General features: G+C 61.7%; 393 protein-coding genes, 9 tRNA genes, 3 other RNA genes, 5 pseudogenes and 1 other annotated feature (2 of these 411 running past the window's edge). Of the genes and pseudogenes, 228 read left to right on the top strand and 182 right to left on the bottom strand.

Annotation, left to right across the window (positions count from 1 at the left end; all coding sequences use genetic code 11):
- Positions 1 to 2,357 carry the 3' portion of a ribonuclease E gene (gene rne, locus AB5Y94_RS22415; RefSeq protein WP_368206629.1) on the top strand. Its footprint begins 772 nt before the window's first position, so 2,357 of the gene's 3,129 nt are visible here — the last part of the coding sequence; its start codon lies beyond the left edge, outside the window; its stop codon occupies positions 2,355 to 2,357.
- A gap of 707 nt (positions 2,358 to 3,064) precedes the next feature.
- Here rne and AB5Y94_RS22410 read toward each other — a convergent pair.
- From AB5Y94_RS22410 to apbC, 4 genes are all read right to left on the bottom strand, one after another.
- On the bottom strand, positions 3,065 to 4,534 hold the full coding sequence (locus AB5Y94_RS22410) for an inorganic phosphate transporter (protein WP_005300957.1): 1,470 nt from the start codon (positions 4,532 to 4,534) through the stop codon (positions 3,065 to 3,067).
- A gap of 399 nt (positions 4,535 to 4,933) precedes the next feature.
- Entirely contained in the window at positions 4,934 to 5,515 is a 582-nt protein-coding gene (gene dcd / locus AB5Y94_RS22405) for a dCTP deaminase (RefSeq protein ID WP_005300960.1), read from the bottom strand.
- 63 nt (positions 5,516 to 5,578) lie between these two features.
- Positions 5,579 to 6,223, bottom strand: a complete 645-nt coding sequence (gene udk, locus AB5Y94_RS22400) for a uridine kinase (protein WP_005300963.1) — start codon at positions 6,221 to 6,223, stop codon at positions 5,579 to 5,581.
- Between the two features lie 110 nt (positions 6,224 to 6,333).
- Positions 6,334 to 7,416 carry an iron-sulfur cluster carrier protein ApbC gene (apbC, locus tag AB5Y94_RS22395; RefSeq protein ID WP_017779010.1) on the bottom strand — a complete coding sequence of 361 codons (1,083 nt, stop codon included), beginning with the start codon at positions 7,414 to 7,416 and terminating at the stop codon, positions 6,334 to 6,336.
- Positions 7,417 to 7,648: 232 nt separating this feature from the next.
- Here apbC and metG point away from each other — a divergent pair, with 232 nt between their 5' ends.
- Positions 7,649 to 9,682 (top strand): methionine--tRNA ligase, encoded by a 2,034-nt coding sequence (gene metG, locus AB5Y94_RS22390; protein WP_124249463.1) that lies wholly within the window; start codon positions 7,649 to 7,651, stop codon positions 9,680 to 9,682.
- A gap of 198 nt (positions 9,683 to 9,880) precedes the next feature.
- On the top strand, positions 9,881 to 10,516 hold the full coding sequence (locus AB5Y94_RS22385; RefSeq protein ID WP_010633965.1) for a glutathione S-transferase family protein: 636 nt from the start codon (positions 9,881 to 9,883) through the stop codon (positions 10,514 to 10,516).
- Between the two features lie 89 nt (positions 10,517 to 10,605).
- Here AB5Y94_RS22385 and AB5Y94_RS22380 read toward each other — a convergent pair whose 3' ends face one another.
- Positions 10,606 to 10,878, bottom strand: a complete 273-nt coding sequence (locus AB5Y94_RS22380; protein WP_005300975.1) for an acylphosphatase — start codon at positions 10,876 to 10,878, stop codon at positions 10,606 to 10,608.
- Positions 10,879 to 10,963: 85 nt separating this feature from the next.
- On the opposite strand from AB5Y94_RS22380, the gene AB5Y94_RS22375 reads away from it, so the two are divergent.
- Positions 10,964 to 12,394 carry a methyl-accepting chemotaxis protein gene (locus AB5Y94_RS22375; protein ID WP_368206628.1) on the top strand — a complete coding sequence of 477 codons (1,431 nt, stop codon included), beginning with the start codon at positions 10,964 to 10,966 and terminating at the stop codon, positions 12,392 to 12,394.
- Positions 12,395 to 12,506: 112 nt separating this feature from the next.
- Entirely contained in the window at positions 12,507 to 13,700 is a 1,194-nt protein-coding gene (locus AB5Y94_RS22370; protein WP_368206627.1) for a class I SAM-dependent methyltransferase, read from the top strand.
- A gap of 469 nt (positions 13,701 to 14,169) precedes the next feature.
- Here the strand turns inward: AB5Y94_RS22370 and AB5Y94_RS22365 are convergent, their stop codons facing one another.
- Positions 14,170 to 14,814, bottom strand: coding sequence for a glutathione S-transferase family protein (locus AB5Y94_RS22365; protein WP_368206626.1), 645 nt, complete (start codon positions 14,812 to 14,814; stop codon positions 14,170 to 14,172).
- A gap of 254 nt (positions 14,815 to 15,068) precedes the next feature.
- Between AB5Y94_RS22365 and AB5Y94_RS22360 the strand changes: the two genes are divergently transcribed.
- From AB5Y94_RS22360 to AB5Y94_RS22345, 4 genes are all read left to right on the top strand, one after another.
- Positions 15,069 to 16,253, top strand: a complete 1,185-nt coding sequence (locus AB5Y94_RS22360) for an acyltransferase family protein (protein WP_368206625.1) — start codon at positions 15,069 to 15,071, stop codon at positions 16,251 to 16,253.
- A gap of 386 nt (positions 16,254 to 16,639) precedes the next feature.
- Positions 16,640 to 17,677 carry a selenide, water dikinase SelD gene (gene selD, locus AB5Y94_RS22355; RefSeq protein ID WP_368206624.1) on the top strand — a complete coding sequence of 346 codons (1,038 nt, stop codon included), beginning with the start codon at positions 16,640 to 16,642 and terminating at the stop codon, positions 17,675 to 17,677.
- A complete protein-coding gene (mnmH, locus tag AB5Y94_RS22350; protein ID WP_017784306.1) occupies positions 17,674 to 18,774 on the top strand; it encodes a tRNA 2-selenouridine(34) synthase MnmH in 1,101 nt (366 codons plus the stop codon). Before selD ends, mnmH begins: the two co-directional genes overlap by 4 nt.
- Before the next feature lie 25 nt (positions 18,775 to 18,799).
- Complete coding sequence (locus AB5Y94_RS22345) at positions 18,800 to 19,444, top strand: MBL fold metallo-hydrolase (RefSeq protein WP_368206623.1); 645 nt, start codon at positions 18,800 to 18,802, stop codon at positions 19,442 to 19,444.
- Here the strand turns inward: AB5Y94_RS22345 and AB5Y94_RS22340 are convergent.
- From AB5Y94_RS22340 to AB5Y94_RS22310, 7 genes are all read right to left on the bottom strand, one after another.
- On the bottom strand, positions 19,434 to 20,435 hold the full coding sequence (locus AB5Y94_RS22340; RefSeq protein WP_010633956.1) for an HD domain-containing phosphohydrolase: 1,002 nt from the start codon (positions 20,433 to 20,435) through the stop codon (positions 19,434 to 19,436). The two genes, AB5Y94_RS22345 and AB5Y94_RS22340, sit on opposite strands and share 11 nt — an antisense overlap.
- Positions 20,432 to 23,602, bottom strand: coding sequence for a response regulator (locus AB5Y94_RS22335; protein ID WP_368206622.1), 3,171 nt, complete (start codon positions 23,600 to 23,602; stop codon positions 20,432 to 20,434). The genes AB5Y94_RS22340 and AB5Y94_RS22335 overlap by 4 nt, the downstream gene beginning before the upstream one ends.
- Before the next feature lie 205 nt (positions 23,603 to 23,807).
- Positions 23,808 to 24,095 (bottom strand): 50S ribosomal protein L25, encoded by a 288-nt coding sequence (gene rplY / locus AB5Y94_RS22330; RefSeq protein WP_368206621.1) that lies wholly within the window; start codon positions 24,093 to 24,095, stop codon positions 23,808 to 23,810.
- Between the two features lie 106 nt (positions 24,096 to 24,201).
- Positions 24,202 to 25,053, bottom strand: coding sequence for a hypothetical protein (locus tag AB5Y94_RS22325; protein ID WP_368206620.1), 852 nt, complete (start codon positions 25,051 to 25,053; stop codon positions 24,202 to 24,204).
- Between the two features lie 63 nt (positions 25,054 to 25,116).
- On the bottom strand, positions 25,117 to 29,031 hold the full coding sequence (gene hrpA / locus AB5Y94_RS22320) for an ATP-dependent RNA helicase HrpA (RefSeq protein ID WP_368206619.1): 3,915 nt from the start codon (positions 29,029 to 29,031) through the stop codon (positions 25,117 to 25,119).
- 217 nt (positions 29,032 to 29,248) lie between these two features.
- The gene (locus AB5Y94_RS22315; protein ID WP_005301012.1) at positions 29,249 to 29,671 is read right to left on the bottom strand and encodes a CBS domain-containing protein; all 423 of its coding nucleotides are present in this window, start codon (positions 29,669 to 29,671) and stop codon (positions 29,249 to 29,251) included.
- 84 nt (positions 29,672 to 29,755) lie between these two features.
- Complete coding sequence (locus AB5Y94_RS22310) at positions 29,756 to 30,826, bottom strand: transcriptional regulator (protein WP_005301015.1); 1,071 nt, start codon at positions 30,824 to 30,826, stop codon at positions 29,756 to 29,758.
- Between the two features lie 591 nt (positions 30,827 to 31,417).
- On the opposite strand from AB5Y94_RS22310, the gene AB5Y94_RS22305 reads away from it, so the two are divergent.
- The 3 genes from AB5Y94_RS22305 (at position 31,418) to katG (ending at position 37,947) form a co-directional block, all read left to right on the top strand.
- The gene (locus AB5Y94_RS22305) at positions 31,418 to 32,740 is read left to right on the top strand and encodes a YjiH family protein (protein ID WP_368206618.1); all 1,323 of its coding nucleotides are present in this window, start codon (positions 31,418 to 31,420) and stop codon (positions 32,738 to 32,740) included.
- 583 nt (positions 32,741 to 33,323) lie between these two features.
- Positions 33,324 to 35,012, top strand: a complete 1,689-nt coding sequence (locus tag AB5Y94_RS22300; protein WP_368206617.1) for an ArnT family glycosyltransferase — start codon at positions 33,324 to 33,326, stop codon at positions 35,010 to 35,012.
- Positions 35,013 to 35,760: 748 nt separating this feature from the next.
- Positions 35,761 to 37,947, top strand: a complete 2,187-nt coding sequence (katG, locus tag AB5Y94_RS22295) for a catalase/peroxidase HPI (RefSeq protein WP_368206616.1) — start codon at positions 35,761 to 35,763, stop codon at positions 37,945 to 37,947.
- 468 nt (positions 37,948 to 38,415) lie between these two features.
- Here katG and AB5Y94_RS22290 read toward each other — a convergent pair whose 3' ends face one another.
- The 4 genes from AB5Y94_RS22290 to AB5Y94_RS22275 all read right to left on the bottom strand — a co-directional run bounded on the left by AB5Y94_RS22290 (position 38,416) and on the right by AB5Y94_RS22275 (position 42,644).
- The gene (locus AB5Y94_RS22290) at positions 38,416 to 38,745 is read right to left on the bottom strand and encodes a YbaB/EbfC family nucleoid-associated protein (RefSeq protein WP_005301028.1); all 330 of its coding nucleotides are present in this window, start codon (positions 38,743 to 38,745) and stop codon (positions 38,416 to 38,418) included.
- 113 nt (positions 38,746 to 38,858) lie between these two features.
- Positions 38,859 to 41,405 (bottom strand): DNA polymerase III subunit gamma/tau, encoded by a 2,547-nt coding sequence (gene dnaX, locus AB5Y94_RS22285; RefSeq protein ID WP_368206615.1) that lies wholly within the window; start codon positions 41,403 to 41,405, stop codon positions 38,859 to 38,861.
- 184 nt (positions 41,406 to 41,589) lie between these two features.
- Positions 41,590 to 42,135 carry an adenine phosphoribosyltransferase gene (gene apt, locus AB5Y94_RS22280; RefSeq protein WP_005301034.1) on the bottom strand — a complete coding sequence of 182 codons (546 nt, stop codon included), beginning with the start codon at positions 42,133 to 42,135 and terminating at the stop codon, positions 41,590 to 41,592.
- A 131-nt stretch (positions 42,136 to 42,266) separates the two neighbouring features.
- Positions 42,267 to 42,644 (bottom strand): YbaN family protein, encoded by a 378-nt coding sequence (locus AB5Y94_RS22275; RefSeq protein WP_206867000.1) that lies wholly within the window; start codon positions 42,642 to 42,644, stop codon positions 42,267 to 42,269.
- Positions 42,645 to 42,822: 178 nt separating this feature from the next.
- On the opposite strand from AB5Y94_RS22275, the gene dusC reads away from it, so the two are divergent.
- The 3 genes from dusC (at position 42,823) to AB5Y94_RS22260 (ending at position 45,095) form a co-directional block, all read left to right on the top strand.
- Positions 42,823 to 43,767, top strand: a complete 945-nt coding sequence (dusC, locus tag AB5Y94_RS22270; protein WP_368206614.1) for a tRNA dihydrouridine(16) synthase DusC — start codon at positions 42,823 to 42,825, stop codon at positions 43,765 to 43,767.
- A 97-nt stretch (positions 43,768 to 43,864) separates the two neighbouring features.
- Positions 43,865 to 44,233, top strand: a complete 369-nt coding sequence (locus AB5Y94_RS22265) for a TraR/DksA C4-type zinc finger protein (RefSeq protein WP_005301043.1) — start codon at positions 43,865 to 43,867, stop codon at positions 44,231 to 44,233.
- Between the two features lie 94 nt (positions 44,234 to 44,327).
- Complete coding sequence (locus AB5Y94_RS22260; RefSeq protein WP_368206613.1) at positions 44,328 to 45,095, top strand: substrate-binding periplasmic protein; 768 nt, start codon at positions 44,328 to 44,330, stop codon at positions 45,093 to 45,095.
- A gap of 41 nt (positions 45,096 to 45,136) precedes the next feature.
- Here the strand turns inward: AB5Y94_RS22260 and rnd are convergent, their stop codons facing one another.
- From rnd to AB5Y94_RS22225, 7 genes are all read right to left on the bottom strand, one after another.
- The gene (rnd, locus tag AB5Y94_RS22255; protein ID WP_368206612.1) at positions 45,137 to 46,249 is read right to left on the bottom strand and encodes a ribonuclease D; all 1,113 of its coding nucleotides are present in this window, start codon (positions 46,247 to 46,249) and stop codon (positions 45,137 to 45,139) included.
- A 96-nt stretch (positions 46,250 to 46,345) separates the two neighbouring features.
- The gene (gene fadD, locus AB5Y94_RS22250; protein ID WP_010633942.1) at positions 46,346 to 48,022 is read right to left on the bottom strand and encodes a long-chain-fatty-acid--CoA ligase FadD; all 1,677 of its coding nucleotides are present in this window, start codon (positions 48,020 to 48,022) and stop codon (positions 46,346 to 46,348) included.
- A gap of 198 nt (positions 48,023 to 48,220) precedes the next feature.
- Complete coding sequence (locus AB5Y94_RS22245) at positions 48,221 to 49,087, bottom strand: alpha/beta hydrolase (RefSeq protein WP_362816329.1); 867 nt, start codon at positions 49,085 to 49,087, stop codon at positions 48,221 to 48,223.
- Positions 49,088 to 49,096: 9 nt separating this feature from the next.
- Positions 49,097 to 49,612: a Slp family lipoprotein gene (locus AB5Y94_RS22240; RefSeq protein ID WP_065017116.1), complete on the bottom strand. Its 516-nt coding sequence runs from the start codon at positions 49,610 to 49,612 to the stop codon at positions 49,097 to 49,099.
- 95 nt (positions 49,613 to 49,707) lie between these two features.
- Positions 49,708 to 50,409 carry a tRNA (adenosine(37)-N6)-threonylcarbamoyltransferase complex dimerization subunit type 1 TsaB gene (tsaB, locus tag AB5Y94_RS22235; RefSeq protein WP_368206611.1) on the bottom strand — a complete coding sequence of 234 codons (702 nt, stop codon included), beginning with the start codon at positions 50,407 to 50,409 and terminating at the stop codon, positions 49,708 to 49,710.
- Between the two features lie 157 nt (positions 50,410 to 50,566).
- Complete coding sequence (locus AB5Y94_RS22230) at positions 50,567 to 52,477, bottom strand: ATP-dependent DNA helicase (RefSeq protein ID WP_226008463.1); 1,911 nt, start codon at positions 52,475 to 52,477, stop codon at positions 50,567 to 50,569.
- A gap of 71 nt (positions 52,478 to 52,548) precedes the next feature.
- Positions 52,549 to 52,791 carry a hypothetical protein gene (locus tag AB5Y94_RS22225; RefSeq protein WP_005301068.1) on the bottom strand — a complete coding sequence of 81 codons (243 nt, stop codon included), beginning with the start codon at positions 52,789 to 52,791 and terminating at the stop codon, positions 52,549 to 52,551.
- Positions 52,792 to 52,977: 186 nt separating this feature from the next.
- Positions 52,978 to 53,102 (top strand) — a sequence feature (His leader region).
- A gap of 28 nt (positions 53,103 to 53,130) precedes the next feature.
- On the opposite strand from AB5Y94_RS22225, the gene hisG reads away from it, so the two are divergent.
- The 11 genes from hisG (at position 53,131) to hisIE (ending at position 67,915) form a co-directional block, all read left to right on the top strand.
- Entirely contained in the window at positions 53,131 to 54,027 is an 897-nt protein-coding gene (hisG, locus tag AB5Y94_RS22220; protein ID WP_017778988.1) for an ATP phosphoribosyltransferase, read from the top strand.
- 12 nt (positions 54,028 to 54,039) lie between these two features.
- Positions 54,040 to 55,365, top strand: coding sequence for a histidinol dehydrogenase (gene hisD, locus AB5Y94_RS22215; protein WP_368206610.1), 1,326 nt, complete (start codon positions 54,040 to 54,042; stop codon positions 55,363 to 55,365).
- Complete coding sequence (gene hisC / locus AB5Y94_RS22210; protein WP_368206609.1) at positions 55,362 to 56,429, top strand: histidinol-phosphate transaminase; 1,068 nt, start codon at positions 55,362 to 55,364, stop codon at positions 56,427 to 56,429. Before hisD ends, hisC begins: the two co-directional genes overlap by 4 nt.
- Positions 56,430 to 56,444: 15 nt before the next feature.
- Positions 56,445 to 57,575: a bifunctional histidinol-phosphatase/imidazoleglycerol-phosphate dehydratase HisB gene (hisB, locus tag AB5Y94_RS22205; protein WP_213343390.1), complete on the top strand. Its 1,131-nt coding sequence runs from the start codon at positions 56,445 to 56,447 to the stop codon at positions 57,573 to 57,575.
- Positions 57,575 to 58,204: an imidazole glycerol phosphate synthase subunit HisH gene (gene hisH / locus AB5Y94_RS22200; protein WP_368206608.1), complete on the top strand. Its 630-nt coding sequence runs from the start codon at positions 57,575 to 57,577 to the stop codon at positions 58,202 to 58,204. Before hisB ends, hisH begins: the two co-directional genes overlap by 1 nt.
- 5 nt (positions 58,205 to 58,209) lie before the next feature.
- Positions 58,210 to 58,959, top strand: a complete 750-nt coding sequence (hisA, locus tag AB5Y94_RS22195) for a 1-(5-phosphoribosyl)-5-[(5-phosphoribosylamino)methylideneamino]imidazole-4-carboxamide isomerase (RefSeq protein ID WP_368206607.1) — start codon at positions 58,210 to 58,212, stop codon at positions 58,957 to 58,959.
- Between the two features lie 150 nt (positions 58,960 to 59,109).
- The gene (locus AB5Y94_RS22190; protein WP_010633932.1) at positions 59,110 to 60,219 is read left to right on the top strand and encodes a two-component system response regulator; all 1,110 of its coding nucleotides are present in this window, start codon (positions 59,110 to 59,112) and stop codon (positions 60,217 to 60,219) included.
- Positions 60,212 to 62,365 (top strand): PAS domain S-box protein, encoded by a 2,154-nt coding sequence (locus tag AB5Y94_RS22185; RefSeq protein ID WP_368206606.1) that lies wholly within the window; start codon positions 60,212 to 60,214, stop codon positions 62,363 to 62,365. The genes AB5Y94_RS22190 and AB5Y94_RS22185 overlap by 8 nt, the downstream gene beginning before the upstream one ends.
- On the top strand, positions 62,362 to 66,333 hold the full coding sequence (locus tag AB5Y94_RS22180) for a PAS domain S-box protein (protein ID WP_368206605.1): 3,972 nt from the start codon (positions 62,362 to 62,364) through the stop codon (positions 66,331 to 66,333). The genes AB5Y94_RS22185 and AB5Y94_RS22180 overlap by 4 nt, the downstream gene beginning before the upstream one ends.
- Positions 66,334 to 66,513: 180 nt before the next feature.
- Entirely contained in the window at positions 66,514 to 67,287 is a 774-nt protein-coding gene (gene hisF / locus AB5Y94_RS22175; protein WP_011706044.1) for an imidazole glycerol phosphate synthase subunit HisF, read from the top strand.
- Positions 67,280 to 67,915, top strand: a complete 636-nt coding sequence (gene hisIE / locus AB5Y94_RS22170; RefSeq protein ID WP_010633928.1) for a bifunctional phosphoribosyl-AMP cyclohydrolase/phosphoribosyl-ATP diphosphatase HisIE — start codon at positions 67,280 to 67,282, stop codon at positions 67,913 to 67,915. Before hisF ends, hisIE begins: the two co-directional genes overlap by 8 nt.
- Positions 67,916 to 68,006: 91 nt before the next feature.
- Here hisIE and AB5Y94_RS22165 read toward each other — a convergent pair whose 3' ends face one another.
- The 3 genes from AB5Y94_RS22165 to AB5Y94_RS22155 all read right to left on the bottom strand — a co-directional run bounded on the left by AB5Y94_RS22165 (position 68,007) and on the right by AB5Y94_RS22155 (position 70,908).
- Entirely contained in the window at positions 68,007 to 68,327 is a 321-nt protein-coding gene (locus tag AB5Y94_RS22165; RefSeq protein ID WP_010633927.1) for a hypothetical protein, read from the bottom strand.
- 66 nt (positions 68,328 to 68,393) lie between these two features.
- A complete protein-coding gene (locus tag AB5Y94_RS22160) occupies positions 68,394 to 69,092 on the bottom strand; it encodes a helix-turn-helix transcriptional regulator (protein ID WP_368206709.1) in 699 nt (232 codons plus the stop codon).
- A gap of 193 nt (positions 69,093 to 69,285) precedes the next feature.
- Complete coding sequence (locus AB5Y94_RS22155; protein ID WP_368206604.1) at positions 69,286 to 70,908, bottom strand: acyl-CoA synthetase; 1,623 nt, start codon at positions 70,906 to 70,908, stop codon at positions 69,286 to 69,288.
- 635 nt (positions 70,909 to 71,543) lie between these two features.
- Here AB5Y94_RS22155 and AB5Y94_RS22150 point away from each other — a divergent pair.
- Positions 71,544 to 73,070 carry a YfcC family protein gene (locus AB5Y94_RS22150; protein ID WP_368206603.1) on the top strand — a complete coding sequence of 509 codons (1,527 nt, stop codon included), beginning with the start codon at positions 71,544 to 71,546 and terminating at the stop codon, positions 73,068 to 73,070.
- Positions 73,071 to 73,124: 54 nt separating this feature from the next.
- Here AB5Y94_RS22150 and AB5Y94_RS22145 read toward each other — a convergent pair whose 3' ends face one another.
- Positions 73,125 to 73,313 carry a hypothetical protein gene (locus tag AB5Y94_RS22145; protein WP_017764436.1) on the bottom strand — a complete coding sequence of 63 codons (189 nt, stop codon included), beginning with the start codon at positions 73,311 to 73,313 and terminating at the stop codon, positions 73,125 to 73,127.
- A gap of 504 nt (positions 73,314 to 73,817) precedes the next feature.
- Here AB5Y94_RS22145 and AB5Y94_RS22140 point away from each other — a divergent pair.
- Positions 73,818 to 74,363 (top strand): glycine zipper 2TM domain-containing protein, encoded by a 546-nt coding sequence (locus AB5Y94_RS22140; RefSeq protein WP_010633922.1) that lies wholly within the window; start codon positions 73,818 to 73,820, stop codon positions 74,361 to 74,363.
- 136 nt (positions 74,364 to 74,499) lie between these two features.
- Here AB5Y94_RS22140 and AB5Y94_RS22135 read toward each other — a convergent pair whose 3' ends face one another.
- The 12 genes from AB5Y94_RS22135 to mocA all read right to left on the bottom strand — a co-directional run bounded on the left by AB5Y94_RS22135 (position 74,500) and on the right by mocA (position 96,141).
- On the bottom strand, positions 74,500 to 77,718 hold the full coding sequence (locus AB5Y94_RS22135) for an ExeM/NucH family extracellular endonuclease (RefSeq protein WP_368206602.1): 3,219 nt from the start codon (positions 77,716 to 77,718) through the stop codon (positions 74,500 to 74,502).
- A 516-nt stretch (positions 77,719 to 78,234) separates the two neighbouring features.
- Complete coding sequence (xdhC, locus tag AB5Y94_RS22130; protein ID WP_368206601.1) at positions 78,235 to 78,720, bottom strand: xanthine dehydrogenase iron sulfur-binding subunit XdhC; 486 nt, start codon at positions 78,718 to 78,720, stop codon at positions 78,235 to 78,237.
- Positions 78,717 to 79,595 carry a xanthine dehydrogenase FAD-binding subunit XdhB gene (gene xdhB, locus AB5Y94_RS22125; protein WP_126881806.1) on the bottom strand — a complete coding sequence of 293 codons (879 nt, stop codon included), beginning with the start codon at positions 79,593 to 79,595 and terminating at the stop codon, positions 78,717 to 78,719. Before xdhB ends, xdhC begins: the two co-directional genes overlap by 4 nt.
- Positions 79,588 to 81,906, bottom strand: a complete 2,319-nt coding sequence (gene xdhA / locus AB5Y94_RS22120) for a xanthine dehydrogenase molybdenum-binding subunit XdhA (protein WP_368206600.1) — start codon at positions 81,904 to 81,906, stop codon at positions 79,588 to 79,590. Before xdhA ends, xdhB begins: the two co-directional genes overlap by 8 nt.
- Positions 81,907 to 82,236: 330 nt before the next feature.
- Complete coding sequence (locus AB5Y94_RS22115) at positions 82,237 to 83,613, bottom strand: NCS2 family permease (protein ID WP_368159558.1); 1,377 nt, start codon at positions 83,611 to 83,613, stop codon at positions 82,237 to 82,239.
- A 285-nt stretch (positions 83,614 to 83,898) separates the two neighbouring features.
- Positions 83,899 to 85,215, bottom strand: coding sequence for a guanine deaminase (gene guaD / locus AB5Y94_RS22110; RefSeq protein ID WP_368206599.1), 1,317 nt, complete (start codon positions 85,213 to 85,215; stop codon positions 83,899 to 83,901).
- 24 nt (positions 85,216 to 85,239) lie between these two features.
- The gene (locus tag AB5Y94_RS22105; RefSeq protein ID WP_073350400.1) at positions 85,240 to 86,757 is read right to left on the bottom strand and encodes a nucleobase:cation symporter-2 family protein; all 1,518 of its coding nucleotides are present in this window, start codon (positions 86,755 to 86,757) and stop codon (positions 85,240 to 85,242) included.
- A 95-nt stretch (positions 86,758 to 86,852) separates the two neighbouring features.
- Positions 86,853 to 89,750, bottom strand: coding sequence for a molybdopterin-dependent oxidoreductase Mo/Fe-S-binding subunit (locus AB5Y94_RS22100; RefSeq protein ID WP_368206598.1), 2,898 nt, complete (start codon positions 89,748 to 89,750; stop codon positions 86,853 to 86,855).
- A complete protein-coding gene (gene ygfM / locus AB5Y94_RS22095; RefSeq protein ID WP_368206597.1) occupies positions 89,747 to 90,523 on the bottom strand; it encodes a molybdopterin-dependent oxidoreductase FAD-binding subunit in 777 nt (258 codons plus the stop codon). The genes AB5Y94_RS22100 and ygfM overlap by 4 nt, the downstream gene beginning before the upstream one ends.
- 80 nt (positions 90,524 to 90,603) lie before the next feature.
- Positions 90,604 to 91,932: a putative aminohydrolase SsnA gene (gene ssnA, locus AB5Y94_RS22090; protein ID WP_324007667.1), complete on the bottom strand. Its 1,329-nt coding sequence runs from the start codon at positions 91,930 to 91,932 to the stop codon at positions 90,604 to 90,606.
- A 30-nt stretch (positions 91,933 to 91,962) separates the two neighbouring features.
- Complete coding sequence (ygfK, locus tag AB5Y94_RS22085) at positions 91,963 to 95,085, bottom strand: putative selenate reductase subunit YgfK (RefSeq protein WP_368206596.1); 3,123 nt, start codon at positions 95,083 to 95,085, stop codon at positions 91,963 to 91,965.
- A gap of 420 nt (positions 95,086 to 95,505) precedes the next feature.
- The gene (gene mocA, locus AB5Y94_RS22080) at positions 95,506 to 96,141 is read right to left on the bottom strand and encodes a molybdenum cofactor cytidylyltransferase (protein ID WP_259298774.1); all 636 of its coding nucleotides are present in this window, start codon (positions 96,139 to 96,141) and stop codon (positions 95,506 to 95,508) included.
- On the opposite strand from mocA, the gene yqeC reads away from it, so the two are divergent.
- Positions 96,140 to 96,988 (top strand): selenium cofactor biosynthesis protein YqeC, encoded by an 849-nt coding sequence (yqeC, locus tag AB5Y94_RS22075; protein WP_043171395.1) that lies wholly within the window; start codon positions 96,140 to 96,142, stop codon positions 96,986 to 96,988. The genes mocA and yqeC overlap by 2 nt on opposite strands.
- A gap of 19 nt (positions 96,989 to 97,007) precedes the next feature.
- Entirely contained in the window at positions 97,008 to 98,600 is a 1,593-nt protein-coding gene (gene yqeB, locus AB5Y94_RS22070) for a selenium-dependent molybdenum cofactor biosynthesis protein YqeB (protein ID WP_368206595.1), read from the top strand.
- A 72-nt stretch (positions 98,601 to 98,672) separates the two neighbouring features.
- Here yqeB and AB5Y94_RS22065 read toward each other — a convergent pair whose 3' ends face one another.
- The 7 genes from AB5Y94_RS22065 to AB5Y94_RS22035 form a co-directional block, all read right to left on the bottom strand.
- Positions 98,673 to 99,596, bottom strand: coding sequence for a DMT family transporter (locus AB5Y94_RS22065; RefSeq protein ID WP_043171397.1), 924 nt, complete (start codon positions 99,594 to 99,596; stop codon positions 98,673 to 98,675).
- A 178-nt stretch (positions 99,597 to 99,774) separates the two neighbouring features.
- Positions 99,775 to 100,707, bottom strand: coding sequence for a carbamate kinase (gene arcC / locus AB5Y94_RS22060; RefSeq protein WP_043171398.1), 933 nt, complete (start codon positions 100,705 to 100,707; stop codon positions 99,775 to 99,777).
- Between the two features lie 95 nt (positions 100,708 to 100,802).
- Complete coding sequence (hydA, locus tag AB5Y94_RS22055) at positions 100,803 to 102,224, bottom strand: dihydropyrimidinase (protein ID WP_043171399.1); 1,422 nt, start codon at positions 102,222 to 102,224, stop codon at positions 100,803 to 100,805.
- A gap of 119 nt (positions 102,225 to 102,343) precedes the next feature.
- A complete protein-coding gene (locus AB5Y94_RS22050) occupies positions 102,344 to 103,561 on the bottom strand; it encodes a YgeY family selenium metabolism-linked hydrolase (protein WP_043171400.1) in 1,218 nt (405 codons plus the stop codon).
- 123 nt (positions 103,562 to 103,684) lie between these two features.
- The gene (dpaL, locus tag AB5Y94_RS22045) at positions 103,685 to 104,884 is read right to left on the bottom strand and encodes a diaminopropionate ammonia-lyase (RefSeq protein WP_043171402.1); all 1,200 of its coding nucleotides are present in this window, start codon (positions 104,882 to 104,884) and stop codon (positions 103,685 to 103,687) included.
- A 127-nt stretch (positions 104,885 to 105,011) separates the two neighbouring features.
- Positions 105,012 to 106,199, bottom strand: a complete 1,188-nt coding sequence (gene ygeW, locus AB5Y94_RS22040; RefSeq protein ID WP_043171403.1) for a knotted carbamoyltransferase YgeW — start codon at positions 106,197 to 106,199, stop codon at positions 105,012 to 105,014.
- Positions 106,200 to 106,627: 428 nt separating this feature from the next.
- Entirely contained in the window at positions 106,628 to 108,562 is a 1,935-nt protein-coding gene (locus AB5Y94_RS22035) for a sigma 54-interacting transcriptional regulator (RefSeq protein WP_368206594.1), read from the bottom strand.
- A gap of 533 nt (positions 108,563 to 109,095) precedes the next feature.
- On the opposite strand from AB5Y94_RS22035, the gene AB5Y94_RS22030 reads away from it, so the two are divergent.
- Both AB5Y94_RS22030 and AB5Y94_RS22025 read left to right on the top strand, forming a co-directional pair.
- On the top strand, positions 109,096 to 109,629 hold the full coding sequence (locus AB5Y94_RS22030; RefSeq protein WP_208199403.1) for a hypothetical protein: 534 nt from the start codon (positions 109,096 to 109,098) through the stop codon (positions 109,627 to 109,629).
- Complete coding sequence (locus tag AB5Y94_RS22025; RefSeq protein ID WP_368206593.1) at positions 109,629 to 110,993, top strand: hypothetical protein; 1,365 nt, start codon at positions 109,629 to 109,631, stop codon at positions 110,991 to 110,993. Before AB5Y94_RS22030 ends, AB5Y94_RS22025 begins: the two co-directional genes overlap by 1 nt.
- Before the next feature lie 311 nt (positions 110,994 to 111,304).
- On the opposite strand, the gene AB5Y94_RS22020 is transcribed toward AB5Y94_RS22025, so the two are convergent.
- The 5 genes from AB5Y94_RS22020 to fadI form a co-directional block, all read right to left on the bottom strand.
- A complete protein-coding gene (locus AB5Y94_RS22020; RefSeq protein WP_368206592.1) occupies positions 111,305 to 112,189 on the bottom strand; it encodes an AEC family transporter in 885 nt (294 codons plus the stop codon).
- Between the two features lie 11 nt (positions 112,190 to 112,200).
- A complete protein-coding gene (locus AB5Y94_RS22015) occupies positions 112,201 to 112,758 on the bottom strand; it encodes a YaeQ family protein (RefSeq protein WP_010633897.1) in 558 nt (185 codons plus the stop codon).
- 192 nt (positions 112,759 to 112,950) lie between these two features.
- Entirely contained in the window at positions 112,951 to 113,091 is a 141-nt protein-coding gene (locus AB5Y94_RS22010) for a TIGR02808 family protein (protein WP_005301193.1), read from the bottom strand.
- A gap of 293 nt (positions 113,092 to 113,384) precedes the next feature.
- The gene (gene fadJ / locus AB5Y94_RS22005; RefSeq protein WP_368206591.1) at positions 113,385 to 115,508 is read right to left on the bottom strand and encodes a fatty acid oxidation complex subunit alpha FadJ; all 2,124 of its coding nucleotides are present in this window, start codon (positions 115,506 to 115,508) and stop codon (positions 113,385 to 113,387) included.
- On the bottom strand, positions 115,508 to 116,818 hold the full coding sequence (gene fadI / locus AB5Y94_RS22000; protein ID WP_043171407.1) for an acetyl-CoA C-acyltransferase FadI: 1,311 nt from the start codon (positions 116,816 to 116,818) through the stop codon (positions 115,508 to 115,510). Before fadI ends, fadJ begins: the two co-directional genes overlap by 1 nt.
- A gap of 194 nt (positions 116,819 to 117,012) precedes the next feature.
- On the opposite strand from fadI, the gene AB5Y94_RS21995 reads away from it, so the two are divergent.
- The 11 genes from AB5Y94_RS21995 to AB5Y94_RS21945 all read left to right on the top strand — a co-directional run bounded on the left by AB5Y94_RS21995 (position 117,013) and on the right by AB5Y94_RS21945 (position 129,399).
- Positions 117,013 to 117,963, top strand: coding sequence for a MoxR family ATPase (locus AB5Y94_RS21995; RefSeq protein WP_017786153.1), 951 nt, complete (start codon positions 117,013 to 117,015; stop codon positions 117,961 to 117,963).
- Positions 117,964 to 117,997: 34 nt separating this feature from the next.
- Positions 117,998 to 118,888, top strand: coding sequence for a DUF58 domain-containing protein (locus AB5Y94_RS21990; RefSeq protein ID WP_368206590.1), 891 nt, complete (start codon positions 117,998 to 118,000; stop codon positions 118,886 to 118,888).
- A complete protein-coding gene (locus AB5Y94_RS21985; RefSeq protein WP_244364358.1) occupies positions 118,873 to 119,454 on the top strand; it encodes a DUF4381 domain-containing protein in 582 nt (193 codons plus the stop codon). Before AB5Y94_RS21990 ends, AB5Y94_RS21985 begins: the two co-directional genes overlap by 16 nt.
- Positions 119,451 to 120,461, top strand: a complete 1,011-nt coding sequence (locus AB5Y94_RS21980) for a VWA domain-containing protein (RefSeq protein ID WP_244364360.1) — start codon at positions 119,451 to 119,453, stop codon at positions 120,459 to 120,461. Before AB5Y94_RS21985 ends, AB5Y94_RS21980 begins: the two co-directional genes overlap by 4 nt.
- Entirely contained in the window at positions 120,461 to 121,951 is a 1,491-nt protein-coding gene (locus AB5Y94_RS21975; protein ID WP_368206708.1) for a tetratricopeptide repeat protein, read from the top strand. The genes AB5Y94_RS21980 and AB5Y94_RS21975 overlap by 1 nt, the downstream gene beginning before the upstream one ends.
- Positions 121,948 to 123,489, top strand: coding sequence for a hypothetical protein (locus AB5Y94_RS21970; protein ID WP_368206589.1), 1,542 nt, complete (start codon positions 121,948 to 121,950; stop codon positions 123,487 to 123,489). The genes AB5Y94_RS21975 and AB5Y94_RS21970 overlap by 4 nt, the downstream gene beginning before the upstream one ends.
- Before the next feature lie 12 nt (positions 123,490 to 123,501).
- Positions 123,502 to 124,092, top strand: a complete 591-nt coding sequence (locus AB5Y94_RS21965; RefSeq protein WP_005301215.1) for a sigma-70 family RNA polymerase sigma factor — start codon at positions 123,502 to 123,504, stop codon at positions 124,090 to 124,092.
- Entirely contained in the window at positions 124,085 to 124,828 is a 744-nt protein-coding gene (locus AB5Y94_RS21960) for a DUF3379 domain-containing protein (RefSeq protein WP_368206588.1), read from the top strand. Before AB5Y94_RS21965 ends, AB5Y94_RS21960 begins: the two co-directional genes overlap by 8 nt.
- Before the next feature lie 410 nt (positions 124,829 to 125,238).
- The gene (locus tag AB5Y94_RS21955; protein ID WP_005301224.1) at positions 125,239 to 126,537 is read left to right on the top strand and encodes an outer membrane protein transport protein; all 1,299 of its coding nucleotides are present in this window, start codon (positions 125,239 to 125,241) and stop codon (positions 126,535 to 126,537) included.
- 253 nt (positions 126,538 to 126,790) lie between these two features.
- A complete protein-coding gene (locus AB5Y94_RS21950; protein ID WP_201970811.1) occupies positions 126,791 to 128,047 on the top strand; it encodes an OmpP1/FadL family transporter in 1,257 nt (418 codons plus the stop codon).
- Between the two features lie 128 nt (positions 128,048 to 128,175).
- Positions 128,176 to 129,399, top strand: coding sequence for an EAL and HDOD domain-containing protein (locus tag AB5Y94_RS21945; protein ID WP_242764205.1), 1,224 nt, complete (start codon positions 128,176 to 128,178; stop codon positions 129,397 to 129,399).
- Here the strand turns inward: AB5Y94_RS21945 and AB5Y94_RS21940 are convergent.
- A complete protein-coding gene (locus tag AB5Y94_RS21940) occupies positions 129,396 to 130,559 on the bottom strand; it encodes an acetyl-CoA C-acyltransferase (RefSeq protein WP_368206587.1) in 1,164 nt (387 codons plus the stop codon). The genes AB5Y94_RS21945 and AB5Y94_RS21940 overlap by 4 nt on opposite strands.
- Positions 130,560 to 130,680: 121 nt before the next feature.
- Here AB5Y94_RS21940 and AB5Y94_RS21935 point away from each other — a divergent pair, with 121 nt between their 5' ends.
- Positions 130,681 to 131,076 carry a MerR family DNA-binding transcriptional regulator gene (locus AB5Y94_RS21935; protein ID WP_005301228.1) on the top strand — a complete coding sequence of 132 codons (396 nt, stop codon included), beginning with the start codon at positions 130,681 to 130,683 and terminating at the stop codon, positions 131,074 to 131,076.
- A gap of 56 nt (positions 131,077 to 131,132) precedes the next feature.
- Here AB5Y94_RS21935 and AB5Y94_RS21930 read toward each other — a convergent pair whose 3' ends face one another.
- Positions 131,133 to 132,371: a dicarboxylate/amino acid:cation symporter gene (locus tag AB5Y94_RS21930; RefSeq protein WP_005301229.1), complete on the bottom strand. Its 1,239-nt coding sequence runs from the start codon at positions 132,369 to 132,371 to the stop codon at positions 131,133 to 131,135.
- Between the two features lie 269 nt (positions 132,372 to 132,640).
- On the opposite strand from AB5Y94_RS21930, the gene AB5Y94_RS21925 reads away from it, so the two are divergent.
- From AB5Y94_RS21925 to AB5Y94_RS21915, 3 genes are all read left to right on the top strand, one after another.
- Positions 132,641 to 132,925, top strand: a complete 285-nt coding sequence (locus AB5Y94_RS21925) for a pyrimidine/purine nucleoside phosphorylase (protein ID WP_010633884.1) — start codon at positions 132,641 to 132,643, stop codon at positions 132,923 to 132,925.
- 202 nt (positions 132,926 to 133,127) lie between these two features.
- On the top strand, positions 133,128 to 134,510 hold the full coding sequence (locus AB5Y94_RS21920; RefSeq protein WP_010633883.1) for an L-serine ammonia-lyase: 1,383 nt from the start codon (positions 133,128 to 133,130) through the stop codon (positions 134,508 to 134,510).
- Between the two features lie 276 nt (positions 134,511 to 134,786).
- Positions 134,787 to 136,157: an L-serine ammonia-lyase gene (locus AB5Y94_RS21915; RefSeq protein WP_005301233.1), complete on the top strand. Its 1,371-nt coding sequence runs from the start codon at positions 134,787 to 134,789 to the stop codon at positions 136,155 to 136,157.
- 163 nt (positions 136,158 to 136,320) lie between these two features.
- Here the strand turns inward: AB5Y94_RS21915 and AB5Y94_RS21910 are convergent, their stop codons facing one another.
- Entirely contained in the window at positions 136,321 to 137,280 is a 960-nt protein-coding gene (locus tag AB5Y94_RS21910) for a lytic transglycosylase domain-containing protein (protein ID WP_368206586.1), read from the bottom strand.
- Positions 137,277 to 137,558, bottom strand: coding sequence for a YcgL domain-containing protein (locus tag AB5Y94_RS21905; RefSeq protein WP_017782768.1), 282 nt, complete (start codon positions 137,556 to 137,558; stop codon positions 137,277 to 137,279). The genes AB5Y94_RS21910 and AB5Y94_RS21905 overlap by 4 nt, the downstream gene beginning before the upstream one ends.
- A 107-nt stretch (positions 137,559 to 137,665) precedes the next feature.
- Here AB5Y94_RS21905 and minC point away from each other — a divergent pair, with 107 nt between their 5' ends.
- From minC to mtgA, 5 genes are all read left to right on the top strand, one after another.
- Positions 137,666 to 138,376, top strand: a complete 711-nt coding sequence (minC, locus tag AB5Y94_RS21900; protein ID WP_005301245.1) for a septum site-determining protein MinC — start codon at positions 137,666 to 137,668, stop codon at positions 138,374 to 138,376.
- A gap of 18 nt (positions 138,377 to 138,394) precedes the next feature.
- Entirely contained in the window at positions 138,395 to 139,207 is an 813-nt protein-coding gene (gene minD / locus AB5Y94_RS21895; RefSeq protein ID WP_005301248.1) for a septum site-determining protein MinD, read from the top strand.
- 2 nt (positions 139,208 to 139,209) lie between these two features.
- Positions 139,210 to 139,476 carry a cell division topological specificity factor MinE gene (minE, locus tag AB5Y94_RS21890; RefSeq protein WP_005301252.1) on the top strand — a complete coding sequence of 89 codons (267 nt, stop codon included), beginning with the start codon at positions 139,210 to 139,212 and terminating at the stop codon, positions 139,474 to 139,476.
- A 199-nt stretch (positions 139,477 to 139,675) separates the two neighbouring features.
- Positions 139,676 to 140,002, top strand: coding sequence for an HI1450 family dsDNA-mimic protein (locus AB5Y94_RS21885; protein WP_026459102.1), 327 nt, complete (start codon positions 139,676 to 139,678; stop codon positions 140,000 to 140,002).
- A gap of 53 nt (positions 140,003 to 140,055) precedes the next feature.
- Complete coding sequence (gene mtgA, locus AB5Y94_RS21880) at positions 140,056 to 140,763, top strand: monofunctional biosynthetic peptidoglycan transglycosylase (RefSeq protein ID WP_017784788.1); 708 nt, start codon at positions 140,056 to 140,058, stop codon at positions 140,761 to 140,763.
- A gap of 23 nt (positions 140,764 to 140,786) precedes the next feature.
- On the opposite strand, the gene AB5Y94_RS21875 is transcribed toward mtgA, so the two are convergent.
- The gene (locus AB5Y94_RS21875) at positions 140,787 to 140,921 is read right to left on the bottom strand and encodes a hypothetical protein (protein WP_017764392.1); all 135 of its coding nucleotides are present in this window, start codon (positions 140,919 to 140,921) and stop codon (positions 140,787 to 140,789) included.
- Between the two features lie 145 nt (positions 140,922 to 141,066).
- Between AB5Y94_RS21875 and AB5Y94_RS21870 the strand changes: the two genes are divergently transcribed.
- Positions 141,067 to 141,390: an HI1450 family dsDNA-mimic protein gene (locus tag AB5Y94_RS21870; RefSeq protein WP_005301259.1), complete on the top strand. Its 324-nt coding sequence runs from the start codon at positions 141,067 to 141,069 to the stop codon at positions 141,388 to 141,390.
- A 43-nt stretch (positions 141,391 to 141,433) separates the two neighbouring features.
- Here AB5Y94_RS21870 and AB5Y94_RS21865 read toward each other — a convergent pair whose 3' ends face one another.
- Positions 141,434 to 141,745, bottom strand: a complete 312-nt coding sequence (locus AB5Y94_RS21865; RefSeq protein ID WP_139397053.1) for a DUF1289 domain-containing protein — start codon at positions 141,743 to 141,745, stop codon at positions 141,434 to 141,436.
- Entirely contained in the window at positions 141,746 to 142,843 is a 1,098-nt protein-coding gene (locus AB5Y94_RS21860) for a S1 RNA-binding domain-containing protein (protein WP_368206585.1), read from the bottom strand.
- Here AB5Y94_RS21860 and AB5Y94_RS21855 point away from each other — a divergent pair.
- From AB5Y94_RS21855 to AB5Y94_RS21840, 4 genes are all read left to right on the top strand, one after another.
- Positions 142,834 to 144,048: a UPF0149 family protein gene (locus AB5Y94_RS21855; protein ID WP_117403534.1), complete on the top strand. Its 1,215-nt coding sequence runs from the start codon at positions 142,834 to 142,836 to the stop codon at positions 144,046 to 144,048. The genes AB5Y94_RS21860 and AB5Y94_RS21855 overlap by 10 nt on opposite strands.
- Positions 144,049 to 144,217: 169 nt before the next feature.
- On the top strand, positions 144,218 to 144,688 hold the full coding sequence (locus AB5Y94_RS21850; protein ID WP_162519811.1) for a MarR family winged helix-turn-helix transcriptional regulator: 471 nt from the start codon (positions 144,218 to 144,220) through the stop codon (positions 144,686 to 144,688).
- Positions 144,685 to 144,873: a DUF4250 domain-containing protein gene (locus tag AB5Y94_RS21845; RefSeq protein WP_368206584.1), complete on the top strand. Its 189-nt coding sequence runs from the start codon at positions 144,685 to 144,687 to the stop codon at positions 144,871 to 144,873. The genes AB5Y94_RS21850 and AB5Y94_RS21845 overlap by 4 nt, the downstream gene beginning before the upstream one ends.
- A 163-nt stretch (positions 144,874 to 145,036) precedes the next feature.
- Positions 145,037 to 145,216: a hypothetical protein gene (locus AB5Y94_RS21840; RefSeq protein WP_368206583.1), complete on the top strand. Its 180-nt coding sequence runs from the start codon at positions 145,037 to 145,039 to the stop codon at positions 145,214 to 145,216.
- A 95-nt stretch (positions 145,217 to 145,311) separates the two neighbouring features.
- Here the strand turns inward: AB5Y94_RS21840 and AB5Y94_RS21835 are convergent, their stop codons facing one another.
- Entirely contained in the window at positions 145,312 to 145,899 is a 588-nt protein-coding gene (locus AB5Y94_RS21835; protein WP_005301286.1) for an FMN-dependent NADH-azoreductase, read from the bottom strand.
- A gap of 225 nt (positions 145,900 to 146,124) precedes the next feature.
- Here AB5Y94_RS21835 and AB5Y94_RS21830 point away from each other — a divergent pair, with 225 nt between their 5' ends.
- The 5 genes and pseudogenes from AB5Y94_RS21830 to AB5Y94_RS21810 all read left to right on the top strand — a co-directional run bounded on the left by AB5Y94_RS21830 (position 146,125) and on the right by AB5Y94_RS21810 (position 149,533).
- Entirely contained in the window at positions 146,125 to 147,015 is an 891-nt protein-coding gene (locus AB5Y94_RS21830; RefSeq protein ID WP_368206707.1) for a DMT family transporter, read from the top strand.
- Positions 147,016 to 147,100: 85 nt separating this feature from the next.
- A complete protein-coding gene (gene purT, locus AB5Y94_RS21825) occupies positions 147,101 to 148,279 on the top strand; it encodes a formate-dependent phosphoribosylglycinamide formyltransferase (RefSeq protein WP_268038584.1) in 1,179 nt (392 codons plus the stop codon).
- A 127-nt stretch (positions 148,280 to 148,406) separates the two neighbouring features.
- Positions 148,407 to 149,066: a hexitol phosphatase HxpB gene (gene hxpB / locus AB5Y94_RS21820; RefSeq protein WP_368206582.1), complete on the top strand. Its 660-nt coding sequence runs from the start codon at positions 148,407 to 148,409 to the stop codon at positions 149,064 to 149,066.
- An 8-nt stretch (positions 149,067 to 149,074) separates the two neighbouring features.
- Positions 149,075 to 149,197, top strand: a pseudogene (locus AB5Y94_RS21815) (hexitol phosphatase HxpB); the annotation flags it as partial.
- Between the two features lie 132 nt (positions 149,198 to 149,329).
- Positions 149,330 to 149,533 carry a CPXCG motif-containing cysteine-rich protein gene (locus AB5Y94_RS21810; RefSeq protein WP_005301298.1) on the top strand — a complete coding sequence of 68 codons (204 nt, stop codon included), beginning with the start codon at positions 149,330 to 149,332 and terminating at the stop codon, positions 149,531 to 149,533.
- An 85-nt stretch (positions 149,534 to 149,618) separates the two neighbouring features.
- On the opposite strand, the gene AB5Y94_RS21805 is transcribed toward AB5Y94_RS21810, so the two are convergent.
- Positions 149,619 to 150,230, bottom strand: a complete 612-nt coding sequence (locus tag AB5Y94_RS21805) for a riboflavin synthase subunit alpha (RefSeq protein WP_201880722.1) — start codon at positions 150,228 to 150,230, stop codon at positions 149,619 to 149,621.
- A gap of 131 nt (positions 150,231 to 150,361) precedes the next feature.
- On the opposite strand from AB5Y94_RS21805, the gene AB5Y94_RS21800 reads away from it, so the two are divergent.
- From AB5Y94_RS21800 to AB5Y94_RS21770, 7 genes are all read left to right on the top strand, one after another.
- The gene (locus tag AB5Y94_RS21800; RefSeq protein WP_005301307.1) at positions 150,362 to 150,568 is read left to right on the top strand and encodes a YaeP family protein; all 207 of its coding nucleotides are present in this window, start codon (positions 150,362 to 150,364) and stop codon (positions 150,566 to 150,568) included.
- A 146-nt stretch (positions 150,569 to 150,714) separates the two neighbouring features.
- Positions 150,715 to 152,094 (top strand): MATE family efflux transporter, encoded by a 1,380-nt coding sequence (locus tag AB5Y94_RS21795; protein ID WP_368206581.1) that lies wholly within the window; start codon positions 150,715 to 150,717, stop codon positions 152,092 to 152,094.
- 161 nt (positions 152,095 to 152,255) lie between these two features.
- Positions 152,256 to 152,332, top strand: a tRNA-Val gene (locus AB5Y94_RS21790).
- 12 nt (positions 152,333 to 152,344) lie between these two features.
- Positions 152,345 to 152,421: transfer RNA gene (locus tag AB5Y94_RS21785), tRNA-Val, on the top strand.
- A 16-nt stretch (positions 152,422 to 152,437) separates the two neighbouring features.
- Positions 152,438 to 152,514 (top strand) — tRNA-Val (locus tag AB5Y94_RS21780).
- 37 nt (positions 152,515 to 152,551) lie between these two features.
- Positions 152,552 to 152,628: transfer RNA gene (locus tag AB5Y94_RS21775), tRNA-Val, on the top strand.
- Positions 152,629 to 152,665: 37 nt separating this feature from the next.
- Positions 152,666 to 152,742 (top strand) — tRNA-Val (locus AB5Y94_RS21770).
- A 132-nt stretch (positions 152,743 to 152,874) separates the two neighbouring features.
- Here AB5Y94_RS21770 and AB5Y94_RS21765 read toward each other — a convergent pair.
- Positions 152,875 to 155,313: a DNA polymerase II gene (locus AB5Y94_RS21765; protein ID WP_368206706.1), complete on the bottom strand. Its 2,439-nt coding sequence runs from the start codon at positions 155,311 to 155,313 to the stop codon at positions 152,875 to 152,877.
- 189 nt (positions 155,314 to 155,502) lie between these two features.
- Here AB5Y94_RS21765 and AB5Y94_RS21760 point away from each other — a divergent pair, with 189 nt between their 5' ends.
- The 3 genes from AB5Y94_RS21760 to AB5Y94_RS21750 all read left to right on the top strand — a co-directional run bounded on the left by AB5Y94_RS21760 (position 155,503) and on the right by AB5Y94_RS21750 (position 157,978).
- A complete protein-coding gene (locus AB5Y94_RS21760; RefSeq protein WP_368206580.1) occupies positions 155,503 to 155,997 on the top strand; it encodes a prolyl-tRNA synthetase associated domain-containing protein in 495 nt (164 codons plus the stop codon).
- Between the two features lie 203 nt (positions 155,998 to 156,200).
- Complete coding sequence (locus tag AB5Y94_RS21755) at positions 156,201 to 157,439, top strand: GGDEF domain-containing protein (protein ID WP_167385357.1); 1,239 nt, start codon at positions 156,201 to 156,203, stop codon at positions 157,437 to 157,439.
- Positions 157,436 to 157,978 (top strand): GNAT family N-acetyltransferase, encoded by a 543-nt coding sequence (locus AB5Y94_RS21750; RefSeq protein WP_368206579.1) that lies wholly within the window; start codon positions 157,436 to 157,438, stop codon positions 157,976 to 157,978. The genes AB5Y94_RS21755 and AB5Y94_RS21750 overlap by 4 nt, the downstream gene beginning before the upstream one ends.
- Before the next feature lie 51 nt (positions 157,979 to 158,029).
- Here AB5Y94_RS21750 and AB5Y94_RS21745 read toward each other — a convergent pair whose 3' ends face one another.
- The 4 genes from AB5Y94_RS21745 to AB5Y94_RS21730 all read right to left on the bottom strand — a co-directional run bounded on the left by AB5Y94_RS21745 (position 158,030) and on the right by AB5Y94_RS21730 (position 162,390).
- The gene (locus tag AB5Y94_RS21745) at positions 158,030 to 158,890 is read right to left on the bottom strand and encodes a PA4780 family RIO1-like protein kinase (RefSeq protein ID WP_211050272.1); all 861 of its coding nucleotides are present in this window, start codon (positions 158,888 to 158,890) and stop codon (positions 158,030 to 158,032) included.
- Positions 158,891 to 159,000: 110 nt separating this feature from the next.
- Positions 159,001 to 159,996 carry a lauroyl-Kdo(2)-lipid IV(A) myristoyltransferase gene (locus AB5Y94_RS21740; protein ID WP_324039290.1) on the bottom strand — a complete coding sequence of 332 codons (996 nt, stop codon included), beginning with the start codon at positions 159,994 to 159,996 and terminating at the stop codon, positions 159,001 to 159,003.
- A gap of 170 nt (positions 159,997 to 160,166) precedes the next feature.
- Positions 160,167 to 161,156 (bottom strand): lauroyl-Kdo(2)-lipid IV(A) myristoyltransferase, encoded by a 990-nt coding sequence (gene lpxM / locus AB5Y94_RS21735; protein ID WP_017764371.1) that lies wholly within the window; start codon positions 161,154 to 161,156, stop codon positions 160,167 to 160,169.
- Between the two features lie 253 nt (positions 161,157 to 161,409).
- Positions 161,410 to 162,390: a TDT family transporter gene (locus AB5Y94_RS21730; protein WP_019840565.1), complete on the bottom strand. Its 981-nt coding sequence runs from the start codon at positions 162,388 to 162,390 to the stop codon at positions 161,410 to 161,412.
- A gap of 99 nt (positions 162,391 to 162,489) precedes the next feature.
- On the opposite strand from AB5Y94_RS21730, the gene AB5Y94_RS21725 reads away from it, so the two are divergent.
- Positions 162,490 to 163,398, top strand: a complete 909-nt coding sequence (locus tag AB5Y94_RS21725; RefSeq protein WP_324039291.1) for a LysR substrate-binding domain-containing protein — start codon at positions 162,490 to 162,492, stop codon at positions 163,396 to 163,398.
- A 122-nt stretch (positions 163,399 to 163,520) separates the two neighbouring features.
- Here AB5Y94_RS21725 and AB5Y94_RS21720 read toward each other — a convergent pair whose 3' ends face one another.
- The 3 genes from AB5Y94_RS21720 to AB5Y94_RS21710 form a co-directional block, all read right to left on the bottom strand.
- Complete coding sequence (locus tag AB5Y94_RS21720; protein ID WP_368206578.1) at positions 163,521 to 164,510, bottom strand: Gfo/Idh/MocA family protein; 990 nt, start codon at positions 164,508 to 164,510, stop codon at positions 163,521 to 163,523.
- A 33-nt stretch (positions 164,511 to 164,543) separates the two neighbouring features.
- Positions 164,544 to 165,389 (bottom strand): deoxyribonuclease IV, encoded by an 846-nt coding sequence (gene nfo / locus AB5Y94_RS21715; RefSeq protein WP_219325681.1) that lies wholly within the window; start codon positions 165,387 to 165,389, stop codon positions 164,544 to 164,546.
- 160 nt (positions 165,390 to 165,549) lie between these two features.
- The gene (locus AB5Y94_RS21710) at positions 165,550 to 166,503 is read right to left on the bottom strand and encodes a LysR family transcriptional regulator (protein WP_042889003.1); all 954 of its coding nucleotides are present in this window, start codon (positions 166,501 to 166,503) and stop codon (positions 165,550 to 165,552) included.
- A gap of 125 nt (positions 166,504 to 166,628) precedes the next feature.
- Between AB5Y94_RS21710 and AB5Y94_RS21705 the strand changes: the two genes are divergently transcribed.
- Positions 166,629 to 167,384: an SDR family NAD(P)-dependent oxidoreductase gene (locus tag AB5Y94_RS21705; RefSeq protein ID WP_010633855.1), complete on the top strand. Its 756-nt coding sequence runs from the start codon at positions 166,629 to 166,631 to the stop codon at positions 167,382 to 167,384.
- Here the strand turns inward: AB5Y94_RS21705 and AB5Y94_RS21700 are convergent.
- Together AB5Y94_RS21700 and AB5Y94_RS21695 are read right to left on the bottom strand one after the other, a co-directional pair.
- Positions 167,381 to 168,691 (bottom strand): HD-GYP domain-containing protein, encoded by a 1,311-nt coding sequence (locus AB5Y94_RS21700; RefSeq protein ID WP_195878559.1) that lies wholly within the window; start codon positions 168,689 to 168,691, stop codon positions 167,381 to 167,383. The two genes, AB5Y94_RS21705 and AB5Y94_RS21700, sit on opposite strands and share 4 nt — an antisense overlap.
- A 244-nt stretch (positions 168,692 to 168,935) precedes the next feature.
- Positions 168,936 to 170,369 carry a glycoside hydrolase family 1 protein gene (locus tag AB5Y94_RS21695; protein WP_368206577.1) on the bottom strand — a complete coding sequence of 478 codons (1,434 nt, stop codon included), beginning with the start codon at positions 170,367 to 170,369 and terminating at the stop codon, positions 168,936 to 168,938.
- Positions 170,370 to 170,525: 156 nt separating this feature from the next.
- Between AB5Y94_RS21695 and AB5Y94_RS21690 the strand changes: the two genes are divergently transcribed.
- Positions 170,526 to 171,398, top strand: coding sequence for a LysR family transcriptional regulator (locus AB5Y94_RS21690; protein WP_017779710.1), 873 nt, complete (start codon positions 170,526 to 170,528; stop codon positions 171,396 to 171,398).
- 32 nt (positions 171,399 to 171,430) lie between these two features.
- Here the strand turns inward: AB5Y94_RS21690 and AB5Y94_RS21685 are convergent, their stop codons facing one another.
- From AB5Y94_RS21685 to AB5Y94_RS21670, 4 genes are read right to left on the bottom strand one after another with little or no spacing between them, the layout of a single operon-like run.
- Positions 171,431 to 172,600, bottom strand: coding sequence for a glycosyltransferase family 4 protein (locus AB5Y94_RS21685; protein WP_368206576.1), 1,170 nt, complete (start codon positions 172,598 to 172,600; stop codon positions 171,431 to 171,433).
- Positions 172,597 to 173,862, bottom strand: coding sequence for a glycosyltransferase family 4 protein (locus tag AB5Y94_RS21680; protein WP_368206575.1), 1,266 nt, complete (start codon positions 173,860 to 173,862; stop codon positions 172,597 to 172,599). The genes AB5Y94_RS21685 and AB5Y94_RS21680 overlap by 4 nt, the downstream gene beginning before the upstream one ends.
- Positions 173,859 to 175,244, bottom strand: coding sequence for an O-antigen ligase family protein (locus AB5Y94_RS21675; RefSeq protein ID WP_368206574.1), 1,386 nt, complete (start codon positions 175,242 to 175,244; stop codon positions 173,859 to 173,861). Before AB5Y94_RS21675 ends, AB5Y94_RS21680 begins: the two co-directional genes overlap by 4 nt.
- The gene (locus AB5Y94_RS21670) at positions 175,232 to 176,551 is read right to left on the bottom strand and encodes a lipopolysaccharide biosynthesis protein (RefSeq protein ID WP_042006389.1); all 1,320 of its coding nucleotides are present in this window, start codon (positions 176,549 to 176,551) and stop codon (positions 175,232 to 175,234) included. The genes AB5Y94_RS21675 and AB5Y94_RS21670 overlap by 13 nt, the downstream gene beginning before the upstream one ends.
- A gap of 319 nt (positions 176,552 to 176,870) precedes the next feature.
- On the opposite strand from AB5Y94_RS21670, the gene AB5Y94_RS21665 reads away from it, so the two are divergent.
- The 3 genes from AB5Y94_RS21665 to AB5Y94_RS21655 all read left to right on the top strand — a co-directional run bounded on the left by AB5Y94_RS21665 (position 176,871) and on the right by AB5Y94_RS21655 (position 181,962).
- The gene (locus tag AB5Y94_RS21665) at positions 176,871 to 177,647 is read left to right on the top strand and encodes an acyltransferase (protein ID WP_368206573.1); all 777 of its coding nucleotides are present in this window, start codon (positions 176,871 to 176,873) and stop codon (positions 177,645 to 177,647) included.
- Entirely contained in the window at positions 177,644 to 178,843 is a 1,200-nt protein-coding gene (locus tag AB5Y94_RS21660) for a glycosyltransferase (RefSeq protein WP_368206572.1), read from the top strand. The genes AB5Y94_RS21665 and AB5Y94_RS21660 overlap by 4 nt, the downstream gene beginning before the upstream one ends.
- A gap of 98 nt (positions 178,844 to 178,941) precedes the next feature.
- Entirely contained in the window at positions 178,942 to 181,962 is a 3,021-nt protein-coding gene (locus AB5Y94_RS21655; RefSeq protein WP_368206571.1) for a hypothetical protein, read from the top strand.
- Here the strand turns inward: AB5Y94_RS21655 and AB5Y94_RS21650 are convergent.
- Together AB5Y94_RS21650 and AB5Y94_RS21645 are read right to left on the bottom strand one after the other, a co-directional pair.
- Positions 181,937 to 182,389 (bottom strand): hypothetical protein, encoded by a 453-nt coding sequence (locus AB5Y94_RS21650; RefSeq protein WP_042006393.1) that lies wholly within the window; start codon positions 182,387 to 182,389, stop codon positions 181,937 to 181,939. The genes AB5Y94_RS21655 and AB5Y94_RS21650 overlap by 26 nt on opposite strands.
- Positions 182,373 to 183,194 (bottom strand): hypothetical protein, encoded by an 822-nt coding sequence (locus tag AB5Y94_RS21645; protein ID WP_368206570.1) that lies wholly within the window; start codon positions 183,192 to 183,194, stop codon positions 182,373 to 182,375. Before AB5Y94_RS21645 ends, AB5Y94_RS21650 begins: the two co-directional genes overlap by 17 nt.
- 94 nt (positions 183,195 to 183,288) lie before the next feature.
- Between AB5Y94_RS21645 and AB5Y94_RS21640 the strand changes: the two genes are divergently transcribed.
- Positions 183,289 to 184,149 carry a DUF1194 domain-containing protein gene (locus tag AB5Y94_RS21640; RefSeq protein WP_368206569.1) on the top strand — a complete coding sequence of 287 codons (861 nt, stop codon included), beginning with the start codon at positions 183,289 to 183,291 and terminating at the stop codon, positions 184,147 to 184,149.
- Between the two features lie 180 nt (positions 184,150 to 184,329).
- On the opposite strand, the gene AB5Y94_RS21635 is transcribed toward AB5Y94_RS21640, so the two are convergent.
- From AB5Y94_RS21635 to AB5Y94_RS21625, 3 genes are all read right to left on the bottom strand, one after another.
- Entirely contained in the window at positions 184,330 to 184,845 is a 516-nt protein-coding gene (locus tag AB5Y94_RS21635; RefSeq protein ID WP_368206568.1) for a hypothetical protein, read from the bottom strand.
- A gap of 628 nt (positions 184,846 to 185,473) precedes the next feature.
- Positions 185,474 to 186,304 carry a hypothetical protein gene (locus AB5Y94_RS21630; protein WP_368206567.1) on the bottom strand — a complete coding sequence of 277 codons (831 nt, stop codon included), beginning with the start codon at positions 186,302 to 186,304 and terminating at the stop codon, positions 185,474 to 185,476.
- 317 nt (positions 186,305 to 186,621) lie between these two features.
- A complete protein-coding gene (locus AB5Y94_RS21625; protein ID WP_368206566.1) occupies positions 186,622 to 188,025 on the bottom strand; it encodes a GumC family protein in 1,404 nt (467 codons plus the stop codon).
- A 160-nt stretch (positions 188,026 to 188,185) separates the two neighbouring features.
- Between AB5Y94_RS21625 and AB5Y94_RS21620 the strand changes: the two genes are divergently transcribed.
- From AB5Y94_RS21620 to AB5Y94_RS21610, 3 genes and pseudogenes are all read left to right on the top strand, one after another.
- Positions 188,186 to 189,286, top strand: coding sequence for a glycosyltransferase (locus AB5Y94_RS21620; RefSeq protein WP_368206565.1), 1,101 nt, complete (start codon positions 188,186 to 188,188; stop codon positions 189,284 to 189,286).
- 44 nt (positions 189,287 to 189,330) lie between these two features.
- Positions 189,331 to 190,524, top strand: coding sequence for a glycosyltransferase family 2 protein (locus AB5Y94_RS21615; RefSeq protein WP_123246230.1), 1,194 nt, complete (start codon positions 189,331 to 189,333; stop codon positions 190,522 to 190,524).
- Positions 190,521 to 190,951, top strand: a pseudogene (locus AB5Y94_RS21610) (sugar transferase). The gene AB5Y94_RS21615 and the pseudogene AB5Y94_RS21610 overlap by 4 nt, the downstream one beginning before the upstream one ends.
- Positions 190,952 to 191,442: 491 nt before the next feature.
- On the opposite strand, the gene AB5Y94_RS21605 reads toward AB5Y94_RS21610, so the two are convergent.
- The 6 genes from AB5Y94_RS21605 to AB5Y94_RS21580 all read right to left on the bottom strand — a co-directional run bounded on the left by AB5Y94_RS21605 (position 191,443) and on the right by AB5Y94_RS21580 (position 197,571).
- On the bottom strand, positions 191,443 to 192,444 hold the full coding sequence (locus AB5Y94_RS21605; protein WP_368206564.1) for a glycosyltransferase family 4 protein: 1,002 nt from the start codon (positions 192,442 to 192,444) through the stop codon (positions 191,443 to 191,445).
- 75 nt (positions 192,445 to 192,519) lie between these two features.
- A complete protein-coding gene (locus tag AB5Y94_RS21600) occupies positions 192,520 to 194,007 on the bottom strand; it encodes a SpoIIE family protein phosphatase (protein ID WP_368206563.1) in 1,488 nt (495 codons plus the stop codon).
- A gap of 10 nt (positions 194,008 to 194,017) precedes the next feature.
- Positions 194,018 to 194,686 carry a CpsD/CapB family tyrosine-protein kinase gene (locus AB5Y94_RS21595; protein ID WP_005301417.1) on the bottom strand — a complete coding sequence of 223 codons (669 nt, stop codon included), beginning with the start codon at positions 194,684 to 194,686 and terminating at the stop codon, positions 194,018 to 194,020.
- Position 194,687: 1 nt separating this feature from the next.
- Positions 194,688 to 196,793, bottom strand: a complete 2,106-nt coding sequence (locus tag AB5Y94_RS21590) for an SLBB domain-containing protein (RefSeq protein ID WP_005301419.1) — start codon at positions 196,791 to 196,793, stop codon at positions 194,688 to 194,690.
- Positions 196,794 to 196,810: 17 nt separating this feature from the next.
- Positions 196,811 to 197,227: a hypothetical protein gene (locus AB5Y94_RS21585; protein WP_368206562.1), complete on the bottom strand. Its 417-nt coding sequence runs from the start codon at positions 197,225 to 197,227 to the stop codon at positions 196,811 to 196,813.
- On the bottom strand, positions 197,224 to 197,571 hold the full coding sequence (locus AB5Y94_RS21580; protein WP_005301420.1) for an STAS domain-containing protein: 348 nt from the start codon (positions 197,569 to 197,571) through the stop codon (positions 197,224 to 197,226). Before AB5Y94_RS21580 ends, AB5Y94_RS21585 begins: the two co-directional genes overlap by 4 nt.
- Before the next feature lie 341 nt (positions 197,572 to 197,912).
- On the opposite strand from AB5Y94_RS21580, the gene AB5Y94_RS21575 reads away from it, so the two are divergent.
- Both AB5Y94_RS21575 and AB5Y94_RS21570 read left to right on the top strand, forming a co-directional pair.
- Complete coding sequence (locus tag AB5Y94_RS21575; RefSeq protein WP_005301421.1) at positions 197,913 to 198,404, top strand: molybdopterin-dependent oxidoreductase; 492 nt, start codon at positions 197,913 to 197,915, stop codon at positions 198,402 to 198,404.
- Positions 198,401 to 200,236, top strand: coding sequence for an ATP-binding protein (locus tag AB5Y94_RS21570; protein WP_368206561.1), 1,836 nt, complete (start codon positions 198,401 to 198,403; stop codon positions 200,234 to 200,236). The genes AB5Y94_RS21575 and AB5Y94_RS21570 overlap by 4 nt, the downstream gene beginning before the upstream one ends.
- 109 nt (positions 200,237 to 200,345) lie before the next feature.
- On the opposite strand, the gene AB5Y94_RS21565 is transcribed toward AB5Y94_RS21570, so the two are convergent.
- Positions 200,346 to 201,374 carry an MBL fold metallo-hydrolase gene (locus tag AB5Y94_RS21565; protein WP_368206560.1) on the bottom strand — a complete coding sequence of 343 codons (1,029 nt, stop codon included), beginning with the start codon at positions 201,372 to 201,374 and terminating at the stop codon, positions 200,346 to 200,348.
- Positions 201,375 to 201,493: 119 nt separating this feature from the next.
- A complete protein-coding gene (locus AB5Y94_RS21560) occupies positions 201,494 to 202,477 on the bottom strand; it encodes an aldo/keto reductase (protein WP_368206559.1) in 984 nt (327 codons plus the stop codon).
- Positions 202,478 to 202,670: 193 nt separating this feature from the next.
- Between AB5Y94_RS21560 and AB5Y94_RS21555 the strand changes: the two genes are divergently transcribed.
- Positions 202,671 to 203,651 carry a LysR substrate-binding domain-containing protein gene (locus tag AB5Y94_RS21555; protein WP_368206558.1) on the top strand — a complete coding sequence of 327 codons (981 nt, stop codon included), beginning with the start codon at positions 202,671 to 202,673 and terminating at the stop codon, positions 203,649 to 203,651.
- A gap of 228 nt (positions 203,652 to 203,879) precedes the next feature.
- On the opposite strand, the gene AB5Y94_RS21550 is transcribed toward AB5Y94_RS21555, so the two are convergent.
- Entirely contained in the window at positions 203,880 to 204,719 is an 840-nt protein-coding gene (locus AB5Y94_RS21550) for a S24 family peptidase (protein ID WP_368206557.1), read from the bottom strand.
- Positions 204,720 to 204,892: 173 nt separating this feature from the next.
- On the opposite strand from AB5Y94_RS21550, the gene AB5Y94_RS21545 reads away from it, so the two are divergent.
- The 55 genes from AB5Y94_RS21545 to AB5Y94_RS21275 all read left to right on the top strand — a co-directional run bounded on the left by AB5Y94_RS21545 (position 204,893) and on the right by AB5Y94_RS21275 (position 238,534).
- Positions 204,893 to 205,168 (top strand): helix-turn-helix transcriptional regulator, encoded by a 276-nt coding sequence (locus tag AB5Y94_RS21545; RefSeq protein WP_236267801.1) that lies wholly within the window; start codon positions 204,893 to 204,895, stop codon positions 205,166 to 205,168.
- Between the two features lie 11 nt (positions 205,169 to 205,179).
- Positions 205,180 to 207,201: a transposase domain-containing protein gene (locus tag AB5Y94_RS21540; protein WP_368206556.1), complete on the top strand. Its 2,022-nt coding sequence runs from the start codon at positions 205,180 to 205,182 to the stop codon at positions 207,199 to 207,201.
- 59 nt (positions 207,202 to 207,260) lie between these two features.
- The gene (locus tag AB5Y94_RS21535) at positions 207,261 to 208,193 is read left to right on the top strand and encodes an AAA family ATPase (protein ID WP_368206555.1); all 933 of its coding nucleotides are present in this window, start codon (positions 207,261 to 207,263) and stop codon (positions 208,191 to 208,193) included.
- A gap of 3 nt (positions 208,194 to 208,196) precedes the next feature.
- Positions 208,197 to 208,469 (top strand): hypothetical protein, encoded by a 273-nt coding sequence (locus tag AB5Y94_RS21530; RefSeq protein ID WP_368206554.1) that lies wholly within the window; start codon positions 208,197 to 208,199, stop codon positions 208,467 to 208,469.
- Positions 208,469 to 208,690: a hypothetical protein gene (locus tag AB5Y94_RS21525; RefSeq protein WP_368206553.1), complete on the top strand. Its 222-nt coding sequence runs from the start codon at positions 208,469 to 208,471 to the stop codon at positions 208,688 to 208,690. The genes AB5Y94_RS21530 and AB5Y94_RS21525 overlap by 1 nt, the downstream gene beginning before the upstream one ends.
- Entirely contained in the window at positions 208,687 to 209,010 is a 324-nt protein-coding gene (locus AB5Y94_RS21520) for a hypothetical protein (protein WP_368206552.1), read from the top strand. Before AB5Y94_RS21525 ends, AB5Y94_RS21520 begins: the two co-directional genes overlap by 4 nt.
- 15 nt (positions 209,011 to 209,025) lie before the next feature.
- Positions 209,026 to 209,646 (top strand): DUF3164 family protein, encoded by a 621-nt coding sequence (locus tag AB5Y94_RS21515; RefSeq protein ID WP_368206551.1) that lies wholly within the window; start codon positions 209,026 to 209,028, stop codon positions 209,644 to 209,646.
- An 8-nt stretch (positions 209,647 to 209,654) separates the two neighbouring features.
- Positions 209,655 to 210,143 carry a hypothetical protein gene (locus tag AB5Y94_RS21510; protein WP_368206550.1) on the top strand — a complete coding sequence of 163 codons (489 nt, stop codon included), beginning with the start codon at positions 209,655 to 209,657 and terminating at the stop codon, positions 210,141 to 210,143.
- Entirely contained in the window at positions 210,133 to 210,417 is a 285-nt protein-coding gene (locus AB5Y94_RS21505; protein WP_368206549.1) for a hypothetical protein, read from the top strand. Before AB5Y94_RS21510 ends, AB5Y94_RS21505 begins: the two co-directional genes overlap by 11 nt.
- Positions 210,410 to 210,640, top strand: a complete 231-nt coding sequence (locus AB5Y94_RS21500) for an ANR family transcriptional regulator (RefSeq protein ID WP_368206548.1) — start codon at positions 210,410 to 210,412, stop codon at positions 210,638 to 210,640. Before AB5Y94_RS21505 ends, AB5Y94_RS21500 begins: the two co-directional genes overlap by 8 nt.
- Positions 210,640 to 211,104: a hypothetical protein gene (locus tag AB5Y94_RS21495; protein ID WP_368206547.1), complete on the top strand. Its 465-nt coding sequence runs from the start codon at positions 210,640 to 210,642 to the stop codon at positions 211,102 to 211,104. The genes AB5Y94_RS21500 and AB5Y94_RS21495 overlap by 1 nt, the downstream gene beginning before the upstream one ends.
- A gap of 108 nt (positions 211,105 to 211,212) precedes the next feature.
- Entirely contained in the window at positions 211,213 to 211,425 is a 213-nt protein-coding gene (locus tag AB5Y94_RS21490; protein WP_368206546.1) for a hypothetical protein, read from the top strand.
- A gap of 13 nt (positions 211,426 to 211,438) precedes the next feature.
- Positions 211,439 to 211,645, top strand: a complete 207-nt coding sequence (locus AB5Y94_RS21485; protein ID WP_368206545.1) for a hypothetical protein — start codon at positions 211,439 to 211,441, stop codon at positions 211,643 to 211,645.
- 6 nt (positions 211,646 to 211,651) lie between these two features.
- Positions 211,652 to 211,717, top strand: an RNA gene (locus tag AB5Y94_RS21480) — hammerhead ribozyme type II.
- 39 nt (positions 211,718 to 211,756) lie between these two features.
- Entirely contained in the window at positions 211,757 to 212,008 is a 252-nt protein-coding gene (locus AB5Y94_RS21475; RefSeq protein ID WP_017410079.1) for a hypothetical protein, read from the top strand.
- Positions 211,984 to 212,232, top strand: a complete 249-nt coding sequence (locus AB5Y94_RS21470; protein ID WP_026080380.1) for a hypothetical protein — start codon at positions 211,984 to 211,986, stop codon at positions 212,230 to 212,232. The genes AB5Y94_RS21475 and AB5Y94_RS21470 overlap by 25 nt, the downstream gene beginning before the upstream one ends.
- Positions 212,229 to 212,486 carry a hypothetical protein gene (locus tag AB5Y94_RS21465; RefSeq protein ID WP_368206544.1) on the top strand — a complete coding sequence of 86 codons (258 nt, stop codon included), beginning with the start codon at positions 212,229 to 212,231 and terminating at the stop codon, positions 212,484 to 212,486. Before AB5Y94_RS21470 ends, AB5Y94_RS21465 begins: the two co-directional genes overlap by 4 nt.
- Complete coding sequence (locus tag AB5Y94_RS21460; RefSeq protein ID WP_368206543.1) at positions 212,476 to 213,003, top strand: hypothetical protein; 528 nt, start codon at positions 212,476 to 212,478, stop codon at positions 213,001 to 213,003. Before AB5Y94_RS21465 ends, AB5Y94_RS21460 begins: the two co-directional genes overlap by 11 nt.
- The gene (locus AB5Y94_RS21455; RefSeq protein WP_368206542.1) at positions 212,993 to 213,625 is read left to right on the top strand and encodes a gp16 family protein; all 633 of its coding nucleotides are present in this window, start codon (positions 212,993 to 212,995) and stop codon (positions 213,623 to 213,625) included. The genes AB5Y94_RS21460 and AB5Y94_RS21455 overlap by 11 nt, the downstream gene beginning before the upstream one ends.
- A gap of 94 nt (positions 213,626 to 213,719) precedes the next feature.
- On the top strand, positions 213,720 to 214,139 hold the full coding sequence (locus tag AB5Y94_RS21450; protein ID WP_005301765.1) for a Mor transcription activator family protein: 420 nt from the start codon (positions 213,720 to 213,722) through the stop codon (positions 214,137 to 214,139).
- Positions 214,139 to 214,543 carry a hypothetical protein gene (locus AB5Y94_RS21445; protein WP_368206541.1) on the top strand — a complete coding sequence of 135 codons (405 nt, stop codon included), beginning with the start codon at positions 214,139 to 214,141 and terminating at the stop codon, positions 214,541 to 214,543. Before AB5Y94_RS21450 ends, AB5Y94_RS21445 begins: the two co-directional genes overlap by 1 nt.
- A 123-nt stretch (positions 214,544 to 214,666) precedes the next feature.
- On the top strand, positions 214,667 to 215,137 hold the full coding sequence (locus tag AB5Y94_RS21440) for a lysozyme (RefSeq protein WP_368206540.1): 471 nt from the start codon (positions 214,667 to 214,669) through the stop codon (positions 215,135 to 215,137).
- A 1-nt stretch (position 215,138) separates the two neighbouring features.
- Complete coding sequence (locus AB5Y94_RS21435) at positions 215,139 to 215,447, top strand: hypothetical protein (RefSeq protein ID WP_368206539.1); 309 nt, start codon at positions 215,139 to 215,141, stop codon at positions 215,445 to 215,447.
- Positions 215,432 to 216,043 (top strand): hypothetical protein, encoded by a 612-nt coding sequence (locus AB5Y94_RS21430; RefSeq protein ID WP_368206538.1) that lies wholly within the window; start codon positions 215,432 to 215,434, stop codon positions 216,041 to 216,043. The genes AB5Y94_RS21435 and AB5Y94_RS21430 overlap by 16 nt, the downstream gene beginning before the upstream one ends.
- The gene (locus AB5Y94_RS21425) at positions 216,040 to 216,282 is read left to right on the top strand and encodes a TraR/DksA C4-type zinc finger protein (RefSeq protein ID WP_368206537.1); all 243 of its coding nucleotides are present in this window, start codon (positions 216,040 to 216,042) and stop codon (positions 216,280 to 216,282) included. The genes AB5Y94_RS21430 and AB5Y94_RS21425 overlap by 4 nt, the downstream gene beginning before the upstream one ends.
- Positions 216,272 to 216,595 (top strand): DUF2730 family protein, encoded by a 324-nt coding sequence (locus AB5Y94_RS21420; protein ID WP_223954571.1) that lies wholly within the window; start codon positions 216,272 to 216,274, stop codon positions 216,593 to 216,595. The genes AB5Y94_RS21425 and AB5Y94_RS21420 overlap by 11 nt, the downstream gene beginning before the upstream one ends.
- A gap of 11 nt (positions 216,596 to 216,606) precedes the next feature.
- Positions 216,607 to 216,900 (top strand): winged-helix domain-containing protein, encoded by a 294-nt coding sequence (locus AB5Y94_RS21415; protein ID WP_017410090.1) that lies wholly within the window; start codon positions 216,607 to 216,609, stop codon positions 216,898 to 216,900.
- A 10-nt stretch (positions 216,901 to 216,910) separates the two neighbouring features.
- Positions 216,911 to 217,033: a hypothetical protein gene (locus AB5Y94_RS21410; protein WP_265342858.1), complete on the top strand. Its 123-nt coding sequence runs from the start codon at positions 216,911 to 216,913 to the stop codon at positions 217,031 to 217,033.
- Positions 217,033 to 217,281, top strand: a complete 249-nt coding sequence (locus AB5Y94_RS21405) for a hypothetical protein (RefSeq protein ID WP_368206536.1) — start codon at positions 217,033 to 217,035, stop codon at positions 217,279 to 217,281. The genes AB5Y94_RS21410 and AB5Y94_RS21405 overlap by 1 nt, the downstream gene beginning before the upstream one ends.
- Positions 217,278 to 217,409 (top strand): hypothetical protein, encoded by a 132-nt coding sequence (locus AB5Y94_RS21400; RefSeq protein ID WP_368206535.1) that lies wholly within the window; start codon positions 217,278 to 217,280, stop codon positions 217,407 to 217,409. Before AB5Y94_RS21405 ends, AB5Y94_RS21400 begins: the two co-directional genes overlap by 4 nt.
- Before the next feature lie 2 nt (positions 217,410 to 217,411).
- Positions 217,412 to 217,996, top strand: a complete 585-nt coding sequence (locus AB5Y94_RS21395) for a DUF3486 family protein (RefSeq protein WP_368206534.1) — start codon at positions 217,412 to 217,414, stop codon at positions 217,994 to 217,996.
- Positions 217,996 to 219,597 (top strand): terminase family protein, encoded by a 1,602-nt coding sequence (locus AB5Y94_RS21390; protein WP_368206533.1) that lies wholly within the window; start codon positions 217,996 to 217,998, stop codon positions 219,595 to 219,597. The genes AB5Y94_RS21395 and AB5Y94_RS21390 overlap by 1 nt, the downstream gene beginning before the upstream one ends.
- On the top strand, positions 219,594 to 219,884 hold the full coding sequence (locus AB5Y94_RS21385) for a DUF4406 domain-containing protein (protein WP_368206532.1): 291 nt from the start codon (positions 219,594 to 219,596) through the stop codon (positions 219,882 to 219,884). The genes AB5Y94_RS21390 and AB5Y94_RS21385 overlap by 4 nt, the downstream gene beginning before the upstream one ends.
- Positions 219,881 to 221,455, top strand: coding sequence for a DUF935 domain-containing protein (locus AB5Y94_RS21380; protein ID WP_368206531.1), 1,575 nt, complete (start codon positions 219,881 to 219,883; stop codon positions 221,453 to 221,455). The genes AB5Y94_RS21385 and AB5Y94_RS21380 overlap by 4 nt, the downstream gene beginning before the upstream one ends.
- A complete protein-coding gene (locus AB5Y94_RS21375; RefSeq protein ID WP_368206530.1) occupies positions 221,448 to 222,239 on the top strand; it encodes a phage minor head protein in 792 nt (263 codons plus the stop codon). The genes AB5Y94_RS21380 and AB5Y94_RS21375 overlap by 8 nt, the downstream gene beginning before the upstream one ends.
- A gap of 369 nt (positions 222,240 to 222,608) precedes the next feature.
- A complete protein-coding gene (locus AB5Y94_RS21370; protein WP_368206529.1) occupies positions 222,609 to 223,556 on the top strand; it encodes a phage protease in 948 nt (315 codons plus the stop codon).
- Positions 223,557 to 223,571: 15 nt separating this feature from the next.
- Positions 223,572 to 224,471, top strand: a complete 900-nt coding sequence (locus AB5Y94_RS21365; RefSeq protein ID WP_368206528.1) for a Mu-like prophage major head subunit gpT family protein — start codon at positions 223,572 to 223,574, stop codon at positions 224,469 to 224,471.
- A gap of 91 nt (positions 224,472 to 224,562) precedes the next feature.
- Positions 224,563 to 224,817: a hypothetical protein gene (locus AB5Y94_RS21360; protein ID WP_368206527.1), complete on the top strand. Its 255-nt coding sequence runs from the start codon at positions 224,563 to 224,565 to the stop codon at positions 224,815 to 224,817.
- Positions 224,818 to 224,820: 3 nt separating this feature from the next.
- A complete protein-coding gene (locus AB5Y94_RS21355) occupies positions 224,821 to 225,324 on the top strand; it encodes a tail needle knob protein (protein WP_323094350.1) in 504 nt (167 codons plus the stop codon).
- A 34-nt stretch (positions 225,325 to 225,358) separates the two neighbouring features.
- Positions 225,359 to 225,907, top strand: coding sequence for a hypothetical protein (locus AB5Y94_RS21350; RefSeq protein WP_368206526.1), 549 nt, complete (start codon positions 225,359 to 225,361; stop codon positions 225,905 to 225,907).
- 3 nt (positions 225,908 to 225,910) lie between these two features.
- On the top strand, positions 225,911 to 226,345 hold the full coding sequence (locus tag AB5Y94_RS21345) for a gp436 family protein (protein ID WP_368206525.1): 435 nt from the start codon (positions 225,911 to 225,913) through the stop codon (positions 226,343 to 226,345).
- Positions 226,345 to 226,902, top strand: a complete 558-nt coding sequence (locus AB5Y94_RS21340) for a phage virion morphogenesis protein (RefSeq protein ID WP_368206524.1) — start codon at positions 226,345 to 226,347, stop codon at positions 226,900 to 226,902. Before AB5Y94_RS21345 ends, AB5Y94_RS21340 begins: the two co-directional genes overlap by 1 nt.
- Positions 226,899 to 227,516, top strand: coding sequence for a hypothetical protein (locus AB5Y94_RS21335; RefSeq protein WP_368206523.1), 618 nt, complete (start codon positions 226,899 to 226,901; stop codon positions 227,514 to 227,516). Before AB5Y94_RS21340 ends, AB5Y94_RS21335 begins: the two co-directional genes overlap by 4 nt.
- A gap of 8 nt (positions 227,517 to 227,524) precedes the next feature.
- A complete protein-coding gene (locus tag AB5Y94_RS21330; protein ID WP_368206522.1) occupies positions 227,525 to 227,707 on the top strand; it encodes a DUF2635 domain-containing protein in 183 nt (60 codons plus the stop codon).
- Between the two features lie 2 nt (positions 227,708 to 227,709).
- A complete protein-coding gene (locus AB5Y94_RS21325; RefSeq protein ID WP_368206521.1) occupies positions 227,710 to 229,200 on the top strand; it encodes a phage tail sheath subtilisin-like domain-containing protein in 1,491 nt (496 codons plus the stop codon).
- A 10-nt stretch (positions 229,201 to 229,210) separates the two neighbouring features.
- Positions 229,211 to 229,567, top strand: coding sequence for a phage tail tube protein (locus AB5Y94_RS21320; protein WP_368206520.1), 357 nt, complete (start codon positions 229,211 to 229,213; stop codon positions 229,565 to 229,567).
- Between the two features lie 2 nt (positions 229,568 to 229,569).
- Positions 229,570 to 229,947 (top strand): phage tail assembly protein, encoded by a 378-nt coding sequence (locus AB5Y94_RS21315; protein ID WP_336290888.1) that lies wholly within the window; start codon positions 229,570 to 229,572, stop codon positions 229,945 to 229,947.
- A 267-nt stretch (positions 229,948 to 230,214) separates the two neighbouring features.
- Complete coding sequence (locus AB5Y94_RS21310; protein WP_368206519.1) at positions 230,215 to 231,840, top strand: hypothetical protein; 1,626 nt, start codon at positions 230,215 to 230,217, stop codon at positions 231,838 to 231,840.
- Between the two features lie 11 nt (positions 231,841 to 231,851).
- Positions 231,852 to 233,258, top strand: a complete 1,407-nt coding sequence (locus AB5Y94_RS21305) for a DNA circularization protein (RefSeq protein WP_368206518.1) — start codon at positions 231,852 to 231,854, stop codon at positions 233,256 to 233,258.
- A complete protein-coding gene (locus tag AB5Y94_RS21300; protein WP_368206517.1) occupies positions 233,251 to 234,330 on the top strand; it encodes a phage baseplate assembly protein in 1,080 nt (359 codons plus the stop codon). The genes AB5Y94_RS21305 and AB5Y94_RS21300 overlap by 8 nt, the downstream gene beginning before the upstream one ends.
- Positions 234,324 to 234,878, top strand: coding sequence for a phage baseplate assembly protein V (locus tag AB5Y94_RS21295; protein WP_368206516.1), 555 nt, complete (start codon positions 234,324 to 234,326; stop codon positions 234,876 to 234,878). Before AB5Y94_RS21300 ends, AB5Y94_RS21295 begins: the two co-directional genes overlap by 7 nt.
- Positions 234,879 to 234,884: 6 nt before the next feature.
- Positions 234,885 to 235,337, top strand: a complete 453-nt coding sequence (locus tag AB5Y94_RS21290; RefSeq protein WP_368206515.1) for a phage GP46 family protein — start codon at positions 234,885 to 234,887, stop codon at positions 235,335 to 235,337.
- On the top strand, positions 235,327 to 236,394 hold the full coding sequence (locus AB5Y94_RS21285; protein ID WP_368206514.1) for a baseplate J/gp47 family protein: 1,068 nt from the start codon (positions 235,327 to 235,329) through the stop codon (positions 236,392 to 236,394). The genes AB5Y94_RS21290 and AB5Y94_RS21285 overlap by 11 nt, the downstream gene beginning before the upstream one ends.
- Positions 236,379 to 236,960: a YmfQ family protein gene (locus AB5Y94_RS21280; RefSeq protein ID WP_368206513.1), complete on the top strand. Its 582-nt coding sequence runs from the start codon at positions 236,379 to 236,381 to the stop codon at positions 236,958 to 236,960. Before AB5Y94_RS21285 ends, AB5Y94_RS21280 begins: the two co-directional genes overlap by 16 nt.
- 2 nt (positions 236,961 to 236,962) lie before the next feature.
- Entirely contained in the window at positions 236,963 to 238,534 is a 1,572-nt protein-coding gene (locus AB5Y94_RS21275) for a hypothetical protein (RefSeq protein ID WP_368206512.1), read from the top strand.
- Positions 238,535 to 238,706: 172 nt separating this feature from the next.
- Here the strand turns inward: AB5Y94_RS21275 and AB5Y94_RS21270 are convergent, their stop codons facing one another.
- The 3 genes from AB5Y94_RS21270 to AB5Y94_RS21260 are packed head-to-tail and all read right to left on the bottom strand — an operon-like array spanning position 238,707 to position 241,291.
- Positions 238,707 to 239,345, bottom strand: a complete 639-nt coding sequence (locus AB5Y94_RS21270) for an SDR family oxidoreductase (protein WP_368206511.1) — start codon at positions 239,343 to 239,345, stop codon at positions 238,707 to 238,709.
- A 49-nt stretch (positions 239,346 to 239,394) separates the two neighbouring features.
- Positions 239,395 to 240,324 carry an alpha/beta hydrolase gene (locus tag AB5Y94_RS21265; protein ID WP_368206510.1) on the bottom strand — a complete coding sequence of 310 codons (930 nt, stop codon included), beginning with the start codon at positions 240,322 to 240,324 and terminating at the stop codon, positions 239,395 to 239,397.
- 49 nt (positions 240,325 to 240,373) lie between these two features.
- Positions 240,374 to 241,291, bottom strand: coding sequence for an alpha/beta hydrolase (locus AB5Y94_RS21260; RefSeq protein ID WP_368206705.1), 918 nt, complete (start codon positions 241,289 to 241,291; stop codon positions 240,374 to 240,376).
- Positions 241,292 to 241,414: 123 nt separating this feature from the next.
- On the opposite strand from AB5Y94_RS21260, the gene AB5Y94_RS21255 reads away from it, so the two are divergent.
- On the top strand, positions 241,415 to 242,335 hold the full coding sequence (locus AB5Y94_RS21255) for a LysR family transcriptional regulator (protein WP_368206509.1): 921 nt from the start codon (positions 241,415 to 241,417) through the stop codon (positions 242,333 to 242,335).
- Positions 242,336 to 242,749: 414 nt separating this feature from the next.
- Here AB5Y94_RS21255 and ffs (AB5Y94_RS21250) read toward each other — a convergent pair.
- Positions 242,750 to 242,843, bottom strand: an RNA gene (gene ffs, locus AB5Y94_RS21250) — signal recognition particle sRNA small type.
- A gap of 346 nt (positions 242,844 to 243,189) precedes the next feature.
- Here ffs (AB5Y94_RS21250) and AB5Y94_RS21245 point away from each other — a divergent pair.
- The gene (locus tag AB5Y94_RS21245; protein WP_124245252.1) at positions 243,190 to 243,459 is read left to right on the top strand and encodes a hypothetical protein; all 270 of its coding nucleotides are present in this window, start codon (positions 243,190 to 243,192) and stop codon (positions 243,457 to 243,459) included.
- Between the two features lie 379 nt (positions 243,460 to 243,838).
- Here AB5Y94_RS21245 and AB5Y94_RS21240 read toward each other — a convergent pair whose 3' ends face one another.
- The 13 genes from AB5Y94_RS21240 to AB5Y94_RS21180 all read right to left on the bottom strand — a co-directional run bounded on the left by AB5Y94_RS21240 (position 243,839) and on the right by AB5Y94_RS21180 (position 257,731).
- A complete protein-coding gene (locus AB5Y94_RS21240) occupies positions 243,839 to 244,354 on the bottom strand; it encodes a hypothetical protein (protein WP_182963760.1) in 516 nt (171 codons plus the stop codon).
- 407 nt (positions 244,355 to 244,761) lie between these two features.
- The gene (locus AB5Y94_RS21235) at positions 244,762 to 245,403 is read right to left on the bottom strand and encodes a recombinase family protein (RefSeq protein ID WP_064341587.1); all 642 of its coding nucleotides are present in this window, start codon (positions 245,401 to 245,403) and stop codon (positions 244,762 to 244,764) included.
- A gap of 597 nt (positions 245,404 to 246,000) precedes the next feature.
- Positions 246,001 to 246,846, bottom strand: a complete 846-nt coding sequence (locus AB5Y94_RS21230; RefSeq protein ID WP_368206508.1) for an OST-HTH/LOTUS domain-containing protein — start codon at positions 246,844 to 246,846, stop codon at positions 246,001 to 246,003.
- Between the two features lie 91 nt (positions 246,847 to 246,937).
- On the bottom strand, positions 246,938 to 248,098 hold the full coding sequence (locus AB5Y94_RS21225) for a tyrosine-type recombinase/integrase (RefSeq protein WP_368206507.1): 1,161 nt from the start codon (positions 248,096 to 248,098) through the stop codon (positions 246,938 to 246,940).
- Between the two features lie 97 nt (positions 248,099 to 248,195).
- Positions 248,196 to 248,292: signal recognition particle sRNA small type (gene ffs, locus AB5Y94_RS21220), an RNA gene on the bottom strand.
- A gap of 102 nt (positions 248,293 to 248,394) precedes the next feature.
- Positions 248,395 to 249,183: a sulfite exporter TauE/SafE family protein gene (locus AB5Y94_RS21215; protein ID WP_244366805.1), complete on the bottom strand. Its 789-nt coding sequence runs from the start codon at positions 249,181 to 249,183 to the stop codon at positions 248,395 to 248,397.
- A 91-nt stretch (positions 249,184 to 249,274) separates the two neighbouring features.
- Positions 249,275 to 250,711 carry an arginine-ornithine antiporter gene (gene arcD / locus AB5Y94_RS21210; RefSeq protein ID WP_005301466.1) on the bottom strand — a complete coding sequence of 479 codons (1,437 nt, stop codon included), beginning with the start codon at positions 250,709 to 250,711 and terminating at the stop codon, positions 249,275 to 249,277.
- 389 nt (positions 250,712 to 251,100) lie between these two features.
- The gene (locus AB5Y94_RS21205; protein WP_010633820.1) at positions 251,101 to 251,862 is read right to left on the bottom strand and encodes an SDR family oxidoreductase; all 762 of its coding nucleotides are present in this window, start codon (positions 251,860 to 251,862) and stop codon (positions 251,101 to 251,103) included.
- Positions 251,863 to 251,933: 71 nt separating this feature from the next.
- A complete protein-coding gene (gene mmsB, locus AB5Y94_RS21200; RefSeq protein ID WP_368206506.1) occupies positions 251,934 to 252,854 on the bottom strand; it encodes a 3-hydroxyisobutyrate dehydrogenase in 921 nt (306 codons plus the stop codon).
- 27 nt (positions 252,855 to 252,881) lie between these two features.
- Positions 252,882 to 253,985 (bottom strand): enoyl-CoA hydratase/isomerase family protein, encoded by a 1,104-nt coding sequence (locus tag AB5Y94_RS21195; protein ID WP_368206505.1) that lies wholly within the window; start codon positions 253,983 to 253,985, stop codon positions 252,882 to 252,884.
- A 59-nt stretch (positions 253,986 to 254,044) separates the two neighbouring features.
- The gene (locus AB5Y94_RS21190) at positions 254,045 to 254,857 is read right to left on the bottom strand and encodes an enoyl-CoA hydratase (protein WP_117403443.1); all 813 of its coding nucleotides are present in this window, start codon (positions 254,855 to 254,857) and stop codon (positions 254,045 to 254,047) included.
- A 123-nt stretch (positions 254,858 to 254,980) separates the two neighbouring features.
- On the bottom strand, positions 254,981 to 256,138 hold the full coding sequence (locus tag AB5Y94_RS21185; RefSeq protein ID WP_368206504.1) for an acyl-CoA dehydrogenase family protein: 1,158 nt from the start codon (positions 256,136 to 256,138) through the stop codon (positions 254,981 to 254,983).
- An 81-nt stretch (positions 256,139 to 256,219) separates the two neighbouring features.
- Positions 256,220 to 257,731 (bottom strand): CoA-acylating methylmalonate-semialdehyde dehydrogenase, encoded by a 1,512-nt coding sequence (locus AB5Y94_RS21180; protein ID WP_274437390.1) that lies wholly within the window; start codon positions 257,729 to 257,731, stop codon positions 256,220 to 256,222.
- A gap of 246 nt (positions 257,732 to 257,977) precedes the next feature.
- On the opposite strand from AB5Y94_RS21180, the gene AB5Y94_RS21175 reads away from it, so the two are divergent.
- The 9 genes from AB5Y94_RS21175 (at position 257,978) to AB5Y94_RS21135 (ending at position 270,053) form a co-directional block, all read left to right on the top strand.
- Positions 257,978 to 259,126: an isovaleryl-CoA dehydrogenase gene (locus AB5Y94_RS21175; RefSeq protein ID WP_368206503.1), complete on the top strand. Its 1,149-nt coding sequence runs from the start codon at positions 257,978 to 257,980 to the stop codon at positions 259,124 to 259,126.
- Positions 259,123 to 260,724: a carboxyl transferase domain-containing protein gene (locus AB5Y94_RS21170; protein WP_368206502.1), complete on the top strand. Its 1,602-nt coding sequence runs from the start codon at positions 259,123 to 259,125 to the stop codon at positions 260,722 to 260,724. The genes AB5Y94_RS21175 and AB5Y94_RS21170 overlap by 4 nt, the downstream gene beginning before the upstream one ends.
- A gap of 9 nt (positions 260,725 to 260,733) precedes the next feature.
- Positions 260,734 to 261,573, top strand: coding sequence for an enoyl-CoA hydratase-related protein (locus tag AB5Y94_RS21165; protein WP_368206501.1), 840 nt, complete (start codon positions 260,734 to 260,736; stop codon positions 261,571 to 261,573).
- 109 nt (positions 261,574 to 261,682) lie between these two features.
- Positions 261,683 to 263,647 (top strand): biotin carboxylase N-terminal domain-containing protein, encoded by a 1,965-nt coding sequence (locus AB5Y94_RS21160; protein WP_368206500.1) that lies wholly within the window; start codon positions 261,683 to 261,685, stop codon positions 263,645 to 263,647.
- On the top strand, positions 263,644 to 264,612 hold the full coding sequence (locus AB5Y94_RS21155; protein ID WP_017779672.1) for a hydroxymethylglutaryl-CoA lyase: 969 nt from the start codon (positions 263,644 to 263,646) through the stop codon (positions 264,610 to 264,612). Before AB5Y94_RS21160 ends, AB5Y94_RS21155 begins: the two co-directional genes overlap by 4 nt.
- An 11-nt stretch (positions 264,613 to 264,623) precedes the next feature.
- A complete protein-coding gene (locus AB5Y94_RS21150; RefSeq protein ID WP_005301493.1) occupies positions 264,624 to 265,046 on the top strand; it encodes a MerR family DNA-binding transcriptional regulator in 423 nt (140 codons plus the stop codon).
- 38 nt (positions 265,047 to 265,084) lie between these two features.
- Positions 265,085 to 265,846 carry an ABC transporter substrate-binding protein gene (locus AB5Y94_RS21145; protein WP_010633809.1) on the top strand — a complete coding sequence of 254 codons (762 nt, stop codon included), beginning with the start codon at positions 265,085 to 265,087 and terminating at the stop codon, positions 265,844 to 265,846.
- 48 nt (positions 265,847 to 265,894) lie between these two features.
- The gene (locus tag AB5Y94_RS21140; protein ID WP_195878522.1) at positions 265,895 to 268,795 is read left to right on the top strand and encodes a DUF748 domain-containing protein; all 2,901 of its coding nucleotides are present in this window, start codon (positions 265,895 to 265,897) and stop codon (positions 268,793 to 268,795) included.
- A 661-nt stretch (positions 268,796 to 269,456) separates the two neighbouring features.
- Positions 269,457 to 270,053 carry a GPR1/FUN34/YaaH family transporter gene (locus AB5Y94_RS21135; RefSeq protein WP_010633807.1) on the top strand — a complete coding sequence of 199 codons (597 nt, stop codon included), beginning with the start codon at positions 269,457 to 269,459 and terminating at the stop codon, positions 270,051 to 270,053.
- Between the two features lie 81 nt (positions 270,054 to 270,134).
- On the opposite strand, the gene AB5Y94_RS21130 is transcribed toward AB5Y94_RS21135, so the two are convergent.
- Together AB5Y94_RS21130 and AB5Y94_RS21125 are read right to left on the bottom strand one after the other, a co-directional pair.
- Positions 270,135 to 270,944, bottom strand: a complete 810-nt coding sequence (locus tag AB5Y94_RS21130; RefSeq protein WP_368206499.1) for a zinc-dependent peptidase — start codon at positions 270,942 to 270,944, stop codon at positions 270,135 to 270,137.
- Positions 270,945 to 270,962: 18 nt separating this feature from the next.
- Entirely contained in the window at positions 270,963 to 271,400 is a 438-nt protein-coding gene (locus AB5Y94_RS21125) for a GNAT family N-acetyltransferase (RefSeq protein WP_042051650.1), read from the bottom strand.
- 316 nt (positions 271,401 to 271,716) lie between these two features.
- Here AB5Y94_RS21125 and AB5Y94_RS21120 point away from each other — a divergent pair, with 316 nt between their 5' ends.
- A complete protein-coding gene (locus AB5Y94_RS21120) occupies positions 271,717 to 273,216 on the top strand; it encodes an alanine/glycine:cation symporter family protein (protein WP_368206498.1) in 1,500 nt (499 codons plus the stop codon).
- Between the two features lie 66 nt (positions 273,217 to 273,282).
- On the opposite strand, the gene AB5Y94_RS21115 is transcribed toward AB5Y94_RS21120, so the two are convergent.
- Entirely contained in the window at positions 273,283 to 274,089 is an 807-nt protein-coding gene (locus AB5Y94_RS21115; protein WP_029302894.1) for a crotonase/enoyl-CoA hydratase family protein, read from the bottom strand.
- A gap of 167 nt (positions 274,090 to 274,256) precedes the next feature.
- On the opposite strand from AB5Y94_RS21115, the gene AB5Y94_RS21110 reads away from it, so the two are divergent.
- The 5 genes from AB5Y94_RS21110 (at position 274,257) to AB5Y94_RS21090 (ending at position 280,574) form a co-directional block, all read left to right on the top strand.
- Positions 274,257 to 276,044 carry a putative nucleotidyltransferase substrate binding domain-containing protein gene (locus AB5Y94_RS21110; RefSeq protein WP_368206497.1) on the top strand — a complete coding sequence of 596 codons (1,788 nt, stop codon included), beginning with the start codon at positions 274,257 to 274,259 and terminating at the stop codon, positions 276,042 to 276,044.
- 2 nt (positions 276,045 to 276,046) lie between these two features.
- Positions 276,047 to 276,673 (top strand): 3'-5' exonuclease, encoded by a 627-nt coding sequence (locus tag AB5Y94_RS21105; RefSeq protein WP_368206496.1) that lies wholly within the window; start codon positions 276,047 to 276,049, stop codon positions 276,671 to 276,673.
- A 109-nt stretch (positions 276,674 to 276,782) separates the two neighbouring features.
- On the top strand, positions 276,783 to 277,094 hold the full coding sequence (locus AB5Y94_RS21100) for a DUF485 domain-containing protein (RefSeq protein ID WP_005301514.1): 312 nt from the start codon (positions 276,783 to 276,785) through the stop codon (positions 277,092 to 277,094).
- The gene (locus AB5Y94_RS21095; RefSeq protein ID WP_017779662.1) at positions 277,091 to 278,746 is read left to right on the top strand and encodes a cation acetate symporter; all 1,656 of its coding nucleotides are present in this window, start codon (positions 277,091 to 277,093) and stop codon (positions 278,744 to 278,746) included. Before AB5Y94_RS21100 ends, AB5Y94_RS21095 begins: the two co-directional genes overlap by 4 nt.
- 235 nt (positions 278,747 to 278,981) lie before the next feature.
- Entirely contained in the window at positions 278,982 to 280,574 is a 1,593-nt protein-coding gene (locus tag AB5Y94_RS21090; RefSeq protein WP_368206495.1) for an ABC-F family ATPase, read from the top strand.
- 247 nt (positions 280,575 to 280,821) lie between these two features.
- Here the strand turns inward: AB5Y94_RS21090 and ppiD are convergent, their stop codons facing one another.
- The 6 genes from ppiD to tig all read right to left on the bottom strand — a co-directional run bounded on the left by ppiD (position 280,822) and on the right by tig (position 289,337).
- Positions 280,822 to 282,735, bottom strand: a complete 1,914-nt coding sequence (gene ppiD, locus AB5Y94_RS21085; RefSeq protein WP_206220182.1) for a peptidylprolyl isomerase — start codon at positions 282,733 to 282,735, stop codon at positions 280,822 to 280,824.
- Between the two features lie 151 nt (positions 282,736 to 282,886).
- Positions 282,887 to 283,159, bottom strand: coding sequence for a nucleoid-associated protein HU-beta (hupB, locus tag AB5Y94_RS21080; protein ID WP_005315375.1), 273 nt, complete (start codon positions 283,157 to 283,159; stop codon positions 282,887 to 282,889).
- 240 nt (positions 283,160 to 283,399) lie between these two features.
- Positions 283,400 to 285,754 carry an endopeptidase La gene (gene lon, locus AB5Y94_RS21075; RefSeq protein WP_005301522.1) on the bottom strand — a complete coding sequence of 785 codons (2,355 nt, stop codon included), beginning with the start codon at positions 285,752 to 285,754 and terminating at the stop codon, positions 283,400 to 283,402.
- Positions 285,755 to 285,895: 141 nt separating this feature from the next.
- Positions 285,896 to 287,170, bottom strand: coding sequence for an ATP-dependent protease ATP-binding subunit ClpX (clpX, locus tag AB5Y94_RS21070; protein WP_005301524.1), 1,275 nt, complete (start codon positions 287,168 to 287,170; stop codon positions 285,896 to 285,898).
- A 146-nt stretch (positions 287,171 to 287,316) separates the two neighbouring features.
- Entirely contained in the window at positions 287,317 to 287,940 is a 624-nt protein-coding gene (clpP, locus tag AB5Y94_RS21065) for an ATP-dependent Clp endopeptidase proteolytic subunit ClpP (protein WP_005301526.1), read from the bottom strand.
- 86 nt (positions 287,941 to 288,026) lie between these two features.
- Complete coding sequence (gene tig / locus AB5Y94_RS21060; RefSeq protein WP_368206494.1) at positions 288,027 to 289,337, bottom strand: trigger factor; 1,311 nt, start codon at positions 289,335 to 289,337, stop codon at positions 288,027 to 288,029.
- 428 nt (positions 289,338 to 289,765) lie between these two features.
- Between tig and AB5Y94_RS21055 the strand changes: the two genes are divergently transcribed.
- Both AB5Y94_RS21055 and yfbR read left to right on the top strand, forming a co-directional pair.
- A complete protein-coding gene (locus tag AB5Y94_RS21055; RefSeq protein WP_005301529.1) occupies positions 289,766 to 290,200 on the top strand; it encodes a YccF domain-containing protein in 435 nt (144 codons plus the stop codon).
- A gap of 72 nt (positions 290,201 to 290,272) precedes the next feature.
- Entirely contained in the window at positions 290,273 to 290,863 is a 591-nt protein-coding gene (gene yfbR / locus AB5Y94_RS21050) for a 5'-deoxynucleotidase (RefSeq protein WP_010633794.1), read from the top strand.
- An 86-nt stretch (positions 290,864 to 290,949) separates the two neighbouring features.
- Here yfbR and lolE read toward each other — a convergent pair whose 3' ends face one another.
- Genes lolE through AB5Y94_RS21035 form a run of 3 tightly spaced genes read right to left on the bottom strand, consistent with a single transcriptional unit; the run spans position 290,950 to position 294,165 of the window.
- The gene (gene lolE / locus AB5Y94_RS21045) at positions 290,950 to 292,191 is read right to left on the bottom strand and encodes a lipoprotein-releasing ABC transporter permease subunit LolE (protein ID WP_005301531.1); all 1,242 of its coding nucleotides are present in this window, start codon (positions 292,189 to 292,191) and stop codon (positions 290,950 to 290,952) included.
- Complete coding sequence (lolD, locus tag AB5Y94_RS21040; protein WP_026141350.1) at positions 292,191 to 292,889, bottom strand: lipoprotein-releasing ABC transporter ATP-binding protein LolD; 699 nt, start codon at positions 292,887 to 292,889, stop codon at positions 292,191 to 292,193. Before lolD ends, lolE begins: the two co-directional genes overlap by 1 nt.
- A 40-nt stretch (positions 292,890 to 292,929) precedes the next feature.
- Entirely contained in the window at positions 292,930 to 294,165 is a 1,236-nt protein-coding gene (locus AB5Y94_RS21035) for a lipoprotein-releasing ABC transporter permease subunit (protein WP_368206493.1), read from the bottom strand.
- 76 nt (positions 294,166 to 294,241) lie between these two features.
- On the opposite strand from AB5Y94_RS21035, the gene AB5Y94_RS21030 reads away from it, so the two are divergent.
- Both AB5Y94_RS21030 and mfd read left to right on the top strand, forming a co-directional pair.
- Positions 294,242 to 294,817 (top strand): hypothetical protein, encoded by a 576-nt coding sequence (locus tag AB5Y94_RS21030; RefSeq protein ID WP_010633791.1) that lies wholly within the window; start codon positions 294,242 to 294,244, stop codon positions 294,815 to 294,817.
- Between the two features lie 9 nt (positions 294,818 to 294,826).
- Positions 294,827 to 298,291: a transcription-repair coupling factor gene (gene mfd / locus AB5Y94_RS21025; protein WP_368206492.1), complete on the top strand. Its 3,465-nt coding sequence runs from the start codon at positions 294,827 to 294,829 to the stop codon at positions 298,289 to 298,291.
- Between the two features lie 86 nt (positions 298,292 to 298,377).
- Here mfd and fbp read toward each other — a convergent pair whose 3' ends face one another.
- Positions 298,378 to 299,412 (bottom strand): class 1 fructose-bisphosphatase, encoded by a 1,035-nt coding sequence (fbp, locus tag AB5Y94_RS21020; RefSeq protein WP_017764306.1) that lies wholly within the window; start codon positions 299,410 to 299,412, stop codon positions 298,378 to 298,380.
- A 384-nt stretch (positions 299,413 to 299,796) separates the two neighbouring features.
- On the opposite strand from fbp, the gene AB5Y94_RS21015 reads away from it, so the two are divergent.
- A complete protein-coding gene (locus AB5Y94_RS21015) occupies positions 299,797 to 301,413 on the top strand; it encodes a peptide ABC transporter substrate-binding protein (protein WP_065018093.1) in 1,617 nt (538 codons plus the stop codon).
- Between the two features lie 48 nt (positions 301,414 to 301,461).
- Here the strand turns inward: AB5Y94_RS21015 and AB5Y94_RS21010 are convergent, their stop codons facing one another.
- From AB5Y94_RS21010 to sixA, 3 genes are all read right to left on the bottom strand, one after another.
- The gene (locus AB5Y94_RS21010; RefSeq protein WP_368206491.1) at positions 301,462 to 302,379 is read right to left on the bottom strand and encodes a DMT family transporter; all 918 of its coding nucleotides are present in this window, start codon (positions 302,377 to 302,379) and stop codon (positions 301,462 to 301,464) included.
- A 201-nt stretch (positions 302,380 to 302,580) separates the two neighbouring features.
- On the bottom strand, positions 302,581 to 302,787 hold the full coding sequence (locus tag AB5Y94_RS21005; RefSeq protein ID WP_005301545.1) for a DUF1107 domain-containing protein: 207 nt from the start codon (positions 302,785 to 302,787) through the stop codon (positions 302,581 to 302,583).
- A gap of 133 nt (positions 302,788 to 302,920) precedes the next feature.
- The gene (gene sixA, locus AB5Y94_RS21000; RefSeq protein WP_017764303.1) at positions 302,921 to 303,388 is read right to left on the bottom strand and encodes a phosphohistidine phosphatase SixA; all 468 of its coding nucleotides are present in this window, start codon (positions 303,386 to 303,388) and stop codon (positions 302,921 to 302,923) included.
- 162 nt (positions 303,389 to 303,550) lie between these two features.
- Between sixA and AB5Y94_RS20995 the strand changes: the two genes are divergently transcribed.
- On the top strand, positions 303,551 to 306,325 hold the full coding sequence (locus AB5Y94_RS20995; protein WP_368206490.1) for an insulinase family protein: 2,775 nt from the start codon (positions 303,551 to 303,553) through the stop codon (positions 306,323 to 306,325).
- A gap of 320 nt (positions 306,326 to 306,645) precedes the next feature.
- Here the strand turns inward: AB5Y94_RS20995 and AB5Y94_RS20990 are convergent, their stop codons facing one another.
- Both AB5Y94_RS20990 and AB5Y94_RS20985 read right to left on the bottom strand, forming a co-directional pair.
- On the bottom strand, positions 306,646 to 307,299 hold the full coding sequence (locus AB5Y94_RS20990; protein ID WP_017779648.1) for a thiopurine S-methyltransferase: 654 nt from the start codon (positions 307,297 to 307,299) through the stop codon (positions 306,646 to 306,648).
- Positions 307,300 to 307,515: 216 nt separating this feature from the next.
- Positions 307,516 to 308,865: a leucine-rich repeat-containing protein kinase family protein gene (locus tag AB5Y94_RS20985; protein WP_123246291.1), complete on the bottom strand. Its 1,350-nt coding sequence runs from the start codon at positions 308,863 to 308,865 to the stop codon at positions 307,516 to 307,518.
- Between the two features lie 325 nt (positions 308,866 to 309,190).
- Between AB5Y94_RS20985 and AB5Y94_RS20980 the strand changes: the two genes are divergently transcribed.
- From AB5Y94_RS20980 to AB5Y94_RS20965, 4 genes are all read left to right on the top strand, one after another.
- The gene (locus tag AB5Y94_RS20980) at positions 309,191 to 309,955 is read left to right on the top strand and encodes an SDR family oxidoreductase (protein ID WP_368206489.1); all 765 of its coding nucleotides are present in this window, start codon (positions 309,191 to 309,193) and stop codon (positions 309,953 to 309,955) included.
- Positions 309,956 to 310,006: 51 nt separating this feature from the next.
- Positions 310,007 to 310,834 carry a bifunctional transcriptional activator/DNA repair enzyme AdaA gene (locus AB5Y94_RS20975; RefSeq protein ID WP_216989458.1) on the top strand — a complete coding sequence of 276 codons (828 nt, stop codon included), beginning with the start codon at positions 310,007 to 310,009 and terminating at the stop codon, positions 310,832 to 310,834.
- Between the two features lie 433 nt (positions 310,835 to 311,267).
- Complete coding sequence (locus tag AB5Y94_RS20970; RefSeq protein WP_216989459.1) at positions 311,268 to 312,896, top strand: ATP-dependent endonuclease; 1,629 nt, start codon at positions 311,268 to 311,270, stop codon at positions 312,894 to 312,896.
- Positions 312,886 to 314,046, top strand: a complete 1,161-nt coding sequence (locus AB5Y94_RS20965; protein ID WP_216989460.1) for a UvrD-helicase domain-containing protein — start codon at positions 312,886 to 312,888, stop codon at positions 314,044 to 314,046. Before AB5Y94_RS20970 ends, AB5Y94_RS20965 begins: the two co-directional genes overlap by 11 nt.
- Before the next feature lie 89 nt (positions 314,047 to 314,135).
- On the opposite strand, the gene AB5Y94_RS20960 is transcribed toward AB5Y94_RS20965, so the two are convergent.
- The 3 genes from AB5Y94_RS20960 to guaB form a co-directional block, all read right to left on the bottom strand.
- A complete protein-coding gene (locus AB5Y94_RS20960) occupies positions 314,136 to 314,408 on the bottom strand; it encodes a hypothetical protein (RefSeq protein WP_010633780.1) in 273 nt (90 codons plus the stop codon).
- Between the two features lie 378 nt (positions 314,409 to 314,786).
- Entirely contained in the window at positions 314,787 to 316,376 is a 1,590-nt protein-coding gene (guaA, locus tag AB5Y94_RS20955; RefSeq protein WP_043172061.1) for a glutamine-hydrolyzing GMP synthase, read from the bottom strand.
- Positions 316,377 to 316,459: 83 nt separating this feature from the next.
- Complete coding sequence (guaB, locus tag AB5Y94_RS20950) at positions 316,460 to 317,923, bottom strand: IMP dehydrogenase (protein ID WP_005301581.1); 1,464 nt, start codon at positions 317,921 to 317,923, stop codon at positions 316,460 to 316,462.
- Positions 317,924 to 318,369: 446 nt separating this feature from the next.
- On the opposite strand from guaB, the gene AB5Y94_RS20945 reads away from it, so the two are divergent.
- From AB5Y94_RS20945 to xseA, 6 genes are all read left to right on the top strand, one after another.
- A complete protein-coding gene (locus tag AB5Y94_RS20945; protein ID WP_368206488.1) occupies positions 318,370 to 320,256 on the top strand; it encodes a potassium transporter Kup in 1,887 nt (628 codons plus the stop codon).
- Between the two features lie 235 nt (positions 320,257 to 320,491).
- Positions 320,492 to 321,304 carry an energy transducer TonB gene (locus tag AB5Y94_RS20940; RefSeq protein WP_216989462.1) on the top strand — a complete coding sequence of 271 codons (813 nt, stop codon included), beginning with the start codon at positions 320,492 to 320,494 and terminating at the stop codon, positions 321,302 to 321,304.
- Between the two features lie 2 nt (positions 321,305 to 321,306).
- Positions 321,307 to 322,062, top strand: coding sequence for a MotA/TolQ/ExbB proton channel family protein (locus AB5Y94_RS20935; RefSeq protein WP_216989463.1), 756 nt, complete (start codon positions 321,307 to 321,309; stop codon positions 322,060 to 322,062).
- Complete coding sequence (locus AB5Y94_RS20930; RefSeq protein WP_368206487.1) at positions 322,062 to 322,481, top strand: ExbD/TolR family protein; 420 nt, start codon at positions 322,062 to 322,064, stop codon at positions 322,479 to 322,481. Before AB5Y94_RS20935 ends, AB5Y94_RS20930 begins: the two co-directional genes overlap by 1 nt.
- A gap of 138 nt (positions 322,482 to 322,619) precedes the next feature.
- Positions 322,620 to 323,549 carry a DMT family transporter gene (locus AB5Y94_RS20925; protein ID WP_216989465.1) on the top strand — a complete coding sequence of 310 codons (930 nt, stop codon included), beginning with the start codon at positions 322,620 to 322,622 and terminating at the stop codon, positions 323,547 to 323,549.
- Positions 323,550 to 323,650: 101 nt separating this feature from the next.
- The gene (gene xseA / locus AB5Y94_RS20920; RefSeq protein WP_017779637.1) at positions 323,651 to 325,015 is read left to right on the top strand and encodes an exodeoxyribonuclease VII large subunit; all 1,365 of its coding nucleotides are present in this window, start codon (positions 323,651 to 323,653) and stop codon (positions 325,013 to 325,015) included.
- A gap of 72 nt (positions 325,016 to 325,087) precedes the next feature.
- Here xseA and hutW read toward each other — a convergent pair whose 3' ends face one another.
- Complete coding sequence (gene hutW / locus AB5Y94_RS20915; RefSeq protein ID WP_216989466.1) at positions 325,088 to 326,458, bottom strand: heme anaerobic degradation radical SAM methyltransferase ChuW/HutW; 1,371 nt, start codon at positions 326,456 to 326,458, stop codon at positions 325,088 to 325,090.
- A gap of 260 nt (positions 326,459 to 326,718) precedes the next feature.
- On the opposite strand from hutW, the gene AB5Y94_RS20910 reads away from it, so the two are divergent.
- Positions 326,719 to 328,314 carry a methyl-accepting chemotaxis protein gene (locus tag AB5Y94_RS20910; protein ID WP_005301603.1) on the top strand — a complete coding sequence of 532 codons (1,596 nt, stop codon included), beginning with the start codon at positions 326,719 to 326,721 and terminating at the stop codon, positions 328,312 to 328,314.
- A gap of 91 nt (positions 328,315 to 328,405) precedes the next feature.
- Here the strand turns inward: AB5Y94_RS20910 and aroG are convergent, their stop codons facing one another.
- The 5 genes from aroG to AB5Y94_RS20885 all read right to left on the bottom strand — a co-directional run bounded on the left by aroG (position 328,406) and on the right by AB5Y94_RS20885 (position 334,219).
- Positions 328,406 to 329,461 (bottom strand): 3-deoxy-7-phosphoheptulonate synthase AroG, encoded by a 1,056-nt coding sequence (gene aroG, locus AB5Y94_RS20905; protein WP_005301605.1) that lies wholly within the window; start codon positions 329,459 to 329,461, stop codon positions 328,406 to 328,408.
- 213 nt (positions 329,462 to 329,674) lie between these two features.
- Positions 329,675 to 330,958, bottom strand: coding sequence for a 3-phosphoshikimate 1-carboxyvinyltransferase (gene aroA / locus AB5Y94_RS20900; protein WP_368206486.1), 1,284 nt, complete (start codon positions 330,956 to 330,958; stop codon positions 329,675 to 329,677).
- Between the two features lie 171 nt (positions 330,959 to 331,129).
- On the bottom strand, positions 331,130 to 332,218 hold the full coding sequence (serC, locus tag AB5Y94_RS20895; RefSeq protein WP_005301608.1) for a 3-phosphoserine/phosphohydroxythreonine transaminase: 1,089 nt from the start codon (positions 332,216 to 332,218) through the stop codon (positions 331,130 to 331,132).
- Positions 332,219 to 332,442: 224 nt separating this feature from the next.
- The gene (locus AB5Y94_RS20890) at positions 332,443 to 333,369 is read right to left on the bottom strand and encodes an electron transfer flavoprotein subunit alpha/FixB family protein (protein ID WP_368206485.1); all 927 of its coding nucleotides are present in this window, start codon (positions 333,367 to 333,369) and stop codon (positions 332,443 to 332,445) included.
- Between the two features lie 100 nt (positions 333,370 to 333,469).
- Positions 333,470 to 334,219, bottom strand: coding sequence for an electron transfer flavoprotein subunit beta/FixA family protein (locus AB5Y94_RS20885; RefSeq protein ID WP_005301613.1), 750 nt, complete (start codon positions 334,217 to 334,219; stop codon positions 333,470 to 333,472).
- A gap of 123 nt (positions 334,220 to 334,342) precedes the next feature.
- Between AB5Y94_RS20885 and AB5Y94_RS20880 the strand changes: the two genes are divergently transcribed.
- From AB5Y94_RS20880 to AB5Y94_RS20870, 3 genes are all read left to right on the top strand, one after another.
- A complete protein-coding gene (locus tag AB5Y94_RS20880; protein WP_017779629.1) occupies positions 334,343 to 335,986 on the top strand; it encodes an electron transfer flavoprotein-ubiquinone oxidoreductase in 1,644 nt (547 codons plus the stop codon).
- Between the two features lie 479 nt (positions 335,987 to 336,465).
- On the top strand, positions 336,466 to 337,413 hold the full coding sequence (gene corA / locus AB5Y94_RS20875) for a magnesium/cobalt transporter CorA (protein WP_005301617.1): 948 nt from the start codon (positions 336,466 to 336,468) through the stop codon (positions 337,411 to 337,413).
- A 142-nt stretch (positions 337,414 to 337,555) separates the two neighbouring features.
- Positions 337,556 to 338,017, top strand: coding sequence for a DUF2919 domain-containing protein (locus AB5Y94_RS20870; RefSeq protein ID WP_024941953.1), 462 nt, complete (start codon positions 337,556 to 337,558; stop codon positions 338,015 to 338,017).
- A 13-nt stretch (positions 338,018 to 338,030) separates the two neighbouring features.
- On the opposite strand, the gene AB5Y94_RS20865 is transcribed toward AB5Y94_RS20870, so the two are convergent.
- Positions 338,031 to 338,783, bottom strand: coding sequence for a hypothetical protein (locus AB5Y94_RS20865; RefSeq protein ID WP_368206484.1), 753 nt, complete (start codon positions 338,781 to 338,783; stop codon positions 338,031 to 338,033).
- Between the two features lie 251 nt (positions 338,784 to 339,034).
- Here AB5Y94_RS20865 and AB5Y94_RS20860 point away from each other — a divergent pair, with 251 nt between their 5' ends.
- From AB5Y94_RS20860 to AB5Y94_RS20840, 5 genes are all read left to right on the top strand, one after another.
- Positions 339,035 to 340,264, top strand: a complete 1,230-nt coding sequence (locus tag AB5Y94_RS20860) for a siderophore amonabactin export MFS transporter (protein WP_368206483.1) — start codon at positions 339,035 to 339,037, stop codon at positions 340,262 to 340,264.
- Between the two features lie 57 nt (positions 340,265 to 340,321).
- Positions 340,322 to 342,295, top strand: a complete 1,974-nt coding sequence (locus AB5Y94_RS20855; protein WP_017784703.1) for a siderophore amonabactin TonB-dependent receptor — start codon at positions 340,322 to 340,324, stop codon at positions 342,293 to 342,295.
- Positions 342,296 to 342,365: 70 nt separating this feature from the next.
- Positions 342,366 to 343,382, top strand: a complete 1,017-nt coding sequence (locus AB5Y94_RS20850; protein WP_213343264.1) for an amonabactin ABC transporter permease subunit 2 — start codon at positions 342,366 to 342,368, stop codon at positions 343,380 to 343,382.
- A gap of 13 nt (positions 343,383 to 343,395) precedes the next feature.
- The gene (locus tag AB5Y94_RS20845) at positions 343,396 to 344,463 is read left to right on the top strand and encodes an amonabactin ABC transporter permease subunit 1 (RefSeq protein ID WP_187267353.1); all 1,068 of its coding nucleotides are present in this window, start codon (positions 343,396 to 343,398) and stop codon (positions 344,461 to 344,463) included.
- Between the two features lie 43 nt (positions 344,464 to 344,506).
- On the top strand, positions 344,507 to 345,310 hold the full coding sequence (locus AB5Y94_RS20840; RefSeq protein ID WP_368206482.1) for an amonabactin ABC transporter ATP-binding protein: 804 nt from the start codon (positions 344,507 to 344,509) through the stop codon (positions 345,308 to 345,310).
- A gap of 60 nt (positions 345,311 to 345,370) precedes the next feature.
- Here the strand turns inward: AB5Y94_RS20840 and amoD are convergent, their stop codons facing one another.
- Positions 345,371 to 346,156: an amonabactin biosynthesis phosphopantetheinyl transferase AmoD gene (gene amoD, locus AB5Y94_RS20835; protein WP_162513059.1), complete on the bottom strand. Its 786-nt coding sequence runs from the start codon at positions 346,154 to 346,156 to the stop codon at positions 345,371 to 345,373.
- Positions 346,157 to 346,312: 156 nt separating this feature from the next.
- On the opposite strand from amoD, the gene AB5Y94_RS20830 reads away from it, so the two are divergent.
- Positions 346,313 to 347,257 (top strand): amonabactin ABC transporter substrate-binding protein, encoded by a 945-nt coding sequence (locus tag AB5Y94_RS20830; protein WP_017778923.1) that lies wholly within the window; start codon positions 346,313 to 346,315, stop codon positions 347,255 to 347,257.
- A gap of 67 nt (positions 347,258 to 347,324) precedes the next feature.
- Here AB5Y94_RS20830 and amoH read toward each other — a convergent pair whose 3' ends face one another.
- From amoH to AB5Y94_RS20795, 7 genes are all read right to left on the bottom strand, one after another.
- The gene (gene amoH, locus AB5Y94_RS20825; RefSeq protein WP_368206481.1) at positions 347,325 to 348,869 is read right to left on the bottom strand and encodes an amonabactin biosynthesis glycine adenylation protein AmoH; all 1,545 of its coding nucleotides are present in this window, start codon (positions 348,867 to 348,869) and stop codon (positions 347,325 to 347,327) included.
- On the bottom strand, positions 348,866 to 355,138 hold the full coding sequence (gene amoG, locus AB5Y94_RS20820; protein ID WP_368206480.1) for an amonabactin biosynthesis non-ribosomal peptide synthetase AmoG: 6,273 nt from the start codon (positions 355,136 to 355,138) through the stop codon (positions 348,866 to 348,868). The genes amoH and amoG overlap by 4 nt, the downstream gene beginning before the upstream one ends.
- 135 nt (positions 355,139 to 355,273) lie before the next feature.
- On the bottom strand, positions 355,274 to 356,023 hold the full coding sequence (amoA, locus tag AB5Y94_RS20815; RefSeq protein ID WP_368206704.1) for an amonabactin biosynthesis protein AmoA: 750 nt from the start codon (positions 356,021 to 356,023) through the stop codon (positions 355,274 to 355,276).
- A gap of 29 nt (positions 356,024 to 356,052) precedes the next feature.
- Entirely contained in the window at positions 356,053 to 359,154 is a 3,102-nt protein-coding gene (gene amoF / locus AB5Y94_RS20810; protein ID WP_368206479.1) for an amonabactin biosynthesis non-ribosomal peptide synthetase AmoF, read from the bottom strand.
- Positions 359,151 to 360,074: an amonabactin biosynthesis bifunctional protein AmoB gene (gene amoB, locus AB5Y94_RS20805; RefSeq protein WP_368206478.1), complete on the bottom strand. Its 924-nt coding sequence runs from the start codon at positions 360,072 to 360,074 to the stop codon at positions 359,151 to 359,153. The genes amoF and amoB overlap by 4 nt, the downstream gene beginning before the upstream one ends.
- A 23-nt stretch (positions 360,075 to 360,097) precedes the next feature.
- Positions 360,098 to 361,765 (bottom strand): (2,3-dihydroxybenzoyl)adenylate synthase, encoded by a 1,668-nt coding sequence (locus AB5Y94_RS20800; protein WP_368206477.1) that lies wholly within the window; start codon positions 361,763 to 361,765, stop codon positions 360,098 to 360,100.
- Between the two features lie 76 nt (positions 361,766 to 361,841).
- Positions 361,842 to 363,029 (bottom strand): isochorismate synthase MenF, encoded by a 1,188-nt coding sequence (locus tag AB5Y94_RS20795; RefSeq protein ID WP_368206476.1) that lies wholly within the window; start codon positions 363,027 to 363,029, stop codon positions 361,842 to 361,844.
- 31 nt (positions 363,030 to 363,060) lie between these two features.
- Between AB5Y94_RS20795 and AB5Y94_RS20790 the strand changes: the two genes are divergently transcribed.
- The 3 genes from AB5Y94_RS20790 (at position 363,061) to AB5Y94_RS20780 (ending at position 366,043) form a co-directional block, all read left to right on the top strand.
- Positions 363,061 to 363,297 (top strand): hypothetical protein, encoded by a 237-nt coding sequence (locus AB5Y94_RS20790; RefSeq protein ID WP_368206475.1) that lies wholly within the window; start codon positions 363,061 to 363,063, stop codon positions 363,295 to 363,297.
- A gap of 46 nt (positions 363,298 to 363,343) precedes the next feature.
- A complete protein-coding gene (locus AB5Y94_RS20785) occupies positions 363,344 to 363,895 on the top strand; it encodes a lipoprotein (protein ID WP_017778915.1) in 552 nt (183 codons plus the stop codon).
- A 147-nt stretch (positions 363,896 to 364,042) separates the two neighbouring features.
- A complete protein-coding gene (locus AB5Y94_RS20780; protein ID WP_017784691.1) occupies positions 364,043 to 366,043 on the top strand; it encodes a hypothetical protein in 2,001 nt (666 codons plus the stop codon).
- Positions 366,044 to 366,120: 77 nt separating this feature from the next.
- On the opposite strand, the gene glgC is transcribed toward AB5Y94_RS20780, so the two are convergent.
- A complete protein-coding gene (gene glgC / locus AB5Y94_RS20775; RefSeq protein ID WP_005301813.1) occupies positions 366,121 to 367,395 on the bottom strand; it encodes a glucose-1-phosphate adenylyltransferase in 1,275 nt (424 codons plus the stop codon).
- A 188-nt stretch (positions 367,396 to 367,583) separates the two neighbouring features.
- On the opposite strand from glgC, the gene AB5Y94_RS20770 reads away from it, so the two are divergent.
- Positions 367,584 to 369,224, top strand: coding sequence for an EAL domain-containing protein (locus tag AB5Y94_RS20770; RefSeq protein ID WP_099359283.1), 1,641 nt, complete (start codon positions 367,584 to 367,586; stop codon positions 369,222 to 369,224).
- Here the strand turns inward: AB5Y94_RS20770 and AB5Y94_RS20765 are convergent.
- From AB5Y94_RS20765 to AB5Y94_RS20705, 13 genes are all read right to left on the bottom strand, one after another.
- Complete coding sequence (locus AB5Y94_RS20765; protein ID WP_010633746.1) at positions 369,187 to 369,681, bottom strand: hypothetical protein; 495 nt, start codon at positions 369,679 to 369,681, stop codon at positions 369,187 to 369,189. The two genes, AB5Y94_RS20770 and AB5Y94_RS20765, sit on opposite strands and share 38 nt — an antisense overlap.
- A 168-nt stretch (positions 369,682 to 369,849) precedes the next feature.
- Positions 369,850 to 370,212, bottom strand: a complete 363-nt coding sequence (locus AB5Y94_RS20760) for a DUF2750 domain-containing protein (protein ID WP_005301823.1) — start codon at positions 370,210 to 370,212, stop codon at positions 369,850 to 369,852.
- Positions 370,213 to 370,400: 188 nt separating this feature from the next.
- Positions 370,401 to 371,705, bottom strand: a complete 1,305-nt coding sequence (locus AB5Y94_RS20755; RefSeq protein WP_368206474.1) for an inosine/guanosine kinase — start codon at positions 371,703 to 371,705, stop codon at positions 370,401 to 370,403.
- Positions 371,706 to 371,885: 180 nt separating this feature from the next.
- Positions 371,886 to 372,278: an MAPEG family protein gene (locus tag AB5Y94_RS20750; protein WP_005301828.1), complete on the bottom strand. Its 393-nt coding sequence runs from the start codon at positions 372,276 to 372,278 to the stop codon at positions 371,886 to 371,888.
- Positions 372,279 to 372,351: 73 nt separating this feature from the next.
- The gene (gene hemH, locus AB5Y94_RS20745) at positions 372,352 to 373,326 is read right to left on the bottom strand and encodes a ferrochelatase (protein WP_368206473.1); all 975 of its coding nucleotides are present in this window, start codon (positions 373,324 to 373,326) and stop codon (positions 372,352 to 372,354) included.
- 114 nt (positions 373,327 to 373,440) lie between these two features.
- Positions 373,441 to 374,085 (bottom strand): adenylate kinase, encoded by a 645-nt coding sequence (gene adk / locus AB5Y94_RS20740; protein WP_005301834.1) that lies wholly within the window; start codon positions 374,083 to 374,085, stop codon positions 373,441 to 373,443.
- Positions 374,086 to 374,339: 254 nt separating this feature from the next.
- Positions 374,340 to 376,253: a molecular chaperone HtpG gene (gene htpG, locus AB5Y94_RS20735; RefSeq protein ID WP_065018062.1), complete on the bottom strand. Its 1,914-nt coding sequence runs from the start codon at positions 376,251 to 376,253 to the stop codon at positions 374,340 to 374,342.
- Between the two features lie 268 nt (positions 376,254 to 376,521).
- Positions 376,522 to 377,124, bottom strand: a complete 603-nt coding sequence (gene recR / locus AB5Y94_RS20730) for a recombination mediator RecR (RefSeq protein WP_010633741.1) — start codon at positions 377,122 to 377,124, stop codon at positions 376,522 to 376,524.
- 125 nt (positions 377,125 to 377,249) lie between these two features.
- On the bottom strand, positions 377,250 to 378,107 hold the full coding sequence (gene fdhD, locus AB5Y94_RS20725; RefSeq protein WP_368206472.1) for a formate dehydrogenase accessory sulfurtransferase FdhD: 858 nt from the start codon (positions 378,105 to 378,107) through the stop codon (positions 377,250 to 377,252).
- Positions 378,108 to 378,118: 11 nt separating this feature from the next.
- Complete coding sequence (locus tag AB5Y94_RS20720; protein ID WP_368206471.1) at positions 378,119 to 380,248, bottom strand: sigma 54-interacting transcriptional regulator; 2,130 nt, start codon at positions 380,246 to 380,248, stop codon at positions 378,119 to 378,121.
- Positions 380,249 to 380,602: 354 nt separating this feature from the next.
- Positions 380,603 to 381,001 carry a hypothetical protein gene (locus AB5Y94_RS20715; RefSeq protein ID WP_005301849.1) on the bottom strand — a complete coding sequence of 133 codons (399 nt, stop codon included), beginning with the start codon at positions 380,999 to 381,001 and terminating at the stop codon, positions 380,603 to 380,605.
- Between the two features lie 81 nt (positions 381,002 to 381,082).
- Complete coding sequence (fdhF, locus tag AB5Y94_RS20710; RefSeq protein ID WP_368206470.1) at positions 381,083 to 383,227, bottom strand: formate dehydrogenase subunit alpha; 2,145 nt, start codon at positions 383,225 to 383,227, stop codon at positions 381,083 to 381,085.
- A gap of 47 nt (positions 383,228 to 383,274) precedes the next feature.
- Positions 383,275 to 383,874 carry a 4Fe-4S dicluster domain-containing protein gene (locus AB5Y94_RS20705; protein WP_017781341.1) on the bottom strand — a complete coding sequence of 200 codons (600 nt, stop codon included), beginning with the start codon at positions 383,872 to 383,874 and terminating at the stop codon, positions 383,275 to 383,277.
- A 723-nt stretch (positions 383,875 to 384,597) separates the two neighbouring features.
- On the opposite strand from AB5Y94_RS20705, the gene AB5Y94_RS20700 reads away from it, so the two are divergent.
- The 19 genes from AB5Y94_RS20700 to hypA all read left to right on the top strand — a co-directional run bounded on the left by AB5Y94_RS20700 (position 384,598) and on the right by hypA (position 405,566).
- Positions 384,598 to 384,906 carry a hypothetical protein gene (locus AB5Y94_RS20700; protein ID WP_081013214.1) on the top strand — a complete coding sequence of 103 codons (309 nt, stop codon included), beginning with the start codon at positions 384,598 to 384,600 and terminating at the stop codon, positions 384,904 to 384,906.
- 84 nt (positions 384,907 to 384,990) lie between these two features.
- Positions 384,991 to 385,977 carry a hypothetical protein gene (locus tag AB5Y94_RS20695; RefSeq protein ID WP_147323352.1) on the top strand — a complete coding sequence of 329 codons (987 nt, stop codon included), beginning with the start codon at positions 384,991 to 384,993 and terminating at the stop codon, positions 385,975 to 385,977.
- A 589-nt stretch (positions 385,978 to 386,566) separates the two neighbouring features.
- On the top strand, positions 386,567 to 388,435 hold the full coding sequence (kup, locus tag AB5Y94_RS20690) for a low affinity potassium transporter Kup (RefSeq protein WP_139399380.1): 1,869 nt from the start codon (positions 386,567 to 386,569) through the stop codon (positions 388,433 to 388,435).
- A 393-nt stretch (positions 388,436 to 388,828) separates the two neighbouring features.
- Complete coding sequence (locus tag AB5Y94_RS20685; protein ID WP_139399370.1) at positions 388,829 to 389,494, top strand: 4Fe-4S dicluster domain-containing protein; 666 nt, start codon at positions 388,829 to 388,831, stop codon at positions 389,492 to 389,494.
- Positions 389,494 to 391,377: a hydrogenase 4 subunit B gene (hyfB, locus tag AB5Y94_RS20680; RefSeq protein ID WP_368206469.1), complete on the top strand. Its 1,884-nt coding sequence runs from the start codon at positions 389,494 to 389,496 to the stop codon at positions 391,375 to 391,377. The genes AB5Y94_RS20685 and hyfB overlap by 1 nt, the downstream gene beginning before the upstream one ends.
- A gap of 1 nt (position 391,378) precedes the next feature.
- Positions 391,379 to 392,332, top strand: coding sequence for a respiratory chain complex I subunit 1 family protein (locus tag AB5Y94_RS20675; protein WP_368206468.1), 954 nt, complete (start codon positions 391,379 to 391,381; stop codon positions 392,330 to 392,332).
- Between the two features lie 80 nt (positions 392,333 to 392,412).
- Entirely contained in the window at positions 392,413 to 394,131 is a 1,719-nt protein-coding gene (locus AB5Y94_RS20670) for an NADH-quinone oxidoreductase subunit C (RefSeq protein ID WP_368206467.1), read from the top strand.
- Between the two features lie 9 nt (positions 394,132 to 394,140).
- Positions 394,141 to 394,719, top strand: coding sequence for a formate hydrogenlyase complex iron-sulfur subunit (locus AB5Y94_RS20665; protein WP_368206466.1), 579 nt, complete (start codon positions 394,141 to 394,143; stop codon positions 394,717 to 394,719).
- Positions 394,719 to 395,534: an NADH-quinone oxidoreductase subunit B family protein gene (locus AB5Y94_RS20660; protein WP_005301886.1), complete on the top strand. Its 816-nt coding sequence runs from the start codon at positions 394,719 to 394,721 to the stop codon at positions 395,532 to 395,534. Before AB5Y94_RS20665 ends, AB5Y94_RS20660 begins: the two co-directional genes overlap by 1 nt.
- A complete protein-coding gene (locus AB5Y94_RS20655; protein WP_017765848.1) occupies positions 395,527 to 395,961 on the top strand; it encodes a formate hydrogenlyase maturation HycH family protein in 435 nt (144 codons plus the stop codon). Before AB5Y94_RS20660 ends, AB5Y94_RS20655 begins: the two co-directional genes overlap by 8 nt.
- Positions 395,961 to 396,452 (top strand): hydrogenase maturation peptidase HycI, encoded by a 492-nt coding sequence (gene hycI, locus AB5Y94_RS20650; protein ID WP_236342327.1) that lies wholly within the window; start codon positions 395,961 to 395,963, stop codon positions 396,450 to 396,452. The genes AB5Y94_RS20655 and hycI overlap by 1 nt, the downstream gene beginning before the upstream one ends.
- Before the next feature lie 213 nt (positions 396,453 to 396,665).
- A tRNA-Sec gene (locus AB5Y94_RS20645) sits at positions 396,666 to 396,757 on the top strand.
- Positions 396,758 to 397,025: 268 nt separating this feature from the next.
- On the top strand, positions 397,026 to 398,453 hold the full coding sequence (gene selA / locus AB5Y94_RS20640) for an L-seryl-tRNA(Sec) selenium transferase (RefSeq protein WP_368206465.1): 1,428 nt from the start codon (positions 397,026 to 397,028) through the stop codon (positions 398,451 to 398,453).
- Between the two features lie 4 nt (positions 398,454 to 398,457).
- Positions 398,458 to 400,371, top strand: coding sequence for a selenocysteine-specific translation elongation factor (gene selB, locus AB5Y94_RS20635; protein WP_368206464.1), 1,914 nt, complete (start codon positions 398,458 to 398,460; stop codon positions 400,369 to 400,371).
- Entirely contained in the window at positions 400,368 to 402,794 is a 2,427-nt protein-coding gene (gene hypF / locus AB5Y94_RS20630; protein ID WP_368206463.1) for a carbamoyltransferase HypF, read from the top strand. The genes selB and hypF overlap by 4 nt, the downstream gene beginning before the upstream one ends.
- Positions 402,795 to 402,799: 5 nt before the next feature.
- A complete protein-coding gene (locus tag AB5Y94_RS20625; RefSeq protein WP_040065728.1) occupies positions 402,800 to 403,051 on the top strand; it encodes a HypC/HybG/HupF family hydrogenase formation chaperone in 252 nt (83 codons plus the stop codon).
- Positions 403,045 to 404,157, top strand: coding sequence for a hydrogenase formation protein HypD (gene hypD, locus AB5Y94_RS20620; RefSeq protein WP_368206462.1), 1,113 nt, complete (start codon positions 403,045 to 403,047; stop codon positions 404,155 to 404,157). The genes AB5Y94_RS20625 and hypD overlap by 7 nt, the downstream gene beginning before the upstream one ends.
- Positions 404,154 to 405,158: a hydrogenase expression/formation protein HypE gene (gene hypE / locus AB5Y94_RS20615; protein ID WP_368206461.1), complete on the top strand. Its 1,005-nt coding sequence runs from the start codon at positions 404,154 to 404,156 to the stop codon at positions 405,156 to 405,158. The genes hypD and hypE overlap by 4 nt, the downstream gene beginning before the upstream one ends.
- A 66-nt stretch (positions 405,159 to 405,224) precedes the next feature.
- Positions 405,225 to 405,566 (top strand): hydrogenase maturation nickel metallochaperone HypA, encoded by a 342-nt coding sequence (hypA, locus tag AB5Y94_RS20610; protein ID WP_206220234.1) that lies wholly within the window; start codon positions 405,225 to 405,227, stop codon positions 405,564 to 405,566.
- Here hypA and AB5Y94_RS20605 read toward each other — a convergent pair.
- Positions 405,544 to 405,918, bottom strand: coding sequence for a hypothetical protein (locus AB5Y94_RS20605; protein ID WP_368206703.1), 375 nt, complete (start codon positions 405,916 to 405,918; stop codon positions 405,544 to 405,546). The genes hypA and AB5Y94_RS20605 overlap by 23 nt on opposite strands.
- Here AB5Y94_RS20605 and hypB point away from each other — a divergent pair.
- The gene (gene hypB, locus AB5Y94_RS20600; protein WP_368206702.1) at positions 405,799 to 406,647 is read left to right on the top strand and encodes a hydrogenase nickel incorporation protein HypB; all 849 of its coding nucleotides are present in this window, start codon (positions 405,799 to 405,801) and stop codon (positions 406,645 to 406,647) included. The genes AB5Y94_RS20605 and hypB overlap by 120 nt on opposite strands.
- Before the next feature lie 341 nt (positions 406,648 to 406,988).
- On the opposite strand, the gene AB5Y94_RS20595 is transcribed toward hypB, so the two are convergent.
- The 11 genes from AB5Y94_RS20595 to hybO form a co-directional block, all read right to left on the bottom strand.
- Entirely contained in the window at positions 406,989 to 407,630 is a 642-nt protein-coding gene (locus AB5Y94_RS20595) for an ATP-binding cassette domain-containing protein (RefSeq protein WP_368206460.1), read from the bottom strand.
- Positions 407,630 to 408,418, bottom strand: coding sequence for an ATP-binding cassette domain-containing protein (locus tag AB5Y94_RS20590; protein WP_368206459.1), 789 nt, complete (start codon positions 408,416 to 408,418; stop codon positions 407,630 to 407,632). Before AB5Y94_RS20590 ends, AB5Y94_RS20595 begins: the two co-directional genes overlap by 1 nt.
- A complete protein-coding gene (locus AB5Y94_RS20585; protein WP_368206458.1) occupies positions 408,412 to 409,230 on the bottom strand; it encodes an ABC transporter permease in 819 nt (272 codons plus the stop codon). The genes AB5Y94_RS20590 and AB5Y94_RS20585 overlap by 7 nt, the downstream gene beginning before the upstream one ends.
- Positions 409,220 to 410,197, bottom strand: coding sequence for an ABC transporter permease (locus AB5Y94_RS20580; RefSeq protein WP_192897149.1), 978 nt, complete (start codon positions 410,195 to 410,197; stop codon positions 409,220 to 409,222). The genes AB5Y94_RS20585 and AB5Y94_RS20580 overlap by 11 nt, the downstream gene beginning before the upstream one ends.
- 11 nt (positions 410,198 to 410,208) lie before the next feature.
- Positions 410,209 to 411,840: an ABC transporter substrate-binding protein gene (locus AB5Y94_RS20575; protein ID WP_368206457.1), complete on the bottom strand. Its 1,632-nt coding sequence runs from the start codon at positions 411,838 to 411,840 to the stop codon at positions 410,209 to 410,211.
- Positions 411,841 to 411,947: 107 nt separating this feature from the next.
- Positions 411,948 to 412,496, bottom strand: a complete 549-nt coding sequence (hybE, locus tag AB5Y94_RS20570) for a hydrogenase-2 assembly chaperone (RefSeq protein ID WP_368206456.1) — start codon at positions 412,494 to 412,496, stop codon at positions 411,948 to 411,950.
- The gene (locus tag AB5Y94_RS20565; protein WP_368206455.1) at positions 412,478 to 413,008 is read right to left on the bottom strand and encodes a HyaD/HybD family hydrogenase maturation endopeptidase; all 531 of its coding nucleotides are present in this window, start codon (positions 413,006 to 413,008) and stop codon (positions 412,478 to 412,480) included. Before AB5Y94_RS20565 ends, hybE begins: the two co-directional genes overlap by 19 nt.
- Complete coding sequence (gene hybC, locus AB5Y94_RS20560; protein WP_368206454.1) at positions 413,008 to 414,711, bottom strand: hydrogenase 2 large subunit; 1,704 nt, start codon at positions 414,709 to 414,711, stop codon at positions 413,008 to 413,010. Before hybC ends, AB5Y94_RS20565 begins: the two co-directional genes overlap by 1 nt.
- Positions 414,708 to 415,895 carry a Ni/Fe-hydrogenase cytochrome b subunit gene (hybB, locus tag AB5Y94_RS20555; protein WP_324005617.1) on the bottom strand — a complete coding sequence of 396 codons (1,188 nt, stop codon included), beginning with the start codon at positions 415,893 to 415,895 and terminating at the stop codon, positions 414,708 to 414,710. Before hybB ends, hybC begins: the two co-directional genes overlap by 4 nt.
- Positions 415,888 to 416,913, bottom strand: a complete 1,026-nt coding sequence (gene hybA / locus AB5Y94_RS20550) for a hydrogenase 2 operon protein HybA (RefSeq protein ID WP_368206453.1) — start codon at positions 416,911 to 416,913, stop codon at positions 415,888 to 415,890. Before hybA ends, hybB begins: the two co-directional genes overlap by 8 nt.
- Before the next feature lie 2 nt (positions 416,914 to 416,915).
- On the bottom strand, positions 416,916 to 418,049 hold the full coding sequence (gene hybO, locus AB5Y94_RS20545; protein WP_368206452.1) for a hydrogenase 2 small subunit: 1,134 nt from the start codon (positions 418,047 to 418,049) through the stop codon (positions 416,916 to 416,918).
- A gap of 1,060 nt (positions 418,050 to 419,109) precedes the next feature.
- On the opposite strand from hybO, the gene alr reads away from it, so the two are divergent.
- On the top strand, positions 419,110 to 420,222 hold the full coding sequence (gene alr / locus AB5Y94_RS20540; RefSeq protein WP_208201317.1) for an alanine racemase: 1,113 nt from the start codon (positions 419,110 to 419,112) through the stop codon (positions 420,220 to 420,222).
- Between the two features lie 132 nt (positions 420,223 to 420,354).
- Here the strand turns inward: alr and AB5Y94_RS20535 are convergent, their stop codons facing one another.
- Positions 420,355 to 421,206 carry an alpha/beta fold hydrolase gene (locus AB5Y94_RS20535; RefSeq protein ID WP_010633704.1) on the bottom strand — a complete coding sequence of 284 codons (852 nt, stop codon included), beginning with the start codon at positions 421,204 to 421,206 and terminating at the stop codon, positions 420,355 to 420,357.
- Positions 421,207 to 421,258: 52 nt separating this feature from the next.
- On the opposite strand from AB5Y94_RS20535, the pseudogene AB5Y94_RS20530 reads away from it, so the two are divergent.
- The 5 genes and pseudogenes from AB5Y94_RS20530 to AB5Y94_RS20510 all read left to right on the top strand — a co-directional run.
- Positions 421,259 to 421,450, top strand: a pseudogene (locus tag AB5Y94_RS20530) (TetR family transcriptional regulator); the annotation flags it as partial.
- A gap of 3 nt (positions 421,451 to 421,453) precedes the next feature.
- A complete protein-coding gene (locus AB5Y94_RS20525) occupies positions 421,454 to 421,867 on the top strand; it encodes a TetR family transcriptional regulator C-terminal domain-containing protein (protein ID WP_240041739.1) in 414 nt (137 codons plus the stop codon).
- An 827-nt stretch (positions 421,868 to 422,694) separates the two neighbouring features.
- Positions 422,695 to 423,948 (top strand): Fic family protein, encoded by a 1,254-nt coding sequence (locus tag AB5Y94_RS20520; protein WP_368206451.1) that lies wholly within the window; start codon positions 422,695 to 422,697, stop codon positions 423,946 to 423,948.
- Positions 423,949 to 424,082: 134 nt separating this feature from the next.
- The gene (locus AB5Y94_RS20515; RefSeq protein ID WP_368206450.1) at positions 424,083 to 424,514 is read left to right on the top strand and encodes an antitoxin Xre/MbcA/ParS toxin-binding domain-containing protein; all 432 of its coding nucleotides are present in this window, start codon (positions 424,083 to 424,085) and stop codon (positions 424,512 to 424,514) included.
- Positions 424,515 to 424,756: 242 nt separating this feature from the next.
- A complete protein-coding gene (locus AB5Y94_RS20510) occupies positions 424,757 to 425,548 on the top strand; it encodes a hypothetical protein (RefSeq protein WP_368206449.1) in 792 nt (263 codons plus the stop codon).
- A 405-nt stretch (positions 425,549 to 425,953) separates the two neighbouring features.
- Here AB5Y94_RS20510 and AB5Y94_RS20505 read toward each other — a convergent pair whose 3' ends face one another.
- The 10 genes and pseudogenes from AB5Y94_RS20505 to dauA all read right to left on the bottom strand — a co-directional run bounded on the left by AB5Y94_RS20505 (position 425,954) and on the right by dauA (position 442,169).
- On the bottom strand, positions 425,954 to 427,114 hold the full coding sequence (locus AB5Y94_RS20505; protein ID WP_368206448.1) for a GIY-YIG nuclease family protein: 1,161 nt from the start codon (positions 427,112 to 427,114) through the stop codon (positions 425,954 to 425,956).
- Positions 427,115 to 429,058, bottom strand: coding sequence for a DEAD/DEAH box helicase (locus AB5Y94_RS20500; RefSeq protein ID WP_368206447.1), 1,944 nt, complete (start codon positions 429,056 to 429,058; stop codon positions 427,115 to 427,117). It abuts the gene before it with no gap.
- Entirely contained in the window at positions 429,051 to 431,741 is a 2,691-nt protein-coding gene (locus tag AB5Y94_RS20495) for a DNA methyltransferase (protein ID WP_368206446.1), read from the bottom strand. The genes AB5Y94_RS20500 and AB5Y94_RS20495 overlap by 8 nt, the downstream gene beginning before the upstream one ends.
- Before the next feature lie 72 nt (positions 431,742 to 431,813).
- Positions 431,814 to 432,164: pseudogene (locus tag AB5Y94_RS20490) on the bottom strand (restriction endonuclease); the annotation flags it as partial.
- A gap of 1,222 nt (positions 432,165 to 433,386) precedes the next feature.
- Positions 433,387 to 434,519: pseudogene (locus tag AB5Y94_RS20485) on the bottom strand (VapE domain-containing protein).
- A 1,093-nt stretch (positions 434,520 to 435,612) separates the two neighbouring features.
- A complete protein-coding gene (locus AB5Y94_RS20480; RefSeq protein ID WP_368206445.1) occupies positions 435,613 to 436,575 on the bottom strand; it encodes a site-specific integrase in 963 nt (320 codons plus the stop codon).
- A gap of 137 nt (positions 436,576 to 436,712) precedes the next feature.
- Positions 436,713 to 437,852, bottom strand: coding sequence for a tyrosine-type recombinase/integrase (locus tag AB5Y94_RS20475; RefSeq protein WP_368206444.1), 1,140 nt, complete (start codon positions 437,850 to 437,852; stop codon positions 436,713 to 436,715).
- A 769-nt stretch (positions 437,853 to 438,621) separates the two neighbouring features.
- Positions 438,622 to 439,929 carry a tyrosine-type recombinase/integrase gene (locus AB5Y94_RS20470; RefSeq protein WP_368206443.1) on the bottom strand — a complete coding sequence of 436 codons (1,308 nt, stop codon included), beginning with the start codon at positions 439,927 to 439,929 and terminating at the stop codon, positions 438,622 to 438,624.
- Positions 439,930 to 440,012: 83 nt separating this feature from the next.
- A tRNA-Ser gene (locus tag AB5Y94_RS20465) sits at positions 440,013 to 440,100 on the bottom strand.
- Between the two features lie 272 nt (positions 440,101 to 440,372).
- Positions 440,373 to 442,169, bottom strand: coding sequence for a C4-dicarboxylic acid transporter DauA (gene dauA, locus AB5Y94_RS20460; protein ID WP_181969378.1), 1,797 nt, complete (start codon positions 442,167 to 442,169; stop codon positions 440,373 to 440,375).
- A 490-nt stretch (positions 442,170 to 442,659) separates the two neighbouring features.
- On the opposite strand from dauA, the gene AB5Y94_RS20455 reads away from it, so the two are divergent.
- The 12 genes from AB5Y94_RS20455 (at position 442,660) to AB5Y94_RS20400 (ending at position 454,991) form a co-directional block, all read left to right on the top strand.
- Positions 442,660 to 442,735 (top strand) — tRNA-Asn (locus AB5Y94_RS20455).
- Between the two features lie 2 nt (positions 442,736 to 442,737).
- Positions 442,738 to 442,813: transfer RNA gene (locus AB5Y94_RS20450), tRNA-Asn, on the top strand.
- Between the two features lie 225 nt (positions 442,814 to 443,038).
- A complete protein-coding gene (locus tag AB5Y94_RS20445) occupies positions 443,039 to 444,145 on the top strand; it encodes an HlyD family secretion protein (protein WP_117403292.1) in 1,107 nt (368 codons plus the stop codon).
- A complete protein-coding gene (locus tag AB5Y94_RS20440) occupies positions 444,145 to 445,137 on the top strand; it encodes a DUF2955 domain-containing protein (RefSeq protein ID WP_368206442.1) in 993 nt (330 codons plus the stop codon). Before AB5Y94_RS20445 ends, AB5Y94_RS20440 begins: the two co-directional genes overlap by 1 nt.
- An 87-nt stretch (positions 445,138 to 445,224) precedes the next feature.
- Positions 445,225 to 445,710 (top strand): YqhA family protein, encoded by a 486-nt coding sequence (locus AB5Y94_RS20435; protein WP_005301997.1) that lies wholly within the window; start codon positions 445,225 to 445,227, stop codon positions 445,708 to 445,710.
- Positions 445,711 to 445,827: 117 nt separating this feature from the next.
- A complete protein-coding gene (locus tag AB5Y94_RS20430; RefSeq protein WP_005302000.1) occupies positions 445,828 to 446,277 on the top strand; it encodes a hypothetical protein in 450 nt (149 codons plus the stop codon).
- Between the two features lie 4 nt (positions 446,278 to 446,281).
- On the top strand, positions 446,282 to 449,251 hold the full coding sequence (locus AB5Y94_RS20425) for a YncE family protein (RefSeq protein WP_368206441.1): 2,970 nt from the start codon (positions 446,282 to 446,284) through the stop codon (positions 449,249 to 449,251).
- Entirely contained in the window at positions 449,251 to 450,069 is an 819-nt protein-coding gene (locus AB5Y94_RS20420) for an FTR1 family protein (protein ID WP_368206440.1), read from the top strand. Before AB5Y94_RS20425 ends, AB5Y94_RS20420 begins: the two co-directional genes overlap by 1 nt.
- 96 nt (positions 450,070 to 450,165) lie before the next feature.
- Positions 450,166 to 451,590 (top strand): FAD-dependent oxidoreductase, encoded by a 1,425-nt coding sequence (locus AB5Y94_RS20415; RefSeq protein ID WP_368206439.1) that lies wholly within the window; start codon positions 450,166 to 450,168, stop codon positions 451,588 to 451,590.
- 127 nt (positions 451,591 to 451,717) lie between these two features.
- The gene (locus AB5Y94_RS20410; RefSeq protein ID WP_368206438.1) at positions 451,718 to 452,278 is read left to right on the top strand and encodes a hypothetical protein; all 561 of its coding nucleotides are present in this window, start codon (positions 451,718 to 451,720) and stop codon (positions 452,276 to 452,278) included.
- A 187-nt stretch (positions 452,279 to 452,465) separates the two neighbouring features.
- On the top strand, positions 452,466 to 453,749 hold the full coding sequence (locus AB5Y94_RS20405; RefSeq protein ID WP_368206437.1) for a hypothetical protein: 1,284 nt from the start codon (positions 452,466 to 452,468) through the stop codon (positions 453,747 to 453,749).
- A 51-nt stretch (positions 453,750 to 453,800) separates the two neighbouring features.
- The gene (locus AB5Y94_RS20400; RefSeq protein ID WP_195879209.1) at positions 453,801 to 454,991 is read left to right on the top strand and encodes a Bcr/CflA family multidrug efflux MFS transporter; all 1,191 of its coding nucleotides are present in this window, start codon (positions 453,801 to 453,803) and stop codon (positions 454,989 to 454,991) included.
- Between the two features lie 73 nt (positions 454,992 to 455,064).
- On the opposite strand, the gene AB5Y94_RS20395 is transcribed toward AB5Y94_RS20400, so the two are convergent.
- The 3 genes from AB5Y94_RS20395 to AB5Y94_RS20385 all read right to left on the bottom strand — a co-directional run bounded on the left by AB5Y94_RS20395 (position 455,065) and on the right by AB5Y94_RS20385 (position 457,708).
- On the bottom strand, positions 455,065 to 455,631 hold the full coding sequence (locus AB5Y94_RS20395) for a pyridoxamine 5'-phosphate oxidase family protein (protein ID WP_368206436.1): 567 nt from the start codon (positions 455,629 to 455,631) through the stop codon (positions 455,065 to 455,067).
- A 27-nt stretch (positions 455,632 to 455,658) separates the two neighbouring features.
- On the bottom strand, positions 455,659 to 457,086 hold the full coding sequence (nhaD, locus tag AB5Y94_RS20390) for a sodium:proton antiporter NhaD (protein WP_010633695.1): 1,428 nt from the start codon (positions 457,084 to 457,086) through the stop codon (positions 455,659 to 455,661).
- Positions 457,087 to 457,240: 154 nt separating this feature from the next.
- Positions 457,241 to 457,708 (bottom strand): DUF4357 domain-containing protein, encoded by a 468-nt coding sequence (locus tag AB5Y94_RS20385; RefSeq protein WP_005302024.1) that lies wholly within the window; start codon positions 457,706 to 457,708, stop codon positions 457,241 to 457,243.
- A 175-nt stretch (positions 457,709 to 457,883) separates the two neighbouring features.
- Between AB5Y94_RS20385 and AB5Y94_RS20380 the strand changes: the two genes are divergently transcribed.
- The 3 genes from AB5Y94_RS20380 to AB5Y94_RS20370 form a co-directional block, all read left to right on the top strand.
- Entirely contained in the window at positions 457,884 to 458,564 is a 681-nt protein-coding gene (locus tag AB5Y94_RS20380; protein ID WP_368206435.1) for an ABC transporter ATP-binding protein, read from the top strand.
- A gap of 21 nt (positions 458,565 to 458,585) precedes the next feature.
- Positions 458,586 to 461,033, top strand: a complete 2,448-nt coding sequence (locus AB5Y94_RS20375; RefSeq protein ID WP_368206434.1) for an ABC transporter permease — start codon at positions 458,586 to 458,588, stop codon at positions 461,031 to 461,033.
- 185 nt (positions 461,034 to 461,218) lie between these two features.
- Positions 461,219 to 461,373 carry the 5' end (the start) of a lipocalin-like domain-containing protein gene (locus AB5Y94_RS20370; RefSeq protein ID WP_368206433.1) on the top strand. Its footprint extends 898 nt past the window's final position, so 155 of the gene's 1,053 nt are visible here — the first part of the coding sequence; its start codon is at positions 461,219 to 461,221; its stop codon lies beyond the right edge, outside the window.

Genomic DNA, 461,373 nt, shown 5'->3' with positions numbered 1-461,373 from the left:
ACAAGGGTGAAGTTGCCCTGTTCAACCACTTCCAGATTGAGAGCCAGATCGAGTCTGCCTTCCAGCGTGAAGTGCGCCTGCCCTCCGGCGGCAGCATCGTGATCGATCCGACTGAAGCGCTGACCTCCATCGATATCAACTCTTCCCGCGCCACCAAGGGCGGCGATATCGAAGAGACTGCGCTGCAGACCAACCTAGAAGCGGCCGACGAGATTGCCCGTCAATTGCGTCTGCGTGACCTGGGTGGTCTGATTGTCATCGACTTCATCGACATGACGCCGGTTCGCCATCAACGAGAAGTGGAAAACCGTCTGCGTGAAGCCGTGCATCAGGACCGTGCCCGCATCCAGCTCGGCCGGATCTCCCGTTTCGGTCTGCTGGAGATGTCTCGTCAGCGTCTGCGTCCCTCCCTCAACGAGTCCAGCAGCCATATCTGCCCCCGTTGCCAGGGTCAGGGCGTGATCCGTGACAACGAGTCACTGGCGCTGTCCATCCTGCGTCTCATCGAAGAAGAGGCGATGAAGGACAACACCGAGCAGGTGCATGCTCAGGTGCCGGTCGATGTCGCCGCCTATCTGCTCAACGAGAAGCGCAGCTCCATCGCCAGCCTGGAACAACGCAATGATGTGCGTGTCTACATCATTCCGAACCAGCACCTGGAAACCCCGCACTACGAAGTGACCCGCATCCGTCAGAATGAGATCCCGGAAGCGGCCAGCTACGAGCTGAAAACCGAAATTGCCAAGCCGGTCTACCAGCCCAAACAGGCCCAGACCATCGAGCGCGAGCAGCCCCTGCTGCAAGGCTTCGTCCAGGCACCGCAACCGGCTGCGCCGGTGGCCCCCGCCCCTGTCGCAACCCCGGTTGCCGAAGAGCCGGGCCTGTTCGGCAAGCTGTTCAAGAGCCTCTCCAACCTGTTCGGCGGCAATGCTGACAGCGCCGAGGTCACCGCGCCTGCCGAGAAACCGGCAACGCGCGAGGCTCGCAAAGAGGACGGTCACCGTCATCAGCGCGATGAATCCCGCAGCCGTGGTCAACGTGGTCGTCGTGACGACAACCGCAGCAGCCGCAACGGCGATGCCGGCGAGAAGCGCGAAGGCGTGGCCAGCCGCGAGAACGGCGAAGGCCGCAACCGTCGCCCACGCAAAGAGCGTGAGCCGCGTCAGGAACGTGAAGCCCGTGGTGACGTGCGCGAACAGCGCATGGAACGTGAACCTCGCGAGGCTCGTGAGCCGCGTCAGGAGCGCGAACCCCGTGCCCCACGTCAGGCTCGTGAGCCCCGCGCTCCGCGTGAACCCCGTGCCGAGGTAGTGGTCGACACGCTGGACAGCGTAGAAGCCGTTGCCACCAACGTGGAACAGCGTCAGGAAAAAGAGCAGAAAGTGGCCGAGCGCCGCGAACGCCGCCAACTGCGCAAGCAAATCCGCGTCGATGCGCCTGCCGATGACGCCGCTGTTGCCCATGCTGCCGATGTAGCGCCGGTTGCCACCGTCGATGCCGTTGACGCGACTGAACAGCAGGATGAGCAGGCCGAAGGCCAGCGTCGTTCCCGCCGTACTCCGCGCAATCAGCGTATCGAAGGCCAACGCCGCAAGCGCATCAACGAAGAAGCTCGCAGCCAGCGTGACGATGAAGAGCAGACTGCCGAAGTCGCTGCACCGACTCTGACTGCCGCCGCGCAAGCCGATGCAGCCCAGGTCAAAGTGGAAGAGCCGGCCGTGCCCGTGATCACCATCCCGAGCGCTGAAGCCGTTGCTGCTGCCCTGCAGGCCTCCTCCGCCCTGACCGAGCACGTGGTTGCCGAGGCCGTCGCCGAAGAAGCCCGCGAGCAGGCCGAAGCCGTTGTCGCCGCTGAACCGGTAGCAACCGTCGTCGAAACCGCCCCCGTGGTGGCCGAACCGGTCATTGCTGCTGTTGAAGCTGCGCCTGTTGCAGTGGAAACCGTGGCAGAGGCGGTCGTTGAGCCCGTACAGGCTGTTGAGACTCCGGTTGTCGAGACCAAACCGGTTGTGGAAGCGACCGTAGAAACCACTCCGGCAGTTGCAGACGTCGTTGCCGCACCGACCGTTGAACCGGTTGCCGCTGTGGCCGAACCTGTTGTCGTTGCAGAGACTGCCAAGGTTGAACCCGCAACCACAGCCCCGGCTGCCAAGCAGGTCAAGCGCGGTGGCAGCCTGCTGGCTGGTGCCCGCAAGGCCTCTGCCCCGATGGCAACTCCGGCCGCCGCCCCTGCCCTGCCGGCACGCGAGGCGGTCGAGTATGCACCCTTGGTGCGCAGCGAAGTGGCCACTTCCGGCCGTCATGGTGGCAGTACTGCCGCCGTCAACGTTGCAACCAGCCCGGCCGGTCGTCCCTGATTGACCCGCTAGCCTGATAAAAGAGCCACACAGTGTGTGGCTCTTTTTTTATCTCTCTATGTAGCTCGTATTGACCCAGGAGCAGCGCCTGCAACCCGGTCCATTACCGTCTGCTCATCTTCTTTATGCCACTCTGTGCAAACCTAACCCTGGCTTCTCGCACTGCTGATGGTTACCCGTCATGCTTCCCTACCCCACTATCCAGGCTCCACGCTTCTGATAACCCCGGTCGTTTTACGACAGCAGACATGGTCAGTTGAAACCGCGATTAACACGCCTTGCTCCCCCACTCCATCCGGCTTTCCAAGCAGTGAAGCTGTGATAGCGGAGCAGAACATTGCTCATGGCGTTGCACACTGTCCATTTCTTCTATCGGATATTCACCAACGCACATCTGACTGCCTCGTTACATCATCTGAACTCTGCTGCTCGCGCCGATTGGCCTCCCCATGACTTGAGTGACTGGTCTAACGGGCCACATTTTTGTTGATGTCAAATCCCCTCGCTTTGTAGACGGGTTTCTTTGAAGGTCGTGATATGGGTGAGATCAGTGACGAGTCTTTTACATTGTTTTCAAATATTTAGTTTGATGGCATATAACGAGAGCATTGGCATCCTCGTCAACTACGAAGGTATGGCTGAGTGTTTGTTTTGAAGACATGAAAAAAGGGCCCTTGGGGCCCTTTTGACAATCAGATGGAACTGGTTCAACTGAACAGATGGTTGCTGATCAGGAACAGACCACCGGAGAGCAGCATGGTGAGCGGCAGGGTCAGCACCCAGGCCATCAGAATGGTCTTGATGGTCTGGCTCTGCAGGCCCGACTTGTTGGCCACCATGGTCCCCGCTACCGCGGAGGAGAGTATATGGGTGGTAGAAACTGGCATGCCGGTCAGACTGGCGATGCCGATGGAGGCAGCTGCCGTGATCTGGGCTGCAATCCCCTGGCTATAGGTCATGCCGGAGGAGCCGATCTTCTCGCCTACCGTGTAGACGATACGACGCCAGCCCACCATGGTACCGCAGCCAAGCGCCAAAGCGATGGAGACGATAACCCAGGTCGGCGCGTATTCGGCAGTCGCGGTCAGATCCTTGCGCCATTTGGCGAGGTCGGTCAGCTCCTTGGCCGGCAGCGGCAGCTTGGAAACCTTGCGGGCGGTATCGTCGATGCACAGCAGCAGGCGACGTACTTCACGGCGATCGGTCAGGTCCATCTCTTCATAGGTGCGCACCTGGGCAAGACGATTGTCCAGGGTGGCCATGGCCTGCAGTGCACCGGAGGCGGCGCAGTGGGTCATCAGCTCTTCCTGGGCCTGGGCCGGCACCTTGAAGTCCACCACCTTGGAAACCAGCTCATGGTTGCGCTGATAGATCTCCATGATGCGCTGGTTGGCATCCTGGGTGCGATCCAGATCGTAGGAGCGGCTGTTCATGTCCAGCGCGAAGTAGGCCGGTGCCATGCAGATTAGCACCAGCATCACCAGACCGATACCCTTCTGGCCATCGTTGGAGCCGTGCACGAAGCTGACCCCCATGGCAGAAGCTACCAGCGTGAGGCGAGCCCAGAACGGCGGATGCTTCTTGCCATCCACCAGCAGGCGCTCTTCCGGCGTTTTGTGGATCTTGCTGCCCTGCCAGACACGTTTCATGGCAAACAGCAGTATGGCCGCAATGATGAAACCGACGGTGGGCGAGATGATGAGGGAGAGCATGATGTCGATGGCTTTGCCGACGTTGATGCCTTCCTGCAGCGGTTGATGGTTGATCCAGGCATAGGCGCCGCCTACCCCCAGGATGGAGCCGATCAACGTGTGCGAGCTGGATGCGGGGATCCCGAAGAACCAGGTGCCCAGGTTCCACACGATGGCGGAAAACAGCAGGGAGAACACCATGATAAGACCCTGGGTAGAGTCCATTCCGAGCAGCAGATCGATGGGCAGCAGGTGAACAATGGCATAGGCCACCCCCAACCCGCCCATCATGACCCCGGCAAAGTTGAACAGACCGGAGGCCACCACGGCCGTATGTGCCGGCATCGCCTTGGTATAGATGACCGTTGCTACCGCGTTGGCGGTATCGTGAAAGCCATTGATGAATTCATAGGCCAACACAAAAAAAACGGCCAATACCAAACCGATTGACCACCACAAACCCAAACCACTAAACATTTCAAACATAAAAAACGAACCTGTTTATGAGTTGCGGCGGATTATGCCAGAAGGCTGGTAACGCCATACCCGTTGTTGAAATATTTCAGTAAGAAAAAAAAAGAGCATTCAGCCAAAAAATAGCTTAGCGCCAGTCACCATGCGGCTTGTCTTGGATTAATTAAACAGACCTTGCCTGACAAAAACAGTCCCCAAACGGGAACAATTCATCGTCCCTAGCCCCTTCAATCTCCCTCCACAGGTGCGTACTGCGTCAATCCTGGACCAACCTAAAAGGGAAAATTGCACAAGGAACCGACAACTTCCCTGCCGACGCAGGTTGCCACCACCATGGATAAGGGCGCCGTTGTGGGCGCCCTTCTTTAGCATATTGTCTCTTGTCGACGGCCAAGGATCATGCAGGCCAGATCAGTCCTGGTTGATGCGGCTGGCCACGGCGCCCTGCTGGCTCTTGTACTTGGCGTTTTCCCGCTTGTTGTAGGGGCGCGCCGCCACACCGGAGAGCATCTCGAAGTTCAGCGCACCGATTTTCATCTTGGGGCGCAGCGCCAGCGGCAGCTTGCCGCCGTTGTAGAACTCCAGCACGATGCGGCCGGACCAGCCCGGATCGATGCGGTGTGCGGTCACATGTACCATGAGGCCCAGGCGAGCCAGGGAGGAGCGGCCATCGAGCCAGCCGACGATATCCGCCGGCAGGGTGACCGATTCATAAGTGACCGCCAGCGCCAGCTGACCCGGGTGCAGATAGAAGGCTTCCCCATCGGGAATGTGAATTTCGTCGCTCATCACCCGATCGATGGCATCGGCCATCTCGCTGCTCGGCCCGCTCAAGTCGATGTAGGGGGCGGTGTGATCGCGAAACACCCGAAACTCGTTGCCCAGCAGCACGTCGACGCTGACGCCACTGATCCGTTCAATACCGGGTCTTGGCTCAATGACGATCTTGCCTTCATCCAGATGACGTTCGATATCGGTATCACAAAGACGCATTGGGCGACTCTCCTGACAAATTGTTCATTTAAAAAAGCCGGGCATCACCCGGCTTGATATCTCTCAACCAATCAACATATGGCGGATCCGCGCCTTGAGCATGTCAATGGCGATGCGGTTCTTGCCGCCACGGGGCACGATCACGTCCGCGTACTGCTTGGAAGGCTCGATAAACTGCAGGAACATGGGACGTACCGTCTTCTGGTACTGCTTGAGCACGGAATCCATGGTCCGGCCACGCTCCTGCACGTCACGCACCAGGCGACGCAGCAGGCAGATGTCGAGCGGAGTATCCATGAAGATGGAGGCATCCATCAGATCGCGCAAGCGGCTGTCGGTCAGCAGCAGGATCCCTTCCAGAATGATCACCCGGCGCGGGGCAAAGGGGGTCACATCGCTCATGCGGGTGTGTTCGGTATAGGAGTACTGGGGAATGTTGACGGCATCCCCCTGCACCAGCTGGCTCAAGTGTTGTACCAGCAGGTCGTGATCCAGTGCGTTGGGGTGGTCATAGTTGGTCTTGACCCGCTCTTCCATGGTCAGGTGGGTCTGATCGCGATAGTAGCAATCCTCGGTGATCACGCCAATTTGACCGGCTCCCAGCTCGGCCACCAGCTCTTCATAGATGGTTTGGGCTATAAGACTTTTGCCGGACGCGGATGCACCAGCAATACCGATGATCACACACGAATGTTGAGTATCAGACATTGAAAAATACCTAAAGAGAAGAGCAGTGGGGATTGTTTAAACCGATCCATTATATAAAAAAGGGTGAGCCCTGCCCACCCTCAAATCCACCCCAAACGGCCGACCGCCGATTATTCATCCAGCGCCATGGTATAGAGGGGGGTCGCAATCGGTTTTCCGCTGAAATAGAGTTCAGCCCCCACCCGACGGGCCAGTTTCAGATAGGCCTCTGCCAGCTCCCCTTTCGGTGCGCCGAACACGGTCGGGCAGCCATCGTCCATGTGTTTGCGGATGTCGATGTGCAGTGGCAGCTGACCCAGCAGCGCCACCTGATACTGCTCGGCCATCTTCTGGCCGCCGCCGGTACCGAATATCGCCTCATGATGACCACAGGCGCTGCAGACGTGGTAGCTCATGTTCTCGACGATGCCGAGCACGGGCACATTGACCTTGTTGAACATGGCCACCCCCTTGCGCGCATCCGCCAGCGCCACATCCTGAGGGGTGGTGACGATCACCGCTGCCGTGGTCGGTACCTGCTGGGCCAGGGTGAGCTGGATGTCACCGGTGCCCGGCGGCATGTCCACCACCAGGTAGTCCACCTCACCCCAGCGGGTCTCGTGGAGGATCTGGGCCAGCGCCTTGCTCGCCATGGGGCCGCGCCAGATGGTGGCATCCTGCTCGGAGACCAGATAGCCGATGCTGTTGCTCTTGAGGCCGCAGGCCATCACCGGCTCCATCAGCTTGCCGTCATGGCTGACGGGGCGCTCCTTGAGGGTTCCGGTCATAGTCGGGATGGAGGGGCCGTAGATATCCGCATCCAGAATGGCGACTCGCGCCCCCTCCTTTTGCAGTGCCAGCGCCAGGTTGACGGCGGTGGTAGACTTGCCCACCCCGCCCTTGCCGGAGGCGACCACGATGATGTTGCGAATGCCCTGCACCGCCGCCAGCCCCTGCGCCCGCGGCATGCTGGCCACCTCGATCTCGCCTACCCAGTCGATACGGGTCGCGCCGGTGACGCTGCGCAGCCGGGCATCGAAGTCCTGCTGGATCTGCTCGAACAGGGAGTGGCCGGCGAAGGGCAGCACCAGCTTGATGGTCAGCGCCGAACCCTGTTTGTCGATGCTGCGTACAAAGCCGGCAGCCACCAGATCCTTGCCCCACCCTGTCGGCTTAAATTCGGCCAGGATCTGTTTTACTGAATCAATCACCATTAACTCCTCATTATCTTGTCATTATCTTGAGGTGAAACGATTACATTCCAGACATCGGTATCGTTCAACACACTGAGGTGAACGGTTACCGCACACAAATCAGTGGCTTGCCTGCTTGCCGACCGGCGTGCGCCGGCGGGTAGGACGAGCCACAACCCTAGGCAGGCTACCCCCAATTCGGGTAACATGCACGGCACTCTATCATCCCAACAAGCACATCAAGAACGACTATATGGCAACTGATCCTCGTACAATGCTGGTAACCTGCGCCCTTCCCTATGCCAATGGCTCCATCCATCTTGGCCACATGCTGGAACACATCCAGGCCGATATCTGGGTTCGTTATCAGCGAATGCGCGGTCACCAGGTGCACTTTGTCTGTGCCGACGATGCCCACGGCACCCCGATCATGCTCAAGGCCCAACAGCTGGGGATCACCCCGGAAGAGATGATCGCGGCCGTCTCCCAGGAGCACCAGGCCGACTTCGCCGGGTTCAACATCAGTTTTGACAACTATCACTCCACCCACAGCGACGAGAACCGCGAGCTGGCCGGGCTTATCTACGGCCGTCTGCAGGCCGGCGGCAAGATCAAGAGCCGCACCATCTCCCAGCTGTTCGATCCGGAAAAATCCATGTTCCTGCCGGATCGCTTCGTCAAGGGCACCTGCCCCAAGTGCAAGTCCCCGGAGCAGTATGGCGACAACTGCGACAGCTGTGGCGCCACCTACAGCCCGACCGAGCTCATCGATCCGAAATCTGCCGTCTCCGGCGCCACTCCGGTGATGAAGGACTCCGAGCACTTCTTCTTCGACCTGCCGCAGTTTGAAACCTGGCTGGCCGACTGGGTACGCGGCTCCGGCGCCATTCAGGAAGAGATGGCCAACAAGATGCAGGAGTGGTTCGAAAGCGGCCTGCAGCAGTGGGACATCACCCGTGACGCCCCCTACTTCGGGTTCGAGATCCCGGGCGCCCCGGGCAAGTACTTCTACGTCTGGCTGGATGCCCCCATCGGTTACATGGCGTCGTTCAAGAACCTGTGCAACAAGCGCGGTGACATCGATTTTGACAGTTACTGGAAAGCGGACTCCGAGGCCGAGCTCTACCACTTCATCGGCAAGGACATCGCCTACTTCCACTGCCTGTTCTGGCCATCCATGCTGGAAGGCGCGGGCTTCCGCAAGCCGACCAAGGTCAACGTGCATGGCTACGTGACCGTCAACGGCGCCAAGATGTCCAAGTCCAAGGGCACCTTCATCAAGGCCTCCACCTATCTCAATCACCTGGATCCGGAGTGCCTGCGTTACTACTACGCCGCCAAGCTCAACAGCCGCATCGACGATCTCGACTTGAACCTCGAAGACTTCGTGCAGCGCGTCAACGCCGACGTGGTCAACAAGCTGGTCAACCTGGCGTCGCGCAACGCCGGCTTCATCGCCAAGCGCTTCGACGGCAAGCTGGCCGCCACCTGCGCCGAGCCTGAGCTCTACGCCGAGTTTGCCAATGCCCGCACCGCCATCGCCGAGGCCTACGAGAGCCGCGAGTTCAGCCGCGCCATCCGCGAGATCATGGCTCTGGCCGACAAGGCCAACCGCTACGTGGACGACAAGGCCCCCTGGGTCATCGCCAAGCAGGAAGGGGCGGATGCCGAGCTGCAAGCGGTCTGCTCCGTTGGCATCAACCTGTTCCGCGTGCTGATGGCCTACCTCAAGCCCGTCATGCCGCTCCTGGCCGAGCGCGCCGAGGCCTTCCTGGCCGAGACCCTCAGCTGGGATGGTATCGCCGCCCCGCTGGTCGACCACACCGTCGCCCCGTTCAAGGCGCTCTTCTCCCGCATCGAGCCCGCCAAGATTGACGCCATGATCGAGGCTTCCAAAGAGGATCTGGCCAAGGAGCAGGCACCGAAAGCAACCGGCCCGCTGGTTGATGACCCCATCAGCGAAACCATCGCCTACGATGACTTCGCCAAGGTGGACCTGCGCGTGGCGCTGATCACGAAGGCCGAAGCGGTGCCGGAAGCGGACAAGCTGCTCAAGCTGCAACTGGACATCGGCGGCGAGACCCGTCAGGTGTTTGCCGGCATCAAGTCCGCCTATAACCCCGAAGATCTGGAAGGCAAGCTGACCGTGATGGTGGCCAACCTGGCCCCGCGCAAGATGCGCTTTGGCATGTCTGAAGGCATGGTGCTGGCCGCCGGCCCGGGCGGCAAGGATCTCTGGATCCTGGAGCCGCAGGAAGGGGCTCAGCCCGGCATGCGCGTCAAATAAGCGCTGCCACAGCCGTTAGTAACAAGGGAGGCCTGGGGCCTCCCTTTTATTTTCTCTCTTTCCTCCTCCCCCTCTTCCGCTGATTGCGCCGTTTTGTGCTTTGCCTCCCCCCTTGGGTGCTTGTTGCTCCCGATCAATTTACCTAGACTGGCGATTCACTTCGGGCCCATGGCCCCCTTCATCAGGCAAGGAGCAAGCATGATCACCTTATATGGCACCCCCGTCAGCCGAGCCCTGCGCGTATCCTGGTTACTGGAAGAGCTGGACGTGGCATGGCAGTTCCAGTTTCTCGACTTCGCCAAGGGCGAGAATCGCAGCGACTGGTTTTTGACCCTCAACCCGAGCGGCAAGATGCCGGTGCTCAAGGACGGGGAGTTCGTGTTGACCGAGTCCGCCGCCATCATGCAGTACCTGGCCGAGGTGTATGGCCCGAACTGGCTGCCGGCCAGAGGGACCCAGGCCTCGGCGCTGCACGCCCAGTGGGTCAGCTTCATCACCTGTGAACTGGAGCAGCCACTGTGGACCATCGGCAAACACCGCTTCGCCCTGCCCGAGGCCCAGCGCCTGCCGGCCATCTTCCCCACCGCCAAATGGGAGTTTGACAAGGCGGCGGCCATCGCCGAATCCTGGGTGCCCGAGCAGGGTTACCTGCTGGGTGAGCAGGTAACCATCGCGGATCTGCTGCTGGCCCATACCCTGATGTGGGCCACCCGCTTCGAGCAGACCATTCCCCCCAAGCTGGCGGCCTATCGGGATCGCCTGGCCAAACGCCCCGCCCTGCAGGCGGTGCTGGCCAAGACCCAGGCCATCGCCGATGCCGCTCAGGCCGGCTGACCTGCGGACAAGAAACCGTCAATGCAAACGGGAGCCCGCAAGGCTCCCGTTTTTCATGGTTGTTCGGCATCATTGGCGTAGCAAGGCGCTCAATTGGTATGAAAGCCGCTCCCCTTGGGCGGTGGTGCCACCTCATATTCCATCCGGGTCACCTCGGCGGTACGCGGGCCGCGCTCCAGCCAGCCCAGCATCATTTGCACGCTCTGCTCCGGCCCGCAGATGAGGATCTCCACCGAGCCATCTTCCAGGTTGTAGGCATGGCCCCGCAGCCCCAGTTGCAGCGCCCGCTCCCGGGTGAAGTAACGAAACCCCACCCCCTGCACCAGGCCCCACACTCGCACGACAAACGATTGCTCTCCCATTTCTCACACCTTCCCCTTAAGAAATTTCCCTCCAAGGCGATAATGAGCGCGACACTCTCATCCCCTTGCAGGACGCAATACCATTATGAAAGAAGTAAAGTTTCGGTGGGTTGACCGTTATCTCATTCACCTCACGATCAGCGAAAAATTTCTCATCACCTTCTGGTGCCCGCTGCTGTTCATCGCCTTTATCAGCTGGTATCTGCTGGCAGACGGCCATCAGCAGGAGATGCAGCTGCGCCTGGATCAGCTCAAGCAGCGGGTCGAACTGAGCGCCCAGCTGGCCAGCCAGCACGCCGATCTGACCCTGCCCGCCGAGCTCACGCTGAGCCCGACCGGCAGCACAGGGTTAACCCAGCAGGGCGACATCTATCGATACGGCGCCAGCGCCGGCCAGGCCGGGGTCGTCACCGGGACCCTGGATGCCTCCCGCTACTCCCTGTGGGATGGCCAAGGAACCCCCCTCACCATCATAGCCGTGCTGGCCGCCCTGCTGGCCCTGGTGACCCACTACCTGATGACCTTCGTGTCGGGGGCGCTCTACTCCACCAACAAGGCGCTGCAGACAGTGGCGGATGGCGATCTCACCTTCCGCCTCAATTTCTTCCCGGTGCGCGACGAGTTCTCCATCCTGGCCGGCAGCATCGACCGCTTCACCGACCGCCAGCACAAGATAGTACAGCTGGTGGAAGAGTCCGCCGAGGCGCTGACCATGGCCGCCGACGAGTTTCGCGATCATGCCAGCGAAGGCGAAACCATGGCCCGCTCCCAGCGCCAACACATGGACTCCCTGGCAGCCGCCATGGAGCAGATGTCCGCCGCCATTCGCGAGGTTGCCCGCAACGCCAACGACACCCTGCAGCAGACCCGCCAGTCGAGCGAAGAGGCGGCCAACGGCGCCTCCCGGGTATCGCGCACCATCACCGCCATCCGCACCCTGGCCGACGAGATCGGCAACGCCTCCGGCGCGGTGGAGCGGCTGACCCACAATGCCAATCGCATCAATGAAGTGGTCAACGTCATCAACGCCATCTCCCAGCAGACCAACCTGCTGGCCCTCAACGCTGCCATCGAGGCGGCCCGCGCCGGCGAGCAGGGTCGCGGCTTCGCGGTGGTGGCCGACGAGGTTCGCACCCTGGCCAGCCGTACCCAGCAGGCCACGGTAGAGATCCAGCAGATGATTGAAGAGCTGCAGGCCGGCACCGGGGCACTGAACGACATCATGGAGAAGACGGTGGAGCGGGCGGCCAGCAGTCAGCAGCTCATCAGCGAGGTGGGGCTAGACATCGACAAGCTCAGCAACCACAGCGATGCTGTGCTGGAGATGAGCACCCAGATCGCCACTTCGAGCGAACAGCAGAGCTCGGTGGCCGAAGAGATCACCCGCAATCTGGATCAGGTGCGCCATGAAGCGGGCCAGGTGGAAGCGTCCGCCAGCGCCTCGGTGGCCGGCACTGCCGGCCTCAAGGCCACCGCCACCGAGCTGGCCCAGGCATTGAAAGGGCTAAAGATCTGATTTTTTAACAACAAGCGCCCAGAGCCTGACGCTATCTGCCAAGGTTGTTTGAGTTTTGCCAGCGGGCCACATAGAATGTGGCCCCTTTTCTTTTGACCATCTGGCAACTCCCATGAGCGCTTCCATCTATCTCGTCAAAGGCCGCGAAAAATCCCTGCTGCGTCGCCACCCCTGGATCTTCTCCAAGGGGATCGAGCGGGTTCAGGGCAACCCCATTGACGGCGATACCGTCGAGATCCTCACCCATGACGGCAAATGGCTCGCCCGTGGCGCCTGGTCCGGCAGCTCCCAGATCCGCGCCCGGGTCTGGACCTTCGACAAGGATGAGACCATCGATCTCGACTTCTTCATCCGTCGCCTGAAATACGCCCAGGAGTCCCGTGACGGGCTCATCAAGCGTCAGGGCCTCACCGGCTATCGCCTGTGCGCCGCCGAGTCTGACGGTCTGCCGGGCTTGACCATCGACCGCTACGCCGATTTTTTGGTGTGCCAGATCCTCTCCGCCGGCGCCGAGTTCCAGCGTGAGCTGATCACCCAGGCGCTGCGCACTCTCTACCCCGAGTGCAGCATCTATGAGCGCTCCGACGTGGCGGTGCGCAAGAAGGAAGGGCTGAAAGAGCGCACCGGCGTCATCCATGGTGAGACCCCGAACGAGCCGTTAGTGATCGAGGAGAATGGCGGCGTCAAGATCCTGGTGGACATCCGCAACGGTCACAAGACCGGCTTCTATCTGGATCAGCGTGACAACCGTCAGGCCGCCGCCAAGTACACCGAAGGCAAGCGGGTGCTCAACTGCTTCTGCTACACCGGTGGTTTTGGCGTTTATGCCCTCAAGGGCGGCGCCAAGGAGGTGGTCAACGTGGATCTCTCCCAGAATGCGCTGGACATCGCCCGCCAGAACGCCGAGCTGAACGGGCTGGATACCAGCAACACCCAGTTTGTCCGTCACGACGTGTTCAAGCTGCTGCGTGAATACCGCGAGAAGGGCGAGAAGTTTGACGTCATCGTGCTGGATCCGCCCAAGTTTGCCGAGAGCAAGGCCCAGCTGCTGGGCGCCTGCCGCGGCTACAAGGACATCAACATGCTGGCGTTCCAGCTGCTGGCGCCGGGTGGCGTGCTGCTGACCTACTCCTGCTCCGGCCTGATGGAGCAGAGCCTGTTCCAGAAGATCGTCGCCGATGCAGCGCTCGATGCCGGCCGCGACGCCCAGATCCTGGAGCTCTTGTCCCAGGCATCCGATCACCCCATCGGTACCGCCTATCCGGAAGGCTTCTACCTCAAGGGACTGGTGGTGCGCGCCCGCTAAGCCGCACAGACCGGAGTTAACCCCCCTCTTGTCCTCGGCTCCAGATCCGGGCCGTGGTCCGGCAAGCCATCAAAAAGCCCGCTATTGTAGCGGGCTTTTTTTATGCGGCCGCCAAAGAGATAACCTCCCCCCGACGTTGCCGCCAGCAGCGATTGGCGCCCCCATCTCTCCTCTTCGACTGACTACAGCCATCCTCACTCCGGGGCTGCCGCATCGCTAATCCGGTATCCGTGCCTTTCTTACTCCAGACATGGCATCCATAGCCCGCCAACAGAGACATGCCCGGCATTTGTCTTATGCAAAATCATGAAAAAATACGCATCAACATTAAAAATATCTCGGGGAAATATCGGCAATAAATGCATGCTCACTCACCTGAGTGAATATTGCTGTTTTCCCCTGTGGTTGGTCACACCCTGCCTCTCCCGGCTCGTCAAAGTACCAGGTCGGCAGGAATGCATCATTCCATTCAGTCACGTGCCGGCGCGCCCAGCGGGAAGTAGTGCCGAAATGGTCTGGCCTCCTCCACCACCCGCACGATGGAGGGATGGCTGAGCAGGCGGGCTCGATAGGCACGCAGGCGGCCATAGCCAGCGGGGATCTCGTGGGCCCAGTCGGCGTAGAAGAGCGAAGGGGCGGCGGCGCAATCGGCCAGCGTGAAGCCAGCGTCGGCAATCCAGTGGCGTCCTTCCAGCCGCTGATCGAGCCAGAGGTAGATCTGATCGAGCAGCTCGCGGGCCTCCACTACGCCATAGCGGTCACGATCAGCGGCCGGGCGCAGCATATCCAGCACCACTTTTTGCATCGGCGTCATCACATAGTTGTCGAAGACGCGATCCAGCATATGCACTTCTAGGCCCGCATCACCAGGCGGGATCAGGCAGATGGGGCCCGGGTGGTGCGCCTGCAGATGGGCGACTATGGTGCTGCTCTCGAGGATGCAGCGACCGTCATCCAGCAGCACCGGGAAGCGCTTGAGCGGCCAGAGAGCGGCAAGCTCGGTGTTGGCCGCCAGCTCTTCCAGATTCCGGTAGTCAAACGGGGTGGCATTCTCGTAGAGGGCGATCAGCACCTTCTGGCTATAGGATGAGAAAGGATGGGCATAGAGTTTCATCGGGATGCTCCTGGCTCGCGGATGGATGACTCACCTAGTCTAGATCCCTTCTCCACTTCCGATGCCACGCTCATCCCTTGCTGGTTTTTGGATGATAAATGCGCATTCATGACGAAAATCACACCCGTATGGCTCTCTTTTAGATAGGGTGATCCCGCCTGTGGCCGCCAAGCCAGGGCAGCCGACTCATTGATGAGCGGCACCACAACAAAAATTGATGTCAGGCCAAGCTGAACATCATCAAGGATCCCGTCATGAATCAATCATTGCCGCTGTTGACACCGCTGCGGGGCATCGCTGCCCTGATGGTGGTGCTGTTCCACGCCCGCTTGCTGCTCTTTCCCCAGTGGATGGAGCCCATCGCCGGCCACACCCAACTCATCGAGAACGGCTACCTCTGGGTCGATCTCTTCTTTATTTTGAGCGGGCTGGTGCTGGCCCACGTCTACGGGGAGGCCTTCACCTACACGCCTCGCACCATAAGTTATGGCCGCTTCCTCTGGCTGCGACTGACCCGGGTTTATCCCCTCTACCTGGTGACCCTGCTGCTGCTGGTGGGCTGGGAGCTCTACAAGGCCCACCATGGGATTGGCTTCTACGCCGGCCCCCTGTTCAAGATGTGGGAGTGGGAAGGGATGCCCCCCTTCGGCTCCCCCTTTACCCCGGCCGAGGCGCTGCCAAGCAGCCTGTTGCTGCTGCAGGTGGTGACCGATCAGGGGTTGACCTGGAACTTCGCCGCCTGGTCGCTCAGCGTGGAGTGGATTAGCTATCTGCTGTTTCCGCTGCTCATTCCGCTCGCCGTCACCCGCAGCCGCTGGAGCAACCTCGCCCCTCTGCTGGCCCTGACGGTGCTGGCCTTTATCGTGCACAGCCGGGGTACCCTGGATGTCACCAGCGGGGCACTGGCCATCGGGCGCGGGGTGAGTGAATTCGTGCTCGGTCTCTGGCTGCTGCCGAAGGTCAAGGCCGCCCGCCAGTGGCCCATGATGCAGCAAGATCTGCCGCTGCTGCTCGCCTTTCTGCTCCCCTTCGTGCTGATGCAGTTCACCATGACGCCGCAGCTGACCCTGCTGCTGATCAGCGCCTACGTGTTGCTGATCTGGATTGCCGCCTGCCAGGGCGATCGCCAGAGCCCGCTGCTGCGCCTCCTGGATAACCGCGTCACCAACTGGCTGGGGGATCTCTCCTACTCCATCTACCTGCTTCACGCCCTGGTGCTGCTCACCGGCTGCGAGCTTGTCCACTATCTGGCGCCGGGGCTCACTGCGTGGTGGTATGCCCAGACCAACCCCTTGCTGGGGGTGCTGGCTACCCTGTTGATGCTGGCGGTGCTGATCGGTCTCTCGGCGCTGAGCTACACCCTGCTGGAGCGGCCGCTGCAACGGCGCCTGCGCCGGCTCGGCAAGGCTCGCCAGCCGGTAATGGAGCAAGCCGGCTAAGTTCCCCACCAAAGATGGCCCCGATGGCAGCATGGCTTGCCTTCGGGGCGATACCAGGGGAGGCCTTGCCGGCGTCATGGCGAAGGCGGCGCCCTTCCTCTAAACCCGCCAATCCCCTGTGCTTTGTGTGAATTCCAGTTCGAACCAGAGCGGCCATTTGTGGCATAATGGCCCGTCCTGTGGACCTTGGCGGGGCTGCGCCGGCGCGATGTCGCCCCTCCTCCCCCGTCCTGCCAGGCTGTCTTGCACGGCAAGCCTTGCATCGCTGCGCTCACAGCCAGCCTGGGCCACCCAAGTTTCGCGCGTATGCGCACATTTGACGGCTCCGCAGAGCCGCTGCACTTATTTTGTTTGTACACGCACGTTTGCACACACAAGGGGAAAGTATGTCTTCCATTCGTCTGACCCAATACAGCCACGGCGCTGGCTGCGGCTGCAAAATCTCTCCCAAGGTGCTCGACACCATTCTCAAGAGCCAGATCCCCGGCTTTGACGACCCGACCCTGGTGGTCGGCAACAGCAGCAAGGATGACGCGGCCGTAGTCGATATCGGCAACGGTCAGGGCATTGTCTCCACCACCGACTTCTTCATGCCCATCGTCGATGATCCCTTCACCTTCGGCCGCATCGCCGCCACCAACGCCATCAGCGACATCTACGCCATGGGCGGCAAACCCATCGTCGCCATCGCCATCCTCGGCTGGCCCATCAACACCCTGCCGGCCGAAGTGGCCCAACAGGTGATCGACGGCGGCCGCCAGGTGTGCCACGAAGCAGGAATTTCTCTGGCCGGCGGCCACAGCATCGATGCCCCCGAGCCCATCTTCGGCCTCGCGGTGACCGGTATCGTGCCGCTCAACGCCATCAAGCAGAACGACACCGCCAAGGTGGGTGACACCCTCTATCTGACCAAGCCGCTTGGCATCGGCATCCTCACCACCGCCCAGAAAAAGGGCAAACTCAAGCCCGAGCACGAGCAGCTGGCCCCCAACGCCATGTGCACCCTCAACAAGATCGGCCAGCGCTTTGCCGAACTGCCCGGCGTGCACGCCATGACCGACGTGACCGGCTTTGGTCTGGCCGGCCATCTGCTGGAGATGTGCGAAGGTTCCGGCGTCAGTGCCCGCCTGGACTTCAAGGCGCTGCCGCTGCTGGACGAGGTGGATTACTACCTGAGCGAGGGCTGCGTACCGGGCGGTACCCTGCGCAATTTTGACTCCTATGGTGCCAAGCTGGACGCCATGGACGATCGCACCCGCAACATCCTGTGCGATCCGCAGACCAGCGGCGGCCTGCTGGTAGCCGTCGGTAAAGAAAGTGAAGCCGAGCTCCTCGCCATTGCCGCACAGGCAGGGCTGACCCTCTCCCCCATCGGCCAGCTGCAGACCCAAACCGGCAACCAGTTCATCGAGGTTGTCCAATGAGTGCACTGCCACTGGCCACGGATTACGCCCGGATTTTTCTGGATGACGTTCCGCTCATCGACCTGCGCGCCCCCATCGAGTTCAAGGAGGGGGCCTTCCCCTGCTCGACCAATCTGCCATTGATGACGGATGATGAGCGGGCCCAGGTCGGTACCTGCTTCAAGCAGCAGGGGCAGGCGGCCGCCATCGCACTGGGCCATCAACTGGTCGGTGGCGCGGTGCGGGCCGAACGCCTCGAAGGCTGGCTGGCCCAGCTGCGCCGGCAGCCGGATGCCGTGCTCTACTGCTTTCGCGGCGGTCTGCGCTCGCAAACGGTGCAGCAGTGGCTGCATGAGGCGGGGGTCACCCGCCCGCGGGTGGCCGGTGGCTACAAGGATCTGCGCCGCTTCCTCATCGACACGCTCGACGGGGCGGCAGCCGAGTGCCACTGGAGCGTGCTGACCGGCATGACCGGCTCCGGCAAGACCCACATGCTGGCCAAGGTGGCCCAGGCGCTGGATCTGGAGGGGCACGCCCACCACAGGGGGTCGTCCTTTGGTCAGCTGCCTGGCGGCCAGCCCAGCAACATCAACTTTGAAAACAACATGGCCATCGAGCTGCTCAAGCGCCGCCAGCAGGGGGAGCAGCGTTTCGTGGTGGAAGACGAAAGCCGCCTCATCGGCCGCTGCTGCCTGCCCAATTCGCTGTTTGACACCATGAGCCAGGCCCCGCTGGTGGTGGTCGAGGTGCCGCAAGAGGAGCGCGCCGAGCAGATCCGCCAGGACTATGTACATGATCTCTGGCTGCGTTATGAGGAGCGTTTCGGCGCCGAAGAGGGCTGGCCGCTGTTTGCCGCCTACCTCACCGATGCCCTGGCCAGACTCAAGCGCCGGCTCGGCGATCAGGCCCATCGCGAGCTGGATCAGTTGATGCAAGTGGCCCTCGAAGAGCAAGGCCGCAGTGGCCACACCGAACTGCACCTGGCCTGGATCACTCTGCTGCTGACCCGCTACTACGACCCCATGTATCTCTACCAGCTTGGCAACAAGCGCGAGCGCGTCATCTTCCAGGGTGACAAGCAGGCCTGCCTCGACTTCTTTGCCCAGCAGCGTGCCTGATCTTCACGGTACAAGAGGACCCCATATGTTGAAATTCGAGGTGATCCCGGTCACCCAGTTTGCCCAGAACTGCTCCCTCATCTGGTGCGACGAGACCCATCAGGCCGCCCTCATCGATCCGGGCGGAGAGGCGGACAAGCTGCTGGCCGCCATCGCCAAACGGGGGCTGACCCTCACCCACATTCTGCTGACCCACGGTCATCTGGATCACGTGGGCGCCGCCGCCGAGCTGCGCGACAGAACCGGCGTCACCATCACAGGCCCCCACAGGGAAGATGCCTTCTGGCTCGACATGCTGCCCCAGCAGAGCCAGATGTTCGGCTTTGCCCATACTCCGGCCTTTACACCGGATAGCTGGCTCGAACAGGGTGACAAGGTGCAGGTTGGCAAGAGCGAGCTGGAGGTTTATTTCTGCCCGGGTCACACCCCGGGCCATGTGGTGCTGCTCAGCCAGGCCGAGCAACTTGCCTGGGTGGGCGATGTGCTGTTTGCCGGCAGCATAGGTCGGACCGACTTCCCGCGCGGGGATCACGGGACGCTGATCAAGTCGATCACCGAGACCCTGCTGCCGCTGGGGGACGACATCGTCTTCATTCCGGGGCACGGCCCCAGCTCGACGTTCGGCCGCGAGAAGGCAAACAATCCCTACCTGACGCAACCTATCTGGTGATCTCCCGCTCCTCGCGGGTGTCCCATTGGCTCTTGAGGCGCAAGATCTCCGGCATGATCTCGAGAAAACGGGCGAGCAGCCGGGGATCGAAGTGCTGGCCGGCACCGTCACGCAGCGTGGCCAGCACCTGCTCCAGCGGCCAGGGCTCCTTGTAAGGGCGACGCACGCTCAGGGCATCAAACACATCGGCGATGGCCACGATCCGCGACGCCTCGGGGATCCCTTCGCCGGTCTCCCCTGCGGGGTAACCCGAGCCATCCCACTTCTCGTGGTGATGCAGGGCTATCTCCGCCGCCATCCGAAAGATGGGGGCGTCTGAGCGGCTCAAGATCTCATAGCCGATGCGCGGGTGGGTACGCATGATGACCCACTCCTCTTCGGTGAGAGGACCGGGCTTCTTGAGGATGTGATCGGGGATCCCAATCTTGCCCATGTCGTGCATGGGGGCCGCCAGCTCCAGCAGCTCCGACTGCTCCGGACTCCAGCCCGCCGCACTGGCCAGCGCGCGGGCGTAGGCGGCCATGCGCCAGATATGTACCCCGGTGTCGGTGTCGTTGTAGTGACCCGCTTCGCTCAGCATCACGATGGCAGTGCGGTAGCTGTGCTCGAGCTGATCGAGTCGCACCAGAGAGAGGTGGTTGCGCACCCGGGCGCGCACCGTGCTCGGGCAGACCGGCTTGTAGATATAATCCACCCCGCCCGCCTCGAACCCCTGGCTCTCGCTGTCTGCGTTGTCGCTCGCCGTGATAAACAGCACCGGGATCCCGGCGTGGGCAGGATCGGCCTTGAGCCGGCGGCACACCTCGTAGCCATCCATGTCAGGCATACGCACGTCAAGCAGGATCAGGGCGGGCTCGTGGCGCGCCACGGCGGCCAGCCCCTCCTCGCCTCCCTTGGCGAAGAAGAGGCTGTACTCCTCCTTGAGGATTTGTCGCAGCAGCCCGAGGTTGCTCGGCTCGTCGTCGATGATCAGCACACGCGGTCGGTTCATGATCCAGGTGCCTCCCGATTCTCCAGATAATCCTCCAGCTTGCAGGTGGCAAGCTGAATGTCGAACAGCTCCAGGGCCGCACTGATCTCGCTCACCAGCTCAGTGGGCAAGTAACTCTTGGCCTGACCCAGCGCAGGCTCGATCAGCTCCAAATCCTCGCTCATGAGGGCCTGACGCAGGGCGTGCAGGCACACCTCCTGCGCCTCCCCCTGCGCCAGCGGGGAGCTGACGGCACCTGGCTCGCGCCCGGCATAGATGTCAATGGCCTGCTGCGCCCGCTCCAGCGCCTCGAGCAAGGGGGCGATGAGCTGACTGGTGTCTCCCCCCTGTTCGATGGCCTCGTTCAATTCCGCACTGATGCGCGCCACATCGGTGAGCGACAGGCTGCCCGCCACCCCCTTGAGCTTGTGGGTCAGGCTCGCGGCAGCGTCCGTCTCGTGCTGGGCGATGTAACCCGGCAGCACGGTACCGACCGTCATGTAGTCATCGCGAAAACGCCGCAGGTATTTGAGATAAACCGACGCCTCGCCCCAGTTGCGCAGGCCGGTATCGATGTCGATGCCGGCCACCGGCTCCTGGGCTGGCGGCGCGTCGCTGACCGTGAGCGGCGCCACACTGTCGGGCAGGTAGCGCAGCAGGGTTACGATGAGCTGCTCCACGTCGAGCGGCTTGGCGATAAAGTCGTTCATGCCAGAGGCCAGCGCTGCCTCGCGCTGATCCTTGAACACCCCGGCGGTGAGTGCCAGCACGGGGATATCCTCCCGTCCCGGCAGCTGGCGCAGACGACGGGTCGCCTCGTAGCCATCCATCACCGGCATCTGCACGTCCATGAGCACCAGATCGATGCGCTGCGCCGAGTCGGCAAGACAGGCCAAAGCCCGCTCTCCGTCGATGGCGGTGATCACCACGGCCCCCTCCCGCTGCAGCAAGCGGGTTGCCACCTCCAGGTTGATGTCGCTGTCATCGACCAGCAGTATGTGCACGTCCGGCAGACGCTGATGGCGCTGACCGCTTTCCAGCGGCTCCACATGTTCGCGCTTCTCGTGAATGAGGCGCGCCACCGCATTGTAGAGACTGGAGCCGGTGACTGGCTTGTGCAGCACCAGATCCACCAGCTCCGAGCCGGGGCGGCGCATCAACTCTTCCTGGGAATAGGCGGTCGCCATGATGATGATCGGCGAGCGATCCTGCTGCTCGAAGGCACGGCGAATGGCCACGCAGGTCTCGAGCCCGTCCATGCCCGGCATCATCCAGTCGAGCAGGATCACGTCGAAACGCTCCCCCTGGCGCAGCAGATGATGCAAGGCCTGCTCGCCCGACTCCACCACCCGTGACTGCCAGCCGAGGGAGCCCACCGTCATCGACAGGGTATCGCGGGTCACCTGGTTGTCGTCGGCGATAAGCAACGAGACGTGCTGCAGGCGCTCGTGGAAGACCTCGGGTCGCTCTACCTGAGCCAGCCGGACACGGAACCAGAATTCGCTCCCCTTGCCCAGTTCGCTGGTGACACCGATGTCGCCCCCCATCAGGCTCACCAGACGGCGGCTGATGGTCAGGCCAAGCCCGGTTCCGCCAAAACGGCGGCTGGTGGAGGAGTCGGCCTGGGAGAAGGCATTGAAGATGTTGGCCTGCTGCTCGGGAGGAATGCCGATCCCGGTGTCGCGCACCCGAAACAGCAAGGTAGCCGTGCCGTCTTGCTCGGCTTCCAGCTCGACCTTGACCTCCACCTCCCCGCGCTCGGTGAACTTGATGGCGTTGCCGGTCAGGTTGAGCAACACCTGTTCGAGGCGCAAGGCATCCCCAATCAGGTGAGTGGCCCGCTCGGGGGCACTGCTCACCACCAGCTCGAGGTGTTTTTCGCCCACGCAGGTGGACATGATGGCCGCCACGTGATCGAGTACCTCTTCCAGACTGAATGGCACCTGCTCGAGCTCGAGCCGGCCCGACTCAATCTTGGAGAAATCGAGGATGTCGTTGATGATCCCGAGCAGTGCCTGCCCGGCCTGGTGGATCTTGCGCACCAGGGCCCGCTGGCCATCGTCAAGCCCTCCCTGCTCGAGCAGGTAGGTCAGCCCCATGATGGCATTCATGGGGGTACGGATCTCGTGGCTCATGTTGGCGATGAAATCCCCTTTGACCCGCGCGAGCCTGGCCGCCTCCTGCTGTGCCAACTGCTCCCGATGCCGACTGTGCACCAGCGAGGCCACTCCGGCACCGAACAGCAACAGCAAGGTGGCGCAGCTGGCCGAGATGAGCCCCCAGATGTGAGTACGGATGGCCAGCAGCTCGCTGCGTGGCACCATGGAAGCGGCTTTCCAGATCAGCTGATCGTGATTGAGTGCCGGGTACAGGGTGGTCCAGCTCCACAGCCCGTCGGCCAGCTCAACCTGGCCGCTCGAGGCGCCCCAGAATGCCTGCCAGGCCCGGGGAGAAGATTGCTTCAAGGTGAGGTCCGGGCGCTCGAGCATGAACCCCCACTCTTGTGCCGGATCCGGGCTGCGCAGCCAATAACCGTCCTGATTGAGCAGCATGGAGTGATCGGCGGCCTTGCCACTGCTGTTGGTGAACTCCTTGAGCATGCGAGCGGCCTGCACGTTGATAAGCAGCAAGCCCAGATCGCGGCCCCCCAGACGCATGCGCTTGGCAATGCGGATCATGGGATTGAAGGGGCGATCGATCACCCCGTGTTCGACGTTGAGATCGAGCGGAGAGACGTAAACCCGCTCCCAGGGCAGCGCCATGGCATCGCGAAAATAGTAACGCTCCCCTTTGTTTTGCAGCTGATCGTCGGCCACACGCTGCAGATGCTGACCCTGACGATCGATACGCACCCGCTCCATACCGTCCGGCGCCAACCAGCGCACCTGGGCATAGTCGGGATTGCGGTTCATCAGAATGGTAAACTGGGCAGCCATGGTGTCACGCTCGCCGCGGCCCGCCGCCTCGAGCAGAATGGGCTCTTCAGACATGCTGCGCACATGGCGCAACGGCACCGCCAGCTCGTCATCGAGACGACTGCTGGCGAGCGCCAGGAAGGTGCTCTCATCACTGCGAACACGATAGAGCTCGCGCTCGACCAGTGCGTCCCCCAGCAGGTATCCCCCCACCAGGACCAGCACCAGAATGGGTGAGAACAGCAGGAAATATCCCCGTATGATTCCCTTCATGACGGTCAACACCACCCCGTGATTGGACTTGTTCGAATACTTTATATATGTCAGAGCACCACAATTGGTGTCCTGCTGTCAATCATGCCTACAAGTAAAGACTAACAGCACTAGTTGAGTATTTTATTTTTATCGGGAAAAAATGCCGTAAAAACAAAGAGGCCACCCGATTGGGTGGCCTCTTCACAGGAACGTTCGTGGTCGATTAGACGCGAACGAAGTCCAGGTGCAGCAGCTTGTAACGTACCGGGTGACGCTGGATAGCTTTCACTTTTACGTTAACTTCTTCACCGTTGATAACCAGAGTCAGTACGGACTCATAGAATTCCGGCTTTTCTTGGGCCAGGATTAATTTCTTGTGGTCAACGGTGATGGACACGGCTTCTTTGCCTGCACCGTAAACGATGGCAGGAACTTGGTCAGCGTGACGCAGGCGGCGGCTCGCACCTTTCCCCAGGTCAGAACGGACTTCAGCTTGGAATACGAAAGACATAGTATGTATCTCTTTTAGATGAATTTATGGTGCAGACTGCGACCGGTCGGCACCTCGCAAAACGAGCGCGAATACTATCACGGCCCCCGAGCAGTGACAAGAGACCTCAGCGTCCCTGTTCCAATCTGGCAAAACGCTGCAATCGCTGGGCCGGACTCAGGGCATCGAAACGAGCCAGCGTCTGCGGCGCCGGGCAGTAGAGGGTATCTCCCGCCTTCACCTTGATGCCCTGACCCATCAGCGCCTGGTTGTCATCGACGATGGCCAGCAAATAGCTGTAGGTATCCCCCGCTACCCCGGTCACGGTCCCGTTCTGGGCCAGCATGGCAGCGATGCGCCAGAGGGTCTCCCCTGCGGCGACCTGATGACAGACCCGCTTGCCGCCAGCCGCTGGCGCCGCCAGCGTCAGCGTGTTGCTGACAGGCACCATCATCCCCTGCCCATCCCCCTGCGATGACACAAATTGCGCCAACCGGGTAGCAGGCGCCTGCCAGCTGGCCTGCTGCGACAAGGAGGCCAGCAGGGGTTCACCTTGCTCACTTGCTTTCGGCTGGCCCGGTGATGGGGGCACGGCAAACTCCGCCATGAAGGGCACGGCCAGGGTCGCTACCTCTTGTGTTGGATGAGGTTGATAGGCCGCCGGGGTAATGGGTGCCAGCCCGTAGGCCGCTTCGTCGATGCGCCGCAATCTTGCCAGATAGGCTTTGGAGAGCTCGGCCTCCCCCTCGAACAGATCGAAGGGGGGCACCAGCCGGGCTGGAAACAACACCTGCCAGCGTCCCTTCTTCTTCTTGAGCTCGAGGGTGGGAAATTGATTACCCCGCCAGGCCACGAACATGGCGGGCGGGGTCCGATGCAGCGGGTAGTACTCCGGGTTCAACTGTACCCAGGTTTGCTCGGCAATGGGCTGATAGCCACTGATGTTGACCATCGCCATCCCTAACCAGAATCCAAGCATCCTTGCTCCTCCGTTAGCGTCCAGGCAGCCGGTAGCGCACCCGCGGCCTTTCTCTTCAGCAGATTAGCACTGGGCGATGGCGTTTAGCACCCGTTTATCGGAGACCGGATAGGGGGTCCCCAGATTCTGGGCAAAGAACGACACCCGCAGCTCCTCGATCATCCAGCGGATGTTGGCCACCTCGGTGGGCACCAGCTGGGATTTCGGGATCTTGGCCAGCAGCGCCTTGTATTCCGACTCCACGCTGTGCACCTTGAGCATGTAGACCCTATCCCGGTTGGGATCGATGGCCAGTTTCTCGAGGCGCCGCTCAATGGCGCGTAGATAGCGCAAGAGATCCGGCAGCCGCTGCCAGCCGGTCTCGGTCACGAACCCCTTGTGAATGAGGTTCCCGAGCTGCTGCTGGATGTCGGACATGGCAAAGGCGGTGTCGAGCTGCATCTTGCCCTTGAGTCGCTTCTTGATCTCATGGGAGAGGGTCAGCACGGCTTCCACCTGTTTGGCTACCTCCACTACGGCGTCGTTTAGCTCGGCGCGGACGTACTCCTTGAGCGCCTCGAAGCCGGCCTCGTCCCAGGCCATGCCGCCGTGCTGCTCGATGAGCTTGTCGCAGCCGCAGGCGATGCAGTCATCGATAAGCTCCGCCACCTTGCCAAACGGATTGAAGTAGAGCCCGAGCTTGGCCTTGTTGGGCAGCTTCTCCTGCAGGTACTTGATGGGAGATGGCACGTTGAGCAGCACCAGCCGACGCTGGCCCGCCCACATCAGCTGCTGCTGCACCACCGGGCTCTCCACCAGCTGGATGGCCACCGAATCCTTCTGATCCACCAGGGCCGGATAGGCCTTCACCTCAAACCCGCTGCGCTTTTGGCTGTACTCCTTCGGCAGCTCGCCAAAGCTCCACAGGGTGAGGCCGGACTGCTCGATATCGTCGTCCGCCACTTGTGACAAGGTCTCCTGCACCTTGCCGCGCAGGGACTCTTTCAATGCCTCCAGGTCTTTGCCTTCCGCCACCTTCTTGTGTTTGTCGTCCACCACCCGGAAGGTGAGTTTCAGGTGATCGGGCACCGCAGCCCAGTCCCAGGATTCGCGGGGCACGGCCACGCCGGTCATGCGCCGCAGCTGGCGCTCCATCTCATCCAGCAGCGGCCCCTGCTCGGGGTTGATGCTGGCGAGCAGGGCATCGGCATAGTTGGGCGCTGGTACGAAGTTCTTGCGCATCGGTTTTGGCATCGACTTGATGAGGGCCACCAACAGTTCATGACGCAGCCCCGGGATCAGCCACTCGAACCCTTTCACCTCCACCTGGTTCAGAAGCGGCAACGGAATATGCAGGGTCACGCCATCGGCGGCCTCCCCCGGTTCGAACTGGTAAGTCAATTTGAGCTTGAGGCGTCCCTGCTGCCAGAAGTTGGGGTAGTCGAGATCGCTGATGTGGGCCGCGTCCCCCTTCATCAACATCTCTTTTTCGAAGTTGAGCAGCTCGGCGTCCTGCTTCTGCGCCTCTTTCCACCACTTGTCGAAGTGGCGGCTTGATATCACCTCCTCCGGCAAGCGGGCATCGTAGAAACGGAACAGATCCTCGTCATCCACCAGAATGTCGCGCCGACGGGATTTGTGCTCCAGCGCCTCCACCTCGGCCAACAGCTTGCGGTTGTCACTGAAGAAGCGGTGGCGGGTCTCGAAATCCCCCTCCACCAGGGCGCGGCGGATAAACAGCTCGCGGCACAGGGCCGGATCGATGCGGCTGAAGTTGATGGTGCGCTCGGCAACCAGGGTCAGGCCATAGAGGGTCACCTTCTCCTTGGCCATGACGGCGCCGTTCTTCTTCGACCAGTGGGGGTCGCTGTGGTGCAGCTTGATGAGGTGGCCCGCCAGCGGCTCCACCCACTCGGGTTCAATCCTGGCGTTGATGCGGGCGTAGAGGCGGGAGGTCTCCACCAATTCTGCGGCCATCACCCACTTGGGCGGTTTCTTGAACAGGCCCGAGGCCGGGAACAGGTGGAAACGGCCGTTGCGGGCCCCGAGAAACTCCGGCTTCTCCAGATCCTTGTTGCCGATATGGCTCAAGAGGCCGGTCAGCAGGGCGCAGTGCACCGTCTTGAAATCCGCCGGCTCCTGGTTGGCTTTAAAACCCAGCTCTTTGACCGTCTGACGCAATTGGAAGTGAATGTCCTGCCACTCGCGCACCCGCAGGTAGGAGAGAAACTCCTTCTGGCACATGCGCCGGAACGGGTTGCTACCAAGGGCATCCTGCTGCTCTTTCAGGTAGTTCCACAGGTTCACGAAGGCGAGGAAGTCGGACTCCTTGTCTTCAAAGCGTCTGTGCTGCTCGTCGGCGGCCTGCTTCTTCTCCATGGGCCGCTCGCGGGGATCCTGAATGCTGAGGGCGGCGGTGATCACCATCACCTCGCTCAAACAGCCGGTCTGCGCGGCGCTGATCACCATCTTCGCCAGGCGCGGATCAAGGGGGATGCGCGAAAGCTGGCGACCAATTTCGGTCAGCTGCAGCTTGGCTTCGCGATCGCCGGTGGCTGGCAGCTCGCGCACCGCCTCCAGCTCTTTCAAGAGGGTCAGACCATCCTTGATATGGCGTGACTCCGGCGGCTCGACGAAGGGGAACGCCTCCATGTTGCCAAGGCCGAGCGCCAGCATCTGCAGGATGACGGAAGCCAGGTTGGTGCGCAGGATCTCGGGGTCGGTAAAGGCCGGACGGCCGTTGAAATCCTCCTCGGAGTAGAGGCGGATACAGATACCGTCCGCCACCCGGCCGCAGCGCCCTTTACGCTGGTTGGCGCTGGCCTGGGAGACTGGCTCGATGGGCAGGCGTTGTACCTTGGTACGCCAGGAGTAGCGGCTGATACGGGCTGTACCTGGATCGATCACGTAACGAATGCCCGGCACGGTGAGAGAGGTCTCCGCCACGTTGGTGGCGAGCACGATGCGCCGCCCGGCGTGGGGCTGGAACACCTTGTTCTGCTCGGCGTTGGAGAGGCGGGCGTAGAGCGGCAGCACCTCGGTGTCGCGCAGGTTGAGCTTGCGCAGGGCATCGGCGGTATCGCGGATCTCCCGCTCGCCGTTCATGAAGATGAGGATATCTCCCAGCCCTTCGCGGGCCAGCTCTTCGACTGCATCGAAGATCCCCTGCAGCTCGTCGCGCTCCTCCAGCCCCTCGCTCTTGTCACTGCTTTTTTTATCAACAAACAGCGGGCGGTAGCGCACCTCCACCGGGTAGGTGCGGCCAGACACCTCGATCACCGGCGCCTTGTTGAAGTGGCGGGAGAAACGCTGCGGGTCTATGGTGGCCGAGGTGATGATGACCTTCAGATCGGGGCGCCTCGGCAGCAGTTGCTTCAAGTAACCCAGGATGAAGTCGATGTTGAGGCTGCGCTCGTGGGCCTCATCGATGATGATGGTGTCGTACTGGGTGAGCATCCGGTCGTTCTGGATCTCCGCCAGCAGGATACCGTCGGTCATCAGCTTGATGTGGGTCTGCTCGCTCACCTGATCGGTAAAGCGCACCTTGTAACCCACGTAGTGGCCAAGCTCGGACTCCATCTCCTCGGCGATACGGGCCGCCACGGTACGGGCCGCCAGACGGCGCGGCTGGGTGTGGCCGATAAAGCCCTTCACCCCGCGCCCCAGCGCCAGGCAGATCTTGGGGATCTGGGTGGTTTTGCCCGAGCCGGTTTCCCCGGCAATGATCACCACTTGATGCTCTTGAATCGCCTTGGCGATTTCCGCCTGCTTCTGGCTGACCGGCAGATTGTCCGGATAGGTGACCCTGGGGACGCCCGCCAGACGGGACTGGTAGCGCGCCTCGGCCACATCCAGGTCGGCGGCAATGGTCTCGAGCACGGCGGCCTGCTTGGCTTCCGGCAGCTTCTTGACACCATGCAGCCGGCTGGAGAGACGGCGGGCGTCGAGGTTCATGCAGGCAGATAGACGGCGGCGCAGCGCCTCGATAGAGAGAGACAAGGTACGAATTCCTTAAAAGAGTGCCCATCAAGGGCCATATCGATAGCTGGGGGAGATCCTAAAGAGCGAGGCTGGACGGTGCAAGCCTTAAAGCGGCGCCGAGGGGGGTGAGGCCTGTATCACAGCGGGCATCGGCATTCCCCATGCGGCAATAAATAGAGCAGGCATGGTGCCTGCTCTGTGCTGCCAACGTGCTGACGAGGTGAAAACAGCGTCCTCAGGCACGAGCCTTGTGTACGAAACAGGTCCCCAGCTGGGCGTGGATGGCCTGCATCACGTCGTGGCGGCTGATGACCCCGAGCAGATGCCCCTCCTCCACAACCGGATAGATCTTGGGCTTTTGTCCCATCATCATCTCGGCCAGCTCGAGGATGCTGGTGTCGGGGCCGACGGCCAGCACCTCCTTGCGCATCACATCCCTGACCTGGGCCACCTGTTCACAGTGATAGGCCTCTTTCAACATGACGGCGATACAGTCCTGCTCTGACACCCAACCCACCAGGTGACCCCGTTCATCCACCACGGGGCCGCCAAGCTGGCGACTGTTGAGAAACTTTTCCACCGCCGCCTGCACCATCATCTCCGCGCTGAAGGTGATGGGACGAGTCTGCATGTAATCCTTTGCCTTGAGTGATTCCATCGTGCGTTCCCCCAACCTGCCTCCCGGGCGGGAGGCGCGAGCCGGGCACTATGTCCGGCTCACTCCAAGCATAGCTCGCATGGATCAGGAGATGGATTGCAGCAACAGCAGCAGCTCGTTCTGGCTGTGGCAGTCGGTCTTCTTGAACACCCCTTTCAGGGTCGAGCGCACGGTTTCCACCTTGACGCCACGCAGCTCGGCGATGTCGTTGCTGCTGTAACCCTTGCTCATCAGCACCAGCAGCTCTTTCTCGCCGATGGTGAGCGGATAGAGGCTGGCCAGCGCTTCGATGTCGGGGTTGAAGGAGTGTTCGGGATCCCGCAGCACCACCTCCACATACCGTTCGAAGCGATTGAGACCGCTCATCAGGGTGCACTGGATCAGCAATGGCCGCAGATTGGGCTGACGAGGAATGGACATATAGGCGCTGGCGCCGGGCAGCAGATAGGCGAAGCCATTCAATATCTCTTTGAACTGGCGCTGCTGCTCCTTATTTTGCAGCGAGAAAATACCATTGCCCGCTCGCAGTTCCACGTTCTCGTCGGCAATACGATTGAAGGCCACGTTGGAATAATGGATATGCCCTTTGTCATCGACGATGGCGCTGGGTTTATTATGGTTTTTTACCAGCTGTTGCAGCTGATAGTTCTGGGTTTCCAGGGCCAGCAAGTTCCAATAATGTTGGCTCCAGGCCGCCAGGCCAGAATAAACTTCGCCAAGGGAAGAAATTTCCTGCGCGCTGAAATCATCCTGCGTCGCCGCACGATAGGTAGACAGGCTGCTCAGCCCCCGCCCCTTCACCCGGCAGACACCGCCGGCCGCAAACTGGGCGCCGAAACTGGCCAGCAAACCCGCCGAATTGGAGAGGCTGTTGGCACTGACGATCCCCTGGCAGCCCTTGTCCAGATAGTGATTGAACCACACATCCTGGCGATGGTGCTGGACATAGAACTGCTGCTGGGCTTCGGTCAAACCACTGGAAAAGAGCTTGATGCCGTCGCTCTTGTCGTCATCCCGCAACAAGAACAGCGACGAGCTGCCTGACACGTCGGAGCGGAACTGATCCACCACCAACTTAATGTCAGAATCATTAATACCGCACTCATATAACTGGCTTATATAGGGCGATACCCTTTCTTTTACTAATGCCTTCACACCCGAACTCCTAATTTCTTATTTTTATTGAAGTGGCATCTTACTCTGCAATGAGAAACGCGAAAAGTAGTCAAATGAACAAAGGTTTTATAACTGATCCATAAATAGTAATGATGAAACGACATAAGAGAGCTCGAAAGCGAAAATCTTAAATCCAAGTTAATGTTTTTTATGATTTTTGTCGCTGATGTTGTGCTTGTCTGTGGCAAGCCACAGGCACTATCGATGCGACAATGGTGCAACAAAGCAGCCCTCTCATGCCATTTGCTGCGACAAGTTGCCCAGGGGTGCCAATCAACGCGACTATGTCACTCCACAGACCTGGTTATTCTGGGCCTCTCCACGCCTAAGCGCCCGCCACCTCTCGCCCTCGGCCATGCAGGCCCCCTGCCCGACCGATCTCTGCGCCCCTGATCATTTATCAAATCCAACCGACTCCCTTTGCCGCCAACCTCATCGCTTACTCGCTGTCGTCGCCGCTCAAGGTGTTTCATTTTGGTTAATTTTGTGTTTAATTCACTCCTGAAACACTTAATGTATATACAAATAACAACCCGACACACGGACTGACACCCACCGCAAGGAGCAGGTATGGAATCGGACAACCTACTGTTAACCCCCATGAAGCCAGGCGCAGGCATCAAGCTGCTGCTGACCAGTCTGCTGGGCATCGCCATCTTCTTCATTCCGGTCGAGCTGGGGGGGCGCAGCACCATAGTGGTGGATCATCTGGCCGGCCTGGTGATAGCCCAACGCCCCCTGGCGACCGGCCTCATCCTGCTGCTGATCGGGTATGGTGCCGTGATGCCTTTGCTCGATGGCCGCTGGCGTGCGCGCCCCATCGATAGGGTATTGAGCCTGTTCAAGCTGCTGGGCTTGGGAGTGGCCTTGATCTATGTCACCGGGATAGGGCCGGCCTGGTTGATGACCCCGGATCGACTGCCTTTTCTGTTCGACAAGCTGGCCATGTCGGTGGGCCTCATCGTGCCCATCGGCGCCATGGCCCTCACCTTTTTGCTCGGCTTCGGTCTGCTGGAGCTTATCGGCGTATTGATGCAGCCCGTGATGCGTCCCCTCTGGCGCACGCCAGGCCACTCCGCCATTGATGCCGTGGCCTCGTTCGTCGGCAGCTACTCGGTGGGTCTGCTCATTACCAACCGGGTTTTCCTGGCAGGCAAGTACACGGTGCGCGAAGCCGTCATCATCGCCACCGGCTTCTCTACCGTGTCGGCCGCCTTCATGATCATCGTGGCCAAGACCCTTGGCCTGATGGCGCAGTGGAATTTCTACTTCTGGTCCACCCTGATCATCACCTTCATCATCACCGCCATCCTGGCGCGCGTGCCTCCCATCGCCACCATGGCTCATGAAGGCGACACCGACGAACCCTTGCCTGCCGGCCAACGCCGCTGGCAAGCGGCCATGGCTGCCGGGCTCACCCAATCCAGCCAGGCCGAACCCTTGCTGAGCCAACTGCGGGACAACCTCAGGGACGGTCTTCACATGGCTGCCGCCGTGGTGCCGACCATACTGTCGGTCGGTTTGCTGGGCCTGCTGCTGGCCCAGCACACCCCCCTGTTCGATCTGATAGGCTGGCTGCTCTGGCCGCTCACCTGGCTGCTCGATCTGGGAGAGCCGCTGGCTACCGCCAAGGCGCTCTCGGCCGGTCTGGCGGAGATGTTCCTGCCGGCCATCCTGCTCAAGGATGCAGATTTGCTGGTGCGCTATGTCGCGGCCGTGGTCTCGGTCAGCTCGGTGCTCTTTTTCTCGGCCTCCATCCCCTGCATCCTGGCCACCCGGATCCCGGTGAGTGTGGGACAACTGGTGGTGATCTGGCTGCTGCGTACCCTGCTTGGCATTGTGCTGGCTGCGCTTTGCGGTCGCCTTGCCATTGCACTCGGCTGGCTGGCGTGAAGACTCGAAGAGGATCGCGCATCAGCACGTTGGCTGAAACACTAAACAGGGAGGCAAGCCTCCCTGTTTATTTAATTTATCGACCCCCTCTCCAACACTGAAAATAATACATGGCCAGCCCATTCACGATCATCAAATTGATACCGTCTGAGCATCACCAATAATGAACAACAATGGGTCAGGCACATGATGGCCGCTTGAAAAATTTATAAACAATAGATATCCATTTAAAAAAATATGGCGAGCGTGACCAAGGCAAGTCTTGAATCAGGCCTGTCATGTCGCCCGCGAGCTCACGGTGACAGCTACGTCAGCCCCGCAGCAGGCCTCAATGCAGCCGTCTTTTAGGTTGACGAACCAACCTGACAGCAGAACAGCAGTACCCCATTTTTATTTTTACAGGCAATATTTGGTAACAACTTCCTCATTATCATTCCCCCATGGCTGTGATACTACAGTTGACTGCCGATCTCTTATTTTTGGTGACACAAATTAAATATGGATATTGTCATGACACATCATCGCCATGCATTTTTCGACAGGGTCGACAGGCAACCTCAATTCATGCGGTCAGGAGGGTCTCATGCTGCCCACTAGACCCGCAGTCGAGACTCATCTCGGTGCCTTGCTCCTCATGGTCTTCGTCATCGTGCTGATGGGTCAGTTTGGCCACCAGCTATGGACGCCAGACGAACCTCGCGAAGCCGCCATCGCCTGGGAAATGTTCAACAGCCGTGAGCTGGCTATCCCGACCCTGGCCGGCAGCAGCTTCATCGAAAAACCCCCACTCTATTACATTCTGGCCATCCCCTTGCTGGCCCTGCTGCACGATACCCTGGGCATCACGGCAACGCTTCGTCTGGTGGGGGCTCTCTGGGCCCTGGGCACACTGCTGTTCACCGGCCTGCTGGCCAAGCGGGTATTGGGTTCCGGCACTGCGGCGCTCTGGTCGGTCATTGCACTGGGAACCATGGAAGGCTTCATCATGAACAGCCACTGGATCCGGGTAGACACCAGCCTCGCCTTTTTCGTCGCCTTCACCATGTGGGCATTCGCCGAATGGTACCTGGGTGCTCGATCACGGATGCTCTGGTGCGCAGGGCTCGGTCTCTCCCTCTGTTTTCTGGTCAAGGGGCCCATCGGCCCCATCACCCTCTTCTTTGGCTGGCTGGCGCTGTTCATCCCGGCACTCAGGCGTCATCTTGCCGCTAACGAGGGAGGCCGTTTCGTAATGCAGCACCTCGGCATGAGCCTGCTGTTCGTCATGCCCATTGCAGGCTGGCTGCTAGCCCTGTGGCAACATCCCGAGGGAGACGCGCTCTGGCAACAGTGGTTCTGGCAAAATCAGGTGGGCAGGTTGACAGGCAGCGCCGCCGAACTGGGCCACATCAAGTCCGGCGAATACTTCTTCTACCTTGCCGGGCTGACTGAATACACCCTGCCCTGGCTACCCCTCGTGCTCTATTGGGGCTGGCAAACCATCAGGCAGAAACAGTGGAGCGCCTCCCGCCTGTTTCTGCTCATCTGGACAGTGGGCACCCTGCTGTTGCTCAGCGTGGCCTCCACCAAACGGACCCTCTACCTCTTTCCGCTGATGCCGGTCTTTGCCATGATGATCGGGCAACTGAGTCTCAGCTGGCCTCGCTGGCTGAATGGCTATGGCCGTGGCTGGACCCTGTTCATGTTCCTGTTCGCTCTGGCCCTGCTCATGGCCCCTTTCTACCTGCCGCTGCTGCCGGTGGAGATCCCCGACCAGACCCTTTCCGTCATCAGCACCCTCGGCTGGCGTCATGTGCTGGCGGCGGTATTGCTTATTTTCGCGGCCGAACAGTTGTGGCGCTGGCGTGAAATTGAGGGATCCACCCTGCTGGCCAGTGCATCCGGCATCATGTTCTTGCTGGCATTTACCCTGGCCTATCCCGCCATTGATGCCGCCAAAGCGATGAAAGGCGATACAGAACGTTTCTTGCTGAAGATCCCCATCGAGCAGCGCGCCCGGATTGCCGGCTGGAACTTTGGTGAAACCGAGCGGGGACTCTTTTCGGTGTACGGCGACTGGCAGATCAAAAACGTCGACACGGCGCGGCTTCATGACATTTTGACTTGCCGTGACCCCATCTTCACCAGCCTGCTCATCAATCAGGACGACAAGAACTTCCAGCTGGCCAGCTTGCTGGCCGGGCATACCTACCGATTGCTGGCCACGGGACACCCCAGAGTGGACAGAGATGCCCGCGCCATCTACTGGGTTAAGGGGCGCTGCGACCATTGATGAATTGCACGGAGATAGACCCCATCGGAGAAAGGCCATTGAGATAGACGCTGGCTCAAGGTGGCCAGTCAATTTGCCAACGCCGGTTGAACAGCCTGCTCCAGCATCACCAGATCAGGCCGCATAAAGTAAAGAAGCAGGACTATCGCACTCCTGGCTTCTTTGCTTTTTACGCGCTTACCCGTGCTCAACACCTGTCAACATGACACGCCTGCACATTATTCCCTTGCCAATGTCCTTCATATAAGAATCGCAGCCGAAAACCCGGCCATGATTGCTTGCCCGGGCTATCAACATGACCGGCTTTTTAATGAAGAGCTCCCTCCGCCATCAATTCGATTCAACCAGGTGCCCTCGGTTCAGGCTATAGACATTGAGTATTCAATAAAGAGTCGTGATCAGATAGCCTGCGATAAGGCGCAGACTCTTCACGCCCCCGCTCATCCATGACCGGGCTGAGGCAAGGCGCCGGTTCGACGCTCAACTATCATCTATGTCTCCACGATTTGACCATACTGACAGGCAGCCAAAGATGACGCGCATGTCTGCACGCCGGCGCTCTCGTGTGCAAGGGAGTCACGGGTGGTTCAAGCAGAAATTGTCGCATGAAAGCTGATCTTCAATCGCCATTGCCGATGAATGCCAGAGTTTTAACCTTATGTTCAGTAACGCTATTTCAGAGTTAGATTGATCTTAGGAACGAAGAGCACTGTTTCACCGTCATAACGTTAATAAGAGGACATAGTGAATGGACAAACACACTCATGGGGCCGGTCAGTGCCCTTTTGCACACGGAGCCAATACTTCCGCCGGCCAGGAGCCTCAAGTTTGGTGGCCCAATGCCCTCAACCTCGACATCCTGCACCAACATGACCGCAAGACCAATCCGATGGATGAGTCTTTCAATTATGCTGATGCCTTCAGCAGCCTCGATTACGACGCCCTCAAGACCGACCTCCATGCCCTGATGACCGACAGCCAGCCCTGGTGGCCGGCCGACTGGGGGCACTACGGCGGCCTGATGATCCGTATGGCCTGGCACTCCGCAGGCAGCTATCGTGCCACCGATGGCCGTGGCGGTGCCAACACCGGCAACCAGCGTTTCGCTCCCCTCAACAGCTGGCCAGACAACGGCAACCTCGACAAGGCACGCCGCCTGCTGTGGCCCATCAAACAGAAATACGGCAACAAGATCTCCTGGGCCGACCTGATGATCCTGGCGGGCAACGTCGCTTATGAATCCATGGGGCTCAAGACCTTTGGTTTTGCCGGTGGCCGCGAGGACATCTGGCATCCGGAAAAAGATGTCTACTGGGGCTCCGAGAAAGAGTGGCTGGCGCCGAGCGGCAGTGAAGGGAGCCGTTACAGTGGTGAACGGGACCTGGAGAACCCGCTGGCCGCGGTGATGATGGGGCTTATTTACGTCAACCCGGAAGGGGTGGATGGCAACCCTGATCCCCTGAAAACCGCCCACGACATGCGCGTCACCTTTGCCCGCATGGGGATGAATGACGAAGAGACCGTCGCCCTCACCGCCGGTGGCCACACTGTCGGCAAGGCCCACGGTAACGGCAGCGCTGCCAAATTGGGGCCCGCCCCAGAAGGGGCGGATGTGCATGAACAGGGGCTTGGCTGGATCAACCACGAGAGCCGCGGCATCGGCCGCGACACGGTCACCAGCGGGATCGAGGGTGCCTGGACCAGCAATCCGACTCGCTGGGACAACGGCTACTTCAAGATGCTGCTGGGCCATGACTGGTGGCTCAAGAAGAGCCCGGCCGGTGCCTGGCAGTGGGAGCCCGTCGCCATCAAGGAGGAAGATCGCCCGGTGGACGTGGAAGACCCCTCCCTGCGCTGCAACCCCATCATGACGGACGCAGACATGGCACTGCGCTTTGACCCCGTCTACCGGGAGATCTCCGAGCGCTTCGCAGCGGATCAAGACCTCTTCTCCGACGCCTTTGCCCGCGCCTGGTTCAAGCTGACCCACCGTGACATGGGGCCGCGCAGCCGCTATCTGGGGCCAGAAGTGCCGAGCGAAGTCATGGTGTGGCAGGATCCGGTGCCGGCGGTGAATTACCAGCTCTCCGAGCAGGAGGTGAGCGAGCTCAAGGGCAAGCTGCTGGCCTGCGGCGTGGCGCCAGCCGATTTGATCGCCACCGCCTGGGACAGTGCCCGCACCTTCCGCGGCTCCGATTATCGCGGCGGAGCCAACGGTGCTCGTATTCGTCTTGCGCCGATGAAGGAGTGGGAAGGCAACGAACCGACTCGCCTCGAGAAGGTGCTCAACGCCCTGACTGCCCTGCAAGCCACCCTGAACAAGCCGGTCAGCATCGCCGACCTGATTGTGCTGGGCGGCAGCGCAGCGGTAGAGCAGGCGGCCAAGCTGGCCGGCGTTGATATCGTCGTCCCCTTTGCACCGGGCCGCGGCGATGCCAGTGCCGATCAGACCGATGCCGAGTCGTTTGCCTTCCTGGAGCCGGTGCACGATGGTTTCCGCAACTGGCAGAAGGGACACTACAAGGTGCAGCCGGAAGAGATGCTGCTCGACCGCGCCCAGCTGCTGGGGCTCACCGCCCGCGAGATGACAGTGCTGGTCGGCGGTATGCGGGTGCTTGGCACCAACTATGGCGGCTCGGCCCATGGCGTCTTTACCGACCGGGTCGGGGTGCTCAGCAACGACTTCTTCGTCAACCTGACCGACATGGCCTATAGCTGGCAGCCGACTGGCCGCAACAGCTACCAGATCGTGGATCGTCAGAGCGGCGCAGTGAAGTGGACCGCCACCCGGGTTGACCTGGTGTTTGGCTCCAACTCGGTGCTGCGTGCCTACGCCGAGGTCTATGCCCAGCAAGATGGCAAGGAGAAGTTCGTGCGCGACTTCGTCAAGGCCTGGGTCAAGGTGATGAACAACGACCGTTTCGACCTGAAATAATCCGCCAGGTCCGTAGAAATAACGCCAGCCGCGAGGCTGGCGTTCTTTTTTGTCGGCACGCGCCGCCAGCGGCGGTGCATCAGCCCCCTCACGAACGAGGTACAGGCAAGTGAAGCAAGAGGGGGCGGAAGGGATACAAGCAGAGAATACAGGCCTTGCACCGATTCGATGTGGTGCGCGACGTGACAGACGTGGACCCCTACTCATAAAAACGCAGCTGACACGGGGAAAGTGTCAGCTGCGTCATGACTACTCGCGATGCATCCGGATGGTGAAGGCATTTGAATCGCTGCACAAGCCACTGGCTGACAACGGGAGGAAATCACCTGCCCCATCCTGGCCCATGGGTCGGCAACGACGCTCCAGCGTTACCGGAGAGAGTTGACCGGGAAGTCGGGGCAAGTGCCCCATCACGACCGACGGGCAGACCATCACGCGCAGCCTATTGCTGCGACTGGAAATGAGTCCTTAAAAGGGCATCTTGAAACCGGGAGGCAGTTGCATGCCGCCGGTCAGCTCGCCCATCTTGGCCTTGTTCTGCTCTTCGACGCGACGCACGGCATCGTTGACGGCCGCAGCCACCAGATCTTCCAGCATCTCTTTGTCATCTTCCATCAGGCTCGGGTCGATTTCGATGCGACGCACACTGTGGCTGCCGGCCATGGTGACCTTGACCATGCCAGCGCCGGCTTCACCGACTACTTCCATCTGGGCAAGCTGCTCTTGCATCTTCTGCATGCGCTCTTGCATCTGTTGGGCCTGTTTCATCAGGTTCCCCATTCCACCTTTACCAAACATATGTCGTCTCTCGTCTTGAAATCCGGCATCCAGCGCCGGGCCGTGGGTTTACCCGTCCTAAGTGGGGACGGCCAAACCGTTTTTCAACCGGGCACCAGGCCCGGATGGTGTGATCAGTTGCTCAGCGGCTCTATGCTGTCGTGGTGCAGCATGGCGCCAAACCGCTGTTGCAAGAATTGCACGTTGGGATCCTGCTCCAGATCCCGGGTGACCTGCTCCCGCACCCCGAGGTAGAGGCGGTGCTCAATCTCGAGCGGGGTTTCCCGCTCGGGCACCACGCCCAGGGTGACGTTCACCTGTACCGCAAGCCCCAGCTCGGGGCCGATGATCTCGGCCAGATCGGCGCGCGCCCTGTCGCTCACCAGATGGCGCTGCTCGGGTTTGAGAGTCAGCAGCACCTTGTCGCCCTGCTGCTCCATCACCGAATTGATGGCCAGCTGGCGCAGGCGGCCGCCCACACCGGTGCGGGCAATCAGTTCGGCCCAATGGTCGCCGCAATTGGCCAGCAGCGAAGAGGGGATCAATCTGGCCGCCTCCTCACTCCCCTGCGGCTGGTTGTCGCTCTCCAGCTCGTTCCAGTCGATGGTTTCCATGACCGAGGCGGCTGGCTCGCTGATGGTCTCCTCAGGGGGCGTTGCAACGGTGGCCGGGGCACTCGGTGCAGCAACCGTCTGCCGGCCGGCACTGCCATCCAGATCCCAGGGCGGCAGATCATCCGCCTGGGGACGCGCGGCAGGCGCTGGCTGCATCACCTGGGTGGTTCGCTCCGGCAAGGGGGCACTGGCGAACGCATCGTTGAAACCCTGATTCAAATACTCTTCGTAGTCGCTGCCGCTCTCTTCATAGGCATCGAGCGGCGGCAACTCATCGTAACCTGACTGGACCGCCTGGGCAGGTGCCTGCACCCGGGGGGCACTCGGGGAGTGGGGCGCCGAGGGCGGCATGGCCGCAGCCGGTGCCACCGGTGCCGGTTTGGCGGTCGCCATCGGCTTGACCGGTGTCGCCCGGGCTGGCGCCGCACTGCCGCTCGGCTCGCCGCGCAGGCGGCTTCGCAGCAGATTGCGCTTGCCCAGCAGGCTCTGCATGCTGGCCACCGTTGAAGAGACACTCCCCTCCCCGCTGTCAGCCACTTCGTCAGCCACATTCGTTGGTACGGCGCCTTGTACGGAGGACGCGGGCTCGGCTGCGGCAGGCTGAGCCGTGGGCGCAATAGATTCGGGCGCAGCCTCATAGCCCATCTGCTCGGCCTCACGCAGCAGCTCCGCCTGCTCGGCAAACAGCGGATCCAGCTCGGCGCCGCCTTCCGGCTCCGCCATGTCAGCCACCTGTGGGTGAGGCTGGGCTGCCTGTCCGGCCTCCTGCGTCCCTTGGTGCTCGGCTGGTGCAGAAGAAGTGACCGGCGCGGGCGAGTTCGCGGCGTCGGTTGACGGAGCCTGCGGCATCATGCCGGTGGCCGGGGGTGGCTCAACCCCCTCGGGCTTTCCCAAGGTGGGGGCCGGGCTCCTCGCACCAGCGGCGGGCAGGCCACCGAGTGCCGGAGGCAGGGCCGTCAGGCTGGCGGGGTGCAGCACCTCGCGCCGGGGCGAGAAGGCCAGCATCCGCAGGCAGGTCATCTCCAGTGCGGTGCGGCCATCGGGGGCCCAGGGCAGATCCTTGCGGCCACCCAGCACGATCTGATAGCAGAGCTGCACCTCTTCCGGGCTCATGGCCTGGGCCAGCTGCAGCAGGGCATCGGCATCCGCCCCCTGCTCCTGCACGGTGGCGGGCAACAGCTGCGCCATGGCGATGCGATGGAGCAGCCCTTCCAGCTCGGCATGGAGCTGATCAAAGTCGGGGCCCAGGGTCGCTATCTCGGTGATCTTGGCCATGGTGGCGGGTGCATCCTGGCGCAGCACAGCTTCCAGCAGTTGATGCAGATGGCGGTGATCCAGGGTCCCCAGCATGGCCAGCACGCTGTCGGTGCGCACGCTGCCATTGCCGTGGGCCAGCGCCTGATCGGTCAGGCTCAGGGCATCGCGCATGCTGCCGTCCGCCGCCTTGGCCAGGGCCAGCAGGGCGCGCGGCTCGAAGGGTTGCCCCTCCTGATCCAGCACCCATTCGAGCTGCTTGGCGATCTGGGTCTGATCCAGACTCTTCAGATGAAACTGCAGGCAGCGCGAGAGGATGGTGATGGGCAGCTTCTGAGGATCCGTGGTGGCCAGCAGGAACTTCACATAGGGGGGCGGCTCTTCCAGGGTTTTCAGCAGCGCGTTGAAGCTGTGGCGCGACAACATGTGCACTTCGTCGATGAGATAGACCTTGAAACGGCCACGGGCCGGTCGGTACTGCACGTTGTCGAGCAGCTCGCGGGTATCTTCCACCTTGGTGCGTGACGCCGCGTCTATCTCCAGCAGATCGACGAAGTTGCCCTGATCGATCTCGCGGCAGGTGTCGCACACGCCGCACGGATGGCTGCTGATCCCCTGCTCGCAGTTGAGGCTCTTGGCCAGGATGCGCGCAATGGTGGTCTTGCCGACCCCGCGAGTACCGCTCAGCAGATAGGCGTGATGCAGCCGTCCCTGATCCAGGGCGTTGGTCAAGGCGGTCAGCACATGATGCTGGCCTACCACTTGTTCAAACGTATGGGGGCGCCATTTACGCGCCAGAACCTGATAGCTCATAGATCTCGATGCAGGGATGACAAGGCATTGAGGCTGGATGCTAACACAAATGCGGGGCGGGCTGTATCGGCTATCGGCCGAGGCGGGAGGGATCGCTTGAATTTCAAACCGATGCCCGCTCGGGCACCGGTTTGGACGCAGGCAACGGGCTGACGAGGCCCGTCTGCGTGATCGGACTGGCGGCTTATTCGCCCGGCAGTTCGACCAGGGAGACCACCTTGACGCCGGCGGCGGTCAGGCGGGCATCACCACCCAGCGACGGCAGGGAGATGATGAAGGCGGCATCAGCCACTTCGCCGCCGGCACGGCGGATCAGCTTGACGGTGGCATCGACGGTGCCGCCGGTAGCCAGCAGATCGTCCACCACCAGTACCTTGTCACCGGGCACGATGGCGTCGGTGTGCAGTTGCAGGGTGTCGGTGCCATATTCGAGGGCGTAGGACTCCTCGATGACGGCGCGGGGCAGCTTGCCCGGCTTGCGAACCGGCACGAAGCCCAGACCCATGGCGAAGGCAACCGGCGCGCCGAAGATGAAGCCGCGCGCTTCGGTACCGACAATCTTGGTGATCCCTTGATCACGATAGTGATTGGCCAGCAGATCGATGGTGGCCTTGAAGGCCTCGGCATTCTCGATCAGGCTGGTGATGTCGCGAAACAGAATACCCGGCTTCGGATAGTCGGGAATGGTCTTGATGCTCGCTTCGATAAATTTCAGGGTTTCCGGATTCATGGTTTGACCGTTTGTTTTTCGACGCAGATGGTCGTTTCTCTCAGCTTCCCGCCAGCGGGAAATAAAAAGGCCCGTCACGCAAAAATGACGGGCCGACTCCATAGCATTATTGCCGCAATAGCTTAGGGACTTCACTTCTCCATTGCAACTGGCTCCAGCACCGGCAGCCGCATTAACCAGGTGAGCAGGATCACCATTATAGCAATGAGCAGCAGCCTGACCCACAGCAGGGGCACCACCGCCAGCGACACCGAGAAGGAGAGCAGAATAAAGAAAATAGCGCGCCGTCTGGCATGGCGGCGAATGCCGCGATACTGCTGCCAGTCAGCAATGGGAGGTCCGAACCAGGGATGGCTTAGCAGCCAGCGATGAAAACGAGGGGACGTGCGGGCAAACAGCGCCGCCGCCAGCAGCATGAAGGGGGTGGTCGGCAACAGGGGCAGGACTATCCCGACTATCCCGGTGGCGAAGGCAAGCCAGCCCAGGGCCATCAGACACCAGCGTTTCATGGGTACTCCTCTGAATGTATCTCTGCCTTTAGCCTAACAGAGTTGGCCTGGAAGCTGACAGCCTGGCCCAGGCGGTGGCCGTCGATTGGTTTCATCGAGTGGGCAAACGGCTGACAATCCCGGCCATTGCTACTACAATCTGCGCTCTTTTTTCTCTGTTTGCCCTGCGGAACCGGTTATGCGCGTTATTTTGGCCCCCATGCAGGGGGTGCTGGATCACTTGATGCGGGAGGTGCTCACCTCCGTCAACGACTACGACCTCTGCGTCAGCGAATTCATCCGGGTGGTCGATCAGCTGCTGCCCGCCAAGGTGTTCCATCGCCTCTGCCCCGAGCTCAAGCAGGACGGCAAGACCCGGGCCGGCACCCCGGTGCGGGTACAATTGCTAGGCCAACACCCCGAATGGCTGGCCGAGAACGCGCTGCGCGCCATCGAGCTTGGCTCCCCCGGCGTCGATCTCAACTTTGGCTGCCCCGCCCCCACAGTCAACAAGAGCAAGGGGGGCGCCGTGCTGCTCAAGGAGCCCGAGACCATCTATCGCATCGTCAAGGCGGTGCGCGAAGCGGTGCCGGCCCATCTGCCGGTGAGCGCCAAGATCCGCCTCGGCTACGATGACAAGGATCTCTATCTGGAGAACGCCCAGGCGGTTCATCAGGCCGGGGCCAACGAGCTGGCCGTGCACGCCCGCACCAAGCGCGAAGGCTACAAGGCGCCGGCCCACTGGGAGTACGTGGACGCCATTCGCCGCGCACTGCCCATCCCGGTCACCGCCAACGGCGAGATCTGGAACCATGCCGATGCCCTCGCCTGCGCCCGGGTGTCCGGCTGCGATGCCCTGATGGTGGGCCGCGGCGCCATCTCGTTGCCCAACCTGGCCAACGTGATGAAGACCGGCTGTGCCCACATGAGCTGGGCCGAGGTGCTGCAGCTGATGGTGAACTACACCGAGCAGGATTTGGCGAGCGAGAAGGCCGACTACTACCCGAGTCGCATCAAGCAGTGGTTCAGCTACCTCAAGCGGGAGTATCCCGAGGCAGACCAGCTGTTTCAGGAGATCCGGGTACTCAAGGAGACCCATCCCATTCGGGACGCCCTGCTGCAGGCCGCGAAAACTGTGATCTAACCGTTCTTTACTTGACGCATATCATCTTGATAATCCTGTCGCTTCCCTATACTGCCCACAATTTGTTATTCGTCCGTTGGGGGCTAGTGTGTGTGAAATGACGCAAGCTCAGTTGGCCGTGTGGCGTGATCGCCTGCTGACTGACTGGGCGCAAGTAAGAGAAGAGCTGATCGGTCAGCTCAAAGCCTGTCGGCGTGACGAGTGGGCGGAGCAGGTGGATCACTGCGAGCGGGATCAGCTGGTCGATCTCACCAGCCGCCTCGACTTGCCCAAGGTGGAGCAGAGCGTGGCCCGGCTCAAGCGGATCGATGCCGCCCTCTGCCAGATGGATCTGGGCCTCTATGGTCTCTGCTCCGACTGCGAGGAACCGCTGGCCATCGAACGGCTGGAGCAGGACCCGACCCTGCAACGTTGCCCGCGCTGCGAAGCCCGCTATCGCAAGGGATTCCACGCCCACGAGCTCTGAGGGATGCACCTTCGTGCATCCTTTCCCCCGGGCTGGTCAGCCCGACATTTCTATTCAATAATCAACAACAACCACGCTGAACAGGGATAGCTCCGTGTACAGAGTCTTGTTGTTATGGTGTTTGTGCACCGGCGCCTGGGCGCAGGAGTCACTGCAGGTGGGCTGGGCCAGCTGGCACCCGTTCAGCTTTCGCGACGAACAGCAGCAGCTGCAGGGGCTGGACATCGACCTGCTGCAAGCCATCTTCAGCCGGGCCGGCTTTAGCGCCAGCTACAGCGAGATGCCCTGGGCCCGCGTGCTGCGCGAGCTGGAGTTCGGTACCATCCAGCTCACCATGTCCGCCAACCAGACCGCCGAGCGCGAGCGCTACGCCCGCTTCAGCCTGCCCTATCGCAACGAAGAGACTGTGCTGCTGGTGCGCCGTCAGGACAGGGCGCGCTGGCAAGGGATAACCCAACTTTCGGATCTGCTGCCACGGCAGGATTTCACCATAGGGATGATGCGTGATTTTGATTACGGCACCGATTTTCGCACCTTCATGCAATCCCCCCAGATGCAGGACCGGCTGCTGGCCCGCCTGCGGATGGAACCCTTGCTCAAGCTGCTGCTGGCCGGCCGCATTCAGGGGGTGGTCATCGACCCCATGGGGCTGCAGGAGATAAGCCTGGCCGGTATCCCGCTCGATGACCTCACCCCCCTGCTCAACATCCAGCGCACACCGGTGCATCTGATGCTGAGCCGGCGCACCACCACACCAGCCCAGCTGCACCGGCTGGACGAGGCCATCCAGGCGCTGCTCACCAGCCCGGAATACACCCAGATCCTGGCCCGCTATCGTTATCAGTTGCCGCCCATCAGATGAAAAAAAACGGGCCCAGTGGGCCCGTTCTCTTGTGCGCTATCTCATTGGGCCAGCAGATGGCCCACCAGCTCAAAGCGCCAGCCCTGCAGCAGCATGGGCTTGTCGGCCCGGGCCCGCTCTTCGTCACTCATGCGCCAGCTCCAGGTGAAGTACTGGTGAATGATCTTCTTGCTGGCCACTAGTTCGGGCGGAATATTGCTGGCCTTGGCCTTCTCTTCCACCATCCCCTTGATGCGCTTGAGCTCGGCCTTGTACTGGGGGTAATCCACCAGCCGGCGAATGGGCTCGGGCCAGCCGGCGGGATCGCTCTGCTGGGCAGCGGCCACGATATCCAGCATCCGCTTGCCGTGGATCTTGATCTCGATGGGGGCCAACCCCAGCTCGTTGAGATCGCGCAGGGAGGTGGGCTTGCGCTCCGCCACCTTGAACAGGTGCAGCTCCTTGACCACGAAGTTGAGGGCCAGATCCCGGCGCACCGCCTCCTGCTGACGCCAGGCGGCCAGCTCGCGCAGGATCGCCAGCTCGCGGCGCCCCAGCTGCCAGGCGTTGACGATGTCGAGATAGGCCTGGCGGGGGTCGCTGGTCTGGGTCTTGCGGGCGGAGTGGTTCTGGCACTCCTGCTCGAACCAGGCGAACTTGCCGCTGTCACGCAGCGCCGCCATCACCTTGTCGTAGAGGGGCAGCAGATAGAAGACGTCGGCCGCCGCATACTCGAGCTGACGGGGGGTGAGCGGACGCGCCAGCCAGTCGGTACGGGCCTGATCCTTTTCCAGGGTCACGCCGAGAAACTCGTTGACCAAGGCGCCGAAGCCCACCGAGACCCCGTGGCCCAGAAAGGCTGCCGCCAGCTGGGTATCGTGCATCTGGTTGGGCAGATGGCCCGCCTGATGCTGGATGAGCTCCAGATCTTCGCCGGAGGCGTGCAAAATGGCGATCTGCCCTGCCCGACCGAGTCGCTGCCAGAGGGAGGAGAGATCCAGCGTCAAGGGATCCAGCAGCGCCAGCTGGTGGCCGTCATAGATCTGGAACAGGCCCAGCTGGGGGTAATAGGTACGGGTGCGGACGAATTCAGTATCGATGGCCAGGGGAACGTCGGCCAGGGAGGCGAGATACTGATCCAGTTCGGCTTGCTGTGAAATGAGTTGATAATGCATCTGTGCCTGCGCGTTGATCAGGGCCAAAAGAAAAAACCGTGGGCTGACCCACGGTTTTGCATAACGACGGCATGCTGCTTGGCAGCGCCACGCCGGTTACTGCTTGGCAATCTCCTCGTCGCGCAGCACGCGGCGCAGGATCTTGCCCACATTGGTCTTGGGAAGTTCGTCACGAAATTCTACCAGTTTCGGGACCTTATAGGCAGTCAGATGTTTGCGGCAGTGCGCAATAATCTCGTCTTCCAGCAGCTTTGGATCTTTCTTCACCACGAAGATCTTCACCAGCTCACCGGAAACCTTGTGCGGCACGCCGACGGCGGCCACTTCCAGCACTTTCGGGTGGAGCGCCACCACGTCTTCAATTTCGTTCGGATAGACGTTGAAACCGGAGACCAGGATCATGTCTTTCTTGCGATCGACGATCTTGAAGAAGCCCTGCTCGTCGCACACCGCGATATCGCCGGTACAGAGCCAGCCATCCTGCATCACCTCGGCGGTGGCTTCCGGCCGCTGCCAGTAACCGCTCATCACCTGCGGGCCGCGTACCTGCATCTCCCCCGGTTTGCCGAGTTCGTGGATCACCTGACCGTTGTCATCCACCAGCCGGATGTCGGTGGAGCAGACCGGCAGGCCGATGGAACCGTTGTAGTCCACCAGATCATAGGGGCAGACGCTCACCAGGGGTGAACACTCGGTCAGGCCGTAACCTTCCAGCAGCGGAGTGTCGGTCAACGCCTTCCACTGCTCGGCCACCGCCCGCTGCACCGCCATGCCGCCGCCGATGGTGAGCTTGAGCTTGTCAAACGGCATGCTCTGGAACTCGCCATTGTTGACCAGCGCGTTGAACAGGGTGTTGACCCCGGTGATGCAGGTGAAGGGGTACTTCTTGATCTCTTTGACAAAGCCCGGGATGTCGCGCGGGTTGCTGATCAGCAGGTTGTAGCCACCCAGGCGCATGAACAGCAGGCAGTTCACGGTCAGCGCGAAGACGTGGTAGAGCGGCAGCGCGGTGACCACGAACTCCTTGCCCCGCTCCAGCACAGGGCCATAGACACCGAGGCACTGCTCCACGTTGGCGATCATGTTGCGGTGGGTCAGCATGGCCCCCTTGGAGAGGCCGGTGGTGCCGCCGGTGTATTGCAGGAAGGCGAGATCGTCGTTGTTGATCTCGGGCTTGATGTACTGCAGATAACGACCCTTGGCCAGCGCCTGACGCATGGTGCTGGCGTGGGGCAGATTGTACTTGGGCACCAGCTTCTTGACGTATTTCACCACGAAGTTGACCAGGGTCCCCTTGGCCAGCCCCAGGTTGTCGCCCATGCGGGTCAAGATCACGTGCTTGACCGGGGTGTCGTAGACCACTTTTTCCAGGGTGTGGGCAAAGTTGGAGACGATGACGATGGCCTTGGCGCCGGAGTCCTTGAGCTGGTGCTCCAGCTCGCGCGGGGTATAGAGCGGGTTGACGTTGACCACTATCATGCCGGCACGCAGGATGCCGAACACAGCGATGGGGTACTGCAGCAGGTTCGGCATCATCACGGCGACCCGGTCACCCTGGCTCAGCTTGAGCTCGTTTTGCAGGTAGGCGGCAAAGGCGCGGGACTGCTCCTCAAGACGACGATAGGTAATGGTCTGCCCCATGTTGACGAAGGCAGGCTGGTCGGCAAACTCGTTCACCGACTCTTCAAACATCTCGACCAGGGAGCTGTATTGGTCTGGATTGATCTCGGCGGGCACCCCTTCTGGATAACGCTTCAGCCAGACTTTTTCCACGAACTTCTCCTGCATAACTAGCACCTGTGCGCTCACTGTGTTGCCTCCGTCCCTGTTCACATCCATTTCAAGCAGTTGTTTTAAGCTCATACTCTAATGCCGCCCATATTTACATAGGGCAACATCAATTAACAGCGAATTAACAACAGAAAAATGTGAGGGGGAAGACAAACCTAGAATTATTGAAAGCCGCCGATTCTACCGAATTTGACAAAATTTTTCGATACAAACCGCGGTCTCTGCCGAATTTTCCATATGAAAATGGTGGTTTCCCGCCAAAACGACACGCTCAATGCGTGTAAAGGCGGCATGACGCTCTCCCCACTGCACCTGCAGGCTGGCAAATCCCTCTGCGCCGGCGATAAACAGCACCGGGCAACGGATGGCCCGGATCAGCGCCTGGGCCTGCCCCTCGCTCATGCGCATGGGGGAGAGATCCCTAAGACGGGGATCGCTGCGCCAGTGCCAGCGCCCTGCCCGCGCTTCCAGCTGCCGCTCGCAGATAAGGCGTGCCGCACTCGGGGTGATGTCCGCCACCTTGCAGCGCGCCGCCACCGCCTCGTCGATGGAGGCAAAGCCCTGGGAGGCTCGCTCGCGGGTTCTGCTGCGGTTGAGGATGGCTCGGCGCAGCTGCTCCGGCACGGCGTCGTCCGGCTGACTGAGGGGTCCGAGTCCCTCCAGCAGAATGAGCCGCTCCACCTGCTCGGGGAAGACCCCAGCATAGGCGGAGGCAATCAGCGCCCCCAGGGAGTGGCCCAGCAGCACAAAACGCGACCAGCCGGCGGCCTGGGTGATCTGATAGAGATCGTCCAGCCAGTCGACAAAGACATAGGGTGTGTTCTTGTGATCCGAGCGACCGTGCCCCGGCAGATCGACACAAACGAGGTGAAAGTGAGTCAGAAAGGGGGCCAGGGGCACAAAGCTTGCGCTGTTGTCGAGCCAGCCATGCAGGGCAAGCAGCAGCGGTTTGTCCCCCTGCTCTCCCTGCGCCGGCAGGCTCTCGAGCAAGGCAACCCGGCGGCCGTCGGCCAGGGTCAGGAAGCGCTCTTGCAGCAAGGTGTTCATGCCTAGCTCCTAGCGGCGCAGCGGCCGTCTCGGCCAGTAGGGATCATAGAAGGGGTCGTAGAAGTAGGGATCCATGTAGCGGATCTCCACCTCCTTGACCGGCGGCCACAGCTTGCTGCCCGTCACCTTGAGCACCGAGAAGCGATATTTATGCTCGCCAATCTGGCTGTCCACCGGCTGGGCTATGGTGCCGAGCACCGTCAGACTGCGCCCCTTGGCATAGAGGGTCGGGTCGACAAAACCCTGCATGATGGCCAGAAAACGGCCAGGGCTCTGTTCGGTCTGCTCCGGCACCCCGTTGGACTTGAGCGGCAGATAGACCACCTCGATGACGCTCTGATCCGCCTTGTTGTGTACCGACGAGATGACGCCGCTCCAGCGGGCCGGCTTGCCTTCCAGACCGGCAAGGGCCGGCTGGTAGGCCACCAGCTGGTTGGCGGGCTCATAGGCCAGCTCTTGCGGGACCGAGCTGCAGGCACCGAGCAAGAGCCCTGCGGCCCCCATCACCATTGCACGCTTCAACATGTCACTCTCCTTGGGTCGGGCTGGGCCCGACCTCTCAACCGCCCGCGTGGGGCCTGTGTCGACCGGCATGAGCGACAAGTCTGCCACTCCTGCCCTTATTCGCGACCCGGCAGCTTCTTCCAGGTCACCTTGTCACGCAAATATACCGGGGTCGCCTGCTCGACCGCCACCGCCTCGCCGGCCAGCCAGGCGCTGCGGGCCAGCGGCAGCATGTCCTCTGCCGCCGGGAAGCGTACCTGGCTGGTCACCAGCTCGTCGGCCAGCGCCGCGAGGGTCTCGCCATAGGTCTCAAATCCGGTACCGACGCGGGTAAAGCTGCCCGGCAACGTGCCGCGGAACGCCACCAGTGCGGCGGGGCCGCTCACCATCTCTTCGCCAACCAGCTGGATGCGGCCATCGATGAGCTCATATTGGCCGAAGTAGACCTCGTCCATGCGCGCATCGATGGCGGTCAGCACCCGCTCGGCGCCGTCCAGCCGATGAGCCCCCTGTGCCATGGCGGCCAGGGTGGAGATGCCGATCAGCGGTACGCCTGCGCCCAGCGCCAGCCCCTGTGCCACGCCGATGCCGATCCGCACCCCGGTAAAGGAGCCGGGACCACGGCCGAAGGCGATGGCATCGAGCTCGTCCAAGGTTACTCCGGCCTCGTCCAACACAGCCTGAACCATGGGCAGGATTTTACGGGTGTGATCCCGCGGCGCCTCTTCCCAACGGGAGAATACCTTCTCCCCCACCAACAAGGCGGCGGAGCAGGCTTCGGTGGCGGTATCTACGGCCAGGATCTTCAACTCGTTCATGCTTTCCAATCTCTATAAAATCAGTCAATTACATAATCTGCAAGCAGGCTCTGCCAGCAGTTTTCACATTCTGGTGCGCGAATTGCGGGCCGCCTCGGCCCCTATCGGCAGCGTGGTCGTCACGCCATCGCACGGGTGAACAGCATCTTCGGCAAGCTCAGCCCTTGCGATCGAAAAAACCGCCCAGGGTGGCCAGCTCCCGGGTCCGAGGAATCGCGGGCAGGCTCTTGATAAAGGTCGCGCCGTAGGGTTTGTTGACCATGCGGGGATCACAGATGACCAGTACGCCGTGATCACTGCGATCACGGATGAGCCGCCCCACCCCCTGCTTCAAGGCAATCACCGCCTTGGGCAACTGAATATCGGCGAAGGGATCACCGCCCCTGAGCTTGCAATCATCCACCCGCGCCTTCAGCAGCGGATCGTCGGGGCTGGCAAACGGCAGCTTGTCGATGATAACACAGGAGAGCGCGGCACCCCGCACGTCGATCCCCTCCCAGAAGCTGCTGGTCGCCACCAGCACGGCGCGGCCATTCTCGACAAACTCCTTGAGCAGCCGCTGCTTGTTGTCCTCCCCCTGCAGCAACACGGTGCGACCGATCTCCCGGCGCAGCACCTCGGCCACCTGGCGCATCACCTGATGACTGGTACAGAGGAAGAAACAGCCGCCCGGCGTCTTGTTGATAAGCGGGATCATCAGGTTGGCCAGCTGCTCGCCCCGACCAAAGGCATTGGGCTCGGGCAGAAAGCGCGGCACGCACAGGCGCGCCTGCTCGCCATAATCGAACGGACTGTCGAGGATAAGCTCGGCGCTGCCGGCCAGCCCCAACTCCGCCTTGAAGTGATCAAAGCGCATGTCCACCGTCAGCGTGGCCGAGGTAAACACCCAGGCCACCTCGGGGCGCAGCACCTCGGCGCCGAAGCGCTCAGCCACCGACAGCGGGGTCAGATTGAGGGTGAAATGGAGCCGCGAGCAGTCATACCAGTAGGAGAAACCGGTCTGGTTGACCGCCAGCACCTCGCCAAGGCGAGTGCGCAGCTCGCTGATGCGTTCGAAACAGTGGTCAAGCTGCTCCCCTCGCCCCAGCGCCAGCTTCAGCACCTCGTAACACAGACCGAGGGCATCGTTGAGGCGGGCCAGCGCCTGGCCCCAGAGCGGTTGGCGCAACATGTCACGGGTGTTGCCACGACCGCCGTCCACCCCGAAGGCGAGCCGCAAGTCTTGGCTCGCGATGGCGAGCCTGTCCGCCGCCTTGCCAAGCTGACCCATGTCGTGGGCCTCGGCCCGATAGGCAAGCTGGATATCCTGCGCCAGATCCTGGATGGTGCGGCTGCCCACCGACTTGCCGAAGTAGTTGGTGGCGATCTCGGGCAGCTGGTGCGCTTCGTCAAACACGTAGAGCTGTGCTTCGGGCACCAGCTCGCCGAAACCTGTGTCTTTGACCGCCATGTCGGCGAAGAAGAGGTGATGGTTGATCACCACCACCTGGGCATCCATGGCACGGCGGCGCGCCACCACCAGATGGCAATCGTCGTAATAGGGGCAATCGCGGCCAAGGCAGTTTTCATTGGTGCTGGTGACGTGCGCGAGGATCTCGGCATTCTCCTGCAGCCCCGGAATGTCCCCCACGTCGCCGTTGTCGGTGGCGGTGGACCAGGACTTCACCTTGACCAGATCGTTGAGCACTTCGGGCTTTTGCAGGTGGGATTCGCTGAGCAACCGGTTCATCCGCTCGATGCACAGATAGTTGCTGCGCCCCTTAAGGAGAGCCACCGGCGGGGTATAGGAGAGTGCGCCGGTGATGGTCGGCAGGTCTCGATAGAAGAGCTGCTCCTGCAGGTTTTTGGAGCCGGTGCTGATCACCACCCGCTTGCCGGATTCCAGCGCCGGCACCAGATAGGCGTAGGTTTTGCCGGTACCTGTGCCCGCCTCCACCAGCAAGCGACCGTGTGACTTGATGGCGTTGGCCACCGCTTCGGCCATCTCCAGTTGCGGGGCGCGGGCGACAAAACCGTCGATGTGGCTGGCCAGAGGGCCGTCTGGCTTGAACAGGGTCTGGATGGTCAAAGGGGCGTCCCGCTGCAACAAAAAGGGGCATTATGCCAAAAAGGTGGCAAAAGCGGGACTGACTTCTGCCCCTAGACGAAGAGATCGATCTGGTGATCTGGGTCCGGCTTGTGATCGTCCTCTTCAGGCTTTTCCTGATCACGCTTGGCCGAGGGGTAAGGCTGCTGGCGCTGCTGGGAGTCACCGTTGTCGGTGCTGGTCTTGCGCAGCTGATGCTTCTGGCTGATCTGGGTTACTTCCCGCTTGATGTCGTCACTGCTCGGCGCGGCCGGCGCCCTGGGCAGAATGGGGAATAACAGGTCCTGGCTGGGCATGATGTCGCCTCCTCTGGCTCACCTTGTCTAGTTATCGACCATAAAACCGTTTTCTCAACTTTAATCGACCAAATCACATTTTCCGGTTGCTTTTTCCGTCAAGGCAGGTAGTTTAAATCGGGCGTCAACTACGACATCTTATTTGTAAAGGATTGATTACATGCAGTTCACCAGCCTGAAGACTCATCACCACCATCATCATCCCGAATAGTCTTTCAGGAGGTTGACTGCTGGAAGACACTTAACTGGTGACTTCCAAAAGGACCGCAAGATTCATAAACCCTCGGAAGCACCCACTTCCGAGGGTTTTTTCGTTTTTGACTAGAAGGAAATCGAGCAATGGAAACACAACGTCTGCGCATCGCCATGCAAAAATCCGGTCGCCTGAGCCAGGACTCCCAGGCTCTGTTCAAGAGCTGCGGCCTCAAGATCAACCTGCGCGAACAGCGCCTCATCGCCCATGTCGAGAACATGCCCATCGACATCCTGCGGGTACGCGATGACGACATCCCGGGGCTGGTGATGGAAGGGGTGGTCGACCTTGGCATCATAGGCGAGAACGTGCTGGAAGAGGTGCAGCTCATCCGCGCCTCCCAGGACCAGCCCTTTGCGGTCAAGACCCTCAAACAGCTCGACTTCGGCGGCTGCCGCCTCTCGCTGGCGGTGCCGGACGACGTCAACTACACCGGGCCAGAGAGCCTCGCCGGCAAGCGCATCGCCACCTCCTACCCTGGGCTGCTCAAGCGCTTCTTCGACGAAAAGGGGCTCGGCTTCAAGAGCGTGATGCTGGGCGGCTCGGTGGAAGTGGCACCGCGCGCGGGCCTGGCCGACGCTATCTGCGATCTGGTCTCCACCGGTGCCACCCTGGAGGCCAACGGTCTCAAAGAGGTGGAGGTGATCTACCGATCCAAGGCGGTACTGGTACAGGCGCCCAACCCCTTGTCCGATGCCAAGCAGAAGATCATCGACACCCTGCTGCCCCGCATTCAGGGGATGCAGCAGGCGCGCGAGAGCAAGTACATCATGCTGCACGCCCCCAAGGACAAGCTCGATGCCATCACCGATCTGCTACCGGGGGCCGAACGTCCCACCATCATGCAGCTGGCGGGCGAGACCAATCAGGTGGCGCTGCACGTCGTCTCCAGCGAGACCCTGTTCTGGGAGACCATGGAGCAGCTCAAGGCGCTGGGTGCCAGCTCCATTCTGGTGCTGCCCATCGAGAAGATGATGGAATAAGGAAGGGATATCATGCAGACCCTGATCTGGAAGACCCTCTCCCCCGCCCAGCAGGCCGACGTGCTGACCCGACCCGCCCTGAGTGACGAAGCCGACATCGGCGCCGTGGTACGGGAGATCATCGCCGCGGTACGCAGCCGGGGAGATGAGGCCCTGCGCGAGCTGAGCCAGCGCTTCGAGCGTGCCCCGCGCCAGCAACTGCAGGTAAGCAATGCCGAAATCGAGGCCGCCTGTGAGCGCCTCGATGACGAGATCAAGGCCGCCATCGAGGCGGCCATCGCCAACATTCGCACCTTCCACGCCGCGCAAGCGCAACCCGTGGTGCGGGTGGAAACCCAGCCCGGGGTGGTGTGCGAGCTGCGCACCCAGCCCATCGGCCGGGTCGGCCTCTACGTGCCGGGTGGCAGCGCCCCGCTCCCCTCCACCGTGATGATGCTGGCCATTCCGGCAGCGATCGCCGGTTGCCGAGAAGTGGTGCTCTGCACCCCGTCCCCGGCCAGCGACGAGATCCTGTTTGCCGCCCGTGCCTGCGGGGTCGAGAAGGTGTTCGCCATCGGCGGTGCCCAGGCCATCGCGGCCATGGCTTACGGCACCGAAAGCATTCCCAAGGTGGACAAGATCTTCGGCCCGGGCAATGCCTATGTGACCGAAGCCAAGGGCCAGGTGTCCCGCGACTGGCGCGGCGCCGCCATCGACATGCCGGCCGGCCCCTCCGAGGTGCTGGTGATCGCCGACGAGAGCGCCAACCCGGCCTTCGTGGCGGCGGATCTGCTCTCCCAGGCCGAGCACGGCCCCGACAGCCAGGTGGTGCTGGTGACCACCTCGCCGCTGCTGGCCGACGCCATCAACGGAGAGATCAAGCGCCAGCTGGCCAAACTGACTCGGCGCGACATCGCCGCCAAGGCGCTGGGTTCAAGCCTGGTGATCCTCTGTCACGATCTGGCCGAGGCGTGCGCCATCTCCAACGCCTACGCGCCGGAGCACCTGATCGTGCAGACCCGCGCCCCGCGCGAGCTGCTGGACCGGCTTGAAAACGCCGGCTCCATCTTCCTCGGTGCATGGACACCGGAATCGGTCGGCGATTACGCCAGCGGCACCAACCACACTCTGCCCACCTACGGCTATGCCCGCACCTGCTCGAGCCTTGGCCTCGCCGACTATCAGCGCCGCTACACGGTGCAGGAGCTGAGCGAGCGCGGCATTCAGGGCCTTGGCCCCATAGTCCAGCACATCGCCCAGGCCGAGGGGCTTGATGGCCACAAGAACGCCGTCACCCTGCGGTTGAACGCCCTGGCCGCCGCGTCCCAACAAACAGCACAGCAGAAGGATTTGTCATGAGCATTGCCAATCTGGCGCGCCGCGTGGTGCGGGCCCTCACCCCCTATCAATCCGCCCGCCGCATCGGCGGCAAGGGCCACGTCTGGCTCAACGCCAACGAGGCCCCGCTGGCCTATCCCTTCACCATCGAGGGGAGCCGTCTCAACCGCTACCCCGAGTGCCAACCGGCCGAGGTGGTGAACGGCTATGCCGCCTACGCCGCGGTCAATCCCGATCAGGTGCTGGTGAGCCGCGGTGCCGACGAGGCCATCGAGCTGTTGATCCGCACCTTCTGCGAGGCGGGGCAGGATCAGATCCTCATCTGCCCCCCCACCTACGGCATGTACGCCATCAGCGCCGAGACCTGTGGTGTCGGTATCGTCGAGCAGCCGCTGACCGCAAACCGCCAGCCCGACTGGCCCGCCATCGCCGATCGCCTCGGCGACGTGAAGCTGGTGTTTCTCTGCTCCCCCAACAACCCCACCGGGGATCTGGTGGGTCGCGACGGGCTCATCGCCCTGCTGGAGAAGGCGCAGGATCGCGCCATCGTGGTGGTGGACGAGGCCTATATCGAGTTCTGCCCCGAGGCTTCCGTGGTGGACCTGCTGGCTCGCTTCCCCAATCTGGTGGTGACCCGCACCCTCTCCAAGGCCTTTGCCCTGGCGGGGATCCGCTGCGGCTTTACGCTGGCAAACCCGGAGGTGATCGCCATGCTGGCCAAGGTGATCGCCCCCTATCCCATTCCCGAGCCTATCGCCCAGATAGCGGCGCAGGCCCTCTCCCCCATGGGGCTCGAGCTGATGCACGAGCGTGTGGTGGAGCTCAACAGGCAAAAGGCCGCCTTCAAGGCTGAGCTGGCCAAGCTTGCCTGCGTGAAGGAAGTGTTCGAGGACAAGGGCAACTTTGTGCTGGTGCGCTTTGTGGATGGCGCCAGCGTGTTTGCCGCCATGAAGGCCGCCGGCATCATCTTGCGGGACTTCTCGACCAAGCCGGGCCTTGATAACAGCATTCGCGTCACCATCGGCTATCAGGGCGAGATGGACGCCGTGCTGGCCGTGCTGCGTGATCTGCCCCCCACTTTGTAAGACAAGGATGTAGCGATGAAGACCCCGTTTTTGTTTATCGACCGCGACGGTACCCTGATTGAAGAGCCGGTGACCGACAAGCAGGTGGACAGCCTCGCCAAGCTGCGCTTCGAGCCCATGGTGATCCCGGTGCTGCGCGAGCTGCAGGCCGCCGGTTACGTGCTGGTGATGGTGACCAACCAGGATGGGCTGGGCACCACCAGCCTGCCGCTGGAGAACTTCCAGCCGCCCCACGATCTGATGATGCACCTGTTCGAATCGCAAGGAGTGAGCTGGGAGCAGGTGCTGATCTGCCCCCACTTCCCCACCGACGGCTGCAGCTGCCGCAAGCCCCACCTCGGCCTGGTCAAGGAGTATCTCGCCTCGGGTCGCATCGACTTTGCCAACTCCTTCGTGATTGGTGACAGACAGACCGATCTGCAGCTTGCCGAGAACATGGGCATTGGCGGGATTCGCTACCACCCGCAAGATCACGGCTGGCTCGCCATTCGTGATCAGTTACTTTCCAAAGGACGAGTTGCCGAGGTGGAGCGCTATACCAAGGAGACCCGCATCCAGGTGGCTGTGGATTTAGACAAGAGCGGCGGCAACCAGATTGAAACCGGCATAGGCTTTTTTGATCACATGCTGGATCAGATAGCGACCCACGCCGGTTTCAGGCTCAAGCTCAAGGTCAGCGGCGATCTGCACATCGACGATCACCACACGGTGGAAGATGTCGGCCTCGCCCTCGGTCAGGCCCTGCGCCAGGCCCTTGGCAACAAGCGCGGCATCGGCCGCTTCGGCTTCGTACTGGCGATGGACGAGGTACAGGCGGTGATCGACGGCCGCCCGCGTGCGGATGAAGAGACCCCGCTCACCGAGCAGGAGGTGGCCACCGCGCTGGATTTGAGCGGCCGCCCCTACTTTGTGTTCGACTGCCCGAGCGGTTTTGGCCGCGACAACGTGGGCGAGATGGCCACCGAGATGGTGCCCCACTTCTTTCGCTCCCTCTCGGACGCCATGGCCATCACATTGCAGATGAAGGTGGGCAGCGGCAACACCCACCACCAGGTGGAGGCGCTGTTCAAGGGCTTTGGCCGCGCCCTGCGCCAGGCGATCCGGGTGGAAGGGAGCGAGCTGCCCTCCAGCAAGGGGGTGCTGTGATGGAAGTGAACAAACAGAAGCTGGTCATCATCGACACGGGGTGTGCCAACCTCGCCTCGGTCAGGATGGCGTTCGAGCGCCTCGGCGTGCAACCGCGGGTCTCCCGCGAGGCGGCCGACATCGAAGCGGCTGACAAGCTGATCCTGCCCGGGGTCGGCACCGCCGTGGCCGCCATGAAGAACCTCAACGAGCGCAATCTGGTGCCGCTTATTCGCGCCGCCAAACAGCCGCTGCTGGGCTTTTGCCTCGGCATGCAAATGCTGGCGGAGGCCTCCGAAGAGACCATGAGTGAGGGCGAAGACAAGGGCGGGATGATCGACTGCCTCGGCATAGTCCCAGGCAAGATCCGGCTGATGGAGGTGGGCAACCTGCGCCTGCCTCACATGGGCTGGAATCAGGTGGAGCACGACGAGAGCCACCCGCTGCTCAAGGGGATCCCAAGCGGCAGCTACTTCTACTTCGTCCACTCCTACGCCCTGGAGGTGACCGACGCCACCATCGCCACCTGCGACTACGGCCAGCCGTTTACCGCCATCGTCGGTCGTGACAACTTCTTCGGCGCCCAATTCCACCCGGAGCGCTCCGGCGCGGCCGGTGCCCGCCTACTGCAAAACTTTCTGGAGCTTTAACAAGGATGATTATCCCAGCCATTGATCTGATTAACGGCCAAGTCGTGAGGCTCTATCAGGGCGACTACGGCCAGAAGACCGCCTACAGCGACAGCCCGCAGGCCCGTTTCGATGAATATGTCTCCCAAGGGGCGGTGCAGCTGCACCTGGTGGATCTGGACGGTGCCAAGGATGCCAAGGCGCGCCAGCTCCCCCTCATCGCCCAGCTGCTGTCGGCCACCGAGGCACCGGTACAGGTAGGGGGTGGCGTGCGCAGCGAGCAGGATGTGGCGGACCTGCTGGCCGCCGGCGCCAGCCGGGTGGTGATCGGCTCCACCGCCGTCAAATCGCCGGATCTGGTGGCCAACTGGATGGAGAAGTACGGCCCCGAGCGCATCGTGCTGGCACTGGACGTCAATATCGACGCCCAGGGCAATCGCCATATCGCGGTAGCCGGCTGGCAGGAGAATAGCGGGGTGACCATAGAGGCACTGATCGAGCGCTTCCTGCCCGCCGGGCTCAAGCACGTGCTCTGCACCGACATCAGCCGTGACGGCACCCTGGCCGGTACCAACGTCGAGCTCTACCGGGATCTCTGTGCCCGCTACCCGAGCGTCGGTTTCCAGGCCTCCGGCGGCATTGGCGGCATCGAGGATATCGAGGCGCTCAAGGGCTCAGGGGTCAAGGGGATCATCCTCGGTCGCGCCCTGCTGGAGGGCAAGTTCTCGGTGGGGGACGCCATCGCCTGCTGGGGCAGTCACGGCAGCACCGGCTGATCCCGCCACAGTAGACAACCTCCTGACGTTGACTGGTGAAGGCCCACCTGTGGGCCTTCACCAGCAAGGGGTAAATCGGGGTAAGTCCTTATTACTTGGTAACAATTGACTCTATACTCCAACTCACTGAGACAACGTCACGGAGGATCTATGTTTACATCTCACTCCGCCACCATCCTGATTGTCGACGATTCCCCCGAGAATCTGATGGTGCTGACCGACCTGCTCTCCTCCACCTACCGGGTGCTCGCGGCCCAGAGCGGAGAGAAGTGCCTGCGCATCGCCACCGGCAAGATCACACCGGACCTCATCCTGCTGGATGTGATGATGCCTGGCATGGACGGCTACGAGGTGCTCAAGCAGTTGCGTCTCAACGGGCAAACCAGCCGCATCCCGGTCGTGCTGCTCACCGCCCTCGCCGATCCCCAGAGCGAAGAGTACGGCCTGTCGCTGGGAGCCGCCGACTACATCACCAAACCCATCAAACCCGCCATCGTCCAGGCCAGGGTACGCACCCAGCTGGAGGCCAAGCAGGCCCGCGACGGTCTGCAGAACCAGAATGCCGCGCTGGAGGCCGAAGTGGCACGGCGCATGGCGGAAAATGATCTGACCCAGCAGGTCTCCATCCGCGCCCTCGCCCATCTGGCGGAGATCCGCGATCCCGAAACCGGCAATCACATCCTGCGCACCCAGGGCTATGTCAGGCAGCTGGCCAGCGCGCTGTCGACCCATCCCCGCTTTGCCGAGACCCTGACCCCCCGCTACATCGACCTGCTGAGCCGCTCGGCCCCGCTGCACGACATCGGCAAGGTGGGCATACCGGATCAGATCCTGCTAAAACCGGGCAAGCTGACGCCCGAGGAGTGGCAGATCATGCGCACCCACGCCAAGCTCGGCAGCGATGCCATCGAGGAGGCTGAACGGGACATTGATCAGCCACTGGTATTTCTCACCCTGGCCAAGGAGATCGCCCACTGGCACCACGAGAAGTGGGACGGCAGCGGCTATCCGGACGGTCTGAAGGGAGACGCCATTCCACTCTCGGCCCGCTTGATGGCGCTGGCGGATGTGTTCGACGCCCTCATCAACGTGCGGGTCTACAAGGCGGCCATGCCCTATGACGAGGCGCGCGCCCTGATCCTCTCCGGCAGCGGCCAGCATTTTGACCCGGACGTGGTAACCGCCTTTGACAGCCACTTCGACGAGTTCATCGCCATCGCCGAGCGCTACAAGGACGACAACGAGGTCCCTCATGGCTGAACGGCCGCCCTTGACCCGGGCCCATGTACTCAATGTGGTGCTCACCTATGCCGCCGTGGCGAGCCTGTGGATCCTGCTCTCCGACAAGGCGGTGGAGTGGCTGTTCAGCACCCCGGCGCAATTCGCACTGGCCAGTACCATCAAGGGGTGGCTGTTCATTGTCATCACCGCCACCCTGCTCTACGCCATGCTGCGCCGGCGCATCGATCAGCCCACCGTCAGCAGCACGCCATCGAGGCGCCAACTGCTTCCCTTCGTGCTGTTCAATGGCCTCATCATCGCCCTGACCGCCATGGCCATCGCCCAGAACATCAATCTGACCCAGGACAAGGAGGCGACCCGGCTCGAGACCATCGCCGACCTCAAAGGCAAGCGCATCACCGAGTGGCTCAACTCCCGCGAATTCGACGCCCACATACTGCTCGAAAACCCGCTCTATGGCGCCCTCTATCGCGAAGCCCAGACCAGCCATGCCGGCCAAGCCGACCTGATGGCCAGGCTCGATGAGTTTCTCTCCATCCGCCGTTTCAGCGCCGCCACCGTGCTGGCGCCGAGTGGCGAGGTGCTGTGGCAGACGCAAGGGGCCAGCGGTCTCAACCGCGCGCTGCGCAATGCCCTGGCCAGTGTCAGCGCCGGGCGTATCACCCGGGTGGGCCCCTACCTGGACGAGCAAGGGCATGCCCGGCTCGATTTCATCGCTCCCCTGCCGGTGACCGACGGCAAGCCCCCCCTGATCGTGCTGCAGATCAGCAGCAGCGATCCCCTCAACAGCATTCTCAAGACCTGGCCGGTGCCGGACAGCAGCGGCGAAGCCCTGCTGTTTCGCCGCAACGGCGAGCAGATCCAGTTCATCAATGACGTCCGCTATCGTCCGGACTCGGCCCTCACCCTGCAGTTGCCGGCCAGCAGCAAGGAGCTGCTGGCGGCCCAGTACCTGCGCCATGATCACGACGCCCAGGACAAAGCGATCTTCTTTGGCCGGGACTATCGCAACGTGCCGGTGTTTGGCACCGCCCGTCCGGTGCTGGGCACCGACTGGTACCTGCTGGCCAAGATAGACGAGGCAGAGCTCAACCGCGCGGTATTGAAAGAGAGCATCTGGATCGGGCTCATCGGCCTGCTTGCCCTCTTCATTACCAATGCGGGCATCGTACTGCTGCGCCAGCACACCCGGCTGCAGATGGCCGAGCAGGTTCGCCAGTCCCAGGCCGGCCGGCTGCAGGCGCTGCAGTTGCTCTCCGCCATCGCCGACAGCTCGGAAGACGCCATCTTCGCCAAGGATCTGGAGGGCAAGTACATCCTGTTCAACCGCGCCGCCAGCCAGTTCGTCGGCAAGTCGGCCAGCGAGATGCTGGGCCAGGATGACACGGCCATCTTTCCCCCCGATCAGGCGCGCATGCTGATGGAGATTGGCCGCCAGGTGATTGCCAGCAACCGGGTGCAGACCCAGGAGGAGTTTCTGACCCTGCCAGGCGGCGAGCGGGTGTTTCTCGCCACCAAGGGGCCGCTGCAGGGCAGCGATGGCGAGGTGATCGGTATCTTTGGCATCTCTCGCGACATCACCGACTTCAAGCGGGCCGAAGCGGGCCTGCGCGAGCGTGAAGGGCTGTTCCGCGCCCTGGTGGAGCAATCCCTGGCCGGCATCTACATCATCCAGCAGGGTCAACTCTGCTACATCAACCCCGGTTTTGCCCGCCTGTTCGGCTACGGTTCGACTGCGGCACTGCTGAAGATTGGCTCCCTGCCAGCCCTGGCCAGTGCCAAGGACAGCGCCAGAGTGGCCGAACAGCTGCAGCGCTGCGAGCAGGAAGACAGCGAGATCCACACCCGCTTCACCGCCCTGCATCACGATCACCAGAACATCGAGATGGAGCTGTACGGCCGGCGTGTCGACTACCGTGGCCAGCCCGCAGTACTCGGCCTCTTGCTGGACATCACGGAGCGGGAGCAGGTCGAACAGGCCCTGACCCGCCAGGCGAGCGAACTGCGCCAGCAAAACAACGAGCTGGAGCGGTTCAACAAGGTGATGGTGGACAGGGAGCTCGCCATGCTGGCCCTCAAGCACAAGATCAATGAGTTGTCGCTCCAGCTCGGAGAGCAGCCCCCCTACCCGCAGACCCCCACTCCACCGGAAGAGTCCCTATGATGAACTGGTCTTCGCTGTGGCATCTTCGCCCCACCAAACAGCGCTGGGGCGTCTGCCTGCTGGCACTGCTGCTGCCCGTCCTGATGCTGCAGATCCGGGTCCAGCTGCCCATCGCCTTTGGCGAGCGCCCCCTGCTGGTGCTGTTCATGCTGCCCATCATCGTCTGTGCCCTGCTGGGGGGCCTGCTGCCCGGTCTGCTCTGCACCCTGATGAGCGGCCTGCTCACGGCCTACTTCGTGTTGCTCCCGGTTCACGCGCTGCGCATCGGCTCCGGCCAGGATCTGGTGCAGTGGGGCATTCTGGAGGTCAACGGCATCCTCATCAGCCTGCTGAGCGCCGCGGTGCACCACTCCCGCAGCCGGGAGACCCAGCGTTGGCAAGAGCTGGCAAGCATCCAGTCCCGTCTGCAACAGAGCGAAACCCGCTTCCAGGCCACCTTCGAACAGGCGGCGGTCGGCATTGCCCTGGTCGCCCCCGACGGCAAGTGGCTGCGGGTCAACCAGCGGCTGTGCGACATGGTGGGCTATCAGGCCGACGAGCTGATGGGAATGACCTTTCAGCAGATCACCCACCCGGACGATCTCTTCATCGACCAGACCTATGTGACCCAGATGCTGGCCGGCGAACGCCAGCAGTACACCCTGGAGAAGCGCTACCTGCGCAAGGGGGGAGAGATCCTCTGGATCACCCTGACGGTGGCGCTGGTCAAAAACCTCAAGGGGGAGCCCGACTACTTCATCTCGGTGATCGAGGACAACCAGCAGCGCAAGGAGGCGGAGGAGGCCCTGCGCCGCAACGAGGGGATCCTGCGTGAATCCCAGCACCTGGCCAAGATCGACAACTGGCGCTGGCACATCGCCGATGACAGCCACTTCTGGTCGCCGGAGATCTACCGCATCTATGGCCGCGATCCCTCCCTGCCCCCTGCCATCTATCCCGAAGTGAAGAAGTATTTCACCCAGGAGGGGTGGCGAACCATTGCCCAGTCGGTCGAGCGCTGCCTGCAGGATGGTCAACCCTACGAGTGCGACGCCGAGGTGATCCACGATCAGGGTGAGCCAGCCTGGATCATCGCCCGGGGGGCGGCGCTTCGAGACAGCGAGGGGACCATAGTCGAGCTTTATGGCACGGTACAGGACATCACGGAGCGCAAACTGGCAGAGCAGCAGTTGCTGCACAACCAGCAGATAGCGCTCGATACCCAGCGCCGCGCCCGACTGGCGGCGCTCAATCTGATGGATGACGCCATCAGCGCCCGCATCCGCGCCGAGACCACCAGCAGCGCCCTGCGCGAGAGTGAACAACGGTTGCTGCTGGCCCAGGAGGGGGCGCACATCGGGATCTGGGAGTGGAACATCCAGAGTGGTCGCCTCTACTTCTCCCCCGAGTGCGCCCGCCTCTATGGCCGCAGCGCCGAGCAGCTCGGCGAGATCCACACCTGGCAGCGCTGCCTGCACCCGGACGACAAGCCACGCATCGACAAGCTGCTGGCAGACCTCCCCGCCGGCGGCAAGCCGGTCGAACTCGAGTTCCGGATCCTGCTGCCCAATGGCGAGGTGCGCTGGCTCAGCAGCAAGGGCAGCGTCTATCGGGATGCCCAGCAGCGCCCGCTGCGCCTGCTCGGCATCCATCTGGACATCACAGAGCGCAAACTGGCCGAGCAGCAGCTGCGCCAGCTGTCGCTCGCGCTGGAGCAGAGTCCGGACGGCGTCTTCATCACCGATACCCAGGCCCGCATCGAGTATGTCAACGTCGCCTTCCTGACCAACAGCGGCTACCAGCAGAGCGAAGTGATCGGCCAGACCCCGACCCTGCTGCGCTCCGGCCTCACCCCCAGGGCCACCTATATCGCCCTGTGGGACGCCATCAAGCACGGCCAGCGCTGGCACGGCGAGTTCATCAACAAACGCAAGGACGGCACCCACTATCATGTGCTGGCCACCGTCTCCCCCATCCGCCAGGAGAATGGGGTCGTGACCCACTACGTGACGGTACAGGCCGACATCACCGAGAAGAAGCAGCTCGGCGAGGAGCTGGATCAATACCGCTATCACCTGGAGGAGATGGTTGACGAGCGCACCCTGCAACTGGCCCAGGCCCATCAGCGGGCGGAGAGCGCCAACCGCGCCAAGAGTGCGTTTCTGGCCAACATGAGCCACGAGATCCGCACCCCCATGAACGCCATTCTGGGGCTCACCTATCTGCTCAAGCGCGACACGCCGGATCACACCCAGCAGGAGCGGCTGGAGAAGATCGACAACGCCGCCCAGCACCTGCTCACCATCATCAACGACATTCTGGATCTCTCCAAAATCGATGCCGGCAAGATGGCGCTGGAGCAAAGCGACTTCTCCCTCACCGCCATGCTGGACAACGTCAGCGCCCTGATGAGCGAGCAGGCCCGCGCCAAGGGGCTCACCATCATAGTCGACATCGGCGACACCCCGGCCTGGGTGCACGGCGACATCACCCGCCTGCGTCAGGCGCTGCTCAACTACACGGCCAATGCAATCAAGTTCACCGAGCAGGGCTCGGTCACCCTGCGGGTACGACCGGAGCGCCAGCTTGGCAGCGACTATCTGCTGCGTTTTGAGGTGGAGGACACAGGAATCGGCATCAACCCGGAACAGACCGAGAAGCTGTTCCAGGCCTTCGAGCAGGCGGACGTCTCCACCACCCGCAAATATGGCGGCACCGGGCTGGGGCTCGCCATCACCAGCCGGCTCGCCACCCTGATGGGCGGGGATGTGGGGGTCAGCAGCACCCTTGGCAAGGGCAGCTGCTTCTGGTTTACCGCCCGCCTCTCGGCAGGAGTGGGCGAGCCACAACAGCCCGCCCGACTGGAGCAGACGGTGCAGCAGGCTCTCTTTTTCGCCAACCACGCCAGGGTGCTGCTGGTGGAGGACAACGCCATCAACCGCGAGGTGGTGCTGGAACTGCTCGGCAACAGCGGCCTGGTCATAGAGACGGCGGTGAACGGCCAGGAGGCGCTGGCGCGCGTCAGTCAGCACCCCTTCGATCTCATCCTGATGGACATACAGATGCCGCTGATGGATGGCTACAGCGCCACCCGCGCCATCCGGGCGCTGCCGGGCTGGGACAAGGTGCCCATTCTGGCGCTCACCGCCAGCGCCTTCGAAGAGGACAGAAGGGCCTGCGAGTCCGCCGGCATGAACGACTTCATCGCCAAACCGGTCACCCCGACCCGCCTGTTTGCAGCACTGCAACAGTGGCTGCCCAACAGCTCAGCCGCCAAACCTGGTTATCAGCGCCGGGCCAACGATCTGCTGATCGGCCCCCTCGCCCGCCTGCAAGGGGTGCCCGGGCTCGACCTGCAGCAAGGGCTGGCGGTGTTGCAGGGCAACCAGAACAAGTACGTGACCCTGCTGCGCCACTTCGCCAGCGAACACAGCCTGGACATGCAGCAGCTGGCCGCTCAGCTGCAAACCGGTGACAAGCCCGCCGCCACCCGGCTGGTTCACACCCTGCGCGGGGTGGCCAGCACCCTGGGGCTGGTCGAGCTGGCCGCGCTCTGCCAGCAGCTGGAGCAGGCCCTTGCCAAAGGAAACCTGGTCCCGGCCGAGCTGATGATGCCCATCGAGCGCCACCTCTCTGAGCTGCTCAACCTGCTGGGAGAGGAGGAGCGCCTGGTCCCCGCCACCTCGGCCCCCCTTGGCGGCCAGTGGCAACAACCGCTGCTGCGTCAGATGGAAGATTTGCTGCTGCAAAGCGACACCGCTGTGCTGCCGCTGTTCGAGCAGTATGCCGCCCCCCTGATGCTCACGCTGGGCACTCAGGGCGAGACGCTGGCACGCCAGCTCAAGGTGTTCGACTTTGATGGGGCCCTGCTCACTCTGCGGGCACTGCTGGCAACGGATGATGCTCATGGGGAACCCCTGGCACGCCAGCCCGATGGCAGCAAGGGATCTCAGGGGGCCAACAGGGCGGATAAAGGGTTGAATCACTGAATAAAGTCGTGCATATAGTGGTGTTCCCCCGCGTGAAAACACCGTCCGGATCCGGTCTTTTCTCCCGTACAGGAACCCGCTGTTAAAGCATGCCATTGACATTTTTTCACTCGCCACCGGGCTCTCGGGCCCGTTAGCAACAACGTTAGTTTTAACAGTGCTTTACATGGAGCAACGAGCATGTTGTCAAAGCGTATTATCCCCTGCCTCGACGTCAAAGATGGCGTGGTGGTCAAGGGAGTGCAGTTTCGTAATCACGAGGTGATGGGCGGCATCGTCGAGCTGGCCCGCCGCTACGCCAGCGAGGGGGCCGACGAGCTGGTGTTTTACGACATCACCGCCTCGAGCGATGAGCGGGTGGTGGACAAGAGCTGGGTGAGCCGGGTGGCCGAGGTCATCGACATCCCCTTCTGCGTCGCCGGTGGCATCAAGAGTGTCGAAGATGCCCGCCAGATCCTGGAATTCGGGGCCGACAAGGTCTCCATCAACTCGCCGGCGCTGGCCGATCCCACCCTCATCACCCGCCTGGCCGAGCGCTTCGGCGTGCAGTGCGTGGTGGTGGGCATAGACTCCTATTTTGATGCCCAGAGCGGTCACTATCAGGTCAAGCAGTTTACCGGCGACGAGAGCCGCACTCGCACCACCGCCTGGCATACCCTCGATTGGGTCGAGGAGGCGCAAAAGCGTGGCGCCGGTGAAATCGTGCTGAACGTGATGAACCAGGACGGCATGCGCCAGGGCTATGATCTCGAGCAACTCAAGCTGGTGCGGGCCGTCTGCAAGGTGCCGCTCATCGCCTCCGGCGGCGCCGGTGCCATGGAGCACTTTCGCGATGCCTTCACCCTCGCCGACGTGGACGGAGCGCTGGCCGCCTCCGTGTTCCACAAAGGCCTTATCCCCATTCCCGAACTGAAACGCTGGCTGAAAACCGAAGGAGTCGCCATCCGTGAATAATCAAGCTGTAAACAACGACGTATCGCTGGCTGAGCGCCTGGACTGGGCGAAATGTGACGGCATGATCCCCGCCATCGTCCAGCATGCCGCCAGCGGCGAGGTGCTGATGCAGGGATTCATGACCCGGGAAGCCCTGGATAAAACCCTGGCGACCGGCCAGGTCACCTTCTTCAGCCGCAGCAAGCAGCGCCTCTGGACCAAGGGGGAAAGCTCGGGCCATGTGCTTCAGCTGGTCGCCATCACCACCGACTGCGATCAGGACTCCCTGCTGATCGCCGCCAACCCCGTCGGCCCCACCTGCCATCTGGGCAACCCCTCCTGCTTTGACGGCCACCCCGTGCCGCCCCTTGGCTTCCTGGCCGAGCTCGAGCAGATCCTGGCAGCACGCAAAGGCGCGGATCCGGCCACCAGCTACACCGCCAGCCTCTATGCCAAGGGCACCAAACGCATCGCCCAGAAGGTGGGTGAAGAGGGTGTGGAAGTGGCGCTGGCCGCCATGGCCAAGGATCGGGAGGAACTTATCAACGAATCCGCCGATCTGCTCTACCACCTGACCGTCTTGCTGCAAAACGAAGGGCTGGCGTTGAAGGATGTGGTGCAGCGGCTTTATGAGCGCCACACCAAGTGATGACCAACCGGTGAAGCACAAACGGGCCCTGATGGGCCCGTTTCCTTTAATGGTCAGCACCGGCACGAAAGCCGGCAGGCCGCACACTCTCTCAGCCGATACGGGTCCAGAAGCTCATGCTCACCGAGTCAGGATCCAGCAGAGTCAGGTACTCCCCTGCAACGGCATTGTGCAACCACTGCTGGCAATAGGCTTCGACCAGTGACTGGCTGGGGGCCATCACCAGATCGGCATAGACACCGTCGGCGCCGCGCAGCAGGCAGTGCACAATGAGTTCGGACTGCTGGACAAGAAATTCGGACTCGACCCTGTGTGCCAGGGCAAGCAAATCCGCCTCCGTCACCCCCTCCTTGAGCCTGAAAGTGGCAAACTCGACGCCCCCTGCCCCTTGCATGTCGCCCTTGATGATCATCTTGTTCTCTCCGTTGTATATGGTCTGGAGAAAACAGCATAACGAAGGGCTACTGACAGCCTTGTGTCAGTCCTGAATTGCCGTTTCGGCACCACTGCGCGCATGAGTGAACTCGTCCGACTGCCGCAGGGTGAGGTAATCGGCCAGGGTCACGCCAAGAGGTGCCCCTTCCCCCTGACGGCACTGTGCCAGGGTATCGATGCGATCCACTCTGAAATCCCGGTAGGCCTGACGCAGCGCACACCAGGCGCCGAGCGTCCAGCATCCGCCCCAGTAAAAGAGTCCGAGGGGATAGATGTGGCGGCCCGTCTTGCAGGCTTTGGCATCCTGATAACCTATTTCCAGCCAGCGGCCGGCGGTGATGGCCTCGTGCAACTGATCCCAGCGGGCGTATACCGGATGCGCCGTGCGATAGTCCGGTACCCGCACCACGGGGTCGCAGTCCACCTGAATACCCTGAGCCGGCAAAGCGGCCTCTATCTTGGCGAGCAGGGCCCGGGCCGGATCGGCCATCCCCTTGCCGGTCAGCACCGCCACCAGGTTTACCCCGGTGATGAGGGCCTCCAGCTCGGCTGCGCTCAACTGCAAGGGGGCCATCTCGAACCCCTCGCTCAGCCGATAGCCCAGCCCGGCTTCACCATAAACGGGAATGCCAGCCAGAGAGAGATCGTCCATATAGCGGTAGATGGTGCGCTCCGAGACACACAGACGCGTTGCCAGCTCGCGGGCGGTCAGAGGCTGGTGAGCCCGCAGCAGGTTGGTCAATTGAAACAGTCGATCCGATTTTCTCACGGGTATCCTCAGGCTGGCGGGACATGCCGGCCATGGTAAGCCGGGACGGGCTCGAAAGGCACGTATTGTTGGCTGGCAACCGCTACCGGCGAGGCCTTGCTTCCTGCATCTCGTAAAGCAAAACGGGCCCGCAGGCCCGTTGATTGACTTGGCGCTCTCGTCAGAGTCACCCCAGCTGCTGGCGCAGCATAAATTTCTGCACCTTGCCGGTGGAGGTTTTCGGCAGTGGGGTGAAGATGATGCGCTTGGGGGCCTTGAAATGGGCCATCTGCTCGCGGCAAAACTCGATGAGTTCGGCCTGGCTGAGTTCGCGCCCCTCCTTGAGCTTGACGAAGGCGCAGGGCACCTCCCCCCACTTCTCGTCCGGCATGGCGATCACCGCCACCTCGTCCACATCGGGATGGCGATAGAGCACATCTTCCACCTCCAGGCTGGAGATGTTCTCCCCGCCCGAGATGATGATGTCCTTGGATCTGTCCTTGATCTCCACGTAGCCGTCCGGGTGCCAGACCGCGAGATCCCCGCTCCTGAACCAGCCATCCGCCATCGCCTCCTCGCTCGCCGCCGGGTTCTTGAGGTAGCCCTTCATCACGATGTTGCCGCGCAGCACTATCTCGCCCATGGTCTTGCCATCCATGGGAACAGGCTCGCCGCTGACCGGGTTGATCACCCGCATCTCCCCCTGCAGGGGAGACGCGACGCCCTGGCGCGCCTTGAGCCGGGAGAGGGTGATGGCATCCTGTCCCTGCCAGCTTCTCTGGGGCTCGCACACCACGCAGGGGCCATAGGTCTCGGTGAGGCCGTAGACGTGGGTCACGGCGATCCCCATCGCCTCCATGCCGGCGATCACGGTGGCGGGCGGGGCTGCCCCCGCCGTCATCGCCTTGATGGGGTGGTCGAGCCCGCGTTTGAGGGCCGGATCGGCGTTGTTGAGCATGTTGAGCACGATGGGTGCGCCGCAAAAATGCGTCACCTTGTGCTCGTGCAGCGCCCCGTAGATGGCCGCCGCCTGCACATGGCGCAGGCAGACGCTCACCCCGGCGGTCGCCGCCAGGGTCCAGGGGAAGCACCAGCCGTTGCAGTGGAACATCGGCAAGGTCCAGAGATAGACAGGGTGCTTGGGCAGCTCCCAGGAGAGCGCGTTGTTGACCGCATTCAGGTGGGCACCGCGATGGTGATAGACCACCCCCTTAGGGTTGCCCGTGGTGCCCGAGGTGTAGTTGAGCGAGATGGCCTGCCACTCGTCCGCTGGCAGCCAGCCGGGCTCGTCCCCGTTGCCCGTGGCGAGGAAGTCGTCGTAGCCGAGCTCGCCGACCAGCTCCCCCTCCCGGTAGAGGGGATCGTCGATGGCGATCACCAGGGGCTGGCTGTCTATCAGGGAGAGCGCCTTTCGCACCACGGCGCCAAACTCCCTGTCCACCAGCACTACCTTGCTCTGTGCGTGCTGAAAAATGAAGGCCATGGCGTCCGCATCGAGCCGGGTGTTGATGGTGTTGAGCACGGCGCTGCTCATGGGGACCCCGAAGTGCGCCTCGAACATCGCCGGGACATTGGGGGCGACGATGGAGACGGTGTCCCCCTCCCCGATCCCGCGCAGGCGCAGGGCCGAGGCGAGCTGGCGGCAGCGGCGCTCGGTCTGGGCCCAGGTCTGGTGCAGGGGGCCGTGGATCAGGGCCGGATAGTCGGGGTAGACCCGGGCCGCCCGCCCCAGGAAGCTCAAGGGGGTCAGCGCCTCGAAGTTGGCGGGCGTCTTGCCAAGGCCGGTCTCGTAGATGTTCTGCTCTGTCATCGGGTTCCTTCCTCGCAGGTAGCAAAAGCGGTGCGCTCCCGGGAGCGCCGGCAACCATCCTCTGGCGTCCTGCCAGAGGGTGCTCGTATCGGGGATCACAGCCTAGCGCGAGGCGATGGCCACAGGTATTAGCAAAACGTCTTAGAGGCGCTACGCCGGCGCCGCCAATCTGACCGCGCCGCATGTCGGTGCCTGTTTTTTCAGCGACAAATGTCGACGGCCAATATCCTCGGCATAAAACCCGGCAAATAATGAATATGCTGATGTTGGCATGCAAGCTGGCCATAGCTGGTTGCAGGCTTGCCGATATCGATATATTTACAAACATCGCCAACTGGATATTTATGGCATAATCAAGCGCATCGGTTTATTGCCAATAAATTAATGACAGATTCCTCATGAAATATATTTTGTGACGGCTTCCATAAAGCAGGCCCGCAGCGCTGTTCATGCTTCCCCTCGGCGGGTTATGGTTTCCTGGTGAAACAATCTACCGGATGTTCAATATCAGGCCAGATTTCTCGCCATACGATGCGCCATAACCAGTGAGTTTGCGTACTCCCGCTGCATGACGAAGGAACCCTATCGACCCGATATTCCGCCGAGCCCGAACCTGCTTTATCGAGGAGCATTTTATGTGTGCCGAGCCGAATAACCAGACCCGCAGACAATTTCCCACCGCGTTTACCATCTTGTTTTTGATCATGTTGTTGGCCATCGCCCTCACCTGGATAATTCCGGCGGGCGCCTATGCCAAGCTCTCTTATAATGCCGCCAGCCATATGCTGACCATCAACACGCCGCAAGGGGAAACCCGGCGAGTGCCCGCCACTCAGGATGAGCTGACCAGACTCGATATCAATATCGGGGTGGAGCAGTTCGTCAATGGCACCATCCGCAAGCCCATCGCCATCCCCGGTACCTATGAGCGGCTGGCCCAGGCGCCGAAGGGGCTTTCCGACGTGGCAGTGAGCATGGTCAAGGGCACCATAGAGGGGGCCGACATCATCGTCTTCATCCTGGTACTGGGTGGGCTTATCGGCGTCATCAACAAGACCGGCGCCTTCAATGCCGGACTGGTGGCGCTGTCGCGCAAGACCCGCGGCAACGAGTTCCTGTTTGTGGCGCTGGTCTGCTTTGTGATGGCGCTAGGGGGCACCACCTGCGGGCTGGAGGAAGAGGCGGTCGCCTTCTATCCCATCCTGGTGCCCATCTTTCTGGCGCTCGGCTATGACGCCATCGTCTGCGTGGGGGCCATCTTCCTTGCCGCCTCCATGGGCACCACCTTCTCCACCATCAACCCCTTCTCGGTGGTGATCGCCTCCAACGCCGCCGGCATCCCCTTTACCGAGGGGCTGAGCTTTCGCGCCGTCGGCTGTCTGGTGGGCACCCTGGTGGTGATCGGTTACCTCTACTGGTACTGCAAGAAGATCAAGGCCAACCCTGCCTTCTCCTACACCTACGAAGACAGAGAGAGCTTTCGGGCCCGCTTCCTGAAAGAGGGCTCCCTCGATGAAGGGGTCCCCTTCACCCTGCGCCGCAAGATCATCCTGACCCTGTTCATCCTCGCCTTCCCCCTGATGGTGTGGGGTGTCTCCATGGCTGGCTGGTGGTTCCCGCAGATGGCGGCCTCCTTCCTGGCCGTCGCCATCGTCATCATCCTTATCTCCGGCCTCAAGGAGAAAGAGGCTGTCGAGGCCTTCACCCAGGGAGCGTCCGAGCTGGTGGCGGTCTCGCTCATCATCGGGCTGGCGCGGGGGGTCAACCTGGTGCTGGATCAAGGGATGATCTCGGACACCATTTTGGCCTATGCCTCCAGTCTGGTGGCCGGCATGCACGGCGGCGTGTTTGCGGTGGCGCAGATGCTGGTGTTCACCCTGTTGGGGCTGGTGGTGCCCTCCTCTTCGGGGCTGGCGGTGCTCTCCATGCCCATCATGGCGCCGTTGGCGGATACCGTGATGATCCCGCGCTACATCGTGGTGTCGGCCTACAACTGGGGACAGTACGCCATGCTGTTCCTGGCCCCCACCGGGCTGGTGCTGGTCACCCTGCAGATGCTCGGCATCCAGTTCAACCAGTGGGTCAGGTTCGTGCTGCCCATGGTGGGCTTCGTGCTGGGCTTCGGCGCCCTGATGCTGGTGGCGCAGGTGATGATGCTCTAGCCCTTGACCCCGGCGGCGGGGTCAGGCTTAAACTGCGGTGCAGATCCGGGGGAACTAGTGGCGCACCCTGTGCTGCTGGCGAAAACAGAAGAGCTTGAGGCTGATGTCGGCAAGGTCGGCGGGCAGCTCCTGCGCCGTCTCGCAGAGGGGTTGATAGAGGGAGTCCAGCAGCCGCTGGGCTTGTTCCCGGGTGATGATGCCGGCCTGCACGGCCGGTTGTATCCATCTTGGCAGCATCGACATATGAACCCCCTTGCTGACCGGATGACCGCAGCCGAATCTGGCCTGACTGCGGGTGGCGCCTGCCGGCTCGCATTGCTGCGGGCCGCCAGAGACACGCGATTGATCCTCTCTGCCAACAGAGCAAGCATAATGCTTGCCGTGATCTGTTATCGGCCGCCAGCCATTCTGGCAACAGTGATTTATCAAGCGGTTGGCGCACCCTGACTGGTCCTTGTTGACGACGAGCCCCCCTTGTTTGCCACTGCGCCAGTCGGCAGCGGCAGAAGCTTGGCGCAAAATGGGAAAATAGGCCCAGCTGAATAGCAAAATGCCACTCGCAGATCGCTTTTTCTCCCTTCACCCCGCCTTTGTCGCCAAAGCCAGACACCTTTTTGGCGAGGCACTTTTCGGTGCAGTCAGGGGCTGTCGTGCCCGCACGGGCTTTGCCTTGTGCCTCCTTGCCCTTGTGCCAAGATGAGCGCAAGCAAGAGACGCATCCCGTGATGCATTTGAGGAGAAGAGAAAATGAACAAATCCATGTTGGCAGGAGTCGGGATCGGTGTGGCCTCTGCGCTGGCCTTGTCAGCCGCCGCCAGCGGATCCCTGTTTTCATCACAGCCTCAGTTCGCCGAAGTGCTGGCCAGCAAAGCGGTGACCGAGACCATCAAGACCCCCCGGCAGGAGTGTCGCAACGTCACCGTGACCCACCGCAAGCCGGTGCAGGACGAGCACAAGATCCTGGGTACCGTGGTCGGTGCGGCGCTGGGCGGCGTGCTCGGCAACCAGTTCGGTGGCGGCAACGGCAAGAAGGTGGCGACCGCCGCCGGCGCCGTGGCGGGTGGTTATGCCGGCAACCAGGTGCAGGGCAACATGCAGGCCGGTGATACCTACACCACCACAGAGCAGCGCTGCAAGACGGTGCAGGAGAGCAGCACCCGCACCCTGGGCTATGACGTTACCTACCGCCTCGCCGGTCAGGAAGGGGTGATCCGCATGAACAAGGCCCCCGGCGCCACCATCCCGGTAAAGGATGGCAAGCTGGTGATCGACGGCTCCCAGAGCGGCAGCTGATCCCGTCGGCCTGTCCAAGCTCAGAGGCCCATCCTGATGATGGGCCTCGCTGTTTTTGGCACTCTGGCCTGCAACAGCAAGGTGGCTGACAACAGAAAGGGGCCCGCAGGCCCCTTTTTATATTGAGGAGTCATCCTCAGTGGCGCCCGAAGGGCCACCAGGACTTGTCGTTGTCCAGAATGTCGACCCGGGTCTCCTGCAGGTTGCCCGGCTGGCCACCCTGCAGCGCGGCCAGACTCACCTTGAACTGCTCGGTGGGCTCGACAAACCAGTCATCGATGATCAGCACCTTGACCGACTTGCTGCCCCCCTCGCCCGCGGCCCAGCTCACGGTCTGGCTGAACCAGGGCAGGAAATCCAGCCCCCAGCGCGCCGTGATCCCGTCAAGGGCCACCCGGGCCCGAGCGGGCTTGCTCAGATCGCCGCTGCGCACCAGCGGGATCTCGGCAAACCACTGCCCCTCGTTCACCGTGAGGCTGGCGCGCGCCAGCGAAATAGTGGACGGTGCCAGCTTGTCCTTGATGGTCACCAGGGTCTGGTGCTGCTCGCCCAGAGTCGCGCCGCTCGCATCAAACAGCTCCAGGGTAAAGGTCTCGTCCCCCTCGTGCAGGGTGTCGCTCTTCACCGGGATGCTGATGGTCTGGCTGTCGCTCTGGCCAGCGGCCCAGTGCAGGGTGCCGGTGAGTGGCGCCACGTCGCTTGCGTCCGCGCTGCCGTAGGCAATGCGATAGCTGACGCTGGCCTCCCCATAGCTGCCGTCACGGCGCGCCACGCTCAGGGTCAGGTTGTTGCCCTCCTCCACGCTGGCGGCTGCGCTCTCGAGGCTCAAGACCCCGGCGGGCGGCAGCGGATACTGGATGGCCACCAGCACGGGATCGTGATCCGAGGCGCTGAAGGGCCCTTCGGATTTCGCCAGCTGGCCGCTGTACTTGCTGCCGTACTCGAAGAAGTTGCTCTCGGCGGAGTTGATGTGCCAATCCTCGATGCCGATCACCTTGGCCGCGAGGCTCGGGTTTGCCAGGGCATGATCCAGGTTGCCGAGCTCCCCTTCATAGCTGTAGGAGTAGGTGTCGGTGCCGTGGAAGCGAGTGTTGAGGTTGACAAGGCCATACCCCTTGCCAAGGGCGCTGCCGCTCTCCTCGAAGGGCTGGCCCGCCAAGGTGGTGAAGGAGGCGCTCATGATCTGGCGCGATTGGGCGGCCGGATCATAGTCGGTCAGCACCCGGATGGGATCCTCCATGCCGTAGGCGTTCATGTCGCCGATCAGCAGCAGATCCCCGGCCAAATCCTTGAGATGTTCCCCCAGCACCTTGGCGGCGGAGACCCGCAGCGCATTGCAGTGGCCCTGACCATCCAGCGGATCGGCAGTGGCGTAGTCGGGGTAATCCTCGAAACAGGCAGAGCCCTTGGACTTGAGATGGTTGACCACCAGGGTCAGCGGCGCATCCCCTTTGGGCGAGCTGAAGCGCTGCACCAGCGACTCGCGCATCCCCTGGTTGATGGTCACCGGCTTGCCGCTGGCGTCCTGCGCCTCGGCCTGCTGCACCGGCAGCGCGATAAGGCTGGCGGCCCCCTCCGGGGTCACCTTGGCGGGCCGGTAGATGAGGCCCACCGTGATGGCATCGGTGCCTATCGGCTTGCCATCCGGCGAGGCAATCCAGCGGTAGTGATCCGCCTCGTCCGGCAGGGCCGCGTTGAGGGCCGCCACCAGGTTGGCGATGGCGGAGTTGTCGCCGTAGCCGTTGTTCTCTATCTCCATCAGCCCCACCACGTCGGCGTTGAGACGGGTGATGGCGCTGACGATCTTGGTGCGCTGCAACTCGAATTCCGCCACCGTCAAGGCGCCCCGGTTGCTGCCGGTGGGGTTGGCATCGCCCCCCACGACCGTGGTGAAGAAGTTGAGCACGTTGAAGCTGGCGACCCGCAGATCCCCCACCTCGGCCAGTTCCGGCGTTTCCACCCGATCCCAGCCGCTGTGATCTATCTGGCTGGCGTCGATGCGGTTGCTGGCCACCAGCCGGAACAGGTTGTAAGAGTAACCGAGCGCCCCTTCCAGCCCGTTGAGCTTGTCGCCGATGCGCAGGTAACCGTCCTCGGCGTTGAAGCCGGGGAACCAGGGCAGCACGCCATCCGGAGCCTTGGCGTCGGTCTCCACCACCAGCTGGTTTTGCTGGTTGCGAAGGGCCCAATTGCTCGCCTCCTGACTCATGGCGGCAAATTTCTGGGTCGACTTGATGAGCGGCGCGCCATAGGCCAGCACCAGGTTGTTGCGCTTGCCGTCGTAATCAAAGCTGAAGTTGCGGGTCACCACCAGGCTGGATTCCGGCACCAGCCGCACCTGCATCCCCTCGTGACGCTCCAGCAGCTGGCTCAGGCTCTCCCCCGCCACCGGCACCAGATCCACCGCAGCCGGAACAGCGCCTTGCGGCCGAGTCACCACCAGCTCGTCGGCGTTGATCTGGGTCTGGTTGAAATACTCTTTCACCTTGCCCGAGACGCATACCTCGGCCCCCGGCACAACGGCGGCGTTGGCCTTGGTGCTATAGACAAAGAGGCCGTCGGAGGTGGCCGGATCGCCGTCCCCCTGCTCATCCTGAATGAAGAAGCCCTTGTAGAGGCCGCTCACTACCTGAGTCACCACACCGCGGGTGGCATAGGCCTGCTCAGACTCGAACTTGCCGGCCGGCACCAGCGGGCTGCTGGTGCCTGGGCCCTGAATGGCGGGCACCGGCACCAGGCTGTCCACCGGGCAGACGAAGGCGGGCGGCTGGGTGCCATCGCAGGGGCCATCGCCGCTGCAACCCAAGCCACTGGCGTCATCTTTCGGGGCGGCCACATATTCCTGCGCCGGATCGAAGGGGGCGGTTGCATCAGTGCGACCGGTGGTGACGGTGGCCTTGCGGCGCAGGGTCATGTCCAGAGTCGAGACGTTGCCGGAGACCCAGGCCGTGCCGGGGTCCACACCGACCTGACCGAAACTGTCGATTATCTCGCTACCGCGATAGAGCACCAGGGCGTCGTCACCGTTGAACACCAGGTTGCCGCTGGTGCGGTTGGCCTTGGCCAGGATCTCGCTGCTGGCGGAGGGGTTGGACAGCACCAGAGTGGCGCCCGGGGCCAGGGTGCCTTGCAGCGCCAGGCTGTTGGTAGGTGATTCGCTGATGGGTTTGCCGTTGGCGTAGAGCGCCAGCCGGTATTGGGAGAGATCGACGGCGTCGCTGCCGAGGTTGCTCAGCTCCACCGCCTTGTTGTTGCCCGAGCCTTCCAGGTATTCGCTGATGAGCAGTTGTGCCTGCGCCTGTCCCGCCAGCGCCAGCCCGACGGCCAGCGCTACCAGAGAGTGTCTTCCTGACATGCCAGTTTCCTTTTCTTTTTGACGTTATGTTTTGCGTCCCGCCAGGCGGGCCGCAGCACCTTGTTACGATTCTGATTGAGCATCATGGCGGCCTCGGCCAACCAAGGCGCCTACTCTGCCCGTTTCGGCGCAGGGCCGCCGCGAGCTGGCTAACAATTACAGAAAAATGTTGCGGTCACGTGACGAAAAAGGGGCTTTTTTTCAGCCCCCTTGCCGTTATTTTCCGTTATTTCCCGCCCACCGGCATTTGCTGCCGCCAATATGCAAAAGAGGCGCACAAGATGGCGACACAAATTGACATAGTGCGTAAAAACAGTCGCTTGCCATTTCCAGGCCGCTGCGCGGACCAGGCTGTTCATTATTTGTGCTGACAGACCGGCAGTGCAGTATGCCTGTTCCCCAGTGCCCGCCTGAAATAACGGGATAAGCGCTTTATCTGCGCGCCTGAAATAACCTCCCGGTTATTTAATCCCATGCAAGAGAGTCGTTCTGAGGGAGCATCGCAGGAGGGCCCCATCACCCCTTGCAGCACTTCTTCACCGCCCGCACCACGTTCTGGTAACCGGTGCAGCGGCACAGATTCCCCGACAGCCCGCGGCGGATCTCCGCCTCGCTCAAGGGGCGGCGCTCTGTCTTGTCGAGCAGGGCCGCGCTCGCCATCACGAGGCCCGGGGTGCAAAAGCCGCACTGCACCGCCCCCTCGTCGATAAAGGCCTGTTGCACGTCGGAGAGCTCATTGCCCTGCCGTTCCCCCTCCACGGTGCGAATGGATTTGCCATCGGCCCACACCGCCAGATAGAGGCAGCTGTCGATGGCCGTGCCATCCACCCGCACGGTACAGGCGCCGCACTCACCGACACTGCACCCCTCTTTCACGCTGATGAGCCCCTGCCCGCGCAGGAAGTGAAGCAGCGACATGGTGGGCGGCACAGCATAGGAGTAAGGCTTGCCGTTGATCTCGCACTGGATCGCAACAGTGGGACAGCTTTGCGGTTGCATCATAGGATCTTGCCTCCGGCACGTTCGACGGCGCAGGTGATCACCCGCTGCGCCAGGGTTTTGATCAGGTGCAGGCGAAACTCCTTCTCTGCCCGCCAGGAGGAACGCGGCGCCACGTCGGCCACCACCGCCTCGGCAATGGCTGCCAGCGTGGCGCGAGTCAGCGGTTGCCCCTCGGCCGCCGCTTCGGCGTGCGGGGTGCGCACCGGCGTCGGTGCCGCCACCCCGTAGGCCAGCCGCAGGCGCTTGAAATGACCATCCTCAATCTGGCAGTAGGCGGCGCAACCGATAGTGGCGATGTCCATGGCCCCCCGCATGGCGTATTTGAAGTAGTGGGAGCCCACCTGGGGGTGCGCGTCCGGGGCAAAGTGAAACGCCACCAGGATTTCCGCCGGTTGCAGCGCGACCTTGCCGGGGCCGGTGTGAAAACCGGCGATGGGGATGCGGCGCGTGCCATCGGGGCCGGCGATCTCCAGCTCTGCTTCCAGCGCCACGGTGGGCGCCGCCGAGTCGGCACTGGTGGCGCCGTTGCAGATGTTGCCGCCATAGGTGGCCACGTTGCGGATCTGCGGGCCGGCGATGGTGGCGGCGGCTTCCGCCAGCATCGGCAGGCGGCGCTGCACCAGCTCGTTTTCGATGAGTTCGGTAAAGGTGGTGCCGGAGCCGATGCGAATAGAACCGTCAGCCTGCTCGCTCACCCCCTTGAGTTCGGGCAAGTCGTGAATATCGACGATATGACGATAGGCGGCGTTGAGGTGATGGAGCTGGATCATCACATCGGTGCCACCAGCCAGCAGGCGCGCCTCGGGGTCGGCCTGGCGCAGAGCGACCGCCTCGGCCACGCTGTGGGCCTTGTAGTAACGGGCAATATCAAACATGGCGTTGCTCCTCCCCAGCTCCCTCGCCAATCAGACCCGCCGCGACAAACTCCCGGAACAGGGCCTTGGGGGTGATGGGCAGCTCGTTGATGGCGACCCCGGTCGCCATGCGGATGGCGTTACGGATAGCGGGGCCCGGCGAGATGATGGGCGGCTCCCCCAGGGATTTGTGGCCATAGACCGACTGGGGCTCGTAGGTCTGCACGAAGTCGCATTCAAGCTCGGGCAAGTCCAGCATGGTGGGGAACTTGTAGTCGAGCAGATTGGGGTTGCGCACCACGCCGGTCTTGGCGTCGATGATCATCTCCTCGAACAGGGACCAGCCGATCCCCATTCCCATACCGCCGTGCACCTGCCCCTCTGCCAGCTGCGGGTTGAGAATCTTGCCCGCATCGTGCAAGTTGAGGATGCGATTGATGGTCACCTTGCAGAGATCGATGTCGACACTGAGATCGACGAAGGTGCAGCCAAAGCTCGGCGGGTTGGTGGTGGTCTTGTGGGAGACCTCGGAGGTGATCTGGCCACCGATGGTGAGGTGGTAATAGGCGTTGACCGACACCTCGGCGACGCTGATGAGCACCTTGTCCGGCGCACCGGCCAGCACCACGTAACCGTCGATCAGAGTGAGCGATCCCACATCCTGATGACAGAGCTGGGCCGCCAGCGACAGGATGCGGGCCCGCAGCTGCAGAGCCGCCTGATGGATGGCGGGGGCTGCCACATAGCTCTGGCGCGAGGCGAACGAGCCCGGATCGTAGGCGGTGATGTCGGTATCCTGGGTCGAGATGACCCGGATCTGCTCAAACGGAATGCCCAAGGTCTGGGCCGCCATCTGGGCAAAGACGGTATCCGATCCCTGCCCTATCTCGGTGGCGCCGATCTGCAGATTGACGGTGCCATCCTGATTGAGCAGCATGCGGGCGCCGGCGATCTCCACCCCCACCGGATAGGTGTTGGATCCATAACTGAAACAGGCCACCCCTATGCCACGGCGCACCCGACTCGCCGGATCCTGCGCCAGACATTCGGCCTTGAGCCGCTCCCACTCGAACTGCTCGCCGCCACGGCGCAGACACTCAGGGAGCCCTGCGCTGTAGATGGTTTTCTGGTTGACCTGATTGACGTCCCCCTCGCGGGCCACGTTGGCGATGCGCACCGCAAGCGGATCCAGACCCAATTCGGCGCAGGCGTCATCCAGCATGCATTCGAGGGCAAACACCACCTGGGGCGCACCGTAACCGCGCATGGCACCGGCGGTGGGCAAATTGCTGTAGAAGGTTTTGGCGTCGTAGCCAAAGGCGCTGCGCGGATAGAGGTAGCTTATCTTGTTGGCGCCGGCGCTTGCGATGGAGTGGCCGTGGGAGGCATAGCCGCCGGTGTTGGAGAGCACGTCCAGCTGATAGCCCTTGAGGGTGCCATCCCGGCTGATGCCAAGGGTGCCGTCGATGGCAAAGCCGTGGCGGGTACGAGAAGCAAAGAAACACTCCTCCCGGCTCAAGGTCACCTTGACCGGCACGCCACCGAGCTTGTAGCTCAAAAATGCCGCCATCGGCTCTTCCAGCACATCCTGCTTGTTGCCAAAACCGCCGCCCATGTAGGGCTTGATCACCCGCACGCTGGACCAGGGCAGGCCGAGGGACTTGGCCACTCGGCTGCGCACAATCTGGGGGATCTGGGTGCTGGTGACGACGATGATGTGGTCCGGCTGATCCATGTAGGCGTAGCAGGTGACCGTCTCCAGGTGGCAGTGCTGCACCACAGGCGTCTGGTAGTGCCCCTTGAACTGCAAGTCGGCGGCGGCGATGGCCTGCTCCGGCTCTCCCGCCCGGATCTGACTCTGGCGCAGCAGGTTGCCGGTCGGGTGGATGGGATAGGCCCCCTCGGCCAGGGCGCTGGCCGCATCCGTCATCACCGGCAGCGGCTCGTAGGTCACCTTGACCAGTGCTGCCGCTTTTTCGGCGACCAGCGGATCGCGGGCCACGACTATGGCGACCCCATCGCCGAAGTGACGCACATGGTCGGTGAGCAGACGGCGGTCTTTCACATCCCGCTTGGTCTCATCAAGGGACCAGGCGTGACCGGCGGTGCGAAAACAGGTGGTGGGCACATCCTCGTGAGTGAACACGGCTTCGACCCCGTGCAGGGCCAGCGCCTCGCTAGCGTCTATGGTGAGCACCTTGCCGTGGGCGATATGGCTTCGCACGTACTTGGCGTGGCGCATGCCGAGCATGATGTTGTCGTCGGTGTAGCGGGCGCTGCCGGTCACCTTGGCCTCGGCATCCACCCGCTTGAGCGGTAATCCTATGGACATATGCAAGTCCTTTGTCAGGCAGAAAAAATCAGAACCGGTATAAAAAACAGCAAGATATGCGCCCATTTCCGGCACCTCGGGCCAAGCGGGGGGCAAAGGCGGCGAGCAAAGGGAAGAAGTGTGAAGAAGATCCCATCCGGCGCCCATCAGGCTCTCCGTCATGGCCGTGACCGGCCCCGCAGCAGCTCCCCATGGAGGACTCGGCAGCGCCATTGCCGGGCGGCGTTATCAATCTGGTAAGCCTCGTTATCAAAATGGTATGAGTACGGTTTGAAGGGCGGGGCCGGCCAAGAGAGGCTGGCCCCGCCATAGAGAAGGAAATGATCCGGACTAGATGGCCCAGCCGCCAGCGTAGAAGAGCACCAGCGCCAGGGCGATGATGACGGTGCCGACGTTGAGCTTGCGCCACTCCTTCGAGCAGATGCGGCCGATCACCAGGGCGCTGAAGCCCAGCATGATGCCGGTGACGATGTTGCAGGTGAGCACGATAAAGACCGCGCACAGCAGGCCGGACATGGCCCCGACAAAGTCATCGAAGTCGAGCCGGGCGACGTTGCTCAGCATCAAGAGCCCCACGTACATCAGCGCCGGTGCGGTGGCATAGGCCGGCACCAGGTAGGAGAGCGGCGAGAGGAACAGCATCAACAGGAACAAGACCCCTACCACGGTGGCGGTGAGGCCGGTCTTGCCGCCAGCAGCCGTGCCCGCCGCCGATTCGATGTAGACGGCGGCCGGCGCGGCCCCCACCAGACCGGAGAAGATGCTGCTGATGGAGTCGGCGCTGAGCGCCTTGCCGCTGTTGATGATGTGGCCGTCCTTGTCCAGCAGGTTGGCCTGCCCCGCCACGGCGCGAATGGTGCCGGTGGCATCAAACACCGCCGTCATCACCAGCGCCAGTACGCTTGGCAGCACCAGCGGCGAGAGCGCTCCCACAACGTCCAGGCTGAAGATGAGGGAGTTGCCCTGCTCGTCGGCGAGGCTCGGCATGGCGAACAGCCCCTGGTACTTGACCGCCGGATCGAAGATGAGGCCGAAAATGGAGATGGCGATGATCACCAAGAGGATCCCGCCCGGAACTTTAAGCTTCTCCAGCCCGACGATGACCGCCAGCCCGATGAGGGACATGATGACCGGCATGGAGGTAAAGGCCCCCAGCGCCACCGGCAGCCCCTCCAGCGGGTTCTTGATCACCAGCCCCACCCCGTTGGCGGCGATCAGCAGCAGGAAGAGCCCGATGCCGATGCCGGTGCCGTGGGCGATCCCCATCGGCAGGTTGTCGAGGATCCAGCTGCGCACCCCGGTCACCGAGATGGCGGTAAACAGACCCCCCATCAGAAAGACGGCGCCGAGCGCCACCGGGATGGAGATCTGCTGCCCCAGCACCAGGCTGAAGGCGGTAAAGGCGGTGAGCGAGATGGCGCAGCCGATGGCCATGGGCAGCTTGGCCCAGAGCCCCATCAGCAGCGAACCAAAGCCCGCCACCAGACAGGTGGCCACGAACACGGCGCCGGGGGGAAAGCCCGCCTTGCCGAGCATGCTGGGCACCACGATCACCGAATAGACCATGGCGAGGAAGGTGGTGAGCCCCGCCAGCACCTCCTGGCGCACGTTGCTGCCCCGCTCGCTGATCATGAAGTAGCGATCGAGCGCGCCGCCGGCGGGCTGTCGTCCCGCCGCCGCCCCCTTGTCCGCAACTGCCCCGTCCATCTCGTTTATCCTGTTTGTCTGGCTCATGGCCGACTCCTTCCTGCATCCCTGAATGTGTCGTGACGAAATGGCGGTCGGTGCCGTGGATCTCTGCTGCCACGGTCGCCGGCATCATGGGGTTGGCAGGCAAGGCAAACGTTTGACTTGCCATCTAAAAAAACCGGGCCATTTCACCTGCTGTGGCGGGGCAAACGCCCCGCCTGTCGTGCGGCGCAGGCACCACGCTGGCCCCTGCTGCCGTGTTCCCGGGGCGAGCATGCCCGCCCCTCTGCTTTGAAAACCGGATCAGCCCCGCTCGTGCACCAGCTGGCCATCCACATAGGTGCGGTAGATGGATCTGTCATCCCCCAGGGTCAGCAGCACGAACAGCTTGTCGCGCAAGGTGGTGGAGTTGTCGTAGCGCAGCTGCTGCAGCGGGGTGGCGACCGGGTCGAGCACCACGAAGTCCGCCTCCTTGCCCACCGCGAAGCTGCCGATCTGCTCGTCCAGCCCCAGCGCATGGGCGCCGCCCAGGGTGGCCAGGTAGAAGGCCTGATAGGCCGAGAGGCGCTCCCCCTGCAACTGCATCACCTTGTAGGCCTCGTTGAGGGTCTGCAGCATGTTGAAGGTGGTGCCGGCGCCGATGTCGGTGCCCATCCCCACCTTCACCTGCTTGTGCCACGCCTTGTGCAGCTTGAAGAGGCCGCTGCCCAGATACAGATTGGAGGTGGGACAAAACGCGATGGTGGAGCCTGTCTCCTGCAGGCAATCCCACTCCTGCTCTTCCAGATGAACGCAATGGGCAAACACACAGTTGTGGCCGGTGAGGCCGTGCTGGTGATAGACGTCGAGATAGCCCTGATGCTCTGGGAAGAGGGATTTGACCCAGGCTATCTCGTCCTTGTTCTCGCACAGATGGGTGTGCAGATAGGTGGTCGGGTACTCTTCGCGCAGCCGCCGCGCCATCGCCAGCTGCGCCGGGGTCGAGGTGGGGGCAAAGCGCGGCGTGATGGCGTAGAGCAAGCGGCCATTGCCGTGCCAGCGCTCGATGAGCGCCTTGCTCTGCGCATAGCTGCTCTCGGCGGTATCGAGCAGATAATCTGGCGCGTTGCGATCCATCATCACCTTGCCGGCGATCATCCGCATGTTGATGCGACTGGCCGCCTCGAACAGGGCATCCACCGACTCGGGGTGGACGGTGCCGAACACCAGCGCCGTGGTGGTGCCGTTTCGCAGCAGCTGCTTGATGAAGAAGGTGGACATCTCGCGGGCATACTCGAGATCGTTGTAGCGCCGCTCGGCCGGGAAGGTGTGGCGGTTGAGCCACTCCAGCAGCTGCTCGCCATAGGCCCCCACCATCTCGCTTTGCGGGTAGTGGATGTGGGTGTCGACAAAGCCCGGCACTATCATCTTGCCGCGATAATCCCGCACCCGCACCTGGGCCGGGATCCGCTCCTTGCCCTCCTCCCACTGGCCGAACCAGTCGATGCAGCCGTTGCGAATGATCAGCAGGCCGTCTTCGATGAGGCGGGCATTGGGCTCTATCTCCTCGGGCTGGCTCACCACCCGGGTGATGTCGAAGAAGCTGCCGCGCACCGCCTTGACGGAGTTGTCGTTTTTCATCTCTCAATTCCCTCTTGTTGTTCGTTAGCCGCGATCCACTTGCGGGGCGCGCACCTGTGCCTCGTCCGTCGCCAGCCCCTGTTGGCGGGCGGTGGCCGACGGGGCGGGCCGGGTGGCAAAACGGGTGTCGGGTTTGTCGCTCAGCTGGATCAGCTCCACCGCCTCGGCGGCATTGGCGGCAGCCTGGCGTCTGCGGCTCTGGGGCAGCACCAGGTTCATGATGATGGCGGTGATGCCGCCGGCGCAGATGGGGTTCTCCACCAGCATGTAGATGCCGGCGGGCAACACCTTGAAGACGTTCGGGTCGTAGGAGACGCCGAGCCCCAGCCCGAGCGAGGTGGCGACGATCAGGGTCTCGCGCCGATCGAAGCCGTGACTGATGATGATGCGCCCGCCGGCGATGGCGATCATGGAGAACATGATGACCATGGCGCCCCCCATCACCGGCGACGGTATGGTGGTGAAGAAGCGCCCCACCACCGGGAAGAGGCCGAGCAGCACCAGGATGACGGCGATGAACTTGCCCACGTGGCGCGAGGCCACCCCGGTCATCTGGATGACGCCGTTGTTCTGGGCGAAGGTGGTGAGCGGCAGGGAGCCGAGCGCCGAGGCGATCACCGACACCAGGCCGTCCGCCAGCACGCCGCCGGAGAGCCGTTTTTGAAACTCGGGCCCCTGGATCTGCCGGTGGGAGACCATGGCGGTGGCGGTGATGTCCCCCACCGCCTCCAGCACGCTCAACAGATAGATGGTGCCGGCCAGCACGAAGGCGTGCAGATCGAAGGAAAAACCGTACTTGAACGGGATGGGCACAGTGATGAGCGGCAGGTTCTCAAGGGCGGAGAAGTCCACCATGCCGAGCATCAGGGCCACCGCATAGCCCACCAGCAGGCCGATGGCAATGCCGCTCATGCGAAGCAAAGGGCTTTTGCTGCAGTTGAAGGCGACGATGACGCAGAGCACCAGCAGCCCCAGGCCGATGTTCTCGTATTTGCCGAAGGTGCCGCTGCTCATGGCGGAGAAGCCGCCGCCAAAGTCGATGATCCCCACCTTGATGAGGCTCAGGCCAATCATCAGCACCACTACCCCGCTCACGGTCGGGGTGATCACCCGCTTGAGATAGGGCAGCACGAAGGAGGAGCCCATCACCAGGAAGGCCCCGACGAAGGAGACCCCGAGCAGGGTCGAGACGATCAGCTCCTCGTGCAGGCCATCTTTTTTCATGGCGCTGCCCAGCGCGATCATCACGGTGACGAAGGAGAAGTTGACCGACTGGATGGAGAGCAGCCCCGAGCCGATGGGGCCGTAACGGTTCACCTGCAGCCAGGTGCCGATGCCGGAGGCGATCATCGCCATGGAGACCAGGTAGGCGGTGGTCTCGGTGGAGAGGCCAAGGGCCCCGCCCACGATAAGGGCCGGCGTCACCATGGGCACGAAAATGGCCAGCAGGTGGGTCACGGCCCCCATCAGGGTTTGGTAAAAGGGAGGTTTGTCTTCGAGCGCGTAAATCAGGTCCGAGTGCTTGCGTGTTGTTTTAGACATCTTGATTGTCCCATCACACAGAATATGGGCGGAGTACTCATTCCGCTGTCAGGTGCTGGGGGCGAGCCTGTGCCCGCCCCTCACCTTTTCTTTTGTTATGCCGACGCTTGTTGCTCCAGCTTGCCCAGTTCACGCAGGATCTGCTCCGGCGTGAAGTGCCACTTGCGCAGCCAGACACCGCAGGCGTCGTGGATGGCGGTGGCGATGGCAGGTGCGGCGCCGTTGACCCCGATCTCCGAGATGGACTTGGCGCCGTAAGGGCCGACCTTGTCGTCACTCGGTACTAGGAAGGCCCGAAAATCGCGCGGAATATCGCCGATCTTGGGCGCGCCATAGCTCTTCAGATCCCGGGTCAGCGGAATGCCCTTGCCGTCGTAGCAGATCTCCTCGGTCAGGGAGTGGCCGATGGCCCGCATGGTCGCCCCGTAGATCTGGCCGAGCGCCAGTTCCGGGTTGATGGGGGTGCCGCAGTCGAGCAGGGCGTAGAACTTGTCGAGCCGGATCTGGCCGGTTCTGACGTTGACCGCCACCTCGGCGAAGTTGGCGCCGTACGGGAAGGCGAGCTCCGACGTGATGTAGCTGGCGGTGCCCACCAGGATGCCGAAGCCGGTACCCGTCTCGGCCTTGTGGGCCAGCTTGGCGAGGCTCACCTCCCCCAGCTTGCCGCGCACCAGGCCCGGGAACGCCAGTTCAACATCGGCTACCGGCTCGCCCAGCATGGCGGCACCGTGCAGCAGGATCTTCTCCTTGAGGTTCTCGGCCGCCTTCTTGGCCGCGTTGCCGGAGAAGCAGGTACCTGACGAGGCATAGGCCCCCTTGTCGAACAGGGCGTGGTCGGTGTCGCCGGAGATGACATGCACATCCCCGAGCGGGCAGTGCAGCACCTCGGCAGTCAGCTTGGCTACCACGGTATCGAGGCCGGTGCCGATATCGGCGCCACCGGAGTGGACGATAAAGGTGCCGTCCGATTCCAGCTTGACCATGCAGTTGGCCTGATCGATGTCCGGGATCCCCGATTTTTGCATGATGATGGCGACGCCACGACCGATGCGCCAATCCCCGTCAGCGGGTTTGGGGCTATCCCAGGCAATAAGCTCGCGGCCCTGCTTGAGGATGGGTTCGAGGGCGCAGCTGGCCGCATGGGGCACCGAGGTAGGCATCTTGCCCTCGCCGATGGCACCCAGCACCTTGAGGATGTCCCCTTCATGCACCCGGTTGTGCTCCACCATGTCGAGCTGATCGATGCCGAGTTTCTCGGCAAGTTCCGCAATGGCCATGGTCAGCGCGAAGTTGCCCTTGGGCGCGCCATAACCCTGATAGGCGCCAGTCGGGCAGATGTTGCTGTAGTAGGTGTTGACGGTAAAGCGCACGTTCTCGCACGGATAGAGCGGCAGGGAGAGCGCCGGGCCGTTGCTCGGCACCGTCAGAGAGTGGTTGCCGTAAGGACCGGTGTTGGCACGAAAATCCATGTCGATGGCGGTGATGGTGCCATCTTTCTTGGCCCCCACTTTCACCTTCACCTTGGCCACATGGCGGGAGGTGTTGCTGATGAACTCCTCTTCCCGGGTGTAGCGGAAGGTAACCGGACGGCCGGTAACCTTGGTCGCCCAGGCGCACACCTCTTCCAGCAGGATATCCTGCTTGGAGCCAAAGCCGCCCCCTACCCGCTCTTTGATCACATGCACCTGATGCTGCTTCATGCCGACGATGCGCGCCACCTGACGGCGCACGTGCCACGGCACCTGGGTGGAGGCGTGAATGACCAGCCGATCCCCATCCATGTAGGTAAAGCAGATGTGCGGCTCGGTCGGGCACTGCTGGGCCTGGGTCGATTCGTAGGTGCGCTCCAGCACCACATCCGCCTCGGCAAAGCCTTTGGCCACGTCACCGATCTGGCCATGGACGCTGGCGGCCAGGTTCTCGTGCGGGCGAGAACCGATGGGGAAGTTGATGATCATGTGCTCGTCGCCGCGACGCACCGAGCAGGCGTTCTGCTGCTCGAGATCCGCTGGCGCACCGGCCATGTAGACAATGGGCTCATCGTGCACCAGCGGCGCATTGGGGGCCATCGCCTCGTCTATGTTCATGACCGCCGGCAGCACCTGATACTCGACCTCGATGAGTTTGAGCGCCGCCAATGCGATGGCTTCGCTCTCGGCCACCACGGCGGCCACCCTGTCCCCCACGTGGCGCAGCTTGCGGCCAAACATGCGGCGATCCAGCGGTGACGGCTCGGGGGCGCTCTGGCCACCTGGGGTGTAGTAGACATCCGGGCAGTTGAGGTGGGTGATGACGTGCACCACCCCCGGCATGGCTTCGGCGCGGCTCACGTCGAGTTTGGTGATCACCGCATGGGGATGGGGGCTTCGCAGCATCTTGATGACCAGCGCATCCTCGCTGACCCGATCCTCCACGTAGCAGGGCTTGGCCTGCACCATCTTGGCGGCGTCCACTTTCGGGCAGCTCTTGCCGATGTGGCGCAGGTCGTCACGAAACTCGGGGGCAATCTGGCACAGGTAATCGGGATCCTTGAGGCGCGAGCTGGCAAGCTCGATGGCCTGATAGAACTGCTGGTAGCCGCCGTCCCGGTGAAAGAGACCCGAGAGGGCGTCGTCGATTTGATCACGGCTGGGTTCGGGGTGGCGATCAAGCAGGTCGGTGACGATGAGCGCCGCAGCCGGATCGTTGTAGCCGGACTGCACCACGCCCACATCTACCATGGCCTGCTGCACCAGGCTGAGCTGGTTCCAGCTGCCCAGCGACTCGGCGGTGCGCACCTCTGTTCCATCCAGCTGGGCGGCGATCAGCAGGGAGGCGTTGATCACCTTGCCGTTGAACAGGATGGCGTCGGAGCCGGCAAAACCGAAGCCGTCGTCGCTGTTGCGCACCGAGTGCATCCGGCACTGGTTGAACAGCACCCGCTGGGCATTCTCGCCCGCCGGGGTGATGACGGTGCGCAGGGCACCGTTCAGGGTAAAGTTGAGTTCCATCATGCCTGTACCTCCTGCTGCTGGCACTCCACCAGCAGATCCGCCACCACCACGCCGCTGACATAGCGCTTGTAGGCCACGCTGCCACCGAGATCCGCGCGCGGCGCAATCAGCGCGCTCACCGCCGCCTCCAGCGCCGCATCCCGCAGCTCATGACGCTCCACATCCCGCAGACGCATCGGCTGCGGCGTGACGCCCGCCAGGGCGACCCGCATCTCGCCAAGGGCATCGAGGGCCACAGCAGCTGTCATCACAGGCAGGCCATCGGCGTTGCGGCTGATGCGGCGAGTGGCGCAGCGCAGCTCGGGTTCCGGCAGCACCACCCCCAGCACCAGCTCCTTGCGCTGGCCGGCCAGGTAGGCATCGATGGGTTGCAGCTGGTTGTTCTCCAGCACCACCACCGCTTCGAGCACCAGCAGCACCGGCAGCAGCGGGGAGTCCTGCTGCTGGCAGGCAAGCTCGCCGCCAATGGTGGCCTGATTGCGCAGATGGCGGGAGTAGACAAAGCCCAGCGCCTCGCACAGGGCAGCCGGGGTACGAGGGTCGTCTTTGAGTACTTGCAGGGTGACGGTGGCACCGATATGGAGCTGGCCGTGCTGCTGCTCAATCTGGCCAAGTCCGAGCTTGTCCAGCGAGATGGCGACCTTCTTGTCGGTGCGGGTCGGGGCGGCGTTGAGCTTGCTGCCGCCCCCCATGTAGACGGCGTCGTTGCCAAAGCGGGCCTTGAGTTCCAAAGCCTGACCCAGTTGCTCGGGTCGGAAGAATTGCTCAATCATGTGTCGTCCTTACTCTTGCTGCCCGCCGCCGGGGAGTTCCACAGGGCGGGCAATCCAGTCCAAACGTGCGGAGGGTAGCCTCAGGCCAGCTGATCCATCCGTTGCCACAGGCGGCTCGCCACCTTGCTGGCCTGCTGATAAATGGGCTCGACGTCAAAGGCGAACTCGCGATCCTGATAGACCATGCGCCCCTCGACCATCACGCTGTTGACCGAGGATGAGCCCATACCGAAGGCGAGATGGCCGCCGAGGTTGCGCGGCGCCAGCGGGGTCGGTGCGGCGTAGTCGCAGATGGTGAGGTCGGCCTTGTAACCCGGCTCCAGGCGGCCAAATTTGGCGCCGAAATTGCGTTCCAACAAGGTGTTGCCGTTCCAGAGGAACCGGGCAAAGCTGTCGGGCCACAGCGCGCCGCCGGCATCCTTGTGTTTGAAGTAGGCGAACTTGAGCTCTTCGAGCATGTCGGAGCCGATGCCATCGGTGCCGAGCGCCAGGTTGCGGTATTCCGGCAGGTGCAGGTTGTAGCCCACGTGGTTGTTCATGTTGGAGCGGGCGTTGTGCACCAGGAAGGCATCGCGGCTGTTGAGCAGCTCGATGTCAGCCGGGCTCAAGTAGATGCCGTGGGCGATCAGAGTCTTGCTGTCGACAAGGCCAAACTCGTCCAGCCGGGCGATGGGCTCCTTGCCATGATGGTGGTGGCCGTGGGCCATGTCGTATCTATCTTCCGCCACATGGATATGCAGCCCGCGACCGGTGACCTGCAGCGCTTCGCGCAGCATGGCCAGCCCCTCGTCAGGCACGGTGAAGGGGGCGTGAGCGCCGATATGGGCCTCCACCAGATAGGGTTCGCTCCCCTTGGCTTTGGCCGCATCGATCTGTTGGGCGAACAATATGTTCTCCTCCACCCCGGCCTGCAGTTCGGCCAGCCCCCCGTTACGATCCGTGGTCTCGAAGCAGGTCATGCCGCGCAGACCCGCCTCCATAAACCCTTTGCGCAGCACATTCAGGGAGCCCTTGATGAAGTTGGGCGAGGCATGGTGGTCGATCACCGCGCTGCAACCGCTCTTGATCGCCTCCAGCGAGCAGATGAGGCCGCTGTAGTAGAGGGACTCCTCATCGAGCGCCCGATCGAGCCGCCACCAGAGGTTTTTCAGGGTGGAGATAAAGTCCGGGCAGGGGGCGATGTTGGCCATGATCCCCCGCGACAGGCCGGAGTAGAAGTGGTTGTGGGCACAGACGATGCCCGGCATCACCAGCTTGCCGTCCATCTCCCGATAGTTGGCCTCCGGGTAGAGGGCCCGCAGATTGGGCCCCACCGCTTTGATGAGCGATCCTTCGATGGCGATATCCACCCCTTCCAGCACCAGGGTCGGCTCCAGCTGGACGGCGGTGACGTTCTTCAGAATAAACATGGTTGGCTCCTTCGCTTATTCGTGGTTCGCTCAGGCCTCGACGGCCCCCAGCAGGTAGTGGTGATGGGCATGGACATGGCTGATGATGCGGCACATGTCGCCAAGGGCAGCTGGCGCCTCCTTGATGCGGCTCTGGGCGTCTATGGTCAGGCGATAGGTCTCGCCGCCCTGACGCACCCGCAGCTCACCACACCCTTCGCCGGTTTGGGCCAGATAGAAACCGGGGTTGCGGCTGTTGTCGAAGTCCTCGGGCAGGCTGAAGATGGTGACCTTGTCCTGATAGGGCTTGCCCTGCCAGGGGCAGAACTGGGCGCAGTTGCCGCATTCGTTGCAGTAGGCATCCAGATGCAAGGTCTGGAACTGGTCCTTGAAGCCAGGCACCGCGATAGCGACGTTGGCCCGGTTGGGGCAGACATCCACGCACTTGCTGCAGAGGTAGTTGCACTCGAGGCAACGGTGCGCCTCTTGCGCCACGAAGGCATCGCGCTCGCCCTTGTCGACCAGGGTGACGGCGATGCTCCCCTTGCGGCGGTAGATCCCGTCCTTGCCCGACGGCTGGATGGTCACGTCACGCTGCTGGCTGGCGATATGCTCGCGGGCCAGCACCAGATCTGCGGCCCGGCGAGCACCACCGATGGCACCGACAATGGAGGACGGGCCGCTCTGCACGTCACCGATGAGGAAGACGTTGCGACGGCTGGTTTCGCCGCTCTGGCCATCCACCTCGGGCCAGCCATCGCTGCCAAGGGGAATGCCCATGGCTTTCAATACCTCGCAGTCAGGCTGCTCGCCGATGGCGGTGATCAGCGCATCCATCTGCATCACTTCGGTCTGCCCGGTGGGTACCGGACGGCGGCGGCCCTGCTCGTCGGGTTCCCCCAGCGCCATCATCCGCACGGTGAGCTTGCCATCTTTCTCAAAACACTCCGGGTTGGTGAGGAAGCAAAAACGCACCCCATCCTCCACCGCTTCCAGATACTCCTCACGATAGGCGGGCATCTCTTTCTCGCTGCGGCGGTAGATCACGGTCACATCGCTGACACCGGGCACCTTGAGGGCGGCGCGGGCGCAGTCCATGGCGGTGTTGCCGGCACCGATCACCGCCACATGGCGGCCCAGCGGCAGCGGCTTGCCCTGATTGAAGCTGCGCAGGAAGTGGAAGGATTTGTAAATCCGCTCGTGTCCCCCTTCGAGACGCATGCCGCCATTCTTGTCGGCACCGATGCCGACGAAGACATAGGTAAAGCCCTGGGCGTGCAGCTTGTCGACGGTGAGCGCCGGATCGCAGCCGAACTCGAACTTGACCCCGTGGGCGGCGACAAAATCGATGTCGTGCTGGATCAGCTCGGCCGGAATGCGGAACTCGGGGATGATGTGTTTGACCACGCCACCGGCATCCGCTTCGCGCTCGAACACGGTGACCGGGTGACCGGCGCGGGCCAGGAAGTAACCGGCGGAGAGACCGGCCGGGCCTGCGCCAATCACCGCGACCGGGTGCTTGTCACCGCTGCCTGCCGGTTTGTGCCAGCGGGCCTTGTACCCTTCCCAACCGCGCTCCAGCGCGACCTTCTTGAGCTCACGGATATTGAGAGGGCTGTCGTAATCGAGACGGGTGCAGTTGTACTGGCACTGGTGATCGCAGATGTGGCCGGTGATGGCGGGCAAGGCGTTGCGCTGATAAATCAGCTCAAGGGCTGCCACATATTCCCCCTCGCCCATCAGGCGAATGTACTCGGGGATATCCTGATGCACGGCGCAGGCGGTGACGCAGGGCGCCACGTAGCAGTCGGTCAGCGGCAGGCCGCCACCCACCTCAATGCGATCGTCGGACTTCCACTCCTTCTGGGTGTAATCCATGGTGAGCGCCTTGGCGGCAAGCGCCTCCAGCTTGGCCACATCCACCTGAGCCATGGCCCAGCTGTCGGAGGCGTCGACCTCGTTGAGGCACTCGATCTGGCGCAGATAGCCACCCGGTTTGAGCAGATCGGTGGCCATGGTGATGGGACGGATACCGGTCTCGAAGATCTCGGCGATGTTGAACTTGCTGGCACCGCCCGAATAGGAGATGGGCAGCTTGCCATCGAAGGCGCGGGACAGCACTGCCGCCACGTTGATGGAGAGCGGGAACAGCGCCCGGCCGGACATGTACATCTCATCACCCGGCAGCGCCCCCTTGCGGTTGATGGTGCCGAGGGTGTTGGTGAGCTTGACCCCAAAGGTGAGCCCCTTCTCGGCCCCCAGCGCCATCAAGCGGGTCAGCATCGCCTTGGCCTGATCCAGCTTGAGGTCGTGATCGAACGACGCTTCGCTCAGACCAATGTAATCAAAGCCACAGGTATCGAGGATCTCGCGCACCCGCGGGTAACCCAGCAGGGTCGGGTTCAGTTTGACGAAGGTGTTGAGCCCCTTCTCTTCCAGCATGTAGCGGCAGATGGCCTCAATTTCGTTCGGCGGGCAGCCGTGCATGGTAGAGAGGGTGACGCCGTGCACCAGCTTGGCCGGGATGCGCTCCACCAGCTGTTGCAGGCGATCGCGGCGCGCCCCCAGTCCCAGCTCGGCGATAAACTGCTCGTCAGCCACGAGGTCTCGCACCACCTGCTGATACTCGGCAAATTTCGGACTTTGGCTTGCATCCATCAGGCTGTGGATGAACTGCTGCATCGGCGGCTGTTTGATGCCATCGAGGTTGTACCCCACGCTCATGTTGAAGATGAAGGACTTGGCCTCTCCGTCGAGGCGCGGGTCGAACACCTCCTCCAGCAGGTAGAGGGCAAACCAGGCTTTCAGATACTCGTCAAACGCCTTGGGCAGGGTGAACTCGGTAGACCACTCGGTGTTGAAGCACTCGTCTTCGGCATCGATGCAGGGCTTTTCCAGTTCGAGACGGTCCAGGATCTGCACCGTCTTGAGCTCGATAAAGCGCCCGCCGGTCAGCCAGGAAGTGACGATGTTCTGGGCCAGCTGGGTATGGGGGCCGGCTGCAGGGCCGATGGGGGTCTCGCAGGTTTCACCGAACACCTTGATCTTGCGCTCGTCCTGCTTGCGATAGAATTGCGCGGCGGGAATGCCGAAGATGGATTGACTCGCTTTATATTCCGAGAAGATACGGACCAGAAGGTTCTTGAAGGGAACGGGTCGCATAATATCGCCCATGTTGATCTCCTTGCAGCGGCACTGCTCATTGACAGGGTGAATAAATGGGGCCCATCCACAACCACGCATAAAAAGCCCCTTGAAACTGACAAGAGCAACAATCAGGCCAGCGCCGGATCTTTTTATTTTTCAGCCATAAAAACGTGAGGCACCTCCAATTAATAAAACATCGAAAGCCGATACCAGTTTCGACAATGAGAGTGGCTATCAACACCGAAATTAAATAATGGAAACGCCGCCCTTGTTGCTGAAAATGATCTCACTTTGGCGCGGCGTTCTATCAGTTTGATAAAGAGCGAGACCATCGCCATTATCAGGCCGGCCAGGATGATAACGGCCGCTGTTGGCCCCTGATAACGGGTTAAACAAAGGGATAAATATGCAAACCAAGGCCGGGCAAGCTCCTGCCAGCCGACCGGTTCAGCGCTCGAATGCTTCGGTTGCCAGCAGCGCCTGATAGCGCTCCGGGGTGTCCACATCCTGCAGGATGGCGCCGCTCTGCACCTCGATGAAACGATGGGGGTGCGTCAGCAGCCAGCGGCGCACCGAACCCTGTGCCGGCGCCGCCGCCAGTGCCATGGCAAGGGCTCTGGGCAACAGCACGGGGTGGCCCGCCTCCCCCTGATAAGAGGGAAAGAGGGTCTCGTCCCCCCGCGCCTGCCAGAGCGTGCGGTACACCTCGGGGGGGATGCAGGGCAGATCGCCGTGGCTTATGAAGAGGTGATCGCTGGTACAGGCGGCGACCCCCGCGCGGATGGAGCTGCCAAGCCCCTGTGCATAATCATGGTTGTGCACCAGCCGGATACGGGGGTGATTGGCGTAGCGGCTGATCAGCTCATCGGCGCGATGCCCCACCACCAGAATGACCCGGTCACACAGCACCAGGGCATTTTTGAGACTCTCATCAAGAATCGTGCTCTGGCGATACGGTAGCATCAATTTCCACGCGCCCATTCGTGATGAGAGTCCGGCCGCCGTAATTAGGCAGTCGCACCGCTCGCGCGAATGCCAGTGCTTCTCACTGACCGCGCCTCTATTTTCATCGGTCGTCGCCATGGCTATTTCATCACCCATTCTGCTCACCTCGCCAAATATCGAGAGTGTATTAAACCCGCTCACCGAAAATATTGATGGGCGTACCACTTTAATTAGTCTTTGCGGCGCCGGGGGTAAAACCAGCACCCTCTTCTGGCTGGCCGACTATTTCCATCAACAGGGCAAGAAGGTGCTGCTCACCACCAGCACCCGGATGTTTCTGCCCGCCCCCTCCCCTCGGCGCACCCTGCTGATCGAGGCCGACCCCATCCGGCAGCTGACCCGCTGCCAGGCCCTGCCCGATGAACCGATGCAGCTGGTGCTGTTCAGCCACCTCGATCGGGCCAGCGGCAAGGCGGTGGGGCCGAGCCCCCAGCAGATCGATCTGCTCAAGGGGCAGCAACGCTTCGACATCATCCTGGTGGAGGCGGACGGCGCCCATCACAAGTTATTGAAAGCGCCCGCTTTGCACGAACCTTGCATTCCTCGGCACAGTGATTGGGTGATCGCCTTGGTGGGCGGCGCCATGGTGGGCGCCAGCGCCGACCCGGCGCAGATCCACCGCTGGGCCGAGTTCCAGGCCCTGTGCGGGATTGCGGCCGGTGAACGGCTCGACTGGGCCCTGTTTGAGCGGCTCATCGCCCACCCCGAGGGGGCGTTCAAAGGCACCCCGCCCGGGGCGCGCCGGGTCTGGTTTATCAATGGCGATTATCAAAATGAGCAGCAGTGGCTACCCGCCCTGATATACCTGCTGCAACGTCACCCCGAGCTCCACGCCATCTGGCAGGGGGCCGTGCGTGAACCCGGTGCCATTCACCATGTTTGCTGTCGGCCTGCCCCCGAAGCCGCGCAGTCGCTGACCCGTTAAGGATGATACGAGGTACCTTATGAATCTGTTTGCACACGCTGCCCGACTGGAGCAGGAGAACACCCCCTTTGCCATGGCCCAGATCATCGAGAGTCGCGGCTCCACCCCGCGCCATCAGGCCCAGATGCTGGTGATGGCCGATGGCCGGATCCTCGGCACCATAGGCGGCGGCATGATAGAGCGGCTGGTGATAGAGGAAGCCGTGGCCGCCATTGCCGAGCGCAAACCGCGTATCTTCCACGGCCGGATGGCCCGCAACGGCGAACATGCGGTGGGCTCGGATTGCGGCGGCGCCATGTCGGTCTATATCGACGTCTACGGCCTGCGCCCCCGCCTGGTACTGATCGGTGCCGGTCACGTCAACCGGGCGCTGGCCCATGCCGCGGCGCCGCTGGGCTTTGATATCCACGTGGGGGATTGCTTCGAGGGGAGCCTCAGCCAAGATCGTTTCCCGGCCGGCACCCATCTCAAACAGGCCGACACCATCAGCGCGGTGATCGAGCAGCTTGCCATCGAGCCCGCCAACTTCGTCATCATCGCCACCAACCATCAGGACAAGGAGGCACTGGATCGGCTCATCAGTCGTCCCCTCACCTACCTGGGGCTGCTCGCCAGCAAGCGCAAGGTGCAGACTTTCACCCAGGCGCTGCGCCAGCAAGGGGTGAGTCAGGCCCAACTGCAGCGGCTGCACGCCCCCATCGGCTACAACATAGGTGCCGAGACCCCCGAGGAGATCGCCATCAGCATCCTCGCCGAGCTGCTTCAAGTGAAAAACGGCAAAGCGGGTGGTCTGATGCAGGATGATGTGCGCCTCAAACGGGATCAGCTGGTGGTGATGCGCGGCTCCGGCGATATCGCCACCGGGGTGGCGCTGCGCCTCTACCATGCCGGCTTCAAGGTAGTGATGCTGGATCTCGACAAGCCGACCGTGATCCGCCGCACCGTCGCCTTCGCCCAGGGGATGTTCGACGGTGAAACCCGCGTCGAGGGGGTACGTGCCAAGCGGGTGGAGAGCGTCGAGCAGGCGTTCGAGCAGCTGGATCGGGGCATTATCCCGCTGCTGGTTGACCCCGACTGCGCCACTCTTGCCGAACTCAAGCCCCGCTATCTGGTGGATGCCATCCTCGCCAAGCAGAATCTCGGTACCCACAGGGAGATGGCTCCCATCACGGTGGCCCTCGGCCCGGGGTTTGAGGCGGGCCGCGACTGCGATGCGGTGATCGAGACCAACCGTGGTCACCATCTGGGGCGGGTCATCTATCAGGGCCCTGCCCAGCCCAATACCGGCATTCCCGGGGTGATCGAGGGGCACTCCGCCCGCCGGGTGGTGCGCGCCCCCGTCGCCGGCGTGATGAAGAGCCTGATCAGGCTCGGCGATCTGGTGCAGGAGGGAGACGTGATCGCCCATGTGGGGGACGCCCCCATTATCGCGCCGCTCTCTGGCATGGTGCGGGGGCTGCTCAGCGATGGCATCGAGGTGACCGTCGGCTTCAAGATCGGTGACATCGACCCCAGAGGCGAGCGGGCCGATCCCACTACCGTCTCTGACAAGGCGCGCGCCATCGGCGGCGCCGTGCTGGAGGCCATGATGCATCTGGCCCAGCGCAGATAAGAGAGTGTTCTTAAAACCAGAAGGGCCCGCCATGATGGCGGGCCCTTTTCCATTCTTGTTCCTCTAATCAGCTTAGCCCTGCTTGACCCGGGTCTCCCCCGCCACCGACACCACAGAGCGCTTGCCCTTGCGGCTGATAACGATAAGCGCCAGCACGATAAGGGCGATGCCGCTCCCCTCCACCGGCCCCGGGTTTTCACCGAGCAGCCACCAGGAGAGCAGCACGCCGCTCACCGGCACCGCCAGGGTACTGAGCCCGGCGATCCCCGCCGGCAGCTTTTTCAGCACGAACAGCCAGAGGCTCCAGGCCAGCGCGGTAGCGAAGATGGCGCTGTAGGCAAGCGCACCAAACACATAGGGCTGCCAGTCGATGGGGCGCTCCGGCACCAGCGCCGCCACCAGCGCCATCACCAGGGTGGCGTAGATCATCTGCCAGGTGGTGAGGGACATCAGATCCACCGCGGGGTGGCGGGCATACATCCGCTTGGCAATGATGGCGCTGATCCCCCAGCAGATGCCGGAGGCAATCCCCAGCAGCGCGCTCTTCATGGAATCCAGGTGTAGCTGCCAGGGCTCGATCACCAGCAGCAGGCCGCAGGCGGCTACCCCGACCGCCAGATAGTGCAGCTTGCGCATCCGCTCACCTAAAAAGAGCGCCGCGAAGATCACCACCCAGAACGGCATGGTGTAACTCAAAATGGCCACCTTGCCCGCCCCGCCGCTGATGAGTGCCCACTGGGCCAGCCCCACCATGCCGCAGGTCTGGAACAGGGCGATGGCGAGGGTATAGCGAAACGGGGTGGGCCTGAGATAACGGCGGCCGCGCAGGCACTGCACCAGCAGCAACACCAGGAATCCGCACAGGCAGCGCAGGGCGGTGAACTCGAACGCCCCCGCGTAGAGCATCACCTGCTTCATCACGATCCAGCTGTAACTCCAGATGGCGGTGAGCAGGACCAATCCCCCCAGCGCCGCCATGTTCAACTTGCTATTCATTGTGCTGCCTTGTTGCTGCGGTCGGTGCGTCCGCCATTCGGGGCGCCATCTTACTCCTCTGCCGCCCCCCTGCCCACCGCGGATAAGAGCTGGCCGGCCCATGCTTCCCTCTGCCAATCCCTGGTACCAGCCAACAGAAAGGGGGCCGACGGCCCCCAGGTTACAACCTTGCTCGCCCCTACTGGCTTATCAGGGTGCCGGTCTTGCCGGCAATGCCGTCGGCGGCCTTCTCCAGCAGGGTGATGAGGGATTTGCGCCCCGCCATGGAGGTGGCGAACGAGAGCGCCGCCTCCACCTTGGGCAGCATGGAGCCTTTGGCAAACTGCCCCTGCTCGATAAAACGCAGGGCATCCCCCACGCTCAACTGATCGAGCCACTGCACATCGGGCTTGCCGAAGTTGATGGCGACCTTCTCCACCGCGGTGAGGATGATCAGCATGTCGGCGTCAATGAGCTCCGCCAGCCTGGCACTGGCCCAATCCTTGTCGATCACCGCGCTGGCACCGCGCAGGTGATTGCCCTCCCGCAGCACCGGAATGCCGCCGCCACCGACGGTGATCACCACCTGACCGGCGGCCAGCATGGCAGAGACGGTCTCCTTCTCGATGATATCGACGGGTTTGGGGGATGCGACCACCCGGCGATAGCCACGACCGGCATCCTCTTTGAGCCGCTCGCCCCTGGCCATCAATACCTCGGCCTCCTCCTTGCTGAAGAAGCCGCCGATGGGTTTGCTCGGGTCGAGGAAGGCGGGATCGTTTTTATCCACCTCAACCTGGGTCACCAGGGTGGCCACCGGTTTGTGGATACCGCGCTCCAGCAAGGCCTCGCGCAGGGCGTTTTGCAGGTCATAGCCGATGTACCCCTGGCTCAGGGCCACGCAGACCGACATGGGCAGGTGGGGCGCCTTGGGATCGTGGCGGGCCGCCACCTCGAACGCCTGCTGGATCATCCCCACCTGCGGGCCGTTGCCGTGGGTTACCACCACCTCGTGCCCCTGGGCAATCAGGTCGGCAATGGTGCCCGCCGTGCTCTGCACCGCCTTCATCTGCTCGGGCAGGTTGTTGCCCAGCGCATTGCCGCCAAGGGCCAGTACGATTCGCTGTTTCATCTTGTTATCTCCAGTGAGGGGACAAGCCGGCGCGATACCGGCCCACCTTTCGTTGTTCACATAAGCTTGCGGGTTAGCCTGTTTCGAACGGATTGTCAGCCGGCCACTGTGGAGCAAGGCGATTGCAGCTCCGGCGCCAACGCCGGATCAAACGGCGCTCTGGCCAGAAAGCGGCCATGACCGCGTCGCCCCAGAAACTCGCCGTCGCGGGCCACGATCTCGCCGCGACTCAGGGTCATCCTGATCCGACCGGGGCAGCGCATCCCCTCGTAGGGGCTGTAGTCACCGTTGTCGTGTAGCGCGGCGTGACGGATCAGTGTCTCGCCACGGGGATCCATCAGCACCAGATCGGCGTCAGACCCAAGTTGCAGGTTGCCCTTGCGCGGCCAGAGGCCAAACAGGCGCGCCGAATTGGCGCTGGTGAGCGCCACGAAGCGCGACGGCGAGATGCGCCCGCCGAGCACTCCATGGGTAAACAGCAGCAGCATGCGGTTCTCGACCCCGGGCAAGCCGTTGGGGCAGCGGCTGAAATCGCCGCCTGACAGGGTCATGCGCTGGGCGTGGGAGAAGTTGCAGTGATCGGTCGCCACCGTGTCGATATCGCCCGCAGCGATACCAACCCACAGCTTGTCCTGCTCGCGGCGTGAGCGCAGCGGCGGGCTCAGCAGATAGTCGACCCCGTTCTCCTTGTAATAACACTGCTCATCGAGCAGCAGATATTGCGGGCAGGTCTCCACCCAGACCGGCTGGCCCTGGCGGCGCGCCAGTTTCAGATACTCCAGCCCCAAGCCATTGGAGAGATGGACGATATAGAGGGGGGCATCCACGGCCAGCCGGGCCAGGTTGATCATGCGCCCTATGGCCTCGGCCTCGCACTCGAGGGGGCGGCTCAAGGCATGGTAGTAAGGGGCCGTGTGACCGGCGGCGAGCAAGGCGGCGCGCCGCTCGGCGATGGCGGCGTCATTCTCCGGGTGGACGGCGGTCAATGCCCCCACCTCTTTGAGGCGCGTCAGCGCACGCAGCACGTCTGTGTCCCCCAGCTTGTACTGGTAGGTGAGGTAGAGCTTGAAGCTGCTCACCCCCGCCTCCACCATGCAGGCCATCTCATGGAGGATGGCGTCATCCACGTGCTGCACCACGCCGTGAAAGCCATAGTCGATCACCGCCTGATCGGCGGCATAGTCGTGATAGCGGGCCAGCTGGTGATGCAGGTTGCATCCCGCCGGGCCAAATCCCATGTGATCGATGATGGTGGTGGTGCCCCCACAGGCGGCGGCACGGGTACCGCTGAAAAAGTCATCGCAACTGCGGGCAATCCCGACATCGATGTTGAAGTGGGTATGGACGTCGATACCGCCCGGCATCACGTAGCAGCCACTGGCATCGATCAGCTCGGTCTCGCCATCGGGCTCGATAGCGGCGGCCCGAGCGCGGATCACTCCGTCTTCGATCAGCAGATCCTGACGATATTCTCCCTGTGCATCCACCAGCACGCCGTTCTTGATCAGCCGTTTCATCCCCACCCCCTCGCACATCAGCTCGCGTCAAACAGCAAGGCCCCGCCTCAACATAGACGGGGCACTGGCCACACGTGCAACAGCCGGACGGTGATGGCCATCACCGTCCGGCAGACCCCTTACTTGTCCAGCTCGGCCAGATAGAGCATGGGGATCACGGCGTACATGGCGGCGCACTTGACCAGATGCTCCTTCCAGGTCTTCTCGTTCGGCGCGTGGGCCTCCGGCTCTTTACCCGGGCCAAAACCGATGACCGGAATACCGTGGCGGCCCATGATGGAGACCCCGTTAGTCGAGAAGGTCCACTTGTCCACCACCGGCGCCTTGTTGAACAGCTGGGTGTACGCCTTGGAGAGGGTCTTGACCGTGATGTGATCCTCTTCCACCTTCCAGGTCGGGAAGTAGCACTCGGTCGGATAGACCAGGCCGGTGTAGGCCGGACGGTCGTACTGGTACATGGAGACCTCGGCACCGGCGGCTTGCACCGCAGGCAGGGCGCGGATCTCGTCGAGCGCCCCTTGCCAGGTCTCGCCCCAGGTGAGACGGCGGTCGATGGAGACGGCGCAGCTGTCCGCCACGGCGCAGCGGCTTGGCGAAGTGAAGAAGATCTCGGAGACGGTCAGGGTGCCCTTGCCGAGGAAGTCGTCGTTGCCGAGGTTGTGGCTGAGTTCCTGCAATTCGCCGAGGATAGGGCCCATCTTGAAGATGGCGTTGTCACCGCGCTCCGGCGCGGAGCCGTGGCAGCTGACCCCCTGCACCTCGACGCGGATCTCCATGCGCCCGCGCTGGCCGCGATAGATGTTGCAGTCGGTCGGTTCGGTACTGACCACGAATTCAGGGCGGATCTTGCTCTGCTCGATGATGTACTGCCAGCAGAGGCCATCGCAGTCCTCTTCCTGTACGGTACCGGTCACCAGCAGGGTGTATTCATCTTCCAGCCCCAGATCCTTGATGATCTTGCCGGCGTAGACCATGGAGGCCATGCCCCCTTCCTGATCCGAGGCGCCGCGCCCGCCGATGATCTCGTGATCCTCCATCCCCTCATAGGGGTCGAAGGTCCAGTTGGCCATGTTGCCGACCCCCACGGTATCGATGTGGGCATCCATGGCGATCAGGTGCGGGCCGTGGCCAATATAGCCCAGCACGTTGCCCATGGGGTCGATCTCGACCTTGTCAAAGCCAACCTTCTCCATCTCCTGCTTGATGCGCAGCACCACCCGCTCTTCATCGCAGCTCTCACTCGGGATGGCGATCATGTCGCGCAGGAACTGAGTCATCTCGGCCTTGTACTGGTAGGCCTTCTCCAACACCATTTCAAACGGAATTTGCTTGCTCATTGTGATTCTCCATAACAGCTGAGAGTGCGCGACCTGTTCATCGGCAGCGCCCTGTGCCCGTTACCGCGCCCCGTTGGCGAGGCGCGATCAGTTCTTCAATTCGTGTCTCTGTTCTCGCAGGGATTAGTCGCAGGCGGGGTGCTTGCCTTCCCACACCACTTCCCGGTAATGGGCCACATCGGTGTCCCCTTCGGTGTTGATCACCAGCACCACCGACTGCTCATCGAGCCCCAGCCGGGCCATCAGCGCCGCGCGATCCGGGTGGTGGCGCACCGCCGCCAGCACGCCGGTGCCGACCGAGCCGGATTCGCCGGAGATGATACGGGGATCATTGCCAAGGGGGTTGCCGAGCACGCGCATGCCGAGCGCCGACACCTTGTCGTGACAGGAGATGAACTGGGTAGTGCAGCCGCGCAGCACAGGCCAGCCGAGGGGATTGGGTTCGCCACAGGCGAGACCGGCCATGATGGTGCGCATGTCGCCCCCCACGTTGACCATCTCCCCCGCCACGCCGGAGCGGTAGATGCAGTCGGCCTGATCCGGCTCGACGACTATGCTGTGCAGGTTCTTCGCCCCGAAGCAGTCCACCAGATAGCCGAGCACGCCGCCCGCCAGCGCCCCGACCCCGGCCTGCAACAGCACGTGGGTGGGCTGTTTGATGCCCATGGCCTGCATCTGCTCGACCGCTTCGTCGGCCAAGGTGGCGTAGCCCTGCATGATCCAGGTCGGGATCCTGGTGTACCCCTCCCAGGCGGTGTCCTGCACTATGTACCAGCCGCGCTCCTCGGCCATCTTCATGGTCAGGCGCACTGTGTCGTCGTAGTTCATGTCGGTGACGATGCACTCGGCCCCCAGCGCCAGGATGTGGTCCACCCGCTCCTGGGCCGAGCCCTTGGGCATGTAGACCACCGCATGCTGACCCACCTGCTTGGCGGCCCAGGCGACGCCACGACCGTGGTTGCCGTCGGTGGTGGTGGCGAAGGTCATCGGCTCCTTGATGGTGCGCTTGATGAGATCGAAGGTGAAGTCCTCCACCGCCACCCCGTATTTTTCACAGAGCAGGTTGGCGATGGCGTAGACGCCACCCAGCATCTTGAAGGCGTTGAGGCCAAAGCGTTTGGACTCATCCTTCACCAGGATGTTCTTCACCCCGATATAGGCGGCAAGCGCCTTCAGATCGCACAGGGGGGTGGGCTCATAACCGGCCAGTTTTTTATGAAAGGCGCGGGCCTTTTGCGCCTCGGCACAGGAAAACAGGGGCAGCGACTCACCGGTAAAGAAACGGTTATCGGCAATCTCCATCTTCAGGGAAAATTGGGACATGAATACCTCGCAAAGAGTCATCTCGCCGGGGATCATCGAGTGAAAAGCGCCCCGGGGAGAGAACCCGTGACAATCATTGCGTGATGACGACGGCCGGGCGGGACTTATTTCCCGCCCGGCCAGGCCATTATTTGACGCGTTTTTGCGCCTCTTTTATCAAGCCTTCGAGGGCGGCGCCCGGTGCCGAGAATTTACGGGCGACAATCATGGCGGCGATAATATAGGGCTTCCAGCTCGCCTCTTTATAAGTGGCGATCCGGTATTTCTCGAATACCCCTTCACTCACTTCCCCTTCCTTGCAGGAGACGCCGGAAATATCCGCCGGCAGGCAGTGCATATAGAGCGCTTCACCCCCCTTGGTAAGGGCCATCATCTCTTCGGTGCAGTGCCAATCCTTGTGCTTGGCGTTTTGCGCCAGGCAATGCTGCTCCAGCTCCTTGAGGCCGGCGTGGTCATTGGCCCGCAGCAACTCGGTGCGTTGCTCCATCACCTGATAGGGCGCCCAGGACTTGGGATAGACGATATCGGCATCCTTGAACGCCTCTGCCATGGAGGTAACCTGGCGGAAACTCCCGCCGGAGGCCTTGGCATTCTCCCTGGCCACCTCGATCACGTCCGGGATCAGGTCATACCCCTCCGGGTGGGCCAGGGTCACGTCCATGCCAAAGCGGGTCATCAGGCCGATGATGCCCTGCGGCACGGAGAGCGGCTTGCCGTAGCTCGGCGAGTAGGCCCAGGTCATGGCAATCTTCTTGCCCTTGAGGTTCTCGAGGCTGCCGAAGTGCTCCTGCAACCAGGCGAGATCAGCCATGGACTGGGTCGGGTGATCAATGTCGCACTGCAGGTTGACCAGCGCCGGGCGCTGGGGCAGCACCCCCTTCTCGAACCCTTCGTCGAGCGCGGCGCCCACTTCACGCATGTAGGCGTTGCCGGCCCCCAGGTACATGTCGTCGCGAATGCCGATGGCATCGGCGCAGAAGGAGATCATGTTGGCGGTTTCACGCACCGTCTCGCCGTGGGCAATCTGGGACTTGCCCTCGTCCAGATCCTGCTGGGTCAGGCCCAGCAGGTTGAGGGCGGAGGCGTAGGAGAAGCGGGTACGGGTGGAGTTGTCACGAAACACCGAGATGCCAAGACCGGTATTGAACAGCTTGGTGGCGATGTTTTCGGCACGCAGTCCCTTGAGGGCCTCGGCCAGTTTGAGCACCAGCGCCAGCTCCTGAGGGGTCTGCTCCCAGGTCAGCAGGAAATCTTTTTCATGCAGGTTGGACTTGAGTTCATTGATCTCTTTGATTAACTGGTTCACTGCTTTCATCGTTAGCCCCAATCTGTTGATGAGAAATGCATTGCTCCCCTTCCACTCACAGGTCACCGAAACAAGGGCCATTGGGTGAGTTCATCGGTCAGCGTCAAATAAGGGCAATCAATAAGTGTGCCAACGCATAAATAAGCGGGAAATAACCAGAAAAGGCGTCTTGAATGTGAGCCGGCGCACAGCCTGAGGCTATATGGCGCCCCGCCAAGGCAGGTGAGTCGGCTTATTTTCCAGCTGATGGCTGAACGCTGCTGAAATAGCGCGAGAATAGTGCGAGAAGAGACGAAGCCGGCCCTGATAATTATCAGTCCGGCTATCACCAGCACCTGCCAATTGATAGAAAGCAGGGCCACATTCTCATAATGATAACGCCGCGATTGTCGGTCGCGGCGCGGTCAAACGGGGCCGCCAGGCGACCCGAAGCGGGATCAGGCCTGCACGGCTATCTCGTACTTCTTTATCTTGCGATAGAGGGTGGCGATGCCGATCCCCAGAGCCTGGGCGGCCAGCTTCTTGTTGCCAAGGCGCTGCAGGGTCTCCTCTATCATCTGCTTTTCCATGTTCTCCAGCCCGTTTTCGCCAAGTGGCAGCGCCAACCCGCGCTCGACCTGGCCGGCAGCCGACTCTGGCAGGCTTGCCTCTGGCGATGACCAGGGCGTCCCGCTAGCCGATGCCGGGTTGCCAGCGGCAGGGCTGAGCGCAGGGTCGGCCAGCACACCATGGGGATAAGGGTCGGGTGAGAGCGGCATACGCGCGATCTGCGCCGTGCTCCGAGGCGGCTCGTCCGTCCCACTGCGCTGGTTGCGCAGGATATTGGGGGGCAGCAGGATGCTCTCGATCACCTCCCCCGCCTGCACCACATTCACCAGGTACTCGATGAGGTTGCTGAGCTCGCGCACGTTGCCGGGCCAGCGGTAGCCCTCCAGCAGTGCCATTACCTCCGGGCTCAGCCCCGGATACAGCAGGCCGATGCGGCTGGTGTGCAGGTTGAGGAAGTAGTGGGTCAGCAGCGCCACGTCCCCCTCCCGTTCGCGCAGGGGCGGCAGGTGGATGGGAATGACGTTGAGGCGATAGAAGAGATCCTCGCGAAACTTGCCCTCGGCGATGTACTGCTCCAGATGCTGGTGGGTCGCGGCTATGATACGGATGTCCACCGGCACCGGCCGGCTGGCGCCGATGGGGGTCACTTCCCTCAGCTCCAGCACCCGCAGCAGCTTGGCCTGCATGGTGAGCGGCATGTCCCCTATCTCGTCGAGAAACAAAGTCCCCTGCTGGGCGGCCTGGATCAGCCCCTGCTTGCCGGTGCTGGAGGCGCCGGTGAAGGCCCCCTTCACGTAACCGAACAGCTCGCTCTCGAGCAGCTGCTCGGGGATGGCGGCGCAGTTGATGGCGATGAAGGGCTTGTCGCGGCGCGGGCTGAGCCGGTGGATGGCGCGGGCCACCACCTCCTTGCCGGTGCCGCTCTCGCCGCACACCAGCACGCTGGAGGGGCTAAGGGCGATGCGATGGAGCAGCTTTTTCAGGGCCCGCATCGGCTTGCTCTCCCCGATCAGCATGCTGACTCCCTCGTCGGGCTCCAGCGGCTGACTCGGCGTACCGTGGGACTGGTGAAACGCCATCAGAAACAGCTGCTGGCCCTGCACGTGGTGCAGCTGGCCGATGATCAGCTCCTGACGATCCCCCAGAGTGACGATGTGCTGCAGATGACCGGTCAACCCCTGCTGGGCAAAGGTGAGCGGGCGCAGCCCTATCTCGCAGCCCAGCAGCGCCTCCTGCTGGCAGTTGAGCTGCTTGAGCGCCACCTCGTTGGCGTAAAGCAGCTGGCTCTTCTCGTCGAGCAGCAGGCAGCCCTGATCCATGTGGTTCATCAGGCTGAGGAAGACCTTGTTGACCCCGTCCGACAGCCCGCGCGAGTCGAGCAGCTTGGCGACGAAGATGCTGGAGATGTGCTGCACATAGTCGCACACCTCCTGCAGGTTGTTGTTGAGGCGGGCCTGCTGCTCCGGGTTGAAGGCCACCAGGCTGATCACTCCGATGCAGTTCTCCTCCACCATGATGGGCACCCCGAGAAAGGCCCGCTCCCGGCAGCTCTCCTTGCAGCTGCACCCCTCACAGACCGGATCCTCGCTGGTGTGGGTGACGATCTTCTCGCGCTGATGCTCGATGACGTAGCGCAACAGGCGGGAGTCCCCCTCCAGCTGGCGACCGAAGAACTTGCCGTAAGGGCCGGTTCCCGCCACCCGCACCATGTTGGCGTCCACGATTTCCACTTCCAGTTGCAGCACGCTGGCCAGCATCTTGGCAAAGCGCAAAATGGTGGGCTGGATCTGCATCAACAAACATTGGTTACTGACGGACATCATGTTGTAAATCCCCTGGCTCCCACCCCGGGTGGGATTCATGCTGGCCAGATACTATGCCAATTCGGCAGCAACGACTTCGCCGAGGATCACGAAAAGGGAACTTGCACCCGCCCCGCATCCCGGAGTGAGAGCTGGCGCAGCATCTCAATGGGAATCCTTCATTTTCTATTTGTAGGATAAAATTTTTATTTAGCATTCAAAGCGATGAGCTATTTTTACACCAGTTTTTATGTATGAAGAGTTGGTCGAAGCGATCGAACTGAGGCCCTAACGAAATACGATTATCAGCAAAGAGAGCCTGGCTGTATTCCATGACTTTCCCAGCGAAACAGAAAAAGGGAACGCCGATTAGAGCAGTGGCCATTTTATTCACACATTAAGTTGTGCCAATGCCGCCCCCCTAGATCCAACTGCCATGTGTGAGTCCCTTATCGTGACCGAATTAACAATGTCATCAATTTGCCATTGAACAGGCATGAATTGGGTATACATTACTTCTCTGCGTGTTTTTTGTAGCCATATGGAGATATGTAATGAGCAAGGAAGCTATCTATAAAAATCTGGAATCTTTGGCACCGGTCGTAAAGGTACTCGGGGAAGTGGACAAAGCCTTAAACGATAAGGAACGAATTGATTCTGACAGTGATGATATCAAGGAAGTGCTGGCTGCCGCTGGCGGTGTCGGTGCTGGTGCGGGTATTGGGTTTGCAGGTCTTTATTTCGGCGGCATGACTGGTCTCTCTGCTGCTGGCATCACCTCTGGTCTGGCTGCAGCTGGCGGCCTCGTGGGTGGCGGTATGGCGGCAGGCGTAGCTGTTCTGGCGGCACCTGCAGTGCTGCTGGGTGTTGGCGCTTACGCTTTAGTATCACAACGTAACAAACGCAAGTTGAAAGAAAAGAAAGAGATGTTGCTGCAAGAAGCGATGAAAAAGCAGAACGCCATCATTTCAGAACTGCGCAAATCCTCAGACGACAACAAAGCAAGGGCAGACTATCTGACCAAACTCAACACACTCCTGCAATCAATCATCATTGACCTTGAGGGTGACTTGAAGGTGGCTGCCTGATGAGCAATGACAAGGGTGATTATCTCACCGATGGATTGAGGGTTGCAGTTCATCACAAGCAAATGCTTGATCAACTGGGCTCCGAACATGATCAGCAGCTTCATAGCCTCGATGCTGCGATCAACTCCAGTGAAGCCTTGCTCCGACGCTTGGGTAAGGCATTACCGGTAAAAGACTCCAGCACGTCAAACTCTTTGCACGTAATTACCCCTGTCAGGACAAAATCATGGGAAGAAATCCTTGCAGAGGCTAAACAAGCAATACCTGGTGAGGTCGATTTTAATGATGTACTGACGCCAGCGGAAATTGATGCTGTATTGGCAAAACATCAGAAACTCGGTGAGCACCTGGGTTGGCTCGGCAGCCTTGATCGATACGATGTTGCACTGGCTGTTTCTGCGGGCATCCTCTCCGGGCTTACCGATATCTTTCTTGTCCAGGTGCCCGCACATCCGGGATTTTTGGGTAGTCCTGCTTCGGAAGGGGGATGGTTATCCAACAAGGTCAAGGAGCTTTTTGGCGAAGTTCTGCCACCAGAAAAGATCAAAGAGCTTGAAGGGTTGTACAAAGTCTCTTTCGATCCCTCGACTAGTAGTGACCTGAAAGAAACTGTTGCTGGATTGGGCCCTCACACTCATCGTTACCAATCATTGGGACATGACCCCATTCTAGGTTTCATTTTTGGGGTCAAAGATGTGTTGTGCGGTGAATTTACTGCCATTGATAAGTTTGGCAACGTGATTGTCCAACAAACTGCTGCGCCATTACTGGAGGGTGAGCATTTTATTATAAGGCTCCTGGAGGCCATCAGAAAAGTTGGCGGTCATCTGGCATCAGATGTAGCAACACCAGCAGGCCTGCCCGCCCCCCTGATGCCCCTTCTCTCTTTCTTTCAATTCGGAACGATAGGAAAGCAAGGTTACACCATCGCTGAAGTTGCAAGACAGATGTATCGCAGTGGATACGACCTGCGTCATTTCATTGCGGCCTCAGTGCCATTGGCGATCAGTGAATTGATTGTTCGGCTTGGCTTTATGGTTAGAAAGCTCAATGCGGGAGCGACACTGGCCGAGGCATTTCCCAATGCAGCGCATCCGCAACTTCGTCGCCAGCTGCTGATTGCACATGGGGTGGCAGGAGTGATCAATGCAGGCAAAGTAACAGTGACCAGCAACCCCTTATCTATTAGCTGGCCACTCGTTTTAACGCTGCTGCGCTACGGTATGCCAGAAATGATGTATTTGATTTATGGCCAAGAAAAAGAGAGAGCAAAGCTGGTTGAGACCGAGATAATGGCTGACTACAGAGCCATTCATCAGGAGCTTGATACACAGCTTAAGATGCTCCCTCACATCGTGATATAGGCTGGTAAAATGCAGCCCCGCATCGCGGGGCTTTCTTCAAGGTAAATATATTATCTTGCAGACCATTTTTTCAGCGCTTCCAGCACTTTGAAGGCCAAAGGCGCATCCAGCCATCCACGCCGTCATCCGTTGTATCCAGTGGTTTAATGCATTCTTCGATCTAATCCTTCGACTCCAAAGCTGGACAACCTTGACTTGCTCAAAGTTACTGACTCTGATTTAACAACAGAAGGGCTATAGCTTCGATTAGCGAAGTGCAATCGGACTCTCGTAGTAGCGCCCTCAAGCGTCCTTTTTATTACTGAACAGTCTCAACCACTCAAATGCAGGGCCAGCCAGACTGCCAGCGGGATCACCAGGACCGAGAGCGCATTGCCGCCGAGCACGATACTGGCTACCTTCTCGGGCTGGCACTGGTACTGCTCGCACAGCATGTAGTTGAGCACCGCCGGCGGCAGTGCCACCGACAGCATCAGGAGCGGGACCCAGGCCGGTTGCAGCGGCAGCAGCCAGACCGCCAGACCCAGGGAGATGCCGCCGGCCAGCAGATAGAGCAGGTTGCACTTGAGGGCGAGCCCCAGGTGATCCAGCTCCCCTTCCATCAGCCGGATACCCAGGGCAAACAGCATCAAGGGCACCGAGATCTGGCCGAGCAGGGAGGCGCTGGTCACCAGGTATTCGGGCAGCGCAATGTGCAGATTGGCCACCAGCAGGCCCGCCAGGGCGGCCCACAGCACAGGGCTTTTCAGCCAGAGCCAGCGGGAGGTGTTGGCCGAGAGGATGAACATGCCCACCGAGAAGTGGAGCAGGTTGGAGAGCACGAAGAGGATGATGATGGCGCCCAGCTGCTGCTCGCCGAAGGCCAGCACCATCAGCGGAATGCCGAGGTTGCCGGTGTTGCGAAACATGGCGGGCAGGATCAGGGCCGGTCGGCTGATGCTGCTAAGCCTGAGCAGGGAGAGCAGCAGCCCCGGCAGCAGAATCACCAGGGCCCCCGCCGCGATGAGCGAGAGGTGGGCCATCAGATCCAGCGGGTATTTGACCAGCGCCGAGAACACCAGCGCGGGGGTAAACAGCTCGATATTGGCCCGATTGACATAGCCCAGCGCGCCGCCCGGACGCAACCGGCCGTAGAGGGCGCCAAGCCCCACCACCGCAAACACCGGAATGACGATATTGAGCAGCGCGCTGAACATGGGCGAGTCCTTTACAGTTCGCGGGCGGGGGTTCCCATCAGCAGCACGGGATCCAGGGTCACTTCCTGGCGACCGTTGCTCACCCAGAGCTGGCCGTCGGAGATGGTACAGGTGAGCTGCATGGTGCGCTCCACCATCTCGGTCAGCGGCAGGGTCTGGCTGTCGGAGAGCTCAATCACGGTGAGGTTGTCGTGCAGGCTGAGCTTGCCCTGGTTCTGCTTCCACCAGACGCTGGTGCCACGGCCACCGTAGAGGTAGAGCACCACATGACGGGAGCGGTTGCACGCCTTCTTGAGACGGCGCTCGTCGGGCTGGCCGAGCTCGATCCAGAGTTCAATCTCGTCGGAATAGTTCTTGCGCCAGAGCTCGGGCTCATCATCGGCAGAGAGGCCCTTGGTGAACTCCAGTCGCTCGGCGGCGTGCCAGGCGAAGGCCGCCAGCCGGATCATCATCCGCTCGTCGGTCTCGGAGGGGTGACGGGCCAGGGTGAGAGAGAAGTCCTGATAGAGATTGCGATCCATGTCGGACAGGCTGAGCTGAGCCTTGAATACGGTTGCCTTGAGAGCCATAGAAAACCTTGAATACCTTGGGAAGCGGGCCGAAACGAAAAACTGCGCGCCAGTGTAATCAAAATCGGCGTCAGGTTCGACCTCAAGCAGCACAGATTTGGCCCGGCTCGCGCAGATAACGGCCTGCCAAGGCTCAAAAAACAAATGCCAGTCCGAAGACTGGCATTTGGCGGTATGAACGAAAGAAGCGGATCACTTCTCGGCGGACTTGACCCCGAAGGCATTGAGCAGCAAGCAGCAGGTCACTGCCACCGCTACAAACCCGCTCAGGAAGATAAAGGGCATGGCCCCGTATCCCAATACAGTCCAGATGGTTTGTTCAAGCAGACTCATTATGTGTCCTTCATCCAGTGAAATGGGTGTCCCTTTCGTGACGGGGTTATTCCCCGTTCCTGATGATGCTATTTGACCCCAACCAGCGCCTGAGTCCTATGCCACCAAAGTAATAAATAGGGGGCTACTTTGCGTTGGATCAACAATTTATCCCTTGCCGAGGAAAAATATGGACGCAATTCAACCCGTTGTCAGCCTGCGGCCCTCTCCTCTCCCATTGCTGCGCCAAAAAGAAGGAGGCGACCCCGGGGTCGCCTCCTTGTCGGTTGCCTGTTGCCGCGAGCGGCGCACCCTCAGTAGAAGCGCTGCTGCTCGGCCGCCATCGCCTTGAGGCGATCGCAGGGGGCGAAGCGATCGCCATGGCGCTTCTGGTAGTGCTCAAGGCGCGCCACCAGGTGCTCGATGCCAAGGCTGTCCATGTAGCGGAACGGGCCCCCCAGGAACGGCGGGAAGCCGATGCCGAAGATGGCGCCGATGTCGCCATCGCGGGCCGAGGCCACCACGCCGCTGTCGAGCGCCATGGCCGCTTCGTTGAGCATCATCAGCACGCAGCGCTCGGCGATCTCCGCCTTGGCCTGTTTGGCCTGGGGGCTGACGCCCAAGATGCCGTAGACACTGTCGTCCACCTTCTTCTTGCCCTTGGCGGCTTTGCCGTAGAGGTAGAAGCCCTTGCCGTTCTTGCGCCCCTTGCGATCGTTTTGCAGTAGCTTGTCAAAGGCCGCCGGCGCCTGGAAGCGCTCGCCCCCCAGCTCTTTCTCGAGGATCGGGGAGATCTTGGCCCCCACGTCGATCCCCACCTCGTCCAGCAGGGTGATGGGGCCCACCGGGAAGCCGAAATCGAGCAGGGCACCGTCCAGCACCTCCACCGGCTCCCCTTCCAGCACCAGGCGCGCCGCCTCGTTCATGTAGGGGGCCAGGATGCGGTTGACGTAGAAGCCCGCCTCATCCTTGACCACGATGGGGGTCTTGCCCTGGGCCCGGGCAAAGGCCAGGGTGGTGGCAACCGTCTCGGCACTGGTGCCGGCGTGGGGGATGATCTCCGCCAGCGGCATCTTGTCCACCGGGCTGAAGTAGTGCAGCCCCACCACCCGCTCCGGGTGTGCCGCCGCCGAGGCGATCTGGTGGATAGGCAGGGAGGAGGTGTTGGAGGCAAACACTGTGTGCTCGCCGCATTCGCGCTCCACGTCCTGCACCATCTGGTGTTTGAGGGCTAGATCTTCGAACACGGCTTCCACCACCATGTCAACCCGGTGGAAACCGGAGTAGTCGAGGGTGCCGGTGAGCAGGCTCATCTGCTTCTCAAGCTCGCTGCGCAGGATATGACGGCGCTTGAGCTTCTTGGCCAGGATGTCGTAGCTGTAGCGCATGGCGTTGCCGATGCCGGCACTGGCCACGTCCTTGATCCGTACCGGTACCCCCGCCTTGGTGGCAGTAACGAAGGCGATGCCGCCCCCCATCAGACCGCCGCCCAGCACGGCGGCATGACCCACCTTGCGCGGCTCGGCCCCCTGATAGGTGACCTCCTTCTTCATCTCGGTGGTGGCAAAGAAGATGGAGCGCAAGGCGGCGGATTCGCTGGTCATCACCAGCTCGCCAAAGTGGCGGGATTCGGCGGCAAGGCCTGCCTGCATCCCCTCTTCCACTCCGATGCGCACCACCTCCAGGATCAGATCCGGGGCCGGGTAGTTGCCGCGGGTCTTCGCCTTCACCCCCTTGCGGGCCTGATCGAACAATACCTTGCGGCCAAGCTTGTTGGTCTCCAGCAGTTTGCCCTGCAAATCCCGCTTCAGCTCGTGACGGGGCTTGCCCTTCTTGGCCAGCTTGATGGCGGCCTCCAGCAGGATGGAGGGGGGCACCACATCGTCCACCAGCCCCAGTTTCTTGGCCTGCTTGGCCCGCACCTGCTTGCCGGTCAACATCAGATCGAGCGCCTTGGCCACCCCGATGAGGCGCGGCAGACGCTGGGTCCCGCCGGAGCCCGGCAGCAAGCCCAGTTGCACCTCGGGCAGGCCGAGCACCGTCTTGCCGTGATCGGTGACCACCCGGCCATGACAGGCCAACGCCAGCTCCAGCCCACCACCGAGACAGGGGCCGTGAATGGCGGCGATCACCGGAATGGGCAGCGACTCGATCTCGGCGAAGATCACCTGCCCTTCCCGCGACAGCGTCTCGGCATCCTTGGCGCTGGTACAGGCCGCCAGCATGCTGATGTCGGCGCCGGCGATGAAGGAATCCTTCTTGCCGGAGACCACCACCAGGCCGATCAGCTCTTTGTTGGCTTTCACCTCGGCCAGCACCGCGCGGATCTCCTCTACGAAGGCGGCTTTCAGGGTATTCATGCTCTCGCCCGGCACATCCATGGTGAGAATGCCGATGCCATCCTGGCGCACCGCCAGGGAAAAAGTCTTCTCGCTCATCACTCTACCTCCAACACCATGGCCACGCCGAGACCGCCCGCCGCACAGGCGGTGTTAAGCCCCAATCCTCCTCCCCGACGCCGCAGCTCGTGCAGGGTCTGGGTGATCATGCGCGCACCGGTCGCGGCAAAGGGGTGACCATAGGCCAGCGAGCCACCAAGGACGTTGAATTTGTCCATGTCCACTTCGCCGATGGCCTGCTCACGGCCCAGCTTGCTCTGGGCAAATTCGTGGCTGGCAAACATCTTGAGGTTGGCCAGGGTCTGGGCGGCAAAGGCTTCGTGCATGTCGATCAGAGTGAGATCGCTGAGCGTGATGCCGGCACGGTCCAGCGCCAGCGGGGTGGCGTAGGAGGGACCCATCAGCATGTCCTGCCACACGTCGATGGCAGAAAACGCGAAGCTGCGGATATAGCCGAGCGGCTCGAGACCGAGCTCGCGGGCCCGCCCTTCGCGCATCAGCAGCACGGCGGCGGCGCCGTCGGTAAGCGGGGTGGCGTTGGCAGCGGTGACGGAGCCGTGCAGCCGGTCAAACACCGGCTTGAGCTTGGCGTAGCTCGCCAGATCCGAACTTTCGCGGATGTTGTTGTCTCGCTCCAGCGGCGCCTTGTAGGGGGGCACGTGGGCGGTAAACACCTCGCCATTGAGCTTGCCATCGGCCCAGGCCTGGGCGGCCAGGGTGTGGGAGCGGTGTGCCAGCGCATCTTGCGCCTCGCGGCTGATCTGGTGGCTCTTGGCCATCTGCTCGGCGGTCTGGCCCATGGAGAGGCCGGTGGAGTACTCGGCCACGGCGGGCGGCACCGGCAGCAGATCCTTGACCCGCAGCTGACGCAAAATGTTGAAGCGCTGCTGCAGATTGCGCGCCTTGTTGAGATCCACCAGGGCGCGAGCCAGCTTCTTGCTCACCCCGATGGGCAGCACGGAGGAGGAGTCGGCGCCGCCGGCAATGGCGATGTCCACCGTGCCGGCCATGATGGATTCGGTGACGTTGGCGACGGCCTGGAAACTGGTGGCGCAGGCACGCGACACGCTATAGGCATCGGTGCTGACGCTCATGCCGGTGCCGAGCACGATCTCGCGGGCGATGTTGGGGGCTTCCGGCATCTGTACCACCTGGCCGAACACCAGCTGGTCGATGAGCTTGGGGTCGAGATCGGTGCGAGCGAGCATCTCGCTCACCACCAGCTTGCCCAGATCCACCGCAGGCACGCCGTGAAAGGCGGTGGCCTGCTTGGCAAAGGGAGTGCGCAAACCCGCCACGACGGCAATCCGTTCGCCCTGGCGAGTCGTCAGTTTCAATGGCTCTTTCATCCTGGCTCCTTGGTTAAACGAGAAGACTAAAAGGGAGAGGTCTGACCTCATTGCGCCACATCTTAACAATCCACTCACAAATTTCATACGGCTGATTGAAACTAAATTGCCGCCATCTTGGCCCCCTCCCTCGCCCTTGTGCGCCAACTGGAGTATAAAAAGATCAACTTCTATGAAAACAACGGGTTTATTGCATGGCAGCGGCCGAGTTCAGACAGCTTGGGGACTATCTTGGTAGTCAGATTCTGGGACAGGGCCCCCTCATCGAGGGGCTGCTGATCGCCCTGTTATGTGAAGGACATGTGTTGATCGAGGGCGCCCCCGGTCTTGCCAAGACCCGGGCCGTCAAGGCGCTGGCCGGCGCGGTGGAGGGGCGCTTCGCCCGCATCCAGTTCACCCCCGACCTGCTGCCCGCCGATCTCACCGGCAGTGAGGTGTTTCACCCCCAGGATGCCAGCTTCGTGTTTCAGCCCGGCCCCCTCTTCAACCACCTGGTGCTGGCGGACGAGATCAACCGGGCGCCGGCCAAGGTGCAATCCGCCCTCTTGGAGGCGATGGCCGAGCATCAGATCACCGTGGGCAAGAAGAGCTGGCGCCTGCCACCGCTCTTTATGGTGGCCGCCACGCAAAACCCGATAGAACAGGAGGGGACCTATCCCCTGCCGGAGGCCCAGCTCGATCGCTTCCTGCTCAAGCTGCTGGTGGACTACCCGAGCCCCGCCATGGAGCTCGCCATCCTCCAGCTCAACGCCCAGGGCGACACTCTGCCGGCGCCGCCGCTCACCCTGAGCCAGGCCGATCTGCTGGCGGCCCGCAGCGCGGTGCAGGCGGTGCAGATGCAGGGGCGCCTCGAACACTATCTGGTGCAGCTGGTCTGCGCCACCCGCCCTGGCAGCGGCCTGTGTCCGGAGCTCGAACCCCTGGTCGCGGTGGGCGCCAGCCCCAGGGCCAGCATAGGTCTGGCCAGGGCGGCCCGCGCCAGGGCCTGGCTGGCCGGGCGGGATTTCGTGCTGCCCGAAGACATTCAGCAGCTGGCGCCGGCCGTGTTGCGCCATCGCCTCATCCCCAGTTATCAGGCGCTGGCGGACAACCTCGACAACGAGGCGCTCATCACCCTGCTGCTGGATGCGATCCCATGCCCCTGAGCCCGCTCGCTCCCTCTGCGCAGGCCCTGCTGCCATGACGGACGCCGCCGATCCCCTCGCCCATCCAGATATCGCCCTGCCGCTTGCCAGGTTGCTGGCGATCAGGCAGTGGGCCCGGCAGGGGCCGCGCTCGTCCATTCAACCGGTGGCGCAGGGGCGGCTGGGCCGCACGCCGGGGCTCACCTTTCGCGAGCTGCGAGCCTATCAGGCCGGTGACGAGGTGCGCCACATCGACTGGCGGGTGACCGCCCGCCTCGGTCGCCCTTATACCCGCCTCTACAGCGAAGAGCAGGATCAGGCCCACTGGCTGCTGCTCGATCTCTCTCCGGCCATGTACTTTGGCTCTTGCCACCAGCTCAAGGCGCGCCTGGGTTGCGAGCTGGCCGCCGCCCTGCTCTGGCAAGGGGAAAAGCAGGCCAACACCCTGATCTGCCACGGCGTGGAGCCGCATCTGCAACACCAGCGTGGCCCGCTGGTGCCGCTGCTGGAGGCCCTCTGCCATCATTACCAGCTGGGACTATCGCGCACGCCGCCCCTCCACGCCCTGGCCCATACCCTGGCCCGGCTCAATTTGCCCCACGGCGCCAGATTGACTCTCATTACCGATCACAGCCCTCTCGATGAGGCGCTCTGCCGCCAATTGCAGCTGCTCGGTCGGCGCCACGACCTGCATTGCTGGCAAATTCGGGATCCGCTGGAGGCAGCCCTGCCCGCCCAGGGCCGCCTGGCGGTGCGCGCCGGCCAGCAGAGCGGCTGGCTCGAGGCCGGCGAAGCGGGGTTCGCCTGGCGCTATCAAGCAGCCGCCGAGCTGCTGGCCCGCCAGAGCCATCAGCAACTGCTGCCGCTGGTGCAGCGCCTCTACCGGCTCGACAACGGCCAGCCGCTGCAACGCCAGTGGCAGGAGGGGGCATGCCGCCAATTCTGAACTGGCTTGCCAGCGCCGTACCGGGCAGCAGCGTCCCCACCTCCCCGCTGGCGGCCCAGCTGCGCGACATTCATCCCGGCCCACCGCTGCAGCTCGCCTCTGATCCCCGCCTGCTGGGCTGGTGGTGGCTGCTGATCGCCCTGCTGGTCGGCACCTTGATCATCCTCGGCGTGCAGAGCCTGCTGCGTTATCGCCGCTGGCGGCGGCAGCTCGACTGGCAGGCCCCCGATCTGGTACCCAGGTTTCAGGCCGTGATGCGCGAGGCCGTGCTGCCGCGCTGGCCCGAGGCGGCCTCCCTGCAGGGCGAGCCCTGGCTCATCTTTCTTGATTCTTTGGGGCTTGATTCTCTGGGGGGCAGCCGTTTTCGCGAGCTGGCCCCGCACTGGTCTGCCTGGCTCTACGGCGGTCAAAGCCCGGATGCGCAGCAGCGCCAGGCGCTGCGCCGGGCCTACCTCGCCTGGGGACGTCACTGCATCTGCCCGCCAGCCTGGTTGCTGGCGCTGCGCACTCGCTGGCGGCGCGGGCGAAGCCTTACAAGAGATGCGCACATCCGGAGGCAGCCATGATCCTCGCCTGGCCCTGGTTTGCCCTGGCGCTGGTGCTGCCGCTGCTGGTGCGCTTCGGTCTGCCGCCCCGCCCCAGCGGCGCACACGACCCCGGTGTACTGAACCATGCCGGCTTTCCTCTGCTGCGCCCCCATGTCGGCCAGCCCCTGTGGCGGATGGCGCTGTGCTGGTGCGCCCTGGTGCTGGCGCTTTGCCGCCCCCAGTGGCAGGAGCCGCCTCAGGTGAGCTATCAGAGCAGCCGGGATCTCATCCTGGCGGTGGATCTCTCCGACAGCATGCGCACCCAGGACATGCTGGACGACGGGGAGCAAAAAGACCGGCTCAGCGCGGTGCGCCAGCAGATAGACAGGCTCATCGCCGCCCGCCCCGGCGATCGCATCGCCCTCATCGTGTTTGCCGATCACGCCTACCTGCTCTCGCCCCTGACCCAGGAGACCAACGCCCTGCTCGGCCTCACCCGTGAGCTCGATTTCGAGCTGGTGGGGCGCACCACCGCGCTGGGCGAGGCCATTCTGCTTGCTCGCCAGCACAAGGCTCCCAACCGCTCCACCGCCCTGTTACTGGTCACCGACGGGCGCAACACCGCCGGCAGCGCCGATCCCCTGAGCGAGGCCAAGCAGGCCGCCGCCGCAGGCATTCGCCTCTATACCCTGGGGGTGGGCGCCGATCCGGATACCTTTGCCGAGGCGATGGCCCCCGCGCTGGCCCCGGCTCAGAGCGATCCCAGCGCCGAGCTGGACGAGGCCCTCTTGCAGCAACTGGCCGAGGTGGGCCATGGCCGTTACTTCCGCGCGCGCACCCAGGGGGATCTCGAGGCCATCAATCAGGCGCTGGATACCCTGGAGCCCGTCGCCACCGCGCAGACCCGCTATCGCCCCAACCTGGAGCTCTACCCCTGGCCGCTGGCGCTGGCCTGGCTGCTGCTGAGCTGGCCCACCCGGTTGCGCTGGCCAGCGCGGCTGACTCGCAAGGCCCGGCCTGATCAGCCGTCCCGAGGCGCCCCATGATGGAGCTCACCCTGCTGCGCCCGCTCTGGTTGCTGACCCTGCTGCCCTGGTTGTGGCAGGGGTGGCGCCGTCGCCACCAGCCCCCGCTGCTGGCCCCCGCCATGCAGGCCTATCTGCTGCCGGGACAGCGGCGCCAGCGCCCCTGGCTCTGGCTGGCCTGCCTGCCGGTGATCCTGGCCTTGAGCGGCCCGGCCCTGCGCCAGCAGAGCCTGAGCGTGCCAAGCCCCGCCCTCGACATCTGGCTGCTGGATCTCTCCCGCTCCATGCTGGCCACCGACCTGCTGCCGGATCGGGCCACCCGGGTGCGGGTGCTGCTGCAGGATCTGCTGGCCGACAGGGAGCGGCAGGAAGCGCCCCATCCCATCGCCCTCATTCTGTTTGCCGGAGATGCCTACCTCGCCATGCCGCCCACCCGGGATCGGCAAGCCATCGCCCTGCTGCTGCCCGACCTGCGCCCGGCCATCATGCCAAGACAGGGCAGTGCGCCCGAGCGCGCCGTGGCACTGGCTCTCACGCAGATCCCCGCCGGCCGGCAAGCCCGCCTGCTGCTGATCACCGATGACCTGACCGTGCGTCAGGCCGAGCGGATCAAGGCGAGCTGGCCCTGCCAGGGCAACCTCTTTTGCCACCCCGAAGTGCAAGCCCGTCTCGATATCCTGCTGGTCAACGCAGGCCAGGCCAGTCAACTGCCCGCCACCCTGGGCGGCGGCCTTGGCCGCGAGCTGCCCGCCCCGGATGTGGCGACGCTGCAGCAGCTGGCAACCGATCTCGGCGGTCAGCTGCAGTGGCTGCAGCAGGGATTGCCGCGCTTTGCCCCCCTGCCCATGAGTCAGACCACAGGCGCGCACCAGGCGCAGGATCTCGGCCCCTGGCTGCTGCTGCCCCTGCTGCCGCTGGCACTGCTGGCCCGCATCGGCAGCCTCTGGCTGGTGGTAATGGGGACACTCTTGCTGACGCCCCCCTCCCTGCAGGCCAATCCGGCGCTTGCCAGCACGCCCCCGGTCGGGGACAACCTGGCCTGGCAGGCCTTCTTGCAGGGGCGCTATCAGGAGGCGGCCCGCGCCTTTGCCGACCCCGTCTGGCAGGGCAATGCCTGGTATCGGGCCGGCGACTACGCCCGGGCCGTTGCCGCCTACGGCCGGGCCAACAACGCTACCGCCCACTACAACCGGGGCAACGCCCTGGTACAGCTGGGCCAGCTGGCCGCCGCCGAGCAGGCCTATCTGGCGGCGCTGGCACTGGTTCCCAACCATGAAGACGCGCTTTACAACCTGGCGCTGCTGCGCGCCCAGCCGCCCGCGGCAGCACCAGAGGCGCAGGATCCCAAGCCTGTCGATACCCCCGAGCAGGCCGCTACCCCGGATGTCCCGCTGCCTCCATCTCCCCCCGTACTGCTGCTGGAGCAGCGGCTGCGCAAGGAGGATCAGCGCAGGCGCGAGCAGGAGGCCGACAAGGGCCTTCTCCCCACAAGAGGGGAGGATCCCTGGTGACGCGCCTCTCTGCCCCTTGCCATGCGCTCTGCCTTCTGCTGCTCTGGCTGCTGCCGGCGCAGCTCTTTGCCGCCCCGCCCCGGGCCGAGCTGCTGCCAGGTGCCGATCGCCGCGACTGGCTGCTGATCATCGAAGCGGACGGCGAGCGCCAGAGCGATGAACTCGCCATCACCCCCCTGCTGCGCCGCTTTGCGGTGGGCAAGGTGACCATGAGCCGGGTCACGGCCCCGCAGCAAAACCTGACCCGCTGGCAGATCCCCCTGCACCTGCTGGACGACGCAGAGCAGCAGGTGCCGGCTCTGTCGCTGGGAACGGAGCAGACACCGTCCATCCCCTTTCCGCCGCGCTCCGAGAGCGGCAGCCTGGTGCCAGCCCCTGCCATCTCCCCCATCGAGTTGCAGGCCCGGGTGCTGCAACAGGGGCCGCTCTACCCAGGCCAGCCCTTTGTCTATCAGCTCAGCCTCTGGCTGCCCGCCAACATGGAGGCCCCCAACCTCACCGAGCCGGCCAGTGATGCCTTCACCATCCGCCGTCTCGGCAACGATCAGTGGCAGCCCCCGGCGAGCCCCGGCCTGCCGGGCCGGCTGACCCGCAGCTGGCTGTTGCAGGCCAGGGAGGCCGGGCGCCATCCGCTGGAGTCCCCCCGCTTTCAGGGGCGCCTGCCGCAGGATGACGGCGGCAGCGACCCCCTCTCGGCCCGGGCCGCCACCCTGTTCGTGCAGATCGACGAGCCCCCGCTGCAACCGGTGGCGAGCCGGCTTACCCTGAGCCAGCGGCTGGATCCCCCCACCGGCGCCAGAGCGGGCGAACCGGTGATCCGCACCCTGACCCTCACCCTGGAGGGGGGGGATGGCAACCGCCTCACCCTCTCCAGAGTGCTCGGGAGCACAGCCCTGCCCGCCGGCGTGCAGGCCAGACCGGATGGAGAGCAGCAACAGGAGCGCTATCTCGCCGAGGGGACGCTGCGCTTCGAGCGCGAGTGGCGCCAGGCCCTGACCGTCGACGAGCCCGGCGATTACCTGCTGCCCGCCATCGAGCTGGCCTGGTTCAACACCCAACACAAGCGCATTGAATACGCGCGCCTGCCCGCCGTCCCCTTGCACATCACCGCAGGGGCGCAGGGGCAACCGACCCGGGATGGGCCGAACGACGAGAGCCTGCGCTGGGTCATCTGGGCCCTGCTGCTGCGCGCCTGCTGGCGCCACGGGCCGCGCTGGCACGCCTTTTATCGCCTGCAGCGGGCGCTGGCTCGCACCGAGGCCGAGCCGATCCGCCAACACCTGCTTGGTTGGGCCGCCCTGCGCTGGCCTCAGCCCCATCTTCGTCTCGACACCCTACCCTGTCGCCGCGATCTCGCCCTTGCGCCCCACTTCGCCGCCCTGGAGCGAGCCTGTTTTGCCGCCGTCGCCCCCGCTGACCATAGTGGGCACGACTGGCGCGGCTTTGCCGCGGCCCTATGCGGCCATGAAACTTTTGCGATAGCCTATGGCCTCAGGCAACTGGCCCGGATCGGTGGATCCGGGCCTTCATTCAAATAAGGAAGCCCAGCGATGGCTTTAGGATTTTTCAGAAAAAAAGGCGCCACAGTCGGAAAGGATCCCACGACCTCCCCGGTCTATGGAGGTATGGCCGACAAACAAACCAAATACGAAGCCCTGGTGCATGCCCTGCACGGGGACATCTACCGCTATGCCTACTGGCTGTGCCGGGATCCGCAAGTGGCGGAAGACCTGGTGCAGGAGACCTTCCTGCGCGCCTGGAAGGGGATAGACACCCTGGTGGATGACAAGGCCGCCAAGGCCTGGCTCATCACCATACTGCGGCGGGAGAACGCCCGGCGCTTCGAGCGCAAGCAGTTCGATCTCGTCGATCTCGACGAGCACCCCCAGAGCGATCAGGAGGCGCTGCACAGCGAGCAGGAGATGGAGAACGAGTGGCTCAGACGCCACATCGCCCGCCTGCCGGCAGAATACCAGGAGCCCCTGCTGCTGCAGGTGCTGGGAGGCTTCAGCGGCGACGAGATCGCGGCGCAACTGGGGCTCAACAAGAACACCGTCATGACCCGCCTGTTTCGGGCCCGCAACCAGATCAAAGAGGCCATGGAGTCAACGACCCAACAGAGAGGACACACCAATGGATGAGCTGGAATTTCGCCGTCGGGCCATAGCCCATCCACATGAGCAGGATCCCGCGTTTCTCGAGCAGGCCCAGCGCTCCCCCGCCAACCGCAAGCATCTGGAGGAGATGAAGCAGCTCGATCGCAGCCTGCAGCGGGCGATGGAGGTCGAGGTGCCGGCCGGCCTGGCCGAGCGCATCCTGCTCAGGCAGGCACTGGAAGCGGATCAGGAGCAGGTGGTTCCCCTGCCGGTGCGCCCGCGCAGCAACTGGCGTGCGCTGGCGATGGCCGCCTCGGTCGCCTTCCTGCTCGGCATGAGCACCCGCTGGCTGAGCTGGCCGCAGGCCACCCCGGACGAACTCTCGCTGGCCCAGGTCGCCATGGCCCACGTCTATGGCGAGGAGCCCTTCATCAAGGATGTGGACGAGCAGGTGAGCCTGCGCACCATCAACGCCAAGATGGAGAAATATGGCGCCACCCTGATGGGCATGCAGGGGCTGAAGATCACCTATGTCAACCACTGCTCCTTCTATCAGGGGCCGGCGCTGCACATGGTGCTGCAGGGCAAGATGGGCCCGGTCACCCTGTTCCTGGTGCCCAAACATGTGCCGCTCACCCTGCAGCCCACCTTCGAGGATGGCCAGCTCAAGGGGGAGATCCTGCAACTCAAGGGGGCCAACATGGTACTGATCGGTGACATGGAGGAGCAGCTGGCACCGGTGGCGCAGCAGCTGGAATCCCGGCTGCACTGGTCGATTTAACAGGTGTTAACGCAATCCTGACCCGAACGACCTCGGGTCAATCCGACGGGCAGACCAGACAACTTGGCTGCCCGTTTCCGCCCTTATCCCCCACGATTTGCCGCCATTTCCGGCTCATTCACGGCAAGTGCCGAAAAATATTTTTGTGATGCAGATCGCCCTATGTGCGTGTTTTTTATCCAATAAATGGTAAAAGAGACTATTTATGCGGCACATTCAAACAAATGATTAACACTCCAGAAACTTTTATGTATTCTGCTGTCACTGGTCTGATTTCTTACCTCCTACCAGATCCATAGAATCACGCCAGAATTGAATGGGAAGAAGCTGAAATAACAACAGATCTTGTCACATACGGAGGCAAAAAAGCCCCGATGCTGACAGAAAATCTGCCTACAAGAGAGAACACTATGACAACTGCCTTTTTCAAAAAGAGCCTGATCGCTGCCGCCGTCACTCTGGCCAGTACCCAAACCTTCGCCGCCGCGTTTCAGCTGAACGAACACTCAGCCTCCGGTCTGGGCCGTGCGTACGCCGGGGAAGCCGCCGTGGCAGACAACGCCTCCGTGTTGTCCCGCAACCCGGCAGCCATGACCCAGTTTGACAAGATGGCGTTCTCCGTATCCGGCACCTACATCAAGCCGGACGTGGATGTAAATGGTGACATCTATGCAGGTTCCGCCAAGATGGCCGGCGCCAGCGAGAGCGGCATCGCACCGAGCGCCTTCGTGCCCGCCACCTACTTCATCCAGCCGCTGAACGATCAGTGGGCCTGGGGTATCGGCCTGTTCTCCAACTACGGTCTGTCGACCGAGTACACCGAGAACTTCAACGGTGGCTCCATTGCCGGCAACACCGAACTGCTGACCTTCAACATCAACCCGAACATCGCCTACCGCGTCAACCAGCACTTCACTTTCGGTGCCGGTGTGAACCTGGTCTATGCCAAGGCTGAACTGAACCGCCGTGCCGGCGTGCTGGCCGCCGTGCCGCCGCTGAGCAGCGTACCGGGTGTCGGCAAGGACACCATCGTCAGCCACCTGAAGGGTGACGACTGGGGTTACGGCTGGAACGTGGGCACCATGTTCGAAGTCAACGAAAACAACCGCTTCGCCCTGACCTACCGCTCCCAGGTGGACCTGAAATTCAAGGGTGACTACCAGGGTACCTCCTCCGGCTTCAAGACCGTCGGTGGCGAACTGCCGCTGGATCTGCCGGCCCAGGCCGAGTTCGCCGGCTACCACCGTCTGAACCAGCAGTTTGCGGTGCACTACTCCGTCAACTGGACCGACTGGAGCGCCTTCCAGGAGCTCAAGGCCACCAGCGGTCAGTGCAACAGCACCGACGGTGCCGGTGTCTGCCTCTACAAGCCTGAGAAGTTCAAGGACTCCACCCGCTACTCCCTGGGCGGTACCTGGTACGTCAACCCGTCCTGGGAAGCGCGTATCGGCTTTGCCTACGACAACACCCCGATCGAGCCGGAATACCGCAGCCTGAGCATCCCGGACTCCGACCGCGTTTGGTATAGCGCCGGTGCCACCTACCACATCGACAAGGACATGAGCGTCGATTTCGGCATGGCCTATCTGGACGGCAAGAAAGTGGACGTCAACGAGAAGCTGGTTGAAAGCAACGAAGCCCTGCGCTGGAAAGGCACCTCCCACGGCAACGCCTTCCTCGCTTCCGCTCAGTTCAACATGAAATTCTGATCATCAGCGAATTAACCAGAGCGCCTGCGGGCGCTCTTTTTTTATGCTCAATGCCTGTTTCAGCGTACATCTGTAGTAAACAACTGTACGCTTTTCTTTTTTTATCAAGCTATTAGCAGCACATCCTCCAGCATTTAATCCCGTTTTGAACCGCCGGCTTCCGCGCCCGTTGCCTTACTGGTCGTACCATATAAAATCCTGCATCCAATCAGAACAACGTTCGAACCCAAGGTTCACTTTCAAGGACAATGCAATGCACTCCATCATGAAGCCGTCTCTCATCGCCCTGCTGGTGCTGTCGAGCCAGGCCCAGGCGGCAGGTTTCCAGCTGGCCGAGCAATCCGCCACCGGCATGGGCCGCGCCTTCGCGGGCGAAGCCGCCATCGCCGACAATGCCAGCGTGCTCTCCCGCAATGCCGCCGCCATGACCCGTTTCGATACCATGGCCTTCTCCGGTGGCTTCATCTACGTGCACCCCGATGTCAACATCGAGGGCACCACCCGGGTGCCGACCGCCAGAGGGCCGGTCGACCTGGATGCGGCGGCCCACGACATCGCCGATGATGCCTGGGTGCCCAACGCCTACCTGATAGTGCCGCTCAACGATCAGTGGCGCCTGGGGCTGGCCGCCACCTCCTATTACGGGCTCGGCGTCAAGATGCCGGACAACTACAATGCCGGCCACTTCGGCAACGTCTCCGACATCAAGACCGTGGATCTGGGCGCCTCGCTGGCCTATCGCGTCAACCGTGTCTGGTCCGTCGGGGCCGGCCTCTCCGCCATTCGGGGCGAAGGGGAAGTGGGTGGCACCTTCCCCTCCAACAACCAGATCGCCAAGCACCTGAAAGGGGATGGTTGGGCCATGGGCTGGAACCTGGGCACCCTGCTGGAGCTGTCGGACGCGACCCGCATCGGTCTCTCCTACCGTCATGACGTGACCCTGAAGCTCTCCGGCGATGCCATCGGCATCGATCAGAACGGGCAGCCCTTCACCGATACCGGCAGCCTGGATCTGCCGCTGCCCGCCACCGCCGAGCTGGCCCTGTTCCATCAGCTGACGCCGGTGCTGGCACTGCACTCGAGCATCAACTGGACCAACTGGAGCAAGTTCGTACAGCTGGAGTCCGAGCTCGACCACCACGGCGTCATGCACATCAAGGACGAGCACTGGAATGACAGCTGGCGCTATGCGCTGGGTCTGACCTACCAGCTGGCGCCGCAATGGACACTGCGCTCGGGCCTTGCCTACGACCGCAGCCCGGTGCCGGCAGATCGCCGCACCATCTCCATCCCCGACTCGGATCGGGTCTGGTACAGCGCCGGGGTGGGTTATCAGTTCGATCGCAACCTCTCGCTGGATCTGGGGGTCACCCTGATCGACGGCAAGAAGGTGGACGTGAGCGAAACCATGCAGCTCAAACCCGGCATCCCGCAGACTACCTCCACCTTCCAGGGCACCTCGGAAGGGGACGCCTGGCTGGCCGGCCTGCAGCTCAACTACCTGTTCTGATCCGGCGGGCCTCCTGGGCCCGTCTATTCAAGCACTATGCCAGTTATTGACCGTTTCTGACCTTCACGCGCTGGCATAGTGCTCTGCTTCACAATAAAATCAATCCAGTACACCCGCTGGAGAGATGCATGTATTCCTACGTAGCAAGGCAGCCCATCCTGGATCGGGAGTTGAAGACCCACGCCTATGAGCTGCTGTTTCGCGACAGTCTGGATAACGTGTTTCCTCCCATCTCCTCCCAGCAGGCCACGGCCAGGCTGGTGGCCGAACAGTTCCTGCAACAGAACATCGATCAGCTGCTCGGCGGCCGCCCCTGCTTCATCAACTTCCCCCACTCCCTGTTGCTGGAAGGACTGGCCGAATGCCTGCCGCCGGAGAAGGTGGTGATCGAGATCCTGGAAGACGCCACGCCCGACGACGCCCTGCTGGCCAAGGTGAAGCAGTTGCACGAGCTGGGCTATCAGCTGGCACTCGATGACTTCACCCTGTCGCCGGACTGGGAGCGCTTCCTCCCCTATATTCACATCATCAAGTTCGATCTGCGCACCACCTCCCTGTTGCGGATCAAGGTGTTCATCCAGCAGCATCAACAGCTCAAGCTCACCTATCTGGCCGAGAAGGTGGAAGACAAGGCGGAGTTCGAGCGGGCCAAGCGGCTCGGTATCGACCTGTTCCAGGGCTTCTTCTTCAGCCGCCCCGAAATGGTCAAGCAGGCCACCATGGAGCCGGCCCAGGTGGTGGTGATGCAGTTGCTCAACGTGGTCAACCAGGCCGAGCCGGATCTCAACCGCATCGAGCAGTTGCTGAGTCAGGACATCTCCCTGTCACTCAAGCTGCTGCGTTACGTCAACCACCTCAAGAGCCACGCCAACCCCATCTCCTCCTTTCGCCAGGCGGCGGTCTATCTCGGCCACACCCAGCTCAAGCGCTTCGTGACCCTGGTGGCCGCCACCAGCGCCGGCCAGGGCAAGAGCGCCGAGCTCTATCAGATGTCGATGATCCGGGCCCGTTTCTGCGAGCTGCTGGCCCATACCCATGCGCCCACCCAGGAGGCTCAGCAGGCCTTCATCACCGGCCTCTTCTCCCTGCTTGACGTCTTGATGGAGCAGCCGATGGACAAGCTGCTCGGCACCATTCCGCTGATCGAGGAGATCCGGGTCGCCCTGCTCGAGCGCAAGGGCAACCTGGGGTTCTACCTGTCGTTTTGCGAAGATTACGAGAATGCGAACTGGCAGCGGATCACCGCCAGAACGGCCCAATTAGGGCTCAATGAAGAGAAGGTCAGCCAGCTATATCTGACCGCCACCGCCTGGGTCAACCAGCAACTCCAGGCGATGGCGGAGACAGATTAACCCAGCTCGATGGCGACTGCGGTCGCCTCCCCGCCCCCGATGCACAGACTGGCGATCCCGCGCTTGAGGCAACGTTCGCGCAAGGCGTGGATCAGGGTCACCAGGATCCGGGCGCCACTTGCTCCCAGCGGATGACCGAGGGCACAGGCGCCGCCGTTCACGTTCACCTTGTCATGGGGCAGCTTGCAACCCGCCATGGCCAGCATGCTCACCATGGCGAATGCCTCGTTGACCTCGAACAGGTCCACCTCGCCCACCTGCCAGCCCACCTTGGCCAACAAGCCCTCGATGGCCCCGATGGGCGCGCTGGTGAACTCGGCAGGCAGGGCCGCGTGGCTCTGATAACCCACCAGCCGTGCCAGCACGGGCACGTCGAGTTGCGCAGCGGTGTCGGCCCGCATCAGGATCAGCGCCGCCGCCCCATCCGAGATGGAGCTGGCATTGGCCGCCGTGATGGTGCCCGTCTTGCTGAAAGCCGGCTTGAGCTGGGGGATCTTCTCGGGGCGCGCCTTGCCAGGCTGCTCATCCTCGGCCAGCAGCAGGGTCTCTCCGGCCTTCACCGGCGCCAGCTCCGCTGCAAAGGCGCCGCTGCGCTGGGCCGCCAGCGCCCGCTCCAGCGAGGTGATGGCAAAGGCATCCATGTCGGAGCGGGTCAGCCCGGCGCGATCCGCGCTCAGCTGGGCATAATGGCCCATCAGTTGACCTTCGTAGGCATCCTGCAGCCCGTCGAGGAACATGTGATCGAGCACGCTCTGGTGCCCCATCCGAAAACCGCTGCGCGCCTTGTCGAGCAGATAAGGGGCACGGCTCATGCTCTCCATCCCGCCGGCGATCACCACGTTCGTGTCACCGAGTCGCAACCCATCGGCCGCCAGCATCACCGCCTTCATGCCGGAACCGCACACCTTGTTGACCGTGGTGCAGGGGATGCTGTCCGGCAGGCCCGCCTTCAATACCGCCTGACGGGCGGGCGCCTGGCCGACCCCGGCACTCAGCACGTTGCCAAGATAAGCCTCATCGATCTGCTCCCCCTTGAGCCCGGCCTGCGCCATGGCTGCGGCGATGGCACAGGCACCCAGTTCGGGTGCGCTCTGGTTGGCCAGGGCCCCTTGAAAGGCCCCCATGGGGGTACGTTTGGCCGCAACAATCACGATATCCATCAATTGCACTCTCCTTGTTACATTGAGCTAACATATGCCGCCGCCGTCGCGGGAACAAGACTTGCGGGGCAGTGGACGTTTGGGTAAGGTGCCAGCCAGGATTGACAGTCAAGATAGCGCCATGAACCGAACCAAGGATGACAAACGGACCTACAGCATCAGCGAACTGGCCCGTGAATTTGATGTTACGACCCGAAGTATTCGTTTTTATGAAGATCAGGGACTTTTGAATCCTGCTCGTCAGGGGCAGACCCGGATCTACAGCCGTCAGGACAGAGTGCGGCTCAAGCTCACCCTGCGCGGCAAGCGACTGGGGTTCAGCCTGGCGGACATCCGCGATCTGTTCGATCTCTACGATGCAGACAAGAGCAGCCGTACCCAGCTGCAGACCATGCTGGGACTGGTGGCCGACAAGCGGGATACCCTGCAGCAGCAGCTGGAAGACATCAAGATGGTGCTGCTGGAGCTGGACGCCGCCGAGCAGCGCTGCCAGCAGGCGCTTGAGCAGCTCGGCTGAGGCAAACAGACAAGCATAAAAAAGGGGCCCGCGGGCCCCTTTTCATTGCAACTGGATTATTTGTTCCAGCGGTCCGGATCGTAATCCGGGCTGTAGCGGTCGACGATGACGGCGCAGGCCGCATCACCGGTGATGTTGAGGGCGGTACGGATCATGTCGAACAGACGATCCAGCGCAAACAACAGCGGCAGTCCCTCGATGGGGATCCCGGCGGCCAGCAGCACGGCGACCACCAGGAAGCTCGGGCCAGGTACGCCGGCCTGACCGATGGCCCCCAGGGTGGCGGTCACTATGATAGCGGCCCAGGCACCCATGGAAAGATCGATCTGATAGACCTGGGCGAAGAAGATGGCGACCAGACCGTAATAGATGGCGTTGCCGCTCATGTTGATGGTGGCACCCAGAGGCAGCACGAAGGAGGCCGTGGCATTGCTCACCTTCAGCTCTTTCTCGCAGGTCTCCATGTTGACCGGCAGGGTCGCCATGGAAGAGGCGGTGGAGAAGGCGACGATCTGCGGCTTCTTCATGGCAGACAGGTACTTGCGCACCGGGGTGTTGGAGAAGATCATGACCAGCAGCGGATAGACCACGAAGCCGAAGATCAGGATGGCGGCCAGATAGACCACGAACAGCTTGATCACCAGGGTCAGCACGTCGAAGCCGTAGGTGCCGATGGCGTCGGCCATCAGGCCGAACACGCCGAGCGGCGCAATCAACATCACCTTGTTGATCATCCAGACGAAGGCATCCACCAGGGTGTTCAAACCATCGACCAGCGGCTTGGCCCGCTCGCGGGGCTGCTTGGCCAGCGCGATGCCGAGGAACATGCAGAACACCAGGATCTGCAGGATGTTGGCTTCGTTGAGCGACTGGAAGACGTTGGTCGGGATCATCCCGAGCAGGGTGGCGACCGCATCGGGCAGGGCGCCCTTGTCGGAATAGTCACCGGAGAACATGGAGGCCATGGAGCCGAACTCGACCCCGATCCCGGGTTTGAAGATCTGCCCCATCACCAGTGCCAGCAGCACCGCCAGCGCCGAGGTGCCGAGGAAGAAGGCCAGCGTGGTGACGCCAATCTTGCCTGCTGCCGGGCTGGCCCCCAGATTGGCTGCCCCCGACAGGATGGCCACCGCCACCAGCGGGATCACCAGCATCTTGATGAGCTGGATAAAGAGCGTACCGAGCGGTGCGAACACGGTGGCTTGTTCACCCATGAACGCCCCCACCAGTGCCCCCAGCACCATGGCAACCACGACCTGGAAGCCAACGTTCTTAATGAGTCCTTTTGTTAACACAGAATGTTCCTTTATGTAGCAATTATTTACACTTTCCCAGTGCAATCAACCAAACAGGGGAAGAACAGCTGTCCATTCTCCTGAGCGCGCGCTTTATCTCATATTTATTGGCTGTTTGAAATCGCCAAATCGTTAACGGGAGTTATTGATAAGTTTGCAATAAAGTTAAGATTCAAAAGGAACACGGCGATTTTTCCCGCTTTCATCATGACAACTGACAAAACATTGTGCTATTTTGACGTGGCAAACGTGCATACAGGGATGAAAACATGCTGAAAGTTAACGAATATTTTGACGGAAATGTAAAATCCATCGGTTTCGAGCAAAAAGGGGACAAAGCGACCGTCGGTGTGATGGAAGCGGGTCACTACCAGTTCAATACCGCCGCCCCCGAGCGGATGACGGTGGTCAAGGGTGCCCTTACCATCCAGCTGGCCGATGAAGATGAGTGGCACACCTATGAGCAGGGCCAATCCTTCGACGTGGCCGGCCACTCCTCCTTCAAGCTGGAAGTGAAGACCCCCACCGCCTATCTGTGCGAGTTCCTCGACTAAGCCGCACACAGGCTGCAGCCCAAGTGGATAAGAGAGCGGACCCGAGTCCGCTCTTTTTCATCTGATCCCCTTCCCGTCTCGGCAACCCTTCGCCGTGACCCCCTCATTTGCGTGCCGCCATCACACCCCTCGGTTTTCCCGCTTTCCATCGACTACAAAAAATTTACAATATTTAGACGAAACCCATAATCGGAGTGGTGTCATGATCAGTGTCTTCGACCTGTTTTCCATCGGGATCGGTCCCTCTTCTTCTCATACCGTGGGGCCGATGCGCGCCTCTTACGCCTTTGTCATCGCACTCAAGCAACAGGGGCTGCTGCCCCGGACCGAACGGGTAGAAGTGGAGTGCTACGGCTCCCTCGGCCAGACCGGCAAGGGCCATGGCACCGGCAAGGCCATCATCCTGGGGCTGGCCGGTTTTGAACCCGAGTCGGTGGACATCGAGGCCATTCCCGCCTTCCTGGCCGAGGTGGAGCGCAGCCAGTCGCTGCGGCTGGCGGGGGAGCAGCCCAGCCAGTTCGCCCGCAGCGGCGCCATCATCTTCAACCGGCGCAAGACCCTGCCCGCCCACTCCAACGGCATGACCCTGCGCGCCTTCGCCGGTGAACAGCTGCTGCTCGAGCAGACCTACTACTCCATCGGTGGCGGCTTCATCATCGAGGAGAGCCACTTCGCCAACGCCAAGGAGGAGGCCGCCCGCTTCGATGCGGCCCACCCCGTTCCCTACCCGTTCGAGAGCGGCGCCCAGCTGCTGGCCCACTGCCAGGAGAGCGGCCTCTCCATCTCCGGCCTGATGCTGGCCAACGAGAAGGTGTTTCGCACCGAAGCCGAGATCAAGGCGGGCCTGCGCAAGATCTGGCAGGCGATGCAGGGCTGCGTCGAGCGTGGCTGTCGCAGCGAGGGGGTGCTGCCCGGCGGGCTCAAGGTGAAACGGCGGGCGCCGGCCCTCTATCGCCAGCTCAGCTGCGAGACCAATTTCAACAAGGATCCACTGATGGTGATGGAGTGGGTGGATCTGTTCGCGCTGGCCGTCAACGAGGAGAACGCCGCCGGCGGCCGGGTGGTGACCGCCCCCACCAACGGTGCCGCCGGCATCATTCCCGCCGTGCTGCACTATTACGATCGCTTCGTACGCAAGGTGGATGACGAACTGCTGCTGAGCTACTTCCTCACCGCCGCCGCCATCGGCATCCTCTACAAGAAGAACGCCTCCCTCTCGGGTGCGGAAGTGGGCTGCCAAGGGGAAGTGGGGGTGGCCTGCTCCATGGCGGCGGGGGCGCTGACCGAGATCCTGGGGGGCAGCCCGGCGATTGTCGAAAACGCCGCCGAAATAGGCATGGAGCACAACCTGGGGCTCACCTGCGATCCGGTGGGCGGCCAGGTGCAGGTGCCCTGCATCGAGCGCAATGCCATGGGGGCGGTCAAGGCGATCAACGCCGCCCGCCTCGCCCTGCGCGGCACCGGTGAACACAAGGTGTCGCTGGACAAGGTGATCAAAACCATGTGGGAAACCGGCAACGACATGAAGACCAAATACAAGGAAACCGCCCGCGGTGGCCTGGCAGTTAACATTACCGAGTGTTAAAAATCGGTAATTTGCTCCATTTGGTTCCCAAATACCCGGCATTGTCGGGTATTTTTATGGGCAAACGCTTAACAAAATGGATAAGCATCAAAATAAATTTTATACTCGCCGCTCTGATTCAACAAAAATAGATCTATTTCAACTTTTTTTGGGCTTTGAGCCGTTACACTGTGGTTATCTGGTTCATTGACCTCGGCGACGACGCCCTCGTCCCATGGATCACCCCGTTTCTGCGAGTGGGCATGGCGCCCCCTTCTATCCTGAGGTAATTGTTACATGATCAGCGTTTTTGATATCTTCAAAATCGGTGTTGGCCCCTCCTCTTCCCACACTGTCGGCCCGATGAAGGCAGCCAAACAGTTCGTGGATGAACTGCGTGCAGGCGGCAAGATCCGTGACATCACCCGGATCCAGGTCGATGTCTACGGCTCACTCTCCTGGACCGGTAAAGGTCACCACACCGATACCGCTATCATCATGGGTCTGGCGGGCAACCTGCCGGAAAATGTCGATATCGACGGCATCCCCGAGTTCATCTCCCGCGTCGAACAGACCGGTCGTCTGCCCATCGGCCTGCACTGCCACACCGTCAGCTTCCCGCGCGACGCCATGGTGTTCCATGACGAAGCCCTGCCGCTGCACGAAAACGGCATGAAACTGACCGCCTTCATCGAAGACGAAGCCGTCTACAGCAAGACCTACTACTCCATCGGCGGTGGTTTCATCGTTGACGAAGAGAACTTCGGCAAGGGCGACAGCGGCGACATGTCCGTCAGCTACCCGTTCAAGAGCGCGGCCGAGCTCATCGCCCACTGCAGCCAGACCGGCCTCTCCATCTCCGCCCTGATGATGGAGAACGAGAAGTGCTTCAACACCCCGGAAGAGATCTACAAGAAGCTCGGCAAGATCTGGACCACCATGCGTGAAGGGATCGAGCGCGGCTGCCGCACCGAGGGCGTCCTCTCCGGCCCGCTGCGCGTACCGCGCCGCGCTGCGCCGCTCTATCGCCAGCTGACCACCAACGAGAACCTCTCCAACGATCCGATGAACATCGTCGACTGGGTCAACATGTTTGCCCTGGCGGTCAGTGAAGAGAACGCGGCCGGTGGCCGTGTGGTCACCGCGCCGACCAACGGCGCCGCCGGCATCATCCCGGCCGTGCTGGCCTACTACGACAAGTTCATCCAGCCGGTTGGCCGTGACGACTACACCCGCTTCTATCTGGCTGCGGCTGCCGTCGGCATGCTCTACAAGATGAACGCCTCCATCTCCGGCGCCGAAGTGGGCTGCCAGGGTGAGGTGGGCGTCTCCTGCTCCATGGCCGCCGCCGGCCTGACCGAGCTGATGGGCGGCAGCCCCGAGCACGTCTGTGAGGCCGCCGAGATCGGCATGGAGCACAACCTGGGTCTGACCTGTGACCCGGTCGCCGGCCAGGTGCAGGTGCCCTGCATCGAGCGCAACGCCATCGCCGCCATGAAGGCGGTCAACGCCTCCCGCATGGCGCTGCGTCGCACCTCCAAGCCGCGCGTCTCGCTGGACAAGGTGATCGAGACCATGTACATCACCGGCAAGGACATGGACTCCAAGTACCGTGAAACCTCCCGCGGAGGCCTGGCCATCAAGGTGATGCAGGTTGCCTGCGACTAAGCAGATAACGGCAAACGCAAAAGGCGGGAATTCCCGCCTTTTTTATTGCCCATTATTTCCCGCTCATCACCTTCCTCATGGCGCCATTTCCCTGGGGCTGGCTCGCTAATTTCCGGGACCATCCTGCTGCCCGGCCGAGATTGATGGCCAGAGCGCCTCGGGCTTATTCCATCAGGCGATCGGCCAGGGTCCCCACCGCCACCACAAAATAGTGGGAGCGATTCCAGTCACGCAGCACCCGATAATTGGGATAGGCAAGATAGGCAGCGCCCCCTGCCCCGTCGGGCTGCACCAGCGAGGCCTGCATCTTCACCGCGGGCAAATCGCCACCATCTGCCTTGCGTACCCCGAGGGCCTGCCAGGCCGACAGCGTTCGGGTATCTTCAAGCCCAACCAGCGCAGGATCCAGACCGGTGGGCACCCTCACCCGGCGCCCCCAGGTTTCATCCCCGTGCCAGCCGTTCTGGCGCAGATAATTGGCTGCCGAACCAAACACATCCGCCGGCGTCCCCCACAGATCCTTCTTGCCGTCACCGTCCTGGTCGACCGCGTATTGACGGTAGGAAGAGGGCATGAACTGCACCTGTCCCATGGCGCCGGCCCAGGAGCCCTTGAGCTCGGCCGGGGTGATCGGCTCCTCTTCCAGCATGCGCAGGGTATCGAACAGCTGCCCCTTGAAGAAGGCCTCACGGCGCCCCTCCCAGGCCAGGGTCGCCAGCGACGAGACCAGCGGATATTTGCCGGTCAATTTGCCGAAATTGGTTTCAATGCCCCACAGGGCGACAATAAAGCGGGGTTGCACATCATATTCCGCCCCTATTTTTGTGAGCAGCGGCAAATACTGACGATATAGCCGTTTGGCTTGATTGACTTTCCACTGCGGCACCGCGTTGGAAATATAAGTGGCGAAGGTCTGTTTAAATTCCGGCTGATTTTTATCGTGCCGAATGGCGACCTCTATCAGATGAATATCGGCGAAGGCGGCGGCAATGGTCGCGGGCTGGATCCCGGCGGCCAGGGCCTCCTGTTTGAGGCCCGTCACATAATGGTCAAAATCGGGGCTGGCCTGCAGCGGATGGCTCGACAATCCCCCCATCAACAGCAGTGCAAGCCGCCTCTTCATTTCCGTTCGGCCTTCATTTGAGCCTTGTGCTGCTCCAGCAGGTTTTCCGGCGGAGGGGGCATCTGCAGATAGAAGCCCTGACTCTGCAGCGCCTCCATCACCCGGCTGGTGGAGGCGATCCCCAAGGGCTTGGCTGGGTCCAGTTTGGTCATCAATACCAGTTCGGGACGGCCGAATGTACTCATCAGCACCTCGGGTACGCGGGAAAAGTCCTCTCTTCTTTCAACAAAAAGATAGGTCTCGGCTTTTTTGCGACTTTTATAGACTGCACACAACATGGAAATTGATATAATCCAACCGGTTTATTGCCTCTGAGGATGGCAAACTATAACATCAGGAATTGAATAACAATAACGGATTACCGTCTCTGTCTCGGGGAAGATTCATGGTTGAGCGCGATAACGAATTGAAAGGGACCACCTTCACTATTTCTGTGTTGCATATCAGCGATGGCAAGCCTGAGCGGATCCGCCAGTTGCTGGCGGCCAAAGTGGCCCAGGCGCCCCAGTTCTTTAATTGTGCCCCCCTCGTCATCAATGTGGAACGGCTCACCGAGATCCCCGACTTCGAACAGCTCAAGGAGCTGGTGGAATCGGAAGACTTCGTGCTGGTCGGGATCACGGGGGCCCAGAACGAGGCGATGAAGACGGCCGCCAAGGCGGCAGGGCTGGCGGTGATGGCCTCCGGCAAGAGCCGCAAGGCCGAACCCCAGCCAGAACCGGCGCCGGCCCCCATCGTAGAAGCGAAACCCGTGCCGGCACCGGTGATAGCGAGCAAGGTGCATGTGGGCCCGGTTCGCTCCGGCCAGCAGCTCTATGCCGCCGGCACCTCGCTGGTGGTGCTGGGCTCGGTCAGCCCGGGCGCCGAAGTCATCGCCGACGACAGTATTCATATTTATGGCACTCTGCGCGGCAGGGCCATTGCCGGCGCCAAGGGCAACCCCCAGGCACGGATTTATTGCCAGCAACTACAGGCCGAGCTGCTCTCCATCGCTGGCACCTTCCAGCTCAGCGATGCATTGCCGGCCGGCCTCATCCAGCAGCCGGTTCATGTCCGGCTGGATAACGAACAACTCCGTATAGACCGTATCAAATAGAGTTACAAGGAAGCGAGAATGGCGCGAATCATAGTCGTTACATCGGGTAAAGGTGGCGTTGGCAAGACCACAACCAGCGCGGCCCTGAGTACCGGTTTAGCCCAGCGTGGCCACAAGACAGTGGTCATCGATTTTGACATTGGCCTGCGAAACCTGGACCTCATCATGGGCTGCGAGCGGCGCGTGGTGTATGACTTCGTCAACGTCATCAATGGCGAGGCCAACCTCAACCAGGCCCTCATCAAGGACAAGCGCTGCGAGAACCTGTTCATCCTGCCCGCCTCCCAGACCCGGGACAAGGATGCCCTCACCCGCGAAGGGGTCGAGAAGATCCTGGACCAGCTGAGCGAGATGCAGTTCGACTACATCGTCTGCGACTCCCCGGCGGGGATCGAAGCCGGCGCCCTGATGGCGCTCTACTTCGCCGATGAAGCTATTGTCACCACCAACCCGGAAGTCTCCTCCGTGCGTGACTCGGATCGCATCCTCGGCATCCTGGCCTCCAAGTCCCGTCGCGCCGAGCGTGGCGAAGACCCCATCAAGGAGCACCTGCTGCTGACCCGCTACTGCCCGACCCGCGTCAACCGCGGCGACATGCTGAGCGTGCAGGACGTACAGGAGATCCTGGCCATCAAACTGCTCGGGGTGATCCCGGAGTCCCAGGCGGTGCTGCGCGCCTCCAACTCCGGCGAGCCTGTCATCCTGGACAAGGAGTCCGATGCCGGTCAGGCCTATGAGGACGCCGTTGCCCGCCTGTTGGGTGACACCAAGGATTTTCGTTTTCTGGAAGAAGAGAAGAAGGGCTTCTTTAGCCGACTGTTCGGGAGTTAAGCATGTCATTATTGGATTATTTTCGTTCCAACAAGAAACAGAGCACCGCACAACTGGCCAAAGAGCGGTTGCAGATCATCGTGGCTCACGAGCGTTCATCCAGAGGGGGGCCGGATTACCTGCCCCAGCTCAAGCAGGATATCCTCGACGTGATCCGCAAATATGTGGAGATAGACCCTGACAAGATCACGGTCCAGCTCGACAAGAAGAGTGATGAGCTGTCGGTACTCGAGCTCAACATCACCTTCGCCGACGACAAGAAGGGATGAGCCTGACGCCCTATGCGTGACCCTTTCCCCCAATGAAGACCGGATCCTGCTGCCAGGATCCGGTTTTTTTATTGTCGCAACCGGGCCAAGGGCGCTGCTGCACTCGCCAAGCCGGTGGGGGACGGCTAGAATACGGCGCGTCACCGTGCGGCCGGGCCGTCGGTGTTTTTCTTTATTTATCAGCTGGAACAGACCGCTTATGTCTTTGAATGACGAAATGCACAGCGTCGAGGAACTGCTCGACACCGCCCTCGAACTCTTCATGGAGCTGGCCTCCGACAACCTGCCGGAGCAGGAGATCGCCCGCTTCAATCAGGAGTTCAACGACCGCGGCCTGCTGGCGGAAACCGATCCGGCCGATGACTGGGAAGCGGACGTTGGCTTCGAGGTCAACGACGCCGAGTACGCCGAGATCTGGATCGGCCTTGGCAACGAGCAGGAAGAGTACGAGCACCTGTTCGCCCGCATGCTGCTCTCCCGCCGTGTTGACGAGAAGTTCTGCCACATCGAATGGCTGCCCCAATAATTCCGGATCCCGATGATCCGAGTCATTACGTCTGGGAGTCGGAGCCAGAGCCCGTGCGGCCCAATCCGGCACGGCGCCTGCTGAACTGGCTCGGCAAGCTGCTGCTGGCGGCCCTGCTCAGCACCATCGTCTCGGTGGCGCTGCTGCGCTTCATCGATCCGCCCATGTGGACCTGGCGCATCGAGCGGGCGCTGTTCCCCCCCGCCAAGGTGGCCGAGGTGAAGCACGACTGGGTGCCGCTCGAGCAGATCTCCCGCGAGCTGCAGCTGGCGGTGATCGCCGCCGAAGATCAGCGTTTTGCCGAGCACAACGGCTTCGACATGGATGCCATCAGCTCGGCGCTCAAGCACAATCAGCACAGCGAGCGGGTGCGCGGCGCCAGCACCCTCAGCCAGCAGACCGCCAAAAACCTCTTCATGTGGAGCGATCGCAGCTTCCTGCGCAAGGGGATCGAAGCCTGGTTCACCCTGCTGATGGAGCTGGGCTGGGACAAGTCCCGCATCCTCGAGGTGTACCTCAATATCGTGGAGTTCGGGCCCGGCATCTACGGCGCCGAGGCCGCGGCCAGACACTACTTCGGCAAGCCGGCGATACGTCTCACCCGCTACGAGGCGTCACTGCTGGCGGCAGCCCTGCCCAACCCCTGGCGCTACCGGGTCAAGCCCCCCTCGCCCTACGTCCAGCAACGTTCGGCCTGGATCCGCCGCCAGATGGGCCAGCTGGGGCAGGTGACCCTCAACAAGGTGCATCAGGCAGACTGATGCCTGATGGGTGTCGGGTTTGTTCACGGTGCGAGCCCGGCCTCGTCGGTGGAGGGGCCCAGGTGCCCGCCCACCGTGCCCCGATGCAGCGGCAGGTAGTGCCACCACCAGGTCTCCCGCCGCCGCTTGATCTGCTGCCGTCTCGTCCGCCGTTTCATGCCCGTTCTCCCTTGCCCTGCCCCTCTTCAACCATACCCAACTCCGGCCTGCCTTGCCCGGCGCTGGCGCACCCTTCCCACTGGTCTGGCCGCCACCGCCAATAATTGTTACAGTAGCGAACCTCGATGTATCTGGAGTGATTTCATGGAACAGCGTACCCCGGATCAGCTGGTCGAATGGGCCTATGATCAGTTTCTTGAGCAGGCCGCAGACATGCTGGCCCCCGAACAAATCGTCGACATCACCCTGGAGTTCGAACAGCGTGGTGCCGTCGAGGCGACCCTGCCCAATGCCGACTGGTCAACCGAACTCGGTGTGCCGGTGGACATGGAGCGCTGGGTCGAAGTGTGGGTGGGTCTGCTGGACCATCAGGAGGAGTTTGAGGTGATTTTCGCCACCTTCCTGCTGCCCCGTCATAGCAATGAGCACGATGTCCACGTGCGCTGGCACCGTCAGCAACAGGCATGAAAAAGGCGCCCTCGGCGCCTTTTTCTTTTACGGTGATCATTGCTCAAGGCCGACCCGCGATGGCCTTCGCCAGACAGCGCCGGCACCAGCAGGCATCGGCTTCCCCCATGGGCAGGGCCGGCAGCTGGCTGCACCAGCACTCTGCGATGGTCGAGCCGGCCGACACGGCGCAAAAGGCCGGTTCGCCACAGCCGGGACAGTGATGGGTGCTGGTGGAACCATCCAGCTGCGCCATTACCGCCAGCTGGGCCTCGCTCTCCATGGCGGACCAGCGACCAATCTCGGTCAGAGTGCGACCACAGCCAAGGCAGAGACCGTCTTTTGCCTGGCACGCACCGACGCAGGGGCTCGGCACTTATTCGCCGCCTTCGCGCTGATCGTCGCCCGTCAATGTGATGCTGTAGTCATCGATAACCAGCTTGCCCTGCTTGTAGAGGCCGCCGATGGCCTTCTTGAAGGTGCCCTTGCTCATGCCGAGCAGCTTGTAGATGAGCTCGGGTTCGCTCTTGTCACCCACCGCCAGGCTGCCGCCCTGCTTCTTGAGGCGGGCCAGGATCTGCTCGCCGGCATCGTCCAGCCGCGCCACACCCGGCTTTTGCAGGGTCAGATCCAGCTTGCCGTCATCACGCACCTGCTTGACCCAGGCGGTTAGCGGACGGCCCGTGGTCACCCGGCCGAACACCTCGTTCTTGAACAGCATGCCGGAGTACTCGCCATTGACGATAGCCTTGATGCCGAGCGGTGTGCGCTCGCCAGGCAGGGCAGTCACTTCGTCACCGGCCTTGAAGGGAGGCTTGTCGGTGCGCAGGAACCGCTCGAGGCGGCTGGTGCCCACCATGCGCCCCTCGTGATCGAGCATCAGCCGCACCAGATAGACATGGCCCACCTGCATCGGCTTGTTCTGCTCGCGGCTTGGTACGAACAGATCCTTCTTCATGCCCCAGTCGAGGAAGGCGCCAATCTTGTTGGCATTGACCACCTTGAGGCCGACGATGTCGTCCACCATGGCAAACGGCTTGTCGGTGGTGATCACCGGCTCGCAGTCGGCATCCAGATAGAGGAAGACCTTGACGCCGTCCCCTTCCGCCGCCCCTTCCGGCAGTTGACGCTTGGGCAGCAGCAGCTCGCCGTACTCTTCGCCAGCCGCCAGCCAGGCGCCCCGATCTTCGAGCTCGACTACGGTAAGGGTGTTCATCTTGCCAATCTGTAGCATGGTGTTCTCTTCTTTCATTGTCCGGATGGCCAATTTTTCATTGCCTGTATGGGCGCGCATGTTACCCCAAGAGCGGTAACAGGGCCTAGTCCCTTGCCCTGTTCGCGGGTGATTTTCAGGGCCTTTTGGCCGGGGCGTGTCCATATAATCGCCAGTCAGCCGCCCTTTTGCTGCAAATAACCCCACTTTTGGGTAGACTTCGCCGCTGCCAAAATCCAGAGGAACTGTCGATGAATCCATCCACTCGTACCCGTCATCTCAATCAATGGATCCAGACCCACAGTGGGCAGGACATGACCTACCCGGCGCTGCACGGCTTTTTGTGTGCCCGCCTGGTCGGGCCGGATGCCCCTGACTGGCAGGCCCCGCTGGCCGGTCTGTTGCCCCATGACGCCGAGCTGGATGAAAAAAGCGCCGAGGCGCTGCGCCACCTGATCGCCGAGCTGGAAACCCAGGCCGATGAGGCCCAGCTCGCCCTGCCTAGCCAGTGCCGCCTCTCCACCGAGAGCCCGGAGCAGGTGTTCGAGCAGAGCCACCCCCTCGGTCAGTGGTGTTACGGCTTCAGCCAGGGCTTTGCCACCTGGCCCAAGCCCAGGGATCTGAACGATCCGACCACCCAGTACCGTTTCAGCCTGGCCGCCGAGCTGAGCCTGTTTCGCGACAAGCCCATGGCGCAGATGCTGCACGCGGCCGCCGGCAGTGACCTCCCCTTCATGGAGTTCTGCAAGCGTCAGCGCCAGAACATGAAGACCGCTCTCAACCAGCTGCTGCAACTGGACGAGTATCAGGCCGTGCCGAGCACGGAGCAGGCGCTGGACAGCCAGCAGGCCGAGCAGTGGCAGCAGTGGTTCGAACTGGCCGATGCCAGCCGCGACCCGCACAGCCGCCTCGGCTGGTTTGACAAGGTGATCGCCGATGCCGAACCGCTGTTTGACACCGCCTTCTGGCAGCAGATTGCCGGCCATGGCTGGAGTGCCCACGAAGCGCGCCCGCTGCTGGCCGCCCGGGCCGGACGGGCCGACTGCCTGCTGCGCCTCGGCCAGCTGGAACAGGCGCGCAGCGAGTATCTGGCGCTGCTCGAGCTGTGCGTGGCCGATGAACTGGGTTGCCGTTATCCCCTCTCCAGCCTCTATGCCCTGCAAGGGGACTGGTCGGCCCTGCAGGCTCTGCTGGTGCGCTTTGATGAGGCCTCCAGCTGGCTGCTCTACAACAAGGCGCTGATGACGTTCGTCTGCGCTGGCGCCGAGGCCGCGCAGCCGCTGCTGGCCGCCGCCATCAAGGCCAACGCCCATGTACCGGCCTGTCTGCTGGGCCAGCGCAAGCTGCCCAAACAGGAGCCCCACAGCTGGCAGGCGGGCAGCCGTGACGAAGCGGCGCTCTACACCCTGCAAAGCCGCGAGGCCTGGCTCAAGCACAACGCCCTGCTCTGGCTGCGCAAAGGCTGAGCCGGCGACAGTAAAACCAGCTTCGAATAGACCCGGTTGCGGCGGATGACGTGCGCAACCGCACATTTCTCTGGTACTTGTTCAGACAAACGGCCCTGTGTTACGTATCATCAAGGTCAAAGTATCAAGAGAAACTGCACCCGATGCAGCCGTCACAGCAGGATGTCATATGTCAAAGATCATAGAGCTGCTTGCCCACTATCCCCCCTATCAGCTGGTACACGCCGCCGAGATGGTGCGCGATACCTTCGAACAGTTTTACCAGCAACGCTATCAGCTGACGGTGCCTCAATGGCGCCTGATGATGGTGCTCGGCCCCAACTACCCCATCAGCCAGAAAGAGCTGGTGGAGGCAAGCGGGATGGACAAGGTACGGATCTCCCGCGAGATTCACCGGCTGGTGGAAAAAGGGATCCTGTTCACCGAGAGCAGCGAGCACGACAAGCGGGTCAGCCTGGTCTCCTTCACCCAGGCGGGGCTCACCTTGTTCCAGCAGCTCAAGAGCGAAGCGGGCAGCTGGCAGCACACCCTCACCGACTACCTGCCGGCCGAGGCGCGCCAATCCATCCGTCTGCACCTGCAAAGCGTCAGCGATGCCATCGAACAACTTCACCTGCTGGATAACGAGCGACCCTCATGAACCTCAACAACTTTGCCACCATGGACGTCAACATGCTGCTGAGCCTGGTCAACATGCAGCTACGTGATCGCTACGATGATCTCGATGATCTCTGCAAGGCGCAGGATCTCGACAAGGCGGCGCTGGTCGCCCGGCTCGCCAGCGGCGATTTCCACTATCAGGCAGATCAGAAGCAGTTCAGATAGGGATCCGGATCACAACCCGGCCCATGCCGCTGGCTCCGGCGGCAAAAGCTGCTATGGTGATGGCTACCCCGGTCAACTGACCATCGGCAAGAGGTATGGATACATCTTGCTGTCACAGACCGCGGTTAGCCTTCTCTTCACCAGCCGTAGCCAAGGATGACCCATGATGTTTCTGACCCGTCCCGCCAGCCTGATCACCCTCTGTGCCTTGCTGATGATCAGCCTCCTCTCGCCCCACCTGCCCGACAGCGCCGAGCAGTGGCTCACCACTCTGCTGCTGGGCTCCCTGGTGGTGGTCTGCCTGATGGTAGGCAGCGGCTGTCGCCGCTTTCTGCGGGATTGACCTGACGGGCCGTTTCATCCGATCAGGCACCAAAAAACAACGCAGCCCTAGGGCTGCGTTGTTGCTTTCTGGCGTATGGCGGGTTGCTCTCTTGATCAGAGGGCCAGGGTCTCCAGCTGGCCCTTGGCCTGCTCGATGCCCTTGGCCTGGGCATCCGGGCCCATGCCCATGCCTTCGGCGTAGATGAAGTCCACCTCCTTGATGCCGATGAAGCCCAGCACAGTGCGCATGTAGGGGGTCACCAGATCGGTGGCGCTGCCGACGTGCATGCCGCCGCGGGGGCTGATCACCAGGGCGCGGGTGTTTTCCACCAGGCCGACCGGACCGGTTTCGGTGTAACGGAAGGTCACGCCGGCGCGGGCTACCAGATCGATCCAGTTCTTCAGCTGGGTCGGGATGTTGAAGTTGTACATGGGGGCGGCAATCACCACCAGATCGCTCGCCTTGAGCTCTGCGATCAGCTCGTCGGACTGGGCCAGCACGGCCAGTTGACGCTCGTTGAGGTTTTCACCACCGCGCAGGCCAGACGCCAGCTCGCCATCCAGTACCGGCAGGTTCAGGGCCGCCAGATCACGCACGGTGACGGTGTCGGACTGATGGTCGGCCAGGAAACCGTCGATCAGGGCGTTGGATTGGGAATATTGGCCCAGGATGCTGGACTTGAGTACGAGGATATTGGCCATGGTGAAACTCCATTAGGTTGTCGGTTGAACAGCGGTGCTGTCGATGGAGGTCACTCTAAACATTGGGCTTCTATACAGATAGCGAAAATAGATGCTCAACTTATTCAAAAATTTTGATGGTAGTGCATTCTCTCGCCAGCCGCCTCTCTCACGCCCCGCCAAGGCTTGGCAGAACAAACGATTGCCGTTATGATCCGCCGCACTTTTTTCAGCGACCCGGATCCCATGACACCCTCGCGCAGGCACTCCCCCTTTGCCGGTGCAGTCTGGATGATGGTAGCGGGCCTCTGCTTCGCCGCCGTCAACAGCCTGAGCCAGTATGTCAGCTTCAAGCTCGGCCTCCCCTCGACCCAGGTCGCTTTCCATCAATATCTGATTGCCCTGGTCTGTCTGCTGCCCTGGCTCATTCGCCACGGCCTGCGCCAGTCGCTGATGACCAACCAGCAGCGGCTGCACCTGCTGCGGGTTGCCCTGGCGGTGGTCGGCATCCAGTTCTGGCTGTGGGCGCTGGCAGTCCCCGTCCCCATCTGGCAGGGGATAGCGCTGCTGATGACCTCGCCGCTGTTTGCCACCCTGGGGTCGGCCCTCTTTCTCAAGGAGCAGGTGAGCCGGGCCCGCATTCTGGCGACCCTGGCCGGCTTTGTCGGCGCCATGCTGATCCTGGCCCCCTGGACCGACGATTTCAGCTGGGCTTCCCTGCTGCCGGTGGCGGCAGCCCTGTTTTGGGCCGGCTACTCCTTGCTGGTGCGCTATCAGGCGGCCAGCGAGTCGTCCCACACCATCGTCGTCTATCTGCTCATCTTCAGCACCCCGTTCAACGCCATGCTGGCGCTGCCGGAGTGGCAATGGCCGAGCGAAGCCCAGTGGCTACTGGTAGCCGCCTCCGGCGTACTGTCGGCGCTGGCCCAGATGTCCATCGCCCGCGCCTACAGCGTGGCCGAGGCCTCGTTCGTGCAACCCTTTGATTTTGCCAAGCTGCCCATGAACGTGCTGGCCGGCTGGCTGGTGTTTGGCTGGGCGCCGCCCGGCCGATTGTGGCTCGGGGCCGCCATCATCATCGGCGCCATCACCCTGCTCACCCATCTGGAGCAGCGCGCCCACAAATCCGTTTCCTGAGGTACGCCATGCGTGCCTCTTTTTTTGCCCGCTATTCGTGCAATAGCGGCCCTCAATCACCACCCACGACATCAGGAGAGATCACATGTTTGGAACCGCTACCCGCCCCGGCGCCACCCGCGCCCTGCTGCTGGGATCCGGCGAACTTGGCAAGGAGGTCGCCATCGAGCTGCAACGCTTCGGCATCGAGGTGATCGCCGCCGACCGCTATGCCGATGCCCCCGCCATGCAGGTGGCGCACAGAGCCCATGTGCTGGACATGCTGGACGGTGACGCCCTGCGCGCCCTGGTCAACGAGGTCAAACCGGATCTGATCATCCCCGAGCTGGAAGCCATCGCCACCGATACCCTGGCCGCCCTGGAGCAGGAAGGGGTCAAGGTGGTGCCGAACGCCCGCGCCACCCAGCTCACCATGAACCGGGAGGGGATCCGCCGCCTCGCCGCCGAAACGCTGGGCTTGCCCACCTCCCCCTACCGCTTTGCCCAGAGCAAGGAGGAGTTTGTCGCCGCCGTCGAGACCATCGGCCTGCCCTGCGTGGTGAAGCCGGTGATGAGCTCGTCCGGCAAGGGGCAGAGCGTGCTGCGCGATCTCGCCAAACTCGACGAGAGCTGGACCTATGCCCAGGAGGGCGGTCGCGCCGGTCGCGGCAAGGTGATCGTCGAGGGCTTCGTCCCCTTCGAGTACGAGATCACCCTGCTCACGGTACGCGCGGTGGACGGCATCCACTTCTGCGAGCCCATCGGCCATCGCCAGGAAGATGGCGACTACCGCGAATCCTGGCAGCCGCAAGCCATGAGTGAGCTGGCACTGGCCCGCTCCAAGGAGGTAGCGGCCAAGGTGGTCGAGGCGCTGGGCGGCTACGGCCTGTTCGGGGTCGAGCTCTTCATCAAGGGTGACGAGGTGTGGTTCAGCGAGGTCTCGCCGCGCCCCCACGACACCGGCATGGTGACCCTCATCTCCCAGGATCTCTCCGAGTTCGCCCTGCACGTGCGCGCCATTCTGGGGCTGCCCATCGGCACCATCACCCAGTACGGGCCGAGCGCCTCCGCCGTGGTGCTGCGCGAAGGTCACAGCCAGGACATCCGCTATCAGGGGATTGGCGAGGCGCTGGCGCTGGTGCCGGGTGCCCAGCTGCGGCTGTTTGGCAAGCCGGAGATCGCCGGTCGCCGCCGGCTCGGCGTGGCACTGACGCGAGCCAAGCAGTGCGACGAGGCGGTAGAAAAAGCCAAAGCGGTTGCGGCCGGGGTAAAGGTGCTGTTCTAAGCCCACTTTTTGGCACACGAAATCAAACGTTTGCCAGCATGATCCAGCGCAAGGGGCATGGCAATGCCCCTGTTGCATTGAGGCACCTTGTTTATAATCCCCCCTTCACCTATGTCAGGAGTACAAGATGTTAACTGCCGTGATCTTCGATATGGATGGTGTTCTGATCGACTCGGAACCCTTTTGGCAACGGGCCCAGATGGCTGTCTTCTCCGAGCTGGGCCATCCCCACACGGTGGAAGATTGTGAGTCGACCATAGGCGTGCGCATCGATCAGCTGGTCGCCCACTGGTATCAGTTGCGCCCCTGGAGTGGCCCCAGCCAGGAAGAGGTAGTGCAGCGCATCCTGGATCGGGTCAACGCCCTGATCCTCTCCGAAGGTCAGGCCAAGGCTGGCGTGCTGGAGGCACTCGACCTCATCGAGGCGCAAGGCCTTAAAATCGGTCTGGCCACCTCCTCCCCCTTTGCCATGGTGGAGGCCGTGCTCGGCAAGCTCGGCATTCGCGATCGCTTCCTGGCGGTGCACTCCGCCGAGGTGGAGCGCTTTGGCAAGCCGCACCCGGATGTCTATATCCACGCCGCCGAGAAGCTGGGTGTCGAGCCGGTGCATTGTCTCGCCATCGAGGACAGCTTTACCGGTCTGCTGGCGGCCAAGGCGGCCTCCATGACAGCGCTGATAGTGCCGGACCCGGCGCTGGTGGGTGACCCGCGTCTGGCCATTGCCAACCATCAGCTGCGCTCGCTCACCGAGCTGGATGCCCAGATGCTGACCAGCTGGGTCAAGTAAACGACCAGCAGGCGCTGATCGTTCCCATGTACCCGGCATTGGTGGGTGGCCCACGCTTGGCCATCGCCGACCATCGGCTGTGTTCGCTCACCGAGCTGGATGCCCAGATGCTGGCCAGCTGGGTCAAATAGACCACACCCTGGCGGACTGACCTCCTGCCTCCCTTGATCCCGGTCATAATCGTGCGCTTGCTCGCGGTCAGGCAGGTGCGATCCAGCTAGAATCTGGGGAGAGAGGCGGCCCACGGGCCCGAGGAGGTCATCATGATCGAGTACACCAGCAAGCGCATCGTCTGCCCCCATTGTGGCCATCATACCCGGGTCGAGCTGGATGCCAGCCAGGGGGATCAGGAGTTCTATGAGGATTGCATGGCCTGCTGCAACCCCATCCACCTGCGACTGCACCGGGATGAGGCGCGCGACTGCCTGCAACTCTTCGTGGATGCCGACGACGAACAGATGTTCTGAGTCGCCCTGACAGGGGATAGTGCAAAACAAAGCGGGGCCCACTGGGCCCCGCTTTCCTTTTCGCCTAAGCGGCCGCCTCTGCGCCTTATTGGCGGGCCGCCAGCACCCGCTCCACCGTGTCGACGATGGCCTGGGTCTGGGGGTCAATCTCGATGTTGGTCTGCCAGCCGGCCTTGACCCAGCCGAGGTTGGTGCGGGCCAGGGTTTCTGGGATCAGGTTGACGCAAAATTCGCAGCCGCGCACCTCGCCCACGGTGAGGCTGATGCCATCGATGCCGATGTAGCCCTTGGTCAACACGTATTTCATCAGCGTTGGGGCCAGGCGATACCACACCTGCCGGTTGTTGGGGGTGTCGATGACCGAGATCACCTGCGCGGTGCCCATGATGTGGCCGGACATGGCATGACCGCCAATCTCGTCGCCAAAGCGGGCCGCCCGCTCCACGTTGACCTTCTCCCCCGGCTGCAGCTGGCCGAGGTTGGTGAGGCGCAGGGTCTCCTGCATCAGATCGAAGCTGACCAGGTCTCCTTCGACCCGGGTGACGGTCAGGCAGCAGCCGTTGTGGGCCACGGAGGCGCCCAGCGCCAGCCCCTCGCCCCAGGCCGGGCTCGGCATGCGGATTACGTGGGTACGAAAGTTGGGCAGCTCTTCGATGGCCACCAGTTCGGCGGTCCCCTGCACTATGCCGGTGAACATGTCTCGTCTCCTGCTACGAAAAAAGGCAGGGTAACCTCGCCGCGCACCCCAGACAAGCGCAACCGCTGACAAGCAGGCGGCCGATCGCTATAGTGACGGCATTCAAACCAAGTGCTGACAAGGAAACAAAAATGCAGGTATATCAATGCTGTGAGGCCATTCGCATCGCCTACAACCAGATTGGCTCCGGCGAGCAGGGCTATGTGCCGCAGGCCATCGCCGCCACCATCAGGGCGCTCAACGCCGTGGCATCGGACGAGCGGGTGCCGGCGGATCTGCGCGAGCAGGCCGCCTACGCCGCCGCCAACCTGCTGATCAGCGATCACGAAGACGCCTGATCCCGGGCTCGCACCAATCGTTTCGTCCCGGATGAATTTCAGGCTAGAATGACCCCCCCGCACTTTGCACTCCCGCTTCTGGAGTGCAAAGGCTCTTCCCGATACCCGCTCTTTTTACGCTTTATCTGATCCACTCGGAGGTGTCAGTGCAACGTTATTGGTCCGAGGCGAGGCAACTCGTTCGTCTAGCCAGCCCCATTCTGGTCGCCCAGGTGGCCCAGATCGCCATGAACTTTGTCGATACCGTGATGGCGGGACAGGTCAGCGCCGTCGATCTGGCCGCCGTGTCGGTGGCCTCCAGCTTCTGGTTGCCGGTGATCCTGCTGGTGCAGGGCATCATCATGGCGCTCACCCCCATCGTCTCCCAGCTCAATGGCGCCCGCAAACGGGACGAGGTGCGCCCGGCGGTGCATCAGGGCTTCTGGCTGGCGCTGATGGTCACCCCCATCGCCATGGTGGCGCTCTATTTCAGCCCGCTGGCGTTGCAGTTCATGGAGGTGGATCCCGTGATGGCCGCCAAGACCACCGGCTACCTGCATGCCATCCTGTGGGGGCTGCCCGCCTTCGTGCTGTTCCAGGTGCTGCGCAACTTCAGCGAGGGGCTCTCTCACACCATGCCGACCATGGTGATCGGCTTCGTGGGGCTGGCGGTCAACATCCCGGCCAACACCATCTTCATCCACGGCCTGTTCGGCATGCCGAAACTGGGCGGGGTCGGCTGCGGCGTGGCCACCGCCATCGTGCTGTGGGCCATGCTGCTGGCGATGATCGTCTATGTGAAGCTCTCCCGCCACTTCAAGGAGATCAACCTGTTCGCCCAGCTCGCGCGCCCCAATGGCAGCCGGATCTGGCGCCTGTTCAGGTTGGGTTTCCCCATCGCCATGGCCATCTTCTGCGAGGTGACCCTGTTTACCGTGGTGGCCTTGATGCTGGCCCCGTTCGGTGCGGAGACGGTGGCGAGTCACCAGATAGCGCTCAACTTCTCCAGCCTGGTGTTCATGCTGCCGCTCTCCATCGGGGTGGGCGTCACCATCCGGGTCGGTCACAGCATCGGCGAAGGACTGCCTGATCACGCCAGGGTCGCCGCCCGCACCGGCCTGATGCTGGGCATGATGGTGGCCGCCGCCACCGCCGCCCTCACCGTGCTGCTGCGCGAGCAGATCGCCACCATCTACACCGAGGACCTGCAGGTGATCACCCTCGCGGCCACCCTGCTCTTCTTCGCCGCCATCTACCAGATCTCCGACTCGGTACAGGTGGTGGCGGCGGCGGCCCTGCGCGGTTACAAGGATACCAAGGCGATCTTCTACGTCACCATCGTCGCCTACTGGGGACTGGGGCTGCCCACCGGCATGATCCTGGGCCTGACCGACTGGGTGGTACCGCAGATGGGACCCCAGGGGTTCTGGGTCGGCTTCATCGTCGGCCTCACCTCCGCCGCCCTGATGTTGGGTACCCGGCTGCGCTACATCTATGGCCGCTTTGCCAGCCCGGAGGCGTGCAGCGCCCTCTCCAAGGCGCAATAAGGGGAAACTCGCCTGCAAAATCAACAGGCTGCGCAAGAACTGGGCAAACAGTCTCCTTTGTGCGTGCGGCCTGTTGACAGCCTTGGGGGGCATGGGTAGTATGCCGACCACGCCAGCAGTGCTGGCGGGATAAAACGGGTTTTCAATCCGGTTTATGAAGTGGGTTTATAGCTCAGTTGGTTAGAGCACTACCTTGACATGGTAGGGGTCGTTGGTTCGAATCCAATTAAACCCACCACTTTTCTGTGATGCGTCCTTAGCTCAGCTGGTTAGAGCACCACCTTGACATGGTGGGGGTCGGTGGTTCGAATCCACTAGGACGCACCATCCGGAACACTGTTATGCGTCCTTAGCTCAGCTGGTTAGAGCATCACCTTGACATGGTGGGGGTCGGTGGTTCGAATCCACTAGGACGCACCATAACAGTTTGAATAAATTGCAGATATGAATTTGATGTGGGTTTATAGCTCAGTTGGTTAGAGCACTACCTTGACATGGTAGGGGTCGTTGGTTCGAATCCAATTAAACCCACCACTCCCCTGCAATCACACAAAGTCGCCTTGCGCACCCTGCGTCCTTAGCTCAGCTGGTTAGAGCATCACCTTGACATGGTGGGGGTCGGTGGTTCGAATCCACTAGGACGCACCAGATTTGAAAAGCCCGCTCCTCGAGCGGGCTTTTTGCATTTATCTTCTCTGACTATCCATGCTATCCCCTCTCATCTGCCTCCTCTTGACCCGCTGCGGCCATTGTCGAGCCATGGCCGCAGCGTTTGCCCAGTCAGAAGAGATCGAGCTGCTGGCCGCAGATCCGCTCGAACGACTCGCCGATAAAGGGGAGGATGGCATCGGCGATGGGTTTGAGCTGCTTGTCGATGTAGTGCTCGTAGTCGATGGCGCTGCGCCGGTATTCGAGCGGTTCGGGGCCATTCAGGGTCACCAGATAGGCGATGGTGCCCCTGTGCTGGTAGCGCTGGGGCAGACCGCGGCGCAGGTTCTCCTCGTCCGCCAGGCGCGCCGCCCGCACGTGGGGCGGTACGTTCTTCTGGTACTCCTCGAGTTTCTGGCGCAGCCGTTTGCGATAAACCAGCAGCTCGTCGTGAAGGCCGGCGCGGGTCTCGTCCACCATGGTGCGCACATAGCCGCTGGGATCCTGGTCGTGAAACACCATCTCGTAGAGGCGGGTCTGGAACGCCTTGGCAAGGGGCGTCCAGTCGGTGCGCACCGATTCTAGCCCCTTGAACACCAGCTGCTCCTCTTCACCTGCCTGATGGCCTGCCACCAAACCCGCATAACGCTTCTTGCTCCCCTTCTCCAGCCCGCGAATGGTGGGCATCAGGAAGCGGCGATAGTGGGTCTCGTACTGGATCTCCAGATAGCTCGGCAAATCGAACTCCCGCTTGATCAGCGCAGTCCAGTTGTCGTTGATCATGCGGGCCAATCGCCGGCCAATCTCGTCCGCCTGGGCGGGGCTGGTCTCGCGCCCCAGGTGGACGAAGGTGGAGTCGGTATCACCATAGATCACCTCGAAACCCTCCCCTTCGATCCACTCCCGGGTCTGCTGCATGATGCCGTGACCGCGCAAGGTGATGGAGGAGGCAAGCCGCGGGTCGTAGAAGCGGCAGCCCCCCGAGCCCAGCACCCCGTAGAAGGAGTTCATGATGATCTTGATGGCCTGGGAGAGCGCCTTGTTGCTGGCCGCCTTGGCTCTATCCCGCGCCGCCCACAGGGTGGCGATGAGATCCGGCAGGAAGTGGCGGGTGCGGGAGAACAAGGCGCCGCGAAAACCCGGGATGGCGTGGTCGGGATGCTGCAGCCCCTCGATGAGCCCCATGGGATCGATGCAGAAGGTGCGGATGATACTGGGATAGAGGCTCTTGAAATCGAGCACCAGCACGTGGCGATAGAGACCCGGTTTGGAGTCCATCACATAGCCGCCAGGGCTCGCGAGCCCCCCGTCTGCGGGCAGGTTGGGCGCCACATAGCCGCCGCGGTGCAGCCGTGGCAGATAAAGATTGGTAAATGCCGCCACCGAGCCACCGACCCGGTCGAGCTCCAGGCCGGTGAGGGAGGCGCGCTCGATGGCAAAGGGGATGAGGTGGCAGTAGTCGAAGATCTCCCACACCAGCTTGCAATCCTCCAGGTTGTAGCGGGCCAGCGCCTCCTTGTCGGAGTGAAACAGCTCGGTGATCTTCTCCCCCCGGTTGGCCACGTCCTCGATGTCCTTGCCGCGGCCGAGCAGCTCGCTCGCCACCGCATCCAGGCTGTAGCTGGGGAACTGCCAGGTGGCGCTTTTGAGGGTGTCGATGCCATCCAGCACCATGCGCCCCGGGATGATGACGCTGCCGCTCTGGGGGTCGTTGCGCGATGAGCGCCAGAAGCAGAGCTCGTGGCCACGGCCGAGTCGCAACCGCCGCTTGTTGAGCTCGGCACGGCGCAGCAGCAGGCGAAAGTCGAAGTTCACCACGTTCCAGCCGATCACCAGATCCGGGTCGTGCCGCACAAACCAGCGCTCCAGCGCACTCAGCAGGGCGCTCTCGTCCGCCACCCACTCGACCTGGGTCCCCCAGCTGTCGGCATCGGCCTCCGGCACGCCGATCATGATGACCCGCGCATCCTCGGGGCTGTAGAGCCCCACCGAGAAGAGGGCCCCGTCCATGGCGCACTCCACGTCCAGCGACACCCAGGAGAGGGTCGGCGTCACCGCCTGGGGCGCGCAGCGCGCCTCGTTCACCTCCCAGTAGCCCTGCTTGCCCCCCTTCTTGCGCACCCGCCCCTCGAAGCGCACGCCGGCGGTGATGAAACGCTCCATCAGGAAGCGCTCCGGCAGCCGGATATCCGCCTCGAAGTGCTCCAGCCCGCGGATGAGCAGCAGCTCGATGGCGCGGTGAAAGGCGCTCAGGGTGGCAAAATAGCAGCCCACCACGGCACGGCCGTCGAAGGTGTGCATGGGCAGGCGGCGAAACCGCCCGCTCACCCCGGCCCCCTTGAACAGCTCCGCCGCCTCCGCCATATGGCTCTGCGGCAGGAAGAAGACCGGCTCCTGCCCCGGCACCACCACCCGCACCGGCCCCTGTTCGCTCCAGAGCCACATCACGATCTCGGTGCGCTCCGGCTGTTCGCCGCGGCCGCGCAAATCCCGCCCGTGACGGGTCAGGATAAAGCCGTCGCGCGGCGGGGTAACGGGAGGGATGGGGGGGTGGTCGGTCATGCCAGTCATCGGGATCAACATAGGTGTGGGACTATTGTACGTTCATACAGTGCTTTACTGCAATTGGCACGCCAGGGTGCCATTGCCACGCAGGCTGCCAGGGGCGGCGCAAACTGGTATGCTCGGCCAGACGGGCACGCACTGCCGGTGGTGTTCGCCCATCGACTCACCCCGCTTGTCAGCCAACATCAGGAGGTCATGGTGGCGATTTATTCTCTGCTGGATCAGCTGGCCATTCCCTATCAGCGCATCGATCACGCCCCCGTCTTCACCTGCGAGGAGGCCAGCCGGCTGTTGCCCAATCTGCCCGCCGCCAAGACCAAGAACCTCTTCCTGCGCGACCCCAGGAGCGAACGGCTGTTTCTGGTGGTGACCCCTGAGCAGAGCCGGGTCGATCTCAAGGCGCTGGCGAGCGCCCTTGGCGTCAAGCGGCTGAGCTTCGGCTCGCCCGAGCGACTGGAGGCGGTGCTTGGCCTCACTCCGGGCTCGGTCACCCTGCTAGCCATGGTGCGCGACAGAGAGAGCGCGGTGGAGCTGGTGGTGGATGAGACGATTTGGCAGGCCGAGCGGGTGCAGTGCCACCCGCTGGTCAATACCGCCACCCTGCTTATTCGCCTCGACGACGTGCGCCGTCTGCTGGCCCACCTCGGCCGGGAAGCCACCGTCATGCGGCTGCCGGTGGTGGTCGACTGAGGTCGACGTGAGCGGGGAATGGCCCTTCGTCACTCCCCGCCCCTGATTAATCGTGTCAGCCGCCGGCAACTGGTGGTGTTGGCACTATCCTGCCCAGACCATCCAAGCCATTGCTCAGCGGCACAATTCATGCTGTGATCCGCCCCAGTCACCCGGCCCTGAGACCACAGCGCCGTTACCGGCAGGAAGAGCCCATACCCTTGATGCAGAGTCTGTTTTCCTCGGCCCAGTTGCTGAGCCTGGTGCTGTTTGTCAGCCTGTCCCACGTCGGGGTCGCGGCCATTTTCGCCTACCTGTGGCATACCCAGCGACCGCTGCGCGCCCTGCTCTACTGGTCGGCCAGCGAGCTGGCCATCGCCGCCGCCTTTGGTTGCCTGCTGCTGCGCCCCCTCACGGGAGAGACGTCCCTTGCCAATATCCTGCTCACCAACCTGCTGATCATTGCCACCCCGCTGCTCTATGAGCGGGGCCTGCGCCACTTTTTCCGGCGCGAGGCCGACCGCTTCGGCTGGCTCTGCCCGCTCCTCGCCCTCGCCGGCTTTCTGCTGTTTGCCCTGGTGGCCTCGCAGCAACCGCTAGCCGATGTGCACAGCCGGATCATCACCCTCTCCGGCGTGCTCTCGCTGCAGATTGGCCTGCTGCTGTGGCAGCTCTGGCGCTACCAGCGGCTGGCCCCCGCCTACCGGGTGCTGCGCTTCGCCATCCTGCTGCTCGCCTTGCAACTGGCTCTGCAGCTGCTCAGGATGGCCAAGCATCAGTGGTGGCCGGAGTCGGCCGCCTCCAGCCTGACCGACCCCCTGCTCGGCCCGGTGATCTTGCTCAGCCTGCTCTTTACCATTGCCCGCAGCTTCATCCTGCTGAGCCTGGTGCACACCCGCCAGCAGCAGGCCATGCTCGCCACCCAGCGCGAGCTGGAGCGGCGCGCCAACCAGGATGCCCTGACCGGACTGGACAGCCGCCACCATTTCGAACAGCAGCTGGCGGCGCGGGCCTGCCGCAGCGCCCGCCCCTGGCAGCTGCTGCTGATCGACCTGGACAACTTCAAGCAGATCAACGACAACCACGGCCATCCCGCCGGCGATGCCATGCTGCGGGCGGTGGGCCGGGTGATCCGGGAGAGCCTGCCGCCGGCGGCACTGGCCGGGCGCCTCGGTGGCGACGAGCTGGCGCTGCTGGTGATGGAGACGCCGCAGACGCTGCCCGGCTACTGCCACGCCCTGCAACAGGGGGTCACCGAAGCCACCCGCCCGCTGGCGGGCGGCCCCATTGGCCTTAGCATGGGGCTGACCTCGCTGCAGACGGGAGAGAGCTTCGAGCAGGCCTATCTGCGGGCGGATCAGGCGCTCTATGCCGCCAAGCAGAGCGGCCGCATGCGCGCCTGCATCCGCGAGGCCCACCACAGCGAGCCACGCCTGCTGCAAGCGGCAGAGCTGCACCCGTGACAGCCGTCATCGAGTGTCGGGCCGCGCAACCTGCCGATGCCCCCGCCTACCGCCGCTATGTGGCCGAGTGTGGCGCCGCCGGCCTGCCCCTCTATCAGGTGGCGCAATTCGACCCGGTTCAGTGGCTGCAGGATTTGCTCGCCCATGCCGCTGGCGAGCGCCTGCCGCCGGACTACCCGCCCACCACCACCTACTTTGCCCTCGAGGGGGAAGAGATCCTCGCCACCTTGCGCCTGCGCCACGGCGACACCCCGGCGACCCGCCAGTGGCTCGGTCATATCGGTTACGAAACCCGCCCCTCCCGCCGCGGTGAAGGGGTGGCCCGCACCCTGCTCGGCTGGCTGCAACGCCATGTCCTGAGCGGCCCCGTGCTCATCAGCTGTGACGCGCACAATCACGCCTCCCTCAAGGTGATCGCCAGCGTCGGCGGGCAATGGCTGGATCGCCGCTACCATGCTGGCGATCGCTGCTGGGTGAACTTTTACCGGATCCAGCCCCACCCCGCCCGCCAGCAAGGCGCCGCTGACTCGCAGCCATAAAAAGAGCGCCCGCAGGCGCTCAGTCGTCTCTTGGTTGCAGGGGCCTGGGCGTCAGTAGCCCTCCTCCTGCTCCGCCTTCAACCGCGCCTGGCGGGCCAGGGCCTCCTCCTCGGCGCTCTCGATCTCGTGCAGTACGGCGTCAAGATCCACCCGCTCGTTGCTCTCTTCGAACAACCCGGTCAGTTCGCTGTCGGGGGTGAGCTTGCCATCTTCATAGAGGGCCCACATCTCCTTGGCGTAACGGGTCTTGAGCAGCTCGGGGGCATACATGCCGTAGTAGTTGCGCATGTTGTCGACGTCCCGCTCCAGCATGGACTTCGCCTGGTTGTTGGCGGCGGCATCCACCACCTGGGGCAGGTCGATGATGACAGGCCCCTCTTCATCCACCAGCACGTTGAACTCCGACAGGTCGCCGTGAATGAGGCCAGCGCAGAGCATACGCACCACGTAGCGGATCACCCTGGCGTGGTCGGCCAGCGCCTGTTCGCGGCTGAGGGCCACGTCGTTGAGGCGGGGCGCCACGTTGCCATCGGCATCGGTCACCAGCTCCATCAAGAGCACGCCGTCGAGGCAGACATAGGGCCGCGGCACCCGCACACCGGCGGCGGCCAGCTTGAACAGGGCATCCACCTCGGTGTTCTGCCACACCTCTTCGTGCTGCTTGCGGCCGTACTTGGAGCCCTTCTCCATGGCGCGGGCATCGCGGCTGCTGCGCACCCGGCGCCCTTCCTGATAGACCACCGCCTGCTTGAAGCTGCGCTTGGCGGCCTCCTTGTACACCTTGGCGCAGCGGATCTCGTCGCCGCAGCGCACCACGTAAACATCGGCCTCTTTGCCACTCATCAGCCGGCTGATCACCTCATCAACCAGGCCGTCGTCAACCAGAGGTTGGATTCGATTTGGAGTTTTCATGCCCGCCCTTTCACCCTGTGTGCGCTCCCGAAGATAGCCTCTTCCGGTGCGCTTGCCTATTCCAGATTGTGCCGTGCCACCGGCGCCCGGGCGCCGGTCCTTCAATTGCGTCAGTTTTCGGGGGGCAGGTCGCCGCGGATCCGCTTAATGCCCTCTTCGTAGAAGCCCTCGTGCCCCTGGGGATGCTCCATGGTCTCGAAGATCTTGAGGAACCACATGTACTGCTCCGGGTGCTGGCGCAGCTGCTGCTCCACCATGTCGTTCATGGCGCGAACGTCGGCCTCCAGATCGGTGCCGGGATAGGGATCGAAGGGGGCCTCGATCTCCAGCCGGTAGCAGCCCTCCTCCTCGTCATAGCAGGCGAGGATGGGCACCGCCTTGGCGCCGGTCAGCTTGACCAGCTTGGGCAGGGCCGGCAGGGTCGCCTTGGGGTGGCCGAAGAAGGGCACGAAAATGCTGGCCTCGCGGCCGTGATCCTGATCCGGCAAGTAGAAGAAGCTGGCGCCGCCGCGGATCGCCTTGATGGCCGGCTTGATGCCGGCACTGCGCTCATACACCTTGCCCCCCTTGGCCCGCTCCCGGTTGATGTACCAGTCGAAGACCTGATCCTTGGCGCTCTTCATCATGGTGCACATGGACATGCCCCGGATGGCGAAGTAGCGGCCTATCATGTCCACCGCCCAGGTGTGGGGCACCACCAGGATCACCGGCCGGCCGGTGGCCTGCTCTGCCTCGATGTGCTCCCAGCCGCGCACCTTGATGCGGCCGGCCAGGTGATCGGCGCTGCGCAGGGTCAGCTCGGCAAAGCCCATGAAGGTCTTGAGCCCCACCCGGATCGATTTCAGCAACAGGGCCTGACGGCCCGCCTCGTCAAGCTCGGGAAAGCAGATCTTGAGGTTGGTGTCGGCGATATAGGCCTGCTTCCTGGACAGACGCAGCAGGGGGGGAGCCAGCCGGTCGGCCAGCCGGTCACGCAGACCATGGGGCAGCAGCCCCAGCAGGCAGAGCAGGCCGAGCGCCAACCAGCTGCCCCACCAGCGCGGATGGAGCAGACGGGGATGAAATGAGGTGTCGAAAACCGGATCGTGTGAGGACATGGCCGCCATCAAGTCATAGAAAATAAACGGTTATTTTAATTATCCTGACAAAATTTTCCACTTTGGGCTGGCGCGGGCCCGGTTGGGGCAGGCGCCGGCTCGACTGCTCGCCCTGCCAGCCGGCAGAGGGGCAATAAAAATGGCCCCGCAGGGCCATAGTACCAACAAGGAATTGCTCATCAGGAGAGCGGCTGCAACCCGCGACGGATGCGCTGGATCCCCGCCTCGTAGCGGCCATCCAGCCCGACCTGATCCTCGCGGGTGTCGAAGATCTTGAGAAACCACATGTACTGGCCCGGATCCCGGCTGAGCTGCTGCTGCACCATGTCGTTCATCCGGCAGGTGTCGGCCATCACATCGTCGGTGGGATAGTTGTCAAAGGGGGCGTCTATCTCCAGCCGGTAGCAGTGGTGCGCCTCGTCATAGCAGGCCAGCAGCGGCACCGCCTTGGCACCGCTCACCTGCACCAGTCGCGGCAGGGCCGGCAGGGTTGCCTTGGGCTGACCGAAGAAGGGAGCGAAGATGCTCTTCTCGCGACCATGATCCTGATCCGGCAGGTAGAAGAAGCTGTTCCCCTCCTTGATGGTGCGGATCACCGCCTTGATGCCGGCGCTGCGCTCATAGACGCGGCAGCCATTGCGGGCACGAGCACGGTTCAGATGCCAGTCGAACACCGGGTTGCGCGCCCGTTTCATCATGGTGCACATGGGCACCCCGCGTCGGGTGAAGTAGTAACCGGCCGCGTCCACCGGCCAGCTATGGGGCACCACCAAGATCACCGGTCTGCCGGCCGCCTGCTCCGCCTCGATATGTTCCCAGCCAGTGACCCGCATCCGCTTCATCAGATAGGCGGGACTGCGCACCGAGAACTCGCCAAAGCCGAGCAGGCTCTTGAGGCCGACCCGGATAGAGGTCATCAGGATGGCGTCGCGCTCGGCCTCGCTCTTTTGCGGGAAACAGAGGGCCAGGTTGGTTCTGGCGATGTAGACCTGCTTTTTCGAGATGCGAAACACCAGCGGCGCCAGGGCGGCGGCCAGCCGATCGCGCAGCCTCACCGGCACGAAGGCCAGCAGCATCAGGACGCCAAGCGCCAGCCAGCTGAACCAGTAACGCGGATGCAGGAATCGGGTCTCGAAACGAGAGTCAAACACGGGATCATGGGAAGACATGGATGGGGTCAAGCATGGGAAAGGGAGCTGCATTGTATTCATCCTGACAGGTAATACCAGTTAAATTCATCATGGCTTTGGCGAAGGAGCCACCCCGGTCGGGACCAACAAAGCGGGCGGGTTTGCGCAGGCAAGTGCATAAAAAAAGCGCCCCACCCGAGGTGGAGCGCCTTGTCGACATCTGTTCGGTGGCGTCCGTCTTGCGCAGACCTGCTCACCGAACCCCTTATCCCGGCCCTCTTGCGGCCATTTCCTAGCGACGAACCATGCCGGATGCCAGCTCGTCGCTGCCCAGCGGCAGGAAGAACATCAGGTAGCGCAGAGCCACGTAACCGACGATCAGGGTGGCGGCGCCCAGCTCGAAGTGGGCCAGCAGCCGGATCTGCTCGACGTACTCGGCGGCCTGGGGCCACTGCTCGACCAGGTGGCTCACCTTGAACAGGGCGGTGGCGCCGATCACCAGCGGGAAGGTGAAGGCGGCGTAGCCCGGCGAGAATGGCAGACGCAGCAGCTTGATGAAGGCCAGATAGATGATGCCGGTCATCAGCACGGCGATCCCCAGCAGCACGGCCACCAGCAGCAGAGACGGTTGCTCGCTCACGGTCAGGTAGCCGGCCAGTGACAGGCTGGCGGGCGCCGCCAGGATGGCGATGGTCGGTTTGGCGGCATCCGGCACTTCATGGCTGAAGATGAGGCGATAGAGCATCAGCGGCAGCATCAGGCCGTAGCAGAGCATGCCGAACCAGAGCAGGCCGTTGGCCAGCGCGGCGTATTGGCCGCCCGGGAAGGCGACGTCAGCGACTATGATCCCCACCGGCGGCACGAACCAGCTCGGCACCATGTGGTGGATTTCAAACTGTTTGGCCCGATGCCAGACGAAGGTGGCCAGGAACCCCAGGTGCAGCAGCACCGCAAACAGCCAGAGCCCCTCCCCCAGACCGGCGTTGAGCATGCCGACCGCCTTGGAGACCACCATGGTGCCCATGGCATAGGTGGGCACCACGCTGCCGACCACCGGGTGAGCCAGATCCTGCCACAGCAGGCGCGGGTGCAGCAGAAACTTGAAGGTCAGGATCACCAGCAGCACGGCGGCAACGGCGGCGCCCAGCAACTGCAGGCGGCCATCGAAGTGACCGGCATTTTCCCAGCACCAACCGAGACTGGCGATCCCGAGCGCCAGTCCTGCCATGGGGGTCGGAGCAGCGGCCAGGGATTGACGGGTTCTTGCGATCATGTCTGAAACCTCATGTGAGAGACGATGGGCATAGGATAATGAGCGGCCATCGTTTACGATATCTAAATGAATTAAATCAATCGTTCAGGATTTCCAAACATGAAGCTGACCCTGCAACAACTCAAGGTCTTTGCCACCATCGCCCGTTACGGCAATCTGGGGCTGGCCGCCAATGAACTGTGCCTGAGCAAGGGCGCCGTCTCCCAGTCGTTGCAGGAGCTGGAGCGTCAGCTCGCCACCCCGCTGTTCGATCGCATTCACCCCAGGCTGCAGCTCAACAACGAGGGACGCCTGCTGCAACCGGCGGCCGAAGAGCTGCTGACCCGGATGCAGGACATCGAAACCCTGTTCAGCCCGGATGCCGAACCGAGCGGCCAGCTGCGTCTGGGCGCCAGCCAGACCATAGGCAACTACCTGCTGCCGGCCCTGCTCGCCACCAGCAAGCAGGAGCTGGGACAACCGCCCAGGGTCACCATCACCAACACCCACCAGCTCTGCCACCTGCTGGCCAACTTCGAGCTGGATCTGGCGCTGATCGAGGGGGAGAACCACCACCCGGATCTGGTCAGCGAGCCCTGGCTCCACGACGAGATGCTGATCGTGGCCCAGCCCGATCACCCCCTCGCCGGCCGCCATCGCCTCTCCCTCGCCCAGCTGAGCGACGAAACCTGGGTGCTGCGCGAGCCCCAGTCCGGCAGCCGCGAGCAGTTCGAGCAGCAGATCCAGCCCGAACTGCCCCGCTGGCAGGCGGGGCTCGAGCTCAACACCCTGGAGGCGGTGATGCTGGCGGTCGAGAAGGGGCTCGGCATCTCCTTCATCTCCCACCTGGCGGTGTCGGATCGGTTGCAGGCCGGCCGTCTGGTGGCCCTGCCCCTGACCCGTCGCTTCCCCCGCCAGCTCTCCCTCATCTGGCATCGGCAGAAGTATCACTCCGCCACCCTGCGCCGCTTTCTGCAATTTTGCCGCGCCCAGGAAGATGTGTTGCCCAGCCAGATCAGCAGCACCTGAGCCAATGGGATGATCGGGCAGCCTATTCCCGGCATAGCCCTTGCCGCCAGGTATCGGCAGCAATAGCAGCAATAGAAGAGGGAGAGCCCTGGCTCTCCCTCTTGGTCATTCTGCCTTGTGACTCAGCATTCAGCGGGTTGCAATCCCCGCTCGACCCAGCCCAGCACCTGTCTGGTCAGTGCCTGCGGCACCCAGGGGGAGTCGGTCAATCCTTCTCTGACACAGGCGGCAAAGTGATCCGCCTCGTGCTGCATGCCGCCGCCACCGACCGGCAGCGCGATGTCGTGGGGCCAGGCCGGCAGAGGGTCACCACCAAGCCAGACGATCTGCTGGGGATTCCACCACTTGCCCACCAGCTCCAGCGCCCAGCCGGGCCCGGACAGCCAGGCCGACTTGTCGAGATCCTCGACGATGGAGGCCACCAGCTCGGCCTTGAGCGGGCCGGCAAAATCAAAGCGGGCGGCTTCATCCACCTCGCCCTCACGGCGAGACAGCGTGACCTCGGGCTCACCCGCCGCCAACCCCAACTGGTGACAGAGGGCGGCATAGAGCCAGAGCGGGTAGACCCCCACATCCCAGGCGGCGCCGCCATCCAGCGCCGGATCGAACAGCTTGCCGTCCCGCGTCTGCACCGAGCCGAAGGCCGCCTTTAGCCTGTCGGGGGCTGGCAGGGCCGACAGGCGCCCCAGCAATGCGCGCATGGCGGGGAAGCACATCACCTTCATCGCCTCCATCAGCAGCAGGCCCCGCTCGACGGCGAACCGCACCAGCCGGTCCCAATCTGCGACGCAAGTCACCGCCGGTTTTTCCACCAGCACGTGCTTGCCCGCCAGCAGCATGCGTTCGATCAGGGCAGCGTGCTCCGGGTGGATCACCGCCACGTAGACCGCCTCCACCAGGGGATCCGCCGCCAGCGCCTGATAGCTGCCATGGGCGTGGGGCAAGCCCTGCTCGTCGGCAAAGGCCTGCGCCCGCACCTGATCACGGGCGGCGATCGCCACCACCCGGCTGCCACTGGCGTGTCCGTTCACATCCTGACAAAAACGGCGGGCGATGGCCCCCGCGCCGGCAACGCCCCAGCGCAGCGGCTGTTCGCTTGTTCTCTCTTGCATCCCTGTCTCCTTATGCGCTCTGCCGGTCAATCATCATGCCTGCGCCAGGCTGCGCAACCAGCGGATCTCGTCGCCCCAGATGGACTCGTCAATGGTCTCCAGGATCAGCGGAATGTCGTCGAAACGATGATCATTCATGATGTGATGGAACACCGCCTCCCCCAGGTTCCCCTCGCGCAGGCTGTGGTGGCGGTCGACCCGGCTGCCGAAGGTGCACTTGGCGCCGTTGATATGCATCCCCTTCAGATACTGGAAACCCACCGTCCGGTCGAACTCGGCAAAGACGGCGGCACAACTCTCCGCGGTGCGCAGATCGTAGCCGGCGGCAAAGGCGTGGCAGGTGTCAAAGCAGATGCCAACCCGGCTCTTGTCTTCCACCCCGTCGATGATGGTGGCCAGGTGCTCGAACGACCAGCCGAGGTTGGTGCCCTGACCGGCGGTGTTCTCGATCACCGCCGTCACTCCTTCGCTGCGCTCCAGCGCCCAGTTGATGGATTCGCTCACCAGCTTGAGGCTGGCCGCCTCCGGGATCTGCTTCAGGTGGCTGCCCGGATGAAAATTGAGGTAGCAAAGCCCCAATTGCTCGCAGCGCTTCATCTCGTCCAGAAAGGCATCGCGGGACTTGGCGAGGCCATCGGGGTCGGGATGACCCAGATTGATGAGGTAGCTGTCGTGGGGCAGGATCTGCTCGGGGCGAAAGCCCCCCTTCTCGCAGGCCAGCTTGAAGGCGCGGATGCTGGTCTCGGAGAGCGGCGCCGCCTGCCACTGGCGCTGGTTCTTGGTAAACAGGGCGAAGGCGTTGGCCCCGATGGCCTGGGCGCGGGCGATGGTGTTCTCCACCCCGCCGGCCGCACTGACGTGGGCTCCGATAAATTTCATCTCATCTCCTCTGCACTGTTGCTGGGGCCGGCCACACCGCAAAGGGGCGGCCACCCCGTGTGGGGCGCCATTATGCCAAGCCACCCGGCCGGCGCCAAACCGGGATTGTCGATGGCAGCCATAGAGAGACCCGCCGCAGGTGGGGATTAGCGTCAAGCCATCAATCGGCCGCGTCCATCCCTGCCCGCGTCGCCAGGCCATCGCGCGGGCCGTCAGGGCCCAGCGCTGATGCCAGGATGCCGCTCAACCACTGAATGAAGGCCTGCACCCGGGGGGCCAGCTGACGGCGATGGGCATAGAGGGCGTGAATGGGCAGCGGCGGCGCCTGCCACTTTGGCAGGATGGCCACCAGCTCGCCGCTGGCCAGCAGTGGCTCCACCCCGACTCGCGGCTGCTGGATGATGCCAAGCCCGGCCAGCGCCGCCGCCAGATAGGATTCGCTGTCGTTCACCGTGAGCGCCCCGCTCATCGCCAGCACGGCGCGCGAGCCATCCGCCTGCAGATACTCGAAACCGCTCTCTCTGGGCCCGCTGCTGCTGCCATAGTGCACCAGCCGATGGCCGCTCAGCTCGCTCAGGCTGCGGGGCGTCCCGTAGCGGGCCAGGTAGGCGGCACTGGCGCAGTTGATCTGGCGATAGTGGCCGAGGGGGCGCGCCACCAGGCTGGAGGGCTCAAGCGCCCCGACCCGGATCACGCAGTCAAACCCCTCTCGCACCAGGTCGACCCGCCGGTCCGTGCTGCTCAACATCAACTGCAAGGCGGGATGCGCCGCCAGAAAAGTGGGCAGCGCCGGCATCACCAGATGGCGGGCCATCCGGCCCGGCATGTCCACCCGCAGCTGGCCGCTCAGCTGCCCCTGCTGGCGAAACAGCCCGTTGAACTCCTCCATGTCCGCCAGCAGATCCTGACAACGGGCATAACAGAGCCGGCCATCCGTGGTCAGCTGCACCCGCCGGGTGGTGCGCTGCAGCAAGCGGGTGCCCATCTGCTCCTCCAGCCGGCGGATGGCCGCCGAGAGCGTCGCCTTGGGGACTCCTAACTGTTCGGCACTGCGGGTAAAGCTCTCCAGCTCCGCCACCCGTACAAACATCCTCATCGCATCCAGTTGATCCATGGCGCCATTGTCTCGCTAATCGGAACAGTGCATTCATTATCGCCTTATTTATCCAATCAACAACGGGCAATAGAGTGATCACACCGGCTCATCCCGAGCCCATGACCACAGACAGGAGTCCTCTCATGACCCATCCCATCGCACTCATCACCGGCGCCAGCCGCGGCCTTGGCAAACAGGCGGCGCTGGCCCTCGCCGCCCGCGGCGTCGACCTCATCATCACCTATCGCAGTCAGGCCGAAGAGGCGGCGGCCGTGGTGGCCGAGGCGACCGCCCTCGGCGTCAGGGCCCATGCCCTGCCCCTCGATGTGGCCGACAGCAGCAGCTTTGCCGCCTTCGCCAGCCAGGTGCGCGAGCAGCTGGGCGCGTGGCAGCGGGATCGGTTCGATTTTCTGGTCAACAACGCCGGCATCGGCATTCACGCCAGCATCGAGCAGACCAGCGAGCAGCAGTTCGACACCCTGTTCAACATTCACCTCAAGGGGGTCTTCTTTCTGACCCAGCAGCTGCTGCCGCTTCTGCGCGATGGCGGGCGCATCCTCAACCTGTCAAGCGGCTTGACCCGCTTCGCGCTGCCCGGTTATGCCGCCTATGCGGCCATGAAGGGAGGGGTCGAGGTGCTGACCCGCTATCTGGCCAAGGAGCTGGGGCCGCGCGGCATCGCCGTCAACGTGGTGGCGCCGGGAGCCATCGAGACCGATTTTGGCGGGGGTGTGGTACGGGACAATCAGGCGGTCAACGACTTCATCGCCAGTCAGACCGCGCTGGGTCGGGTGGGCCAGCCGGAGGACATCGGCGGCGTCATCGCCGCCCTGCTCTCCCCCGACAGCCGCTGGATCAATGCCCAGCGCATCGAGGCCTCCGGCGGCATGTTCCTCTAAGGCGTCCGCTCACCGACGCCGAGATCTCTCTGGGCCGCCTGCGTCTGACCGCTGGCGGCCTGGTGAGCCTCGGGCAAGTGCGCCGCCAGGGTAGCCACGGCGTCGACATCGACCCGCCCCTGGCTCGCCAGCTGTTGCAAGAATGCGAGCGCCGCGTCGGCGCTCAGCCCCGCCCGGTAGGGTCTGTGCTGTACCATGGCCTGAAAGATGTCGGCCACCCGCAAGATCCTCGCCTCCAGCGGCATCGCCTCGGCAGTCAGGTGGAAGGGGTAGCCGCAGCCATTGGGCTCCTCGTGGTGATAGGAGGCCCACAGGGCAATCTCCTCGAAGCCGTCGATGTGGCGCAAAATCTGATAGGTTTCAAAGCTGTGGGTGTTGATGATGGCCCGCTCTCGCTCATCGAGTTTTCCCGCCTTGTCGAGGATCTCGTCGGGTACCCGCAGCTTGCCGAGATCGTGCAGCAGCCCGGCGATCTCCAGCTGCTCGCAGCGTCCCTCCTCAATCCCCATCCATTGGGCCAGCCGCCGGGCCAGCCTGGCCACCCCGAGGGAGTGGGCCACGGTGAAGGGGCTCTTGGCATCGACGATGGCCGAAAAGATGCGCGCCAGCTGTTTGAGCTCGCCGTTGCTGGTGAGGCAGGGCTCCCGCTCGCTCAGCATGCCGCGCATGTAGTCGGTGATGGCGCGCCCCTCCAGCTGCAGCCAGAATGCCTCCGGCAGGGAGGCCCGCAAAAAGGCCGCCACCAGCTCGGGGTCGAAGAACTCGCCGGCGCACGCCTCGATCCGCTGCCGGATCTCCTGGGTGTGCATCAGCAGGGAGCCGTCCCCATAATGCGGGGCCGCCAGGGCATCGACCCGGTCGACCAGAAAGATGAGGTTGGCCTGGCGCCGCACCGTGGCCGTCACCCCCTGCTGCCGAACAAGTTGATGCCAGTGGGTGTGGTGATAGCGGATGGGCTCCGCCAGCGGGGCCAGCGGCGGGAAATCCTTGAGCAGATCGTAACCGACCTCGCAATGACGCTGGGAAGACTCCCAGTCGAATTCGCTGACCAGATGGCTGTGGATAAAGGTGGAGGAGACGCCGATGTCGTGCAGCACCCCCAGCTCGAACAGGCAGGCCTGCTCGCTCTCACCGGCCCCCAGAGCCTTGCCACACTCGGCGGCCATGATACCGACCCGCTTGCCGTGTGCCACATCGCCGATGCCGACCAGATCCAGCGACGCCGACAGGGCGTATACCAGCTGGCGCAGATCAACCTGCTGGGCAACCAGTCCGCCGCAGCGGGGATGAGAGCTGTTGTGGTGCATGATGCGCTTCCACCTCTGCCAAGGTGATAGATCCCTCTTCGGGGCCGCGTAAACATATTGAATCTAAACCAGATTGCCCCTCCCGCCGGTTTGCAGCCGCCATCCGCACACGCTAATTGACAAAAAGATGAGTTAGATCAATCCGGCAAGTGCCATGCCCGGATGCGGCGCGGGTCGGCCCGGCAGACGGACAAAAAAAACAGGCCCCGCCAGTTGGCGGGGCCTGTCTAGGGTATGGATTTGGTTACAGTGTCTTGCCGCCCGAGCTTATCACCGCCTGGTACCAGTAGAAGCTGTCCTTCTTGAGGCGGCGCAGGGAGCCCCCCTGCTCGTCCCGCTCAACATAGACGAAGCCGTAGCGCTTCTGGTAGCCGTTGAGCCAGCTCAGGATGTCGGTGAACGACCAAGCACAATAGCCCAACAGCTCCACCCCGTCCTGTAGCGCCTCCTGGCACGCCTTGACGTGGCTGCGCAGATAGTCGATGCGGTAGTCGTCGTGCACCCTGTCCCCTGCCGCCAGCTTGTCGAACTCGCCGAGGCCGTTCTCGGTGATCATCAGCGGCAGGCCGTAGCGGGAGGAGAGCCGGCGCAGAGCGATGCGCATCCCGGTCGGGTCGATGGCCCAGTCCCAGTTGCTGGTCTCCAGGTGCGGGTTGGGGGCCGTCTTGTAGAGGCCGGGAATGCCGCTTGGCGGCGTAGTGCCCTTCTTGCCCGTGGTGTTGATGCGCTGCATCGTCTGGCCGCCGAGCGGGTTGTCGGTATAGGTCAGGGTGTAGTAGTAGTTGACGCCTATGTAGTCGGGGGTTCCTTCGCGCAACAGCTCGAGATCGCCCGGCAGGATCTGGGGCGCCTCGCCGTTCTCCCGCAAGTAGGCGAGCGCCGCCTGGGGGTAGCGGCCGAAGCAGTAGGCATCCAGCCACCAGAGGTTGGTGAACTCCTCGGCATTCTCGTAAGCCAGCATGTCTTTGGGATCGCACGAGGCCGGATAGGCGGGAGAATAAGCAAAGCTTGGGCCGATCAGCCCCCCCGGCACGTGCTGGCGAAACGCCTTGATGACCCGGGCGTTGGCCAGAAACGCGATGTGGTTGGCGGCAAAGAAGCGCTTGCGATCCTGCACCGCGGGCGGATGGGTGCCGAGCTGATAGGCGTTGGTCAGGTTGTAGTTCTGTTCGTTGAGCGACACCCAGTACTTCACCTTGCCGGCAAAGCGCTGATAGAGGGTCACGCAGTAGCGCTCGAAATCGGCGATGATCCGTCTGTCTTCCCAGCCGCCGTATTCGTCCTGCAGCGCCTGGGGCAGGTCCCAGTGATAGAGGGTGAGCACTGGCTCAATCTGGTGGGCCAAGAGGGTGTCGATGAGTTTTTCATAGAAGGCGAGCCCCGCCTCGTTCACCTCGCCGCGGCCGGTCGGGTAGATGCGCGGCCAGCTCACCGAGAAGCGGTAGGCCTTGAGCCCCATCTCGGCCATCAGCGCCACGTCCTCCTCCATGCGGTGATAGTGATCCACCGCCACGTCGCCGTTGCTCCCCTCAAAGGTCTTGCCCGGCAGCTTGGTGAACAGATCCCACACCGAGGGCCCCTTGCCATCGGCGTCCCAGCCCCCTTCCACCTGATAGGCGGCGGAGGCGGCGCCCCACAAAAAATCTTGCGGGAAGTCGTTGAACTTGTGGTGATGCATCTGGGGTTGCTCCTTCTGCGGCGGTGGGCTGGCCACCTTGATCGCACCGACTGGCGGTGCCCAATGGAATTGGCATTAGCATCGAACAGTTCTAAAATTCCGTCCAATGACAAATTTAACCATTCAACATTCCAAACAGGAATCACGGGAGCCGACATGGAGTTGCGGGATCTGAAGGCCTTCGTCACCCTGGGGGAGGTATTGCACTTCGGTCAGGCGGCGGTGCGCCAGCACGTCACTCAGTCGGCGCTGAGCAAGCAGATCCGGCGGCTAGAAGAGGAGCTGGGCGGCGAGCTGTTCGAGCGTAACGCAAACAGCACCCGTCTCACCGTGCTGGGGCGCGCCCTTTATGAGGATGCCCGCGCCCTGGTGGCGGCCAGCGAGCAGCTAGCACGCAGCGCCCGCGACGTGCTGGCCGGCAACAGCGGCACCCTGCGCATCGGCTTTGGCGTTGCCACCAAGCTGCTGGTGCCCGCCGCCATCGCGCAATTTCGGGCCGAACGCCCCCAAGTGACCATAGAGCTCAACGATCTCTCCACCCACCATCAGTTGCTGGCCCTGAGCGAAGGCAAGCTGGATCTCGGTTTCTGCCGCCTGCCCGCCCCCAAGGGGTGGCCGTGCCTGCCAGTAGTGCGGGCCCATTTTGTCGCCGTGCTGCCGGCCAGCTACGCCGGCGTGAGCAAGCTGGCTGATCTGGTGGACAAGCCGCTGGCCATCCTGCGCCGGGACAAGGCCCCCTCGTTTTACGATCACCTGATGCACTACCTGGCCCAGAGCGGGCTGCGTTTTCGCGATATCCAGTACGTCAACGACTTTGCCGCCGGCGTCGCCACCGCCGCCGCCGACATCGCCTGGACCCTGGTACCCTCCTCCACCACCATAGAGCACCCGGACGTGCTGACCCTGCCGCTGACCGAGGGGGAAGCCTGCTGGACCATAGGCCTTATTCGCCCGCCCCACAGCAAGGGGCCGCTGATCGACGCCTTCTGGCAGACAGTCGCCAGCATGAGCGAGCCGGCCCTGCCATAAGGCAAGGCCGCGATGCTGGGAGTGACGCGCCGCTACAGCGCCGTGCCAGGGCGCTTCGCGGCGCACTCAGGCTCGGCCCGCTCAAGCAGTCGTGCCAGCCCCGCCACCATCTCTCTGCCCGTCTCGCTCACCTTGTAATGCGCCGCCGCATGCAGCCTGGCATTGTCCCCTATGGCCATGGCCACCGCAGGGGCCTCCTGCAGCGCCGCCAGCACGCGCGCCAGTTCATCGGCGCTGTCCGGCTGATATTTGCGGCAGTTCACCCCGTCGGTCAGGTGGCGATCCCACCAGGCCCCATCTGCCGGGATCACCACGCACAGGCCAGCGGCCATGGCCTCCAGAATGGAGAGGCCAAAGGGTTCCTGATGGCTGGTGGAGACGAAGATGCCGCAGCCGGCCCTGATCTCGTCAAGGTTGCCGGGGTTTTCATGCCAGCGGGTATCGGGCAGTTCTGGCCGGGGTTCGCTGCAAGGTTGCAGTATGTTGCGCGGTTGCAGATAGCAGACGGTCAGCGGCGCACGGGGCTCGGCAAGCTGCTGATGCGCCGCCAGCATGGTCTCCAGCCCTTTCCACTTGAGCAAGGAGGCGGCCCACAAGATGCCGGATCCGCCGGTCGTAGCCGTGGGCCAGCTCGCCTCGCACAGCCCGTTGATGAAGGGCTGCCATCGGGGCGGAAAGTCGCGCTCGCCAAGGCGGGCGATCAGGGCCGAGAGCGAGGGGCGGGCGGCCTCCAGATAGAAGACCTGGCTGGCGCGCCACAGGGCCCTTGCCGACATGCCGGAGCAGCCCACCGGGCCGTGAATAAGCTGCACCACCGGGATCCCCGCGATCCTGGCGGCCCAGTAGCAGCAGAGATCCACCCCGGGGCCGGAGGCCGCCAGCAGGCCGCGCACCTCCCCCAGGCGCCATATCAGCCAGAGGATCATCAGGGTCTGCCACCCCTGCTTGAGCAGATACCCCAAGCCCGACTCGCGCCCCCGCAGCAGGGCGGGCACCCAGAGCGAATGGTGACGACATCCGGGCCAGGAGTCCAAATCCGGCGTCAAAACATGCAGCGTCAAGACTGGCAGGCGGTCGGCCAACCCCGCCAAGATCACCTCAGTGGCCACCTTGGAGCCGCCGCGAAAAGAGATGGGATCCACCACCAACAGCGTCTCCCCCTGCCCGGCCTTGCCAGCAGTCGACTCATGGTGCGGCTTCATGATGGTGCTCCTTCATCCGACCCGATCGCCGCCCTGCGCCCGCCAAGCAGCCCCCCTTCCCCCGCCAGACCCACCCTGGCCAGCAGCCGCTGACCGAGCCAGCGCACCATGCGCCCATAGGGGGGGAGCTCGGGATTGTCCCAGCGCCCCGAGAGTGCCGCCGACCAGAGCTCGCTCACCTTCTCCACATAGCGTTTGACCGTGAACAGCTGGCTGGCGCGCAATTGCCCCGCCCGCCCCAGCCGGTAGCGCAATCCGGCATCGCCCAGCCGCTGCCAATGGGCAGCCATCTGGCGCCAGTCGCCGGGATCGGCCAACAGGCCCGTCACCGTGTGTTCCACCACCTCGGGGATCCCCCCCACCCGATAGGCACTGACCGGCAGCCCCAGGGTGCCGGCCTCGGCCAGGGTCAGGCCGAACACCTCCTCGCGGGCACCGGAGACCAGCAGATCCACCCCGCCGCGCAGGATGGCGGCGCTGTCAGGCCGCTCGCCGAGAAAGTGCACCCGCTCGGCCACTCCCAGTTCAGCGGCCAATGCCGTGAGCGCGGCCAGTTCGGGGCCGCTGCCGACAACCAGCAGCTGCGCCTTGCCCCCCTGAGCGCAGAGCTCTGCCAGGGAGCGGATCAGCAGGTCCACCCCCTTGCGCTTGATCAGCGACCCTATGGTGGCCAGGATCAGCTCCCCCGCCGGCAGCCCGGGCAGGTTGCTGACGGGCCAGGGGTCACCCCGATTGAGCCGCCCCCCATCCACCCCGTTGGCGATGTGAACCAGCCGTCTGTGCTCGCAGCCATCCTCCCGCCAGGGGGCCAGCACCGGCTGGCTCACCCCAATCAGCACGTTGGCCTGATGCACCCGCAGGGTAAACCTGTCTCTGGGCTGATAACGGGCGTGCAGATGGCACACCAGCGGCACCTTCATCTTGCGGCACACTCCGGCCAGCCACTGGCAGGGGGCGGCGCTGTTGGCGTGCACCAGAGTGATGCCATGCTCGCTTATCAGCGCCTGCGCCCGCTGGCACAGGGCCCGATGGGCACCCAGATCGAAGCGGGGAGCCTGCCAGCCCAGCAGCAGGGCAAAGGGCTCGACCACCGTCTTCACTCCGAGCAGGGCGGCCTCCTCTGCCAGCTGCTGGCTGTTGCACCAGAGCAGGGGGGCAAAGCGGCTGCGATCCAGGTGGGCCAGCAGATCCAGCAGGCAGCGCTCGCTGCCACGGATCCAGTTCTCGCCGTAATGCACCAGCAAAATGGGGGTTGCGCTCATGACTCAGCTCCCTTGTTTGGTTTATCCCGCTCCGTCTCAGCCATGGCCATTTCCGCTTCTCTGGCCTGCCGGACATATTTGATGGCTGCCACCGCCAGCGACAGCTCCAGATAGATGGGCCAGGTAAAGCCCTGGGTCAGGAAGGACCCCGAGATGACGAACCCCACCATGCTCGCCATCACCCCCTGCATGGCAGTCACTACTGCAGGAGGCATGCCATCCAGTGAGCAGCGCCAGGTCCGGTAGAGGGTGACCACCACCATGCCGATGAAGATGAACAGCCCCACGAAGCCAGTCTCCGCCAGCACCCCGAACCAGGTGGAGTGCACCGCGTGGTTGAGGCCGTCCCAGTGGGGGCTGAAGAAGAAGTAGTTGTAGTAGAAGTTGGAGAGCCCCACCCCGATGAGCGGATGGGCCAGCGCCATGCCCCAGGCGGCCTGCCAGGCGTAAAGGCGTCCCATGGCCGAGGCATCCACCCCGCTCTCCGCCGCCCCGCCGGAGGCCCTGTCGCTTATCCCGGCAGCGGCAAACAGCACCAGCAGCGCCAGGGTGCCGCACAGGATCAGCACGGTTTTCGACTGCACCCGCTGCCAGGCAAAGAGGCCACTCACCGCGCAGATCCCGAGCAGGCCGCCGCGGCTCTGGGTGGCGATGATGGCAGCCCCCACCAGCACAAACCCCACCGCCCCCAGGATACGCCCGGCCAGGCCGTTCTGGTTGAGCAGCAGGCTCAAGGAGAAGCCGGCGGGAAACAGCAGCACCAGCGCCAGATCGTTGGGATCCCCCAGCACAGAGCCGAGCTCGCGCCCTATGGTAACCCGGGTCCCCTCCACCAGCCCGATCCCGCTGCTCTTGTTGTAGAGCGCCACCAGCGCCACCATGCAGCCGGCCACCACGAAGGCCCGCACCGCCAGGGCGAAGTCCTCCGGCCTGCGCACCAGCCAGGCGGTGGCCAGCGTCATCAGGTAGATCTTGCTGTAGCTGCCGGTCCAGGTGGCGATCGCCTCCCCCCGGTTGCTGGCAAACAGCACCCCGATGGAGACGACGATGAAAAAGGCGGTCAACCAGCTGAGGGGCTGGCTCCAGTAGGGCCTGATGCGACCGGTCAGCAGGGTGTGCCAAACCAGGGCACCGATGGCCGCCAGCGAGAAGAGCAGCGGGATCTTGAGGGGATAGAGCTGGGGAAACACCTCGTGCAGCCGGAAAAACGAGAAGGTGACGAACCCCAGCACCATCAGAAACGGCCAGCGCAGGGCAAACCAGATGGCGGGAATGGCCAGCCCCAGCACCGGCAGCAGCAGCGGGTGCGGCAGCCGCCACCAGAGCCCGGCCACCAGCAGGGTGGCGGTCAGCCCCCAGAGGGCGTGGCTCAGGCGGCCCATTGCCCTGCCCACCACTGGCCGAGCCACATCATGGCAAGGGAGCCGGCACCGCTCGCCCACAGCGCCGAGAGGCGGTACGGCAAGGGCAGCAACCGCTGGCTCACCAGATAGAAGGCGAGCGCGCGCACCAGGTAGACCAGCAGCAGGGTCCAGATCACCCCGGCCACCCCGAAGTGCGGAATGGCGAGCAAAAAGCCAAGGACGCCGAGCAAACTGCATCCCAGATTGATAACCATCTGGGCCTTGCTCTCTTCGCCGCTGAAGCAGCCGACATTGAGCAGGTCAGAGACGTTGCGCACCGCCATCCCCAGCACCAGCAGCGGGATATAGGCGATGGCTCCGTGATAGCTCTCAGGAGTGAGCCAGCGAATAAGCAGAGGCGCGGTGAGCCCCACCACCCCGGCGGTGGCAAACCCCAGCACGGAGCCGAGCACGCTGTAGTGGGCGTTGAGGCGCAGGCCGTCCGGCTCCTTGAGCAGCATGAAGCGGCGCGGATACCACCAGAGGGCGAAGGGCTGCAGCAGAAGCCCCACCGCCAGTGCCAACTTGCCCGCCACCGCGTAGTAGGCCAGCAGCGCCTCGCCGACGTGTTCGGCCAGCAGCCAGCGATCCAGTCCGCTCAAGGCAAAGCCGGCCAGCCCGCTCACCACCAGCGGCAGGCCGTAGCGCAGCAGGGGGCGATAGTGCTGCCAGTCAAAGCGGATGCCACCATCGCGCCACTGCCAGAGGCTCAGCAGCAGCGCCAGCGCGACGCAGGTAAGGGTGCCGGAGGCAAGCACCCCGCTCACGCCCCAGCCGAGCCAGAGCCACCAGGCGGTCAGCAGGGACTGGATCACCGCCTTGCCGGCGGTGGCCACGAAGAAGAGGCGGGCCTGATTGCGCATCCGCAGCCAGGCCAGCGGCACCCCGATCACCCCCTCAAACGGCAGGGCGCTGAGCACCCAGCGCACATCGGCAAGGCGGGTTTCGGTTGGCAGCAGTCGCTGCACCAGGGGCGCCAGCCACCAGAGCAGCACCAGGCTGGCCAGGGCGATGATCCAGACCAGGCCAAACACCCGCGCCACCACCTGCTTGCGCTCGCCCTCATCTGCCGCCATCCCGGCGAAGCGGTAGAGGGCGTCAACCAGCCCGAACCCCAGGATGAGGGAGCCCAGGTTGATGATGGTCAAGAGCACCTCCAGCTGGCCATACTCCCGGGGCGCCAGCAGGTGGGTCAGCACCGGCAGCATCAGCAGGGAGATCCCCTTCATCAGCAAGAGGCCGGCGGCGTAATAGAGCATGGCTATCTGGTTTACTCCGAGTCTCATAGGGCCTCCCAGCCACCAGGCAACGGATCTTGGGTCATCTGTGGTCAGCCAATGCAAGGGGCACGCCAGCCGGTGCAATTCCCCGCGAAGCCCTGCATGTCGCGCTCTCGACCCTCACAGCAACGCACATCAGGCCCAAAATGAATCTGATTTTTGCGTTTTGCAGCCCGGCCGGCGCAATTTGCACAGCGCCTTGCCATCCAACCCCCTGGCAGGCGGCCGGCGCGAGCCGGCAGCGTGCTGAGCGTCAGTTGGCCCGATCCCTGCTAGTGCCTGACTGGTCGGCCATGACGGCAGCAGAGCCAAGGGAGAGCACACCATGAACAGCATCAACCTGTACCGGATGAAAACCTGTGCCAAGCAGGGGGAGACGCCGCTGGCCCGCCTGCTGTGGCGCCTCGCCAAGGGAGCCCGCAGCTGGAGCTTCCCGCTCATCCCGCCCCTGCACGGCCTGCTCTATCGCTTCTATCGGCTGGCAAGCCAGACACTCGCCACCCTGGCCCGCACCCTCTGGTGGACGCCGCTGTTCCAGTCCCGCCTGCGCGCCCCCGCCCCCCGCCTCTATCTCTACGGCGGCATCCCCTTTATCAGCGGGCCCGTGTCGATCGAGGTGGGGGCGGATTGTCGCCTCAGCGCCGCCATGACCATCAGCGGCCGCCCCTCGAGCAAGGCACCGCTGCTCAAGATTGGCAACAACGTCGGCATCGGCTGGCAGACCACCATCGCCGTGGGCAGCCAAGTGGTGCTCGGCGACAACGTGCGCATCGCCGGGCGCGCCTTTCTCGCGGGCTACCCGGGCCACCCGCTGGATGCCCAGGAGCGGGCCCGGGGGCTGCCGGATCGGGACGAGCAGGTCGGCGACATCGTGCTCGAAAACGATGTCTGGCTCGGCACCGGCGCCATGGTGATGGCAGGGGTGACCATAGGCGCGGGGACCGTGGTCGCCGCCGGCAGTATCGTGACCCACAGCCTGCCCGCCGGGGTGCTGGCCGCGGGGGTGCCGGCCCGGGTGCTGCGCCACCTCGATGCGCAAGATTGCCGCGACGCGCTGGCAGAGAGCGCCGCCAGCCGCCTGAGTGAGGAGAAGCAGCCATGAAGCCGTCGAGCGCACAGCCCCAACTGGTGGTACTGGGGGAGGATTGGGGTCAACACCCCTCCAGCACCCAGCACCTCATCAAGCGCCTGCTGCCGGACTATCGGGTGCTCTGGGTCAACTCCATCGGCCTGCGCCGCCCCCGCCTCAATGTGCGCGACCTTGGCCGGCTCGGCCGCAAACTGGGGGCAGTGCTGCGCCGCTCAGCCAAGGGGGAGGCGCAGGTAGCCGCCATCCAGAGCGGGCCAACGCCCCAGGTGATGCCGCCGCTGGCGCTGCCCCTGCCCGGCAGCCCATTGGCGGGGCGGATCAATGGCCACTGGCTGGCGGCCCAGATCCGCCGCCAGCTGCCCGAGCTCGACAAGCCGCTGCTCTGGATCTCCCTGCCAAGCGCCGTTGATCTGGTAGGCAAGCTCGGCGAGCGGGCGGTGATCTACTACTGCGGCGACGACTTCTCGGCCCTGGCGGGGGTAGATCACGCCGCCATCGCTCGCTGCGAGGCCAGGCTGGTAGAAAAAGCGGACCTTATCCTGGCCGCCAGTCCGGCGCTGGCCAGCCGCTTCCCCCCCCACAAGACCCGGCTGCTGAGCCACGGGGTGGATCTCGGGCTTTTTATGCCCCCCCAACCCAGGCCGGCGGATCTGCCGAGCGGGCGCCCCATCGCCGGTTTTTACGGCAGCCTGAGCGACTGGATAGACGTTCCCCTGCTGGCGGAGACCGCCCGCGCCCTGCCCCACTGGGATCTGGTGCTGATAGGACCGCAACAAACCGATTTGAGCCCGCTCACCGGATTGCCGAACGTGCACCTGCTCGGCCCCAGACCACACCATACCCTGGCCGCCTACGCCCAGCACTGGCAGGTGAGCCTGCTGCCCTTCGTCGACAATGCCCAGATCCGCGCCTGCAACCCGTTGAAACTGCGCGAGTATCTGGCGACCGGCCGGCCCGTCGTCAGCACCGATTTTCCGGCGCTGGACGGCTATCGGGAGTTGGTGCATCTGCCCCGCCCGGGCGACAGCCTGGCCCAGGCCATCCAGCGCGCCGCCCTCGACGCCCCCGCCCAGGACTGGTTTCAGCGCTACGAGTGGGAGGCGCTGACCCGGCACGAGGGAAAAGCGCAGCGCCAGCAGGCGGTGGCGCAGCAGAGCTGGGATCACAGGGCCGATGAGCTGAAAAACTGGCTGGCGGGGCTGCTCTGATGGGCTGGCTGGCGGCGCGTTTGCACAGAACATGCTGGCTACAGGTACTCGGCCTGCTCACCCTCAGCCTGCCGGCCCTCTGTTTGACAATGGGAAGTTTGGCAATAGGAAGCACTGTGCTGGCGGCGAGCCGCCTTGATGGCCCCACCCCCTTGCCACTGAGCGGCGAGCAGACGCCCCAGCGGCTCACCTTCGAGCGCCTGCCCTGGCCCGTAGGGGCGGATGATGAACTGGTGATCGAGGGTCACAATCCCGCGGCCAGTCCCCAGACCCTGATCCTGCGGGTCGACGACGCCGCCTCGGTCAACTACCGCAGCCGGGTCAATCTGGAGCGGATCATCCCCCCGGGTCCCTTCACCCTGCGCTTCTCCTTAAGCGACTGGCGCACCGCCCAGCCCAGGACCCTGGCCCTCGACCAGCTCACCAAGCTCTATCTCTTTATGGCTGACGGGGCGACGCCGCTCACCCTGACACGCTGGTACTGGTCCCCCGGGCTGACCCTGCCCACCGGCACCATGGCCCTCGATCTGGGGGCGAGCGATGCCCCCCGCTTCACCGGATTCGAGCCCCTGGCACCGGGGGATCCGCGTCTGCTGGGCCACCCCAGCCCCATCTTGCGCCCCTCCGGCGATGCGCTGATCCGCGACGGGCTGCGCAACCTCGACGGTGTCAGGCTGAACATTCCCAAGGGGCGCTACCAGCTCACCCTCTGGCTCGACGATCCGGGCGAGTGGGAGTACCTGCCCCACCCCCTCGAGCGCAGCGTGCTGATCGATGGCGAGCCGGTCTGGGCCGAGCGGTGGCAGCCGGGCGAGTGGCTGGCCCAGCGCTATCTCGCCGGCCAGCAGCAGGAGGCGTTGCCCAATCCAGACCCCTGGCTGCTGTTTGGTGCCCGCCAGGGGGGGCCGGTCAGCCTGGTGCTCGAGCACCCGGGCGGCCCGCTCACCCTCACCCTGGGGGGCAATTCGCCGGATGCGAAATTTCTCGCCGGCCTGCTGCTTGCCCCCTATCCGGCAGCGGACAAACAGGCTGATGCCAAGGCTAACCCTCACCCGCTGGCCGAAGCCACCCGACGGGTGCTGGCCAAGCAGCGCCAGCTCTTTACGGAGAAGTGGGCCCTGGCCCCCTATTCGCAGCCAGAATCCCCCGCTCGCCTCACCCTGACCCCCATCGCGCCGGGGCAGCCGACCTTGAGTACCAGGGCCATCCCGGCAGCCCCCGCCACTCCCGTACTGGCCGCCCAAGGCAGCCAGTTGCTGCTGGAGTTTGTCATCGAGACGCCCGAGGATGACGCCGCCCCCCTGCTGGTGATCCAGCCGCCAGCGGCCAACGGCGTTACCCTGCCGCTGACCCCCTACCGCAGCCAGTGGCATCTGGTGCGCCCCCAGGCGAGCGGCACCCTGTTGCTCCCCTCGGATCAGGAGCTGGTGGAGGGGGTGGCGGGGCTCACCCTCAAGCGCGGGGTGCCAAGGCGCCTGGTGCTGCATCTTCCCATCCCTAAAGATGCGCCGGCGGGGCGCTATCAGGGCAATATCCAGCTGCTCAGCCACCAGCAGCTGGTACAGCTGCCGTTAGAGGTCGAGGTGCTGCCCCTGACCCTGCCCGCCGCCAGCAAACCGGTCGGCATCTACCTCGACACGCCCCCCTACCTTGGCTGGTTCGGCCAGGGCCCGGAGCTGGCCAACGCCCAGCTGGCCGCCAGTCGCTGCGATCTGGAGCGGCTTGCCGGGCTTGGGATAAGCGGCGTGGCCCCCGCCCTGCCCCAGGATGAAGCCGGGATGCGCACCACCCAGGAGGAGGCCATCGGCCTTGGTTTTCACATGCCGCTGCTGGCCTACGCTTCGCTTAAGCGCTGGGGCAGTGACGCCAACAGCCGGCTCGATGCCTGGCAGCAGCGCCAGGCGGCCTTTCACGCCCAGGGGCTGCCACCCCTGGCCTGGAGCCTGTTTGACGAGCCCGATCTCGGCGCCCTGCCCGCCATTCAAGCCATGGCCCGCGAGATGAAACGGCGGGATCCCGCCGTGGTGCGGGCCGGTCACTTCAACCATCCCGCCCAGGCGCCCTTGCTGGCCGAGGTGGAGATAGCCCTGATCAACGCAGGTTTCGGCGCCGACAAGGCCGATGTGGAACGAGTCAGGGCCGCCGGGGCCACCCCCTGGTTTTACAACCTCGGCACCCCGCGTGCCGCCGGCTTCTACCTCTGGCAGAGCGGGGCCGAGGGTTATCTGCAGTGGCACGGGCGCATGCCCACTGCCCTGCCCTATGACCCCACCGACGGGCGCGAGAGCGATTTTCTGCTGCTGGGCCCGCAGGCCTGCGAGGCTCATCGCCTCTCCTACGATCTATTGCTGCTGCAACAGGGCATCGAGGATCTGCGCTGGCTCACCTGGCTCGAGCAGGCGGCGCGCCAACAGGTGGAGGCGGCCCTGCTGCTGCAGCGGCTGCGCGAGGCGGTGCCCACCCGCTGGCAGCAGGCCGAAGCACTCCCCGCCAGCCGCTGGGCCAGCTTTCGCGGCGAGATTGAACAACTGGCCAAGCGCTTGAAAACATTGCAAACTGGAGCCAATTCATCCCCCCTGACTGGCCAGCTTATGCCGCATCAGAACGTCACCAACATAAAGGCTTTTGGGCGCCAGAATACCGGGCGTCGTCCCCGCCAGAGCGGGCTTGCCGCAGGCTTGTTGCCTGCCTTGCTGCTCTCCTTGCTGCCCTCTTTGCTACTCACTGGTTGTGCCCGCCAGACGCCCACCGAGGATCCCTTCCCCATGCTGGCGCAGCTGCGCCAGCAGCAGCTGGCCGAGCAGGCCCAGCTGTCGCTGACTTATCAGGAGGAAGCGGTGATGTTGGCGGCGGATCAGGAGCAGCAGTTGCACCAGTTTCTCGGCCAGCGGGATCCGGCGAAGATAGCCCTTATCAGCGGCCCCGGGCCGCAGACCGACATGCTGGAGAGTGCGCGCCTTGCCAGCAGTCGCCTTGGCAAACTGGCCAGCCTGCTCAGTGCCCGCGCCATCGAGCTCGAACCACGCTACGACCCCATGCTGGCCCCGAACAGCCTGCTGATCCGGGTGTTGCCCGCCGACGCGGCGAGCCCCCTCAGCGAGGCTCGCCAGGCGCAATAAGGGCAAGACAGGCCGCAGGTAGCGCGACCCGATAGAGGGGGGCCGGCGCGTCGCCCCACAGCTTGTGCCAGCCCTGATTGAGCCGATAGGCCAGCAGCGGCGGCTCCGGGTGCCACTGCCCCCGAAACATCACCCCCTGCAGCTGGCCTTTGCCTGCGAGCCGCACCGACATGGCCTCCCGATCCGGGGCCACCGCCATCGCCTGCAAGACCCCGTCACAATCTGGGTGGCGCAGCCGGTAGCCCACATAGGTGCCCCCCAGCAAGGGGCTGGCCCCCTGCCGCTGCCAGCCGAGCTGGCGGAGCTCCTGCAGCATCTGGCGCGCGCCATCCACCGGCTGGCGGTGCTGATAGCGCCACCCCATGGCGCCGGTGGAGGCCAGTGCCAGCAGCACCAGCCAGAGATAGCCCCTAATCGGTGGTGACATGGCGCCCCCTTCGAAACAGCAGTGTCATTAGCAGCAACAGCACCAGCCACTGGTAGAGCTGGGCGAGCGTGCCGGTATGCAGCCAGCCGTACCAGCGCAGATCCAGGCTCATCAGCACCAGCCGCAGCTGGTTGCTGCCGATGTAGAGCAGCAAGACCAGCCCCAACAGGGGCAGCTGACGGTATAGCGCCCGCCCGGGGGCGAGCCAGCAGGAGGAGACCAGCCAGGCCAGCGCCACCAGATAGAGTTGGGAGAACGAGGAGCAGCCCTTGAGCACGATCAGGGTATGGCCCCCCACCCGCTCGATGCGATTGCCGCTTTGCACCGTCTCCCACCCCAGCAGTTGCAACCACTGGCCCACGCCCCAGGCATCGAGCGCCAGCACGGGGCCGGAGCAGAGGGCAAAGAGCTGCTGCCCCCACAGCACGGCCAGGGTGAAGGCCACCACTATGTGCAGCGCGGCGCGCTCGTCCCAAGGCTGCTGGCGCCGCCACAGGCTCGCGGCCAGCAGCAGGCAGGCCAGCGCCTTGCAACTGGCGCTCGGGATCAACAGCAGCAGCGAGAAGAGCAGCAGAGCGGCGCGGCCAGGTTGCCAGGCTGGCGCAACCCGCGATGCAATTTGCCACCAGATGGCAATCAGCAACACCACCAGCAGGTTGAAATGGCCCGTGTTGAGCCACACCATGGCCCACTGATTGACCAGCCCCAACAGCAACCAGTTGGGCGCCCACTGCCAGGGACGGATCTCCATCGCCTCACCCCGCACTTGTTCGTTTTCATCCTGTGCGAAGACCGCAAATTTCATGCCCGCTGCTGATACCTGCAAAGTGGCACGCTTTATTCATTCTCCCCATCGGCACTGAGGATCAGGGCCAGGCCCCAAGGAGAAGGAGCGAGCAATGAGACTAAAACCGTTGGCAGGGCTGGTGGGGATGCTGCTGGTCAGCGCCCCCGCCTACGCTTTGACCGAAGTGGATACCGAGCTGCAACTGCTGATGGATGTGTCGGGCAGCGTCAGCGCGTCAGAGTTCAACCTGCAGTTGCAGGGCTATGTGGATGCGTTTTACAGCCAGGCGGTGCAAGACGCCATCCTGGATACCAGCGACGGCAAGCTGGGCACCATCGCCGTGCAGATGGTGATGTGGAGCGGCTCGACCCAGCAGGCGGTGATGACCGACTGGTTCTACCTCTATGACATGACCTCCATCAACGAGTTTGCCTCTACCCTGGACGCCCTGACACGCCCCTACTCGGGGATGACGGCGCCGGGCTCGGCCATGGAGTTCGGTGCCCTGCAGTTCGATACCAACGACTTTACCGCCACGCGTCAGGTGATGGATGTCTCAGGTGACGGGATCCAGAACGCCGGGCTCGATACCGCCACGGTGCGGGATCAGCTGCTCGCCTCCGGCATCGATACCATCAACGGCATCACCATAGGCCAGGACTATCCCGATGGGGTGCTGCAGGATTGGTATCTGAACAATATCGCCGGCGGTGAGGATGCCTTCGTCATCAACGCTACCACCTTCGCCGATTTTGGCAGCGCCCTGGAGCTGAAACTCGCGGCCGAAATTGAGGGGGGGATCATTCCAGAGGGTGCACTCGCCGCCCCCATCGAGGAGATACCGCTGGCGGCCCAGCTGCTACTCGGCATGCCCTTGCTGCTGGCCTGGCGTTATCAGCGCCGGACTCAAGGTCAAAATCAAGACCGTAACCAGCAGAACGCCGGATGGCAACGGATGCCGGTCATCGGTTAGTTTGTCACCCCGAGTGCAGAGATTAGGGAGCCATGGCTCCCTGATTTATATCTGGAAGCAAGGATAAGTGGCTGAGCATATACAGCAGTTGTGCTCAATACTGCTTCCGGTCGGGCAGTGGCACAATCCTCGACTAAAGCATGCAACAGGAGCGCCCCTTGACGACACTTCTTATGAAACTTACAACTTGGTATCAGGTAGACAATCAGCAAACTCTCTTTGAATCAGTGGAATTTTACCTACCTGCTCACCACCACCATGCAATATAACTAACAGCATACCCACCATTATCGATACCCCGTTGGATATTCTGACCGTTTGTGCAAGTAAAGGAGGTGGATAACCCTTGCTGTGGCGATGGATTGCATGAATTCCGCCGTGGATGAACGAACTAAGAGGTTTCCAAGAATACTCTTTGAATTCACGCAACATATCCAGCGGTTCTTGAGGAGCCTTTCCTTGCAGTTTTGCTAACATTTCGCTGAGCATAGGAAGCCTATTTGCCTTATCTGCCGTCTCCTGCGTCAGCTCACTGGTTAATTTTAAAACATCCGTATCGGTTGCTGCGTAGAGCAGCCACATTGCCCGAACCAATGCTTCATATTGAAGACGAACCAGCCCCGTAGCCGAGGTTAAATTACCTGCCGATATCAGCATTTTGGCACTTTCGGCATGTTCGAATGCAAGACTACACATGACTCTGCTCACTATAATTCTTTGTGAGTCATCGAAAGGAGGCAACACTAAAAATTCCAAGAGATTTCGTTCAAGCTCAGCAGAACGTGACAACAAATGGTTTATCAAAGCAGTTCCCCTCATTATGTCTATGTAATGGCGTAGGTTCAATTAACGTTTAGCGACCTTTCTGTAATATGTTTATTTAACTCGCTAACACCCGCCCATCTTGCCAGTTCGCCACACCAAAATTAGCTCTCGAGCAGGCAACCAACTTTTATCAGTCTGGACGTCCTTGCCACATTATCGTAGTGTGTCATCGTGAGCGTCCGATTACGCCTACCAGCTAATAGAACCTACGAGCTGCTGTTTAAAAATTCGATTCATGTATAGATAAATTCTGTAGCGTTTTTATCGCTATAAAACGATGGTTGTCTTTGAATTTAACACCTGTTAATGTTTCTATTTTTTAAAGTGAACTACACAATACAGTAAATAGCTCCTTTAGATCATCTGCATCAGATGAGGCAAAAAACCTATAAAACTTTTTAAATGCTCTTGACGTCTCTCTCACAACTTTCTTGTGGTGTCATAACCATTCCAACTTAGTACATTCTAACTTATTGACGAAAGACACTTAACACCGCATTCAGCGACTTGTCCGCTGCAATGCTTTGTTAGTGTCGCACTCATACCTTACAAACATGCCTATAGAAGGGTAATCCTCTATTTCATTGTCTGTAAAAAAGTCCTGAAAAGACTCATCAATTAAAAGTTTATTGTCACTGATAATGTAGCGATGATCAGGTGACAGAAATAATACTGACATTCCCTCACCAATTCCTTTACAGTCATACGACTCACTAAAATCAAATTGATGGGCAAGCTTATATGCTTTTATCTTCATTGCCTTTTCACCTAGAGCAGCATTACTTTGAAAGAATAAAAATGCAGCAATCAACGAGGAACTGACAATAAAATAAATTGAGTTCCATTTAATACTCCCATTGAACTTATTTTCATTATATGCATCACAAGCCAATATAAATGACCATATAAGGAGAGCATAGAATACCCATTTTATACTTAATATAAAGTTTATTGGGATTAGTAACGCCAAAGTGTAAGGAAGAGCACTACCATCTACGCCAAATACAGCGTTTATTAAAGCTGAGGATTTAGAACCACTGACAATTAGCAAACAGGATATAATTAAAGATGCAAGTATCTTAGTGCTACCATATTTCCATAGAAACTGCAACGCGCCAATCCCTTCCAAAGACATCCCGACAAACCAAAGCATACCTAGAAAACCAATATAAGCTGGCATCAATTGGTGCTGGCGCGTAAAATCAAACTCCGAGAAGAACTGCGGACCAAAAAATAATATAAATATGCTGATAGCTCCGACCGTTCCCGTTGCTAACGCCCTCTTTTCTTTCTCTTTTCTTTCTTCTATATTTTTTTCTGACATTTCCATCATTTAATTCTCAAAGTATTCCAAACACTAACAGCAAATAATTTTAAAATTACTGCGTGACCAACAACTTCTGATTTATAAGTGTGTTACCACCCCCTACACCAGATCCACTTGTATCACCACGATAAATAACAGTCAAGAAACGGAATCAGGAAGTGCCATAAGACTTGATCGTTACAATCACATCCAAATTCGACGAAAAACAAAATTATTGGCCAAGACAATTTCTGAGTGACATAAAAAGGCCTCATTACGAGGCCTTATCAGAAATATTAAAATTCAGAGTGGTGGCCTGTCTTGACGGCCATGGGTAACTGTCACCCCGGCACCTCCACCAGTGACGGCTGGGCTTGAGCCGCCTGGCCGCTGTGGGCATGCACCGGCTCGCAATAGGGAATGCGACTGAGCACCGGCGCCTTGATAAGCGCTGCCAGCTGATCGGTGCGGCGCAGGCTGGTATCCGCCAGTTCAATCAGCAGGGCCAGGCCGCAGCCGAGCCCGAAGCCTCCCACCATGCCGGCGATCAGAAACAGCCAGAGCGGGTAGTTGCTGGGTTTGCTCGGGGCGAAGGGCCTGTCGATCACCTTTATCCGCTCGCCGGGCTCGAAGCTGCCGAGCGCCCCGGTCACCTTGGCCTTTTCGTAGCGCAGCAGCAGATCCTGATAGAGGGAGCGCTTGACCTCGAGATCGCGCTCCAGCTCCGCCAGCTGGCTCTCCGTTTCGCCCTGGGAGGCCACCACCTTGTTCAGATCGTCGAGCTGGGCCTGCAGCGCGGCGGCATTCTGCTCGGCCTCGGCCAGCTGGGCCCTGGCCTGATCCCATTCGGGCCCGACCGCCACGCCGGGTTGGCTCTTCTGCTGTTCCAGCTCCTGTTGCAACTGTTCAATCTGGTAGCGCAGGCTCTGCACCTCGCTGTGCTGATCGCTGTAGCGCACCCGCAGCAGGGCCAGCTCGGTTTGCATCTGCTGCAACTTCTCCTCCAGGCTGCGGGTCGTGGCCCCCTCCTGGCCGTGGGAGAGCTGCTCGACCCGGGTCTTGGCCTGCTGCAACTGAAGCAGGCTCTCGGCGTGGCGATCTTTCAGGCCGTAGAGCCGGGCGGCGTTGGCATTTTGCTGATCCGGCAGGGCGCTGGCATGTTCGCGCTTGAAATCCGCCAGCAGCTGTTCGGCCCCCTGCAGCTCGCTGCGCCGGCTGTCGAGCTGGCTTTGCAGGAAGCGCTCGGAGGACTCGGCCGACTGGCGCCCCTTGTTCAAAAGGTTGAAAAAGAAGCGACGCGAGACGGCCTCCAGCAGGCCGGCACTGCTCTCTGCCGAGTCGGCTTTGACCTTCAGCTCGATCACCTCGTCCCCGATAAGACGGATGGAGACGGACGCCGAGAGCCAGTCCATGATGGCGTCGCGCTTGGCCGGCGGGGTGTTGTCATCCACCAGCTTGCGGTCCCGCGCCACCCCGTCCATCACGTAGCGGCTGCGCAACATGGCCTCCAGCACCGCGAAACGATCCTTGAGGCTCTCCTGGGTGATCAGATCCTTGAGGGTCGGCGTCTGGTTGGAATCCTGCGGCACCATGAAGGTGGTGCGGCTCTCGTATACCTTGGGGCTGAGCACGCCAATCCCCGCCCCCACCAGCGGCATGACCAGGGCCGGCATCAGAATGAGATAACGGCGCCGCCAGGCGGCGAAGAGGATGATGTAGAGGTTGTAGTAGAACTGAACCGGCATGGCGTCACTCCCCTCAAGGCAGTTATGGCATTCCACGAATGGATGGGGAAATGCAAGGGTAATGCCAGCAAGCGGGCCAACATGGCAGACGTTGTGGTACAGGATTCGCATAGTCCCGCCAAGGGGCCCGGGAAGGGCCGACAACTGTGAGGAGAGCGCCATGCCCACCACCGCCCGGTCAGCCAGCACCGCCATCGTGCAAATCGTCCAGCACCTGCAGCCCGGGGGGCTGGAGACCATGGTGCTCAACCTCAGCCAGGCCAACGAGTGCCACCAGCCCATGCACATCGTCTCGCTGGAGGGGAGCAAGGAGGCGCTGCTCGCCGCCTGGCCCGCTCTGCATCCGTTTGCCTCGCGGATCCACTGTCTGGACAAACCCGCCGGCTGGTCGCTGACCACCCTCTATCGCCTCATCCGCTTGCTGCGCCAGCTGCGCCCGGCAGCGGTGCACACCCACCATCTGGGCCCGCTGCTCTATGGCGGGCTGGCCGCCCGGCTGGCCCGGGTGGCGAGCCTTATCCACACCGAGCATGACGCCTGGTATCTCGACGATCCCCGTCAGCGCCAGCTGGCCGGGCTTGGGCTGCGCACCTTGCGGCCCACCCTGGTGGCAGACGCCACCCCGGTGGCGCACCAGCTGCAGGCGAGGCTCGGCGCCATCCAGGCCCAGGTGATCCCCAACGGCATCGACGAGGGGCGCTTCGTCCCCGGCCCCGCCGAGCTGGCGCGCCAGGCGCTGGGCTTGCCCCTCGGGGTAAGGCTCATCGGCTGCGCCGCTCGCCTTGAGACGGTCAAGGGTCACCACCTGCTGCTGGAGGCCGTGGCACGGCTCTCCCCCGAGGTGCATCTTGCACTGGCCGGGGTGGGCAGTTTGCAAAATGCGTTGCAGCAGCAGTGCCGACTGCTGGGGATTGCCCATCGGGTGCACTTTCTCGGCCTGGTGGAGCAGATGCCCCGCTTCTATCAGGGGCTGGATCTCTTCTGCCTGCCGTCACTGGCGGAGGGGATGCCCCTGTGCGTGCTGGAGGCCCAGGCCTGCGGCGTGCCGGTGGTGATGAGCGCGGTGGGCGCCGCCGCCGATATCGTCTGCCCGGCCAGCGGTCAGCTGCTGGAGACGCGAGATCCGGCTCTGCTGGCGCAACTTCTGGCACAGGGGTTGCTCAACTCTCGTGGCCTGCGCACCGTCACCCGTGAATTTGTCTGTGAACAGGGCAGCCTGAGCCGGATGGCTCAAGCCTATCAGGCGCTGTACGCCCGCTGAGGCGATGCCATCGACACGCGAAGAGACAGCAAAAGGAGCCTCCCATGGAATGGATCATGATCGTGTTCTGGCTGTGTGCAGCCTTGGTGGTGTACCACCATGTGGGTTACCCCCTGCTGCTCAAATGGGTCGGCAAACGGGCCTGCTCGCGCCAGCACCAACCGACCCCGCACCAACGGGGTTTTCGGACCGAGGTCGGCGATGAGCAGCTCCCCGCCATCACCCTGGTAATGCCCATCTACAACGAGGCGACCACCCTGGCGGCCAAGCTGCAGAATCTGGCCAGCCTCGACTACCCGGCCGACAAGCTGGCGGTGCACCTGCATTTTGATGGCTGCACCGACGACAGCTATGCCATTGCCCTCTGCCAGCTCGGCGATCCCGCCTTGCTGCAGCTGCAGATCCGGCTGTTCGAGCACCCGCGCAATCGCGGCAAGGTGGCCGTGCTCAACGAGGCGATGACCCATATCGACACCCCCCTGGTCGCCTTCAGCGATGTGTCGGCCCTGCTGCCCATCGACAGCCTGCTGCTGGCCGCCGCCCACTTTCAGGATCCCGCCGTCGGCGTGGTGGGCGAAGCCTATCGCTTCTGGCAGCCAGGCTCCCAGGGTGAGGCCAGCTACTGGCGCTATCAGAGCCAGATCAAGCTGTGCGAATCCGCCCTTGGCAGCATGCTGGGGGCCCACGGCGCCTTCTACGTGATGCGCAGTGACTGCTTGGCGCCGCTGGCACCCGATACCATCAACGACGACTTCATCCTGCCGATGCAGGCCATCGCCAGGGGCTACAAGGCGGTCTATGACAATCGCTGCGCCGCCCTTGAGCTGGAGGTCTCCGATGCCCAGCTGGAGTCCAAGCGCCGCAAGCGCATCGGTGCCGGCAACACCCAGCAGTTGCTGCGTCTGCTGCCACTGCTGCACCCCAGATTCGGCTGGGTGGCGTTCAACTTCGCCAGTGGCAAGGGCTTGCGGGTGCTCATGCCCCTTTGCCTGACCCTGCTCTGGCTCTGCGCCATTCCGCTGGCCATTTACTCGCCCCTGTTCGCGGCGCTGCTGGCCGGTCAACTGCTGGGCTACGCCCTGGTGCTGCTGATCCAGCTCACCCCGCTGCACAACTGGCCCGGTCTGTTTCGCAAGATCCACTATCTGGTACTCGGACACTGGTACAACGGCATCGGCTCCCTGCGCTACGGCCTGCGGATGCTGACCCGCCCCACCACACAGGAGAGAGCAGCATGAAACACCCCATCCCCAAAGCGACCCAGGTGCTCAAGCGCATCATGGATCTGGCCGGTGCCAGCCTCGGCCTGCTGCTGACCCTGCCCCTGTGGCCGCTCATCATGTTGGCCATACGGCTCGACAGCCCGGGTCCGGTGTTCTTTCGCCAGCTGCGCATTGGCCGCGGCCGGAGCGCCCCGGCATCGCCAACCGGCTGGAGGATGCGGTGCCCTTCTTTATCGAGCGCACCTATGAAATAGCCCCCGGCATCACAGGGCTGGCCCAGGTCAATCAGGGCTACGACGAGTCGCTGGACGATGTGCGCAGCAAGCTCGCCTTCGATCTCGCCTACTCGGTGACCCTGCTCCATCCCTGGCGCTGGCTGCTGCAGGACATGCAGATCATCGGCAAGACGGTCGCCATCATGGTGGGCAAGAAGGGGCGCTGAGCCTCCCCCGCTGCCGGTTCTCGGGCCACTGCCTTGGCGGTGGCCCGATTCTTTTCACCCTCAGCCACGCCAGCTTGTCGGGTCTGCATCCCCATTTCATCTCATTGCTGACAGCGAGCTGCGCCGACGCTGCCCTCACTCGCATCTCTTACCAGAACGACGCCCCTCGCCATCCCGAGCGGTTTGCGCCGCCCCCTTTCCCCAGCGCCTGCTCTGGCTCCCTGCCAGGGGGAGCCAGAGATCGCGGTCTGCTTCTTCAGCGAAGTGTGCGTGGGCAAGCGGCTTCGCGCTGCCTGTGCTGTGTCACCTCGTCAGGAGCCTGACGGACTGAGGCATCCAGCCGCACCATCTGGCCGGCGCCAGATAGGCAGAGCAGAGAGCGCGAGGCTGACAGGGAGAAGGGTTGACCGAAGGTGCGTCGCACAGCCATAAAAAAAGCGAGTGGCCTGGCCACTCGCTGCGCTTGCTGGCTGTGTGCCGGCGGCCCGGGATCAGCCGCCATAGACCGCCAGGATATCGCTCACCCTGTGGTTGACGCTGTAACCCCGGGCGATGGTCTGGCGGGCAGCCCGGCTCATGGCGCCCCGCGCCTGCTCGTCGCGGCTCAGCCAGTAGTTGACGATGGCCGCCATGTCCTGCACCTGGCCTGGCTCCACCAGCCAGCCGTTGGACTTGTGGTCAATCAGCGACACCAGCCCTCCCACCGCAAAGGCGCAGACCGGAATGCCGTGGGCCATGGCCTCCAGCGCCACCAGCGGCAGCCCCTCGAAGCGGGAGGTGATGCAGAGCAGATCTATCTGCTGCCACTCGTCGGCCATCCGGCGAAAACCGTGAAACTCCACGCGATCTCCATACTGCATGCTGAGATCCCCCATCAGCGGCCCCTCACCATAGAGGTGAAAACTCCCCTCCGGGCAGAAGGCAGCCAGCTGGCAGAACGCCTGCGGCCCCTTCTCGGCGGATAGGCGACCGACGAAGGCGATGCGATTGCCCGCAACCGCCACCGGGGCGGCAGGCATGGGGACAAAATTGCTGATGACGGTGCTCGGCACAGGCAATCTGCGGGCGATGGGCTCGCTCACTGCGATGCACTTCGCAAAGCGGGCCGTGAGCCTATCGAGCCAGCTGTAGAGTTTCAGCCAACCCTCCCCGTCATCCCCGCTGTGAAAGGTGGAGACCACGGGCTTGCCGCTGCACCAGGCGGTGAGGCGCCCCAGGATCCCGGCCTTGTAGCCGTGGGTGTGCAGCAGCACGAAGCCGGGCTGGCCTGCCAGCACCCGCACGAAGTCACGGCTGTTGCGACAGACCCGGTATGGCAACCCCTGTTGCCTCAGCAGAGTGACAAAGGGGGTCATACCGTGATCCGCCACCAGCACTATGGTGGTGTTCAGACCCCGCGCCAGCAGATCGCGGGCAAGGTGGGTGATGTGGATCTCTATCCCGCCGACCTGACGGGCATCGATGGCGAGCCAGACCTGATGTGTTGGCAACATGGGCAACCTCCTCTGGTGGCGTCGGGCCACCTGCAGCGGGGGTTTTGCATAGAGTGTGCCAGCAGTTTGGGGGCCTCAGTCGGCAGGAAATGCCACCAGCAGCAGGGTCATGTCATCCGGGGCCTTGTCGGCCCGCTCGTCAAACCAGGTGGCGATGGCCAGGGCCAGCTGCTCCAGGCCGGGTGCGGGGGTGAGACAGATCTGCTGCAGCTGCGCCTCCCACAACTGACGCTCGGCGGGGTCCCGGCTCTCCAGCAGGCCATCGGTCCAGAACAGCAGGCGCTCGCCCGGCTGCAACCGATGCTCGCAGGTCTCGAAGTGGGGATCCGGTCGCAGACCGGGCAAGGGGCCGGTGACGCCGAGCGGGCGCATCCCGTCCGCCCCGATGAGCCAGGGGGCCGGGTGCCCGGCACTGGCCCAGCGAACGCGGCCCGCCTCCCCCAGCTCGATGCAGAGGGTGGTGAGCAGGGTCGCCCCCAGCAGGGGATCGCTGTGCACGGCGGTGGAGAGGGTGGTCAGCAGGCTGGCAGGGGATCGCTGCTCGCTCTGGGCAGTCAGCAGACCGCGCAGATAGCCCGCGTAGGCGTGGGCGAAGAACTTGGCCTCGGCATCGTGCCCCATCACGTCCCCGAGCCACAGCACCCGCTCCTTCACCAACAGGAAATCCCCGCCCCCCACGGCGGCGGCGCGGGTCTGCAGCGCCAGCTGATAGCCATGCAGCTGGTTGGCCGGCAGCAGGGGGCGCAGGGCCGAGGTCATCCGCTGATCCAGCTGATCCCCCCACTGGGCCTTGAGCTGGGCCGACCGCTTGAGCACCCGGGCGACCGCCAGCTGCAGCGCCTGCTTGGTGATGGGCTTGATCAGAAAATCATCGATGCCAAGGGCGCCGGCCCGGCTCTGGGTCCATTGATCATGGTGGCCGGTCAGAAAGATGAAGGGGACCCCGCGCATCTTGGGATCCTTCATCAGCTGCTGGCGCAGGGCGAAGCCGTCGATCCCCTCCATCTCGATGTCGGAGAGCACCAGATCCGGCGGCTGGCGTCCCAGCGCCTGCAGAGCCGCCAGGGGATCGGCAAAGCTGTCGACCTGATAGTGGTCGTGCAGATAGCCGGTGAGCAAGGTGCGCATCACCTTGTCATCGTCGATCACCGCCACCATGGGCATCCGCCGGGGAGCGTGCCGGGCCCGCAGGATCACCCGGTTGCGTCCCTGCTGGTGACTGAAGCTCACTTCCTCAAACAGGCTGTGCACCAGCGCCAGACCATAGCCCCCCTCCTGCGGCTCTGCCGGCAGGGGGTTGGCCGCCAACGCAGGCTGGGGCCCGCCGTCGTCATCCAGTTGCAGACTCAGGCCCGACTCATCCTGCTGCAGGGTGAGCCAGAGCTGGCTCGCCGGCGGCTCCCCATGACGCACGATATTGGTGGCGAGCTCGCTAAAGCAGAGCAGCCAGTTGGCCTGCTCCTCGGGGGCAACCTGAAACAGTGCCAACCCTTGCGCCAGACGGCCGCGCAGCTCGCGTACCGACTGCAGGGTGGCGGGGGCGGATCGCAACCACTCTTTCATATCGTCTCCCTCAGATCCGGAAGTTGAGCAGCATGCTGCGCCGGCACCAGCGTTTGAGCCATTCGGTCAGCCGGTTGCTCGGCAGCCGGTTGAGTTCGCGCAGGATCTCGCTGGCCAGCCCCGGATTGACCCTGTCGTTGAACACAGCCCCCAGCAGATTGGCCTCGGCCCGGGTCAGCTTCTCCACGGCGCTCTGCACCATGGTGGTCGGCGTCACGCCGGCCAGCACCACCAGCAGGGCCCCCTCGCAGGCGGCGCACACCTGATCCGCCGGGATATTGCCCCGGTTGAGGGCGTTGAGGGGTGAGGTATCGAACAGCACAACATCATAGTGCTCGAGCCAGCGCACCAGCAGGGCGCGCAGGGTCTCCTTGTTGCGAAAGGCCATCAGATCCTTGCCCGGCGCCGGCAGCACCGCCAGGGCGTGGCCCTGATGCTGGGGCTCGGGCACGTCGTTGGGCCCCCAGGCCTGGCCGGCGGGCCGGCCCGGGTGATAGAGGTTGAGATCCACCAGCAGGGTCTTGAGGCCGTCCGCCTCGGCGCGCCGGGCCAGCGCCTCGCAGATGGTGCTGACCCCCTCGCCCCCCTCGGCCGAGGTGACCGCCAGGGAGCGGATCCCCCGCGCCAGGGTCGAGGCGTAGAGCGACTCCAGTTCCAGGTACTGGATCGGGATGCTCACGTTACAGGGTTCCCACCAGGGCGACCACCGAGATGGTGGTGAGAATGTCACGCATCCCGTCCATGAAGATGGCCCAGTTGCTGCTCTTGCTGTCGGGGATGAAGACGGTGTCCCCTGCCCTGAGCACCGGCAGCTGGCTGAAATCGGGCTCCTTGGCAAAGCCGTCCAGATCGAAGGTACGGGCCTGATCCCCCTGGCCGCTGACGGCCATGTTGATCACCACGATCTTCTTGATGTAGGCCGAGCTGGTGGGCCCGCCGGCTTCCGCCAGCAGATCCAGCAACGTCATGGAGGAGTTGAAGCGATAGCGGCCCGGCCGGGCGATGGCCCCCAGCACCCGTATGGTGTTCTCCTTGGGCTCGTCGAGCCAGGGGCGGTTCTTCTCCGGCAGGTAAATGGAGTCCCCCGGCAGCACCTTGGGCAACAGTGTTTCGTCGCCGGTCTCGAAGTAGAGGGAGAGATCCAGCTTGCTCACCCGCGCCGTGCTGCCGTTGCGATGGGCGATGCGCACGTTGCGCAGGTCCGCCGCCTGGGTCGGGCCGTCTGCCGCCGAGAGGATGTCGATGAAGCCCATCTCCTCGTTGAAGGCGTAGCGACCGGGGGCGCCGACCTGACCGAAGATGTAGATGGAGCTGTCCGGCGACTGGCGTACCCACTGGGACTTGTTGTCGCTGGGATCGGTGGGCAGCTCGGGGATCATGATGGTGAAGCCGGCGTGGATCCTGGGCAGGCTGCCAAGGGCCCCCCCCTGATGGAGAAACTTGTCGAGATCGAAGATGGTCGGGGTCGCCATGCCCCCTTCCGAGGTCAGGATCTGTACCTTGGCGATGTCGGCCCGCTCGTTGGGGCCGCCGGCATGGGCGATGAGATCGAGCAGCGACATCTCGTCAGACCATTCATAGCGGCCGGGAATGCGCACCGCCCCCATCACCATCACCGCCCGCCCCGGGGCCACCTTGAGCCAGGACTTCTCGTTGATGTCGGTCTTCTCCGGCACGAAGATGGCGTCGCCCGGCCTTATCTGTGGCAGGTTTTTCTGCATGCCCTCGGTATAGGCCTGCAGATCGATGGGTTCGACCGCGCCATTGGTGCGCAGCAAGCGGATCTGGCGGCTCTCGGCATAGCGGGTCGGCCCGCCGGCGTTGGCCAGGATGTCGAGGAAGGTATCCCCCTCCCGCCCCTCATAGGCGCCGGGCTTGAACACCTCCCCCATGATGTAGATGGTGCGCGCCCCGCGCTTGATCTGCTCCTCGTCCTTCGGCACGAAGATGGTGGCGCCGGGGGCCAGTGCCGGCAGCAGCTTGTTGTTGCCCGAATCGAGGTAGGCCTTGAGATCGAATAGCTCGGGAGCATCCCCGTTGATCACCCGGATCCGCTCCACCCCGGCAAAGCGGGTCACCCCGCCGGCACGCATCAGCAGATCGACGATGGAGTTGCCGCTCTTGAAGCTGAAAGCGCCCGGGCTGTTCACCTCGCCAAACACCTTGATCGCCTTGCCGGTGTCGCCATCCCCGCCGGCGGCAAGGGTGGCGGCATCAAAATCGATCTGGACGTTGCCGATAAGGGGGGATGCGGGCACGAACACCACATCGAGGGATTGCAGCGGGGGCAAGAGACCAGCATCGCCGGTATCGAGATAGCGCTTGTAGTCAAAACTGGAGACGGTGTCGCCACGGCGCACCTGCATGTTGTTGAGCTGGGCCCCCGGCACCAGGCCGCCGGCCGCATCCAGCGCCATCTGCACGTTGCCATCGGGCGCCAGATCATAGCTGCCGGGCTTTTTGACATAACCCATGACGCTGATGAGCAGCCGCTTTTCCAACAGGGTGATGGTCAGCTGAGAGAGGTTGTTGTAAACAGGCTTGAGAGCGGTGCGAATGATGGCGTCCGCCTCTGGGAGCGTCTTGCCGCCCACCACCACGGTACCCACCTCGGGCAGTTTGATTTCTCCCTGCTTGTCGATCTGGAAGGGCTTGTCGAAGGCGGCCTCCCCCGGCTGCACGATTGAGAGCCGATCGCCCGGCGCCAGCAGGGTGCTTGCCAGCAGCGGACAGGTAAACAAAAACAGAACAACCGCGATAAATCCCTTGATAGCGCCCCGATCCATAGACATCCTTTTTATTGTTACGTTTGCCTCCACTGACGCAACGGAAGTCCAGACCAGCTCCGGCTACAACCCCCACTGGTGGTCTTTTCCAGCTGCAAACGCACCTGCTTCAGCGACTCGGCCAGCATGGCCTGACGCCAGGCTACGTCGGCCCAGAGTCGGCCATGTACATCCCGTACTATATCAACTCGTTGAGATTGTAGCTGTTTTAGCCCAGCCGGCATGCAGTCGCGCAGACCCGCCTGCTGCAGGCTGGCCAGTTGCTGATCGAGCTTCTGTTGACGCTCATCATAACCTGACAGCAGGCGTTGTTCATCCTCATTTAACGGTAACCAGGTGGGTCTCATCTCGGCCATTCCCCCCTTTCCCTCGGATGGCCATTGCGCGCAACCCGCCATCAGCAGCGAGATCCCGAGCACAAGCCAGTGCTTCATGATGCCACTACCATGCCGGATGACTGCATGTAGGCTTTCACGTTCTCATGACAGGGAATAACCCGGTTGATGTGCAACATGTCCAGCAGATCGCGGGGCTGACCCGGACCACAGATGATCTCCAGATGATGGCCGTTCATCACCAGCCGCTTGTGGAGAAACACCAGGGCACCGATCCCGGAGGAGTCGATGAAGTGCACGTCTCGCAGATCCGCCAGCACATCACCTGTGTACTCCGACAGCTTTTCAAATAAGGGGCGCAATTCACTGACGGCCATCGCATCAAACTCGCTTTCCAATGCCACAACCTGAGTGTCGTTAAGGGTGTAGGTCATGCTTTCCATGTTGAAGCTCCTTGTCTATGCCAGGACGGTTTAGTTCCATGCCATACCCAGTAAAGCAAGAGCCGTGCCTGGCAAGAAAAAGACCCAAAGAAACCCTGTTTTTCACCTTAACTAGAGAAGCACATCAGCCACGGCAAGGGGAACATTCTTTGCCAATTTGCAACATGGCTCATCCTTCTCATTGCAAAATGCGATGAAAAGGCACTCTCACCCCCTCTTCCCCCCCGTCTAAGCCACGCCAGCTGCCGCTTTCCACTATCAGGCACGCTTATTGCCTTGCCTCTATGCCAGGCCCGCCGTTGCCCTGGCATCTGCTTCTCACGGTTCCATGGAGGAAGGTTATGAGACTCAATTTTTATATGGCTCCCCTGCTGGCCATTCTTTGCGCTACCGCCCAGGCGACCCCCGATCCCGACAGCGCCCAGCTCAGGGTGGAAGGCGCCATTACCCAGCCCAACTACCAGCAGGACGCCCTGTGGGACACCGCCATGCTGGATCAACTGCCCGAGTACGAGATCAAGACTCACACCCCCTGGTATGACGAAGAGAAGACCTTCCGCGGCCCCCGTCTGAGCGATCTGCTGGCCAAGGTGGGCGCCAGCGGCAAGCAGCTGACCATCACGGCGCTCAACGACTACTCGATCCAGGTGCCCACCAGCGATGCCGCCCAGTATCAGGTGATCCTGGCCCGCAGCATCGATGGCAAGCCGCTGTCGGTGCGTGACAAGGGGCCCCTGTTCCTGATCTACCCGTTTGATCAATACCCCGAGCTTCGCAACAAGCTCTATTACGGCCGTGCCATCTGGCAGATCAACAAGATCAAGGTGGAGTGAACCGCATCATGCAATCCATGGCAGCCAGTCAGCGCTCCCTGTTCGTCGTGCTCTGCGTGCTGTTGCTGGCGTTTGCCGGTATCGGTACCGTCCAGTACCGGCAGTTCGAGGAGCTGCAGCACAGCACCAGTCAGGGTGAAGACAACGTCATGTGGAACTATTTCCAGCTCTACAACGAGGCGCTGCGCTTTCAAAATGCCCTGAAAAATGAGTCGCGGGTCAAGTTCCAGCTCAGATACGACATTCTGGTCAGCCGGATTGAGCTGGTGCTGGAGAGCAAGGATCGCAACCTGCTGCAACATACCCAGATTTATCAGCAGGCCAGCAAGGAGATGCGCCGCTTCATCGCCCTGGCCGATCTCTGGCTCGGGCCGGTCCAGCACAAGCCGCTGGATCAGGCGGCCCATCAGCAGCTTGATCAGCAGCTGGCTGCCCTGCTCCCCCAGCTCCACCAGCTGACCCTGGAGGTCAACGAGCAGGCGACCCTGCTTGACGTCGCCCGCCGCGAGGGGGTCCGCCAGCAGATCATCACCACCAGCCTGATCGCGGCCCTGCAGTTTGCCCTGCTGTTCGTGCTGGCACTGCTCATCTGGCGGCAGATGAATATCTCCTTCCTGCAGCACAAGCTGATGCAGCAGCTCAACGAGAAGCTGGTGCGGGCCAATCGCGAGGCCGAAGCGGGTCAGCGGGCGAAAAGCAGCTTTCTGGCCAACATGAGCCACGAGATCCGCACCCCCATGAACGGCATACTCGGCATGTTGTCGCTGCTGGCGGATCGCACCATGGCCCCCAGAGAGCGGGAGTACCTGGAGACGGCCCGGGAGTCAGCCAACCATCTGCTGGGGCTGCTCAACGACATTCTGGATATCTCCAAGCTGGAAGAGGGTCGCATCGAGCTGCAGCTCGTGCCCCACCATCTGCCCAAGCTGCTGGAGGACATCCGGGCCCTGATGCAGAGCAATTGCGATGCGAAGGGGATCAAGCTCAGCCTGACCCTGGCCCCCAACACGCCGGAATGGCTGATGATGGATCCCCTGCGGGTGCGCCAGATCCTGTTCAACCTGCTCAGCAACGCCATCAAGTTCACCCATCAGGGCGAGGTGAACATCAGGGTGGACAGCCAGCCGCTGGACAAGGAGCGTCATTCGATTCGGATCGCGATTCAGGACACCGGCATCGGCATGAGCAAGTACCAGATGGGCAACCTGTTCCAGCGCTTCTCCCAGGCCGACATCTCCATCACCCGCCAATATGGTGGCTCGGGGCTGGGCCTCGAGATCTCCCGCAACCTCGCCCGCCTGATGGGGGGCGACATCTCGGTCGAGAGCCACGAGGGGTTCGGCAGCACCTTTACCTATCTCTGGCCTGCCCAGGCGACCACCCCGTCGATGACCAGCCTGCCCAGCAAGCCGATCAGTCAGGAGAGTTATCGCATCTTGCTGGTGGACGACAACGCCACCAATCGCAAGGTCATCGGTGCCATGCTCGCGTCTGCCGGCCATCGGGTGACGCTGGCGCTGCAGGGGGAAGAGGCGCTGGCCAGACTGGCGCAAGAGACCTTCGACATCGTGCTGATGGATGTGCAGATGCCGGTGATGGACGGGCTGGCAGCCACCACCCATATTCGCGCCTCGCGCCAGAGCTGGGCCGACATTCCCATCATCGCCCTGACCGCGGATGCCATGCCCGAATCGAAGCAGTACTACCTGTCCCACGGCATGAACGGCTACATCACCAAGCCCATCAGCAAGGAGACGCTGCTGGGGGAGATCAACCGTCACCTGGTGCGCGAGCAGCGCAAGCGCACCATGACCCTGGGCAATCAGGCTTGAAGCGGCGCCGCTGCGCCCGAACGCAGCGGCGTGAAGGTAGCAGGCGCTGGCTCGACGATGCGGGCGCCCGGCATGGGCGCCCGTTCTCACGCTTGAGCCAGACCCAGGTTCACTCCCGCCACCAGTGACTGCCGCCATGGGGGGCCTGCAAGGTCAGCGGCTCCCCCATCATGGGGGTGGTCAGCGGGATCTGCTGCTCGGCCGCCAGCCGGGTGATCTGCTCCAGCGGCTCATCCCATGGGTGCATGGCAAGATCGAAGGTGCCGTTGTGGATGGGATAGAGCCAGGTTGCGCGCAGATCGTGAAACGCCTGTGCGGTCTGGGCCGGAAACATGTGCACATGGGCCCAGCGCTCGTTGTAGGCCCCCGTCTCGAGGAAGGCCATGTCAAACGGACCATGGCGCTCACCTATCTCCTTGAAGCCGGCGAAATAGCCGCTGTCGCCGCTGAAGAACAGCTTGCACTCATCGCTGCGAATGACCCAGGAGGCCCACAGAGTCTGGTTGCCATCGCTCAGGCCGCGGCCGGAGAAGTGCTGGGCCGGCGTGGCGATGAGTTCAATGCCATCGACCCGGGTCTGCTGCCACCAGTCCAGCTCCCTGACCTTGTGCGCCGGCACGCCCCAGGCGCGGAGCCTGGCCCCGACGCCGAGCGGGGTGATGAAGTGCGCCACCCGCCCCTGCAGCGCCACTATGCTGGCCTGATCCAGATGATCATAGTGATCGTGGGAGAGGATCACCCCGGCCAGGGGCGGCAGATCCTCAAGGGCCATGGGCGGGGCGTGCCAGCGCCTGGGGCCAAGCCATGAGAGCGGTGAGGCGCGCTCGCTGAAGACGGGATCGGTCAACCAGAACTGGCCGCGCAATTTGAGCAGCAGGCTGGAGTGACCCAGCCGCCAGACGCTGAAATCCGGAGCCGCCATGACATCCGCAAGGGTCATGGCCTGCACCGGGATGGCGCGATCCGGCAGGGTGCCGGCTGGCTTGCCAAACAGGAAGTCACGCCAGATCCCGACCTCTTTCCAGACACTGCGCGCGGGGGGCGCCACCAGATTGTGAAACCGGCCCGCCCGATACTGGGTTGAGTCCTGGTGTTCGGGCAGACCCGATTGCAATACAGACGAGATAATACCGGCCATCGCGGCTCCTGTGAGTCATAACAACATAAGGGCCCCGGCAAACCGGGGTGACGCGAGCGTTGCCAAGACACGCGGCAGTGGCCGGGTGCCTTGCACGACTCGCTTTCAAACAGGGCGCCTCAGCGCCCCACCAGTTTTCCCAGGTGCGCCGGGTAGCGCCCCCCTTCCAGCTCGATGCCTGCCACGGCGGCGTCAATGTCGGCCAGCTCGCGGCTGCCGAGCCTGATGGCGGCGGCCCCCAGGTTCTCTTCCAGCCGGTGCAGCTTGGTGGTGCCCGGAATGGGCACGATCCAGGGCCGCTGGGCCAGCAGCCAGGCAAGCGCAATCTGGGCCGGCGTCACCCCCTTGCTGGCGGCCAGATCCCCCAGCACCTCCACCAGGCGCAGGTTGGCGGCGCGGGCCTCCTCGGCAAAGCGCGGCACTATGCTGCGAAAATCGTTCGCCTCGAAGCGGGTATCGGCCTTGATGGCCCCGGTCAGAAAGCCCTTGCCGAGCGGGCTGAACGGCACGAAACCTATCCCCAGCTCGTCGAGCAGCGGCAGGATCGTCTGCTCGGGCTCACGCCACCAGAGGGAGTATTCGCTCTGCAGCGCCGCCACCGGCTGCACCTTGTGGGCACGGCGGATGGAATCGACGCCGGCCTCGGACAGACCGAAGTGGCGCACTTTCCCCTCGCGGATCAGATCCTGTACGGTGCCGGCCACCTCTTCCATCGGCACCTCGGGATCGACGCGGTGTTGATAGAAGAGATCGATGACATCGGTGTTGAGCCGGCGCAGGGAGGCCTCGGCCACGGCGCGGATATTTTCCGGCCGGCTGTCCAGTCCATCAGGGACCGTGCCGTGCTTGAAGCCGAACTTGGTGGCGATCACCACCTTGTCGCGAAACGGGGCCAGCGCCTCCCCCAGCAGCAACTCGTTGTCGCCAGGGCCATAGGCTTCGGCGGTATCGAAAAAGGTGACCCCGAGCTCATGGGCGCGCCGGATCAGGGCGATCGCCTCCGCCTTGTCGGTGGCGGGGCCATAACCAAAGCTCAAGCCCATGCAGCCCAGACCGATGGCGGATACCGTCAGCCCGCTGTGACCCAATTGACGTGTTTGCATGCTTGCTCCTTTTCTCACAATGCAGCCGAAACTGCCCTGGTAACCATGGATGCACAGCCCCTTGTCTCAACCAACCCGAAGGGGAGTCAAGCGCTAAAGGCTGGCGCGGTCGATGGACGCACTATAGAGATGGGATAAACATCGAACTAGACGGTAAATGGCGGAATCAGTTACAACCAAATGATGTAAATCCATGAGCCAGACCATGATCAACGAATTGCGCTCCATCACCACCTTCGTACACACGGCCGAGCTGGGCAGCCTCAGCAAGGCGGCCGAGGCCCAGCAGATCTCTCCCCAGGCCGCCAGCAAGGCGCTCGGGCAGCTGGAAAGCTATCTGGGGGTACGCCTGTTTCATCGCACCACCCGCAGCATGTCGCTGACCGAAGAGGGGCAACGATTTCTGGAGGCGGCGCAGCCTGCCCTGCTCGGCCTGCAGCAAGCCCTGACGGCGGCGCGCCAGACCCGTGAGGAGTTCGCCGGCCCGTTGCGAATAGTGGGCCCGCGCTCCGTGGTGCAGACGGTCATAGGGCCGCTGCTGGAGGAGTACTGCCGCCGCTATCCCGATGTGCAGCCGGATATCCGGCTCGATGACAGGGTCGGCAACTGGGTGGAGGAGCGGGTCGATGTGGGGCTGCGCATCGGCATCTCGCCCCAGGAGGGGCTGATCGCGCGCCGCCTGTTCCCCATGCAGCTCATCATCTGCGCCGCCCCCGCGTATCTGCGCAAATATGGCGTGCCCCTCACCCTGCACGACCTTGCCCTGCATCGCTGCAGTGCCTTTCGCCACGCGGGCAACGGACGCCTGATCCCCTGGTACGTCAAGATGGGGGACGAACTGCAGGAGCATCCGGTGCGCCCGGCGCTCTCCACCAACGACGAGATGGTGGAGCTGGGGGCCGTGCTGGCCGGCGATGTCATCGGCCAGCTGGCCGGGCCGACGGCGGCGGCGCATATCCGCGCCGGCCGCCTGGTGCCCTTGCTGCTCGAGCACATGACCCAGAGGCTCGGCCTGTTTCTCTACTACGGCAGTCGCGCCGCCCAGCCCGCCCGGGTACGCCACTTCATCGAACTGGCGATCGCCAGCCTCGCGGACAACCGCGCCTATGTGCTCGACCTGGATGAGCTGGAGCAGGCCCATCGGGCCGGCATGGCGTCGCTGTATAGACTCTAGTGAATTGATCACTGGGAATGATTAGGGAATAAGTGGGATCTTGAGGGAATAGATGGGATCGAGAAACCAGAAGAGACGCGGCCTGTAGAGCGATCAAAACTCTGCAGGCCGTTTTCGTTGGCGCGGATCCACGAAATGATCAGCGGATCCGAAAGCGGCGAAAAATCGCTGGTGAATTGATCACAGCTGATTTGATGAGGCAGGGTTTAAACAGGCTTTAAACCGACATCACGTTTCGTTGATGATGCGCACAACGCGGCCGATCACCTTGCATGCTTCATCAGCATCGACAGGCAGCGTGATTGGCTCATAGCGCGGGTTCTCGCAGTTCAGGCTCCATCCGCCCGGGATCTTCTGCACATTGCGAATGAGCGCAGCGCCGTCGACCTCTACGACCATGAGGGAGCCATCAGCCAGGCGGTTGTCGCGGCTATTGATGATAACGGTGTCCCGGTGCTTTATCCGCTGCGCCATGCTGTCGCCGTTCTGTACAAAGAAAGCCAGATCATTTGGCTCGAACCCGCGCCATTTCAACCATTTTGAGGAGACAGGGAAGGTGCCACCCATCTCATTCAAGAAAAGCTCTGGTTCTTCAATGAAGAAGCGAAGTTCAACAGCATTATCATGTTTTCTTGGTTTGTAACTTATTGATTCTTCAGCAATGCGGCTATCCTTATCAAGGAGTTTTCCAAGGCCGCAAGCGGCAGCACCCACAACTGCAGTGGCCCCAAGCAATGGGAGTCCACCAACGGAAGCCATCGGCCAGCCAGCCATTGCCCCAGCAGCGCCTGATCCAGGTGCCAGCGTCGCCACTCCACCCTGGCTCGGCGGCGATACCTGATCCCTCACCGCCTTGGGTAGCACAGAGATGTGATACTCGAACGCTTTGGTGCCAGAACGCTTGCGCCTGGCCCCCTCTTTCCCTTTCGCCCACTCGTCCAGGATGTCCCTGGTACGGCGGTCTGTCGTGGGCATTCCTTCCAGCCCTGCCACCTCTTTTGCAGTGACCCACAATTTCCGATTCCCACCCTGGGAATCGGAAATCACTTCCGATTCATGTTCACTCATTTCCGAATCCCGTAACCAATTGTTTTTATTGGATTTGCATGCGTATTTAGGAGTGATTGCCAAAAGCGGAATCGGAAATAACGGAAAAATAAATTTCCGATTCGCTTGATCTCACGTCCGTTCCGTCTTTATAGTCTGGTTAATAAGATGAGTGACCAGACGGAGTTACAAAGATGAGTTACCAAGTTAGCGAAATAGTCTCGCAGAAAAAGACGCCTGAGGGGAGTGGAAATGTCGACTGGCATCGTGCCGATGTCGTCGCTGCGCTCAAGAAAAGGGGGATCACCATCTCCGCGCTGAGTCGTGCCAATGGCCTGGCCGGCAGCACCCTGGCAAATGCCTTCCGTTCACCGTGGCCGAAAGGGGAAAAAATCATCTCCGGTGCTCTCGGTCTTGAGCCGCAAGACATCTGGCCGAGTCGTTATCAAAACCTGCAACAGGCCAGTTGAGGAACATCGCGATGGAGTGGTTCACCTCATCTGAATTGGCAGGCACACCAGGCATGCCAACAACAGATCGCCAAATCAGAAACATCATGAAGGAGCTGGCTTCCTCCGAACCGGAGAAGGCCCGCCAGCGCGAAGGAAGCAAAGCCACCGAATACCACATCAGCATCTTGCCGCCGGTTGTCCAAGCCGCCCTGCTGCGCAAGGCTGGCAAGGTAGTAGTCGGCGGCATGACGCTGGATCTGCCAAAGCCACAAGCGCCACGCTATTGCAAAGAGCAGCTGTGGGCCAACTGGAAGAAGGCCAACGACAAAGCCCACGCCAAGGCCATGGCCCGTGCGGCTGCCGTCAAGGCGGTGTATGCCCTGGTTGCCAGCGGCAGCACCCTGATGCAGGCCTACCAGCACATATCTGACGAGTTCGACATCGCGCTGCCGACCCTGCGCCGCTATTGCGCCATGGTCAAAGGCTTCGACGACAGCGACTGGCTGGCCGTGCTGGTACCCAAGCAGCAACAAGCCGCCACTGAAACCCGCGCCGCCCGTCTGGCCCCCGTCAGCGATCAAGCCTGGGAGTACTTCAAGGCGGACTACCTGCGCCGCGAACGGCCGAACGCCGCCAGCTGCTATGAGCGGGTGAGGCTGGCTGCCCGCGATAACGACTGGGTGGTGCCGAGCCTCGACAGCCTGATGCGCCGCATGGATATGGAAGTGCCCCACGCCCAGCAGGTGATGCTGCGCGAAGGTGAGCATGCGCTGATGCAGCTCTACCCACCGCAGGAACGCACCATCGAAGGGCTGGATGCCATGGAATGGATCAACGGTGACGGCTACCTGCACAACGTCTTCGTGAAATGGTTCAACGGCGAAGTGATCCGGCCCAAGACCTGGTTCTGGCAAGACATCTACAGCCGCAAGATCGTGGGCTGGCGCACTGATATCAGCGAGAACACCGACAGCATCCGCCTGTCCCTGATGGACGTGTGCAGCCAATACGGCATACCGCGCGAGATCACCATCGATAACACCCGCGCCGCCGCCAACAAATGGATGACCGGTGGTGTGCCGAACCGCTACCGCTTCAAGGTCAAGCCGGATGAGCCCATGGGCATGATCCCCATGCTTGGCATCAAGCTGCATTGGTCCAGCGTGCTGCTGGGCAAGGGCCACGGTCAGGCCAAGCCGATCGAACGTGCCTTCGGTGTGGGCGGGCTGGACGAAATCATCGACAAGCACCCCGCGCTGGCAGGTTGCTACACCGGCCCCAACCCCATGGCCAAGCCAGACAATTATGGTGAACGGGCGATAGATGCCGCCGAGTTCCTGCGCGTCGTGGCCGAAGGCGTGGCCATCTACAACGGCAAGCTGGGTCGCCAGACAGAAGCCTGCCGCGGCGTGATGAGTTTTGATCAGGCCTTCGAGCAGAGCTATGCCCAGGCCACCATCCGCAAGGCCAGCAGCGAACAGCTCACCATGCTGCTGCTGCAGGCAGAGGCAACCCGCGTCAGCCAGCACGGCACCATCCGGCTCGAAGCCGGCGGCGCCATCGCCAGCCGCAGCAACCGTTATTACCACGCCGATCTGGCCGAGTACGCCGGGCAGAAAGTAGTGGCACGGTTCGACCCGCAGCGCCTGCACGAAGCGGTGATCGTCACTACCCTCAACGGCCTGCACATCTGCGAAGCGGAGTGCCTGGAGAAAGTGGCCTTTGGTGACACCCAGCAGGCCCGCGAACACAAGCGCAAGCGCACCCAGCACACCAAGGCCGTCAAGGCTGCCGCGCTGGCCCAGCAAAGCATGTCTGCGATGGAGGCAGCCGCCCTGCTGCCCAGCGTCAGCGACGAACCGGCGCCCGAGACCAAGGTGGTCGAAATGGTGCGCCCGGTTTCCCTCGGCAATGCCGCGCTCGCTGTCCAGCCAGCGCCGGCCATGGCCACCCAACAACAGCCAGAAGCTGCACCGGTCATCGACTACGAGGCCCGCTACCAAGCGAGCGTCGCGAAGATGGCCGAACAGATGAAGAAAAACAGCCTTTAACCGGCATTTAACCAAGAAAAAAGCGGCCTTGTGGGGCCGCCTGAAAGGAGTAGTTCAACATGTCAAACGTAGTCACTCTCGAACAAAACAGCAACCAGGAAGTGGTGGCACGGGTCAAGGCCCTGCTGGAGCAGAGCGTGGTGAAACAGGCTCAGATCGCCAAAGAGATCGGCGTCTCCGGCTCGACCGTCAACCAGCTGCTGAACGGCAACTACAAGGCCGACCCGACCGCCATGCTGCAGAAGCTGGCCAACTGGCTGACCGCCCGTGAACAGCGGGCCGATGCCCCCCGCGATCCCGGCTTTGTGATGACCGAGACCGCCAAGCAGATCATCGCTGACATGACCTACGCCCAGATGACCCAGAGCATCGTCATTAACCACGGCGCCTCTGGCGTGGGCAAGACCACCGCCCTGCGCTACTTCCAGCGCAACAACAACAACGTGTGGATGGTCACCGCCAGCCCGACCCGCAGCACCCTGACCGAATGCCTCTACGAGCTGGCCATGGAGCTGGGGATGGAGAACGCCCCGCGTCAGCGTGGATCACTGGCCCGCGCCCTGCGCCGCCGCCTGCTCTCCACCAAAGGCCTGATCGTGGTGGATGAAGCGGACCACCTTGGCCGCGACGTGCTCGAAGAGCTGCGCATCCTGGTGGAAGAGGTGGAGGTGGGCATGATGCTGGTCGGCAACAGCCGGGTTTACACCCAGCTCACCGGCGGTCACCGCTCCGAGGATTTCGCCCGCCTTTATTCCCGCGTCGCCAAAAAACGCGCCCTGACCAAGGCCAAGAAGGCTGACGTGATGGCGGTGGCCGATGCCTGGAACGTGACCGGTGATGCAGAACGTGCCCTGCTGCTGCAGATCAGCGAGCGCCCCGGCGCCCTGCGTCTGGTTAGCAAGGTGCTCAAGCTGGCGGTGATGTACTCCGGCGGCGAACCGCTCAACGAGCAGGTGCTGCGGGTGGCCTTCAACGAGCTGGAGGGGGAGTAAGCCATGAAGCACTTCCACTGTTTTGCCTATGCCACCGGCCGCATCGGGTTTGGTGATGAAACCCCAGATGATGCCTTGCCCATCTACTGCGTGGTTGGCGCAGAGCCTGCCGAGGTGAAGCGCCTCAAGGAAAACGTCGGTGTACTGGCTCGCCACGCCTACGACAACAAAACCTTGCTGGTCCCCGGCATCCCAGAAGCGGCAGACATGAATGCGGCCTATGACGCACTCATCAAGTTCAACTGCCGCGTGAAGCACTACATGGAGAGCGTGTGATGAACGCCAAACCCCAACCGACGACCTTCTACGGCGTTACCACTGACCAGAACTGGACCCACGTCCACCTGCTGAGCGGCATCAAGGGCCGCGAGGTGAGCCGCAGTGATGGCGAGGTGGTGATCCAGAGCGAGAAAGGATGGGCGCAGCCCTACGACGAAGACCGGCTGCACCTCACCTGGGCGCCGCTGAACTGTGATTCACAAGGAGAGAACGCATGAACATTCGCACCAATAGCCTCGGCGTCATCGCCCAGCGTGTCATCGCCACCCTGCGCAAGAACGGATGCCAGGTACTGGCCGTCAAGGCCGCCCAGGTACGCCCGATGATCGAGATCGCTTACCCCACCGACGAGCTGAAACAAGGGGCCATCGAGCTGAACGAGCAAGTCAACGGGCTGCGCCGCCGCGCCTACGCCGCCCGCCTCGGCGGCTGCATCGTCCACTGGCATGAAGACCCGGTGCGCGAGGAGTTCGAGCTCACCGCCGGCATGTCCGCCAGCGAATACATCGCCTATCGCGCCGCCGGTTTCCCCGCTTAATAGGAGCAAACAGCAATGACTATCGCCACTGAGAAAAAGACCGACAACCTGCGCAAGAACGCCCTGGGCCACTTCGTGCCGGAGCCTCTGATCGCCCCGCTCGACCTGCTGCGCGATGACCTGGTGACTCGCCTCTGCAACGAGGCGCACGAAGAGAGGCTGCGCCTGCTGGCCCGCAAGGCCAGCATCGCCCAAGAGATCGAAGCCTTCATGGATCTGTCTGCCGCCGAGTACGGCGTGCAGTACGGCGGCACCAAGGGCAACGTCACCCTCACCAGCTTTGATGGCCGCTTCCAGGTGGTGCGGGCCATCGGTGAGCACCGCAAATTCGACGAGCGCCTGCAGACCGCCAAGGCCCTGATCGACGGCTGCATCGGCCGCTGGAGTGAGGGCAGCAGCAACGAGATCCGTGCCCTGGTGGATCATGCCTTCCGCATCAATAAGGGCGGCCATGTAGACGTAAACCAGGTGCTCTCCCTGCGCAAGCTCGACATTCAGGATGCCGAATGGAAGGAGGCCATGCAGGCCATTGCCGACGCCATCACCGTGGTCGGCAAGGCCGAGTACATCCGCTTCTACGAGAAGAACGGCACCGGGGCCTACAAGGCCATCGTCATCGACTGGTCGAAGCTGTGAGGCCTGATATGAAAAACGAGAACCTGATCTATCTGCTGGAAGTGATCGCCAGCACCGCCAGCAACGACATCGAATCAGACGAGTTCGAGGTTGTGTGGGAAGACCAGCACGGCATGGAGGGATGGACTACCGAGTCCATCACCGCCACAGCCAAGCAGGCAGCAGATGCACTTAAGCAGGCCGGAGTTGTGATCCCTGCCATGAACGCAATCACCCCTGAGTTGGCAAAACAGTTTCTGCTGGCCGGTCTGCTCTCCTTCAAGAGCGATACAGATGGCAGTGACTTCGAAGATGGCACCTATGAAAACGGTGTGCGCGATGCCTTGGCATGGGTATGCGGGTTCGGCAGCGAGCCGCTGTTGGAAAGCGAGTATCCGGAGTTCGCCGCCAACATCGAGCAGGAACTGATTGAAGCAGTGATGCGCGGCCCTGTTGGCACTAATGCCGGTGATGCGCTTTGCACCACCATCGACAACGCCAAAGCCGATGGAGTTTGAAACCCGCTATGGCCCGCTGTACGTCACCCGCCACGCCATCGAGCGCTGGGTGCAACGTACCGGCCGCAGCGAACTGGAGATGCTGGGCGCCCTGTCACGGGCATGGCGCCCAAGCAAACGACAGCTGCGGCGGATCCGGCAGCGCGAGGCGGGATGGAGCCCGCGCCGGATCCTCGAATGTGACCATGCCTACTTCATCTTGAAGAACGGCTCAATCGTCACCGTGTACGACAAGCAACAAACCCGATTTGAACAGGAGTTACATCATGGCTAATGCAGTGTTGAAGGGCGACGAGATCGCCCGCAATCCGAACGGTTATCTGGCGCTGGCCACCCGCGCCGCCGAGTTCGAGCGCGAGGGGCGCTATATCACCGCCCTTGAACTGTGGGTGATGGCCAAGAAGGCGGCCAAGAACATCACCAACCAGCACTGGGCCCAGTCCCGCGTCGACCTGTGCATGACCTGCATTCACCGTTTCGGCAAGCGGGAGGCGTGATGAGCATCAGCAAGGAACAGTGGAAGGCCATTGAGGCCGAGCTGAAAGGTGGCTGGGTACAGGTGAAGTTCAAGCTGCACGGCCACGAGATTTACATCACCCGCGAGCGCAAGACCGAAAGCACCACAGTGCTGGCCATCTATATCGATGGCGCTATCAAAGGCACATGGATGAAGGTGCTCGAAAATATCGACCCTGCCGACGAGTTTATGAACAAGGTGGTCAAGCAGGTTTTCTGCCACAAGTTCCACAAGCGCTATGGCAAGAAAGATCTGGAGAACTACGCCAAGGCTAAGCGGCAGTGTGGCGCCAAGTTTGCCAATGAGCTGTATGGCAAGGATCCGGAAAAGCAGGGAACTACCTACCTGTTCCCCGCCTTCGGCAGCAGCGCCGCCCTGGTACGTCAGTTCAAGAAGATCGATGGGTTGGAGCTGGTCAGCGAGCTGAAAGAGGGGGCCGCATGAACGGTGAAGCCGCCTTCTGGGTGCTGGTCAATCTGATGGCCATGTTCTATGGAGCCTTTGTCGCCGGTCTGTTCACTGGCCTGTTCCTGGTCAACTGAGGTACCTGATATGTCGAACGTGAAATACCTGCTCAATACCAGCGTGGACGATGGCAAAAGCACCCTGGAGTGCCAACTGCGCAGCAACCCGCAGCAGGCGCTGACCGATGCACAACTGGCCATCGACTTCATCAGAGCCTTCGCCAACACCGAGGGCCAGAAATCCAGGCTGGCCATGCTGGCCACCATCGTCAATAAGGCGCGTAAAGCGCTGAAAAACTAAGAGGAAAAACGGTATGAAAGTACACCTCAAGCAGTGGGCCGATGTGGCACCTGGTTATCGACAAATTGCCCGTGACCAATGGGAGCGAGAGGGTCTTGTGCCGGATCAAGTCAGGACATGTGACCAGCTGATGGTCAAAGCAAAGAACTCGGCATCGCTCACCTCTGACCGCTCTGCCGTGACCTGTAAGCATTGCCTCAAGGCAATGGCCAAAAGATAGAGGAAAAAGCGAAACGGGGGCCGTTCCCCCGTCTGCCCAGCGTGGTGGCTGGGCACTGATGAGCAGCCGACCGGGCCCGGTCATAACCCACTCACGATACGCGAGGACGCTATGACCAGAAATGTGCTGAACAACCTGTTAAACCGGCTCTATGGCGAGATGGCCATCGCGCTGGAATGGAAAGAGAAGCTGGTGCTGCAGCGCCGGTTTACTGCCCTGTCACGGGGCGCAAGGAAGTACCACGCCAACGACATTGCCGGTGATGCCCTGCGCGGCGCCGAGCAGTTGCTGGCAGAACTGGAGGCCGATCGCCTGCAGTGGGATGGCAAGGGGGCCGTATGCACGGTGAATACACGCCACTGATGAAGCCAGGCTTGCTGGCTAAACGGCTGGCATCTGGCAAGGCCAAGCTGGACCCCGAGATGGGGCTGGAAAAGCTCTGCAGCGGTTGCAACGAATACTGGCCGCAAGATACCGCCTTCTGGTCAGTGTGGAACAGCACCAGATCCTGCGACGGCCTGCAGCACTACTGCAAAGCCTGTGAGAGTGAGATCGCTATCAAACGCTGGAAAGAGAGGGCCGCATGAAGCTGACTGCCTACCAGCGCCGCCAGGTGGATTACGTCAAAGCGAACCACCCTTGCTACCCCAAGCGTAAGAACAAGGGGATGAACAAGCGGGATCTAGCTGAGCTGGAGCGTCAAGCCGATGTGGCTGCCATGGCCTGGCTTGATTGCACCGTGCCCCGCTGGCGCGAGGGGAAGCCGCCAAAGGCCAACAAAATTTACGTCGCCGTGCTCTCAGTGAGCGATGCGGATGAGGAGCAAGAAAATGACGAATAAACACAGCTTGGAAGCAATGGCACAGAAGATTAAGCAGGTTCCTGACTACCGCCACAAGAGCGCGGCCATGCTGGCCGAGGCATTGGGCGAGTGCTCAGAACGGCAGATGCTGAGGTGGATCAGAACCTTGATAGATAAAGGGCTGATCGAGCCGCGTTCGCTGATCACGTATGACGGGCTGATGACGGTGCGCCGCATTCAGCGTTATCTGGATCAGAATCAAGGCACCGTTTATATCGGGATGCTGGCGAAAGAGGTCTATGGCGCCGGCAACAACTACTCATGGTTGCGCTGGCTGATTGAGAAGGCCGTGGCAGAGGGCTTCGAGCTGGACGTCTCGCGCATCAGTAGTGAGACCATCCCCAAACAACTGCGGGTAAAACGCCGAGAGGTAGAGGGGAAACCCCGTTTTGTGGACATGGCTGATGTCGATGCTGATCACCGCCATGCCTGGATTGCACTGATGCAGTCCTGGTATCACCTCAAACCACGTCAGGAGGTATCCCATGCAGCCTGATGCCAAGCGCCTGTTGAAACTGGTGCAAGTCGGCCGCCGCGAGCTGGGGCTGGATGAAGAGGAATATCGCGCCCTGCTGGAGCAGGTCACCGGCGTCCGCTCTGCCAAGGGCATGAGCGCCAGCAAGCTGGACGCCGTCATCACCGCCATGAAGGGGCTGGGGTTCAAGGTCAAGGGGGGCGCCCAGGTTGCTGGGCGTCGATCTCCGCCCAGTTCGGCCAAGGTGCAGGCGCCGGAGGTGCGTAAACTGCGGGCCATCTGGATCACCATGAAGCAGGACGGCCTGCTGCACGACGGTTCTGAGGATGCCCTGGGCAGTTTTATCCGCCGCATGACCGCCAGCGCCAACGGCGGCGTGGGCATCAGCCGGGCTGAATGGCTTACCTCCTTTCAGGCCGAGCGGGTGCTGGAGGCATTGAAGAAGTGGCATATCCGCCTGATGACCGATGCTATCCTCGCCCGGGGTGACTCGGTACCGGATACCCTGAGCCACCGGCAAGATGCCATGCCGGGTTACGACCTGATCCGCGATGCCTATGAGAACCCCGGCCAGCGGCCGCCGAGGATAATGGTGATCGATGGCAGCAAGCCAGTGAGCGAGATATATGACAAGGCCCCGTAAGGGGCCTTTGAATTGGTGGGCCAGATCCGGTGCGTTATGATCCCAATACCCAGCCGTCGCTGGGTATTGCTTTATCTGCCACCAGGAGGATGTGATGGACAGAGACGAACAGACCATCGATATGTTCGGTGAACAGCTGGACGCGGCCCTGCTGAGCGACACCATCAACATCATCGAAGATGAGAAAACGGCCCGCTGGCCAGAGACCATGCGCGAACTGTACACCCTGTTTTTCAGCACGGTGAAAAAGCATGGCGACTCACCGGATCTGGCCATCATCCTGCTGGCGGAACTGTGCCGGGTCTATGGCGGGCTGCAATTCTACCTGCCACGGGGTAAGCTGCTGCAAAACACCATCCGCGATTTGCGGGTATGGTCCGAATTCAAAGGCGACAACACCTTTGAACTGGCGCAAAAATACAAGGTGACTCAGCGCGAGATCTGGCGCATCACCGCTCGCATGCGCAAGTTCGAGATGAAGCGCCGTCAACCTGACTTGTTTGGAGAAAACTGATGAAATCCCTTGTTCTTTCCGCCTTGCTGCTCAGCAGCTCGCTGGCTGCTGCCCCCCTCACGATCGCCGAACGTGACCAGGGCAACCGCGCCATCATCGAGCAGGCCTATACCGAACTGGTGAAGGCCTGCCCCACGGTGCGCGATGGCTGGGGGGTGGATAAGGTAGAGGCCCGTTATGAACAGGGTGAGATGGAACCGGGCGACCATTTCACCGGCTGGCGTTTTGAACAATACGGCTGGACCGAAGACGTGGCTTTCAATGTGCATGACCAGCATACCGAAACACATCAGTTCTATGTCGCCACTGGAAATAACAAAGGCGTTATTGTAAATGCCAAGCAAGCATCGTTGGACTTTTGCGGAATAAAAGGCAATATGTCGGGGCATTACTTGGTGAAATAATAAACCGAATTTAATAAAGGGGCCTCTTAGCAGGCCCCTTTTATTTGAATGAAAATACGCATTCTCCTATCCCACCATCAAAAAAGCACACTGGATTAAATTCATTGCCTATCCAGGTGTGCCATGTCTTCCATCTATGCGCTTCTCCGACTCGAAGAGGGTTGGCGTCCACAGCCTTATCGCTGCACTGAGGGTTATCCGACCGTCGGATTCGGTTTCCGTATCGGCCCTAAGGGCGCGAATCTCGATCTGTATCAGTTCTTCCTCCCTGTTCGAGCTGGAGAAGCCTGGCTCGATACCCTTATTTCCAATCTGGAAGTAGATATGCGCCGCGACTCCAAGCTGGCCATGGCGCTGCAAGTCTGTGAACGCTACCCAGCACGGCTGGCAGTGTTGCAGTCGATGGCATACCAGATGGGCGTCAAAGGGCTGGCCGCCTTCAAGAACACCCTGCAGGCGGTGATTGAGCAGCGTTGGAACGATGCCGCCGCCGGCATGCTCAACAGCCGTTGGGCCAAACAAACCCCCGATCGGGCCAAACGCCACGCCGAGCAGATGCGCACCGGCCTCTGGGCACCGGAATACGGAGCCTGATATGGGGCGCAACTGGCAGTGGAGTTTTTACCATGGCCGCAGCAAGCGGCTGGAGCTGGAACGGGCCATGGCAGAACAGGGCGTGGCCGAGTGCGACATTGATCGCACCGTCCCGCTGCATAGCCGCGATGGCACCATGCAAAGCCAGTTCGCCAAGGGCTGGTGCTCCGTGACCCCCGCCGAGATCTATGCCGCCCGGAATCGCCACCGTTTCAAAATACTCACGACCTGCAACGACAAGGTGGCGGTGCACTGCGCCAATTTGCGGGCCCTCTTCAAAAAGGATGAATCCTCATGCCATTCCCGTTAATCCCAGCCCTGGCCGCGTTGGCGGTGCAGCAGGGGCCCGCCTTGATCCGAGGGGTCGCCGGCCTGTTTGGCGGCAGCGATACCGCGAACAAGGTAGCCGACATGGTCGAGCAGGTCTCCGGCATCGGCCTGACCGCCGCCCAGCAGCAAGCCAGCATCGAAGAACAGCTCGGCCGCATCACCGATCCGACTGCGTTGGTCGAGCTGCAAAAGCTCAAGGTCGAGTTGGAGAAAGAGCAGACCCGCCGCCAGGAGCTGCAGCTGGCCGATAGCCAGGCCGAGCAGACCACCACCCAACAGACCATCCGTGAAGGGGATGGCAACAAGGATGAGTACGTGCGCCACACCCGCCCGCTGATGGCGCGCCAGAGCTGGCAGATGTCGGCCATTTACGTGGTGCTGTTCAGCGTGCTCAAGGCATTCGGTTATGGCGATGGCCCTGACTTTGACATGGTGCTGTTGCTGCTGACCCCGGCCTGGGCCTATCTCGGCCTGCGCACCCTCGACGGGTTCGCCCCCCATCCCAAGGCCAGCGGCCAGAAGGTTGGCGCCGCCATCACCAGCACCGTCTCCAACCTGCTGACGAGGGCAAAATGACCGACCTGTTTGACCGTGCCCAACAACAAGAACAAGAGAGTCGCGACAGAGCCATCGCCAACCAGCTGGCCAGACGCGGTACCGAAACCCCAGACCAGGACGCCGCCGGCAACCGCTTCTGCCTGAGCTGTGGGGAGCAGATTGCCCGTGAGCGGCTGGAGGCCGCGCCAGACGCAGTGCGCTGCGTCCCTTGCCAGAGCTGGAGCGAGAGTATGGGGAGGCATCGCCATGGAGTTTGACTGGATCCCGAAGTGGTGGGGTGTCATTACCACCACCGTCGCGGTGCTGGCCACCTTGGCCACGTTGTGGTTGAGCAAGACCTTTGCCCGCCGGGAAGACCTTAGCAAGGTGGAAAACAAGATGGCCGATGTCAGCAGCCGCGTCTCAATTCTCGAAGACAAGGTGGAGTCGATGCCGACTCAGGATGAAGTCAATGCCCTGCGTCTCGATATGGCTGAGATGCGGGGGGATATCAAGGCATTGCGCGAGGCGCTGCAACCGGTAAACCACTTGGCCAGGCTGCTGCTCGAACAGCGTTTAAACGAGAAATAAACGGGGGTTATATGTCGTTCAGAGAATTTGTGCTGGCAGATCAGCGTTTGCTGATCCTGCGCAGCTTGCGGGAAATGACCGGCTGCTCGGCCAACGAATCGATCCTGGATGAGTGCCTGGAAGCCTATGGCCATAGCATCAGCCGCGACGCGGTGCGCACCCAGATGCGCTGGCTGGAAGAACAGGGACTGATCACCGTCGAGAAGGTGGGCGAAACCCTGGTGGCCAAGCTGACTGGCCGGGGTGACGACGTGGCCACTGGCCAGGCCGTGGTCGATGGCGTCAAGAAACCGCGTCCGGTGTAAGGAGAGAGCCATGAGTATCGTGATCCCGACTTGGCTGATGTGGGTGATTGGTATCCCTGTCGGTCTGCTGGTCTTGGCGCTGGCGGCGCTTGGCATCGCCTTCCTTCTCAGTTTTGGAAAGGTGAGATGGTGATGATGGAGACCATGATGAAGATGAAAAGCGCCCTGGTGGGACTGGTGCTGGGTGGCCTGAGTGTCATGTTGAAAAACACCACCGCAGACCCCGGCATCACCCCCATCGACACCATCATCCGGCAGGTGAAACGCGCCAGCCGCTACCGCCCTGCCTTCAATGGCGGGCTGCCGTCCGTCAAGCGGGCCCAACGTCTGGCCAAGGCCAAACGGTCCACCCGCCGCGCTCGCAAGCTGGGTCACGCATGAAAGCCAACCTGCTGGATATCGCCGCCATGATGTTGTTCGGCTACTTGCTGGCGCTGGCCATTGTCGGCGACCCGGTCCATGCGCTTTGGGGCTGCACAGCCCCGCTCGTTGACAAGCTGCTGGGGTAACCATGACCACCAAAATCAAGAACACCAAGAGCAAGATCCAGCAGTTGCCGGAGGATATCCGCAGCCAACTGGCGGCCATGCTGCGTTCTGGCTCCATGTCGCAGAAGGCCATCCTGGAAGAGGTGAACCAGCTCATCCTGGAAGCCGGTCTGCCGCCGGAAGAGCAGATCAGCCGCACCGGGTTGAACCGTTACTTCAAGCGGATGGAAGAAGCCGGCAGCCGCATGGCGCAGGCCCGTGAAGTGGCCGAGGTGTGGACGGCCAAGCTCGGTCAGGCCCCCACCTCCGAGCTGGGCAAGATGCTGCAGGAGTTCGTGCGCACCATGGCGTTCGAAACCTCCATGAAGATGATGGACGCCAGCGAAGGGGAAGACGGCAAGATGATCGACCCCAAATCGCTGGGGCAGCTTGCTCTGGTGATCCAGCGCGTCGAAGCCGCCGCCATGACCAGCCACAAGGTCGAGAAGGAGATCCGCGCCGCGTTCGCCGCCGAGGCCGCCACCGCTGCCGAGAAGATTGTGAAGTCGGCAGGGCTGACGGCAGAGACCGCTGCCGAGATCCGGCGCCAGATTTTGGGGATTGCGTGATGGACTATAAGCACTTAACCCAAGTCGAAAATCAGCTCGTTAACCAGTCAGCGGCCGCCATTATCGGCGGCCAGTTCGATCCAGGTGAAGTGCTGCTGCCCTATCAGAAACGCTGGATTGCTGATGAGGCAAAAATCAAGATCGCCGAGAAGTCGCGGCGAACCGGCCTTACCTGGGCAGAGGCAGCCGACGCCGCGCTCAATGGCTCCATGTCTACTGCCGCTGGCGGTTGCGATACCTTCTATGTCGGCACCACCAAGGATATGGCCCGCGAGTTTATCGATGCCTGTTCGATGTGGGCCAAGGCCTATGACTATGCGGCCAGCGAGATTGGCGAAGAGGTGCTGGTCGATGAAGACAAAGACATCCTGGTCTACGTCATCAACTTCGCCAGCGGTTTCAAAATCAAGGCGTTGTCATCGAATCCCAGCAACTTGCGGGGGATGCAGGGCAATGTGGTGATCGATGAGGCCGCCTTCCATAAAGACCTGGCCGCCATCCAGAAAGCCGCCAACGCCTTGACCATGTGGGGCAGCAAGGTGAGGATGATCTCGACCCATAACGGTATCGAGAACCTGTTCAATACCCTGATCACAGAAACCCGGGCCGGTAAGCGGCCAAGCTACTCCATCCACCGTATCGATATCGGAACCGCCTGTAAGGAAGGGCTTTACAAGCGGATCTGTCAGGTCAAGAAGAAAGAGGAATGGAGCGAAGATGGCGAGCGCAAGTGGCTGCAAGAGCTGCTGTCAGACTGCGCCACCGAAGAAGACGCCCGGGAAGAATACTACTGCGAGCCCAAGAGCGGCGGCGGTGCCTACTTGCCCCGTGGCCTGCGCGAGCGGGCCTGCCGGGTCGAGGGGCCGGTGCTGCGCTTTACCGGTTCGGCCGCCTTCAACAGTGCCAGCGAATCGGAGCGCAACGCCGAGATGCAGGAGTGGCTGGAGGCCGAGGTCTTCCCCGAACTGATGAAGCTGGATCGCAGCCATCGCCACGCCCTGGGCGAAGACTTCGCCCGTTCGGGTGACCTGACGGTGTTCGCCCCGATCCAGGTGCTGCCGGATACCCGCCGCCGGGTTCCCTTCACCGTCGAGCTGAAGAACACCCCGTTCAAGCAGCAGGAACAGGCGCTCTATTTCATCTGCGATCGCCTACCGCGCCGGGATGGCATCTGGCTCGATGCCCGTGGCAATGGCCAGTATCTGGCTGAACAGGCCGCCTATCGCTACGGCCAAGAGGTGGTGCAGGTGATGCTCTCGGTCGGCTTCTACCGCGAGAACATGCCGCGCTTCAAGGCGGCGTTTGAAGATGACGAGCTGGAGCTGCCCAAGCACGAAGACATCATCACCGACCTGGGGCAGATCAAGATCTACCGGGGCACCCCCGGCATTGACGACAGCCGCACCCAGGGCAGTGATGGCAACAAGCGCCACGGCGACTCGGCGGTGGCCATCTTCCTGGCCTATCTGGCCAGCCGGGCCGAGAGCCATATCTACGAACTGCACCGCATCGCCAAGGTGGGTGCCCCCCAGAAAGACCAGGATGGACAGCGGCAGATGGCCCTGACCCGTGGCCTGCGTAACGGAGGCGGATTACTGTGAAAATCTATATCGCTGGACCGATGACCGGACATAACAAATTTTATAAACCTGCGTTCAATAGAATTGGAGATCAAATAGAGCGGCAGGGAGACATCGCACTTAATCCGGCAGTTCTGCCACCCGGCTTGAGCAATGAGGAATATCTGAACATTTGCATGGCCATGTTGGATGTGGCCGACGAGGTGGTGATGCTGCCAAATTGGAAATATACAGAGCTAGCCGTCAAACAGCACGACCGAGCCACCCAGCGCGGTATGAAGATCACCTATCTGGAGGCGCTGGTATGACCACCATTCTCGATGCACGTGGCAACCCCATCAAACCCGACAAGCCGGCGCTCGGCGAAGACATCGCGCTGGCCCACACCACCAGCGTGCGCAACCCGCGCCCCAACAGCGTGGCCAGCACCATCACCCCACAGCGTCTGGCGGGCCTGCTGCGCTCGGTGGTCGATGGCAACAACCCCCAGGATTACATGACCCTGGCCGAAGAGATCGAAGAGCGAGATCTGCACTACGCATCCGTGCTGCGCACCCGTAAGCTGGCCGTGGCGGCCTTGCCGCCCACGGTCGAAGCCGCCAGTGAGGACGCTTTTGACAAGAAGCTGGCAGACGAAGTGCGCCTGCTGATGGAGAGCGACCAGATCCCCGAGCTGTTCTTCGATCTGCTCGATGGCCTGGGCAAGGGCATGGGGGTGTGCCAGATCCTATGGGATACCGCCCGTGATACCACACCCCGCTGGGTTCCCAAGGATTACAAATGGGTCGACCCCCGCTACCTGCGGCCAGATGCCGAGACCCTGAGCGAGATCCTGCTTATCAGTGACGATGCTCCCCAGGGCAAGCCGCTGGAACCCTACAAGTTCATCGTTCACCTGCCGCGCACCAAGTCGGGCAGCATCTGGCGCAACGGCCTGACCCGCCTTTGCGCCGTGATGTACATGCTGAAAAGCTTCACGGTGCGGGACTGGTGGGCGTTCGCCGAAGTGTTCGGCATCCCCATCCGGGTGGGCAAGTACGGACCCAATGCCACCCCCGAGCAGATCGCCACCCTCAAGAACGCCATCGCCACCATCGCCAGCGATGCCGGCGCAGTGATCCCAGACAGCATGATGGTGGAGCTGGTCGAAACGGCGAAGGGGAACGGCGGCGATACCCTGTTCGAGAACATGGCCCGCTGGGCAGACGAGCAGACCAGCAAGGCGGTGCTGGGCCAGACCATGACCACCGACGATGGCAGCAGCCGCGCCCAGGCCACGGTGCACAACGAGGTGCGGCTGGACATCGCCAAGTGGGACGCCCGTCAGCTCGAAGCCACCATCAACGAGTACCTAGTCAAGCCCTTCATCGTGCTGAACTGGGGTGTGCAGAAGGTCTACCCGCGCGTCTGCATCCGGGTACCGGAGCCGGAAGACCTCAAGATGATGGTCGATAGCTTGATGCCGCTGATCGACCGTGGCATGAAGGTGAGCGAGAGCGCCATGCAAGACAAGTTTGGCCTGGCGGCGCCCAAGCCGGATGAAGTCACCCTGCAACCGCTGAGCGCCATGCAGTTGCAAGCCGTGCAGCCGCTGGCCATGAACAGGCAGCAACAGCGCCTGGCCATCAACCGGATCCAGCAGCCGAGCGAACAGGCCATCGACCAACTGACCGAGGAGGCGATGAGCGACTGGGTCGAGGTGGGCGGCAAGGACTTCATGAACCCGATCATCGAACTGGCCGCCACGGCCGCCAACTTCGACGAGTTCAATGCGGGCCTGCTGGCCCTACAGGAGTCGCTGAGCGCCGAGCAGTTCACCCAGCAGCTGGCCGACTACACCTTCCGCTTGCGTGGCATGGGGGATGTGCAAGATGCCTGAGCCCAAGGCCTCCTCCTTTCCGCCCAAAGAGGCGCTCGACTGGTTCAAGAAAAAGGGGCTGCAACCCGGCTTTGACTATCGCGACGTGTGGAAGGAAGAGCACGCCAACGCCTTCACCGTGGCCAAGATGCTCAACGCCGATCTGTTGGTCGAGGTACGGGCCCTGGTCGAGCAGGCGCTGGAGCAGGGGCAGACCTATCAGCAGTTCGCCGCTGCCATCAAGCCGCTGCTGGTCAAATCCGGGTGGTGGGGCATCCAGCAGATGGACGACCCCGCTACCGGCGAAACCAAGCAGGTGCAGCTAGGCAGCGAGGGACGCATCAAGACCATCTATCGCACCAACATGCGCACCGCCCGCGCTGCTGGCCAATGGCAGCGCATAGAGCGCACCAAGCGGGCCATGCCCTACCTGGTCTATCAGCTGGGGCCCGCCCGCGAGCACCGCGCCCTGCATGTGAGCTGGAACGGCATCACCCTGCCGGTGGATGATCCCTGGTGGCAAACCCACATGCCGCCGAACGGTTGGGGCTGTCACTGCTGGGTGCGCCAGATCAGCAAGTTCGAATACGCCAAGCTGGAGGGAACCCAGGGCTATCAGTTCGCCGCCCCGAGCGATGGCAACCGGGAGTGGGTGAACAAGCGCACCGGGGAAGTGGAGGTGCTGCCCAGCGGTATCGAGCCGGGGTGGAACTACAATCCCGGCAAGGCCAGACAGCAAGCCCTGAAAGCCGACTTGGCAGCCAAGGAACAAACCCTGCGTCAAACGCTCTCAGCGCCGCTGTGAGCGTTTTTAGCTGCCAGCGTATTCGTGAACGGGGTGGAATTGATTCTGGCGCCGTTTAAATGGTGTTTAAAGATGGTTGTAGCTGGTGTTGAACCTGCAATTTCGTTTCATCATCCAATGTGACACTTCTCCCCGTTCGCGATCCTGTGTACCCTGTTGATGTCCGGTCATCATCCTGACGTCTCTGCCAGCGCTTACTCTCCCCGCTGGTGAACTGCCATCCCTCTGCCATACCGTCCCATCCATTCACAGCGAAAACCGTCATTACACTCGCCGGGTTCCCATCCCGCATCATCGATTCGTCTACACAACTTGTTCATTCAACCCACTCAGCCACCTGGCGGGAGGTTGTTATGTGACGGAGCGATCATGCCCAAGACCTATCTTGCCCTCTGCTTTGACCTGTCTCGCCAGACTGTGCGTGACGAAAAGGTCTGGTTGCCATTGATCCCCCCTGGGGTGTTCGGCGGCAATGATGGGCGTACCTGGAACAACAGCAACCCGGATGCCGTGGTGGCCTCGTTCATCAAGAAGCGTCCGTTCGACGTTGAGCACGCCACCCACATCAAAGGCCCCAAGGGCGAGAAAGCCCCGGCCGTTGGCTGGATCCTCGCCCTGCAGAACATCGGCGGCGAAGTGTGGGGCATGGTGGACTGGAACAGCGAAGGGCGCGAGATGCTGGAGAAGAAGGAATACGCCTTCTACTCCCCGGCCTTCACCTTCGACGACGCCGGCACCGTGCTGAGCATCGCCAGCGTTGGCCTGACCAACGAGCCCAACCTCGATCAACTCCCTGCCCTGAACCGTGAGGAAACTCCAATGCCCTTGCCCGTTGAACTGACCCAGGCCCTGGGTCTGGGTGCTGATGCGGATACCGCGTCCGCGCTCACCGCCATCAATACCCTCAAGGCCGATCATCAGCTGGCCCTGAACCGTGCCAATGCCGGCCCTGACCTGACCAGGTTCGTTCCGAAAGAGACCTACGAGCTGGCCCTGAACCGCGCCACCACCGCCGAGGCTAAGGTGAAAGAAGCCGACGATGCCAAGCTGGGTGCCCTGGTTGATGACGCCATCGCCGCCGGCAAGATCGCCCCGGCCAACAAAGAAATGTTCCTGGGCATGTGCCGCCAGGAAGGTGGGGTCGAGCAGTTCAAAAAGTTCGTCGAGGCCGCGCCGGTCATCGCCGATGCCAGCCAGGTGAAGCCCGCCGAGCAACAGGCGGGTGCCCTGAGCAAAGACGAACTGGCCATGTGTCGCCAGATGGGCGTCAAGCCTGAAACCTGGCTGGCCAACCGCCACCACAAACCCAACTATTAATCGGAGAGTCTGACCATGGCTTTTACTGAAGCGCAGATTATCGAAGCCCTGACCGTCGGCTCTAATGCCGCCTTCGTTGAAGGGACCAACCGGACCACGCCGCAGTGGGACAAGATTGCCACCAAGGTGCCGAGTTCTGGCTCCAGCGAGTTCTATGGCTGGTTGAAAGACCTGCCTGGGATCGAAGAATGGGTTGGTGATCGCATGCTCAAAGAGCTGGGGTCCCATGGCTATTCAATCCCCAACGTCACCTATGAAGCTTCGATCAAGATCAAGCGCGAAGACCTCGACGATGACAAGATCGGAAAATACTCAGTGCTGGCCAGAGCGTGGGGGCAGGAAAGCTCTCTGTTCCCGGACAAAAAATCCTATGCCCTGCTGGCGGCTGGTTTCAGTACTCTCTGCTATGACGGCCAGAACTTCTTCGATACCGACCACCCGCTGGACACCACCCCGGCCACCACCTTCTCCAATGTGATCGGTGACCCTGGCACGGATACCGGTGCCGCCTGGTTCCTGTTGGACAATAGCCAGATCCTGCTGCCCGTGATCTTCCAGGAACGCAAGCCCATTTCCCTGGACTTCGTTGGTGCGACTAGCGAATACGCCTGGTTCAACAACATGGTGGCCCAGGGTGTCGATGGTCGTCATGGCTACGGATTCGGCTTCCCGCAGACCGCCATCGGCTCCAAGACTGTGCTGGATGCGACCAACTTCGAAGCTGCCAAAACCAAGCTGGCCAGCATGAAGAAGTCCAACGGTACCCCGCTCGGTACGATGGCCACCACCCTGGTGGTAGGGCCGAGCAATGAAGCGGCGGCCAGGAAGATTGTCAGTCGCGAGTTCCTCGAAAACGGCGAGTCGAACATCTACTACAACAACGTCGAGATCGTGGTCTCCCGTTACCTGGTGTGACCGGTCATCTGATGTAACCCACTCAGTCGGGGTGGAGCTGGCAACACCATAGCGTTGAAGCCCCGACTGTTTACCTAACCAGGAGAACCCCATGGCCACGACCACCATAGCGCTGAGTGCTGATGCCTGGGTGCTGGTCTCCGCCGCCGGCAACGGCACCCTGGAGAACCAGACCAATCAGATCGTGCTCTACCGCACCGATGCTGCGCTGCCAGCCCCGAGCGTGAAAGTCGGCCATCACCTTGGCCGTGGCCAGCGTGAGGCATGGAGCTTTGATCCCGCCCAGAACCTCTACGCCAGGCTGAATCTGGTAGGTGATGGCGTGCTGGTTGTGACGGAGGGCTAAGCCATGCCATTCGGGAAGGCGTTCGTCTACCAGGCGCCCAAGCGCAAGAAGACCGAGGTGTTTTGGTCGGGTATCACCGGCCTGACGCTGACGGCCGACACCGATTACAACCTGGTCGCTCTGCTCAAGGCGCTGCCTGCCCCGGCATTCGGCACCCTTGCCCCGTTCTTCAACACGGTGAGCAACAAGCTCAACGCCTACAACGACAACGCCAGTTTGATGTTCAAGCTCAACCTGGCCGGGCTTTGGTCTGCGGCGACCGAAAACCGCAGCATGCAGCTCGACTTTCTCGGCACCAACGGCAACCGCCTAGTGGCCAGCCGTGACGCCGCCGTGCTGCCTGATGTGGTCACTCTGGCCACCTTTTTCAGCATCGATCGCGATGGCGGCATCGTCACCAATGGCACCAGCCCGATTATCCGCAGCAACAACGGCAGTTATACCCCATCAGCAATCTTGCTGATCGCCGAACAGAACACCCGACAAACCCTGATTTCTGCGGTATAAGCCGCCTTTATCACCCCTTTACAGGAGCATTGACATGGCACCTCGCAAGAAAGCAGGCGACAAAAGCCAGCCGCTGGGAGCGGCAGCAGTGGGCGCGGGTACCGAGCTGGTGCAAGCGCAAGCCGAACAGAACAAAGACGGGACTGTGCTGGTAGACCCGGACGCCGAAGCCGCCCGTCTGGCAGCAGAGCAGCAAGCCGCCGAAGAGGCGCGACTGGCCGCTGAGGCAGCCGCTGCAGCAGCAACCACCCAGAACGCCGGTGACCAGTGTGGCAGCAACGCCATCGGCGCCTCCGGCGAGCCGGGGGCGAACCTGAGCGCTGCCATGGCCAGCGATCTGCCCGACTGGCTGCTCGGCCAGTTCGATGTCAAGGCCAAGTCGCCGGCCGGCTTCTGGCGCTGCGGTGTCCACTTCCTGCACTCCAGCCCCACCCGCGTGTTTGTGGTGACGGCCAAGGCCGATGTGCCGCACGACCACGATTGCGAGATCCCGTGCTGCTACCTGACCCCGGCCGAGGCCCAGCGTGTTCACCAGGAATCCTGGCTGACCGTGGTACCCGGCAGCGAAGTCACCAAGGACTAACCCATGGCCATCTACGCGACGAAGCAGGACCTGATCGACCGTGACGAGGGCATGCTCTACAACTTTGCCCTCGACCGCTCGACCGACACCCTCAACAACACCTGGATCGATGAGGCGCTGACGGCCGCTGATGACGAAATCAACGGCTACCTGTCCCGTCGCTTTGTGCTGCCGCTGCCGACCGTGCCGGATCTGCTCAAGCGTCAGGCTATCGTCATCGCCTTCTACTGGCTGGGTGATCGCGATCCACAGGTCACCAACCTGCTGCAAGACCGCTACGACCGGGCCATCGCCAAGGTGAAAGAGATTGCGGCCGGCAAGGTGGATCTGGGCCTGCCCACCACCGACATGCCGCCAGAGGGCGCGGTCGGCAAGGTGGAGCTGGTGCAAGAGGGCGAGCGCTTGTTCACCCGTGACTCGCTGCGTGGAGTACTCTGATGGCCGTCTCGGTTGAGGTCTCAACCAGGGGCGAAGAGCTGGCGCGTTATCAGCGCCTGCTCGATACCCTGGGGCGCAGCGACCACAAGGCCGAGCTGCTGGAAAGCATTGGCGCCGTGGTCGAAAGCCAAACCCGCCGCCGCATCAGCGACGAGAAGACCGCGCCTGACGGCACGCCCTGGGCGCCCTGGTCAACGGACTATGCCAAGACCCGCCACGGCAATCAGAGCCTGCTGCAGGGTGACGGCGATCTGCTGGATAGCATCGAGAACCAGGTGCAACGCAACAGCGTGCGGGTGGGCTCGGCGCTGGCCTATGCCGGAGTGCATCAAGACGGGTTCAGCGGCACCGTGCAGGTGCCAGCGCATCTGCGCCGCATCACCCAGGCGTTCGGCAAGGCGCTGGCCTTCCCGGTCTATCAGTCGGTGGGGTCGTTCACTCGCCAGATGGAGATCCGCCAGCGCGAGTTCCTGGGGCTCTCCAGTGACAACCAGACCGAGCTGCTCGCCGTGATCGGCGACTTCTGGCAAGACGTGATGAAGGAGGCAGGCCTATGAGCCGCCCGGATTTTGGCACCATCGGCAGCACCGTCTCGGCCTGCGAGGCGGTAGTGCAGTATCTCAAGCCCTACCTGGAAGCGACCGGCCCCGGTGCCGATCGCAAGATTGACCGGGTCCAGGCCGTAGAGCGCCACATCGGCCGCTTCAACGAGCCGGACGACATCAAGCGCTGGATGAGTGGCAAGGAAGGCGGCATTCGCATCTGCGCCCAGCGCGTGGTGGCCATGCAGAACCAGGGCAGCCGGTTGATCGGCACCGTCGAGTTCGTCGCCTTTGTCTTCTGCGCAAAACAGTTTGCCTATGACAAAGACCAGCGGGCCGAGGTGATCGCCTGCCGCTTGGCCAAAGCCCTGATGCTCAAGGGCGGCTGGGTGGGTACCAGCGCCAGCGGAAAGCCTGACGGTCTGCGGGCGGACAACCTCTATACCACCGCCATCGACCAGCTGGGGCTGGCGATCTGGTCGGTGACCTGGCGCCAGGACTGGCCGTTGGATGAACCCATTGACGAAGCCACCCTGGATGACTTCTTGCGCTGTAACTTCAAGGCCGAACTGGCCGATGGCGCCCCCGTCTGCGAGGCAATGATCGAATTGCCTGGACCCACCCCATAGGAGCAATCGTGGAACTGTACCTGAAACCGAAAGAAGGGCTGACCCTCCGCAAGCCGGATGGCAGCAAGTTGGCCGCCGAGGGTGAGCGGGTACCGCGCACCAGCTTCTGGCTGAAAAGGCTCGCCGATGGCGATGTCGAGCATGTGAAACCGGCCGCCAAGGCCACCAAGAAACTGCAAGTGAAGGAGTGACCATGGCTCTCGGAACCACCCCCAATGACGTGCGCGTGCCGCTCGTCTATATCGAGATCGACAACAGCCAGGCCCTGAGCGGCAACATCGCCCAGGATCAGAACGTGATGCTGTTCGGCCAGATGACTGATACTGGCGGCGACGCCGGTACCGCCACGCCGCTGCAGGTGGTCGAGGTGCCGGTCAGCGAGTCGGCCATCGATAGCCTGTTCGGCGTCGGCTCCATGATGGCGCTGGCCGCCAAGCGCTACCGTAAGGCCAACAGCTACACCCGCACCTTTGCCCTGCCCATCGGCGATATCAGCGCCGGCGCGGCCGCTGCCGGGTCGTTCAAGTTCACCGGCCCCGCCACCCAGGCAGGCACCCTCTATCTGTTGATCGCCGGCCAGCTGCTGCAGGTGGGCGTGGCCGCTGCCGCCACTGCTGCCACCATTGCCACCAACGTAGCCGCCGCCGTCAACGCCGCCAAGAACCTGCCGGTGACCGCCGCCGTGGATGGGGTCGATACCGCCAAGGTCAACATCACCGCGAAATGGAAGGGCCTGACCGGCAACAGCATCGACCTGCGTTACAACTACAACGCCGGCGAGCAGCTGCCGCCCGGGGTGACCATCACCACCGTGGCCATGACCGGCGGATCTGGCGCGCCCGACATGGCCGCCGTCATCAGTGCGATGCCCGATGAGTGGTACAACCACATCATGATGCCGTTCAACGATACGACCAGCCTCAACACCCTGCGTGACGAGCTGCTCGAACGTTGGGGGCCGCTCAAAATGAGCGATGCGCTTGCCTATACCGCGTTCCGGGGTACCTACGGCGAGACCATCACCTTCGGCGAGGCCCGCAACGACTTCCTGATCTCCTGCATCGGCACCAGCAAATCGCCGAGCCCGATCTGGGAGTGGGCCGCCAGCTATTGCGGCATCGCGGCCTATCACCTGGCCATCGACCCGGCGCGGCCGCTGCAGACCCTGGTGCTGCCCGGCATCCTGGCCCCGTCCAAGGCCGACCGCTTTGCATTCGACGAGCGCAACAACCTGCTCAAGTCCGGCATTGCCACCCACCAGATCCAGCCAGGCGACGTGGTGGCCATCGAGCGCGAGATCTCGATGTACCAGCTCAACAGCTACGGCGACCCCGACCCCAGCTACCTGGACATCACCACCCCGGCCACCCTGGGCAGGATGCGTTATGACGTGCGGGTGATGGTCACCAACCGCTACCCACGCCACAAGCTGGCCGATGACAACGTGCTGCCGCTGCTCGACCCGGCGCAGCCGGTAGTCACACCTGAGCTGATGCGTCAGGCGTTGTTGGAAGTGGCGCTCGACTGGGTCGTTAACGGCATGATGGAGAACTTTGACCTGTTCAAAGAGACCCTGAGAGTTTACCGCGACACCAGCGACCGTAATCGTATGAATGCGGTTTGCCATCCGGATGTCATGAACCAGCTGCGCGTCTTCGCAGAACTCACTCAATTCAAACTGTAAGGAGACCACCATGGGACAAATCCTGGGTGAAGTGACCATCCGTGCCAACGGAAAGCAGCTCAAGACCAAGGCGGGGGCCGTGCTCAATCCGGGCGGTTATACCCGTACCCAGCACACCGGGCCCGGAAAGGTGTGGGGCAAGAGCCAGAAGTACACCCCTCCCAGTATGGAAATGGTCATCGCTGCTGACGAAGATGTGAGCGTCACCGAAATCAATGCCATGTTCGACGTCACCATGATTTGGGAAGGTGACAACGGCGTTCGATACATGATGACCAAGGCCAGTACAAATGAACCTGCCAGTCTGCGGGAAGATAGCGGCGATATCGCCGCCACCTTCTTCGGTGACCAAGTAGTGGAGCTCTGATCATGGCCTTGACCACTTTCCAGCTTGAACATGGAATACCAGGTAAAGCGATAGGGGGCGGCGACGAGCCGCTCCTTTATCGTGAAGTCGGCCTGCGCGAACTGACCGCCGCTGACCTGATTGATGCCCAGCTCGATGCCGAAAAAGTCGTGGTGCAAAACGGCAAAGCGGTGGCGTATACCAGCGATGTGCTCTATGGCCTGAACCTGCTTTGCCGTCAGGTGGAGTATATCGGCGAAATTCCGGGTCCACTCGATATCAAGATGCTCAAGAAATTGCACGTCGATGATTTCCAATTGCTGCAAAGCAAGGCACAAGAATTGGATATGGCATTGGCCGAGGCATTGGCAGAACGGGGGCGATCTAATTCAGCTGGCTGACCCGGTCATGGGGATCATATTGGCCATGAGCAAATATATCCCCGCAGCCGAGCTGAAATATTTGCCAGTGCGCCACTTGCTGCGCCGTTTTGACCAATTAAAGCAAGCCATCACGCCAAAAAATAAATAGGTAACGCCATGGCCAAGCAACTTGTCACCGATATTGTTATTAACCTTGCTGGTAACTTGGCCGCCAAATCACGGCAATATGGCCAAAGCCTGAGCCAGTTTGCTGCCAGCAATCAGCGCGCCATGGGCTTGTTGCGTATGTCTACCGATGCCGCCAGTCGTGGCATCGACTCATTGGGTAACCGTTATGTCGCGCTGGGGGCGGCGCTCGTCGGTGGTGCCACGGTGCGCGGTTATGCCGAGCTTGACCGCCGGATCTCCCGCATCGCCATCGCAGCCGAGATCAGCCGCGACAAGGCCAAGGCGCTGAAGGACGAGATCAACGCCGTCAGCAACACCAAGGGCATCCGCATTGACCCGGGCGAGGCGACGGCCGCCATTGAAGAGATCCTGACCAAGACCGGCGACCTGGAATATGCCATGGCCAACCTGCCCAACATCGCGGCGGTGATCCAGGCCACCGGTGCTGGCGGTACTGAGGTCGGCGGCATCTTCACCGAGTTCAAGAAGCTGGCCATCGACTCCAGCGAATCAGCCATGCGGGCCATCGATACCCTCAACCTGCAGGGCAAGCAGGGCGCCTTCACCCTGGGCAACATGGCCAAAGAGGGCCCCAAGATCTTCGCCGCCTATGCCGCCACCGGTCGCCAGGGCGCCAGTGCGGTGACCGAGTTGGGCGCCGCCTTGCAGATCATCCGCCAGGGCGTGGGTTCTGATGCCGAGGCAGTGACTGCCTTCGAGTCAATTATCCGTGACCTGACCCGTCCTGATACTGTCAAGAAGCTCAAGCAGTTGGGCAATATCGATGTGTTCGACCCCGAGCAGCTTAAGCAGGGGCGCGAGGTGATGCGTTCCCTACCGGTGCTGATAGAAGAGGTCGTCACCAAGTCGGGGGGCCTCTCCAGCAAACTCTCCATGCTCAATCTGACCGATGAAGCCAAGCGTGCGCTGAAACCGGTGATCGCCGAGTTCGTGCAGACCGGCGACGTCAAGGCGTTCGACGAGTTCCTAAAACTCTCCGGCGATGGCAGCACCACCCTCAACGATGCCGCTGTGGCAGCGGGCGACTTCGCCGCCAGCCTGCAACTGGTCAGCAACAGCTGGAGCCAGTTCGCCAACCAGCAGCTGGCTGAGCCCATCGCCGAACTGGCCGATGCCATCAACAGCCTGGAACCGGATGCGGTGCAGAACTGGCTGGAGACCGGCAAGAATATCGCCCTGGTGGTCGGCGGCCTGGTGGCCGTCAAGAAGGGGATCGATGCGGTCAAGTGGACCAAGGGGGTCTGGGATGCTGCCAAGCCCAGTAAGGGCGGCGCAGGCGGCTTGGGTGGTGCCATGGCAGACCTGGGCGCCACCCCGGTTTATGTGGTCAACATGCCAGGTGGTGGTATGGGTGGGCCGGATCTTGGTGGCGGTGGCCAAGGCAAGCCAGGTGCCAAACCAGGTCGATTCAGCCTTGCCAGCCTTGTTCAATTCGGTACCGTGGCGGCAGGCCTGAGCATGGTCCCTGATTTCTCGCCTATCAATATCTCCAGGGCCAATGGCATGTCGGTAAATGGCATCCCGCAAGCCCCCGGTATTCTCGATGTATTCGATGAAATGAAGGCCTTTTTTACCAGGGACATAAGCGCCAGCCCGCGGCCGGATAATTTGTCTGGCACCCTTGATATCAATGTCAGGGATGATCGCATTACCGTTCGTACCCGTGACACCGCCCCAGGCCTCCAGGTGCGCGTGGATAACGGCCCGTCTCTGATGCCGTAAGGAGGGTTTGAATGAGCTTTGAAGAGCGTTTGACCGCCTCCATTCGGGGGGTGGAGTTCCTGCTGAACACCGTGGACGGCAAGGGCGGCCGCCGCGCCATCCCCCGCGAATACCCCAAGCGTGAAAGCGGCTGGACCGAAGACAACGGCGCTGCGATCACCAACGAGCAGATCACCGGCAAGCTGGTCGGCAAGGATTACCTGGATCAACTCCGCACCCTGCTGGCCGCCCTGAACCAGCCGGGGACCGGCGAAATGATCCACCCATGGTGGGGCGTGCGCACCGTGCAGGTCGGCGAAGTCAGCCACCGCCTGGACAACGAAGAAGACGGAGTCGCCTACGTAACCTTCACCGTGTGGGAGGCCGGCAAGCGTCTGTTCCCTGCCGCCGCCATCGATACCGCCGCCACACTGGGCAATGCCGCTGATGCCGCCCAGGGCGCCACCGAACAATCCTTCCTGGACAGCTTCCTAACCGGCATCGACAACATGGGCCCCATGGTAGACACCTTCCTGGACGATCTGGACGAGTTGACTAGAGGTTTGCCGACCCTGCCTGACCAGTTCCGCGAGTGGACAGACCGCCTGATCCGCGCCAAGGACAGCGTCGGTGCCCTGCTGGCCTATCCGGGAGAGCTGGCCCGCGAGGTGACGGGCATTGTCGAAGACATCAAGGGCGTCGTCACCGACCCCATCCGGGCGCTCTCTGTCTATGACCAGGTCAGTCGTCGCTGGGAAGGCATGCGGGCCGAGCTGGCCATCACTGGCGGGCTGCCGAGTGGCATCCTCAGCGATGCAGCGACGGGCAGCGCGTCGTCCGTGCCTACCCTCGACACAGCGGCTGAGCAGAACGCGGCCCTGGCCAATGGCGCAGAGTTCACCAAGTTGGTCATCCGTGCCTCGGCTACCGCTGCCGCCAGTGCCATTGCCAGCGCCAACCTGGGCACGGATCGCGACTTCACCACCGATCCGTCCGGGACGGTCACCATCGGGCAATCCCTCACTGGGGACCAGGTCAACAACCAGCTCAGCCGCCCGGTGGTGATGAATGGGGTGGTGGGCGCCGATCGCAACGTGCTGCTCACCGCCGATGACCTGGAGGCCATGGCCAACAAGCTGGCCGCGATGCTGGCCGAGCTGGCCATGGATGCAGTAGAGGCTGGCGAGAGCGATGTCTGGCGATCCCTGCGGGATCTGCGCCTGGCCGTGCTGAATGACAGCCGCGAGCGTGGCACCCAGCTGCCGCGACGCCGCCAGCTGGTGCTGACTTCCACCACGCCGTCAGCTCTGCTGGCGTGGCAGCAGTATGGCGATGCCGAGTACCGCGATCGCCTGGTCAGCAGCAACAATCTGCGTGATCCTGCTTTCATCACCCCCAGTACCCGGGTGGATGTGCTCGATGAGGTGACCAATGGCTGAGCCCATCACCCTGCGCGTGGATGGCCAGATCTATGGCGGCTGGCAGAAGGTGCGCATCACCCGCAGCCTGCGCGATATCGCCGGCGATTTCGAACTGAGCCTGACTCGCAAATGGGATAACGCCCCCGAGATGGTCATCAAGCCGCTGAGCGCCTGTACCGTGCATATCGGCAATGACCTGGTGCTGACCGGTTACGTCGACGACTTCATCCCCAGCTATGACGCCCGCGAGGTGAGTTGGGTGGTCAGTGGCCGCAGCAAGACCAGCGACTTGGTCGACTGCTCGGCCATCTACAAGACCGGCCAGTGGACGAACGTCACCCTGGACAGGGTCGCCCACGATATCTGTGCCCCGTTCGGGATTGACGTCGTGGTGGAATGTGACCTTGGCGATGCCTTCCCCCGCGTGGCGATCGAGCAGGGGGAGACCTGTTTCGAGCTGCTCGACCGCTTGGCCAAGCAACGTGGTGTGTTGCTCACCACCAACGAGCAGGGACAACTGGTGCTGACCCAGGCCAGCGAGACCCCCATGGGCGTCAGTCTCGTCCTGGGCGAGAACATCCTGGCGGCCAGGGGCAACTTCAGCATGCGTGACCGGGCATCGGAATGGATCGTCAAAGGCAGCAGTTATGCCGGTGGTGCCACCTGGGATAACGCGGCCACGTCCACCATCGGCGGCCAGAAGGCCATCGTTACCGATCCCGCGGTGACCCGTTATCGCCCTCGCATCATCATCGCCGAAGACGTCACCACCGTGGCCGGTGCCAGCAAGCGTGGCCAGTGGCAGAAGCAGCGCAGCATCGGAGAAGGTACTCAGACCGAAATTACCGTCGCTGGCTGGCGCACACATGGCATGAAGGGAGATCAGGGCCCGCTCTGGCGCATCAACCGCATGTGCCCCATCAAGGACGAGATCCAGGGATTGGATGAGAGCTGGCTGATTGTCACCGTGACCCTGATGGAAGACGACAAGAACGGCCGGGAGGCCATCATCAACCTGACCCCGCGTGAAGCCATGCTCATCCCCGCCGAGGTCGTCAAGCAGCAGACCAAGGAGGTGACCACATGGTAACCATCCGCGATGTGCAGAAACTGTTGGCCCCACTCTGGCGCCGGGTGCGCTTGATCGCAGACCGGGCCATCGTCACGGCCGTAACCGACTCGTTCAATCGGCAGGGGCTACAGCTCAAGGTGTTGGCCGACGAGGCCGCCGACGATGTGGAGCGCTTCCAGAACTACGGCCATACCAGCGTGCCGCCAGCAGGATCAGAAGCTATCGTGCTAGGCGTCGGTGGCGCCCGGGCCGGACTGGTGGCCATCGCGGTCGAAGACAAGCGCGTGCGCCCCAAAGATTTGGAGGCGGGGGATAACTGCCTGTACCATCTGGAAGGCCACCGCCTCATCCTGCGCAAAGACGGGCTCCTCGAACTCGAAGCGAAAACCGTCATTATCAGCGCCTCTGAAAAACTCACCATGATGTCCCCTGATACCGAAATTCAAGGCCCGCTGCATGTCACCGGTGAGATCACATCTGACACGGATGTGAAGACCGGCCCCACATCGCTCAAGGGCCACAAGCACAACGAATCAGGGGGAGGCCAAACATCAGCCCCCGTGTGAGGGGCGATGACCACAGCTATCATCTGGAACAACGAAATCGGCCGAGGCGATATCGAAATCACCTCGGCCGGTTTGCGTCAGGATGATGGCCTGGAAACTCTGGTCCTGCAGATCCTCTTCACCGATGCCCGTGCCGACGAGTCTGACGTGCTGCCTGATGGCACCAACGATCGCCGTGGCTGGCCGGGGGACACCTTCGCGGACGAACCCTGGGGCAGCAAGCTCTGGCTGCTCGACCGCTCCAAGCTCACCACCGATGTGCGCAACAAGGCGGTGACCTATGCGCAAACCGCCCTCGATCGCCATTTAAAACCCTATTACGCCAAGCTCGTCACCGTCACCGGGTCCATTCCGCAATTTCAGATGCTGCAGCTCGACATCGCCATCACGCGACCTGATGGAAGCGAGCTGAGCCTGAGCATCAAGCAACGTTGGGAGGCGCAAGCCAATGCCGTATAGCGTTCCCACCCTGCGCCAACTTATCGCCAGCGGAGCGCTGGATCTCGAAGCCAGCCTGGGCACCGTGCTGCCCAAGTTCGGTATCGAGCTGGCGCTGAATACGGCGGTCAGTGCCGCCATTCGTGACGCCTACGACCACCAGGCGTGGATAGTTCGCCAGATCATCCCGACCACCGAGTCGGACGATCAGACCATCATCGAGACGGCCCAGTTTGAAGGGGTGATCCGCAAGCAAGCCACCTATGCCGCAGGCCCTGCCACCCTCAACGGCACGGTGCCAGCGCCGGTCGGTACCGTGCTGCAACACAAGGATGGCCGCCAGTATGCCGTGACAGCCAGCGCCAGCCCCAGCAGCGGTACCGTCGCCGTGGAGGTGCAAGCCGTCGATGTGGGGGCTGGCGGCAACTTGGCCGCAGGCGAAGTGCTGACCCTGGTGACCCCCGTCCCCGGATTGCAGTCCAACGGCGTCAGTGGCGACATCAGCGGCGGGGCAGATATCGAACCCATCGCCGAACTGCTCGAACGCCTGCTCTTTCGCAAGCGTAATCCCCCCATGGGGGGCGCCGTGGCAGATTACGTCGCCTGGATGCGTGAAGTTCCCGGCGTGACCCGCGCTTGGGCTTATGACGCATGGCAAGGTGGCGGCACCGTGGGAATCGGCTGTGTTTATGATGACCGGGTCGATATCTTGCCGACCCCGACCGACAAGATCGCCATGATGGAGTACCTCTTCCGCCATCCAGACCCGGCCACCGGTGTGCTGGTTGGTCGCCCGGGTGGCATCGAGCCTGTCGACATCAATATCCAGCTCAAGAGCACCGATTTGGCGATAACCCCCATCCCGGATACCGCTGACATCAGGGCCGCTATTGCCGCCAACATCAGTGGTTATGAGCGCACCCTGCAGCCGGGCAACACCCTGCTGCTCAGCAGCATCAGAACGGCCATCGGGTCAGCAGCAGGCGTCAAAGACTACACCCTGGATCTGGTGGCTGATGTGCCGGCCGCCCCGGACGAGCTGAACGTCATCGGAGTGATCACATGGCCCACTCTGTAGAGCAATGGGGCGATGCCCTCCTGCAGCAGATGCCCCGTGGCCGTGCCTGGCCGCGTGATCCTGATGCCGACCTGCCCAAGTACGTCATGGGGTTCGCCAAGCGCCTGGCCCAGCTTGAACTCAGCGCCGACCAGCTGCTGCTTGAAATGCGCCCTGAGACGACCGTGCAGCTGCTCCCGGAGTGGGAGGAATACCTCGGCCTGCCGGAGTGCGGCACCGTGAACCAGTCATTTGAGATGCGCCGTGCTGCCGTGGTCGAGAAGTACCACCGCAAGGGCGGCCTGCAGGCCTGGATGATCGAGCAGATCGCCGCCGCGCTCGGTTTCACCGTGAAGGTGTCAGAGCAGTGGCCACACCATGTGCTGCGCAGCGTGACCTATCCCATCTATCCGGCCTCTACCCGCTTCGTCCTGCGGGTGGATGTCTACGACCTGCCAGAAGAGCGTTTCACCGTCCTTGACAACGTACTGACGCCCCTGCGCGGCAACGCCCCCTTGGTGCTCGAATGCGTGCTAAATCGCCTGAAACTGGCGGGTTTCTATTACGACTTTAACTATGAGGTGTGACTATGTTTTGGCCTGATCGTGGTAGTGGTGTATCTATTGAGCCTGCACGCAGCCCTGTTGCATCCGCAGTTCGCCAGTATTTTACTGAGGGAGGTGCTGGCCAACCGCCTACCGTACCTGGTGGGGATTGGTTTAACCAAGTAACAAATGAGCTGTTTAACATCTTGAATGCTGCCGGTGTCACTCCAGATAAATTCAATGATCACCAGCTGATTGAAGCTATCAATATGCTGCTTTACAAAAATCGCAGCTTTGCTTTGCCTGAGGAATTTGGTGGTATTCCTGGTGAATCTGGAATTGACCAATCCTCAGCCATTCAGATGGCTATCGCAGCGCCAGATAATGTTACTCTTTTGCGCGCTAAATTTGATGTCGCATCTACGATTCAAATGGCATCAAAGGAAACCTTGATGGGGCAAGGTGCTGAACTTACAGGTGTTAATTGGATAGGTGGCAATCAAAATATAAGCATTATCAAGTTAGGTACATCCAATCCAGCGGTTACAGCATCAGCCAATGTCACTCTTAAAGATGTAGAGATCGATGTTAACTCTGCTGAAGGTCTGGTGGCTGTTGATATGCAGTATGCCTCTGTCCAAAGCATGCTTGATGGGGTCAGGGTGACAGCGCTTGGTGAAGGGTCTATAGCCTTTTATGTTAGCAAGGAGTGGTATGCCAGAACATCCCGTTGCTCAGTAAGGTCAGGTTCCAGAGCAGGGACTGGAGTTCGGGTTGACACTGCTGTAGGGCAAGTCAACGCGGTCCCTCTTGATTTTCAAATCAACGGAGCAGATGTTGGTTTTGACCTTGATACAACTGAAAATTACATTTACGGATTAGATATCCCAGCTACGGCACATGCTGAAAACTGTAATGTTGGTTTGAAGTTCACTCCAGGTCTTGGTGTTCGGCAAGGAATTATTCGTGGTTATTTTGAAAACAATGACATAGATGTTCTTTGGGGTGTTCCAGGAGCAAGTCCGGCAGACAGGACGCAGACCATCGTCTGGTTAGGTGCTAGCTTTAATCCTAACGGTTCAATTGTCAGGCTTTATGAAGGAAACCATGTTTTTATCGGCTGTGATCGCATCAACCAACTTGAGGTCCATGATCAAGCTTACGTCGAGTTATTCAATAGCAATGTCAACAACATTGTTAATACTACAGGCGATAAAGATAGGGTTAGAAATCGGCCTAACGCTGCTACTTGGTTGTCAAACAGCCTCTACGGCAAGTTTTCTCTTCTCTCTGGCCGAGAGATGAACTACAGCTCTACATCAAGCTCCGCAACAGCTGTTTTTGCAACTGTTGTCTCTGATGTGTTTGGAGCCAAACCTACTAACGGCCGATCTGCTCGTGGGATTGCTACATCTCGCCGCACATATGATGCTTCAGTTAAGTTTCTGGAGTTTATTCTGACTCAGAATGCCGCTGGCACATGGGGTTTGACTGTGACCGTGGGCGTTGCGGATGCGAGCTGGGGGGTGGCTGTTGATGCTACAACTGGCAGCATTACAATCACTGATACTCGTGCCGACTCCAAGGTATATAACTTAATTTTGAACCCTATGTAATCTTCCACGCACGCAATCAAAACCCAACATATGCTAGTGAATTGATCATCGCTTACTGTGATCATTTTACTAGCTTTTTTTGCTCAATCCACCCGCGCGGCTACAGTCGCTGCAAGCGACATGATGCCCGCGCCCCTGTCCCGGCACCGCAGGCCATCGCTCTGGCCTCCCATTACATAAAGTACGGCTTGTCGCCCTCGCTGCCGGGTTGGTGGATGCCAAGGTTCTCCCCCAGATGCAGTTCGGGCGAGACCAGGATCCGGGTGATGAGATCCCCCACGCTCCTGCGCGACACCACTGTGCCCTGGAAGGGCTGGCCCTTGGCGGTCAGCTCGTAATCCACCTCATCCTCATCGGTCAGCCAGGCCGGGCGCAAGATGGTGTAATCCAGCCCCGATGCCTCGATGGCGTCTGCGGCCCGCCGGTAGGGTTTGAGCTCCTCGCCGATGATGCCGCGATTCCACTGGCCGAACTTGCCGGGCACCTCGTCGTAGATCCCAAGGGACAGCACGAAGACCAGGCGCTTCACCCCGGCGGTCTGCATGGCGGTGATGATCGCCTGGGCCTGCTTGTCCAGGTTGTCGCCGCTGAGGTTGGCGTAGACGATCTCTTGTCCTGCCATCGCCTCCTTGAGCAGCGGCTTGTCCAGCACGCTGCCGATCACCACCCTGGCGTTGGCCGGCTCACGGCCGCTCAATTTTTTGGGATCGCGCAGCAGCAGGGTCTGGCGGATGTCGCCCTGCCCGGCGAGCCCCTTGACCACCCACCGGGCTATCTGGCCGCTGGCGCCGAGGATCAATACGTTTCGCATATCGGTTTACCTTGTCGCTTGAATGGGTGGGGATGCCCCCACCGCGGGATCACAGGGTGCGCTGGAAGAAGGGCACGAGGCTTGCCATGGCGATGGCCACCGGCTCGGGTTTGTCGTAGAGGTCGTAATGGGACCAGCCTTCGGCCACGACAATGTGCTTGTCGGTGGCGGCGGCGCGGCCGTAGATCTCCCAGCCATCCCGATAGGCGCCAAAGCCGCCCGCCTTGTCGCCGATGACCACCATCAGCGGCTGGGTCAGCAGCACCTCGGCGTGGAGGAAGGCATCCCACCCCATGGCGGCGCCGGTGAAGGACATCAACTGGCGGGTCGCGCCGTGAGGTTGCTGACCGCGCGCCGTCTTGTAGTACTCGGTGGCCTCCAGCACGTCGATGTCGGTGATGCCTGCCGCGGTGGCCGCCGCCACGGACGCTGGCAGCAGATCGGCGGGCTCTGTGGCGTCACCTTGTGCCTGTACCGTGCGCATCCGGGCGATGCCCTGGGCCAGCTCAAGAGGCTTGAACTGGGCGAAGCCTTCGCGGATCAGGCGGCCATAGTTGACCCCGGTGATGGAGGCCAGCGCCTTGAGGCGGTGATCCGTGATGCCCGCATGGATGGTGTAGGCGCCGCCGCCGCACACGCCGATGGCGCCGATGCGATCGCTGTCCACATAAGGCAGGGCTTGCAGGTAATCCACCGCGAAGCGGATGTCGGAGACCCGGATGGCCGGATCCTCGATAAAGCGCGGCTCACCGCCGCTGGCGCCCTGGAAGCTGGCGTCGGGCACCAGCACCACGAACCCTGCCGCGGCCAGCCCTTTGGCGTAGACATTGCCGGCGGTCTGCTCCTTGCAGCTGCCGATGGGGTGGGTGCTGACGATGGCCGGGTAGCGCTTTTGCTCGTCGAAATCGGGCGGCAGGTAGAGGTCGGCCGCCGTCTGCCAGCCCAGGTTCTGATAGGTCAGGTTCAATACATGGCTCATGATGATGTTCCTCGATAAGCGAGAGGGGCCTCCCCCTCTCGCGGGCCGATTAGTTCAGGGTTCGCAGGAAGAAGGGGACCAGCTGGGCGACGGCCTCGTCGACATGGCGGGGCACGTCGTAGAGGGACATGTGGTTGCCCCCCTCCACCACATGCAGGGTCTTGTCTGTGCTCGCGGCGCGCGCCAGCAGGTCATCGCTCATCCACTTGCTGCCAGCCACGCTGCCAGCTACCGCCAGAATGGGCTGGGTCAGGAAGGCCTCCGCCTTGTGATAGGCGTCGTAGGTGATGATCTGGTTCAGGTTGCGGGTCAGCGCAAAGCCCGGCGCGTTGGGGTGCTCGCAGCGCGGGGTGTGGTAGTACTCCCAGGCTTCGCGCAGCTCCTCGTTGGGAGCATCCTCTTCACGCAGGGGCGCCAAGGGGATGGTGGCGTAGGCGGTGCCTGCCGCATCTGCGGTACGCGCCTGGGAGCCGAACGCCAGATAGCCCATGGCATCGGCATCCTTGACGCTGTTGTCCCAGCCATTGCGGAACATCTGGCCGATGTTGACCGCGCTGACCATGCCGAGCGCCTTGATGCGGCGATCCTGGATGGCGGCATTGGCGCTGTAGCCGGCACCGGCGCAGATGCCCATGGCCCCGATCCGGTTCTGATCGACATAGGGCAGCGTGGTCAGGTAGTCCACCACGGCGCTGACATCTTCGGTGCTGACGTGGGGGTTCTCCAGCTGGCGCGGCTCGCCCGAGCTCTCGCCCTGATAGGAGCGGTCAAAGGCGATGGCAACGAGGCCTTGCTCGGCCAGCTTGCTGGCGTACAGGCCCGCGGTCTGCTCCTTCACCCCGCCGCCGGGGTGGGAAACCACGACCGCCGGGTACTGCTTGCGCTCATCGAAGTGCGGCGGGAAGTGAACGATGGCAGCCATGGTGATGCCTTGGCCGTTGCGATTGGGGAAGGTGACGTGGGACATGGTCGGGCTCTCCGTTAGGTTCAGGGGCGTCATGCTTGACGCGAGTTCGAGCTAATAGTAGTAAGTCTATTGAGCTAGATATACGCACCTATCCAGACATGACTGATTAGCCAGGCTAAACAAATGCCCATAGAACCTTCACTCGTCGCGTCACTGACGTGGTTTGCCCACATCGCCCGTCACCGCAGCTTCACCAAGGCCGCCACCGAGATGGGGGTGACCCGCGCCGCCCTCTCCCAGCACCTCAAGGGGCTGGAGCAGCAGCTGCAGGTGCGGCTGCTCAACCGTACCACCCGCGACATGTCGCTGACCGAGGAGGGGCGGCGCCTGCTGGACGTGCTGCAACCCTCCCTCACGGCCATCGAACGGGTGGTGAGCGAGCTCAATGACTCCCACCTTGAGCCCTCGGGCCTTATACGCATCAACAGCTCGCGCATCGCCGCCAGGCTGCTGCTCGAGCCCCACATGGGGGAGTTTCTGGCGCGCCATCCCAAGCTGCGGCTGGAGCTGGTGATGGCGGACGGGTTTTCCAACATCATCGCCGACGGCATGGATGCCGGCATTCGCCTGGGGGAGAGCCTGGATGAACACGTGGTGGCGGTGCCTATCACCCCGCCTCTGACCATGGCCATCGTCGGCTCACCCGACTATCTCAGGCAGCATGGCACGCCGCAGACCCCGTGCGACCTCACCCGGCACAACTGCCTGGCCTACCGCTTCACCTCCAGCAACACCATAGACCGCTGGTCGTTTACCTCTCCCGATGAGGAGCAGCACACCCAGATCGTCGATCCCAAGGGCAACGCCGTGTTCAACGACGACGACAGCATGCTGCAGGCGGCCCTGCAGGGGGTGGGGTTGGTCAAACACCTGGATCTGCGGGTGCGCCAGCACCTGAGTGACGGATCACTGGTGCGGGTACTCGCCCCCTGGTGCCCCCCCTTCCCTGGGTTTTATCTCTATGTGCCGTCGCGGGCCCAGATGCCGGCCAAGATCCGGGCGCTGATGGATTTCCTGATCGAGAAGCGAGCGCTGCTGGCCTGATCCCCCAGTGCTGGCCGTTGCCCGTCAGGCCAGCAAGTGGTTGGCGCACCACCAGTCAAGTGCCCGGGGTTGCCGACGGTCTGACACTTTCCAGCGCCTGGCCGTAGGCGTACGGCAAGCCCTTCTCTTTCAAAAAGGGGTTATAGAGTGGTGAGAACAAAGAGGATGCAATGGCAATAGAGGCCACGGGAGGTAGCTGAGGGAAACATGGTAGCAATGGGACGGCGCGGAAGATCAAGGGGGGGGACGTTCGCGTTGGGTTCCAGGATCACCTTGCGGTCGCACCTGAGAGCTTGCGGCAAAGAATCGGAAATATGGGATGAAGACGCCAGACTCATCCACATCAAGTGGATGACCAAGAGGTCTGAAGAGAGATTGATAGGTAACTTATTGAATTGCAGAAACAAGTGGTGGCCCTACCAGCCACATCCCGGCACTCGAGTCCCCCGCCTTGGCTGCTACCTTCCGGTCCTGACCAGGTCGACGGGTTATCAATGCGAGCCCAAATAAATCAGGCACTTGGGGATGGAACTGATTGCCATCAACAAGATTTCTAAAATCAAGATGTAACAACTAACCCGACCAAAGTAATCCACATGAAGTGGAGTAGCTATAGGGGCAATTGAGGAGCCCATGATAACTGCCCTCCCCTAATGCTTCAAGCCAATGAAGAACAGACGTAGTAAGCCAACGTAAAACAGCGCCACAGGTGAAAGAAAAGCGGGTAATAGAAGCTCACTGGAAATCCAGTAGTTGGCCTTTGGCTCTGGTATCTAAGGGATGTTGTGAAGAGGATCAAGTAACGATGAGAGACCTTTCAGCATAATAAGCTCCATAGTGAATCGGTGACTTTTATGCGTATTTTAAGTGCTAGCTTATTTTCCCTTCTTGTCGTGTTTGGATTGCCTATTGCTGCCGCATCTGAAGATTCAGAAGAGTGCATTCAAGCAAGAGAAGAGGCTGAGAGTGCGGCAGACGTTCTTGCAACAGCAGCGAGCTCATTACATTCATGTGCAACAAATCTGGATCTTGAAGATGACTGTTCGTATGAGATGAGTAATGCGCAAAGTGCACATTCTGATTATGAATCTAGTGTTGCTGATGTCAGCAGTTACTGTGAATAACTTACCATTTTTAGAGACACCTGCATTCCAAACAAACACTGTTCAATAAACAGCCAGAAACACTCGTTCCAGCTCAGACCAACTTGGCATTTCCCCAGCTTGTACAGATCTGGTCTTCATTAGACCTTCCTCTATTCCAGCAGGAATGGGGAGATCCCCAAAGTATGGAGATCACCGAGTTTGAGGGGGGGCTGATAGGTATCTTATAGATAAGATTATTGGGATAGTCTTTATTGGTAATCATCACTAGCCAGAGCTGGCATTCATTCCCAATGAGCAAACGATGTCAGATCTGATAGAAGGTCTGGTAGATAATACTTTTTTGATAATCATCCCAGACCAAGATCGATGGGTTCAGACTATCCCTGTAAACTCAAGCCTATGCTGCCTGACACTCCGACCAGACCGAGGAGTGATCTGACGGATTACTAAATAATGTCAGACTATTTCCAGTTGGCCCCCTTCCGATTTGTTCCCCAAGTTCTAGCTTAGCAAGGTAGTAGTCGATTGATTTACTCGCACTAATAGCAGCATTAGCTAGCTGACTCACGTATTGCTTGCTGACAGTGTCTGCCATTCGAGACTCGAGGAACGCCTTCACATTGGCATTGGTCAGCGTGGGGAAAGCCATGAGTAGCTTGATGATGAGTGTTGTATTTAATGGTTTTCCTGTGTACTTCTCGGAATTGTTCAACCTTGCAGCTCCAACAATCACATCATTGCACCAGCTTGGCAACTCGTAGATAGACGGGACTTTAAAAGGTAACAGCAACCCATCTTCCAACGGGAGAGAAGTACTATAGCGGTAAAGCCATTGGCGGACAAAGCGATTATCGTGGGTAAATACTGGACGGCCACGCTTAGGGGTAGCGATGGAATTAGTCAGTTCGGTCATTCAGTTTTCTCTGGTTTGGTTGGTTTATCTCATGGGCTGTTCTCCATTGGTCAGGGTTTATTGGAAGGCAATTTTACAAAGGAAGGATCACGAGGACAAGCTGGCAGGCTGTCCAAAAACAGGGGCGGTAAGAAAGAGGGTCGATAGATTTGTTCTCTCCTATGGTCAGGGTTTATTCAAATCAGCCAAGCGTCGGACAGGTGATAGGCTGCCAGTGGATAGAGGCATCGACAGGAAGCCATCTCAATGATCCTCTGTGATTATCCATGGCCAGCACCTAAGCTACCCCATAGGCCAGTTATGCGATTGCTCAGAGATCGTTTGGTGCGTGTAGTGGTCAACTCATGGTGGAAGATTGAATGAGGAAGCAGAGCGAGAGGAACCCGACTCCTCTTGATGTCTATAGGTTACTCGGATAGTTCCCCGCTCTCTCGCGCCTTCTTCAGCACTCGCATGACGGTAGCTCGTGACATACCAGTCATCTCCACAATGTCCCCCACTGATACGCCATTGCGCCTGAGGTCAACCATGACTTTGTGCTTGGCAACATCAGCTGTGCTTCCCCTGTACTTGCCCGCCTCCTTAGCCTTGGCAATGCCTTCAGCTTGTCGCCTTCTGCGATCCTCATAGTCTTTCCGAGCAAAGGCAGCAAGAAGTTCAAGCATCATCAGGTTCACCGCCCCAAGGATCCTCTGAGTCATGTCTGCGGCTCCAACCTGTCCCTTGTCCATAGCTCCCCAAGAGGTGGGTAGATCCAAAGCGACTATACGCACCCCAGCATCTTCAACGGCTCGTTTGAGTTGCTGCCATTCGGATTCAACTAGACGACTCAGGCGATCCACTTGCTCCAGCAGCAAGACATCTCCAGGTTGAGCGTCAGCCAGCAGACGGGTCAACTCGGGACGCTCCAAGTGTGCGCCAGATACGTTCTCCGCATACCACGCTGCTACTGTATGGCCTCGCTCTTGGGCAAAGTCTGCAAGTGTCTGACGTGCCCGTTGTGCATCTTGTTCTTGTGTACTGGCCCGCAGGTATGCCCTCACAAACATCTTTTCTCCTTGTCTCTCAGTCGTAATGTCAGTGCCGATCATTCATCAGTCATGTCTCAATCAAGTAGGCTCACTATGGTTGTCTCATTGAAGTAGGGTCAATGATTTTTTTATCACTTATTGGGGCACATAAACTATGTATCGTTGATGTATACCCTATTGAGATAGGCGGAAGGCAGGCAGGACAAGGGCACCAGGACAGGCTGAAGGGTGGGACACAATGGCAAGGTAACGGGCAGCTCTCAGGACGGCAGGCGGTAGGGCAGCAAGATCTCAGGGTGACAGCAGGGCAGGACTACAGGCGGGCAACGGCATGATGTGAGGAACGAACGTCCCTCTCCCCCCTGGCTGGCTTGATGCCCTATAGACAGGACAGGCGACAGGCTCCCCCAGGGCAGGGCAGGACAGAAGGCAGACGGGCAGGTGATCGGGAAGGCAGCAGGAGGCACCCCAGGGGGGACTGGGGGTGGCGCGCGCATCTTATAAGCCCTCACGGATTTTTTCAGAATTTACTGGAGGTACCTGTTTGATCCATTTAAATAATCAGGTTCCCTAGAATGTGCAGAAAATCTAAATGGCAGGATTTAGCAGATTTGCTTAAGTCCGGCGTGAGCGATACCAAGTGAGCACACCACTGGGAGAAAGCCGTTTGTCAACCTCGAAGAGCTGGGAACGATGAATAACCTCCCGCCAACTGCTGCATCCGTATAGCTTGGGGGATAGCCCTGGGTGGCTTTGGCCGATACTGCGGATGGCTTCGTTTAACTGTGCCCAGTCGTCCTTGGCTATTGAACGCTCTGCAAATTTCAGCTGTTGGATGATGGTAGTGGTTTCCCAATTGACGACAGGTTCACCAGGGATGATGCCGTAGTAGAAAAGATTCTTTCCGGCGGGAGAGTTTATAAAGTCGATCAGTTCCCTCTTGCCTTTTTCAAAAGTAGTCAGGAGGGAAATCAGCGTATCCCAGTTGTTCTCGATGGTATTGGCTGCTGTGAACAGATAGCTGATTGCCTCCTGGCAACTCGCCTCCGAGTTCAGAGCAAAGCGTGACAGGAAATGATGAACCAGCTCATTTCGCAACTCGAGTAGTTGTTTGAGCTTTTCGTTCATCCATTCCCCGTCCTCCAGACCACAGCTGAAGCTGAAGTAAGCTCGACTGTTTAGAGCATCATCATCAATTTCTTGCTTATCTCCCGGCGTCGTTCTCTGGTTCCACTGGCCCACCAAATGTCCCAGCGTCTTGCCGCCTAGAAGCTGGCGATCGCGTTCTACGTTACCAGCCAATTCATCGGAAAACCCGCTCACCTTCAGAGTGGGCAGGGTTGCTTTGAGCATCAATTCAAACTGCTGCAACTGGAGGAGGCATCGCCCGTATTCCAACGCTATTTGCTCTTTTAACTCATTCAAATCAGGTAGTGCCTTATCAGGCCTCTGGTGTTCCACTGGTGCTCTTCCTTGTGCTCATCAGCATCTAGCTAAATAGTGATTTTTCTTGGATTGAAATACATACGAAATGATCTCCAAGGTAGTACGTTCATAGTGCCGCTTCGATAGCTGCTTGTAGCTTCTCGACTGCTACCCCACCACCGTACCGATCATAGCTGATGGCACCATTGGTATGGCCAAGAATGGCCGCCGCATACTGTAGCGGTACACCATAATCCTTCAACGCTGTTGCCACGGTATGCCGCAGGCTATGGAAGTCTTTGTCTATAGGGCGATGACGACTGAACCACTGCCCCCAGAGATGGCTGTAACCGTCTTGTCGATGAGGTAGCTCAGGGAACAGCCTCCCCCCTGCCCTTTCCTGCACGAAGTCGATAAAGCCACCAGCAATCAGCGAGGAGTGAATAGGGATCAGGCGGGCACTGTTGACCGTCTTGAGCTTCTGGTCTGGGCGGTTGTCCCTGATGTTCAGGCACCATACCTCGTCAACCAGCTGCACATCGTCTGCGTACAACTGGCAGATTTCATTGGCTCTCGCTCCGGTATACAGGCCGAGCAACGCTATCCACTTGCGGTATGGCTCCTGTTCTTTCGCCCACTGGATCAATCGCTGTTTCTCCGCAGATGTGTACCCACAGCGAGCATTGACCTCTTTGACCCGTTGTAACTTGAGCCCAGCGAAGTGATTGACGATGCCCTCGTGGTGATTACCTAGCCAGACGAACAACAGCGAGAGCTTCTGTAGATACTTGTTGATAGTCGTCGGACTCTTGCCTGAGTTCAGGAGCTCGTCCTTGAACTTGACCACATCGGCCTTGCTGTACGCGGTTGGAGATCTATCTCCCAGCACTTTGATGAAGTAGCCAATGTAGTTCTTCTGGTTGCTGAGCTCTTTTGGAGCCCACGAGAGCGCCTTCTCTTTCAGATAACGCTCACTGAGTTCTGAGAGTGCAGGGGATGAAATGGCAGAAGGAGCCGCAGAAACAGCCTTAGGGGCAGGATTGGCCGCTGAGAGTGTCTGTTGCGGTAGCTGTTGAGGCTCCGGCAGGGAGCTTGGCTGAGGTTCTGGCTGGACAGCCGCTGGTTTTACCCGAGAACGCGCACAGGCAAGCATCTGAGCAACCTGTTCACGAGCGACCAGCTTGTCCCGAGTACGGAGAGATTTCTTGATGTCTTTGCGGCGGCCACAGGGGAGCACTGTCACCTTGCGGTAGTACCAGATACCTTGCGGAGAGAGCCAGAGATTCACAGAGAAGACTCCTGATCCATCCACACAAAGTGGATTACCAAGAGGTCTGAAGGGGGTGATTAGCTGTAACTTATTGATTTACAAAAACAAGTGGTGGCCCTACCAGCCACATCCCGGCACTCGAGTCCCCCGCCTTGGCTGCTACCTTCCGGTCCTGACCAGGTCGACGGGTTATCAATGCGAGAGGACCAATAGGACCACCGGCGAGGAGAATAGGCAAACTGGCCCCTCAATGCAACGGCTTTCTGCCCTCGTCCGTGCCGTTCGCCTTATTTTTCAACAATCTGGCCAAGGGTTCAGCTAAACAGCATGAATTTGGCCCCCACCAGCAGCATCAGCAGGGCGAACGCCTGCTTGAGCCGCCGGGGAGAGAGTCGGTGCGCCAGTTTGGCCCCCACCCGGGCAAACTGGGTACTGGTGAGCACTATGCCGAGCAGCGCCGGCAGATAGATGTAACCCAGGCTCCACTCTGGCAGATCCGGGTTGCCCCAGCCGGTGTAGAGGTAGCTGAGGCTGCCCGCCAGGGCGATGGGCATGCTGCAGGCGGCGGAGGCCGCCACGGCGTTGCGCATCGGCACGCTGTTCCAGCTCAGATAAGGCACGGTCAGCGAGCCGCCACCGATGCCGAACAAGGCCGACATCCAGCCGATCACGGTGCCGGCGATGCCGGTGCCGAGCGCCCCCGGCAGATGACGCTCCGCCTTGGGCTTGAGGTTGAGCCCCATCTGCAGCGCCATGGTCCAGGCAAAGCAGCCGATGATGATGTTGAGGGTGCTGGCGCTGAGCAGGTTGGCGGTCATGCCGCCGAGCCAGGCCCCGATCAGCATGCCGGCACCAAGCCGGCGGATCATCACCCAGTCCACCGCACCGGCCTCCTGGTGGGCGCGCAGGGAGCTGAAGCCGGTGAAGATCATGGTGGGCAGCGAGGTGCCGAGTGCCAGATGGGTAATGATGTCGGGGGCGACGCCCTGGGCGTGAAAGCTCAGCACCAGCACGGGCACTATGATGAGACCGCCGCCGATGCCGAACAATCCCGCCAACATGCCGGCGAATGCCCCTAGCAGCAGATAACCCATAAACAGCATAAAAATTCCTTCCGAGGCTCTGCCGCGCACCGAGTCGTGTGCAGCACATAAAAAAAGAGATGGCCCTTGGGCCATCTCTTTATTGTGCCGGTTAACTCAAGGGAATGGTACCGTCCATCACCTTGTAGAAGGCCAGCACGGCGCAACCGAGCAGGGCCGCCGTCATCCCCTGCTCCAGCCGGTTGAGGCCGCGCAGCCCGTGATGCTGGCGCGCCTTCCAGTAGATGAAGATGCCGGGGCTGTAGAGCAGCGCTACCAGCAGCAGGTACTCGACCCCGGCGGCATAGACCAGCCAGCAGCCGTAGACGGTCGCCACCAGCGCCAGGAAGAGGTCGCGCTTGCGCTGATGGGGCTGACCTGCGTAGGTCTCCCCTTTCAGCGCCAGCTTCAGCCCGTAGGCGCCGGAGAAGACGTAGGGTACCAGCGCCGCCGAGGTGGCGATGTTGACCAGCGCCAGATAGGTGCTGCTCTGGAAGTAGATGATGATGAGGAAGGTCTGCACCAGGCAGGTGGAGCACCAGAGCGACACCTGCGGCGAGCCGTTCTTGTTCTCCTTGGCGAACCAGCCGGGGAAGACGCCGGTCTTGCCCGCGATGTAGGGCACTTCCGCCGCCAGCACGGTCCAGCTCAGCAGGGCCCCCATCACCGAGATGACCAGGCCGATGTTGATGAGCCAGGCACCCCAGGGGCCGACCACGGCTTCCAGGATCATGGCGGTGGAGGGGTTCTTGAGGGCCGCCAGTTGCGGCTGGTTCATGACCCCCAGCGAGAACAGGGTCACCATGACGTAGAGCGTCAGGGCCCCCAGCAGTGCCAGCACGGTGGCACGGCCTACGTCCTTGCGATGGCGGGCACGGGCGGAGACCACCACGGCCCCCTCGATGCCGATGAAGACCCAGAGCGTCACTTTCATGGTGGACTTGACCTGATCCATCACCGAACCCAGCTCAGGGGTGCCCTGACCCCAGATGTCCAGGGTGAAGGTCTCCATGTTGAAGGCGAGCAGGATGGCCACGCAGAAGACGATGAGGGGCACCATCTTGGCGATGGTGGTGACGATGTTCACCAGCGCCGCCACCTGGATGCCGCGCAGCACCAGGGCGTGTACCGACCAGATGAGGATGGAGGCGAGCGTGATGGCCACCGGGGTGTTGCCGTCACCGAAAATGACGTTGTCCGGTGTATCGAAGAAGTAGCTCAGCGCACTGAACACCACGATGGCGTAGGAGACGTTGGCCAGCAGCTGACAGAGCCAGTAGCCCCAGGCGGCATTGAAGCCGATGAAATCGCCGAAACCGGCCTTGGCATAGCTGAAGATGCCGCCATCGAGATCCGGGCGACGCATGGAGAGGTTCTGATACACCAGCGCGAGGCAGATCATGCCGATACCTGTGATGGCCCATCCCAAAGCGACGGCCCCGGCACTGGCATGAGCGGCGATGTTTTGCGGCAGACTGAAGACCCCGGCACCGACCATGGAGCCGATCACCAGCGAGATGAGGGCGCCAAGCCCCAGTTTCTTGTCCATCTCAATCCTGTTTAATTAGGCGGCGGCAGAGCGTCCGTATTCATACTGCGCGCAATATGGGAGGGGCTAGAAATCCATACCCCGTGAAAAAGGCGGCAACTATATTGCATGACTATTCCGACCGCAATCCCTCGTACCGTCAATCATGCACCGCCTTGACCGCGCGCAATTTTACAGCACTGACCCCGGGGGCCTGTGAGCTGGTTCAAATTAAGAAAGACCCGTTGATATTTCACATTTTTCCATGACCTGAGCCCCCTTTTTGCGGATAAGACCTGCATGAGAATGCAGCTTGCAGCCGAGCTCGGCAAACCTGACTGCTGACAAACGTTTCAATAAAAATGCCCCTGCACCGAGGGCCAGGGGCATCTGCAAAAGAGAGCTGGAATTTAGAGGCGCAAACCGCCGTCGAGCTCGATCATCCGCCCCGACAGATAGTCATTGGCGAGAATAAAATGCACCGTCTGGGCCAGCTGCGCCGCCTGCCCGAGGGTGCCCACCGGGATGGCCTGCTGCATGCGGGCCATCGCCTCCGGTTTCATCGCCGCCGTCATGTCGGTGGCAAACACCCCGGGAGCGATGCCCATCACCCGGATGCCGTGACGGGCCAGCTCCTTCCCCCAGGTGACCACCAGCGAAGCCACCCCCGCCTTGCTGGCGGCATAGTTGCTCTGGCCCATGTTGCCGGCGCGGGCGATGGAGGAGATGTTGATGATGACGCCCCCCTCCCCGCCGGTGGCCATCAGCGCCGCTCCCTCGCGCCCGCACAGGAAGGTGCCGGTGAGGTTGACGTCGATGACGCTCTGCCACTGGGCCAGGCTCATCTTCTCCGCAAGCAACCCCTCCTTCACCTTGATCAGCATGCCGTCCCGCAGTATGCCGGCGCAGTTGACGAGGCCGTGCAGGGCACCGAACTGATCCTTGATGGCGGCGAAGGTCGCCTCGACCTCCGGCTCGCTCGCCACGTTGCAGACGAACAGGGCGCAGCGGCCGTCACGGCTGCGCACCTCCGCCTCGGTCACCTCCAGATCGGTGCGGTTGACGTCGATGAGCGCAAGCTGCGCCCCCTGCTCCGCCAGACTCAGGGCGATGGCGCGGCCCAGCCCCCTGCCCGCCCCCGTGATGGCGATGACTTTTTGTGTGATATCCATAAATGCTCCTGGTGAGATGGCCGGTGACTATCGAGTCAAAGACTATCGGGTAAAAAGGTAGATAGCGGCCCTTAACCCGGCTCTGTCTTGTCCAGATAGAGTTCGACGATGCTGGAAAAATCCCGGGCACCCTGCCCCTTGGTGGCGTGCAGGTTGAACAGGTTGCGCGCCAGCGCCCCCATGGGCACGGCGCTGTGGGCATGCTCGGCCAGGGCCATGGCGAGCCCCAGGTCTTTGACCATCAGCCGGGTCATGAAGCCCCCCTGATAGTTGCGCGACGCCGGCACGTTCTCCATCACCCCGGGCCAGGGGTTGTAGCGCTCCAGGCTCCAGTTGTTGCCCGAGCTCTTGCCCATGATGGTGGAGAGCACGCCCGGATCCAGCCCCTCCTTGACCCCGAGCGCCAGCGCTTCCGCAGTACCCGCCATGTGGATGGCAAGCAGCATGTTGTTGCACATCTTGGCGATCTGGCCCGCGCCGAGCGCCCCGGCGTGAAACAGGTTCTGCCCCATGCAGGCGAGCACGGGTTTGGCCGTCTCAAAATCCGCCTGTTCGCCGCCGACGATGAAGGTCAGCGTCCCCGCCGCCGCGCCGGCCACCCCTCCCGACACCGGAGCATCGAGAAAACGGATGCCGCGCGCCTGCGCCGCCGCCCCCACCTGGCGGGCCGAGGCCACGTCTATGGTGGAGCAGTCGATGACCAGGGCGCCGTGCGGCAGGGCCGCCAGCAGATCCTGCCCACCCCGCTCACCGGCGCTCTCGCCAAGCCAGAGGCTGCGCACATGCTCGCCCGCCGGCAGCATGCTGATCACCAGCTCGCAGCCGCTCACCGCCTCGCGGGCATCGCCGGCGGCGATGCAGCCGGCCTCGATGGCGCGGGTCAGGCTGTCGGCCACCAGATCAAACACCTGCACTGTGTGCCCCGCCCTGGCCAGGTTGGCGGCCATGGGGCCCCCCATGTTGCCAAGCCCGATAAATCCAATCCTTGTCATGGTCTGTTCCTTGTGTGTGATCCCGCGTCAACGGGGGCGCAAGGGGTTGTCCCCCTCGGGCCAACGATAGAAGGCATCCAGCCAGGCCTCACCCGTCTGCGGGGCCTGCCAGCGGGGGGATTTGTCCTTGTCGATGAGCAGAGCCCGCACCCCTTCGACGAAGTCCCCTCTGAGCACGCAGTTGACCGAGAGGGTCAGCTCGTCGGCAAACACCTCGGCCAACGACTGGCGCCGTGCCTGCCAGAACTGGCGCCAGAGAATGGCGCGACTGATGGGGCTGCCGCTCTGGCAGGTCGCCCGCGCCTGGGCCAGCGCCGGTTCGTCCAGCTCGGCCCCCTCGAGGCGTGCCAACACCCCTTGCAGGGAGCGACCGGCCAACAGCATATCGATGCGGGCCTGGTGGGGTAGCAGCACGGGGGCAGGCAGCGTCTGGCCAAGAGATTGCTGCAAACCGGCCAGCAACCCCTCGATCTGCTCGCTGGCATCGACAGCGCCAGACCAGTCGAGGGCGGCGAGGCGCGCCGGCAGCTCCGCCCGCTCGTGGCTCGCCATGGCGTGATCCGCCAGACCCAGGCCGATGGCGTCCGCCCCGTTGAAGCGGGCACCGGTGAGGCCGAGCCAGAGCCCGAGCCGGCCTGGCATGCGGCTCAAAAACCAGCTGGCCCCCACGTCGGGGTAGAGGCCTATGGTCACCTCCGGCATGGCGAACAGGCTCTTCTCGGTCACCACCCGAAAACCGGCCCCGGCAAAGAGGCCGATACCGCCCCCCATGCAGATGCCGTCCGCCACGCAGATGAGGGGCTTGCCGTAGCAATGGATGTGGTGATCGAGCCGGTACTCCTGCTCGAAGAAATCGCGGGCATAGCCGAACAGTGCCGACTCGCTCGCCTCCTGCTTGCGGTAATAAAAAGAGCGGATGTCGCCGCCGGCGCAAAACGCCTTCTCGCCGGCCCCCTGCAGCAGCACGCAGACGATGGCCGGGTCCTGCTCCCAGCGGGTCAGCGCTGCCTGCAACAACTGGATCATCTCAAGGCTCAGGGCATTGAGGGAGGCGAGGCTGTCCAGGGTCAGCATCCCGATGTGACGACCATCCGCCGTGGGGAGGGTATCGATGCGCACAGGCTCACTCATGGCTGGCCTCCGCAGACCGGGTATCAGCCCCTGCGACACGGCGGGCCGCCATCATTACCTCATTCATCCTTCACTCCCTCACTCTTCACAGGCTTCGATTGGTCGTAGTGCCAGCGCGGGGCCCGTTTCTCGAGGAAGGCGGTCACCCCTTCCCGCTGGTTGGCATCGTCAAACAGGGTGAGGAACAGGCTGCGCTCGAGCGGCAGCGCCGCGTCCCGATGGCCGCTGCGCCCCTGATTGATGAGGGTCTTGCAGGCGCGCAGGGCGCTCGGGCTCTGGCGCTCCACCAGCTGGGCCATCTGGTGCGCCGCCTCCCAGGCGTGCCCCTCCTTCACCACCTCCTCCACCAGCCCCATCTCGTAGGCCAGGGTGGCGCTCACCTTCTCGCCGCAGAGGATCATCCGCTTGGCCCAGCCCGGTCCCACCAGTTCGGTGAGGCGCTGGGTGCCGCCGGCGCAGGGCAGCAAGCCCACCGAGGCCTCCGGCAGGCCCAGCTTGGCCTGCTGCTCGGCGATGCGGATGTCGCAGGCCAGCGCTACCTCCAGGCCCCCCCCCATGGCGTAGCCATTGATGGCGGCGATGCTGACCCCGTGAAAGCGGGCCAGCGCCTCGAAGGCGCGGCCAAAGGCCTCGGCCACTTCGCGGGCGTGCTCCAGGTTGCCGTCGGCAAACATGTTGAGATCGGCGCCGGCACAGAAAAATTTGTCCCCGGCCCCGCGGATCACCAGCGCCACCACGTCGGGGCGGCCGTCGAGCTCCACCATCATCTGCAAGAAGGCCTGCAGGCTGGCGAGCGTCCAGGTGTTGGCGGGAGGATGGTCGAGGGTGATGTAGGCCACGTGACCGTGATATTCGAGCCTGATCCTTGTCATTGCGTTGTCCTTGTCAAAAAACCTGCCCCATGATGACAGGGTTGAATGGAGCCGACCTGCGGCTGGCTCACAAAGCCTGACGACGAGTCACGCCAACCGCGTCGTCAGGGCGGCCCCCTCTCGCTACTCCAGCGCCAGACCGGGCTCGGCCAGCAGACGGCGGGCGATGATGAGCCGCATCACTTCATTCGTCCCCTCCAGAATGCGGTGGACCCGGATATCGCGCAGGTAGCGCTCGAGCGGGTACTCGCGGATATAACCATAGCCGCCAAAGAGTTGCAGGGCGTCGTCGCAGATGCGGTGGCCCACGTCGGTGGCAAAACGCTTGGCCATGGCGCACCAGGCGCTCTTGTCCGGCGCCCCGGCATCGAGTCTCGCGGCCGCCTGACGTACCAGCAGCCGGGCGGCGGCGAGCTCGGTGGCCATGTCGGCCAGGCGGAACTGCACGCTCTGGAATTCGCTGATCGGGTGGCCAAATTGCTGGCGCTGCTGCACATGGGCCAGGGCATCGTCGAGGGCCTGCTGGGCGGTGCCGACCGAACAGGTGGCGATGTTGATGCGCCCGCCATCGAGTGCCTGCATGGCGAACTTGAACCCCTCGCCCTCCTGCCCCAGCCGGTAACGGGCGGGAATGCGCACGGCGCTGAAATTCACCTCACGGGTCGGCTGGCTGTTCCAGCCCATCTTCTCCTCCGCCTTGCCGTAACTCACGCCGGGGGTCTGGGCCGGCACCATGAAGGCGGAGATCCCCTTCGCCCCCTCGCCACCGGTGCGGGCCATCACCACCAGCACGTCTGTGCTGCCGGCGCCCGAGATGAACACCTTGCTGCCGTCGATGACGTAATCCTCGCCATCGCGCACGGCGCGGGTCTTGAGGGCCGCCGCATCGGATCCGGCCCCCGGCTCGGTGAGGCAATAAGAACCCAGCAGCTCACCGCTGGCCAGCCTGGGTACCCACTCCTCGGCCACCTCGGCAGGCAACCAGCTGCCCAGCATCCAGCTCACCATGTTGTGGATGGTCAGATAGGCGGTGGTGGAGGTGCAGCCCATGGCGAGGCGCTCGAAGATAAGGCTGGCATCGAGCCTCGGCAGGCCGAGGCCGCCGTACTGCTCCGGGGTGTAGAGGCCACAGAAGCCAAGCGCCGCCGCCTGCTTGATGGTCGGGACGGGAAACTCGTGCTCCTTGTCCCAGCGCGCGGCGTAGGGCTTGAGCGCCTCCTCGGCAAAGGCACTGGCGGCCTCCACATAGGCCTGCTGATCCGGGGTCAGGTTAAAATCCATCTTGTTTGCTTCCTTGTACTTGTTCGGTCGTTCCGTTGCTGTCAATGGGTGCGCCCGGACAACCCGGGCGGCATCCTGCCATCAGCGCAGCTGAATGGTCATGTTGGGGCCGGTCGGGATGTCTTCATCGAACCAGCGTTCGGTCACCGTCTTGGTCTCGGTGTAAAAACGCACCGCCTGCTTGCCGTAGGCGTGCAGATCCCCGTAGAAGGAGCCACGCCAGCCGGTGAAGGAGAAGAACGGCAGCGGCACCGGGATGGGCACGTTGATCCCCACCTGGCCCACCGCCACCTCGTGACGGAACTTGCGGGCGGCGGCGCCGCAGCCGGTGAAGATGGAGGTGCCGTTGCCGTAGGGGTTGTCGTTGATGAGGGCGAGCGCCTCATCGAGACTCCCTACCTCGAGGCAGGCCAGCACGGGCCCGAAGATCTCCTCCTTGTAGATACGCATCTCGGGAGTCACGCCGCGAAACAGGGTCGGCCCCACCCAGTTGCCCACCGGGTAGCCGGGCACGTCGCAGAAGCGGCCGTCCAGCAGGCACTCGGCCCCCTCGGCGATCCCCGCCTCGATAAGCCCCTCCACCCTGACTTTCGCCTCCGGGCTGATAAGGGGGCCGTAGGCGGCTTCGGGATCGTGCCAGACACCGGGCTTCACCTTGGCAAACTCGGCGGCAAGCTCGGGGATCCACTCCCGGGCACTCCCCACGAACACCGCCACGCTGATGGCCATGCAGCGCTGACCGGCGGCGCCGACCCCGGCCCCCACCAGGTTGCTCAGCACCTGCGCCTTGTTGGCATCCGGCATGATCACCATGTGGTTCTTGGCACCGACAAAACACTGGGCCCGCTTGAGCTGGGAAGTGGCGCTGCGATAGACGTGGCCGCCGACCCGGGCCGAGCCGACGAAGCTGACCGCCTTGATATCGGGATGGGCCAGCAACGCATCCACCTGCTCGGCGCCGCCGTGCACCACCGACAGAATGCCCCTGGGGGCACCCGCCTCGGCAAACAGCTCGGCCAGGCGCATGGGGGTGAGCGGATCCTGTTCGGAGGGCTTGAGCACGAAGCCGTTGCCACAGGCTACCGCCAGCGGGAACATCCAGAGCGGGATCATGGCCGGAAAGTTGAAGGGGGTGATGCCAAGGCAGACCCCGAGCGGCTGCACCCAGGAGTGGCCGTCGACCCGGCGGGCCACGTTGCCCATGGTTTCCCCCAGGGTCTGGCTGGCGATGGCGCAGGCCTGCTCCACCACCTCAATGCCGCGCCACACATCCCCTTTGGCATCCGCCAGGTTCTTACCGGTCTCCTGGGCCAGCAGGGCCGCCAGCTCGTCGTGATGCGTCTTCAACAGATGCTGGTAGTTGAACATCACCCGGGCCCGCTCGGAGGCCGGCACCTCCCGCCACAGCAGATAGGCGTCGTGGGCGGTGCGCACCGCCAGCGCAATTTCCGCCGAGGTGGCCTTTGGCACTCGCGCCAGCAGGCTCTGATCCGCCGGGTCGGTCACTTCGATCCACTGCTCGCTCGCGGAAGGGTACGCTTCCCCGCCGATGTGCAGCGGCACGTCACCGAACCGGGTCTGATGGTTGTTCATGGGTACTCTCTCCTTGCTGGCACATCATGGGCCGTTTGCGGACGGGCCATGGGCACTCCTGTGACGGGGGACCATCACGACCGGGCAATCGCCCTTGCCGTCATGGCGCAACAAATTTACCTTAGACTAACAATCAATTTACGTTTACGCTAACGTAAACTTAAATCACAAATGGACTGACCAGTTTGGCCCCCTGTTTCAGCTCGGCCGCCAGGCTGTCACCCCCTTCATATGAGGAGAGCAAGGATGCATGCAGTGATGGACGAGACCCTGTGCGCCCTGACCGAGCAGGTCGAGGCCTTCTGCCAGAAAGTGATCGCGCCGCGGGCCGGCGACATCGATCAGAGCAACATCTTCCCCCGCGATCTCTGGCCCCAGATGGGTGAGCTGGGGCTGCACGGCATCACGGTGGCGGAGGAGTATGACGGGGTGAACCTCGGCTATCTGGCCCACGTGCTGGTGATGGAGCAGGTGAGCCGCGCCAGCGCCTCGGTCGGCCTCTCCTACGGCGCCCACTCCAACCTCTGCATCAACCAGATCCACCGCCACGGCACGGCGGCGCAGAAAGCCCGCTACCTGCCGCCGCTGGTGAGCGGAGAGCATGTGGGGGCGCTCGCCATGAGCGAGCCGGGCGCCGGCTCCGACGTGGTGAGCATGCGCCTCACCGCGGTGCGCGAGGGGGATCACTTCGTGCTCAACGGCAACAAGATGTGGATCACCAACGGGCCCGATGCCGACACCTTCGTCATCTATGCCAAGACGGATCCCGCCGCCGGGCCCAAAGGGATTTCTGCCTTTATCGTCGAGGCGGGCACTCCCGGTTTCTCCACCGCCCAGAAGCTCGACAAGCTCGGCATGCGCGGCTCCAGCACCTGCGAGCTGGTGTTCGACAACTGCCGGGTGCCGCAGGAGAACCTGCTGGGCCCCCTGCACGGCGGGGTCAAGGTGTTGATGAGCGGGCTCGATTACGAGCGGGTGGTGCTGGCGGCCGGCCCCCTTGGCATCATGCAGGCCTGCATGGACGTGGTGCTGCCCTATGTGCGCGAGCGCAAGCAGTTCGGCCAGCCCATTGGTGAGTTCCAGCTGGTGCAGGGCAAGCTTGCCGACATGTATACCCGCCTCGCCAGCAGTCGGGCGCTGGTCTATTCGGTGGCGAGCGCCTGCGATCAGGGCCGCACCAGCCGCAAGGATTGCGCCGCCGCCATCCTGTTTGCCGCCGAAAATGCCACCCAGATGGCGCTCGATGCCATCCAGCTGCTCGGCGGCAACGGCTACATCAACGAATACCCCACCGGCCGCCTGCTGCGGGACGCCAAGCTCTACGAGATAGGTGCCGGCACCTCGGAGATCCGCCGCTGGCTCATCGGCCGCGAGCTGATGGGGGATAATGCATGAGCAGGATCCACTCCCGTCTCGACACGGCCAGTCCCGACTATGAGGCCAATCGGGCCGCCATGCAGGCTCTGGTCGACGATCTCAATGCCCGTCTCGACGAGATAGCCTTGGGCGGCGGCGCGGCCAACAACACCCGCCATCAGGCCCGCGGCAAGCTGCTGCCCCGCGAGCGCATCAACCAGCTGCTGGACCCGGGCTCCCCCTTTCTCGAGCTCTCGGCGCTGGCCGGCTGGCAGGTCTATGACGAGCCGGTGCCCGCTGCCGGCATCCTCACCGGCATCGGCAGGGTCTCGGGGCGCCTGTGCATGCTGGTGGTAAACGATGCCACCGTAAAGGGCGGCACCTACTACCCGCTCACGGTGAAAAAACACCTGCGCGCCCAGGCCATCGCCGAGCGGCTGCGCCTCCCCTGCCTCTATCTGGTGGATTCCGGCGGTGCCTTCCTGCCGATGCAGGACGAGGTGTTCCCCGACCGGGATCATTTTGGCCGCATCTTCTACAACCAGGCCCGCATGTCGGCCCAGAACATCCCCCAGCTGGCGGTGGTGATGGGGCTCTGCACCGCCGGTGGCGCCTACGTGCCCGCCATGGCAGACGAGTCGATCATGGTCAAAGAACAGGCCACCATCTTTCTGGCCGGCCCGCCGCTGGTCAAGGCGGCCACCGGCGAGGAGATCAGCGCCGAGGCGCTGGGCGGCGCCGAGGTGCACTGCGCCCACTCCGGGGTGGCGGATCACATGGCCCGCGACGATGCCCACGCCCTGGCCATCGCCCGCACCCTGGTGACCCACCTGGGCAACGAGCCGGTAGAGACCAGCCCCGGCTACGAGCCCCCCTGCTACCCCATCGAGGAGCTTTACGGTCTGGTGGGCACCAGTCTCAAGCGCCCCTATGACGCGCGGGAGCTGATCGCCCGACTGGTGGATGGCTCGGACTTTGACGAATTCAAGGCGCTATTCGGCACCACCCTGGTCACAGGTTTTGCCCGGATCTGCGGCATGCCGGTGGGGATCCTCGCCAACAATGGCGTGCTGCACAGCGACAGCGCCCAGAAGGGAGCCCACTTCATCCAGCTCTGCAACCGGCGCGCCATTCCGCTGCTCTTTTTGCAGAACATCACCGGCTTTATGGTGGGCAGCTCGGCTGAGCGCGAAGGGATCGCCAAGCATGGCGCCAAGCTGGTCACCGCGGTGGCCTGCAGCCGGGTGCCCAAGATAACCCTGATCGTCGGTGGCAGCTTCGGCGCCGGCAACTACGGCATGTGCGGGCGCGCCTACGACCCCGATTTTCTGTTCAGCTGGCCCAACAGCCGCATCTCCGTCATGGGCGGCGAGCAGGCGGCCGGGGTGTTGGTGCAGGTGCGCCGGGACAAGCTGGCCGCCGAGGGCAAGCCGTTGAGCGAGCAGGAGGCGGCCGCCATCCGCGCCCCGGTGATCGAGCAGTACGAGCGTCAGGGCCACCCCTACTACGCCAGCGCTCGCCTATGGGATGACGGCGTCATCGACCCGGCCCAGAGTCGCACCGTGCTGGCATTAGCGCTGGCGGCCTGTCAGGGGGCCGAGACCGGCCCGGAACAGTATGGCATCTTCCGGATGTAAGGAGTTCACATGTCCGATCCATTCAGTCACGACGTCCAGCCCGGTTTTCGGCTGGAGCGACACGGCCCGCTGGCCGAGCTGGTGCTGTCGCGCCCGGCCCGCCACAACGCCTTCGACGCCGACCTCATGCTGGGGCTGCTCGACTGCCTCGACGAGCTGGCCCACACCCACGGCCAGGCCCTCGCCGACCGCCCCCACGCCTTGCTGCTGCGCGCCGAGGGCAAGCATTTTTGCGCCGGCGCCGATCTCAACTGGATGCGCAACCAGGCCCACGCCGATTTCGAGCACAACCGGGAAGACGCCCGGGTGCTGGCCCGGCTGATGCAAACCCTGGACGAGCTCCCCTTCCCCACGGTGGCGCTGGTGCAGGGGGCCGCCTATGGCGGAGCGCTCGGCCTCATCTGCGCCTGCGATCTGGTGCTGGCCGCCGATGACGCCCGCTTCTGCCTCTCCGAGGTGAGCCTCGGGCTGGTGCCTGCGGTGATCAGCCCCTACGTGGTGCGCGCCATGGGAATGCGCCAGGCCCGCGCCCTGATGCTCAGCGCCGAACCGTTCGATGCGGTCACTGCCTGCCGGCTCAACGTGGCGCACCGGCGCTGCCCGCCGGATCAGCTGCTGGCCGAAGGGCGCGCGCAGGCCCTGCGTCTGTGCCGCAACGGGCCAGAGGCGATGAAAGAGACCAAGCGGCTGCTGGCCGCCCTCGAGAGCCACGGCGCCAGCCTGCACGAAGAGAAAACCGTCGAGACCATCGCCCGGGTACGGGTCGGTCTCGAAGCCCAGGAGGGGATGCAAGCCTTCTTCGACAAACGCTCCCCCAGCTGGCGCCCCCGTTTCAAGGATGAAGCATGACTCAATACCACCCCATCAAGCGCCTGCTGATCGCCAGCTGTGGTCAATATAACTGGAGTGTGGATCAACACGCTTCGCACTTGTGCGCCTTGAACGACAGGGAGCCAACATGACCCATCACACTCCAATTAAGCGCCTGCTGATCGCCAACCGCGGCGAAATCGCCGTGCGGATCATCAAGACCGCCCGGCGCCTCGGCATTCACACCATCGCCCTCTACTCGGACGCCGACGCCCGCGCCATGCATGTGCGCGAAGCCGACGAAGCCTGGCATCTGGGGCCAGCCCCCGCCCGGGAGAGCTACCTCGACACCGGCAAGGTGCTGAAGATTGCCAAAGAGGCGAACGCCGACGCCATCCACCCGGGTTACGGTTTCCTGTCCGAGAACAGCGACTTTGCCGCCGCCTGCGAGCAGCGGGGCTTTCGCTTCATCGGCCCAAGTGGCGCCGCCATTCTCGCCATGGGCGACAAGTCCGGCGCCAAGGCGCTGATGCAGGCCGCCGGCGTGCCGGTGCTGCCCGGTTATCACGGCGCGGATCAGCACCCAGAGTTTTTGCGCGATCAGGCGAGCCTGGTGGGCTTTCCGCTCCTTATCAAGGCGGCCAGTGGCGGCGGTGGCAAGGGAATGCGCCGGGTCGATCAGATGGCCGACTTTGACGCGGCCCTGGCGGCGGTCAAGCGGGAGGCAAGTTCTGCCTTCGGTGACGACCACGTGCTGCTGGAGCGCTATCTCGCCTGCGCCCGCCACGTGGAGGTGCAGGTGTTTGCCGATACTCTCGGCAACGCCATCTATCTGGGGGATCGGGACTGCTCGTTGCAGCGGCGCCACCAGAAGGTGATCGAGGAGGCCCCCGCCCCCGACATTCCTCCGGCGCTGCGCCGTGCCATGGGCGAGGCGGCCGTCGCCGCCGCCCGCGCCATCAAGTATCGAGGAGCCGGCACCATCGAATTTCTGCTGTGCGGGGAGGAGTTCTTCTTCATGGAGATGAACACCCGGCTGCAGGTAGAGCACCCGGTCACCGAGGCCGTCACCGGCCAGGATCTGGTGGCCTGGCAGCTGGCAGTGGCCGAAGGCAAGCCGCTGCCGCTCACCCAGGATGAAGTGGTGCTGCGCGGCCACGCGGTGGAGGCGCGCCTCTACGCCGAGGACGTGGCGGCCGGTTTTCTGCCCGCCAGCGGTCCCATCCAATGGCTCAGCTGGCCCAAAGGAGTGCGCATCGATACCGGGGTCGGCGCCGGCGATGCGGTGAGCCCCTATTACGACCCCATGATCGCCAAGCTGATCGCCCATGCACCGAGCCGCAGCGAAGCCTTTGCCAGCTTGGCCGACGCGCTGGCGGCGCTGGAGCTCGGCCCCCTGGTGCACAACGGCCCGCTCTTGCTGCGCCTGTGCGAAGAGCCAGAGGTGCTGGCGATGGGCCACCACACCCAGTGGCCCATTCCCACCGATACTCTGCCCGTTCCGGCGCTCGCCTGGCCGCTGGCCACCCTCTGGCTCGCCAGTCGCCAGCGCGATGCCTCCCCCTGGCAGCAGACAACAGGCTTTCGGCTCGGCCCCAACCGCAGCTTCAGCGCAGCGGTGCGCATCGGCGAGGAGGCCCGCGTGCTGACCCTCACCGAGCGGGCAGGCGCCCTGCTCTGGCAGGGGGAACAGATCCCGTTCGAGCTTGGGCCGGATCATGTTCGCCTGCAGCAGGCCGGCAGCTGGCAACGCTACCCGTTGCAGTCCCTCGGCGAGGGAGACTATCTGCTGCAACTGGCGGGCAGGCGCATCCGCTTCTCGGTCGATGATCAGCATCATCAGCTGCACCATGATCACCAGGTGGGCGGCGGCGCCGGCATCCTGGCCCCCATGCACGGCATCGTCGTGGCGCTGCAGGTCGAGGCCGGCCAGCCGGTCAGCAAGGGGCAGCCCCTGCTGGTGCTGGAGGCCATGAAGATGGAGCATGTCCTCAAGGCCGACCGGGATGGGGTGATCGAAGCGCTGCAGTGCCGCCAGGGCGAACAGGTGAGTCAGGGCGCCGTGCTGGTGCGCTTTGCCGAAGAGCAGACCGAGCAGGAGGTGCGCTCATGAACCGAGCACAGGAGAACCGGGACGACAAGGTCAGCCTGGTGGAGATGGGGCCGCGGGACGGACTGCAAAATGAAACTGCGACCCTCTCGCTGGTGCAGCGGCTGGAGCTCATCGCCCGGCTGGCCGAGAGCGGGCTGCAGCGCATCGAGGTGGGCGCCTTCGTCTCCCCCAAAAAGGTGCCGCAGATGGCGGATTCCGCCGCACTGTTCGACGCCCTGCCGCGCAAGGTTGCAACCCGTTACGGCGCCCTGGTGCCCAATCTGCAGGGGCTGCAGGCCGCCATCGCCGCCCGCGCCGACGAGATAGGCCTCTTCACTGCCTGCTCCGACGGCTTTACCCGGGCCAACATCGGCATCAGCGTGGAGGAGTCGCTGGTGCGCTTCGCCCCCCTGGTGCAGGAGGCGCGCAGCCTTGGCATCAAAGTGCGCGGCTACCTCTCCACCGTCATCGCCTGCCCGTTCGACGGCCCGACCCGGCCCAAGCGGGTCGCCGCCATGGCTGAGCGACTGCTGGATCTGGGCTGCCACGAGATATCCCTCGGCGACACCATAGGCGTCGGCACCCCGGGCACCGTGGCCCCCATGCTGGATGCGGTGCTGCACGAGATCCCGGCCGGCCGGCTGGCCGTCCATTTTCACGACACCTATGGCCAGGGGCTGGCCAACCTGCTGCCGGCGCTTGAGCGCGGCATCCGCACCATCGACAGCTCGGTGGCCGGGCTCGGCGGCTGCCCCTATGCCCCCGGCGCCTCCGGCAACGTCGCCTCGGAGGAGGTGGTCTACCTGCTGCACGGCCTTGGCATGAGCACAGGCGTCGATCTCGACAAGCTGGCCGCCACCGGCCAGTGGGTGAGCGAACAGCTCGGCCGCCCCAACGGCTCGCGGGTCGGCCGGGCCCTGCACGCCAACGCCGAGCGGCTGCGCACGAGGCTGTGCCAGCCATCCCCGCACTCATCCCCGCACTAAGGAGCCCCGCCATGCCCAATACCCTCGCCCACGGACTCGCCGGCAAGGAGGTGACCTACAGCATCTCCGAGCTGGCTCACGAGTTTGACATCACCCCGCGCACCATCCGCTACTACGAGGACGAGGGGCTCATCACCCCGACCCGGGAGGGGCAGACCCGCATCTACAGCCACAAGGACAAGATCCGCCTCAAGCTGACCCTGCGCGGCAAACGCCTTGGCTTCAGCCTGGCGGAGATCCGCGAGCTGTTCGACATGTATGACACCGACCGCTCCAGCAAGACCCAGCTCAACTCCATGATCCAGCTCATCGAAACCAAGCGCCACTCCCTGCGCCAGCAGCTGGAAGATATCCAGATGGTGATGGCCGAGCTGGAGGCGGCCGAGCAGCGCTGCGTAAATTCCCTTAACGGCTTGAAAACTGGCGCAGATTAACCGAATCTGGGGTTATTTACCCCCTTCCGGGAGCCCCGATGAAACGCTGGTGCTGGTTGTTGCTGCTGCTCTGCTGCGGGGCATGGGGCCACCCTGTGATCCGGGTCGGCGGCTACCCCTATGCCCCCTTTGTGATCAAGGATGCGAACGACGGCTATCACGGGCTGACCCTGGATCTTATCGCCCAGCTCAACGACATCCAGCGGGATGTGCGTTTCGTCTTCGTGCCCACCTCAGCCACTCACCGCTACCAGGCGCTGGCCCTCGGTCGTTTTTCCCTGATCATGTTTGAAGACATCCATTGGGACTGGCATGCCGATGAGGTGCTGATGACCCGTCCGCTGCTGCTGGGTGGGGAGATCTATGTTGCGCTCAAGGCGCCGGGGCGGGATCAATCCTTCTTTGACCATCTGGAGCGACGCCAGCTGATCGGGGTTAGCGGCTATCACTACGGCATCGCCGATTTCGACGCGACACCGGGCAACATGAAGCAGCGCTTCAACATCACCCTGGTCAAGGACAACGTCAGCGCCCTGCAGGGGCTGTTCAAGGGGCGCGGCGAGGTGGCCATCATCAACCTCTCCTACCTCAACGAGTTCGAGAAAGAACAGCCGGAACAGGCCGCACGACTGCTGCGATCGGACAAATGGGATCAGCAATACGCGCTGCGAGCCCTGCTCAGCCCGGATAGCAGAGTCTCGGTGCAGCAGCTGGAGCTGTGGCTGAATGCGCTTGAAAAGAGCGGAAAACTGGCAAGCCTCTGGACAAGGTACGGCGTACAGAATCAAGTGGCACCATGATAATGACCTGAAAGTTTGTTACCCTATGCGCATCAATTGGAGACCCTCATGCCCAAGCCCCCGCGTGCCCGCCTGCTGCGCTACGCTCTCTACTTCTGCGCCGCCTTGCTCTGTTCTCTGCTCATTCTGTTATGGCAAGCCCCCGCCCTCACCCAGCGCCACCTGCCGGCCTGGCTGGCCAAACACTACGGTCTGCACCTGAGCCTGGGGGAGATTGACGTCGGCCTGCGCCACCCCTCCCTCGCCATCGGCCCCACCACCCTGTTTGATGACCAGCAGCAGCCCCTCGTCGCTTTCGATCGCTTGCAGCTCACCCCCCTGATAGGGGAAAGCTGGCGCCAGCGCGCCCTGATCCTCGATGAGGCACTGCTGGTCAAGCCGACGGTGAATCTGGTGCGACTGGCGGATCGCGGCCAAGACGCTCGCTTCAACCTGACCGAGGCGCTGGCCAGCCTGCTCGCGCCGGGTGACGCCGCGACCACCGACAGCGGCGCCCCCCTGCTGGTGCAGATCAACCGGCTGGCGGCCGAGCAGGGTCACATCACCTATCAGGACAGCCGCAAGCAGAGCAGCCCCGGCTGGGTGCCCACCCTGGCCCTGAGTGGGCTCGACCTGCAATTGCCACGCTTTTCCACCGCCCCGGGCCGCGCCAACCCTTTCGTGCTCGGAGCCACCCTCAATAAGCAGAGCCCGCTCAAGGCCAGCGGTGAGCTCGACATCATGAGCGGCGCCGGCAAGGGGAAGATCAGCCTCGGAAAACTGACCCTCACCCCCTTCGCCCCGCTCTGGGCCTCCTATCTCGACGTCAAGCTGGCCAAGGGCGAGGCCAACGCCGAGCTGGCCTACCAGATAACCGAGGGCAAGCAGGGACTAGGCTGGCAGCTCTCCAAGGGCAAGCTGACCCTCAATGACTGGCAGCTTCAGCGCCGCAAGGGCGGCGAATTTGCCCGCTTCAAGCAGCTGGCGCTGACCGGCATCGCGCTCGACGGCAGCAAGCAGGCGCTGCAGATCGACCGGGTGACGCTCAAGGCCCCGACCGTCAGTGCCGTGCTCGATGCCAACCAGCAGCTGGATCTGGCGACCCTGCTGATCCCGCAGCCGCCGGTCAAAACCAGTAAAGCCGCCAAACCGGCCGCCCCTGCCAAACCCTGGCGCTGGAGCCTCAAGCAGACCCGCATCGAACAGGGCCAGCTCAAGCTGACCGAATCGAGCAGCGGCAAGCCGCTGCTGCGCGAGCTCTCCGCCCTGACGCTGGCCCTGGGTCCGCTGGGCAGTCAGAGCGGACAGAGCAGCCCGCTCACCTTGAGCGGGGCGCTCAACAACCAGGCAAAACTGGACTTTGACGGCGACCTCGCCCTGGCGCCCTTCAGCCTCAACGGCGAGATCAAGCAACAGGGTCTGCCGCTCAGCTGGGCCCAGCCCTACCTGCAGGATCTGCTGCGCATCAGTGTGCGCGACGGCCAGCTTGCCAGTCGCACCAAGCTGGCCCTGGCCACCGATGCCAAGGGGGCATTGAGCAAGCTGGAGCTGAGCGGCGGGCTCGACATCGATCGGCTCAACGTGCTGGATCGGGCCGACAACCAGCGCCTGCTGCAAATTGAGCAACTGCAACTGAGCGGCCTGCACTATGACGGCATCAGCCAGCAGGTGAAGATCGACGACATCCTGCTGCGCAAACCCTTCGCCCGCATCGAGATCAACGAGGACAGGGTCACCAACGTGCAGCAACTGCTGCTGCCGCAACCGGCCACGGCCAAGCCCGCCAGCAGCGGCCCGGCCCCCCGCGTCAGCATCGCCCAGGTACGCACCGAGCAGGGCAACCTGCGCTTTGCCGATCGCAGCCTGAGCCCGGAATTCGTGGTGGACATCGCCTCCCTCAGCGGCCAGAGTCGCCACATCAGCAATATCCCGGGCCAGCGCTCCGAGCTGGCCTTCAACGGCAAGGTGGACCGCTATGCCCCGGTAACCATTCGCGGCGGCACCAACCTGCTGATCGAGCAGCCGGTGCTGGACGTGGCCGTCACCTTCAACAACCTGGAGCTTACCACCTTCACCCCCTACTCCAGCACCTACGCCGGTTACGCCATCGACAAGGGCCAGCTCTCCATGAAGCTCAACTACCAGTTGCACGGCAACCGGCTGGAGGGGGACAACGACATCACCATCAAGAAGCTGCAACTGGGGGAAAAGGTCAAGAGCGAGCAGGCCAAGGATCTGCCGCTGGGGCTGGCGGTTGCCCTGCTGAGCGATGCCAACGGCGTCATCCAGATGAACCTGAAAGTGAAGGGCAATCTGGATCAGCCTGACTTCAGCCTCGGCAACATCTTCTGGGACGTGCTAGGCAACACCCTGCGCAAGGCGGTCACCTCCCCCTTCTCGCTGCTCGCCTCCCTCGCGGGTGGCAGCGAGGATCTGGACGAGCTGCCCTTCCTGCCTGGTGAGCCGGATCTCACCCCCACCCAGCAGGAGAAGCTGACCAAGCTGGCACAGGCCCTCAAGGACAGACCCAAGCTCAGCATGAACATTCGCGGCAAGGTCAACTTCAATGAGGAGCGCCCCATCTTGCAGCGCCAGAAGCTCGAGCGGGTGCTGGCCAAGATCACCGGCAACCCGGTGGATCTCGACCTGTTGGAGCAGGACCCCGCCATGCAATCGGCACTGGCAGAGGCCTATGAGGCCCGTTTCAACGAAGATCTCGGGGATCTGGCCGATCGGCTGAAGCTCGATGAAGCGAGTCCGGCCCTGCGCGCCCAGGCGGTGATCCTGCTGCGGGATCAGCAGCTCATCACCGCCAAGTCCCTGCGCAATCTGGCCATGCGCCGCGCCCAGAACACCAAGGAGTTTCTGGTGGACCGCCAGGGGATCGCGCCGGAGCGGCTGTTCGTGCTGGACAGCCAGGTCAAGGAGGCCGACAAGGAGGCCAAGGTGGTACTGACCCTGGACGATTGAGCCGGTGACATCAGCAGAATGAGGGGGATACCATTCCCCCTCTTCTTTGGGATTGAGCCCTCCTTTCGAGACCTGTTGCCAAGCACATGCCCCGCGTTTCTTCTTTCCCCCTTCATCCGGCCAGCCCTCTCGGCTATCCAGCAACAATCTGCGTCACTGCATAAGGCCAACTGCAGAACCCAGCCTCGCGTTCAACACTTTATCACCCCCATCCTGACCCCTTGTTTCAGATATCCACCTCGTCAGCTCACTCGCCCGGCCCAATACCCCTTGCTCAACCATGCCGAAGCCGCGGACAGGCAGTCAGGTCGTTTGTATTGAACCGGTTATTGTCGCCTCTTGTCTGATGGCATATGAGCGTATTTTTTGGACTCAGGTGTGCTCAGGCTTGGCGGTGGAAATACGGTAGACAGCGCGGCTCAGCCCATCGCCTCGAGCTGTATGAAACTTTCAGAAATGTTCAACTTAATACAACTTTTCAACCTTGCTAGCACCATTCATTCACCAGCCATCTACCTGGATCGCACGAATGGTCAGCCGGGCAAAAGATTCCGTTATTTTTTTACTGTTTCGTCCCTTCCGCCTCTTGCCCGGGGCCAAGAGCCTGCCTAAAATCGCGCGTCTTTTATCAACCCCCACCTCTATTTTTGGAGAACGCCACGTGAGCGAAAAATTGGCCAACCCTGCCCCTCTGGGTCTGATGGGTTTCGGTATGACCACCATTCTGCTGAACATCCATAACGCAGGTTTCTTCCCCATCAGCGCCATGATCCTGGCCATGGGCCTGTGCTATGGCGGTCTGGCCCAGATCATCGCCGGTATCATGGAGTACAAGCGCGGCAACACCTTCGGTGTGACTGCCTTCATCTCCTACGGCACCTTCTGGTGGAGCCTGGTGTTCCTGCTGGTGATGCCGACCATGGGTCTGGCCGAAGCCACTCCGCACGCCTACATGGGCTGGTACCTGCTGATGTGGGGCATGTTCACCCTGTTCATGCTGATCGGGACCGTCAACTACCCGCGCGTGAAGCAGTTCGTGTTCGCCTCCCTGACCGTGCTGTTCTTCCTGCTGGCCGCCCGTGACTTCACCGGCAGCACCCTGATCGGCACCATCGCCGGTTTCGAAGGCATCATTTGCGGCGCCAGCGCCATCTACCTGGCCATGGCCACCGTGCTGAACGAGCAGTTCGGCCGCACCGTGCTGCCGATCGGCGATCACAAGAAAGCCGCCGCCGTTCAGCTCAAAGCCGCTGCCTAAGCACCCGGCGACACGGCTGTCACGAAAAAGGCACCCCGCGGGGTGCCTTTTTGTTGGGCGCGATTTGCCAGGTTCACCCGACTAGCCGTGATACTCGGGCTCACCCGCCAGCAGTCGGGTCGCCGGAAAACGCGTCGCCGGCTGCTGGCCGAAGAAGCGGGTGAACTGCTCGTACACCGCCGGATAGGTGTCGCGCAGGCGCAGCGGATCGGTAAAAAAGCACTCGCTGCACACCGCCAAGAACTCGGCCGGGTGCGAGGCGGCGTAAGGGTCGATGGCGGTGGGCTCGTGGCGATCCAGCTGCGCCTGCATGGCATCGAATGCAGCCTGCAGCGCACTCGTCCACTGGCGCGGATCCATGCCTGCCGGCAGTGGCGGCGCCCCGTCGGCCTCCCCTCCCAGCATGTCGAGCTTGTGGGTCAGCTCGTGGATCACCAGATTGAAGCCGTCCCAGTCCCCGTCCTGCTGCAGCTCGCTCCAGGCCAGTACCAGCGGCCCCTGGGGCCAGGATTCGCCGGCGTTCTCCTCTTCCACCTCGCTCACCAGCCCGAACTCGTCCTGCACCTGCTGGCGGCGCACCACAGGCTCGGGGATCAGGATGATTTCGTGAAAGCCCCGATACCAGTCGAGCCCCAGATGCAGAATGGGCAGCGCCGCCTGTAGGGCCAGCACCGCCTGCTGGCGGGGGGTAAGCGTCACCCCGATCTGGGTGAGGGTCTTGCGGGCCAGCAGCTGCTGCGCCAACCCGATCAGGGTCTGCTCCTCCTCCCGGGAAAAGCCCTGCAAAATGGGCACTGCGGCCAGGGCCTGCTGCCACTCCAGGGCATCCGGCCCCTGCTCATCTTGCCGGGACGCACCACCAAACACACTTCGTAAGCGAGACCAGAACACGCAGACTCCTCTTGCTGATCAGACTGTTTTCACAAACCGTTTCGGACGCTCGACATACCCCTGCGCCAGATAGAAGCGATGGGCCCCTTCCCGCTTGAGGCTGCTGGAGAGCTCCAGCTGGCTGCACCCCCGCGCCTGTGCATGGCTCTCTGCCACGGCCAGCAGGGCGGCCCCCACTCCGCTTCCCCTTGCACCCTCATCGACAACCAGCGCCGAGATCAGGCCCCACTCTGGTGCAACGTGTAGCGGGTTCAGGCAGTGCCACACCAAGACGCCTGCGATCCCCTCATCCAGGCAGGCCACCAGCACCTCGCGGGCCGGATCCGGCGTCAGCCAGCGCTCCTCCAGCTCCTGTGGGCTGACCGGGTAGCCCAGCTGGCCAAACAAGTCGGCCATGGCGGCCACATCCCCGGCGCAGGCCGGGCGGATCACCGCCGTCTCTCTCTCTGTTTGCATCCTTGGCCTCGATTTTGCTCTGCTTCTCCCCCACGGGCATGCCGATGAAAGAGGAGATGATACCGGGTTGACACCGCATTTTGTCCAACCACATCACGATTTGTTAATGTCAATTCACAAATTAACAAGATGACAACATATTTCGCTAGGAAGCCCTTGCACAAATCGATATGTTAAAACCCGCGGACTGGCCAGTGGAAACTTCCGCCACCAACCGGCCCCCAATCATAACGAGTGACCCCTGGGTCACCTGAAATTTAAGGGAGCGGGGCAGAGACCCCGCCAACAAGACAGCACAACAAAGGAGTTGTTGTACATGAATGAGATCGTCAATGCCATCAATGGTGTGATTTGGAGCCCTGCGCTCATCTACCTGTGTCTGGGGGTAGGCCTCTACTTCTCCCTGCGCAGCCGCTTTTTGCAACTGCGTCACATCAAGGAGATGATCCGCTTGATGTTTGATGGCAAGAGCACGGATGCGGGGGTCTCCTCCTTCCAGGCGCTGGCCATGACCTTGGCCGGTCGCGTCGGTACCGGCAACATCGCCGGGGTCGCCACCGCCATCACCTTCGGTGGCCCGGGCGCCCTGTTCTGGATGTGGATGGTAGCCTTCCTCGGCGCCAGCTCCGCCTTCGTGGAGTCCACCCTGGGTCAGGTCTACAAGGAGAAGATCAACGGCGAATACCGCGGCGGCCCGGCCTTCTACATCGAGAAGGGACTTGGCATGAGCTGGTTCGCCTGGACCTTCGCCATCGCCACCATCTTCGCCTGCGGCGTGCTGCTGCCAGGGGTGCAGGCCAACTCCATCGGGGCCAGTCTGCAGACTGCATTTGATATCGATCCGAACGTCACCGCCGCCGGTCTGGCGCTGCTGCTCGGTTTCATCATCTTCGGCGGCGTCAAGCGCATCGCCAGCTTCGCCAGTACCGTGGTGCCCTTCATGGCGCTGGGCTACATCATCGTCGCCTGCGTCATCATCGCCCTCAACATCCATGCGCTGCCGGGCGTGATCCTGCTGATCTGGAAGAGCGCGTTCGGGATGGATGCCGGCTTCGGTGCCATTCTGGGCCTGGCCATCATGTGGGGGGTCAAACGCGGGGTCTACTCCAACGAAGCAGGCCAGGGTACCGGTCCGCACGCCTCCTCCGCCGCTGCGGTAAGCCACCCGGCCAAGCAGGGCCTGGTGCAGGCGTTCTCCGTCTACATCGACACCCTGTTCGTCTGTTCCGCCACCGGCTTCATGCTGCTGATCACCGGCCTCTACAACGTGCAGGGGCCGGATGGCGCGGCACTCTATACCGGCATCGCCGGCGTGGCTGCGGGCCCGGGCTATGTGCAGACCGCCATGGAGAGCATGATGCCGGGCTTTGGCAGCATGTTCGTCGCCATCGCACTGTTCTTCTTCGCGTTCACCACCATCGTCGCCTACTACTACATCGCCGAGACCAACATAGCGTTCGTCAACCGCAAGATTAACCGCCCCTGGCTCACCTTCCTGTTGAAGCTTGGTCTGATGGCGGCCATCGTCTACGGTACCGTCAAGACCGCCGATCTGGCCTGGGGCATGGGTGACATCGGGGTCGGCCTGATGGCCTGGCTCAACATCATCGCCATCCTGCTGCTGCAAAAGACCGCCTTCACCTGTCTGAAAGACTACGAGGCCCAGCAGGCCCAGGGGCTGGATCCGGTGTTCCACCCGGAGAAGCTCGGCATCAAGAACGCCGACTACTGGGCTGGCCACCGCTCCGAAGACAACCTGGAGCAGGAGCAAAGCGGTCACGCCTTCGAACCGGATCAGGATCGCAAGATCTCCTGATAGTGCACCACTCACCCAACAAAAATGGCAGCCTCGGCTGCCATTTCTTTTGTTCATTCCTGTCTCTCAGAGCGCATTGCGGCGCGGCCCGAACGGCAGGCGCCAGCGAAACAGGCTGTTGAGGGTGGCACGCCACTGATTTGGGCGTCCCAGGATCTGCTTTTGCAACCGGGTCTCCTCTTTGAGCATTGCCTCGTCGCTGCGGGCCCAGGCCTGGTTGTAGAGCTGCTTGATCCCCGCCAGCGCGTCCGGCGACTTGGTGATGAGGGTCTTCGCGAACTCCCGCGCCTGGGCCAGCGGATCGTCGCAGACCCGGCTCACCAGCCCGAGGGACTTGGCCTCCGGCGCCGGCAGCTCGCGCCCGCTCATGGCCAGCTCCATGGCGGTATCCACCCCCATCAGGTTGCGCATGGTGACGCTGCCGCTCATGTCTGGGATGATGCCCCACTTGATCTCCATCACCGAGAAGCGGCAATCGGGGGTGCTGAACCTAAAGTCGGCGCCAAGGGCGATCTGCAACCCACCGCCAAAGCAGACCCCCTGGGTCACGGCGATCACCGGCACCGGCAGCTGATGCCAGCCATAGGCCACCCGCTGGGCCAGATTGGTGGCTTCGTCCGCCTCGCGTTTCAGGATCTCGAGCGCCGCCACCGGCTGCTTGAGCATGGATTTCACATCCAGCCCGGCGCAAAAGGCCCGCCCCTCCCCGTGCAGGATCACCGCCCGCAACCCCTTGTGCTGGCGCAGCTGCTCGAGTACTCCGTCGATGGCGCTGAACATGGCCCTGTCCAGCGCATTGAGCTTGTCGCCCCGCGCCAGCATCACCTCGGCGATGCCGTCCCGGATCTCGCATTTGACCCTTGGTTTTTCCATTTTCCCCTGTCCTCTCCTGAGCTCACACTGGTCATACCACCACGTTATCAGAGTGTTATCATCAGGTACAGCGGCCCATGGGATCGGCTGGCCGTGCGACTAAAGTCGGCTGGCCGGCAGCACGCCGCTTTGTCAGACTGATTTGACGCCACCGGCCAAGGATTGCCATGACCACCCTGTTCAACTTTGCCCGTCCGCCGTTTGAGTGCCTGAGCGAGCCTGAGCGCCAACAACTGGGGCAAGCCCTCTCCATCTGCTACTTTCGCGCCGGCCAGCCGGTGTTAAAGGCCGGCGACGCCCCGCCCGGCCTCTACCTCGTCATCAAGGGGGCGGTGGAGGAGTCGACCCCCCACCATCAGTTCGGCGACTACGGTGAGGGGGACATGTTCGACGTGCGCGCCCAGTTCGACGGCCACTGTCGCCACCAGTTCAACGCGCTGGAAGATCTGCTCTGCCAGCTGATCCCCCGCGATACCTTCCTGGCCTTGTGTGAAGGCAACGACGCCTTCGCCCGCTACTTCACCGCCAGCCTGGCACAGCGGCAGCAGCTGCAGGAGCAGCGCGCCCAGCTGGGTCAGAAGAATCTGGCGGAGTTCATCCTGACCCGCATCGAACCCGGCCATCTGCAGCCAGCGCTCATCGTCGACAACCGCCTGTCGCTCCTGGCCGCCACCGAGGCCATGGTGGCCAGAGGCACCGACTGCCTGCTCTACCCCGCCACGGACGGCAGCCTGAGCCTGGCAACCCGCAAGACCCTGCTGCACGCCCTGACCCTCAAGGGATTGCCGCTGACGGCGCCGCTGGCGGTGCTGACCCCCACCCCGCTGATCGGTCTGCCACTTGACAGCTATCTGTTCGATGCCCTGCTGCTGATGACCCGCCACCGCATCAAGCGGCTGGTTGTCTGGCAGGGGCAGGAGGTGGCGGGGATCCTGCACCTGACCCAGGTGCTCGGCCTCTTCTCCACCCACTCCCACGTGCTGACCCTGCGCATCGCCCGCGCCGACACCCTGCCAGCACTGGAAGCGGTGGCCCGTGAACAGCAGCAGCTGACCCGCTCCCTGTTCGCCCAGGGGATCCACACCGCCTTCTTGATGAAGCTCATCGCCACCATCAACGAGCAGCTGATCGCCAAGGCCTTCGCGCTGGTGATCCCGCCCGAAGTACAGGAGCGGGCCTGCCTGCTGATGCTGGGCTCGGAGGGGCGCGGCGAGCAGATCCTCAAAACCGATCAGGACAATGCCCTGATCCTGCCCGCCGACCTGTCCTGGCCCACCCAGCAGGCCGATCTGGCCGCCTTCAGCGAGCTGCTGGCCAGGCTCGGCTACCCGCCCTGCCCCGGCCGGGTGATGGTCAACAACCCCGCCTGGGTCAAACCCCTCGACGGCTGGCTGCAGGAGATCGAGCGGGCCTGCGTCGAAGCCAGGGAAGAGGATCTGCTCTGGCTGGCCACCCTGGCCGACGCCCACCCCATCGCCGGCGATCGAGCCCTCCTTCCCCCCGTTGCCCGCAAGTTGCGCGAGCAGCTGGCCGAGCGGGGAGATCTGCTGGCGGAGATGGTGCGACCGGCGGTCGCCTTTCACGCCCCCCTCACCCTGTTTGGCCGGCTGGAGCGGGCACCGGAGGGGTTGGATCTGAAACGTGGCGGCCTCTTCCCGCTGGTGCACGGCATCCGCATGCTGGCGCTGGAAGCCGCCATCCTGGAGACCTCCACCCTGGGGCGCATCGAGGCGCTGGTGGCGGCAGAGCGGCTCAGCGCCAGCTTTGGCGCCGATCTGGCGGAGGCGTTCAGGTTGTTCGTGCGGCTTAGGCTGCGCAGCCAGCTCAAGGAGGGGGAGAGCCGGGTGCAGGTCAATGACCTTAGCCATGGCGAGCGGGACCTGCTGCGCCAGGCGCTGCATCAGGTGAAGAAATTCCAGCAGTGGCTCACCTTGCACTTTCGTCTGAGGCAATAGCCGTGTTGAGCCGCCTGCGTCGTCACTGGCTTGGCCGCCGCTTTCACGCCTCGGCGTTCGCGCCGCTCTTTGCCGCCCCCCCGCCCGACGAGTGGGTGGCCCTCGACTTCGAGACCACCAGCCTGGATCCCGACCGGGCCGAGATCGTCGCCATCGGGGCGGTATGCATTCGGGGCAACCGGCTGCTGACCGGCGAAGCGCTCTCCCTGCGGGTGTTGCCACCCGGCAACCTCACCGCCGAGTCGGTGGTGATCCACGGTCTGCGCCATCAGGATCTGCAACAGGGCATGCCGCTGAAAGCCGCGCTGCATCAGCTGCTTGCCTTCATCGGCCCCCGTGAACTGGTGGGGTATCACATCGCCTATGATCTGCGCATCCTCAACCTGGCCTGCCGCAAGTTGTGGGGGTTGACCCTGGCGCAGCGAGGCATAGAAGTGAGCCGGCTCTATCACGATCACCTCTATCGCCGCTATCCTGAGGCCGTCATCGATCTTCATCTCGCGGCGATCTGCCGCCATCTGGCGCTTCCCCCCCTGCCCGCCCACGACGCCCTCAGCGACGCCATCACCGCGGCCCTCATCTTCTTGCGCCTCACCCGGGGCGGCCCACTGGCTTATCCCAAAGTCTAATTGTCCACAAATAACATTTGATTCACATTTTGATTACATGGGCAGCTTAGGCTACCCGGTAGGGAACCCCCTCATCCACCGCTGACACTCAACGTCATGGAGCACTGCAATGGAACAGCAACCGTATCTTCGGATCCAGCAAGATCCCAACTTCCAGGCGCTGGTCGCCAAGCGCCAGCGTTTTGCCTGGTCCCTCTCCATCCTGATGCTGGGGCTCTACCTGGCGTTCATCCTGCTCATCGCCTTTGCCCCCGGCTGGCTGGGCACCCCCTTGAGCGAAGGATCTTCCGTCACCCGCGGCATCCCGGTCGGAATAGGTCTCATCCTGTCCGCCTTCGTGCTGACCGGTGTCTACGTGTTTCGGGCCAACGGCGAGTTTGACGAACTGAACCAGAAGATCCTCAAGGGAGTGAAATCATGAAAGGCAAGTTTCTGCTGCTGCCGGCCCTGCTGGCATCGTTCCCCCTGCTGGCAGCCGATGCGCTGACCGGCGAAGTGCATCGCCAGCCCCTCAACATCCCGGCCATCATCATGTTCGTGGTCTTCGTGGCGGCGACCCTGTTCATCACCTACTGGGCCTCCAAGCGCAACCGCTCGGCCGCCGACTACTACGCCGCCGGCGGGCGCATCACCGGCTTCCAGAACGGTCTGGCCATCGCCGGTGACTACATGTCCGCCGCCTCCTTCCTCGGCATCTCGGCGCTGGTCTACACCTCTGGCTACGACGGTCTCATCTACTCCATCGGCTTTCTGGTGGGCTGGCCCATCATCCTGTTCCTGATCGCCGAACGGCTGCGCAACCTCGGCAAGTACACCTTTGCCGACGTAGCCTCCTATCGCCTCAAGCAGACCGAGGTGCGCACCCTCTCCGCCAGCGGCTCGCTGGTGGTGGTCGCCCTCTACCTGATCGCTCAGATGGTCGGTGCCGGCAAGCTCATCGAGCTGCTGTTCGGCCTGCAATACCACGTGGCCGTGGTGCTGGTCGGCATCCTGATGGTGCTCTACGTACTGTTTGGCGGCATGCTGGCCACCACCTGGGTGCAGATCATCAAGGCGGTGATGCTGCTCTCCGGTGCCAGCTTCATGGCCATCATGGTGATGAAGTCGGTCAACTTCGACATCGGCACCCTGTTCAGTGAAGCGGTCAAGGTGCACGAGAAGGGCATCGCCATCATGAGCCCGGGCGGCCTGGTCGCCGATCCCATCTCCGCCATCTCGCTGGGTCTCGCCCTGATGTTCGGTACCGCCGGCCTGCCCCACATCCTGATGCGCTTCTTCACCGTGAGTGACGCCAAGGAAGCGCGCAAGAGCGTGTTCTATGCCACCGGCTTTATCGGCTACTTCTACATCCTGACCTTCATCATCGGCTTTGGCGCCATCCTGTTGGTCAGCACCAACCCGGACTTCAAGGACGCCACCGGCGCCCTGCTGGGCGGCACCAACATGGCCGCCATCCACCTGGCCGATGCGGTGGGTGGCAGCCTGTTCCTGGGCTTCATCTCCGCCGTGGCGTTTGCCACCATCCTGGCGGTGGTGGCCGGGCTGACCCTGGCCGGTGCCTCTGCGGTCTCCCACGACCTCTACGCCAGCGTCATCAAGAAGGGCAAGGCCAACGAAGCCGACGAGCTGCGCGTCTCCAAGCTCACCACCATAGTGCTGGGTGTGGTGGCCATCGGGCTGGGGATCCTGTTCGAGAAGCAGAACATCGCCTTCATGGTGGGACTGGCCTTCTCCATCGCCGCCAGCTGCAACTTCCCGGTGCTGTTCCTCTCCATGTTCTGGTCACGCCTGACCACCCGCGGCGCCGTCTATGGCGGCTGGCTGGGGCTGGTGAGCGCAGTCAGCCTGATGATCCTGGGCCCGACCGTGTGGGTGAAGGTGCTGGGTCACGCCCAGGCCATCTTCCCCTACGAGTACCCCGCCCTCTTCTCAATGGGGCTGGCGTTTGTCGGGATCTGGTTCTTCTCGGTGACCGACAAGTCACAAAATGCCGCCGACGAGCACGCCAAGTTCTTCCCGCAGTTCGTCCGCTCCCAGACCGGGCTTGGCGCCGCCAGCGCCAGCTCCCACTGAGCCTTCCATTGACAGTTGCAAGCCGGCCTCAGGGCCGGCTTTTTTCATGCCTACAGGCTACGGTTAGCGCCCGTTGCAGTCCGATCGACGCGGCCATGGCCGCCAGGGTGCGCGACCGCACAGCACCACCATCCCAATCCCCCCTGCAATAGGTCTAGATCACAGTTCTTGCTAAAACTTTCGGGGGATCTGTGCCATAATGCGCGCCATTTGACAGATCAACCGGGACATTCCAGTGCTTTCAAGCAACAACATCACCATGCAGTTCGGCGCCAAGCCGCTGTTTGAGAACATCAGCGTCAAGTTTGGCGGCGGCAACCGCTACGGCCTCATCGGCGCCAACGGCTGTGGCAAGTCCACCTTCATGAAGATCCTCGGCGGCGATCTGGAGCCCACTGGCGGCAATGTGAGCCTGGACGTCAACGAGCGGATCGGTAAGCTGCGTCAGGATCAGTTCGCCTACGAAGAGATGCGCGTGCTGGACGTGGTCATGATGGGTCACACCGAGCTGTGGGCCGCCATCGCCGAGCGCGATGCCATCTACGCCAACCTGGAAGCGACCGACGACGACTACATGAAGGCCGCCGAGCTGGAAGGCCTGGTCGCCGAGTATGACGGCTACACCGCCGAAGCCCGTGCAGGCGAGCTGCTGCTGGGTGCCGGCATTCCCATCGAGCAGCACAACGGCCCGATGAGCGAAGTGGCGCCGGGCTGGAAACTGCGGGTGTTGCTGGCACAGGCGCTGTTCTCCAACCCCGATATCCTGCTGCTGGACGAACCGACCAACAACCTGGACATCAACACCATTCGCTGGCTGGAACAGGTGCTCAACGATCGCGAGAGCACCATGATCATCATCTCTCACGACCGTCACTTCCTGAACTCCGTCTGCACCCACATGGCGGATCTGGACTACGGCGAGCTGCGCGTCTACCCGGGCAACTACGACGAATACATGACCGCCGCTACCCAGGCCCGTGAACGCCTGCTGGCCGACAACGCCAAGAAGAAGGCCCAGATCGCCGATCTGCAATCCTTCGTCTCCCGTTTCAGCGCCAACGCCTCCAAGTCCAGCCAGGCCACCTCTCGCCTCAAGCAGATCGACAAGATCAAGATTGAGGAAGTGAAGGTTTCCAGCCGCCAGAACCCCTTCATCCGCTTCGAGCAGGAGAAGAAGCTCTACCGCAACATCATGGAGATCGAAGGCGTTTCCAAGGGTTATGGCGACGGTCCCCTGTTCAAGGGCCTCAACATGATGCTGGAAGTGGGCGAGAAGGTCGCCATTCTGGGTACCAACGGGATCGGTAAATCCACCCTGATCAAGACGCTCGTTGGGGCACTGGCACCGGATACCGGCACCATCAAGTGGTCCGAAAACGCCCAGATCGGCTACTACGCCCAGGATCACGCCGAGGACTTCGACACCGACCTCAACGTGTTCGACTGGATGGCCCAGTGGAAACAGGAGAACGAAGATGAGCAGGCCGTACGCTCCGTGCTGGGCCGTCTGCTGTTCTCCCAGGACGACATCAAGAAGCCGGTCAAGGTGCTCTCCGGTGGTGAACAGGGCCGCATGCTGTTCGGCAAGCTGATGATGCAGCGCCCCAACATCCTGATCATGGATGAACCGACCAACCACCTGGACATGGAATCTATCGAATCCTTGAACCTGGCGCTGGAGATGTACAAGGGCACCCTGATCTTCGTCTCCCACGACCGTGAGTTTGTCTCCTCCCTGGCGACCCGCATCCTGGAGCTGACCGAAAACGGCATCCGCGATTTCGGCGGTACCTACGAGGATTACCTGCGCACTCAGGGCGTGGTATAACCCCCCTGCCCGCATATCCCGTCAATGAAAACCGGCACCTGAGTGCCGGTTTTTTTATGCCTGTTGGCAAGGCTCCCTCTTGGGATGCAGACCAGAAGAGCCAAGGGTTTGGCTCCCGCTGCTTATCTTCGGCCAGGCAGCTTATTTCGGTCAGAAGGGGCAGCACATCCCGCCCCTTCTGCCGCGTGCAGATAAAAAAACGGCCCCATCAAGGGGCCGTTCTCATATCGACTGGAATTGGTTCGACTTATTCGACCGTGGCTTCCACGTCGGTGAAGTACTCAATCTTGGCAGACTTGCGCAGCTCGTCGATGAGAGACTTGTAGCTCACCTGAGCCTTGCCCTGACCCAGCTGGCCTTGCAGCAGCTTGGCCATGCCGGACGGCTCCTTGGCGACGGTCACCTTGTCCAGGGCCACCACCACGCGGTCGCCATTGGCTTCGGTCACCAACTCGACGCTCGGCTTGCCATCGACCGGATGAGGCATGCGGAAGGCCTGTGCCACCAGATTCTGATCCAGATCCTGGGCGAAACGGGCGACGCCATCGTGGTTCTCCACCTTCAGACCCAGTGCAGTCAGCTCAGGCTGGATGTTCTCACCGGCCTTGAGCTTGTCCAGCAGACCCTGCGCCTTGCCACGGGCCACTTCACTGGCCTTGTCGTGCTTGATGGCGGCAATCACCTGCTCTTTCACCTCCGCCAGCGGCTTGGCCGCTTTCGGCTGGTGACCGGTGATGTGCATCACCAGCGCCTTGCCGTCAGCCAGTTCGATCACGTCGGAGTTGGTGTTGTCATCGCGCAGCTGCTCGGAGAAGGCCGCAGAGAGCGCCTTGGGATCATTGAGCGGTGCCGGGGCATCAGCCTGGCTGAAGTAACCGGTGGACTGCACCTTGAGGCCCATGGTCTCGGCGGTCAAGTCCAGCGAGTCCGGGTTCTCGAAGCTGCTGTCGGCCATCTTCTGCTGCTCGGCAAAGAACAGCTCCTTGGCCTTGTCGCTCTGCAGACGGCTGATGGTCTCTGCCTTCACATCGGCAAACGGCTTGGTCTGGGCCGGTTCAACCCCCAGCAGCTTGATGACGTGGAAGCCGAACGGGCTCTTGACGACAGCGGAGAGATCGCCGGCCTTGGTCAGGGCAAAGGCCGCCTTCTCGAACGCCGGATCCATCACCCCTTTCTCGAACCAGTCCAGCTCGCCGCCCTTCTTGGCGGAGAAGGTATCGGAGGAGTCGGCCTTGGCCAGCGCGGCGAAGTCGTCGCCCGCCTTGGCTTTGGCCAGTACGGCCTCGGCCTTCTGCTCGGCGGCTTTCTCGTCCTTGCCAAACGGGATCAGGATGTGAGCCACGCGGCGACGCTCGGCACGCTGGAACAGATCCTGGTGCTGATCGTAGTAGTCCTGGGCATCCTGCTCGCTCACCTTGACGTCTTTGCCAAGGGTGGCGGCGTCCAGCAGCAGATAGTCGACCTTGACCTGCTCGTCGTTCATGAAGCGGTTGCTGTTGGCCTTGTAGTACTGCTCCACCTCTTCATCGGAGACTTTTACGTCACCCAGATAAGCGGAGGCGGCCAGGCGCACCAGACGCAGATCGCGAGTCTGGTTGTAGAGCTTGTCCAGTTGCTCGGCTTCACCCTTGAGCGCAAATTCGGTGCCCAGCAGGGCGCCCATCAGTTGCTGACGCACCATGTCCTGGCGCAGGGAGTCACGGAACATCTCGGGGGTCATGCCGGCACGGCGGATCAGCTGCAGGTAGCGATCGTTGTTGAACTTACCCTCTTCGGCAAACTCGGGCATGGCAACGATGGCCTGCTTGATCTGCTCATCGCTGACCCGCAGACCCAGTTCACGGGCCTTGCTGTCAAACAGGGCCTGATCGATCAGACGGTCCAGTACGCCGCGACGGAACTGTTTCATGTAATCGGGATTGGCGGCCAGCTGATTGAAGGACTCCCCCATTTGGGACTCCATGCGGGCGCGCTCGTTGCGGTAGGCATTTTCCAGTGCCGCGGCAGTGATATCCGTGCCGTTGACGGTGGCGGGGGCGGTACGGGCCGGACCGTTCAGATAGCTACCTACACCGGCCAAGGCAAAGGAGAGGATGATCAGGCCCAAGATAACCTTGGCCACCTTGCCCTGCGCCCCTTCGCGTAGTTTATCCAACATCATGTTTGTACTTATGCTCCCGAACTCGATGGGCGTAAATAATGAAAAGGCGCACCGATTGCGATGCGCCTTGGTCAATCAGTATGAGGGAGAGCCCTCTCACTTGTCTGGTCTGTGACCAAGGACGGTAGCCGATGTAGAATCAGCGCCCGGCTTAGTTGACCGCGTCTTTCAGGGCCTTACCGGCTTTGAAGGCAGGAACTTTACCAGCGGCGATTTCGATGGTCGCGCCAGTTTGCGGGTTACGGCCAGAACGGGCAGCACGTTCGCGCACGGCGAAAGTACCGAAACCAACCAGAGCAACCTGGTCACCCTCTTTCAGAGCTTCACCGACGGCGTCAATGAAAGCATCCAGCGCACGGCCAGCAGCGGCTTTGGAGATATCAGCACCGTCTGCAATCTTGTCAATCAGTTGAGATTTATTCACTCTTATATTCCCCTTTTATCGAACATCGCTGCGGCGCCGATTTCCCTGGCCACAACAAGTGGAGGTTTTATAGCAAGCCTCCTGATCAGTTGCAAGTGACAATCTGGCGCAAACCCGCGCCACATCACGCCTTGCGACTCATCATGAGTTCCCGATCGGTGGTCAAGGCTACTTCCGTTATCCGGAGCATGCAAGCCTTAACCACCGCCCGAATGCGCCAAATTTGCGGCGCATCAACATTTATACGACAGAAACGCGCTCAAACCCTTGCGGATTGTCCTGCAACGCCAGTTCCAGCACCTCATCAATCCAGCGAACCGGATGAATTTCAAGGTCTTGTTTGACGTTGTCCGGGATCTCCTCGAGGTCCCGCTCGTTCTCTTTCGGGATCAGCACACGCTTGATGCCACCACGATGAGCCGCCAGCAGCTTCTCTTTGAGACCGCCGATGGGCAGCACTTCGCCGCGCAAGGTGATTTCCCCCGTCATGGCCACATCAGCACGAACCGGATTACCGGTCAAGCTGGAGACTAGGGCGGTACACATGGCGATACCGGCGCTCGGACCATCTTTGGGGGTGGCCCCTTCCGGTACGTGCACGTGGATGTCGCGCTTCTCGTAGAAGTCCGCATTGATGCGCAGCTTCTCGGCACGGGCCCGCACCACCGTCATGGCCGCCTGGATGGACTCCTGCATCACGTCACCGAGGGAGCCTGTATAGGTGAGCTTGCCCTTGCCCGGCATGTTGGTGGTCTCGATGGTGAGCAGATCGCCCCCCACTTCGGTCCACGCCAGACCACAGACCTGACCCACCTGGTTCTGGTCGGTCGCCTTGCCGTAGTCGAAACGCTGTACCCCGAGGAACTCCTTGAGGTTGGCCTGATTGACCTGAACATGCTTGATGCTCTTGTCCAGCAGGATGCGCTTGACCGCTTTGCGACAAATCTTGGAGATCTCGCGCTCCAGGCTACGCACCCCCGCCTCGCGGGTGTAGTAGCGGATCACCCCGACCAGGGCGGAATCCTCGATGGTGATCTCGGACTCTTTCAGGCCGTTGCGCTGGATCTGCTTGGAGACCAGATGCTGCTTGGCGATGTTGAGCTTCTCGTCTTCGGTGTAACCGGACAGCCGGATCACTTCCATCCGGTCCAGCAGCGGCCCCGGAATGTTCATGGAGTTGGAGGTGGCCACGAACATCACGTCCGACAGGTCATAATCCACTTCCAGATAGTGATCGTTGAAGCTGTTGTTCTGCTCGGGATCCAGCACTTCCAGCAGGGCGGAGGCGGGATCGCCGCGCATGTCCGAGCTCATCTTGTCGATCTCGTCGAGCAGGAACAGCGGGTTCTTCACGCCGACTTTAGCCATCTTCTGGATGAGCTTGCCGGGCATTGAGCCGATGTAGGTACGACGGTGACCGCGGATCTCCGCCTCGTCACGCACGCCGCCCAGTGCCATGCGCACATATTTGCGACCGGTGGCCTTGGCGATGGACTGACCAAGCGAGGTCTTGCCCACACCGGGAGGCCCAACCAGACAAAGGATGGGGCCCTTGAGCTTGTTGACCCGCGCCTGCACCGCCAGATACTCGAGGATGCGATCCTTGACCTTCTCCAGGCCATAGTGATCGGCATCCAGCACCTCTTGCGCCTTGCCCAGGTCTTTCTTGACCTTGGAGCGCGCCTTCCACGGCACCTGCACCATCCAGTCGACGTAGCTGCGCACCACGGTGGCTTCCGCCGACATGGGGGACATCATCTTCAGCTTGGCAAGCTCGGCCTGCGCCTTCTCGCGCGCATCTTCCGGCATGCCGGCCTCTTCAATCTTGCGATTGAGGGCCTCGAACTCATCCGGACTGTCTTCCAGCTCACCCAGCTCTTTCTGGATGGCCTTCATCTGCTCGTTGAGATAGTACTCGCGCTGGCTCTTCTCCATCTGCTTCTTGACCCGGGAGCGGATGCGCTTCTCGACCTGCAGCAGGTCGATCTCCGACTCCATCATGGCCATCAGAAACTCGATGCGCTCGGACACAGAGGCGATTTCCAGTACCTTCTGCTTGTCTTCGAGCTTGAGCGGCATGTGGGCAGCCATGGTATCGGCTAGGCGCGCCGCATCGTCGATCGCCGAAATCGAGGTGAGCACCTCGGGCGGGATCTTCTTGTTGAGCTTGATGTAACCTTCAAACTGACCGATGGCAGAACGTACCAGCACGTCCTGGTCCTTCTCGTCGATCGCCTTGGAGGCGATGTACTGCGCCTCGCCAACGAAGAAGTCCCGGTCGTCGATCATCCGCTCAAGACGGGCACGCTGGCCCCCTTCCACCAGCACCTTGACGGTGCCGTCGGGCAGCTTGAGCATCTGCAGAATATTGGCCACTGTCCCGACGGAGAAGATCTCCTCCACCGTCGGCTCATCGGTTGACGCATCCTTCTGGGCCACCAGCAGAACTTTCTTGTCCTGCTCCATGGCCGCTTCCAGACAGCGAATGGATTTTTCCCGCCCCACAAAGAGTGGAATGACCATGTGGGGATAAACCACCACGTCACGAAGAGGCAGGACGGGAATCTCGATGCGTTCTGAACGCTCTAGGTTCATATATGTCCTCTCGGCTTGTTATACCGTTGGCAAAGCGCTTGGCTGAGTATATGGGGGCGCTTAGATGAGATTCAATCGCCGAAACCGCAAAAAGCATGAAAGGGGCAAAAAGCCCCTTTCATTTGATTAAAAATCAGACATTTACTCTGATGCGGCGGCCTGGGTCTCGGGATTTTCGTAGATCATCAAGGGCGCGGAGTCCCCCTTGATCACGGTCTCGTCGATCACCACCTTGCTGACACCGTCCAGCGACGGCAGGTCATACATGGTATCCAGCAGCACGGCTTCCACGATGGAACGCAGGCCACGAGCGCCGGTTTTGCGCTCCATCGCCTTGCGGGCAATGGCGTTCAAGGCGTCGTCACGGAACTCCAGCTCCACCCCTTCCAGATCGAACAGCGCGGCATACTGCTTGGTCAGCGCGTTCTTCGGCTCTTTCAGGATCTGAATGAGGGCAGCCTCGTCCAGCTCGGTCAGGGTCGCGACCACCGGCAGACGACCGATGAACTCGGGGATCAGACCGTATTTGATCAGATCTTCCGGCTCCACCTTGGCAAAGCTCTCGCTCAGGGTCGCCTTGGCGCTCTTGGACTTGACCTCGGCACCAAAGCCGATGCCGGTGCCCTTGACGGAGCGCTGCTCGATCACCTTGTCCAGACCGGCGAAGGCGCCACCGCAGATGAACAGGATCTTGGAGGTATCGACCTGCAAGAACTCCTGCTGCGGGTGCTTGCGACCACCTTGCGGCGGCACGGAAGCGATGGTCCCTTCGATCAGCTTGAGCAGGGCCTGCTGCACCCCTTCCCCGGAGACGTCGCGGGTGATGGAGGGGTTGTCCGACTTGCGGGAGATCTTGTCGATCTCGTCGATGTAGACGATGCCACGCTGGGCCTTCTCCACGTCGTAGTCGCACTTTTGCAGCAACTTCTGGATGATGTTCTCCACGTCCTCACCCACGTAACCGGCTTCGGTCAATGTGGTGGCGTCGGCCATGGTGAACGGCACGTCCAGCAGACGGGCCAGGGTTTCGGCCAGCAGGGTCTTGCCGCTGCCGGTCGGACCGATCAGCAGGATGTTGGATTTGCCCAGCTCCACACCACCAGACTCGCTGCCGCTGCGCAGCCGCTTGTAGTGGTTGTAGACGGCTACCGCCAACACCTTCTTGGCGTACTCCTGCCCGATCACATAGTCATCCAGATGAGCGCGGATTTCATGAGGGGTCGGCAGCTCGCTACCATCGCGCTTGGGCGAGATCTCACGGATCTCCTCGCGGATGATGTCGTTGCACAGCTCGACGCACTCATCACATATGTAGACGGAAGGGCCAGCGATCAGCTTGCGCACTTCATGCTGGCTTTTGCCGCAAAAAGAGCAGTAGAGCAGCTTATCACCCTCACCCTTGCGTTTTTCTGTCATTCAGCAACCTCGTTTTATCAATAGAGGATGGATTGTCCTGTTGAGTTTACAACAGTCCGGAACACCCTGCCCATGCCTGATCTGCCGATTGAGGGCATCACCAAATCAGATGATGTCCTCAATGATGGTACGGGCTAGCTCGTGGCTCAGCCGCGGCGGCTCAGGACACCATCAACCAGACCATAGGCCACGGCCTGCTCGGCGGACATGAAGTTGTCACGGTCGGTGTCACGCTCGATGGTTGCCATGTCCTGTCCGGTATGGAAGGCAAGACGCTCGTTCAGGGTATTCTTGATCTTCAGGATCTCCTGGGCGTGGATCTGGATGTCAGATGCCTGGCCCTGGAAACCGCCAAGCGGCTGGTGGATCATCACGCGGGCATTGGGCAGGCAGAAACGCTTGCCCTTGGCACCACCGGCCAGCAGGAAGGCGCCCATGGAGCAGGCCTGCCCCATGCACACAGTGCTGACGTCCGGCTTGATGAACTGCATGGTGTCATAAATGGACATGCCGGCCGTGACGGCCCCACCCGGAGAGTTGATGTAGATGCTGATGTCCTGATCCGGATTTTCGGACTCCAGGAACAGCAGCTGAGCCACCACCAGATTCGCCATGTGATCTTCGACCTGACCGGTCAGGAAGATCACCCGCTCCTTCAGCAGACGAGAATAGATGTCGTAGGAACGCTCCCCTTTCGCGGTTTGCTCTACCACCATCGGGATGAGCGCATTGCGTGGGGATTCAGTCACATCGTTATAGTTCTTGTACATAAGGCATTGTCCCTAAAATAAAATGGCCCGAGTGGAGATCACACGAGCCATTATACTTAACAGTCTTGACCTTAAGTCAAATGTTCTTAGGCAGCGGCACCGGACTTGTTGATCACTTCGTCAAATGCAACTTCTTTCTCGGTCACCTGGGCCTTGGAGAGGATCAGGTCGATGGCTTGATCTTCTACCGCCAGGTTGCGAACGCCGTTCAGCATCTGCTCGTTCTTCTGGTAGTACTCGATCACTTCCTTCGGATCTTCGTAGGCAGTGGCCATGGATTCGATGATGCTGTTGACGCGGGCGTCGTCAGCCTTGATCTCGTTGGTACGGATCACGTCGCCCAGCAGCAGACCTACGCGTACGCGACGCTCGGCCTGGGCCTGGAACAGCTCGGCCGGCAGTTCAGGTGCGTTGCCGCCCTGGAAGCCGCCGAAACGCTGCAGAGCCTGCTGACGCAGGGCATCGATTTCCTGAGCAACAGCAGCCTTCGGCAGATCGATCTGGTTGGCTTCAACCAGGCCGTTCAGCACCTGCTCTTTCACGCTGTTTTTCAGGGCTTGAGCCAGTTCGCGCTCCATGTTCTTGTGCACTTCGGCTTTCAGCTCTTCAACGCTGCCGCTCTCGATGCCGAAACGCTTGACGAACTCTTCGGTCAGCTCGGGCAGGATCTGCTCTTCCACCTTGTTCAGCTTGGAAGCGAACTTGGCAGCTTTGCCTTTCAGGTTTTCAGCGTGGTAGTCAGCCGGGAAGGTCACGTCGATGGTGAACTCGTCGCCTGCTTTCTTGCCCATGATGGCGTCTTCGAAGCCAGGGATCATGCGGCCGGCGCCCAGCACCAGGTTGAAGCCTTCGGCCTTGCCGCCGTCGAACTCTTCACCGTCGATGGAACCGACGAAGTCCATGGTCACACGCATGCCATCGGCAGCGGCGGCGTCCACGTCACTCCAGGTAGCGTGCTGCTTGCGCAGGGTGTCGATCATGTTGGCCAGATCTTCATCCTTCACGGTAGCAACCGGCTTCTCGACCTTGATGGTCTCCAGACCGGCAACTTCGAACTCCGGATACACTTCGAAAGTGGCGGTGAATTCGAAATCCTGACCCTCTTTGATCTCTTTCGGATCCATGGTCGGGGCACCGGCCGGGCTCAGTTTATTGTCGATGATGGCCTTGATGAAGTTGCTCTGCATCATTTCGTCAGCAACGCGAGCATGAGCCATGGCGCCGAACATTTTCTTGATGATGGCAACCGGAGCCTTGCCAGGACGGAAACCGTCGATGCGACGGGTTTTGGCCAGGCCGTTCAATTCTTTGCGCACGGCGGCGTCAACGGTAGCGGCCGGTACGGTGATGGTAAGACGGCGTTCCAGACCCTGGGTTGTCTCTACAGAAACTTGCATTCTTCTACCTCGTTCAACTCAGCACTGCGTGCTGACCCTTTATTGCCCCTGGGCAAAGCCCGGAGTCTTCCTGTTTATAAAGACAACGACTGTCTTTGTGATGAGAAAATATGACGCGACATTATAGCGGCGCACTTTGATCGAGTCGAGCCACACGTCCCCAAACCGGGCTGGCAATGGCACAATTCGCGCAAAACTGCCCCTTATATGGGGAAAACCGAGCCCGACTTCAAGGATGCAGACTGCAAGAATTTGCACTTGCTCACCTTTTTTCGTGCAAGAGCCTACTTTTTCATCTCATCAGCCGGCAGACCGGCCGCGGCGTGCAGGCTGCGACCCAAATTGTCCGCCCCGCCCCTTCAACCATTGCGTCCATGACCATCGCTCGTTATGGTGGCAGCCATCTTGATAAGTCTGGAGTCACCGACATGGCCTTTTTCCGCTTCTTGTTCAATCTGCTCTGGTTCGTACTGGGAGGCGTCTTCATGGGGCTGGCCTGGTGGCTGGCCGGACTGCTCTGTTTCATCTCCCTCATCGGCATCCCCTGGGGACGCGCCTGCTTCGTCATCGGCACCTTCACCTTCTTCCCGTTCGGCAAGCAGGCAGTCAACCGCAAGACCATGACGGGGCTGAGCGACATGGGCACCGGCACCATGGGGCTGATTGGCAACATCATCTGGTTCGTGCTGATCGGGATCTGGCTGGCCATCGGCCACATCGCCTCGGCGCTGGCCTGCTTCGTCACCATCATCGGCATCCCGTTCGGCATTCAGCACCTCAAGCTGGCGCTCATCAGCCTGGCCCCCATCGGCCAGATGATCGTCACCAATCAGGAAGCCGAATCCGGTCGCTATATTCGTTAAGGGCGATGCCGCCGACCGCAAAAAAGGGCAGACTAGGGTCTGCCCTTTTTCATTGCCATCTTGAGGTACCCCATGCTGCCCAGCCACTTTTTCGCCAATCTCGCCCGCATGAAACTCATCTACCGCTGGCCGCTGATGCGCAACATCCAGCCCGAGAACATCGCCGAGCACAGCCTGCAGGTGGCCATGGTGGCCCACGCCCTCGGCCTCATCAAAAACCGGCTCTTTGGCGGCAGTGTGGATGCCGATCGCGCCGCCGTGATGGCCCTTTATCACGACAGCAGCGAGGTGCTGACCGGCGATCTGCCCACCCCGGTCAAGTACTTCAATCCCGAGATTGCCCGCGAATACAAGAAGATTGAGCTGGCGGCCGAGCAGCGCCTGCTCGGCATGTTGCCGCCTGAGCTGGTGGAGGATTTTCGCCCGCTGCTGGACTCAGGTGCCCAGGACGGCGAGCTGGCCAGGCTGGTGAAGGATGCCGACACTCTCTGCGCCTATACCAAGTGCCTGGAGGAGATCAACGCCGGCAACCGGGAGTTCGAGCCGGCGCGCAAGCGCCTCGAGCAGATGCTGGCCGCCCGGATGAGCGACGAGATGCGCTACTTCATCGACATCTTCGTGGCGAGCTTCTCCCTGCCACTCGATGAACTCAACGCCCATTAAACCAGCAAGCTCCCCTCAAAACAGAAAGACCCGCCGGTTTGCGCCGGCGGGTCTTTCGTTTTTCTCAGCAGACAAGATGCCGCGTATCAGTGCCCCAGCTCGCGGGACGGCACCAGCCCGCTCGCCCGCCAGGCGGGGTAAAGGGTCGCCACCAGGCTCATCAGGATGGCGGCGCCGGTCACGATGAGCAAGTCCTGCATGTGCAGCTCGGTCGGCAGAAAGTCGATGAAGTAGATGTCCGGATTGAGGAAACGGTGGCCGATCACCCCTTCGATGGCGCTCAGGATCTGGGTCAGCTTGCTGGAGAGCAGGCCACCCAGCAGGGCGCCGAGCAAGGCGCCCGCCACCCCGTTCACCATCCCCTGAATGACGAAGGTGAGCCGGATCTGGCCCGGGCTCGCCCCCATGGTCTTCAAGATGGCGATCTCGCTGCGCTTCTCGTTCACCGCCATCACCAGGGTGGAGACGATGTTGAAACAGGCCACCGCCACCACCATCAGCATCACCACGTACATCACGGTGCGCACCATCTGGATGTCCTGATAGAGATAGCCCTGGCGGCTCATCCAGCTGCTGATGTAAACGTAGTGCGGAAACTTCTGGGCGGCCGCCACAGTGATGGACTGCGCCTTGAGCACGTCGTTCACCTTGAGGCTGAAGCCCTCTACCGCGCTACCCATGCCGGTGATGGCCTGGGCATCGGCCAGATGCATGAAGCCGAGCACCCCATCGAGCTGGCCACCGATCTCGAGCAGCCCCACCACCTTGAGAGTCTCCCGCTTCGGGTTCTTGATGCCGGTGGCATCGCCCCCCTGAGGCAGCAGCAGGGTGACCGTGTCCCCTATCTTGACCCCCAGCTTGTCGGCGATGGTCTTGCCGAGGATGAGGCCGTGCTCGCCGGCTTGCAGTTCGCGCAGGCCGCGCCCCGTCATGTAGTTGCCCGCATCGGAGAGATTGGCCTCGAGCTCCGGCAGCACGGCGCGCACCTGCAGCCCCTTGAGGGCGCTGCCGTGCTCCAGCAGGCCGTCGAGCCGGATCACCGGGGCGGCAGCCTCCACCCCGGGCTGTGCCAGCAGGTAATCCCGCAGTTTGGGCCAGTTGGGGAGCGGCGCCTCCATCCCCATCAGCTCGCCGTGGGGCACCACGGAGAGCACCCGGTTTTTGAGCTCCCGCTCAAAGCCGTTCATGGCGGAGAGCCCCAGGATCAACGCCATCACCCCGAGGGCAATGCCGATGAGGGAGGAGGCGGAGATAAAGGCGATGAAGCCGTTGCGACGGCGGGAGCGGCTGTAACGCAGGCCCAGAAACAGGGGCAGCGGTTTGAACATCAGGCGACCTCCGCCATCACGCCGCTCACCAGGGTCACCCGGCGATGGAGCTTGGCTGCCAGGCTCAAGTCGTGGGTCACCACCACGAACGCGGTGCCGAGCTCGCGGTTGAGCTCGCAGAGCAGCTCATAGACGGCGGTGGCGCTGGCGTGATCCAGGTTGCCGGTGGGCTCGTCCGCCAGCACCAGGCTGGGTTCGTTGACCAGGGCACGGGCGATGGCCACCCGCTGGCGCTCACCACCGGAGAGCTCGGATGGTCTGTGGTTGAGACGATGGGAGAGCCCTACCCGCCCCAGCATCTTGCTCGCCTTCTCGGTGGCGCTCGTCACCGACTCGCCGGCGATCAGCAGCGGCATGGCAGCATTTTCCAGCGCACTGAATTCGGAGAGCAGGTGGTGGAACTGGTAGACAAACCCCAGCTCCTGGTTGCGAAACTTCGCCTGGGTGCGGCTGTCCCAGCGGTGGATATCCTGCCCCTTGAACAGCACGGCGCCGCTGGAGGGGTTGTCGAGCGCCCCCATCAGGTGCAGCAGGGTGGTCTTGCCGGAGCCCGAGCTGCCCACCACCGCCAGCATCTCGCCGGGCGCCACACTAAGATCGATGCCCTTGAGTACCTGGGTCTCCAGATCGCCCTCTTTGTAGACATGATTGAGGGCCTGACAGCGCAGCAGCGGCTCGCAGGAGACGGATTGATTCATAAAGGGGGCTCCACTTGCACCAGTAACAACAGAAGATGAATTATTCATAGCGCAGCGCCTCCGCCGGTTTGACCCGGGCCGCGCGGGCCGCCGGGTAGAGGGTGGCGCTGAAGCTGAGCAGCACGGCGCCCAGCAAAATGGTCACGACCTGGGCGGGTTCGACGATGACCGGCAGACCCGAGCCGCCGGCCGTCATGTAGAGGTTGAGCCCCACCGCATTGAGCAGGGGGTTGAGCCCCATGGAGAGTGCCAGCCCCGCCAGCCCCCCGAACAGGGCGCCGATGACGCCGCTGGAGGCCCCCAGCACCATGAAGATCTTGACGATGCCAGACTCGCTCATGCCCATGGTGCGCAGGATGGCTACCTCCCCTTCCTTGTCGGTCACCACCATCACCAGGGCGGAGAGGATGTTGAAGGTGGCGACCGCGATGATCAGCACCAGCATCAGCCCCATCATCCGCTTCTCCATGGCCACCGCCTGGAACAGCTCGCCGCGCTCGCGGCGCCAGTCCTGCCACTCCAGTCCGTCCGGCAGCGCCGTCTTCACCACCTCGTCGGCAGAGAAGGGATCATCCAGCCAGAGGCGAATGCCGCCTACCTTGTCCGCAGGCAGGCGCAGCAGACGCTGGGCATCTCCCAGCGCAATCAGGGCAACCTGGCTGTCCACGTCGGCGCCGACCCCGAAGATACCGGAGACGGTGAAGAGGCGCTGGGCCGGCACCCGGCCAAACGGGGTGAAGCGGGTGCCTTCGGTCAGGATCAGACGGACCTGGTCGCCCATGGAGACCTTGAGACGATTGGCCACCCCCTGCCCCAGCACTATGTGGTATTCACCGGCTTGCAGGCTGTCCAGACGCCCCATCTGCATCTGGGCGTGCAGGATGTCATCCTTGGGCCACTGGGCGGGATCGATCCCCTGCACGCTCACGCCGGTGAGCTGACCGGGGCTTTGCAACATGCCTTCGCTGTCTAGCATGGGAGCATGGGCGATCACGTGGGGCAACCTGGCCAAGTCCGGCAGCCCCTGCGGCGCGGCGTCGATGCGCCCCGCCGGGCTGGTCACCACCACATGGGGGATCACCCCGAGGATGCGCCCCTTGAGCTGCCCTTCAAAACCGTTCATCACCGAGATGACCACCATCAGGGCCGCGACCCCGATGGCAATGCCGAAAGTGGAAAACAGGGAGATAAATGACACGAAGCGATTGCTGCGTCGCGAGCCTGCGTAACGCAGGCCGATGGCCAGCGACAGTGGCTGAAAAAGTCCAGTCTTCAAGGATATCTACGTTGCCAACAAAATAAGATACCGGATAATAAAGGGAAACCGTCTATGACAACAAGGGATAGCCTCCATGCAGGAACAGTTCTTCAGTGTCACCCATGCCACGCCGGTCAATGTGATCCCCATGCCCGGCGATTTTCACCTGCCCTCGCTGGAGGCTCTGGAAGCCGAGCTGCCCGAACCCTTTCGCATCGCCTCCTCCATCACCTCCATCGACATGGTGACCAGTCGCCTGCTCCGCAACCAGAGTGAGTCGATGCACGATCTGGTGGAGATCATCAACCAGCAGTCGCGCAAGATCGACATGATCATGGGCTATGTGCTGTCGGTGCAGGATCACCCGGAGCACCGCTTCCACACCCTGCGCTTTGGCGCCGGCCAGCTCACCTATCTGCACCCGCGCCAGGGCCACGGCGAGGCACCGCACCTGCACCAGATAGTGCGGCTCAAGATCTTTCTGCGCGAAGAGGCCTCCGCCATTTACTGCTACGGCCAGGTCAAGCAGCTGGAACCGAGCGAGCACGGCACCCAGGTGGTGCTCGACTATGTGCGGATCCGCGAGGATGACCGCGAACTGCTGGTACGCGCCAGCCTGCATATCCAGTCCAAACAACTCAAACTTCGTGCGCAAGACCGTCAACGTTAAAAGAATCGAATGATGCCAATGAAGCTCCCCGCCTTGCCCGCCAAGGCGGGCCAAAAGTTAACGCTCGGCCAGCTGACAGGCAGCAGCCTCTCGCTGATGGCCGCCCGCCTCACCGAGGAGGCTCATCGCCCCGTCCTGCTGGTGACCGCCGATACCCCGAGTGCCCTGCGCCTCGAACAGGAACTGCAGTACCTCTTGGCCGACAAGGGCTGCCCGGTGCTGCTGTTCCCGGATTGGGAGACCCTGCCCTACGACACCTTCTCCCCCCATCAGGACATCATCTCCCAGCGGCTCGAGACCCTCTACAAGCTGCCGCAGATGAGCAGCGGCGTGTTGATCGTGCCCATCTCCACCCTGATGCTGCGCACGGCGCCCCGGGTCTATCTCGACAAATACAGCCTGATGGTGAAGAGCGCTCAGCGCCTCAACCTGCAGCAGCTGCGCGCGCGTCTCGCCGAGGCGGGCTATGTGGCGGTAGAACAGGTGCTGGAGCACGGCGAATTTGCCGCCCGCGGCTCCCTGCTCGATCTCTTCCCCATGGGCAGCAGCAGCCCCTATCGCATCGATTTTTTCGACGACGAGGTGGACTCCATCCGCCCGTTCGACCCCGAGACCCAGCGCTCCAGCGAGTCGGTCAAGAGCGTCAGCCTGTTGCCGGCCCGGGAGTTTCCCACCGATGAAGCGGCCATCGAGCTGTTTCGCGGCCAGTATCGCGAACAGTTCGAGATCTCCCGCGCCGAGGGCTCCATCTATCAGGAGGTGAGCAAGGGACGCTGGCCGGCGGGCATCGAGTACTATCTGCCGCTCTTCTTCCAGCAGACCGCCAGCCTGTTTGATCACCTGCCGGAGAACACCCTGCTGCTGACCGTGGGGGAGATCTACCCCGCCGCCCAGCGCTTCTGGAACGACATCGGCCAGCGCTACGAAGACAGGCGCTGGGACAATACCCGTCCCCTGCTGCCGCCCCAGCAGATCTACCTGCCGGTGGAGCAGCTGTTTGCCGCTCTGGGTCAGTACGCGGCCGTACGGCTGCAGGAGGCCCCCACCGCCGGTGATGCAGGCCAGCACGACCTGCCCCTCTCGGCGCTACCGGATCTTCAGCTCGATCACAGCAAGGAGCAGCCGCTGCTGGCCCTCAGCCAGTTCCTGCAAGGTTTTACCGGCCGCACCCTGTTTGCGGTGGAGTCCGAGGGGCGGCGCGAGGTGCTGGGGGATCTGCTCGCGCGCATCGCGCTGCAACCCAAGGAGTTCGCCTCACTCGATGCCTTCATCAGCAGCAAGGCCCGCCATGGCCTGCTGGTGGCACCGCTCGAACGCGGTTTCTTGCTGCGAGAGCCGGGGCAAGAGGAGCTGGCGCTCATCACCGAGACCGAACTGCTGGGCGGCAAGATCCGCAGCAAACGGCAACGGGAGAAGAGCAAGAACCTGAGCTCCGATGCAGTGATCCGAAACCTTGGCGAGCTGACCCAGGGTCAGCCGGTGGTGCATCTGGATCACGGGGTCGGTCGCTATCTGGGGTTGGAAACCATAGACGCCGGCGGCCTGCCCACCGAGTTTCTGACCCTGGAGTACGCCGGTGGCGACAAGCTGTTCGTGCCGGTCACCAGCTTGCACCTCATCAGCCGCTATACAGGATCCGACAACCCGCCCAGCCACAAGCTCGGCGGCGAGGCTTGGGTCAAGGCGCGGCGCAAGGCGGCCGAGAAGGTGCGCGACGTGGCGGCCGAGCTGCTCGATGTCTACGCCCACCGCGCGGCCCGCGCCGGCTTTGCCTTCAAGCACGACCGCGAGGCCTATCGCCAGTTTGCCGCTGGCTTCCCGTTCGAGGAGACCGAGGATCAGCTCAACGCCATCAATGCGGTGCTCGGCGACATGTGCCAGGCCAAGAGCATGGACCGGCTGGTGTGCGGCGACGTGGGCTTTGGCAAGACCGAGGTGGCGATGCGGGCGGCGTTTGTGGCTGTGCACGGCAGCAAGCAGGTGGCCGTGCTGGTGCCCACCACCCTGCTCGCCCAGCAGCACTACGACAACTTCCGCGACCGCTTCGCCAACTGGCCGGTGCGGGTGGAGGTGCTGAGCCGCTTCCGTTCCGCCAAGGAGCAGAGCGCGGTGATGAAGGAGATGGCCGAGGGCAAGGTGGACATCATCATCGGCACCCACAAGCTGCTGGGCGCCGAGCTCACCTTCAAGGATCTCGGCCTGCTCATCGTCGACGAGGAGCATCGCTTCGGGGTGCGCCAGAAGGAGAAGATCAAGGCGCTGCGCGCCGACGTGGATATCCTCACCCTCACCGCGACCCCCATTCCGCGTACCCTCAACATGGCGATGTCGGGCATGCGGGATCTCTCCATCATCGCCACCCCGCCCGCCAAGCGCCTGGCCATCAAGACCTTCGTGCGCCAGCATGAGCCGGCAGTGGTGCGCGAGGCTGTGCTGCGGGAATTGAAGCGCGGCGGCCAGGTCTACTACCTGCACAACGACGTGGAGAGCATCGAGAAGTGTGCGGCGGATCTTGCCGAGCTGGTGCCGGAGGCGCGCATCGGCATCGCCCACGGCCAGATGCGCGAACGGGAGCTCGAGCGGGTGATGTCGGACTTCTACCACCAGCGCTTCAACCTGCTGGTCTGCACCACCATCATCGAGACCGGCATCGACGTGCCGAGCGCCAACACCATCATCATGGACCGGGCGGATCATCTGGGCCTGGCCCAGCTGCACCAGCTGCGGGGCCGGGTCGGCCGCTCCCACCACCAGGCCTATGCCTATCTGCTCACCCCCCATCCCAAGCTGATGACCAAGGACGCGGCCAAGCGGCTGGAGGCCATCGCGTCGCTCGAAGATCTCGGTGCCGGCTTTGCGCTGGCCACCCACGATCTGGAGATCCGCGGCGCCGGCGAGCTGCTGGGCGACGATCAAAGCGGCCAGATCGAATCGGTCGGCTTCACCCTCTACATGGAGATGCTGGAGCAGGCGGTGGAGGCGCTCAAACATGGCAAGGAGCCGTCGCTCGAACAGCTGATGAGCCAGCACACCGAGGTGGAGCTGCGCCTGCCTGCGCTGCTGCCGGACGACTACATCCCGGACGTCAACATGCGGCTCTCCATGTACAAGCGGATCGCCAGCGCGGCGGACGAGCAGGAGCTGCGCGAACTCAAGGTGGAGCTCATCGACCGCTTCGGCCTGCTGCCGGAACCAACCAAAACCTTGATGGAGCTGGCCGCCTTCCGCCAGCGCGCCACTGCCCTTGGCATTCGCCGGGTGGAGATGAGCGAGCGCGGCGGTTACTTGGACTTCACCCAGGAGACCCGCGTCAACCCGGCCTATCTGGTCAAGCTGCTCTCCGAGCAACCGCGCATCTACAAGATGGACGGGCCGACCCGGCTGCGCTTCCAGGTGCCGACCCAGGAGCGGGCCATGCGCCTCAAGCTGGTGGACGGTCTGCTGGCGGATCTCGCCAGCCACGCCAGCCCCTGAGGGGGCGATGATGGAGCGGCCAGCCGCTCGCCCAAATAAAACGGGAGCCACTATGGCTCCCGTTTTTTATCCCGTGACGCTGGCCGTCAAGACTGCTCGGCCGGGTTCTCGTGGGCGGAGAACTCCCGCATGAAGGCCTCGGCCCGCTCCACCATCTTGGTGGAGCCCACGAAATAGGGGGTGCGCTGGTGCAGCGCGGTGGGCTGGATATCCATGATGCGGTTGAAGCCGTCGGAGGCTCTGCCACCCGCCTGCTCCACCAGAAACGCCATGGGGTTGCACTCATAGAGCAGACGCAGCTTGCCATTCGGGGAGTTGGTGCCGGACGGATAGATGTAGATGCCACCCTTGAGCAGGTTGCGGTGAAAATCGGAGACCAGGGAACCGATATAGCGAGAGGTGTAAGGGCGGTGGGTCGCCTCGTCCCGCTCCTGGCAATATTTGAGGTACTTCTTCACCCCGTCCGGGAACTTGATGTAGTTGCCCTCGTTGATGGAGTAGATCTTGCCCTCTTCCGGAATACGGATGTTCTCGTGGGAGAGGCAGAAGCAGCCGATGGAGGGGTCGTAGGTAAAGCCGTTGACGCCAAAACCGGTGGTGTAGACCAGCATGGTGGAGGAGCCATAGACCACGTAACCGGCGGCGACCTGGCGGTTGCCCGGCTGCAGGAAGTCTTCCAGGGTGACGCCGGCACCCGGCTTGCTGACCCGGCGATAGATAGAGAAGATGGTCCCGACGGAGACGTTGACGTCGATGTTGGAGGAGCCGTCGAGGGGATCTATCAGCACCACGTACTTGGAGTGGCGGGAGAGCTCGGAATCGAAGGAGACGAAATCCTCCTCCTCTTCGGAGGCCATGCCACACACCTCGCCACGGGCTTCGAGCGCCGCCTTGAAGCGCTCGTTGGCGTAGACGTCCAGCTTCTGCTGCACCTCGCCCTGCACGTTTTCAGCACCCATGGAGCCGATGATGTCCGCCAGCCCCGCCTTGTTGATCTCCCGGTTCACCACCTTGGCAGCCAGGCGAATGGAGCTGAGCAGAGAGGTCAGCTCGCCGGTCGCAGTGGGATAATCCGCCTGCTTTTTGACGATGAACTCGCCCATGGTGATCATGTTTCGCATTATGGTTCCTTTAAGATCGTTTCCGTTGGCATTGAAAACGTTTGCAAGCATCAGCAAAAAAAGTGCCGATCCTCGGCAGCGTTGTTTTGTAACCTAATGTAACGTCTGTTTTTTGTTTTTGCAGCGAATTAAGCCGCTTGATAAATGCACATTCCCGCCATTTTTTCTGCCCGACGCTCGCCATAAACTGGTTTCAATCGGTAACTTTTCGAATGTTAATTCGTGGCAAAAAATCACGAAGATGTTGCCATGAAGGCGCCAAGATCCCCGCTCTGCCCCCTATCTGGGGCGCATGCCAAAGGAGACCGGCCTGCCTCTTGAGATCTCGCCATCAATCCCGCACACTGGCCAGGCTTTGGAAGCAAAAAAACATAAGGATATTCAATGAAAAGGACTCTCATTGCCGGCACGGTGGCCGCTCTGTTCGCACTCCCCGTCCTGGCGGCCCAGGTACCGGCCGGTACCAAGCTGTTACCCGCAGAACAGCAAACCTTCATCCGCAACATAGGTACCGAACCCGCCTCCATCGATCCCCAGATGGTGGAAGAGAGCGCGGGCAGCGAAATCGTCAACGATCTGTTCGAGGGGCTCTACACCCTGGACGGGGACGGCAAGCTGCAGCCTGCCGGCGCCCTGGGTTACCAGCTCGATCCCACCGGCACCGTCTACACCTTCAAGCTCAGACCCGATGCCAAGTGGTCCAACGGCGAGCCGGTGACGGCGGCAGACTATGTCTATGGCTGGCAGCGGGCGGCGGATCCCAAGAACGCCTCCAACTACGCCTGGTTCATCGAGCTGACCGGCGTCACCAATGCCGCCGAGGTCATCCAGGGCAAGCAGAGCCCGGATACGCTGGGCATCAAGGCGCTCGATGCCCATACCCTGCAGATCACCTTGAAAAACCCGGTCCCCTTCTTCCTGAAGACCCTCTCCCACTACACCACCTTCCCGGCGCCCAAAGCGACCATCGAGAAGTTCGGTCATGAGTGGGTCAAGCCGGGCAACATCGTCTCCAACGGCGCCTTCGTGCTCAAGGAGTGGACCCCCAACGAACGTCTCATCGCCGAGCGCAACCCCCATTACTGGGACAATAAGAATACGGTGCTGAACAAGGTGTTCTATCTGGAGATCGTCTCCGACACTGCCGCCTACAACCGCTACCGCGCCGGCGAGCTGCATTACACCAGCTACCCGCTCGAGCAGTACAAGCAGCTCAAGCAGCAGAGCCCGCAGGAGCTGGTGAGCGTGCCGACCCTGGCCACCTACTACTACGTGTTCAACACCCAGCGCAAACCGTTCGATGACCCCAAGGTGCGCAAGGCGCTGTCGCTTGCCATCGACAGGGACACCATCACCGAGAAGATCCTGGGACAGGGTCAGATCTCTGCCTTCAGCCTGACCCCGCCCATCGTCGACGGCTTCGAGCTCAAGCGACCAGCCAGCGAGCTGATGAGCAAGGAGGAGCGGATCAAGCAGGCCAAGGCGCTGCTCGGCGAGGCGGGGTACGGCCCGGACAAGCCGCTGACGGTGGACATCCTCTACAACACCAACGAGGGGCACAAGAAGATAGCGCTGGCCATCTCCTCCATGTGGAAGCACAACCTGGGTGTCCAGGCCAAGCTCAACAACATGGAGTGGAAAACCATGGTCTCGGCCCTCAACGAAGGGGATTTCGGGGTCAGCCGCTACTCCTGGAACGGGGACTACAACGACGCCTCCACCTTCCTCGATATCCTGACCTCCAGCAGCAGCGCCAACAGCGGCAAGTGGTTCAACAAGGAGTACGACGCCCTGCTGAGCAAGGCCCACGACTCGCAGGATGGCGCCGAGCGCAACCGCCTCTATCAACAGGCGGAAGCGGTGATCGAGGCCGACGCCCCCATCGCCCCGGTCTACTTCTACGTCAAGTCCCGCCTGCTCAAGCCCAACATCAAGGGCTACCCCTACCAGAATCCGCAGGATCTGGTCTACTCGAAGGACCTCTACCTCACCGCGCAGTGAGGCTAGATATCCCGCATAAAAAAAGACCGCCATTCGGCGGTCTTTTTTTCAATCCTCCCGGCAGGCGGCCAGCGCCACCCTGCGCCGGCGCAGCACCACAGGTTGCACCAGCAGCTGGGCCAGCAAGACCCCAAACAGGGTCATGCCGCCGCCGATCAAGTGATAGCTGGTCAATCTCTCGCCGAGCCAGCTGATGGCCAGGCCCGCTGTCATCACCGGCAGCAGGTTCATGAAGATGGCAGTGCGGCTCGCCCCGAGCAGAGCAATGCCCTGCATCCAGAGCCAGGGGGACAGGGCCGAAGTCGGGATCCCCGCATAGAGGATCAGCCAGAGCGCCCGACCGTCCGGCCAGTGTCCGTCCACCAGCAGATAAAACGGGGTGAGAAACAGCAGGCTGCAGAGCACCTGGCCGTAGAGCATGGACCAGTTGTCGAGTCCCAGATCCCACTTCTTGAGCAACACGCTGTAGAGTGCATAGGTGCTCGCCGACAGCAGCATGTAGACGGAGCCGATGTGGATGCCCTGAGTAAAGAGGCGAGCGGGATCCCCCTGCCCCAGCAAGATGGCCAGCCCCAGGATGGAGATGACGCCGCCTAGCAGCGCCCCCCAGGTGGGGCGCTCGCGCAGCAACCAGATGCTGAGCAGCACAGTCATCAACGGCGTCAGCCCCATCATCAGGCCGATCTCGGTGGCCCCCAGGGTCTGCGCCGCGTAGTAGCCAAAGGTCTGGTTGAGCACCATGCCAAGCAGGGCCAGCGCCGCCAGCTGATAGAAGCCGGCCCGCAGTTTGGCTCGCTCACGCCAGGCCCGATGGGCCAGAAACGGGGTCAGCACGATGGCGGCCACCATCCAGCGTGACCAGGCCAGCGCCGCAGGCGAGAGTACCCCCACCGCCAATTTGCTGACGATGGCGTTGCCGGCCCAGATGGCCATGCAGGAGAAGGGAAACAAGAAGGCAAGGGGCATCGCTATATCCAGAAAAAGCCAGCGGGTATTTCAGGCGGGAGTATAGGGAGACCGGCAGGATTAGCAAGCATCAGGCCGTCCGGGGTGGATTGCCTGACAAAAAGGGGAACCGAACAGCGCCAAAGAGGCCGGAATGGCCCCAAAAACAATCATGCCCGCACGGTGGCGGGCATGACGCGGATCAGCGAGGTGACGAAGCTATCACGCCGCATCCATGTGCAGTCTCGAAATCAACGCGTTGACCTCGACCACGGTCTGGCGGTGGGGAATGTCCGCCGACGTGGGCATCATCAGCAAGCCGGACTGGAAGTCGAAGCGTCCTCTGCCGTGGATGTAAATCCGCCCCTTGAAGAAGGTTTTGACATGTTTTGCCACCATCAGTGGCAGGTACTTCTTGAATACTCTCATCGTTTGCAACCTCTTGCAGTTGTATCCGTATGACAGCAGCTTCTGCGAAATAATTCCGTCAAATCTGTATAAAAATCCGGAAAAATCGCAACTCTCTTCCCCAAAAAACCAATCTATAACTTTTTATTAACTTTTAGCGTATTGTATGTGGTCCTTCCAACCAGAGCAAGGCCCCCTTGCCATCCTGCCACTCGATACAGGCCAGGCCCGAGGTGGCAAACATGGGGGCACCGGCCGCCGGACAGAGGCTCTGCACCAGATAGCCCACCAGCGGCAGGTGGCTCACCATCAGGATGCTGTCGTGCTTGGCTGCCAGCGTGGTGAGGTAGCTCGCCACGAAGGCCGGATCGCCATAAGGGGTGATGTCACCGCTCTCTTCGACGGCCCCTGCCTTGGGTAATTCACTGCATATGCTCTGCCAGGTTTGTCTGGCGCGCAGGTAGTTGCTGTGGATCACCCGATCCAGCTTGCCGCCAAGCTGGGGGGCCAGCCAGCGAGCCATGTGGATGGACTCTTCGATTCCCTGCTCGGTCAGTGGACGCTGTTCATCTGTTTTCGCATTCATGCCAGCCTGGCCATGACGCATGATGTAGATTTTCATTACAACCTCGCCCAACGGGCCTGTTTTGATAGCGGGGGGATCTTACCCCGCCATGCCGGGGGAAACAATTGCGCTACCTCTCAGAAAAGGGTTTGCCTCACCGGGTAGCGGGGTCGATAATCATGTTTAAATTCAAATAAATCCAACAAGAGTCACGCGCCAATGAGCCCATATGCCAGTCCCAACGACCATCGGCAATACCACTATCTGGAGCTGGCGAACCGGCTCAGGGTCTTGTTGATCTGCGATCCCGACACCGACAAGTCTGCCGCCTCCCTGGCTGTCAACACCGGCCACTTCGACGATCCGGCGGACCGGCAGGGGATGGCTCATTTCCTTGAGCATATGCTGTTCCTTGGCACCTGCACCTATCCCAAACCTGGTGAATACCAGCAATTTATGAGCCGTCATGGCGGCAGCAACAACGCCTGGACCGGCACCGAGTTCACCAACTTCTTCTTCGAAATTGACAACGGCTTCTTCGAGGCAGGGCTGGATCGCTTCTCCCAGTTCTTCATCTGCCCCACCTTCGATCCCGAGTGGGTGGACAAGGAGCGCAACGCGGTCGACTCCGAATACCGCCTCAAGCTGCAGGACGACGTGCGCCGCAGCTACCAGGTGCACAAAGAGACGGTCAACCCGGCTCACCCCTTCGCCAAATTCTCGGTGGGCAACCTGGATACTCTGGCCGATCTGCCCGGCCGGGATCTGCGCTCCGACCTTATCCGGTTTTACGAAACCCACTACAGCGCGGATCGCATGGCGCTGGTGATGATCTCGCCAGCCACCATCGAGACCCAGCTGGGTTGGTGCGATCGCTTTTTCGCTCCCATTTTGAATCGCAATCTGGGAACGCCGACCCTCGACATGCCCCTCTACCGGCTCGATGACCTGGGCATTCGCATCCAGATCAACCCGGTCAAGGAGACCCGCAAGCTCGCGCTCACCTTTCCGTTGCCCAACGTGGATGAGTATTACGACAAGAAGCCCCTCACCTTCCTGAGCCACCTCATCGGTTACGAAGGGGACGGCAGCCTGCTCTCTCTGCTGAAAGCGAAGGGTTGGGTCAACCAGCTCTCCGCCGGCGGTGGCATCAGCGGCGCCAACTTCAAGGATTTTGGCGTCAACTTCGGGCTGACCCCGCTCGGGCTCGAACACGTCAACGAGATAGTGGCGGCCCTGTTCGGTTACTTGAAGCTCATCGAGCGCGGCGGAGTGGAAGCCTGGCGCTATGACGAGAAACGCACCGTACTCGAATCGGCGTTTCGTTTTCAGGAGCGGGGCCGGGCGCTCGACACCGTCTCCGGGCTGGTGTTGAACCTGTTCAGCTACGCCCCAGATGACCTGCTCTACGGCGACTACATGATGCGCGCATACGACGAGCCGCTCATTCGCCGCCTGCTCGCCAAGCTCACCCCCCACAACCTGCGCATGACCGTCACGGCGCCGGAGCTCGGCACGGACCGGCTGGCCCGCTGGTATCAGACCCCTTACAGCGCCTCCATCATCACCGAGGCGGAGAAGATCCGCTGGCAGCAGAGCGAGCCGGATCCGGCGCTGGCCCTGCCGCTGCCCAACCCCTTCATCAGCAACCGGCTCGACGTGCGCACGCCCGAGCTTGCCGCCGACATGCCCGCCTGCCTCATCGATCGGCCCGGCTTTCGGCTCTGGCACCTGCATGAGCATCAGTTCAGCGTGCCCAAAGGCAACCTCTACATCTCCATCGACAGCGAGCACGCAGTCAAGAGCCCGCGCCACATCGCCATGGCACGCCTGGCGGTGGAGCTGCTCACCGACCATCTCAACGCCCTCACCTACCCTGCGGAGCTGGCGGGGCTCGGCTATCAGATCTATGCCCACCAGGGCGGCTTTACCATCAACCTGAGCGGCTTTGCCGACAAGCAGCCGCTGCTGCTCGACATGATCCTCGGCAACCGCACCCTGGGTTACCCGGATCCGGCCCGATTTGCCGAGATCAAGGAGCAGCTCATCCGCAACTGGGACAACCAGTCCAAGGCGCGCCCCATCTCCCAGCTGTTCAACCAGCTCACCAGCCTGCTGCAGCCCAACAACCCGCCGTTCGAGCAGTTGCTGCGCCACCTGCGCAGCGTCGAGCTGGGCGAGATGCCCGCCTTCGTGGCGAGCCTCTTTGCCGAGGTGCACGTAGAGACCCTGGTGCACGGCGACTGGACCGCCGCCGAGGCCCTCGAACTCGCCGCTCTGCTGGAGCGCCACCTCGGCGTCAACAGCCAGCCCAGTGCCGAGACCCGTCGCCCGCTCATCTCCATCCAGGACAGGGGCACCCTCATTCGTGAACAGGGCTGCGAGCATGAAGACTCGGCCCTGCTGGTCTACTACCAGTCGCGCACCACCCGGGCGCGGGATCTGGCCTGCTTCACCCTGGCCAACCACATCATGTCCTCCACCTTCTTTCACGAGCTGCGCACTCGTCAGCAGCTCGGCTATGTGGTGGGGGCCGGCAACCTGCCCCTCAATCGCCATCCGGGCCTCATTTTCTACATCCAATCGCCGGTGGCCGGACCGCAGATCCTGCTGGATGCGGTGGAGGAGTTCATCGACCTGTTTCCGCTGGCCATGCTCGAACTCACCGCCCGCCAGTGGCAGGACAGCAAGGCGGGCCTGCAGGCCCAGCTGAGCGAGCGGGATGCCAACCTCCGCAGCCGCGGCCAGCGGCTGTGGGTCAGCATCGGCAACAAGGATCTGGGCTTTGATCAGCGCGAAAGGGTGTGCGAGGAGGTGGGCAACCTGAGCCGTGCCGATCTGGTGCGCTTTATCACCCAGCTGAGATCGAGAACGTCGGATCGGCTGATCCTCTGCAGCTATGGTCAGGGCCACGAGCACGACGAGCGCATCACCGGCCAGTTTATCGATGACCCGCGTGCATTCCGGCTCAATGCCGCCACCTTCGAGGCCTGATCAGGCCGCCTGTTTCCCTTCTTGTAGCCAATAAAAAGCCGACCCCGTGGGGTCGGCTGGAAAAACCATAATCAATTGCGACCAGAGCCGCCAAAAGTGAACATGAGCGTGAAAATCAGACACTGAGTTGATGGTCGGCGGGCAGTCCCAAACCAGAGCGCGCCTGCCGATGACAACAGTGATTGAGAAACAGGCTCATCTTAGGCACTCCCCTCCCTTGTCACGTTGATCTATGTCAAAGGAGGTAATAAAGAGTCAACCAGCTGCAGCTTTATGGCCAGTTTTATCGCCTCGGGTCACGCTTTTGGTCAGGCTTTTGGTCAGGCCTGTGGACGGCGCACCAGCCGGTAGGCCACCTCGTCGAAGTAGGAGAGCTGGCCCGACAGCACCCTGGGGTGATCGAGCTCCGCCGCTCGCCCCAGCACCTCCACCTGGAAGTGGCGCTCGAACAGGGTGCGCACCTCCATCTCCCCCACCGAGAACGGCGGCTGACGCTGCTGCTCCGGCTGATATTCCAGAGTCACCAGCAGGATCTGACCACCCGCCTCGATAAGCCGGCTCATCAGCTCGGCATATTGACGGCGCATGGCGGTCGGCAGGGCAATGAGAGCGGCCCTGTCGTAAGCCAACCGATAACGGCGGCCAAGTTCGGGGGCGGCGAAAAAATCCCCCTCATAGATGCGCAGGCTGTCGTGCTGATGGCACTGATAGGGCCCCTCGGCACTCACCGTTTCACTCAGTTTGTTCTCGCTGAAAAAGCTGTTGATGGCGACGGACGAGAGCTCGAACCCGTCGACCGGATGGCCCTGCCCGCTCAGCCAGAGCATGTCGCGGGACTTGCCGCACAGGGGCACCAGCACGGGCTCGCCCTGCTGCTGGGCCGACCACCAGGATTGCAGCCAGCGATTGAAATCCGCCTGATGAAAGCCGATCCGGTTCTCTTCCCAACGCTGATGCCAAAATGCCGCTTCCATCCAGTAACCCCTGTCATGTAAAGATGCCTCAATATCACAACTTAGTTCGCTGCGCGCAAGCACCAACAAGGCGGCAGCCGTAACTTTTGCCCAAAAAAGCGGAGCAAAACAAAAAAGGGCCCCAAGGCCCCCTTTTGACATCTTTTTGTCATCCACTCCTGCTCTTTTGCGCCTGCTTTCCACCTGCTTGCTACAGCGACGGCAGGGCGGGCCGGATCACTGCAAAGCCGGCTCGGCGCACCTGACCGGCGCCACCGCAGCAAGCCTGGCAGCAATCTCGGTAAAATCTGGGCGCGCCGCTACCGCCTCGGCAAGACAGTCATCCACCAGCGCATGCAGGGCGTCCAGCCTGTCATCACGGGGGACGCAGCGGGCCAGCAGCTCTTCCAGCAGGCAGCCGAAGGCCCTCACTTCCAGTCGCTCCAGCAAGCCGGCCAGCTCACCATCGGTTCGCTCATAACAGGAGGCGGCGCCGAAATCCCCGAGCAGCAGCCGGCCCTCCCCTTGTGAGGCGTACAGCATGTTGTGGGCGTAGAGATCGCCGTGCAGGATGCCGCGCCCGTGCAGATGCAGCGCGGCGCTCGCCACCCCCTGCACCATGGCCAGCAGCGCAGCCGGGGTAAAGCGGGCATCGGCCTGGTAGATATCGCGAGTGCAGGAGTCCAGGCTCGGCGGCCCTGCCAGGTTGATAAAATCTGGGTCTATCAGCGCCATCACCAGTGCCGGAATGCCGGAGGGGTGATCGCCCACCCGCCCCTCAACCCCGACCAGATGGAAATGACGGCCAGCCGCCAGCGACACCGCCAGCTCGCAGCGGGGCAGCCCATCGCTGGTCACGGCCCCCTTGAAGCACTTGACCGCCACCGCCCGCGGCCCCGCCGGCGTGGCCAGCTCCGCGCGATGGATGACGCCGGATGCCCCCTGCCCCAGCAGCTCGCCCACCGTCAGTGCAGCCCACGGGATGTCGGCTACCGAGGCGCACTGGCCCAGTAGCAGCTCCTGCCTGTCGCTGAAGGGGTTGCCCGCATACGCCAGCCAGGCGAGACGTGGCAGCCTCGCCAGCCAATCCGGCAGCGCCTCGAGCCGGTTGGCGGCGATGCGCACCAGCTCCAGACGCTGGCAGTTGGAGAGGGTTGCCGGCAGCTCGCGCAGGCGATTGCCCGAGAGCATCAGCTTTTGCAGGGCGCCGCACTGACCCAGCTCATCGGGCAGCCGCTCGATGGCGTTGTCGGTCAGGATCAACCAACGCAGCCCCGCCGGCAGCGACGCAGCAGACACAGTGGCGATCTGGTTGGCCTTGAAGCCCATCATGGTGAGCGCCGGGCAGCGCCCCAGCACCTCGGGCAGCTCGGTAAAGCGGTTCTCGGAGCAGAAAATGATGCGCAGCTTGCTAAACTCGGCCAGCTCGTCAGGCAGCCGACTCAACTGGTTGCCGGTGAGATCCAGCACCTCCAGCGTCTCTTTGAGAGCCAGGATCTCGGGCGGGAACACCGTCAGGTTTTCGGCGAGTTTGAGGTGGCGGGCGCCGCAGAGTTCACCTGCGCGCAGCTGTTCCAGGGTATGCATGACATCGTCTCTATCGGGGTGGCCGGCTCGCGGCCAACGGCGCTGCCGGTAGTTGGGCCAGCAGCCAAACCGGCAGTCAAAAAAAGAGGGGGCATTATAGAGAATGACGGCCGAAGATCCCCTGTTTTGTTGCCACGAGGGCCTGCATCGACACACGGTAGGATGATATGGGGGCAAAGAGAGCAAGATCCGGGTCGTGCCAGCGAGGACCGATTGCCATAGTGGGGCCAAACCAGCGTGGAGTTGAACCCATTGAGGTTTCAACCCACTGCCAACCCCGTGCGCCACTTAGCTGGCGCACAACACACTCAGCGAGGGAACTGCCATGTCATTACTGTCCAACAAGGTCGCCATTATCACCGGCGCCAGCTCCGGCATCGGCCGCGCCAGCGCCATCCTGTTTGCCCAGGAAGGCGCCAGCGTGGTGGTCGGCGCCCGCCGCCAGAGCGAGCTGGATCTGCTGGTGGAGGAGATCCGCCACGAGGGGGGCCAGGCGGTGAGCCTGGCGGGGGATGTGAAAAGCGAGACTTACGCCCGCGCCCTGGTGGATCTCGCGCTGACCCGTTTCGGTGGACTCGATATAGCCTTCAACAACGCAGGCAGCACAGGGACACCGGGCAGCGTGCCGGCGCTTGGACTGGCGCAGTGGCAGGAGACCCTGGATACCAACCTCACCAGCGCCTTTATGGGGGCCAAGTACCAGATCCCCGCCATGCAGGCACGCGGGGGCGGCTCGCTGATCTTTACCTCCACCTTCGTCGGCCATACCCTGGGGCTGCCCGGCATGGCGGCCTATGCCGCAAGCAAGGCGGGCCTCATCGGCATGACCCAGGTGCTGGCTGCAGAGTTCGGGGCACAAGGGGTGCGGGTCAACGCCCTGCTGCCGGGGGGCACCGACACCCCCATGGGACGGGCCTTTACCGATACGCCGGAGAGCCTCGCCTTTGTGCAGAATATGCATGCCCTCAAACGGCTGGCCCAACCGGAGGAGATCGCCCGCTCGGCCCTTTATCTGGCGTCCGATGCATCCAGCTTTACCACCGGCATTGCCCTGCTGGCCGATGGTGGGGTATCTATTTGTCGCACATGACCTTGTCGCACCCAAGATCCTGCGGCTGCAAACTTATCGTGAGAGCGCCTTATGTCTGATTACGCCCGCATCGCCGATGCCATCCGTTTTATCGCAAGCCAGGTGGCGCGCCAGCCCACCCTGGACGAGATAGCGGCGCACGTTCACTTAAGTCCCTTTCACTTCCAGCGGCTGTTCAGCCGCTGGGCCGGGGTAACGCCCAAACGCTATCTGCAGGTGCTGACCCTGGAGCGGGCCAAGGCGCTGCTGCAGGAGTCGCGCCCGCTGCTGGAGGTGGCCGATACCCTGGGCCTGAGCAGCGGCTCGCGGCTCTACGATCACTTCGTGCAGTTAGAAGCGGTGACGCCGGGCGAGTACAAACAGCGCGGGGCCGGGCTGATCATCGATCACGGGGTGCACGACACCCCCTTCGGCCAGGCGTTCGTCGCCCTGACCCCGCGGGGGGTGTGCAACTTCTCGTTTCTCGATGACCAGGCCCCAGAGGCGCCGTTGACTACCCTCGCCCACAACTGGCCAGAGGCAGAACTTAGGGAGGCGCCATCACGTACTCAGGGGGTCATCGACACCATGTTCGATGGCAGCAAGGCACCGGATCGCCCCATCTCCTTGCACGTGAGCGGTACCAACTTTCAGATCAGCGTCTGGCGGGCGCTGCTGCAGATCCCGCCCGCCAAGGTGGTGAGCTACGCCCAGGTGGCAAGCGCCGTCGGCAACCCCAAGGCCGCCCGCGCCGTGGGGCTGGCGGTGGGCGCCAACCCCGTCGCCTTGATGATCCCCTGCCACAGAGTCATTCAGCAAAACGGCAAGCTCGGCGGCTATCACTGGGGCGAGACCCGCAAACAGGCGATACACGCCTGGGAAGCGGCGAGGTATGAGTGAACCTGGCCTTTTTCTGCTCGCCCTGATGGGGGAGAAACAGGAGTGTTGGTGGTGAGTCAGCAAACTATCAAGGTCACGCCGAACGAGCAGGCAGTGATATAAAACGGGAATATGAGAAGAATCGGGGCACAGATCGCCCCTTTTGTTGCCTTGGTGACGGGACATGGCGTTCCACACCACCACCCCCATCGGATTGACGAAACACGTAGGGTGCAATAAGCGCAGCGCATTGCACCGTTTGCTGAGCGGATTTTGGGCTGAGACCAAAGATCAAATTCGCGGAGCAATTTACGTTACTCCTATCGGATTACGTATTGTGACCTCACAGACTCAGCATGTAGTGCTTCAAAAAGCACCAAGGATAATTGTACACTGGCTAACAAATTTAAATACATAGCCTCCAAATTAATATCTATATAAATAGGAGTGTTCAATGAAAATAGAAAAGATTAACATTTATAACTACAAATGCTATTACAGCAAGTTCTCAATCGACTTTAACAAAGGCGTAAATATTCTTGTCGGTGACAATGGTTCTGGAAAATCAACAATCCTTGAGGCAGCTCATTTAGCATTGAGTGGTATATTATACGGTAGATATTTAAAAAACGAACTAACCCAATATATATTCAACAACAAGGCTGTCGCCGAATATTTAGAAAAAGTTAACAATCGCGAGCCGAGTTTTTTACCAGAAGTTTGTATAGAAGTTTTTTTTGAAAAGGCTTCCGCACCAAAATTACAAGGCACGGGTAACAAGGAACGGAGTGATGCATGTGGTGTATCATTCAAAGTCGAGTTTGATGACACTTATACTGATGAGTATTCAGAGCTAATACGCAGTGGAGAGAAAATAAATACACTGCCAATAGAGTACTATAAAATATCTTGGTCATCTTTCGATAGAGACGCAGTTACATCAAGAAGCATTCCAATTAAATCTGTTCTAATAGATTCAACATCCAGTAAGTATCAAAACGGTTCTGATATATATATATCAAGAATTATAAAAAATGACTTAGACGATAGTGAAAAAGTTAAGCTATCTCAGGCATATAGAAAGATGAAAGATAGCTTTTCTGAAGATGATGCGGTTAAAGTAATTAACAATAAAATTGATGGTAAATCAAATGTCCAAGGTGATCATCTTCGTATCTCCGTTGACTTAGGGTCTCAAAATGCTTGGGAATCCAGTTTAATGACCTATTTGGGAGATATTCCTTTCCATCAAATAGGCAAAGGGTATCAGTGCATCATAAAAACGAATCTTGCTCTAGCTCACAAAAAAGCAAAAGAGGCTAGTCTGTTATTAATAGAAGAACCTGAGAATCACCTATCACATTCCAAGTTAAATCATTTGTTAAAATCAATAGTTGATAACTCAGCTGACAAACAAGTTATTATTTCAACACACAGTAGTTTTGTAGCCAATAAACTTGGCCTTGAAAATTTAATTTTATTAAATGATCACAAGGTCACAAAGTTCACTGATTTATCAAAAGACACTTTTGATTTTTTTAAAAAACTACCAGGTTACCAAACATTAAGGCTTCTCCTTTGTAGAAGAGCGGTGCTTGTTGAGGGTGATTCAGATGAACTCATATTTCAAAAAGCCTATATGGATAAAAACCTTGGATCATTACCTATTGAGCATGGTATTGATGTTATTTCTGTGAAATTGACATTCAAGCGTTTTTTGGAAATTGCAAAAAAAATAAACAAAAACGTAGCTGTAATAACAGATAACGATGGTAATCATGATGAGAGAATCATAAAAAAATATCGAGATTATCATGACAGCCTTCACATAAAAATCTTTTCAGACAATCGAAACCACCTAAACACACTTGAACCACAGTTTGTTGATGCAAACAAAGATAATTTAATTGAATTATGTAAAGTACTTAGTTTAGATATAGGTAAATTTAATACCGCTGAGTTATTATCAGAAAAACTACAAACACAGAAAACTAGCTGGGCTCTCAATGTTTTCGAATCAAAAATAACCTTTAATTATCCACAATACATCACTAACGCAGTGGAGTGGTGCAATGAAAGATAATAGTCTTATAATTGCAGCCGCGGGCTCTGGAAAAACAACTTATTTGGTAGATATTGCGTTAAAAAAGCCTAATGAATCAATTTTGATTACAACTTACACTGAGTCAAATGAACAAGAGATTAAACGAAAATTCATATCTGAGGTTGGCGCAGTACCACCCAATGTAACTATTACCACATGGTTTTCATTTCTCCTAAAGCACTGGGTTAGACCATACCAGTGCCAACTAAATAGCTCTTTAGCTAAAATACGCATTGGTTTTATTCTAGTTAATCAGCGTTCAGGACTAAGGTATACAAATAAGAATGGGCAAAATGTTTATTGGTCAGATAAAAACAACTTCAATAAATATTATTTCACCTCTGACTTTAAACTATATTCTGACAAGATTTCAAAATTTGCTTTTGAAGCAAATAAAGCCAGTAATCAAGCTGTAGTTAATAGAATTACATCTCTGTATAGCATTATATGCATAGATGAAGTTCAAGATCTGGCTGGTTTTGACTTAGAGTTAATAAAGCTCCTCTTCAAGTCAAATTCCCAAGTGATAATAGTGGGAGATCCAAGGCAAGTTACTTATCAGACCCATAATACGAATAAACATGCTGAGTATAGTAATGGAAACATTAAAGATTTTGTTAAATCTGAAAAAATGCTAGGAAAACGTATCACATGTCAGATAGATGAAACGATTTTAAATAAATCTCATCGTTGCTGCCAAAGTATATGTGATTTCTCCTCAAAACTTTACCCTCAACTCCCTGCTGTAGATGCATGTGAGTGTGTTGATTGCCGTAAAGATAACATTCAGCACCAAGGAGTCTTCATCGTTTCAAAAAAACTATGCCCTGAATACTTAAGAACATATAAGCCAATACAGTTACGCTGGAACTCAGCATCAAAAATAGATAAATCCTATGATTCAATGAATTTCGGTGAGTCTAAAGGTCTCACTGTAGACCGTGCAATTATATATCCGACAGATGATATGGAAGATTGGTTTCGCCACACAGATCAACCCGAAAAATTAAAACCCGCCACTCGTGCTAAGCTATACGTGGCATTAACTCGTGCTCGTTACAGTGTAGCTATTGTGTTAGACTATGACCCCAGTGAAATATTTGAAGGTGCAGAGTTTTATAAACAATAAAAGACGCCCTAAGGCGTCTTTCTTATTGCTGGTTGTTAGAACAAACCGGTTAGGAGATCTCCCCCTCCCCACCTTGCCCCGCAACCTTATCAGATCGGGGTGATGGAGGTGATATGGGCCGAGCCATCCAGGGATTGGAAGATCTGCACCACGGCTTCCCCATGGATCGGGTTGGGCAGCGGCACAGTAGTTTTGCATTTGAAACGGTAGTTGGTGCCGGCGACGACCTGGGTGGAGACTTCAAAGGGGGTGTACTGCACCCCGACAAATCCTTCCAGTGCCTGGTTGAATACGGCCTGATCTTTGGCGCTCAGCTTGTGGTAGGCAGTCCATCCGCCCAACAACACTGCTTGTTCTGACATAACAAACCCTCCGTGATCTCTTGTCCCTACTCGTTTGGCTGTTCGGGTTCCGCCCCGTTTATTCAAGTGGTGTCCGGACTCCACCGGGGGTCATACCAGATTTGGCATGTCCGGTGTCGACAGTGCACATAAAGGCGTTGCTGTCGTCACTCTCCCCTGCTGCCACGACCCTCGCCTCACAGCATCGGTCTCAATTGGCATGGCTGAGCCTAGTGCGAGATCCATAAAACACCCCCTGTCATATCTGACAGAGGCAGGGAGGCAAGAAAGCGGCTAGCGAGAGGAAAAATGAGGCGCAAACGATTGGAAAAAGAAAAGACGCCGCAAGGGCGTCTTTTTTACATTTTTATGCTTGAAGGGCGAAAGGGCGTTAGCCGCTTATTCCCATTCGATGGTTGCGGGCGGCTTGCCGGAGACGTCGTACACCACGCGGGAGATACCGTTGATCTCGTTGATGATGCGATTCGACACGTGACCTAGGAAGTCGTACGGCAGGTGAGCCCAGTGAGCAGTCATAAAGTCGATGGTCTCGACGGCGCGCAGCGCAATGACCCAGTCGTACTTGCGGCCATCGCCCATGACGCCGACGGAGCGCACCGGCAGGAACACGGCGAACGCCTGGCTGACCTGGTTGTAGAGGTCGGCTTTGCGCAGCTCTTCGATAAAGACGGCATCGGCGCGGCGCAGGATATCGCAGTACTCTTTCTTCACTTCGCCAAGCACCCGCACGCCCAGACCCGGGCCCGGGAACGGGTGACGGTAGAGCATGTCGTAGGGCAGACCCAGCTCGAGGCCCACGCGGCGCACTTCGTCTTTGAACAGCTCGCGCAGCGGCTCTACCAGCCCCATCTTCATCTCTTCCGGCAGGCCGCCGACGTTGTGGTGAGACTTGATGACGTGGGCCTTGCCGGTCTTGCTGGCAGCCGATTCGATGACGTCAGGATAGATGGTACCTTGTGCCAGCCACTTGGCGTTTTTCAGCTTTTTCGCTTCATCGTCAAACACTTCGACGAACACGCGGCCGATGATCTTGCGCTTGGCTTCCGGCTCATCAACACCGGCAAGGGCAGAGAGGAAGCGCTCTTCGGCATCGACCTTGACGATGTTCAGACCAAAGTGATCGCCAAACATCTCCATCACCTGGGTGCCTTCGTTCAGGCGCAGCAGACCGTTGTCGACGAAGACGCAGGTCAGGCGATCGCCGATGGCGCGGTGCACCAGCATGGCAACCACGGAGGAGTCCACACCGCCGGAGAGGCCCAGGATCACCTCGTCGTCACCCACCTGCTCGCGGATGCGGGCAACGGCGTCGTCGATGATGGTGGCCGGGGTCCACAGGCATTCGCAGCCGCAGATGTCTTTGACGAAGTGCTCCAGCATGCGGGCACCCTGACGGGTGTGGGTCACTTCCGGGTGGAACTGCACGCCGTAGAAACGCTTGGCCTCGTTGGCCATGGCGGCATGCGGGCAGGTGGCGGTCTGGGCGATGGTGGTGAAGTCGGCCGGGATGGTGGTGACCTTGTCGCCGTGGCTCATCCAGACATCCAGCAGGGCATTGCCGTTGTCGGCGATGGCATCTTCGATGTTGCGCAGCAGCGCGCTGGTCTTGCCGGCGTTGCCCAGCACTTCCACCTTGGCGTAACCGAATTCACGCTCGGTGGAGGATTGCACCTTGCCACCCAGCTGCTCGGCCATGGTCTGCATGCCGTAGCAGATGCCAAACACCGGCACGCCGGCGTTGAACACGTACTCGGGGGCGCGCGGGCTGCCCGCTTCGGTGACGGACTCGGGGCCGCCGGAGAGGATGATGCCGCTCGGATTGAATTCGCGGATCTGCTCTTCGGTCACATCCCAGGCCCACAGTTCGCAGTAGACGCCGATTTCGCGCACGCGGCGGGCGATCAGCTGGGTGTACTGGGAACCGAAGTCGAGGATAAGGATACGGTGCTGGTGAATGTCTTTAGTCATTTTATTCCTGCATCAGGCTGCTGTTGTCACAAAAAGCACGGGATAAAAAAGGGGTGGAGAAACGGGGCCGCAGCCCCGTTTTATCAGCCCATCCGGTAGTTGGGGGCTTCTTTGGTAATGGTCACGTCGTGCACGTGGGACTCTTTCATCCCGGCGCCCGAGATGCGCACAAACTCAGCCTTGGTGCGCATGTCGTCGATGGTGGCGCTGCCGGTCAGCCCCATGGAGGAGCGCAGGCCACCCATCTGCTGGTGGATGATCTCTTTGAGGCGGCCCTTGTACGGCACGCGGCCTTCGATCCCTTCCGGCACCAGCTTGTCGGCGGCGTTGTCGGTCTGGAAGTAACGGTCGCTGGAGCCCTTGGACATGGCGCCCAGAGAACCCATGCCACGGTAGGATTTGAAGGAGCGGCCCTGATAGAGCTCGATCTCGCCCGGCGCCTCTTCGGTACCGGCAAACATGGAGCCCACCATGACGCAGCTGGCGCCAGCGGCGATGGCCTTGGCCACGTCACCGGAGAAGCGGATGCCGCCATCGGCAATCACCGGGATGCCGGTGCCTTCCAGCGCGTCAACGGCGTCGGAGATGGCGGTGATCTGGGGCACGCCCACGCCGGTCACGATACGGGTAGTACAGATGGAGCCCGGGCCGATACCGACCTTGACGGCGTTGACGCCGGCAGCGGCCAGCGCCTTGGCGCCCGCGGCAGTCGCCACGTTGCCGCCGATGATCTGCAGATCAGGGTAGGCTTCGCGGGTCGCCTTGATGCGATCCAGCACCCCCTGGGAGTGACCGTGGGAGGAGTCGATCAGCAGCACGTCCACACCGGCTTCCACCAGGGCGGCGACGCGCTCTTCGTTGCCGGCACCGGCGCCGACGGCGGCACCGACCCGCAGACGACCCTTGTCATCTTTACAGGCGTTGGGCTTGCGCTCGGCTTTCTGGAAGTCCTTGACGGTGATCATGCCCTTGAGTTTGAAGTCGGCGTTGACCACCAGCACCTTCTCGATACGGTGCTTCTGCATCAGGCCGACCACCTCTTCACGAGGAGCCCCTTCACGCACGGTGACCAGACGATCCTTCTGGGTCATGATCTGTTCGACAGTCTGGGAGAGATCGGTCACGAAGCGCACGTCACGACCGGTGATGATGCCCACCAGCTGGTTGCCTTCGGTCACCACCGGATAGCCGGCGAAACCGTTCTTGTGGCTCAGCTCCTTGATCTGGGCGATGGTCAGGTCAGGGCGTACGGTGACAGGGTCGGTGACCACGCCACTCTCGTACTTCTTGACCTTGCGCACTTCTGCAGCCTGCTGCTCGATGGACATGTTCTTGTGGATAAAGCCGATACCGCCTTCCTGGGCCAGTGCGATAGCCAGACGGGCTTCGGTCACTGTGTCCATGGCAGCGGAGATCATGGGGATGTTCAGGCTGATGGCAGAGGTCAGCTTGGTACGCAGATCGGCAGTATTGGGAAGAACTTCGGAGTGGGCGGGAACCAACAGTACATCGTCGAAGGTTAACGCTTCTTTGGCAATCCTGAGCATGGCAATATCTCACCGTTGAGGAAGTGGGGGTGTAAAATATTGCCGACGAAGTTTACTCACGCATTGGTCACTGGTAAAGAAGTTTTTTGAATTTTTTATGGCGTTTTGACCTTTTCAGCCGCCAAGACGCTAAAAACCCAACAATTTTCGTCATAAAACGGCCGTTTGCAGGCAAAAGAGTTGCCTCATTGCGGTTTTATGCAAAAAAGCCCCCGTTTAATTTTTTCAGGCAGCCCCGCAACCCCTCCCCCGTCACAGACCCGTTGGCACCTGTCGAGCACCCTCGCCAACCGGGTCACTCGCCTCTGGCAAGTCAGTCAACAACTAAACCAAGCTGCGCCGTATCCAAACTGGTTCACCCGGGTTGGTACGCCCAGCGAAGTGACCTTTTCACGGCGCGGGTTTGCTTTGAGCCGGCGCCTGCGTATCATGATTAACATTCTGAATTGAAATGGAATTTCATGATGAATCACGGACACCCGCAAGGGCGCATGGCCATTACCCTGGCAGCACTGGGGGTCGTCTATGGCGATCTCGGCACCAGCCCGCTCTATGCCCTCAAGGAGAGCTTCGCCGGACACCTGGGCCTGCAACCTACGCCGGCGGGGATCCTCTCCATCGTCTCCCTCTTCTTCTGGACCATCATGATCGTGGTCTCATTCAAATATGTGCTGCTGGTGCTTCGGGCCGACGACAAGGGAGAAGGGGGGATCCTCACCCTCGCCTCGCTGGCCTCTCGCCGCCTCCCGGCCAGGTCGCGCGCCCTGCTCATGATGCTGGGTCTGGTCGGCGTGGGGCTCTTCATCGGGGATGCGGTGATCACCCCCGCCATCTCGGTGCTCTCGGCGGTCGAAGGGTTGCAGGTGATCACTCCGGAGCTGGCGCCCTTCGTGCTGCCCATCACCCTCACCGTGCTGGTGATCCTGTTCGGGGCCCAGCATTACGGCACTGCCGGCATCGGCCGCCTGTTCGGCCCGGTCATGCTGCTCTGGTTCGGGGTGCTGGCGGCGCTCGGCGCCTATGAGATTGGGCAAAATCCCGCCATCCTGCAAGCCATCAACCCGCTCTACGCCCTCGATTTCATGGCCAGCCGACCGGGTGTCGCCTTCATCACCCTGGGGGCGGTCGTGCTCTGCGTCACCGGCACGGAGGCGCTCTACGCCGACATGGGCCACTTTGGCCGTGGCGCCATCCGGCTGGCCTGGGGCTCCCTGGTGATGCCGGCCCTGCTGCTCAACTACTTCGGTCAGGGGGCCCTGCTGCTGCGCAATCCCGCCGCCATCGAAAATCCCTTCTACCTGCTCGCCCCCTCCTGGCTGGCCTTTCCCCTGTTGATCCTCGCCACCCTGGCCACCGTCATCGCCTCTCAGGCGGTGATCTCGGGCACCTACTCGGTGGTGCGCCAGGCCATCTTGCTAGGCTACCTGCCGCGCCAGGAGATCCGCCACACCTCGGAGCACGAGATAGGCCAGATCTACCTGCCGCTGGTGAACTGGCTGCTGCTGGGGGGCATCGTCATCGTCATCCTCTGGTTCCAGAGCTCAAGCAACCTGGCGGCCGCCTACGGCATCGCGGTGACCGGCACCATGGCACTGACCACCCTGCTGTTGATGGTGGTGGCTGCCCGCCGCTGGAAGTGGTCACGCTGGCTGATTGCGCTGGTGTGCGCGCCGCTGCTGCTGGTCGATGTCACCTTCTTTGCCGCCAATACCACCAAGTTTCTGGCCGGTGGCTGGCTCCCCATCCTGTTTGCGCTGCTGGCCATCCTGGTGATGACCACCTGGAAGCGCGGACGGGAGCTGGTGCTCGACAAGCTGGAACACAAGTCACTGGCGCTGAAAGGGTTTGTCGACAACATGCAGGCAGACCCGCCACTGCTGGTACCCGGCACCGCCGTGTTTCTCTCCAAGTCGATGCAGGTGGTGCCCCACGCCATGCTGCACAATCTCAAACACAACAAGATCCTGCACGAACGGGTCATCTTCCTGACCGTTCAGATCAAGGACGAGCCCTGGCTCTCCTTCAAGGAGCGCATCGAACTCACCCACCTTGGCGAGGGGTTCTGGCAGGTGGTCGCCCACTTCGGCTACAAGGAGGTGCCCTCCATGGAGGAGATCTTCCAGGCCTGCGCCCAGGAGGATCTGAAGGTCACCATGGCCAAGACCTCTTTCTTCCTCTCCCACGAGAACCTGGTCAGCACCGATCTGCCCGGCATGGCGCGCTGGCGGGAGGGTCTGTTCGTCTGGATGAACCGCAACTCCCTCAAGGCGACCGACTTCTTTCATATTCCCGCCAACCGGGTGGTGGAGCTCGGGGTATTGCTGGAGCTGTAACCCGCAGCCATCACTCATTACCAGAAGCCGGCGTTGCAACCAGTGAGGTGGTAAAGGGGCCCAGTATCGATACTTATCTTCCTGTTTTTCATCCTGTTACGATTAAAACACGATTGATAATAGTTATTGTTTGACGGGCTATTCGTCGGGCAAGCTTGCGGCATCGGCGCCGGTTCGGGCGCCCTCACACCAGCCGTTTGAGTATTAATATGAAGACCAGGAAGGGAGCCCAGTGATGGACGCCTGCAGCCCGAGACCAACACTGCCCGCCAACGATCCCGACGCCGCCCGTCTCGTTTGCCTTGCCATCGCGATCGCCCTGCATCTTGCCGCCTTCTGGTGGCTCTATGCGCACCAGCCTGCGCCCATCACCCCGCCCTTGCCGCTGACCCTGTCGGCCCGCTGGGTCGGCGAAGCTGCAACCAATGAAGCGCCTGCCAAGGCGGCCCCCGCCCCTGCTACCACAGCGCAGCAAATACAAAAAGTGCAGCGAGAGCAGCAAGTACAAAAAGTGCAGCAAAAGGCCAGGCCGTTGCCACTACCCAAAAAACCGCCGCTCAAGCAAGTCAAAAAGAGCGTCAAGCCGGTGGTCAAATCGCTTAAACACAGTCCCCCGCCGGTGCAGCCCGCCAAGGTCATGCCGGTGAGCAGTCCGCAACCACCGGTCACCTCGCCCGCCCCTGCGACGGCGGCAACGGCCGCACAGGCGAGCGGCGAAAGTGCCAGTCAGCATCCTGCCCGCAAGGCTGGCGGCGGCGCCGGCAACAGCGCCCCCATAGCCCGTGATGCACGGCTCAACAACCCCGAGCCCCAATACCCCTATGAGTCGAGACGACGGGGAGAAGAGGGGCGGGTCATCCTCAATGTGCGGGTGACGGCCGAGGGCACCGCCGCCTCGGTGGAGGTGGCCAAGAGCAGCGGCTATCGGCGGCTGGACATGACGGCCCGCAAGACCGTCAGCCGCTGGAAATTCATTCCTGCCAGACAGAACAACGTGGCCGTCGAGGCCTCGGCAAGAGTCACCATCATTTTCAAATTAAGGGCTTGAACATGGATCCTGAAATCGCAAGCAACGGCATGGGCATCGCCCACCTGCTCAGCCAGAACAGCGGCGTAGGGCTGATCCCCTTCATCCTGCTGGTACTGATGTCCCTTGGCACCTGTTATTACGCCCTGCTCAAGGGCTATCTCGCACAGCGGGAACAACGCCTCAATGCCCGCTTCGTCGCCGATTTCTGGCAGCACGACAGCGTGCAGGAGATGGAGCGCCAGCTGGCACACCTGCCGCCGCAGGAGGCCTATGGCCGGCTGACCGGCGCCGCGTTGGCGGCCGTGGCCCAGCTGAAGCGGGCCGAGGAGCGTGCAGTCAGCTGCAAGCTGGGCTCGCCGGATGAATATCTGCTGCGCGCCATGCGCCGGGCCATCACCCAGGAGCGGGTGCTGCTGGAGCAGGGGCTGGCCTTCCTCGCCTCGGTGGGCTCGGCGGCCCCCTTCATCGGGCTGTTCGGCACCGTCTGGGGCATCTACCACGCCCTGCTGGCCATCGGCGCCGCCGGTCAGAGCAGTCTGGACAAGGTTGCCGGCCCCGTGGGCGAGGCGCTGATCATGACCGGCTTCGGCCTCGCGGTCGCCCTGCCGGCCGTGCTCATCTACAACTTCTTCGTGCGGCGCAATCGCCTCAGGCTCGCGGCGCTGGAGGAGTTTGGCCACGATCTGTTCACCCTGCTGGTGACCGGCTTCGAGCAGGTCGCCACCACCAAGGTCACTCCGCTGATGGAGCGGAAAACCAGAGAGGGGCGCGGCTGATGGCATTTGGCAAACTGTCGGACGAGGGGGCCGATCAACCCCTCTCCGAGATCAACATGATCCCGATGATCGACGTCATGCTGGTGCTGCTCATCGTCTTCATGATCACCGCCCCTCTGCTCACCAACGCGGTCAAGCTGGAGCTGCCAGAGGCCAGCAGCCAGCTCAACCAGCCAGACAAGCAGGACATCAACCTCGCCATCGATGAGGCCGGCAAGCTCTACTGGAACGATCAGGAGGTCGACGAGGCCGCCCTGCTCGCCAAGATGGAGAGCGCCGGCCAGGCCGAGGGGGAGCTGCCCGAGATCCAGCTGCGCATCGATCGCAAGGTGGAGTACGGCATCATCGCCAGGGTGATGGCCCAGGCCTCCCGGCACGGTCTGCACAAGATTGCCTTCGTGAGCCAGCCGGAGCCGTAACGCTCCCTTCGCCCACACACTGGTATGGCAGGGCATGGATGCCCTGCTACCATCCTGGCAGTTGCCAGCACAGGCACCTTGTCGGCATCATGCGGACGCAGCGCCAATATTGGCGACCATCACCGCAAGGACGACTCAATGAAACCTGCCGATTATGGGCGCCTGCTTCTGCTGGCCGCCATCTGGGGCGCCAGCTTCCTGTTCATGCGCATCGCCGCCCCGGCGTTTGGCGCCGTCAACACCACCTTCCTGCGGGTACTGTTCGCCCTTATCGGGCTTGCCGTCATGCTCCTGCTGCTGCGCGCCCCCATGGGGTTTCAGGGCAAGCTCAAGTCCGCCATGCTGCTTGGCGTCATCAACTCCGCCATCCCGTTTCTGATGTACGCCATCGCCGCCCTCTGGCTGCCGGCCGGCTACTCGGCCATCCTCAACGCCACCACGCCGCTGATGGGGGCCCTCATCGGCTTTTCCTGCTTCAACGAGCGCCTTGATAGGCGCAAATGGCTGGGGGTGGTATTGGGGGTGATCGGGATCAGCCTCATCACGACTACTGGCGAGGTGAGTGCCGATGGGCATCTGCTGCCCGGGGTGCTGGCCTGCCTGTTTGCCACCGCCTGCTACGGCCTTGCCGGCTTTCTCACCCGCAGCTGGATCACCCATCGCGGCGGGCTCGATGCCAAGCTGGTGGCCTTTGGCAGCCAGCTGGGTGCCAGCCTCTTCCTGCTGCCCTTTTTCGCTTACCAGCTGGCGGCCGGCCCCGTGGTCGACTGGGCCGTGCCCACCGCCTGGGCCAGCGTGCTGGCGGTCGGCGTGGTCTGCACCGCCCTCGCCTACCTGCTCTATTTTCGACTGATCGCCGATATCGGCCCGCTGCGCAGTCTCACCGTCACCTTCCTGATTCCCCCTTTTGGCATCTTGTGGGGCGCGCTGGTGCTGGGCGAGACCTTGAGCCAGGGCTTCGTGCTGGGGGGCCTGGTCGTCTGCCTCTCGGTCTGGCTGGTGACCAGCCAGGCCAGCACCCCGGCCGCTCGGGCCTGGGCGCAACCTCAGGATCCGGACGCACGCTGAACGGGCCAGCGCCGCTCGGCGTTCGCCCCGAACTGCGTTAAGATGGCGCCATTGTTTTATGCCCCCGCCCCCAAGGCGGGGCACACAGCGCAGGACCAGCCTTGAACTACCGCAACGAACCGAGTCAAAGCAGACAACAGCAGGTCTTTACCGTCACCCGCCTCAACAGCGCCGTGCGCATGATCTTGGAGCAGGATCTGGGGCTGGTGTGGTTGACCGGCGAGCTCTCCAACCTGGCGATGCCAAGCTCCGGCCACTGGTACTTCTCCCTCAAGGACATGTCGGCCCAGGTGCGCTGCGCCATGTTCAAGGGCAACAACCGGCGGGTGGCCTTTCGCCCACAGGATGGCATGCAGGTGCTGGTGCAGGCGCGGGTCTCGCTTTATGAGCCGCGCGGCGACTACCAGCTGATCATCGAATCGATGCAGCCGGCGGGCGATGGCGTGCTGGCGCTGCGCTTTGAGGAGCTCAAGCGCCGCCTCGGCGCCGAGGGACTGTTCGACGAGGGGCGCAAGCGACCGCTGCCGCGCGAACCGCGCGCGGTGGGCCTCATCACCTCCGCCACCGGTGCTGCCCTCCATGACATGCTGACGGTGCTCAAACGCCGCGCGCCGGATCTGCCGGTGTTTATCTACCCGACCCAGGTGCAGGGCAGCGCCGCCATCGGCCAGATCGTCTCTGCCATTGCCCTGGCCAACCGCCGCGCCGAGGTGGATGTGCTGATCGTAGGGCGTGGCGGCGGGTCGCTCGAAGATCTCTGGTGCTTCAACGAAGAGGCGGTGGCGCGCGCCATCGCCCACTCCGCCATCCCGGTGGTGAGCGCGGTAGGCCACGAGGTGGACGTCACCATCAGCGACTTTGCCGCCGACTTGCGCGCCCCGACCCCGTCGGCGGCGGCCGAGCTGGTGGCGCCGGATCAGAGCGCCCGTGCCCAGCGCCTCGCCCATCTCAAGCAGCAACTGCTGCAGGCCATGAACCGCCAGCAGACCGCTGCCCGCCACGATTTCATCCTGCTGCAAAAGCGGCTCGACCATCAGGATCCGAAGCGGCGGCTGGAGCAGCAATCCCAGCGCCTCGACGAGCTCTCCGCCCGCTTGCAGCAGCTGATGAACCACAAACTGCATCAGGGGGAGCGGCGCCTCGCCAACCTGGAGCTGCGCCTGCAGGGCAAGAGCCCGGAGCGCTTGCTGGCCGCCGGCAAGCGCCGCCACCAGCTGGCCGAGGAGCGCCTTCATGCCCTCATCGCCAAGCGCCGGGATCTGGCCGACCACCGCCTCGCCATGCTCAGCGCCCGCCTCGACGGGGTGAGCCCGCTCGCCACCCTGGGCCGTGGCTACTCCATCACCCGCACCCAAAGCGGTGAGGTGATCAGCCGCGCCGCCCAGGTCGATGCCGGCCAGACGCTGGTCACCCAGCTTGCAGAGGGACAGCTGCGGGTGCGGGTGGAAGAGGTCCACCAGCCATAACGCACAAGGGGGCACATCAGGTGCCCCCTTGTTTATCATCCTCTCTTTGTCAGGCCCGCTCGGCCAGCACACTCACACCAGCGAGTGGCGCACCGCCTGCGCCGGATCGGCTGGCGCCGTACCCGACCCCGCCAGCGGGTTGAGCTGCAAGTATTCAAACAGCCCGGCCTGCAGATTGACGTTCCAGAAGCGCCCCGCCAAGGTGAGCTCAAGCCGTGCCTCGCTCAGCGTCGCCAGCCCATGCAGCTGCCAGGCCTCGAACAAGGGTTGCAGATGTGCCCGCAGCGGCGTCGGCAAGCGGGCCAGCGCTAGCCAGCCGCTGTCGAGCGCACCGCGCAGCAGACCATCGAGGCGGCCATTGGGATTGCGCCCCATCACCATGCCGGGGGCCCGCAGATCCGCCGCCAGCGCCTCATGCCAGAGCGCCAGATCCCGGCCATACATGAGGCCGTGCCCATGCACGTTGCCGCCAGCCCCGGCCCCGAAGGGGAGGATCTCGGCGCCGCGCTTAGCCATCTGGTTGTAGCGGCTCTGCTCGGCCTCACCGCGCCGCCAGTGGCTGCAGGAGAGCCGCTGCCAGCCCCCCTGTTCCAGCATCTGGGCGCCATAGGCATACATGGTAGCCCGCTGCTGGCCGTCGGCGGCCCAACCGAGCTTGCCCTTCGCCTCGGCACGGGCCAGATGGGTGCCGGCCATGGCGATGAGCTGATAGAGATCCACCCCGTGCACCCCGCTCGCCATCACATCCGCGATGTCCTGACGCCACACGGCATCATCCTGGCCAGGCAGGCCGAAGATGAGATCGGCCACGATCACCGCGTCGTCGTGACGGGTCAGCGCCTCCAGCCGGGTCAGCAGGGTCTCCCGGTCGTCGAAGCGGGCCGCCGCCTGGCGCACCTCGGTATCAAAGCTCTGCACCCCGAACGAGAAGCGGTTGAAGCCGCCCGCCAGCGCACTGTGCCACTTGGCATCGTCAAAACCGTTGAGGCGCCCCTCCAGGGTCACCTCCACATCCGCAGTCAAAGGAAAGCGACGGATGGCGGCGGCCAGCATCGCCAGCTCCTCGGCGCTCATGTCCGTCGGCGTGCCGCCCCCCACATAGACGGCCGAGAAGGGGCGGCTCTGGGTGAAGGGTGTCTCGGCGGCCTTGGCAAGCGCGCCGCAGAGCGCGTTGACATAGCGGGTGATGCGGGCCGGGTTGGCACCATTTTCAAAGAAATTGCAGAAGCTGCAGCGCTTGCGGCAAAACGGGATGTGGATATAGAGCGCCCGCTCGTCCGCCTCGCTCTCGCGGCGCCACCAGGCTTGCCAGTCGGCATGGTCGAGGGTGAGCGGACGCATGCCGCCGCGACTGGCGTGGGCCGAGGTCTTGGCGCCAAAGGCGAACTTGAGGGGATCCGGGGTGGCAAGACCGGTCATGGTCGGGGTCAGCAGTGGTGTCATCGCAGGCAGGCTATCGAGTGAAATAATGCAAATGATAACCACTATCAATAAATGCCAAATTTGTGCTGGATCAACTCAACGACGAACAGCCCTCGTTTGCTACGCACCATTAACCTCTATCATGGATCCAGTTAACAGTTAATTTACTCAAGATGAGGTAGGGTGAGCCGATAGAGAACCATCTCCCCCGTTCTGATGAGCAAACGGGGGAGAGTCATCAACCATTGACGATCGCTCACCTGCGCATGGACCTGCCAACGATGCAAAATCTGTCTCTGAACTGGAAAATCTTTCTCCCCCTCGCCCTGGTCATCGGCTGCACCTTCGCCCTCAGCTTCGAGCTTTCCGCCTGGCTGCAACGGGATCTCGCCATCCGGCTGGCGGGTGAAAAGGTGGAGAGCGCCGCCAACACCTACATGGATCAGCTCAACGTGTTGATGATGACGGGGGCCATCGCCAATCGCCAGATCGTGCAGACCAAACTCAAGAGCGAGGCCGGCATCGTCGAGGCCCGCCTGATCCGCGCCCCGGCGGTCACCAGCCTGTTCGGCCCAGGCCACCCGGATCAGCAGATTGAAGACAAGCTGGACGAGCGCGCCATCAACCAAGGCGAGACCATTCTCGAGCAGCAGGGCAACCAGCTCACCCTGATCAAGCCCTTCAAGGCCTACAAGGAGTATCGCGGTACCCAGTGCACCACCTGCCACCAGGTGGCGGAAGGCACCGTCATGGGGGCGGTGCGCATCAGTTACGATCTCAGCCACACCTTTGGCGAGATCCATCGCAACAACCTGATCCTGAGCGGCAGCCTGGTGGCAGTGTTCGGGCTCGGCTTCGGCCTGCTGGGCTGGGTGCTGCAGCGCTACATCAAGCGGCCGGTGCGCCATCTGCAGCTGGCCATGACCCGCATGGCCAAGGAGCGGGACCTCTCCCTCCCCCTGGAAAACCCCAACCGGGATGAGCTGGGCGAGATGACCCGCGCCGTCAGCGCCATGGTGCAGGGGTTTCGCCACAGTCTGCAGGAGGTGGAGAGCGCCACCCACCAGCTCTATCAGGAGTCCAACCAGATCCGCCAGGTGGCGACCCAGACCGAAGGCTCGGCCCGTCAGCAGGAGAGCATGACGGTACAGGTGGCCGCCGCCGTCAGCGAGCTGGCCGCCAGCTCCCACGAGGTGCGCGAACACGCCCGCAAGAGCGCCGAGCTCTCCGCCCTCACCAATCAGGATGCGGCCAACACCAGTCGCCTCGCCCAGCACTCCATCAACGACATGGGCGAGATGTCGGCGGAGATAGAGCGGGTCGACAAGGTGATCCAGCAGCTCGACAACCGCTGTCTGGCGGTCGACGGGGTGCTGGAGGTGATCAAGGGGATCGCGGATCAGACCAACCTGCTCGCCCTCAACGCCGCCATCGAGGCGGCCCGGGCCGGCGAGCAGGGCCGCGGCTTTGCGGTGGTGGCCGACGAGGTGCGCGCCCTCTCCAACCGCAGCCGCGCCGCCAGCGAGGAGATCTCCCAGATGATCGCCGCCCTGCAGAACGAGGCCCAGAGCGCGGTGTCGGTGATCGGGGATGCCAAGGCCAAGGCGGACGAGAGCATCCACAAGACGGAGGCGACCCTGGCCGCCATGCAGAACATCATCGGCCGCATCAGCAGCATCAACGATCTCAACGCCCAGATGGCGCAGTCCGCCGAGGAGCAGGACAGGGTCTGCAGCGAGGTGGACGGCTCGGTGAGCGACATTCGCAACACCTCCAACGACACCCTGGGCCAGGCCCACGCCGCCAATCTCGCCAGCGTCCAGCTGGTGGAGCAGTGCCGCAAGCTCGAGCAGCTGCTCAAGACCTACCGCTGGTGATCATGCCTGCCGCCCGCGGCGGCCAATAAAAAAGCGCGACTCAGGGTCGCGCTTTTGTTTTGCGTGTTGTTTCAGGCACGCCTGGCCGACATTAACCTGCGTTGCGGGTGGCCACCGCATCGGCCAGATTGCGCAGCAGGATCTCGGTGTCGGCCCAGCCGATGCAGGCATCTGTGATGCTCTGACCGAAGGTGAGTTCGCACCCTTCCACCAGATCCTGACGACCCTCCACCAGGTGGCTCTCCACCATGACGCCGAACACCGCCTTGCTGCCGGCACGCAGCTGACCAGCCACGTCCTCGGCCACCAGCATCTGGTTCTTGAACTGCTTGCTGCTGTTGGCGTGGCTGAAGTCGATCATCACCTTCTGCGGCAGACCGGCCTTGTCCAGCCCCTTCACCACCTCGTCCACGTGGGCGGCGCTGTAGTTCGGCTCACGGCCGCCGCGCAGAATGATGTGACAGTCCGGGTTGCCCCGGGTCGCGACGATGGCGGAGTGGCCATACTTGGTGACAGACAGGAAGTGGTGCGGCGCGCTGGCGGCGCCGATGGCATCGATGGCCACCTTGATGGTGCCGTCGGTGCCGTTCTTGAAGCCCACCGGGCAGGAGAGACCGGAGGCCAGCTCGCGGTGCACCTGGGATTCGGTGGTGCGGGCCCCGATGGCGCCCCAGCTCATCAGATCCGCCACGTATTGCGGGGTGATCATGTCGAGGAACTCGGAGGCTGTCGGCAGCCCCATGTCGTTGAGATCCAGCAGCAGCTTGCGACCGATGCGCAGGCCGTCGTTGATCTGGCAGCTGTTGTCGAGGTAAGGATCGTTGATCAGCCCCTTCCAGCCCACCGTGGTGCGCGGCTTCTCGAAATAGACCCGCATCACTATCTCCAGCTGGCCCTTGAGTTCGTCACGCAGCACCTTGAGGCGCTTGCCGTACTCCAGCGCGGCGGCCGGGTCGTGAATGGAACAGGGGCCGATCACCACCAGCAGGCGCTGATCTTCACCGGCCAGGATCTGATGGATGGCCTGACGGGATTCAAAGACGGTATTGGATGCGACCTCGGTGGCCGGAAACTTCTCAAGCACCGCAACCGGGGGTAATAACTCTTTGATTTCACTAATACGAACGTCGTCGGTTTGATGCTGCATGATAAGGCTTCCTGCTAGATGACTGCGATAAAGAAACTTCAATCTAGCCCGCACAAGCAGCGGTGTAAATAGAAAATTACATTATCGGATAAGGAATTTTCTTAACCCACCTTGCAAGTTTGAATAATGCTGCTAAGCGAGGATGAAAAGAGGGGAACAGCAGGCCGGGGCAGCCCAAAGAAACAGGCCCGCAGCGAGGCGGGCCTGGTTGACTCATGCACGCTGGCTGATGCTGGCCAGCTTGTCGAAGTAGTCCGGGAAGGTCTTGGAGGTACAACCCGGATCATTGATGGTGACAGCAGTATCGGACAGCGCCACCAGCGAGAAGCACATGGCGATGCGGTGGTCGTTGTAGGTATCGATGGCCGCATGCTTGAGCTGCGCTGGCGGGGTGACGGTGATGAAGTCACGCCCCTCCTCTACCTCGACGCCCAGCTTGCGCAGCTCGATCGCCATGGCATGCAGGCGGTCGGTCTCCTTCACCCGCCAGTTGTAGATGTTGCGAATCGAGGTGGGTCCCTCAGCGAACAGCGCCGCCACGGCGATGGTCATGGCCGCATCGGGGATGTGGTTCATGTCCATGTCGATGCCGTGCAGCGGCGCCTGCTCGGCCTCGATGAAGTCATCGCCCCAGGTGATGCGGGCGCCCATCTTCTCCAGCACATCGGCGAAGTGGATGTCGCCCTGAATGCTGTGCTTGCCGATGCCGGTGACCCGCACCTTGCCCTTGATGGCGCCTGCCGCGAGGAAGTAGGAGGCGCTGGAGGCATCCCCTTCCACCAGGAAGTCACCGGGGCTGACGTAGCTCTGGTTGCCCTTGATGTAGAACAGCTTGTAGTTGTCGTGCTCGATGACCACCCCGAACTGCTTCATGATGTGCAGGGTGATGTCGATGTAGGGCTTGGAGACCAGCTCCCCCTTGATGTGGATGCGGGTGTCGCCCGCCGCCATGGGCGCCGCCATCAGGAAGGCGGTCAGGAACTGGCTGGAAACGGAACCGTCGACATGGACGTCGCCGCCCCACAGCCCCTTGGCATCCACCACCAGCGGCGGATAGCCGTCTTTCTTCAGGTACTGGATATGGGCGCCCGCTTCGCGCAGGGCATCCACCAGATGGCCGATGGGGCGCTCTTCCATGCGCGGTTCCCCGCCCAGGGTGTATTCGCCGGAGCCCAGACACAGCGCGGCGCACAGCGGTCGCATGGCGGTGCCGGCGTTGCCAAGGAACAGATTGACCGGCTCCTTCACCGCGAAGCTGCGACCCAGACCGTGCACGGTGCACTCGGTCTTGTCGGCGGAGAGCTTGTACTTGACCCCGAGCTGGGTCAGCGCCGCCAGCATGTGACGAATGTCATCGCTGTCGAGCAGGTTGGTAAGCCGGGTGGTGCCACGGGCCAGTGCTGCCAGCAGCAGGGCCCGGTTGGACACGCTCTTGGAGCCGGGCAGATTGACCTCACCGGCCACACGAGAAATGGGTTCCAAACGCAACGAATTCATAGACTTCCTGTACGATCTCAAAAAATTGACCTGACCGGACGTTAGCAGCCCGCGCCCTGCTCGGCAAGACTGCACGTGGCACAAAAGCGGGCTGCGGGGACGGCCGGTCCGGCATCAGGGAAAAAACAGACGCCGGGGAGTCCCCGGCGTCGGCAATCGGGGAAAAACGCCTCAGCCGTGGCGCTTGGCAAAGCCGTCCATAAAGCTGACCAGCGCCTTCACCCCTTCCAGCGGCATGGCGTTGTAGAGGCTGGCGCGCATGCCGCCGACGATGCGGTGGCCCTTGAGCGCCAGCAGGCCGGCGGCTTCCGATTCGGCCAGGAACAGCTTGTCCAGCTCGGCATTTTTCAGCTGGAACGGGATGTTCATCCGCGAACGGCAGCTGGCATCCACCTGGTTGCCATAGAAGCTGGACTGATCTAGATAGCCGTAGAGGAAATCGGCCTTCGCCTTGTTGCGCGCTTCCATCGCCTCGAGGCCGCCCTGTTCTTTCAGCCACTCGAACACCAGCCCGGCCAGATACCAGGCGTAGGTGGGCGGGGTGTTGAACATGGAGTCGTTCTTGGCGGTGAGCTGGTAGTCAAAGATCGACGGCACATCGGCGCGGGCCTGATTCAGCAGATCGTCGCGCACGATGGCGATGGCCAGCCCAGAGGGGCCGATATTCTTCTGGGCGCCGGCATAGATGATGCCGAAGCGACTCACGTCGATGGGACGGGAGAGGATGGTGGAGGAGAGATCCGCCACCAGCGGCACCTCGCCGGTGGCCGGGATGTCGAACATCTCGATGCCGTCGATGGTTTCGTTCGGGCAGTAGTGCACATAGGCCGCATCGGCGCGAAACGCCGGGGTCGGCAACAGGTGAGAGATCCCCTGCTCGTTCTTGGCAACACCCTGGAAGGTCTGGATATCGCCATATTTTTTGGCCTCATCCACCGCGCTCTGGGACCAGACCCCGGTCAGCAGGAAGTCGGCCTTCTTGTTGGCTCCCCCCAGCAGGTTCATGGGCACCGCGGAGAACTGGCCACGGCCGCCACCGTGCATGAACAGCACCTTGTAGTTGTCCGGCACCGCCAGCAGCTCGCGCAGATCCGCTTCGGCCTTCTCGGCGACCGCCATGTAGGGCTTGCCGCGGTGGGAGAGCTCCATGACCGAGGCTCCCAGCCCCTGGAAATTACAAAATTCGCGCTGGGCGCGCTCCATGACTTCGACCGGCAACATGGCGGGGCCGGCGCAGAAGTTGTAAATCTGTTTGCTCATGACGCTTTCCGTGAGTGGATGAGTGTGATCGGGGACTTGTCTGGTTTTACACAAGTGCAGCCCCCGGATCAAAGGCTTTTTGGGAGCTGGCTCAACCTTTTGCCGACCCGCCGCCAGTGGTCTTGGCAGAAAAAAGCCCTGAACGGGTCAGGGCTTGCAGAGAACATGCGTGGAAATGGGCGTCTGCCGGGGCTCAATGCCACAGGCCCCCTTTTTTCACCAGGTTACAGCTTGGCGGTGAGCTCCGGCAGCAAGGTGAAGAGATCCCCCACCAGCCCGTAGTCGGCCACCTGGAAGATGGGGGCCTCGCTGTCCTTGTTGATGGCGACGATCACCTTGGACTCCTTCATCCCCGCCAGATGCTGGATAGCGCCCGAGATGCCGACCGCGATGTAGAGCTCGGGGGCCACCACCTTGCCGGTCTGACCCACCTGCAGATCGTTGGCGACAAAGCCCGCATCCACCGCCGCCCGCGAGGCGCCCACCGCGCCGCCCAGCTTGTCGGCCAGCGCCTCGATCAGGGCAAATTGCGCCTTGGAGCCGAGCGCCCGCCCACCGGAGACCACCACCCGCGCCGCCGCGAGCTCGGGTCTGGCGGAGCGCACGGCGCGCCGCTCGATGAGGCGGGTACGGCAGGTCACCTCGCTCACCGGCAACCGCTCTACCTCTGCCTGGCCGCCGCTCGCCGCCTTGGCGAAGGCGGTAGGCCGGATGGTGAGCACCTTGATGGGGGCGCTGCTCGCCACCCGGGCAATGGCGTTGCCCGCGTAGATGGGGCGCAGGAAGGTGTCGCCGCTCTCGATGCCGGTCACCTCGGAGAGCATCTCTACCCCGAGCCTGGCCGCTACCCGCGGCAGCAGATCCTTGCCCTGGGTGCTGGCGGCCATCAGGCAGTGCTGATAATCCCGCGCGATATGGGCCAGCAGCGGATCGACTCCGTCGCTCAGCCCCTCTGCCAGCATGGGGTGCTCGGCCAGCAGCACCCGATTCACCCCCTGCAGGGCGGCGGCCTGTTCACCCGCCTCGGTCAACCCCTGCCCCAGCAACAGCAGATGCACCTCGCCGCCCAGCTGGCTCCCAGCGGTGACCAGACGGGCCACGTTGTCGGCCAACTGGCCCTGATGATGTTCGGCAATGATCAATACGCTCATGACTGCCCCTTGCTATCGTCCGTTGATGTCCCAGCCTGTGTGCCCATCACGCCCCCGAGCCTGTCGCCGGCGGGCGGGGTTCTGTTGATTGCTGGCAGCATCAGAGTACCTTCGCTTCATGCTTGAGTTTGTCCAGCAGCTCGTCCACCGAGCCCACCATGATGCCGGCGCTGCGGGCCGCGGGGGCCATCACCCCGAGCAGCCGGGTCTGGCCGGCCGGCTCGACGCCGAGGTCAGCAAAGGGCGCGCTCTCGAGCGGCTTGCGCTTGGCCTTCATGATGTTGGGGAGCGAGGCAAAGCGCGGCTCGTTGAGGCGCAGATCCACGGTCACCACCGCCGGCAGCGCCATGCCGAGGGTCTCGAGGCCGCCGTCAATCTCGCGGGTCACCTGCAATTCCCCCTCCACCAGCTTGATGGCGGAGGCGAAGGTGGCGAGTGGCCAGTCATTGAGGGCGGCGAGCATCTGGCCCACCTGGTTGTTGTCGGAATCGATGGACTGCTTGCCGAGCAGCACCAGATCGGGCTTTTCCTGCTCGCATACCTGTTGCAGGGCGCGCGCCACGGTGAGCGGGGTCAGGGTCTCGCCAGTCACATAATGACGGGCCCGATCCGCCCCCAGCGCCAGGGCGTGACGCAGCTGTTCGGCCGCCGCCTCGGGGCCGAAGGTCACCACCACCAGCTCGCTCGCCACGCCGGCTTCGCGCAGCCTGACCCCCTCCTCCACCGCAATTTCACAAAACGGGTTGATCCCCATCTTGACGTTGGCCAGCTCCACGTCCGAGCCATCGCTCTTGACCCGGACCTTGACGTTGTAATCCAGCACCCGCTTGACCGCGACCAGCAGCTTCATGACGCGCATCCCTCGCTTCTGTTGAGTGAATCCATGAAAACCCTCACATTTTTTGCTTACATTTACTTTACGTTTACGTAAACTACCAGCACTACCCTAGGCCAAGTCGAGCACAGAGGCAAGATGGAACGCGAAGCAATGGAATTTGATGTCGTCATCGTCGGTGGCGGCCCGGCGGGACTCAGTGCCGCCATCGCCCTCAAGCAGCACAATGCCGAGCTGTCGGTCTGCCTGCTGGAGAAGGGAGCGGAGATCGGCGCCCATCTGCTCTCCGGCGCCCTGCTGGATCCCGTCGCCCTCAAGGAGCTGCTGCCAGAGAGCTGGCAACAGGCCCCGCTCGGGGTCGAGGTCAACGACGATCAGGTGCACCTGCTGCAAAGCGACAGCCGCGCCCTGCAACTGCCCAACTGGGCGGTGCCGCCGCGCATGCACAACGAGGGCAGCCGCATCATCAGCCTCGGCAACCTCTGTCGCTGGCTCGGTCAGCAGGCCGAGCAGCTGGGAGTCGAAATATACCCGGGTTTTACCGCAAGCGAACTCATCATGGAAGCGGGACGGGTCAAGGGTGTGATCACCGGCGATCTCGGGCTGGATCGGGCGGGCAATCCGAAAGCGGATCACGTGCCCGGCATGGCGCTGCTCGGTCGCTACACCCTGTTTGCCGAAGGGGCCCGTGGCCATCTCGGCAAGCAGCTGATCGCCGACTTTCATCTGGAAAGCGCCGCCCAGCCGCAGCACTACGCCATCGGCTTCAAGGAGCTGTGGCAGCTCCCCCCCGGCCAGGGCAAAGCGGGCCAAGTGCTGCACGGCAGCGGCTGGCCACTCTCCGAGGGGAAGGAAGACAAGAGCCAGGGCGGCTTCTATCTCTACCATCTGGAGCAGGATCAGGTGGCGGTCGGGCTGATTGTCGATCTCAACTACCGCAACCCCTGGCTCAGCCCGTTTGACGAGTTTCAGCGCCTCAAGCACCACCCGCTCATCGCCGCGGCATTGCAGGGGGGCGAGCGCATCAGCTACGGCGCCCGCGCCATCGCCAAGGGGGGCTGGCACTCCCTGCCCCGTATGCACTTTCCCGGCGGCCTGCTCATCGGTTGCGATGCCGGCACCCTCGACTTCTCCCGCATCAAGGGGATCCACACCGCCATGAAGTCCGGCATGCTGGCGGCCAAGACAGTCGCCATGAGTCTGCGCGGTGGCGATGAAGGGGGCCGGGATCTGGCCGAATACGGCGATGCGCTGCAACAGAGCTGGCTGGCCCATGAGCTCAAAACAGCGCGCAACTTCGGCGCCGCCCTGCACCGCTGGGGCCCCTGGCTCGGTGGTGCCTTCAACTGGCTGGAGCAGCGGTTGTTCGCTCGCTCCTCGCCGTTCACCCTGCTGGACAAGGAGCCGGACTACCGCCAGCTGCGCATGGCCAGCCGCTGCCAGCCCATCGACTACCCCAAGCCGGACGGCAGGCTCAGCTTCGACAAGCTCTCGTCTGTCTATCTGGCCAACACCAGCCACGACGAGGATCAACCCTGCCATCTCAAGCTGCAGGATGAGACGATCCCGGTGGCGGTCAACCTGCCCACCTGGGCCGAACCCGCCCAGCGCTACTGCCCGGCCGGGGTGTTCGAGATCCTGGGCTCGGAGAGCCAGCCCCGCCTGCAGATCAACGCGGCTAACTGCATCCACTGCAAGACCTGCGACATCAAGGATCCGAGCCAGAACATCGTCTGGACGCCGCCGCAGGGAGGCTCAGGCCCCAACTATCCCAATATGTAACAGGCCGGCCCATGCAGACCTGTGCAGACCTGTGCAGACCTGTGCAGACCTGTGCAGACCTGTGCAGACCTGTGCAGACAGCAAGGATGCACACCGCAGAGCGGTTGCGGCCCCAACTATTGCAATGTATGTGATGAAAGACGCGCGGCCGGGGGCTGTCGCAGGGCGCTCGGGAGCCCGCCATCCCGGCCGGTGAACCCAAGTCCTCCCGCCTATCGGGGGGAATAAAGGAGGCCACGCCGGGATCGCCCGTTTCGAGGTCGGCGCGGCTGCTCCGACCTCGCTGTTTTTTTGAGCGAACAGGCTGAACCTCCGATGAATAGGCCCTGACAAGCGCGGCCCGCCCCTGTATAGTTCGCCGCATTCAGGTTTTCCATCGGCCCGTTCAGCTTGTCCACGGGATCGCTTTCTACGCGCTCTAAGGCCGCATGACCTGTGCAACCATCCCTGATTACCCATGACTTCTTAAGGGGGGACAGATGATCACCGCCTACATTCTCAATAACAAGGTACTGGACATAGTCACGCTCGGGCCTGACGACATAGTGCCTGACAACACCGTCTGGCTGGATGCCTACAAGCCGGACACGGCGGAACGAGAATGGTTGACGGGCCTGTTTCTGGAAGAGGTGCCCGACAAGGAGGAGCTCGATGACATCGAAGCATCCGCCCGTTTCTACTGGGATACCGACGGTCTGCACATTCACTCCCTGTTTCCCCAGCGGATCGGCCGTGACACCAAGGGTGTCCACGTCTCCTTTACCCTGCGCAACAACCTGCTGATCAGCATCCGTGAGGATGACATCGGCTTGGTGCGCCTGCTGCGCCACTACATGCGCCAGGACCGGCTGGAGGTGGAGGACGCCCTCGACATCCTGCTGGAGGTGCAGAACCTGAAAGTCGAATACCTCTCCGATCTCATCGAAGATGGCTACAAGACCCTGGAAAACACCGCCGATCAGATCTTCGAGCCGGATCAGATCAATCCCATGCTCAAGGAGTTGATGGCCCAGGAAGAGGCCAACGGCCAGATCCGTCTCTCCCTGCACGATACCCGTCGTGCCCTGCGTTTCCTCAAACGCAGCCTGCGCCAACGCATGACGGGCGAGCAGAACAAGTGGATCGACGAGATGCTGCACGACGTGGAGTCCCTGCTGCCCCACACCCAGTTCCTGTTCGACAAGATCAACTTCCAGCTGGAGGCCTCCATGGGGGTCACCAACCTGGAGCAGAACAAGGTGATCAAGATCTTCTCGGTGGCAGCTGTCATCTTCCTGCCGCCGACCCTTATCGCCAGCATCTACGGCATGAACTTCGGTCGCATGCCGGAGCTCGCCTGGGAGTACGGCTATCCCCTCTCCCTGGTACTGATGGTGATGTCATCGCTCGGCACCGGTCTCTTCTTCAAGCGCAAGGGCTGGCTGTGACGCCGGCGACCCGGCACGAAAAGAGATAAGCGGATTGGGGGGCCTGGCCCCCCGATTAATTCCTGCCCCTCGCCCGCCTTGCAAAGGGTGCCCCATCGCCCCATATCCCCTTCATCCTTTGCACAGACGAATCCGGGCAACCATGACCCTCTACCCCGAACACAGATATGACGATCACGGCCAGCTGCGTCCCCCGCTCTGGTTCTGGCCCATCGCCCTCTTGCTGACCCGCTCGGTCTGGCTGTTTCTGATGGCCGGCGTCACCCGCGAGAGCGGCAGCGCCATCCTGACCCTCTTCTACCCGGACCGGCTCACCCTCTACATCAGCCTGCTGACCGACGTGCCCGCCATGCTGGCGCTGCTCGCCTGCGGCGGCACCTATCAGCAGACCCAGAGCATCCGGGCCTGGCTCAGGCGCCACAGCCCGCTGCTGCTGCTCTGCTCTGCCGTCAGCGGCCTGCTGATGCAACTGCACAGCCTCAATCTGCAGAAATGGTCGTTCAGCTGGCCCACCGCCCTGGTACTGGTCGCCACCCTCTGGTCACTCTGGTATCTGCTGCGCAGCCGCCAGCTGCGTGAATACGCGGTGGATCAACCCCATTGAGGGGCGAGTCGGCTCACTGGCGGGTGACCCGGATCTGCAGGGTCTGACGATCGCTCTGAGTACCGCCGCCCCCCTGCAACTGGGTGCCCAGACTGCTGCCCTGCTGCGCCGCGCTGGTGGAGAGCTCCCCCACCGTCAACCACTGACCGGGGGAGCCGCTCACCTCGGTGGCACTCTGCCCCCGGTTGATGGTGCCCTGCTCCAGCCTGGCCTGCTCGCTGCTGAGCGCTATCTGTACCCTGTCGCCGATCAGGGTGGCGGTGGCATAGAGGCCGTTCACCAACGGCATCAACCCCACCACCTGGCCACCGCGCCACTGATAAAAGGTGACCGGCTGATAGGTGCCCATCTGCAATAGCACCGGCCGACCCGACAGGCCACGTACCTGCCAGCTGTCGTTCTGGCTGCGCTGATACTGCTGGGCATTGCCCTCCAGCAACCACTGCCGCTTGGCCGCATCCCGGCCCAGCCCCACCCCGGCCTGCTGGCCGCTGGAAGCGCCATCCACCCGCCACTCGATGAGCAGGCTCTGGGGCGGCTGGTTGAATTTGGCCAGCGCCGCTTCCGCCTCCTGCAGCTGGGCGGCGCTGCCGCTCAGCACCAGCTGATTGCCCATGGCGCTCACCCCCAGCTCCGGATAGAGATCCTTGAGGGCCTGCACCGCCGCCTGCGTCTCGAATACCGGGATCACCTTCACTTCGGCCCGCAGCGGCAGGCACCAGAGCCCCCACAGCAGCCAGAGTCCGCACCAATTCCATCTTCTCATCTTCTCCTCCCGTCCCACTCGGCAGCCCTTCGCCTCATCGGCCTGCTCATCACCTCGTCATCATGGGCCATCCCGCCCGCTTTTCAATGATTTTGCCCGTGAGCGGTGAACACCGTGCAGGTCAGGTCCTTCATTTTTCGATGAAAAGAGCGGAGATAGATCAAATAACACAAATAAAAATGATTACCATTTGTTGTCACAAAAAAATCGCTCGGATACAATTCGGTCTCATTTTTTCGAGCTTGCCGTCGATGAAGCCAGTGACCACCACCCCCGCCGCCATCCACCTTGCCCTGCTGGTCAACATGCTCTCCATGGGCAGCATGATGATGGTGATGCCCCTTGGGCCGGATCTGGTCATCAGCCTCGGCATGCAGCCGGAACAGACCGGCTACTTCAGCGGCGGCGCCACTCTGGGGGCCGCCCTGATGGGCCTCATCGCCGCCCCCTGGCTCGATCGGGTCAATCGCAAGCCCGCCCTGCTGGTGCTGCTCACCCTGCGTTTTCTGCTGCTGATGGCCTGCTCCCTGGTGCAAGACAGCCAGCAACTGCTGGTGCTGTTTGTCCTGTCGGGCTGTGTGGCCGGCCCGCTCGCCGCCATCTTGATGGCAGCCGTGCTGGATCTGGTACCGCCGGCCGAGCGGGGCCGTCGTCTCGCCTACGTGGGCATGGCCTTCTCGCTGGCCGCCATTCTGGTGGTGCCCATCGCCCTGGTGCTGGCCCAGTGGTTTGGCTGGCAGAGTCCCTTCCTGCTGTTTGGTGCCTGCGGCCTGCTGCTGGCGCTGCTGAGCAGCCGCCTGCTGCCCTCCTTGCCGGTCAGCCGTGCCCCTCACGGCAGCGGTCTGCGCCAGTTGCTGGGATCGCCACTCTGTCAGGGGGCCCTGTTGATCCTCTGCCTGCAGATGTTCGGCCACTTCCTGCTGATCCCGCACTTTGCCAACTACTTCCAGTTCAACCTCGCCTTCCCGCGCGAGCAGATCGCCGCCCTCTACCTGTGCGGCGGCCTCGCCAGCATGGCCACCATGCGGCTGTGCGGCGGCTGGATTGATCAGGGCCGGGCCCAGGCTGCCATCCTGATCACCAGCCTGCTGCTGGCGCTGATCACTTTGCTCGGTTTCGCCATGCCGGTCGGCATGCCCGTCTACCTGCTGTTCACCCTCTTCATGGCGCTGAGCTCGGCCCGCTCCAGTTCGACCCTCGCCATCACCGCATCCATCCCGGCCCCTCATCAGCGCGCCGCCTTCATGTCTTTTCAGGGCACGGTCACCAATGTGGCGGCCGGGCTTGGCAGCCTGCTCTCCGCCAGGTTGCTGGTGTCGGATCAGAGCGGCGCCCTGCACGGCTTTGCTGGGCTCGCCTGGATCAATATCAGCTGCGGTCTGCTGGCCTGCGGCGGTGTCTGGCTCCTGCTCAAGGGGCTGGCACAGACAAGGAACAACAATAACCCCGAGTCTGGCCCCGCCAGACAAGGAAGTCAGTGAGCCACCGGCCCCAGAGCCGGACCCCATAACCTCTGTTTTATTCATGGAGTTTTGACTATGCAGTTGCAGCCCGGCGTCTTTCGCCTGAACCCCATCCTGCTCTCCCTCGGCCTTATCGCCCTGCCGGGCCTGGCCCAGGCCGAGGCGCCCAAAGCCAACGAGACCCTGGTGGTCACCGCCACCCAGACCAAGCACACCGAACTCTCCGCGCCGGCCAGCGTCTCCGTGGTGACCCGCGCCGATCTGGACAAGATGAACGCCAACAACATCGGCGAAGCGCTCAAGCACGTGCCCGGCGTCAACGTCATCGGCACCAACCCCACCGGCCGCAACGAGATCAAGATCCGCGGCATGGGCGGCGACTACACCCTGCTGCTGATCAACGGCAAGCGGGTCAACGCCCGCGAGACCCTGGGCAGCTCGTTTGGCAATGACTTCGACTTGAGCTCCATCCCCATGGCTGCCATCGAGCGCATCGAGGTGATCCGCGGTCCCGTCTCCTCCCTCTATGGCGCCGACGCCCTCGGTGGCGTGGTCAACGTGATCCTGCGCCAGGCCAAGGAGCAGACCGAGGCGGCCTTCGGCTACACCCATACCATGCCCACCAAGGGTGATGGCGGTGATGCCAACCGTGGCAACGCCTTCGTCTCCGGCGCCCTGATCGACAACAAGCTGCTCGGCAGCCTGGTGGTGGAAGGCTATCAGCGAGATCGCTGGCACAGCGATCAGTCCAACAACAAGGACGCCGATGCGCTGGAGAAACGGGAAGTGGTCAACATGCTCTCCAGCCTGAAGTGGCTGGTCAGCGACAACCAGGATGTGGAGTTCGATCTGGGCTACAACCAGAACGACATGGACAGCTACTTCAACAACGTGCCGCGCGCCCCTACCGCCCCGGCCACTCCGCACAACGTGCAAAAGCTCGATCGCCTGAGCCTGGGGGTCACCCACAACGGCCGTTGGGAACACTTCGACAGCCGGGCCCGCTACTACTTCGAGCAGACCGATCTGATGGATGACTCCCAGCTCAACGGTGGCGCGGCCGACGTCACCCAGACCAACCACACCGTCGACGGCCAGCTGAGCGGCTACCTCGGGGATCATCTGCTGACTTCCGGCGCAGAATTCCGCAAAACCGAGCTGGAGCACAGCCGCAGCATCACCAACGGCAGCGTGGATGCGAGCCAAAGCGCCCTCTACCTGCAAGACGAGTTCGGCTTTGGCGATCTGGCGCTGACTCTCTCCGGTCGTCTGGATCACCACGAAACCTATGGCAACGAGTTCAGCCCGCGCGCCTATGCGCTCTACAAGCTGAGCGACGAGTGGGTGATCAAGGGCGGCGCCGGCAAGGCGTTCAAGGCCCCGACCCTGGCACAGTCCAGCGAAGGCTTCGCCACCACCGCCTGCCGCGGCGCCTGCAAGGTAGTCGGCAACCCGGATCTGAAACCGGAAACCGCCGTCAGCTACGAGCTGGGCACCGCCTATGAGGCAGAACGCTTTGGCGCCGGCCTCACCGGCTTCCACAACGACATCGAGGATCTGATCCAGAGCGATCAGTGGGGCCCGGGCTACCGTCCGAGCGTGATGACCTACCTCAACGTCAAGAAGGCGCGGGTCAAGGGGCTGGAGCTGACCGGCTGGGTCGATGTGATGGACGACGTCAAGCTGACCGGCAACTGGACCATGCTGGACTCCGAAGACAAGAGCACCGGCGACGATCTGGCCAAGACCCCGGATCACACCGGCAACCTGAGCCTGGATTGGCAAGCCACCGAGATCGTCAGCACCAACCTGGCCTGGCAGTACGTGGGCAGCCAGTTCATCAAGGTGCCGATGCACAACTCCCAGGCGCTCAAGTCCGACAGCTACCAGACCCTGGACGTCAACACCAAGTGGAAGGTCACCCCGGCGCTCGACTTCAAGCTGGGCATCACCAACCTCACCAACACCAAGCGTGACCAGGTCGCCACCGACGCCGACTTCATTCTGGAAGGTCGTACCGTCTACGCCGGCGTGGATTACAAGCTGTAAGCCCCGCAGGGGAGTCCGTCAGGGCTCCCCTCTTTCTGCTGTTATTGCCTCGACATGAAGGAGTAGCCGGGTGCAGAGACACCAAACACACCTGTTCTGGCTGGGAGTGATCCTCCTGTTCCTGCTGATCTGTCTGTCACTGGCCACTGGCGCCGGTGTCTATGGTGGCCGCGAGGTCGCCGGTTTTCTGCTGGGCGATCCCGCCCTCGTGGCCGATGAAAAACTCGCCATGATAGTTCACACCCTGCGTCTGCCCCGCACCCTGTGTGGCCTGGTGGTGGGCGTCTCCCTGGCGCTGGCGGCCTCCATGCTGCAAAGCGCCACCCGCAATCCGCTGGCCGAACCCGGCCTGCTCGGGGTCAACGCCGGCGCCGTGTTCGCCCTGGTGATCGGCCTCACCTATTTTGGCGTCGAATCCGCCTACGGTTACCTGCTCTGGTCCGGCATGGGGGCCCTGCTCGGCAACCTCATCGTGCTGGGCCTCGGCCTGATGGTGGGGCGCTCCAACCCCCTCAAGCTCATTCTGGTGGGGGTCGCCCTCTCCGCCACCTTCGGCGGCCTCTCCAACTTCCTGCTGCTCTCCAACCAGGTGGTGCTGGAGCAGTTCCGCTTCTGGAATCTGGGGTCGCTGGCCGCCTCGGATCTCGATGCGGTGCTCACCGTGATGCCCTTTGCCCTGCTCGGCCTGCTGCTGACCCTGGCACTCTGTCGCCAGCTCACCCTGATGCAGATGGGTGACAGCCAGGCGCTGGCGCTCGGCATCCGGCCGACCCGGGTGCGCATCGGCGTGCTCTTGGCCGCCACCCTGTTTACCGCCTGCGCCATCGCCATCGCCGGCCCCATCGGCTTCGTCGGTTTTCTCGCCGCCTACTGCGCCCGTCTGGTGGAGCCGGTACGCCTCGCCATCCAGGTGCGCTTCTCCGCCCTGTTCGGGGTGCTGTTTCTGCTCGGCGCCGACATCCTGGCGCGCTGGCTGATCCAGCCGTTCGAGCTGCCCAACGGGGTGATCCTGGCGCTGATCGGTGCCCCTGTGCTCATCCTGGTGGTGCGCAGCGGCGGCTTCCGCGCCCTGCTGGCTGTCAAATAAGGTTGCCTGCCTCATGAACAATTCCATCCATCCCTCCCTCACCACGGCGCTTCCCACCGGCACCGTCTGCCTGCGCGTTGGCAGCCGCACCCTGTTGCTGCACCGCCGCGCCTGGCTCATCACGCTGGGGCTCCTGGTAGCCCTGGTGCTGCTCTCCCTGCTGGCGCTGACCCTGGGCTCCGGCAAGCTCACCATGCTGGGGGTGATCCAGACCCTGCTTGGCGAGGGCAACCGGCTGAGCGAGGTGACCGTCTTCAAGATCCGCTTGCCGCGCATCGTTGCCGTGCTGGTGGCGGGAGCGGCCATGGGCCTCTCCGGCTGCCTGGTGCAGACCCTCATTCGCAACCGCCTCGCCACCCCGGACATGATCGGGGTCAACGAGGGGGCCTCCTTGGCCATCATCGCCTTCTCCCTCTACCTGACCCTCGGCAGCTGGCCCTGGTGGGCCGCGCCGCTGGGTGCCCTGTTTGCCGCCGCCGTGCTCTATGCCCTGTGCAACAAGCCGGGGGAGCAGGGCTACCTGTTCGTGGTGATCGGCATCGGGGTCTCCGAGCTGATGAACGCCATCGGCCAGTTCGTGATGTCCACCCAGTCGCTGGTGCACCTCACCAGCCTCTACCTGTGGAACATGGGCAACTTCGTCGGCCAGGGTTACAGCACTGTGCTGCCGGTGGGGATCCTGATCCTGCTGGTCTGCCCCTGGGTAGTTTATCTCTCCCGGGCTCTGGGCGTACTGCGTCTGGGCCCCGTCACCGCCCAGAGCCTGGGGGTGAACGTCAACCGGGTGCAGCTCGGCGTGCTGGCCCAGGCCATCGTGGTGGCGGCGCTTGGTACCGCCATCGGCGGCCCCGTGGTGTTCATCGCCATGGCGGCCCCGGTGCTCGCCTCCTGGCTCAGCCGGGATCGCATCGTGCCGCTGTGGATTGCCGCCCTGTGCGGCGCCCTGCTGCTGCTGGCCAGCGACACCCTGGTGCGGGTACTGGCCAGCCCCCACGAGGTGGCTACCGGCATCATGACCCGTATTCTCGGCGGCCTGCTGCTGCTGTTCATCCTGCTCAAAGACCGCCAGAAGGCCGACTGACGATGCCATTCATCCATTTTCAAGACAGACCGAGGGCCGCCTGATGACGCTCACCATCAATCACCTGCAATTTGGCTATCAGCACAAGCCCGTCTTCAACGACATCTCCTTCACCATTCCCCAGGGCAAGCTGGTGGGGATCGTCGGCCCCAACGGCGGCGGCAAGTCCACCCTGCTCAAACTGCTGGCAGGCCAGGAGCAGCAGCAGGCCGGCGAGATCCTGCTCAAGGGCAAGCAGCTAGCCAGCTACGGCAAGAAGGCGCTGGCCCGCGAGCTCGCCTACCTGCCCCAGCGCCCGCTGGTACCCGCCGGCATCCAGGTCGAGCAGCTGGTGCAGTACGGCCGCCACCCCCATCAGGGCTGGTTCAATCAGTGGAGCGAGGAGGATGCGCGCATGGTGCACTGGGCCTGCGAGCGAATGCAACTGGGCGACATTTTGCAGCAGAGCGCCAGCTCCCTCTCCGGTGGCCAGGCCCAGCGGGTGTGGCTCGCCATGGTGCTGGCCCAGGATGCGGACATCATCCTGCTGGATGAACCCACCAGCGCGCTGGACATCGGTCACCAGACCGAGGTGATGGAGGCCATCCACCAGATCACCGCCGAGGGCAAGACGGTGCTCATCGTCATCCACGATCTCGCCACCGCCGCCCGCTACTGCGACGAGCTGATCGCACTGGGGGATGGCGGCATCCAGGCCATGGGGCCGGCCCACGAGGTGGTGACCAAGTCCCTTATCGACCGCCTCTACCAAACCGACGTGGACATACTGCACGCCCCCGGCGACGGCGCCCCCATCATAGTGCCGCGCCGCAGGCCACACGCCTTTGCCATGCGCCAACCGGCCTGAGCCCCATCAAAAAACCGCCGAGAGGCGGTTTTTTATGTTTGCAGCTCGGCGCGCCGCCACTCACAGCAACAGGCTGGTGAGCACCCCGCCCGGCCGTGTTTGCCAGTGCCCTGTTTGCCAATGCTGTGCCTGCCAGTACATTGGCTGCCAGTAGAGCGTACAGCGCCAACCGGCGGGCAGTGTCGGGGTCAGCGAGTCCACGAGTTCAAGGGTGAGGGTCTGCTCCGTCATGGCCAGCCAGCGGGCATCGAGAAAATCAAAATAGCGCCCCACCCTGGGGTAGAGCGCCTTGAACAGGCTCTCCTTGGCCGAAAAGATCAAGGTGAGCGCCTCAGCCCTGCTCAGGCCGATGGCAGGGGCAGCGGCCGCCAGCCGGGCCCACTCCTCCCCGCTTGCAATACCGGGCCAGAGCTCGCTCGCCTGCCCCTCTGTCAGCCAGCCCTCCAGATCCAGCCCCATCCCCGCCCGGCCCGAACGCACCGCGCACAGTGCCATGCCGCGCCCTTGCAACAAGCTGTGGCTGATGCTGCCCTCAAACCCCGCAGGCCAGCAGGGTTCGCGGGCGTTGCCGATGGCCACGGGGTGCTCCGCGAGGTTGAAGGAACGCAGGGCTTCGCGGGCCGCGAGACGCCCCGCCAAAAACTCCCCCAGCCGCTTGGGGGCCGCGCGCTGCAAGCTGGCGGGCAGCACCATGCCGGCCGCATCGTAACAGGCCGGGGTGAAGGCGGCGGGGTCAAAGCAGACCCGTTGCAGCGCCAGATGCGCCGCGCCGGGCAGCGGCAGGCTGTCGGCCTGCACGATAAAGCGGTCCAGTGAACAGGCTGGCGCGGTGGCAATCAACATCACAAAGAGCCCTTGGTGGATGAGCCAGCATGGTAGCAAATTGCTCCCTCCACACACCACAAACACAAATGACAATTCTTATCATTTGAATTTGTGGTAGCATGAGTTCGCCCGTTTGGGACCCAGTGTTCCACTGATTTCACCAAGAAGGATGTAACGATGAAGATCTCCTCTCCCCTGGCTGCCGTGCTGATGCTGGCCAGCCTGGTCGGCTTCCAGGCACAGGCCGGCAGCGAGACCCGTCAGGTGACCGATGCCGACGGCAAGACCCAGGTTGTACCGGCCCAGCCCAAGCGGGTGGTGGTACTGAGCGAAATCGATCTGGACAGCGCCCTGACCCTGGGGCTGCAACCGGTCGGCACCGTCAATGGCCGCGGCCAGTCCACCCTGCCCCGCTACCTGCTGCAACAGGCGGGCAAGGAGATCGCCGTGGTCGGCGATCTGGACAACCCCAACCTGGAGAAGCTGATCGATCTGGAACCCGATCTCATCCTCACCGGCCAGACCAAGCCCGAGCTGCTGGCCCTGCTCAAGGAGATAGCCCCCACAGTCGTCACTGGCAACTGGGGTGACTCCTGGAAGGAGATCTTCAATCGCAGCGCCCACGTGCTGAACCGGGACGCCGAAGCCAAGACCTTCCTCGCCCAGTATGATGCCCGCCTGCAGGAAGCCCGCAGCAAGCTCGCCAAGCATCAGGGCGAACGCCTGAGCATAGTGCGCTGGAACCCCAAGGGCCCCAGCTACATGCACAGCGGCACCTTCGCCAGCAGCGTGGTGGAAGAGATGGGGCTGACCCGACCGACCCACCAGATCGGTGACAAGACCCCCCACTCCCCGGCCCTGAGCCTCGAATCCCTCAACCTGCTGGACGGCGACTGGCTGGTGATCGGCACCCTGAGCGCCAGCGGCGATGCGGTGGATGCCATGAAGCAGGCCGAGCAGACCCCGGCCTTCCAGCAGCTTGGCGCCATCAAGAGCAAGCGCTTCGGCGCCGTGGACGGGTCGCTCTGGACCTCCACCGGCGGCCCCCAGGCGGCCCTCAAGGTGATCGACGACGTCGAGCAGCTGCTGGCCAAACCCGATGCGGCCCCCATCACCCAATAAGCCCGCGTGATGAGCGCCCAAAAAGAAGCCCGCATTTGCGGGCTTCTTTTTATCTGCTGCGCGGCACTTACTCGGGCAAGGGCAGCGCCTTTCTGTCCAGTTTGCCGCTGCCGGTCTTGGGCAGGGCATCCAGCAGGATGAGCCGCGCCGGTACCATGTAGTGCGGCAGCGTCGCCTGCAACCCCTTGCGCAGGGCCAGCCGGTTGAGGGTCACCCCGCTTTTCGCCTCCACGTAGCCCACCAGCATGGCCTCGTCCCCCTCGCCCACCAGACGCACCGCCGCCTCCTGCACCCCGGCCTGGCGGCGCAGCCCCGCCTCCACCTCGCCGAGCTCGATGCGAAAGCCGCGCAGCTTGACCTGATCGTCGCGCCGTCCCAGATAGAGGAAACGGTCCGCCCCCAGCCGGCGCACCCGATCGCCGGTGCGATAGAGGCGATGGGTGGCCAGGCGCAGGAAGGCGGTGCGGGTCAAGGCCGGCTTGCGCCAGTACCCCTCGCACAGGGCCGGGCTCTCGATGCAGAGCTCGCCGCACTCCCCCTCCGCCACCGGCTGCCCCGCCTCGTCCAGCACCCAGTGCCGATAACCGGGCAGGCTGTGGCTGATGGTGATCTGGCCATCAGTCGGTGGCCAGCGCACCTCGCTCACCAGCGACCAGACGGTAGCCTCGGTCGGCCCGTAGCAGTTCCACAGCCGCCGGGTGCGGGCACAGAGCTGCTCGGCCAATCCCGAGTCCAACGCCTCACCGCCGCACAGGGCGGTGAGGGTATTGCGCCCCTGCCAGCCCGCTTTAAGCAGCATGCGCCAGCAGGCCGGGGTGGCCTGCAGCCAGTTGATGGAGGGGTCGGCCTCGAGCAACGCCTGCATCCCCAGCGGATCCTTGTTGTGCTCACCGCCAGCCACCGTCAACCGGCCACCGCCCCAGAGCGGCCCCAGCATCTCAAGCAGGGAGATATCGAAGGCCGGGGTGGTGATGAAGAGCCAGTGGCAGCTCGGTGAGAGCCCGAGCCGCTCGCGGATCCCGTCGAGGAAGCAGAGCAGGGCCCGCCGGCTGATGACCACCCCCTTGGGCTCGCCGGTGGAGCCCGAGGTGAACATCATGTAGGCGGCCAGGGCGTCATCCACCCGGGGCCAGGAGACGGGCCCTGCCGCTGCGGGCCCATCGAGGGTGCGCAGCGGACAGCCGAAGGCGGGAGCTGGCCTGTCGCCGTCGCAGATCACCGCCGACAGGCGCGCCTGGCGGGCGATCCCCTGCAACCGCTCCACCGGAAAGTCCGGCTCAAGGGGCACGAAGGTGAGGCCGAGCCGCAGGCAGGCCAGCAGGCTGGCCACCAGATCGGGGTTGCGGGAGAGATAGAGGCCGACCCGCTCCCCCACCGCCAGCCCCTGCAGGCGGGCGGCAATCTGGGCCACCCGATCATTGAGCGCGCCGTAGCTAAGCCACTGCTCATCTGATCCGCCCTCACTGATGCCCTCCCCGCCCATGCAGATGGCGGGGGCCAGCGGGGTGGCGGCCAGACAGGCCGCCAGCCGCGCGCCCAGGTTGGCCGCCCCCTTGGGGGCACCTCTCGGGGATGACACGGCCGGGGCCTTATGCTTGATGGTCACCGTCATAGCGCGGCCTCCGTTTGGCGCACCAGCCAGTGCCCATAGAGCCGGCTGGGGGATGGATGGGCCTTGAGGGTCTGCAGGGTGAGCGGCGCCCGATCTTGGCCAAACGCCTCGTTGAGGGCCGCCAGCAGGGCGAGCTGCTGTACCGAATCCACCCCGAGTTCACACAGGGTCTGCTGCCAGATGCCGGGCACGCCGCACAGACGCTCCCACAGGGCCACCAGCGCGCGGGCCTCGGCCGGCGGCTGAGCCAGGCCGGGCTCAACCCTGGTGGCGGCCACTTGCGCCTTCGCCGGGGACGGTGCCGCCGCCACAGCCACGCTGGCCGGTTGGCTCAGATCCGCCTGCGCCAGCCAGCCAAGCTCGGCCAGCCAGTCAGCCAGCACCGCCTCGGCCCGGGCCTCGGGGATCTGCTCGCCATCGAACTCGAGGCGCAGCTGGAGCGTCTCGCCCCGGCTGCTGACCACCAAGGAGAGCGGCAGCTCCACCTTCTCCACCACGGCGCCAAAGCGTGGCACCAGTTGGTGGGGTTCGGGGGCGGCAGGGGCCGCCGGCATGGGGTAGTTCTCGAACACGAACAGGCTCTGGAACAGGCGCGCCCGGCCTTTGGTCAGTGCCGCCAGCGACTGGGTGCCGTGCTCATAGAGCGCCATCAGATCGGCCTGCAACCGGGCGATATGCTCGGCCAGGGTCAGCTCGGTGCGCCACGCCAGCGCCAGCGGCAGGCTGTTGATGTAGAGCCCGACGCTCGCGGTGATCCCCTCGATGGGATAATCCCGCCCCGGGGTCACGTTGCCCACCAGGGTGACGGCATCGCCAGAGCGGCGAGCCAGCAGACGGTGCCAGGCATATTGGGCCAACAAACCCGCGGTCACGCCAAGGTCGCGGGCACGGCGCGCGAGCAAGGTTGCCACCTCGGTCGGCAGCACCGTGGCGCAAACCGCCGGTCGCTGCTGGGTATGGCGCCCGCTTGCGCTAGCGTCCAGCGTCACCCCGAACAGGCAGGCGAGATCGTTAGGCTGGGCCAAGAGATCGCCCCGCCCCTGCCAGTAGGCGTCGGCGCTGCGGGCTTGGCTGGCGATATGGCGGCCAAACTCGAGCCAGGCGGTATCCGGCTCGGCTTGTGGCAACAGGCCGTTCATCAGCGCCTGATAGCCACGATGCAAGGACCCCAGCAACACGGGACCGCTCCAGCCATCCAGCACGCCGTGATGGGCGCTGAAGATCACCTTGTGGTGATCGGGGGCCAATTTGAAGCAGGCAAGGCGCAGCAGGGGCGCCTGCTCCAGCGGGATCGGGCGGGCCAGCTCCTGCTCGCGATAGGCCTGGACCCGTGCCTCTGCATTTTCCACTTCAGACAAGTCCTCATAGTGGAATGGCAACTCGGCGTGCTTCAAGATGCGCTGCAGCGCCACCCCGTCCGCCAGTACCAGTTCGCTGCGAAGGGCCGGCCAGCGGGCGATCTGCCCCTGCCAGGCCTGACGGTAGACCGCCACGTCCAGCGGCTGGTGATAGTCAATCTCGGTCTGCAGGTGATAGGCGTGATCCCGGGGCAGCAACGCCCTGTGATGGAACATGCTCTGCTGCAGCGAGGTCATGGGCAGCAGGGTCTCCACTTCGCGCCCGCTCAGCACCCGATCGAGCGCGCTTTGCGAGAGAGCGATCCCCGGGAAGTCGCTCGGAGTGTGACGCGGGGCCTTCAGGTTGCAGCAGTGCTCCACCAGCGCCGTCAGGTTGTCCGCCAGCCGCGCCATCAGGGCGTCGCTCGCCTGCTGGTTGAGGGCACCCACCTGGCGCAGGGTGAGGCGACCGTCGTAGACCCCCCCGTGCAGGCTGACCAGTTCGCGCGGCAGGTTGTCAGGGGACGTGGGTGCCCCCGGTGCCATCGGCAGAGGCTGCCAGGGTTGAGCGGCCTCGCCCTGATGGCTGACCCCCAGGTAGTTGAAGACCACCAGGGCTTCGGGCAGTGCCCAGCCACGGGGGTGGTGCAGCCGCAGGGCGTTGAAGCCCACTCCCTTGTCCGGCACGGCGCGCAGCTGCTCCTTGGTGGCGCACACCAGTGCATCCCACGCCTTGGCATCCTCCAGCGCCAGCGGGTAGGTGCTGGTGAACCAGCCCAGGGTACGGCTCACGTCCAGTTCAGCATCGATGGCCTCACGGCCGTGTCCTTCCAGCATCACGCAGTGACGGCTGCCGTAACCCAGCTCGCTCAGGGTACGGGTCAGTGCCGCCAGCAGCAGGTCGGGCACCCGGGTGAAGTAGGCCTGGTTGGCGGTGTCGATGAGCCGGGCCGTGGTCTCCTGACTCAGTTGCAGCAGGCTGGCGGCGGCGCGGCCATCGGCGGCGCGGGCGGCTTCCAGCAGGTGACCCTGGCTGCCTTCCCCCTGAGCCAGCCAGAAGCCAAGCTGATCCTCTTCCCGTTTGGCGTAGGCCGCGAGCCCCTCGCCCCACTGGCGATAGCTGCTGCCCTTGGCGGGCAGCGGCTCGCCCCTGCTCACCCGGGCCAGATCTTCGGCCAGAATGCGCCAGGAGACGGCATCGATCACCAGGTGATGGAAGGCGAGGAAGAGCCCCTCCACCGTCTCGCGCTCGCCCTCCCGCTCACCCTCGAGGGAGAGATTGCGCAGGCGGGCCCAGGCCAGGGTGTGGCCGCTGGCAGGGTCGAAATCTCCCTGCAGCTCGGTCAGGCGGGCCTGCAGCTCGGCCTCATCTAGGCTTCCGGCATCCAGGGTCGGCAGCGGCGGCAGCGCCAGTTCGGCCAGGTAGCGCTGGCCGGTCGGGGTCACCGCCAGGCGCAGGGCATCGTGGTGCTGGCGCAGGGTATCCAGCCAGCCGCGCAGGGCCTCATCATCCACCCCGGCCGGCAGGCGCAGGATCACCCCCTGGTTCCAGTGACCGGACTTGGCAAAGCCCTGTTCGAAGAACCAGTGCTGAATGGGGTGGAGCGGGAACTCGCCGGTCAGGCTGCCCTGCTCGCTCCTGTGGCTCACCGCCTGCTGCTGGCCGAGCTGGCGGCAGAGGCGGCGCACCGTCTTGGCTTCGAACACGTCCTTCACGCTGCAGTGCAGTCCCGCATCCCGCAGCCGGGTGGTGAGCTGGATGCTGAGGATGGAGTCACCGCCCAAGCGGAAGAAGTCATCCTCCACCCCGAGCGGTTGCTTGAGCACCCCTTGCCAGATGGCGAGCACGGTCTGCTCCAGTTCGTTTTGCGGCTCGCCCTTGCTCTGCTGCCAGACGATGGCGGGCAGGCGGCGCAAGTCCAGCTTGCCGTTGGGGGTGAGCGGCATCTCGGGCAGCCAGCAGAGGCGCGCCGGCACCATGTATTCGGGCAGGCACTCGCCGGCCCGCTGCAGCAGGGCATCGCCGTCGGGCTCGCTCGCCCCGGCCTGCAGACAGGCGTAAGCGAGCAGGCGCCCCTCCTGCACCACCACCTTGATCTGGCGCATCGCCGGGCACAATTCGGCGAGCCGGGTCTCTATCTCCCCCGGCTCGATGCGATAGCCGCGCAGCTTGATCTGCTCGTCTATCCGGCCCAGATACTGGATGTTGCCGTCGCGGCGCAGCAGGGCCCGATCGCCGGTGCGATAGAGGCGATGGGTACGTTCCGCCAGCGCCAGCTCGATAAAGGCCTCCTGGGTGCGCTCTGGCAGATTGAGGTAGCCACGGGCCAGCCCCAGCCCCGCCAGGCAGAGCTCGCCGGGGACCCCCACCGGGCAGAGGTTGCCCGCCTCGTCCAGGATCAGCGCCTTCAGGTTGTTGACGGGGCGACCTATGGTGATGGGCGCCCCCGGGGTGAGCCGCGCGCAGAGCGCGGTGACGGTGCACTCGGTCGGGCCGTACATGTTGAACAGCGCCACCCGCTCTCCCCAACGCTCCACCAGGCTGCTCGGGCACGCTTCGCCGCCAAAACCGATGGCCTTGAGGGAACCGAGATCCGCCACTGGCAATAGATTCGCGAGCAGGGCGGTCGGCAAGATCATATGGCTGGCACCCCGAGCGATCGCGGCACTGATCACCCCCTCGCCCGGCTCGCCGAAGTGCAGGGGCGCGCCGCAGTAGAGCGGCAGCAGGGTGGTCATGTTGCCCGCATCAAACGAGAGGGACATGCAGTTGAACATGGCGCCATTCTGATCAAGGGCGATGCGCTCGCCGTGATCCGCCATCAGGTTGACCAGGCTGCCCTGCTCCACCATTACCCCCTTGGGTAGGCCGGTGCTGCCGGAGGTGTAGATGATCTGGGCCAGCATGGCGGCATCGCGGGGCACGGCAGGGGGGCTGCTGGGCATCTTGTCCAGCGCCAGCTGGTGCAGATCGTGATATTCGGCAGTCGTGCCCTTGATGGCCTCTGCAAGCCGGGCATCCGGCTCTCCCCCGAGCACCAGCGCAATACTGGCGTCGCTCAGGATATGGGCCAGTCGCTCGGCGGGATAGGCAGGGTCGAGGGGCACATAAGCCGCCCCCGCCTTCCAGCAGGCGAGCAGGGCGATGACGAAGGCGACATCACGCCTGGCCTGGATGCCGATGGCGGCGCCCGGGGTGACGCCCTGAACCTGCAGCCAGTGGGCCAGCCGGTTGGCACGCACCTCCAGCTCGCCATAGGTCAACGATTGCGCGCCGTCGCTGACCGCCAGCGCGTCCGGGCACTGAATAGCGCGCCGCTCGATATGACAGAACAGGGTGTCGCGGCTCGGGTAGTCTTGCGGCAAGTCGGCAAGCTGTACGGCGAGCGCGGCCTGGTCGGTGCCCGCCTCCAGCGGCAGTTGCCAGATGTCGGTCTCGGGGGCCGCCACCACCGCTCGCATCAGGTGCAGCAGGCGATCGGCAAAAGCCTGGATGGTCTCTCGTTCAAACAGGGCGGTGGCAAACAGCCAGTCCACCCTGACGGAGTCCATCAGCTCGGTCACCTTGACCGAGATGTCGGTCTTGGCCGGCAGCACAGGCGAGGTCTCCTCCACCAGCTGGCAGCCGGGGATGAGATCGTTGAAGTCCACCTTGGCCTGATAGACCAGCATGATCTGGAAGATGGGGTTGATGGCAGTAGTGCGATCGGCGCCGATGGCCTCGGCCAGCGCCTCGAAACGGTAGAGCTGGTGATCAAAGGCCGCCAGATCCTCCTCCCGGCACTGCTGCAGATAGTCGACAAAGCTGGGCTTGCCGCTGAGTTGAGTGCGCAGCACCAGGGTATTGACGAAAAAGCCCACCAGCGACTCGATCTCGTGGCGCTCGCGATAGGCAAGCGGGGTGCCGATCACCACCTCCTTCTCGCCGCTCTGGCGCACCATCAGCAGGGCAAACAGGGCGTGCAGGCCGATGAAATTGGAGGTGCTGTGGCGCTGACAGAGGCGCTTGAAGCTCTCCCATAGATCGTTGTCGATGGTGGAGAAGACCAGCTCGCCGCCGCTGTCCTGATGGGCCGGGCGCGGCTTGTCGAGCGGCAGGCCGTGCACTTCAGGGCTGCCACCGAGCCGGTCAACCCAGAACGGCTTGAACTCGGCGTGATAATCGAGAAAACGCGGCGAGTTGAACCAGCGGGCATAGTCGATGTAGGTGAGCGGCAGCTCGCTCACCTGCAAGGGTTCGCGGTTCTGATGGGCAAGAAAGGCGCGCTTGAGATCCGCGAACATGTTCTTGACCGACCAGCCGTCGGAGATGATGTGGTGCTGAGTGATCAGCAGCACGTGTTCGCGGCTGCCCAGCCGAATAAGGTGCACCCGGCTGAGATCCCCCTGGGTCAGGGAGAAGGGGCGCCCGATCTCTTCGCGCACCCGGCGGGCCACATAGGCTTCGCGCTCGGCAATGGGCTCTGCGCTCACGTCCTCAATCTGCAGCGTGAAGGGCGTGTGGGGCAAGATCTCCTGCGCCCCCCTGCCCGCCTCGTCCTTGATGAAGCGGGTGCGCATGCTGGGGTGACGGGCAAACAGGTGGTCGAAGGCAAACTCCAGCGCCGCCGTGTCCAGCTCTCCCTTGACGCGAAAATAGACCGGCATGTTGTAGAGGTGGGAGGCCTCCTCGTACTGCTCGATAAACCAGAGCCCGCTCTGGGAGGACGAGAGCGGCCCCTGCAAGGCCCCCTCGGCGACAATGGGAGCCTCGAAGGCGGCACGGGCCGCCAGGCAGCGCACCAGCTCATCCTTGTGGGCCTTGATGGTGGCGCCGATGGCCGGTGTCACCGCCTCCTTGCTCGACTGGGAGATAAGCTGGCCCTTGTCGTTCAGCGCCAGCTTGACCCCCTGCCGTTCCAGCTGTTTCAACAGCAAAATCATATTGTTCATCTGTACCTCAGACAGCCGGCGTGGCTCGATGGGAAGAAAAACCGTCCTGCCCCTTCTCATTCAGGGCTAGCTTCACGCTCTGACCGCCCAGCCGTTTCAACAGCAAAATCATATTGTTCATCTGTTTCTCAAGCCTCAGGCACTCAGGGTGGCGCCGCCGTCGACGACCAGATCCTGCAGCGTGATGTGGCTGGCCAGATCCGAGGCCAGGAAGAGGACGGTATGGGCGATCTCCGCCGGGGTGGCGACCTTGCGCAGGGGGATGCCGAGCTTGAACTGCTCCGGCAACCCGGCAATGGTGCGGGCCATGGCCTCCTCGCTTGGCAGCATGCCGCGCAGCATGGGGGTATCCGTCGAGCCCGGTGACACCAGGTTGGCGCGCACGCCGAAGGGGGCCAGCTCCAGCCCCACCGTCTGGGTCAGGCTGGTGACCGCCGCCTTGGAGGCGCAATAGGCCGCCATCTGCATGCGCGGCACATGGGCGGCGTTGGAGCCGATGGTGACGATGGCGCCGCGCCGCTGCCCCTTGAAGTGGGGCACCAGGGCCCGCAGCAGATAGAAGACGCCGCTGGCGTTGACCGTCATGCAGTGGTGCCAGTCGTCATCGCTTAAGGTTTCGGTAGGGCCGAGGCGCAGCACCCCTGCCCCGTTCACCAGCACATCTAGCCCGCCGTCTGCCAGCAGCGCTGCGCAGCAGGCGTTGACCGCCTTCGAATCGCCAATATCGAGCAGCCGGGTGGCATAGGGGTAGTCGGCTTCGGGAAACGCCAGATCCAGCCCCACCACACAGGCGCCGGCCGCCACGAACTGCGTCGCCACCTCGCGGCCGATGCCGCGCCCGGCTCCGGTCACCCAGACCCGCTTGCCAGTGAAATCAAAGGCCATTTTTTGCTGATCCTTCGTCATCTTGCTCATCACCACACCATCTCAACGCTCTCTTCGTCCTCGGCAAGCAGACCGTCGAGGAAACGACAGAAGTCATCGAGGCGCGGGTGATCGAACACGTCGGAGACCTTGACCTGCACCCCGAACTCGGCGCCGAGCCGGTTGACTATCTGGATGGTCTGCAGGGATTGGCCCCCCAGCTCGAAGAAGTTGTCCGTGGGCGCCATGGTGGCCAGCCCCAAGATCTGCTGCCAGATGGTGCCGACCCGGTTCTCGGTCTCGCTGCCCAGGGTCAGGGCTTCGCCCCCCGCCTGGTAGGCGGCCAGCAGGGCCTTGCGATCCAGCTTGTTGGAGCCGGTGCGGGGCAGCTGGTCATAGTAGCGATAGTCGGTGGGGATCATGGCGGCAGGCAGCACCCTGGCCAGCTGCGCCTTGATAACCCGGCTGTCGCGCTCCGGCCCCGCCACGAAGGCCACCAGCCGGCGCACGCTGCCGATGCTCACCCCCTGCACGCAGGCCTCATCCACCCCCGGCAGGGCCAGCAGCTGGGCCTCCACCTCGCCGGGCTGGATGCGATAGCCGCTTATCTTGAATTCGTTGTCGCGCCGACCGAGGTAGACCAGCCGGCCGGCCACCAGGCGCACCCGATCGCCGGTGCGATAGACGGGCACAGCCTCCTCACCGATCCGCAGGGTGCCAAAGCTCCCTTGCACGCCCCCCACGTAGCCGTTAGCCAGCTGCGGGCCGAGCAGCACCAACTCACCCTCGCTGGCAGGTTGCTCCCCCGCCCCCAGGATGAGCGCCTGCATGCCGGGCAGCGGCAGGCCGATGGGCAGCTGGGCCTGGCTCGGATCTTCCTGCTGCAGCTCCTGGGTGGTCACCACCACGGTCGTTTCGGTGGGGCCGTAGGTGTTGAACAGGCGCACATCGGAGCGGCCCTGACGCTGCCACTGGGCCAGCTGCTCGGGGTAGACCGCCTCGCCGCCGATGATGACGGTGGTAAGCCCGGCAGGAATGTGGGCCTGACCCGCCGTCAGCGCCACCACCCACTCGTTCCAGAACGCGGTGGGCAGGTCGAGGTGGGTGATCCCCATCTGCTCCACCCCGGCCGCAAAGGCTGGCATGGATTCGAGCAGGGCGTCGGTGCGCAGCACCAGGGTGGCGCCGGCGCTCAAGGTAGCGAACACCTCCTCGATGCTGGCGTCGAAGTTGAAGGGAGCGAATTGCAGCATCCGCGCCTCTTCATCCAGGTGATAACGGCAGCGGGCGGCGGCGGCGAAGTGATCCAGCGCACCGTGGCTGACCGCTACCCCCTTGGGCAGACCGGTCGAGCCCGAGGTGAACATCAGGTAGGCGACGGCGCGGCCGGCGGCCGGCTGGTTCAAGCGGTTATCGCTCACCAGATCCCCCACCAGCAGGGTGCGTCCCTCAAACAGGCTGGCCAGCTTGTGACGGTACTCGGCCTGGGTGATCAGGGTCTTGACCTCCCCCAGCCGCAGAATATGGCCCTGGCGCTCCAGCGGCTGCTCGGGATCGAGCGGCACGTAGACGGCGCCCACCAGCAGCACCGCCAGCTGGGCGAAGATGGCCTGGGGGGTGCGGGCCAGCATGACCCCCACCTTGTCGCCAGGGGCGACGCCTGCTGCCTGCAGGGCGGCCGCCATCTGTTCGGCTCTGGCCAGCAGCGCCTCGTAGCTGAAGCGGGCCTCTCCCTGCACCGTGCTCTGAATCAAGGCAATCTTGTGCGGGGTCTGGGCGGCGAAGTGGCAGAGCGCCTCCAGCACAGGCCGCACCTGGAGAGCTTCATCGGCGGGGCCGGCGATCAGGGCGCTGGCGCGCTGCTCGGCCAGCCAGTCGGCCTTGAGGGTTCCCAGAGTCTGGGCGGGCTCGGCCAGCCAGCGCCCCAGCAGGGCAAACAGGGTATCGGCGATGGCCGCCAGGTCTGCCTGACAGTAGCAGCCGGGGTTGGCGTCCAGATCCAGTCTGGGCTGGCCATCGACACCGACCTGCACCTCTATGGTGAGATCCTCCACCGGGCCGGCGCTGATGTTGAGAATATGGGCAGATAGCGGCCCGAAGCGGCGAGCGTGATCGAACGGCATGATGTTGACCAGGGGGCCGAACAGGCGTTTGTCGCCCCCCACCAGGCCAAGATCGCGGCGCAGCAGCTCGTAGCGATAGTGCTGGTGTTTGCGCACCCCGCGCTTGGCCTTGGCCACGGCGCCGGCGGCTCCCGCCAGATCCAGTTCTTCACCCAGTGTCAGCGCCAGCGGGGTGATGTTCATCTGCATGCAGGGCACGGTCAGCGACGCCGAGCCGATGCGGTTCATCATCATCAGGCCGAGCAGGGTCTTATCCTGGCCGCTCGACAGCGACAGCTGGGCAGAGAGGCCGGCCAGCAGCAGATCGGGCCAGCCCAGCTTGTGCTCGTCGGCAAAGCCGGTCAGGGATTGCCAGAGCGCCGCCGGCAGCGGACGGCTCTCACGGATAAATTCGGCGGCAATCGGCGCGCGGGTCTCGCCAAAAGATTTTACCTCGGGCCAGCCTTGCAGCTGCTCCTGCCAGAAGGCGCGGGCGGCGGCGTTCTTGCCGCTCTGCTCGCGGCTCGCCTCTTCCGCCAGCACCTCAGCCAACGAGCCGAAGGGGGATGGGGAGTGCATCTCACCGGCCAGCCCCTCTGCATAGAGCTCGGCGATGCGCTGGAACAGCAAGGTGGTGCCAAAGCCGTCGAGGGCGATGTGGTGCACGCAGCTGTAGAGGTAATCGCGGCCGGGGCCGCGCAGCAGGGCAAAGCGGCAGGGCGCCTCTTGGGTCAGCTCGAACGGGCGGCGCAGATCGGCCCAGGCCCAGGCGCGGGCCAGCGTCTCGTCATCGCGCTCGAGGGAGACCTCTTCATAGGCCAGGGGCAGATCGGCCGGGACGAAGCAGACCGCCTCCTTATCGTCTTCGAAGTGGCCCTTGAGCGCCTCGCACTCCCCCACCGCCTTGGCAAGGGCTGCGGCCAGCACGGCAGCCTCCACCTTGCCGTCGAAGACGATGCACTCGGCGGTGTTGAACATCGCCTTGTCGTCGTTCAGCAGATGTCCGGACCAGAGCCCCTGCTGGGGGATGGTCAAGGGGAAGCGGTTCATGGGGTCACCTCCAGCGCCTGGGCTGCCAGCCTGGCCTCGATGAGGCGCCACCAGCCATTGAGGGTCGGCAACTTGGCGAGATCCACGAAGCCGAGCTCCACCCCGGCGGCGCGCCACTCGGTGAGCAGGGCCATGATCCGCACCGAATCCAGACCGTAGTCGATGAGGTTCTCGTCGGGGTCAAACTCCCCCTCGTCCTCGTCGATGTGGCTCAGCAGCCGCGCCTTGAGCCCCTCGTAAGTCAGGAGCGGATTGGTCAGGAGCGGATTGCTCTGGGCGGCAGACGCGGAAGCCGGCGCAAGGGCCAGCACCTCCTCGCAGCGGATCACCTTGCCGCAGCGGGTTGCCACGTAGTCGAGCGCCATCTGGTGGTCGGCCAGGGAGAAGTCCGCCACCCCGTCCGCCAGGAAGAAGGGCTGGATGTCGCGCATGAAGGCGTCACAGGCGGTCATCATGCAGCCGATATGGCCGTAGATGCCGCCGATGATCAGCTGATCCCGCCCCAGCGCTTTGAGCATCTGCTCGAGCTCGGAGCGCTGGAAGGCGCTGTAGCGCCACTTGACCAGCACGGTGTCGTCACGCTCTGGGCAGAGTGCTGCCACCACCTGCTGCTGCTCGGGCCGTTTGTTGAGCCCCGGGCCCCACATGTCGTTGAGCAGGGCGCGATCTTCAGGGGATTGATCCTTGGGCTGGGCGGTGTAGAAGACCGGGATGCCGAGGGCCTTGCACTGCTTGCGCACGGCGGCCAGGTGCTCGGTGAGCGCCGCAATCAGCGGGCTGTTTTCGCCATAGAAGGCGGTGAAGTACTCCTGCATGTCGTGGATCAGCAGGGCGGCGCGCTTGGGATCCAGAGACCAGTCGACCTTGTTGGCCTTCCACTGGCTGGGCATGGCGTAATTGTTCAGGGTTGGGATAGCCATAACGTCATGATTCCTTTTTAGTTTTATGCGGTTGTCAGGGACTGGTTGGCGGCGATGGCGTGCGCAATGCGCGCCCGCAGCCCCTGCTTGTCAATCTTGCCCACCGCCGTCATGGGCAGGGCGTCCAGGGTTTCGAAGCGGTCGGGCAGCTTGAAGTCCGCCACCCCGCGCTCACGCAGAAACTTGCGCAAGGCCAGCGGCTTCAAGGCGGGATCCGTGCTGACGATAAAGGCGCAGCTCTTCTCCCCCATGGCGCTGTCGGGCATGGAGACCAGGGCCGCATGGGTGATGGCCGGGTGGTGCAGCAGCTGGTTTTCCACCTCTTCCGCCGCGATCTTCTCGCCGCCCCGGTTGATCTGATCCTTCTGCCGCCCGACCACGGTGAGGTAACCATCGGTATCCTGTACCACCAGGTCACCGGAGCAGTAGAAGCCCTCGGCATCGAACACCCGGGCGTTGTGGGCCGGACTCTGGTAGTAACCGCGGAAGGTGTAGGGACCGCGGGTGTGCAGGGCGCCAGGCTCGCCGGGGGCAACCGGGTTGCCCGCCTCATCGAGGATGCGCACCTCGTCATCCGGGCTCATGGGGCGGCCCTGGGTATGGATCACCTTCTCGTCGGGGTCGTCCAGCCGGGTGTAGTTGACCAGCCCCTCCGCCATGCCAAACACCTGCTGCAGCCGGCAGCCGAGCAGCGGCCCTATCTTGCTGGCCACTGCCTCTCCCAGCTTGGCGCCGCCCACTTGCAGCAAGTCGAGGCTCTCGAGCTGAGTGCGCGCAGCGGGATCCGCTTCCGCGGCCTGCAGCCAGAGCGATACCGCCGGCGGCACCAGCGAGGTGAGGCTGACCCGGTGGCGGGCGATCAGCGGGAAACAGCTGATGGGGCTGGGGTCGGGCGCGAGCACCACTGTGCCGCCCGCCTCGAACACCCCGAGCGCCCCGGGGGAGCTCAGGGGGAAGTTGTGGGGCGCCGGCAGGGCGCACAGATAACGGGTGTGGGAGCCTAGGCCGCAGATCTCATTGCTGCGGCGCACGCTGTAGTAATAGTCGTCATGGGTACGGGGAATGAGCTTGGGAGTGCCTGTGCTGCCGCCGGAGAGCTGGAAGAAGGCCACCTCGTTCGCCGGGGTCGGGGCAAAGGAGACGGATGGGGAGCCCCCCTCATCCCCCTCGTCGAACCAGCGGGTCAGCCCCAGTTCCCCTGTGTCGCCATCCAGCAGCACCAGCTCGGCGCCGATGCTTGTCAGCAGCTCGCTCTCGCGACCCTTGCTCGCAAACAGCGGGTGGGCCAGCGAGCCGATAAAGAGGCGGGGCCGGATCTGCTCGGCGTAAGAGGCCAGCTCCAGCCGGTTGTGGCTAAAGAGCGCATTGACCGGCGCGATGCCGGCTTTCAGCAGGGCGAAGAACACCAGATAGAACTCGGCCACATTGGGGAGCTGTACCAGTGCGGTATCCCCCGCCCCCAGGCCGTGGCGGGCCAGATTCGCGGCCAGCTGGCTCGAGACGGCATCCAGCTCGCCATAGCTGAAGCGGCGCTCACCGCAGAGAATGGCCTCGGCCTCGGGGGTCAGCTCGCACTGACACGCCAGCATGGTGGTCAGCGGCTCGCCGCGCCAATAGCCCTTGGCGCGGTAGCGCTGGGCCAATGCATCGGGCCAGCGGGTATAGGGCAGGAAGCGGTTGGTATCGCTCATTGCGCGACCTCCGGACTCAGGTCCAGGGCTTTCAGATTTGGCTGCCCACTCGGCCAGCCCAGATATTGAAGCTGCGTCATTGCGCCACCTCCAAATCCAGACCCAGGGCCTTGAGCATGGTCCCCAACTTGGTGCCGGTCTCGGCCCACTCCATGGCGGGATCCGAGCCCGCGACGATGCCGGCGCCGGCAAACAGCTCCACCTGATGGCCATCGAGCACGCCACAGCGGATCACCACGGCCCACTCGCCATTGCCCTGGCTGTCGCACCAGCCGACGATGCCGCTGAACAGGGCGCGCCGGAAGGGCTCCTGCTCGCGGATGAACTGGCGGGCGAGTTCGGTGGGATAGCCGCACAGGGCCGGGGTGGGATGAAGCTGGCAGGCCAAGGAGAGCACCGATGCCTCGCCACCGTGCAGCCGGCCGGCGATGGGGGTGCCCAGATGCCAGAGGGTATCCGTGCTCATCAGCGAGGGGCTGGACGGGATCGCCAGCTCGCGGCAGTGGGGGGTCAGCACCCGGCGGATCTCGTCGATCACCAACTTGTGCTCATGCTGATCCTTGCGAGAGGCCAGCAGATCCCGGGCGACCATTTCATCTTGCGCCGGCTCGCTCGCCCGTCTGGCGGAGCCCGCCAGCGGGTGGGTGAACACCTCTCCCCCGCTGACCCGCAGCAGCAGCTCCGGGCTGGCACCGAGCAGGCGGCGGTCCTGGCCAAGCGGCAGGGAGAAGTGGAAGGCGTGGGGATTCTGGGCCATCAGACGGGTCATCACCCGCTTCGGATCGGCGGGCTGATGCAGGGTGAGTGTCAGCTTGCGCGACAGCACCACCTTGGATAACCGACCTTGTGAAAATGCATCCAGCGCCGCGCTGACCGAAGCCTGGAATTCGCCGGCCGGCGGGGTGCTCTGCACCGAGATGACCCGGTTGGCCTCGATGGCCTGCTCGGTTGCTGTCGTAGGCGCCTGCTGCGCCGGGACAGGGCGCTCGCCCCGCTCGTAGCGGCCGGGCACATAGAGGCAGGAGGCCTCCGCCGGGTCGAAGGCAAAGGCACCGATCAGCAGCGGGTTGCTCTGGCCGGCGGCGCTGGCCGCGGCCAAGGCACTGGCAATCTGTTGTTCCAGCAAGGGCCACTCGCAGGCGGGGGTGGTGATAGGCTGGCCCAGGTCAGTGGCACTGATCGTGCCCTGCCCCGAGGTAAACAAGAAATCGGGCGGTGACGCAGCCTGGGCAGGCGCGCTATTTTCCATCACAAGAGTATCCACGTTACACCCTCAAATATTATTCAAAATGATAATGATTATCAGTTTGTATTTGTGCGGCGGTAAAATACTCGCTTTGAAATCCCCCGGTCAATGGGATTTTTATGCCGATAAAACTGGAACTTATCTGTGGATATTGCCCGTCGTGGCCCGCCGTGCAGGGCCGACCCCTCTTGCCCGTATGAGCACCGCTGCCAACACCCCATATGAGGCTGCGACAAAAACCGCGGACTCACCGCCCGCGCTGGCAGCGAACGCCATTTACCCCTAAGATGGCGCCATCTTCATTACCATTGTCTCAACCCACGGGATCCTCGATGTTAAAGCACCTGCTTCTGCTCCCCCTCAGCCTGCTGCTGGCGGCCTGTTCACTCACCCAGTACAACGTCAGCGAAGGGGAGATCAACCAGTACCTCAAAGAGAGGGTCGCCTTCGAAAAACAGCTGGGGATCCCCGGCATCATGTCGAGCAAGATCCGCCTCGATGAGATGCAGAGCCGCATCGGTCGCCGCCAGGCTGACCGGGTCGAGCTGGATGCCGCCGGCGACCTGCAGGTGATGAGCCCGCTCGGCAGCCAGCAGATGAAGATCCGCTTCTCCCTGAGCGCCCGCCCCGACTACGTGGCCGAGCAGGGGGCCATCTATCTGCGCGATCTCGAGCTGCTCTCGGTCAAGACCGAGCCGGCCGACGTGGGCACCGCCCTCACCCCGCTGCTGCCCACCTTCAACCAGTCCCTCTCCCTGTTCCTCTCCCAGACCCCTGTCTATCGGCTCGACGGCAGCCGTCAGAACGAGGCGCGGATCAAGGAGAAGGTCGAAGCGCTCAAGGTGGAGCCCGGTCGACTGGTGATCCCCTTCAAACTGATGTGATGCCTGCCGCCGCGCCCCTCTTCTCTTCAACCCCTGGGGTGCGGTTTTTTCTTCTCAAGCTCCCCCCTTTGCCTCATAATGCACACCATTCTCATTTAGATTCATGAGAAGCGTCATAATAAAATCAAACATATGGTGAGAAGGGACATGAGAAAAACCGTACTGGTCCAGGCGATCGCCTGCGCGATCCTGAGCGGCGCCGCACACGCCGCCGTCAAGGTAGAAGACAAGACATTCAACACCGCCGCCAACATGCTGGCCTACACCGAATTCGAGCTCTCCGGCGAGCCGCTGGCCGAAGCCCTCGGTCTGGATCTGGATGTGCTGGACGCCAACCGCGCCGACGAGCCGACTCCGTTCGACTTCGCCGCCGGCATCGAATCCTATGAATACTCCGAAGAGGCGATGTACGCCCTCAACTATCAATCCGGCATGGGCCCGCACCTGGTGAACGGGCCGCAAAACCTGGCTCGTGGCGGCACCATGGCCACCCTTGGCCAGCGGGTGCTGGCCATGGCCGATGCGGTCGGCTTCCCGGCCGATGAAGTGCCGCAAGGCATGTATCCCCTCTCCCTGCCCTACGCCTCCGCCAATCCGGAGTTCGCGCAAGCCGTGAACGCCACCCCGGTCAACGGCGACCAGATCACCATCAAGACCGCCAAGGGCAACGAGAAGAGCGTCAAGACCCAGGTCCCCGCCTACTTCCGCGACTACGCCACCCTGCGCTGGAGCGGCAGTGACAACCTGCTGGTACCGGCAGCCGTGGGCGGCATCCTGCTCAAGGAAGTGATGTGGTCCCAGGACTTCCTCGGCGGCATGCACGTGGCCGAGACCGATGAAGAGGTGGAAGCCGCGTCCGCCACCATGGATCAGGACGGCAAGCACAAGCTGGGGGTCTCTGCCGCCGATGGCTTCAACGGCATGATGCTGACCGAGCAGTCCATCGACAAGCTGGCCATCCTGCAGGGTCAGCTCGGCTTTGACGGCAAGCAGCTGGGCGCCAAAATCACTCCGCAATACGATCCGGCCAAGGGCATCGTCTACTTCCCCCATCAGGTGAAAGTGACCGAGACGGCCAAGAACGAGGTCGGCGCCATCGGCAAATTGGAGGTGGTAGATGGCTCCGCCCAGTTGCGCGACGCCTGGATGATGCTGTGGCCGCTCTCCGAGTTCTACGCCTTCAGCGATCAGCGCAGCGCCAACACCAACCAGAACCCGGCCTTCCACGCCGTGTTTGACGGTGCCCCGTTCGCCGCCGCACCGGCTGCCAACAAGGGCAGCGATGCCGCCAAGCTGGTGGCGGGTGACGATGCCTTCTCCCTGGCGCTGAACCTCTCCGGCATGGTGTTCAAGAACCTCAATGCCCTCCACTTCGAGCCCAAGGCCGGCACCCTGGTCGACAGCTGGCAGGCCGGCAAACAGGCCAAGCACGTCACCACCTTTGACGCCGCCTACAGCCTGGTCGCCCTGCAGATCTTCCAGCGCGCCCAGGATGCACTACCGGTGGGCTACGCCGCCGGTGACAATGGCGAGCTGAATCTGAAAACCGCCCAGGGCCAGCAGGCACTGGTGCTCATTCGCCAGCAGGCCGACTTCATCCTGGCCAATCTCAAGGGCAAAAATGGGCTGGTGCACGATGGGATCACCCTGGGTGGCAAGCTCGATGCCGGCCAGTCCATCGACGCACAGTTTGCCGCCATCCGCGGCCTGACCGCCGCCTTCCTGGCGACCTCGGATGCCAAGTACCGCACCGCGGCGCGCGAGCTGTTCATCGCCGCCGACAAGGCCTACTTCAACCAGAAGGCCGGTACCTGGCTCGCTGGCAAACAGGGTGAATACACCCCCTGGACCCAGGCCGCCATCTCCGGCGCCCTGCGCTCCGCCATGCTGAACCTGCGCAACGAAGGCAGCGAGAAGGCCCCGGCGCTGGAGCTGGCCCAGCTGACCCAGCGCTACGTGAGCTGGTTCCGCGGCACCGTCAACGGCGGCATGCAGATGGCCGAGTGGATCGGCGACTCCGGTGAGAACGTCATCGAAGGGGCCGGTGGTGACACCGACGAGGATGGCGTCCCGCAAGTCACCGCCGCCGGTGGCAAGCACGGCACCGCCATGGTGATGGCCGCCAAGGCGCTGATCACCGAGAAATAATCAGCCACCGGCTGAACAGAGAAAGGGAGCCTTATCGGCTCCCTTTTTAGTTGTGGCGTCTGGCGTTGGCAGTGACATCACCCCAGCTTGGCCAGCATCTCCTTGGTCACCAGCACTATACCCTGCTCGGAGCGGTAGAAGCGGCGGCTGTCCTCGTCCGCGTTCTCCCCCACCACCAGGCCATCGGGCAGCTTGCAGCCCTTGTCCACCACCACCCGGCGCAAGCGGCAGCCGGAGCCTATCTCTACCCCGGGGAAGATCACCGCCTGATCCAGGGTGCAGAAGGAGTGCACCCGCACATGGGTGAACAGCACGGAGTTGAGCACGAAAGAGCCGCTGACAATCGACCCCCCCGCAAACATGGAGTTGATGGTCATGCCATGCTGGCCGTTGCGGTCCTGCACGAACTTGGCCGGCGGCGTCATGGTCTGGCTGGTCCAGATAGGCCAGTTTTCGTCATAGATGTCGAGCTCGGGCACCACGGAGGCGAGATCCATGTTGGCCTCCCAGAATGAATCCAGGGTACCCACGTCCCGCCAGTAGGGTTTCAGCCCCTCCTTGGCCCCCACGCAGGACATGGTGAACGGGTGGGCAAACGCCTTGCCCTCCCCCACGATGCGCGGGATCACGTCCATGCCGAAGTCATGCTTGGACTCCTGGTTGTGGATGTCCTCCTCCAGCAGCTGATAGAGGTACTCCGCCTCGAAGATGTAGATGCCCATGGAAGCCAGGGAGACGTGCTCGTTACCCGGCATGGCGGGCGGATTGGCCGGCTTCTCCACGAAGGCGCGGATCTTGCGCTGCTCGTCGATGTCCATCACCCCGAAGGCGGAAGCCTCCGCCCGCGGCACCTCGATGCAGGCAACCGTCACCTTGGCGCCGAGACGCACGTGATCGAGCAGCATGGCGGCATAGTCCATCTTGTAGATGTGATCCCCCGCCAGCACCACTATGTATTTGGGGCCGTAGTCACGGATGATGTCGACGTTCTGGTAGATGGCATCGGCGGTGCCGCGATACCAGTGCACCTCGTCCACCCTCTGCTGGGCAGGCAGCAGGTCGATGAACTCGTTCATCTGGTAGCGCAGGAAAGACCAGCCCGATTGTAGGTGACGCAGCAGGCTGTGGGACTTGTACTGGGTCACCACCCCCACCCGGCGAATGCCTGAGTTGATGCAGTTGGAGAGCACGAAATCGATGATGCGGAACTTGCCGCCAAAATGGACGGCAGGCTTGGCGCGGTTGTCGGTCAACTGCTTCAGGCGACTGCCCCGTCCCCCCGCGAGCACCAAGGCCATACTCTGGTTCAATAGTTGCCGTGCTTTGGCAGTATTTACGGGTTCTAACAACATAATTACCTCTGCCTTGTTTTGATCCATTCTCGATTCATCTTCGCCTGTTTCCGGCGTCATGAAAGTGGTTTCACTCACATTTAACTGATTTCAATTGGCCCTTTTCCAGGAGTTGAGCGGGATCGCATGCTTTGCGATGCGAGCTTGGTTAGAATTTCAGCATCAACGACATCATCAAGGATGACACCATGTTGAACAAGCTCGGGAGCAACCAGCTGATGGTGATGGCTCTCATCTGTGCTCCCCTGCTGATGCTGCAGGGGCTCTGGCTCGCCTTCGTGAGCACGCCACTCACCCTGCTGCTCATCCTCGCCACCAGCCTGCTCGGCTTTGGCCTGCTGATCCGGCTGGTGATGAGGCTGCAACAGGCGGATCGGGAGAGACAGGAACAGGTGTGGTGCCGGGCGCTGCAACTGCGCGACCCCACCTGCCTGGAAACCCCGACAGCTCAGGCCGCCCTGCAGCAGCTGCTCGCCCACTTCAACGAAGCCGAGCTCGATGCCCACCGCCAGATCAGCGAACTGCACAATCAGGCGACCCAGGACGAGCTTACCCAGCTACAAAACCGCCACGCCTTTCGGCGCGACATGACCGAGCTGTTGCAGCGGGATCAGGATACCCAGACCGCCACCCTGGTGCTGGTCCGCGCCACCGAGCTTGGCAAGCTCAACGCCCAGCGCGGCTTTCAGTCGGGGGATGCCTACATCAAAGATATTGCCAACCTCATCAACAAGGTGGTGAGCCGCTTTCCCGGCCATCAGGTCTACCGCATCTCGGGGGCCGACTTCGCGGTGCTGGTACGGCCGGAGGCCAACATACCGCCCCCCCTGCTCGGGCGGGATCTGAAGATCGCCTTCGACCACTATCAGCAGCAACACGAGCTGGAGAGCGCCGCCTACTCCGGGCTGACCCGGCTCAGCAGCGGCCAGAAGATAGAGGCCATTCTGGCCCGGGCGGATCTGGCGCTGGCCCGGGCCCAGACCGAGACGGTCAACGGCTGGGCCATCCAGCAGGATGACAACGTGGTGGAGCTGCAGGGGCAGCATCACTGGAAGCTGGTGCTGACCGAGCTGCTGGAGCAGGAGCGGATCGACTTTACCTATCAGCCGATCCAGCCCATGCACCGCAGCATGCTGGCCTACAACGAGATCTACACCCGTTTCAGCGGTGCCGACGGTACCGTGCTGCCCACCGACACCCTGTTTGCCATGGCCCAACGACTGGACATGGTGATGCGGCTGGAGCAGATGCTGGTGATCCACGTCATGCGCCAGTACCGGGCCTTTGGCTCGAATCAGAGCCGCTGGGGCATCAACCTCTCCAGCAATCTGCTGCAAAACAGCGCCTTTCTGATCTGGCTGGACCGACAGCTGCTCAACGACCCCAACACCAGCGCCAACCTGGTGTTCGAGCTGGATGAGGAGCATCTGGAGCGCAACCTGACCGGGGCCAAGCGGGTGTTCGAGCTGCTCAGACGCAACGGCAGCCGCTCCGCCATCTGCAACTTCGGCAAGGGGATCGGCTCGTTCAATCTGTTTCGCGAGCTCAAGCCCGACTACATCAAGCTGGATCCCGCTCTCATCACCGGGCTGGAGCAGGATCTCACCAATCAGCAGTTCGTGCGGATGATCGTCGATGTATCACACCGGATGGGTTGCCAAGTGATTGCGGAAGGGGTCGAACAGCTGGGCCAGAAGCAGCTGCTGCAGGGCATGTATGTGGACGGGTTGCAGGGCTATCTCATCGCCAGGCCCCAGCCGCTTCGGCCGGACATCAGCCAGCTCGGGCTCTTTACTGAGGATGCTTCAACTTCAACAGAGTCAGAATGATGTCGTTGAGCTGGCGATAGCGCTCCAGCTCCTTCTGATCGTAGCGGGTCGCCAGGGCGGTGGGATTGTGGCGATTCTTGAGGTAACGGTTGATCTGCAGCCGGTTGAAGCCAGCCACCTGATAGACCTGCCCCAGCAGGGCATTGAGCTCCTCGTGTTCAAGACCGGCCTTGGCGAGGTAATCCTCCTGGGCCGGGCTCTCCAGCTGGCAGCTCTGCTTGGCGATTCGGCCGGTCTCCTGCAGATAGCTGAGCCACTGCTCCAGATAGAGCGGCTTGCAGCCCGCCAGCAGATTGAAGAAGCCCACCGCATCGCAGCGGCAGTCGGTCAGCAGCAGTACCGCCAGTCGATCGTCATCACAGTGAAAGGTGACGGGGCCGCTCTGTCCCCAGTCCAGCGCCTGGACCCGGATCTCGGCCCGCTCCCCCGCAGCGCCAGTGACGTCGAATACAAACATGGCTCCTCCCGCTCGGCAAAAGGTTGATGATGGACCATCCCCCCGACGGGTGCAAAGGCAAATCGCCTTTTCATTCAGTATTCTGCAAGCCGGCCATAAAAAAACCGACATCCTCGCAGATATCGGTTCTCGTCACGCGGGCCAAGGCCCGGTTCAATGCAGTCTGGTTCAGGCGTCCAGTTCCACCAGCGCCTTGGCCAGCTCGATGGGTTCGAGCTCCTGCCCTTCCAGATCGGCGTTCCAGTTCGGGCCGACCAGCACGTCGTCTTCGTCCAGATCGTTGATCCAGATGTCGAGGAACTCTTCCAGCTCGATCACTTCCGGCTCGTAGTCGGCCCACTCGTCCACGCAGTGCAGACGGGCGTCCTCTTCGGCGGACCAGAGCGGCATCACGTCCGCATCTTCGAACTCGGCAGAGCGGCAGACCACCCAGTCTTCACCGTAGCGCAGACCCCACACCTGACCCGACTCGCGGACTTCTTCGATGAACAGTTGGAAATTGGCGTCAAGATTGTCAGTTAACTTACTCATGGGGCTCTCTCTTTAATCGGGTGCTGCGGCCACGGCAGTGCCGAGTGGCAATGCGGTGGCCAAATGGTGTCGCAAAAGCGACATGGACTCAAGCATCTTGGGGGTTATCACACAAAAAACTGCCCGATGGCGGGTTTTACCTGACAAAACGCCTCCCGAAGGAGGCGTTTTCAGCGCAGAGGGCGGGATCAACGCTCCCAGTACACCTCTTCCAGGCTGTCTTCCTTCTCCGGCAGACCGCGAGAGAGACGCGGGCTGCTCTGGGCCAGCACCTCGTAGCTCACCCGGTTGGCGTACTTGCACACCTGGGAGAGGGAGGAGTAGGTGAGGAACTCGGCCACGTGCTTGGCGGAGTTGGGCACGGCACTGCGGTGATAGGCGTTGGCCACCATGTCGTGCAGCACGGCAGAGAGCGCCCCGTCCCCTGCCCCGTTGGTGTTCTTGATCTTCTCCGGCCCGCCCATGTAGGGGGAGATGTGGGAGTAGATGCGCTTGGGCACGCGGCAGCCGCTGCGGGTCATGGGGCGGCTGAACTCGTACATGTTGAACTCGGGGATGACGCCGGGCAGCAGCGGCAGGGTGGTTTCGCGCTTGAAGTCATCTTCGGTGTAGGCAGCCATGTAGAGCCCCACCGGACCTGCGGTGCAGAGCACCATGTCGGCCCAGTCCAGCGCCTTGTCGGCGGCGGCCAGGGGATCGGAGAAACCGGTCAGGGCCTCGCCCTCTTCCTCGTTCATGGCGAGCACGGTGACGTTCTCGCTGATGAAATCGCGCCACCACTGGGGGTCGGACTCGATGACGAAGCGGGTACCCAGGGTCAGCACCACAGGCACGCCGGCCTCGCGGGCATAGCGCACCGCAGCCATGGCCGCGTCCTTCATCGGAGTACCATCTTCACCGCGCACCAGGTAGGCGGTGATGACCAGGGCGGAGGACTCCTTGATGATCTCCTCGGGGATGTGGGCCACATCCAGATGGTCCATCTTGCCGGCGTTGATGCCAAAGCTGCGTTCGCCCCCTTCGGTGATGAAGGTGAAGCAGCGGCCGACCGGGCCGTCTACCGGTTGCAGGTAGTCCAGGTTGACCCGCGACGAGGTGTTGCACAGGTAACGGTAGGCGTAGCTGCCGATGCGGATGTCCTGGCTCATGACGCCGAGCAGGATGGAGTGGGAGTCCGCCAGTACCGAGTAGTTGTGCATGGTGTTGCCGATGGTGCCACCGGCAAACTCGCTCACCACCATGTTGTTGCTCTTGAGCTCGTCGTAGATCTGCTCGGCCACGTCGTCGGAGATGAGCATGGAGTGGCCGCGACTCAGGCCGTAACGCTCGAGAAACGCCAGGTCAACGTGCGCTTCGATGTCGACCAGCGTCTGGTCAATCCCAACCACATAGGCCTTGCCCCGCTCCGAGAGCTCCGCACTCTGGGAGATGAGGGGATCACGACGATCCACTGGAAAGTAGTGTTTGGACTTGCGCTGACCGGGAAATTTCATGGCAATGTTCTTGTGCTCTGGGGGAAAGAGGGGGGGGGATTTTAACACAATCCGCCGCGCCGAAAAGTCGCCTGATTAAAATATGAAGTCAGTATAGACAAGGGTTGCAGAGGAAAACGTTTACCAAAACCCATCAAAAAAACCACCTCGCGAGGAGGTGGTTTTGGGGTCGGAGAAGACTCAGCCGGCGGCGAGCCCGCTGGCCAGTGCCAGCACCGAGAAGAGCCCGAGCGAGAGCCAGAAGAAGAGGGTGCCGAAGAGGCGCGGCATGTTCGGCGCCTTGGGGATCTGGATACCGATGGCGTGCAGGATGCGCCCCACCAGCAACAGCACGCCGCCAAGGTGCAGCCAGAAGGCACCGACCCCCGCCAGCTCGCACAGCGCCATCAGCAGCAGGGTGAGCGGCACGTACTCGGCGAAGTTGCCGTGGGCCCGGATGGCGGCGCGCATCTCGGGCGCCTCCCCTTCCCCTATCATCACCTTGAACTGGGCGCGGCGCTTGACCACCCAGAAGGAGAGCAGCAGAAACAGCAGCCCCAAGAGGCCGGCGTAAATCAGGGTGATATGCATCATGATGACACTCCTTCTCCTTGGATAACGAACAAAACACGGCCCGCTCCGGGGTACGGCACGGGCGGCGTGTCGATCAGGCCAGCTCGCGGCAGATCAGCGACACCATCATGCGAATGTGGGCCTGATCACTGTTGAGGGCCGGAATGTATTCAAACTGCTCGCCCCCGGCGGCCATGAAGATCTCCCGGTTCTGCACCTGGATCTCCTCCAGGGTCTCGAGGCAGTCGGCGGCAAAGGCGGGGCAAATCACGTCAAGCCGCTTGATCCCGGTGGCCGGCAGGCCGGCGATGGTCACGTCGGTGTAGGGCTTGAGCCACTCCTCCTTGCCAAAGCGGGACTGGAAGCTGGCGGTCCACTGGCTGGCGTCCAGCCCGAGCGCCTCGGCCAGCAGCGCGGCGGTGCGCCGGCACTGCTGACCATAGGGATCCCCTTCCCGCTCATAGCGCTCGGGAATGCCGTGGAACGACATCAGCAGGTGCTCGCCCTGGCCGTGCTGTTCCCAGTGGCGGCGCACGCTCATGGCCAGCGCCTGGATATATTCGGGGTGAGCATGGTAATCACGAATGAGCCGCACCACCGGCAGGTTGCGCTCTTTTTTCATCGCCCGGCTCCAGCCATCGAACACCGAGGCGGTGGTGCTGACCGAATACTGGGGATAAAGCGGCAACAGGATCACCCGGTTGACCCCCTTGGCCTTGAGCGCCTGCCAGCCCTCCTCCAGCGAGGGGGAGCCGTAGGTCATGGCCAGCTCCACCGGCACCTCGACCCCTTCGCGCTTGAGCTCCTGCTCCAGCGCCGCGCGCTGCTGCTGGCTTATCACCATCAGCGGCGAGCCCTGCTCGGTCCACACCTGCTGATAGAGCTTGGCCACCTTGGGGGAACGGGTCGGCAGGATGATGAAATGGAGCAGCGGGCACCAGAGGTAGCGCGGCAGGTCGACGACCCGCTGATCGTGCAGAAACTGGCTGAGAAACGCCTTGACGGCGGCCGTGGTGGGCGCGGCTGGGGTACCCAGATTGACCAGCAAGATCCCGGTTTTCGTGGTCACGTTTGCTTCCTGTCTTTCTGTTGTTATGTCTTATATGCAAGAAAGGGCCCTGTCGGGCCCTTGTCTCAATGGCACATTGCCGCTGGCCCCTGGGGGACGATGGCAATGGCGGGCTTAGCCCAGGATGGTCGCCAGCTGCTTGCTGACCAGTTCCACCGGCTGGGTGCCATCAATCTTGACGTAACGGGTGTTGCCCGCTTCCGCTTCCTTGCCGTAGAAGCCGATGAGTGGTGCGGTCTGCTGATGGTACACATCCAGACGCTTGCGCACTGTGGTCTCTTCGTCGTCGGCACGGATCACCAGATCTTCACCGGTCACGTCGTCCTTGCCTTCCACTTTCGGCGGGTTGAACACCACGTGGTAGGTACGGCCGGAGCCGGAGTGAACGCGACGACCGCTCATGCGCTTGACGATCTCTTCGTCCGGCACGTCGAACTCCAGCACGAAGTCCACGGCAACACCGGCATCCTTCATGGCTTGCGCCTGGGGAATGGTGCGCGGGAAACCGTCCAGCAGGAAGCCGTTGGCGCAATCCGGTTGGGCAATACGCTCTTTGACCAGGCCGATGATGATGTCGTCAGAGACGAGCTGACCTGCGTCCATCACGGCTTTGGCCTTGAGGCCCAGCTCGGTGCCCGCCTTGATCGCGGCACGCAGCATGTCGCCGGTGGAGATCTGCGGAATACCGTGTTTTTCCATGATGAACTGAGCCTGAGTACCCTTGCCGGCACCCGGAGCCCCCAACAGAACAATGCGCATACACGCTCCTATTGATTGGTTATTCAATTCTTGAGAAGGCAAAAAACTACACGGTTTCGCTCATTTCCACAAGCTTGGCCCGTGTGAGTGACTTATTTTTCACCATTTTCCCGTCACGGCAATACGACCATTGGCGCAGATCCGTTTACGAAAAATGAGTGAAAATGCAGCAGCACTGCACGCAACTGGCGCCCGCCCCAAACGGGGCAGGCGCCAGAAAAGAAAGAGCCCACTGCACGCAGTGGGCCCAAACATCATGCCTGGAGTAACAGACGGTTGATACGGGAGACGAAGCTCGCCGGATCATTGAGCCCGCCCTGCTCGGCCAGCTGAGCCTGTTCGTGCAACAGGGTGACCCACTCGCCGAACAGTGCCTCGTCCTGGATGGTGTCGAGTTTCTTCACCAGGGCGTGGTCGGGGTTCAGTTCCAGAATGTACTTCTGCTCCGGCACCGGCTGACCGGCGGCGCGCATCAGCTTGATCATCTGGGTGCTCATGCCGTGGGCATCGGTGACGATGCAAGACGGCGAGTCGGTCAGACGGTGGGTGACGCGCACCTCTTTTACCGCCTCGCCCAGGCTCTGCTTGACCCGCTCCACCAGACCGGCGTTGGCCTTCTCGGCCTCTTCCTGTGCCTGCTTGGAGGCTTCGTCTTCCAGATCGCCGAGATCCAGCTCGCCACGGGTGACGGAGACCAGCTGCTTGCCGTCGAACTCGGTCAGGTGGCTCATCAGCCACTCGTCCACCCGCTCCCACATCAGCAGCACTTCGACGCCCTTCTTGCGGAAGATCTCGAGGTGCGGGCTGTTTTTGGCGGCAGCGTAGGAGTCGGCGGTGATGTAGTAAATCTTCTGCTGCCCTTCCTTCATGCGGCCAACATAATCCTCAAGGGACACGGTCTGGGCTTCGCCCTCGCCGGCAGTGCTGGCAAAGCGCAGGAGCTTGGCGATCTCTTCGCGGTTGGCGTAATCCTCGGCCGGGCCCTCTTTGAGCACATTGCCGAACTCGCTCCAGAACTTGGCGTACTTCTCGGCATCGTCCTTGGCCAGCTTGGCCAGCATGGTCAAGACACGCTTGGAGCAGGCCTTGCGCAGGGAGACGGTCACCTTGTTGTCTTGCAGGATCTCGCGGCTGACGTTGAGCGGCAGATCGTTGGAGTCCAGCACCCCTTTGACGAAACGCAGGTAGGTCGGCATGAACTGCTCGGCGTCGTCCATGATGAAGACGCGCTGTACGTAGAGCTTCAGGCCGTGCTTCTGCTCACGGTTGTAGAGATCGAACGGTGCGCGGGCCGGCACGTAGAGCAGGCTGGTGTACTCCTGCGCCCCTTCCACCCGGTTGTGACCCCACAAGAGCGGATCTTCGAAGTCGTGGGCGACGTGCTTGTAGAACTCCTGATACTCCTCGTCCTTGATGTCCTTCGGGTTGCGGGTCCACAGCGCAGTGGCGCGGTTGACCTGTTCCCACTCGCCCGGGGTGCCGACGATGGTTTCACCGTCTTCTTCCCGATCCGGGGTCCCCTCTTTGAACATCTCCACCGGCACGCTGATGTGGTCGGAATATTTGCTGACCACGGAGCGCAGGCGCCAGTCGTCGAGGAACTCGTCCTCTTCGGCACGCAGGTGCAGGATGACGTCGGTACCGCGACCGGCTTTGGTCACGTCGGCCACGGTGAAAGAGCCTTCCCCTTCCGATTCCCACTGCACGCCCTGGCCCGGTTCGGTACCGGCGGCGCGGGAGACCACGGTCACCTTGTCGGCGACGATGAAGGCGGAGTAGAAGCCCACCCCGAACTGACCGATCAGCTGGGAGTCGCGGCCCTGATCACCGGAGAGGTTCTTGAAGAACTCGGCGGTGCCGGATTTCGCGATGGTGCCCAGGTGCTCGATCACCTGATCCCGGGTCATACCGATCCCGTTATCGGAGATGGTCAGGGTCCGTTTTTCTTTATCAACCACCAGGCGAACGCGCAACTGGCCGTCGTTTTCGAACAAAGAGGCATCGGAAAGCGCCTTGAAGCGCAGCTTGTCCGCCGCATCGGAGGCGTTGGAGATCAGCTCGCGCAGGAATACTTCTTTGTTGGAATAGAGGCTGTGGGCCATCAGGCTCAGCAGTTGTTTGACTTCAGTCTGAAACCCGTGGGTTTCGGCATGAACGCTTTGGGTCATCGACACTATCCTCAGGCGATTCGGGTTGAACATATTCCCGATCCAAGATGGGGCCGGTGATCGCCATTTCAAGGGGACAAATACAACGAACGGTGCGAATGGCGATTTTTGCGCCAATCGAGGCTAGGGCCCCATCCTGCGCAAACAAAAAACCCGCCGAGGCGGGTTCTGGTATCGCAGGCTGAGTCGCGACGCAGGGCCTGTTGAAGAACAGAGGCTGACTCAGTTGAGGGGCTGGCGCTGACTCAGTTGAGGGACTGACGCTGGCTCAGTTGAGGGGCTGGCGCCCCATCAGGGAGTGAGAGAGCGTGGTGCCGTCCACCAGCTCCAGCTCGCCGCCCACCGGCACCCCGTGGGCAATCCGGCTCACCTTGACGCCGGCGGCGCGGGCCATGTCGGCGATGTACCAGGCGGTGGCATCCCCCTCGATGGTGGGGTTGGTGGCCAGAATAAGCTCGCTGATCGCCTCGTCTTTCAAGCGTCGCTCCAGGATCTCCAGCCCCAGCTCCTCCGGGCCAATGCCGTCCAGCGGCGAGAGGTGGCCCATCAGCACGAAGTAGCGGCCGGAGAACTGGCCGGTCTGCTCGATGGCGGCCACGTCCGCCGGGCTCTCCACCACGCACAGCAGGCCGTTCTCTTCGCGCTTGGGATTGGCGCAGATCTCGCAGCGCTCGTTCTCGGTGAAGGTACGGCAGTGGCTGCAGTGGCCAATTTCGGTGAGGGCGCGAGAGAGCAGCTGGGCCAGCCGCAGGCCGCCGCTGCGCTCACGCTCGAGCAGGGTAAATGCCATGCGCTGGGCCGACTTGGGGCCGACACCCGGCAGCACCTGCAGGGCTTTCATCATCTCATCCAGCAGCGGGCTGAATTTCATGGGCTTGGTATCCTTTGACGCTGTGTCGGCCGCGGTGCCCTGACGGGCAAGGAGCGCGACCGAGCCTATCTTGTTGGCGCAGGACTATACCCGAGCCGACCCCGAGCGCCAATGGCCTTGTGCCCTCAGCCCTCTGCCGAAACGGAGGATGATGCCGCGCTCGCCAGCAGGATGCGCTGGCGGCCGCTGTAGATCTCGGCCCGCCCCGGGCGGCAAAAGCCCACCAGGGTGAGCCCGGTCTGCTCGGCCCGCTCCACCGCGAGCTCGGTGGCAGCCGAGATGGCGAGCAGGATCTCCACCCCGGCGCTGGCGCACTTTTGCACCATCTCGAAGCTGGCGCGGCTGGTCACCAGGATGGCGCCGTCGCGCCGGCCACTGCGCTGCAGGTGCCCCACCAGCTTGTCCAGCGCGATATGGCGCCCCACGTCCTCGCGAATGGCGAGGATGTTGCCCTCGCCGTCCACGTGCACGGCGGCATGGGTCGCCCCCGTGCTCTGCCCCAGCAGCTGGAGCGGGCGCAGTGCCGCCAGCACCTTGTCGATATGACCCACCGCAAAGCGTTGGCTGTCGGGCAGCCTTGGCTGGGCGCGCACCACCTGCTCCAGGCTCTCGCTGCCGCAGATGCCGCAGCCGGTGCGCCCGGCCAGGGTGCGCCGCTTCTCTTTCAGGCGATGAATGCAGCGATTGGCCAGGGTGATGTGCAGCTCGATGCCGCGGCAGGCGCGCTGCTGCTCGATGTCGTGGATATCGAGCAGGCTGTCGATGATCCCCTCGGAGAGCGAGAAGCCGATGGCGAAATCCTCGAGATCGGCGGCCGAGCACATCATCACGCTGTGGGCGATGCCGTTGTAGACCAGCGCCACCGGGGTTTCGCAGGGCAGCTGCATGGCGCTGTCGGTGGTGACGCCGCGCTGATGGTAATGGACCACCTCGCGATGGGCGCTGAGCGCCTGCGGGGTATCGGGGTCGAGTTCAAGCAACATCTGGTGGCCCCTTAGTTGAGGGTGCGGGGATCTTTGGCCGAGATCCCGAGCCGTTTCATTTTCGACAGCAAGGTGGTGCGCTTCATGCCCAGGCGCTGAGCCGCGCCCCGCTCGCCGGCAACGATGCCGTTGCACGCCTTCAGCGCCCGGATGATGCTGACCCGCTCATCCTCCCCCTGTGCCTCGTCACCCTGCGGCAAGGTGGGCAGCGGCTCACGGAACAGCTCCCGGGCCGGCTCGTCATAGACCAGGGTCTCTATCTTGTGAAAGCCCTTGAGGGGCAGCAGCTCGTCCGGCGAGAGGTTGAGCACGTGGCCGCGGGTCATCACCACCGCCCGCTCGATGATGTTCTCCAGCTCACGGATGTTGCCGTACCAGGGGAGCGACACCAGCATCTTCATGGCGTCGGCCGGGATGGAGGTGATGGTGCGGCGCATCCGCTTGGCGATCTTCTTGATGAAGAAGTTGACCAGGAGCGGAATATCCTCACGCCGCTCGCGCAGGGGCGGCAGCTCGATGGGAAAGACGTTGAGGCGGTAATAGAGGTCGCTTCTAAAGCGCTTGTTCTTGACCATGGAGAGCAGATCGCAGTTGGTGGCCGCTACCAGCCGCACGTCGATGGCGATGGGGTTGCTGTTGCCCACCCGCTCCAGCTCGTGCTCCTGCAAGACCCGCAACAGTTTGGGCTGCAGATCGAGCGGCATGTCCCCCACCTCGTCGAGGAACAGGGTGCCCTTGTGGGCCCGCTCGAAGCGGCCGATGCGCTGGGTCAGCGCCCCGGTGAAGGCCCCCTTCTCGTGGCCGAACAGATCGCTCTCGATAAGGCCGGTGGGAATGGCGGCGCAGTTCACCTTGACCATTTCGTGATCATGGCGGGCACTCAGGGCGTGAATGGCCTGGGCGATCAGCTCCTTGCCGGTGCCGGTCTCTCCCAGAATGAGCACGGTGCAGTCGCTCTGGGCCACCAGCTTCACCTTCTCCAGCACCTTCTCCATCACGGCGCTCTGGTAGATGATGTTGGCAAAGTCCCCCTGCGGCGCGGGTCCGTCGACCCGAAGGGTCTTCTCCCTGGGGCCGGTGGTGTTGGAGATCTCCTGCTGCGCCTGCACGTTGTTCATGGCAATCGCCGTGCGCGCCGCCACTTGTTCGAGCAGCGAGATATCGAGGTCGGCGAAGAAATCCGCCTCGGGGTGGGAGAGGATCAACACACCCAGCAGGTTGCCCCGATAGCGCAGCGGCAGGATGCAGGAGCTGTCGGCATCGGGGGGCAGGATCTGGGAGGTGAAACGGCAGCTCGACTGGCAGCCGTGGCCCTGCTCGCGATAGAGGAAGAAGGGCTCGCTGTGACCGAGCGCCCCCTGCAAACAGTTCTTCTCAAAACACGAATGGTTGATGATGCCGGGCTGTTCGCGCTGCTGCTGATTGACCAGGTAACTCTTGAAGCTGTCGGAGGTGGCGTTGTACTCGGCCAGGCACAGGCTGCTGATGCCAACGTGGTGGTGAAGTATGGTGAACAGGCTCTGGGGCAGCTCGGCGATGCGCACCAGTTTGATCACCGCGTTGGTCACGTCCACCAGGATCTTGCAGCTGTCGCGCTCAAGGCGCAGGGAGTTTGCCTGCTCCAGGGTGCGCTCCTTGTCCAGCACGTTCTCCAGCGCAATGGCGACGATGGCCGCCAGCTGGGTCAACTTGGCCAGGATCTCCATCGGGAAGGCATTGGCCTCGCGGCTGATAAACTCCACCCCGCCCAGATGGCTGCGGGCGGTGGTGATGGGCAACTGACAATAGGAGTGCAAGCCGTCATAGACAGGGGTGCTCGCCAGCTGTTCGCAGCGGTGGCGAAAGCGGCTTGCCGGCAGCACGATGGCCTGCTCGCGGGAAAAATGGAGATCGGCCTTGCGACAGATGAGGTGCGCCGGCCCCTGCTCCCCCAGGTAGTAGAAGACCGCCTCCTCCCCCGTCCCCAGGTTGAGGATGAGGTTGACCCGATCCACCTGGCGAAAGCAGGGCTGGATCCGGTTCAGCTTGTGGATGAAGTCATCCAGGGTGACGGCGGAGAGCAGGTTCTTGGAGAGGGAGAGAAAGCCGTCATCCCAGATGGGTGAGATGTCGGTCAACGGAATGGCACTCACATTCAGCATTCAGGCCTCGCATTACATCTAGATGGGTACCCTTGCCGGCCAATTGCAGCACGGCAACAACGGTAAACAATGCATCAGCCATCGCAGTCAGATGTTATAATTAATTTTTAAAAACTTAACGCTTAATTATAAAAACTAACATGCAGCGAAATAGCATCGCGCAGATTATCGCAGGATGGTTGGCATAATAAGTTAGCCCCATCCCCATTACAACCAAGCCGGCCCTGGCACATATTACAGCTCCGTCAGCGGATATTTCCCGCCACGCCCAAATATGGCGTCACTATCGCCGTCATTCGCCGCATATCGCCGCCAACTGGCCCATCCTCTGCCCCTGTTGACGCTGTCGCAGGCTCATGAGGAGAGCAGCCGGTAGTTGTGCAGCTTCAGCCCGCCGAAGATGAAGGCGGCCGAAAAGAGCTGAAGCCCCAGCAATAACCCACTGATATTGTCAGCTATTTCCACCGACACCACCCGATGGGTGAGATAGACCCCGAGCCCCAGCACGCCCGCCAGCAAGCAGTTGACCAGGGTGGTGGAGAGAAAAGCGATGAGCCAGGCCGCCTGCACGCTCAATGCCGCCAGCACGGCGCTCATGGCGATGCGCGCGGCGATAAAACAGCCGAAGAAGGCAAACCCCAGCAGAAATATCAATTCGTCGTGCCATAGAAAACACCCAATCCCTAACAACATCACCAGCAAATAAGCGGAGACATAAAAGATCCCGAACGAAAGATTTAATTCATTTTTCATGATGGACACCTGCCAGCTGAAAAAAGGATGAGCGGATCCGGGCCCTGTATACAGAGCCTGGATCCACTTTATTAACGACGATTACCCTTTGGCGGCGCTGCGCAATTTCGCCTTGAGCGCGCTGTATTCAGTCTGGACGTACACTTCCGCCCCCGGCTGATCCTCGATACGCTCAATTTTCACTGCGCAGTACTTGTACTCCGGCGTGTAGGAGACGGGGTCCACGTGCTCGATGGTGAGCTCGTTGCAGGCCCCGATCCACCACTGGTAGGTCATGTAGACCACCCCGGCGTTGACCCGCTCGTTGTAGTTGGCCCGGGTGATCACCTTGCCGCGGCGCGACGAGATCCAGACCAGCGCCTGATCCTTCACCCCCAGCTTCTTGGCATCGCTCGGGTGGATCTGCACATAGCCAGGCTCATCGGCCAGGGTTTGCAGCGCCGAGCAGTTGCCGGTCATGGAGCGGCAGGAGTAGTGGCCGACTTCGCGCACGGTGGAGAGCACCAGCGGGTACTCCGCACAGGGCTGCTCCAGCGGCGGCCGCCACTCGGAGGCAATCAGCTGGCCCTTGCCGCTCGGGGTGGTGAACACATTCCCCTCGAACAGGGTGCTGGTGCCCGGGTGATCCTCGGTCGGACAGGGCCACTGCACGCTCTTGAGATCGGCCATTTTGTCATAGCTGACCCCGGCGTAGAGCGGGCAGAGTCCGCGCAGCTCGTCCCAAATCTGCTGGGTGTCGCGATACTCCATGGGATACCCCATGGCGGTCGCCATCAGCGAGAAGATGGCCCAGTCCGGCTTCACGTTGTCCGGCGGCGTCACCGCCTTGTAGAAGCGCTGGAAGCCGCGATCCGCCGAGCTGTAGACCCCCTCGTGCTCACCCCAGCTGGTGGCGGGCAGAATGACGTCGGCCATCTCGGCCGTCTGGGTCATGAAGATATCCTGCACGATCACCAGCTCCATCCCCGCCAGGGTACGGCGGAACTGACCGAGATCGGCCTCGGTCTGGGCCGGATCTTCCCCGAAGATGTAGAAGGCCTTGCACTTGCCCTCCTCCACCTTGTGGCCAAGCTCGGTCAGCCGATAGCCGGGTTTCTGGGAAAGCGACTCCACGCCCCACGCCTTGGCAAACTTGGCACTGATGGCAGGATCGCTCACCGACTGATAACCTGGGAACTGGTGCGGCAGCATCCCCATGTCGCAGGTGCCCTGCACGTTGTTCTGCCCGCGTACCGGCCCGCAGCCGGTGCCACGGCGACCGAAGTTGCCGGTCAAAAGCGCAATACCCGCGAGCCCCTTGACCACGTCCACCGCCTGACCGTACTGGGTCACCCCCATGCCCCACAGGATCATGGAAGCAGGCGATGCGGCATAGGTGCGAATGGCGGCGCGGATATCGGCGGCCTTGAGGCCGGTGATCCCCTCCACGTATTCCGGGGTGTACTTGGCCACCGTGGCCTTGAAGGTGTCGAACCCTTCGGTGTAGTTGGCGACGAACGCCTTGTTGTAGAGCCCTTCATCGATCAACACGTTGGCGAAGGCGTTGACCAGCGCCATGTTGGAACCGTTTTTGAGCGGCAGCCACTGATCGGCGATGCGGGCGGTCTCCACCATGCGGGGATCACACACAATCACCTTGGCCCCGTTTGCCTTCGCCTTGAGGATATGGCGAGCGACGATGGGGTGAGAGTCAGCAGCGTTGTAACCAAACACCAGCAGGCACTTGGTCTCTTGAATTTCGGGAATGGCGCTGCTCATGGCGCCGTTGCCTACCGTTGTCTCCAGACCGGAGACTGAGGGTGCGTGTCACACCCTCGCGCAGTGATCGACGTTGTTCGTCCCAAGCACGGCGCGGGCAAATTTCTGCATCACATAGTTGGCTTCATTGCCGGGGCCACGGGCAGAGCCGGTGGTCATGATGGCGTCCGGGCCATATTTCGCCTTGATGGCAGAGAGGCGACTGCTGGCGAACTCGATGGCTTCGTCCCAGGAGACGGCTTCGAGCTTGCCACCGCGCTCGCGGCGGATCATCGGGCTCTTGAGACGGGGGGTCAGCAGGTTGGTGTCGTTCAAGAAATCCCAACCGTAATAACCCTTGAGGCAGAGCTGCCCCTCGTTGGTCCGGCCGTTGGCGCCTTCGGCCCCCACCACCTTGTCGTTTTCAACCAGCAGGTTGATTTTGCAACCGGTGCCGCAATAGGGGCACACGGTAATGACTTTTTTCATGACTCACACTCTTGTTTGTTAACGAAAAAACGGCTCGGCAAGCCCGCTCACACCCGCGCCGGCATCGCCAGCAGGGCCTCGGCACTGGCCAGCTGCTTCTGCCGGTTCAGGGTGTCAAGGTGGGCCGGCGTGACCAGCCGCAGCGCCTGGGTCGGGCACACCTCGACACAGGCCGGGCCCGCCTCGCGGTGCTGGCAGAGATCGCACTTGAGCGCCTGCGCCTTGGTCTGCGGCCGCTTGAAGAGCGAATCGGCCGTGGGGGCCACCTCTTTCACTACCACTGCCATGGCGCCGTAAGGACAGGCCACCACGCAGGACTTGCAGCCGATGCAGCGCGCCTGCAACACCTTGACGCAGCCATCCTCGCTGACGATGGCATTGTTCGGGCAGGCCATGGCGCACGGCTTGTCTTCACACTGGCGGCAGAGCACCGGCGTGGTCACCTTGCTGCCCACGATCACCTTCAGGCGCGGCTGAAAATGGCTGTCCTTGGAGACCAGATGTCCATCCTCGATGGCAAGATGCAGGCCGCCCTCCCGCTCAAGGGTCCCGCTGCAGGACCCTGACTGGTGTGAAACGGCGCAGGCCACCTCACAGGTACGACACCCAATACAGAGACTGGGATCTGCAATCACGAAGCTGTTCATAGAGAGGGATCCTAAATGGTTCGTTACACCCGACCGCCCTCACCCACCTGGCAGGCGACAACGCGGTCTGCCCCCACAAAGCATTTATCAGACCAACACGGGAAGATAGCCGTCATAAAATCACAAGCCAATGAAAATAAAGGGGTAATCTGGATGGTAAAGGCGGTATTTGCCGTAACTGACGAGGGTGACGAAGGGGCCAGCCCCCTGTTCGACATGACAAAAGTGACGAGGTCGACATCTCGATGAGACGTTCATTGAATGGCATCAATAGGGCACAAGACAACATCGGTAGACTCAAAAGAGGGCAGTTCAACAGCGAAGTCGCTTAGTTCTACTACCTAAAAAATCATTTGTCGCAAGGGAAAATAGAACAAAGCAGCCCTCTATTGACTCATTTTTTGAGCAGGATCTGGTTTCCAACACCTCCCACTTCTATTTCTGATTCAACTAGATAGCATGCCCCAGATGGCAACCAGCACCATTGGTCTCGCTATACATGGGATGGATAGTTCAAACCGCACCAGTGAATAGCGGCAAACTTGGGACTAGAGCAATAATAAGGTAGTTAGTCATATTCGTCAGCCATAAAATAATTCACTTTCATTATCTTGTCTTAGTCATTTCACGCTAAAAAATAAATTTACCAGTAGCTTCTAAGTTAGCATTTTTGAACTATAAAAATATGAATGACATGTCATCTAACAATTACAAGGACTATGTATGAAAAAACTGATCATATTGTCAGTCATATTTCTGCTTGTTTTGGCTTTTTTTCAAATTACATTATTTGTAGTTCAACCCATGGGAGCAGTCCCTGAGGGGAAAACACTCGTAATGCTGAGAATGAATAAAATGCACTTCATAGATAGTGCCGATGCAATGTGTGAGAGAGAAATGAATGGTGTGAGCTTACTATGCAGAGGAGTAACAATGGCGGCGGTAGTTAATAAAGGAACAATTATATTAAGACTACCATATAGTGACTTTCTATATAAATTATCAACCAATGGAAAAACATACAACAGATAAAACACCTCATCTAAAAACCATCTAAAAACCATCTAAAAACCATCTAAAATTCCGTATCACACATCAGAAAGGAGTCTGTCTTATATGTCAAAGGAAACTCGCCTTACTCGCTGTAAAGAATTATACAATCAATTCTTGTCTCTTAACCCAAGAGAATTTGATGTATTCCCACAGAAATTTTCTGACTTTGATGGTCTCAGCTTAGAGGAAACTAAAACGACACTGCACTTCGTGCTAGATACTCTGGATGGTCTGAATACCAATGATGCGTGGGGAGACTTAACATGGCACGCATTCACAACTCTAGAAGGACAAATTCAAAACATTTATAACTCGTATGCTCAATTACGTTCCTCTCGCGACCAAAATTCTTTCCAAAATTTCGCCCAATACATAGATGCATTTGCATATCACATTAGGATGTTCGGCATCCCATTTTTGTCTATAAGTGGTGCGTATCTTGAAAAAACTTCAGCTAGTCTTTCAGCAGAATTAGATCGCCTCATTGCGACAAGAACTGAGGTTGAAAAGTTACGTGACGAGGTTAAAATGTTAATAACACCTGCAGTTGCTGGGTCGCTTTCTCAAGCATTTACAGCGCGAAAAGATATACTATTATTAGGTCGTATCATATGGGGGGTAATAGCATTATCTATAGGAATATATTGCATTTATGCAACTTATGGGTTTGCTTCTGTAGTTAGTAATGCTCTCACTGAGGTGACACTATCTGGGACTAAAAATGAAATAATATGGCTATCAGTAATCATAAGGTCCGTCATCCTCATTCCACTTTACGCAGCCTTCGGATTTTCTTTTACTCAATATAAAAAGGAGCGCGACTTTGAAGAAGAATATGCTCATAAAGCTGCCGTGGCGACTTCACTACCAAATTATGGTGATTTAACTCGTGAGCCATCAGTTAGAGACCAAATCGTCACTGGGGCAACAAATGTAATATTTTCATCCCCAACATCAAAACATATTGAACCAGAAAGCCAAGAAAAGGTTCTCGACAGCGTAAAAAATATATTTGACTCAGTCTCGAAGTTAGTTTCACGCAAGGAGTGAATTCAATGTCATCTTTTAAAAGATGAACACGGGTCATAAGTATAATTAAGCTTTTTACGTATCAATAATCTTGGTTATTATTAACGCCTCTACTACATCTTCCTATAAAAGTGACCGCTTTAAAGCGGTCACAGCTCCTTCTGGCTATTTTCAATAGATAACGACAAGTAAGACTCCATGGTATCCCAATCAACTTACTATTTACCGTTCAGTCCTCTCTTTATTAGTCAGCATTTTATCGTTTATTTCTTAGCCAGCTTGATGCAAAACGCTGGCAAAAATGGATAGCCAGCTAAAACAATCACTTGCCAGGGGCTGGGCGGGGTATTTCAATCAGTGGCCAATTAATAATTTCGTTAGCCACCCCTTTTTGATTATTTATACCTGAGCATAAACCCACGACGGGTGTGTCATTATACCCTTAACGGCAGATGAACAGACTGTGTCCCATGATGAGCCTCTTTATATCCAGTTAGCTCCCTTTCCCATCGCAATCCATTAATGCGTTCCTGCGGCACCTGCCGCACGCCCGATAGACGGGGGCGGCCCGTGCTGGCCAATCGTCACCATCAAACTGACAGACAACTTCATGAACGGTAATCACAAACAAGCCCTGTCCGGCGTTACGCTGGCGGCGATCGGCGTGGTCTATGGCGACATCGGCACCAGCCCGCTCTATACCCTGCGCGAGTGCCTCTCCGGCCAGTTCGGTTTCGGGGTAGAGCCCGCCTCCATCCTGGGCTTTCTTTCACTGATCTTCTGGCTGCTGATCCTGGTGGTCTCGGTCAAGTATCTCTCCTTCGTGATGCGGGCCGACAACGCCGGCGAAGGGGGCATCCTCACCCTGATGTCGCTGGCCACCCGCAACACCCCGGCCAAGTGGACCCCCTTGCTGATCATCCTGGGGCTCATTGGCGGCAGCTTCTTCTATGGCGAGGTGGTGATCACCCCGGCCATGTCGGTGATGTCGGCCATCGAGGGCTTGAACATCGCCGCCCCCTCCCTGGACCCCTATATAGTGCCGCTCTCGGTGCTGGTGCTAACCCTGCTGTTCGCCATCCAGAAACACGGCACCGCCACCGTGGGCAAGCTGTTCGCCCCCATCATGCTCACTTGGTTCATCACCCTGGCGGTGCTGGGTCTGAACAGCATCTTCCAGCACCCCGAGGTGCTGGGGGCGCTCAACCCCGTCTGGGCGCTGCGCTTTTTTGCCAGGTACCAGAGCGCCTCCTTCTTTGCTCTCGGCGCCGTGGTGCTGGCCATCACCGGGGTAGAGGCGCTCTACGCCGACATGGGCCATTTTGGCAAAAGCCCGATCCGGCGCGCCTGGTTTATGGTGGTGTTGCCCTCCTTGGTGCTCAACTACTTCGGCCAGGGAGCGCTGCTGCTGGCCCATCCCGAGGCCATCACCAACCCCTTCTTCCTGCTCGCACCGAAATGGGCGCTGCTGCCGCTGCTGCTCTTGGCGACCCTGGCGACCGTGATCGCCTCCCAGGCGGTGATTTCCGGGGTCTTCTCGCTCACCCGGCAGGCGGTGCGGCTCGGTTATCTCTCACCCATCCGCATCGTGCACACCTCCGAGCAGGAGTCCGGCCAGATCTATATTCCGGTCATCAACTGGATGCTCTATATCTCGGTGGTGATCGTCATCATGAGCTTCGAGCACTCCAGCAACCTGGCGGCGGCCTACGGCATCGCCGTCACCGGCACCATGGTGCTCACCTCCATCCTCTCCTGCTCGGTGGCACGCCACAGCTGGCACTGGAACAAGTACCTGGTGGCTGCGCTGTTTATCGCGCTGCTGGCTATCGACGTGCCGCTGTTTGCCGCCAACCTAGCCAAGATCTTCTCCGGCGGCTGGCTGCCGCTCACCCTGGGGGCGGTGATGTTCACCGTGATGACCAGCTGGAAGAGCGAGCGCTTTCAGCTTATTCGCCGCCTCAACGAGCACGGCAACTCGCTGGAGCCGATGATCGCCTCGCTGGAAAAATCCCCGCCGACCCGGGTGGCCGGCACTGCGGTCTATATGTCGCGGGTGGTCAACGTGATCCCCCATGCGCTGCTGCACAACCTCAAGCACAACAAGGTGCTGCACGAGCGGATCATCCTGCTCACCCTGCGGGTGGAAGAGGTGCCCTACGTTCACAACGTGCGCCGGGTCTGCATCGAGCAGCTCTCCCCTACCTTCTGGCGGGTGGTGGCAAGCTACGGCTGGCGCGAGACCCCCAACGTGGAGGAGATCTTCCACCGCTGCAACGCCGAGGGGCTGAGCTGCCGGATGATGGAGACCTCCTTCTTCATGGCCCACGAGTCGCTGATCATGAAGGAGCGTCCCTGGTATCTCTACCTGCGCGGCAAGCTCTTTATGCTGCTGCAGCGCAACGCCCTGCGCGCGCCGGATCAGTTCGAGATCCCGCCCAACCGAGTCATCGAGCTGGGATCCCAGGTGGATATCTGATGGCATGAGTTGCGCTAAAAAAAGAGGGAGGCATCAGCCTCCCTCTTTTTTTGCCATTAATCCCAATAACCGCCCCCTCCTCCCCAGCCCTTCTCCCGCGAGGGGAGAAGGGAGCAAACCTACGCGACCATATGCTGCAAACGGTGCAATCACTTCGTTCTTTGCACCCTACTCATGCTGCATTTTCCGGGTGACGAACCCTCTCCTACCCTTCGTCACAAGTGACGAACGTCACGCTTCGACAGTGGGAAAAGCCCTCGACACTCATAGACGCTATTCTTAACGTCATTTAAAAACAAACACTTATACTCATCCAGCCAGGCAAAACCAAGCTGGCCCGTATCTTGCCAACCTTCCCCTACTTTCTCCGTTCGCGACACGACAAGGTAGGCTATGAACCGCTTCGTTATCGCTGACCCCAAGCTTTGTATCGGCTGTGGCACCTGTATGGCTGCCTGCAGTGAAGTACACAAGGCGCAAGGTTTGCAACAAGCCCCCCGTTTAACCGTTATGCGACACGAGCAGGCGACCATGCCGGTTCAGTGCCGTCACTGTGACGATGCGCCCTGCAGCAAGGTGTGCCCGGTCGAGGCAATTCGCCAGACCGGCGATTGCGTGCAACTCAACGAGTCGCTCTGCATCGGCTGCAACCTCTGCGCCGTGGCCTGCCCGTTTGGCGCCATCCAGAGCGGCGGCAGCCGTCCGGTGGCCATGGCCACCAGTTACGACACCTATATTCCCAGCTCCATCCGCTCCAGCAACCCCTCCACCTCTGCCGGCCTCGGCTGCTTTGGCGAGGATCTGCTGAGCTGGGAGCCGGGGGTGCGCAGCATCGCTATCAAGTGCGACCTGTGCGAGTTTCGCGCCGATGGCCCGGCCTGTGTCGATGCCTGCCCCTCCCAAGCACTGAAGCTGGTCAATGACGGCGACACCGAACGCGCCGCACGTATCCGTCGCCAGCAAGCGGCCGACACCAACCCGCAGGGGGCCTCTGCCTTCTCGGCGCCTGCCACGGCGCTCCCTGCATCCGATCTATCCACCACAGAGGGAGCGTGCTGATGTTGTCCCCCCTTGTTATGGCCACGCTCCTGCTCTTTTTGCTGGGCGCTGCCGCCGGTCTGCTGCTGCAAAAACTGCCCACACTGGCCAACCGTCTCAACAGCGGCTTTGCCCTGCTGGGCTCGCTCGCGGGCCTGGTCGCCGCCATCCAGATCTTTGCTCAAGGCACCCCCGTCGACGGCCAGCTCTGGCTGCTGGGCTCAGTCCATTTGGATATGCTCTCCGCGCTGATGCTGCTGGTGATCAGCACCGTCGGCGTCGCCGTCGCCCTCTACTCCTTTGCCTATATCCGCGAATATCAGGGCAAGGGGGATGTGGCCATCGGCGCGCTGATGAACCTCTTCCTGTTCGCCATGGTGGGCATGGTGCTGGCCGACAACGCACTCGGTTTCTTGCTCTGCTACGAGCTGGTGACCCTCACCACCTACTGGCTGGTCAAGACCAACCCGGAAGCCGCCAAACAGAGCCGCCTCTACTTGGTGATGAACCATATCGGCATGGCGCTGGTACTGGTCGCCTTCTGGCTGCTCTGCCACGAATCAGGCTCGCTTGAGTTCGCCGCGCTGCGCGAGCACCATCTGGCGGGCGGATTGGCCTCTCTGGTTTTCCTGCTCAGCTTCTGCGGCTTTGGCCTGCGCGCCGGTTTCGTGCCGCTGCACGGCTGGCTGCCGGTGGCCGAGCCCGTTGCGCCGTCCCATATCTCGGCGCTGATGTCCGGCGTGATGGTCAAGCTGGGTCTGTTTGGCATCTTGCGGGTCAGCATCGATTTTCTCGGCGCCAGCCAGCTCTGGTGGGGCTATGTGGTGCTGATCTTCGGTGCCTGCTCGGCAGTGCTCGGGGTGCTGTTTGCGCTGGCCGAGCACGATCTCAAGCGGCTGCTCGCCTACCACACGGTGGAGAACATCGGCATCATCCTGATGGGGATGGGCATCGGCATGATCGGCATCGCCAATCAGCAACCGGCGCTGGTGGTGCTGGGGCTGCTCGGCGCGCTCTATCACCTGCTCAACCACGCCATCTTCAAGAGCCTGCTCTTTATGGGCACCGGCTCGGTGATGTTCCGTCTGCACACCCGCGACATGGACAAGATGGGGGGGCTGGCCAAGCTGATGCCCTGGACTGCACTGGCGTTCCTCATCGGTGCCATGGCCATCTCGGCGCTGCCGCCGCTCAACGGCTTTGTCAGCGAGTGGTTTATCTATCAATCGCTCCTTTCCATGACCAAACTCGGCACCTCCGTCGTCGCGCCGCTCGCGGTAGTGATGCTGGCGGTGACCGGCGCCATGGCGGTGATGTGTTTCGTCAAGGTGTATGGCATCTGCTTCTGCGGCGCACCGCGCAGCGAGAAGGCGAGCCACGCCCGCGAAGTGCCGGGCGCCATGGTGGCAGGGACCCTGCTGCTGGCCGCCGTCTGTCTAGTGCTGGGTCTGGGCGCCCCCTGGATTGCCCCCCATATCGCCAGCTATGGCCAAGCCTTGGTAAGCGGCCAACTGAACGTGGCCACTGGCGCCACCCTGCTGCCACTCGACAGCAGCCAGGCGATCCTCTCCCCGCCCGTTATTGCCATCACCCTGCTGGGGCTGTTCCTGATTCCGCTGCTGGTATTGGCCATCTTCAAGGGGCCCAAACTCGGTCGTCGTCACGCCGGCACGCCGTGGGCCTGTGGTTACGCCTATGAGGAGCGCATGAGCCTCACCTCTGGCGGTGTCACCCACACCTTGCGCCAACTCTGCGCGCCGCTCTATCGCAAGCAGCCGCAGCTCGATCTGGCCAGCGCCCTGCACGGGGTGAGCGATACCAGCGGCAACACCGGCAAGCTGCTGCTCTCTTTAATAAATGGCGTTGTGCTGGCGCTCTTTATCCTGATGGCTGTAGGAGTCTGATATGCCTGTTCTTGAAATGCCGAGCTGGGGCATGGTTGCCCTCGCCCTGACCCAGGCCATCGCCATGCTGGCGCTGGCGCCGCTCGCCACCGGTTTCAACCGGGTGCTGCGGGCCAAGATGCACTCCCGTCAAGGGCCGGGCCTGCTGCAGGATTACCGGGATATCGCCAAGCTCCTGCGCCGTCAGGAGGTGACCCCCGAGCCTGCCGGCATCCTCTTCAACCTGATGCCTGCGCTGCTCATTGCCGCCCTCTTGCTGGTAGGGATGGCGCTGCCGACCCTGACTCACGAGTCCCCCTTCCCCATCGCCGGGGATCTCATCACCGACATCTATCTGTTCGCCATCTTCCGCTTCTTCTTTTCGCTCTCGGGGCTCGACAGCGGCAGCATGTTTGCAGGGATCGGTGCCCGCCGCGAGCTGACCCTCGGCATTCTGGTGGAGCCCATTCTGGTGCTCGCCTGCTTCATCATGGCGATGATGGTGGGCAGCTCGGATCTGGGCAATATCAGCAGCTATGTAGCAACCCAGCCGCTGGCAGCGCCCATCGCCACCCTGCTAGCCGGCGCCGCCTGCGCCTTCGCGGTGTTTGTCGAGATGGGCAAGCTGCCCTTTGACTGCGCCGAAGCCGAGCAGGAGCTGCAGGAAGGGCCGCTCACCGAGTATTCCGGTGCGGGGCTGGCCCTGCTCAAGCTCTCCATCGGCCTCAAGCAACTGGTGGTGGTGCAGCTCTTTCTGGTGATTTTCCTCCCCTTCGGCAAGGCGGCCAACTGGAGTCTGCCTGCGCTCATCGGCGCGGCGCTGATCCTCGCCTGCAAGCTGCTGGTTGCCTTTTTGCTGGCCGGCATCATCGAAAACGCCATGGCCCGTACCCAGTTCGTGCGCACCCACAAGCTCACCCGCTACGGGTTGGGGCTGGCCCTGCTGGCGCTGCTCGCCTATCTGGTCGGGGTCTGAGCCATGCCCGCCAGCACAGCAACTTTTTCCGATTTCATCATTTGTGAATGCTCATTCCCGAACATTAAAGTGAGAACTGCATGACCATCGCCATTTCGGATCGCATCGGCTGCGACTACATCCAGCAGGTGCGAGCACAACTGCCCCACGCCATCGTCGACGAGGAGTGGCAAACCGCCGATCAGGCCACCATCACCGTCAAGCCCACCAGTCTGGTCGAGACCGCCAGCCTGATCTTCCACCAGCTGGGGGGCTGGCTTCCGCTCTCCTTTGCCAATGACGAGCGCAGCCTCAACGGCCACTTCGCCGTCTACCACGTCTTCTCCATGGAAGGTGATACCAAGTGCTGGATCACCGTCAAGGTGCTGGTGGATGCCGATACCCAGGAGTACCCCTCCATCACACCGACCATTCCGGCGGCGGTGTGGGGCGAGCGGGAGATCCGCGACATGTACGGCCTGCGCGCCATCGGCCTGCCGGACGAACGCCGTCTGGTGCTGCCGGATGACTGGCCGGAGGATATCCATCCGCTGCGCAAGGACGCCATGGATTACCGCCAGCGCCCTATGCCCACCACCGACACCGAGACCTACCCCTTCGTCAACGAGCTCGGCAGTGATGCCAACCGCATCGTGCCGGTCGGCCCGCTGCACATCACCTCGGACGAACCGGGCCACTTTCGTCTGTTCGTCGATGGCGAAGACATCATCGATGCCGACTACCGCCTCTTCTATGTCCATCGCGGCATGGAGAAGCTGGCCGAAACCCGCATGGGCTACAACGAAGTGGCGTTTCTGACCGACCGGGTCTGCGGCATCTGCGGCTTTACCCACAGCGTCGCCTACACCACCTCGGTGGAGAACGCCATGGGTATTCCGGTGCCCGAGCGGGCCAAGATGATCCGCGCCGTGCTGCTGGAGGTGGAGCGCCTGCACAGCCATATCCTCAACATCGGCCTGTCGAGCCACTTCACCGGTTTCGACACCGGCTTCATGCAGTTCTTCCGGGTGCGGGAGAAATCCATGACCCTGGCCGAGCTGCTGACCGGCGCCCGCAAGACCTATGGTCTCAACCTGATTGGCGGGGTACGCCGCGACATCTTCAAGGAAGATCGCATCAAGGGTGCCCAGCTGGTGCGGGAACTGCGTGATGAGCTCAAACCCTTGGTGGCCATGCTGCTGGATACCGCCAACATCTCCTCTCGCCTCATCGGTATCGGCAAGCTCGAGCCGCAGATTGCCCGTGATTTCAGCTGCGTCGGCCCCATGGTGCGGGCGAGCGGCTTCAAGCGCGACGTGCGCCGGGTCCACGACTTTGCCGGCTACCGCGAGCTGCCGATGGAGATCCAGACCAAGGCGGGTTGCGATGTGCAATCCCGGGTGCTGGTGCGGATCCACGAGCTTTACGACTCCCTCGACATGATTGAGTTTGGCCTTGAGCACCTGCCACAGGGGCCGCTGTTGACCGAAGGCTTCACCTACCAGCCGGGCAAGTTTGCGCTGGGCTTTACCGAGGCGCCCCGCGGCGAGAACGTCCACTGGAGCATGACCGGGGATAACCAGAAGCTGTTCCGCTGGCGCTGCCGCGCCGCCACCTACGCCAACTGGCCCGCCCTGCGCTACATGCTGCGCGGCAATACCGTGGCGGATGCGCCGCTCATCATCGGCAGTCTGGATCCCTGCTACTCCTGTACCGACCGGGTCACCCTGGTCGACCCCAGGAAGGGCAAATCCACCGTGGTCTCCTACAAGGAGATCGAGCGCTACGGCATCGATCGCAAAAACTCTCCGCTGAAATAAGGGGTCATCATGATCAAGCTGTTCAAGACCATCCTCAAGGCTGGCACCCCGACCGCCAAGTACCCCTTCGCCCCTATTGATGTGAACCGGGATTTTCGCGGCAAACCCAAATATCAGGCGGATCAGTGCATCGCCTGCGCCGCCTGCACCAAGGCCTGCCCGGCCAACGCGCTGGTGATGGAAGTGGACATGGAGACCGGCGAACGGCGCTGGGAGATCTCCATGGCGCGCTGCATCTTCTGCGGCCGCTGCGAGGAGGTTTGCCCGACCCGCGCCATCGCCCTCTCCCCCGAGTTCGAGCTGGCGGTGACCAACAAGGCCGATCTCTATGAGGAGGCCCGCTTCGCGCTGGCCCCCTGCACCCTGTGCGGCACCTACTTTGCCCCGAGCAAACTGGTGGCGCTGGTGGAGGACACTCTCAAGCAGGCGGGCACGCCGCTCACTCTCGATGCCAAGCCGCTTGCGCCGCCAGAGCGGCTGCACCACTGCCCCGACTGCAAACGAAAACAGAGCATGCTGAGCCAGCCTGACTCGGCCCTGATCACACCGATAGCCACACCGATGGCCGCACAACAGGAGTGGATGTGATGAGCAAGATCAAAGGCATAGAACCGGTTGTCGGCCATGCCCATACCCGCGCCGTGCCGCTGGCACAGGATCCCGAGATCACCAAACTCAAGAAGACCCTGCTCAAGGACATTCGCCGCTCGGCCTATGTCTACCGGGTCGATTGCGGCGGCTGCAACGCCTGCGAGATCGAGATCTTCGCCACCATCACCCCGCTGTTCGATGCCGAGCGTTTCGGTATCAAGGTGGTCGCCTCCCCCCGCCACGCCGACATCCTGCTCTTTACCGGCGCGGTGACCCGGGCGATGCGGGTACCGGCCCTGCGCGCCTACGAGGCGGCGCCCGATCCCAAGATCTGCATCGCCTACGGCGCCTGCGGCTGTGACGGCGGCATCTTCCACGACCTCTATTGCGTCTGGGGCGGCACCGACAAAATCGTACCGGTGGATGTCTATATTCCCGGCTGCCCTCCGACACCGGCAGCTACCATCTACGGCTTTGCCGTGGCGCTCGGTCTGCTGGAACAGAAACTCAAAGCCACCAGCCACGAGGTGCAACCGGGTGAGCGGGTCGAGCTGCGCCACACCGGCATCCCCAATGAAATTCGGGTGATGATCGAGCGCGAAGCGCGCCGCATGGCCGGTTACCGGCAGGGGCGGATCATCGCCGACGAGTTCATGGCCCTGCTCGAAGGGGCGACCCAGCAGGATGTGGATCTGCGCATCCAGAGCTACCTCGATCAGCACGACGATCCCCGCCTGGCGGAGATCGTCAACAACCTCGCAAACGCCTGCCTCAACCGGGCAGCCGGCAAGGGAGAGGCGGTGCATGGCTGACGAGGTTTTCTTCTATCGCCTGTCGCGCAAGTTCGTGGACGAGCAGTTCGACGTGCCCCCCGCCCCGGCAAAGGAGATGGAGCAGGCCAAGGAGGTGATGTACTACAGCCTCGCCATCGGCCACCACCTCGGCATCGTCGATTGCCTGCGAGCAGACCTGGTCTGCTCGCTGACCGGTTATCGCGACTGGGTAGCCAAGCTGCCAGAGGGGAGCGAGGCGCGCCGCAAGATGGAGGGGTTTCTCACCTTTGGCGAGATCACCATCTATCGCGAGCACTGCCATATGCTGGCCTGCGCCTTCGACCGACTGCGCAAAGCCGACAACGTGCTCGATGAGCAGGAGCTGGGCTGGACCAACACCTTTATGGATCAGCTCACCGCCCTCTTTAACGACCCCCATATGTACCTGATGGTAAGGAGCCGCTGATGGGCTGCAATCTCGTGTTGACCGTGGGCAATGCCATGATGGGGGACGACGGTGCCGGTCCCTATCTCGCCGACAAGCTGCAGGCCGCCCCCCTGCCCGGCTGGATCCATATCGACGGCGGCATCGCGCCGGAAAATGTGGTCTACAAGGTGCGGGAGCTGCAACCTGAGCGGGTAGTGCTGGTGGATGCCGCCGAGATCGGCGAGAAGGCGGGTACCCTGCAGGTGATCCCCCCCGAGACCATCGCCGAGATGTTTATCTTCTCGACCCACAATATGCCGCTCAATTTCCTGATCGACGAGCTCAAGACCTTTGTCCCCGAGGTGATCTTTGTCGGGGTACAACCGGCCATCGTAGCGTTCTCCTTCCCGATGACCGAGATGGTGAGCGAGGCGATGGATTATCTTTATCAGCACCTTGATGCCGCCAAAGATACCGACTTGTTAATAGAGAAACTGGATCAGTGGAATATTGCCAACGCCAAGCGGTGATTATTTATAGAGTTGTTAACGACCGTTATTGATCAACGATTTCGGCAATGTGATCGAGGCCCGATGTTAAATTAAAAACATCGGACTAATTGTGCTGAACTTGATATAAAACAAGGTTCTTTGAATTTTTCAAAAAATCGCTAACCCTCGATTTTTTATGACAAAAAAAGCGTTGCCAGTCACAGAAATTTGCCACAAAATGGTGGCCACTGCGGAAGCTGATGGGGTCTGGTGGCCTCCTCGGTCTTCAAAACCGATGAGAGCCGAGAAGGCTTTGGCAGGTTCGATTCCTGCCTCTTCCGCCAAATTTCATATATTGGAGAGAAACCGTCAATTATGTTTCAGGCTGGTTGACGACTGTTTCACACATTGTTCTAACAAGGCGCCTGCCGCATTGCCAATATAATCTGAATGCGCTCCGACCACCTTATTTATCTGCTCGAACATTAATTTATCCATTCGCCTTTTTTATTAATTCATGAATGGTGGACAGCAGCAAACAAGCAGCGTCGAAGCGGCCTTCCCCGGCAAGGCGGCGTGCATGTCACTCCCACGCACAGCCCGGGTCATCCCATGCCAACTCCGTCTGACGTATCCTCCCTCGCCCCCAGCGCCTCTTATGCCGCAATTCCAGCAAATCAGCGTCGCTTGCCACAAGTGGAACAGCTGCTGCAGCAACCTTTTCTCGCAGGGTTTATCGAGGCGCTGAGCCGCCCGCTGGTGACCCAGGCGGTGCGCGACACCCTGAGCGAGCTGCGCCAGAGCGAAGATTTTCGCCAGCACGGCGTCGCCCCCGAGCAGATCGAGGCGCTGATAGCCAAACGCTGCCAGCAGCTGCTGCGCCAGCGTCAGACCCGGGTGATCAACGCCACCGGCACCCTGGTGCATACAAATCTGGGACGCTCGCCGTTAAGTCACGAGCTGTGGGACGAGGTGCGCGACCTCAACACCGGTTACAACAATCTGGAGCTGGATCTCGCCACCGGCAAGCGCGGCGGGCGCAAGGGGCTGATCGCCACTTTGCTTACCTGCCTCACCCAGGCCGAGGATTCGCTGGTGGTCAACAACAACGCCGCCTCCCTCTTTTTGCTGCTGCAGGAGGTGGCCAAGGGGCGCGAGGTGATCGTCTCGCGCGGCGAGCAGATCCAGATTGGCGGCGGCTTTCGCATCCCCGACATTCTGGCCCTCTCCGGCGCCAAGCTGGTGGAGGTGGGCACCACCAATATCACCACCGCCAAAGACTACCTCGATGCCATCACCGATCAGACTGCGCTGGTACTGATGGTGCACAGATCCAATTTTGCCATTCGCGGTTTTACCGAATCCCCCGATATCGGCGAGCTGGCCAGCGCCCTGCCCGAGCAGGTGGTGCTGGCAGTGGATCAGGGCTCGGGCTTGACCACCGAGGAGTTTGCACCGGACGAAACTTCGGTGCGCCAGTACATCAAGGCGGGGGCGGATCTGGTCTGCTACTCCGGCGACAAGCTGATGGGCGGGCCCCAGTGCGGCATCATCAGCGGCCGTGCGGACCTTATCAAGCGGTTGGAAAAACACCCCATGATGCGCACCTTCCGCCCGAGCCGCATCATCCACTCCCTGCTCGAACGTCTGCTCATCCACAAGCTCAACAAGTCCCCCCTCGGCGAGGGCATCGCCCAACGGACTTTGAGCAACCCGGCCGCCATGCAAGCGAGAGCCTCCCAGCTGATGGCCGCCCTGCCCGGCTGCTTTGTGCCGGTCCCCGCCCAGCTGGTGGTGGGCGGCGGCACCTTGCCGGACGAGTTCTACCCGGCCCCTGCGCTCGCGTGCACCGACCCGCGTCCGGCCCAGCAGTTGCTCGATGCCCTGCGCGAACTGCCGGTGCCGGTCATCGCCACCGTGCGCCAGCAGAAGGTGCTGCTCAATATGGCCACCCTGCTCGACGAGGACATGGAGCTGCTGATCGCCCAGCTTAAGCAACTGCTGCTACCCACCCCGATCACTGCGAGCCAGGAGCCTTGATCCCATGACTTCCTATCGCGCCGTTATCGGCCTTGCCGGTCACGTGGATCACGGCAAGACCTTGCTTATCAAGGCTCTCACCGGCATCACCACCGCCCGCGCCCACGAGCAGGCCATCGGCATGACCCAGGATCTCGGCTTTGCCCACTTCGACGACGGTCAGGGCAACACCATAGGCGTCATCGACGTGCCCGGCCACGAGCGCTATATCCGCAATATGGTGGCGGGGCTCTGGAGTCTGGATCTGGTGCTGCTGGTGATTGCCGTCGACGAGGGGTGGATGCCGATGACTGGCGATCACCTGCGCTTGCTCAAGGCGATGGGGGTGCCGCGCCTCTTGGTCTGCATCAACAAGTGCGATCTGGTAACGCCCGACGAGCTGGAACTCCTTGAAGAGAGCCTGCTGGAGCGGGTGATGGACGAGAGCGGCATGGTGCCCGACATCGTCAGCGTCAGCGCCAAAACCGGCGAGAATATGGCCGCTCTGCACGCCGCCATCGTGCGCCAGTTGGGGGATATGGCCGAGCATCATGCCCCCCGCGAGCAGGCCGCCCCGCGCCTCTATGTAGACCGCGTCTTTACCGCCAACGGCACAGGTACCGTGCTCACCGGCACCCTGCAGCAGGGCAGCCTCAAGGTGGGAGACAAGCTGCGCCTCTACCCTGCCGATCGGGAAGTGCAGGTGCGCTCCCTGCAGGCCTATCACCAGAGCGTCGACGAGATTGGCGCCGTCTGCCGGGTAGCGGTGGGCCTTAAAAAGGTGCCCCACAAGGAGGTGGCCCGCGGCCACTGCCTCACCAGCGCTGCCGGCCAGTGCGAGGCGGCCACCCACCTTATCGTGCGGCTCTGCGAGGTCGGCGGCAGCATCCGGGAACAGCGCAACCGCGAAGTGGAAGTGGCCCTCGGCAGCTGGCATGGCCGGGCCCGTTGTGTGCCGATAAAAGAGGCACATATAAAAGAGCTGCCCATCAAGGATACCCGGCTGGCACGGCTGATCTTTGCCAGCCCCATCCCCTGCTTCTTCGGTCAGCCGCTCGCCATCATTCGCCACGGCAGCAGCGAACTGCTGCACGGCGCCCGCATCGTCTGGTGCGGCGACATCCACCCCGCCAGACGCAAGACGCTGCACGCCCTGCTGGGCGAGCTGCCAGATGAGCTCGAGCACTACAACCCGGCCACCCTGCAACTGGGGCTCAATGGCTATGTACTGGCCAGCCGCTTTGACCAGCAGCCCGAGCAGGTCATCCCCCTCGGTGAGTGGCTGCTGGATAGCTGCTGGCTGGCTCAGAGCCGCGATCAGCTGCTTGCGACGCTGCAAAGTGAACCGCTTAGCGCTGCAGAGCTCACGACCCGCCTTGGCATCGCCCTGCCGGTCACGCAAGCCCTGCTCCAGCAGCTCAAGAGCGAGCAGCTTGTTCGCCTGCACCATGACAAGTGGCAGCAGGGCAGCGGCGAGTCGGAAGATGATTTGGGGGAAGAGGCACAGCTGGTGCTCAAGGTGGTGCGAGATCAAGGCAAGGAGGGTTATGAGCCCGGTAAACTGGGCCCCGGCGGCGTGGCGCTGGATCCCTTTATCACCCGCAAGTTGCCCGCGGCCCTGCAGCAGGGCTTGCTACAAAAAGGCGCGTTGCAAAAGCAGTTGCGCAATCTGGCGCGACTCAAGTATCTGGTGCAGCTCGATGGCCCCATCTACTACGACGCCGAGCTTTACAACCAGATGGTCGCCGCCGTGCTGGCGGGCCAGCAGGTGGGAGATCTGATCGACATGGCATCCCTCAAGGAGATCACCGGTTTGTCGCGCAAATACGCCATTCCGTTCTGCCTGCGAATGGAGATGGATGGCTGGGTACGACGCGAGGAGAACGAGCGCCGGGTGCTGCGTTTGCCGCAGACTCAAGATGAGATGGAGCCGGCATGAGCGCCACCATTGCCACCTCTATCTCTCCGAGTCATGCGGCCAACCGGCTACGCCGCGAGTTTCATATCGACGGTATCGTGCAGGGGGTCGGCTTTCGCCCCTTCGTCTATGGACTGGCGCTGCGCCACAGCCTTGCCGGTTATGTGTTGAACGATGCCAACGGCGTCACCATTGGCGCCGAAGGATCGCCTGAGCAGCTCACAGCCTTTGCCCGCGAACTGCGGGAACTGGCGCCGCCGCTCAGCCGAATTGATCATTTCAGCGAGCGGGAGCTGCCCCTCACTCATGATCCCGACTTTGATGGCCAATTTCGAATTAAAGCGAGCCAGCAGCAGAGCGCGGCCACGGTCGCCATCTCGCCGGATCAGGGGATGTGCGAGGCGTGCGCCACGGATGTGGCCAACCCCGCAGATCGCCACCACCACTACCCCTTTACCAACTGCACCCACTGCGGCCCGCGCTACACAATCATCCGCCGCCTCCCCTACGACCGCCCCCATACCGCCATGGCGGGCTTTGCCATGTGCCCGCGCTGCGCGGCTGCCTATGAAAACCCGCTGGACAGACGCTACCACGCCCAACCGGTGAGCTGCCCCGAGTGCGGGCCGCATCTGACCTGGCGCAGCAGCCGCGGCGATGCCCTGGCCGAGCGCGAGGGTGCGCTGCAAGCAGCAGCAAGCGCTCTGCAAGCGGGGGCGCTGATTGCGGTCAAGGGGATGGGGGGTTATCACCTGATCTGTGATGCCCGCGATGAAGGCTCCGTGGCACGGCTTCGCCAGCTCAAGCGGCGCGAACGCAAGCCCCTGGCGGTGATGATGGGCTCCCTTGCCGAGGCCAAATTGCATGTCACCGGCTGCGAGGCAGAGTGGAAGCTGCTCGCCTCTCAGGCCAGACCCATTACCCTGCTGCGCAAGCGCAAAAACGATGATCGGCTCTCAGAATCGCAGCAACCTGCGGCCCCGCTGGCCGAGGGGATTGCCCCCGGCATCCCCTACCTTGGGGTCATGCTCCCCTATACCCCGCTCCATCAGCTGCTGCTGGATGCCTGCGCCATGCCGCTGGTGGCCACCAGTGCCAATGGTCGCGGCAGCCCGATCCTTATCGAGTGCGAGGCTGTGGTCAGGGAGCTCGGGGGCGAGATTGACGGCATCCTGGATCACAACCGCCCCATCCTGCACCCCTGCGACGACAGTCTGGTGCAGTGGGCGGGCGGGCGACGCCAGACGTTGCGCCTCGCCCGGGGCTATGCCCCCTGCACTCCCAGCCTGAAAGAGGCGGTCCAGGTGCCGCTCTTGGCAGTCGGGGCGCAGCAGAAGAACCAGCTGGCGCTCGCCTTCGGCCGCCAGCGCATCTACAGCTCCTATATCGGCGATCTGCACAGCCTGCCGATGCAGGGCCACTTCGAACAGACCCTGGCGACCTTTCGCGATCTCTACGATCTCAAGCCCCAGTTGCTGGTCTCGGACTGCCACCCCGGCTATCTCAGCCACCAGTGGGCCAAGGGCTATTGCCGCGATCACCATGCCACCCATCTCGAGGTGCAGCACCATCACGCCCACCTGCTTGGGGTGATGGCCGAGCACAGCATCACAGGCCCGGTGCTGGGGGTTGCCTTCGACGGCACCGGCCTTGGGGATGATGGCACCCTCTGGGGCGGCGAGCTGCTGCTGGCAGACGTTCAGGGCTTCGAGCGCGTTTCCCACCTCAGGCCTTTCAAGCTTGTCGGCGGCGAGGCGGCGATTCGCGAACCGGTGCGCCAACTGCTGGGGCTGCTGTTTGAATCGCACAGTCCTGAGCAGATCAGCGCCCTCGATATTCCGGCGATCAAGCAACTGCCCGCTGAGCGGATCAGCAACCTGCACCAGCTCTGGCAGCTGGGTCGCAACGCCCCCCGTACCAGTTCCATCGGTCGGCTGTTCGATGCGGTGGCGGCGCTCTTGGGAGTGATCGACACCCCCGATTACGAAGGCGAGGCAGGGCTCCTGCTGGAGGCGGCCGCCTTGCAGCTGACCCCCGATGAAGTGCCCTTCCCCCTTGCCTTTGATCTCGGCCAATCAGCGGAAGGGCCACTGCAGATCCAGTGGGCAGAGCTAATCAGTACTCTTGTCAGCGAGCGGCGCAAAGGCACCGCCACCGCCAGCCTGGCCGCCGGTTTTATCCGCGCCATCAGCAATCTGGTGGTTGCCCTTGCTGAGCGCTTCCCCGGCTATCCGGTGGCGCTCGGGGGCGGCGTCTTTCAAAACAGGGTGCTGATGGATCAGCTGGTACCCGCACTCGAAGCAGCCGGTCGGCAGGTATTGACCAGCGAAACCCTGCCGCTCAATGACGGTGGCATCGCCGCCGGTCAGCTCTGGTTTGCCATCCACCATCTTGCCACGCACCAGCCTGCCACAGCCGGTTGTGCCACCTTGTCGGAGTCCTGAAATCCATGTGTCTATCCATCCCCTCTCAGGTGGTGCAGCTGCACCCCGAAGATAACTGCGTCACCGTCGACACCCTGGGGGTGCAGCGGCGCGTCAGCTGCATGCTGCTCGAAGAGCCTCTCCAGGTGGGCGACTATGTGCTGCTCCATATCGGCTTTGTGATGAGCAAGATTGACGAAGAGGAGGCGCAGGCCAGCCTGGAGAGCTTCCGCCAGATGGTGGCCCTGATGCCCAAACAGGATATTTTGCCATGCTGACCTTGAATGATCTCTTTCAGGGCTTTCGTCAGCCCGAGGTGATCCGCGCCCTCGCTGCGCAAATTAATGAACTCGCCAACGATCTGCCCGAGCCGCTGCGGGTGATGGAGGTGTGCGGCGGCCATACCCACACCATCATGAAGTACGGCCTGCACCAGTTGCTGCCGGCCAGCATCGAGTTTGTCCACGGTCCCGGCTGCCCGGTCTGCATCATGCCGAAAGAACGCATCGATCAGGCCATCGAGCTGGCGAGCCAGCCCAGCGTCATTCTGGTCACCCTGGGTGACATGATCCGGGTGCCGGGCTCCAAAGGTACGCTGGCCCAGCAGCGCGCCAAGGGGAGCGATATCCGCCCGGTCTATGACCCCCTCGATGCCCTGCGTATCGCCCGTGAGAACCCGGAGAAAACCGTGGTCTTCTTCGCCATCGGTTTCGAGACCTCTACCCCGATGACAGCGGCGCTGCTGGCTGCCGCTGAAGCTGAGGGGGTCGAGAACCTCTTGTTTCATATCAACCATGTGCTGGTGCCGCCCGCCATTCATGCGGTGATGGCCGACGGGGTGGCCAAGGTGAACGCCTTTATCGGCCCCTCCCACGTCAGTGTCATCACAGGTGCCGATATCTACCTTCCCATCGTCGATCGCTATCAGGTGCCTGTGGTGGTGAGCGGTTTCGAGCCGGTGGATGTGATGGAGGCGCTCTTGATGATGGTGCGCCAGAAGGTGGAGGGTCGCTACGCGCTGGAGGTGCAGTACAGCCGCGCCGTCACCGCCAGCGGCAATAGAGCCGCCCAGCGGCTGGTTGAGCGCTTTTTCGAGACCCGCGAGCACTTTCGCTGGCGGGGCCTTGGGGATATCAATGCCTCCGCCCTGCGCCTGCGCGATGCGTTTGCCAGGCGCGATGCGGAGCGCCACTTTGCGCTCAATCAGACTCCCATCGATGACCACAAGGCGTGCCAGTGCGCCGATATCCTGCGCGGCCTGGCCAAGCCAAACCAGTGCAAAGTCTTTGGCCGGGGCTGCACCCCGACCCAGCCCATGGGCAGCTGCATGGTCAGCTCCGAAGGGGCCTGCAATGCCTACTACCGATATATGGGGATCCAATGAGAGAAATTCAGTTAAGCCACGGCGGCGGCGGTGTCGAGATGAACCAGCTGATCAATCAGCTCTTCTTTCGCCATTTTGGCAACGAGATCCTGCTGCGCGGTGAAGATGCCGCCCTGCTGCCGGTAGAGGGCCCCGTCGCCTTCACCACCGACAGCTTTACCGTCTCGCCGCTCTTCTTCGAGGGGGGCGATATCGGCAAGCTGGCCATCGCCGGTACGGTCAATGATCTCGCCATGATGGGGGCCAAGCCCGAGTATCTGAGCGCCAGCTTTATCATCGAGGAGGGGTTCCCCTACGCCGATCTCGCCCGCATCGTCGAGTCGATGGCGGCGGAGCTTGCCAAGAGCGGCGCCCGCATCGTCTGCGGCGACACCAAGGTGGTGCCCAAGGGGGCAGCCGACAAGATCTTTATCAATACCAGCGGGGTCGGCACCTTCCCGCTGCCCGAACAGAGCCGGGGCATATCGGTACGGAGCCTCAAGGCCGGTGACGCCATTCTGGTGTCGCGGGATATCGGCAGCCACGGCGCCTGTATCCTGATGGCCCGTGACGCCCTGCAACTGGGATCCGCTCTCAAGAGCGACTGCACCACCCTCTGGCCGCAGGTAGAAGCGCTCCTGCAGGCCGGCATTACCCCCCACGCCCTGCGCGATGCCACCCGCGGTGGCCTCGCCGCCGTGCTCAACGAGTGGAGCAGCGCCTCCGGCGTTGCCATCGAGCTGGAGGAGTCCGCCATTCCGGTGTGCGATCCGGTGCGGGGCCTGTGCGAGCTATACGGCTTCGAGCCCCATGATCTCGCCAACGAGGGAACCATGGTGCTGGCTCTGCCTGCCGAACAGGCGCAGGACACACTGGGCATCTTGCGGCAATTCAACCCCGCCGCCAGCCAGATCGGCGTGGTGCAGGCGAGCGATCGCCACAAGGTGATCCTCAACAACCCCTGGGGTAGCCGCCGTTATCTGGAGCTGCCGCAAGGGGAGCTGCTGCCGCGGATCTGTTGAGCGGCCATACCGTTCGGTCAATTACAGGGAGGAGTCACTCCTCCCCATATCGGTTAAGGAGCCACCATGCACGAAATGTCTCTGGCCATGGCCGCCATCGATCTGGCGGCCGAACAGGCCACCCAGCGGGGCTTTAACAAGGTGACCGCCCTCTGGCTCGAGGTCGGCAGCTTCTCCTGCGTCGACCCGGACACCATTGCCTTCTGTTTCGAGGCTGCCGCCAAGGGCACCGCCGTCGAAGGGGCCCAGCTGCACTTTCAGCACCAGGCGGCAGAGGCCTGGTGTTACGACTGCAACCAGACGGTCACCCTCACCGAGCGCGGGCAAGCCTGCCCCGGGTGTGGCGGATACAAATTACGAGTCGCGCAAGGGAACAGCCTGCGCATCACCGACATCGAGGTAAGTTGATATGTGTAGCGTATGCGGATGCGGCCAGGCGCGGATCGCCGGCCATGAAGATGATCACGACCATGAACACGCTCATGAACACCACCATCACCATGAGCACGACCATCATCATGCTCATGACGCCCATCACCATCATGATCACGAGCAGAGCGCACCACGCACCCTGATCATTCACCACCACTATCACCATCAGGGGGATGTCCATCACCACTACCACGGGGTACGGGCTCCCATAAGCCACGAGGGGCATGATCACTCTAATGAGCACCACCATGATCACCCCCACGACCATCATCATGAACATGCCCACTCTCATGACCACGGCCATTCCCACGCGCATCCCCATGACCATGACCATGACCATGACCATGACCATCAGCAGGATGATCTGCACTACGGCAAAGGGGAAGCGGGATTATCGGTGCCCGGCATGGGACAGCGCCAGCTGATCGCCATCGAGATGGATGTGCTGGCCAAGAACAATGCACTGGCGGCCCACAACCGCGAACACTTCACTGCCGCAGAGCAACTGGTGCTCAACCTGGTGTCGAGCCCGGGTTCAGGCAAGACCACTTTGCTGTGCGAAACCCTGCGCCAGCTGGCCGACAAGCGCCCCTGCGCCGTGATCGAAGGGGATCAACAGACAAGCAGTGATGCGGATCGCATCCGTGCCACCGGCGTCCCTGCCGTGCAGATCAACACCGGCAAGGGCTGCCATCTGGATGCCAAAATGGTCCACGATGCCTGCCACCAGCTGCCCGCCAATCCCGGGGGCATCCTATTTATCGAGAACGTGGGCAATCTGGTCTGCCCCGCCAGCTTCGATCTCGGCGAGAAGTACAAGGTGGCGATCCTCTCCGTCACCGAGGGGGAAGAGAAGCCGCTGAAATACCCGGACATGTTCGCCGCCGCCCAGCTGATGGTGATCAACAAGATCGATCTGCTGCCCTACGTCAGCTTTGACGTGGCCCGCTGCATCGAGAACGCCAAACGGGTCAACCCCTATATCCAGGTGATCCAGGTCAGCGCCACCACAGGCGAAGGGATGGATGCCTGGCTTAACTGGCTGGCCAGTGCTTGAAATCAACCGGTTAAACGCCGCTGATAACGGTAGAAAACAAGAGAGGGAGGCTGATGCCTCCCTCTCTTTTATCTGCGAACCTTGCCAGCCGTTCTATCTGCACCAAATGGCCAGCCTCTCACACTCGCGTCCCCTCACCCTGGCCCTCTCCCCAGGGAGAGGGAACCGGTTTGTGGGTGCCGCGACTCCCTCAAACCCCTCAGGGGGCTTCAAGCATAACAACCAGCCATATTCTTAAACCCCGAGATTTTCCAAACCCTAACCCCGGGCGGGTGAGATGGCGCCGTCTGCCCCCTTCTCCCCTTGCGGGAGAAGGGCTGGGGATGAGGGGGAACTAACCCTCAGGCCGCATTTTCAGCCAATACACCAGTCACGGGCTGCATCTCACCAAAGCGCAGCACCCGATGGCAGATCTGGCGCAGCAGTGCATGCTGGTGACTGAATATCACCATGCCTAGCCCGCGCTGCTCGCACTCCATCATCAACTCCTGCCAGAGCTGGCGCTGAATTTGCGGGTCCAGCTGGGCAGTCACCTCATCGGCAATCAGCAACCGGGTGCGGGGATCCAGGGCGCGCAGCAACGCGATGCGGGCCAGCTCGCCACCGGAGAGCTGACCGGGTTTACGGCCAAGCCATTCAGGCTTGACCATAAAGCGGGCCAGCATGGCGTCATCGGGGCGCCATACATCCCACAGCGCCTGCCCGGTGGTGCGATAGGGATTGAAGGTGAGCTCCGGGTGCTGGGGCACCAGCTGGATGGGGTTATAACCTTTTACCTGTGCAGGCACAGGCTGCCCATCCAGCAGGATCTGCCCGCCAGCCCGAACCGGTTGCCAACCGGCCAATACCCGCCCCAGGGTGGTCTTGCCATGGCCGCTCGGCGCAGAGATGCCGAGCCGCTCGCCCGCCTTCACCGTCAGTGACAACCCCTGCCAGAGGGGGCGTGCCCCCTGGGCGATGGTGAGATCCCGTACTTCCAGCATCAGGACACCTCCGGCACAGAGAAGAGCGAATTGAACTCCGGCAACGCCTGCCAGTGGGCACGGAGCATCTCGCTCCCCTGCCCCTGGCGCAGATGGTGGCAGCTCAGGGTGTCGCTCACCTGGCCCTGATGCAGCGCCACGATGCGATCGGCAAAGCGGGCCGCCAACGCCAAATCGTGGGTGACCCAGAGGATGCCGCTGCCCTGATTGGTCAATTCACGCAACTGAGTGAGCAGCTGGCAGGCCAACCCCTCGTCGAGCCAGGCGGTGATCTCGTCCGCCAGAATGTAGCGGGCGCCGCCAAGGGCCGCGGTGCAGGCCAGAATGCGCTTGGCCATGCCGCCGGAGAGCTGGCGCGGATAGCGGTCCAGAGTGGCGGCGGGCAGCTGGTAGCGCAACAGCTGCTCGCCGAGCCGATCGCGAGAACCGCTCTGGCCGCAGAGGCGCGCCGCCCGGCCCAGCTGGCGCTCCACCGTCAGCAACGGATTGAGGGCGCTCACCCCCTGCGGCACATAGCAGAGGGTGTGGCCGCGCAAACGGGCCCGGCTGGCATCGCACAGAGGCGTGCCATCGAGAGAGATGGTGCCGCGCATGCGCAGGTTGTCCGGCAGCAGGGTCAGGGCGCTTTGCAGCAGCAGGCTCTTGCCCTCACCGCTCCCCCCCACCAGCGCGACGATTTCGCCGGGCGCCAATTGCAGGCTGATATCGGTCAGCAGCGGCCGCCAGCTGCGCCGTCCCAGCCAGGAGTAGTGGGCCGCCTCTATGGTCACCTGGTCAAAACTCAGCATGTATCTCCCCCAAACCCAAACCAGAGTTGTTGCAGGGCGCGAGTGGCCTGATCAAACAGTAAAACCAAGGTCAGCAGCATCAGCCCAGGGAAGAGGGCCAGCCACCAGCCGCCGCCGGCCAGATAGCGCAGGGCATCGGCCAGCAGCAGACCCAGCGAGGCTTCGTGGGCCGCCAGCCCAAAGCCGAGAAAGCTCAGCGCCGCGCTGTGCAGCACCGCGTGGGGAAACATCAGCAAGGTGCCGATAAACCACTGGGGCAACAGCCCAGGCAGCAGGTGGGTACGCCAGCGGCGCAGCGCCCCCATCCCCTGACAGCGCGCCAGCACCACGTAGTCGCTGCTGGCGATCCGCCGCGCCTCGGCGCAGAGAATGAGCGCCAGCTTGGGCCAGTGGGTGAGCGCCACCGCCAGGATCACCCCGCGCATGCCACCCCCTGCGGTAAAGCAGATGAGGATCAGCAGCAGCATATGGGGCAGCGCCAGCATGGCATCGATCACCAGGCGCACCACCGTATCGCACCTGGGATGAATGAGCGAGAGGCTGGCCGCCACCATGGCCAGCAGGCCACTGCAGAGAGCCGTGCTGATGCCAAGTTCCAGACTGGTGAGAGTCCCCTGAAAGGCCCGCAGCCAGAGATCCCGCCCCATCTGGTCGGTCCCGAACCAGTGGGTCAGCGAGGGGGGCTGCTGGCGGGCCAGCAGATCCATCGGCACATCCTGATGAGAGAGGCTCCAACCATAGCTGGCCAGCAGCAGCAGGCAGATCAGCGCAAAACCCAGACGCAGCAAGGAGGGGAGCGGATTAAACAGCATGCACACCCTCCCAGCCGCGGTTGATGCGGGCCAGCAGCACCCGAGCCGCCGTGTTGCCCAAAAAGACCAGCAGGGTGCAGAAGAGCACGATTCCCATCAGCAGGGGGATGTCTCCCCTGAGCCCCGCATCCACGGTGGCCTGGCCGAGCCCCGGATAAGAGAAAACCTTCTCTGCCAAGAGCGATCCGCCAATCAGCTCACCGAGGGAGGCAAACTGCAGACAGATGGCCGGGGTCAGGGCGTGGCGCAGCACGTGAAAGCGCAGCATAGGCCAGCCGCCATCCCCCTGGGCGCGGGCGTAGCGGATAAAATCGCTCGCCAGCACCTCGGCCACCCGCTCCCGGGTGTGCAGGGCGATATTGCCAAGCCCCAGCAACGCCAGTGTGGTCACTGGCAGCAGAAGATGGCGCGCCCGCAATGCCCAATCCGCCTCATCTGCAGAGAGGCCTGGCGTCCAGGCGCAGCAGACCGGCAGCAGCGGCCAGTGCACCGCAAACAGGGCGAGCAGCAAGAGGCCGACCCAGAAGGTGGGCAAGGAGGCAAGCAGATAAGCAAAGCGGCAAATCAGGCGATCGGGCCAGCGGTTGAGATAGCGACCGGCGCAGAGGCCCAGCAAAATGCCGAAAAAGCCGGAGAGCAGCCAGGCGCCCGCCAGCAGCAGGAAGGAGGCGGCAAAGCGCTGGCCAATCACCTCGCTCACCGGCGCGTTGTAGAGCATGGAGTAACCGAGATCCCCTTGCAGCACCTGGCTAAACCAGTGCCAGTAACGCAGCCAGAGCGGCTGATCCAGCCCCCAGCGGGCGGCGATGCGGGCGTACTGTTCCGGCGGCACATGGAGCAGATCGTTGCCGATATAGGCCTTGATGGGATCGATGGGGGAGTAGCTCAGCAGCACAAAGGTGGCGACAGAGACCAGACACAAGAGCCCTGCCAGACGCAGCAGGGCTTTGAGTGTTGCAGTCATCATGGTGGACGAACTTAACGGCACGTCCACCGCCAATCCTGCAGGTTGTTGAGCAAAGACCAGCTACCGTGGATTTCCGGCGCCCCCTTGCCAAGGTCGATGCAGCGGTTGGCCAGATAAGTGTGCTGCACGTTGAGCAGCCAGGCCCAGGCTGCATCCCCCTGCACTCCGGCGCCACGCTTGCCATCCCACTCCACCTGCTGCCAGAACGGCACGGCCGCCTGCCAGTTCGGGGCATCCAGCGCCTGCTTGAGGTAGCCATCCACCACAGGGTTGCTGTAATAGCCCGGGTTGTAGAACTCCACGCCGGCGGAACCGCTCTGGTAGTGGTGATAGAGCTCCATGGGATCCAGACTCCCCCACCCCATCAGCACCGGGTTGGCGTGCATCTCGCGCTCCACCTGCTCCCAACTGCCGGACTTGAGGCTCACCTCGAGGCCGGTGGGTTTGAGCATGGCCCGCACCGCTTCCGCCAGATCCCGGCGGGTGCTGTCACCGCTGGTGTACCAGAGGGTAAAGGCGGCGCGCAGGTCGCCCTTGTGGCGAATGCCGTCGCTCCCCATCTTCCAGCCTGCCTCGTCGAGCAGGGCGTTGGCGTGAGCCGCATCGCCATCCTTGAAGGCAGTGGCTTTGTTTAGCCAGGGCAGGCCCTCTACCGCGCTGTAGGCGGGGATGGCGTGCCCCTCCAGCAGCTGATCGGCCAGCAGCTGGCGGTCGATGGCGTAGTTGATGGCGCGGCGCACCGCCACGTCAGACGTCACGTCGTTGCCGATGGGATAACCCTTGGCATCCTTGCCACCCGCCGGCGGAATGGGGAAGACGATGCCGCGGTTCTCCACGCTCGGCCGCACCCACAGCTTGAGGGAGGCAGGCACGGTAGGCGCCAGCGACGGGGCGATGCGCACCAGGTCGAGCTGGCTGCTCTGGGCGGCGGCGTAGGCGCTCTCTTCATCGATAAAGACAAACACCAGCCGTTTGAAGTCATTGCTGCCGCCGGCGTAATGGGGGTTGGCCTCCACCACCAGCTGCTGGCCGGGCAGGAAGCTCACCAGCCGGTAGGGGCCGGCGCCGACCGGATGGCGGGCGTAAGCTTTTGCGTCGTAATCCTTCTTCGACACTATCCCCAAGGATCCCAGCACGTTGACGAAGGTGCTCTGGGGGGCGCTTAAGGTGATGGCAACCTCGGTGGGCGAGAGCACCTTGGCCGAGACAAAGTTGCCCATGTCGATCTTGCCGCCACCCTGGGCTGCGCTGTTGTAGGTAAAGGCGACGTCTTCGGCGGTGAGCGGCGCGCCGTTGGAGAACTTCAGATCCGGCTTGAGGCGGATAAGCCACCCCTTGCCATCCTGGTTCGGAGTCACCGCCTGGGTGAGCACATTCTGCCAGCTGAGGTCGGCGTTTTGCTTGAGCAGCGGACTGTGCAGCAGCAGGTAGCTGCCGTGGCTCCAGCCAAGCAGCGGGTCAAACCCTTCGGTGGGCTCACTGCCGATGGCGAGCTTGAGTTCGGCGGGGACGGGCTGGGCAGCCAGCGCCATGGAAGAGAAACCGCCCGAAAGCAGGGCCAGCAAGGCTGCCGCGGTGACAGAGAGGCCTTTGCGGCGGGTGGTGTTGCTGCCTGAGTGGCAGCCAAAGCATTGAATGGTCATAAGATCCCTTGTTCGTTTTACCACTCACTACCCAAAAAACAGGGGCACGACAGAAGCGAGTGAGGGGCCAAAACGGCCCCTATTCTAAACCTGATTGCAGATGAGACCTAGCGCTGGGTGTCGCCCACAGGGTCGCCGCGCCGGCCGCTGAACAGGCGGCGCCGGCTCAAGTTCACGCCGCCCTCCCCCTGCTGCACCGGAAGCGAAAGCAGCATCTTGAGGGTGCTGCTCACCAGCGTGCGCCCCTCGTCGGCCCCCAGATGCGGGTCGATGGGGGACATGAGCGAGCAGGCCAGCAACTGCCCCGTCTCGGGCAATGCCCCCACCATAAAGGTCAGGTTGCCGTAGGGGAGCTGCAGGGCGAGCCGATCGCTACTGCTGCGCACCGGCCAAAGCTGATCCGGCCCCGGCAGCACCACCACGCTCAACATCCAAGGGGTGAGCACGCAGCCGAGCCACTGACCTTCAAACAGGGTGCACTCGGCGACTATGGGCATGGCCGGGTGATAGAAGGGCAACGCCTGCATCTCTTGCTGCGCGATCCGCTCGTACTGGGCAACCAGGCGCGGGGCAGGGTTTGCGGCAAAACCGCTAAACTCCTGCGCCGGCTCTTTCACGGCTTCGTTTGCTGCCTCATTCACAATGGATTGCGCCATACGCCCTCCCGCACTCGCTCGGCCTTCTCCTGCTCAGAGAGCGGGATGGCCGGAGCCCCCAGACTGGCCAGCAGGGTCAAAATCCGATCCGTCGCCTCCCCCAACGCCGCCGCCACCACCGGAGTGAGGCCGATGCGAGGCTCGAGGGATTCGGGCTCGACCCCGATCAGGGTGAGCCGCCTGGGGGATTCCCCCGTCATGTGCAGCGCCGAGAGCACGTCCGCCAGCCCCAGCTGATGGGGGGAGATCTTGCGACCGAACAGGGTCGGGATCTCCTCATCTTTCAGGGTCACCACGGTACCCGGTGGATTGCCGCTGCGCACCGCGTCCGCCAGAATGATGTGATCGCGACTTGCCATCGCTTCGAGCAGCTCCATGCCGGCAGTGCCGCCGTCAAGCAGCTCGATGCCGGGGGCGAAGCGGTAGTCGCGCTCCAGCCCCTCGACGATGCGCACGCCGACGGCCTCATCGCTCAACAGCAGGTTGCCCACGCCCAGGATCAGGGTGTTCATCACAGCACCTTCACCTGAGTCACGTCGCCGCTCTGGGTATCCACCACGTGCACTGCGCAGGACATGCAGGGGTCGAACGAGTGGACTGTGCGCACTACTTCCAGCGGCTTGGCGGGATCCGCCACCGGGGTGCCCACCAGCGATTGCTCGTAGGGGCCGGGTTCGTCGTTGAAGTTGCGCGGGCCCGAGTTCCAGGTCGATGGCACCACCGCCTGATAGTTCTCGATCTTGCCGCCCTTGATGACTACCCAGTGGGAGAGCATGCCGCGCGGCGCCTCTTCAAAGCCCACCCCGCGAAACTCCTTGTCCGCCGGGATCTCGGTCTTGATGTATGCGCTGAAATCCCCCTTGCCGATGTTGTCCACCAACGCCTTCCACTGATGAGATAGGGTGTCTTTCAGCACACAGCAGCGCACCGCCCGGCCGATGATGCGGCCCAGGGTGGAGTGCAACTGTTCAGTCTTGATGGCTGAACCGGTGAGCGTCTTGTAGAGACCGTTCAGCTGATCGAAGTGCGCCACCGTCTCCGGGTGCTTGGCGGCGAGCTTGACCAACAAGTCGGCAAGCGGCCCCACCTCCACCACCTTGCCGTAGAAGGTGGGGGATTTGACCCAGGAGTACTTGCCGTCATCCTGCCAGCCGGTGTAATCGGGCTCGGTCTTGCCCTCCCAGGGTTTGAGGGGGGCGTCATCCTTGTACCAGGCGTGCTTGTTGCTCTCGGCGATGCCGTCCATCAGCCAGGCATCCTGATGGCTCTCGATGGGACGATAGCCGGCCAGATCGCCGTTCTCGATGTAGCCACCGGGCATCAGGAAGCTGCCGCCGTCACCGTCGGTGGGCAGCTCAGGCACGCTCAGGTAGTGCCTGGCCCCCTGCCCCAGGTTCAGCCACTCGGGGTAGTGGGCGGCTATGATGGCGGCATCCACCTTGTAGACCTGCTCGATGAACTCGCCGAGCCGGTCGATAAAGCTCTTCACATAGAGCAGCCGCTCCAGGTTGAGCACACTCGGCGCATCCAGGTTGATGGGGTTGGCCACCCCGCCCACCGCCAGGTTCTGGATGTGGGGAGTCTTGCCACCGAGGATGGCGACGATGCGGTTGGCATCGCGCTGGCATTCCAGCGCCTGCAGATAGTGGGCCACGGCGATGAGGTTTACCTCCGGGCTCAGCTTCATCGCCTTGTGACCCCAGTAGCCGTTGGCGAAGATGCCGAGCTGGCCGCTCGCCACCAGGGCGCGGATCTTGTCCTGTACCTTGGTCAGCTCGTCGGCGCTGTTGAGGGACCAGGTCGATACCCCCTTGAGCAGGTCGGCCGCTTTTTGCGGATTGGCCTCAAGGGCGGCGGTGATGTCCACCCAGTCCAGTGCGGAGAGCTGATAGAAGTGGACGATGTGATCGTGGATGTTGTGGGCCGCGATGATGAGGTTGCGGATGTACTGGGCGTTGACCGGCACCTTGGCGCCGATGGCGTTCTCCACCGCCCGCACCGAGGCGATGGCGTGAATGGAGGTGCACACCCCGCAGATGCGCTGCACTATCATCCAGGCATCGCGCGGGTCGTTGCCCTTGACGATCTCCTCCATCCCGCGCCACATGGTGCCGGACGACCAGGCCTTGGTGACGACGCCGCCTTCGATTTCACAGTCGATACGCAGGTGACCCTCGATGCGGGTGATGGGGTCTATGGTGATACGTTGGCTCATACGTTGGCTTTCCCTCGGGCCTGATAATCTTGGTGAACACGTTCAAGTGATGGCAGTACCGGCAGCAGCCGGATCAGCAGCAAATAGGCACACACCTCGATGGCGACGAAGCCCAGGGAGATCAGCACTTCCGCCGCGGAGGGGAAGTAGTGGTAGCCATTGCCGGGGTTGAAGGCGAGCAGGGAGTAGTCCAGTCGCCAGAGGGCGGCGCCCAGCAGCATGCTGAGGGCCCCCAGGAACAACATGCGCGAATCGCGGCGGCTCTTGTCCCAGTGGAACACCAGCAGCGGGAAGATCATCAGCGCGATCTCGCTCCAGAACATCAAGGCGTAGCGATCCCACTGGGAGAGGTACTCCGACTTGTCGTTGATGACGATCTCGGCAAAGCGCAGCGCCACGAACAGGATCAGGAAGATGTCGATCACCTGGGTCAGCTTGTAGAACAGCGGCTTCTCGTTGGGGCCGCGCCCCGCCAGCCCCGCCTGCACCAGAGAGCCTTCAAACACCACGATGGAGAAGCCCATGATGAAGGCGGTCAGAAGCGAGAAGACCGGCAGCAGCTCGTAGCTTTGCCAGAGCGGATGGATCTTCTCCCCCGCCACTATCATCAGGGATCCCATGGAGGATTGGTGCATGGTGGGCAGCAGGGCCCCCAGCGCCAGGATGAAGAACATGATCTTGTTGATCCGCGCAAGGGAGACCTTCCAGCCGAACTTCTCCATCAGCACGGGGGCAAACTCCAGCGCCATCACCCCGATGTAGATGGTCATGCAGACCGCCGTCTCGAACAGCACCGAGGAGGTGTTGAAGAAACCCGGAATGTAGAAGTAAGGCAGGTTCCAGTAACGGCCGACGTCGATGGTGATGGAGAGGCCGCCCAGCGAATAGCCGAACAGGCTCGCCAGCAGGGCCGGTCGCACCAGGGGGTGATACTCGCCCCGGTTGAAGACGTAGACCGCCCAGGCCAGCGCCCAGCCGCCGCAGGCGAAACCGGTGCCGATCAGTAGATCGAACGAGATCCAGAGCCCCCAGGGATAGCCGCCGTTCAGATCGGTGACCGAGCCCAGCCCGAAGATGAGGCGTTTGAGGATCAGCATGCCGCACAGGATGACGAAGGGCGCCAGCACCATGACCGGCCAGCTGACCAGCCTGCCCCCCAGCGGATGTGCCTTGTGATTACTCATGATCCTTGCCTCCCGATTGCTTGTCATGACCCGCGTGCGAGTCATGATCGTCGCCATCCTGATGGTCCTTGGTGTTGCGGCGAATGAGCACCGAGAGCCCGGTCAGCACCACCAGCGGCAGCACCATCCCCTTGTAGAGGGTGTGCTGGATGTGCTCGGAGCGCGCCCCGGAGGAGAGCTCCGGCAAGTCAGGCATGTCGAGCTTGGTGTAGGGCACCCCGGCCAGCACCAGCACCTGGGTGCCGCCCCCCTCCTTCTCGCCATAGACGTAAGGCTGGTAGTTGGGCACTTCATGCAGGTAGGGATCGTTGGCGCTGAAGGTCTGGCGCGGGTAGGCATATTCGCTGCCCGGGGTGGCCAGCAGCCGGCACTTGGCCTCGGCCATCAGCGCCTCGCGGGTGCCGAAGATGACGGCGCCGGTGGGGCACACCTCGACGCAGCCGGGCAATTTGCCCTGATCGATGCGTTCAAGCCCTTTCTGGTTGCAGAGCTCGCACTTGTGGATCGCCCCGAACGGGTTGTCGTAGTCATATTTGGGCACATCGAACGGGCAGCCCACCATGCAGTAGCGGCAGCCGGTGCAGACGTCCGGGTCATAGTGGACGATGCCGGTCTTGGGATCCTTGGTCAGCGCCTGCACCGGGCAGACGGAGACACAGTTGGGATCGACGCAGTGCATGCACTGCTTCTTGATGTAGGCGTAGCCATCCACCAGTTGATCCTTGTGCTCGCCCGCGCCGCTCTTCCACACCTGAATGATGTTGTTGGTGTAGGGGCTCAGCTTGTCGTTGTTGGACCAGGTCGCTTCCCCGGCCGGATTGGCCGGGTTGCCGTTGAGGCGCTGGCACTCCGCCACACAGGCCTGACAGCCGATGCAGAGGGTGGAGTCGTAGAGCATGCCGAGCGCGCCGGGAATGGGCGGCTTGTTCTCGGCCGCCGCCAAGGCAGTGCCGGAGACGGTGGTGCCCGCCGCCAGCGCACCGACGGAGGCGAATTTGAGGAAGTTGCGTCTGTTCACGGTCACTCCTCCCGTGAGGTGTGCTGCCCGGCTTCATGGCGCTTCTGCTGGCGACCGAGCTCGCGCACCGTCATCAGACTCACCCCGACCAGCACCCCGAGCGCCCCACCAATAAGGCCGGTGGCGGTGGGCGACATGTGTCCTCCCTCCTGGATGGCCACGTCGGGCTTGTTCACCCGCGGGGTGGGATTCTCCACCTTGGCGAGCTGGAAGATCCCCTTGCTGAAACCTACCCCCTGCTCGTTGCAGCCGTAGCAGGGGTGGCCGATGCCCACCGGCCAGATGCCGCCGCCCACGTCGCAGAACTCCAGGGTCGAGCAGTTGCCGTAGGTCTCCGGCCCCTTGCAGCCAAGATGGTAGAGACACCAGCCCTGACGGTGGCCCTCGTCGCCAAACTCCTTGGCGAAGCGCCCTGCATCGAAGTGCGGACGACGCTCGCAGTTTTCATGGATGAGCCGCTCATAGGCAAACAGCGGCCGCTTCTTGGCATCGAGCGCCGGCAGCTTGCCGTAGGTGATGTAGTAGGCGACCGTGGTGAGGAAGTTGTGGGGATTGGGCGGGCAGCCCGGGATATTGATAATCGGCGTGCCGAGGTTGCCGATGGCCTCCTCCAGGCTGACGGCGCCGGTCGGGTTGCCACCGCTGGCGGGCACCCCGCCCCAGGCGGCGCAGGAGCCGATGGCGATGACGGCGGCGGCATCACTGGCAGCGCAGCGAATATGGTCGACGATGGGCTCGCCAGCCACCATGCAGTAGATGCCGCCATCCTTTAGCGGGATGGAACCATCCACCACCAGCACATACTTGCCCTTGTAGCGTTCGATGGCATTGTGCTTGTTCTCTTCGGCCTGATGACCGAAGGCCGCCGAGAGCACCTCGTGATACTCCAGCGAAATGGTGTTGAGGATCAGGTTCTCGATGGTGGGGTGGGTGGCGCGCAGCAGCGACTCGGTGCAACCGGTACACTCCTGCGCCCCTATCCAGATCACCGGTGGCCGCTCGGGGCTGGTGAGCGCGGTAGCCATCTTGGCCACGGCGTGTTGGCTTAATCCAAGGGTTGCGGCCATCCCGGCGCACAATTTCATAAAGTCACGGCGATTAATTCCATGAGCCGATAAAAAAGTATCCTCGACCATTCTTTTTATTCCCGTAGTGAGCACTTGTTTGATAAATGCTTAATAGCGGAAATGCTAAGTACTCCCCCCCGGCATTGTGTTGATCTCCATCAAGTGACGGGGCATTACTCAAATAGAAACTCATCACAGTTAATTTAAAAACTTCATATGTAGCATATACTTACAAAACCCTTGCGAAGAGATAAAAATACCCACTAGGGGGTATTTTTGAATTTTAAAGAATTAACACCATTTAAATTACCCGTTAATTCGTGATGTTAAATAATCAGAATGAAAGCGTTGTCACACTATTTGACAGGGTCTTTATGTTACCAGCCATAGGCTATTTCACCTCGCCAAAAGTGGTTGATAATATATATCTTTATATTTGTATTAGTATGTGTAAACAAGTGGAATGGACGCGCGAACGATATTTATTATCAGCTTTTAAGAAATAACTCCCCCTGCTGTTCAAGGCTGATCTTCGCCGCTTGATTAATTAACCGACCCACATCATGCCTCACCATCCCTGGCCACGGATGATCTGCCTCCCCCGGCCACGTGCGCCACCAAACCGGCCACCAGCCTTCTTGCTGGCGTACACCACTCACCGGCTCGACGGGATGCCCTCTTCATCCGGCAGTGCCACCTTACACCTCCCATGGATCTGGCAGCCTGCTTTTCTCCTCTGCCATGCGCCTGCCCGCACCTTTGCCAGGGGTTGGCAACCCAGCCTTCGCGCAGCCGGTGCAAAAAACCGCCAGCAATGTGCGAAAAAGGCGCGATTCCCCTCCCGTTTGAAGGGGCAAAACCAGTGATAAATATTGCCCGATAGGGAGCCAGAGAAAGCGTCGGCAGGCGAATTTATACAGAGGAATATCCCGTATTTTGCCCATTTTCACATTCCCATTCGCCACATAATTTACCAACCAAAAAACAACTGATAACATCTTTTCACAATTTAGAGCATATAAAACAACATGGTTCGGTGACCCCCCCGTTTGCCCGTCGCAGCCACCGGGATCACAGGATCAGGATTGAGACCAGCAGCCAACTTCTCATCGAGCAGACACCCGACCCCATGATGAACACAGTTACGGCCAGCATCGATCTGGATGCACTCCAGCACAATTTCGCCGTGGCACGCCGCCACGCCCCCCACAGCAAGATCATCGCGGTACTCAAGGCCAATGCCTATGGTCACGGGTTGCTGCCGGTGGCCCATGCCCTCGCCCAGGCCGATGCCTATGCCGTGGCCAGGGTCGAGGAGGCGCTGGTGCTGCGTGCCAACGCCATCACCAAGCCCATTCTGGTGCTGGGGGGCTTCTTCAGTGCCGAGGCGCTGCCGCTGCTGGCCAAACACGATCTGCAGACCACCCTGCATACCTGGGAGCAGTTGGCGCTGCTCGAACAGGCCACTCTGCCCGCCCCCATCAAGGTGTGGCTCAAGCTCGATACCGGGATGAACAGGCTCGGCCTGCGCGCCGAGGAGCTGCCCGCCTTTATCGAGCGGCTGAGTCATTGCCACAACGTAGTGCAACCGTTCCAGCTGATGACCCACTTCAGCCAGTCCGATGAGCAGGATACCCAGGCCACTTTGCTGCAGATCGAGGAGTTCAACCGCCTCTCTGCCCATCTGCCGGGCGAGCGGGCCATGGCCAACTCCGCCGGCATCCTCGCCTGGCCAGCCTCGCGCAGTGACTGGATCCGCCCTGGCCTCATGCTCTATGGCGCCTCCCCCTTTACCGGCCAGCTCGCCGCCGACCACGACCTGCGTCCGGTCATGACCCTCAAGAGCCAGCTCATCGCCACCCGGGCCTGCCTGCAGGGTGAGGCGGTCGGCTATGGGGGTCACTGGGTGGCGAATCGGGACACCACCCTCGGCGTGGTGGCTGCGGGATATGGAGATGGCTACCCGCGCATGGCTCCCGAAGGGACCCCCATGCTGATCAATGGCCGTCGGGTGCCCATCGTGGGTCGGGTCTCCATGGACATGATCACCGTCGATCTGGGCCCGGCGGCCAGCGACAAGGTGGGGGATGAGGTGACACTGTGGGGGGAAGGACTGCCGGTGGAGCAGGTAGCCGAGAAGATAGGCACCATCCCCTACGAGCTGCTCACCCGCCTGACCAGCCGGGTGCATCTCGCACATTGCGACAGCCGCGAACAGATGCCTATGTTGAAGCTGGCCTGAGCAATCAGGCTGAGGGCGGCCACCGCGAGGTGACAATCCGGCCCCTGATAAGCAAAAGGCCCTGTCTTGCGACGGGGCCTTTGCCTGATGGGGAATTCAGGAGCAAGGTGCCACGACCTTATCCGCATGGACTCAGCGAATCCCCTCCAATGACTTGAACCAGGCGAGGCTGGCCTGCCACAGGGGCGTGGCAGACTTGCGAAAATAGCCCATATGGCCGATTGCTCCATCCAAAGTATGAGGAAAGAGATCAACACGCGTCACGGGAGCATTACTGTAGTGCTTCATGAAGGCGTCGCGTGATGCGGGCATCGCCCAGCGATCGTCCAGCGCATTGGCCGCCACAATGGGAGTCTGGACGCTTTGGTAAGCACGCTCGATGCCACGCATCGCCGGGTCGTCAAAGAAATAGTGACGAAAACGGCACCAGTATCGCCATTGTACAAAGGCGCCTTTTGGCAAGTCTTCTCCCATGCCCAGCAGGCTCCACGCGCAATAGCCTTTCCACCAGGTCAGCAGCGGCAGCACTGTGTTCCACATGGTGAGCACCTTGAGCTGCTCGCTGAAGGGCATATAGCCGTGCCACCCGGCCCCGGTGCCGAAGACATAGAGCCCGGATACTTTCCGATGATTGGGGAGCAGGCCGAAGGCGTGCCCACCATAGGAATGGCCGATGACGAACAGGGGGAGATCGTCCCCGCTCATGGTTTCCACTGCGGCGGCCAGATCGCGCCTTCCCCAATCGAGCAAATCCATCTCGAAGCCTTTGAGTGACGCGGGTTTTGACGCGCCTATGCCCCGGTAGTCAAAAGTCAGGGTGGTAAACCCTTGCTCACTGGCGAACTCGGCAAAGCGACGATAGAAGCCCTGCGGCACGCCAGTAGCCCCCGCGACGATGATCTTGCCCTGCACCTGCCCTGTTGCCGGGTACAGTTGCCCCTGGATCAGATAGTCATCGTCGGTGTGAAACGAGATAGCAGCCATATTCCTCCCTGAAGTATGACGATTGTCATAGTCATGCTCCGAACGCTATACTATGACACTCGTCATAGCAAGAGGGTGCAGCGTGAAAGAGTGCACATCGACCGGGCGTCAACGGGTGATTGAGGCCGCTGCCGCCATGCTGGCACGGCATGGTTTGAGAGGGATCAGCATCCGTGAAGTGAGCAAGTTCGCCGATGCACCCTTGGGTTCCACGTATCATCATTTTCCCAGCGGCAAGAATCAGATAGTGACGGAGGCAATACACTGGGCCGGCGCCCAGGCATCCGAGCAACTGCAGCGCTGCCTGCAGGCCGATGCCAGGCAGGGTCTCGGTCTGTTTGTATCCCACTGGCGTGAGCGGTTGACGCAATCTCACTTTCGCGCGGGGTGCCCGATCGTGGCAGCGGCCATCGAAGCGCAGCATGAAGAGGATGGGGAGCCAATCAAGGAGGCGGTGGCCCAGGTCTTTGGCCACTGGCAACAGCTGATTGCCGATCACCTGATGGCACAGGGGCAGGCCGACGCCTCTGCCAGAGCCTGTGCTCTGGGGATCATCGCCAGCATAGAGGGCGCCATCGTGTTGTGCCGTGCCCATCAAAGCAGCGAGCCCCTGGATGCGGTATTGGCATGCTTACCCAGATTGATGGGCACCGCCGAGTGATGGCACGCCTTGGCACCCAATAACGGGGCTATAGAGCACGGAGCAGCCCGGATACATGTCCGGCGGGGAAATCACTGCCCCTCGTTCCCAGGGGGATGATGCCGAGAGATTCATGACTAAATAAAACAAAAGGCCCCGTCTTGCGACGGGGCCTTTTGTTTTATTTGGCGGTGAGGGAGGGATTCGAACCCTCGTTCTCGTACCTTACAGCACAAATATAACCTTCAATTTCAATAACTTACGCAATGTTTTGCCGCAATAAAAGTTGCGTAATTGTCTCAGGTAATTGCTATGATACTTATCGTACTTTATATAGAAAATTAATGAAATGTCAACCACATAGGTTGTGGCAATTGACTGCGTTGTAGCTCCTATCTGACCGATGAAGAGGCCCTTGGAGAAACACCTTTGCTTAACACAAAAAATCTGTGTTGTATGGGGTCAGATAAGCTCTAGGTTCCGACTGACCAACCCAAAATCCCGTTCTAGATCATATTCTTTTTCTGAGAACATCATGGCCCCACGCCGCTCCTCTTTCATATTTGCGATGACTTGAAAAAAACAGCTCTCGCACAGATGGACCTCGTACTTTTCACCATCGTGCTGAGAGCCATAACCCCATTGGGCACTCAATGTTCCAAACGAGATGTTTGAACAGTCCGTTTGGCACACAGACATCACAACGGACATCGCTGACTACCTCTACCTCTTTTATTGCCATAATTTTCATATCGTGCAGCTCCATTTGTCCGGTCAGTCACTTATTGTGCAGCATCCTCCGACAAACGACACCCCCAGCGGGTTCTTTCAATGGCGCTGGTTGTGTCATGAGCCGATTGACGGTTATTATCGACTCATATCACGAGCCGAATGTGATGTCGATTCGGCTCGGTTGTGGCATTGCACTGCTGGCCCGCGACACAGAATCAATGAGATTATCGATGACCGTAGACTGGATCTGGCAACACGATGAGTGGCCAAATTTTTGCTGGCAAGACAGGCAGTTACTGCCACGGCTACGCCAAGTGTACCGTAATCTGGGGTTGCTCCAGGGTCTCCATTCCTCAGTTCACAGCACAACACTGGCGCATCAGGCACATGTGCTTGATACGCTACTTGCCAATCTCATCGCTTCATCGGCCATCGAGAATCAACGACTTAATGGGCAATCGTTACGTACATCGCTGGCTCGTCACCTCGGCATATCGGAGCAGACACCTTACCCCACCTCAGATCGCTCTGATGGATTGGCCGCCATGATTGTGGATGCAATCTATACCAGCGATGAGCAGTTGACGCTTGAACGCCTGCTGCAATGGCACCGCTGGCTTTTTCCCGCAGATGACCGGAGATTGCATCAGATACGAGTTGGCCAGCTGCGTGGTAATGAGCCGATGCAGGTGATATCCGGAGCACGAGATCGACTGACCGTGCATTTCGAGGCCCCACCACGAGAGGGGCTAGAGCAGGCATTGGCCACTTTCATCGACTGGTTCAGAACCAGTCTCGATGACCCCTGCCTAGACCCATTACTAAGGGCGGCCATCTGCCACATATGGTTTGTCACTTTGCATCCGTTTGATGACGGTAATGGCAGAATCACCCGAGCCCTCACCGATCTTGCACTCTCTCAGGCCGACAACCAGAGCATCAGTCTGTATGCAATGTCGACCGTGATTTTCGAACACAGAGCTGATTACTATCGCGCTCTGGAGCAGACTCAGAGAGGAGGGCTTGATGTCACAGCGTGGCTGGTTTGGTTTTTGGATACACTCAACGCCACGTTGGAACAGGCCCAACAATCACGCACCCATGCGCTTGCTCGAAACCGCTTCTGGCTGCTACACGCTAGTGACCAATTGTGCCCTGAACAGGTAATGATCCTACACCATATGCTAGACACTGACGACGTGCACTGTTTGCAGAGCATTAGTGCTGGCCAGTATCAAGCTATAGCTCAGGTTAGCAAAGCGACGGCAACACGCCATCTTGCTGATTTACTTGAAAAAAACTGCCTTGAGAAAATATCTGCTGGAGGTAGGAGCACACGTTACAGGCTCTTATTGACAAATATCCTATAAGACGATTCAAAATGTGACTAGTTTCACAGGTATAGCGAAAAACCCATCGATTATGAGCATGTGTGATTGGCCACCGTCAGATTGGTTTCTTTATATAGGATGCCTGACGCCAGGTAGAATTGGGGAGCAAAACAATGGACCAAACGATAGCTGTTTTGAGCATTGAGCCACTGGGACTGTGGTTGTACACAGATGGGAAAAAGTACTTTTTGGAATTTCGGCATTTTCCGTGGTTTAGCGGAGCTCCAGTAGCATCGGTGTTTAGCGTTGAGCCGTTAGGGGATGGCGGAGTACGGTGGCCTGATCTTGACATTGATCTACATCTGGCCAGTATTCAGGATCCGGCTCGACATCCACTCATTAGTCAAGATCCACCAGTAGCCCCCGCAGTAATGGCTGCGGCCATAGCATTACATGATGGTAATGCATCACGTGCACTACGATGGTTGCAGAAACCTGCGATAGCACTTGGGGGCAGGCGTCCGGTTGACTACCAGGATAGTCCAGAACACATCCAGGCCGTGCTCGATCTTATCGGGCGCATCGAGCACGGCGTCCTAAACTAACGCGGAATCACGGACCAATTTGAGGCTAGTTTCAGATGATAACTAGATCTGTACACCGAACTGTTTAGAAAATGTCATTGGACCTGATAACATTTTCGTATACAATATTCAACTGGTGCTGGTGAGCGCCTGTCGCCCGTCGTTGCATAGTTCCCAACGAACATCACTATTTAAAAGTTACTCATTCCAACTATACTCTGTTTTCAGCGGGCGGAGGACGTGTTTTATTTTTGGAGATTTTCATGAGTAATTCCCGCTATAAATCCCGTTACACTTCATGCGGACGGTCGTTTAATAAATTGCGCAATGATGCGAAGGCGTTGAAAAAAAACAGTGGATTAACATTGCGTCAATCCTTAGATAAAATTGCACGCGATATTAATTACTCGAATTGGGATGAGTTGGCCAATCAAAAACCTAATATGGAACGGGACAGTTTTTTTCAGTTCATGTATGATAATGAAAATAGTCGATTGATGAATTCTGAGTACATGAAGTTCCTAAAAATAAAATCATTATCAGATAATTGCGACAATTACCGTAGATTTATTTGCGTACACTGGGATCTAAAAAGAAAAACATTTGGCGCTTCACCTGAAATATTACAAGAGCCTATGGATCCATTTTCATTTATAAATGAGCTGAGGCATTGTTATAATAAATTCGGGGCGGTGTGCTTTATGCCTCAAAATATGACTAATGAAATGTTGCAAACAGTGACTTTGGGTGCGCAAATCTTCCTTGGCGACATAAAAAACATTTCCGATGATATTAAAAATACTTTTGTGGACACAACTCTGATTTGTGTGCATGGAATAAAATCCCATCAAACTAGCACCAATTATGTATTTTCAAGTAAAGAACTTATTGAAAATATAACCACATATTATCGTTTGTGTGGTCTGGAGCATTTATCTCGTACATCAAATATAAAAGTTTCCCTCCCCAGCATTGATACTATTTTTACTGAAAATGCTATGTTGCAACTTAAACTACCACCTGAGATGCCAAATCCATGCGATTGGTATAATTAATTAATAGTGATAAGCCAGTATCGAATGATAGTATAGACAGATTTACTACCTGACACAGGGGGCCGGTTTCAAACCGGAGTCTTGTTTAAGATACTTTAGTGCGCACTTCCTTAGAAACCTGAATTGGTGTTTATTTCGACATTGCAGGCTTTGCTGACGTTATTGAGCTCTTTGGTGAGCTCTAGCAGGCTGAGTTTGCGACGTGCTACTTTCTCGTTGGTGGTCATACGGTGACTCCAGATAACACGGTAGAGGTACCGTTTTGTTATCCGGTTTGAAGCCGTATGACCACTCCCTTTTGTGGGCAACTGTCAGGTGAATACCATCTCCATACAATTCGTCTTTGAATAAAATTCACATTCCAGGCCAAACCCCAACAAATTACACGTTTCACTTTATTGTTTTCTACTTTTCTAATATTTCCTGCATTACTGCATCATATCGGTAGTTAACAATGTCACCAGTAATAAGCATCTGGATAGCTTGTTTGATACAAGGAAGTGGAGCAATAAACCATTCACGCGGTGTATGTGCGATTCCTTTGTGATCAGCGACTTTTACATCTAAACAAGAATGACCAAAGAAAGTATGCAATAATCCCTCGAACTTGTGTGCTTTCATATTGTAGCACTCAAATTCAGATACTAACTGCACCGGTGCCATCAGGTACGTTGGCTCATTATCGGCATTGGCAATGCGCTGTTTTACAGGAGTAGTCGAGTAACCAATCTTGTATAGGTTATTCACACTTCTAATCTCAGGCTCATTGCTTAAAGATTTTAGGATATAAATATACCCAGATTTTTGATCGTCACGAGTGATGTTTAGCAATTCATCTAACGATTTATCACTCTTATCAACGATTCGACGACCCGTTTCATCCTTGTACAGTTCAGTGGCTAATGAACGCAGCAACATATCTGATTCCACGCTATTTTCAAAAATCAGATGCAGCCTCGCGTTTACTTTACCATTCCTCTTTCGCCTCTCTTCCATGTCAGAGATATAGCACGTTATGCCATGAAGAATGAAGAACATCCCCTTTTGAATTTGCTGCTCACCAGTGAATTTAACCGCTTCTTTTGTGCCAGATTTTAGGTCAGCATGACACTGTTTAAACAGAGGCTCATATTCTTCAAAGTTGGCGCATTTCTTACGCTTAGCAACATGACTAGACGTTTCTAAAGTCTTTTTAACGTGTTTTAGATTGAAGATGCTGTCATCAGGAAGATTCAGTATCCCTAGCGAGTCATCAGCAAGTATCACTTCAATAGAATCCAGTTTAGGTTCTTCAAACCGAGGTAGAAGCCCATGAATATCAAACTGCTCTAGCGCACGGCAATGCTGTTCATTATTCCGGATAGACTCAAGGCTTTTGCTGCGCATCAGTTCAATCGGATTACCACGATTCGCTTGTGGCTCTCTGCCATTTTTATCAAAAAACTCATTAATCTGCTTAAACTTAGCAATTAAGTGATCATCGGCGGTTGGTGCCGATGATTTAGGTTTTGTTTTTAATAACCCTAACGTATCGGAAGCAATAATACCTTTCAGCCAATCTTCCATCTACATTGCCTCTTTCTGAGCTTGTGCCGCTTGTTCTTGAGCAAGGCGGCGCAGATAGATAATGCACTGTGCCAACTCACGCTCACGACCATTGCGAGAGTTAAGATCTGGATGTCGATTGTGTTCTTTCACAAACTCTTGAACTTTCGGCCACAGTGCAATGGCTTCTTCTTTGGACATTTGCATGCGAGTCGATTCGATAGAGTCTTGAATTAACTTGAGCGTATTGGTGTTAACTGCTTTTGACAAGATCTCAAACGCTTTCTGGAACGGGTTTACCTGATCGATAAGGTCAATATGTAGCTCATCAATATTGATGAATTTATCCGCCATGCGAACAAACTTCTTGCCCCCCTCCTCTTTAATTTCAGAAGTTGAGATTGCTGAGTCCACAACCACTCGTTGACGAATTTCCTCAATCTCATATTTAGAAAGGTCTGGATATTTTTTCTCGATAAGCTTAGGAATCAACACCTTATTGATGACTTCAGGATCGTGACCTGCTGCTGAAGCTTTCACGATGTTGTCATCTTGCAAAATAGAGGCTTTTAGATCATCAAGGTCTGTTTCTAATATCTGCTTAGTACGCTTGGTACTTGGCTCTTTTAAACCACCAATACTGATCACTCCGGGCGGCGTTGGCTCCTTATCGGCTGGATCTTTTGCTCTAAACTTGAAGTTAGGTGCTAACACTTGCTCCATGAGAAGAGAACAGGTGATTGCTTTGAGCATGTTGTTCACAGCATAGTTAACTTGATCACTTGAAGCATCAGGTTCCGCAATCAAGTTGGTAAACTGAGCGTGAGTCTTATTGTGGCTATCACGAGTGCAACGACCAATAATCTGTACGATTTCAGTCAAAGAGTTGCGGTATCCAATCGTCAAAGCATGCTCACAAAAACTCCAGTCGAAGCCCTCTTTCGCCATGCCTAGTGCAATAATGATATCGATGTCATCTTCATGCTTGATATCACGTAAAAACGCTTGGGTTTTCTCTCTGTCTTTTTCATCCCATACGAGGTCGGCAACTTTGATGATTTTACCATCTTCCTTACGCTTGATATGAATAACGCCAGTCTCAGGATCAGTGAATTGGTGTTCACCAATAATGTCTAAGATTGCTGCTACCTGTTCATACTTGTCGTCTTTGCCTGATTCAGCAGAGTTTACATTAGGGATATGAACAATAGTTTTCTTATCGGTATCCAACACCTCTTCAATTGCAGTGAGGTAATGCCCCTTATAGAAGTGGTAGCCAATACCCAAAGATTTGAGGTACTGATAGCCGTTCAACTGCTCGTAGTAGTTAAAGGAAACCTTATCAAACTTCATCTCATCTTCTGGGGTCAGGATAGATACACTATCCCCACGGAAGTAAGATCCCGTCATCGCTACGATGTGTGCGGTGCTGTTCTCGATAAGCGCACGCAACACATCACCCAACACGTTGTCACCATCAGCAGAAACATGATGGAACTCATCAATTGCCAGTAGGATGCTGTCAAAAGCTGAGTCTTCCAGCTCTTGGTAAGCAAAGCGCAAGGTAGCGTGAGTACAAATTAAAATGCGCTCATTACTGTCTAAGAACTCCTTAAAGATTTTAACTTTGCTTTGATTGCTGGCAGACGTACATAGGTTGTAATGCGGATTGATGTTCCAATCCGCAAAGAAACCGTATTTCGTTAGTTCGGTGTAGCCAAAAGAGCCACCGATAGAACGTTCAGGAACGGCAACAATTACCTTATCGATACCTTGGTTGTGAAGCTTATCCAAACCAATGAACATTAAAGCACGAGATTTACCAGAAGCAGGTGGAGCCTTAATCAATAGGTATTGGCTTGCACGTTGCTCAAAAGCGCGAGCCTGCATGGCTCGCATCCCCATCTCATTGGTGTTGGTGCTTTCACCTGTTTGAGCGTAGGTTACATGGACTAAATCAGGCATTTTGGGTCTCTTTTGAAATGTAAAGATTCAATAGGTATTTAGCTCGTAACTCATCTGACTCGAACACTTTCCCTTGATAAATAGTTTCTAAGAATTCATCTATGTTCTGGTGGCTGTTCATTAGATCAATTGGCATGTTTTTAATTTCATATAGCTCTGCAATGCTCATTTCTGGATAGCGTTCCCGCACCTCTAATAACTCAAACGCAAGTTCATTTAATCGCTCCTTGTCGGATTCACTAAGAGATGGTAAAGGGAAAGTGTTATATACCATTTTGACTGAGTACCTAAATCCTGCACCTAATCTTCCTCCAACCGTAGACAACCAAACCCTATGAAGAGTTGAAGACAATATCGCAAAAACATAAGGCTCTGCATCGTAAATAGCGAAAGCTTCCTTGTTAATAATTGTTGTTTCATCAACATAACCCGCCGGAAGATAAACTCTCGATGAAGCACTTGTGTTTGGGTAGATTATCGCCATTGAATCTTTATGAGTCCGATAGCAAAAGCGATGTGGATACATAGCTACTTTTTTCGCATCTCTTCCTGCATTTTCTCTGTACTCTTTACAGAGTTCTACTCTCTTCCTTATCGTATCAATCTTTAAAGCATCGACAACGCTCTCGTCAGGAATCCATATGCAGAACCGTTTTGTTCCTTTAAGGAAATCATTTCCGCCCATATACCTTCTAAGAAAGTTCTTTGCTTCAGGATATACACTGACAATTTCATTGTATTCTTCGTGATCAAGTATCAGATGCTTACCATCAACAGGGTTGCTACCCATACACATCACTGGAAGGTTATTGCTCGCTTTCGATTTTGATTGAACTGCGAAATTATCACCCTCAATAAAATATGGTGAAATATTCTTCACAACAAAAAGACTATCTTCAGAGAAGATTATTTTCTTTCGAGGAATCGTTGATTTGAATAGCCCTATAATCGTACACCAAACGCCAGCATTATCTTTGGCGTTATTCTTCCACTCAAATGGCTTATATATAAAGCCAATGTTCAATCCTTTATTGAATATATATTCCCAAAGTAAGTATGCTTGCTCACCTTGACATACCGAGCTTGTGGTAACAAATGAGAATGAAGCATTTTTACCATCAATAAAATCCGTCGCTTTAAAAAACCAGCACCCTATATAATCTAGCTGCTTTCTATTATTTAGCCCCGCCATATCCATATCAACAGATTGTTCTTTACTTAATTTCTTTCCTCCTAAATATGGTGGATTACCAATAATAAACACCTCATCAAGGCCGTTAGTAGGACAAACTAAATCCCAATCAATACGAGTAGCATTACCAGCAACAATTCGACCACCTTGCTTCAAAGGGAGCGTTGGTGCCGTGTAACCAAACTCGGTCTCAAACACCATATTCATTTGGTGTTCGACTAGCCAAAGAGAAAGGATTGCCATCTCATGAGCGAAGTCATCAAGCTCAATACCATAAAACTGGTCAAGGCGGATTGCCGAATGAGACTCGTCAAATAACCCCATCATTCCTGAGTCCGACTCGCACTCAAGCTCACGAATTCGCTTTAGGATCTCAATTTCTAGCTCTCTAATTTCTTTATAGGTAATGATCAAGAAGTTGCCTGAGCCACACGCTGGGTCAAAGAACTTAATGCGGCTTAGACGCACCTGAAGTTTCTTTAGTTTGTTGATGTTGTCATTACACTTATCAAACTCTTCATAAAGATCGTTCAAGAACAGCGGCTCAATCACTTTCATAATGTTTGATACCGATGTGTAGTGCATCCCCATTTTGCTGCGAGTTTCTGGGTCGGCAACACCTTGAATCATAGAACCGAAGATATCTGGGTTGATGTCAGACCAATCTAAAGAACCTGAATCCAATAGCATACGGCAAGCTTTGGCATCAAATGTAGGTACTTTGATCTGTTTCTTAAATAAACCACCATTCACGTATGGGAAGTCATTAAGATACTTAGGTAAATCGTTACGTTGATGCGCTGGTGTATTTAACACGTCGAAAAGGCGCTCAAACACACCAACCAAATTAGAACCATCTTCCTGAGTGTGTTGGTTCAAAAGATTTGTAAATTGGTTTTCAGAGAAGATTTTTGTGTCTTCAGCAAAGAAACAGAAAAGCAAACGGTTGAGGAATACCACCATTTCATGCAGTTGCTCTTTGCTAGCATTCACTGGGTAGTTAGTGGCTTTGATATAGTCAAAGAAATCCGCCATTTTTTCAGCCGCTTTAACATCCGCTGGATTTTCACCACGATAGACCATTTTCTCCATACCCGCCCAAGGTAGGAAGAAATCGAAGTGCTTCGCTAGTTGACCAAGCTCGATATCAAGCGTGTCTTGAGTCTTGGTATCAATAGCAATGAGCTGAGAGAAATCAGTAAGAACAACAAAACGAATCTTATTAGCAGCAACCGTTTTGCTTTTCTTGAGAATATCAATCTCAGCAAACAAGTTTGAGGTGCACGGTTTGAAGTACAGGTGACGCTTTAAGATCACCTCGCCGTCTTCCTTAGCAAGGTTACGCTCACCAGACTTGATACGTCCCACGACTGACTTACGATGCCCGTATGCCAATAATAGCTCGTAGACAAAATCATCTTTCGATATTTCTTGGCTTGATACTTGTTTTACCAACTTCTTAACATTTTCTTCTATTTGTACGCTGTTCATCTTTTATGCCACCTAAATATCGCTCAAATATGTAAAGCACCTGATGTCTCAAATTCCGGTATTAATGAAAAATCACTCTTCCAAAAAATAATCTGAATCTATTGCCTTAACGGCGTATAATTCACGGGTCGAAACTCCGACGTTGTGCTCTATCATCAATGCTGCGAGTTCACGGCCATCGATGAGCACGATGCGCTTTTCAATCATGGTCACGAAATCACGGGCGTTTTTACTGAAACTGGAGGTGGTAATAAACCCCCCTTTACGGGCTCGGTGCATATCGAGTGCACCGGCAAACGCTTGGATGTCTGGCCTACCGACTGTGTTGTCGCGGTAGCGCTTGGCTTGCAGGTAGATGGAATCGAGCCCGAGCTTATCTTCTTTGATGATGCCATCAATACCGCCATCGTTAGTGTACTGAGTCGCCTGAGTAAAATACCGCTAATAATTGCAGCATTTTCCTCGATTCAGTGGATCAACTCGAGCGTCCGAAGTTGGTGGAGGGCCTGATCCTGCGCACTGTTCGAGTAATCAGTCTCCTGAGTAATTCGAGCAAGACGGCCAACGAGTCTCTTGCCGTTATCGTCAAGGCTCGCAGACACATCTAACAGTGATACTGTGTAGCTTGCGTTGCAAGCGGATGCTAGCGCGGCAGCCAGCACCCTAGTGGATTCAATCAGCGGATGTTCTTTTTAATTGCCAAAACTGCGTTCAGAACTCTCATCTTGTTCCTTTTGATCAGGAGGCCTTGGAAAGATTTACATTCAGCGTATTACGTATGTACGGCTCTGGGCGCGGCAATGACTCCGGCCGGATTTCCTCTTGCACTCGTGCTATACCAGTGTCAAACCACGTTAGGTCTTCCCCAATGAGCTCCAAGGGAGGGCTCATTTGAGCCGAAGTCGTCCCGTCCGGCTTGTTGTAGTTCGGCTCCGCATAGGAATGGCTACCGCACCCAACTGACTGACTGACTGACTGACTACGCTGTCAAGCGTGTCAGTATCATCGTAGTCATTTGGGCGTTTTTAATGTTTTTTCAACCATATCATGCTTTTACAACCATGAACATGAGCTATATCACGACCAAAACCAATATTGTCAATGAAACGGCTTGGTTGCTTGGCATGACTCGTGCTGACTGATAATCACCGACAAGGGCGCAGAGGGGTTGATGTGGCTAATCTGCCGTTGAGCACTCAACGGCAATAAGAAAATCAGATTCTACCCAGTTTGCGTTTTATAGCCTCTACGCCCTAATTCACCTGCCGAGTTGTAGGGATGATCGGTATTCTTTATTGGATGTCATGGGTTACTTTGGTTAGATGCAGGTTAAGCAAGTAAATCTCCCCTTACTCAGCCTCAAACCCTTGCCATGACAGCGTTTGAGGTAATGATGGTTAAGCTGGGTAAGTGAAGTTGCTATGAAGCGTGGTGAATGCTGGATAGGCGCTTATCAAGGTTTACTCAGTGAATTTATATATAAACTACTTAATCAATTAACCAAGAACCACTGTAGGCCAGTAATGGCGAGGGTTTGAGGCTGGTTAAGAAGCTAGAAAAACCACTTAACCTGCGCTTAACCAATTAATCATCTATTCAACAGACGGGCAGAAAAAAGCCCCACCATATCGGCAGAGCTTGAGAGTCACTTCTGGTCAGTTTTACCCGTCGCTGTGGGGTTAACTATGGGCAAACAGTACAAGGTTTGGTTGGATCGTCCCTTGCGGCTCTGGATCTTGCCTTCACTTACTAGCAATTTGAGCGCTTTACCCCAAGCGCCCGCCACGCTCAGTTTCTCACCGTGTCTGGTGCATAGTTCGCTCGCAATGAGCCATTCAGAATGAACATGTTCGCTCGACAGGTAGTGGTGACAGATAAAATCATACAACGGTCCCTTGTCGGTGTGTAGATCGTTTGCAGCGGCGGCTAGGGCAACTGTCCCGTCATCCAGAAACCACGACGCGTTAGACTTATAAAGAGCCAACACCTCCAGCCAGAACTGGCGCAGTTGCTCAGGATCAGCCAGGGAGAGGCGGCCTGCATTCCAGCTCCAGCCCAGGACCGCATTGAGGCGCTCAACATCAGCTGCCGCAGCCAGCTCGATAACAGCAAATCTGGCGTTACCGGTTGTATCCTTGAGAAAACCCGACCCGTTGACCGTGGCAATAAATGACGTCTGTCGCTTTTTAATCGTCATGCTACGGGCATAGGGCAGGCGGAAACAGTCGCTCTCCCTGGTTAGGAACGCTTTGAGCGAGCCCGCCTCATGTCTGGTCGTGCTCTCTAGCTCAGCCAACTCCACAATCCACGCTGACACAGCGCGGCGCACGTCATCCGGTTTGTCTGGATTGATGGAGCAATCGAGGGTCGAACCTGGCACTACGGCAGCCAGGCGGCTCACCCAGGCGCTTTTTCGATAGGACTGCGCCCCGCCAACACGGGCACCAGTTTCGAGTGCCAGCGTGGCTGATACAGCGCAGCGACACACCCCACCAGCCACGCATGCAATACCCCCCCCGCATAGGCGGGATTAGCGGCATTGAGGGTGGCAATCACCGCATCGATGCGCGGTATCCCGTCCCACGGAGCCCCACGTTCGAGCCAGTGACGCACAGGGTGGTAACTGTGGCGCTCACAAATTGCGATCAGGTGCTCCTCAATCACGGCATCCGGCACACCTGCCAACTGGCAGGCATCAACCAGCGCGGATCGCTGACCCGCCTCAGAGCCTCCCAGACGCTCACCATCCGCATCTGCCAGTTCTGCCTCACCCGTCATCAGGTTGTAGCGTGGATCCCAAGCGTTGAATGTGATAAGGGCAAACAAATTCGAGCTTGTTTTGATGGGGCGGCCAGTAGCGCTCATGTCCGGCAGGGTCAGCAGCTCACCCTGCATCACCGACCTGACAGCCTGCTGAACCTGTTGTGTGGCAATGCCTACGTTCTGACCGTCATATGACGGAATATCATGCCCCGCTGTAGTATTTTCATTATTATTCATTTTTATAGTCCTCGGCTTTATCGCCTGATTGTTGTTATATAGAAGCCTTGTCATTTTCTACTTTTTAATTTCGTGATCAGCAAGTGAGTCCTAGCGCCCGCAGGCGTTCGAGCGCCTGATCCTGTGCATCGTTCGAATAGTCAGGTTCCTGAGTGATCCGAGCAAGACGCTCAACCAGCCGCCTGCCATTCTCATCGAGCCTCACAGACACATCGAGCAATGACACTGTGTATTGAGTGTTACATGCCGATGCCAACGCAGCAGTCAGCACCCTGCTAGATCCGGTGCGCGGGTGTTCTGAAATGATTGCCAAAATTTCGTTTAGAATTTTCATCTATTTCCTCTATGTTGTTAAACAATATGGTGCCTTTTCGGCTGTCATAAATTCTGCTGGTTAGATACTGGTTGTGATGTAAACGCCCTCGATTGATCAGCACCAAGCGATGTTATGGCTGCGTTTTGTGTAATAACAAATAATCATCTAAACATTTTTTATGTCTGGTATTTCGCCATCAATATGGATGACCGTCACCGATATATAGGCATCAAGGTAGTTCCTCCTCGTGCCTCGTCAGATTCCACCTTGACCCCTATATTCGGCTCCTTTGTCATGCCATATTAATCGCTTCATACCCTCCATAAAAATGGGTTCTCCACCCCACTCCGGTCGCTGCGCAACCTACGGGGGTTCCGGGTTCGCTACTCTCACCACACCCACATTCTTACGTTCGTAAGAATGTTTTACCCCGCGTTCTTACGCTGTGTTGGCTCTGCGTTCTTACGGTTGCGACGAAGGCGTTCTTACGGTTGCGCCCCAGGGGGATTTGCCATGCTGTGATAGCAGCAAGGCAGTCCCCCTGTAGCCGCTCCCTTATCGGGATAAGTCGTCATCGGCATCGCGATGCCGATTGATGAATGCCGCCATGCCTCTCGGCGTTGTTGGGGCAGTTGAATCTGCGCTCGGCGAAGGCTCAGCCACTGTTGTGGGTGTAGCTACCTGGCGATAAGTTTTGTTATCCACAGAAAGCTCGGCGTGCGTTGTCCTGATATGGCTCAGGTCAGCATCCGCTGGGCAAGTGGGTAACACGTAACCATTGGCGGATTTACGATTGCCGTATTTGTCCACAGAAGACGTTGCCTGATGACCCATGATGTAGGCAATGCGCTGCCGGTCGAGCTCTGAGGCTTTGAGCTCAGAGCCCATCTGATGGCGCCAGCTGTAAAAGGTCGGCAGCGATTTTCGCGTCGGCCAGAGGTTTTTGCCCGCCGCACGCAGCTTGTCCTGCAATGAGCCAATTTTTGCTTTCTTTGCCTCGGTCACCATAAGTTGCAATTCTTCTGGCGAAAGAGTGTCAAACTGTAAGACCCTATCTGCACCACGTTTGCCATTATGGCTTTTTTTGGCTCCGATAACGGTGAGCCGATTACCCTGCGCAGTTATGGTGGCTAGTTCAGCAGGTCTTATCCCCGCGCGCATAAACAACAACATGGCCGCCAACATAGCGCTGTCATTACGCGCCTTAAAATACTGAGTCAGTGCAACGAGGTCATCATTATCGACCCTCTTAACTCTTTTTTGTCTTGCCTTAACCGGTATATCTGGCCTACTCAGGGCTTGAATTCGCTCGGCCGCGTCGGGAAAATTCAACAATCGTTGATGATATACCAGTGCACAGCGCAGTTTTCTCCAATAGCCAGGACTGCATTCTGAAGCGCGAGCCAACAATTCATCCGCAATGTTTTTTGCTGTGATATTGAGGCCCTTTTCCTTTAGGATTTCATAATGATTTTTTGCCAGTCTTTCATATTCCTTTTCCGTTGCCTGTGTAGCCATTCGGTCATCTCCCAGAGCGCTTGAATAACGCCTTCTTTAGATAGTGGGCAGGATTTCTCCACCCACGACGTGGATCCCTTTATTAAAGGTGCGATTTAGTTTTAAATTAATGCTGAATGCGTGATGTAGACAGTGATTTACTGCGCCACAGAAATTCGCTGCATTAAAACACTCATTAATCTCTGCATGACAGCAGGAGTTGCCAGTAATGCGTCGACATCGAATTCGCTTTCTGTGTTTTTATCTTCAGTTTTTTGATTACAGCTCGGCACAGTAACTTGAGCCTGCTGACCAGCCATACAGGCATTAAATACCGTGTCAGCCCTACCCCTATAATCAGGGGCGTCCTCCATCAACCACTTGCCATAATGGCGTACCACCATTTCTGTACCGGTGTGCCCCATCTGACGGGCTATCCACTCGATGCTGATCCCCGCCGAGAGCAGTTGGCTTGCATAGGTGTGCCGAAATTGAGATGGCCCCCGATAACGCACCCCAGCAGCCTGACAGAACGGCCTGAAAAACCGCTCACGGAACTCATCAACCGAGGCATAACTGCGCCTTTTGGCGCTGTAGTAAGCCAGCAGGGTGCGTTGTTCACTCATCTGAGTGCGATTGTCCGACCTCGTGACCGTAATCTTCTTAGCCTTACGATGCTCCGCTAGCCTCATCAGGGTCTTGAGAGATCCAACAGCCTGTTCTGACAGCTCTATCGTGCGAATAGATCCCCTGGTTTTGGGCGTTTTGTACTGCCCATCAACCAACGCAAGGTCAACCAATAAGGTCTTCTTGTCGAGATTGACCGCCTCCGCACTGACCGCCATTAACTCACTGATGCGCAGACCCGTAGAGATACCGAGTTGGATGAGTGACACCTCCAGCAAATGGGTGTTTTTCAGGGCGAGAAATGCCTTAATTTCGTATTGATAAAATGGATCGGGTTCGTCCACCTCAAATTTACATTTTTTAATGCCATCCATTGGACTGGTATGAATAACACCATCGCTGACAGCTCGGGCAAAGACTTGTCTCAATATATCCAAATATTGGTTAATGGTATTTCCTTTATATTTTTTGTTGCAAAATTTCACTACGAGCAGTTCAATGTCACTCGCACGATATGACGTCAGCGGTTTATCACCAATCCATTTTATCAACTGTTCTGCTTTACGCTTCGAAATGTCATAGGTTGTCTGCGCATACTGGTATTTTTTGATTTCCAGGTGCTGACGAATGGCTGCCGCCAGTGAATGCTCATCAACAATGACTGAACGCACAGTGTTGTGTTTAGTTTTTTGTTTTTGAACGGTCCTTTTATTGGTTTATTTGTTCATAATTACCCTCATTACAGTTATAAATACTCCTTCAATTACAAAAACAGCAATAGCAAAACGTGATGCTCACGCATCGATACCGAGAGGGTAATAGTGCACCTAAAAACAGCGATATAAATTACTCTGTGACGCTATAAACAGATAAGTTTCACCTCAAAATCCTGTTAATTTGTCAAATGCCAAGTATACATTAGCGATAGCTGATGTCATTTAATCGATATAATCAAATGTTCCCGTCAGATTTTTACTCAACATTGCATCAAGCAAATACCATGTGTTATTCACTTCACCCGAATTTGGGTAATAACAACCCGTTCAGCGTATCGAAGATAGCTGTGATATTGGTGGTATTTTTTAAATCTGAAGGGGTGATAACCCTTGTTTGAACGAGATAAACGTGTCGGTGTGTTCTACGCCATATTCATTTCGTTTCGATCCTTCGTGTTTACTGTCGTTGTTATGTCCTTGTTAGCAGCTTTATCAGCATACTACAACGATTGAGGCCCACCTGTCAATGAGAATGACCCACAAAGAAAAAGAAATGTCAACATTTTTTTATTGGGTTTTTTAAATGTTTTCCAGTGCGCTTAAAATCATTATAAATCATGATGATAGGGCGCTACTCGCCCCATTAAACCGCCGAGAAATGCTCTCATATTGGTTTTTTCATGGGGGGTAGACAGCCCTGTTACCCAAAAAATATGCGTCATCTTTACGGTGATTTTCCCCCTGACAGCAGGTGGTGGGGTATCAGGTCGGTAGGAAGGGATTGGATTTTCTCATTCAGCAGCCTAATGTTCACGCGTTTGCCATAGCGGCCAAACGTCAGGCCGTTTTTACTGTGTCCCGCAAGTTCGGCCACAAAATGCTCAGCGACATCCGCCTGCTGTAACTCATCGATGAAGCTATGCCGCAGCCCGTAAAGCGTGGGACGGCCCTGACCTACGATGCCAGCATCATTGAGGTGGCGTTGGAAGCGACAGGTGATGTTATGCGCCCAGTCGTCGTCTTTGCCTGATGGTTGGTCATCGAACAAAAATACCTTCCCTTGACTGCGACGACTCTCCACATAGTCCAGGAATTGATGTCCGATCAACGCACTGTGCAGTGGAACGGTACGGTAAGCATTGACGGTTTTGAGCTGCTGATCCACCTCTCCCGCATCGACCATCAGACACCAAATCCCCTCAACCTGTTTGATGTTCTGAGTTTTGAGCTGGCAAGCCTCGGAGGGTCGCAGCCCGGCATACAGGCACAGCAGGGGCACCCACCAGTCTTGGATCCTCAATTTTTTGCCTTTCTGGGATTGTTTGCTGCGCAGGCTGGCAAACAGCTGAGCCAGTTGAGGGCGATGCCAGCGCACTCGCTCCTCATCCGCCCGTTTGTGCGGCTTCTTGCCTGCCGTCAACCCATCAAAAGGGTTACGGCTGCAATAGTCCAGCGCCACGCACCAACGGAAGAACTGTTTCAGGGCGGCGAGGTAATCTCCTTTGGTTTTGAAACTGAGGTTGGTCTTGCGCAGCAAGCTGTTGCGGTACTCCTGCGCCAGAGCGGGCGTCACCTCATCGACTTTAACCCCTTTGGCCCAGGTGACGAAGGCGTTGATCCGAAGTTGGAGCTGGCCCACCGACCTATGCTGGATCCCCTCACTGGTTTTAGTCTCGATGAATCTCGCCAATGCGTGGGTGAGCGTGATCCCACTGCTGGGGCAAGCTGGGGCATCAACAGAAGGTTCACAAGGTGTGGAAGGTGTTTGAGGAGGGATGAACCCCGCGACTTTGAACGCGTCAAGATCGGCGCGGATCCAGCGATAGAAACTGCGAGGGGAAGTATCAGCAGGGGTAGCCGCGATAAGTGCACGAGTACGAGCTGCCACTGCTAGGTTGCGGTCTACGGCGAGCTGACGATCTTTGGTGCAAAGGGAAGTACGGATAGCGAAGGGCAAGCCACGGTCACGTAGTGACTTAGGCAGCGGGAGACGAGTGTAGTAGGTGCCGGAGGCATTTTTACTCAGATACATGATTGTTCCACCCAGTTGATCCAGGAAAAAAATCACGTAAGTCTAGAAATGAAAAAACCCGTTGAAATTCAACGGGTTATATTTGGCGGTGAGGGAGGGATTCGAACCCTCGATACGTTGCCGTATACACACTTTCCAGGCGTGCTCCTTCAGCCACTCGGACACCTCACCAAATTTTTACTTCTTGAAGTGGCTTTCGGAGCACGCTGCGCGTGCATCTTGCCGACTTCGTCGGTGGGCAGCCTCTCGGTCACCTCACCAAATTTTGGTCTGTTGTTTAACGTGCTCAGCCAGCACTTCGTTCGTTGCGCCGTTGCGCTGGAACGGGGCGTAATGTACGGGATACGACGGCATTCGGTCAATGCAATTTTTCACTTTTTGCGTTCGTTTGCTCATTATCCGAACCAAGTGACTAAAAACATGCCGTTTCGTATCCCTTTCAATCAATTTCCAGCCGCTTCGTGCAAATGCTCGCCTTTGAGTGCCTCTTCCAGCGAGCCGTAAAACTCCAGCTGACCGGGCACCGGACGCACCTTGGCGCGCGCCAGGGTCTTGAGCGGCTGAAACTGCAACTCGGCGACCCGCAACTGCACCCCTGCCTTGGCCATCTGCTTTTCAAACTGCAGGAAGGCGGAGAGGCCACCTGCGTCCAGGATGGAGACCGCCTCCATCTGCAACACCAGCAGCTTGTGCCCCTTGACCTGGGCCACCAGCTCGCCGAACACCCGCTCGGCGGCGGCGAAGAACAGCGGGCCGTTGACCTTGTAGAGCAGCGCCTGCTCCGGCACTTCATGGGCGTAGCGCTTGTGATCCGCCAGGTTGTGCAGCTTGGTCATCTTGGCAATCTCGCGCATGAACAGCAGGGAGGCGAGGATCACCCCGAAAGTGATGGCGATGACCATGTCGAAGATGACGGTCAGCGACAGGCAGACCAGCAGCACCAGCACGTCGGACCTGGGGGCGCGGCGAATGAGCTCCACCACCTTGTGCGCCTCGCTCATGTTCCAGGCGACGATGAGCAGCAGGGCCGCCATGGCCGAGAGCGGCAGCCAAGAGAGCCAGGGCGCCAGCACCAGGATGGCCGCCAGCACCACCAGCGCATGCACGATGCCGGAGATGGGAGAGGTAGCCCCGGCCCGCACGTTGGCGGCGGAGCGGGCAATGGCAGCGGTGGCGGTGATGCCGCCAAAGAAGGGGGCGACTATGTTGCCAAGCCCCTGCCCCACCAGCTCGGCGTTGGAGCTGTGCTTGCGACCTGTCATGCCGTCCAGCACCACGGCGCAGAGCAGGGATTCGATGGCCCCCAGCATCGCCATGGAGAAAGCCGCGGGCAGCAGGCGCTCGATGGCGGCCAGGTTCCACTCCACCGGCGAACCATCCGGCCCCGGCAGGGCCCAGGGCATCACCAGGGTCGGCGCGATGGGCGGGATCCCCATGCCCTGGCTGCCGTCGGCCAGGGTATAGCTGAACTTGCTGCCGATGGTGGCGACGTCCACCCCGAACTGATGCAGGCCAAAGCCAAGGCCCACCCCCACCAGCACGGCGGGCAGGTGGCCGGGCACTGGCAGACGCAGGCGCGGCCAGAGCAGCAGCACCGCCAGGGTCGCAACCCCCACCAGCGTATCCCCCCACTGCCAGCTGGGCAGGGCATGGGCCAGTGCCTCGACTTTGCCAATATAGGTCTCCGGCATCTCGGGCACCTGCAGACCGAAGAAGTCCTTGATCTGCAAGGTGGCGATCACGATAGCGATACCACCGGTAAAGCCCAGGGTCACCGATGGCGGAATGTACTCGATGAGGCGCCCGAGCCGGGCCACCCCCATGGCCACCAGGAAGAAGCCCGAGATCAGGGTCGCCATCAACAGGCCACCCACGCCGAACTGCTGGGCCACCGGATAGAGGATCACCACGAAGGCGGCGGTCGGCCCCGAGATGGAGAAGCGGGAGCCACCGGTCACGGCGATGACGATGCCGGCGATGATGGCGGTATAGAGACCGTGCTGGGGCGGCACACCACTGGCAATGGCCAGCGCCATGGCCAGTGGAATGGCGATGATGCCGACCGTGATACCGGCGATCAGGTCGCGGCCGAAGCGGGGAACGCTGTAGGGTTCGTCAATACAGGATTGGCGTAAAGCAATGGCCAGCTTCACGCTTTGCAAAGGTGCTTGGTTGTGCATGTATTCGTAATACCAGAAGAGGGAGATAAAGGCCGGATTGAACCGGCGCCCGATCATCATCAAGGGCCGGCAGAGCTGTCGACACGGCGATGGTATCCTGGCCAACCATACCCCAGCCGATGAAATATTTCGATGGGCGGGATCAATGAATGGCCGTTACCACGCAATATTGCCGGTGATAGTCAGCATATCGACCACTTTTCTCACCATTACGCAGCACACTCACTTCGCCTGCTAACCAATTTTTCCCTTCCTTATCCTGGTCGCGCGCCCTCCCCCTCTTTATATCTACCCGTCGGATACGGTGCCGGCGCTCGCCCCTCCCTCATCCTGTCCCGGCAGCCAATGCATTTCATCTACCTCCTAACTCGGCTGCTTCCCCCTTGGCGAGCCTGCGAGGCTCACTCCAAGCTGCTGATTGTGCTGAAAATAGTCCGCAGCGGCCAAGTTTTGGGCAAACGGTCCGAAATCCCCTTTTTGCAACGGATCGCGGGTTGACACCCGGCGGACGGGCCATTAATATCCGCACCGTCTCGACGAGACAGGCAATTCCTCCTTAGTTCAGTCGGTAGAACGGCGGACTGTTAATCCGTATGTCACTGGTTCAAGTCCAGTAGGAGGAGCCAATTCCCTCGTAGTTCAGTCGGTAGAACGGCGGACTGTTAATCCGTATGTCACAGGTTCAAGTCCTGTCGAGGGAGCCACATTCGAAAGCCCAGCCTTTGGCTGGGCTTTTTCGTATCCAACGTTCGAAGCTGCCATCAGGTAGCCGTGGCTTATACTTCCACCGAACGGCCTCAGCCCGGGTGTCGGCATCCCCTTCTTCCGTGCCCTTTCACGACACCACCCTTGCTTTTTTGCTTGCCTCTGCCGGATATTCGTTATCACAATTACCGCCCCTGTACACACCGTCAGAAGGACCCCTTGGCATGTCTGAGGATGCGATGCAAAAAGAAGCAGTGCCTGCTCAAGCCACCAAGCAACCAAAAGATCCCGTCCGGCGTCTTACGCTGCAATTGGTCATGCTTGCCTTGATCGTCTTGGTCTATGTGCTGTTTGCTCAACGCCTGACCCCGATGAGCAGCCAGGGTACGGTACAGGCCTTTTTGATCCGCCTGGCCCCCGAGGTGGCCGGACGGGTGACTGCGGTGGAAGTCAGTGACAATCAGCAGGTTTCCGCCGGCATGCCGCTGTTTCAAATCAACCAGGAGCCCTATCTGATTGCCGTCACCCAAGCTGAAGCCCATGTGGCAGCTGTCGGGCAATCGATCGGGGCTGACACTGCCGCGGTGCAAACCGCCCAGGCCAAGGTGGTACAGGCCAAATCGGCCAAGGATAACGCTGCCGACAATACCGCCAGGGTGGTCGAGCTGGCCAAACGAGGGGTCATGTCGATCGCGCAGCGGGATCAGGCGACGGCAACCTTGCAGCAAGCCATAGCCTCCCTAGCGGCCGCACAGGCAGAGTTGCGCCGTGCAGAACAGAGCCTCGGGCCCGCCGGCAATGAAAATCCCAAGCTGAAAGAAGCGATGGCCGCCCTGGCCAAAGCCAGACTCGATCTCATTCGCACCACGGTCAAAGCGCCCAACAAGGGGGCCATTACCAACATACAGCTGGCGCCAGGCCAGTATGCCGCCGTGGGAAGTCCGGCAATGACCTTCATCGATACCTCGGCGGTCTGGATCAGCTGTATGCTGCCCGAAAACTCGTTGGAATACCTGCGACCGGGCATCAAGGCCGAAGTGGTCTTCGATGTACTCCCCGGCCGCGTCTTCAAAGCTCACCTCGATACCCTGGGTTGGGGCAGTGCTGGCAATACCACCACAGACCAGACCACCGGCCTGCTCACGGCACCACAAAACAGCCCCAGTGCGCGCCAGTTTCCAGTGAGCCTGGTACTGGATGAGGCACTCCCCCGCGGGTTGCGCTATGGCTCCCAGGCCACCGTCATTTTCTATCCCAACAAGGTGGGCATGATGGATACGATTGCCGCCGGCTGGATCCGTGTTGTCAGCCTGCTGACCTATATTGCCTGATGATGAACAAAGCGTGGTGGCAATGCAGCCTGCGTCTTGGCGTCATTCCCATGGCGGCACTGACGGTTACCCTGGCCACGGGTCAGGCCTTGCCCTTTCTGATCCCCATGTTCATCGTCATCATGCTGATGCTGAGTCCGACGCGCCTGCCGCTGATGATGGTAGTGAGAATGCTGGCACTGATCGTCGGTTGTACCGCGCTCATCTGTTTTCTTGCACATGTGGTCGGCACCAATCCCGTCGCTTTCTGGCTCGCCATGGCTGCGGTTGTGGTTCTGGCCTTTGCCCGCCTTGGCAAGAACCCTGACGATCTGCCCGGATTGCTGGTGCTGATCGTGTCGTCGATGACGATGGTGCTGGTACAAAGCCAGCCATCGCTGGTTCTGGCACTCCCCGTGTTGATGGGAAAAGCCTTTCTGAACGCCTATTTATGGTGTCTGCTGGCCTTTGCCATCTGGCCCCGGCCTTCCCCTCCGCTAACGCCTCTGACCGCCATGCGCGGTGATGAAAGGGTGATGCTGATCCTGGGAAAGAGCGCCGCTCTGTTGCTGGCCATCGGCATCGCCATTTGGCTGCAAGACAGCAGTGCCATCTTGATCGGGGCCACGATTGCCAACCTGCTGCGCGCCAGCGACCCCCATCTGACACGAATGAACAGCAAACCACTGCTGCAGGCCAACTTGCTGGCGGCGGCCTTGGCTACCCCGGTGATCCTGCTGGCCTACATCAGTCAGTCTCCCCTGCTCCTGTCACTGCTGGCGCTCGCCGGTAGCATCTGGCTGGCGGGACGATTGGCGGCAGCCTGGCCCAAAGTGGTGGTACAAACTGCAATGACGGTTTACATCACTTTGCTGGGAACCGCCTTGCCCCAGTATCAGCAAGGGCTGCACCTGGTATGGGATCGACTCGCGACACTGTTGCTGGTCGTCCTCTATTGCACCCTGGTTGTGCATCTCTTGACCACATCAACCGATAAGTCATGTCCTGCTTGAACGACATCATCTTGTCCAGACCGTTTATTGTCAGAGGGTAGAGACATGCTTTGCCCTTTGCGACCCCCACTCGATTCAGGAGTTTCTATGCGCCGTTTCAACTTAATGCTCAATGGCAGCCGGTTGATGATGTTTCCCTTCTATGTCTGCATCCTTGTCTGTGTCGCCCTCTTGATGGTGAAGTTCGCCATGCAGCTCTATGAGCTGTGTCGCGACATCATCGACATCCCCTATCTGGATCTCATCACAGGGGTGCTGACCCTGGTGGACTTCGTGCTGGTGGCCCAGATGCTGATCCTGGTGGCCATCTGCGGCTACGTGCAGTTCATCAAGACCCCAGAGCAGCGGGCAGCCCTTGGCGACAACTGGCTCAGCAAGATCAACTTTGCCTCCCTCAAACTCATCGTCATCAACTCCCTGGTCACCATCGCCGGGATCGAGGTGCTCAAGGCCTTCCTGACCGACGGTACCGGCAACGAGATTGAGATGAAGTGGTCGGTCATCGTCTTCCTCGCCTTCTCCACCGCAGCGCTCATCTACGCGGTCACCGAGCGGCTGGCGGACCACAAGTAGCGCCGGTTTTCATTCAGCCTTTATTCATCAAGAGCCGAATTGATAACTCTTTTCATTACCTTTACTGCATTGTAAACTTGCTCCCCCGGGCTGAACTGCCCGGGCGTTGGAGCACCTATGACAAGCCTTTCCCTCTCACCACGACACTGCTGGCAGTGGCTGGCCTATCACCATCAGGCCGCCGAGGGCTCCCTCTATCTGATGTTCTTCTCCGGCCTGCTGCTGTGGGAACCGCTGACCCCGCTCTGGTCGCTGGCACGCTGGAATCTGTTCCTGCACGTCGCCCTCTCGCTCACCCTGTTCCCCCTGCTGTTCGGCGCGTTCTGGCTCTCCCATCGCAGCCTGCTGCGCAAAAGCCGCAAGCCATTCTTGCGCACCACGGGCCGCATCATCGAAGCCTTGCTGCTGGTCTGTCTGGCCAGCGGACTGCTGCTGGTATTGCACGGCACCCCGGGCGATAGCCTCGGCAACCTTGCCAGCTGGGCCCACTGGCTGAGCGCCCTCGCGTTGACCCCCCTGGTGCTGCGCCACGCCTGGCGCTGGACCATCTTGAAATGGCGCACCTGACCTTATGTTGAAGTTGTTGTTATCCCTGATGTTGGCCACCCTGCTGCTGGGGACCGCCTCGGCCCAGGAGATGGGCGCCGCCATGATTGCCTATGACGAGGGGAACGCCCCGCGCCTCGTCACCGCCAACCAGAGCGCAGGCTCGGTCACCCTGCTTGAGCGCGACAGCGGCAAGCGACTCAAAGAGGCACAACTGGGGGGCGATCTGCGCCAGCTGGCCCGCACCGACGATGGCACCCTGCTGGTCACCGATTACAGTGGCGATCGGTTGCTGCTGCTGGATGATGATCTCGACCTGGACAAGGCGATCCCCACCGGCCATCGTCCCTACGGGGTCATCTTCGACTCCAAACGGCAGTGGTTCTGGGTCACGCTGTTCGAAGCAGGCCGCCTGCAGGCCTATGACACCACGGGCAAGCTGCAGCTGGATGCAGAAACCGCCGAGACACCCCGCGGGCTGGCCCTGACCGACGACGATCGCCTGCTGCTCACCCACGCCATGACCGGCCAGCTCGCCATCTATGATCTCGCCAAGCTTGAGAAGGGCGCCAAAGGCGCTACCCTGCCCAAGCCCAAGCTCATCACCCTGGCCGAGACCCACAGCGACACCCCAAGCGACTCGCAGGGCTTGCCGCGCCTGCTGGACGGCATCACCCTCTCCCCCGATGGCAGCGAAGCCTGGCTGCCCCACGTGCTGTGGAGTTTCGACCACCCCTTCCAGTTTCAGAGCACCGTCTTCCCGGCGGTCGCCATCATCGATCTGGATGAAGAGAAAGAGCGGGTCGATGAAAGAAAGCAGCTCTTCTTGCAGATCAACCTGCCCAGCGTCGGCAACCGCAGCCAGATCGTCTCCAACCCGTTCGCGGCGCGCTTCGCCGCCGATGGCAAGCGGGTCTACCTGACCCTGGCGGGTTCGGAGGACCTGCTGGTGTTCGACCTGTCGCGCAGCGGCAAGCAGAACAGCAACCGCCACAGACGCAAGAAGTTTCAGGGCGGCGCCAAGGCGACCCAGCTCCTTCGCCACCTGCCGGGCCAGAATCCGCGGGACTTGTTTGTAGACGGCAACCACATCCTGGTACACAACGTCATGGGGCAGGATCTCACCCGCCTCAACACCGGCGGCAGCGGCCCCTTCGCCCGGGTCACAGTGGATGTCCCCCACTTCGCCAAGCTGGTCGAGACGGATCCGCGCCCCGAAGCGCTTCAGCGCGGCGAGCGGTTGTTCAATCTGGGCAACACCGCCGCCAACAGCCGCTTCCCCATGGCGGGGGACAACTGGATGAGCTGCAACTCCTGCCATCTGGACGGGTTCAACTTCACCAACCGCTATCTGATGGCGGCCCACCGCCAGCAGAGCGGCGACAATGCCATCAACGGCCACGCCAACCTCGTCAACATGGTGGCGGGTGACTTTATTGGCGAATACCTGCGCATGACCCAGCAGACCCAGGGCGGCATGGGCCATGACACCCGCGATGGCGCCGAAGCGGTCGACCCCGCGAGGCCTCAGCCCGAGGTGAAGGCGATGATGGAGGATCTGCACGCCTTCGTCACCGCCGATGGCAACCTCCCCTATCTTGCCAACTGGCTCAGGCTCGATGCCCCGCGCACGGATCCCGCCAAGGCACCGACCACCCATCCCAAGGAGTGGCTCAACTCCGCCTCCTGCCAGAACTGCCACCAACAGGCATTCCAGGACTGGAGCGAGAGCAACCACCGGCTGATGGGCAACTCCCACCCCTACTACAAGGTGGTGCAGGCGCTGGCCCGCGAAACCGAAGGGGAGGCCTTCGGTCAGTGGTGCCAGGGGTGCCACATGCCTCAGCAGGTGCTGAACGGTCAGCAGGATCTGCCCAAGGGCTCCCACATGTTTGAGCGCGGTGGCGCCTCGCTCATTGCCGCACACCAGAAAGGTGAACCCGTGGTGGAAGAAGGGACCGGCTGCGTGCTCTGCCATCGCATCACCAAAGTGGAAGATGCCGGCGGCAACAGCGCCTTTACCGTGAATCTGAAAGACCGCGAGAGCTATGTGTTCGAAGATACCGCCGGTGGCAGCCTCAAGCACTGGCTGGCCGAGCGGCAGATCAACGCCCGCCCCGCCATGCACAAGGCCTCCTACCAGAAGGATTTCTACCGCGACGCGGCCCTGTGCAAGTCCTGCCACAACGAGTTTGCCCCGGGCACCGGTGCCAATATCGTCAACACCTGGGACGAGTGGGAAAAATCCAGCTTCGCCAAAGCCGAAGATCCTGCCAAGCGCCGCACCTGCATCGACTGCCATATGAACCCGGAGCCGGGCAACGGCGGCGCGCCGGTGGCGGGCCAGTCCACCGAAAACGGCACAGTGAAAGAGCGGCTCTATCGCCACAACTTTACCGGCGCCCAGCACCAGCTGGTGGGGCTGAGGAGTGCAACGCTCGAGCAGGAGAGCCTGGCGCTCTTGCGCTCAAGCGCCACCCTCTCTGCCCGCATTGAAAACCAGAGCGGCCAGCCTGCGCTGGTGGTGCGGGTCGCCAATACCGGCGCCGGCCACGCCCTGCCCACCGGGGTGGCCGATTTCCGTGAACTCTGGCTGGAGCTGACCGTCACCGACGCCAGCGGCAAGCGGGTGCTTGCCAGCGGCCAGCCGGTGGATGGCGCGGTCCCTGAAAATGCACGACTGTTTAGAAAAGTGTTCGGTGATGCCGAGGGCAAGCCGGTGGGGCTCAAGTTCTGGCGCTACGCCAAGCTCCTTGAAGATACCCGCATTCCGGCCGATGGCTGGCGCGATGAAGCCTGGCCGTTGCCGGCGGATGCCCAGGGCCCCTTCAAGGCCGATATCAAACTCAATTTCCGCACCTACCCCAAGTGGGTCAATGATGCGGTGCGCGCCGCCGAGCCGAGCTTGCCGGAGCCACCCATAGTGCTACTCAATCGGCTGCAACTCACCTTGCAGCCTCTCCCCGTCACGCCCGCTACGGAGCCTCACACCTGATGTTTGCAAGTTTTCTCATTACCCTGCGCGAGGGGCTGGAAGCCTTCCTGCTGGTCGGCATCTGCCTCTCCTACCTCGCCAAGCTGGGGGCGAGCCGCTACAACAAGTTCGTCTATCTGGGGGTGGGGCTGGGCCTGCTTGCCTCTCTCGTGGTCGCCTTCCTGTTCCAGGTGGTGATGAGCCAGTTCGAGAGCGAGCGCTACAACCATTTGCTGATGGCGGGGATCCTGATTTTCGCCACCCTGGTGCTCACCTACATGGCGGTCTGGATGCAGAAGCAGGCCAAATCCCAGGTGGGGGCCATGACGGCGCGCATCGATGCCGCCATCGACGGCGGCAACCTGTTCGGTCTGGTGCTGCTCGCCTTCCTGGCGGTGATGCGCGAGGGCTTTGAAACCGTGCTCTTCTTCTCGGCCCTGGTCTACTCCGGGCAAGGGGTGGATCTGCACGAGGGGCTGATGGGGGCGCTGGGCGGCCTGCTGCTGTCGGTGGTACTGGTGTGGGGGCTGCTGCGCTCCACCCGCAAGGTGGCGCTGGCCCCCTTCTTCCGCTGGACCGGTCTGCTTATCATCATCATCGCCGCCGGACTGCTGTCGTCCGCCGTCAACATGCTGCAGGCAGCCGGGCTCATCACCTTCTGGACCGAGCCTGTCTTCAACATCAGTCACATTCTCGACGATCAGGGGGTATTTGGTACCTTCCTGCGCGCCCTGTTTGGCTACAATGCCTCACCAGCCGGCCTGCAGTTGCTGACCTGGGCCAGCTACCTGGTGATCTTCGTCACCGTCTGGCATCGCAACTATCGTCCCCAGCGCTGATTGCCCAGCGCGGCGCAGCAGCGGATGACAAGGCGGCTCAGCGGGGCCGCCTTTTCCACTTCTTCTCTTTTGGTCAGCGTTTCGGATAACAGAGTCATGAGCGACAACAACACACAACACATAGCGGTACTGGGCGCCGGCCCTGCCGGTCTGATGGCCGCCTGGCGCCTGCGACAGGCCGGTTTTGCGGTCACCCTGTTCGAGCAGGAGAGCGTGGTGGGCGGCATGTGCGCCACCCAGACCTTCAAGGGGCGCGACGGTGAGTATCGCTTCGACTACGGCGGCCACCGCTTCATCACCAAGAACCCCGAGCTGCTCGCCTTTATCGACGAGCTGATGGGGGACGATCTGCTCCACGCCGAGCGCAAGAGCGTGATCCGCTTCGGTGGGCGCACCTACGACTACCCCTTGAACCTGCCCAACCTGCTCAAGACGGCGCCGCTCGCCCTGATGGCTGGGGCGGTGAAGGATCTGCTGCTGTTGCCCTTTGCCAAGAAGCCCACCGATTTTGCCAAGGCAAGCTTTGCCGAGTGGATCCAGAGCCACTTCGGCCGTACCCTCTACCGTCAGTTCTTCGAGGGCTACACCGGCAAGCTGTGGGGCATCAACCCGGACAAGCTCTCCGCCGACTGGGCCGGCCAACGCATCAGCCTGATCGATTTGAAAGACGTGGCGCGCCGTCTGCTGCCAAGACGCAACGGCAGCATCTCGGTGCGCACCTATGCCCGCAAGTACCGCTACCCCAAATACGGTTTCGGCCAGATCTTCACCACCTTGGGGGAGCGGCTGGTGGCCGAGGGGGTTGAGCTGAAAACCGGCGCCACCATCACCCGCCTTGAGCAGGCTGATGGCCGTATCGAACAGGTTTATTGGTCACAAGATAACGTGGAGCAGAGCGAGCGATTTGATCAGGTCATCTCCACCCTACCGCTGCCGCTCACCTGCCAGCATCTGGGCTTGCCGTGCGATCTCCACTACCGCTCCCTGCGCTTCGTCAATATGCCGCTCAAACAGGAGAACCTGTCGGACAACACCTGGCAGTACCTCTCCGACCCCCATATTCTGGCCACCCGCTTGCAGGAGCCGCGCCGCCGCAGCCCCTTTATGGCGCCCCAGGGCCAGACTTCGGTGATGCTGGAGATCCCCTGCAACCCGGGAGATGCCACCTGGCAAGCGCCGCTCTCTGATCTGCGCGGCAGGGTCACCACTGATCTCGCCAGCCTCGGCGTCGATACCCAGAAGCTTGGCGATGAAACATTTGAAGCTCGCAGCGAATACGCCTATCCGCTGATGGATCTGGGCTACCAGACCCGCCGCAACGAGGCCATCAAGGCGCTGATGCCCATCACCAACCTCATCATGACCGGCCGCCAGGGGACATTCCGCTACATCTTCACCGACACCGCCATGGAGATGGGGATGATGGCCGCTGACATGGTGATCGACGGGGTGGACAGACGCCACGCCATCTTCAATCATCGCAACGAAAACACCGTGATCGAGACCCAGAGCGTGGCGTGAGCACGATGACTGGTGTTCAACAGGCAGACAGACGCCGCAACACCTTCAACCATCGCAACGAAAATACCGTGATTGAGACCCAGAGCGTGGCCTGAGTGCCGCGCCATAAACAAACAAGGAGAAGAGGATGACCATACGCCCGGGTTTACTTGCCCTCACCCTGCTGCTGGCCCTGAGCGGGCAGGCGCAGGCTTACTCCTACGCCGCCGCCGGCAAGGAGCCGCTGATCGATGCCCGCGAGGCGCTGCTGGGCGCCGCCACTGACGGCAAGGATGCCAGCGCCACCTTGAGCGAGATTGCCGAGGAGCTGACCTATCTGGAGGAGCACCACAAGGTCGAGCTGCAAGCGCCGCTCGCGGCCGCCATCAAGGCCAAAGACGCGGCAGCCACCGCCACCCTGCTCAACCGGGCCTACAAGGCAGAGATCGAGCGCCGCCTCGAGGGGGCTAGCCAGAACCTTGGCGACTACCAGACCGCCAAGGTGCTGGTGGTCAAGAGCAAGCGCTTCCTGGATCTCATCCTCCCCTCCCTCAATGAAGGGGATCGCAAGGCCGCCGAGCAGGCGCTGGCCAAGGTACTCGATGCCATCGGTAACCCTGGGGTATTCGGGGTGGGCGCCAAGCCCGCCGATGCAGCCGCCTTTAGCGATGCAGAAAAAGCGCTGATGGCCGTGCTGGCACCGCTCTGATGGCTACCTGCCCATCACTGCGCCACCTCGCTGTGACAAGCGGTGGGTTTCGCTGCGCGCTACCCACCCTACGCACTTTGATGACCTCTTATTGATGACGACGGCCCCCCTCATCCCCGGCCCTTCTCCCACAAGGGGAGAAGGGGGGCGTCACCATGGCCGATTACGCTTCGCTAATCGACCCTACTTGCTGATCCTTCTACAACTGGTCTGGCTTGGTTGGCTGCTGGCCTTCCCGGTGGCCCTCGATTCTGACGATGCCCTCAACTTCGCCCACGGGGTGGTGCGTTTCAGCGTGCTGGAGTTTTCCCCCCACTTTCCGGGCTACCCCGCCTTTATCTGGCTGGCGCGGCTGATCAATCTGGCGGTGGACGAACCGGCCCGCGCGGTGCAGTGGGCAAGCCTGTTGGGGAGCAGTTTGCTGGCGCCGCTCGCCGCCTCGCTGGCGGTCAAGTTGTGGCAACGGCCCAGCCTGCTGGCGCCGGGCTGGCTGCTGGTGCTGGCCCTGCCGCTCACCCCGACGCTCGCCCTCTCCGGTCTCTCTGACGGGCCGGCGCTGGCCGCCTGGCTCGGAGCTCTCCTGGCCTTGCAACAGCGCAAGATTACGCTGGCGGGTCTGCTGCTGGGCCTGATGCTGGCGCTGCGCCCCTCCTACTTCGTGCTGGCCCTGCTGCCCCTCTGGCTGGGGATGGCGCAAAAAGGTCAGCGGCTTAACTTTCTGCTCCCCATCGCATTGGTTGGGCTATCCTGCCTGCTGTTTGTCTGGCAGGCCGATGGCTGGGCCTATTTCAGCGAGGGGCGGCGCTTTACCGACGGCCACTTTACCCTGTGGGGCAACACGGCGGCGGCTCACGGCGATCGGCTGCTGAGCTGGACGAATACCTTCAACGAGCAGCTCACCCCGCTCTGGCCCTTGGCTGTCGGGGGACTGCTGGTGCAGCCGCTGTGGCAACGATGCAAGGGCCATGGCGCCGCCCTTTCCCCCTGCTGGTCCCTCTACTGGCTTGCCCTGCTGCTCTGGACCCTGTTTGGTCAGAACCCGGACAATCCCCGCCATCTGGCCCCCATCACCCTGCTCGGCCTGGTGCTGCTGGCAGGCGGGCTGCCACGCCGGGGCGAGCTGCCGGCCATGCTGGGGGCCCTCGTGCTGCTGCTCTGCACCCTCACCCCGCCGGCAGCACCAGCCATGACCCGGGCTGCCAGACTGGCCGAACAAGCGTGCCCGGCGCTGGTGACCCAGTGGGGGGTGAGGCTGCTGCGCGAAACCACGGCCCTGCCCGTCACCGACGGCTGGTATCAGGGGGATGCTCGCCTTGCATTGGCGCAAGGGGCCTGCCGGCTCAGCCGGCGTCCCCTCGACCCGGAGGAACTGCCCGCCGGTGGCCAGCGAGTCTGGTTTGCCCCCCGCTTTCACGCCGAGCCCGGCCTCTGGCTCGGCATACAGGATCACCCCCGTCACCAAAACTGGTAGACTGGATGTTTGTCACTCCCTGACTTCGCACTCATCAAGACTGGATAGCCTATGCCCCACGCCCCCCTCTCCCCCCGTTTCCTGTTCATCCTGCTCGGCGCCCTGGCAGGCCTGACGCCGCTCGCGGTCGACATGTACCTGCCCGCCATTCCGGCCATCGCCCGGGATCTGGCTACCAGCATCGATGGCGCCCAGCTCACCATCAGCGCCTTCCTCGGCGGCTTTGCCATCGGCCAGCTGTTCTATGGCCCGCTCGCCGACAGCTATGGCCGCAAACCGGTGATCCTGGCGGGGCTGGTGATGTTTGCCATCGCCTCGGTGGGCTGCGCCATGGCGGACTCCCTGCCGGAGCTCCTGGCCTATCGGATGTTGCAGGCGGCCGGCGGGGCGGCCGGCTCTGTGGTGGTCAATGCGCTGCTGCGCGACCTGTTCGAGAAGGAGGCCTTCTCCCGCGCCATGTCGTTCGTGATCCTGGTGATGACGCTCGCCCCGCTGGTCGCACCCGTGGTGGGCGGCTACATCAGTGCCCACAGCGACTGGCGAGTGATCTTCTGGCTGCTGATGGGGATCAGCCTGCTCATCTGCCTGGTGATGCAGTGGAAAATTCAGGAGACCCTGAAGCCTGAGCACAAGCAGCCCCTCAACCTCGGCCAGGTGCTGCGCAACTACTGGGGCGTGCTCTCCCATCGCGGCGCCATGGGTTACGTGCTGTGCGGCGCCCTGTCGAGCTCGGGCATGTTCGCCTTTATCAGCGCCTCCCCCTATGTCTACATCGAGTACTTCAAGGTGCCGACCGAGCACTATGGCTGGCTGTTCGGCCTCAACATCCTGCTGATGATGGTGGTCACCTTCGTCAACAGCCGGCTGGTGAAGGGGGTGGGCGCCGAGCGCATGCTGCAGTACGGCCTGCTGGTGCTGCCGCTGGCCGGCGCCCTGCTCATCTACAACGCCTCGAGCCAGACCGGCGGCCTGTGGGGCATCGTCATTCCGGTGGTGCTGTTTGTCGGCCACATCAGCCTGGTGGGGGCCAACGCCATGACCGGCCTGATGGGCCACTTCCCGCAGTCCGCGGGCACCGCCTCGGCGCTGGCGGGCACCTTGCGCTTTGGCATCGGCGCCCTGGTGGGGGTGCTGGTCAACCTCAATCCCCCCGAATCGCCGCTGCCCATGGCCATCGCCATCGCCGGCTGCGGATTCGGCTCGGCGCTCTGCTACTGGCTGCTGACCGGCAAGCGCGCCTGAGGGCTCCAAGAATGACCAAGCCCTGTCCATGGACAGGGCTTTTTTGTGTTCGCTTGCGTGTGCGCGGCGTCCCTCAGGGGTCCGGTGAGAGTCCGCTTCGCACCAGGATCTCGCTCTCCAGCCCATCCAGGCTCAGCTGATTCTTCTTGCGCCAGTAGGCTTCAATCCCCTCCCGGCCCTGGCGCTCGGACCAGTTGGCGAGCTCTTCCCTGTCCCTCTGGTACTCATACAGCGGCACCGACATGCCGCAGGAGGCCTGGACGCACTCTATGTCCAGCAGGAAGATCTGGCGGGCCGCGACGCTTTGGGGAAAGCGTGCCAGGAACGACGACCACTCAGGATCACTCCGGTGCAGCACCCGCGCCCGGCCATAGACCCGCAGGATCAGCGGCGCCCCCTCGAAGGCGCAGAACATCACCGTCATGCGCGGATGTTGCAGCACATGGGCCGCCGACTCGTTGCCGCTGCCGGTCAGGTTGAGCCAGGCCAGGGTGTGGGGGTCAATGACCCTCAGCGAGTCCCCGCCCTTGGGGGAGAGATTGACCGTCCCCTCTGCGGCCGCCGTGCCGACAAAGAAGATCTTCTGTGCCGCGATGAAGGCCACATGGCGCGGCGAGAGCGCCTCGAACAGTTGTCCCATCTTGTCTGTCTCTCCATGATCACCCGCTCAGAACAGGGCGCTGTTGAGCCACAGGTGCGCCCCTATGCCGACCATATAGCCAAGCAGAATGGCGGGCAACCACTTGAGGTGGCCGACGAAGGTATACATGCCCCTCGCCTGCCCCATCAGGGCCACCCCGGCCGCCGAGCCGATGGAGAGCAAACTGCCCCCCACGCCAGTGGTCAGGGTCACCAGCAGCCACTGCCCCGCGCTCATCTGCGGCTCCATGGAGAGGACCCCATACATCACGGGAATGTTGTCGATAAGGGCGGAGAGCAGGCCGATGGCCACGTTGGCCAGGGTCGGATCCCCCTGGTAGAGCAGCTGGGAGGCGAGCGCCAGATAACCCATGAAGCCGAGCCCGCCGACGCACATCACCACCCCGTAGAAGAAGAGCAGGGTGTCCCACTCCGCCTTGGCTATCTTGTTGAACACGTCGAACGGCACCATTGAGCCCAGGCGCAGCAGCCGGGCCTCGTCGCCGGTGCGCGCGTACAGCGCCCGCTCGCGGGCCAGGGTGACCGGCTGCGTCTTGCGCAGGTAGAAGCCGAAGAACTGTAAATAGCCGAGCCCCATCATCATGCCGAGCACGGGGGGCAGTGCCAGAAAGTGATGACAGGCGACCGCGGTCACTATGGTGAGCAGGAAGAGCAACACTATGGTGAAGGCCCCGCGTCTGAGCACCACCCGCTCGTGGCTCATGGTGGGGGCATGGCGCGGCACCATCAGGCTCATCAGGGTGGCCGGCACCAGGAAGTTGAGCAGGGCCGGCACGAACAGCAGCAGAAACTGCTCGAAGGGCACCTGGCCCGCCTGCCACACCATCAGGGTGGTGATGTCGCCAAAGGGGCTGAAGGCGCCGCCCGCATTGGCCGCCACCACGATATTGATGCAGGCCAGGTTGATGAAGCGGCGCTCCCCGTTGGCCACATGGAGCACGACAGTGCACATCAAGAGCGCCGTGGTGAGGTTGTCCACCACCGGGGAGATGAAGAAGGCGAGGATCCCCGTCAGCCAGAACAGCGAGCGCAGGCTGAGCCTGGTGCGTACCAGGCGGGCGCGCAGGGCGTCGAACAGCAGCCGGTCCTCCATGGCGTTGACATAGGTCATGGCCACCAGCAGGAAGAGCATCAGCTCGGCGTACGCCAGCAGCGTTTGGCGAAATCCCGCCACCGCCAGCGGGCTCTGCCCCTGTCCGGCATAGACGATACCGATGACGATCCAGATGATGCCGGCCGCCACCAGCACGGGCTTGGACTTGCGCAGCTTCAGGTACTCCTCCGCCATCACCAGGGCATAGGCCAGGGCGAAGATGGCCAGAGCAAAGAGGCCGGCGCCGGTGTGCGTCATGGGCAGAGGGCCGCCGTCGGCAAGCGCGGGGGCGCAGAAGAGGCCGAGGATGACCGAAGAAAACAGACGTGCAGATCCAGACATGGGGCCCCTCTCTTGGAAACCGTCTGGTTTTGATGCTGGCAGTGGACAGGGAGGTCACCCCCTGCCCTCTCCCTGCTCGCGCCAGGCCCGGCTGGGCGAACGCTTGCATCAGGGGCGCAAGATCAGGCGGCGCTCCTTGCCCCTGCCATCAGGGTTATTTCTTGCCAAACCCCGAGCGTTTGAGGGTGTAGCCGGCACTGTTCTGCCAGGCATCCAGCCCGCTTCGGTTGTTGCCCGCCACCAGGCTCGCGGCCAGGCTCGGGCTGTTGAACAACTGATCGGCGGTAAAGACAAAGCCCCCTTCGCTGCGCGGGGCCAGGATCCCCTTGCCCAGCAGCTCCTGGCGCAGTTCGATCACCGCCTCGCGCAGGGAAGCCGCATCCTCACCGTTGGCGGTGGAGCCCGCCAGCACCATGAAGCCGGGATTCTGCCGCTTGCCCACCGGATAACCGTGGGCTTCGGCCCCCTTGCCGTTGAAGTGGTAAAGCTCGCGCTCGCCCGGCTTGTTGTCGGAGAGCGCCTTTTGCAGGGTCATCAGCTCGTTGTAAATCTCGATGGGGACCACGGCAGCCTGCTTGGCGCCCTTGCTGTCGACGATAAAACTGACTTGCTTGTGTAACATCCTTGCGCATCCTGTGACCCATGGAGGCCCCTATTCTAACCACCACAGGCGAGCGGGATCCAGCCAGGATCCTCACCTCTTTTGCAGCCTTGATCACTAACTGGCATAGTGGCACTCATCCTGAGGCGAGCCGAGGGCACGTAATGAAAGCCATTGGCCATCAACCGGTTATCCCATGCTGAATCTGCGCAATCTCGGCAAGAGCTTCGATAACGGCAGCGAACGGCTGCCGCTGTTTCACCACCTTGATCTGACCCTGGCGGCCGGCGAGATCACCCTGCTGCTGGGGCAGAGCGGCTGTGGCAAGTCGACCCTGCTGAACCTCATCGCCGGCCTGCTCCCCCCGGATGAGGGGGAGATCTGGCTGGGGGAGACCCGCCTCGACAACCAGTCGGCGGACGAGCGGGCCCGCCTACGCGGCCGCCATTTCGGCATCGTCTATCAGGACTTCAACCTGCTGCCGACTTTGACCGTGGCCGAGAACCTCGCCCTGCCCCTTGCCATCAACCAGCTTGCCCGCGATGAGACGCGCATTGACGGCCTGCTGGAGCGCCTCGATCTTGCCCACAAGCGCCACGCCTGGCCGGAGCAGCTCTCCGGCGGCCAGCGTCAGCGAGTGGCACTGGCCCGCGCCCTCATTCACCAACCCCAGTGGCTGCTCGCCGACGAGCCCACCGGAAGTCTCGATGAACACAACGCCGAGCAGGTGATGGCGCTGATGATGGCGGCGGTGCGGGGCACCGGCGCCGGCCTCTTGCTGGTGAGCCACAACCCAGCCTACAGCGCCCTGGCGGATCGGGTGCTGCGCCTCGAAGGGGGGCAACTGGTCGAGCTCAAGGGGCGCCGCTATGACTGACGCCCGCCACGGAGGGCAGTGATGCTGCCGCTGCCGCTCAAGGCGCTGCTGCGCCTCTATCGCGCTCATCCCTGGCTGCTGTTGATGAGCCTGGTCGGGCTCACCCTCGGGGTCTCTTTGGTGGTGGCCATCGAGCTTTTGAACCACAGCGCCCGCACCAACTTCGTCGCCGCCCGCAGCCAGCTGGCGGGGGAAGCGAACTACCGGCTGGCGCCGGACGGCGGTCTGGACGAGCAGCTCTATGTGACGCTGGTGCGCAGCCAGCCAAACCTCGACGCCATGCCCCAGCTGCACGGCTGGCTGCAAGATGAACAGGGGCGCAGTTTTCAGCTGCTGGGGATGGATCTGTTCAACCCCGGCCCCTTGCGCCGGCTGTTTGGCGCCGCGCCGGACAAAGAGCCCACCTTCTCCCTCACCCGCGCCGACAGAGTCTGGCTGGCTACCCCCGAGGCCAAGCGCCTTGGCTGGCAACCGGGCCAGAGCCGGCGCTTCGTGCTGGGGGGCGCTGAAGGAGCGCCGCCCCGCCCGCTGACCCTCACCCTGGCCGGCACCTTCGAGCCCGGCGCCGTGCCCATGGAGCGGCTGCTGGTGACGGACATCGGCCTCGCCCAGCCGCTGCTGGGCAAGGAAGGGCGGCTCGATCGCATCGTCTTCAAGCTCAGCGAGGGCGAGGCCAATACCTTGCAAAAAGCCTTGCAGGCGGCCCTGCAATCCTATGCCCCCCATCAGCCCCTCTGGCTTGAGCCCATCAGCCCGGCGCTCGATGCCAGTCAGCTCGGCGATGCGCTGGCCCTCAACCTCACGGCCCTCTCCCTGCTCGCCATGGCGGTGGGATTGTTTTTGGTGTTCAACGCCCAGCGCTTCGTGCAGAGCGTGCGCCGCCCCCAACTGGCCCAGCTCATTATCCTCGGCATGCCACCACGCCGGCTGCTGCGCTGGCTGACCCTGGAGATCCTGATCCTCGCCAGCATCGGCACCCTGCTCGGGCTGCTGCTGGGGAGCCTGTTGGCCCTCGCCCTGATGGGGCAGCTCACCCAGGCGCTGGCCGATCTCTATGGCCCCAACCCCATCGATCTGCTGCGCCTCTCCCCCGCAAGTCTCATCAAGGCGCTGCTGATAGGCCTAGCTGGCACCCTTGCCGCCAACCTGCCCGGCTGGTGGCAACTGCTGCGCCAATCCCCCCTTGAGCTGCGAGAAGGCAACAGCCGCCCGCCGGCTCACCCTTGGCAACGTCGGGGGCTCGCCATCGCCATCTTGCTGCTCTGCGCCCTGTGTCTATGGCGGCCAGAAACCGGGCTGGGCGGCGCCCTCTTCGTGGCCGGCGGCTGGCTGCTGGCCATGGCGCTCGCCCTGCCCGATGTGCTGCGCGCCGTGCTGGGCCGGCTGCGCCGACGCGAGCGCGGCCCCCTCAGCGCCCGGCTCGGGGTGGCCGAAACCCTCTATCACCTGGATCGCACCGCCATTGCTGTGATGGCGCTGCAACTGGCCATCGCCGCAGCCATCGGCATCGGCGTCATGGTGTCGAGCTTTCGCTCGAGCGTGGAGATCTGGCTCGGCCAGCGCCTGGCCGCCGATCTCTACGTCACCGCCCCCAAGGGGGTGGCCGGCAGCAAGGGCGCCTTGAGCGAGCAGACCCTCACCACCATACTCGCCGCGCCGGACGTGCGCGCCGCCTCGCGCCGCTCGGTGCACCCGGCCCGCTGGCAGGGGCAGCCCATCGAGTGGGCGCAGATGGACTTTATCCCCGAGCTCAAAGCCGCCTATCCGCTGCTGGCCGGACGCTGGCCCGCCGCCCCCGCCGAGGTGCTGGCGAGCGAACCGCTGACAGTGCGCCTCGGGGTCAGGGTGGGGCAGACACTCGAAGTCACCGGCGAGCAGGGCCCAAGGGCACTCACCGTCACCGGCGTCTATCAGGATTACGGCAGCGACAAGGGGCAGATACTGCACGCCTTCGAAGGGGGCAAGGTGCAATCCCTGGCTCTCTTCAGCCAGCACGTTGATCGCCTCGCCGATCGCCTGCGGGCCCAGTTTGGCGAGCGGGTGAACCTGTTGCCCGCCCCCGCCATCCACGCCGCCGCCCTCAGGGTGTTCGACCAGACCTTCGTGGTGACCGAGCTATTGAAGTTGCTCATTCTGGGGATCGCCTTCGTCGGCATCGGCTCGGCCTTTATGGTGCTGGGGCTCGCCCGGCGCGGCGAGTTGCAGACTCTGCAGAGCTTAGGCGTAGGCCCGCGCCACTGCCGCCGGTTGCTGGTGTGGCAGGGGGCGGGTCTCGGGCTGCTCACCGCGCTGCTGGCCCTGCCGGTGGGCTATGGCCTTGCCTGGGTGCTGATTGAGGTGGTCAACCCCCGCGCCTTCGGCTGGCGGCTGGCCTTCGAGGCCGCCCCCCTGCACGCCGTCACGGCGCTTCTGCTGGCGCCGGTGTGCGGGGCGCTCGCCTCCTGGTACGCCGCAAGGAGAGTGGTATGAAATATCGGTTTGCGCACTGGCTCAGCCATGGCTTGACGTTCCCATTGACCAGATCCCTGTCACCGCCCTTGATTCAGCGCAGAGAAGCGCAGAGAGCTGCCGCGAACCATCCCCTCTCCCTTCGGGAGAGGGCCAGGGTGAGGGGAATCTTGCCCTCTTTACGGGCCCTGTGGCTTGCAGCCCGCTTGATCCCGCTTATTGCCATAAGCGGCCACGCGCAGGCCAACGATCTGGGGAGCATCCTTGGTGGCGGCAGCGATCACTTCAAAAAGGCCCTGCCGGGTCACTCCATCCGCCTGCCCGCAGATCACGCTGCCCATCCCGACTACCGCTCCGAGTG

Source organism: Aeromonas sp. s5 (assembly GCF_040907865.1).
GTDB classification, from domain to species: Bacteria; Pseudomonadota; Gammaproteobacteria; order Enterobacterales; family Aeromonadaceae; genus Aeromonas; species Aeromonas dhakensis.
This window is presented reverse-complemented; position numbering and strand designations above follow the sequence as displayed.

Coding starts and splice junctions, on each gene's coding strand:
- AB5Y94_RS22410 (WP_005300957.1), bottom strand. CDS start 4,534: ATGTTTGAAATGTTTAGTGGTTTGGGTTTGTGGTGGTCAATCGGTTTG.
- dcd (WP_005300960.1), bottom strand. CDS start 5,515: ATGCGTCTTTGTGATACCGATATCGAACGTCATCTGGATGAAGGCAAG.
- udk (WP_005300963.1), bottom strand. CDS start 6,223: ATGTCTGATACTCAACATTCGTGTGTGATCATCGGTATTGCTGGTGCA.
- apbC (WP_017779010.1), bottom strand. CDS start 7,416: ATGGTGATTGATTCAGTAAAACAGATCCTGGCCGAATTTAAGCCGACA.
- metG (WP_124249463.1), top strand. CDS start 7,649: ATGGCAACTGATCCTCGTACAATGCTGGTAACCTGCGCCCTTCCCTAT.
- AB5Y94_RS22385 (WP_010633965.1), top strand. CDS start 9,881: ATGATCACCTTATATGGCACCCCCGTCAGCCGAGCCCTGCGCGTATCC.
- AB5Y94_RS22380 (WP_005300975.1), bottom strand. CDS start 10,878: ATGGGAGAGCAATCGTTTGTCGTGCGAGTGTGGGGCCTGGTGCAGGGG.
- AB5Y94_RS22375 (WP_368206628.1), top strand. CDS start 10,964: ATGAAAGAAGTAAAGTTTCGGTGGGTTGACCGTTATCTCATTCACCTC.
- AB5Y94_RS22370 (WP_368206627.1), top strand. CDS start 12,507: ATGAGCGCTTCCATCTATCTCGTCAAAGGCCGCGAAAAATCCCTGCTG.
- AB5Y94_RS22365 (WP_368206626.1), bottom strand. CDS start 14,814: ATGAAACTCTATGCCCATCCTTTCTCATCCTATAGCCAGAAGGTGCTG.
- AB5Y94_RS22360 (WP_368206625.1), top strand. CDS start 15,069: ATGAATCAATCATTGCCGCTGTTGACACCGCTGCGGGGCATCGCTGCC.
- selD (WP_368206624.1), top strand. CDS start 16,640: ATGTCTTCCATTCGTCTGACCCAATACAGCCACGGCGCTGGCTGCGGC.
- mnmH (WP_017784306.1), top strand. CDS start 17,674: ATGAGTGCACTGCCACTGGCCACGGATTACGCCCGGATTTTTCTGGAT.
- AB5Y94_RS22345 (WP_368206623.1), top strand. CDS start 18,800: ATGTTGAAATTCGAGGTGATCCCGGTCACCCAGTTTGCCCAGAACTGC.
- AB5Y94_RS22340 (WP_010633956.1), bottom strand. CDS start 20,435: ATGAACCGACCGCGTGTGCTGATCATCGACGACGAGCCGAGCAACCTC.
- AB5Y94_RS22335 (WP_368206622.1), bottom strand. CDS start 23,602: ATGAAGGGAATCATACGGGGATATTTCCTGCTGTTCTCACCCATTCTG.
- rplY (WP_368206621.1), bottom strand. CDS start 24,095: ATGTCTTTCGTATTCCAAGCTGAAGTCCGTTCTGACCTGGGGAAAGGT.
- AB5Y94_RS22325 (WP_368206620.1), bottom strand. CDS start 25,053: ATGCTTGGATTCTGGTTAGGGATGGCGATGGTCAACATCAGTGGCTAT.
- AB5Y94_RS22315 (WP_005301012.1), bottom strand. CDS start 29,671: ATGGAATCACTCAAGGCAAAGGATTACATGCAGACTCGTCCCATCACC.
- AB5Y94_RS22305 (WP_368206618.1), top strand. CDS start 31,418: ATGGAATCGGACAACCTACTGTTAACCCCCATGAAGCCAGGCGCAGGC.
- AB5Y94_RS22300 (WP_368206617.1), top strand. CDS start 33,324: ATGCTGCCCACTAGACCCGCAGTCGAGACTCATCTCGGTGCCTTGCTC.
- katG (WP_368206616.1), top strand. CDS start 35,761: ATGGACAAACACACTCATGGGGCCGGTCAGTGCCCTTTTGCACACGGA.
- AB5Y94_RS22290 (WP_005301028.1), bottom strand. CDS start 38,745: ATGTTTGGTAAAGGTGGAATGGGGAACCTGATGAAACAGGCCCAACAG.
- dnaX (WP_368206615.1), bottom strand. CDS start 41,405: ATGAGCTATCAGGTTCTGGCGCGTAAATGGCGCCCCCATACGTTTGAA.
- apt (WP_005301034.1), bottom strand. CDS start 42,135: ATGAATCCGGAAACCCTGAAATTTATCGAAGCGAGCATCAAGACCATT.
- AB5Y94_RS22275 (WP_206867000.1), bottom strand. CDS start 42,644: ATGAAACGCTGGTGTCTGATGGCCCTGGGCTGGCTTGCCTTCGCCACC.
- dusC (WP_368206614.1), top strand. CDS start 42,823: ATGCGCGTTATTTTGGCCCCCATGCAGGGGGTGCTGGATCACTTGATG.
- AB5Y94_RS22265 (WP_005301043.1), top strand. CDS start 43,865: ATGACGCAAGCTCAGTTGGCCGTGTGGCGTGATCGCCTGCTGACTGAC.
- rnd (WP_368206612.1), bottom strand. CDS start 46,249: ATGCATTATCAACTCATTTCACAGCAAGCCGAACTGGATCAGTATCTC.
- AB5Y94_RS22245 (WP_362816329.1), bottom strand. CDS start 49,087: ATGAACACCTTGCTGCAAGAGCGCTTCCTGACCCTGGCCGACGGCCGC.
- AB5Y94_RS22240 (WP_065017116.1), bottom strand. CDS start 49,612: ATGTTGAAGCGTGCAATGGTGATGGGGGCCGCAGGGCTCTTGCTCGGT.
- tsaB (WP_368206611.1), bottom strand. CDS start 50,409: ATGAACGAGTTGAAGATCCTGGCCGTAGATACCGCCACCGAAGCCTGC.
- AB5Y94_RS22225 (WP_005301068.1), bottom strand. CDS start 52,791: ATGCCCAGCCAGGACCTGTTATTCCCCATTCTGCCCAGGGCGCCGGCC.
- hisG (WP_017778988.1), top strand. CDS start 53,131: ATGGAAACACAACGTCTGCGCATCGCCATGCAAAAATCCGGTCGCCTG.
- hisD (WP_368206610.1), top strand. CDS start 54,040: ATGCAGACCCTGATCTGGAAGACCCTCTCCCCCGCCCAGCAGGCCGAC.
- hisC (WP_368206609.1), top strand. CDS start 55,362: ATGAGCATTGCCAATCTGGCGCGCCGCGTGGTGCGGGCCCTCACCCCC.
- hisB (WP_213343390.1), top strand. CDS start 56,445: ATGAAGACCCCGTTTTTGTTTATCGACCGCGACGGTACCCTGATTGAA.
- hisH (WP_368206608.1), top strand. CDS start 57,575: ATGGAAGTGAACAAACAGAAGCTGGTCATCATCGACACGGGGTGTGCC.
- hisA (WP_368206607.1), top strand. CDS start 58,210: ATGATTATCCCAGCCATTGATCTGATTAACGGCCAAGTCGTGAGGCTC.
- AB5Y94_RS22190 (WP_010633932.1), top strand. CDS start 59,110: ATGTTTACATCTCACTCCGCCACCATCCTGATTGTCGACGATTCCCCC.
- AB5Y94_RS22185 (WP_368206606.1), top strand. CDS start 60,212: ATGGCTGAACGGCCGCCCTTGACCCGGGCCCATGTACTCAATGTGGTG.
- AB5Y94_RS22180 (WP_368206605.1), top strand. CDS start 62,362: ATGATGAACTGGTCTTCGCTGTGGCATCTTCGCCCCACCAAACAGCGC.
- hisF (WP_011706044.1), top strand. CDS start 66,514: ATGTTGTCAAAGCGTATTATCCCCTGCCTCGACGTCAAAGATGGCGTG.
- AB5Y94_RS22165 (WP_010633927.1), bottom strand. CDS start 68,327: ATGATCATCAAGGGCGACATGCAAGGGGCAGGGGGCGTCGAGTTTGCC.
- AB5Y94_RS22155 (WP_368206604.1), bottom strand. CDS start 70,908: ATGACAGAGCAGAACATCTACGAGACCGGCCTTGGCAAGACGCCCGCC.
- AB5Y94_RS22150 (WP_368206603.1), top strand. CDS start 71,544: ATGTGTGCCGAGCCGAATAACCAGACCCGCAGACAATTTCCCACCGCG.
- AB5Y94_RS22145 (WP_017764436.1), bottom strand. CDS start 73,313: ATGTCGATGCTGCCAAGATGGATACAACCGGCCGTGCAGGCCGGCATC.
- AB5Y94_RS22140 (WP_010633922.1), top strand. CDS start 73,818: ATGAACAAATCCATGTTGGCAGGAGTCGGGATCGGTGTGGCCTCTGCG.
- AB5Y94_RS22135 (WP_368206602.1), bottom strand. CDS start 77,718: ATGTCAGGAAGACACTCTCTGGTAGCGCTGGCCGTCGGGCTGGCGCTG.
- xdhC (WP_368206601.1), bottom strand. CDS start 78,720: ATGATGCAACCGCAAAGCTGTCCCACTGTTGCGATCCAGTGCGAGATC.
- xdhB (WP_126881806.1), bottom strand. CDS start 79,595: ATGTTTGATATTGCCCGTTACTACAAGGCCCACAGCGTGGCCGAGGCG.
- xdhA (WP_368206600.1), bottom strand. CDS start 81,906: ATGTCCATAGGATTACCGCTCAAGCGGGTGGATGCCGAGGCCAAGGTG.
- AB5Y94_RS22115 (WP_368159558.1), bottom strand. CDS start 83,613: ATGGACGGGGCAGTTGCGGACAAGGGGGCGGCGGCGGGACGACAGCCC.
- guaD (WP_368206599.1), bottom strand. CDS start 85,215: ATGAAAAACGACAACTCCGTCAAGGCGGTGCGCGGCAGCTTCTTCGAC.
- AB5Y94_RS22105 (WP_073350400.1), bottom strand. CDS start 86,757: ATGTCTAAAACAACACGCAAGCACTCGGACCTGATTTACGCGCTCGAA.
- AB5Y94_RS22100 (WP_368206598.1), bottom strand. CDS start 89,750: ATGATGGAACTCAACTTTACCCTGAACGGTGCCCTGCGCACCGTCATC.
- ygfM (WP_368206597.1), bottom strand. CDS start 90,523: ATGATTGAGCAATTCTTCCGACCCGAGCAACTGGGTCAGGCTTTGGAA.
- ssnA (WP_324007667.1), bottom strand. CDS start 91,932: ATGTTTATTCTGAAGAACGTCACCGCCGTCCAGCTGGAGCCGACCCTG.
- ygfK (WP_368206596.1), bottom strand. CDS start 95,085: ATGGGCGATATTATGCGACCCGTTCCCTTCAAGAACCTTCTGGTCCGT.
- yqeC (WP_043171395.1), top strand. CDS start 96,140: ATGGCTATTTCATCACCCATTCTGCTCACCTCGCCAAATATCGAGAGT.
- mocA (WP_259298774.1), bottom strand. CDS start 96,141: ATGGCGACGACCGATGAAAATAGAGGCGCGGTCAGTGAGAAGCACTGG.
- yqeB (WP_368206595.1), top strand. CDS start 97,008: ATGAATCTGTTTGCACACGCTGCCCGACTGGAGCAGGAGAACACCCCC.
- AB5Y94_RS22065 (WP_043171397.1), bottom strand. CDS start 99,596: ATGAATAGCAAGTTGAACATGGCGGCGCTGGGGGGATTGGTCCTGCTC.
- arcC (WP_043171398.1), bottom strand. CDS start 100,707: ATGAAACAGCGAATCGTACTGGCCCTTGGCGGCAATGCGCTGGGCAAC.
- hydA (WP_043171399.1), bottom strand. CDS start 102,224: ATGAAACGGCTGATCAAGAACGGCGTGCTGGTGGATGCACAGGGAGAA.
- AB5Y94_RS22050 (WP_043171400.1), bottom strand. CDS start 103,561: ATGAGCAAGCAAATTCCGTTTGAAATGGTGTTGGAGAAGGCCTACCAG.
- dpaL (WP_043171402.1), bottom strand. CDS start 104,884: ATGTCCCAATTTTCCCTGAAGATGGAGATTGCCGATAACCGTTTCTTT.
- ygeW (WP_043171403.1), bottom strand. CDS start 106,199: ATGAAAGCAGTGAACCAGTTAATCAAAGAGATCAATGAACTCAAGTCC.
- AB5Y94_RS22035 (WP_368206594.1), bottom strand. CDS start 108,562: ATGATGTCCGTCAGTAACCAATGTTTGTTGATGCAGATCCAGCCCACC.
- AB5Y94_RS22030 (WP_208199403.1), top strand. CDS start 109,096: ATGAGCAAGGAAGCTATCTATAAAAATCTGGAATCTTTGGCACCGGTC.
- AB5Y94_RS22025 (WP_368206593.1), top strand. CDS start 109,629: ATGAGCAATGACAAGGGTGATTATCTCACCGATGGATTGAGGGTTGCA.
- AB5Y94_RS22020 (WP_368206592.1), bottom strand. CDS start 112,189: ATGTTCAGCGCGCTGCTCAATATCGTCATTCCGGTGTTTGCGGTGGTG.
- AB5Y94_RS22015 (WP_010633897.1), bottom strand. CDS start 112,758: ATGGCTCTCAAGGCAACCGTATTCAAGGCTCAGCTCAGCCTGTCCGAC.
- AB5Y94_RS22010 (WP_005301193.1), bottom strand. CDS start 113,091: ATGAGTCTGCTTGAACAAACCATCTGGACTGTATTGGGATACGGGGCC.
- fadJ (WP_368206591.1), bottom strand. CDS start 115,508: ATGAGCGAGAAGACTTTTTCCCTGGCGGTGCGCCAGGATGGCATCGGC.
- fadI (WP_043171407.1), bottom strand. CDS start 116,818: ATGAAAGAGCCATTGAAACTGACGACTCGCCAGGGCGAACGGATTGCC.
- AB5Y94_RS21995 (WP_017786153.1), top strand. CDS start 117,013: ATGGCAGCGGCCGAGTTCAGACAGCTTGGGGACTATCTTGGTAGTCAG.
- AB5Y94_RS21990 (WP_368206590.1), top strand. CDS start 117,998: ATGACGGACGCCGCCGATCCCCTCGCCCATCCAGATATCGCCCTGCCG.
- AB5Y94_RS21985 (WP_244364358.1), top strand. CDS start 118,873: ATGCCGCCAATTCTGAACTGGCTTGCCAGCGCCGTACCGGGCAGCAGC.
- AB5Y94_RS21980 (WP_244364360.1), top strand. CDS start 119,451: ATGATCCTCGCCTGGCCCTGGTTTGCCCTGGCGCTGGTGCTGCCGCTG.
- AB5Y94_RS21975 (WP_368206708.1), top strand. CDS start 120,461: ATGGAGCTCACCCTGCTGCGCCCGCTCTGGTTGCTGACCCTGCTGCCC.
- AB5Y94_RS21965 (WP_005301215.1), top strand. CDS start 123,502: ATGGCTTTAGGATTTTTCAGAAAAAAAGGCGCCACAGTCGGAAAGGAT.
- AB5Y94_RS21960 (WP_368206588.1), top strand. CDS start 124,085: ATGGATGAGCTGGAATTTCGCCGTCGGGCCATAGCCCATCCACATGAG.
- AB5Y94_RS21955 (WP_005301224.1), top strand. CDS start 125,239: ATGACAACTGCCTTTTTCAAAAAGAGCCTGATCGCTGCCGCCGTCACT.
- AB5Y94_RS21950 (WP_201970811.1), top strand. CDS start 126,791: ATGCACTCCATCATGAAGCCGTCTCTCATCGCCCTGCTGGTGCTGTCG.
- AB5Y94_RS21945 (WP_242764205.1), top strand. CDS start 128,176: ATGTATTCCTACGTAGCAAGGCAGCCCATCCTGGATCGGGAGTTGAAG.
- AB5Y94_RS21940 (WP_368206587.1), bottom strand. CDS start 130,559: ATGGATATCGTGATTGTTGCGGCCAAACGTACCCCCATGGGGGCCTTT.
- AB5Y94_RS21935 (WP_005301228.1), top strand. CDS start 130,681: ATGAACCGAACCAAGGATGACAAACGGACCTACAGCATCAGCGAACTG.
- AB5Y94_RS21925 (WP_010633884.1), top strand. CDS start 132,641: ATGCTGAAAGTTAACGAATATTTTGACGGAAATGTAAAATCCATCGGT.
- AB5Y94_RS21920 (WP_010633883.1), top strand. CDS start 133,128: ATGATCAGTGTCTTCGACCTGTTTTCCATCGGGATCGGTCCCTCTTCT.
- AB5Y94_RS21915 (WP_005301233.1), top strand. CDS start 134,787: ATGATCAGCGTTTTTGATATCTTCAAAATCGGTGTTGGCCCCTCCTCT.
- AB5Y94_RS21910 (WP_368206586.1), bottom strand. CDS start 137,280: ATGAAGAGGCGGCTTGCACTGCTGTTGATGGGGGGATTGTCGAGCCAT.
- AB5Y94_RS21905 (WP_017782768.1), bottom strand. CDS start 137,558: ATGTTGTGTGCAGTCTATAAAAGTCGCAAAAAAGCCGAGACCTATCTT.
- minC (WP_005301245.1), top strand. CDS start 137,666: ATGGTTGAGCGCGATAACGAATTGAAAGGGACCACCTTCACTATTTCT.
- minD (WP_005301248.1), top strand. CDS start 138,395: ATGGCGCGAATCATAGTCGTTACATCGGGTAAAGGTGGCGTTGGCAAG.
- minE (WP_005301252.1), top strand. CDS start 139,210: ATGTCATTATTGGATTATTTTCGTTCCAACAAGAAACAGAGCACCGCA.
- AB5Y94_RS21885 (WP_026459102.1), top strand. CDS start 139,676: ATGTCTTTGAATGACGAAATGCACAGCGTCGAGGAACTGCTCGACACC.
- AB5Y94_RS21875 (WP_017764392.1), bottom strand. CDS start 140,921: ATGAAACGGCGGACGAGACGGCAGCAGATCAAGCGGCGGCGGGAGACC.
- AB5Y94_RS21870 (WP_005301259.1), top strand. CDS start 141,067: ATGGAACAGCGTACCCCGGATCAGCTGGTCGAATGGGCCTATGATCAG.
- AB5Y94_RS21855 (WP_117403534.1), top strand. CDS start 142,834: ATGAATCCATCCACTCGTACCCGTCATCTCAATCAATGGATCCAGACC.
- AB5Y94_RS21860 (WP_368206585.1), bottom strand. CDS start 142,843: ATGGATTCATCGACAGTTCCTCTGGATTTTGGCAGCGGCGAAGTCTAC.
- AB5Y94_RS21850 (WP_162519811.1), top strand. CDS start 144,218: ATGTCAAAGATCATAGAGCTGCTTGCCCACTATCCCCCCTATCAGCTG.
- AB5Y94_RS21845 (WP_368206584.1), top strand. CDS start 144,685: ATGAACCTCAACAACTTTGCCACCATGGACGTCAACATGCTGCTGAGC.
- AB5Y94_RS21840 (WP_368206583.1), top strand. CDS start 145,037: ATGATGTTTCTGACCCGTCCCGCCAGCCTGATCACCCTCTGTGCCTTG.
- AB5Y94_RS21835 (WP_005301286.1), bottom strand. CDS start 145,899: ATGGCCAATATCCTCGTACTCAAGTCCAGCATCCTGGGCCAATATTCC.
- AB5Y94_RS21830 (WP_368206707.1), top strand. CDS start 146,125: ATGACACCCTCGCGCAGGCACTCCCCCTTTGCCGGTGCAGTCTGGATG.
- purT (WP_268038584.1), top strand. CDS start 147,101: ATGTTTGGAACCGCTACCCGCCCCGGCGCCACCCGCGCCCTGCTGCTG.
- hxpB (WP_368206582.1), top strand. CDS start 148,407: ATGTTAACTGCCGTGATCTTCGATATGGATGGTGTTCTGATCGACTCG.
- AB5Y94_RS21810 (WP_005301298.1), top strand. CDS start 149,330: ATGATCGAGTACACCAGCAAGCGCATCGTCTGCCCCCATTGTGGCCAT.
- AB5Y94_RS21805 (WP_201880722.1), bottom strand. CDS start 150,230: ATGTTCACCGGCATAGTGCAGGGGACCGCCGAACTGGTGGCCATCGAA.
- AB5Y94_RS21800 (WP_005301307.1), top strand. CDS start 150,362: ATGCAGGTATATCAATGCTGTGAGGCCATTCGCATCGCCTACAACCAG.
- AB5Y94_RS21765 (WP_368206706.1), bottom strand. CDS start 155,313: ATGACTGGCATGACCGACCACCCCCCCATCCCTCCCGTTACCCCGCCG.
- AB5Y94_RS21760 (WP_368206580.1), top strand. CDS start 155,503: ATGGTGGCGATTTATTCTCTGCTGGATCAGCTGGCCATTCCCTATCAG.
- AB5Y94_RS21755 (WP_167385357.1), top strand. CDS start 156,201: ATGCAGAGTCTGTTTTCCTCGGCCCAGTTGCTGAGCCTGGTGCTGTTT.
- AB5Y94_RS21745 (WP_211050272.1), bottom strand. CDS start 158,890: ATGAAAACTCCAAATCGAATCCAACCTCTGGTTGACGACGGCCTGGTT.
- AB5Y94_RS21740 (WP_324039290.1), bottom strand. CDS start 159,996: ATGGCGGCCATGTCCTCACACGATCCGGTTTTCGACACCTCATTTCAT.
- lpxM (WP_017764371.1), bottom strand. CDS start 161,156: ATGTCTTCCCATGATCCCGTGTTTGACTCTCGTTTCGAGACCCGATTC.
- AB5Y94_RS21730 (WP_019840565.1), bottom strand. CDS start 162,390: ATGATCGCAAGAACCCGTCAATCCCTGGCCGCTGCTCCGACCCCCATG.
- AB5Y94_RS21725 (WP_324039291.1), top strand. CDS start 162,490: ATGAAGCTGACCCTGCAACAACTCAAGGTCTTTGCCACCATCGCCCGT.
- AB5Y94_RS21720 (WP_368206578.1), bottom strand. CDS start 164,510: ATGCAAGAGAGAACAAGCGAACAGCCGCTGCGCTGGGGCGTTGCCGGC.
- nfo (WP_219325681.1), bottom strand. CDS start 165,389: ATGAAATTTATCGGAGCCCACGTCAGTGCGGCCGGCGGGGTGGAGAAC.
- AB5Y94_RS21710 (WP_042889003.1), bottom strand. CDS start 166,503: ATGGATCAACTGGATGCGATGAGGATGTTTGTACGGGTGGCGGAGCTG.
- AB5Y94_RS21705 (WP_010633855.1), top strand. CDS start 166,629: ATGACCCATCCCATCGCACTCATCACCGGCGCCAGCCGCGGCCTTGGC.
- AB5Y94_RS21700 (WP_195878559.1), bottom strand. CDS start 168,691: ATGCACCACAACAGCTCTCATCCCCGCTGCGGCGGACTGGTTGCCCAG.
- AB5Y94_RS21695 (WP_368206577.1), bottom strand. CDS start 170,369: ATGCATCACCACAAGTTCAACGACTTCCCGCAAGATTTTTTGTGGGGC.
- AB5Y94_RS21690 (WP_017779710.1), top strand. CDS start 170,526: ATGGAGTTGCGGGATCTGAAGGCCTTCGTCACCCTGGGGGAGGTATTG.
- AB5Y94_RS21685 (WP_368206576.1), bottom strand. CDS start 172,600: ATGAAGCCGCACCATGAGTCGACTGCTGGCAAGGCCGGGCAGGGGGAG.
- AB5Y94_RS21680 (WP_368206575.1), bottom strand. CDS start 173,862: ATGAGCGCAACCCCCATTTTGCTGGTGCATTACGGCGAGAACTGGATC.
- AB5Y94_RS21675 (WP_368206574.1), bottom strand. CDS start 175,244: ATGGGCCGCCTGAGCCACGCCCTCTGGGGGCTGACCGCCACCCTGCTG.
- AB5Y94_RS21670 (WP_042006389.1), bottom strand. CDS start 176,551: ATGAGACTCGGAGTAAACCAGATAGCCATGCTCTATTACGCCGCCGGC.
- AB5Y94_RS21665 (WP_368206573.1), top strand. CDS start 176,871: ATGAACAGCATCAACCTGTACCGGATGAAAACCTGTGCCAAGCAGGGG.
- AB5Y94_RS21660 (WP_368206572.1), top strand. CDS start 177,644: ATGAAGCCGTCGAGCGCACAGCCCCAACTGGTGGTACTGGGGGAGGAT.
- AB5Y94_RS21650 (WP_042006393.1), bottom strand. CDS start 182,389: ATGTCACCACCGATTAGGGGCTATCTCTGGCTGGTGCTGCTGGCACTG.
- AB5Y94_RS21645 (WP_368206570.1), bottom strand. CDS start 183,194: ATGAAATTTGCGGTCTTCGCACAGGATGAAAACGAACAAGTGCGGGGT.
- AB5Y94_RS21640 (WP_368206569.1), top strand. CDS start 183,289: ATGAGACTAAAACCGTTGGCAGGGCTGGTGGGGATGCTGCTGGTCAGC.
- AB5Y94_RS21635 (WP_368206568.1), bottom strand. CDS start 184,845: ATGTGTAGTCTTGCATTCGAACATGCCGAAAGTGCCAAAATGCTGATA.
- AB5Y94_RS21630 (WP_368206567.1), bottom strand. CDS start 186,304: ATGGAAATGTCAGAAAAAAATATAGAAGAAAGAAAAGAGAAAGAAAAG.
- AB5Y94_RS21625 (WP_368206566.1), bottom strand. CDS start 188,025: ATGCCGGTTCAGTTCTACTACAACCTCTACATCATCCTCTTCGCCGCC.
- AB5Y94_RS21620 (WP_368206565.1), top strand. CDS start 188,186: ATGCCCACCACCGCCCGGTCAGCCAGCACCGCCATCGTGCAAATCGTC.
- AB5Y94_RS21615 (WP_123246230.1), top strand. CDS start 189,331: ATGGAATGGATCATGATCGTGTTCTGGCTGTGTGCAGCCTTGGTGGTG.
- AB5Y94_RS21605 (WP_368206564.1), bottom strand. CDS start 192,444: ATGTTGCCAACACATCAGGTCTGGCTCGCCATCGATGCCCGTCAGGTC.
- AB5Y94_RS21600 (WP_368206563.1), bottom strand. CDS start 194,007: ATGAAAGAGTGGTTGCGATCCGCCCCCGCCACCCTGCAGTCGGTACGC.
- AB5Y94_RS21590 (WP_005301419.1), bottom strand. CDS start 196,793: ATGGATCGGGGCGCTATCAAGGGATTTATCGCGGTTGTTCTGTTTTTG.
- AB5Y94_RS21585 (WP_368206562.1), bottom strand. CDS start 197,227: ATGAAGCACTGGCTTGTGCTCGGGATCTCGCTGCTGATGGCGGGTTGC.
- AB5Y94_RS21580 (WP_005301420.1), bottom strand. CDS start 197,571: ATGGAAAGCATGACCTACACCCTTAACGACACTCAGGTTGTGGCATTG.
- AB5Y94_RS21575 (WP_005301421.1), top strand. CDS start 197,913: ATGAGACTCAATTTTTATATGGCTCCCCTGCTGGCCATTCTTTGCGCT.
- AB5Y94_RS21565 (WP_368206560.1), bottom strand. CDS start 201,374: ATGGCCGGTATTATCTCGTCTGTATTGCAATCGGGTCTGCCCGAACAC.
- AB5Y94_RS21560 (WP_368206559.1), bottom strand. CDS start 202,477: ATGCAAACACGTCAATTGGGTCACAGCGGGCTGACGGTATCCGCCATC.
- AB5Y94_RS21555 (WP_368206558.1), top strand. CDS start 202,671: ATGAGCCAGACCATGATCAACGAATTGCGCTCCATCACCACCTTCGTA.
- AB5Y94_RS21550 (WP_368206557.1), bottom strand. CDS start 204,719: ATGAGTGAACATGAATCGGAAGTGATTTCCGATTCCCAGGGTGGGAAT.
- AB5Y94_RS21545 (WP_236267801.1), top strand. CDS start 204,893: ATGAGTTACCAAGTTAGCGAAATAGTCTCGCAGAAAAAGACGCCTGAG.
- AB5Y94_RS21540 (WP_368206556.1), top strand. CDS start 205,180: ATGGAGTGGTTCACCTCATCTGAATTGGCAGGCACACCAGGCATGCCA.
- AB5Y94_RS21535 (WP_368206555.1), top strand. CDS start 207,261: ATGTCAAACGTAGTCACTCTCGAACAAAACAGCAACCAGGAAGTGGTG.
- AB5Y94_RS21530 (WP_368206554.1), top strand. CDS start 208,197: ATGAAGCACTTCCACTGTTTTGCCTATGCCACCGGCCGCATCGGGTTT.
- AB5Y94_RS21525 (WP_368206553.1), top strand. CDS start 208,469: ATGAACGCCAAACCCCAACCGACGACCTTCTACGGCGTTACCACTGAC.
- AB5Y94_RS21520 (WP_368206552.1), top strand. CDS start 208,687: ATGAACATTCGCACCAATAGCCTCGGCGTCATCGCCCAGCGTGTCATC.
- AB5Y94_RS21515 (WP_368206551.1), top strand. CDS start 209,026: ATGACTATCGCCACTGAGAAAAAGACCGACAACCTGCGCAAGAACGCC.
- AB5Y94_RS21510 (WP_368206550.1), top strand. CDS start 209,655: ATGAAAAACGAGAACCTGATCTATCTGCTGGAAGTGATCGCCAGCACC.
- AB5Y94_RS21505 (WP_368206549.1), top strand. CDS start 210,133: ATGGAGTTTGAAACCCGCTATGGCCCGCTGTACGTCACCCGCCACGCC.
- AB5Y94_RS21500 (WP_368206548.1), top strand. CDS start 210,410: ATGGCTAATGCAGTGTTGAAGGGCGACGAGATCGCCCGCAATCCGAAC.
- AB5Y94_RS21495 (WP_368206547.1), top strand. CDS start 210,640: ATGAGCATCAGCAAGGAACAGTGGAAGGCCATTGAGGCCGAGCTGAAA.
- AB5Y94_RS21490 (WP_368206546.1), top strand. CDS start 211,213: ATGTCGAACGTGAAATACCTGCTCAATACCAGCGTGGACGATGGCAAA.
- AB5Y94_RS21485 (WP_368206545.1), top strand. CDS start 211,439: ATGAAAGTACACCTCAAGCAGTGGGCCGATGTGGCACCTGGTTATCGA.
- AB5Y94_RS21475 (WP_017410079.1), top strand. CDS start 211,757: ATGACCAGAAATGTGCTGAACAACCTGTTAAACCGGCTCTATGGCGAG.
- AB5Y94_RS21470 (WP_026080380.1), top strand. CDS start 211,984: ATGCACGGTGAATACACGCCACTGATGAAGCCAGGCTTGCTGGCTAAA.
- AB5Y94_RS21465 (WP_368206544.1), top strand. CDS start 212,229: ATGAAGCTGACTGCCTACCAGCGCCGCCAGGTGGATTACGTCAAAGCG.
- AB5Y94_RS21460 (WP_368206543.1), top strand. CDS start 212,476: ATGACGAATAAACACAGCTTGGAAGCAATGGCACAGAAGATTAAGCAG.
- AB5Y94_RS21455 (WP_368206542.1), top strand. CDS start 212,993: ATGCAGCCTGATGCCAAGCGCCTGTTGAAACTGGTGCAAGTCGGCCGC.
- AB5Y94_RS21450 (WP_005301765.1), top strand. CDS start 213,720: ATGGACAGAGACGAACAGACCATCGATATGTTCGGTGAACAGCTGGAC.
- AB5Y94_RS21445 (WP_368206541.1), top strand. CDS start 214,139: ATGAAATCCCTTGTTCTTTCCGCCTTGCTGCTCAGCAGCTCGCTGGCT.
- AB5Y94_RS21440 (WP_368206540.1), top strand. CDS start 214,667: ATGTCTTCCATCTATGCGCTTCTCCGACTCGAAGAGGGTTGGCGTCCA.
- AB5Y94_RS21435 (WP_368206539.1), top strand. CDS start 215,139: ATGGGGCGCAACTGGCAGTGGAGTTTTTACCATGGCCGCAGCAAGCGG.
- AB5Y94_RS21430 (WP_368206538.1), top strand. CDS start 215,432: ATGCCATTCCCGTTAATCCCAGCCCTGGCCGCGTTGGCGGTGCAGCAG.
- AB5Y94_RS21425 (WP_368206537.1), top strand. CDS start 216,040: ATGACCGACCTGTTTGACCGTGCCCAACAACAAGAACAAGAGAGTCGC.
- AB5Y94_RS21420 (WP_223954571.1), top strand. CDS start 216,272: ATGGAGTTTGACTGGATCCCGAAGTGGTGGGGTGTCATTACCACCACC.
- AB5Y94_RS21415 (WP_017410090.1), top strand. CDS start 216,607: ATGTCGTTCAGAGAATTTGTGCTGGCAGATCAGCGTTTGCTGATCCTG.
- AB5Y94_RS21410 (WP_265342858.1), top strand. CDS start 216,911: ATGAGTATCGTGATCCCGACTTGGCTGATGTGGGTGATTGGTATCCCT.
- AB5Y94_RS21405 (WP_368206536.1), top strand. CDS start 217,033: ATGATGGAGACCATGATGAAGATGAAAAGCGCCCTGGTGGGACTGGTG.
- AB5Y94_RS21400 (WP_368206535.1), top strand. CDS start 217,278: ATGAAAGCCAACCTGCTGGATATCGCCGCCATGATGTTGTTCGGCTAC.
- AB5Y94_RS21395 (WP_368206534.1), top strand. CDS start 217,412: ATGACCACCAAAATCAAGAACACCAAGAGCAAGATCCAGCAGTTGCCG.
- AB5Y94_RS21390 (WP_368206533.1), top strand. CDS start 217,996: ATGGACTATAAGCACTTAACCCAAGTCGAAAATCAGCTCGTTAACCAG.
- AB5Y94_RS21380 (WP_368206531.1), top strand. CDS start 219,881: ATGACCACCATTCTCGATGCACGTGGCAACCCCATCAAACCCGACAAG.
- AB5Y94_RS21375 (WP_368206530.1), top strand. CDS start 221,448: ATGCCTGAGCCCAAGGCCTCCTCCTTTCCGCCCAAAGAGGCGCTCGAC.
- AB5Y94_RS21370 (WP_368206529.1), top strand. CDS start 222,609: ATGCCCAAGACCTATCTTGCCCTCTGCTTTGACCTGTCTCGCCAGACT.
- AB5Y94_RS21365 (WP_368206528.1), top strand. CDS start 223,572: ATGGCTTTTACTGAAGCGCAGATTATCGAAGCCCTGACCGTCGGCTCT.
- AB5Y94_RS21360 (WP_368206527.1), top strand. CDS start 224,563: ATGGCCACGACCACCATAGCGCTGAGTGCTGATGCCTGGGTGCTGGTC.
- AB5Y94_RS21355 (WP_323094350.1), top strand. CDS start 224,821: ATGCCATTCGGGAAGGCGTTCGTCTACCAGGCGCCCAAGCGCAAGAAG.
- AB5Y94_RS21350 (WP_368206526.1), top strand. CDS start 225,359: ATGGCACCTCGCAAGAAAGCAGGCGACAAAAGCCAGCCGCTGGGAGCG.
- AB5Y94_RS21345 (WP_368206525.1), top strand. CDS start 225,911: ATGGCCATCTACGCGACGAAGCAGGACCTGATCGACCGTGACGAGGGC.
- AB5Y94_RS21340 (WP_368206524.1), top strand. CDS start 226,345: ATGGCCGTCTCGGTTGAGGTCTCAACCAGGGGCGAAGAGCTGGCGCGT.
- AB5Y94_RS21335 (WP_368206523.1), top strand. CDS start 226,899: ATGAGCCGCCCGGATTTTGGCACCATCGGCAGCACCGTCTCGGCCTGC.
- AB5Y94_RS21325 (WP_368206521.1), top strand. CDS start 227,710: ATGGCTCTCGGAACCACCCCCAATGACGTGCGCGTGCCGCTCGTCTAT.
- AB5Y94_RS21320 (WP_368206520.1), top strand. CDS start 229,211: ATGGGACAAATCCTGGGTGAAGTGACCATCCGTGCCAACGGAAAGCAG.
- AB5Y94_RS21315 (WP_336290888.1), top strand. CDS start 229,570: ATGGCCTTGACCACTTTCCAGCTTGAACATGGAATACCAGGTAAAGCG.
- AB5Y94_RS21310 (WP_368206519.1), top strand. CDS start 230,215: ATGTCTACCGATGCCGCCAGTCGTGGCATCGACTCATTGGGTAACCGT.
- AB5Y94_RS21305 (WP_368206518.1), top strand. CDS start 231,852: ATGAGCTTTGAAGAGCGTTTGACCGCCTCCATTCGGGGGGTGGAGTTC.
- AB5Y94_RS21300 (WP_368206517.1), top strand. CDS start 233,251: ATGGCTGAGCCCATCACCCTGCGCGTGGATGGCCAGATCTATGGCGGC.
- AB5Y94_RS21295 (WP_368206516.1), top strand. CDS start 234,324: ATGGTAACCATCCGCGATGTGCAGAAACTGTTGGCCCCACTCTGGCGC.
- AB5Y94_RS21290 (WP_368206515.1), top strand. CDS start 234,885: ATGACCACAGCTATCATCTGGAACAACGAAATCGGCCGAGGCGATATC.
- AB5Y94_RS21285 (WP_368206514.1), top strand. CDS start 235,327: ATGCCGTATAGCGTTCCCACCCTGCGCCAACTTATCGCCAGCGGAGCG.
- AB5Y94_RS21280 (WP_368206513.1), top strand. CDS start 236,379: ATGGCCCACTCTGTAGAGCAATGGGGCGATGCCCTCCTGCAGCAGATG.
- AB5Y94_RS21275 (WP_368206512.1), top strand. CDS start 236,963: ATGTTTTGGCCTGATCGTGGTAGTGGTGTATCTATTGAGCCTGCACGC.
- AB5Y94_RS21270 (WP_368206511.1), bottom strand. CDS start 239,345: ATGCGAAACGTATTGATCCTCGGCGCCAGCGGCCAGATAGCCCGGTGG.
- AB5Y94_RS21265 (WP_368206510.1), bottom strand. CDS start 240,324: ATGAGCCATGTATTGAACCTGACCTATCAGAACCTGGGCTGGCAGACG.
- AB5Y94_RS21260 (WP_368206705.1), bottom strand. CDS start 241,291: ATGTCCCACGTCACCTTCCCCAATCGCAACGGCCAAGGCATCACCATG.
- AB5Y94_RS21255 (WP_368206509.1), top strand. CDS start 241,415: ATGCCCATAGAACCTTCACTCGTCGCGTCACTGACGTGGTTTGCCCAC.
- AB5Y94_RS21245 (WP_124245252.1), top strand. CDS start 243,190: ATGCGTATTTTAAGTGCTAGCTTATTTTCCCTTCTTGTCGTGTTTGGA.
- AB5Y94_RS21240 (WP_182963760.1), bottom strand. CDS start 244,354: ATGACCGAACTGACTAATTCCATCGCTACCCCTAAGCGTGGCCGTCCA.
- AB5Y94_RS21235 (WP_064341587.1), bottom strand. CDS start 245,403: ATGTTTGTGAGGGCATACCTGCGGGCCAGTACACAAGAACAAGATGCA.
- AB5Y94_RS21215 (WP_244366805.1), bottom strand. CDS start 249,183: ATGCTGTTTATGGGTTATCTGCTGCTAGGGGCATTCGCCGGCATGTTG.
- arcD (WP_005301466.1), bottom strand. CDS start 250,711: ATGGACAAGAAACTGGGGCTTGGCGCCCTCATCTCGCTGGTGATCGGC.
- AB5Y94_RS21205 (WP_010633820.1), bottom strand. CDS start 251,862: ATGGATATCACACAAAAAGTCATCGCCATCACGGGGGCGGGCAGGGGG.
- mmsB (WP_368206506.1), bottom strand. CDS start 252,854: ATGACAAGGATTGGATTTATCGGGCTTGGCAACATGGGGGGCCCCATG.
- AB5Y94_RS21195 (WP_368206505.1), bottom strand. CDS start 253,985: ATGAGTGAGCCTGTGCGCATCGATACCCTCCCCACGGCGGATGGTCGT.
- AB5Y94_RS21190 (WP_117403443.1), bottom strand. CDS start 254,857: ATGACAAGGATCAGGCTCGAATATCACGGTCACGTGGCCTACATCACC.
- AB5Y94_RS21185 (WP_368206504.1), bottom strand. CDS start 256,138: ATGGATTTTAACCTGACCCCGGATCAGCAGGCCTATGTGGAGGCCGCC.
- AB5Y94_RS21180 (WP_274437390.1), bottom strand. CDS start 257,731: ATGAACAACCATCAGACCCGGTTCGGTGACGTGCCGCTGCACATCGGC.
- AB5Y94_RS21175 (WP_368206503.1), top strand. CDS start 257,978: ATGCATGCAGTGATGGACGAGACCCTGTGCGCCCTGACCGAGCAGGTC.
- AB5Y94_RS21170 (WP_368206502.1), top strand. CDS start 259,123: ATGAGCAGGATCCACTCCCGTCTCGACACGGCCAGTCCCGACTATGAG.
- AB5Y94_RS21165 (WP_368206501.1), top strand. CDS start 260,734: ATGTCCGATCCATTCAGTCACGACGTCCAGCCCGGTTTTCGGCTGGAG.
- AB5Y94_RS21160 (WP_368206500.1), top strand. CDS start 261,683: ATGACCCATCACACTCCAATTAAGCGCCTGCTGATCGCCAACCGCGGC.
- AB5Y94_RS21155 (WP_017779672.1), top strand. CDS start 263,644: ATGAACCGAGCACAGGAGAACCGGGACGACAAGGTCAGCCTGGTGGAG.
- AB5Y94_RS21150 (WP_005301493.1), top strand. CDS start 264,624: ATGCCCAATACCCTCGCCCACGGACTCGCCGGCAAGGAGGTGACCTAC.
- AB5Y94_RS21145 (WP_010633809.1), top strand. CDS start 265,085: ATGAAACGCTGGTGCTGGTTGTTGCTGCTGCTCTGCTGCGGGGCATGG.
- AB5Y94_RS21140 (WP_195878522.1), top strand. CDS start 265,895: ATGCCCAAGCCCCCGCGTGCCCGCCTGCTGCGCTACGCTCTCTACTTC.
- AB5Y94_RS21125 (WP_042051650.1), bottom strand. CDS start 271,400: ATGCAAACAGAGAGAGAGACGGCGGTGATCCGCCCGGCCTGCGCCGGG.
- AB5Y94_RS21120 (WP_368206498.1), top strand. CDS start 271,717: ATGAATGAGATCGTCAATGCCATCAATGGTGTGATTTGGAGCCCTGCG.
- AB5Y94_RS21115 (WP_029302894.1), bottom strand. CDS start 274,089: ATGGAAAAACCAAGGGTCAAATGCGAGATCCGGGACGGCATCGCCGAG.
- AB5Y94_RS21110 (WP_368206497.1), top strand. CDS start 274,257: ATGACCACCCTGTTCAACTTTGCCCGTCCGCCGTTTGAGTGCCTGAGC.
- AB5Y94_RS21100 (WP_005301514.1), top strand. CDS start 276,783: ATGGAACAGCAACCGTATCTTCGGATCCAGCAAGATCCCAACTTCCAG.
- AB5Y94_RS21095 (WP_017779662.1), top strand. CDS start 277,091: ATGAAAGGCAAGTTTCTGCTGCTGCCGGCCCTGCTGGCATCGTTCCCC.
- ppiD (WP_206220182.1), bottom strand. CDS start 282,735: ATGATGTTGGATAAACTACGCGAAGGGGCGCAGGGCAAGGTGGCCAAG.
- lon (WP_005301522.1), bottom strand. CDS start 285,754: ATGAACCTAGAGCGTTCAGAACGCATCGAGATTCCCGTCCTGCCTCTT.
- clpX (WP_005301524.1), bottom strand. CDS start 287,170: ATGACAGAAAAACGCAAGGGTGAGGGTGATAAGCTGCTCTACTGCTCT.
- clpP (WP_005301526.1), bottom strand. CDS start 287,940: ATGTACAAGAACTATAACGATGTGACTGAATCCCCACGCAATGCGCTC.
- tig (WP_368206494.1), bottom strand. CDS start 289,337: ATGCAAGTTTCTGTAGAGACAACCCAGGGTCTGGAACGCCGTCTTACC.
- AB5Y94_RS21055 (WP_005301529.1), top strand. CDS start 289,766: ATGGCCTTTTTCCGCTTCTTGTTCAATCTGCTCTGGTTCGTACTGGGA.
- yfbR (WP_010633794.1), top strand. CDS start 290,273: ATGCTGCCCAGCCACTTTTTCGCCAATCTCGCCCGCATGAAACTCATC.
- lolE (WP_005301531.1), bottom strand. CDS start 292,191: ATGTTCAAACCGCTGCCCCTGTTTCTGGGCCTGCGTTACAGCCGCTCC.
- lolD (WP_026141350.1), bottom strand. CDS start 292,889: ATGAATCAATCCGTCTCCTGCGAGCCGCTGCTGCGCTGTCAGGCCCTC.
- AB5Y94_RS21030 (WP_010633791.1), top strand. CDS start 294,242: ATGCAGGAACAGTTCTTCAGTGTCACCCATGCCACGCCGGTCAATGTG.
- mfd (WP_368206492.1), top strand. CDS start 294,827: ATGATGCCAATGAAGCTCCCCGCCTTGCCCGCCAAGGCGGGCCAAAAG.
- fbp (WP_017764306.1), bottom strand. CDS start 299,412: ATGCGAAACATGATCACCATGGGCGAGTTCATCGTCAAAAAGCAGGCG.
- AB5Y94_RS21015 (WP_065018093.1), top strand. CDS start 299,797: ATGAAAAGGACTCTCATTGCCGGCACGGTGGCCGCTCTGTTCGCACTC.
- AB5Y94_RS21010 (WP_368206491.1), bottom strand. CDS start 302,379: ATGCCCCTTGCCTTCTTGTTTCCCTTCTCCTGCATGGCCATCTGGGCC.
- AB5Y94_RS21005 (WP_005301545.1), bottom strand. CDS start 302,787: ATGAGAGTATTCAAGAAGTACCTGCCACTGATGGTGGCAAAACATGTC.
- sixA (WP_017764303.1), bottom strand. CDS start 303,388: ATGAAAATCTACATCATGCGTCATGGCCAGGCTGGCATGAATGCGAAA.
- AB5Y94_RS20995 (WP_368206490.1), top strand. CDS start 303,551: ATGAGCCCATATGCCAGTCCCAACGACCATCGGCAATACCACTATCTG.
- AB5Y94_RS20990 (WP_017779648.1), bottom strand. CDS start 307,299: ATGGAAGCGGCATTTTGGCATCAGCGTTGGGAAGAGAACCGGATCGGC.
- AB5Y94_RS20985 (WP_123246291.1), bottom strand. CDS start 308,865: ATGCATACCCTGGAACAGCTGCGCGCAGGTGAACTCTGCGGCGCCCGC.
- AB5Y94_RS20980 (WP_368206489.1), top strand. CDS start 309,191: ATGTCATTACTGTCCAACAAGGTCGCCATTATCACCGGCGCCAGCTCC.
- AB5Y94_RS20975 (WP_216989458.1), top strand. CDS start 310,007: ATGTCTGATTACGCCCGCATCGCCGATGCCATCCGTTTTATCGCAAGC.
- AB5Y94_RS20970 (WP_216989459.1), top strand. CDS start 311,268: ATGAAAATAGAAAAGATTAACATTTATAACTACAAATGCTATTACAGC.
- AB5Y94_RS20965 (WP_216989460.1), top strand. CDS start 312,886: ATGAAAGATAATAGTCTTATAATTGCAGCCGCGGGCTCTGGAAAAACA.
- AB5Y94_RS20960 (WP_010633780.1), bottom strand. CDS start 314,408: ATGTCAGAACAAGCAGTGTTGTTGGGCGGATGGACTGCCTACCACAAG.
- guaA (WP_043172061.1), bottom strand. CDS start 316,376: ATGACTAAAGACATTCACCAGCACCGTATCCTTATCCTCGACTTCGGT.
- guaB (WP_005301581.1), bottom strand. CDS start 317,923: ATGCTCAGGATTGCCAAAGAAGCGTTAACCTTCGACGATGTACTGTTG.
- AB5Y94_RS20940 (WP_216989462.1), top strand. CDS start 320,492: ATGGACGCCTGCAGCCCGAGACCAACACTGCCCGCCAACGATCCCGAC.
- AB5Y94_RS20935 (WP_216989463.1), top strand. CDS start 321,307: ATGGATCCTGAAATCGCAAGCAACGGCATGGGCATCGCCCACCTGCTC.
- AB5Y94_RS20930 (WP_368206487.1), top strand. CDS start 322,062: ATGGCATTTGGCAAACTGTCGGACGAGGGGGCCGATCAACCCCTCTCC.
- AB5Y94_RS20925 (WP_216989465.1), top strand. CDS start 322,620: ATGAAACCTGCCGATTATGGGCGCCTGCTTCTGCTGGCCGCCATCTGG.
- hutW (WP_216989466.1), bottom strand. CDS start 326,458: ATGACACCACTGCTGACCCCGACCATGACCGGTCTTGCCACCCCGGAT.
- AB5Y94_RS20910 (WP_005301603.1), top strand. CDS start 326,719: ATGCAAAATCTGTCTCTGAACTGGAAAATCTTTCTCCCCCTCGCCCTG.
- aroG (WP_005301605.1), bottom strand. CDS start 329,461: ATGCAGCATCAAACCGACGACGTTCGTATTAGTGAAATCAAAGAGTTA.
- aroA (WP_368206486.1), bottom strand. CDS start 330,958: ATGAATTCGTTGCGTTTGGAACCCATTTCTCGTGTGGCCGGTGAGGTC.
- serC (WP_005301608.1), bottom strand. CDS start 332,218: ATGAGCAAACAGATTTACAACTTCTGCGCCGGCCCCGCCATGTTGCCG.
- AB5Y94_RS20890 (WP_368206485.1), bottom strand. CDS start 333,369: ATGAGCGTATTGATCATTGCCGAACATCATCAGGGCCAGTTGGCCGAC.
- AB5Y94_RS20885 (WP_005301613.1), bottom strand. CDS start 334,219: ATGAAGCTGCTGGTCGCGGTCAAGCGGGTGCTGGATTACAACGTCAAG.
- AB5Y94_RS20880 (WP_017779629.1), top strand. CDS start 334,343: ATGGAACGCGAAGCAATGGAATTTGATGTCGTCATCGTCGGTGGCGGC.
- corA (WP_005301617.1), top strand. CDS start 336,466: ATGATCACCGCCTACATTCTCAATAACAAGGTACTGGACATAGTCACG.
- AB5Y94_RS20870 (WP_024941953.1), top strand. CDS start 337,556: ATGACCCTCTACCCCGAACACAGATATGACGATCACGGCCAGCTGCGT.
- AB5Y94_RS20865 (WP_368206484.1), bottom strand. CDS start 338,783: ATGAGAAGATGGAATTGGTGCGGACTCTGGCTGCTGTGGGGGCTCTGG.
- AB5Y94_RS20860 (WP_368206483.1), top strand. CDS start 339,035: ATGAAGCCAGTGACCACCACCCCCGCCGCCATCCACCTTGCCCTGCTG.
- AB5Y94_RS20855 (WP_017784703.1), top strand. CDS start 340,322: ATGCAGTTGCAGCCCGGCGTCTTTCGCCTGAACCCCATCCTGCTCTCC.
- AB5Y94_RS20845 (WP_187267353.1), top strand. CDS start 343,396: ATGAACAATTCCATCCATCCCTCCCTCACCACGGCGCTTCCCACCGGC.
- AB5Y94_RS20840 (WP_368206482.1), top strand. CDS start 344,507: ATGACGCTCACCATCAATCACCTGCAATTTGGCTATCAGCACAAGCCC.
- AB5Y94_RS20830 (WP_017778923.1), top strand. CDS start 346,313: ATGAAGATCTCCTCTCCCCTGGCTGCCGTGCTGATGCTGGCCAGCCTG.
- amoH (WP_368206481.1), bottom strand. CDS start 348,869: ATGACGGTGACCATCAAGCATAAGGCCCCGGCCGTGTCATCCCCGAGA.
- amoG (WP_368206480.1), bottom strand. CDS start 355,138: ATGAACAATATGATTTTGCTGTTGAAACAGCTGGAACGGCAGGGGGTC.
- amoA (WP_368206704.1), bottom strand. CDS start 356,023: ATGGCCTTTGATTTCACTGGCAAGCGGGTCTGGGTGACCGGAGCCGGG.
- amoF (WP_368206479.1), bottom strand. CDS start 359,154: ATGAACCGCTTCCCCTTGACCATCCCCCAGCAGGGGCTCTGGTCCGGA.
- amoB (WP_368206478.1), bottom strand. CDS start 360,074: ATGGCTATCCCAACCCTGAACAATTACGCCATGCCCAGCCAGTGGAAG.
- AB5Y94_RS20800 (WP_368206477.1), bottom strand. CDS start 361,765: ATGAGCGATACCAACCGCTTCCTGCCCTATACCCGCTGGCCCGATGCA.
- AB5Y94_RS20790 (WP_368206475.1), top strand. CDS start 363,061: ATGATTATCAGTTTGTATTTGTGCGGCGGTAAAATACTCGCTTTGAAA.
- AB5Y94_RS20785 (WP_017778915.1), top strand. CDS start 363,344: ATGTTAAAGCACCTGCTTCTGCTCCCCCTCAGCCTGCTGCTGGCGGCC.
- AB5Y94_RS20780 (WP_017784691.1), top strand. CDS start 364,043: ATGAGAAAAACCGTACTGGTCCAGGCGATCGCCTGCGCGATCCTGAGC.
- glgC (WP_005301813.1), bottom strand. CDS start 367,395: ATGTTGTTAGAACCCGTAAATACTGCCAAAGCACGGCAACTATTGAAC.
- AB5Y94_RS20770 (WP_099359283.1), top strand. CDS start 367,584: ATGTTGAACAAGCTCGGGAGCAACCAGCTGATGGTGATGGCTCTCATC.
- AB5Y94_RS20765 (WP_010633746.1), bottom strand. CDS start 369,681: ATGTTTGTATTCGACGTCACTGGCGCTGCGGGGGAGCGGGCCGAGATC.
- AB5Y94_RS20760 (WP_005301823.1), bottom strand. CDS start 370,212: ATGAGTAAGTTAACTGACAATCTTGACGCCAATTTCCAACTGTTCATC.
- AB5Y94_RS20755 (WP_368206474.1), bottom strand. CDS start 371,705: ATGAAATTTCCCGGTCAGCGCAAGTCCAAACACTACTTTCCAGTGGAT.
- AB5Y94_RS20750 (WP_005301828.1), bottom strand. CDS start 372,278: ATGATGCATATCACCCTGATTTACGCCGGCCTCTTGGGGCTGCTGTTT.
- adk (WP_005301834.1), bottom strand. CDS start 374,085: ATGCGCATTGTTCTGTTGGGGGCTCCGGGTGCCGGCAAGGGTACTCAG.
- htpG (WP_065018062.1), bottom strand. CDS start 376,253: ATGACCCAAAGCGTTCATGCCGAAACCCACGGGTTTCAGACTGAAGTC.
- recR (WP_010633741.1), bottom strand. CDS start 377,124: ATGAAATTCAGCCCGCTGCTGGATGAGATGATGAAAGCCCTGCAGGTG.
- fdhD (WP_368206472.1), bottom strand. CDS start 378,107: ATGTTGCTTGAACTCGACCCCGATACCCCGCAGGCGCTCAGCGCCCAT.
- AB5Y94_RS20720 (WP_368206471.1), bottom strand. CDS start 380,248: ATGCTGAATGTGAGTGCCATTCCGTTGACCGACATCTCACCCATCTGG.
- AB5Y94_RS20715 (WP_005301849.1), bottom strand. CDS start 381,001: ATGAAAAATGAATTAAATCTTTCGTTCGGGATCTTTTATGTCTCCGCT.
- AB5Y94_RS20705 (WP_017781341.1), bottom strand. CDS start 383,874: ATGAACAGCTTCGTGATTGCAGATCCCAGTCTCTGTATTGGGTGTCGT.
- AB5Y94_RS20700 (WP_081013214.1), top strand. CDS start 384,598: ATGAAAAAACTGATCATATTGTCAGTCATATTTCTGCTTGTTTTGGCT.
- AB5Y94_RS20695 (WP_147323352.1), top strand. CDS start 384,991: ATGTCAAAGGAAACTCGCCTTACTCGCTGTAAAGAATTATACAATCAA.
- kup (WP_139399380.1), top strand. CDS start 386,567: ATGAACGGTAATCACAAACAAGCCCTGTCCGGCGTTACGCTGGCGGCG.
- AB5Y94_RS20685 (WP_139399370.1), top strand. CDS start 388,829: ATGAACCGCTTCGTTATCGCTGACCCCAAGCTTTGTATCGGCTGTGGC.
- hyfB (WP_368206469.1), top strand. CDS start 389,494: ATGTTGTCCCCCCTTGTTATGGCCACGCTCCTGCTCTTTTTGCTGGGC.
- AB5Y94_RS20675 (WP_368206468.1), top strand. CDS start 391,379: ATGCCTGTTCTTGAAATGCCGAGCTGGGGCATGGTTGCCCTCGCCCTG.
- AB5Y94_RS20670 (WP_368206467.1), top strand. CDS start 392,413: ATGACCATCGCCATTTCGGATCGCATCGGCTGCGACTACATCCAGCAG.
- AB5Y94_RS20665 (WP_368206466.1), top strand. CDS start 394,141: ATGATCAAGCTGTTCAAGACCATCCTCAAGGCTGGCACCCCGACCGCC.
- AB5Y94_RS20660 (WP_005301886.1), top strand. CDS start 394,719: ATGAGCAAGATCAAAGGCATAGAACCGGTTGTCGGCCATGCCCATACC.
- AB5Y94_RS20655 (WP_017765848.1), top strand. CDS start 395,527: ATGGCTGACGAGGTTTTCTTCTATCGCCTGTCGCGCAAGTTCGTGGAC.
- hycI (WP_236342327.1), top strand. CDS start 395,961: ATGGGCTGCAATCTCGTGTTGACCGTGGGCAATGCCATGATGGGGGAC.
- selA (WP_368206465.1), top strand. CDS start 397,026: ATGCCAACTCCGTCTGACGTATCCTCCCTCGCCCCCAGCGCCTCTTAT.
- selB (WP_368206464.1), top strand. CDS start 398,458: ATGACTTCCTATCGCGCCGTTATCGGCCTTGCCGGTCACGTGGATCAC.
- hypF (WP_368206463.1), top strand. CDS start 400,368: ATGAGCGCCACCATTGCCACCTCTATCTCTCCGAGTCATGCGGCCAAC.
- AB5Y94_RS20625 (WP_040065728.1), top strand. CDS start 402,800: ATGTGTCTATCCATCCCCTCTCAGGTGGTGCAGCTGCACCCCGAAGAT.
- hypD (WP_368206462.1), top strand. CDS start 403,045: ATGCTGACCTTGAATGATCTCTTTCAGGGCTTTCGTCAGCCCGAGGTG.
- hypE (WP_368206461.1), top strand. CDS start 404,154: ATGAGAGAAATTCAGTTAAGCCACGGCGGCGGCGGTGTCGAGATGAAC.
- hypA (WP_206220234.1), top strand. CDS start 405,225: ATGCACGAAATGTCTCTGGCCATGGCCGCCATCGATCTGGCGGCCGAA.
- AB5Y94_RS20605 (WP_368206703.1), bottom strand. CDS start 405,918: ATGGTCATGGGGATGCGCGTGGGAATGGCCGTGGTCATGAGAGTGGGC.
- AB5Y94_RS20595 (WP_368206460.1), bottom strand. CDS start 407,630: ATGCTGGAAGTACGGGATCTCACCATCGCCCAGGGGGCACGCCCCCTC.
- AB5Y94_RS20590 (WP_368206459.1), bottom strand. CDS start 408,418: ATGCTGAGTTTTGACCAGGTGACCATAGAGGCGGCCCACTACTCCTGG.
- AB5Y94_RS20585 (WP_368206458.1), bottom strand. CDS start 409,230: ATGCTGTTTAATCCGCTCCCCTCCTTGCTGCGTCTGGGTTTTGCGCTG.
- AB5Y94_RS20580 (WP_192897149.1), bottom strand. CDS start 410,197: ATGATGACTGCAACACTCAAAGCCCTGCTGCGTCTGGCAGGGCTCTTG.
- AB5Y94_RS20575 (WP_368206457.1), bottom strand. CDS start 411,840: ATGACCATTCAATGCTTTGGCTGCCACTCAGGCAGCAACACCACCCGC.
- hybE (WP_368206456.1), bottom strand. CDS start 412,496: ATGGCGCAATCCATTGTGAATGAGGCAGCAAACGAAGCCGTGAAAGAG.
- AB5Y94_RS20565 (WP_368206455.1), bottom strand. CDS start 413,008: ATGAACACCCTGATCCTGGGCGTGGGCAACCTGCTGTTGAGCGATGAG.
- hybC (WP_368206454.1), bottom strand. CDS start 414,711: ATGAGCCAACGTATCACCATAGACCCCATCACCCGCATCGAGGGTCAC.
- hybB (WP_324005617.1), bottom strand. CDS start 415,895: ATGAGTAATCACAAGGCACATCCGCTGGGGGGCAGGCTGGTCAGCTGG.
- hybO (WP_368206452.1), bottom strand. CDS start 418,049: ATGGTCGAGGATACTTTTTTATCGGCTCATGGAATTAATCGCCGTGAC.
- alr (WP_208201317.1), top strand. CDS start 419,110: ATGATGAACACAGTTACGGCCAGCATCGATCTGGATGCACTCCAGCAC.
- AB5Y94_RS20535 (WP_010633704.1), bottom strand. CDS start 421,206: ATGGCTGCTATCTCGTTTCACACCGACGATGACTATCTGATCCAGGGG.
- AB5Y94_RS20520 (WP_368206451.1), top strand. CDS start 422,695: ATGAGCCGATTGACGGTTATTATCGACTCATATCACGAGCCGAATGTG.
- AB5Y94_RS20515 (WP_368206450.1), top strand. CDS start 424,083: ATGGACCAAACGATAGCTGTTTTGAGCATTGAGCCACTGGGACTGTGG.
- AB5Y94_RS20510 (WP_368206449.1), top strand. CDS start 424,757: ATGAGTAATTCCCGCTATAAATCCCGTTACACTTCATGCGGACGGTCG.
- AB5Y94_RS20505 (WP_368206448.1), bottom strand. CDS start 427,114: ATGGAAGATTGGCTGAAAGGTATTATTGCTTCCGATACGTTAGGGTTA.
- AB5Y94_RS20500 (WP_368206447.1), bottom strand. CDS start 429,058: ATGCCTGATTTAGTCCATGTAACCTACGCTCAAACAGGTGAAAGCACC.
- AB5Y94_RS20495 (WP_368206446.1), bottom strand. CDS start 431,741: ATGAACAGCGTACAAATAGAAGAAAATGTTAAGAAGTTGGTAAAACAA.
- AB5Y94_RS20480 (WP_368206445.1), bottom strand. CDS start 436,575: ATGGCTACACAGGCAACGGAAAAGGAATATGAAAGACTGGCAAAAAAT.
- AB5Y94_RS20470 (WP_368206443.1), bottom strand. CDS start 439,929: ATGTATCTGAGTAAAAATGCCTCCGGCACCTACTACACTCGTCTCCCG.
- dauA (WP_181969378.1), bottom strand. CDS start 442,169: ATGATGATCGGGCGCCGGTTCAATCCGGCCTTTATCTCCCTCTTCTGG.
- AB5Y94_RS20445 (WP_117403292.1), top strand. CDS start 443,039: ATGTCTGAGGATGCGATGCAAAAAGAAGCAGTGCCTGCTCAAGCCACC.
- AB5Y94_RS20440 (WP_368206442.1), top strand. CDS start 444,145: ATGATGAACAAAGCGTGGTGGCAATGCAGCCTGCGTCTTGGCGTCATT.
- AB5Y94_RS20435 (WP_005301997.1), top strand. CDS start 445,225: ATGCGCCGTTTCAACTTAATGCTCAATGGCAGCCGGTTGATGATGTTT.
- AB5Y94_RS20430 (WP_005302000.1), top strand. CDS start 445,828: ATGACAAGCCTTTCCCTCTCACCACGACACTGCTGGCAGTGGCTGGCC.
- AB5Y94_RS20425 (WP_368206441.1), top strand. CDS start 446,282: ATGTTGAAGTTGTTGTTATCCCTGATGTTGGCCACCCTGCTGCTGGGG.
- AB5Y94_RS20420 (WP_368206440.1), top strand. CDS start 449,251: ATGTTTGCAAGTTTTCTCATTACCCTGCGCGAGGGGCTGGAAGCCTTC.
- AB5Y94_RS20415 (WP_368206439.1), top strand. CDS start 450,166: ATGAGCGACAACAACACACAACACATAGCGGTACTGGGCGCCGGCCCT.
- AB5Y94_RS20410 (WP_368206438.1), top strand. CDS start 451,718: ATGACCATACGCCCGGGTTTACTTGCCCTCACCCTGCTGCTGGCCCTG.
- AB5Y94_RS20400 (WP_195879209.1), top strand. CDS start 453,801: ATGCCCCACGCCCCCCTCTCCCCCCGTTTCCTGTTCATCCTGCTCGGC.
- AB5Y94_RS20395 (WP_368206436.1), bottom strand. CDS start 455,631: ATGGGACAACTGTTCGAGGCGCTCTCGCCGCGCCATGTGGCCTTCATC.
- nhaD (WP_010633695.1), bottom strand. CDS start 457,086: ATGTCTGGATCTGCACGTCTGTTTTCTTCGGTCATCCTCGGCCTCTTC.
- AB5Y94_RS20385 (WP_005302024.1), bottom strand. CDS start 457,708: ATGTTACACAAGCAAGTCAGTTTTATCGTCGACAGCAAGGGCGCCAAG.
- AB5Y94_RS20380 (WP_368206435.1), top strand. CDS start 457,884: ATGCTGAATCTGCGCAATCTCGGCAAGAGCTTCGATAACGGCAGCGAA.
- AB5Y94_RS20375 (WP_368206434.1), top strand. CDS start 458,586: ATGCTGCCGCTGCCGCTCAAGGCGCTGCTGCGCCTCTATCGCGCTCAT.